We start from the raw sequence: 461,373 nt of genomic DNA, 5'->3' as shown, positions 1-461,373 counted from the left end.
CAACACCGAGTAATCCGAGGAAAACACCATGAACTTCATCGATGGTTCCCTGTTCGTCGAAAGCATGCAGAAACTGGTTATCACCGCCGCGCCCTACGGCCCGGAGTGGATGCCGTCCGACTTTCCGGAAGACATCCCGGTGAGCATGGAGGCGCAGATCCAGAAGGCCGTCGACTGCTACAACGCCGGCGCCACCGTGCTGCACGTGCACGTCCGCGAGGAGGACGGCAAGGGCTCCAAGCGCCTGTCCAAGTTCAACGAACTGCTGGCCGGCATCCGCGAAGCCTGCCCGGGGATGATCCTGCAGGTCGGCGGTTCGATCTCCTTCGCCCCGGAGAACGACGGCGACGTGGCCAAGTGGCTGTCCGACGACACCCGTCACATGCTGGCCGAGCTGACCCCGACGCCGGACCAGGTGACCATCGCCATCAACACCAACCAGATGAACGTCTGCGAGCAGATGACCGCCGCCGACATCCGCGGCACCTCGCTGGCCGATCCGGTGATGCTCAAGGCCTACCAGGAGATGACCATCCCGGCCGGCCCGGCCTGGGTCGAGGAGCACATCCGCCGCCTCTCCGACAAGGGCATCCAGACCCACTTCCAGCTGGCCAACATCACCCAGCTCAACACCGTCGAGCGCATGATGCGTCGCGGCGTGTGCAACGTGCCGCTGATCCTCACCTGGGTGGCCATCGGCGGCGGTTTCGACTCGCCCAACCCCTACGACCTGGCCAACTTCGTGCGCGCCTGCCCGGACGGCTCGGTGCTGACCCTGGAAACCAGCATGCGCAACGTGCTGCCGCTGAACATGATGGCCATCGCCCTGGGCCTGCACGTGCGCTGCGGCATCGAGGACAACATCTGGAACCAGAAGCAGACCGCCAAGATGACCACCGTCGAGCAGATCGAGCAACTGGTGCGCCTCTCCCGCGAGTTCGGCCGCGAGGTCGCCAATGGCCAGGAAGCGCGCGAGATCTACAGGATCGGCACCTTCTACAAGGACGCCGACGAGACCCTGGCCAGGAACGGCTTCGCCCCCAACCGCAAACCGGGTCAGGTGGGTTTCACCCAGCACGCCTGATTCCTTGAGTGGCCAGCGCTGAGCTGAGCCTTGCCGGCACGCCCGGCGGGACCTGCATGCAGATGCAGGCCTGCCGCGCCTGCCGGCTTTTTTGCATGCGGCGCGCGGTGGGGCAGGAATCCCCGGCGGTTGTCATGAAATGAAAAACCGCTGTCGCCCGATGAGAAGCGCGGCACGGGGCAACTCCCTAAATTCCCTGTTACACGAGCGGTATTGCTCAACAAGAATGCATTGGGGAGAGAAACATGGCCAAAGCCGTACGCTTCTATGAAACCGGGGGTCCCGAGGTCCTGCGCTACGAGGACGTCGAGGTCGGCGAGCCCGGACCGGGACAGGTCCGCCTGCGCCACGTGGCGGTCGGCCTGAACTACGCCGACACCTACTTCCGCAACGGCACCTACCCGATCCCGCTGCCTAACGGCATGGGCGTGGAAGCCTCCGGCGTGGTGGAAGCGGTGGGCGAGGGCGTCACCAACGTGGCGGTCGGCGATCGCGTCACCTACACCGGCTTTCTCAACACCCTCGGCGCCTACTCGACCGAGCGCCTGATCCCGGCCGCGCCGCTGATCAAGCTGCCGGAAACCATCGCCTTCGAGACCGCCGCGGCGATGACCATGCGCGGCCTGACCTCGGCCTACCTGATGCGCCGCATCTACGACTTCAAGGCCGGCGACACCATCCTGCTGCACGCCGCCGCCGGCGGTGTCGGCCTGATCGTCTCGCAGTGGGCCAAGCTGCTCGGCCTCACCGTGATCGGCACCGTGTCCACCGAGGCCAAGGCCGAAGTCGCCCGCGCCCACGGCTGCGACCACACCATCAACTACAGCCACGAGGACGTCGCCAAGCGCGTGCGCGAGCTGACCGACGGCGTCGGCGTCAACGTGGTGTTCGACAGCGTCGGCAAGAACACCTTCATGGCCTCGCTGGACTCGCTCAAGCGCCGCGGCCTGCTGGTCTGCGTCGGCACCGCCTCCGGGCCGATCCCGCCGTTCGATCCGGTGCTGCTGGCGATGAAGGGCTCGCTGTACATGACCCGTCCGGCGCTGGCCGACTACATCGCCGATCCGGCCGAGAAGGCCGACCTGGCCGGCGAGCTGTTCGACCACGTCGGCAGCGGCCGCATCAGGATCGAGATCAACCAGCACTACGCCCTGCAGGACGCCGTGGAAGCCCACCGCGACCTGGAGTCGCGCAAGACCACCGGCTCGTCGATCTTCGTCATCTGAGGGGGCCCGCCATGCAAGTCGAACAACTGACCTGCGCCATCGGCGCCGAGCTGGTCGGCGTCAGGCTGGCCGACGCCATCCACGACGACGGCCTGTTCGCCGAGATCCGCGCCCAGCTGCTCAGGCACCGCGTGCTGTTCCTGCGCGACCAGGACATCAGCCGCGCCGAGCACGTGGCCTTCGCCCGCCGCTTCGGCGAGCTGGAGGACCACCCGGTGGCCGGCAGCGACCCGGAGCATCCGGGCCTGGTGCAGATCTACAAGCGCCCCGACCAGCCGATGGACCGCTACGAGAACGCCTGGCACACCGACGCCACCTGGCGCGAGGCGCCGCCGCTGGGCTGCGTGCTGCGCTGCGTGGAGTGCCCGCCGGTGGGCGGCGACACCATGTGGGCCAACATGGTGCTGGCCTACGAGCGCCTGCCCGACGAGGTGAAGGCGAAGATCGCGGGCCTGCGCGCCCGCCACAGCATCGAGGCCAGCTTCGGCGCAGCCATGCCGATGGAGAAGCGCCTGGCGCTCAAGGCCCAGTACCCGGACGCCGAGCACCCGGTGGTGCGCATCCATCCGGAGACCGGCGAGAAGGTGCTGTTCGTCAACGCCTTCGCCACCCACTTCAGCAACTACCACACCCCGGAGCACGTGCGCTTCGGTCAGGACTACAACATGGGCGGCAGCGACCTGCTGCGCTACCTGATCAGCCAGGCGTACATCCCGGAGTACCAGGTGCGCTGGCGCTGGAAGCCCAACAGCATCGCCATCTGGGACAACCGCAGCACCCAGCACTATGCCGTCATGGACTACCCGCCGTGCCATCGCAAGATGGAGCGCGCCGGGATCATCGGCGACAAGCCGTTCTGAACCACGCCTAACCCCCGCGTGCATGCCATCGCCGCCCCGGCTTGAGCGGGGCGGCCAGATAACAAGACCGAGGATCACAACATGCAATTCTTCGACGATTCCCTGCACCCCGAGAACATGGAGAAGGTGGTCATCACCGTCGCCCCCTACGGCCCCGAGTGGATGCCCGCCGACTTCCCGGAGGACATCCCGGTGACCATGGACGAGCAGGTGCAGAAGGCCGTCGACTGCTATGAGGCCGGCGCCACCGTGCTGCACCTGCACGTGCGCGAACTGGACGGCACCGGCTCCAAGCGCCTGTCCAAGTTCAACGAGCTGATCAAGGGCGTGCGCGAGGCTGTGCCGGACATGATCATCCAGGTCGGCGGCTCGATCTCCTTCGCCCCGGAAGGCGAGGGCGAGGCGGCCAAGTGGCTGTCCGACGACACCCGCCACATGCTCGCCGAGCTGACCCCGAAGCCGGATCAGGTCACCGTGGCGATCAACACCACCCAGATGAACATCATGGAGCTGCTCTATCCGGAATACCTGGAAGGCACCTCCCTGGCCAATCCGGCGTTCCAGGCCGCCTACAGCGAGATGACCGTGCCGGCCGGCCCGGCCTGGGTCGAGGAGCACCTCAAGCGCCTGTGCGCCAACGGCATCCAGCCGCACTTCCAGCTGACCGGCATGCACGCCCTGGAAACCCTCGAGCGCCTGGTGCGCAAGGGCGTCTACAAGGGCCCGCTGAACCTGACCTGGATCGGCATCGGCGGCGGCTTCGACGGCCCCAACCCGTTCAACTTCTTCAACTTCATCCACCGCGCGCCGGACGGCTGCACCCTGACCGCCGAGTCGCTGCTGAAGAACGTGCTGCCGTTCAACATGATGGCCATGTCCATGGGCCTGCACCCGCGCTGCGGCATCGAGGACACCATCGTCGGCCAGCACGGCCAGCGTATGACCTCGGTCGAGCAGATCCAGCAGTGCGTGCGCGTCGCCCACGAGCTGGGCCGCGAAGTGGCCAACGGCAAGGAAGCCCGCGAGATCTACCGCATCGGCGTGCAGTACGACAGCATCGAGGAAACCCTGCTGGCCAACGGCATGGCGCCGAACCGCAAGCCTGGGCAGAAGGGCGTGCCGCAGCGCGGCTGACCCTCGGGGCGGGCCGGCAGAGCGCCGGCCCGCCTACGCTGCATACAGGTTGCGCAAAGGCTTCACCCCGGGCGAAGCCTTTGCAGAACCGGTCAGGCCGGACCCATAACAACAAGACCCACGCTAGACAGAAGGAGGCAGCATGGCCGCCTACCACCCCACCGCCGATGACGGCGAAGACACTTCCATCGGCATCCCGCGCCGCTACGCTTGGATCGTCTTCGCCCTGACCTTCGGCCTGCTGATCTCCGACTACATGTCGCGGCAGGTGCTCAACGCCGTATTCCCCATGCTCAAGGGCGAATGGGCACTCTCCGATGCTCAGCTCGGCCTGCTCAGCGGCATAGTCGCGCTGATGGTCGGCCTGCTGACCTTCCCCCTCTCGCTGGTCGCCGACCGCTTCGGCCGGGTCAGGAGCCTGGCGATCATGGCCGTGCTGTGGAGCCTGGCCACCCTCGGCTGCGCGCTGGCGGAGAACTACGAGCAGATGTTCGTCGCCCGCTTCCTGGTCGGCGTCGGCGAGGCCGCCTACGGCAGCGTCGGCATCGCCGTGGTGGTCTCGGTGTTCCCGCGCGAGATGCGCGCCACCCTGTCCGGCGCCTTCATTTCCGGCGGCATGTTCGGCTCGGTGCTGGGCATGGCCCTCGGCGGGGTGATGGCCCAGCACTTCGGCTGGCGCTGGGCGTTCGCCGGCATGGCGCTGTTCGGCCTGGCCCTGGCGCTGCTCTACCCGATCATCGTGCGCGAGGCGAAGATCGCGCCCCGGCGGATGGCCGATGCCGCCAGCAAGGCGGCGCTCAAGGCCCAGCGCCCGCTGCGCACCCTGTACTCCAGCCGCTCGGTGCTGTCCGCCTATGTCGGCAGCGGCCTGCAGCTGTTCGTCGGCGGCACCGTGATCGTCTGGATGCCCAGCTACCTGAACCGCTACTACGGCATGGGCACCGACCAGGCCGGCGGTGTCGCCGCCATCATCGTGCTGTGCAGCGGTATCGGCATGATCCTCTGCGGCATGCTCAGCGACCGTATGTGCCGCAACCGCCCGGATCGCAAGATCGGCCTGGCCATCGCCTACTGCCTGGGCAGCTGCCTGCTGCTGTCGGCGGCCTTCGCCCTGCCGGCCGGCCCCGCCCAGCTGGCGCTGATCTGCCTGGGCATGCTGATCGCCGCCGGCACCTCCGGCCCGGCCGGCGCCATGGTCGCCAACCTGACCCACTACACCGTGCACGGCACCGCGTTCGCCACCCTGACCCTGGCCAACAACCTGCTGGGCCTGGCCACCGGCCCGCTGCTCACCGGCAAGGTGTCCGACCTGATCGGCCTGGACAACGCTTTCCAGCTGGTGCCGCTGGTCAGCATCGCGGCGGCGGCGGTGTTCTTCTACGCCAAGCGCTACTACCTGAACGACATGGCCCGCCTGCAGGGCGAGGGCGTCGAGGAAACCGCCAGCGAAGCGGCACTGGAGGCCCAGTCGTGAGCCAGCCGCTGCATATCGAGGTGTTCTTCGACTTCATCTGCCCCTGGTGCCTGATCGGCAAGCGCCAGCTGGAGCGCGCGCTGGCCCGCCTGCGCGCCAGCCGGCCGGATGTCGAGGTCGAGCTGGAGTGGCACGGTGTGCAGCTGCTGCCGAACCTGCCGGCCGCGGGCGTGCCGTTCGCCGAGTTCTACCTGCGCCGGCTGGGCAGCGAGCAGGCCGTGCGCCTGCGCCAGGCCCAGGTGCGCGAGGCGGCGGCCGCCGCCGAGGTGGACATCGACTTCGCGCGCATCCTGCGCATGCCCAACACCGCCGACGCCCACCGCCTGCTGCAGCGCGCCGCCGCCATCGGCAGCGCGCAGAAGGTCGAGGACCTGCTCGAGTGCCTGTTCGCCGCCTACTTCCACAACGGCGAGGATCTAGGCGATCCCGCCACCCTGCTGGTGATTGCTGAAGACTGCGGCTTCGCCACGACGGACCTGGCCGACGCCCTGCGCGGCGACGGCGCTCCGTTCTTCGGCGAGGCGGCCGGCATGGCCGCCGGCGGCGTGCCGTGCTTCGTCTTCGACCGCCAGCTGACGGTATCCGGTGCGCAGTCGACCGAGGTGCTGCTCGGAGCCATGCACGCCGCACTGCAGCGTCGGGAGCAGCCGGCATGACCCGCCACATCGAAGTGCCGGCCGCCAGGGTGCCGGCGCCCGGCGCGCGTGCGCTGGTCGAGGCGGACGGCAAGAGCCTGGCGCTGTTCAACGTCGACGGCCAGTTCTACGCCATCGACGACAGCTGCCCGCACCAGGGCGCCTCGCTGTGCGGCGGGCGCCTGGACGGGCGGGTGATCCAGTGCTGCGCCCACGGCCTGCGCTTCAACCTGGCCAGCGGCTACCTGCTCAACTCGACCGCGCTCAAGGTCGCCAGCTATCCGGTCGAGGTGCAGGCAGACGGCCGGCTGTTCATCGTCATCGCTTCCGAGGAGTCCGCGTCATGAGCGCCATCGCTCTCGTTTCCTTCCCCAGCCGCGTGCGCGAACTGGCGCCGGGCTTCATGGTCAGCCTGATCGTCGCCGCGGCGGCGACCTTCCTCTCCGAGCACTACGGCGCGCCGGTGATGCTGTTCGCCCTGCTGCTGGGCATGGCGCTCAACTTCCTGTCCGCGGACGGCAAGTGCAAGGTCGGCATCGAGTTCACCGCGCGCACCGTGCTGCGCATCGGCGTGTGCCTGCTGGGCATGCGCATCACCCTGGAGCAGATCGCCGGCCTCGGCTGGAAGCCGGTGGCGCTGGTGGTGATCCTGGTGGCAGTGACCATCAGCGTGTCGATGGTGGCGGCCAGGGCGCTCGGCTTCCAGCGCCTGTTCGGCATGCTCACCGGTGGCGCCACCGCCATCTGCGGTGCCTCGGCGGCGCTGGCGCTGTCCGCCGCGCTGCCCAATCACCCACAGAAGGAACGCGCCACCCTGTTCACCGTGATCGGCGTGTCGGCGCTGTCCACCGTGGCGATGATCCTCTATCCGATGATCGCCAACTGGTTCGGCCTGTCGCCGCAGGACGCCGGGGTGTTCCTCGGCGCCACCATCCACGACGTCGCCCAGGTGGTCGGCGCCGGCTACAGCATGTCCCCGGAAACCGGCGACACCGCCACCGTGGTCAAACTGATGCGCGTCGCCATGCTGCTGCCGGTGATCGTCTGCGCGGCGATGATCACCCGCATGCAGGGCGCCGATCCGACCGGCAAGCGCCCGCCGCTGCTGCCCTGGTTCGCCGTCGGCTTCCTGATCCTCGCCTGCGTCAACAGCACCGGCTGGGTGCCGACGCTGGTGCAGGGCGGGGTCAACGAGCTGTCGCGCTGGTGCCTGGTGATCTCGATCAGCGCGCTGGGCATGAAGACCCAGCTCAAGGAGCTGGCCGCGGTGGGCATCAAGCCGATCCTGCTGATGGTGGGCGAGACCGTGTTCCTGGTCGCGCTGGTGCTCGCATTGATGCACTGGGGGCTGTGAACCGTAGGGGCGAATTCATTCGCCTAGATGCCCCGCCAAGGCGAATTAATTCGCTCCCCGCAGCAACGCGACAGACCCGACATAACAACAAGACAAGAGGGTAGGGATGATGCGAAAGAAAGTGCTGTTGTGCGGATTGCTGCTGCTCTGTTCCCCGGTCCGGGGCGACGAGCGCAGCGCCCTGCAGCTGAGCGAACTGGAGAGCCGCGGCCAGCTGCTGTGCGCCAGCGCCATGTTGTATTTCAACCCCGGGGAGCGGACGCCCGACCCGCGCCTGCTGACCTCGGTGTTCCATCACCTGCAGACGCTGGAAACCTACATCCTGCAGCTCGGCCAGCCGGCCGCCCTGGCGCAGCCGCTGGGCGAGATGAAGAAGGTGTTCGCCGAGCTGGACGGCCTGCCGACCGAGCAGCGCCAGCGCTATCCGGAGCTGGTGCAGCAGCTGCTGACCCGGCAGCGACAACTGCAGCAGGCCGCCGCCAGCGCCTACACCGGCGAGCGGCAAAGCCTGGCCGCCGATTCGCCCGCGCTGCTGATCGGCGAGCTGAGCCGCTCCCTGGCCGGCTTCCTCCTCGATTACCAGCTGCGCCACTACCCGTTGCCGGAACAGGAGCGCTTCATCCTCTCGCCGCCGGCGCTGCAGGCGCTCGACCAGGCCATCGAAGGGCGCTTCGCCGACCTGCAATCCCGGCAGACCGGACATGCCGCCGAGCTGGGCAAGATCCGCAGCAGCTACCAGTTCGTGCGCGGCCAGATCCAGCAGGGCGGCAAGCGCGGCCACGGCGGCGCCGAGTTCTACCTGAGCCGCGCGGTGACCGATCTCGACGAGCTGGCGCAGGCGGTGGCCCAGGGTAGCCGCTGATCCCGGCGCATCCCTGCAGGCCCCGGCCGACAGGGATGTGCCGTTCTTCCCCTCACGCTACTTGCGCGGCACCACGCCGTGCTGCGCGCGCCAGCTCGCCGGCGGCATGCCGAACTGGGCGATGAACCAGCGGGTGAAGGAGCTGGGCATCGAGTAGCCGAGCATGTCGGCGATGCGCCCGAGCGAATAGCCGGGGTTCTCCAGGTAGCGGATCACCAGGTCGCGGCGCACGCCGTTGATCAGCTCGCTGAAGGTGGCGCCGCCTTCCTCCAGGCGGCGCTGCAGGGTGCGTACGTTCATGCCCTGGGTCTGGGCGATCTGCTCGATGGTGGCGCGGCCCATCGGCAGCAGCAGGTAGATGCTCTTGCGCACGTCGAACACCAGCGAGCTCTCGCCCTCGGTGTGCAGCGAATCCAGGTAGCGCCGGGCATGCCGCGCCATGGCCTCGTTGGCCAGCGGGTTGGCGGCGTCCAGGTCAGCGGCGGGGCAGACGATGCCGTTGAACTCGCTGCCGAACTCCAGCTTGCAGCCGAAGATGCGCCGGTGCACGGTCAGGTCGGCCGGCGCCTCGTGGGTGAAGTTGACGCTGATCGGGTGCCAGTGCGCGCCGAGCAGGGCGGCGCAGAAGCGGTGCATCACGGCGACCGCCAGCTCGCTGGCCTGGCGGCTGCGCGTCGGCTCGTCGGTGATCACTTCCTCGCGGATGATCACCGTCTTCCCCGCCTCCTCGATGAAGATCGCCAGCGAGTCGTTGAGCAGGTGGCGGTACTGCACGATCACCTGCAGGGCGTCGCGCAGGGTGCGCTGGTGGCTGAGCAGCAGGCTGACCTCGCCGAAATCCGACAGCTGGCGCAGTTCGGCCATGCGCAGGCCGAACGACTCGCAGCCGCTGACCCGCGCCGATTCCTCGAGCAGGTTGACCGCGGCGGCGACCGGAATGCGCTGGTTGGGGTCGTCGAGCTGGCTCTGGCTGAGGCCGAAGCGGGCGAGCAGGCTGAGGGCGTTGAGGCCCAGGTGGCGGGCAACTTCCTGGTAGTTGGTGAGCACGGCGGCTCGGGCGAGGGCGGTCATCTTGTTGTTTCCACGTTTTGCAAATGGCGTCCCGCTACGCTGGCGGGGACACCACTTATAGCCCTGGCGTCGCCAAATGAAAAGCCGTGATCGCTCTGCCACGGCCATTTCGGCGGGGCCCGGCGGCGGGATGGCGAGTCGGGTGGGTGGCAATGCGCCTGTCATCAAATGAAAACTGCCTGTCGCGGAATGTAAAGCGGGTCGGGGGAGCGCTCTTTACTGTTGATCTCAAGCAGTCGGCTGGCTGGCCGACCCGAATATCGAGAGCAATGGTGCTGACGTGGAAAAACTGCAAACCGCCGCAACCGTCCTGATCGTTCCCGGCCTGCGCGACCATGTGGCCGAGCACTGGCAGACGCTGCTGCAGGCCCGCCTGGCCAGGGTGCGCTCGGTGCCGCCGCTGGAGACCGACAAGCTCAGCTGCGCCGCGCGGGTCGAGGCGATCCAGCGCGAGCTGGCGCAGATCGACGGCCCGGTGATCCTGGTAGCGCACAGCGCCGGCGTGCTGATGGTGGCGCACTGGGCGGCCCGCTACCGCCATGACATCAAAGGCGCGCTGCTGGCCGCGCCGCCGGATCTGGACGCCCAGTGGCCGCAAGGCTACCCGACCCCGGAAACCCTGCGCGCCAACGGCTGGGATCCGCTTCCCGCCGGTCCGCTGCCGTTCCCGAGCATGGTCGCGGCCAGCAGCAACGATCACCTGGCCAGCTTCGAAGCGGTGGCCCGCCTGGCCGGGCAGTGGGGTAGCGAGCTGGTCAACTGCGGGGCCGTCGGTCACCTGAATCCGGCCGCCGGCTACGGGCCCTGGCCACAGGCCGAGGAGTTCGTGATGGCTCTGGACCGCCGGCAGGCGTAGGCGTCACAACCGGTCGCTCAGGCCGCCGCTCTCTGAAAGCGATTCATCGTCAACAACAATAAAAACAAGCGGAGTCAACGCAATGCATAACAAGCAAACTCTCGGTGCAACCCCGCTGCGTCGCAGCCTGCTGGCCACCGCCATCATGCTGGCCTCGCTGCCCGCCGCCCACGCCGTCGAGATCGACACCGGCAGCGAGGACTGGTCGGTGCGCTTCGACAACACCGTCAAGTACAACTACGGCGTGCGTACCGAGAGTGCCGGCAAGCGCTTCCTGGGCTCTCCGAACAACAACGACGGCGACTACAACTTCCGCAAGTCGGGCACCAACATCACCAACCGGGTCGACCTGCTGTCCGAGCTGGACGTGATCTACCAGGAGTCGATGGGCTTTCGCGTCAGCGGTGCGGCCTGGTACGACAAGGCCTATGACAACACCGGCTCCAACTCCAATCCGTTCGTCAACGGCAACGGCGACCAGTCCGGCATCAATCCGGGCATCGGCGGCCTGCCGGGCACCGGTGTCCCGCTGGGCAGCCCGCACCTGAGCAACTACGCGCAGCGCTACTACAGCGGCCCATCCGGCGAGATCCTCGACGCCTTCGTGTTCTACAAGACCGAGGTGGGCGAGCAGTCGGTATTCAGCACCAAGATCGGCCAGCACAACCTGTTCTGGGGCGAGACCCTGCTCAACCCGGTGCATTCGCTGAGCTACGGCCAGTCGGGCCTGGACCTGGCCAAGCTGGCCGCTTCGCCGGGCACCGAGGCCAAGGAACTGTTCGTCCCGCGCAACCAGATTTCCGCCTCCTTCCAGGTCAACCCGGAGCTGACCATCGGCGCCCAGTACTTCCTCGAGTGGGACGCCGCCCGCCTGCCGGAGGCCGGCACCTACTACGGCGGTTCCGACCTGGTGGGCGAGGGCGCGCAGAGCTTCCTGCTCGGTCACACCGGCACTCCTGGGCTGATCCCGGTCCAGGGCGCGCTGACCACCATCCGCCGCGGCGACGACCTCAACCCCGACAAGCGCGGCGACTGGGGTGTGATGGCCAAGTGGTCGCCGGAGTGGCTGGACGGCACCCTGGGCGTCTACTACCGCAACAGCTCGGAGATCCTGCCGCAGGCCTGGCTGGACGCCCGCGGCCTGACCGTCACCGGTGCCGGTGGCCCGATCGCCAACCTGTACAACTCGCTGCAGACTGCCACCTACCAGTTCGCCTACGCCGACGACATCGACATCTACGGCATCAGCCTGTCCAAGGAGATCGCCGGCATCAGCGTCGGCAGCGACCTGAACATCCGCCACAACATGCCGCTGGCCAGCATCCCGGCCATCGTCAGTTCGACCAGCTCGGCCGGCCTGGGCAACGGCTTCGGCCTGCTGCCGCCGCGCTCGGCAGGCACCGGGGTGATCTACGACGTGCCGGGCGACGGCGACGGCCTGAGCGCCACCGGCGACACCCTGCACTGGACCCTCAACGGCCTGATGACCATCGGCGACACCCCGCTGTTCGATGCCGCCACCCTGCTGGGCGAGCTGTACTACAGCAACCTGCTGGAACTCGATGGCAACAACGAGGCGCTGTACAAGGGCAAGAGCACCTACCGTGGCATCGACAAGCCGACCCGCGACAACTGGGGCATCGGCGTCAACTTCACCCCGACCTGGTACCAGGTCGTCCCCGGCGTCGATCTGAGCATGCCGGTTTCCGTCAACCTTGGCCTGGATGGCATTTCCCCGGTGCAGGGCGGTGGCGCGGAGGACACCGGCAACTACTCGGTCGGCCTGAGCGCCGCCATCTACAACCAGTACTTCGTCGACCTGAAATACGTGGACGCCTTCGGCGAGGCCAAGGCCTGCCATGACGGCCAGACCGACGGCTCGACCCCGAACGCCTTCGACGGCGAGCAGGACTACACCTGCTACGGCGGCGGCTACTCGTCCTTCTCCGGTGGTGGTTCGACCACGGAAGACCGCGGCGCGGTCTACCTGACCCTCAAGACCACCTTCTGATCCGCGTATTTCTCAGCCTTAGAGCAGGAAAACAACAATATGAAATTCGTGCATACCCTGATCGCAGCCTCTCTCGCCCTGGCCATCGCCGGCCAGGCCCATGCCGCCGTATCCGCCGATGAAGCCGCCAAGCTCGGCGCCAGCCTGACCAAGGTCGGTGCCGACGCGGCCGCCAGCGCCGACGGCGCCATTCCCGCCTACCAGGGCGGCCTGACCACCCCGCCGGCCGGTTTCAAGAACGGCGACTCCATGCGCCCCGATCCGTTCGCTGGCGAGAAGCCGCTGCTGAGCATCGACGGCAAGAACGTCGACCAGTACAAGGACCAGCTGACCGCCACCACCGTCGAGCTGGCCAGGCGCTTCCCGACTTTCCGCGTCGACGTCTACCCGACCCACCGCAGCGTGGCGCTGCCGCCGGACGTGCTCGCCAACACCCTGAAGAACGCCAGCAACGCGCAGTCCAAGGAAGGCGGCAGCGCCGTCGAGAACGTCCTGCCGGGCATTCCCTTCCCGATCCCGAAGAGCGGCGCCGAGGCGATGTGGAACTTCCTGCTGCGCTACCAGGGCGTGAGCATCGCCTCCAAGTACGACTCGTGGAACGTCGATGCCGCCGGCAAGGCGACCCTGTCCACCACCGGCCAGGCGCACATCAGCTATCCGATCTACGAGGACATGTCCAAGCCGATCGGCGCCAAGGACACCTACTACCAGATGAAGCTGGCCTACACCGCGCCGGCCCGTCGCGCCGGCGAGGCCATCATGCTGCGCGACGCCGCCAACCCGCTGGTGCAGCCGCGCAGCGCCTGGCAGTACCTGCCCGGCCAGCGTCGCGTCAAGCTGGCGCCCAACCTGGCCTACGACACGCCGAACCCCGGTACTTCCGGCTCCGGCACCTACGACGACGTGTTCGTGTTCAACGGCGCGCTGGACCGCTACGAGTGGAAACTGGAAGGCAAGAAGGAAATGTACGTTCCGTACAACACCTACAAGCTGACCTACGCCACCGATCCCAAGCAACTGACCACCGCCAACCACCTGAATCCGGATGCGGTGCGCTGGGAGAAGCACCGCGTGTGGGTGGTCGAGGGCACCCTGAAGCCGAACGCCCGCCACATCTACCACAAGCGCCGCTTCTACCTGGACGAGGACAGCTGGGTGGCCCTGGCTTCCGACCAGTATGACGCCCGTGGCCAGCTGTATCGCGGCTCCTTCGCCTTCCTGACCCAGAGCTACGACAAGCAGACCCCGGACGCCACCCCGTTCATGATCTACGACCTGATCGGCGGCACCTACAACATCAACGGCGTGGTCGGCCCGTACGGCGGCATCAAGTACATCGCGCCGCTCTCCAAGACCCAGTGGTCGCCGGAGTCCCTGGCCGGCGCCGGCATCCGCTGAGCAAGGCTCTGCGACAGGCCGCCACCCCTCGCCATTCAGGACGGCGAAGGGTGGCGGCCGGGAGCCTTGCGGCTCCCGATGCGACGTGATTCCGGGTGGCGCCTCGCCGCGACCCGGTACGGTTTCCCCAAGAGGACGCGGTAATGGGTTCCTTCAAGAAGTCCGCGCTGCTGGCGCTGGGTATCGCACTGGGCTCGCTGCAGGGCATCGCCCAGGCAGCCACCTTCGTGGATGTGCTGGACCTGCCGGCCAAGCCGAGCGCCCTGGCGACGCGCAGCCCGCTGCGCGACGTGGCACGGGCCGGTGAGCGGCTGGTGGCGGTCGGCCAGCGCGGGCACATCCTGTATTCCGACGATGCCGGCAAGAACTGGCAGCAGGCCAGCGTGCCGGTCAGTTCCGATCTCAACGCCGTGCATTTCCCGACTGCGAAGCAGGGTTGGGCGGTCGGCAACGACGGCGTGGTGCTGCACAGCAGCGACGGCGGCGCCAGCTGGGTCAGGCAGCTCGACGGCCGGCAGATCGGCGAGCGGGTGCTGGCCCACTACCAGGCGCTGGCCAGCGCCGAGCCGGACAACGAGCAGTGGGCGCAGTTCGTCGCCGAGGGCGAGCGCCTGGTCGCCGAGGGCGCCGACAAGCCGCTGCTCGATGTGTGGTTCGCCGACGACAAGCGCGGCTACCTGGTCGGCGTGTTCAACCTGATCCTGCGTACCGAGGATGGCGGCCGGAGCTGGGTGCCCATGCAGGATCGCACCGACAACCCGCAGAGCCTGCACCTCAACGCCATCGCCGCGGTCGGCGACGAGCTGTACCTCGCCGGCGAGCAGGGCCTGCTGCTCAAGTGGGATGCCGGCCAGCAGCGCTTCGCGGCGCTGCCGTCGCCCTACCAGGGCACCTGGTTCGGCGTGGTCGGCAAGCCCGGCGAAGTGTTCGCCTACGGCCTGCGCGGCCACGTGTTCCGCAGCAGCGACGGCGGGCAGAGCTGGAGCCAGGTGGACACCGGTCTGCCGGTGAGCATCACCGCCGGCGCCCTGGATGCCGGCGGCGACATCTGGCTGTTCAGCCTCGCCGGCCATGCCCTGCGCGGGCGTGACGATGGCGCGGGCGTGGTGCTGGTGCCGCAGCAGAGCCTGGCGCCGGTGGCCGGCGCCGCACCCGCCGGCAGCGCCGGCCTGGTGCTGGTCGGTGAACGTGGCGTGCGTGCGCTGCCCGTCGAATAACGATAAGAAAACAGAGCGAGTACCCAGACATGGGCAATATCAAGCAAGACACCATGCCGGTGATCCGCGACTTGCGTGAGTTCGACCCGCGCTCCGGCAATCTGCTGGAGCGCCTGGTGTTCAACTACCGGCCGCTGTTCATGCTGATGATGGCGCTGGTCACCGTGGTGCTGGGCTACATGGCCGTCACCCGCCTGGAGCTGCGTCCCAGCTTCGACAAGATGATTCCGCAGAGCCAGCCCTACATCCAGAATTTCCTGGAGAACCGCAAATCGCTGCGCGGCCTGGGCAACTCGGTGCGGGTGGTGGTGGAGAACACCCAGGGCGACATCTTCGATCCCGAGTACCTGGATGTTCTCAAGCAGGTCAACGACGAGCTGTTCCTCGCCGAGGGCGTCGACCGCGCCTGGATGAAGTCGCTGTGGAGCCCGGCGGTGCGCTGGACCGAGGTCACCGAGGAAGGCTTCCAGGGCGGCCCGGTGATGCCCGACAACTACGCGGGTTCGCCGGCCGACATCGAGCAGCTGCGCCAGAACATCAACCGCGCCGGCATCGTCGGCAGCCTGGTGGCCAGCGACCTGAAGTCGACCATGCTGATCGTGCCGCTGCTCGACCAGGACTCGGCCACCGGCCACGGCATCGACTACCACAAGTTCTCGCAGATGCTCGAGGAGAAGCTGCGTGCCAAGTACGAGTTCGCCGGCGACGCCAAGGCGGCGGCGAGCGGCGAGGAGGGCAGCGGCAAGTACAAGATCCGCGTGATCGGCTTCGCCAAGCTGATGGGCGACCTGATCGACGGCCTGATCCAGGTGATGCTGTTCTTCGCCCTGGCGGTGGTCACCTCGCTGGTGATCATCTTCCTCTACACCCGCTGCGTACGCAGCACCCTGCTGGTGGTCGGCTGCTCGCTGGCCGCGGTGGTCTGGCAGCTGGGCATCGTCGCCTGGATGGGCTACGCCATCGATCCCTATTCGATCCTGGTGCCGTTCCTGATCTTCGCCATCGGCGTGTCGCACGCGGCGCAGAAGATGAACGGCATCATGCAGGACATCGGCCGCGGCACCCACAAGCAGATCGCCGCGCGCTACACCTTCCGCCGCCTGTTCATCGCCGGGGTCACCGCGCTGCTGGCCGACGCGGTGGGCTTCGCCGTGCTGATGCTGATCGACATCCCGGTGATCCAGGACCTGGCGGTCACCGCCAGCATCGGCGTGGCCGTGCTGATCTTCACCTCGCTGCTGCTGATGCCGGTGGCGCTGTCCTACATCGGCGTCGGCAGCAAGGCCGCCGAGCGCGCCCTGCGCATCGACTCGCGGGCCGCCCAGCATCGCGGTTTCGGCAAGCTGTGGGACCTGCTCGACCTGTTCACCTCCCGCAAGTGGGCGACCGGTGCGGTGCTGGTGGCGACGCTGATGGGCATCGGCGGCTTCATCGCCAGCCTGCAGCTGAAGATCGGCGATCTGGACAGCGGCGCCCCGGAACTGCGGGAGGATTCCCGCTACAACCGCGACAACGCCTACATCACCAGCCACTACGCGCTGTCCAGCGACCTGTTCGCAGTGATGGTCAAGACCGCGCCGGAAGGCTGCCTCAACTACCAGACCCTGGTCCTCGCCGACCGTCTGGCCTGGGAGCTGCAGCAGCATCCGGGGGTGCAGACCACCGTGTCGCTGGTCAACGCGGTGCGCCAGATCACCGCCGGCACCTTCGAGGGCAACCCGAAGATGAACAGCATCCAGCGCAACCAGGACATGCTGAACTACGCCGCCCAGCAGGCCTCGGTGAACGCCCCCGAGCTGTTCAACAGCGACTGCTCGGTGATGCCGGTGATCGCCTACCTCAAGGACCACAAGGCCGAGACCCTGGATGAAGTGGTGGCCATCGCCGACCGCTTCGCCCGCGAGAACAGCAGCGAGGAGCGCCAGTTCCTGCTCGCCGCCGGCAGCGCCGGCATCGAGGCGGCCACCAACATCGTGGTCCGCGAGGCCAACCGCACCATGCTGCTGTTCGTCTACCTGGCGGTGACCGTGTTCTGCCTGTTCACCTTCCGCAGCTGGCGGGCGACCCTGGTGGCGCTGCTGCCGCTGGTGCTCACCTCGGTGCTCTGCGAGGCGCTGATGGTGGCCATGGGCATCGGCGTGAAGGTGGCGACCCTGCCGGTGATCGCCCTCGGCGTGGGCATCGGCGTCGACTACGCGCTGTACCTGCTCAGCGTGCAGCTGCACTACCAGCGCCAGGGCATGTCGCTGTCCGACGCCTACGAGAACGCCGTGGCCTTCACCGGCCGGGTGGTCGGCCTGGTCGGCATCACCCTGGCCGCCGGCGTGGTGGGCTGGGCCTGGTCGCCGATCAAGTTCCAGGCCGACATGGGCATCCTGCTGACCTTCATGTTCCTGTGGAACATGCTCGGCGCACTGATCCTGATCCCGGCGCTATCCTACTTCCTGCTGCCGGACAAGCGCAGCGGCACGGTCGCCGAACGGCAGGTGGAGAGCGGTTCCACCCGGGCCCCGGCCCAGGTCAACCCGCAAATCCACCCCGAGTTCGAAGCATGCGCCGATCGTGGCCTGATACAAAAACAGCGGTGAATGGCCGCAACGACGGCTACTACTACAACAGCAGAAATCAGGGTGAGTGTTAGCAATGTCCGATTACAAAGCGCCCCTTCGCGACATGGACTTCGTGCTCAATGAAGTCTTCGAAGTTTCCAAACTGTGGGCCGAGCTGCCGGAGCTGGCCGAGGTCGTCGACGCCGATACCGCGCGCGCCATCCTCGAGGAGGCCGGCAAGGTCACCGCAGGGGTGATCGCCCCGCTGAACCGCAGCGGCGACGAGGAAGGCTGCTCCTGGCACGACGGCGCCGTGCAGACCCCGGCCGGTTTCCCCGCGGCCTGGCGCACCTACGCCGAAGGCGGCTGGGTCGGCGTCGGCGGCTCGCCGGAGTTCGGCGGCATGGGCATGCCCAAGGTGATCGGCGCCCAGGTCGAGGAGATGGTCAACTCGGCCAACCTGTCCTTCGCCCTGTATCCGATGCTGACCGCCGGCGCCTGCCTGGCGGTCCTCAACCACGCCAGCGAGGAGCTGAAGGCGCAGTACCTGCCGGCCATGTACGAAGGCCGCTGGGCCGGCTCCATGTGCCTGACCGAGCCGCACGCCGGCACCGACCTCGGCATCATCCGCACCCGGGCCGAGCCGCAGGCCGACGGCAGCTACAAGGTCAGCGGCACCAAGATCTTCATCACCGGCGGCGAGCAGGACCTGTCCGAGAACCTCATCCACCTGGTACTGGCCAAGCTGCCGGACGCCCCGGCCGGTCCCAAGGGCATCTCGCTGTTCCTGGTGCCCAAGGTGATGGTCGAGGCCGACGGCGCGCTGGGCGAGCGCAACGCGGTGAGCTGCGGCTCCATCGAGCACAAGATGGGCATCAAGGCCTCGGCCACCTGCGTGATGAACTTCGACGGCGCCACCGGTTACCTGGTCGGCGAAGTGAACAAGGGCCTCAACGCCATGTTCACCATGATGAACTACGAGCGCCTGGGCGTCGGCATCCAGGGCCTGGCCCTCGGCGAGCGCTCCTACCAGAACGCCGTGGAATATGCCCGCGAGCGCATCCAGAGCCGCGCGCCGACCGGTGCGGTGGCGAAGGACAAGGCGGCCGACCCGATCATCGTGCATCCGGACGTGCGCCGCATGCTGCTGACCATGAAGGCGCTCAACGAGGGCGGCCGCGCCTTCTCCAGCTTCGTGGCCCTGCAGCTCGACCTCGCCAAGTACAGCGAGGACGCCGCCACCCGCAAGCGCGCCGAGGAGCTGGTTGCCCTGCTGACCCCGGTGGCCAAGGCCTTCCTCACCGACATGGGCCTGGAAACCACCATCCACGGCCAGCAGGTGTTCGGCGGCCACGGCTACATCCGCGAGTGGGGCCAGGAGCAGCTGATCCGCGACTGCCGCATCACCCAGATCTACGAAGGCACCAACGGCATCCAGTCGCTGGACCTGATGGGCCGCAAGGTGGTCGCCAGCGGCGGCAGCTACTACCGCCACCTGTCCGAGGAGATCAATGCCTTCATAGCCGGCGCCGACGCCTCGCTGGCCGAGTTCACTGCGCCGCTCAAGGCCGCGGTGGACAACCTCGACGCGCTGACCGCCTGGGTGATCGACAAGGCGCAGACCAACCCCAACGAGATCGGCGCCGCCTCGGTCGAGTACCTGCACACCTTCGGCTACACCGTGTACGCCTACCTGTGGGCGCGCATGGCCGCCGTGGCGCTGGCCAGGCAGGGCGAGGACGACTTCTACGCCAGCAAGCTCGGCACCGCGCGCTTCTACTTCGCGCGCCTGCTGCCGCGTATCCACTCGCTGAGCGCCTCGGTGCGCGCCGGCAGCGAGAGCCTGTACCTGCTGGACGCCGAGCAGTTCTGATCGCGTCCCTCCGCGCTCGCCACGCCCTTTAGCCGGGGCGTGGCGGCGCCGCTTACCCCCATCTCCTCATTCCCCGCTTTCCGCGCTGCAGCGGCGGGCCACGCACGCCCTGCAGAAGTACAGGTTGTCATCAAATGACAAGTGTGTGGCGTGGAATGTGAAGCGGTCGAGGGGAGGGCTATTTACTGTTCGCTCCATAGGGGAATCAGGCCCTCCGGTCGCGTGCTCCGGCCGGTGCGGATACCGGCTTCCCCGCGTGCAGCGAACCCAAATTTCAGATTGGCAAAGTCGGGAACACAAACATGGCGATGACAAAAATAATTCCGCCTGCGCAAGGTGCCTACAACTACCAGCTGCTGATCAAGCGCCTGCTGCTGTCCGGGGTGCGCTACCAGCCGGACCAGCAAATCGTCTACTCCGACAAGCTGCGCTACAGCTACCGCACTCTCAACGAGCGCATCCAGCGCCTGGCCAACGCGCTGAGCGCTGCCGGCATCAAGGCCGGCGACACCGTGGCGCTGCTGGACTGGGACAGCCACCGCTCGCTGGAGTGCTTCTTCGCCGTGCCGATGCTCGGTGCGGTGCTGCACACGGTGAACGTGCGCCTGTCGCCGGAGCAGATCATCTACACCATGAACCATGCCGAGGACGACATCGTCCTGGTGCATGACGACTTCCTGCCGCTGCTGGAGCAGATCCACGGCGAGCTGGCTACCGTGAAGGGCTACGTGCAGCTCACCGAGAGCGATGCCAAGGCCACGCAGCTGCCGCTGGTGGGCGAGTACGAGGCGCTGCTGGCCGGTGCCGCCAGCCACTTCGAGTTCCCCGACTTCGACGAGAACTCGGTGGCGACCCTGTTCTACACCACCGGCACCACCGGCCATCCGAAGGGCGTGTACTTCACCCACCGCCAGCTGGTGCTGCACACCCTCAACGAGCTGGGCACCTTCGCCGGCTGGGAGGGCCAGCCGTTGCTGCGCTCCAGCGACGTGTACATGCCGATCACCCCGATGTTCCACGTGCATGCCTGGGGCGTGCCCTACGTGGCCACGGCGATGGGCGTCAAGCAGGTCTACCCCGGCCGCTACGAGCCGAACCTGCTGGTCCGCCTGTTCCGCGAGGAGGGGGTGACCTTCTCCCACTGCGTGCCGACCATCCTGCAGATGATGCTGGACTGCGAGCAGGGCAAGCAGACCGACTTCGCCGGCTGGAAGATGCTGCTCGGCGGCAGCGCGCTGACCCTCGGCCTGGCGCGTCAGGCCAGCCAGCAGGGCATGCTCATCCATGCCGGCTACGGCATGTCCGAGACCTGTCCGCTGCTGACCCTGACCCACCTGCGCGCCGAGGACCTCGCCCTGCCGATGGACGAGCAGCTGCCGGAGCGCATCAAGACCGGTGTGCCGATCCCGCTGGTCGACCTGCGCATCGTCGACGGCGCCGGCAACGACGTGCCGCACGATGGCGCGGCGCTGGGCGAGATCGTGGTGCGTGCGCCCTGGCTGACCCAGGGCTACCTGAAGGAGCCGGAGAAGGGCGCCGAACTGTGGGACGGCGGCTGGCTGCACACCGGCGACATGGCCTCGATCGACGCGCGCGGTGTGGTGGAGATCAAGGACCGCATCAAGGACGTGATCAAGACCGGCGGCGAGTGGATCAGCTCGCTGGAGCTGGAGAGCCTGATCAGCCAGCACGCGGCGGTCGCCTCGGTGGCCGTGGTGGGCATTCCCGACGAGCAGTGGGGCGAGCGGCCGCTGGCCCTGGTGGTCTGCGCGCCGGGCGAGAACCTCGACCAGCAGGCCATCGAGGTGCACCTGCAGCAGTTCGTGGCAAGCGGCCACATCAACAAGTGGGCGATTCCGCGGCAGATCCGTTTCGTCGCCGACATCCCCAAGACCAGTGTCGGCAAGATCAACAAGAAGCTGATCCGCGAGACCGAGCTGGCTGCGGTCGCGACCACTGCCTGAGCGATGACCGGCTGACTCTCGGGGGGCCGGTCATCAGATTTTCCCTGGCTCGACAGGCCCCGCCGCGCGGGTGGGGCAACATGGATTGGGTTTGTCGGGTGACTGGCGGCAATCAGGCGACGCCCTGCAGGGCCTGGCCGACCGCGTCGAACAGACGGTCGAGGTCTTCCGGCCGGGCGTTGAAGGTCGGGCCGAACTGCAGGGTGTCGCTGCCGAAACGCACGTAGAAGCCGGCCTTCCACAGCGCCATGCCGGTCTCGAACGGGCGGACGATGGCGTCGCCGTCGCGCGGGGCGAGCTGCAGGGCACCGGCCAGGCCGCAGTTGCGGATGTCGAGCACGTGCCTGGCGCCCTTGAGGCCGTGCAGCGCCTGCTCGAAATGCGGCGCCAGCTCGGCGGACTGCTGGACCAGGTTGTCCTTCTTCAGCAGCTCCAGGGTGGCCAGGGCGGCGGCGCAGGCCACCGGGTGCGCCGAGTAGGTGTAGCCGTGGGTGAACTCGACGGCGTACTCCGGGCTGTTCTGCTGCATGAAGGTCTCGTAGATCTCGCGGCTGGCGATCACCGCGCCCATGGGGATGGCGCCGTTGGTGATCTGCTTGGCCACGTTCATCAGGTCCGGGGTCACGCCGAAGTACTCGGCGCCGGTCCACCTGCCGAGGCGGCCGAAGGCGGTGATCACCTCGTCGAAGATCAGCAGGATGCTGTGCGCATCGCAGATCTCGCGCAGGCGCTGCAGGTAGCCCTGCGGCGGCACTATGACCCCGGCCGAGCCGGACATCGGCTCGACGATCACCGCGGCGATGTTGGAGGCGTCGTGCAGTTCGATCAGCTTGAGCAGCTCGTTGGCCAGCGCCACGCCGCCGCTCTCGGCCATGCCGCGGGTGAAGGCCAGTTCCGGCTGCAGGGTGTGCGGCAGGTGGTCGACGTCCATCAGCTGGCCGTACATCTTGCGGTTGCCGCCGATGCCGCCGAGGCTGGTGCCGGCGATGTTGACCCCGTGGTAGCCGCGGGCGCGGCCGATGAACCTGGTCTTGGTCGGCTGGCCCTTCAGGCGCCAGTAGGCCTTGGCCATCTTCACCGCGGTGTCGGTGCACTCGGAGCCCGAGCCGGTGAAGAACACGTGGTTCAGCTCGCCCGGGGTCAGCTCGGCGATCTGCTCGGCCAGCCGGAACGACAGCGGGTGGCCGAACTGGAAGCCCGGCGAGTAGTCGAGGGTGCCGAGCTGCCTGGCCACCGCCTCCCGGATCTCCTGGCGCGCATGGCCGGCGCCGCAGGTCCACAGTCCGGACAGGCCGTCGTAGACCCGGCGCCCGTCGCTGTCGAGCAGCCAGCTGCCTTCGGCGCCGACGATCAGCCGCGGGTCGCGCTGGAAGTTGCGGTTGGCGGAGAAGGGCATCCAGTGGGCATCCAGCTTGAGCTGGCTGGCGAGCAGGCGCTGGTTCATGACGGGGTCCCGGCGGTTGGGCGTGCAGCCAGCTTGTGCCGGAAGGTTGGGTGAGTTAAATCTGAATCTTCTCAACTCGACTTTCGGAAACGCTCACGTATGCCCCGGAAGACTCCCCTGAGCCAGGTCAGCGACTTCGACCTGCGCCTGCTGCGGCTGTTCAAGACGGTGGCCGAGTGCGGCAGCTTCTCCGCCGCCGAAAGCGCCCTGGGCATCAGCCGCTCGGCGATCAGCCTGCACATGAGCGACCTGGAGAAGCGCCTCGGCATGCGCCTGTGCCAGCGCGGTCGGGCCGGCTTCGCCCTCACCGACGAGGGCCGCGAGGTGCTGCGTGCCGGCGAGGTGGTACTGGCGGCCATCGAGGGTTTCCGCAGCGAGGTCAACCTGCTGCACCGGCAGCTGCGCGGCGACCTCAACATCGGCATCGTCAACAACCTGGTGACCCAGCCGCGGATGCGCATCACCCAGGCCCTCAAGGGGCTGCGGGCGCAGGGCGCCGGGGTGCGCATCAACATCAGCATGAGCAAGCCGGGCGAGATCGAGCGCGGGCTGCTGGACGGACGCCTGCACGTCGGCGCGCTGCCGCTGATCACCCCGCTGTCGGGCCTGGAGTACAGCCTGCTCTACGAGGAGCGCTCATGCCTGTACTGCAGCCACGAGCACCCGCTGTTCACCCGCGCCGCCACGGTGAGCGACGAGGAACTGGGGCGCGCCGATGCGGTGGTGCCCAGCTACGGGATGACCGCCGAGGCGATCGGCCTGCACCAGCGGCTCAACGCCACCGCCTCGGCCACCGACCGCGAGGGCATCGCCTTCCTGATCCTCACCGGCGGCTACATCGGCTTCCTGCCCGATCACTACGCGGCGACCTGGGTGGACCGGGGGCTGATGGCGCCGCTGAATCCGCAGCGCCTGTCCTTCGACGTCCGGCTGGCGGTCGCCACCCGCAAGGGGCGCCGGCAGAACCTGATCCTCGAGCACTTCCTCGACGCCTTGCAGCACACCCGCTGAATCCTGCTCAGGACCGGGCCCGCTGCCGCCCGCTCGGCTCCCCGCTGAGCCGAGCGGACCATGCCGTCACATGTTGGGATAGGTCGGCCCGCCGGTGCCCTCCGGGGTCATCCAGGTGATGTTCTGCGCCGGGTCCTTGATGTCGCAGGTCTTGCAGTGCACGCAGTTCTGCGCGTTGATCTGGAACTTCTTCTCGCCGCTTTCCTGGGTGACGATCTCGTACACCCCGGCCGGGCAGTAGCGCTGCGCCGGCTCGTCGTACAGCGGCAGGTTCTTGGTGAGCGGGATCGAGGCGTCGGCCAGCTTCAGGTGGCAGGGCTGGTCTTCCTCGTGGTTGGTGTTGGAGAGGAACACCGAGGACAGCTTGTCGAAGCTCAGTTTGCCGTCCGGCTTGGGGTAGTCGATCTTCTGCGACTCGGCGGCCGGCTTCAGGCAGGCGTAGTCCGGCTTGTTGTCGTGCAGGGTCAGCGGAATCTTGCCGCCGAACAGGTTCTGGTCGACGAAGTTGAACGCGCCGCCGAGGATGGCGCCGAACTTGTGCATCGCCGCGCCGAAGTTGCGGCTGCGGAACAGCTCGTCGTACAGCCAGCTGTCCTCGAAGGCCTTGACGTAGTTGTTCAGCTCGTCGCCGCCCTCGCGGCCGGCACCCAGCGCCTCGACGATCGCCTCGGCGGCCAGCATGCCGGACTTCATCGCGGTGTGGCTGCCCTTGATCTTGGCGAAGTTGAGGGTGCCCAGATCGCAGCCGATCAGCGCGCCGCCGGGGAACACCATCTTCGGCAGCGAGTTGAGGCCACCCTTGCAGATGGCGCGGGCGCCGTAGGCGATGCGCTTGCCGCCCTCCAGGTACTGCCTGATCACCGGGTGGTGCTTGTAGCGCTGGAACTCGTCGAACGGCGACAGGTAGGGGTTGCTGTAGGACAGGTCGACGATCAGGCCGACCACCACCTGGTTGTTCTCCAGGTGATAGAGGAAGGAGCCGCCGGGGTTGTCGTCGTTGAGCGGCCAGCCGGCGGTGTGCACCACCAGGCCCTGCTCGTGTTTCGCCGGGTCGATCTCCCACAGCTCCTTGATGCCGATGCCGTAGTGCTGGGCGTCGGCCCTGGCGTCGAGCTTGTAGCGCTGGATCAGCTGCTTGCCGATATGGCCGCGGCAGCCTTCGGCGAACAGGGTGTACTTGGCGCGCAGTTCCATGCCCGGGGTGTACAGGCCGTCCTTCGGCTGGCCTTCGTGGTCGACGCCCAGATCGCCGGTGACGATGCCGCGCACCACGCCCTGCTCGTCGATCAGCGCTTCCTGGGCGGCGAAGCCCGGGTAGATCTCCACGCCCAGATTCTCGGCCTGCTGGGCCAGCCAGCGGCACAGGTTGCCCAGGGAGATGATGTAGTTGCCTTCGTTGTGCATGGTCTTGGGCACGGCGAAGTCGGGGATCCTGGTGGCGGCCTCGCTGCTCTTCAGCAGGTAGATGTCGTCGCGCTTGACCGGGGTGTTGAGCGGGGCGCCGAGGCTCTTCCAGTCGGGGAACAGTTCGGCCAGCGCGCGCGGTTCGAACACCGCGCCGGAGAGGATGTGGGCGCCGACTTCGGAGCCTTTTTCCACCACGCAGACGCTGAGCTCCTGGCCGGCTTCGGCGGCCTTCTGCTTCAGGCGGCAGGCGGCCGACAGTCCGGCAGGGCCAGCGCCGACGATGACCACGTCGAATTCCATGTATTCGCGTTGCATTTCGTGACCTCAAATTTCTTCGCAGAAAACCGGCAGGCAGGAAAATGGGCAACCCGTGGGTTGCCCATGTCCTCGAGCGCACGCTGAGTGCCGGCGGCAACAATAGCTGCTGGTGCCGCCTGGCGAATCAGCCAAGCAGACTAGACAGCTCCGGCACGGCCTCGAACAGGTCGGCGACCAGGCCGTAGTCGGCGACCTGGAAGATCGGCGCCTCCTCGTCCTTGTTGATCGCCACGATGACTTTCGAATCCTTCATGCCGGCCAGGTGCTGGATGGCGCCGGAGATGCCGACGGCGACGTACAGCTGCGGGGCGACTATCTTGCCGGTCTGGCCGACCTGCATGTCGTTGGGCACGAAGCCGGCGTCCACCGCGGCGCGCGAGGCACCGACGGCAGCACCGAGCTTGTCGGCCACGCCGTAGAGCAGCTGGAAGTTGTCGCCGTTCTGCATGCCGCGACCACCGGAGACCACCACCTTGGCGGCGGTCAGCTCGGGACGTTCGGACTTGGCCAGCTCCTCACCGACGAAGCTGGACACGCCGGCATCGCAGGAGGCGCCGATGGCCTCGATGGCGGCACCTCCCCCGGTGGCGGCCACGGCGTCGAAGCCGGTGCTGCGCACGGTGATGACCTTGACTGAGGCCTCGGACTGCACGGTGGCGATGGCGTTGCCGGCGTAGATCGGACGCTGGAAGGTGTCGGCCCCGATCACCTTGACGATCTCGGAGATCTGGTCGACGTCGAGCAGGGCGGCGACGCGCGGCAGGTAGTTCTTGCCGTTGGTGGTGGCCGGGGCCAGCACGTGGCTGTAAGCGGCCGGCGAGGTCCCACGGGCCAGCTCGACGATCAGCGGCGCGACGTTTTCCGGCAGCTGGTGGGCGTAGGCCGGGGCGTCGGCGAGCAGCACCTTGGCCACGCCCGCGACCTGGGCGGCAGCCTCGGCCACCGCGCCGCAGCCTTGGCCTGCGACCAGCATATGGACATCGCCACCGATCTGAGCGGCGGCGGCCACGGTGTTGAGGGTGGCGGCAGCCAGGGCACTGTTGTTGTGTTCAGCGATTACCAGGATTGCCATCTCAGATCACCTTCGCTTCGTTCTGCAGTTTCTCGACCAGTTCGGCCACCGACTTGACCTTGATGCCGGCGCTGCGCGCGGCCGGGGCCTCGACCTTGAGCACCTTGACGCTGGAGGCGGTGGACACGCCCAGCGCCTCCGGAGTGACGGTCTCCAGCGGCTTCTTCTTGGCCTTCATGATGTTGGGCAAGGAGGCGTAGCGCGGCTCGTTGAGGCGCAGGTCGGTGGTGACGATGGCGGGGAGCTTGAGGGCGACGGTCTGCAGGCCGCCGTCGATCTCGCGGGTGACGTTGACCTTGTCGCCAGTGACCTCGACCCTGGAGGCGAAGGTGCCCTGGGCGAAGCCGGTCAGGGCGGCGAGCATCTGCCCGGTCTGGTTGTTGTCGCTGTCGATGGCCTGCTTGCCGAGGATCACCAGCTGCGGCTGCTCCTTGTCGACCACGGCCTTGAGCAGCTTGGCGACGGCCAGCGAGCCCAGCTCGTCATTGGCTTCCACCAGCACGGCGCGGTCGGCGCCGAGGGCCAGGGCGGTGCGCAGTTGCTCCTGGGCAGTCGCCGGACCAACCGAGACGACGACGACTTCAGTAGCGATGCCCTTTTCCTTGAGGCGTACTGCTTCCTCGACGGCGATCTCGCAGAAGGGGTTCATGGCCATCTTGACGTTGGCCAGATCGACGCCGCTGTTGTCGGCCTTGACCCGCACCTTGACGTTGTAGTCGACCACGCGTTTTACCGCGACCAGTACTTTCATGTCGGATTCCTCTCTCAGACGCGTTCGAAGATCGCGGCGATGCCCTGGCCGCCGCCGATGCACATGGTCACCAGGGCGTAGCGGCCGCCGATGCGCTCGAGTTCGTAAAGGGCCTTGAGGGTGATGATGGCGCCGGTGGCGCCGATCGGATGACCGAGGGAAATGCCGGAACCGTTGGGGTTGACCTTGGCCGGATCGAGACCGAGTTCCTGGATCACCGCGCAGGCCTGGGCGGCGAACGCCTCGTTGGCCTCGACCACGTCCAGGTCGGCCACGTTCAGGCCGGCACGCTCGAGGGCCAGCTTGGTGGCCGGCACCGGGCCGATGCCCATGTGCAGCGGATCGACCCCGGCCAGGGCGTAGGACACCAGGCGGGCCATCGGCTTGAGGCCGCGGCGCTCGGCGGTGGCGCGCTCCATCAGCACCACGGCGGCGGCGCCGTCGTTGAGGCTGGAGGCGTTGCCGGCGGTGACGCTGCCGTCGTTGCGCTCGAAGGCCGGCTTGAGCTTGCTCAACTCCTCGAGGGTCAGGTTGTCGCGCACGTGCTCGTCGGTGTCGAACACCACTTCGCCGCGGCGGGTCTTCAGGGTGATCGGCAGGATCTGCTCCTTGAAGCGGCCTTCCTCGATGGCCACGGCGGCGCGGCGATGGGATTCCAGCGCCAGCGCGTCCTGCGCCTCGCGGGAGATGGCGTAGGTGCGGCGCACGTTCTCGGCGGTGACGCCCATGTGCACCTTGTGCATCGGGTCGGTGAGGGCGCCGACCATCATGTCGACCATGCCGGTGTCGCCCATGCGTGCGCCGAAGCGCATCGCCGAGGTGGAGTATGGCGCGCGGCTCATGCAGTCGGCGCCGCCGGCCAGGGCGACGTCGGCGTCGCCGAGGAGGATGCCCTGGGCGGCAGTGACGATTGCCTGCAGGCCCGAACCGCACAGACGGTTGACGGTCAGGGCGGTGGACTGCTCGCTGACGCCGCTCTTCAGGGCGACCACGCGGGAGATGTACATGTCGACCGGCTCGGTATGGATGACGTTGCCGAACACCACCTGGCCGACCTCGTCGCCGTTCACCTGGGCGCGCTGCAGGGCTTCGCGGGCGACCATGGCGCCCAGATCGCTGGGGGAGAAGTCCTTGAGGCTGCCGCCGAAGTCGCCGATGGCCGTACGGGCACCGCTGACGATGACCACTTCACGCTTGTTCATGGGTATTTCCTTGTTTTTATCTGGAAAGTTGCGGGTTAGTCTTTGCTGATGCGGGTCTTGCCGGCGGCGACCAGGCGCTCGAGCAGGGCGGCAGGCTTGAACCACTGCTCGCCGTAGGCGCCGAGCTGCTCGCGGTACTGATTGAGGCCGCCGAGCACGCGCTCGAGGCCCAGATGTTCGGCATAGTGCAGCGGGCCGCCCAGCCAGGTGGGGAAGCCGTAGCCGCAGGTCCACACCAGGTCGATGTCGCCGGCGCGCAGGGCGATGCCTTCGTCGAGGATCTGGATGCCTTCGTTGATCAGCACGAACAGGCAGCGGTCGTGGATTTCCTGGTCGCTGATGACGCGGCGCTGGATGCCCAGTTCGGCGGCCAGGCGCTCGGCCATGGCCAGCACTTCCGGATCGTCGTGGCGCTCGCGGCCTTCGTAGATGTACATGCCGCGGCCGGTTTTCTGGCCGTAGCGGCCGAGGGCGTAGAGCTCGTCGGCCACGCGGTAGTAGCTGGGGTCGGTGGCCAGCGCCTCGCGCAGCGGGGTGCGGATCAGGTAGCCGACGTCGATGCCGACCAGGTCGTACATGCTCAGCACGCCCATGTTGAGGCCGAGATCGGTGAGCACGCGGTCGACCTGCGCCGGGGTGGCGCCTTCCAGCAGCAGGCGGTGCGCTTCGCGGGCGTAGGGCTCGAGCATGCGGTTGCCGATGAAGCCGTAGCACACCCCGGAAACCACCGGCAGCTTGCCGATCTGCTTGCCCAGCTTGAGCGCGGTGGCCAGCACGTCGAGGGCGGTCTGCTTGCCGCGCACCACTTCCAGCAGGCGCATGACGTTGGCCGGGCTGAAGAAGTGCAGGCCGATCACGTCCTGCGGGCGGCGGGTGAAGGCGGCGATCTGGTCGACGTCGAGGGTCGAGGTGTTGGTGGCGAGGATGGCGCCGGGCTTGCAGATCTCGTCGAGGGTGACGAACACCTGGCGCTTGACCTCCATGCTCTCGAACACCGCCTCGATCACTAGGTCGGCGTCGGCCAGGTCGGCGTAGTCGAGGGTGCCGGCCAGCAGGGCCATGCGCTGCTCGACCTGCTCCTGGGTCAGCTTGCCGCGCTTGGCGCTGATCTCGTAGTTCTTGCGGATCTGCGCCAGGCCGCGATCCAGCGCCTCGCGCTTCTGCTCGAGCAGCACCACCGGCATGCCGATGTTGGCGAAGTTCATGGCGATGCCGCCACCCATGGTGCCGGCGCCGATCACCGCGACCTTCTTGATCGGGCGCAGCGGCAGCGAGGCGTCGATGCCGGGCACCTTGCCGGCCTCGCGCTCGGCGAAGAACAGGTGGCGCAGGGCCTGGGACTGCGGCGAGTCCATGGCCTCCATGAACAGCTCCTGCTCGCGGGCCAGGCCCACTGCCAGCGGCTGCTCGCAGGCGATGCGCACCGCCTCCAGGGCCAGGTGCGGGGCGAGCTGGCCCTTCCACTGGCTGTTCTTGCGGGCGGTGTAATCGGTGAAGAAACCGGCCGGTAGCTCGGCGCCCGGCGCGGCATGCGGGTAGTCGGGGAAGGCCGGTGCGTTCTCCTCGAGTAGCTCTCGGGCATAGGAGCGAGCGGTATCCAGCAGCACCTCGGCGGAGTCGGCCAGGCGGTCGAGCAGGCCCAGCTCGAGGGCGCGCTCGGCGCGCAGCGGCTGGCCGGAGAGGATGGTTTCCAGGGCGGTCTCGGCGCCGATCAGGCGCGGCAGGCGCTGGGTGCCGCCGGCGCCGGGCAGCAGGCCGAGGGTGATTTCCGGCATGCCCAGGCGTGCCTTGGGCTCGCCGATGCGGTAGCCGCAGGCCATGGCCAGCTCCAGGCCGCCGCCGAGGGCCAGACCACCGACGGCGGCGATCATCGGCTTGGCGCTGCCGGCCAGCTCGATGAGCAGCTCGGGCAGGCCCGGGGTGGCGGTGAAGTCGGCGCCGCCGAACTCGGCGATGTCGGCGCCGGCGCAGAACGGCAGGCCGCGCCCGTAGACGACCATGGCCTTGACCGCCGGATCGGCGCTGGCCTGGCGGAAGGCAGCCTGCAGCTCCTGGCGCAGGGTGAGACCGAGGGCGTTGACCGGGGCGCGGGCCAGGCCGATCAGGGCCAGTTCGTTGTCCAGGGTGTAGTCGATCAGGGTGTACATGGCAGTTCCCTTGGTTGTTGTTATGCAGGGAGAAGGGTTGCCGGATTTTTAGCAAGCCACCCGCGCGGTGCGCTTCGAACCGCGGGTGGATTTGCGGGTGGAGTCGGGTGGAGGGGAGGGTGGAACTGGCGGCGCAGTTGCGCCTGCTCAGTCGAGCAGGTGCAACTCGCGCGCGACGCGCAGGGCGCCGTCGCGGTCGCTGACGTCGAGCTTGCGGAACAGGTTGTTGATGTGGGTCTTCACCGTGCTCAGGCTGACGAACAGGCCGTCGGCGAGCTGCTGGTTGCTCTGCCCGCGGGCCATGCGCCGCAGCACGTCCAGCTCGCGGCGGGTCAGCGGTTCGAGCAGCGGATGCGCGGCGCCCTCGCTGCCGAGCCCGGCCAGCAGGCGTTCGAGCTGTTCGCGCGGCGGCAGCGGACGCTCCAGCCCGGTCTGGCGGCGCACCGCCGGCTGCAGCAGCTGGCGGAACAGCTCGGTCAGCTCGCGGCCCTCGTGGTGCAGCAGCTGGCCGAAGCCGTGGCCGGCGGCCAGCTGCAGGGCCTCGTCGAGGCAGGCGAGGGCGGCGTTCTGCTCGCCGCGGTCGCGCTGCAGGGCGGCGTCGAGCAGCCACAGGTCGAGCTGCAGGCGCCGGTTGTGCTCCGCCTCGGCCTGCTCGCGCAGGTTGGCGAGGATCTGCCGGGCCACCGCCGGCTGGCCGAGGTGGCGTTGTACCCAGGCGTAGGCCAGCCACTCGTCCGGCATCAGGTCCTCGCCATAGTGGCGCTGGCACCAGTGCCACTCCTTGAGCCAGGCGAGGATGAAGTCCTGGTCGCGCTCGCGCACCGCCAGGCGCGCGCGCCAGGCGCCGGCCAGGCGGTACAGGCCGAACTGGCGGAACTGGCGGGCCAGGCGCCGCGCCTCGTCCCAGCGCGCCTGGGCCTTGCCGGCTTCGCCCATGGCGTCGTACAGGCAGGCCATGTGGTGCAGCACCTGGACCAGCGCGGCGGAGTGGGGGAAGCCGAGGGCCAGGGTTTCCGCCTTGGCCAGGCGCTGGCGGGCCTGTTCCAGATGGTTCTGCTGGGCGAACACCAGGCCAAGGCCGAGGTGGTGGAACACCTCGTAGAAGTTGCGCGAGGCGGTCGCCGGCGACTGCCGCTCCAGGGCGAGGAAGCGGCGCATGGCTGCCTCGCTGCCACCCTGGGCCAGCTCGATCTGCCCGCACAGCAGGTGGGGAATGTTGACGAAGCCGCTGAAGCCGAACTCGTCGAACTCGCCCAGCGCCTGCTCGACATCGCGGCGCGCGGCGTCCAGCTGGCCCAGTTCGAACAGGCAACGCGCCCGGTTGAGACGCAGCACCGAACCGGCCGAGTTGCGCTGCGGGAAGCGCTGCAGCGCCTGGCCGGCCAGCTCCAGGCCGTGGCGCAGGTTGCCGCCGAGGAAGGCCAGCAGGGTACGCAGGTAGGCGATGGTCTGCTGCACCCGCTCCGGATTGCGCGGCACGCCCTGGCGCTGCAGCTGGCGCAGGCGCTGGATGCACGCCTGGATGCGGGCGATGCCGTTGGTGACCATGACGATCGAGGCTTCGCTGATCGCCAGGGTGAAATGGTCGCTGCCGGTCTGGCCGTTGACCTCGACCTGGCTGAGCAGGTCGACCAGCGCATTGATCTGGCCGTCGCGCAGCAGGTCGAAGGTGTGCCGCTCGGCGGTGGCGAGCACCGCGTTGAAGTCGCGGGCGCGGCCGTACTGGTGGATGGCTTCCGAGTAGCGGCGCTGTTCGAGCAGCCAGGCGGCGGCCTGCTGGTGCAGCTGCTGGAGCAGCTGCGGATCGCGCTGCTGCAGGCGCTGGTAGAGCGCCTCGCGCAGCACGCGGTGGTAGCGGTATTCGACGCGGTCGCCGGGGCGCCGCTCGATGAACAGGTCGCGGCGCAGCGCCTGGTCGATCAGCGGGCGGCTGTCGGCACGGCCGCCGAGCAGGTTGGCCAGCGCCGGCTCGAAGGTCTGCACCACCGAGGTGCGCTCCATGAAGTCGAGTAGCTCGGCGGGCAGGCGGGCCAGCACTTCCTCGTCGAGGAAGTCGACCACGTAGGTATAGGCCTGGCGGGTCACTCCGCGCAGCAGCTCGGGTTGCGTGCCGGTCGGCGCCAGCTCGCGGTGGGCGGTGAACCAGAACAGCAGGCCGGTGATCCAGCCCTCGCTGCCGGCGCGCAGCTGGTAGAGCGCGTCGGAGTCCAGCCTGGCGCCGCGGCTGCTGGCCAGCTGGCGGATCTCCTCGCTGTCCACGCCCAGCTCGCGAGCGTCGATCACTGCCAGGCGCTCGTCGCGGCGCAGGTGGTTGATGGCCAGCTCCGGGGCACCCTCGCTGGCGGCCAGTACCAGCAGGCCGGGCGGGCCGTAGCGCAGCAACTGGTCGAGATAGCGGCGGGCGCGCTCGGCGCGCAGCAGGTGCAGGTCGTCGAGGATCAGGGTGAAGCCTTCGCCCTGCTGTTCGAGGCGCTGCAGAACGGCGCCCCACAGGCGGGGCTCGTCGGCCGGCATCAGGCTGTGCTCGGAGGCGGGCAGGCCGAGTGCAGCGCCCAGATGCAGCAGCAGGTGCAGCGGCTGGTTGTCGGCGCGGTCCAGGCGATACCAGGCCCAGGGCGTCTGCAGGCTGGCGGCGTACTGGGCGAGCAGGGTGGTCTTGCCGTAGCCGAGCGGTGCGCTGAGCAGGATCAGCCGGCAGCCGCGCGCGGCGGCGTCCTGCAGGTGCTGGAGCAGGCGCGGACGGGGCAGGACCTTGTCGGGCAGGGGCAGGGGACGAAGCTGGCTCGGATTGACGAGGGGGGAAGCCATCGGGGGTCTTCTGTTGTTGTTCACGGCGTGGTTGCCCGTGAAGGTAGCAGATCCCGGCCGTGGAGGCTCTAGCGCGCATGGCAGCGCCCGTCCGGCGCGCCGGGGGAGGCGCGCCGGACGGGCGAGGGATTACACCGCTACGGCGGGGATCACCGCCTTGGCGGCGGCATCCCGGTACTCGGCGATCCGGTCGAAGGACAGGTAGCGATAGATGTCGGCAGCCATGCTGTCGATGTTCTTCGCGTACTCCATGTACTCCTCGACGGTCGGCAGCTTGCCGAGGATGGAGGCCACCGAGGCCAGTTCGGCCGACGCCAGGAACACGTTGGTCGAGTCGCCCAGACGGTTCGGGAAGTTGCGGGTCGAGGTGGAGACCACGGTCGAACCGGCCTGCACGCGCGCCTGGTTGCCCATGCACAGCGAGCAGCCCGGCATCTCCATGCGCGCCCCGGCGCGGCCGAAGATGCCGTAGTAGCCTTCCTCGGTCAGCTGGTGCACGTCCATCTTGGTCGGCGGCGCCAGCCACAGACGGGTCGGGATGCCGCCCTTGACCTTGTCCAGCAGCTTGCCGGCCGCGCGGAAGTGACCGATGTTGGTCATGCACGAACCGATGAACACTTCATCGATCTTCTGACCGGCAACGCTGGACAGCAGACGAGCGTCGTCCGGATCGTTCGGCGCGCAGAGAACCGGCTCCTTGATCTCGGCCAGGTCGATCTCGATGACGGCGGCGTATTCGGCGTCGGCATCGGCGGACAGCAGCTGCGGATCGGCCAGCCAGGCTTCCATGGCCTGGGCGCGACGCTCCAGGGTACGGGCATCGCCGTAGCCTGCGCCGATCATCCAGCGCAGCATGGTGATGTTCGACTTCAGGTATTCGGCGATGGCGTCTTCCGGCAGCTTGATGGTGCAACCGGCAGCCGAACGCTCGGCGGAGGCGTCGGACAGCTCGAACGCCTGCTCGACGGTCAGACCTTCCAGACCTTCGATCTCGAGGATGCGGCCGGAGAAGATGTTCTTCTTGCCCTTCTTCTCGACGGTCAGCAGGCCCTGCTGGATGGCGTAGTAGGGGATGGCGTGCACCAGGTCACGCAGGGTGATGCCCGGCTGCATCTGGCCCTTGAAGCGCACCAGCACGGATTCCGGCATGTCCAGCGGCATCACGCCGGTGGCGGCGGCGAAGGCCACCAGGCCGGAGCCGGCCGGGAAGGAGATGCCGATCGGGAAGCGGGTGTGCGAGTCGCCACCGGTACCGACGGTGTCCGGCAGCAGCATGCGGTTCAGCCAGCTGTGGATGATGCCGTCGCCCGGCTTGAGGGCGACGCCGCCACGATTGCGCATGAAATCCGGCAGGGTGTGGTGGGTCTTCACATCCACCGGCTTGGGATAGGCGGCGGTGTGGCAGAACGACTGCATCACCAGGTCGGCGGAGAAGCCCAGGCAAGCCAGATCCTTCAGCTCGTCGCGGGTCATCGGGCCGGTGGTGTCCTGGGAACCGACGCTGGTCATCTTCGGTTCGCAGTAGGTGCCCGGACGGATGCCTTCGACGCCGCAGGCGCGACCGACCATCTTCTGGGCGAGGGTGAAGCCCTTGCCGCTGTCGGCCGGCGCTTCCGGCTTGTGGAACAGGGTGGACGGTGCCAGGCCCAGCTCGGCACGGGCCTTCTCGGTCAGGCCGCGGCCGATGATCAGCGGGATGCGGCCGCCGGCGCGCACTTCGTCGAGCAGCACTTCGGTCTTCAGTTCGAAGCTGGCCAGCACTTCCTCGCTGCCGTGCCTGCAGACCTTGCCGGCGTAGGGATAGACGTCGATCACGTCGCCCATCTCGAGGTTGGCGACGTCGAACTCGATCGGCAGGGCGCCGGCGTCTTCCATGGTGTTGTAGAAGATCGGCGCGATCTTGTTGCCGAAGCAGAAGCCGCCGGCGCGCTTGTTCGGCACGAACGGGATGTCGTCGCCGAAGAACCACAGCACGGAGTTGGTGGCGGACTTGCGCGAGGAACCGGTGCCGACCACGTCGCCGACGTAGGCGACCGGGAAGCCCTTGGCCTTGACCGCCTCGATCTGCTTGAGCGGTCCGACGGCGCCCGGCTGGACCGGCTCGATGCCGTCGCGGGCCATCTTCAGCATGGCCAGGGCGTGCAGCGGGATGTCGGGGCGCGACCAGGCGTCCGGAGCGGGGGACAGGTCGTCGGTGTTGGTTTCGCCCGGGACCTTGAACACGGTCAGGGTGATCTTCTCGGCCAGCGCCGGGCGGGCGGTGAACCACTCGCCCTCGGCCCAGGAGGCCAGCACGGCCTTGGCGGCTGCGTTGCCCTTCCTGGCGCGCTCGGCGACGTCGTGGAAGGCGTCGAACATCAGCAGGGTGTGCTTGAGCTGCGCGGCGGCGGCGTTGGCCAGTTCGGCGTTGTCCAGCAGCTCGACCAGGGTGGCGATGTTGTAGCCGCCCTGCATGGTGCCAAGCAGCTCGACGGCGCGGGTCTTGGAGAGCAGCGGGGAGGCGGCTTCGCCCTTGGCCAGCGCGGTCAGGAAGCCGGCCTTGACGTAGGCGGCTTCGTCCACGCCAGCGGGAACGCGGTTGGTGATCAGGTCGACCAGGACCTGTTCTTCGCCGGCCGGCGGATTCTTCAGCAGCTCGACCAGAGCAGCGGTCTGCTCGGCGTTCAGGGCCAGGGGCGGCAGGCCCTGCTGGGCGCGTTCTTCCAGGTGTTGGCGATAGCTTGCGAGCAAGGGGATATCTCCAGTCATGTCGATGGTGTAGGGCATTCGGGGGAAAACGGCGGGCAAAAGAATGGGAGCAGTACCGGGAAAGCGAGGGCGACCAGCCTCTTTCCCGGTACTGCTCCCATATCAGGGACCGCTACCGCGGGTTAACGCTGGGCCAGGGCCGGCACGGCGCGCGGCTCGACGCCGATGTACTCGGCGCTCGGACGGATGATGCGGTTGTTGGAACGCTGCTCGAACACGTGGGACGCCCAGCCGGTGACCCGCGAGCAGACGAAGATCGGGGTGAACAGCTTGGTCGGGATGCCCATGAAGTTGTAGGCAGACGCATGGTAGAAGTCGGCGTTGGGGAACAGTTTCTTCTGCTCCCACATGACCTTGTCGATGGCCTCGGAAACCGGGAACAGCACGGTGTCACCGACTTCCTCGGCGAGCAGCTTGGACCAGCCCTTGATCACCTCGTTGCGCGGGTCGGAGACGCTGTAGATGGCATGACCGAAGCCCATGATCTTGTCCTTGCGCGCCAGCATGGCCAGGGTGCCTTCGGTGGCCTCTTCCGGGGTGGCGAACTTCTCGATCATCTCCATCGCCGCCTCGTTGGCGCCGCCGTGCAGCGGGCCGCGCAGCGAGCCGATGGCGCCGGTGATGCAGGAGAACAGGTCGGACAGGGTCGAGGCGCACACGCGGGCGGTGAAGGTCGAGGCGTTGAACTCGTGTTCCGCGTAGAGGATCAGCGACACGTTCATCACCTTGCGGTGCAGCTCGCTCGGCGCCTTGCCGTGCAGCAGGGTCAGGAAGTGGCTGCCCAGATCCGGCGCGTCGCTGGTGCACTCGATGCGCACGCCTTCGTGGCTGAAGCGGTACCAGTAGCACATGATCGCCGGGAAGGCGGCCATCAGGCGGTTGGCCTTCTCCAGCTGCTGCGCGAAGCTCTCCTCCGGCTCCAGGTTGCCGAGCATCGAGCAGCCGGTGCGCATGACGTCCATCGGGTGGGCGCTGGCCGGAATGCGCTCGAGCACTTCCTTGAGGGCCTGGGGCAGGTCGCGCTGGGTCTGCAGCTGGGTCAGGTAGGCGTCCAGCTGGGCCTGGGTGGGCAGTTCGCCGTAGAACAGCAGGTGGGCGACTTCCTCGAACAGGCAGTCCTTGGCCAGCTCGCGCACGTCATAGCCGCGGTAGGTCAGGCCGGCACCTTCCTTGCCGACGGTGGACAGGGCAGTCTGTCCGGCGATCTGGCCGCGCAGGCCGGCGCCACTGAGCACTTTTGCTTCAGCCATGGCGTTCTCCTCTTGGATTTGTTCTGGGTGGTTTTCCGCGCCGATGGCCTTGTCCGAGGCGCAAGACGGCGCTGCTGGCGGCAGTTTCTATCAGGCTGGCCCCCTTGCCGGCGTCGAACCGGGGGTGGATTTTGCGGGTGGAAAATCCGCGGGCAGGGGTGGAGGTGCCCGGCCGGAGCTGGCGCCGGCCGGGCGTTCGCGGCGGAGTCAGGATGCGGAGTCGTCCCGCGCCTCGGCCGCGGCCTCCGCGGATGAGCCGGCAGCGGGCACATCCCCGGTTGCCTCGCCTTCGGCGCCGCGCGGCTCGGTGCGCTCGCCAGTCGCCTGTGCGGCGGCCAGCCGCAGCTGGGCGGCCATCTCGATCAGGCTCGCCTGCAGCGCCTCCGTCTGGCGCGCCTGCAGGGTCATGCCCTCCACCTGTCGGGCCAGCTCTCCCTGCAGATCCTCGACGCGCGACTGCAGCAGGGCCTTGCCGGCTTCCGCCAGGCCGAGCTGCTCCCTGAGGCCGGCGCAGGCGCTGGCCTGACGCTCGAGGTCGGCCTCCCGGCCCGCCATGTCCCTGCGCAGCTGCCGGGCCTCGGTGACGAGGCGCTCGTTGTCGCGATTCAGCCGGGTCAGCTCGTCCTGTTTGACGATCAGGGTCTGCTGCAGCTGGCGCAGCTCCACCTGCAGCTGCTGCACCTGCGCCTCGTGGCGGCGCTGCTCCTGTTCGCGCTGCTCCTTGCTGGCCATGCGGTAGTGCTCCAGCGCCTCGCGCGCGTGCTGGTGCTTCTGCTCCAGCGAAACGACCTGGGCGTCGCGATCGGCCAGGCGCGCGGCCAGATCCTCGCTGGCCTGCAGCAGGCGCGCGCCCTCGATCTGCGCCTGGTGGCGTAGCTGCTGCTCCTCTGTGCAGGCAGCGCGCGCGGCCTGCAGTTGCCCGCTCAGGGCGGCGTTGTCGGCTTCGAGCTGGCGAATGCGTGCCGCCGCCTCGGCCAGCTGCTGCTGGTACTCGACCCGCTCGCGGGCCAGGGCCTCGCGCTCCGGCGCCACCGCCCGCTGCGCTTCTTCCTCCAGGCGCGCCGCCAGTTGCGCCACCAGTTCGCCAAGTTCCTGGCCGAGCGTGACTTCCTGTACGGGGCGCGCGCTTTCGGACGCCTCCAGCTCCCTGAGGTAGCGGTGGATGGTGGTCTTCGAGCCGGTATTGCCCAGCTCGACGCGTACCGCATCGATGCTGGGGTGCTCGCCGCGCGCCAGCAGGGTCTGGCGGGCCTTGTGGACCAGCGCCTTGTTGATGCCGCCTCGGGCCATGGGTCGCTCCTACGATTTCGTACTGTATTACGTGGTATGTTTATATGTAGCATGATATGCGCCTATGCTGCACATGAAACAGCTGATCCTGTAATTGGATAAACAAGATTTATCCAATCTGATGGGCGGAAATACCGCTCCGTTGTCGCTGGCCGGTACGAAATCGGCCTGCCGGGAGTGGCTGGCGTTGGAAGAGGAAGGGGAAAGGCAGTCTGGATCCAGGCCAGGGCGGAGCAGGCCCCGCGCATGGCGCCGCCGGTTCCGGGCGCGGATCGACGCGCACTGCGAGCGCTGGCGGGCACGGGGCAGGACGCCGGGGCGGGGGTGATGGCGGCGTGCCGCCGCCTGCCGGCTCCGGGCAAATCCCTTACCATAGCGCCGCCCCATCTGATGTCCTGACCGGAAACCGTCGCATGCTGTCTGCCGTCAAGCGCTACAAACTGCTCCTCTCCGGAGTCCTGGCGCGCTACTTCCCGCGCACCGTGGCCTACCTGCGCGCCGAGCGCGAGGCCGCGCTGTTCCACCAGGCGCCGGCGCCGCGGGCCAACAAGCAGGGCAAGGCGTCGGCCGGCAAGACCCGCCCGGCGGCGAAGCAGCCAGGCGCCAGGTCAGCCAAGACAACCAAGACAACCAAGACAACCAAGGCCGACAAGGCAGACAAGCCGCGGGCCCCGGCCAGGCCGCGCGGCGGTGCCGGCATCTACGGTCCGGCGCTGCTGGCGGTCGAGCCCGCGCAGGTCGAGGCCATGCGCGCGCGGGTGGCCGAGGCGGTGGCCGCCGGAGTGATCCGCGCGCCTTCGGACGAGCAGTGGGCGATGATCCTCGCCCGCCAGCCGGCGACCCGCATCTTCGCCGGCGCCGGCTCCGGCAAGTCCACCACCCTGGTGCTGCGCGTGGTGTTCATGCTCTGCCACCTGGGCATCCCGGCCGAGCGGCTGGCGGTGATTTCCTTCACCAACGCCTCCTGCGCCGAGCTGCGCGAGCAGCTGCTGCGGGTGCTGGGCTTCTGGCAGTACCCCTTCAATGAGGCGCAGGCCCGCCACTGCGTGCGCACCTTCCACTCGGCGATGGCGCAGCTGGCCCGCACGCAGCTGTGCACCCCGGCCTGGTTCGAGCAGCTGGACGACCGGGCCGCCGCGACCGACGAGCCGGACACCCCGCTGGGCGGCGGCCGCCTGCGGCCTGCCCAGCAGCGCCTGCTCAAGCAGGCCTACCAGCGCTGCTATGCCGAGGAGCCGGGTTTCGCCGAGCGGGTGCACGCGCTGCTCGGCCTGCCGGCGCCGAGCGGCAAGCGCGGCCGCGCACCGCTGGACGGTCTGCGCCTGGCCGGCGAGTTCGCCGCCGTGCCGCTGTTCGAGGCCTTCTACGCCCAGGCCGGCTTCATCGAGAGCATCGGCCTGCGCATCGACCAGCTGGATGCCGGGGCGCTGGACTGCCCGGAGCGCGAGCGCAGCTTCGTCGCCGCGCTGGTGGCGTTCTGGAAGCACTTCGAGGCGGTTCTCGAGGAGCAGGGGCTGCTGACCTTCAACGGCGCCTTCCAGCGCCTCACCCGCCAGTTGACCGAGGGCGGCGAGGGCATCGCGGGCGAGGCCCTGGCGCCCTTCGCCCACCTGCTGATCGACGAATTCCAGGACATCTCGCCGCAGATCGTCCAGTGGCTGCAGGCCGTCCACGCCAGCCTGGCGCGCCGCGGCGAGCCGGTCAGCCTGATGGCGATCGGCGACGACTGGCAGTCGATCTACGGCTGGCGCGGCAGCTCGCCGGAGCTGTTCATGGACTTCGACAGGCACTTTCCCGGCAAGGGCAAGGCAAAGGCCAGTGCGGTGCTCAACCTCTCCACCAACTATCGCTCCATCGAGCCGGTGATCCGCGACGGCGAGCGGGTGCTGGCCGCCGTGGCGGTCAAGCAGGCCAAGACCAGCCAGGCGGCCAGGGCCGTGCAGCCGGGCGATCATGGCGTGCAGGTGGTGACCGGCTTCGAGCTGCACAGCCGTATGCCCGAGCTGCTCGCGCAGGTGCGCGCCCAGTGCGAGCACGCCGCCAGCCGGCAGAGCGCCGAGCGCACCGCGGTGCTGCTGCTCAGCCGGCGCAACGAGCCGCTGCAGCAGATCCAGCGCGAGCTGGGCCGCAAGCTGCCGGTCAAGGCGCTGACCATCCACCGCGCCAAGGGGCTGCAGGCCGAGGTGGCGATCATCGTCGACGACTGCGCGGCGCCCGAGCCGCACCCGCTGCGCAACGCGCTGTACGCCCGCTCGGGCTTCTTCCGCAACAGCTACGACCAGGCCATGCAGGACGAGAGCCTGCGCCTGGCCTACGTGGCGATCACCCGCGGGGTGAGCCGGGTGCTGTGGTTCACCCGCAAGGCGCAGGGGGCGACCAGGTTGCTCGGCCGCGGCGCCGTCCAGACGCGCTAGCGCCCCGGCGGCGAGCCGTCACCCCTGCAGGCGGTCGATCACCCGGCGCCGTCGGGCGCCGGGGTTGTCACGCTCAGGGGCGCTCGATGGCCAGCGCCACGCCCTGGCCGCCGCCGATGCACAGGGTGGCCAGGCCGCGCCTGGCGTCGCGGCGGATCATCTCGTGGAGCAGGGTCACCAGGATGCGGCAGCCGGAGGCGCCGATCGGGTGGCCGAGGGCGATGGCGCCGCCGTTGACGTTGACCTTCTCCGTGTCCCAGCCGAGTTCCTTGCCGACCGCCAGCGCCTGGGCGGCGAAGGCCTCGTTGGCCTCGATCAGGTCGAGGTCGGCGAGTTGCCAGCCGGCCTTGTCCAGGCAGCGGCGGGTGGCGGCCACCGGGCCGATGCCCATGATCGCCGGATCGACGCCGGCGTTGGCATAGGCCTTGACGCGCGCCAGCACCGGCAGGCCCAGTCGCTCGGCCCTGGCGGCGCTCATCAGCAGCACTGCGGCGGCGCCGTCGTTGAGGGTCGAGGCGTTGCCGGCGGTGACGCTGCCGTCCTTCCGGAACGCCGGCTTGAGCTTGCCCAGGCTCTCGGCGCTGGTGCCCTCGCGCGGCTGCTCGTCGACGGCGAAGGGCAGCGGCTCGCCCCTGCGCTGCGGGATCGGCACCGGGGTGATTTCGTCGGTGAAGCGGCCGGCCGCCAGCGCGGCGCAGGCCTTCTGCTGCGAGGCGGCGGCGAAGGCGTCCTGCTCCTCGCGGGACAGGCCGTATTTCTCCACCAGGTTCTCGGCGGTGATGCCCATGTGGTAGTCGTGGAAGGCGTCCCACAGACCGTCGTGGATCATGCTGTCGAGCATCTGCGCATGGCCCATGCGCAGGCCGGTGCGCGCCTTGGGCAGCACATAGGGCGACAGGCTCATGTTCTCCATGCCGCCGGCGATCACCACCTCGGCGTCGCCGCAGCGGATCGCCTGGGCGGCCAGGTGCAGGGCCTTGAGGCCGGAGCCGCAGACCTTGTTGAGAGTCAGCGCCGGCACGGCGTGCGGCAGGCCGGCGAGGATGGCGGCCTGGCGGGCGGGGTTCTGGCCGGCGCCGGCGGTGAGCACCTGGCCGAGGATCACCTCATCGACGGCGGCCGGGTCGAGGCCGGTCTTCTCCAGCAGGGCGCGGATCACGGTGGCGCCCAGCTCGGCGGCGGGGATGGCGCTCAGCGCGCCCTGGAAGGCGCCGATGGCGGTACGGGTGGCGGCGACGATGACGACTTCGTGCATGGGGGGCTTCCCTTGTTGTGATTGCGGGCTGCGCTGGCGGGCGAGGCGGCTGTCGCTGCGCCCCGCCTGGTGGGAAATCGCTGCGCGAGTTTCCCACCCTGCCGTTGGTTCGGTGCCGGATCGGGCGTCAGGCGAAGTGCATTTCCGGGACGTGCTCCGGCACCACCAGCTCGCCGGCGGTCCTGGCGACGATCTCCTCGACGCTCACCCCCGGTGCGCGCTCCTTGAGCACGAAGGCGCCGTTCTCGATCTCCAGATAGGCGAGATCGGTCAGCACCCGGCGGATGCAGCCGGCGCCGGTCAGCGGCAGGTTGCAGCGCGGCAGCAGCTTGGACTCGCCGTCCTTGGAGGCGTGGGTCATCAGCACGATGATGTTCTCCGCGCCGGCCACCAGGTCCATGGCGCCGCCCATGCCCTTGACCAGCTTGCCGGGGATCATCCAGGAGGCGATGTTGCCCTGCACGTCCACCTCGAAGGCGCCGAGCACGGTGAGGTCGACGTGGCCGCCGCGGATCATGGCGAAGGACTGCGCGGAGTCGAAGATCGCCGCGCCCCTGGTGGCGGTGACCGTCTGCTTGCCGGCGTTGATCATGTCCGGATCCAGTTCGGCCTCGGTGGGGAAAGCGCCCATGCCGAGCAGGCCGTTCTCCGACTGCAGCATCACCTCGATGCCCTCGGGCACGTAGTTGGCCACCAGGGTCGGGATGCCGATGCCGAGGTTGACGTAGTAGCCGTCCTTGAGCTCGCGCGCGACGCGCTGAGCCATCTGTTCGCGGGTAAGTGCCATCGCAGGCCTCTTCTTGTCAGGTAATGGCGAAAGGGTCAGGCGCGCACGGTGCGCTTTTCGATGCGCTTCTCGAAGCTGCCCTGGATGATCCGGTCGACGTAGATGCCGGGGGTGTGGATCTGGCTGGGCTCCAGCTCGCCGGGCTCGACGATCTCCTCCACCTCGACCACGGTGATCCGCCCGGCGCTGGCCACCAGCGGATTGAAGTTCTGCGCGGTGTGGCGGTAGATCACGTTGCCGTAGTGGTCGGCCTTCCAGCCCTTGACGATGGCGAAGTCGCCGGTGATGGCTTCCTCGAGGATGTAGTGGCGGCCCTTGATCTGGCGGGTCTCCTTGCCCTCGGCCACCGCGGTGCCATAGCCGGTGGCGGTGAAGAAGGCCGGGATCCCGGCGCCGCCGGCGCGGATGCGCTCGGCCAGGGTGCCCTGCGGAGTCAGCTCGACCTCCAGCTCACCATTGAGCAACTGCTGCTCGAACAGCGCGTTCTCGCCGACGTAGGAGGCGATCATCTTGCGGATCTGCCGGTCTTCCAGCAGCACGCCCAGGCCGAAGCCGTCCACCCCGCAGTTGTTGGAAACCACGGTCAGACCGCGGGTGCCGCGGCGGCGGATTTCCGCGATCAGGTTTTCCGGGATGCCGCACAGGCCGAAACCACCGGCCAGGATGGTCATGTCGTCGGTCAGCCCGGCCAGGGCTTCCTCGTAGCTGCCTACTCGCTTGTCGAGTCCACTCATTGCTGCGCCTCTTGTCGTCGTCGAGCCGGCAGCCGCGCTGCCGGGCGTTGACCGAGAGCTTCTGTGTTCGGCGTTGATTTGTTAAGTTTGTTTTTGAAATCGATTGATCTGGAAAACAAATCAATGACCGTCAAGCAGTTGCGCGCCTTCCTCGCCGTGGCGCAGAGCCTGAGCTTCGCCCAGGCCTGCGAGCGTCTGCACCTGTCGCAGCCGGCGTTGAGTCTGGCGATCAAGAGCCTGGAGGACTCCCTCGGCGGTCCCCTGCTGGTGCGCACCACGCGCAGCGTGGCACTGACCCCGGAAGGCGAGACGCTGCTGCCGCTGGCCCGCCGCCTGCTCGCCGACTGGGACAACACCGAGGAGCTGCTGCGTCAGCACTTCACCCTGCAGCTGGGCAAGGTGGCCATCGCGGCCATGCCTTCCTTCGCCGCCAACCAGCTGCCGTTGCTGCTCCGGGCGTTTCGCGACCGCCATCCGCGGGTCAACGTGGCGGTGCACGACGTGATCAACGAGCAGGTGCTGGAGATGGTGCGCAACCACCGGGTCGAGCTGGGCATCGGCTTCGAGCCCGAGCAGGCCGGAGAGCTGGAGTTCACCGAACTGTACGCCGACCGCTTCGTCGCCGTGCTGCCGGCCGACTCGCCGCTGGCCCGGCAGGCGCAGGTCGGTTGGGAACAACTGCTGCAGGGCGACTTCATCGCCCTGCAGCGGCCGTCGGCGTTACGCCTGCTGCTCGAGGAGAGCCTGGCGCGCAGCGGGCGCACGCTGACGGTCGCCTTCGAGAGCCACCAACTGGTCACCGTGGGACGCATGGTGGCCTGCGGTCTGGGGGTGAGCGCGATCCCGTCGCTGTGCATCCGCCAGATGCAGGAACTCGGCGCGGTCTGTGTGCCGCTGGACGAGCCGGTCGTCGAGCGGCGGGTGGGCCTGCTGTGCCACGCCGGGCGCAAGCTGTCGAGCGCGGCGCAGGCTCTCCGGGTGGTGATCATGGAAGTTTCGCGCTCTCCGACCGGGGGCTTCGTGCTACCCGTGGTCCCGCGCTAGTCCTCAGCGCCTGGCCAGCGCCAGCTGGTCCAGGCGCTCGATGCCCTTGCCCAGATAGCGCACCGCGCTGCGCGAGGCGACGCCCTTGCCGGAGTCGAGCAGGTGCGGGCGGATGAAGTTGTAGTCCGTCCATACCTTGCCGAGCGTGGCGCCCGCGTCCGGCAGTTCCTCGAGCAGTGCGGCGTGGCGGGCGGCGACGCGCTGGTCGATCTCGCGGAAGCTGTCCTCGTGGAAGTCCACGGCGAAGATCCCCAGGTTGGTGAAGGCCTGGGTCTCGTAGAGCAGCAGCAGGCGACCCAGGTCGAGGCTCTGCTGCTGCAGCCGTCCGGCCGGCGAGTCGCCGGCACCCGTTCCGCCATAGGCTGCCGCGGCGGCCTTCTCCAGCTCGCCGTGGGCGCGCAGCAGCGGGTTGATCCAGCGGGCGTACTGTCCGGCGGCATCCTCCGGCTGCTTCTCGAGCTGGGCGAGCGCCTCCTGCAGGCCTTGCACGGCCTCGACGAGCCCCGGGGTGGCGGGCGCCTCGCCGGCCAGGCGTCCGAGGCTGGCGAGGTGTGCCCGGTAGGCCTCGCGAACCTCCGGGGAGAAGGTCGAGGCCGAGTCGTGATAGTTGAAATACACCAGCACGTTGGCGACCAGCAGGAAGCCGTGGCTGCGCATGGCGTGCAGACGGTCGCTGGCGTCGGTGGTGGCCCAGGCGGGCAGGGTGGTCAGGAGCAGCAGGGTCACTGCCAGAAGGCGGCGCAGCATGGTGGGGGCATCCTGTCGTTGGAGTGGGGGAGCTTGTCCGCGGCGCGTGCGCCGCCGGCGGAAATTACCGCTTCCATTGCCCGCGGCCGTAGTCCGCATGGACGATGTCGGCATTTTCTTCGCGAGTAGCATGAGGATCGCAACGAATCATTCCCGGGCCATGTCCGCCGGGCGGAGTGAATCCGATGAAGCTGGAAAAACAAAAACTGATACTGCTTCTGTTCTTCGTCATGACGGCACTGCTGCTGGTATTCCTCTGCGTCCACGATCCCTATGCCGAACGGCTGCGCGCGGACGACTTCATGGGCCTGATCCTCTCGCGGATGGGCCTGGCGCCATTTATCAACGGTTTCTGAGGCGGCCAGGCCGCTTCTTCGCAACAGAACGGTCGAGCGTGTTTGGCGGTAACCTCCAGGGGGTTACCGTCTTTTTTTGTCCGTGCGTCGGTGTTTCCGGCAGCCCGCCGTGGGGCGGACTGCCGGAAGCCTCACTGCGGCCGCCAGGCCAGCGCCGCCGCGCTCTCGCGACTCAGTGCGTAGACCCGCAGCAGCAACAGCACCGGCACCACCACCGTCAGGCTGCTGGCCAGCAGGGCGTAGCGCAGCGACTCCTGGCCGAAGGTCGGCAGCAGCAGGTCGCTGAGCATGCCGGTGGCCAGCGGGCCGAGGCCGACGCCGAGGATGGTGGAGAGGATGGTCTGCAGCGCCATGGCCGTGCCGCGCCGGTCCGGGGCGACCAGGTGGGTGATCAGGGTGTAGGACGGCGCCACCCACCACACGCTGAAGAAGCAGGCCAGCGCGCACCACAGCAGCGCGGTCGGCACCGCCAGGGCGCCGAACTGGGCGAGGGTGCCGGCCGGCCAGAGCAGGTAGGCGGTGATCGCCAGGGCGCCGAGCAGATTGCCGAGCAGCGGGATGCCGAGCAGCCACAGGCGGCTGCGCTGCGCCAGGTGGTCGGTCAGCCAGCCGCTGGTCAGGGTGCCGATGGCGGCCACGCCGCCGCCGACCAGCCCGGCGAGCAGGCCGGCCTGCTGCAGCGACAGGTCGTGGGAGCGCACCAGGAAGCTGGCGTTCCACATCGCCAGGGCGTAGCCGCTCAGGGTGCAGAAGCCGCCGGCGACCAGCAGGCAGCGCAGCGCCGGTTCGCGCCACAGCTCCAGCGCGGTGCGCAGCAGGCCCTGCGGCGCCGCCGGCACATGACTGATCTCCCAGCGGCCGCGCTGCGGCTCGCGCACGGTCACGGCCAGCAGCGCAGCGATCAGCAGCCCCGGCAGGCCGATGAGGATGAAGGTGGTTCGCCAGCCGTGGGTCTCCACCAGCCAGGCACCGACGGCCAGGCCGATCAGCGCGGCGAAGGTCGGTGCGGCGGTGAAGCAACTGATGGCGAACGAGCGCCGGTGCGGCGGGTAGAGGTCGGCGATCAGCGAGAAGGCGGTCGGCGTCGCCGGCGCCTCGGCGGTCGCCACCGCCATGCGCGCCAGTATCAGCACCAGGAAGCCGCCAGCCAGGCCGCAGGCCATGGTCGCCAGCGCCCACAGCAGGCAGGAGGCGGCGAGCAGGCGGGTGCGCGGCAGGCGGTCGGCCAGGCGCCCGGCGGGCAGGCCGAGCACCGCGTAGACGGCGGCGAAGGCGAGGCCGGAGATCAGCCCCATGGCGCTGTCGCTGGCGCCGAACTCCTGCTTGATCGGCTCGATCATCACCGCCAGGATCTGGCGGCCGACGAAGTTGTCGGCGTACATCAGCGCCATGAGGAACAGCAGGCCGTGGCTGTGCCACAGGCCGGGGGAGGGGGTGGCGCGGGCCATGGCGGCCTCCTTGGCGACGGGAGAATCATGGTGCGCATGGCGCACCCTACGGGTCGCGTCCGCGCGTGTCGTAGGGTGCGCCGCGCTCACCACCGCCGCGGCGGAGGTTTCATGGTGCGCATGGCGCACCCTACGGGTCGTGTCTGGCGCATGTCGTAGGGTGCGCCGCGCGCACCACAGCCGCGGCGGAGGTTTCATGGTGCGCATGGCGCACCCTACGGACTCAGACCGGCAGGCCGCGGGCGCGGGCCATGGTCATCGCGGTGTCCTCGATCATGTCCTCCTGGCCGCCGACCATGCCGCGGCGACCCATCTCGACGAGGATCTCGCGGGCCGACACGCCGTACTTCTTCTCGGCGCGCTTGGCGAACAGCAGGAACGAGCCGTAGACCCCGGCGTAGCCCATGGTCAGGGCGTCGCGGTCGCTGCGGATCGGGAAGTCCATGATCGGCACCACCAGGTCCTCGGCGACGTCCTGGATGCCGAACACGCTGACGCCGGTCTCGATGCCCATGCGGTCGCACACCGCGACGAGGATCTCCATTGGCGTGTTGCCGGCCCCGGCGCCGAGGCCGGCGCAGGCGGCGTCGATGCGGGTGGCGCCGGCGCCGATGGCGGCGATGGAGTTGGACACGCCCATCGACAGGTTGTGGTGGCCGTGGAAGCCGATCTCGGTAGCCGGATCGAGCACTTCGCGCAGCGCGGCGACCCGCGCGGCCACGTCGCCCGGCAGCATATAGCCGGCCGAATCGGTGATGTACACGCAGTTGGCGCCGAAGCTCTCCATCAGCTTGCCCTGCTTGGCCAGGCCTTCAGGGCTGTTCATGTGCGCCATCATCAGGAAGCCGACGGTGTCCATGCCCAGCTGGCGGGCGATGCTGATGTGCTGCTCGGAGACGTCCGCCTCGGTGCAGTGGGTGGCCACGCGGATGGTGGACACGCCCAGCTCGTGGGCCATGCGCAGGTGGTCGACGGTGCCGATGCCCGGCAGCAGCAGGGCGGAGACCCTGGCCTGCTTCATCAGCGGGATCACCGCCGACAGGTATTCCTCGTCGCTGTGCGCCGGGAAGCCGTAGTTCACCGAGCGCCCGCCGAGGCCGTCGCCGTGGGTCACCTCGATCAGCGGCACGCCGGCGGCGTCCAGGCCGCTGGCGATGTCCTTCATCTGCTGGAGGCTGATCTGGTGGCGCTTGGGGTGCATGCCGTCGCGCAGGCACATGTCGTGGACGGTGATTTTCTTGCCGCGAAGATCCATGGTCGGCTCCTTAGGCGAGGGCGGGTTGCGGGGCGAGGGTCAGTTCGCCGCTGAGGATTTCCTCGGCGAACATCTCGGCGGTGCGCGCGGCGGCGGCGGTCATGATGTCGAGGTTGCCGGCGTACTTGGGCAGGTAGTCGCCCAGGCCCTCCACCTCCATGAAGATCGACACGCGGTTGCCGTCGAACACCGGGCCGTTGACCAGCTTGTAGCCCGGCACGTACTGCTGCACCTGCTCGATCATCGCCAGGATGGCGGCGGTGATCGCCTCGCGGTCCGGCGCGGTCTCGGTCAGGCAGTGCACGGTGTCGCGCATGATCAGCGGCGGCTCGGCCGGGTTGATGACGATGATCGCCTTGCCCTGCCTGGCGCCGCCGACCTTCTCGATGGCGCCGGCGGTGGTGCGGGTGAATTCGTCGATGTTCTTGCGGGTGCCCGGGCCGACCGACTTGGAGGCGGCGGTGGCGACGATCTCGGCGTACTCCACCGGCTGCACGCTGGACACCGCGGCGACCAGCGGGATAGTGGCCTGGCCGCCGCAGGTGACCATGTTGACGTTCATCGCCCCGGCCTTGAGGTTGTGCTTGAGATTGACCGGCGGCACGCAGTACGGGCCGATGGCGGCCGGAGTCAGGTCGATCATCAGCACGCCCAGCGCGTTGAGCTTGCGGCTGTTCTCTGCGTGCACGTAGGCGCTGGTGGCGTCGAAGGCGATCTGGATGTTGTCTTCCAGCACGTGCGGCAGCAGGCCGTCGACGCCGTCGCTGGTGGTCTTCAGGCCCATCTCGCGGGCGCGGGCCAGGCCCTCGGAGGTGGCGTCGATGCCGACCATCCACACCGGCTCCAGCACCGGGCTGCGCTTGAGCTTGTAGAGCAGGTCGGTGCCGATATTGCCTGGCCCGATCAGGGCACATCTGATCTTCTTGGTCATGGTTTCGCTCTCGAAAAGGGGGACATCAGGGCACGAAGCGCAGCGAGGCTTCGCCCAGGCCGCTGAGGGAGAGGTGGATGCTGTCGCCGGCAGTCACCGGCACCAGCGGGGCGAGGGCGCCGGAGAGGATCACCTCGCCCTTGCGGAACGGGATGCCCAGCTCGCCCAGGGTGTTGGCCAGCCAGGCCACCGCCGCGCAGGGATGGCCCTGCACCGCGCTGCCCAGGCCGCTGCCGGCCGGTTGGCCGTTCTTGCTCATCTCCAGGCGCACGGCGGCGAGATCCAGGCTGCGCGGGTCGATGCGCTGGGAGCCCAAGGCGAACACGCCGCAGGAGGCGTTGTCGGCCACGGTGTCCTGGATGCGGATCTTCCACTCGTGGATGCGCGAGTCGACGATCTCGAAGCAGGGCACCACCCAGGCGCTGGCGGCCAGCACGTCCTCGGCGGTGATGCCGGGGCCGACCAGGTCCTCGGCGAGGATGAAGGCGATCTCGCCCTCGGCGCGCGGCTGGATCAGGCGGTGCTCGATGAGGCTGACATCGCTGCCGTCGGCCACCTGCATGCGGTCGGTGAGGAAGCCGAAGTCCGGCTGGTGGACGTTGAGCATGTCCTGCACGGCCTTGCTGGTGACGCCGATCTTCTTGCCGATCACCTTCTCGCCCTGCCGCTCGCGCTGGGCGAGGAAGCGCAGGGAGATGCGGTAGGCGTCGTCCAGGGTGATGTCCGGATGGCGCTCGGTGAGTGGCGCCAGGGTACGCCGGTCGCGCAGGGCGGCGAACAGCTCGTCGCCGAGGGTGTCGATCAGGGATTCGTTCATGCGATTGCCTTCTTGTAGGGGCGAACTCATTCGCCTTGCCGGGGCATGTGGGCGAATGAATTCGCCCCTACAGCGTCTTTCAGCCTGGCCAGACGCTGTTCTCGGCGCCGCCGTCGACCTCGAGGATCTTGCCGGTCACCCAGCGTGACGCCGGGCTGCCCAGGTACAGGGCGGCGCAGGCGATGTCCTCGACCTCGCCGAGGCTGCCCAGCGGGGTGCCGGTCTCCATCGCCGCACGCATCTCCGCCGGCATCACCCGCTGCAGGGCGTCGGTGAGAATCGGCCCGGGGGCGATGCCGTTGACCCGCACCTGGGGGGCGAAGTCCTGGGCCAGCAGGCGGGTCAGCTGGGTCAGCGCCGCCTTGGCGGTGCCGTAGGCGCTGAACTGGCGCTGGGCGTAGCGCGCCGCGCCGGAGGTGATGTTGATGACGTTGCCGCCGCCGGCCTCGCGCATGTGCGGCACGCACAGCTGGGTGAGGTGGTAGGCCGAGGTGACGTTGAAGCGCAGGATCTCCTCCAGGCGCTCCGGGGTCAGCGTCAGCGGGTCGTTGGGCCCGGCGCCGCCGGCGTTGTTGACCAGATGGGTGATGCGCCCGAACTGCTCGCGGGCGGCCGCCACCAGCGCCTCGCGCTGCGCGCCGTCGTTGACGTCGCAGGTCAGGGCCAGGGCGCGGCGGCCCAGGGCGCGGACCTCGTCGGCCACGCCCTGCACGTCGGCCAGGGTGCGCGCCGCGCAGACCACGTCGGCGCCGGCTTCGGCGTAGGCCAGGGCGATGGCGCGGCCGATGCCGCGGCCACCGCCGGTGATCACCGCGACGCTGCCGTCGAGGTTGAAGCGCTGCAGGATGGTCATGGCGTATCTCCTTGTCGTTGTTGTCGGTCCGGGAAAGGTTTCAGCGCGCCGCCCACAGGTCCGGCAGGCCCGGATCGGTGGCGGCCACCAGGCGCTTGAGCAGGACCTTGAGGGCCATCACGTCGCCGGGCTCCAGCTTGTCGGCGACCTCGCTCTCGACGGCCTTGGCCAGGGCGATCTCGTGCAGCGAGCGTTCGCGGCCGGCAGCGGTCAGCAGGTAGCGGCGCTCGCCTTCGCCGTCCTGCTCGCCGGCGATCAGGTCGCTGTGCTCCAGCTCGGCCAGCGTCTGTGCGCTCACCCGGTGGCCGGTGTAGGCGACGAAGGCGTTAAGTTCGTCGAGGGTCAGGTTGTCGCTGATGCACAGCACCGAGAGGATGAAAAACACGTGCTCGTCGAGGCTCTGCGCGGCCAGCAGGCGGCGCAGGCTGTCGAGCATCTGGTAGTGGGCACGGCCGAGCAGGTAGCCGAGCAGGTCCTCGGTGTAGCTGCATTCCGGCGGCGGGGTGGCGCCCAGGCGCAGTTCCTGGCGCGGCTTGCGCGCGGCCAGCGCGTACTGGCCGCTCTGGAAGGCCAGCGGCGGCCGCTCGCTGCTGTCGAAGGCGAGCACCTCGCCGACGAAGATCACATGGTCGCCGCCCTCGTACTGGAAGGCGGTGCGGCACTGGAAGCGCGCGGTGCAGCCGGGCAGCAGCGGCGCCGGGCCGATGCCGTCGTCCAGCTCGATGCCGGCGAACTTGTCGCTGCCCTGGGTGGCGAAGCGCCCGGACAGCGGCTCCTGCTCGGCGGCCAGCACGTGCACGTTCCAGAAGCGGCTTTCGCTGAACGCCGGCAGGCTGCGTGCGCTCTTGGCCAGGCTCCACAGCACCAGCGGTGGATTGAGCGACACCGAGTTGAAGCTGTTGGCAGTGATGCCGACCGCCTCGCCCTCGGCGGTGCGGGTGGTGATGATGGTCACCCCGGTGGTGAAGGTGCCCAGGGCGGCACGGAAGGCCTGCGGGTCGAAGGTAGCCGGAGCGTTCATGCTCTGCCTCGCGGGTTCGGGGGATGGTGCACAGAGTATTCGCAGCGCAGGCGGGACGTGGCATCGTCTCTATGGACGAGGCGTCGGAAAGGCGGCCCTCGCCACTATCGCCGCAGGGCGCCGCACCGGCCGCCGCCGCAAGGATCGAGGAGGTTCGATGAGTTCCGTGATTACCACTGTCGAGGGGCTGGCCGCGCTGCTGGCTGCGCAGAAGACCGCCTTCATTGCCGAGGGCGCCGTCCCCGCAGGCGAACGGCGCCGGCGCATCCAGCAGGTGATCGACCTGCTGGTGGCCTGGCACAAGCCGCTGGCGAAGGCGATGGACGAGGACTTCGGCAATCGCCCGGCGGGCTTCTCGCTGATGAACGACGTGCTCGGCTCGCTGGCCTCGCTCAAGCACGCCCGCGACCACCTGGAAGACTGGATGCAGCCGCAGGAGCGCCAGCCGTTCCCGCCCTACGACCAGCTCGGTGCCAAGGCGCGGGTGCTCTACCAGCCCAAGGGGGCGGTGGCCATCGTCGGCACCTGGAACGCGCCGCTGTTCACCCTGCTCAGCCCGCTGGCCTACGTGCTGGCCGCCGGCAACCGGGCGATCCTCAAGCCCTCGGAAATCGCCCCGCGCACCGCCGCGGTGCTGGCCGCCGCCTGCGCCGAGCACCTCGACCCGCAGGTGGTCGGCGTGGCCATGGGTGGCGCCGAGATGGCCGAGGCCGTCACCCGCCAGCCGTTCGACCACCTGGTGTTCACCGGCAGCACCGCCATCGGCAAGGCGGTGATGCGCAACGCCGCCGACAACCTGGTGCCGGTGACCCTGGAGCTGGGCGGCAAGTCGCCGACCATCGTTTCGCGCAGCGCCGACCTGGCCACCGCCGCCTTCCGCATCGCCGCCGCCAAGGCCAGCAACGGCGGCCAGCTGTGCGTCAACCCGGACCTGGTCTATGTGCCGCGCGAGCAGGTCGAGGCGTTCCTCGTCGAGCTGCAGGGCGCCTACGCCAGCCTGTTCCCGCAGGTGCAGGGCAACCCGGACGTGGTGGCCGTGGTCAACCAGCGCCATCTGGCGCGGGTCGAGGGGCTGGTGGAGGATGCCGTGGCCGCCGGGGTGCGCGTTGAGTCGCTGCCCGAAGTCTTGCCAACTGATCCCGCCGACCGCCGCCGGCCGCTGCGCGTGGTAGTCGACCCGCCGCAGAGTTGCCGCATCCAGCAGGAGGAGATCTTCGGCCCGGCCATGGTCCTGCTGCCCTACGACGCGATCGACGCGGTGCTCGCTGACATCAACGGCCGCGACCGGCCGCTGGCGCTGTACTGGTTTGGCACGGACGAGGCCGAGAAGCAGCGGGTGCTGGAGCACAGCCTGTCCGGCGGGGTGACCATCAACGACGCGATGATGCACGCCGCCATGCAGGACGCGCCGTTCGGCGGCATCGGCGCCTCCGGCATGGGCCACTACCACGGCCGCGAAGGCTTCCTCGAATTCAGCCACGCGCGCACCGTGTTCGAGGCCGGCGCCTACGACCCGCGCCGCGAGTGGGGGCTGTTGCCGCCCTACGGCGAGCATTTCCTTGCGGCGATGGAGGCGCAAGTCACGCCCTGAGCCCACCGTGATGGCTCCCACGCTCCGGCGCTCGTCGTTATACACAAGTCCCGGTGAGCGCGTCGCGGGCCTCAAAAGCGATGACAAAGTCCCGCAACCGCTGCAGCCCGGTCCACATTGCCTTGGGCCCGGGTGGCCCATCGTGCTTGCGCCCCAAATAGCCGCCCAGGCTGGCTATCAGCATCACGACCTCACCCAGCGAGGGGGGAGTCTGTGGCGGCATGCAACGCTTGGCCACCATGTAGGCGGCCCGCCACTCCCGAGCCTCGAACACCAGCTCGCAGCTCAGACCTGGACAGCTTCGCCCCAACATCAGGCTGTACAGCACCCGCCATGTCACGACCAGGTAAAGCCCGATGCAGGGCAGTAGTCGCTCTTCGGTCTCCAGCTGCAGTCGATTGATCTGGCAACCATTCTTCAGAACGTGGAAGTAAACCTCGATACACCAGCGCACGGCATACCATTCGACGACTGTAACGGCTTGGGCCAGGCCTTCCACCGGCAGGCTTGTCAGCAGCAACCACTCCAACGGCTCGACGCCCTCCGGCGGGTGCTCCTCGCAAGCCAGGACGGCATTGATCATGACCTCAGGCAAGCGATGCCCGACGCGGGACGGTGGTTGCAGCGTGAGACTGGCAGAGCGCAGAGTGACCTGCGCCAGGCGGGCGGGACGTTTCGGGCGCGCCCGTACCTCAACCTCGACTTGCCCCAGGCTTGGCGTCGCCGCCACAGAGGCCCACAGCTTGTCGGCAGCACCGCCCAGCACGCGGCGATCCTGTGCTGCGCGCACAATCCATTGCGCCCGTGTCGTCGCAGCGACGTCTTCATACTCGACGAACCACTCGTACAGATCACCTTCGGCGTCGGCGAGATTGACGACCTGGCTTTGCGGGAGCTGCCCCTGTAGCGCACAACTGCTCTGGTAGCTGTCGATCCAGCGTCGACTTTCCTTCTCGTCCACTCCTTTTCCGCGCCGTTCCTTGCGTGGGCTCGGCTCATCACGCTGCCACCACTCGGCTGCCACCACGCCCAGACAAACCCGTTCCGGTGTGAACGCCACGGTCGGATGGAGTCGACGGGGATGCTTCTGCCGTTCCTTGATGGTGCCCACGCCCTTGGGGCCCAGATTGACCCACTTGTCGAGCTCGGTCGTGTCCTGAGCTAACAGCACCACGGGACAGCACTCCATGCGCTGCAAGGTGGCATCCCGATGGGGGGCCAGAACTGTTTCGAAAGTGGCCTTCTCGTTATCGAAGAAGCGGTAGGCCGCCATCGTCTCTGCCCAGCTCCGGCAAGCGGTAGGAATGCTGTTGCGTGGATGTGCACCCAACTGCTCCAGCAGTTTGGCGACACGCGCATTCAATCGCTCATCGCCCAGGTTTGCCGTGCGCATCTCTTCCTCAGCCCAGCTCGCGGATGACATCCCTGTACTCCCTCGGAAAACCTAAGATGGTGACTGAACTTGTGTATAACGACGAGCGCGGGAGCGTGGGAACGATCAACACGTGTGCCTGAATGCCTGTTGCGTTGACCCATGCGCACGCCCTTTGGTATGAACGCAGGTCCTTGAATACTCCTTTGTTCCGATGATGACGCAGCCCGCCTGGTATTTACCCCTCAGTGAAGAGTGCGGCACAGCCCTGGCCAGCGGCACGCCGCTCGACTCGGAACAACCGTGCCGTTATGAGACAGCGGCGATTCTCTATCTTCTCCAATTGCCAAAACTGGCGGAGCGGTCTAGACCACCGTTGGAGATGGAGCGCATTTTTGCCAGTTTGCTGGAGCACCCGAGCGACCTCCTGGCGTCGGCGCTGGCCGAGTCTTACAGCCAATCGGCATTCGCAGCCGGCTTGCAGATCGCGCCTGCTATGAGGATCGGCCTTATCGACCAGAATGCGGTGACGCTGCGCCGGTACGTTCACCCCGACGGTTCGTGGAACTTCGATTTCGCCAGGGCCTATGATCGGCCTTCACGTGTGTTCCAATACGGTCACTCGCTACCCGGTGGCCAGATCATTCGCTTGAGTGATCCGCAGCACCGGTTGATCGAGACCATCCGCGCCAACCCTGGCGACTCCATCGAGGCCCAGGCTTATGCGGGCTCGGGAAAGACCTTTCTCCTCAAGGAAGTCGTCGGCATCCTGCAGGGCAAGAAGTGCCTGTTCCTGGCAGACATCGAGAGCAAGCTGTGGCCGGTCAGAAACCAGTTCTCCCAGCAGAAAATCCAGGCACTCACCTTCTTCGAACTCGCCAGCCTGATCCTGGCCCGTGGCAATCCGCTGCTGAAGGACAAGATCAGGGCAGCCGCCAACCGCCGCTTTTCTGCTGAAAGCGTTGCGGAACGGCTGAATATCTCGTCATTGGGCAACCTGAGTGGCCCTCAGATCGTTCGCGCGCTGCGTCCGGCGATCAACAAGTTCTGCCTGTCCACCGACAGGGACATCACCGCCAGCCACCTGCCTCTCACCTTGCTGGCGTCGCTCTCAGCCGTTCAGCAGCAGCTGCTGGTCACGCTGGCCAACCAGCTCTGGTCGGCGATGATCGATCTTGACCGCCAGGACCTGGCAATCCCGGTCACCGGCTGGCACCGCCTGAAGCAGATCGCCCTGATGGGGCTGCATATTCCGGCTGTATACCAGGTGGTGGTCATCGACGAGGGGCACGACCTGATCAGTCCTATGGTTGAAATCCTCGATCGCTCTCCGCAGGTGGTGATCACCTTGGGCGATCAGTTCCAGAACCTCCAGGGCCGCCCCGTTTCCCATGCTGCCAGCATTCGCCACCGCGAGATGACGCTCTCGCTGCGTGCCGGTCCGCAGCTTGCCGAGTACCTGAATCCGCTGATCTACGCTCACCCGGACGCACGGGTAGAGCCCTTCACGGGCAATGTCGAGAAGGAAACGCTGATCGCTGAGTATCCGGCCGGACAGTTTCCGCCGGAGCCCGCTGCCGTTCTGGTCGCCGACGAATGGGGGGTGTTCGATTGGCTGATACGCAACCGTCATCATGGCAAGGGCGCTGCGGTGGCTAAAAGCGTGGAACTGGGGACCTTCTTGGAGGACTGCCTCAGTCTCTACACCGGGCTGGCGAGTCCGCAGCACCCCAAGCTCGCAGGTTATCGAACGTGGACCGAGTTGCGCGCCAGGATGACCTGGAACGACGCCTTCGTGCGCGTCGAGGACTGGCTTGAAAAGGTCGGTACCAAGTTCGGGGTTTCCGGACTGTACAACGGCGCAGAGCTGAACGAGCTGGGGCGGGGTATTCCGAACCGTCACTTGATCGTCACGGTGGCTGCGGCGAAGAACTTCGAGCTACCCAGGGTGGCCATTTCCGAAGATATTTATTACTCCGTCGACTTGCGCAGCAAGCAGGAACTGTCGCGAAAATTGGCGCTGCTCTACACAGCAATTACTCGTTGCTCCGGGAAGATCTACTTCCCCACCACCCATCACGACTGGATCAACTACATTCTCCATGCCAGGCAGTGAAGGCGAACTCCTGCGAGTTTTTTGATCGTCCCCACGCTCCCGCGTGGGAACGCAGCCCTCGACGCTCAGTGTCCTCCCGAGGCTGCGCACAACCGCAGAGCCTTAGCGACGCGGAGCGTCGCCAGCCAGGCTCCCACGCGGAGCGTGGGAGCCATCAGCCAACCCCCGGCCGTGGCCATTCCGAACCCCTCAGCGGCTCAACTCATACGCACACATGTTGACCGTCGTGGCCAGGTTCAGCGATTCGATGCTGCCGCACCCGGCAATCGTGAAGGGCTGGGCGTGGAGGGCGGTCAGCTGCTCGCGGGGCACGCCGCGGGCTTCGTTGCCGAACAGATAGCAGTCGAAGTTCCTGAAGCTGGCCGACTGCATGCGCTCGCCCTGCATGTCCAGGCAGGCGATGCGGGCGAAGCGCGAACGCAGCGAGTCCAGTTCGACATCCAGCTCGAGCGGCGTATGGAAGATCGCGCCCATGCTGGAGCGCACCACCTTGGGGTTGTACGGGTCGACGCTGCCGGGGCTGAGCAGGCAGCGGAAGCCGCCGAACCAGGCCAGGGTGCGCAGGATGGTGCCGAGGTTGCCGGGGTCCTGGATTTCATGCAGGTAGATGGCGCGCTCGTTTCCTGCGGAAGCAGAAACCGGCGCGGCAGCTTCCGGCATCGGCACCACGGCAAGAATGCCCTGCGGCGTCTTGGTGTCGGCGATCTGCGCCATCTGGCGCTCGCTGATCAGGTGGGTCCTGAACGGGCTCTGCCAGTGCTCGTAGGCGCCGGTCACGTACAGCTGGCTGCGCAGCAGCCGCGGGTCGTGGGCCGCGGCTTTCTGCAGCTCCAGCAGCAGGTGCTCGCCCTCCACCAGGAAATGCCCGAACTCGGCCCGGTACTTTTTCTGGTGCAGTTTCTTGATGTCGTCGAGTTTCATCGAGGCTCGCTCAGTGGCTCTGCGCGGCGGTCGGTTCGAGCCCGGCCAGCATCGACCTGGCCACCGCTTCGGCGACCTTGATGCCATCCACGCCCGCCGACAGGATGCCGCCGGCATAGCCGGCACCTTCGCCGGCCGGGAACAGGCCGCGCAGGTTGAGGCTTTGCAGGGTCTCCGGGTCGCGGGTGATGCGCACCGGCGACGAGGTGCGGGTTTCGATGCCGGTGAGCACGGCGTCGTTGCGGTCGAAGCCGCGGATCTGCTTGCCGAAGACCGGCAGCGCCTCGCGGATGGCCTCGATCGCATAGTCCGGCAGCGACGGCGCCAGATCGCCCAGGCGCACGCCGGGTTTGTAGGAGGGCTCGACCTCGCCGAACTCGCTCGACGGCACGCCGCGGATGAAGTCGCCGACCAGTTGCGCGGGTGCGCAGTAGTCGCTGCCACCCAGTACGTAGGCCCGCGACTCCAGGCGCTCCTGGAACTCCACGCCGGCCAGCGGGCCGCCGGGGAAGTCCTGCTCCGGGTTGATGCCGACGACGATGCCGGCATTGGCGTTGCGCTCGTTGCGCGAGTACTGGCTCATGCCGTTGGTCACCACGCGCTCCGGCTCGGAGGTGGCGGCCACCACGGTGCCGCCGGGGCACATGCAGAAGCTGTATACCGCACGGCCATTCTTGGCCTGGTGCACCAGCTTGTAGTCGGCGGCGCCCAGTTCCGGATGGCCGGCGTATTTGCCCAGGCGCGCCTGGTCGATCATCGATTGCGGATGTTCGATACGGAAGCCCACGGCAAACGGCTTGGCCTCGAGGAATACGCCCTGGCGGTGCAGCATGCGGAAGGTGTCGCGCGAGCTGTGGCCCAGCGCCAGCACCACATGGCGGCTGCGCAGGGTTTCGCCGCTCTCCAGCACCACGCCCTCGAGCTGGCCGTCGTCGATCAGCAGGTCGGTCACCTTGCTTTCGAAGCGCACCTCGCCACCCAGGGCGATGATCTCCTCGCGCATGGTGGAGACCACGCCGGTGAGGCGGAAGGTGCCGATGTGCGGCTTGCTGACGTACATGATCTCTTCCGGCGCGCCGGCGCGGACGAACTCGTGCATCACCTTGCGGCCGTAGAACTTCGGGTCCTTGATCTGGCTGTAGAGCTTGCCGTCGGAGAACAGGCCGGCACCGCCCTCGCCGAACTGCACGTTGGATTCCGGGGTCAGGGTCTTCTTGCGCCACAGGGCCCAGGTGTCCTTGGTGCGCCGACGCACATCCTTGCCGCGCTCCAGCACGATGGGCTTGAAGCCCATCTGCGCCAGCAGCAGGGCGGCGAACAGGCCGCAGGGACCGAAACCCACCACCAGCGGCCGCTCGCTCAGCTCGGCCGGTGCCTGGGCTACCGGGTGGTAGCTGGTGTCCGGGGCCGGACGGATGTTCTTGTCATCGGCCAGGCGCGCCAGGATCGACGCCTCGTCGCGGGCTTCCAGGTTGATGATGTAGATGAACAGGATGACGCTGTTCTTCTTGCGGGCATCGTAGCTGCGCTTGAACACGCTGAAGTTCAGCAGGTCGGCGTCGCGGATATTCAGGCGCTTGACGATGGCCGCGCGCAGCTCCTCGGGGGAGTGGTCGAGGGGCAGGGACAGTTCGTTGATGCGAATCATGGGGTAATCCTGGCCGGTGTCTCCGGCAAAGGAAGCAACTGGGGGAGGGGAAAGGCGCGAATTGTAGCTGCTGGCGCCCGCCCCTGTCAGGGGCGGTGCCGCGCCAAGCCCTATCGGCGTATACTTGCCGCCATTTTGCGGCCCCATGCCTCATGCGCTGGCCCGCTCCTCACCTGATTTCCGTGGTTGGCTCCATCATGAAACGCTCCAAAAGCAGCAGCCGCTGGCTGAAAGAACACGTCAACGATCCCTACGTCAAACAGGCGCAGAAGGACGGTTATCGCTCGCGCGCCGCCTACAAGCTGCTCGAGCTGATCGAGAAGGACAAGCTGATCCGCCCCGGCATGCTGGTCATGGATCTGGGCTCGGCGCCCGGTGGCTGGTCGCAGGTGGCGGGCCGTCTGGTGGGCGACAAGGGACGGGTGCTGGCCAGCGACATCCTGCCGATGGACTCGCTGGAAAACGTCGACTTCATCCAGGGCGACTTCACCGACGACAAGGTGTTCCAGCAGATTCTCGACAAGCTCGATGGCCGGCAGCCCGACCTGATCATCTCCGACATCGCCCCCAACATCAGCGGGGTTGCCGCCGCCGATCAGGCTTCCTCGATGTACCTGGTCGAGCTGGTCCTCGACATGGTCCGCCAGGTGCTCAAGCCGGGCGGCAACTTTGCGGTCAAGGTGTTCCAGGGCGAAGGCTCGGACGAGTTCCTGAAGGATGTCCGCACCTCGTTCGAAAAGGTCGTGGTGCGCAAGCCCGATGCCTCGCGCTCCCGCTCGAGCGAGGTGTATTTCGTGGCCAAGGGCTTCAAAGGCTAAGCCAGCCACGCCACGCCGCTTCCGACTCCCCATCCCACGCCTTCCAAGGCCCGGCCCAGCGCCGGGCCTTTTGCTGTCCGCCGTCTGCATGCTTCTGCCTAGTCCGGTTTGACGATGAGCGCAGCCTGGCCGCGCCCGATGATCGAAGCCACGAGCAGATTCGCTCATCGAGATGGATGGAGGAGTTGGCGATGCATGTCATGCGAGAGAAAACCGCGGTAGAGATCGAGCTGATCGCTCGCGCCCGCCGCCTGGTGCCCGCCCTGCGCGAGCGGGCCGAGCGGGCCGACCGCGAGGGCAAGGTGCCCGACGAGACCATCCGCGAGATGCAGGAGGCCGGCCTGTTCCGCGCCCTGCAGCCCAAGCAGTGGGACGGCTACGAGGTCGACCCGCGCACCTTCTTCGAGATCCAGATGACCCTCGCCGAAGGCTGCATGTCCACCGCCTGGATCTACGGCGTGATGGGCGTGCACCCCTGGCAGCTGGCCCGCTACCCGGTCGAGGCCCAGCAGGACGTGTGGGGCGAGGACACCTCGACGCTGATTTCCTCCACCTACATGCCGGTGGCCAAGGTCACCCCGGTGGAAGGCGGCTACCGCATCAGCGGGCGCTGGGGCTTCTCCAGCGGCAGCGAGCACTGCCAGTGGTGCCTGCTCGGCGGCGTCCTGCCGGCCGACGGCGACCTGCCGGTCGAGCACGGCACCTTCCTGGTGCCGCGCAGCGACTACCGCATCGAGAAGAACTGGGACGTGCTCGGCCTGCGCGGCACCGGCAGCCACGACATCGTGATCGAGGACGCCTTCGTCCCCGCCCACCGCGTGCAGCGCACCAACAACGCCAGCCTGGCGGCCACCCCGGGCCGCGAGGTCAACACCAACCCGATCTACGCGCTGCCCTTCGCCCAGGTGTTCACCCGCGCGGTGTCCAGCTCGTGCCTCGGCGCCCTGCAGGGCGCGATCAACGAGTTCCGCGACAACGCCGCCCGCCACATCGGCAAGCACGGCGCCAAGACCGCCGAGGACCCGGTGGCGCAGACCGCGGTGGCCGAGGCGATCACCACCGTCGACGCCTTCAAGCTGGTGCTCGAGCGCAACTTCGCGCACATGCTGGCGCTGGCCGAGAAGGGCGAGATCCCCGACACCGAGACCCGCCTGCTGTACCGCTACCAGTCCGCCCAGGTCACCAATATCTGTGCCGAGCGGGTCAGCGACCTGCTGCGCTCGATGGCCGCCTCCGGCCTGTACAACACCAACCCGGTGGCGCGCACCTTCCGCGACCTGCACCAGGCGCGCGGGCACATCTCCAACAACGTGGCCGCCTACGGCCGCAGCTACGGCGCGGTGCAGCTCGGCCTGCCCAACCCCGATCCGTACGTCTGAATTCGGCTCGACCACCACGGCAAAGGACACGAAAACAATGACAACACAGGTTCGGCCCCAATCCGCCTACGACGTGATCGTCGTCGGCTCCGGCGCAGGCGCCATGTCGGCGGCGGTGGTCGCTGCCGACCAGGGCCTCTCGGTGCTGGTCGTCGAGAAGAGCGACAAGTACGGCGGCACCTCGGCGATCTCCGGCGGCGGCATCTGGATCCCCAACAACCACTACTTCGCCGAGAAGGGTGGCAAGGACAGCTACGACAAGGCGCTGACCTACCTGAAGGCCTCCACCGAGGGCAAGATCGACGAGGAGCGCCTGCGCGCCTACCTCGAGTACGCGCCGCGGATGATCCACTACCTCGAGACCCGTAGCCGCGTGCGCTACGCGGTGGCCGAGAAGTACCCGGACTACTACCAGCACCTGCCCGGCTCGCTGCCCGGCGGGCGCAGCCTCGACCCCGAGCTGTTCGACACCAGCCTGCTCGGCGACGAATACGAGCACATGCGCAAGCCGTCGCCGACCACCCTGCTGATGGGCTGCATCGCCTGGACCGCGCGCCACGCGCACAAGGCGATGTCCCGCGAGTTCGGCTGGCGACTGATGATTCTCGGCCTGATCGCCCGCTACAAGCTCGACTTCAAGTGGCGGCGCAAGACCAAGATGGACCGCCGCGCCGCCCTCGGCGCCTCGCTGATCGCCGCGCTGCGCCGTTCGCTGATGGACCGCGACGTGCCGCTGTGGCTGAACACCGACTTCCGTGAGCTGGTGGTGGAGAACGGCCGGGTCACCGGCATCCAGGTGGTGCGCGAAGGCCAGAAGATGACCCTGCAGGCGCGTCGCGGGGTGATCTTCGGCTGCGGCGGCTTCGAGCAGAACCAGGCGCTGCGCGAGAAGTACCTGCCGCAGCCGACCCGCGTCGACTGGAGCGCCACTCCGCCGGGCAACAACACCGGCGCCGCGCTGGAGGCCGCGCAGGCCATCGGCGCCGCCACCGAGCTGATGGACTGGGCCTGGTGGGCACCGACCATCAAGGTGCCGGGTGAAGAGAAGCCGCGCGGTATCTTCGCCGAGCGCGCCTTCCCCGGCGCCATCGTGGTCAACGGCCTGGGCAAGCGCTTCGTCAACGAGGCGGCGCCGTACCTGGAGTTCGTCGACGCCATGTACAAGGAGCACCAGAAGGACGCCAAGAGCATCCCGGCCTGGGTGATCTTCGACGCCCACTACCGCTTCAACTACGCCATGGGTCCGCTGATGCCGGCCCAGGTGTCGCCGGACAGCCGTCTGCGCAAGGAGTGGCTGAACACCGTGTACTGGAAGGCCGACAGCCTCGACGGCCTGGCCCGGCAGATCGGCGTCGATCCCGCCGGCCTGGATGCCACCGTCAAGCGCGTCAACGAGTTCGCCCGCACCGGCGTCGACGCCGACTTCGCCCGCGGCGGCAACGTGTTCGACCGCTACTACGGCGACAGCAACGTCAAGCCCAACCCGTGCCTGGCGCCGATCGCCAAGGGGCCGTTCTACGCCATGCGCCTGGATGCCGGCGACATCGGCACCAAGGGCGGCCTGCTGACCAACGCCAACGCCCAGGTGCTGCACGAGAACGGCCAGCCGATCCCCGGCCTGTACGCCATCGGCAATACCTCGGCCTCGGTGATGGGCACCAGCTACCCCGGTGCCGGCGGCACCCTCGGCCCGGCGATGACCTTCGGCTACATCGCCGCCCGGCACATCGCTGCCAGCGCCTGAGGAGAGCGGTCATGAAGCACGATGCGATTTCCACCTGCACCGACATCCAGCTGCCGCTGCAGGTGGCCGATGCCAGCAGCCTGCAGTGGGACGATCAGTGCGACGTGCTGGTGATCGGCTGGGGCGCGGCCGGAGCCTGCGCGGCGCTGGAGGCCCGCGCCCGGGGCGCCGACGTGCTGGTCGCCGACCGCTTCACCGGCGGCGGCGCCAGCGCCAAGAGCGGCGGGGTGGTGTACGCGGGCGGTGGCACCCGCCAGCAGCGCGACGCCGGCTACGCCGACAGCCCCGAGGCGATGTTCGACTACCTCAAGCACGAGACCCAGGGCGTGATCGGCGACGCCACCCTGCGTCGCTTCTGCGAGTCCAGCGCGGCCAACCTGGCGTGGCTGGAAGGCCACGGCGCGCGCTACGCGCACAGCATGCCGCCGGGCGGCGGCAAGACCTCCTATCCGCCGGACGGCTACTTCCTCTACTACTCGGGCAACGAGATGGTGCCCTCGCACCGCGGCGCGCTGCCACCGGCGCCGCGCGGCCACCGCACGGTCGGCAAGGGCCAGTGCGGCGCGGTGCTCTACGGCCACCTGCAGCGCGCCTGCCTGAAGGCCGGCGTGCGCCCGCAGACGCAATCCGCCGCGCGCCGCCTGGTGCTGGACGCCCGGGGCCGGGTGATCGGCGCCGAGCTGTGGTGCCTGCCGCCCGGCAGCGCGGCGGCCAGGGAGCACGCCAAGCTGGCCGCGCGCGCCGAGCGCCTGCAGAACTTCGCGCCGAGCTACTGCGACGGCCTGCGCCGCAAGCTGGCGCGGATCGAACAGCAGCACGCCCGGCCGCGCCTGGTGCTAGCCCGCCGCGGGGTGATCCTCAGCACCGGCGGCTTCATCTTCAACCGGGCGATGATCGGCGAACACGCGCCCAAGTACCGGCGCAACTTCAAGGTCGGCGCCACCGGCTGCGACGGCAGCGGCCTGCGCCTGGGCCTCTCCGCCGGGGCGGCCAGCGACCGCCTGCAGCAGGTCTCGCCGTGGCGCTTCATCAACCCGCCGCTGTGCTGGCCGAAGGGCATCGTGGTCAACACGGCTGGCCAGCGCTTCGTCAACGAGGAAGTCTACGGCGGCACCCTCGGCTACCCGCTGTGCGAGGAGCAGGGCGGCAAGGCCTGGCTGGTGCTTGACGCGCGCCTGCGTCGCCAGTCGATCAAACAGGCGCTGTTCGGCGGCTACTGGTGGTTCCAGAGCTTGCCGGCGCTGGCGCTGATGCTGCTCAAGGTGCGCAAGGGCCGCACCGCCCGCGAACTGGCGGGCGTCACTGGCATGCAGCCGGCGCTGCTTGAGGAGTCCTTGCGCGCCTACAACGCCGCCGCTCGCGGCACCGCGCCGGACCCGGTCGGCAAGTCGGAAAGCAGCCGCCAGGTGCTCGACCAGGGGCCGTTCTACGCCTGCGACATCTCGGTGGGTAACCCGGTGTTCCCGCTTGGCGCGCTGACCCTGGGCGGCCTCAAGGTCGACGAAGACAACGGCGCGGTGCTCGATACCCAGGGCCAGGCCATCCCCGGCCTGTACGCCGCCGGACGCACCGCCATCGGCATTCCCTCGCACCTCTATATCAGCGGCTTGTCGCTGGCCGACTGCGTGTTCTCCGGCCGCCGCGCCGGCGAAGCGGCGGCCCAGGCGAACCACACCATGACCACCCGGGCCGCGCCAGCCGGCGCGCCCGCCTGAACCAGGAGACGAACATGACAGGACGGGTACAGGACAAGATTGCCCTGGTCACCGGCGGCGCCAGCGGCATCGGCCGTGCCATCGTGCAGGCGCTGGTGGGCGAGGGCGCGCGGGTGCTGATCAGCGACCTCAATGCCGACGCCGGCCAGGCGCTGGCCGAGGAGCTTGGCCAGGCGGCCAGCTTCGTCCGCCACGACGCCGCCAGCGAGGCCGACTGGAACGCGGTCGCCGAACTGATCCGCGAGCGTTACGGCCGCCTCGACGTGCTGGTCAACAACGCCGGCATCCTGCTCAAGGGCAGCATCGAGGAAGCCAGCCTCGACGACTGGCACAAGCTGCTGCGCGTCAACTCCGACAGCGCCTTCCTCGGCTGCCGCATGGCCGTCGCGCTGATGAAGGACAGCGGCGGCGGCTCGATCATCAACGTCTCGTCCATCGCCGCCCTGGCCGGGCGCGACGACTATGCCGCCTACGGCGCCTCCAAGGGCGCGGTGGCCGCCCTCAACCGCGCCGTGGCGGCCCACTGCCGTCGGCAGAAGTACCGCATCCGCTGCAACTCGCTGCATCCCGACGGCGTGCTGACGCCGATGACCGTCGCCAGCTACCCGCCGGGCATCGACCCGGCGAAGTTCACCATCGACAGCGACCCGATGAACCGCATGTGCCTGCCCGAGGACGTCGCTGCCGCCGCCCTGTACCTGGCCAGCGACGAGTCGCGCGCCATCAACGGCATGGAACTGCGCATCGACAGCGGCCAGTTCGTCATGAGTATCTAGCCATGAACAGTCCCGAATACATCTCCCTGCGCGTGGCGCAGGTCATCGAGGAAACCGCCGACGCCCGCTCGCTGGTGTTCGAGGTGCCGGCCGAACTGGCCGGCCAGTTCAAGTACAAGCCGGGCCAGTTCCTCACCCTGCGCATCCCCCACGAGGGCAGCTGGCTGCCGCGCTGCTACTCGCTGTCCAGCACGCCGCTGCTGGATGAGCCGCTGCGCGTCACCGTCAAGCGCGTGCGCGACGGCCGCGCTTCCAACTGGCTGTGCGACGTACCCAAGGCCGGCGATGCCATCGAGGTGATGGCGCCGGCCGGGGTGTTCGTGCCGCGCAGCCTGGACGGCGACTTCCTGCTGTTCGGCGGCGGCAGCGGCGTCACCCCGGTGCTGTCGATCCTGCGCTCGGTGCTGCACGCCGGCTCCGGCCGCGTGCTGCTGATCTACGCCAACCGCGACGAGGCCTCGGTGATCTTCCGCGACGAGCTGAAGGCACTGGCCGCCGCCCATCCTCGCCGCCTGCAGGTGATCCACTGGCTGGACTCGGTGCAGGGCATCCCCGCCGTCGAGCAGCTCGCCGAACTGGCGCGGCCGTTCAGGCACGCCGAGGCCTTCATCTGCGGCCCCGGCCCGTTCATGGACGCCGCGGTGACCGCGCTGCACAGCCTCGAGGTGCCCAGCGCCAAGGTGCACGTCGAGCGCTTCGTCTCGCTGCCCGGCGAGGGCGAGCAGGGCGAGGCCGTGGTCAGCGAGGCGGCGGTGGCCGCGCATCTTGAGGTACGCCTCGACGGCGCCGAGCACGCCCTCGACTGCCAACCCGGCGAGACCCTGCTCGACGCCATGCGCCGCGCCGGGGTGCGCGCGCCGCACTCCTGCCTGGTCGGCGCCTGCGCCTCGTGCATGTGCACGGTGGAGCAGGGCGAGGTCGAGCTGCTGCGCAACGAGGCTCTCGACCAGCAGGAACTGAACGAAGGCTGGACCCTGGCCTGCCAGGCCGTGGCCACCAGCGCGCACGTGCGCGTGCGCTTCCCCGACTGAGATACGGATGGCCGAGATGACCGATATTCCGCTGACCACCCCGGCCGCCGAGGGCGTGCCGCCGACCATTCCCGCCCTGGTGTTCGCCGCCGCGCGCCGCCACGCCGGACTCTGCGCCCTGGCCGACGGCGAGGTGCGCATCGACTACGCCGAGCTGCCCGAGCGGGTGCTCGCGGTGAGTCGCGCGCTGATCGCCGAAGGCATCCAGCCCGGCGACCGCGTCGCCGTGTGGGGACCGAACCGCTACGACTGGATCCTCGCCGCGCTGGGCCTGCACTGCGCCGGCGCCACCCTGGTGCCGATCAACACGCGCATGAAGGGCAACGAGGCCGCCGACATCCTCGAACGCAGCGGCACCCGCCTGCTGTTCTGCGTCGGCCAGTTCCTCGGCGTCGACTACCCGGCGATGCTCGAACCCCACCGCCCGGACTGCCTGCAGCGCGTGGTGGTGCTGCCCTGCGAGGCGCCCTCCGACCATGGCGACCTGAGCTGGCAGGGCTTCCTTGCCGCAGGCTCAGCGGTCGACATGGACGAGGCCCAGGCGCGCGCCCTGACCGTGCGCCCGGACGACCTGTCCGACCTGCTGTTCACCTCCGGCACCACCGGCAAGCCCAAGGGCGTGATGAGTGCCCACGGCCAGAACCTGCGCGCCTTCGCCGAATACGTGCAGGTGATCGGCCTGCGCCCCGGCGACCGCTACCTGATCGTCAACCCGTTCTTCCACGCCTTCGGCTACAAGGCCGGCTGGCTGACCTGCCTGCTCGGCGGCGCGACCATCCTGCCGCACCCGGTGTTCGACGCCGAGGCGGTGTTCCAGCGCATCGAGCGCGACCGCATCACCGTGCTGCCCGGCCCGCCGACCCTGTACCTGTCGATGCTCGCCCACCCCAAGCTGGCCGAGTCCGACCTGTCCAGCCTGCGCATCGCCGTCACCGGCGCGGCGACCATCCCGCCGGTGCTGGTCGAGCGCATGCGCCGCGAGCTGGGCTTCGCGGTGGTCACCACCGCCTACGGGCTGACCGAGTGCGGCGGCCTGGCGACCATCTGCGACCCGGCCGACGACGCCGAGACCGTGGCCACCACCTGCGGCCGCGCGCTCCCGGGCACCGAGGTGCGCATCGTCGACGGCGAAAACCACCCGCTGCCGCCGGGCGAGGCGGGCGAGGTGTGCCTGCGCGGCTTCCACGTCATGCAGGGCTACTTCGAGAACCCGCAGGCCACCGCCGAGACCATCGACGCCGAGGGCTGGCTGCACACCGGCGACGTCGGCACCCTGGATGCGCGCGGCTACCTGCGCATCACCGACCGCCTCAAGGACATGTTCATCGTCGGCGGCTTCAACTGCTACCCGGCGGAGATCGAGGCTGGCCTGCTCGAACACCCGGCCATCGCCCAGGTCGCGGTGATCGGCGTGCCCGACGAGCGCATGGGCGAAGTCGGCTGCGCCTGCGTGGTGCTGCGCCCCGGCCAGCAGCTCGACGAGCCCGGGCTGATCGCCTGGTCGCGCCAGCGCATGGCCAACTACAAGGTGCCGCGCCTGGTGCGCTTCTTCGACGCGCTGCCGGTGAATGCGTCGAACAAGGTGGTGAAGGCCGAGCTGCGCGCCGCGGTGGGTTGAGCGGCGCGGGCAAGCCCAATCCGCTGTAGGGGCGAATTCATTCGCCAGAATGCCCCGCGAAGGCGAATGAATTCGCCCCTACAGTCCTGCTGTGATCGAGGGAGCGCCGGCCGTCAAAGTTTCACCGGCGCGGCTATACACTGGAGAGCCATCCCGCAAGGACTCCCCTCGTGACCGTCTACGGAATCGTCTTGTTCGCGGCCCTGCTGCACGCCTCCTGGAACGCCATCGTCAAGGGCGGCAGCGACAAGCTGCTCACCACCGTGCTGGTCGCCGGCTCGGCCGCGCTGCTCGCCGGCGTGGCGCTGCCGTTCCTCGACCAGCCGGCCGCGCCGAGCTGGCCGTACATCGCTGCGTCGGTGCTGCTCCAGGTGGTCTATTACGCCCTGCTGGCCAGGGCCTACCAGGTCGCCGACATGAGCCATGCCTACCCGCTGATGCGCGGCTGCGCGCCCCTGCTGGTCGCGGTCCTCGGCATCTACTGGCTGGGCGAGCCGCTGAGCGGCAGCGCCTGGCTGGGCATCGCGATCATCTGCGGCGGCATCCTCGGCATGGCCGGACGCGGGCTCGCCGGCAGCCCCGGGCTGGGACTCGCGCTGGCCAATGCCGGGGTGATCGCCGGCTATACCCTGATCGACGGCGTCGGCGTACGCCTGTCCGGGGCGCCGGTCGCGTATGGCCTGTGGATCTTCCTGCTCAGCGGCCTGGCGCTGGTCGCCTGGGCGCTGGCGCAGTTGCACAGGCGCGGGGCGCTGGTCCGCTACCTCGGCGGCAACTGGCACTACGGACTGATCGGCGGTTTCGGCACCATCGCCTCGTACAGCCTGGCGCTGTGGGCCATGACCCTGGCGCCGGTGGCGGTGATCGCCGCCCTGCGGGAAACCTCGATCCTGTTTGCCACGGCCATCTCGGGGCTGATCCTCAAGGAACGGCTGAGCGCGGTTCGCATCGCCGCCGCCTGCGTCATCGCGCTCGGCGCAGTGACCCTGCGGCTTCCTTGAGAGACTTGGGGGGATTGTTCACCTGCAGCCGGCCGGCGCAGCCGCAACTGCGCCGGTCGTGACTGCGCCTTTCATGCCCTAGTTGGTGCAGCCGGAGGTCTCCGGGTACAGGTAGACCAGGCCGCGTTTTTCACCCTTGGAGTCCTCGTAGGTCATGGCCGCGGGAATGGCTCCGCAGTAGGTCTTGGCCTTGTCTGGAATGAAGTACTCGACCTTGACCACCTTGGAGATGTCCAGCGGCATGCCGTACTGGTACTGCTTGAACTCGGGGGTCTGCACGTCCTTCACGCCCTCCATCACCATCAGCGGGGGCGGGGTATCGCTTTCGCTTTGCGCGATGACCACGGACGTGGCGGACACGGCCGAGAGCACGGCGACGGCACAGCACAACTGCATGGATCGACTTTTCAACAGCTTCATGGGATGCCTCCCGGAATCAGGAATCGGGCTCCATCATGATCTTTCGATGCAGGGGCACCGGGTTGGGCATCGGCTGTCCGGCAACCCTGCACGGGTTCCGTCAGCCGTAACGCTAGCAGACTGGGTCCGCCCTGCTGCCGCGGGCGCGGCCGTTCGTCCGCTTCTCTCGCGCCCGGCCCGGTGCGTGCTACGGCCGCTGCCGCGGGCCGACTGCCGCCGCCGATTCGCCGCCCGGGGCGCGCGCGTCTAGACCGCCATCATCGACCGGCCCGCGGGCTGTCCGCCGCTTCGACGGCACGGCTCCCCGGCGGGTGGCGGGGCCGATCGGCGCGACCTGCCATTCATCGCCTGGGGCGCCGTGCGCGGCGCAGGCATGGGCCATGCACGCCGCCGCAGGCGGTGTATGATCCGGCCCAGCCGATTCTCGAAACCCTCTGCAGGAACCTGTTCATGGAAGCCAACAGCCGTCCCCTGATGCGCATCTTCGAGCCCACCGTCTGCTACCAGATCCCGCTGTTCCAGCGCCCCTACGTGTGGCGGCGCGAGGGCAACTGGCAGCCGCTGTGGGATGACGTCGAGCGCCTGCTCGGCCTGGCGCTGGCCGGCCAGCGGCTGCGCCCGCACTTCCTCGGCGCGGTGGTGATCGAGCAGGTGTTCGACACCACCGGCTGGGTGCAGCTGCGCCAGGTCATTGACGGCCAGCAGCGCTTCACCACCCTGCAACTGCTGCTGATCGCCCTGCGCGATCTGTGCGGGAGCCTCGGCAGCGCGCGCTACTTCGAGCGCTTCGACTCGCTGGTCTCCAACCGCGCCGCGCTGGTCGACCGGCCGGAGGAGATCTGCAAGCTGCTGCCGACCAACTTCGACCGCCGCGCCTACGCCCTGGTGCACCAGGCCGGCAGCCCCGCGGCGCTGCTGGCGCAGCTGCAGGAAACCGGCGAGGCCGTCGACCTGGAGCAGGGCATCGCCGGCGCCTACCTGTACTTCCACGAACAGTTCGCCGACTGGCTGGCGCAGCCGGTCGAGGAACGCCCCTGCCTGGAGCTGGAGGACCGCCTCGAGGCGCTCTGGGCGGTGGTGCAGAAGGGCCTGCAGTTCGTGGTGATCGAACTCGGCGAGCACGACGAGGCCCAGGTGATCTTCGAGACCCTCAACGCCCGCGGCACCCAGCTGCTGCCGGCCGACCTGATCAAGAACTTCCTGTTCCGCCGCGCCCAGGCCGAGGGCGACGACATCGACCTGCTCTACCGCACCTGCTGGGCGCAGTTCGACGGCGAGTTCTGGCGCGAGGAAATCCGCCAGGGCCGCGACAGCCGGCCGCGCATCGACATCTTCATGCGCCATTTCCTGACCCTGGCCATGCGCCGGGACATCCGCTTCGTGCACCTGTTCGACGAGTACAAGCACTACGTGCAGTACACCGACGACTGGCGCTCCTGCCTGATCGGCGAGGCCACCAGCGCCGGCGAACACCTGGCGCTGCTCGCCGGCTACGCCGAGCACTTCCGCGAGTTCGCCAGCCCCGAATCGGGCTCGCACCTGGCGCGCTTCCTCAAGCGCCTGGAGACGCTCGACACCTCGGCGATTTATCCGCTGCTGCTCTTGTGCAGCCGGCAGCTGCGCCCGCAGCAGGAGAACGAGTTCGAGTCGATCCTCGACGTGCTCGAATCCTTCCTGTTCCGCCGCATGATCTGCGGCCTGACCAGCAAGAACTACAACCGCCCGTTCCTCGACCTGATCCGCCATCTGGAGGTCCGGGGCAACATCAGCGCCCGCGCCGTCGAGCAGTTCCTGCTGGCCAGCGAAGGCGAGGGCGCGCGCTTCCCCACCGATGCCGAACTCAAGCGGGCGATACTCGACCACCCGCTGTACCAGTGGTGGCCGCAGTACCGCGTGCGCGCCGTGCTGGAAGCCCTCGACGCCGCGCTCGGCAACCAAGAAAGCGCGGCGGAAGCCCAGCCATCCGCGTTTGCCATCGAACACATCCTGCCGCAGAAGTGGGACGAACACTGGCCGCTGCCGAAAGCCGTGCAGAAGAACCCGCAAGGCAAACAGGCCTTCACCGAACAACGCGACCGCCTCAAACACACCCTGGGCAACCTGACGCTGCTCGCCGGCAGCCTGAACCCGGCGCTGTCGCGCTCGCCGTGGGAGGTGAAGAAGGCGGAGCTGCTCAGGTACGGCCAGCCGGGGCTGAGCCGCGAGCTGCATGCGCTGGAGGACTGGGCGGAGCGGGAGATTCTGGCCAGGGGGGAGGTGCTGGCCGAGGTGGCTTGTGGGGTTTGGCCTTATCCGGTGGGGGATGTGTGAGCGAGGCTTGATACGTTCTTATGACCAAGCTTACCAGCCGGCAATGGAACGTAGCGGAATTGCCGGCCGGTGTAGCACCTTGTTAACCCAATATTTCATTCATTCGTTTCTGGAAATAGCTTGGATATTTCGCCAACACCGCCTCGGCTCCGTCTCGGTCGCGTTTCAGCGCCTTCACGAGATCCTTTTTCTGAGCCGCTGCTAGGTTCAAGGACGCAGCGAGGTCCTGAGAAATGACTCTGTCCGAAAAGCCAAGCTCATAAAGTGCAATGCTGGTTTCAGTGGGTAGTCCATATTTAAGGCGCTTTTGAAAGAGCTGTAGACGATTGATCAGGTCGCCTGCTCCTTCGCGATCAAGGGTTTGTATGAATTCACATAATGCGCTCACAAGAAGAGCTCCATCATAGGCAAGTCCACCCTCGCAGATGTCAATGATGTTTTCTATCTTGACTTTTCTAGGCTTCGCGCCCTTGCCGAGCTTGCATGTATTTTTTTCGGAGATTTGGAAAAGCTCATGGAATGGGGTCCCGGTAATCCAATTCTGTACAATTTCTCTCAGAACTTCCTTATTGTTGAATTTATTGAATGGTTTGTTTTTTGTGTGTCTGGTTATTAGTGGCCACGTGAGGTCGAGGATTTCGTCTGCGCTCTGGGTTTCAATAAGTCCGTCAGCATTATTTTGTACCCATGCCTCAATCTCTTTAGCATCGTTCACGCCATATAATGTCTTGCCAAAGGCTTTTCGATGGTTAATGTCTTCTATGTTTTCTGATATATTTTCAGCTAAAATCTTGAATAGTTCTTGAATCTGCTCCCGTTTCTCGTCGTCCGCTAAAGAATACGCCAAGGTCTGTTTCGCGAGATCAGTAATGTCTGCTTCCTCCAGTCCATCATCATCGACAGCATCCCAGTTGGATAGAAGAAAGCCTTCGATGGAAGAGAGAGTTAGGCTGAAAAATTCGAACTGGGGTCTAATCGTATCGACCGTGAAGCCGTATCCACCGTATTGCTTAGCAATCTTGCCAATATTTTCATTCAGGGAATCCCGCCCGCTTATATGAGCTTTGGCAAAAGACAGGATGTCCCATTTTAATGTGTGATTTTTATTGTCTTTTGACTTGGTTCGATCATTCCGGATAATCAGAGGGATCAGTTGAAAGAGGCTGCTTACACATTCCTCTGATTTGGTTGGGTCAAGCAATTCCTTGACTATATTCCACCGCCAGCCATCCTTTCGATTGCGTCGTTTGTCATACACAATCGGGTCTGCAAACAGAATGCTACCCTCAGTATGCATCCCGGCCCGCCCCGCACGGCCAATGAGATTTTGGAAATCACGAACCTTGATGCGCTCCATGCCTTGGTAGACACTGGTCACAATGAGGTATCGAATAGGAAGATTTACGCCCTGTGCCAATGTGGAAGTACACACAACGAATCGCACGAGGTTTTCACGCATAGCGTGTTCTACTGAAAGGCGGATGCCATGTGGCGTGTTGCCATGATGAGAGAGTATGCCATGCTCGGCGCTCATTGAGGCAGACGCTTTAACTCCAAGATTTTTAACATGGAGATAATGGAGTCGCTCAACCTCATTCCGGTCTGAAAAATCTTGTGGCAGCGGAAGAGGAATGCTGCGTTCAATGAGCTTCACTGCTTTTTCACAGATGCTCGTCGCTGTGGATTTTTTGCCGCAAAAAATAGCGACGCTGCCGTTAATGGCTAACTTCATGCCGAGATAAAGCGCAATGGCCTAGCCGTCGTCTTTCTCTGGGAAGTGCCGATCATTCTGCTCTTTACCTCTTCTTCCGAGGTTAAATCTCTCAATCACCCTCGGAACAAAAAACTCGTTTTGTTCGGTGTCACGGCTGTCGACGTACTCGATTCTCCCCAATTGATCAAGCCAGCTTACGAAGCCGACAGATCTGAAAGTCGGAATAAGTTTTGTTCCTTTGACGACATTAGGCTCGCCGTTAAGCCATTCTCCGACAGCCTCGGCATTGCTGATGACTGCTGAGATCAGCACCTTCTGGGCACCTTCGGGAATCATGGAGCGCAGCGATGTTAGGAGCAGCTCGTATGTGATGCCCCGCGTGCCACTATCAAACTGGTGGCCTTCATCAAAGATCAGTAGCCCAACTTTGGTAGTCAGCTCTGGAGCATGCCGAAGGACGTAGGCCAGCTTCTCAGGAGTCACAACCAAGATCTGTTGATGGCCTAGGAGTTCGGCGATATCGAAGTCCGTCTGTAAAGCATCGGACAACTCATTAACCTTGATGAGTTCATCGTGGAATGCTTCAGAAAGGCTGTTTTTAATTTCGCTGCAAAGAGCACGGAATGGGGCGATGATGATGGCCAGAGACGTACGGTCTGCAAGAAATGCGCTACGAAGGATGATTTCTATTGATTTTGTTTTGCCTGCGCTGGTAGGCATTTGAATAATAGCGGACTTTCCTCTAAGGACGCTGGCTTTACCCAGTAGATGTTGCGCAGGCCAGAGTTCTTTGATGAATGAGCGCTTCTTGATTGCACTGCTCCATAGGCTTTTTGGTAAGTCTGAGTAATGTGGTAAGCAGAGCCATGCAGAATTAATGATTTTCTTTTTAATGATGGCGCATATTGCATCGCAAAGCAATAGTTGCCTAGGAGTTCCAAAAGAATAAGCGTGCTCTCTTAATTGGCTTATTTCGTTTTCTAAGGTGGCGCTTTCTCCAGTCAAAAAAAGTCTGCACACGCTGTAAGAGATGTGGTCGATATGCCTGCCAAATTTGGAGTTTGTATCTGAGAAGTAGTTGCTTAAATCTGACTGCAGTAGCCATAGCAATAGGAATTCGAGCCCTTCGCCCTCTAGGTCAGGGCAGTAAAGCTCATTAATTCGAAGATTTCCAACATGGTCATTCATCTTGCTTGCTAAGACTAATGCGCTTCCTGGTGAGTCGCATAAGTAGTAGGAGGCTGAGCCTAGCAGTAAAAGGTATGGGTCAAGAGTCTCGTTGAGCTTTGATTGGAGGTACGAGTCGAAAAAGCGTGCAGAGAAAGCCAGATTGCTCTTCATCTTCGAAAGCAAATCTGGGGTTATCTCGTCTCGGTTGATGGCGGCAGCAAGGTCCCCCAGTAAGCCAATAGAGATAGTGAAGAGCTTGGCCGGATCTTGCACAATTTTGATGTGGTGTTCTTCCGGAATACGGTACTCGAGCATCTTGGCTTTTGATCGGGTTACACCAAGCAGGAGTTTGGATTTCTGTTCAGGCCTCAATCGCAGCCCTCCTGTAGAGTTCGTGAACAAGGTCCATCATACTTGGTCCTTTGATAACCAAGAGGACAAGGCTGTCACCATTAGGATGGGGGAGGAATTCTTTGGATTTTGAGGATTTGGGGATTTTTCTACAGTCTGCTGAAGCCAATTCTTTGGCGTCGAAACATTCATCAGAAATGATAGCCGCAGCGCCGTAGGTTTCCATATAAGGCATATCGACGGGGTTTTGAAATCTCTCGATCCTTTGGGCCGCCTCGATGTCTCTTCTTTCAAAGAGCTTTTGCTTGATGAAGTTCAGCGATTCATCTATTCGAATGTGATCTTTGGCTGAATCGTTGATTGCATCCTGTAGGCGGTTAATCTTGGAGGTGGAGAACTTTGTCTTGGATTCAAAGACAAATAAAGAGTCATTGGTGGAGGCTTCTCCGTCTTTTTTGTGAAGCCGGAACCCAATGACATCGCTGCCCTTGGGCGACTCATCGCGAACAACCTTCGATGACCACCGAACCCTGGGGACCCAATAACCGAAAAGCCATTGAATGAAGTCAGAAATCAGGATTTCCCCAAAATCTCCCGCTCGGATTCCTGGACCGAGTTTGGATGTTCTGCTTGGGAATTTTATATTGATAAGGTAATCCGATCGAGTGCGTTTTCCTCGGAGGAAGTCGATCTCAGTGTCCAGGCAATAATGATTTCTGAAGTGTTTCGCCCATTCGGAGAGTACATCGTCGTCGTCCTGATGTTGAAGCTCCCAGACTTCGATATTTTTTCCGTCGGCGGTCTTCAGTCGCTCGCCCGTGTCGACGAGCCATTTAATGTGTTTAGAAGTCCAAGGCATTCCCGTTCCTGATTTTGCGCGAGGGGCTAACTAAAAATAGACACCAAGTAGCGCATAATGTCCCGAAAAACTTAGTGGGTAATATCCCAGGCTGAATATATTAAGCAACTCTGGAATGTGAGTTGTGCAAAAGAGGCGGAGCTGAAAGGCAGTTATGCATGACGGCAACTCCTTTTGCATGTGGTATTCGTACTGGTGACGAGGTTAGCGCGTGGCCCAGATAAAAGACAACCGAGACAAGCTGTCGTAACGCCCAACCAACGCTAACCACTGACGCTCCCCATCCGGTTCTTGCCGTCTCTGCCAACCTCCATTCCTTGCTCCAGATCAACAAAACCCACACTACCCGCGCGGCTACTCCATTCGGATGATGTCGCCCCCCGGCCCCCGCCAAAGAATCCAACCCGTGTCACACAGGGCGAGCCGCCGCGCAAACGCTGGCGGCCCGCGACTTTTTCCCGCACGACCATGGGTGAGTCGATGGATCAAACAACAAGAATTTCCCCCGAGGAGCTGATGGCCCGTGCCCGGGCGCTGGTGCCGCTGCTGGCCGAGCGTGCCGCGCAGGCCGAGGCCGAGCTGAAGGTGGCCGACGAGGTGATCGCCGCGCTGCAGGAGGCGCAGCTGTTCCGCGTCATGCAGCCGAAACGCCACGGCGGCTTCGAGTTCGGACCCAAGGTGTTCGCCGAGATTCAGCAGACGCTGGCCGAGGGCTGCATGTCCACCGCCTGGATGTACGGCGTGGTGGCGGTGCATCCGTGGCAGCTGGCGCTGTTTCCCGAGCAGGCGCAGCAGGAGGTGTGGGGCGAGGATGCCTCGACGCTGGTGGCCTCGACCTACATGCCGGTGGCCAGGGTCACGGAAGTGGAGGGCGGCTACCGCATCAGCGGGCGCTGGGGCTTCTCCACCGGCTGCGAGCACTGCGACTGGGTGTTCCTCGGCGGCAACATCACTCCCGGCGTCGGCAAGGGCAACAGCTATCGGACCTTCCTGGTGCCGAAGCGCGATTTCCGCATCGAGCGCAACTGGGAGGTGATCGGCCTGCGCGGTACCGGCAGCCACGACATCGTGGTCGAGGACGCCTTCGTGCCGCTGCACCGCACCCACGCCACCCAGCAGCACGACGACGCGGCCAACCCCGGTCGCGAGCTGAACACGGCGCCGCTGTACCGGGTGCCGTTCGCCCAGATGTTCATCCCGGCGGTGTCCAACGCCTGCCTCGGCGGCCTGGCGGCGGCCATCCAGCACTTCAAGGACTACGCCAAGCAGGGCATCAGCAAGAACGTCGGCATGCGCACGGTGGACGATCCCAACGCGCAGCTGGCCTACGCCCGCGCGGTGGTCGCCCACGAGCAGATGGTCGAGAACCGCAAGCGCCACTACGAGGTGCAGATGGCCTGGGCCGAGCGCGGCGAGGCGGCGCCGGTCAACGAGCGGCTGCGCCAGCGCTACCAGCTCGCCCAGGTGGCCAACGAGTGCGCCCACCACATCAACGAGCTGCTGCGCTGCTGCGGCGCTGCCGGCACCTACCGCAGCTATCCGCTGACGCGGATCTTCCTCGACGTGTTCACCGGCCGCGCGCACATCGCCAACAACGTCGACCTGTTCGGCCGCGCCTTCGGCTTCATCGCCCTCACCGACCAGACCACCACCGACAGCTTCCTCTGAGCCCAGGAGACCCGACCATGTCCATGAATCGCGCAAAGATCATCGCCGACCCGATCCCCGAGCGTTACGCCCGCGGCTGGCACTGCCTGGGCTCGGCGCAGAAGTACAAGGACGGCAAGCCGCATACGGTGAACGCCTTCGGCTACCGCCTGGTGGTGTTCCAGACCTCCGACGGCGCGCTGCAGGTGCTCGACGCCTGGTGCCCGCACATGGGCGGCGACCTCAGTCACGGCCGCCTGGAAGGCGACAAGGTGGTTTGCCCGTTCCACGGCTGGCAGTTCGACCGCGAGGGCAAGGCGGTGAGCATTCCCTACTGCAAGCGCGTGCCGCCGAAGGCGCGGGTGGGCCGCTGGGCCACCGCCGAGCTGAACGAGGCGCTGTTCATCTGGCACGACCCGGACGGCAACCCGCCGATCGAGGGCCAGGAGATCCCGCGCCTGGAGGAGCTGTATTCGCCGGAGTACAGCGAGATGCGCTGGGCGGAGTGGGTGATCAACGCCAACAGCCGCGAGCTGGTGGACAACATCGTCGACATGGGGCACTTCGACGAGACGCACCAGTCGCCGTCGCTGTTCTTCGCCAACCTGTTCGAGGACCACAAGGCCACCCAGGTGCAGATTTCCGGCTCGCGGATCATGAGCGCGGGCGAGGCGGTGATCACCTACGCCACCTACTACGGGCCGGGCGTGCTGCTGGTGTCGCTGAAGGGACCGTACAAGGGCCACTACATGGAGACCATCTACATCGTCGGCAACACGGCCATCGACCACAACAGCTTCACCCTGCACTTCGGCGTGGCCACCAAGTTCATCCCGGGCCTGAGCAAGGCGGAGAACCAGCAGCTGGTCGCCGAGTGGACCGAGCTGCAGCAGATCGCCCTCGGCACCGACGTGGCCATCTGGGACAACAAGGTGCGCATCGGCAACCCGATGCTGTGCGAGAGCGACGGGCCGATCTACCACGCGCGCAAGTGGTACGACCAGTTCTTCCAGCCGATCAACGAGGCGTCCGAGGAGTCGACCCGCCGCTACGAGCACGAGATCGACATGGACTACATCGGCGTGAAGCCGGAACTGCGCCACCTGAGAGGCTGACGCCAAGGCAGCTCCCGCCTGTAGGGGCGAATTTATTCGCCTTGCGGGGCATTTGGGCGAATGAATTCGCCCCTACAGGGGGAATGCGACGAGGAGAATCCGATGATGGACATTCGTGGACTGGCCTACGTGGTGGCGTCGAGCCGCGACCTGGGCGCCTGGCGCCGGCAGGCCGAGGACGTGCTGGGCATGATGGTGGAGGAGGGGCCGCTGGGCGACCTCTATATCAAGATGGACGAGCGGCCGTTCCGCCTGTTCGTCTCGGGCGGGCCGGCCGACCGCTACGTGGCCAGCGGCTGGGAGCTGGCGGGCGAGGAAGCCTTCGAGCAGGCCTGCGCGGAGCTGGAGCGTGCCGGGGTGCCCTACGAGCGCGGCTGCGCCGAGCTGTGCGCGGTGCGCCGGGTCAACGGCCTGGCCAGCCTGCGCGATCCGTCCGGCAACCTGCACGAGCTGGTATGGGGCGTGCGCTCGGACTTTCGCCGCTTCGTCTCGCCGGCCGGCGTGCCGGGCTTCGTCACCGGCGAGCTGGGCATGGGCCACACCGTGCTGCCGGCGTCGAACTTCGATGAAACCTGGGCGTTCCTGCGCGATGTGATGGGCTTCGGCCTGTCCGACATCCACCGCTTCCAGCCGGCGCCGGACGCCCCGGCCATCCCCATCTACTTCCTGCACTGCAACAACGGCCGCCACCACAGCCTGGCGCTGTTCGGCGCGCCGGTGCCCAGCGGCTGCGTGCACCTGATGGTGGAGGTGGAGAACCTGGTGGAAGTCGGCCGCGCCCACGATCGCATGCAGCGCGCGGGCGTGAAGCTGATGGCCACCCTCGGCCAGCACGTCAACGACCGCATGACCTCCTTCTACATGGACACCCCCTCGGGCTTCGCCATCGAGTATGGCTTCGGCGGCCTGGTCCTCGACTGGACGCGGCACAGCGTCTACGAGGCCAGCGAGGTGAGCGTGTGGGGGCATGACTTCGGCGTGGGCTTCAACGCGCCGGCCAACTGAGCCGCGACACCACCTGGCGTGCTGCCGAGCGCATCACGCCCGGATATCCCTCAAATGGGTGATGTGTCACCCACCCGCCCATTCCCACACTGGACCCGTCCCCGCCGCGCCGGATTCACGCGCGGCGGGGTCATGGACCTGCCCGCGTGGTGGCTTTGTCCGAGCGCGGGCCTGCAATGCCAGAAAAACAATAATCCGGAGGCAGTATGCCCAAGGCAGCAAGAAAGGAGTGCCGGCGCGCCGGCCAGCCGCCGTACCTGCGCGAGTTGCTCGCAGTGGCCGTGGCATTGAGCAGCGGGGCGGCGAGCGCCCTGCCGACCCTCGAACTCGGCGAGTCGACCACCCTCGAATCGTCGCTGACGGTCAACTACACCGCCTCGGTGCGGACCGAGAAGCCCGCCGACGAGTACCTCAACGATATCAACTCCGACGACGGCACGCGCAACTTCGACCGCGGTTCGCTGATCACCAACCGCGTCAGCCTGTTCGGCGAGGCCCTGCTGCGCCACGACAACGTCGGCGCCATGGTCCGCGCCAGCCACTTCTACGATGCGGCCTACCACGGCAGCAACGACAACGACTCGCCGGCCACCGTCAACAAGTTCGGCGCCCACGACCACTTCATCGACAAGACCCGCGAGCGCAGCGGCGGCGAGTTCCGCCTGCTGGACGCCTTCGTGTTCGGCAGCTGGAATTTCGACGACCGCTACCTGTCGGTGAAGGCCGGCCGCCACCTGGTGGCCTGGGGCGAGAGCCTGTTCTGGCCGAACATCAGCCAGGGCCAGGCGCCGGTGGACGCCACCAAGTTCAACGTGCCGGGCACCGAGGCCAAGGACGCCTACCTGCCGGTCGGCCAGCTGTCGGCATCCTTCTCGCTGACCGACGACCTGACCCTGGTCGGCTTCTGGCAGTACGAGTGGGAAGAGACCCTGATCAACCCGGTGGGCGACTTCTTCGGCAGCGACTACTTCGGACCGGGCGCGCAGTTCTTCCGTCTGCCCGGGGGGGCAGTGGTCAACTACGCCGGCGAGGTGGAGCCGGACGACGATGGCCAGTGGGGCCTGGGCCTGCGCTACCAGCTGGCGCAGAACACCGAGGTCGGCCTCTACCACTACCGCTACCACGACCGGGTGCCGGCGCTGTTCTTCGATTTCACCGGCAACACCCAGTACTCCTCGCTCAAGCGCGTGGGCCGCGGTACCGGGCCGGGCAACGCGCCGGCCTACCAGCTCGGCTACTTCGACGACATCGCCCTGACCGGGTTGAGCCTGAGCACCAAGCTCGGCGATGCGGTGCAGATCGGCAGCGACCTCAGCTACCGCGAGGACGCCGCGGTCTACCTGTCCAACGGCGCGCCGACCCGCGGCAACCTGATCCAGGGCAACCTCAACGCCGTGTACATGATCGGCCCGACCGCACTGGCCCACCAGACCACGCTGATGGGCGAGGTGGTGCACCAGCGCATCGACAGCGTCGAGGATCTGGTCGTGACCGGCGGCATTCAGAACGGCACCTTCGACGACTTCGAGTACGACGGCCAGACCCGCGGCAGCACGCTGGTCGGCGTCGGCGCGATGTTCGACTACCCGAGCCTGTTCAGCGGCTGGGACCTGACCACCAAGGTGTTCTGGAACCAGAACGTCTCCGGCAGCGCCTATTCGGGCCTGGGCCGCGACGAGAAGCGCATCACCGTCGGCGGCGACTTCAAGTACCTGGGCAACTTCCAGGTCGGCCTGACCTACGTCGGCTACCTCGGCTCGGCCGACATCGCCAACGGCCGCACCCTGGCGGATCGCGACTACCTGTCGCTGAACGCCAAGTACACCTATTGAGAAGGGGAGGGACCCATGAAGAAGCACACGCAACTCGCCAGCCTGTTCGCCTGCGGCGCGCTGTTCGCGCTCGCCATGCCGGCACTGGCCAAGACCGATGAAGCGGCCCAGCTGGACAGCAGCACCCTCACCTGCATGGGCGCCGAGCGCGCCGGCAACGCCGACGGCAGCATTCCGGAGTATTCCGGCAAGTGGCTGGGCGCGCCGCCCCATGTGAATTTCCAGGGCACCGGCAACCATCCGCTCGATCCCTATGCGGACGAGAAGCCGCTGTTCACCATCACCGCGGCGAACATGGCCGAGTACGAGCAGCACCTCACCGACGGCATGAAGGCGCTGTTCCGGCAGTATCCGGAGACCTTCCGCATGCCGGTCTATCCCTCGCACCGCGACTTCCGCTTCAACGACAGCGTGTGCCAGGCGACCAAGGCCAACGTCGGCTATGCCCAGCTGACCGACGACGGCGAGGGCGTGGTGGCCAAGACCGGCGGCACGCCGTTCCCGCTGCCGAAGAATGGTCTGGAACTGCTGAAGAACGCCTCGCTGTTCACCGTGCGCGCGTGGACCGAGGAATACGTCTCGGACAACGCCTATGTGCTGCGCGACGGCAAGGTCAACTGGGGCCGCGTGCACTCGAAGAACCTGGCACCGCACCTGGAGCCGGGGCGCATCGGCGACACCAGCGGCCAGTCGTCCTTCTACCTCAACGAGACCCTGCTGCCGCTGCGCGACAAGGGCGAGGTGAACACCGGCATGGAGTTCTGGAACGACAAGACCGAGCCGCGCCAGAGCTGGCGTTACGACCCGGGCACCCGCCGCGTGCGCCAGGCCCCCGGCTATGGCTTCGACATGGCGTTCCCCGGCACCGGCGGCTCGATCACGGTGGACGAGGTACGGCTGTTCAACGGTTCCGGCCAGCGCTACGACTGGAAGATCGTCGAGAAGAAGGAGCTGTACATTCCCTACAACGCCTATCGCATCCATTCACCGGAGCTGAAGTACGCCGACCTCCTCAAGCCGGGCCATATCGACCCGACCCACATGCGCTACGAGAAGCACCGCGTGTGGGTGCTGGAAGGCACCCTCAAGACCGACTACCGCCACCTGTACGGCAAGCGTCGTCTGTACATCGACGAGGACACCTGGTTCCCCATCGTCGCCGACAACTACGACAGCCGCGGCGAACTGTGGCGCACCTCGATGCTCAACTTCTTCTACGCCTACGAGACCCAGACGATGCAGGCCGGTGTCGGCCTGTACCACGACCTGCTGGAGAACACCTATCTGGCGTTCAACCTGATCAACGAGCAGCCCAAGGGCTTCAAGCTGAACGTGGCGGGCTTCCGCCCGGCGATGTTCGGACCGGAGGCGGCCCGCCGGGGCGGTCTGTGATGGACGGGGCAGGGGGCGCGTGCGCCCCTTGCCTCGCTGCGGGCACCAGCTACGCCGAGCTGCAGGGGCTGATCGGCCTGGTCTACGACGGCCTGCTCGAGGACAAGCCGTGGAACGCCCTGCTCGACGCCCTGCGCCGGCAGTTCCGCGCCAACTACGCCTCGCTGACCATCCGCCTGCCCAGCGCCGAGGACCGCGGCCTGGTGGTGTTCGCCGGCGAGGCGCGGCCGCACATACATGCCCTGTACAGCAGTTCGCTGTACGCGGTCGACCCGTTCGTCAACCTGCCGCGCGACACCGTGGTGATGCTCGAGGAGTTGATCGACGAGCGCGAGTGGCTGGCCAGCGTGATCTACCGCGATTTTCTCGAACCGCTGCAGGTGCGCTACATGATGGGCGCCGACATCCGCAGCGACGACGGCCGCGAGCGTGAATTCCGCTTGCGTCTGAGCCGCCCGCCGCAGAGCGGGCCGTTCAGCGAGACGGAGCGGGCTCTGTGCGCCCTGTTGCTGCCGCATCTGCGGCGCGCGCTGCGCCTGTACGCCCACCTCGACCGGGTGGAGAGCGCCTGCCGGCTGTACGTCGGCACCCTGGAGCGCATCGGCATCGGCTCGATCCTGCTCGACGAGAACGGCGGCATCTGCCGGATCAACAAGGTCGCCGAGGAGATCCTCGCCGAGGGCGACAGCCTGCAGCTGCACAACGGCATGCTTGAAGCCGTCGCCCCGCGCGACGACCGCCGCCTGTGGCGGCTGATCAAGCAGGCCGCCGCCGGCCGCAACGGCAGCGGCCTGGTGGAAGCCATCGCCCTGGATCGCGGCGGCCAGCCCGGCGGCCTCAGCGTGCTGGTGCGCAGCATCCCCCTTTCCGCCAGCGCCGAGGCCGGCCGCGCCGCGGCCGTCGAGCTGATCCTGCGCGACAGCAGCCGCCCGGCGCAGCCTTCCGAGCCCCTGCTGCGCCAGCTCTACCAGCTCACCCCGGCCGAAGCCGCACTGGCCGTGCTGCTCGGCGAAGGCCTGACCCTCGAGGAAAGCGCCGCGCGCCTGGGCATCAGCCGCAACACCGCCCGCAGCCACCTGCGCGCGGTGTTCGCCAAGACGGGGGTGAAGCGGCAGACCGCGCTGGTGCAGCTGTTGTTGTGCAGTGTGGTGGCGTTGGATTGAGGGGCGTGAGCCGATTGCGGCGGTTATTCGGCTCATCTGGTGAGCCGAATAGGTGGATTAATCGGCTCAGGGGCCAACTGGGCAGCTCCGGGAGCTGGCCGGACAATCGTGCGCGGCGTTCGGCAAGATACTCCGGTAGGGTGCGCCGTGCGCACCTTGTCTGCGTGCGGACAAACGGCGCACTGGATGGTGCGCAGGGCGCACCCTACGGCAAGGCGTGCGGGTCATTCAGACTCGCTTGTGTAGTCGCTATGACAGCTGTTTTTCGTGTCGTTTCGACCGCAAATGTCCGAGTTCTTCGCTAGGTTATTGATCTGCAAGCCCCCGCCCGCCTGGCACGGTTCCTGATTGGTCTTCTGCAACTGCTGAAACCCGTTGTGGAGGTACCTGAGATGTCCGGTGTGCTTGAATCCCCCAGCAAAGTCTTCCATCTGGCCAACAATCTGGTCGTGTCCGGCGTGGTCATCCTGCTCGTCGGCGTGCTCGGCGCCTACTGCTTCGACGAGGCCATCGGCCTCGGCCTGGTGGTCGGCTCGCACATGCTGACCATCGTCGGCCCGTCGCTGGTCAAGCTCGGCTACGTGATGCGTCTGTCGGTGCAGGACAAGCTGCTCGCCTGCTGAGGAAGGCCCTCAACGCCCCTCGAAGCGCGGCTTGCGCTTGTCGATGAAGGCCTGCATGCCTTCCTTCTGGTCGCGCGAGGCGAACAGCAGGGCGTTGGCCTTGCGTTCCAGGGCCAGGCCAGCCTCCAGCGAGGCGTCCATGCCGGCGAGGATCACTTCCTTGATCTGCTCGGCGGCCAGCGGCGGCATGGCGGCGATGTCGCGGGCCATCTCCAGGGCGCGTTCCTGCACCTCGGCGTCGTCGACCAGTTCGCTGACCAGCCCGGCGACCCAGGCTTCCTCGGCGCTGATCGGTGCGCCGGTGAGCGCCATGCGCATCGCCTTGGCCTTGCCCACCGCGCGCACCAGGCGCTGGGTGCCGCCGATGCCGGGCATGATGCCGATGCGGATTTCCGGCTGGCAGAAGCGCGCGCTGCGCCCGGCGATGATGATGTCGGCGTGCATCGCCAGCTCGCAGCCGCCGCCGTAGGCGTAGCCGCACACCGCGGCGATCACCGGCTTGGGGCAGTGCTGGATCGGCGCCCAGACCCGCTCGGTATGCCGCTGGTAGATGTCGATGGCGCCGACCCCGGCCATGCTGGTGATGTCGCCGCCGGCGGCGAACACCTTGTCGCCGCCGGTGAGGACGATGCAGCGCACCGCCGGGTCCTCGCCCAGTTCGGCGAAGTGCCGCGAGAGCAGCGCCTGCAGCTCGAGGCTGAGGGCGTTGGTGGCCTGCGGGCGGTTCAGGCGCAGGCGCGCGACGCCTTCGGCGGGAAAGTCGAGAAGCACGGGAACTAGGTTGTCGGCGGACATGCGCGACCTCTCTGCAAGACGGGAGCGATGGGCGATTGTTCGCAGGTGCGGGGCCGTCACTCATCGTCCGTTTGAACGACGAGTTCGCTGACTGCCAGTCCCTAGAGTGAAGCCATGCAGCTATCAAGGAGCATGCAATGGCCACTCAGAACCTCGATTTCACCGGCAAGGTGGTGCTGGTCACCGGCGGCACCAAGGGCGTCGGCGCGGGCATCGCCCAGAGCTTCCTCGCCGCCGGCGCCCGCGTGCTGGTCTGCGGTCGCAACGCCCCGGAGGCGCTGCCGCAAGCCGACGGCCGCCAGGCCGAATTCCTCCCCGCCGACGTGCGCGACGCCGACTCGCTGGCCACCCTGTTCGCGGTGATCGAGGAGCGCTGCGGGCGCCTCGACGTGCTGGTCAACAACGCCGGCGGCAGCCCGCACGTGCTGGCCGGCGAGGCTTCGCCGCGCTTCCACGAGGGCATCATCCGCCTCAACCTGATCGCTCCGCTGAATGTCGCCCAGCACGCCAACCGGCTGATGCAGCGCCAGGAAGAGGGCGGGGTGATCGTGTTCATCGGCAGCATCAGCGCCCTGCGTCCCTCGCCGGGCACCGCCGCCTACGGCGCGGCCAAGGCCGGCGTGCTGGCGCTGGTCACTTCGCTGGCGGTGGAGTGGGCGCCCAAGGTGCGCGTGGTCACCGTCAGTCCGGGGCTGGTGCGCACCGAGCAGGCTCACCTGCACTACGGCGACGAGGCGGGCATCGCCGCGGTCGCCGGCACCATCCCGGCCGGACGCATGGCCACTCCCGAGGACATCGGCAACGCCTGCCTGTACATCGCTTCGCCGCTGGCAGGTTACGCCAGCGGCTGCAACCTCCTGCTGCACGGGGGCGGGGAGACGCCCGCCTTCCTCGCCGCAGCCAATTCCGCCCATCAATGACCGAAGCCGGCGCGTCCGCCGTGCGGCGGGCCGCCCTCAACTCCGAGGAGAACATCTTGGCTGAACAAGAATTCATGCCCGCCGTGCGGGCCATGGTGGGACGCGAGTACGGTCGCGTCTACGCCTGGGACGCGGTCAACGCGCCGATGATCCGCCAGTGGTGCGAGGTCATGGGCATCGACAACCCGCTGTACCTCGACGCCGACTACGCCGCCACCACGGAGCACGGCGGCATCGTCGCGCCGCCGGCCATGCTGCAGGCCTGGTGCCTGGAAGGCCTGCATCAGAACAACTACGCGCCGGGGTCCACCGACGCCAACCCCTACGAGGTGCTCAAGCTGCTGGAAGCCAACGGCTTCGCCTCGGTGGTGGCGGTCAACTCCGACCTGAGCTTCGACCGCTACGTGAAACTCGGCGAGAAGCTCTACTACACCACCCGCCTCGACGCGGTGGGCGATGAGAAGACTACCGCGCTGGGCACCGGCTACTTCGTCACCCTGGTGATGAGCTTCTTCTCCGAGCAGCCCGAAGGCGACGAGCCGGTTGGCCAGTTGCTGTTCCGCGTGTTCAAGTTCCGTCCGGCCAACCCGGTCAAGCCGGCCGCCGAGGGCGACAGCGCCTCTGCCATCCCGAAGATCAAGCGGCCCAAGCCCGGCATCAGCGACGACACCCGCTTCTTCTGGGAAGGCTGCGCCGAAGGCAAGCTGCTGATCCAGCGCTGCACCGCCTGCAACACCCTGCGCCATCCGCCGGCACCGGTGTGCGCCAGCTGCCATTCCTTCGACTGGGACAGCGTGCAGTCCTCCGGCAAGGGCACGATCTATTCCTTCGTGGTCATGCACTACCCGGAAGTGCCGCCGTTCGACTACCCGAACCCGATCGGCCTGATCGAGCTGGAGGAGGGCGTGCGCCTGACCGCCGGCCTGGTCGGCGTCAAGCGCGACGAGCTGGCCATCGGCCAGGCCGTGCAGGTCGAGTTCCACACCTTCGACGACGAACTGATCCTGCCGCTGTTCCGGCCGGTCGCGCAGTGAGGAGAGGACCATGGACTTCGAACTGAACGAGGAACAGCGCGCCATCGCCGAGATGGCCGGCAGCCTGTTCGCCGACTACTGCACCGACGACCGCCTGCGCGCCTTCGACGGCTCCGGCGAGCCGTTCATGGGCGCGCTGTGGCAGAGCTGCGTGGAAACCGGCCTGCACGCCCTGGCCATCCCCGAGGACTTCGGCGGCAGCGGCCTGGGCATGACCGAGCTGATGCTGGTGCTGGAAGCCCAGGGCCGCGCGCTCGGCCAGGTGCCGCTGTGGCGCCACCAGCTGGCCGCCGCCACCCTGGCGAAATTCGCCCCTGACGCCGCCGAGACCGTGCAGGCCGCCGCCGAGAGCCAGCGCCTGCTGACCCTGGCGCTCGACGGTCTGGCCAATGCCAAGGGCATCGCCCTCGAGGCCAGCGAAGTAGAAGGCGGCTGGCAGCTGGACGGCACGGCGTCCGCCGTGCCGCTGGGCGCCAACGTCTGCCAGGCCCTGCTGCTGGCCAACGTTGCCGGCGCGCCGCGCCTGCTGCTGGTCGACCTGCGCGTGGCCGGCATCGACAAGACCGCCGGGGTGTTCACCCAGGGCGAGGCGGTCGCCGACCTGCGCTTCAGCTCCGTGGTGGTGCCGACCGGGGCGCTGCTGCCGGTCGCCGCGCTGGACTGGCTGGAAAGCCGCGCCATCGCCGCGCTGGCCGCCCTGCAGCTGGGCGTCTCCGTCGAGCAGATCCGCCGCACCGTGGAATACGTCAACGAGCGCCGCCAGTTCGACCGCGCCATCGGCAGCTTCCAGGCGGTGCAGATGAGCATGGCCGACGCGCATATCGCCGTCGAAGCGCTGCGCTCGGCGCTCTGGCAACTGGTCTGGCGCCTCGACGCCGGCCTGCCGGCGACTTCCGAGGCGCTGGCGACCAAGTATCTCGCCTGCGAGGCCGGCCACCTGGTCGGCCACAAGGCGCAACACGTGCACGGCGGCATCGGCGTCGACCTGACCTATCCGATCCACCGCTACCTCTACTGGAGCCGCGCCCTGGGTATCACCCTCGGTGGCAGCGCCGCGACCCTCGAGCGCCTCGGCGACTGGCTGGCCAACAACGACAAGCTGGGATGGAAATATGACCTCGAAGAAAACCAAGGCATTTGACGAAGTGCTCCCCGGCCAGGCGCTGCCGGAGCTGGCGATCCCGATCACCGTGCAGCTGATCACCGCCGGCGCCATCGCCACCCGTGACTACTTCCCTGGCCACCACGACAAGGACGCCGCGCGCGAGCTCGGCTCGCCGCACGTGTTCATGAACATCCTCACCACCAGCGGCCTGGTGCAGCGCTACGTCGAGGACTGGGCCGGCCCCGCCGCGCGCTTCGCCGACCTGAAGATCAAGCTCGGCGCGCCCAACTACCCGGGCGACACCATGACCTTCAGCGGCGAAGTGACCGCTCAGGACGCCGCCAGCCGCACCGTGCAGGTGACGCTCAAGGGCAAGAATTCCATGGGCAACCACGTGACCGGCACGGCCACGCTGGTGCTGCCGTAAGGCGCAGGAGACAGGATATGACCAGCAATTCGATTTCCGGACGCGCGGCCATCGTCGGCCTCGGCGCGACCGAATTCTCCAAGAACTCCGGGCGCACCGAGCTGCGCCTGGCCATGGAAGCCACCCTGGGCGCGCTGGCCGACGCCGGCATCGACCCGTCCGAGGTGGAGGGCTTCAGCTCCTACACCATGGACAACGTGCCGGAGTACGAGGTGGCGCGCCTGCTCGGCTGCAAGAACGTCAAGTTCTTCTCGCAGATCCCCCACGGTGGCGGCGGCGCCTGCGCGCCGCTGATGCACGCGGCGATGGCCGTGGCCACCGGCGTGGCCAAGGTGGTGGTGGTGTACCGGGCGATGAACGAGCGTTCCTGGTACCGCTTCGGCAAGCCGCACGACTTCGGCGGTGCGCCGATCTTCGACGCGGTCAACTACGGCTGGTACATGCCGCACGGTTTCCACACCCCGGCCGCCTGGGTCGGCATGTTCGCCCAGCGCTACATGCACACCTATGGCGCGACCAGCGAGGACTTCGGCCGCGTGGCCGTGGCGGTGCGCGACTTCGCCGCCACCAACCCGGCGGCGTTCTTCTACGGCAAGCCGATCACCCTGGAAGAACACCAGGCCTCGCGCTGGATCTGCGAACCGCTGCACCTGCTCGACTGCTGCCAGGAGTCCGACGGCGCGGTGGCCATGGTCATCACCTCGGCCGAACGCGCCCGCGATCTCCGGCAGAAGCCGGTGATCATCAAGGGCGCCTCGCAGGGCATCGCCGAGGGCCAGCAGAGCATGACCTCGTTCTACCGCGAGGACATCACCGGCCTGCCGGAGATGGGCGTGGTGGCGCGCGAGCTGTACGCGCAGTCCGGCCTCGGCCCGCAGGACCTGCAGACCGCGGTGATCTACGACCACTTCACCCCGTTCGTGCTGCCGCAGCTGGAGGAGTTCGGCTTCTGCAAGCGCGGCGAGGCCAAGGACTTCATCCGTGACGGCCTGCACGCCCGCGGCGGCAGCCTGCCGATCAACACCCACGGCGGTCAGCTGGGCGAGGCCTACATCCACGGCATGAACGGCGTGGCCGAGGGCGTGCGCCAGGTGCGCGGAACTTCGGTCAACCAGGTTGCCGGCGCGGAGAACGTGCTGGTCACCGCCGGCACCGGCGTACCCACCAGCGGCCTGATCCTGGGCGCGGCCTGAGGAGCGCAACATGTTTGTCGACCTGACTCCCGAGCAACACGCCCTGCGCCTCAAGGTGCGGGACTACTTCCAGAACCTGATGACTCCCGAGCTGCGCAGCGAGCTGCGCGGCAAGGAAGGCGGCGACCTGTACCGCCAGACCATCCGCCAGATGGGCCGCGACGGCTGGCTGGCGGTCGGCTGGCCGAAGGAGCACGGTGGCCAGGGCTACGCGGCCACCGAGCAGCTGATCTTCTTCGAGGAGGCCAACATCGCCGGCGCGCCGCTGCCTTTCGTCACCATCAGCACGGTGGGGCCGGCGCTGATGGAGTACGGCACCGCGCTGCAGAAGGAGAAGTTCCTGCCCGGCATCGCCGCCGGCGAGATCATCTTCGCCATCGGCTACTCCGAGCCGGATGCCGGCTCCGACCTGGCGGTGCTGAAGACCACCGCGCGCCCGGAAGGCGACCACTTCGTGGTCAACGGCAACAAGCTGTGGACCTCCGGCGCCGAGGCGGCCGACTACATCTGGCTGGCCGCGCGCACCGACCCGGAGCGCCCGCGCCACAAGGGCGTGTCGATCCTGATCCTCGACACGAAGCTGCCGGGCTTCTCGACCACGGTGATCCCGACCTGCAGCAACCCGACCGCGGCCACCTACTACGACAACGTCAAGGTGCCGGCCGACATGCTGGTGGGCGAGCTGAACGGCGGCTGGAAGCTGATCACCGCCCAGCTCAACCACGAGCGCCTGGGTCTGGGCTCCTGGGCGGACAAGGTGGCCGGGCTGTTCCGCCGCGTCTACCTGTGGGCCAGGAGCGCCGACGAGCAGGGCCGCCGCGCCGTCGACCACGGCTGGGTGCGCAGCGCGCTGGCCGAGTGCTACGCACGGCTGGAGGCGATGCGCCTGATCAACTTCCGCATCGCCGCCGACCTCGAGCGCGGGCAGATGGGCGTGGCGCTGGCCTCGACCACCAAGGTCTACGGCGCCGAGTCGGCCATCGAGATCCTGCGCAAGCTGTCGGAGATCGTCGGCGCCAACGGCCTGATCCGCGAGGGTTCGGCGGCCTCCCTGCTGCAGGGCGAGCTGGAGTACGAGGTGCGCGCCTCGGTGACCCTCACCTTCGGCGGCGGCACCAACGAGATCCAGCGCGAGCTGATCGCCCAGTTCGGCCTCGGCATGCCGCGCGGGCGCTGAGGGCAAGCGCCCGGGGTTCGCATGGCGGGCTTCCGGGCCGCGCCGATCCACTGTAGGGGCGAATTTATTCGCCAAAATGCCCCGCAAGGCGAATGAATTCGCCCCTACAGGGTGGGAGGCGAAATCCGCTACATTGCCGCTGGGGGCACGGCCCCCGGCGCACCACAGAAGGACAACAACAGATGAGCGCAATCGACGATTTCCGCCAGGAAACGCGGGCCTGGCTCGAGGCCAACTGCCCGCCCTCGCAGCGCACCCCGCTGCCCGAGGGCCAACTGGTGTGGGGCGGCAGCCAGGTCGAGTTCCATGACGAAGACCAGCGCCTGTGGTTCGAGCGCATGCGCGACAAGGGCTGGTTCTGCCCGGACTGGCCGACCGAATACGGCGGCGGCGGGCTGTCGCCCGCGCAGGTGGCCGTGCTGGAAAGCGAGCTGCGCCGGCTCAAGTGCCGGCCGCCGCAGATCAACCTGGGGATATGGATGCTCGGCCCGGTGCTGCTCGAATACGGCAGCGAACAGCAGAAGCGCGACCTGCTCACCCCCATGGCGCGCGGCGAGATCCGCTGGTGCCAGGGCTTCTCCGAGCCGAACGCCGGCTCCGACCTGGCCAGCCTGAAGACCAGCGCCCGCGACGAGGGCGACCACTTCGTGGTCAACGGCACCAAGATCTGGACCTCCTACGGCGACAAGTCCGACTGGATGTACGCGCTGGTGCGCACCGACGCCAGCGCGCCCAAGCACCTGGGCATCAGCCTGATCGTGCTGGACATGCGCTCGCCGGGCATCAGCGTCAGCCCGATCGACCTGATCAGCGGCAAGTCGGCGTTCTGCCAGGTGTTCTTCGACAACGTCAAGGTACCGAAGAGCCAGTTGATCGGCCCGCTCAACGGTGGCTGGACCCTGGGCAAGAGCCTGCTGCAGCACGAGCGCAAGGCCATGTCCAAGTTCGGCGAGACCAGCCTGCCGAACCATTTCCACCTGCTGCCGCTGGTCGAGCGCTACCTGCCCGAGCCGCGCAGCGCGGCCGACCAGGCCCTTTACGGCCGCGCGCTGGCCTGCGCGATGGACGAGCACGCCTACGCCCTCACCGTGCAGCGCATGGGCGAGGAAGCGCGCAGCGGCCAGGACATCTCCGGGCTGATGGCGATCATGAAGCTGGTGCACAGCGAGCAGGATCGCGAGAAGTTCGAGATCCTCCTCGACGCCCTCGGCTATCACGCCCTCGGCTGGGAAGGCGACGCCTTCACCAGCGAGGAGCTGGCGATCACCAAGGCCTGGCTGAACGGCTTCGCCCTGACCATCGCCGGCGGCGCCTCGGAAGTTCAACTCAACGTCATCGCCAAGCGTGTGCTCGGCCTGCCGGACGCCAAGTGAGGAGCACGCCATGAGCCTGATTTTCAACCAAGAACAACGGCTGCTGGCCGATACCGCGCGCGAATTCCTCGCCGCGCGCAGCCCGGTGGCCGCCCAGCGCCGCCTGCGCGACGAAGGCGCGCCGCTCGGCTTCGACGCCGCCCTGTGGAGCGAGATGGTCGCGCTGGGCTGGAGCGCCATCCCGTTCCCCGAAGATTTCGGCGGCCTGGACTTCGGCTGCCAGAGCCTCGGCCCGCTGTTCGAGCAGATCGGCCGCAACCTCAGCGCCAGTCCGCTACTGTCCAGCGTGGTGCTGGCCGGCTCCCTGCTGCAACTGGCCGGAACGGCCGAACAACAGCAGCGCTGGCTGCCGGCGCTGATCGCAGGCGACAAGCGCCTGGCCCTGGCCATCGACGAGAGCGGCCGCCACGACCCGCTGGCCACTGGGCTGCGTGCCGAACGCAGCGCGGACGGCTGGCGGCTGTCCGGCGCCAAGCTGTTCGTGGTCGACGGCCTCGCGGCCGATGCCTACCTGGTGCTGGCGCGTACCGCCGGCCAGCGCGGCGAGGCCCACGGCCTGTCGCTGCTGCTGGTCGAAGCCGGTGCGCCGGGCCTGACGGTCGCCCCGGCGGCGCTGATCGACTCGCGCAACTGCGCGCGCCTGCAGTTCGACGGCGTGACGGTCGGCGCGGACGCGCTGGTCGGCGAACTCGACAACGGCCTGCCGGCGCTGGAAACGGCGCTGGATCGCGGCCGCGTGTGTCTGGCCGCCGAGCTGCTCGGCGCCGCCGAGGCGCTGTTCGCCACCACCCTCGACTACCTGAAGACCCGCGTGCAGTTCGACGCGCCGATCGGTTCGTTCCAGGCCCTGCAGCACCGCGCCGCGCGCCTGTACGTCGAGCTGGCGCTGGCGCGCAGCGCGGTGATGGCCAGCCTGGCCGCCCTCGACGACGCCAGCCTGGATGCCGGCGAGCGCGCCCGTCTGGCCAGCCTGGCCAAGTGGAAGGCCGGCGTCGCCGCCGACAAGGTGAGCAACGAGGCGGTGCAGATGCACGGCGGCATCGGCGTCACCGACGAGCTGGACGTCGGCCTGTACCTCAAGCGCATCCGCGTCGCCCAGGCCTGCCTCGGCGACAGCGACTATCACTGCCAGCGCTACGGCGCACAGGCCTGAACAGGGGGAGCGGCAGATGACTGTGGAAAACTGGCAAACCGCCTGGCGACAACTGAGCGGCCCCGGCTCGCCCTACGAGGTGGTGACGCCTGACGACGGCAGCCCGCGCTATTTTCGCAATGCCCAACCGGACCTGCTCACCGCGCTGAACGCCGGACGCGCGCATGGCGAGCGCGAGTTCGTGGTCTGGGAAGACCAGCGACTGACCTTCGCCGAGTTCTTCGCCCAGGTCGACCGTCTGGCTACCCAACTGCGCACGCGCTTCGGCGTGCGCAAGGGCGACCGCGTTGCCATCGCCATGCGCAACCAGCCGGCCTGGCTGGTGGCCTTCGTCGCCGCGGTGGCCAGCGGCGCCATCGTGGTGCCGCTGAACAGCTGGGGCCAGCGCGAGGAGCTGCTGCACGGCCTGGAGGATTCCGGCTCGCGCGTGCTGCTGTGCGACGCGGCGCGCCTGGCGCTGGTCGAGGGCGATCTCGAGCCGCTCGACCTGCAGGCCATCGCCGTCGGCGCGCCGGGGCAGGGCCGGTGGGTGTGCGACTACGAGGCGCTGCTCGCCGAGGAAGTTGCACTCCTGCCGCCACTGGTGTTCCAGCCCGACGACCCGCTGCTGATCCTCTACACCTCCGGCACCACCAGCAAGCCCAAGGGCGTGCTGTCCACCCATCGCGCGGTGTGCCAGGCGCTGGCCGCCCTGGAATTCCAGGGCGCCTTCGCCGCCATGAGCTCGCCGCAGCGCATCAAGGCAATCATCGACAGCGGCTTCGCGCCGACCAACCTGATGGCCGTGCCGCTGTTCCACGTCAGCGGCCTGCACGCGCAGTTCCTGCTGGCCCTGCGCGGCGGACGGCGTCTGGTGCTGATGTACAAGTGGGACGCCGAACGCGCCCTCGACCTGATCGAGCGCGAGCGCTGCACCCAGTTCAGTGGCTCGCCGGCGATGATGCAGCAGCTGCTGGCCTCGCCGCGCTTCGCCAGCGACGCCACCGCCAGCCTGTTCGGCTTAGGGTTAGGCGGCGCGGCGGCCAACCCTGGGCTGCTGGCGCAACTGACCAGCGTCAAGCCGAACGCCATCGGCGGCGCCGGTTACGGCATGACCGAGAGCAACAGTATCGGTGCGGCCATCGGCGGCGACCAGTTCGTCTACAAACCGGCCTGTGTCGGCTGGCCGCTGCCCATCGTCGAGGTACGCATCGGCGACACGCCCGATGCACCGCAGGAGCCGGGCGTGGAAGGGCAGATCTGGCTGCGTTCGCCGACCCTGATGAGCTGCTACTGGGGCTTGCCGGCGGCCACCGCCGAGGCACTGCAGGACGGCTGGCTGGCCACCGGCGACGTCGGCTGCCTGGACGAGGAGGGCTTCCTGCGCATCACCGACCGGCTCAAGGACCTGATCAACCGCGGCGGCGAGAAGGTCGCCGCCGCCGAGGTCGAGGCCTGCGCCAGCGGCCTGGACGGGGTGATCGAGGCGGCCGCCTTCGCCGTGCCGGACGAGCGGATGGGCGAGGCGGTGGCGCTGGTGGCGCGGGTGCGCGAGGGCAGCGGGGTGGACGAGGTGGCGCTGCACGCGCACATCGCCGCCCACCTGGCGGCCTTCAAGGTGCCCGAGCACCTGCAGGTCGTGCACGCCGAGCTGCCGCGCAACGCCTCCGGCAAGCTGCTCAAGCGCGAGCTGCGCGAGGACTTCGTCCGCCGCTTCCTGCGCTAGATCCGCCTTCCAAGACGCGTCCCAGAGTGCGCCCGCACCCGAGCTTCCCCGGAAGGCTCGGGTGCGGGTGCTGGCGTTCTGCGCCGCCGCAAGGATGTGCCCATGATCCCGACCGGAAGCGGCGCGTTGTAGTCCTGATGGACGATGAGTTGGAGAACCCCCATTGGGAAACATGGACTCCGGCACCCAAGCCGGACCACCCCATCGGAGACCAACAACAATGAACAGAAAAGGTGTTGCGCTAGCCATAGCACTGGCGGTCAATGCAGGCCTGATCGCCAGCGCCCACGCCAAGGTAAGCCCCGAGGAAGCCGCCAAGCTCGGTAAGGAACTCACCTGCACCGGCGCCGAGCGCGCCGGCAACGCGGACGGCAGCATCCCCGCATTCACCGGCAAGTACCTGGGAGAGGTTCCCGGCTGGAACCACGTGCGCTTCTCCGGCCAGAAGCCGGTCGATCCCTACGCCGACGAGAAGCCGGTGGCGGTGATCACTGCGCAGAACATGGATCAGTACGCCGAGCGCCTGAGCGAAGGGCAGAAGGCGCTGCTCAAGCGTTATCCTGAGACCTACAAGATCAACGTCTACCCCGGCCATCGCGACTTCCGCTATCCGGACTACGTCTGCGAGCGGGCGAAGAAGAACGCGCTGACTGCCGAGCTGGAGAACGACGGCATGGGCGTCAAGGGGCTCGGCCAGGTGCCGTTCCCGATCCCGAAGAGCGCCATGGAGGTGCTGTGGAACCACCAGCTGCCGGTGCGCGCCTACACCGAGGACAACATCCGCGACATCGCCAGCGTGCTGCCCAACGGCAAGATCGCCTGGGGCCGCACCTGGCAGCGCAACATGTCGCAGGCCAACGACCCGAAGGTCGAGCCGGACACCGCCACCGGCATGCAGGCGATGAGCTGGAACACCACCCTCTCGCCCCAGCGCGAGAAGGGCACCATGAACATCGCCCATGAGCCGTACAACTTCGTCACCAGCGACCGCCAGGCGTGGACCTACAACCCGGGCACCCGTCGCGTGCGCCAGCTGCCGGGCTATGGCTTCGACCAGCCGATGATCGGCACCAACGGCACCATGATCATCGACGAGGACCGCCTGTTCAACGGGTCGCCCGAACGCTATCAGTGGAAGCTGCTCGGCAAGCGCGAGATGTACGTGCCGGCCAACGCATTCAAGGCCAACAGCGGCGAGGTCAAGTACGCCGACATCCTGACGCCCAACCACCCCAATCCCGATGTGCTGCGCCACGAGCTGCGCCGCGTCTGGGTGCTGGAGGCGACCCTCAAGGAAGGCTACCGCCACCTGTACAGCAAGCGCGTGCTGTTCATCGACGAGGACACCTGGAACGCGGTGATGGCGGACAACTACGATTCGCGCGGCGAGCTGTGGAAGTTTGCGTTCATCAACTACTACTACCACCCCGACATGAGCGCCTGGCAGGCGGGCTCGTCCTTCTACCACGACCTCAGCTCCGGACAGTACGTCGGCTACACCCTGACCAACGAGTCCAAGCGCGGGCCGATCCTCAACGAGGGCAAGTACGTCCCCAGCATGTACACGGCTGACGCCATCCGCGCCCAGGGCCGCTGAGGCCGGCATCGTCACAGAGTCGCTCCGTTCGGCCGCTCCCTTCGGGTGAGCGGCCCTTTTTTCGAGCATCGCCACGAAGGAGAAGGAGATGGGCAAGCTGCAGGACAGGGTCGCCATCGTCACCGGCGCCGGCATGGGCATCGGTCGCGGCATCGCCGGAGCGTTGGCTCGCGAGGGCGCCCGGGTGCTGGTGGCGGAAGTGAACGAACAGGCCGGCGAGGAGACCGCGGCCTGGCTGCGCGAAACCTGGGGCGTCGACGCCGCTTTCCAGCGGGTCGACGTCACCGACAGACAGCAGGTGCAGGCCATGGTGGCTGCCGCCGTCGCGCGCTTCGGTCGGCTGGACATCCTGGTCAACAACGCCTGGCGCGGCTCGGGCTACGCCAGGCTGGAAAATCTCGGCGACGAGCGTCTGCTCGGCGCCTTCAACATGGCGGTGATGGCCGCCTTCTGGGCCATGCAGGCGGCCCTGCCGGAGTTCCGCAAGAGCGGCGGCGGGCGCATCATCAACCTGTGCTCGCTCAACGGGGTCAACGCCCACCTCTATACCGCCGACTACAACGCGGCCAAGGAGGCCCTGCGCACCCTGACCCGCAGCGCCGCCCGCGAGTGGGCAGCGGAGGGCGTCTGCTGCAACGTGATCTGCCCGGGCGCAGTCAGCGAGGCCTACCGGCGGTTCGCCGCGGCCAGCCCGGACAACGCCGCGGCCATCGCCGCCGCCAACCCGATGGGCCGGGTCGGCGATCCGCTCGACGACATCGGCCCGGTGGCCGCCTTCCTGGCCAGCGACGACGCCCGCTACCTGACCGGCAACACCCTGTTCGTCGACGGCGGCGCCCACATCAATGGCGTGGCCTGGGCGCCGCAGATGAAAGACTGACCGCACCGCTCTGTAGGGGCGAATTAATTCGCCAACGCGGCCCTGTCAGGCGAATGAATTCGCCCCTGCAGGCTGTATGTGGCAACCGAGCGAACCATAACGATAAGAGGCGAGAATCATGGAAAAGGCGGATGGCCCGCAGGGTCAACTACAGGTCGAAGCTGGCGAAGGCCTGCAGCTGCAGCGCCGGCAGCTTCTCAAGGCCGGCGCGGTGCTCGCCGGGGCGAGCCTGTTGCCGCGCTTCGGCATCGCCGCTAGCGGGCTGTCGCAACGCGAATATCTCGAGCTGGACGCCACGGCCATGGCCGAGCAGGTGCGCCGCGGCGCGATCAGCCCCGAGGAGCTGCTGGCCGCCGCGCTGGCGCGCTGCGATGCGGTCAATCCGAAGGTCAACGCCGTGGTGATGCGCCACGACGACTACGCCCGGCAGCTGCTGTCCGCCCGGAGCGGCCAGGGTCTGTCCCGCGAGGGCGCGCTGGCCGGCGTCCCCTTCCTGCTCAAGGATCTCAACACCCATCTGGCCGGCACCTCGACCAGCAATGGCTCGCGCTTCTTCAAGGACGCCCCGCCAGCCAAGTACACCAGCACCCTGGCCGCCCGCTACGAGGCCGCCGGCGCAGTGGCCTTCGGCAAGACCGCGGTGCCCGAATTCGGCCTGACCACCACCACCGAGTCGCTGCTGTGGGGCCAGACCCGCAACCCCTGGAACCTGGCGCACAGTGCCGGCGGCTCCTCGGGCGGCGCGGCGGCGGCGGTGGCCGCCGGCATAGTCCCGGCCGCGCATGCCACCGACGGCGGCGGCTCGATCCGCATTCCCGCCTCCTACTGCGGGCTGTTCGGGATGAAGCCCAGCCGCTACCGCACGCCCAGCGGACCCGGCAGGTTTGAGAGCTGGTTCGGCGCCAGTGCCGCCCACGTGGTGTCGCGCAGCGTGCGCGACTCGGCGCTGCTGCTCGACGTCGGCCAGGGCCACGAGCCGGGCAGCCCCTACTGGCTGCCGCCGCTGGAGCGGCCCTTCGTCGACGAGGTCGGCCGTGATCCGGGCAAGCTGCGCGTGGCGCTGATCGACCAGTCGCTGACCGGCCTGGCGCTGGACGCCGACATCCGCCGGGTGCTCGATGACACGGTCAGGCTGCTGCTCTCCCTCGGCCACGAGATCGAGCAGATCCCGCAGCCGGTGCAGCCGCAGCAGGTGTTCGGCGCCCACGGTGCGGTGACCGGCACCGCGCTGCTGACCGCCATCCGCGACCGCGAGCAGCTTCTCGGCCGCAGCGCCGGCGCGGACGACCTCGAACAGGTAACCCGCAAGGTGCTGGAGCGCGCCCAGGGCGTCAGCGGCGAAGCGCTGTTCCGCGCCCGCCAGTCCTTCGAGGCGGTCAGCCTGGCGATGGAGCAGCTGTTCGAGCGCTTCGACGTGATCCTCTCGCCGGTCACCGCCACCCTGACCCCGGAACTCGGCAAGCTGCGCCTCAGCCAGCCCTGGGAAGACTACGCCGGCGCCGCCACCGGCAGTGCCGCGTTCACCGTGGTCGCCAACGTCAGCGGCCAGCCGGCGATGTCGGTGCCCTCCGGCTGGAGCGAGAGCGGCTTGCCGATCGGCATGATGTTCACCGCGCGGCTGGGCGGGGAGGGCCTGCTGTTCAGGCTGGCCGCCCAGCTGGAGCGCGAGCGGCCGTGGCAGGGGCGGCGGGCTGTGCTCTGAGGATCGCAGCTGCGAACGCCGCCCGGCCATGGGCGGCGTTTTGCATCCATCGGGGCGCGCCTGCACTCAGGTGTTGCCCGAACTTTCGATCCTCCGTGTGTTGACAATGGCCGGAATGGCTGTATTATTCGCGGCCCGCTTGGCTTGGATTGCTCGCCAGTCGGGGGTAAGTGATTGATTTAGAAAGATTTTTTCTGAAATCAACGCTTGACAGGTTGAAAGGCTGCTGTAGAATGCGCGGCCTCGGTTGAGACGAAGCGGAAGCGCTGAGTGAATCGATCGAAACGCTCTTTAACAAGTTGAATCAAGCAATTCGTGTGGGTGCTTGTGAGGTAAGACTGACAGTCGCAAGATTATCAGCATCACAAGTAACACTCGTGAATTCGAGAGTTTTTTGCGATTGCTGAGCCAAGTTTAGGGTTTTCTCAAAACCCGAATTGATTTGAACTGAAGAGTTTGATCATGGCTCAGATTGAACGCTGGCGGCAGGCCTAACACATGCAAGTCGAGCGGATGACGGGTGCTTGCACTCTGATTCAGCGGCGGACGGGTGAGTAATGCCTAGGAATCTGCCCGATAGTGGGGGACAACGTTTCGAAAGGAACGCTAATACCGCATACGTCCTACGGGAGAAAGTGGGGGATCTTCGGACCTCACGCTATCGGATGAGCCTAGGTCGGATTAGCTAGTTGGTGAGGTAATGGCTCACCAAGGCGACGATCCGTAACTGGTCTGAGAGGATGATCAGTCACACTGGAACTGAGACACGGTCCAGACTCCTACGGGAGGCAGCAGTGGGGAATATTGGACAATGGGCGAAAGCCTGATCCAGCCATGCCGCGTGTGTGAAGAAGGTCTTCGGATTGTAAAGCACTTTAAGTTGGGAGGAAGGGCTGTCGGCTAATACCCTGCAGTTTTGACGTTACCAACAGAATAAGCACCGGCTAACTTCGTGCCAGCAGCCGCGGTAATACGAAGGGTGCAAGCGTTAATCGGAATTACTGGGCGTAAAGCGCGCGTAGGTGGTTCAGCAAGTTGGATGTGAAAGCCCCGGGCTCAACCTGGGAACTGCATCCAAAACTACTGAGCTAGAGTACGGTAGAGGGTGGTGGAATTTCCTGTGTAGCGGTGAAATGCGTAGATATAGGAAGGAACACCAGTGGCGAAGGCGACCACCTGGACTGATACTGACACTGAGGTGCGAAAGCGTGGGGAGCAAACAGGATTAGATACCCTGGTAGTCCACGCCGTAAACGATGTCAACTAGCTGTTGGGTTCCTTGAGAACTTAGTAGCGAAGCTAACGCGATAAGTTGACCGCCTGGGGAGTACGGCCGCAAGGTTAAAACTCAAATGAATTGACGGGGGCCCGCACAAGCGGTGGAGCATGTGGTTTAATTCGAAGCAACGCGAAGAACCTTACCTGGCCTTGACATGCTGAGAACTTTCCAGAGATGGATTGGTGCCTTCGGGAACTCAGACACAGGTGCTGCATGGCTGTCGTCAGCTCGTGTCGTGAGATGTTGGGTTAAGTCCCGTAACGAGCGCAACCCTTGTCCTTAGTTACCAGCACGTTATGGTGGGCACTCTAAGGAGACTGCCGGTGACAAACCGGAGGAAGGTGGGGATGACGTCAAGTCATCATGGCCCTTACGGCCAGGGCTACACACGTGCTACAATGGTCGGTACAGAGGGTTGCCAAGCCGCGAGGTGGAGCTAATCTCACAAAACCGATCGTAGTCCGGATCGCAGTCTGCAACTCGACTGCGTGAAGTCGGAATCGCTAGTAATCGTGAATCAGAATGTCACGGTGAATACGTTCCCGGGCCTTGTACACACCGCCCGTCACACCATGGGAGTGGGTTGCTCCAGAAGTAGCTAGTCTAACCTTCGGGGGGACGGTTACCACGGAGTGATTCATGACTGGGGTGAAGTCGTAACAAGGTAGCCGTAGGGGAACCTGCGGCTGGATCACCTCCTTAATCGAAGACTTCAGCTTCTTCATAAGCTCCCACACGAATTGCTTGATTCACTCGCGAAAGGCGATTGGGTCTGTAGCTCAGTTGGTTAGAGCGCACCCCTGATAAGGGTGAGGTCGGCAGTTCGAATCTGCCCAGACCCACCAATTGTCGTGGTGCGCAGGCCGATCGAAAGATGGGGCCATAGCTCAGCTGGGAGAGCGCCTGCTTTGCACGCAGGAGGTCAGGAGTTCGATCCTCCTTGGCTCCACCATTATCGCCGAAAGCTCAGAAATGAGTGTTTACCCCTGTCGTCCGGTGGACGATTTCGAGGATGAAACATTGATTTCTGGTCTTTGCGCCAGAATCGTTCTTTAAAAATTTGGGTAAGTGATAGAAGTATTGAACTGGAGAGTGTTTTCACTGCACTTTTCAGGTCAAGGTAAAATTTGCGAGTTCAAGCGCAAGTTTTCGGCGAATGTCGTAATTCACGATTATAACCAGATTGCTTGGGGTTATATGGTCAAGTGAATAAGCGCATACGGTGGATGCCTTGGCAGTCAGAGGCGATGAAAGACGTGGTAGCCTGCGATAAGCTTCGGGGAGTCGGCAAACAGACTTTGATCCGGAGATCTCTGAATGGGGAAACCCACCCGGGATAACCCGGGTATCTTGTACTGAATACATAGGTGCAAGAGGCGAACCAGGGGAACTGAAACATCTAAGTACCCTGAGGAACAGAAATCAACCGAGATTCCCTTAGTAGTGGCGAGCGAACGGGGATTAGCCCTTAAGCTTCTTGGATTTTAGCGGAACGCTCTGGAAAGTGCGGCCATAGTGGGTGATAGCCCCGTACGCGAAAGGATCCTTGAAGTGAAATCGAGTAGGACGGAGCACGAGAAACTTTGTCTGAATATGGGGGGACCATCCTCCAAGGCTAAATACTACTGACTGACCGATAGTGAACCAGTACCGTGAGGGAAAGGCGAAAAGAACCCCGGAGAGGGGAGTGAAATAGAACCTGAAACCGTATGCGTACAAGCAGTGGGAGCCTACTTTGTTAGGTGACTGCGTACCTTTTGTATAATGGGTCAGCGACTTATATTCAGTGGCGAGCTTAACCGATTAGGGGAGGCGTAGCGAAAGCGAGTCTTAATAGGGCGTTTAGTCGCTGGGTATAGACCCGAAACCGGGCGATCTATCCATGAGCAGGTTGAAGGTTAGGTAACACTGACTGGAGGACCGAACCCACTCCCGTTGAAAAGGTAGGGGATGACTTGTGGATAGGAGTGAAAGGCTAATCAAGCTCGGAGATAGCTGGTTCTCCTCGAAAGCTATTTAGGTAGCGCCTCACGTATCACTCCAGGGGGTAGAGCACTGTTTCGGCTAGGGGGTCATCCCGACTTACCAAACCGATGCAAACTCCGAATACCTGGAAGTGTCAGCGTGGGAGACACACGGCGGGTGCTAACGTCCGTCGTGAAAAGGGAAACAACCCAGACCGCCAGCTAAGGTCCCAAAGTTGTGGTTAAGTGGTAAACGATGTGGGAAGGCTTAGACAGCTAGGAGGTTGGCTTAGAAGCAGCCACCCTTTAAAGAAAGCGTAATAGCTCACTAGTCGAGTCGGCCTGCGCGGAAGATGTAACGGGGCTCAAACCACACACCGAAGCTGCGGGTGCATCGCAAGATGCGCGGTAGAGGAGCGTTCTGTAAGCCTGTGAAGGTGAGTTGAGAAGCTCGCTGGAGGTATCAGAAGTGCGAATGCTGACATGAGTAACGACAATGGGTGTGAAAAACACCCACGCCGAAAGACCAAGGGTTCCTGCGCAACGTTAATCGACGCAGGGTTAGTCGGTCCCTAAGGCGAGGCTGAAGAGCGTAGTCGATGGGAAACAGGTTAATATTCCTGTACTTCTGGTTACTGCGATGGAGGGACGGAGAAGGCTAGGCCAGCTTGGCGTTGGTTGTCCAAGTTTAAGGTGGTAGGCTGGGATCTTAGGTAAATCCGGGATCCTAAGGCCGAGAGCTGATGACGAGTTATCTTTCAGATGACGAAGTGGTTGATGCCATGCTTCCAGGAAAAGCTTCTAAGCTTCAGGTAACCAGGAACCGTACCCCAAACCGACACAGGTGGTTGGGTAGAGAATACCAAGGCGCTTGAGAGAACTCGGGTGAAGGAACTAGGCAAAATGGCACCGTAACTTCGGGAGAAGGTGCGCCGGTGAGGGTGAATGATTTACTCAGTAAGCCCATGCCGGTCGAAGATACCAGGCCGCTGCGACTGTTTATTAAAAACACAGCACTCTGCAAACACGAAAGTGGACGTATAGGGTGTGACGCCTGCCCGGTGCCGGAAGGTTAATTGATGGGGTTAGCGCAAGCGAAGCTCTTGATCGAAGCCCCGGTAAACGGCGGCCGTAACTATAACGGTCCTAAGGTAGCGAAATTCCTTGTCGGGTAAGTTCCGACCTGCACGAATGGCGTAACGATGGCGGCGCTGTCTCCACCCGAGACTCAGTGAAATTGAAATCGCTGTGAAGATGCAGTGTATCCGCGGCTAGACGGAAAGACCCCGTGAACCTTTACTATAGCTTTGCACTGGACTTTGAGCTTGCTTGTGTAGGATAGGTGGGAGGCTTTGAAGCGTGGACGCCAGTTCGCGTGGAGCCATCCTTGAAATACCACCCTGGCAATCTTGAGGTTCTAACTCTGGTCCGTCATCCGGATCGAGGACAGTGTATGGTGGGTAGTTTGACTGGGGCGGTCTCCTCCCAAAGAGTAACGGAGGAGTACGAAGGTGCGCTCAGACCGGTCGGAAATCGGTCGTAGAGTATAAAGGCAAAAGCGCGCTTGACTGCGAGACAGACACGTCGAGCAGGTACGAAAGTAGGTCTTAGTGATCCGGTGGTTCTGTATGGAAGGGCCATCGCTCAACGGATAAAAGGTACTCCGGGGATAACAGGCTGATACCGCCCAAGAGTTCATATCGACGGCGGTGTTTGGCACCTCGATGTCGGCTCATCACATCCTGGGGCTGAAGCCGGTCCCAAGGGTATGGCTGTTCGCCATTTAAAGTGGTACGCGAGCTGGGTTTAGAACGTCGTGAGACAGTTCGGTCCCTATCTGCCGTGGACGTTTGAGATTTGAGAGGGGCTGCTCCTAGTACGAGAGGACCGGAGTGGACGAACCTCTGGTGTTCCGGTTGTCACGCCAGTGGCATTGCCGGGTAGCTATGTTCGGAAGAGATAACCGCTGAAAGCATCTAAGCGGGAAACTCGCCTCAAGATGAGATCTCACTGGGGACTCGATCCCCCTGAAGGGCCGTCGAAGACTACGACGTTGATAGGCTGGGTGTGTAAGCGTTGTGAGGCGTTGAGCTAACCAGTACTAATTGCCCGTGAGGCTTGACCATATAACACCCAAACAATCTGCGATCCCAGGATCACAGTGGGTGCGACAGGCCGAAAGCTTGCAGAACCGCAAATTACCGAATCTGATACACTATCACTTGCCCAATTCGGGGTAGCGCCATGGCGATGCCCCAACCGAATTGCTTGACGACCATAGAGCGTTGGAACCACCTGATCCCATCCCGAACTCAGCAGTGAAACGACGCATCGCCGATGGTAGTGTGGGGCTTCCCCATGTGAGAGTAGGTCATCGTCAAGCACCTACACAGAAACCCCGACCAGCCACGCTGGTCGGGGTTTCGTCCTTTCGGAGCGGAAAATTTTCAGCAGCCGAGGGCTCAAGAGCCCGGCATCGCTCCCCTGGACTGCACCGTTGGCGATGTTCGCAGATGCCTGCTCAGGTCGCCGGTCAGGTCCAGCCGGTATTCCCGTGCGCTGAAACACCATTGCCCGTCGAGGCGCGCGAAGCGATCCAGGTAGCGGCCGCTGGCGATGGCCTGCAGCGCCATCTGCTCGGTCGCCTGGAACACCGTGTAGCAGGAGCGCGCGGTCGCCGTGCCCGCTGCCTCGTCGATCTCGAGTATGGAGTTGGAAATCAGGTGACGGGTGCGCGGGGTGCCGCAGGGGTAGAGGACGATGATCCGCCGCCACAGGGCAAGCAGGCCGGCGTGGTCCAGGGTGCCGTTGCCGCCAGCCTCGATGCGCGCATGGCGGAACAGCGCGGCGGCCTCCTCGAGGTGTCCAGCGTCGATGGCTTCGGCGTAGCGGTGCAGCAGGTTGGTGATGGCGAGGGCCGAGTCGGTCATCGCAAAGATCCTCCGAGAAAATGAAGGATGGACGCTGCGGGGAGTTCCCGCAGCGTCCGCAGGCTCAGACCGCGCAGCCGGCGCGCAGGCCGGAGGCCATGGCGCCCTCTATGTAGCCCAGCTCGTTGCTGTCGCCCAGGCGGGTGACGGCGAAGCCATCGGCTTCCAGCGTGCGCGCCAGGCTGTCGTCCGGCTCGGCGCCGGTGGCCAGCACCACCGAATCGGCGGCCACCTCGACGCTGCCGCCGTCGGCATTGCGATAGGCGACCTTGCTGCGGCCGATGGACTGGACCTCGACGCCGGTGAGCAGTTGCGCCTGGTGCTCCTGCAGGCCGTGCAGCACCCGCCAACGGCGCACGATGGCCAGTTCGCGGCCGAGGCTCGGGCCGCTCTCCAGCACGCAGACCTCGCGCCCGCGCTCGATGAGGAACTCGGCCAGCTCCAGGCCGACCAGGCCGCCGCCGACGATCACCACGCGCTTGCCCAGCGGCATCCACACGTGGGAGAGCTTCTGCATGGCGGCGGTGCTGTCGGTGACGCCGACCAGGCTGCCGGCCTTCATCATCGCCCGCTGGGTCAGCGACAGTTTGCGCTTGGCAATCTCCTCGGCGCGGTCGCCGGTGAGCAGGCGGCGCAGCTCGTCGCCACTCCACACGTGGTCCTGCTCGGCGCCGGGGATGGCCGGCGCGGCGCGCCGTGCGCCAGTGGCGACCAGCACCGTCTCGGCGCCCAGCTCGCGCAGCAGCTGCGAGGTGGCTTCGCTGTTGTAGCGCACCTCGATCGGCAGGCTGCGCACCTGCTCCACCAGATGGTCGAGCAGGCGGCCGTTCTCGGCGTAGGCGAGGGCGGCGAAGAACAGGGTGCCGCCCAGGCGGTCGCTGCGCTCCAGTAGGGTGACGCGATGGCCGCGCAGCGCGGCGACCCGTGCTGCCTCCATGCCTGCCGGGCCGCCGCCGACCACCACCACGTGGCGCGGGGTGGCGGTCGGGACGATGACCAGCTCGGCCTCGTGGCCGGTGCGCGGGTTGACCGCGCACTTGACCCGCTGGTTGATGAAGATCTGGCTGACGCAGACGTAGCAGTAGATGCACGGGCGGACGTCCTGCGGGCGGCCGGCGATCAGCTTGTTGGGCAGTTCGGGGTCGGCCAGCAGCTTGCGCGCCATGGCGACGAAGTCGTACTGGCCGCGGGCGATGCCCTGGTCGCCGACCTCGGGCTCGACGCGGCCGACGGCGATCACCGGGATGCCGACTTCCTTCCTGATCGCCGTCGCCCACTCCAGGAAGCCGCCCGGCTGCTGGACCAGCGGCGCCTCGGTGAAGGCCACGCCCTCGGTGACCGCGGCGTAGGCCGACACGCTGACCGCGTCGGCGCCGGCCGCCTCGGCCATCACTGCCACGGTCTTGGCGTCCTCCAGGGTGATGCCGCCGGGGGTGCGCAGCTCGTAGGCGTCCAGGCGCAGCCACACCGGGAAGTCGGCGCCGACCCGTGCGCGTACCGCGGCCAGCACCTCCATGAGCAGGCGCGCGCGGTTCTCCAGCGGGCCGCCGTATTCGTCGTCGCGCTTGTTGAAGTAGGCGGAGAGGAAGCCGGCGATGATGTAGTTGTGCGCGGCGTGGATCTCCACGCCGTCGAAGCCGGCACGCTGGGCACGCTCGGCGGCGGCGGCGAACCACTCGACCATCTGCGCGATGTCGGCCCTGTCCATCACGCGGATCGCGGCGCCGCCTTCGCGGCGCTTGCTGGAGCTGACGAAGGTGCCCAGCTCCTCGCGGGTCAGCGCCGCCATCATGTTGGTGTTGAGCGCCGGCGGGATCGACGGCACCCAGATCGGCCGGCCCTCGGCCATGTCGCGCACCGCGACCTTGCCGGCGTGCTGCAGCTGCATGGCGATCTTGGCGCCGTGCTTGTGCACGCGAGCGGCCAGGGCGGACAGGCCGGGCAGGAAGTCGTCGCTGGATACGCCGACCTGGTAGGGCTCGGCGGTGCCTTGCGGATAGGCGATGGAGCACACGCCCATGATCAACAGGCCCGCGCCGCCGGCGGCGCGCGCCTCGTAGTAGGCCTGGATGCGCTCGCCACAGTGGCCGTCGGCCTCGGCGAAGTTGGAGCCCATCGGCGCCATGACGATGCGGTTGCGCAGTTCGAGCTTGCCGATGCGCCCGGGGGCGAGCAGGTGGTTGAAGCTGGTCATGAATATCGTCCCTAGCTGGCCGGTGGTGGCGGCGCCACCCCGGCTCGATTGTTCAGGCTTCGCCGAGGAAGTCCAGGCAGCTGCGGTTGAACAGTTCGGTGTGCTCGACCTGCACCCAGTGGCCGCAGCGGTTGAGCAGCAGGCAGCGCGCCTGCGGAGTGTTGTCCAGCAGCTTGAGCGCACCGCCGACCGGGTTGAAGCGGTCGACCGTACCCCAGAAGGCCAGCACCGGGCAGGTCAGCTCGCCGAGGCGTTCGGTCATGTTGGCCACGCGCATGCCGGCGAACAGGCTGCGCGGCTGGGTGGCGGCCACCGCGGCGCGCTCGGCGAGCAGGGTGTCGTCGAGCAGCTTGGGGTCGAACAGCTGCAGGGTCATCACCTGGCGCATCTCCTCGATGCCCATGGGGCCGGCGCTGTACACCTCGACCATGCGCTGGATGCCTTCCATCTGGAAGTAGGTCTCGCGCTCCTCGAGGCCGCCCGGGGCCATGAGGATCAGCTTTTCGACGGTCTGCGGATGGGCCAGCGCCTGGCCGAGGGCAATGGCGCCGCCGAGCGAGTTGCCGACCAGGGTGCAGCGCGCGATGCCGACGGTGGCGAGGAAGGCGTTCAGTGCGGCGACGAAGAAGTCCAGGCAGTACTCGGTGTCCTCGGGCTTGTCCGAGCGGCCGAAGCCGGGCAGGTCGAGGACGATGTTGCGGTAGCCGGCGGCGGCGAACACCGGGTAGTTGGCCTTGAAGTTGCTGTAGCCGCTGGCCCCGGGGCCGCTGCCGTGCAGCCAGAGCACCACCGGGCCCTGGCCCTCGTCGAGGTAGTGCAGGCGCAGGCCGTCGGGCAGGGTGGCGAAGTGGCCGAGGGGCAGCGGAAGGTCTTGTGCGGACATGGCGATCTCCTGATCAGGCGGTAGCGGTGGTGGCGCCGGAGGCGGCGCTGGAAGGCGACGGCTGGCCGAGCAACTGGCGGCGGTAGCGCGGCAGGGCCAGGACGAGGAACAGCGCGGCCAGCACCAGCAGCGACATCGAGGCGGCCAGCGAGTAGCGCAGCGCCTCGCCGCCGGCGATGGGGGTGAAGTAGTCGCTGAGCATGCCGGTGACCAGCGGGCCGAGGCCGACGCCGAGCAGGCTCATGCCCATCACGAAGATCGAGGTGGCCTGGGCCAGGCGGTTGGCCGGGAACAGGTGGCTGATCGCGCCCAGGCAGGGGGTCGCCCACCAGGTACCGAAGAAGCCGAACGGGATGTAGAACAGGAAGGCCATGGGCACGCCGATGCCGAAGGCGCTGAAGGCCACGCCCTCGGGCCAGAGGAAGTAGGCCAGGCCGAAGGGGATGCTGAGCAGGGTGCCGAGCAGCGGCACGCCGATCTGCCAGCCGCAATCGCGGCGCGCCATGCGGTCGGTGACCCAGCCGCAGACGAGGGTGCCGATGGCCGAGCAGCTGCCGCCGACCACGCCGACCAGGATGCCGGCTTCCTTGATCGACAGGCCATGGGAGCGGATCAGGTAGCTCGGGCTCCAGGTACCGATGGCGTAGCCGGCGATGGCGGCCGCCGAGCCGGTCAGCACGATCCACATGAAGCCCGGGGTCTGCAGCAGCAGGCCGAGGGTCTGCAGCCAGCTTTCCTGGTTGCGGCCGGCGCCGGCCGGCGCGACCGTTTGCGGCGCGCGCACCGTGGCCCACAGCAGCAGGGCGAGGAAGATGCCCGGGGCGCCAAGGACCACGAACGCGGCGCGCCAGCCGTAGTGCTGGGCGATCCAGCCGCCGAGGCCGAGGCCGAACACCGCGCCGAGGCTGGAGCCGAGCATCAGCACCGAGATCGCGCTGGAGCGGCGCTGCGGCGGGTAGAGGTCGGAGACCATCGCCACCGAGGGCGCGGTGCCGCCGGCCTCGCCGATGGCCACGCCGATGCGCGCCAGCAGCAGGAACAGGAAGCTGCCGGCCAGGCCGCAGAGCATGGTCATCACGCTCCAGCCGATGCAGGCCATGACGATCACCGGCTTGCGGCCGATGCGGTCGGACAGCCGGCCGAGCGGGAAGCCGAACAGGGTGAAGAACAGCGCGAAGGTCAGTCCCGAGAGCAGGCCTATCTGGGTATCGGAGATGGCGAACTCGGCCTTCACCGGTTCGATGAGGATCGCCATCAACTGCCGGTCGATGTAGTTGAACACGTAGATGACGGTCAGTACCGCCAGGGCGTAGTGGCTACGCCAGGTGACACGCGCAGGTGAGTTCACGGGCAGATCCTCTTGTTGTTCTTCTGCAGAAGTTGAGCGAGAGGCTCCGCTTTGCCCCCCGTCACGGGCATCGTCAAATCGGACGATGCCCCCCCGCCGCCCGCCGCCAATCATGAGCCCCGTGGTCGCTGCGGGACTTCCCCCGCCGCGCCGAACATTCGCTTGCGGGAGAACGCACATGAAGCTGGTGAACAAGGTGGCCTTCGTCACCGGAGCGGGGCAGGGCATGGGGCGGGCGATGGTGCGCCGCTTCGCCGAGGAGGGCGCCGTAGTGGTGGCGGCGGACATCAACCTGGATGCCGCGCGCGCGACCATCGAGGGCCTGGCCGGTGGCAGCGCCCTGGCGCTGGCCTGCAACGTGGCCGACAGCGCCTCGGTGGCGGCGGCCATGGCTGCCGTGGTCGAGCGCTTCGGCCGTCTCGACGTACTGGTCAACAACGCCGGCATCGGCTCGGTCGATGCCTTCCTCGATACCCCCGACGAGAACTGGCAGCGGGTCATCGGCGTCAACCTCACCGGCGTGTTCCTGTGCAGCCGCGAGGCCGCGCGCCTGATGCACCAGGGCGGCGAGGGCGGGGTGATCGTCAACCTGTCGAGCACCGCCGCCATCTCCGGCGAGGGGCCGAGCCACTACTGCGCCGCCAAGGCCGGCGTGATGGGCCTGACCCGCAGCCTGGCCCGCGAGCTGGCGCCCAGCCGGATCCGCGTCAACACCATAGTTCCCGGTCCGACCAACACCCCGATGATGGCCGGCATTCCCGACGACTGGATGCAGAGCATGGTCAAGGCCATCCCGCTCGGCCGCATGTGCGAGCCGGCCGAGATCGCCGCCGTGGCGGCCTTCCTGGCCAGCGACGACGCCAGTTTCATCACCGGCCAGAACATCGCCGTCAACGGCGGCATGGCCTTCATCTGAGGAGGGGAGAACGATGACAGCACGTCTTGCAGGCAAGGTCGCCTTCATCACCGGCGGCAGTTCGGGGATCGGCGAGGCCACCGCCCACCGCTTCGCCGAGGAAGGCGCCACCGTGGTCATCTGCGGCCGTCGCGCCGAGCCGCTGGAAGCGGTGGTCGCGGCGATCCGCGACAAGGGCGGCAACGCCGAGTGCGTGGTCGCCGACGTCAGCGACGAGCAGGCCTTCGTCGCCGCCATCGAGGCGGCGGCCCAGCGCCACGGTCGCCTGGACATCCTGGTCAACAACGCCATGGCCTACAGCTGGGGCGCCATCACCGGCACCGACACCGCCACCTGGCACGGCAACTTCTCCACCACCGTGGACGGCACCTTCTGGGGCACCCGCACCGCGATGCGCCTGATGCAGCAGCAGGGCGGCGGTTCCATCGTCAACCTGGCGTCGATCTGCGGCCTGTTCGGCACCGCCTGGATGGCCGGCTACTCGGCGGCCAAGGCCGCAGTGATCAACTTCAGCCGCGCCGCCGCCTCCGAGGGCGCCGCCGCCAACATCCGCTGCAACGTGGTGATCCCCGGCGTGGTCGCCACCCCGGCCACCGCCGGCATGCTGGCCGACGACAAGGGCCGCGCCAACACCGAGAAGCTGATCCCGATGCGTCGGGTCGGCGAGCCGGTGGAGCTGGCCAACGCCATCCTGTTCCTCGCCTCCGACGAAGCCTCCTACGTCACCGGCGCCTGCCTGACCGTGGACGGCGGGCGCAGCTCCGACCTCTACACCGTACTCGAATAAGGCCACGCGCCCCCCGCGCGCGGCGGCTGGCCCGCGCGGGGCCGAATCACCCGCAGCAAGGGCACCCCAATGGACAACAACAACAGCCTCGCCGCGCGCCTGGACCGCCTCGAATCCATCGAGGAAATCCGCCAGCTGGCCGGCAAGTATTCGCTGTCGCTGGACATGCGCGACCTCGACTCCCACGTCAACCTGTTCGCCCCGGACATCCGTGTCGGCCGCGACAAGGTCGGCCGCGCCCACCTCAAGAGCTGGCTCGACGACACCCTGCGCAACCAGTTCGACGGCACCTCGCACCACCTCGGTCAGCACATCATCGAGTTCGTCGACGCCGACCACGCCACCGGCGTGGTGTATTCGAAGAACGAGCACGAGACCGGCCCCGAGTGGGTGATCATGCAGATGCTCTACTGGGACGACTACGAGCGCATCGACGGCCGCTGGTACTTCCGCCGCCGTCTGCCCTGCTACTGGTACGCCACCGACCTCAACAAGCCGCCGATCGGCCAGCGCAAGATGCGCTGGCCCGGCCGCGAGCCCTATCACGGCACCTTCCACGACCTGTTCCCCTCCTGGAGCGAGTTCTGGGCCGCGCGCCCGGACAAGGAAACCCTGCCCGAGGTCGCCGAGCCGGCGCCGCTGGAAGGTTTCCTCGCCACCCTGCGCCGCGGTGCCGGTGCTCCGAAGATCCGCGTGCGCTGAGGAGGCCACCATGAATCCGCTGTTCCAACCCGTTCGCCTCGGCGACATCGAACTGGCCAACCGCGTGGTGATGGCGCCGATGACGCGCAGCCGCGCCGCCGCCGACGGCATGCCGACCCTCGACATGGTCGAGTACTACGCCCAGCGCGCCAGCGCCGGCCTGATCGTCGCCGAGGGCACCGCACCCTCGGCCGCCGGTCTCGGCTACTGCCGCACCCCGGGCATCTACAGCGCCGCGCAGATCGCCGCCTGGCGCGGCGTCACCCAGGCGGTGCACGCCGCCGGCGGGCGCATCGTCCTGCAGCTGATGCACGTCGGCCGGGTCGCCAGCCACCACAACAAGCCGGCCGGCGCGCCGACCGTGGCGCCCTCGGCGCTGCGCGCGCGCACCCAGCTGTTCAGCGACGTTGCCGGCATGGTCGACACCGACGAGCCCGTGGAGCTGAGCACCGCCGAGGTCCAGGAGGTGATCGCCGAGTTCGCCCAGGCCGCGCGCAATGCCCGCGCCGCCGGCTTCGACGGCGTCGAGCTGCACTGCACCAGCGGCTACCTGCCGATGCAGTTCATGGCCGAAGGCAGCAACCAGCGCACCGACCAGTACGGCGGCAGCGTGGAAAACCGCGTGCGCTTCCCCGCCGAGGTGCTCGCCGCCATGGCCGAGGCCATCGGCCCGGGCCGGGTCGGCCTGCGCATCTGCCCCGGCAACCCCTACAACGACAGCGTGGACAGCGATCCGGCCGCCACCGCGGCGGCGCTGCTCGACGCCATCGCCCCGCTGGGCCTGGCCTACCTGCACGTGATGCGTTCGCCGGTCGCCGGGCTGGACGCCTTCGCCCTGGCCCGCGCGCATTTCCCGGGCGCGCTGATCCTCAACGACGGCTTCGACGGCCACAGCGCGCGCCAGGCCATCGAGGCCGGGCAGGGCGAGGCGGTGTCCTTCGCCCGTCACTACATCGGCAACCCGGACCTGGCAGAGCGCCTGCGCGTCAACGCACCGCTGGCCGGCTTCGACCGCGGCTCGCTGTACACCGCAGGGCCGCGCGGCTACCTCGACTACCCGCGCTGGCCGGTGCCGGCGCAGTGAGCGCGGCGACCCGCCAGCCCATTCAAGGGGAACGACATGAACGATCGCATTGATGCGCAGACCGTGGCCGCGCTGGACGCCGCCCCGGTGCCCCGCGAGGTCACCCAGGCGCGGCTCGACCGCCGCGCCGCGGCCAGCGCGCTGGTCAAGCCGCGCGACCTCTACACCATCGCCGACCGCCTCGAGCAGCAGGCACAGTGCCTGGCCACACAGACCATGCTGATCTACGGCGGCGAGCGCTACAGCTACGCCGAGGTGGACGCGCGCGCCAACCAGGTGGCGCACGCCGCCCTGGCCCGCGGTCTCAAGGCCGGCGACGTGTGCGCGCTGGCCCTGGAGAACCGCCCGGAGTTCTTCTTCGCCTGGTTCGGCCTGGTCAAGCTCGGCGTGGTGGTGGCGCCGCTCAACACCCACGTCAGCGGCAAGCCGCTGGCCCACGCGCTGGAAAGCACCGGCGCGCGCGCCGTGCTGGCCGGCGAGGAGTGCCTGGCCAACTTCGCCGCCACCGAGAACCTGCCGCAGGTGCCGCTGTGGCTGGTGCCGGACGCCGAGAAGCCGGCCTCTGCCGAGCTGCGCGCGCTGGCCGACGCCGGCTTCGCCACCGAGGTGGCTGCCGCGTCGCGCCAGGCGCCGCCGCGCGAACTGCGCGAAGGCATCACCGCCGAGACGCCGAGCCTCTTGATCTTCACCTCCGGCACCACCGGCCTGCCCAAGGCGGCGCGCTACAGCCACATGCGCTGGATGAGCTCGGGCGACGTGATGGTGGAGACCCTCGAGGCCACCCCGGCCGACGTTTTCTACTGCTGCCTGCCGCTCTATCACGGCGCGGCGGCCACCTCGGTGACCTCCACCGCGCTCAAGGCCGGCGCCGCCATCGTGGTGCGCCGGCGCTTCAGCGTGCGCGAGTTCTGGAACGACGTGCGTCGTAACGGCATCACCGTCCTGCAGTACATCGGCGAGATCTGCCGCTACCTGCTCAACCTGCCGGAAGACGAGCGCGACCGCGAGCACAGCCTGCGCGCCATGCTCGGCGCCGGCCTGTCGCCGGAATCCTGGCAGCGCTGGATCGAGCGTTTCGGCCCGGTGCAGGTCTTCGAGGGCTGGGGTTCGACCGAGGCCAACACCAACCTGATCAACGTCGACAACCGCATCGGCTCCTGCGGCCGCGTGCCCTACTGGGAGAAGACCAACTTCCGCCTGGTGCGCTTCGACGTGGAAAGCGAGTCGCACCCGCGCGACGCCAACGGCTTCTACCTGCTGTGCCAGCCGGGCGAGGTGGGCGAGGCGATCGGCTACATCGTCAACCACCCGGACATCGGCGGCGGCCGCTTCGAGGGCTACACCTCGGCCGAGGCCACCGAGAAGAAGATCCTCCGCGACGTGTTCGAGACGGGCGATTCCTACTGGAGCTCGGGCGACCTGCTGCGCTACGACGAGGACGGCTACTTCTACTTCGTCGACCGCATCGGCGATACCTTCCGCTGGAAGAGCGAGAACGTCTCGACCATGGAGGTGGCCGACGCCCTGGCCGACTATCCGGGTCTCGAACTGATCAACATCTACGGCGTGCAGGTGCCGGGTCAGGAGGGGCGCGCCGGCATGGCCGCGGTGCTGATGCAGGACGGCCACGCATTCGACCCGGACAGCTTCTACGCACTGACCGAGGCGCGCCTGCCGCGCTACGCCGCCCCGGTGTTCGTGCGCGTGTCGCCGGCCGCCGACCTGACCAGCACCTTCAAGCTGCGCAAGGTCGACCTGCAGCGCCAGGGCTACGCCCCGGACGCCTTCGAAGACCCGCTGTACGTGCGCGACGACGCAGCCGGCACCTACCGGCCGTACTCGGCCGAAGCGCTGGCCGCCATCGGCCTGGCGCCGTTCGGTGCCGCCCATGGCTGACCTCGACCACAATGGGCACGAGCTGAAGGCCGGCCTGCGCTTCCCCTGGGTGGCGCCGCCGGCCAACGGGCAGACCCTGGAGGTGGCGCCCGGCGTGCTGTGGCTGCGCATGCCGCTGCCGTTCGGCCTCGACCACATCAACCTCTACCTGCTGCGCCACGGCGACGGCTGGGTGGCGGTGGACAGCGGCCTGTGCACCGAGCAGAGCCGCGCGGTGTGGGAGCAGGTGCTGGCCGGCGTGCTGGAGGGCCGGCCGCTGCAGGCGCTGATCTGCACCCATTTCCACTACGACCACAGCGGCCTGCTCGGCTGGCTGGCCGAGCGCTTCCGCTGCCCGGTGTACATGACCCACGCCGAGTACCAGGCGATCCACGTCGCGCCGCCACGCAGCGACGAGCCGGACTGGGCCTTCCACCAGTTCTACCGGCTGGCCGGGCTGAGCGAAGAGGATTCGGCGGCCTTCCTGCCCATGATCCGCCAGGAGCACTTCCGGCCGACGCCGCCGGCCGCCTTCCGCCGCCTCAAGGAGGGCAGCGCGCTGGCCATCGGCGGGCGGCGCTGGCAGGTGGTGGTCGGCCGCGGCCACTCGCCCGAGCACGCCTGCCTGTACTGCGCCGAGGACGGCCTGCTGATCTCCGGCGACCAGGTGCTGCCGCGCATCACCCCCACGGTCGGCGTCGCGGTCGACGAGCCGGATGGCGACCCGCTGCGCGACTGGCTGGAGTCGATCGAGCGTCTCGGCGAACTGCCCGACCGCGTGCTGGTGCTGCCGGCCCACGAGCGGCCGTTCCACGGCCTGCACACGCGTCTCGGGCAGTTGCGCGAGCACCACCGCCGCCACCTCGATCAGGTGCTGGAGCGCTGCGCGCAGCCGTGCACGGCAGCCGAGCTGATGGTCGAGCTGTTCCCGCGGCTGAAGAGCCGCTTCGACGAGCTGATGGCCATCGGCGAGACCCTGGCCCACGCCAACTACCTGATCGGCGAAGGGCTGCTGCTGCGCGAGGAGCAGGCGGGCGTGCACCGCTACCGCTGTGTCCGGCCCGAAGAGACGACCGGCGAACTCTCTAGTCCTTTTTGACGACGAGTTCGGACGAGCGAAGTCTGGAAACTCGACGCGGCCGGTTGGCCTTCATTAGGAGAGAAGCAGCATGCACAATAAGAAAAATCCACGTTGCACCACCCTGGTTGCCCAGAGCTTCCCGCTCATGGGGCTGGCCGCCGCGATCGCCATGGCCAGCGGCGCCGCCCATGCCGGGGAGACCATCGAGTTCGACAACGGCGCCACCCTCGACTGGACCATCACCGCCAACTACGGCATCGGCATGCGTACCGAGTCGCCCGACAGCGCGCTGATCGACGGCCCGCTGACCACCAACATGGACGACGGCAACCGCAACTTCGACAAGGGCAGCCTGGTCACCAACCGCGTCGGTGCGCTGGCCGAGCTGATCCTGCGCAAGGACGACTACGGCGCGGTGCTGCGCGCCAGTACCTTCTACGACGACGTCTACCACCAGTCCAACGACAACGACGCCCCGGGCCGGGTCAACAAGTTCGGCGCCCACGACGAGTTCACCAGTGACGCCAAGCGCTACAGCGGTGGGCGCAGCCGCATCCTCGACGCCTACCTGTTCAGCGGCTGGCGCACCGAAGGCGGGCAGAGCATCGACGTCAAGGCCGGCAGGCATGTGGTGTCCTGGGGCGAGAGTCTGATCTTCCCGGGCGTGTCCGGCGCCCAGTCGCCGGTCGACGTGGTCAAGGCCTCGCTGCCGGGCATCGAGGCCAAGGAAGTGCTGCTGCCGATCGGCCAGGTGTCCGGCCAGTGGAGCCTCAACGAGTCTTTCAGCCTCGGCGCCTACGTTCAGTACGAGTGGAGTGGCAACGAACTGGCGCCGGCGGGCAGCTACATGTCCACCAGCGACGTCACCGGTCCCGGCCGCGAGCTGCTGCGCGCCGGTGCGCTGTCGATCCCCTACCTGAACACCAACGAGCCGCGCGACAGCGGCCAGTGGGGCCTGCAGATGCGCTACCGGCCGACCGCCGACCTCGAGCTGTCGCTGTTCCGCATCAACTACCACGACCGCAACCCGTCAGGGGTTTCCATTAGCTTCCCGCCGGCCGGTCCGCTGGGCTACGAGGTCAACTACTTCGAGGACATCCACCTCACCGGCCTGAGCTTCTCCACCAAGATCGGCGACACCCAGGTCGGCGGCGAATGGTCGTACCGCGACGGCGCTCCGGTGAACGTACTCACCGCCGGGGGCCCGCAGGCGACCAAGGGCAAGGGTCAGCAGATGCAGCTGTCGTTCATGCGCATCCTCGGCGACCGCCCGTGGGCCAGCCAGACCACCTTCATGGGCGAGGTGGTGCACGTGCGGGTCGACGACGTCGACGCGCTCAACGGCGCCGACGACTACACCTTCAAGACCGCCTCGGCGTGGAAGAGCAAGACCGCCACCGCCTACTCGCTGGTAGGCGTGTTCAACTACCCGGGCGTGTTCACCGGCTGGGATCTGGACGTGCCGGTGCGCTTCTCCCACGTCGTGGAAGGCGCCACGCCGATGTCCGGCACCATTTCCGGCGCCCAGGGCGACCGCCGCATGACCGTCGGCACCACCTTCAAGTACATGGGCAATCTGGAGGTGGCGCTGGCCTACAACGCCTTCCTCGGCGAGGCCGACCCGATCAAGCGTCAGCTGGCCGACCGGGACTACGCCACCCTGTCCGCCAAGTACTCGTTCTGAACAGGCTGTGCCGGGCAGCGCGTGCTGCCCGGGCAATTGCATGACTGGCTTGCGAACCGTATGGGCGAATTCATTCGCCAGAATGCCCCGAAAAGGCGAATGAATTCGCCCCTACAGGATGGTCCGGTCTAGTCGATTTAAACGATCAGCGCGGGGTGCGACTGCGGCATAGTGATCACAGTCACCCGTCAACGAAGCCCCTGCGCCAGTGGAGACAACCATGGGACTCAAAGGCAACGCCGCCATCGTCGGGGCGGCCCAGTACAAACCGGAGAAGTACGCCACCGCGCCACGCATGTTCCACCTGGAACAGGTGGCCGACCTGGCCGCGCGTGCCCTGGCCGACGCCGGCCTGCGCGCCGAGGATCTCGATGGCCTGGTGATCAACGGCCCGCAGTTCCACGAGGCCTCGGTGTTCGTCCCGGCGATGGCTGCCGAATACCTGGGCATGAAGCTTAACTTTGCCGAAGTGGTCGACCTCGGCGGCTGCACTTCGGTCGGCATGGTCTGGCGCGCCGCCGCCGCCATCGAGCTGGGCCTGTGCCAGGCGGTGCTCTGCGTGCTGCCGGCGCGCATGGCGCCGTTCGGCCCCGACGAGGACCCGAGCTGGATGGCCCGCGCCATGCGCTTCGGTGGCCACAGCACCGCCTTCGGCGCGCCCGAGGCCGAGTTCGACCTGCCCTACGGGCACATGGGCCAGAACACCGGCTACGCGATGATCGCCCAGCGCTATGCCGCGCAGTACGGCTACGACGCCGAGGCGATGGCCAAGATCGCCGTGCAGCAGCGCTTCAACGCCCAGTTCAACCCCGACGCCATGTTCTACGGCCAGCCGCTGACCACCGAGCAGGTGCTGGCCAGCAAGAAGGTCGCCGACCCGCTGCACGTGCTGGAGATCGTCATGCCGGTCGCCGGCGGCGCTGCGCTGATCGTCGCCTCCAAGGAAGTCGCCGCCCGCGCGCGCAACCGCGGCGCGGTGGTCACCGGCTTCGGCGAGCACCTGGAGTTCAAGTCGCCGTCCTACGCCGACGACATGACCCGCACCCCGGTCGGCCCGGCCTCGGATCGCGCTTTCGCCATGGCCGGCCTGAGGCCCTCCGACATGCACGCGGCGCAGATCTACGACTGCTACACCATCACCGTGCTGCTGACCCTCGAGGACGCCGGCTTCGCGCCCAAGGGCGAGGGCATGCGCTTCGTCCGCGAGCACGACCTGACCTGGCGCGGCGACTTCCCGATGAACACCCACGGCGGCCAGCTCAGCTTCGGCCAGGCCGGCTCGGCCGGCGGCATGTCGCAGGTCATCGAGGCCTTCCACCAGATCGCCGGCCGCGCCGGCGACCGCCAGCTTGCCCGCTGCGACAACGTCTACGTCTCCGGTACCGGCGGCGTGATGAGCGAGCAGGGCGCACTGATTCTCCAGGGAGCATGAGCGAGATGTCGACCAACAAACCGATGCCCGTGCCGACGGAAATCTCGGCGCCGTTCTGGGCAGGCCTCAAGGAGCAGCGCCTGACCATCCCGCAGTGCCAGGCCTGCGGCCACTGGATCTTCTACCCGCGCCGCCACTGCGACCGCTGCTACTCCCACGATCTGAAGTGGCAGGAGGTTTCCGGCAGCGGCACGCTGTACAGCTTCACCGTGGCGCGCATCCCGACCCTGCCGGACTTCGCCGACGAGGCGCCGCAGAAGCTCGCCGTGGTCGAGCTGGACGAGGGCGTGCGGATCAACACCACCCTGGTCGGCCTCGCTGAGGACGAGATCAAGGTCGGCATGCGCCTCAAGCCGGTGTTCGACACCGTCGATGCCGAAGGCAGAACCCTGCTGCGCTTCACCGGCGTCGACAAGGACGTGGCCCCGCGCCGCTTCGACGAGCCCGAGGCGGTCGAGCAGGTCGAGGAGCAGGCACCGCGCCGGCAGATCCGCGTCGACGACGCCGAGGCCCTGCACGCGCTGGTCAGCGAGCAGTTCACCGCGTGGAGCAACCAGATCGTCGTCGATCAGGCGCTGATCGACGAATTCGCCAAGCTGTCCGGCGACGACTACTGGATCCACACCGACCCGGAACGCGCCCGCAAGCAGGGCCCGTTCGGCGGCACCATCGCCCACGGTGCGCTGGTCCAGGTGCTGATGTCGCGCCTCAAGGTGCCGTTCGACCACGAGATCGTCGGCTTCACCAACATGGTCAACTACGGCTCCGACCGCCTGCGCTTCCCCAGCCCGGTGCCGGCCGGCTCGCGCATCCACGCCCGCGGCCGGGTCAAGGCCGTGGAGATCGGCAAGCGCGGCACCCAGCTGACCCTGGAACTGAACATCCACGTGGTCGGCAGCGAGCGCCCGGCGGTGATCAACGATCTGGTCGTGCTGTACATGTGATTTGCTGAGAGTGTCACCCTTTGGCCGCCCGAGGCGCATGCGTCGGGCGGTCTTTTTGTTTCCGGCGGCCCTGGAAGAGGGGACTCCACACGGCCTTTGGTGCAAAAAAAATGATCCGAAGGTGCAGCAATATTCGTTATCCAAATGCATCGCCAGGCGTGACACTGGAACCGTCCACCCCGCCCGGGAATCCGCTGGAGATCCCGCACTACAGGAGTTCGAACCATGTCCCTGCCGCTCGATGAATTGCTGCAAACCCTGCTCAGTGCCGAACGTGCCGGCGTCCAGGTGGCTTCGGCGAGCCTGCGGGAGTGCCAGGATCCGGAGCTGCGGCCGCTGCTGGAGCAGATCCTGGCCGGCGAGGGGGAAAGCTGCCGACGCCTGCTGGCCTGCATGCAGCACCTGGGCCTGGAGCCGAACCGGCAGACCGGCGAGTTCCACGCCAGGGCGATGGCCATCGCCGATCTGCATGAACGCCTGGCGTTCATCGACCGCGGCCAGCGCTGGGTGATCCGCAAGCTGCAGGAGGCGCTGCCCGACTGCGCGGACCCCTTGGTGCGCACGGAGCTGGCAACGGTGCTGCGTATTCACGAAGAGAACAGTGCGGCCACGCCAGCCTGACTGGATGTACGCGCTGTACCAGTTTGAGGAGACCCCAAGATGAAACCTTCGATCACCGTTTCTCTCGCGTTGAGCGCCTGCCTGCTCATCGCAGGAGGCGTGCAGGCCGACGAAGTACTGTCGCCTGCCCATGACAACACCGCCGGCAAGTCGGTTGGCACGCTGACCGGCGTGATGGTCGGCGGCGCTGCCGGCGGGCCGCTGGGCGCCCTGGTCGGTGCCGGTGTCGGCTGGCTGGCCGGCTGGGGCGTGCAGGAAGGCACCGGCCTCAGCGAGAACGCCTACACCGTGCGCGGCGCCGACGGCGAAACCCGCGTGGTGCGCTCGCCCAATCGACAGTTCGCCATCGGCGAGCAGGTCGACCATCGCGGCGGGCGGCTCTATGCACGCAGCGACTCGGGACAGGCCCCGTCCGGATTGTGCGCCGCCCCGACGGGGGCTGCCGACAGGCGCTGCTGAACCGGCAGGAGAGCCCTGAGTGGCGCAGGCCGCAGGAGAGGGGCTCTCCACTCCGCCCATCACGAATACTTGATCGCCACCTTCTCGAGCCTTTTCCGGCCGATCTTCGCCCACGACCTGCCATCGAACCGAAGCACGGCCACGGCGCAGGTCGGCAGGTTGACGTCCTTGTCCGCCAGGTGCAGCAGCAGCTCTGACAGCGCCGGATTGTGGCCGACCAGCATCAGCCGCTTGTGCTCGCCACCCTGCTCGCGGATCAGTTCCAGCAGGTCATCCACACCGCCGCTGTAGAGCCGCCCGTCCTGCACGATGTCCTTGCGCTTGAAGTCGAGCTTCCGGGCGATGGCCTCCGCCGTCGCCAGCGCCCGCTTCGCCGGGCTGGCAACGATCGCGTCGACGGCCAGTTCGGACTCGGCCAGGCGCTTGCCCATCTTCACCGCATCGTTCTTGCCCTTGTCGGTCAGCGGGCGCTCGCTGTCGGCCAGCCTGACGTCGTCCCAGCTCGACTGGCCGTGGCGGACGAGGAACAGTGTCTTCATGGTGCGCACCTCTTGGCGCTGGGGCTTGAGCCTCAGGCTAGCCGGCGCTGCTTACAAACAGATGCACGCGGGCGCGATGATGCGTCCATGGTCGTCGGCGATGCGTACTGCGCCAACGCGGATCGGGCGGCATTCCGCTGGGCGGCGCACCGCCGGGCGACGGTGCATCTACGCTTCCGGGAGACCGAACAGCACCCTTTGGCGGAGACAACCCGATGAGCGAAATGGCTGCCCCCGGCGACCTCGGCCAGGCCGAGCTCAGATGCCGGATCATCGACACCGCGCTGACCCTCGGCACCGAGCGTGGCTGGGACGGGTTTCATCTCCACGACCTCGCGGCGCGATTGGATATCGGCCTGGCCGACATCGCCCGGCACTTCTCCGGCAAGGATGCGATCGCCGAAGCCTGGTTCGGGCATGCCGACGCCGCCTTGCTGGCCGCGGCGGACACGCCGGGCTGGCAGTTCCTCAGCCCACGCGAACGCCTGCAGCGCGCGATCCTCAGCTGGTTGGACGCGCTGGCCCCGCACCGCCAGCTGGCCGCCGAGATGCTGCGCTACAAGCTGCAGCCCGAGCATGTGCATCTCCAGGTGCAGGGCGCGCTGCGCGTCAGCCGCACGGTGCAGTGGATCCGCGAGGCGGCCCTGCTGCCCGCCACCGGCTGGCGGCGCGAGTGCGAGGAAGCGGCGCTCACCGCCATCTACCTGAGCACCTTCGCCTGCTGGCTGCGCGACGACAGCCCTGGCGCCAGCCGCAGCCGCAGCCTGCTCAACCGGCTGCTCGCCCGGGCCGAGTGGCTGGCCGGCTGGCTCGGCGCAGCACCGGCCAGCAACAGCGGCAGCGGGACCGATAGCGGCGGCTGAGCGATGGACGCGCTCGCCCACGCGCTGCTGGGCGCTACGCTGGCGCAAGCCACCTCGGCGCGCTGCACTGTGCTGTCGCCACGGCAATGCCTGGCGATCTGCGTCAGCTCGGCGGTCTTCCCCGATATCGACTTCATCGGCTTCCTCGTCGATCCGCTGCGCTTTCTCGCCGAGTGGCACCAGGGCCCGACGCATTCGCTCATCCTGCTGCCACTGTGGGCCGCGCTGATCGGCGGCGCGTTCGCGCTGGCGGGCCGGCGCAAGGCGGCGTTCCTGGCCGCCTGTGTGTTCGCCGCCGTCGGGCTTGCCTCGCACATCGGGCTCGACCTGATGACCGCCTACGGCACCGCGCTCTTGTATCCGCTAAGCCAGCAGCGCTTCTGGATCGGCAGCCTGTTCCTGGTGGACCCGGTTTTCCTGCTGATCGCCCTGGGCGCGCTGGTCGCCAGCCTGAGGTTGCGCAGACCCTGGCCCGCCCTCGCGGGCCTCGCGCTACTGGCACTCTATGCGGGCGCCCAGACGCTGCAGCAACAGCGGGCCAGCGACATCGCACACCAGTGGGCGCAGGCCAATGGCATCGCGCCGGTGCGGGTGGCGGCGCTGTCCCAGCCACTCTCGCCCTTCAACTGGAAACTGCTCGTGGTCGATGGCGACCGTTATCACCTGGCCCATCTGCAGCTCGCCGCTGGCCCCGCAGCGCTGCCGATCCCGGGCCCACTGGGTGAGCTGGCTCGGGCCTACCGGCCGCCAGAGCAACTGGTCTGGCAGCGGCGCCATCGCTACGGCGAGGACTCAACCCTGCAGCCGCAGGTGCAGGCGCGCTGGCTCGATCCCCGCTTCGCCCTCTATCGACGCTTCGCGATCTTTCCGGCTCTGTCGCGGATCGACCGCGGCGGCGAAGCCTGCATCTGGTTCACCGACCTGCGCTACGACCTGCCGACCCTGCCCGATACCTTTCGCTACGGCTTCTGCCGCGGCAGTGAAACCCAGCCCTGGCGGCTGTATCGGCTGCGCTACTTCTCGGTCGATTCGCGGCAGGGTCTGGAGTCCGCGGATTGAGCAAGCCTCCCGGGGCCGGACTCACACCCCGCCAGGAGGTCTGGCCGCGCCACGGTATTCAGGCTTGGTTGCTCAAGTATGAGCAATTTGCTTACACTTCAGCCATGAAAGCCCTCTTTATCGAAACCACGAGCTTCACCGCCACGGTTGGCGACTACCTGACCGACGACGAGTATCGGCAGCTCCAGAGGGATATGCTGAAGAATCCCGAGGCCGGCGACGTCATGCCGCGCACGGGCGGATTCCGCAAGCTGCGCTGGGCCGACGGGCGAAGAGGGAAGGGAAAGCGCGGTGGTCTGCGCGTCATCTACTACTGGCTGCTCGGCGATGGCCAGTTCTGGATGTTCGCCATCTACGACAAGGACGAGCTGGAGAACCTGACTGCCGAGCAGGAAAAGCTGCTCAGGCAGGCCATCACCGCAGAGCTGAAAAAACGAGGTGCCAAGTGAAAAAGCGAGATCTGTTTGCCGAGTTGATGCAGGGCGTCGAGGAAATGGCGGCGCACCGTGAGGGCAAGATCACCCTGCGCCAGTACGAGGTCGAGGCAAAGCCGGCCCCGGAGGTAACCGCGAGCGAGATCGTCGCCCTGCGGCAGAAAATGCACATGTCCCAGCAGGTATTCGCCCGGCGCTTCCGCATCAGCACCGGCACCCTGCGCAAATGGGAGCAGGACAAGGCCAAGCCGAATGCCCAGGCTGCCGTGCTGATCAAGCTGGTCGAGCAGTACCCCGACATGGCGGAAAGGCTGGCTGCGATCTGACCTGAAGAGCCACGTCCAGGGCGTGTCCATTCAAGTCGGATCAGGCGGAGGGCGGGGTGAGAAACAACCGGGACGCTCATCGCAGCCCCGGTCTCAGCCATCAAGCAAGCCGCAGCCACTTATTCCCCACTCAACACCCGCCCCAGCATCCGATCGCCCTCGATGGTGGTGCGGTTGATCACCCGGCGCACGCCCGGCTTGGTGCCGGTGGCGCAGTGCATGGCGCGCCAGTTGTCCCAGAGGACCATGTCGCCCTGGCGCCACTGGTGGAAGTAGTGGAATTCCGGCTTGCGGATATGCGCCACCAGGCGTTCGAGCAGTTCGATGGCCTCGTCGTTGCACAGGCCGAAGCGCTGCGGGGTGATGATGCGGTCGAGGAACTGCTCGACCACGCCGAGTATCTTGCGGCCGCTGACCGGGTGGGTGAGCACCGCCGGGTAGACCGCATCGGCGAAGTCCGGGAAGCCGATGTCCGAAGGTTTCTTCGGCAGGCCGGGGCCGGGCACGTAGCCGTCCAGGTCGACGTAGCGCATGTGGCGGCGCTGCATGCTGAACGAGTAGGCCACCTCGAGCTTCTCCAGCAGCGCCTTGGTCTCGGCGTCGAGGGCATCGAAGGCCTTGGCCAGGTCGCCAAAGCCGGTCATGCCGTCTTCGCGGGCGACCTCCACGGCGGTCAGCACGGCGCCGTGGTTGGGGCGGCCGGTGTAGTGCAGGTCGATGTGCCAGTCGAGCCTGCCGACGATTTCCTCGCCCTGGTAGAAGGCGGTGGCGAACCTGTCCTTGGCGCCGTTGTTCTCCAGCACGAAGAGTTCCGGATACTGGGCCGAGGTGGTGACCTTGAGCGGGTGCATCTCGAGCTTGCCGAACAGGCGGCTGAAGCGGATCTGGCTTTCCGGGGTGATCTGCTGGTCGCGGAACAGCAGGATGGCGTGTTCGTACCACAGCGCCTTCAGCTCGGCCTGCAGTTCCTCGCTGTAGGGGCCGTTGATGTCGAAGCCGGAGACTTCGACGCCGACGTTGTTCAGGGGGGTGACGATGAGGCTCATGGTTGTGCTCCTTATTGTCGTTATTCGAGGACGGACGGATCGTTGCGCAGTTCGCGGCGGGCCATGGCTTCCCAGAGGAAGGGGAAGCCGTTGGCGTCGGCCATCGCCAGGCGCTCGACCACCGCGTCGGCCAGCGGACGACCGCCGCCGGCCAGCTTGACCTCGTAGGCGCGGCGGCAGCGCCATTCCAGGGTGACCACCCGCAGGTGGGCCTGGCGCAGGTCGCGGCCGACCACCAGCGAGCCGTGGTTGGCCAGCAGCGCCCACTTGGCGTCGCCCAGCGCCTCGGCGGCGGACAGGCTGGTCTGCTGCTTCTCGAAGGTGCCGGCATAGTCGTCGTACAGCGGCAGCTCGACGCCGCAGTAGGCGCCGGACTGGTCGTAGACCGGCGGCACCTGCTGCAGGTCGGCCCAGATGCCGCTCCATCTGGCGTGGTTGTGGATCACCACGTTGGCGTCGGGACGCAGTTCGTGCAGTTGCAGGTGCAGGCCGAGGGCGGGGGTGACGTTCCAGTCGCTGTCGAGGATCTTGCCGTGGCGGTCGAGGGTGATGATGTCGCTGGCGCGCAACTCGTCCCAGGCCAGCTCCCAGGGATTGGTCAGCACAGTGCCATCCGGCTGGCGCACGGTGATGTGCCCGGCGATGTGGTCGTCCCAGCCCTCGCGCCTGAGCATCCGGCACATCAGCGCGACCTGCGCCTTGGCACTCAGCTCGGGCAGCAGCGGACGCGCGCCGGGGTTGGGGGCGAACTTCTCGAACATGGGGGCATTGAGGCCTTCGGTTCTCAGCATGGCGGTGCTCCGGTGTTGTTTTGGCGGGTCTTGTTATGGGTTCGATGCTAGAGCTGCGGGCCGGTGCGGGCATTGCCGATGCGGACAGATCGATGGCCGATCCGGCCATGTTGGCGGGAGGGGAGGTGCGACGCGGGGGAGGGGCAGGGCAGAGGCTCGGCGTTCAGCCGAACAGCTGCTCGCGGAAGGCGCTGGGCGACAGCCCGGTCCATTTCTTGAAGGCGCGGAAGAAGCCCGAGTTGTCGGCGTAGCCGAGCTGCTGGGCGATGCGGGTGATGCTCTGGGTCGGGTCGCTGAGCGCGCGGCGGGCGTGGATCTCGCGCACCTGGTCGACCAACTGCTGGTACTGCCAGCCCTGGGCGAGCAGCTTGCGGCTGAGGGTGCGCGGGCTGCAGTGCAGGGCATCGGCGGCGGCGGCCAGGTCCGGTGGCTCGGCGATATGCTCGGCGATCATCTGCGAGAGCCGTGCGGCCACGTCGCCCCGGCTGAGTTCGATGCTGCGCCGCTCGCACAGGCGGGCGTACAGCGCGGCGCTCTGCGGGCTGGCGTGCGGCAGCGGCTGGTCGAGCACGGCGGCGTCGAAGAACAGCTGGGTTGCCGGCGCGTCGAACTGGATCGGGCAGGCGAACACCGTGTGGTACTGCTCGGCATGGGGCGGTGCGGGGAAGTCGCAGCGCAGGCGGGTGATCGGCAGGGGGCGGCCCAGCACCCAGCGGCAGCTGGCGACGATACTGCCCAGCACATCCTCCACGGCGAGCAGGCGCAGCGGGCCGAGGTCGTCCTTGACGTGGATCTGGTAGCAGCCCTGGCCCTCGATCTCGCTGAACGCGGTGACGATCGAGCGCCCGGAAAAGCGCCCCGGATAGTTCTGGTAACGCAGGCCAGCGTGGCTCGCCTCGCGCAGCGTGCGGCTGCTCATCATCAGGTAGCCGAGCTGGTCGAGGGTGGCCAGCGAGCGCTGGATGCCCAGTTGCAGGCCCAAACCGCCGTTGCCGCTCAGCTGCAGCGCATCGAGCAGCAGCGCGCGGTGCTGCTCGGTGCTGACCACGGCATCGGCGTCCAGCAGGCGCGCGGGGTCCAGCCGGTGCCGGCGCGCCAGTTGCGCGCTGTCGATGCCCTGGCTGTGCAGGAAGTCGAGCAGCCAGACGACGTAGCGGGAGTCGGTGTTGATAGGGGGCCTCCTGGTGGCTTCGGGGCCATCCGGCCTGTAGGGGGGAATTCATTCGCCTTGGCGAGGCGTTTGGCGAATGAGTTCGCCCCTACAGTGGATTTGCGATCACCCGGGGCAGCGGGGCAGGGCCCCGGTCGCCCGTCACGCTCAGCGCGGCTCGCGCGGCATCCCCAGCGCCCGTTCGGCGATGATGTTGCGCTGGATCTCGTTGCTGCCGCCGTAGATGGTGTCCGAGCGGGTGAACAGGAACAGCGACTGCAGGCGCGACAGCGCGTAGGGCTCGCCGTCGAGGATCTCCGCCTGCGGGCCGAGCACGTCCATGGCCAGCTTGCCCAGTTCGACGTGCCAGGTGGACCAGGCCAGCTTGTAGCTCATCGCCTCGGGGCGCAGGCTGCCGTCCTGCGGGCCGGAGAGCATGCGCAGCGAGTTGTAGCGCAGGGTGCGCAGGCCGGCCCAGGCGCGGGCGAGGCGCTGGCGCAGCACGGGGTCGGCGGCGGCGCCGTTGGCGCGGGCAATGCGGATGACCTCGTCCAGCTCGTTCTGGAACAGCATCTGCTGGCCGAGGGTGGAGACGCCGCGCTCGAAGCCGAGCAGGGCCATGGCGATCTTCCAGCCCTCGCCGGGCGCGCCGACGATGTTGTCCGCCGCCGTCTCGGCGTCGTCGAAGAACACCTCGTTGAACTCGCTGGTGCCGGTGATCTGCTGGATTGGCTGCACGCGGATGTTGGCCTGGTGCATCGGCACCAGGAAGAACGACAGGCCCTTGTGGCCGACGCTGCCCGGTTCGGTGCGGGCGATCACGAAGCACCAGTCCGACTCGTGGGCCAGCGAGGTCCACACCTTCTGGCCGTTGATCAGCCAGCGATCGCCCTCCAGGCGGGCACGGGTCTTCACCCCGGCCAGATCGGAGCCGGCGCCCGGCTCGGAGTAGCCCTGGCACCAGAACTCGCGGCCTTCGAGGATGCCGGGCAGGAAGCGGCGCTTCTGCTCCTCAGTGCCGAAGGCGGCGATGGTCGGCCCGGCCAGGCCTTCGCCGATGTGGCCCATGCGGCCCGGGCCGCCGGCGCGGGCGTACTCCTCGTGGAAGATCACCTGCTGGCTGATCGACAGGCCGCGCCCGCCGCACTCGCGCGGCCAGCCCAGGCCGATCCAGTCGCCCTTGGCCATCTCGCGCTCCCAGGCCTTGCGCTCCTCAGGGAACATGTGTTCGTCGCCGGGGCCGCCGCGAAAGCGCAGCTGCTCGAACTCGCCTTGCAGGTGCTGTTCCAGCCAGTGGGCGACTTCCTGGCGGAAGGCTTCGTCCTCGATGCCGAATCCGATTTTCATGGGCGGGTCTCCAGAATCAGGGTGGCCAGGCGCTCGCGGTGCCAGCTCGGGGTGCCGAGCAGTTGCTCGCTGGCGCGGGCGCGCTTGAAGTAGAGATGCGGGTCGTACTCCCAGGTGAAGCCGACGCCGCCGTGCAGCTGGATCGACTCCGCTGCGCAGTGCATGAAGGTCTCGCTGGCCTGGCTCTGGGCGATGGCACAGGCCTCGGCCAACTGGCCGGCCAGGTGAGCGTCGCCGTCTTCTACCAGCGCCTCACGCGCCACGCAGGCGGCGTAGTAGCTGGCCGAGCGGGCGCACTCGATGGCCAGCATCAGGTCGGCGCAGCGGTGCTTGATGGCCTGGAAGCTGGCGATGGTGCGGCCGAACTGCTTGCGCTCGCCGATGTAGGCGAGGGTCAGGTCGAGGGTGCGCTGGGCGGCGCCGGTCTGCTCGCAGGCCAGGGCGATGGCGGCGACCTGCAGGACCTTGTCGAGCAGGGCTTCGCCTTCGTTGTCGCCATGCAGGCACTGCTCGGCGGCGACCGTCACGCCGTTCAGCTCGATGCGCGCGCGGCGGCGGGTCTGGTCGAGGGTCGGCAGCGCCTGGCGCTGGATGCCGGCCTGCTCGGTGGGTACCGCGAACAGGCGCAGCGCGCCGGCGTCGTCGCGGGCCGTGACTACCAGCAGCCCGGCGCTGGCGCCGTCGAGCACAGCTTCATATATACCGTCGAGGCGCCAGCCGTCGCCGTCGCGGCTGGCCCGCGGCTGCTCGGTGGCGTGCCAGCCGTCGCGGCTCTCGCGGTAGGCGAGGGTGGCGGTCAGGCTGCCGGCGGCCAGTTCGGGCAGCCAGCGCGCGCGCAGCGCTTCGTTGTCGCCCAGCAGCAGCGCCGGGGTGGCCAGGCAGGCGCTGGCGAAGAACGGCGAGCAGAGCAGGTGGCGGCCCATCTGTTCGAGCAGGATCGCCTGCTCGACGAAGCCCAGGCCGACGCCGCCGTACTGCTCGGGAATCATCAGCCCCGGCCAGCACAGCTCCTCGGCGATCTGTCGCCACAGCTCGCCATCGAAGCCCTGCGGGCTGGCCATGGCGGCGCGCACCGCCGCCGAATCGGAGGCCGCGGCGAGAAAGCCCGCCGCGCTCTCCTGGATCATCAATTGTTCGTCACTCAGCGCGAAGTCCATTACCGGCTCCTCTGGCCCATTAGCAGGACTCGAGTGTGCGAGGGGAGCGGGGGACGGGAATCCCCGAAACGGACTAGGAGCCGCGCCAGCCGGGCGCATCAGGGGCTGCGCCGCTTAGTCTCAACGGACGATGAGCCGCTGGTGCGGCCTGCGCAGAATCGTCCCAAGTCATGAAACGATCTTTCAGGAGCAGGGGCATGATCGACATCCGTGGACTGAGTTACTTCGTTGCCCAGGTCGGCAATCTCGGCGACTGGCAGTGCTACGCCGAGGACGTGCTGGGCATGCCGACCAGCCCCGCGCCGGGCGGCGCTCTGTACGTGAAGATGGACGAGCGTCCGTTCCGCATGCTGGTGGTCGAGGGCGATTCGCCGCGCTACCTAGCCTCGGGCTGGGAGCTGGCCGGGGAGAAGGCCTTCCGCAATGCACTCGCGCACCTCGAGGCCAAGGGCGTCGAGTGGCAGGTCGGCAGCGCCGAGGAGGTCGAGCAGCGCGGCGTGCAGGCGCTGGCCATCGTCGTCGATCCGGCGGGCAACCGCCACGAGCTGAGCTGGGGCCATCGCTCCGATTGCCTGCCGTTCGTCTCGCCGCAGGGCGTACCGCGCTTCGTCACCGGCGACATGGGCCTCGGCCACACCGTGCTGCCGGCGCCGAACTTCGACGCCACCCTGGCCTTCGCCACCGAGGTGCTCGGCTTCGAGGTCTCCGACATCTTCAACTTTCGCCCGGACCCGAGCGCCCCGGCGACCCGCATCCACTTCCTGCACTGCGCCAACGCCCGCCACCACAGCCTGGCGCTGGCCGAGTACCCGGTGCCGAGCGGCTGCGTGCACGTGATGGTCGAGGTCGACTCGATGACCGAGGTGGGCCGCGCCCACGACCGCATGCAGGCCCACGGCGTGCCGCTGTCGGCGACCCTCGGCCAGCACCTCAATGACCGCATGACCAGTTTCTACATGAAGACCCCCTCGGGCTTCGACCTGGAATACGGCTACGGCGGCCTGCAGCTCGACTGGGCCGAACACAGCGCCTTCGAGTTCACTCGCGTGAGCATCTGGGGCCACGACTTCTCCGCCGGCCGGCAATAAGGAGTACAGCAATGAACAAACAACTGACGGCGGCCGATGCGGTCGCCCAACTGCGCGACGGCATGACCGTCGGCTTCGGCGGCTGGGGCCCGCGGCGCAAGCCGATGGCCATCGTCCGCGAGATCCTCCGCTCGGACGTCAAGGACCTCACCGTGGTCGCCTACGGCGGTCCGGAGGTCGGCATGCTCTGCGCCGCCGGCAAGGTCAAGAAACTGATCTTCGGCTTCGCCACCCTCGACGCCATCCCGCTGGAGCCGTGGTTCCGCAAGTGCCGCGAGGCCGGCCAGCTCACCGAACTGATGGAGCTGGACGAGGGCATGTTCGAGTGGGGCCTGCGCGCCGCCGGCATGCGCCTGCCGTTCCTGCCGACCCGCTGCGGCCTGGCCACCGACGTGCTGACCCACAACCCCGAGCTGAAGACCATCGCCTCGCCCTACGCCGACGGCGAGGTGCTGCTGGCCATGCCGGCGCTGAATCTCGACGTGGCCTTCCTGCACGTCAACGACGCCGACCGCCTGGGCAACACCCTGGTGACCGGCCCGGACCCGTACTTCGACCACCTGTTCGCCCGCGCCGCCAAGCAATGCTTCGTGTCCTGCGAGCGCCTGCACGAGCGCTTCGCGCTGACCGCTCAGGAAGCGCGCAACAACACCTTCGAGCGCTACCTGGTGACCGGCGTGGTGCACGCCCCGTTCGGCGCCCACCCGACCTCCTGCCCGTCCGACTACGGCTGGGACATGAGCCATTTCAAGCGCTACGTCGCCAGTGCGGCGGAAGATGGCGGCTGGCAGGCCTACGTCGACGAGTTCGTGACGCCGGGCGAGACGGCCTACCAGGAAAAGAACGGCGGCGCCGAGCGCCTGGGCAAGCTGCCCCTGCCGGTGTTCTGAGGAGAACGAGCGATGACCGATACCCGTGATTTCACCCTGGCCGAACTGCTGATCGTCGCCGCCTCGGAAGCCTGGCGCGGCAACGGCGAAGTGCTGGCCTCGGGCCTGGGCGTGATCCCGCGCCTGGGCGCCAGCCTGGCCAAGCTCACCCACAGCCCGGAACTGCTGATGACCGACAGCGAGGCGTTCCTCGTCGAGGAGCCGATCCCGCTCGGCCCGCGCGGCGACTACGTGCCCAAGTACTCCGGCTGCATGAGCTTCGAGCGGGTGTTCGAGTGCGTGTGGGGCGGCCGCCGCCACGCGATGATCGGCCCGACCCAGGTCGACCGCTGGGGCCAGACCAACCTGTCGGTGGTCGGCGACTACCGCCAGCCGAAGATCGCCATGCTCGGCGTGCGCGGCCTGCCGGGCAACAGCATCAACCACATCAACTCGTTCTTCGTGCCCAGCCACAACAAGCGGGTGTTCGTTGCCGGCGAGGTGGACATGGTATCCGGCGTCGGCTTCAAGCCCGAGCGCTGGCTGGAGGGTTCGCGCCGAGACCTGATGGACATCCGCCGCGTGGTCAGCGACCTGTGCGTGATGGACTTCGAAGGGCCGGAGCGCGCGGTGCGCGTGCGCTCGCTGCATCCGGGGGTGAGCTTCGAGGAGGTGCAGGACAACACCGGCTTCCCGCTGCTCAAGGCCGACGGCATGGGCGAGACCGCGCATCCGACCGCCGAGCAGTTGGCGATCATCCGCCGCCTCGACCCGCACGACCTGCGTGCCTCCGCCCTCAAGGGCAATCCGCCCGGCATCCGTGCCGCCACCCAGGCCTGAGGAATCGACCATGAGCGTCCCGAGCAGCGACAGCGAATTCGTCACCCGCGCCGACGCCTCGGTCTACGAGACCGAGCAGCCGGTGATCTACACGGTGGCCGACGGCGTCGCCACCCTGACCATGAACCGTCCGGCGTTCAACAACGCGCAGAACTCGCAGATGACCTACGCCCTCGACGCGGCCCTGCGCCGCGCCGTGGACGACGACGCGGTCAAGGTCATCGTGCTGTGCGGCGCCGGTAAGCACTTCTCCGCCGGCCACGACATCGGCACGCCGGGACGCGACATCAACAAGACGTTCGAGCGCGCTCAGCTGTGGTGGGACCACACCAACAAGCCGGGTGGCGAGTACCTGTACGCCCGCGAGCAGGAGGTCTACCTCGGCATGTGCCGGCGCTGGCGCGAGCTGCCCAAGCCGACCATCGCCATGGTCCAGGGCGCCTGCATCGCCGGCGGTCTGATGCTGGCCTGGGTCTGCGACCTGATCGTGGCCAGCGACGACGCCTTCTTCCAGGACCCGGTGGTGCGCATGGGCATTCCGGGGGTGGAGTACTTCGCCCATCCCTACGAGATGAACCCGCGCATCGCCAAGGAATTCCTCATGTGCGGCGACCGCATGCCGGCCAGCCGCGCCTACGAGGTGGGCATGGTCAACCGCGTGGTGCCGCGTGACGAGCTGCAGGCGACCACCTATGCGCTGGCGGCGAAGGTCGCCGCCCAGCCGCGCATGGGCCTGGCGCTGACCAAGCAGGCGATCAACCACGTCGAGGACCTGTCCGGCAAGCGCACCGCGATGGACGCGGTGTTCGCCTGGCACCACTTCGCCCACGTGCACAACGAGCTGTTGTCCGGCGACAAGCTGGGCGGCTATGACGCCAAGGCCATGGCCAAGGCCAACAAGCAGGCCGCGGCCAGCGAAGGGGAGAGCGCATGAGTGCCCTGCTGCAGACCCCGCTGACCGAGGCGCTCGGCTGCCGCTACCCCATCGTGCAGACCGCGATGGGCTGGGTGGCCGACGCCAACCTGGTGATCGCCACCACCCGCGCCGGGGGCTTCGGCTTCCTCGCCGGGGCGACCATCCCCGCCGCCGCGCTGGAAGGCGAGATCCAGAAGGTGATCAAGGCCACCGGCGGCAGCAACTTCGGCCTCAACTTCCACATGTTCCAGGAAAACGCCGCCCAGTGCGTGGATCTGGCGATCCAGTACCGCCTGCGCGCGGTCAGCTACGGCCGCGGTCCGGACAAGCAGACCATCGCCCGCTTCAAGGCCGCCGGCGTGCTGTGTATCCCCACCGTCGGCGCGCTCAAGCACGCGCAGAAGGCCGTGGAGCTGGGCGCCGACCTGATCACCATCCAGGGCGGCGAGGGCGGCGGCCACACCGGCGGCGTGCCGACCACCATCCTGCTGCCGCAGGTGCTGGATGCGGTCAAGGTGCCGGTGATCGCCGCCGGCGGCTACTCCACCGGGCGCGGTCTGGCCTCGGCGCTGGCCGCCGGCGCCGCGGGCATCGCCATGGGCACGCGTTTCCTGATGACCAGCGATTCGCCCACCCCCAAGGCGACCCTGGAGCGCTACCTCAAGGTCAACGACCCGCAGCGCATCCGCGTCACCCTGGCGGTGGACGGCATGCGCCACCGGATGATCGACAACCCGTTCATCAACCGCCTGGAAGGCGCCGGGCCGTTCGGCCGCCTGCGCATCGCCTTGGGCAGCGCCTGGCAGTGGAAGCAGCAGACCGGCATGAGCTTCGGCCACATGCTCGGCGTGCTGCGCCAGGCGCTCAAGGAAGACCCGGGCGCGGTGTCGCAGACGGTGATGGCCGCCAACCAGCCGGTGCTGCTGCAGCGCTCGATGGTCGACGGTTACCCCGACGAGGGCATCCTGCCCAGCGGCCAGGTGGCCGCCGCCATCGGCGAGCTGAAGAGCTGCCAGCAACTGATCGACGAGATGGTCGCCGAGGCCGAGCGCTGCCTGGCCGCGCTCTGCGCCCGCCAGGCCGCGGCGAAGACCGCGCCGGCCATCTCCTGAACCCCGCCATGCCTACCAGGAGCCAACAACAATGAGCCAGGCATTCACTACCCGTATCGAGGCGGGCATTGCCGAACTGACGATCGCCAAGCCGCCGGTCAACGCGCTGGACAGCCAGGAATGGCTGGGCCTGGCGCGCTCGATCGACGAGCTGGGCGCCAACCCGGAAGTGCGCGTGATCGTCATCCGCGCCGAGGGCCGCGGCTTCTGCGCCGGGGTCGACATCAAGGAACTCGACGCCCATCCCGAGCGCATCGTCGCCGTCAACAAGGGCAACTACGAGACCTTCCGCGCCGTGCACCGCAGCCCGGTGCCGGTCATCGTCGCGGTGCACGGCTTCGTGCTCGGCGGCGGCATCGGCATCACCGGCGCGGCCGACATCGTGGTCGCCGCCGAGTGCGCCACCTTCGCCCTGCCGGAAGTCGACCGCGGCGCCATGGGCGGCGGCGCCCACCTGCAGCGCCTGTTCCCGGTGCAGAAGGTCCGCTACCTGTTCTTCACCGGCGAGAAGATCGGCGCCCGCGAGGCCGAGCGCTACGGCTTCATCGAGCGCGTGGTGGCCAAGGAAGAGCTGCGCGAGGCCGCCCTGGAGATCGCCGCCAAGATCGCCGCCAAGAGCCCGGCGATGATCCGCATCGCCAAGGAAGCCCTCAACGGCATCGAGGACGGCAACCTCGAAGACAAGTACCGCTGGGAGCAGGGCTTCACCCTGCAGGCCTACACCAGCCCGGACTCCGCGGAGACCCGCCGGGCCTTCGTCGAGAAGCGCGACGCCAAGTTCTGAGGACGCACCATGGACCTTGCCTATACCCCCAAACAGAAGGCCTTCCGCGCCGAGGTGCGGGCCTGGCTGGCGGACAACCTGCCGCGCGAGCCACTGGCCAGCTACGACACCCGTGAAGGCTTCGAACAACACCGCGAATGGGAAAGCCGCCTGTTCGACGCCCGCCTGTCCATGGTGATGTGGCCGGCCGAACTGGGCGGGCGCGGCTGCGACCTCACCGAATGGCTGATCTTCGAGGAGGAGTACTACGGTGCCGGCGCGCCGATGCGCGTCAACCAGAACGGCCAGCTGCTGCTCGGCCCGACCCTGATGGAGTTCGGCACCGAGGAGCAGAAGAAGCGCTTCCTGCCGCGCATGGCCGCCAGCGCCGACATGTGGGCGCAGGGCTGGTCGGAGCCGAACGCCGGCTCGGACATGGCGGCGATCACCAGCAAGGCGATCCGCGACGGCGACCACTACGTGCTCAACGGCCAGAAGACCTGGTCGACCCGGGCGATCTTCGCCGACTGGCTGTTCGGTCTGTTCCGCAGCGACCCGGCCTCCAGCCGCCACCACGGCCTGTCCTTCCTGCTGGTGCCGCTGGACAGCCCCGGCGTGACCATCCGCCCGATCAAGGCGCTCAACGGCAAGGACGCCTTCGCCGAGGTGTTCTTCGACGACGTGCGCGTGCCGCTGGACAACCGCATCGGCGCCGAAGGCCAGGGCTGGCACGTGGCCATGGCCACCGCCGGCTTCGAGCGCGGCCTGCTGCTGCGCTCGCCGGCGCGCTTCCAGGCCACCGCGCGCAAGCTGGTCGAGCTGTACCGCGCCAACCAGGACAGCGCCGACCGCGACCCGAGCATCCGCGAGGCGGTGGTGCAGGCGTGGATGGACGCCCAGGCCTACGCGCTGTCCGCCTACCACACGGTCGGCCGCCTGGCGCGCGGCGCGCGCATCGGCGCCGAGTCGAGCACCAACAAGATCTTCTGGTCCGAGCTGGACCTGCGCATGCACGAGACCGCCATGCGCATCCTCGGCGCGCGCGGCGAGCTGCTGGACGGCAGCGAGGGCTGGCTGGAGGGCTTCCTGTTCGCCCAGGCCGGGCCGATCTACGCCGGCACCAACGAGATCCAGCGCAACATCATCGCCGAGCGCATGCTCGGCCTGCCGAAGTAAGGAGCGGGCCATGGACTTCACCTTCAACGACGACCAGCTCGCCTTCCGCGAGGCGATCAGCCGCTTCCTGATGACCGAGGCGGCCCCCGAGATGCTGCGCGACGTCTGGGAAACCGACGCCGGCCGCTCGCCCGAGCTGCGCAACAAGATCGCCGAGCAGGGCCTCACCGCCCTGTCGGTACCCGAAGCCTGCGGCGGCCTGGGCATGGACGACGTGGCCTGGGCGCTGATGACCCAGGAGCTGGGCTACTACGCGATTCCCGACTCGCTGGCCGACACCGCCTACGTGGCTGCCGGCCTGCTGACCGCGCTGCCCGAAGGCACCGCCGGGCGCGACGATGCCCTGGCGCAGATCGCCGACGGCAGCATCCGCGTCGCCGTCGGCCACCCGATCAACCCGCTGGTGGCCGACGCCCACCTGGCCAACTACCTGTTGCTCGCCCACGGCGACGAAGTGCACCTGGTGCCGCGCCCGCTGGTCGACGTGATCGCCAGCCCGAGCATCGACGCCTCGCGCCGCCTCAGCCAGGTGGTCTGGGAGCCGATTTCGGCGACCCGCGTCGCCACCGGCGAGCAGGGCCGCGCGCTGTGGGCGCAGACCCTGGATCGCGGCGCCCTGGCGGTGGCCGGTCAGGCCCTGGGCCTGGCCCAGCGCATGCTCGACCTGTCGGTCGACTACGTCGCCCAGCGCAAGCAGTTCGGCAAGCCGATCGGCAGCTTCCAGGCGGTCAAGCATCACCTGGCCGACGTGGCCACCAAAGTCGAGTTCGCCAAGCCGGTGCTCTATCGCGCCGCCCACGCCCTGGCCAATGGCGCGTCCGATGCCGCGGTGCACGTCTCCCACGCCCGCCTGGCCTGCGCCGAGGCGGCCTGGCTGTCGGCCCGCCACGGCATCCAGGTACACGGCGCCATGGGTTACACCTGGGAAGTCGACCTGCAGATGTTCATGAAGCGCGCCTGGGCGCTGGACGCCTCCTGGGGCGACCGCGCCTTCCACAAGTCCCGCGTGGCCGCCTGCGTGCTGGCCGACGGCGCCGCGCTGGCGCCGGCCCAGACCTTCGAGGAGTGATCCATGGCTGAAGCCTATATCGTCGACGCCCTGCGCAGCCCGACCGGCAAGCGCAAGGGCGGTCTGTCCCACGTGCATGCCATCGACCTCGGCGCCCACGTGCTGAAGGCGCTGGTTGCGCGCAACCCGATCCCGGCCCACGAGTACGACGACGTGATCTTCGGCTGCGTCGACACCATCGGCTCGCAGGCCGGCGACATCGCCCGCACCAGCTGGCTGGCCGCCGACCTGCCGCTCAACGTGCCGGGCACCACCGTCGACCGCCAGTGCGGCTCGTCGCAGCAGGCGCTGCACTTCGCCGCCCAGGCGGTGATGAGCGGCACCCAGGACGTGGTGGCGGTCGGCGGCGTGCAGACCATGACGCAGATCCCGATCTCCTCGGCCATGCTCGCCGGCCAGCCGCTCGGCTTCGCCGATCCGTTCTCCGGCAGCAAGGGCTGGCAGGCGCGCTTCGGCGACCAGCCGGTCAACCAGTTCTACGCCGCCCAGCGCATCGCCGACCACTGGGGCATCAGCCGCGCGCAGATGGAGGCCTTCGCCCTGGAGAGCCACCAGCGCGCCCTGAGCGCCATCGCCGCCGGACGCTTCACCCGCGAGATCGTCCCGCTGGAAGGCGTCTGGTACGACGAGACGCCGCGCGAGACCACCCTGGAGAAGATGGCCAGCCTGGAGCCGGTGGGCGCGGAATACCCGTCGATCACCGCCGCAGTGTCCAGCCAGACCTGCGACGCCTCGGCGGCGCTGCTGGTGGTCTCCGAGGCGGCGCTCAAGCGCTACGGCCTGACCCCGCGGGCGCGCATCCACCACCTCAGCGTGCGTGGCGACGACCCGATCTGGCACCTCACCGCGCCGATCGAGGCGACCCGCCACGCCCTGAAGAAGGCCGGCATGACGATGAACGACATCGACCGGGTGGAGATCAACGAGGCCTTCGCCTCGGTGGTGATGGCCTGGGCCAAGGAGCTGGACTACGACCCGGCGCGCACCAACGCCAACGGCGGCGCCATCGCCCTCGGCCACCCGCTGGGCGCCACCGGCGCGCGGCTGATGACCACGCTGCTGCACGAGCTGGAGCGCAGCGGCGGCCGCTACGGCCTGCAGACCATGTGCGAAGGCGGCGGCCAGGCCAACGTGACCATCATCGAAAGGCTGTAACTCCGCGTGATCGTGCCCACGCTCCAGCGTGGGCATGCAGCCCGGGCCGCTCTGCGGCCACGGGCGCGGAGCGCCCGCCCAAGGGCTCCCACGCAGGAGCGTGGGAGCCATCCAGATCAGGAATGGGGCGTCGACTGCTGACGCGAACATTAGAGAACAAGGACAACAAACCATGGCTATCTGTGCAGGAAGAACCGTGATCATCACCGGCGCCGGCGGCGGGCTGGGCCGCGCCTACGCGCTGGCCTTCGCCGCCGAGGGCGCCAACGTGGTGGTCAACGACATCCGTCAAGCCGCCGCCGACGACGTCGCCGGCGAGATCCGCGCCGCCGGCGGCCAGGCCATCGCCAACGCCGACGACATCACCCGCCTGGAAAGCGCCCAGCGCATCGTCGACGCCGCCCTGGCGGCCTTCGGCGAGGTGCACGTGCTGGTCAACAACGCCGGCATCCTGCGCGACCGCATGTTCCTCAGCCTCAGCGAGGAGGACTGGGACCTGGTCATGCAGGTGCACCTCAAGGGCCACTTCTGCCTGGCCAACATCCTCGCCCGCCGCTGGCGCGACCAGGCCAAGGCCGGCCAGCCGGTGGATGCGCGCATCATCAACACCAGCTCCGGCGCCGGCCTGCAGGGTTCGGTGGGGCAGTCCAACTACTCGGCGGCCAAGGGCGGCGTCGCCGCGCTGACCCTGGTGCAGGCCGCGGAACTCGCCCGCTACGGCATCACCGCCAACGCCCTGGCCCCGGCGGCGCGCACGGCGATGACCGAGAGCGCCATGGCCGAGGTGGTGAAGAAGCCCGAGGACGGCAGCTTCGACCTGTGGGCGGCGGAGAACGTCGCGCCGCTGGTGGTCTGGCTGGGCAGCGAGCAGTCGCGCCACGTCACCGGCCAGGTGTTCGAGAGCCAGGGCGGGCGCATCTCCCTCGGTGACGGTTGGCGCACCGGGGTGACCCGCGACAAGGGCGCGCGCTGGCTGCCCGAGGAGATCGGCCCGGTGGTCGACGAAATCCTCGCCGAAGCGCCCAAGGCGCAGAAGGTCTGGGGGACCTGAGGGAGCGGTGAATGTCGCGACGCCTCGGCCTGGTGGCCGGGGCGTTGTCCATTTTGGCCTGGAGAACATGCATGGATTGGTTGAGACGACAGACAGTGGGCACCAAGCTGGTCTGTGGATTTTTTCTGGTATCGCTGATCGGCGCCTTCGTCGGTCTGCAGGGGATTCTCAAGGCTGCGCAGCTCAAGGAACTGGCGTCCCTGATGTACGAGCGCGAGGCTGCCGGCCTGCGCTATGCCGGCGAAGCGAACAGCCAGTTCCTGGCCGCGGCCTCGGCCATTCGCAGCGCGATCCTGACGGCGTCGATCGAGGAGCGGCAGGAGTATCTGAGCGAGCTGAATGAACATCTGGAGCTGGTACGCAGCGAGATGGCCAGGGCCGGAGAAACCTTCGTCAGCGAGGATGACAAGACCCGGCTCGGCTATCTGCTGGAGGTGCAGGCGGAATTCGAGCAGAACATCAAGGATGTGGTCCGCCGCCTCGATGGCGAAGATGTGCCCTATCCGCGCTCCTCGACCGAATACCTGCTCACTTCCATACGCCCGGTTGCCGACCAGGCCACCGAGATGATGACCCAGCTGGTCGAGAGCAAGATGGGCAACGCCGCCGAACTCAGCCATCAGACCGACGAGATCTACGCCGACATCCGTCTGCTGATGATCGGCCTGACCGCCGCCGGTCTGCTGGCCGGTGTGCTGATCGGCGTGCTCCTGACCCGCGGCCTGACCCGCCAGCTGGGCGGCGAGCCGGCCGCGGTGGCCGACCTGGCGACCAGCATCGCCAATGGCGATCTCACCGCGCGCATCGACATGTCGCGGGCGCTGCCGGGCAGCGTGACCTACGCGATGCAGCGGATGCAGGGCTCGCTGACCGAACTGGTCGGTTCGGTGCGCGCCAGCAGCGAGAGCATCGCCAGCGGCTCGGCGCAGATCGCCAGAGGCAACGTCGACCTGTCGGCGCGTACCGAGCAGCAGGCGGCCTCCCTGGCGCAGACGGCGGCCAGCATGGAGGAGCTGACCGCCACGGTGCAGCAGAATGCCGACAACGCCCGCCAGGCCCATGCGCTGGCCAACAACGCCTCGCGCACCGCGGAGCAAGGGCGCGTGGTGGTGCACCGGGTGGTCGAGACCATGCAGGGCATCACCGACAGCTCGCAGCGCATCGCCAGCATCATCAACGTGATCGACTCGATCGCCTTCCAGACCAACATCCTCGCCCTCAACGCCTCGGTGGAAGCGGCGCGCGCCGGCGAGGAAGGCCGCGGCTTCGCGGTGGTGGCCGGCGAGGTGCGCAACCTGGCCAGTCGCTCGGCCTCCGCGGCGAACGACATCAAGGCCTTGATCGAGGAGTCCACGCGGCGGGTCGAGGATGGCTCGCAACTGGTCGAGCAGGCCGGCCGGACCATGGCCGAGGTGGTCGGCGCCGTGCGCCGGGTCACCGACATCATCGACGAGATCTCCGCCGCCTCCCAGGAGCAGAGCCAAGGCATCGCCCAGGTCAACGCCGCCGTCGCGCAGATGGAACAGGTGACCCAGCAGAACGCCGCACTGGTGCAGGAGGCGTCCACCGCGTCGCTCTCGCTGGCCGACCAGGCGCAGACGCTGCAGGAGGCGGTGGCGGTGTTCCGCCTGGGTGACGCGCCGCCGCAGCCGGATGCGCTGCCGCCGCGCGAGCTTTCCCAGCGCGAAGTGATGGCGCCGGCAGCGTCGGCCAGGGCGGGCGGCGTCAGGGAAGAGGCCTGGGAGACGTTCTGAGCGGCAGCCGGCGAGCGCCGGGAAGGTCGGCTGCGGTTGACTTCAGAAAGGCGCCGTAACCTGCACTACTGCCGAGTACAGCGATGAGTCGGCGAATTCCTCGGCGGTCAGCACCCGGCCGACCAGGATCAGCGCAGTGCGCCGGAAGTCCTTTTCGGCGACCCTGGCGACGATGTCGGCCAGGGTGCCCTGCACCCAGTCCTGGTCCGGCCAACTGGCCCGGTGCACCACCGCGACGGGGCAGTCGGCGCCGTAATGGGGCAGCAGTTCCTCGACGATCTGCGGCAGCTGGCGCACGCCCAGGTGGATGGCCATGGTCGCGCCGTGGCGGGCCAGATCGCCGAGCTGCTCGCCTTCCGGCATCTGCGTCTTGCTGGCGTAGCGGGTGAGGATCAGCGTCTGCGACACCTCGGGCAGGGTCAGCTCGCAGCCGAGCAGGGCGGCGCAGGCGGCGGTGGCGGTGACGCCGGGGACGATCTGGTAGGGAATGCCCAGGCGGCGCAGGTGACGGATCTGCTCGCCGATGGCGCCGTACAGCGACGGGTCGCCGGAATGCACCCGCGCCACGTCCTCGCCGCGCCCGTGGGCTTCGGCCAGCAGGTCAACGATTTGCGCCAGCTCCAGCTCGGCGGTATTCACCACGGTATGGGCGCCGTGGCCCTCCAGTACCGCTGCGGGCACCAGCGAGCCGGCATAGAGGATCACCGGGCAGCTGCGGATCAGCCGCTGGCCGCGCACGGTGATGAGGTCCGGATCGCCGGGGCCGGCGCCGATGAAGAAGACGGTCATGCAGGCTCCTGTCTGGCACGCGCCAGGGCGAAGGTGGCGTTGGCGCTGCGCCGCTTGGCGATCAGCAGTTCGGCGGACGCTCCGCCCAGCGCCTCGGCGAGCGCCAGGGCGCTGGCCTCGGCCACCCCGGCGCAGCCGGTGGTGCGCCGGGCGGCCTCGGAACGGCTGGTCAGTCGAGGCTCGTACTCCCGCAATTGCTCCACGCAGAGGCCGTGCAGCGGCAGGCCAAACTGCCCGGCCAGGGCGGCGAGGCCCGGCTCGGCGAGCTTGCCGTCGAGACTGGCCAGAGCGTGCAGATCTCCGACGTTCAGCCCGCGTTCGCGCAAGCTGTCCTCCAAAAGCCTGTGCAGCTCCTCGACGCTACAATTGCGGCGGCAGCCGAAACCGGCGACCAACAGCCGGGCAGGGCGGGGCTCCGCGGAGGAGGGGGTATGTGCTGCGGACATGGAAGTTGGCCGATCAGGCTCGCCGGATCGCGGCAGAGGGTGGTTTTTCGATGGCGGTCGCTCAGGCGGAACGCTTTTTTACAACAGCATGCCGCCGCGCACGGCGTCAATCGCGCGACCGCCGTTGGGCATGGCGTAGGGTAGAAGTCTCGCGCAGCGATCTTCTCCCAAGTCTCCGGCACCAACACTCCCGGTAGGCATCCCCGGCCGCCGCCATTGACCGCCGCGCGCACCCTGCGTAGCCTTGCGGCCCCGAGGTTCTCCGGTCTGGGCCGGAGCTAAGAGGGAACGCGGTGCAACACCGCGGCTGCCCCCGCAACTGTAAACGGTACGAATCCCCTCACGACGCCACTGCTCACGCGGGAAGGCGAGGGGACGGCGCCAAGGCGCCCACCGTGAGCCAGGAGACCTGCCTCGAAGGAAGCGCCCCGCCTCGCGGAGCGTTTCCGGACCTTCACGACAACCGGGCGGGGTGATCCGGTGGCGAATCCGACCGACCGGTGCGCGTGCGTCCGGTGGCGTCTCGTCATGCCCCCGCCAGCCAGGCAGGGCCGCGCATGAAATCCTTGAGCAAACTTCCCGTCACCATCGTCACCGGCTTCCTCGGCGCCGGCAAGACCACCCTGCTGCGCCATATGCTCGACAACGCCCAGGGCCGGCGCATCGCGGTGATCGTCAACGAATTCGGCGAACTGGGCATCGACGGCGAGATCCTCAAGCAGTGCGCCATCGGCTGCAGCGAGGAGGAGGCGCTCGGCCGCGTCTTCGAGCTGGCCAACGGCTGCCTGTGCTGCACCGTGCAGGAAGAGTTCTTCCCGGTGATGCGCGAGCTGGTGGCGCGCCGCCACGATCTTGACCACATCCTCATCGAAACCAGCGGCCTCGCGCTGCCCAAACCGCTGGTGCAGGCCTTCAACTGGCCGGAAATCCGCAACGCCTGCACCGTCGACGCGGTGGTCACCGTGGTCGACAGCCCGGCGGTGGCCGCCGGCACCTTCGCCGCCTTCCCCGAGCAGGTCGACGCGCAGCGCCGCGCCGATCCCAACCTCGACCATGAATCGCCGCTGCACGAGCTGTTCGAGGACCAGCTGGCCTGCGCCGACCTGGTGGTGCTCAACAAGACCGACCTGCTCGCCGACGCCGCGCTGGCCGCGGTGCGCGCCGAGGTCGCCGAGGAGCTGCCGCCGGCGGTGAAGATCGTCGAGGCGCAGCAGGGCCGCTTGCCGCTGGACGTGCTGCTGGGCATCGGCGCCGAGGCCGAGCTGCACATCGACGCCCGCCCCGGCCACCACGACCACGGCGATGGCGAGGACCACGACCACGACGAGTTCGACGCCTTCGGCGTCGAGCTGCCGGAAGTCGACGAGCGCCTGCTGCTCGCCACGCTCGCCGAGCTGGTGCAGCGTCACGCCGTGCTGCGGGTGAAAGGCTTCGTCGCCGTGCCGGGCAAGGCCATGCGCCTGCTGGTGCAGGGCGTCGGCCAGCGCTTCGACCGCCACTTCGAGCGCGCCTGGCGCGAAGGCGAAGCGCGCGCCACCCGCCTGGTGATCATCGGCCAGGCGCTGGACGCCGCGGTGATCGACGCCGAGCTGCGCGCCGCGCTGACCCGCTGAACGCATGCACCTCCTGCGCACCCAGCCCGGTGGCTTCGTCCCCGACGACAGCATCGCCGACCTCGGCCAGACCCCGGCCGAGCTGGTGATCCTCTGCAGCGGCGACTCCAACCTGACGCTGCTGGCCGCGGCCGCCGGCGAACTGGGCGGCGACTATCCGAGCCTGCGCCTGGCCAACCCCGCCCAGCTGCGCAACCACGCCTCGGTCGACCTTTACGTCGAGGACGTGCTGCGCCATGCGCGGCTGATCCTGCTCTCGCTGCACGGCGGGGTGGGCTACTGGCGCTACGGCATCGAGCGGCTGGTCGAGCTGGGCGAGGCCGGCGCCATCCTGATCCTGGTGCCCGGCGACGACCGTCCCGACCCGGAGCTGACCCGCCTGAGCACGGTATCCGCCGCGGACGCCGAACGCGCCTGGCAGTACCTGCGCCAGGGCGGGCTGGACAACGCCCGCCAGCTGTATCGCTTCCTCGCCGACCGCTGGCTGGGCCGCCCGCAGGCCTGGTCCGAGCCGCAGGCGCTGCAGCGCGTCGCCGTCCACCACCCGCGCCACGGCAGCGGCACCCCGGCGCTGTGGCAGGCCGACTGGCGCCCCGGTGCGCCGGTGGCGGCGCTGCTGTTCTATCGCGCGCAGTTGCAGGCGGCCAACACCGCCTTCGTCGACGAGTTCTGCGCGCGTCTCGTCGCCCAGGGCCTCAATCCGCTGCCGATCGCCGTGGCCAGCCTCAAGGAGGCGGCCTGCCTGGTCCAGGTCGAGGACTGGCTGGACGAGACCGACGCGGCGCTGATCCTCAATACCACCGGCTTTGCCCTGTCCAGCCCGGAGCGCCCGGCGCTGCGTCCGTTCCGCCGCGACGTGCCGGTGCTGCAGGCGATCTGCGCGCTGGACAACCGCCAGCGCTGGCAGGACAACCCGCAGGGCCTCGGCCCGCGTGACCTGGCCATGCACGTGGCGCTGCCGGAACTGGATGGGCGCATCGTCACCCGGCCGATCAGCTTCAAGGGCTTGGCCTGGCGCAGCGAGCGCAGCCAGAGCGACGTGGTCTGCTACCAGGCCGACGGCGAGCGCATGGACTTCGTCGCCGAGCTGGCGCGACGCTGGGTGAGCCTGGCGCGCAAGGCCAACGCCGACAAGCGCATCGCCCTGGTGCTGGCCAACTACCCGACCCGCGACGGGCGCATCGGCAACGGCGTCGGCCTCGACACCCCGGCGGCGGCGCTGAACATCCTCCGCGCGCTGGAGGCTTCGGGTTACCCGGTCGCCGGTCTGCCGGATTCCGGCACCGCGCTGATCCACGCCCTGCTCGGCGGTGTGAGCAACGATCTCGACAGCCTCGATCTGCGCCCCTGCCAGCAGAGCCTTTCGCTGGCCGACTATCGCCGGCTGTTAGCGCGCCTGCCCGCCGCCAATCAGCAGGCGGTGCTGCAGCGCTGGGGCGCGCCGGAAAACGACCCGATGTTCCGCAGCGGGCGGATGATGGTCGCCGGCCTGCGCCTGGGGCTGACCTTCGTCGGCATCCAGCCGGCGCGCGGCTACCAGCTCGATCCGGCGGCGATCTACCACGATCCGCTGCTGGTGCCGCCGCACGGCTATCTGGCGTTCTACTTCTGGCTGCGCGAGGCCTACGGCGCCGACGCGGTGGTCCACGTCGGCAAGCACGGCAACCTGGAATGGCTGCCGGGCAAGGGCGTCGGCCTGTCCGCCGAGTGCTGGCCGGACGCGATCTTCGGCCCGCTGCCCAACGTCTACCCGTTCATCGTCAACGACCCCGGCGAGGGCGCCCAGGCCAAGCGCCGCACTCAGGCGGTGATAATCGACCACCTGATGCCGCCGCTGACCCGCGCCGAGAGCTACGGCCCGCTGCGCGACCTGGAGCGCCTCGCCGACGAATACTACGAGGCCAGCCTGCTCGACCCGCACCGCGCCGAGCAGCTGCGCGGCGAGATCCTCGCCACGGTGCGCGCCACCGCGCTGGACCGCGAGCTGAACCTGCAGCTCAGCGACGACCCGGACAGCTGGCTGCCGCAACTCGACGCCTACCTGTGCGACCTCAAGGAGTCGCAGATCCGCGACGGCCTGCACGTGTTCGGCGAATCGCCCAGCGGGCGCCTGCGCCGCGACACCCTGCTGGCGCTGCTGCGCGTACCGCGCGGCGACGGGCAGGGCGGCAACGCCAGCCTGCTGCACGCGCTGGCCGCCGACCTGAAATTGGGCTGGGACCCACTGGCCGGCGACTCCGGCGAGCCGTGGCGCGGTCCGCGTCCGGATTGCCTGATCGATGTATGCGACGAGCTGTGGCGCACGGCGGGCGACACCCGCGAGCGCCTGGAGCTGCTCGCCCTGCAACTGATCGACGGGCAGATGGATGCGCCCGGCGCGGCCAGCGCCGCGGTGCTCGCCGAGCTGCACGAGCGCGTCGCGCCGCTGCTCGACGGCTGCGGCGCGGCGGAGATCGCTGGCCTGCTCGCCGCGCTGGACGGCCGCTTCGTGCCGCCGGGACCGAGCGGTGCGCCCAGCCGCGGCCGTCTCGACGTGCTGCCCACCGGGCGCAACTTCTATTCCGTCGACGTGCGCAACCTGCCGACGCCGACCGCCTGGCGGCTGGGCTTCCAGTCGGCCAGCCTGCTGCTCGAACGGCACCTGCAGGACCACGGCGAGCACCTGACCCAGCTCGGGCTGTCGGTGTGGGGCACCGCGACCATGCGCACCGGCGGCGACGACATCGCCCAGGCCTTGGCGCTGCTCGGCGTGCGCCCGGTGTGGCAGACCGGCAGCGGGCGGGTCGAGGACTTCGAGATCCTCCCGGTGTCGCTGCTCGACCGCCCGCGGGTCGACGTCACCCTGCGCGTCTCCGGCTTCTTTCGCGACGCCTTCGCCAATCTGCTGCGCCTGTTCGATGCCGCGGTGCTGGCGGTGGCTGCGCTGGACGAGCCGGAGGAGCTCAACCCGCTGGCCGCGCGGGTGCGCCGCGAGAGCGCCGAGCTGGCCGCCGCAGGGCTGAGCCCGGAGGAGGCGCGCCGGCGCGCCGGCTGGCGGGTGTTCGGCGCCGCCCCCGGCGGCTACGGCACCGGCGTGCAGCAGGCCATCGCCGAGGGCGCCTGGGACAGCCGCGCCGATCTGGCCGAGGTCTACCTGACCTGGGGCGGCTACGCCTACGGCGCCGGCGGCGACGGCGTGCCGGCCCGCGCCGCGCTGGAGCGGCGCCTCGCCGGCGTGCAGGCGGTGCTGCACAACCAGGACAACCGCGAGCACGACCTGCTCGACTCCAACGACTACTTCCAGTTCCAGGGCGGCATGCTGGCTGCGGCGGAAACCCTCGGCGGCGCCCCGGTGGCCAGCTACCACGGCGACCACAGCCAGCCGGGCAACCCGCGCATCCGCACCCTCAAGGAAGAACTGAACCGCGTGGTGCGCGCCCGCGCCGCCAATCCCAAGTGGGTCGCCGGCATCAAGCGCCACGGCTACAAGGGTGCCTTCGAGCTGGCGGCGACGGTCGACTACCTGTGCGCGTTCGATGCCACCAGCGAGCTGATCGACGATCACCAGTACAAACTGCTCACCGATGCCTACCTGCTCGACGCCGATACCCGCGAGTTCGTCCGCCAGCACAACCCGGTGGCGCTGCGCGAGATGACCGAGCGCCTGCTCGACGCCCAGCAGCGCGGCCTCTGGCAAGAGCCGGGCGAATACCGCGAGGCGCTGGAGAACCTGCTGCTCGACTGCGAGGAGGACGGCTGATGGCCGTGACGAGGATTTCCCATGCATGAACCCGTGAATTTCCCGCTAGCCGCGGTGGTCGGCGCCGACGCGCTGAAGCTGGCGCTGTGCTTGGCGGCGGTCGACCCGGCGATCGGCGGTGTGCTGATCGAGGGGCCGCGCGGCATGGCCAAGTCGACCCTGGCGCGCGGCGTGGCCGAGCTGCTCGACGGCGGCCAGCTGGTCACCCTGCCGCTGGGCGCCACCGAGGAGCGCATCGTCGGCACCCTCGACCTGGACGCCGCCCTCGGCGAGGGCCGCGCGCGCTTCGCCCCGGGCCTCTTGGCGCGCGCCCACGGCGGCGTGCTCTACGTCGACGAGGTCAACCTGCTGGCCGACCATCTGGTCGACCTGCTGCTCGACGTGGCGGCCAGCGGGGTCAACCACGTCGAGCGCGACGGCATCTCGCACCGCCACGCCGCGCGCTTCGTGCTGATCGGCACCATGAACCCGGAGGAGGGCGAGCTGCGCCCGCAGTTGCTCGACCGCTTCGGCCTCGCCGTCGTCCTCGGCGGCGCGCCGCTGCCCGCCGAGCGCGCCGAGATCGTCCGCCGCCGGCTGGACTTCGACCGCGACCCGCAGGCCTTCCGCGTCCGCTGGCAGGCGGCGCAGGACCAGCTGCAGGCGCGCTGCCGGCAGGCCCGCGAGCAATTGGAAGCGATCCCGCTGGACGACACGGCGCTGGAAACCATCGCCGCGCGCTGCTACGCCGCCGGCATCGACGGCCTGCGCGGCGACCTGGTCTGGCTGCGCGCCGCCCGCGCCCATGCCGCCTGGCGCGGCGCGCAGGCCATCGCCGCCGAGGACATCGACGCGGTGCAGGACTTCGTGCTGCGCCATCGCCATCCGCACGGCCCGGCCGCCGAGCCGCCGCAGCAGAATCCCGGCGATTCTGCGCCGCAGAGGGAGGCGGGCGGGCAGAACGACGGCCAGCGCGGAGAACAAGGCGAAGGCCAGTGGGGCGAGCTGCCGGCGCAGCCGCTGGCCATCGGCGAGCGCCGCGCGCCGCCGCGCTGGCCAAAAAAGCCCTGAGCATCCGCCCGCAACCCGCCCGGGGCGCGGATGCCAGACAGCGGGACACGCCCCAGCCGGCCCCGCGCGGCCGCGCCGGCGCGTCCGGCCCTGGCCGCCTCGACTGGCCACGCAGCCTGCAGCACGGCCGGCCGCGCTCGCGCGCCGAACTGCACTACCGCAGCCGGCTGGCCAGCGCGCCGGCGCTGTGGCTGATCGTCGTCGACGCCTCGGCCTCGACCCGCCGCCACGGTGCGTTGCGCCGCGCCAAGGGGCTGCTCGCCGAACTGCTCGACCAGGCGCGCCGCCGCCGTGTGGCATTGGCCCTGCTGCAGGCAGACGGCGCAAAACCGCGCTGGTTCTGCCAGGGCCAGCGTGCCCCGCAGGCCGCGCGGCACTGGCTGGAACAGCTCGGCGCCGGCGGCGGCACCCCATTGCCCGCCGCGCTGGCCGAGGCCGGCGAATGGCTGCAGCGCCGGCAACGCCGCCATCCCGGCGAACGCCAGCAGCTCTGGCTGCTCACCGACGGCCGCCTGCGCGAGCTGCCGGCGCTGGCGCCCGCCGCCTGCCCGGCGCTGCTGATCGACATCGAGAGCGGCCCGCTGCGCCTCGGGCGGGCGAGGGAGCTGGCGGCGGCATTGGGCGCCGAATACCGGCATATCGACGAGATTCCGTTGGCATGAGCGGCGCGCAAGGGAAGGCCCAGGGTAGGGTGGGCAACTCGCGCAGCGATTGCCCACCGCCGGATGCCACGGTGGGCAAGGCTGCGCCGTTGTCCACCCTACGCCACGCCTGTCAGCGCCGTAGGGTAGAAAAGTCGCGCAGCGATTTTCTACCGATCTCCATCCCCGACCGCCCGCGTCTGGGCGACTTCAGATCCGGCACGGCGGCCCAGCGCCGCCGCGCCCCACGAGTCCGGTTCCGTCGCGTCGCGGCGGAGACAACAGGGAAACGGGTGAGCCCGCTTGCGGGCGATTCCCGTGCTGCCCCCGCAACTGTAAGCGGCGAGCCCCGGCGCACGATGCCACTGGTCTGCGGACCGGGAAGGCGCGCCGGGGCGACGACCCGCCAGCCAGGAGACCTGCCGGCACCACCGGCCGCTTCAGCGGCCACTCGACCCACGCATCCCTCGGAGGGAGTCCGATGCATATCGAACCCGGCGCGCTGAACGCCGCCAAAGTGCTCTACGGCCACGCGGCCGCCATCGCCACCTTGCTGATCTACGCCCCGCGCTGGATCGGCCGCCTCGACCAGGTCGCCAAGACCCTGCTGGCGGCGGTGTTCTTCTCGCTGTTCATGCAGGCCTACCACGTCCCGGCCGGAGTCTCCGAGCTGCACTTCATCGGCGCCTCGGCGATCTACTTCGTCTTCGGCTTCCTGCCCACCCTGTTCGGCTTCGCCCTCGGCCTGCTGCTGCAGGGGCTGGTGTTCGACCCGCAGGATCTGGTGCACCTGGGCGTCAACTCGCTGTCCTTGATGCTGCCGCTGATCGCCGCTCACGGCCTGTTCGGTCGCCGCCTGTTCGACAGCCAGTCGCGCCGCCTGGACTGGCAGTCCGTGGTGCGCTTCGATGCCGTCTACTACGGCGGCGTGGTGGCCATGGTCGGCTTCTGGCTGGCCATCGGCGAGGAATCGCTGGCGCTGGACAACTGGCTGCTGTTCGCCGCCGCCTACGCGCCGCTGGTGCTCTGCGAGCCGCTGTTCACATGCCTGGTGGTGCGCCTGCTCAAGCGCTGGCCGGACTCCGCCGTGCTGCAGCGGCTGACCTGCGTGGGCAACCTGCGCGTCGCCTGATCGCCGCCGGGACTGAAGAACGCCCGCGGCCGGTGACGGTCGGCGGGCGTTTTTGCTAGCGCGGCGCGCCGGCTCGCGCACCAGCGTCTCGACCAGCTCCGCCGCCGGCATCGCCCGCGGCAGCGGTGGCTAGGCCTCACCGCCATCGGCGATGTGCAGGGCACTGGCGATCCTTTTCCGCAGCTCGGCCACTTCCTCGATATGCCGGTTTGCCGACCTCACGCTCTGCGCAAAGCTGGCCAGCTTCAGGTGTTCCCCCTGCGGGCCGCTCAGATGGAGGGAGCGTGCGGCATAGCTGTCGATCTGGCTGTAAACGCGCGAAAATCCGGCCAGATCGACGGTCTTTTGCCGCCTGAATGAGCCGAACCCCGGGTATGAAAAGACCAGTCGCCTGGCGTGCGGATAGATAGTGATCCTGCTGGGCCCGAGCACGAGCGGCAGGTTGAACAGCAAGGCCAGCGCGACACCTGGCCAAAGGCCGTACCACTTCCAGGCCGGCATGAAGACGATCGCGGTCAGAATCGCCTGGATGAACCAGCTCCGCGAGCAGGCAGGGAGGCTGATCGCAGCCTCGGCTTCAACGGTCCCCTTCAAGTTGTTTCCCCCTCTCCCTGAGTGAATGGCCGGCCCGGTTTTCCGTGCCGACTGCGATCCCGCGATCAGCGGGGACGCGGCACCGACCCCATCGGCAGTGCCCGAGCCTTATACAGCGAGCCGCCGAGGCGTTCGGTGCAGCAGTGCACGGGGCGTGCCCACGGTTTCCTGCCGGTAGCCCCGGCTGGAGCCAGCCGTCCGTGACGCAATATAACGGGCAGGCCGGATTTCAGTGCAATGGCATTGGATGGGCATCAAAATGCCGATTCCGGGCTGCGCAAAGGCATAAATAGGTATTTAAATGCCTTTTTGTGCCTTGGGCATGGCCAGAATAGGTACTATGATGCCTATCCATCACATCTCCAAAGACACGGTGCGCGGCGCCAGCCATCACATGGAAATCCTCACCCTTCAGGTCCATCTCGACGGTCAATGGCACGATGCGATGCGGCTGTGCTTCGACGCGCCCGCCGACGGGTTGCGCAGCCGCTGCAGCGCCCGCTACGAGGCCGACTATCTGGTCGCCCACCTCGACGACCTGGGCACGCCGAAAGCCCCGGCGGTGAGCGCCGCCTTGCCCCTGGGCTGGGACGACTACCGCGGCATCGCACCGGCCTTCCTGCACGACATCATCCCCGCCGGCGCCGCGCGGCGGCTCATCCTGGCGCGGATGGCGCTGCCCCTCGATGCGCCGGAAGAGTTCTTCCTGCTGCAGCGCTGCACCCTGGCGCCGGTTGGCAACCTGCGGGTCAAGGAGTCCGTCGCCGCCCCCTGCGTAGCGACCGGCTTCCCCCGCGAGGAAGTGATCCGCCGCGACATCCGCTTCCTCGATTACGCCTACGAGCGCGGCGCGGCCGTCGGCGGCGCCACGGGAGCGGGCGGCGAGGCGCCCAAGCTGCTGCTGGCCGAGGATGCCGCCGGCGACCTCTACCCGGATGCCAGCCTGCCCGACGCCGAGGTGCGCCGGCACTGGTTCGTCAAGTTCCCACGCAACGCCGCGACGGCCACCGACCGGGACATCCTGCGCAGCGAATACTGCTACTACCATGCGCTCAACCGTCTGGGCATCGAGACGATTGCCGCCGAAGGGCTGGCCTTCGAGGAGGCGGAAAAGCCCAGCCTGTGGATGCGCCGCTTCGACCGCCGGATCGGCCCGCACGGGGTCGAGCGCATCGCCGTCGAATCCGCCTACTCGCTGTGCGGCGTGACACGGCCGGGCAGCCGCCTGGAGCACGTCGAGGTGGTCGCCCGCCTGGCACACACCTGGAACGCCGTCGGTCAGGGCGCGGAGATTCCCGCCCTGGTCGCCGAATACCTGCGCCGCGACCTGCTCAACCAGATCCTCGGCAACACCGACAATCACGGGCGCAACTTCTCCATCCTGCGCAGCCGCGGGCGCATCGACCTGGCGCCGATCTACGATCTGGCACCGATGGCCATGGACCCCGAAGGCGTGGTGCGCACGACCCGCTGGCCCGACGGCATCGAACGCCTGGAGGGCACCGACTGGCGCGCCGCCTGCCACGCCCTGGCACGCTGGGCCGACCCCGAAGTCTCGTTCGAGCGCCTGCGCGCCGACGCCCGCCAGCTGCTGGCCCTGCCGGACCTGCTGCATGAACTGGGCCTGCCCGAGGCGACCTGGCAGGCACCGACCATCCCGCTCGACCGCCTGGAAACCACCCTGCGCCGCTGGGGGCTGCTATGAAGAAACCGCAGGAAGACCGCGGCGCGGTACTCGACGACATCCGCCAGCAACTGGCCGACGGCACCCTGAGCTTCGGCGGTGCCATCCGCCAGCTGCGCCTGCGCGTCACCGGCCTGAACCAGACCGACTTCGCGCGCATGTGCAAGCTGTCGCTGCGCACCCTGCGCCAGCTCGAACAGGATGCCGGCAACCCCACGGTGGCGACGCTGGACAGCGTGTTCAGGCTGTTCGGGATGCGGGTGGGGGTTGTGGTGGGGAGGCCGAGGGATATGGAGCGGTTTTGACCCGCGCTCCGCGCTTGATGCGATAGGCCCAAGCGGACGGCCGCTCTCGGCCAGAAGCGGACTGTCACATCGTGGGAAATAAACCTGCCCCATTTCTGCGATCCCCTCTCTGCGTGAGTGAAAATTCGAAATCATAATGCCATCATGGAATAATCAGGCTTGAGCGAAGGTTTTATGCCTGACATTCTCAAAAGTCACATGGATCATGAGCAGTGAAGCGAAAATATCTTACGGAATACGCAATCTCATACATGAACAGCTTCACCGCAATGGTGACACCAGACCAGTTGATGGGCGGGGGGAAGCTGAGCACTGAACAAGATCAGCGCCTCTCAAACTGCCACATCTACATCATTGCCGCTCGGCCCGCTGTCAGATTTGATCCCGAATCAATCAAGCATGAAAACGACCAGTTCTCTGGCGTCTTGATTTACAAGGTCATGGGAGAAGAGCGTCGACTCCCGTTCGATGACTATAAATGGAAGCTGGAGGATGATGCCACCCAGCTGGTATGTCCGTACCCACACCTTCAGGTCCACGCGCAGAATCCTGAGGGTAAGGGTGTAACCTACATGCCGGCAAATGCAATAGCGACGTTGTATTCACAAAGCGATATAGCCTCAACTGATCTGAATGCTTTTCAAGTGCTATATGTCGGCCAAGCAATCGGTGATGGTAGTCGGCGGGCGCTCGATCGGCTAGCCAGCCATTCTACGCTGCAGAAAATTCTCGCCCTCGCACCATACGAACACCCAGATCAAGAAATCATGCTCTTCATGTATGAATTTGATCATGCTCAGGTCGTTTCTTCTATGGATGGCAGGGCGAAAGGTGCAATCTCTACCGATGAGAATGAGTCAAGGATATTAAAGACCATTCAAGCCCCGCCAGAAAAGAGGCAGAAAATCGGAATGATTGAAGCCGCTCTGATCCGATATTTTCAGCCAAAATACAACGAAAAATTCAAAATAAAATTCCCATCTACCAAGTTGAAAGTTCTGAAATCATGTTATGAATTAGATATCTCAGGCTTGATTGTAGAATTGGACTCAAGTGACCTGGGCGTCTATATGTGCTCGCCAACCATTGCTGTCGCCAACCATCACCTCGTGAGGTTCGATCTGGTAGCGCCGATGAAACGAGCTTCATTCTTCAACGCCACCGGAATCCGCGAGATGCCTGGCATCATCAAAGCTACCTGACCACTGCCACGGTCCATTGAGGGTCAACAGAACGATTCTCAATGGTGGCCATAGTGAATGGCTGAAGCTGTTGCGTTGAACACTGGAGTTCGAGCGCGTAGGGTAGAAAACCGCGCAGCGTTTTCTACCAGCCCATGCCCCGCAGTACACGGTGGAAAAGACCTGCGGTCGTTTTCCACCCTATGCGGTATGGCACATCGTTCAGCCCCGCCACCGATCCTCAACCAATCCCGCCAGCAGCTCTTCGGCGCAGGCAAACTCCCGCGTCCCCCCCGGTAACTCCGGCCTCTTCAACACCAGCACCGGAATCCCCCGTTCGCGTGCTGCCTGCAGCTTGTGCTCGGTGGCCTGGCTGCCGCTGTTCTTGCTGATCAGCACGTCGCAGTCGATGCGCGCCATCAACGCACGTTCGTCGCCGAGGGCGAAGGGGCCGCGGGCGCCGAGGATTTCGGCGCGCGGTGCGGGCGGCTGGGCGGTGAGGCAGCGCACGGTCCAGTGCTGGTGGGCAGGGATTTCAGCCAGGTGCTCCAGCGGTTCGCGGCCGAGGGTGAACAGCGGGCGGCGGAAGGGGGCGAGGGCAGCGATCAGCTCCGCCCAGTCCGCCACCTCGCGCCAGTCGTCGCCGGGGCCGGGCTGCCAGCCGGGGCGGCGCAGTGCCCAGCAGGGGATGCCGGCGAGTTGAGTGGCACGGGCGGCGTTGCGGCTGATCTGTGCGGCGTAGGGGTGGGTGGCGTCGATCAGCAGGCCGATGCCTTCGGCCGCGATGAAGCGCGCCAGCCCCTCGGCGCCGCCGTAGCCGCCGACGCGCACCTGGCAGGGCAGGTCGGCCGGCACCTTGCCGAGGCCGGCGAGGCTGTAGATGGCATCGCTCGGCAACTGGCGGGCGATGGCCAGCGCCTCGCCGATGCCGCCGAGCAGCAGGATGCGTTTGTTCACGATGCGGACTCCAGCGCCCGGCCGACGAAGCGGCCCTGGCGGTCGATGGCGAAGACTTCCAGGCGTACCTGCGCTGGGACTATCGAGCGAGCGAAGGCCAGCGCGCGGGCGCACACCGCATCGCCCAGGGCGATGCCGGCGGCGCTGGCCAGGGCGAGTGCCTGCTGGCTGGTGTTGGCGGCGCGCATGGCGTCCTTCAGCGCGCAATCGGCACCCAGTTCGGCGGCCCAGTCGGCCAGTTGCGGCAGGTCGATGCTGGAGCGGCGGCTGTGCAGGTCGAGGTGGCCGGCGGCGAGCTTGCTGATCTTGCCGAAGCCGCCGCACAGGGTCAGGCGCGCCACCGGGGCGCGGCGCAGGTGCTTGAGCACGGCGCCGGCGAAGTCGCCCATCTCGATCAGCGCGCTGTCGTCGAGGCCGTAGTGGTCGCGCATGGCGTCCTCGCTGGCGTTGCCGGTGCAGGCGGCCAGATGCTGCAGGCCGTTGGCGCGGGCCACGTCGATGGCCTGGTGGATGGAGGCGATGTAGGCCGAGCAGGAGAACGGGCGGACGATGCCGGTGGTGCCGAGGATTGAGATGCCGCCGAGGATGCCCAGCCGTGGATTCATGGTCTTCAGCGCGATTTCGGCGCCGTTCGCCACGCAGACGGTGACCTCGAAGCCGCCGGCGTAGCTGCGCTCGGCGGCCAGCGCGCTCAGGTGCTCGGTCATCATCTGTCGCGGCACCGGGTTGATCGCCGGCTCGCCGACCGCCAGCACCAGTCCGGGGCGGGTGACGGTGCCGACGCCGGGGCCGGCGTGGAAGCGCACGCCAGGACGCGGATCGAGCGCCACGCGGGCGCTGATCAGCGCGCCGTGGGTGGCGTCCGGGTCGTCGCCGCCGTCCTTGAGCGTGCCGGCCTCGGCGCCGCCGGCGCACGGCCGGCAGAACTCCAGGCGCATGCTGACCCGCTGGCCCTTGGGCAGGACGATCTCCACCGCGTCGCAGGCGTCGCCGCCCAGCAGCAGGCGCGCGGCGGCCAGGCTGGTGGCGGTGGCGCAGCTGCCGGTGGTCAGGCCGGTGCGTAGCGGGCGCGGCTGTTCCGGGGTTTCCTCACGCATCGCCGGCCTCGACGGGCTTGCGCACGCAGAGCAGGGTGATCGGCAGCGCCTGGCGCCAGGTGTCGAAGCTGCCCAGCGGCTGGGCGTGGGCGATGTGCAGGCGCAGCAGCTCGCCGCCGTGGCGGGCGTACCAGTCGATCAGCCGCGCCTCGCTTTGCAGGGTGACGGCGTTGGCGACCAGCCGCCCGCCCGGCTTGAGCGCCGCCCAGCAGTCTTCCAGCACGCCGGGGCCGGTGACGCCGCCGCCGATGAACACCGCGTCCGGCGCCGGCAGGCCGGCTAGCGCCTGCGGCGCGCTGCCGGCGACCAGCTGCAGGTGCGGCACGCCGAGGGCGTCGCGGTTGTGGCGGATGTGCGCCTGGCGGCCCGCGTCGGCCTCGACGGCGAGGGCGCGGCACTGCGGATGGGCGCGCAGCCACTCGATGCCGATCGAGCCGCAGCCGGCGCCGACGTCCCACAGCAGCTCGCCGGGCAGCGGGGCGAGGCGGGCGAGGGTGACGGCGCGCACGTCGCGCTTGGTCAGCTGGCCGTCGTGGCGGTAGGCCTCGTCGGGCAGGCCGACGGTGGGCGGCAGCGGCTGCGCGCCGGCTTCCGCCCGGCAGTCGATGGCCAGCAGGTTGAGGGCGGCGCCGGGCGGCAGGCTCCAGTCGGCGGCGAGGCCGTCGAGGCGCCGTTCGTGCGGGCCGCCGAGGTGTTCCAGCAGGCTGAGGCGGCTGGGGCCGAAGCCGCGTTCGCGCAGCAGTGCGGCGACCTCGGCCGGGGTGGCGGCGCCTTCGCTGAGTACCAAGAGGCGCGCGCCGGGCTGCAGGTGGCGGTTCAGCGCGGCCAGCGGGCGGGCTACCAGCGAGACCACCGTGCAGTCCTGCAGCGCCCAGCCCAGGCGCGCGGCGGCCAGGGACACCGAGGAGGGCGCCGGCAGCACGCGCAGCTCCCCGGCCGGCAGCGCGCGCGCCAGGCTGGCGCCGACGCCGTAGAACATCGGGTCGCCGCTGGCCAGCACGCAGGTCGGCGTGCCGCGCCGGGCCAGCACGGGCGCGAGGTCGAACGGGCTGGGCCAGCACGCGCGCGCGGCGCTCACGCAGCGCGGCAGCAGGGCCAGCTGGCGCTCGGCGCCGACGATGTGCGCAGCGCCGAGCAGGGCGCGGCGGGCGCTCTTACCGAGGCCGGCGAAGCCGTCTTCGCCGATGCCCACTACGGTCAGCCAGGGCGTCATCGGGGTTCCTTGTGTGATGGGCGGATGTCTCCGCCGGAATGCCGCGCCCTGGCGAATGAATTCGCCTCTACGGTGGTCTGTGAGGGCAATGGCGGCGAAAGCCGGGCATAATAGCGCGTTCGTCGGTGCCCGTTCAGGGCCGAAGAGGGAACACGGAAGAGCATCGCTCCGACCGTGGCTGCCCCCGCAACTGTCAGCAGCGAGTCCGCGTCACAGGCCACTGGGCAACCGGGAAGGCGACGCCGGGCGACGACCTGCCAGCCAGGAGACCTGCCGGCGATAGGAGTCGCGAGTGCCAACGTCGGGCGGGGTGTACCGACGCTGCAAGCGCGCCGGCCTGCGGGCCGGCGCGGGGTTTCGCCTGTGGGCGGGATCGCAGGGGTCGCCGCGACGGACAATCCGGTGACCTTTCGTGAAGCATCCTCTTCGCGCGGCTGTGCCGCGCCCTTCCGCCTGTCCGGGCCTGTTGCGCATCGTCGCCGCCCGCGACGGCGGCATCTGCCGCATCAAGCTGCCCGGTGGGCGGCTCAGCGCCCGCCAGGCGCGGGCCATCGCCGCCGCGGCCGGCGACTGCGCCGACGGCGTGCTGGACGTCACCAACCGCGCCAACCTGCAGATCCGCGGCGTGCGCGCCGGGTGCGAGGACGCGCTGATCGAGCGCCTGCTGGCCGCCGGGCTGGGCGCCGCCAGCGCCGGCGGCGACGACGTGCGCAACCTGATGCTCAGCCCCGCCGCCGGCCACGATCCGCAAGCGCTGCTCGATACCCGCCCGCTGGCCGCCGCGCTGCTCGCCCGGCTGGAGCGCGAGCCGCGCTGGCACGCGCTGTCGCCCAAGTTCGCCGTGCAGCTCGACGGCGGCGAGGCGCTGGCGATGCTCGACCATCCCCACGACCTGTGGCTGTCGGCCCTGCCGGGCGAGGACGGGCCGCGCTACGCCTTCGGCCTGGCCGGCTGCCCGCCGCAGCACGCCGGGGACGAACCCGCGCTGGCCTCGATTCCGGCGGCGCAGGCCGGCGAGCTGGTGTTCGCGCTGCTGGCGCTGTTCCTCGACCGCGCTGGCGCCGAACAGACCCGCATGCGCCATCTGCTGCAGAATCTGCCGGCGCCGGCCGTCCTCGCTGCGCTGCGCGCACGCCATCCGGCGCTGGATCTGCGCCGCGACGTCGCGCTGCTCGCTTGGCGCCGCGCGCAGGCCGAACCGCAGCGGCGCTTCGGCGTGCAGGCACAGCGCCAGGCCGGGCTCTGCCAGGTCGGCGCGCAGACCGTGCTGGGCCGCCTCGACGCCCGCCAGTTGCAGGCGCTGGCGGCGCTGATCGAGCGACTGGGCACGCCCTGCCTGCACCTGACGCCCTGGCAGGGCGTGCTGCTCCCCGACGTGCCCGCCGCGCGCGGCGCCGAAGCGCAGCGCGCCCTGTCGGACCTCGGCCTGCTGGTTGACCCGGCCGCGCCGCTGGCCCGGCTGATCGCCTGCAGCGGCTCGCCTGGCTGCGCCCGCGCGCTGGCCGACACCAAGGCCGACGCCCGGCGCCTGGCCGCCTTGCTGCCGCCCGCGGCCGGCGCGGCGGACATCCACCTGAGCGGCTGCCCGCGGCGCTGCGCCGCCGCCCATGGCGCCGCCTTCACCCTGCTGGCCACGGCCCCGGCGCGCTACCAGTTGCTGGCCGGCGACCACGGCCCGGTGCTGGCCGAACATCTGAACATCGAGCAGGCCGCCGCGCGGCTGGCCGCCCATCCCTCATCCCCGGAGTCCCCATGATCGACTACATCCGCGATGGACAGGAAATCTATCGCAACTCCTTCGCCATCATCCGCGCCGAGGCCGATCTCGCGGCGATCCCCGCCGATCTGGAAAAGCTCGCGGTGCGCGTGATCCACGCCTGCGGCATGGTCGACGTGGTCGACGAGCTGCGCTTCTCGCCGGGCGCCGGCGCTAGCGGGCGCGCCGCGCTGGCGGCCGGTGCACCGATCCTCTGCGATGCGCGGATGGTCGCCGAGGGCATCACCCGCGCGCGCCTGCCGGCCGACAACCGGGTGATCTGTACCCTCAACGATCCGGACATCCCCGCGCTGGCCCGCGCGCGCGGCAACACCCGCTCGGCGGTGGCCCTGGAGCACTGGCGCGACCATCTGGAAGGCAGCGTGGTTGTCATCGGCAACGCGCCCACCGCGCTGTTCTACCTGCTGGAGATGCTCGCCGCCGGTGCGCCGAAACCGGCGCTGATCCTCGGTTTCCCGGTGGGCTTCGTCGGCGCCGCCGAGTCCAAGGACCTGCTCGCCGAAGGCAGCCACGGCGTGCCCTACGTGATCGTCCGCGGTCGGCGCGGCGGCAGCGCCATGGCCGCCGCGGCGGTCAACGCGCTGGCCACGGAGGTGGAATGATGGGCAAGGGACGACTGCTGGGCCTGAGCGTCGGGCCGGGCGATGCCGAGCTGATCACCGTCAAGGCGCTGCGCCTGCTGCGCGGCGCGCCGGTGGTGGCCTATTTCGTCGCCAAGGCCAAGGCCAGCAAGGGGCAGGGCGGCAACGCCTTCGGGGTGATCGAGGAATACCTGCGCGACGACCAGCTGCGCCTGCCGCTGGTCTATCCGGTGACCACCGAGAAGCTGGCGCCGCCGCTCTCCTACGAGGAGGTGATCGCCGACTTCTACGACACCGCCGCCGCGCAGGTCGCCGCGCACCTGGACGCCGGCCGCGACGTGGCGGTGATCTGCGAGGGCGATGCGTTCTTCTTCGGCTCCTACATGTACCTGCACGACCGCCTGGCCGAGCGCTACGACACCGAGGTGGTGCCCGGCGTCTGCTCGATGCTCGGCGCCGCCGCCGCGCTCGGCGCGCCGCTGGTGTATCGCAACCAGAGCCTTTTGGTGCTGTCCGGCGTGCTGTCCGAGGAGGAATTGCACGAGCGCCTGTCCGGCGCCGAGGCGGCGGTGGTGATGAAGCTCGGCCGTAACTTCGACAAGGTGCGCCGGGTGCTGGAGCGCCTCGGCATGGCCGAGCGCGCCCTGTACATCGAGCGGGCGACCATGGCCGAGCAGCGCAGCCTGCCGCTGGCCGAGGTCGACCCGATGGCCTCGCCGTACTTCTCCCTGATCCTGGTTCCCGGCCCGAGGTGGCAAGGCTGATGCACAAGACTCCCGCAATCGTGATCCTCGGCGCCGCCAGCCTGCCCACCGCGCGGCGCATCCAGCGCCGCTACCCGCAGGCGCCGGTCTACGCCCTGCAGGGTCGGGTCGAGGCGGACATCGCCTACGCCGACTTCGGCGCCACCCTGCGCGTGCTGTACCAGAGCGGCACGCCGATCGTCGCGCTGTGCGCCGCCGGCATCGTGATCCGCAGCCTGGCGCCGGTGCTGGCCGACAAGGAGCAGGAGCCGCCGGTGCTGGCGGTCGCCGAGGACGCCAGCGCGGTGGTGCCGCTGCTCGGCGGGCTGGCCGGGGTCAACCATATCGCCCGCGATATCGCGGCGATCTTCGGCATCGAGGCGGCGATCACCACCGCAGGCGAGCTGCGCTTCGGTACCTGCCTGCTCAACCCGCCGGAGGGCTACGCGCTGGCCGACGTGGAGGAGGGCAAGCGTTTCGTCGCCGACCTGCTCGGCGGCGAGACGGTGCGCGTGGAGGGCGCGGCGCCCTGGCTGGCTGCGGCGCGCCTGCCGCTGGACGAGGACGCCGGGCGGCGCATCCGGGTGAGCTGCGCGCGCGGCGCCAGCGCCGACGAGCTGCTGATCCACCCGCGCGCGCTGGTGGTGGCGGTCTACGCTGGCGAGGCCGAGCTGGCCACCAAGGTGCGCGCCGCGCTGGCCGCCCACGGCCTGGCCGAGGCGGCGCTGGCCGGCCTGCTGGCGCCGCTGGAGGCGATGCCTGACGCTGCGCTGGGCATGGTGGCGCGCGATCTCGGCGTGCCGCTGCGCTTCGCCGAGCGCGGCGCGGGCGAGACGCCGGCCGACTGGCTGCGCAGCCTGCTGCCGCTGGAGGAGCTGCTGGACGGCGACGGCCTGTGCATCGGCCGCGCCGCGCAGCCGGTCGAGATGGCCTGCCTGGGCCGGGCGCGCGGCCGGCTCAGCGTGGTCGGCCTCGGCCCCGGCGCCGCCGAGCTGATGGTTCCGGCGGTGCGCCGCGCCCTGGACGAGGCCGAGGACATCCTCGGCTACGAGACCTACGTGAACATGGCCGGCCCGCTGCGCGCCGAGCAGGTGCGCCACTGCAGCGACAACCGCGAGGAGCTGCAGCGCGCCCGCCATGCCTTCGAGCTGGCGGCCAGCGGGCGCCGCGCGGTGGTGGTTTCCTCCGGCGATCCGGGGGTGTTCGCCATGGCCGCGGCGGTGCTGGAGGCGCTGGAGCAGAGCATTGACCCGCTCTGGCATGCGGTCGAGCTGGAAATCCTCCCCGGCGTCTCCGCCGCCCTGGCCACCGCCGCGCTGGCCGGCGCGCCGCTGGGCCACGACTTCTGCCTGCTGTCGCTGTCGGACAACCTCAAGCCCTGGGCCGTGATCGAGCAGCGTCTGGAGCACGCCGGCGCCGCCGATCTGGTGATGGCCTTCTACAACCCGATCTCCCGCGCCCGGCCCTGGCAGCTCGGTCGCGCCCTGGACATCGTCAGAGGCCATCGCGCCGCCGAGACCCGGGTGCTGCTCGGCCGCGACATCGGCCGTCCCGGCGCGAAGCTGACCAGCCTGACCCTCGGTGAGCTGACCCCGGGGCTGGTCGACATGCGCACCCTGGTGATCATCGGCTCGTCGACTACCCGCAGCTTCCCACGCGCGGACGGCGGCGACTGGGTGTATACGCCGCGCTGGTATCGCTGAGGTCGAGGCCCGGCAGTGCTCGAGACGGTTCGGTGCGCCACGGCAGATGCTGCCGGCGAGACTTCATTCCGCAAGCGTCTCGGCATGTTTCCTGTCCGTGGCGATCCGCTGGCCGCGGTCATGCGCGTATTCCGTTTCCGCCAGCGAAGGGCCGAGGAACTCGCGCAGGGTCGGTCCCGGCCTGAGCCCGGGGATGCGGCGCAGGAATTCCGCCACCTCGTGGAGCCAGACCCGCCGGCCGATCCGGCTGTACCAGCGCATGGCGTGGCGGAAGTCGCCGTCGCGGTGCAGGAGGATGCGTCCCAGCGCTCTGGGGCGGGACTGCATGGCCAGCTCGATCAGCTTGAACCACAGGAACACCCGCCAGGCCGGGACGCGTCGCACCGCCAGCACCTGATGCTTGTAGTCCCAGCGCCGGGTGTCCGTCTCGATGACCTGGCGCTCCTCCACCGTGGCATAGAAGGGTGTCCAGCGATGCGGCGTGGCGTAGATCAGCTGGATCTGGTCGGGATCGTAGCGCAGCAGATGGCGGAACGACCGCCAGTAGTCGCGGTCACCTTCCTCCTCGAAACCGAGCACGTAGGTGGCCATGGAGACGATGCCGTGCTGGCGCAGCAGGTGGATGGCCTGGCGGTCCTCGCTGACGTCCGCCCGCTTGTTGATGTTCGCCAGCGTGGCCTCGTCGTAGCTCTCGATGCCGAGCAGGAAGCGGATCACGCCAGCCCGGCGGTACAGATGGAGGATGTCGGCGTCGCGCACGATGTCGCCGGCGCGGGTCGAACCGACCAGCAGCAGCGGCACGTCTTCGGCGATCAGCGCCTCGAGGAAGGTCCGCCAGGCCTTGCGCGAGCCGGTGGGCAGTTCGTCGGCGAAGTTGATCAGCTCCACCCCGTGCTCGCGGTGCAGGCGCGCCAGTTCGCGGGCGAAGGCCACCGGGTCGCGGTGCCGCCAGCGCGTCCAGAAGCCGCGCTGCCCGCAGTAGCTGCACGGGTAGGGGCAGCCGCGCGAGAACTGCACCACCACGGCGCGCTTGCCGCCCCAGTAGGAGTAGCGGGCATGGTCGATCAGCTCCCAGCCGACCCGGTAGGCGTCCAGGTCGCGCAACGGCGGCGCCGGCGGCGTGCCCAGCACCCGGCCCTGGTGGCGGAAGGCGATGCCCTTCACGCCGTCCAGCGGATCGCCGTCGCGCAGCGCTTCGAGCAGGGACAGGGCGGTCTGCTCGCCCTCGCCGCGCACGATGAAGTCGATGGCCGGGCAGTCGCGGAGGATTTCCTGCCAGTGATAGGTGGGGTGTACCCCGCCGTAGACGATGGTCAGGTCCGGCAGCGCCTGCTTGAGCAGCTGGCACAGCTCGACCACGGTGGCGTGCGCCGAACTCGACCCGGAATGGCCGAGCATCGCCACCGTCGGCCGCAGCTGACGCACCTGCCCGGTGATCGCCGGCAGCGGCAGGTTCTCGCGGTCGGCATCCAGCAGCGACACCGCGAACCCGGCATCCAGCAAGGGGCCGCCCACGCTGAGCAGGCCGAGTGGCGGCAGGTGCTCGTCGGGGATACGGCTGCCGATGGCAGTGTGGGGCGGGTTGATCAAGACGATCCTGGGCGGTGTGGGCATTCCTTGTCCCCTGGCGATGAAGTCTGGCTGCTCTGCCGCCGGGGATGGCCCGGTGGCGAGGTGGGCAGGTTACGCCATCCGGCTAGCGGAGGAGGGTGCGCCTCTTGGCAGCTTTGACGGCGCGCGCCCCTCTGCCCCGTCCGTTTTGACGATGTAGCACCCCCGAGCGCCCCGTATACCTGTGGCAGACCCTTTACCAACGAGGTTTCTGCCATGCGACAAGCTCCCCCCTACGTTCCCGGCCACCAGCTGCTGGCCGGCAAGTCCGTCCTGATCACCGCCGCCGCCGGCGCCGGCATCGGTTTCGCCGCCGCCAAGCGCTGCGCGGAGGAGGGCTGCCGGGCGCTGATGATCTCCGACATCCACCCGCGCCGCCTGGAAGAGGCGGTCGAGCGCCTCAAGGCCGAGACCGGCCTCGAAGCCGTCTACGGCCAGCTGTGCAACGTCGCCGTGGAAGAAGAAGTGCAGGCGCTGATCGCCGCCGCCGAGGACTGCCTGGGCGGCGTCGACGTGCTGATCAACAACGCCGGGCTCGGCGGCCAGAAGCGCGTCACCGAGATGAGCGACGAGGAGTGGTCGCGGGTGCTCGACATCACCCTGACCGGCACCTTCCGCATGACCCGCGCCATGCTGCCGCACATGCAGGGCCGCGGCCGCGGGGTGATCGTCAACAACGCCTCGGTGCTCGGCTGGCGCGCGCAGAAGGAGCAGGCCCACTACGCCGCGGCCAAGGCCGGGGTGATGGCGCTGACCCGCTGCAGCGCACTGGAAGCCGCTGAGTTCGGCGTGCGCATCAACGCGGTGTCGCCGTCCATCGCCCTGCACGACTTCCTCAAGAAGGCTTCCAGCGAGGAGCTGCTCGCCCAGCTGGCCAGCCGCGAGGCCTTCGGCCGCGCCGCCGAGGTCTGGGAAGTGGCCAACGTGATGGTCTTCCTGGCCAGCGACTACGCCTCCTACATGACCGGCGAAGTGCTGTCGGTCAGCTCCCAGCAGGCCTGAGGTGCGCGCCATGACCACCATCTATTCCAGCGCCGAACAGCTGCTCGCCGCCGAGGGCCAGGATCTGGGTGCCACCGACTGGATCGAGATCGACCAGGCGCGGGTCAACCTGTTCGCCGAGGCCACCGGCGACCACCAGTGGATCCACGTCGATCCGGTGCGCGCCGCCAGCGGCCCGTTCGGCGGCTGCATCGCCCACGGCTACCTGACCCTGTCGCTGGTCAACCTGTTCCTGCCGCAGCTGATCCAGGTCGACAACCTGCGCATGGGCGTCAACTACGGCTGCGACCGCGTGCGCTTCCCGGCGCCGGTCAAGGTCGGCGCGCGCATCCGCGGGCGCGGCGAGGTGGTGCGCGTCGAGCAGGTCGGCGCGGCGGTGCAGGCCACCGTGCGGGTCAGCGTCGAGATCGAGGGCGGCGAGCGCCCGGGCTGCGTGGTCGACACCATCAGCCGCTACACCTTCAACTGAGCGAGAGATTCCCATGCAAGCCAATCCGAACGATGCGGTGATCGTATCCACCGCGCGCACCGCGCTGACCAAGTCCTTCCGCGGCTCCTTCAACGATACCGAGGCGCCGGTGCTCGGCGGCCACGTGGTGCGCGCGGTGGTCGAGCGCGCCGGCATCGAGCCGGGCGCGGTGGAGGACGTGATCATGGGCGCGGCGGTGCAGCAGGGCACCCAGGCCTACAACATCGGCCGCCTGTGCGCCTACACCGGCGGCCTGCCGGACACGGTGCCGGGCATGGCGCTGGACCGCATGTGCGCCTCCGGCCTGATGACCATCGGCGTCGCCGCCAAGGGCATCATGACCGGCGAGCTGGGCGTGGCGGTGGCCGGCGGCGTCGAGTCGCTGTCGCTGACCCAGACCAAGCACAAGAACAGCTATCGCGCACAGTCGCTGGCGGTGCAGGAAGTGGTGCCGGCGGCCTACATCCCGATGCTGGAGACCGCCGAGATCGTCTCGCGCCGCTACGGCATCTCGCGCGCCGCCCAGGACGAGTATTCCCTGCAGAGCCAGCAGCGCACCGCCGCGGCGCAGGCCGCCGGGCTGTTCGCCGACGAGATCGTGCCGCTTGCCGCGCGCAAGCTGTGCTTCGACAAGGAGGGCAACCCGACCGGCCACGAGGAGGTGCTCGCTGACCGCGACGAGTGCAACCGCCCGTCGACCAGGCTGGAGGATCTCGCCGCGCTCAAGCCGGTGTGGAAGGACGGCAAGTGGGTGCCGCAGGGCGAGTTCATCACCGCCGGCAACGCCTCGCAGTTCTCCGACGGCGCCGCGGCGACCCTGCTGATGAGCCGCGCCGAGGCGGCGCGCCGCGGCATGGCGCCGCTCGGCGTGTACCGCGGCATCGCCGTGGCCGGTTGCGCGCCGGAGGAGATGGGCATCGGCCCGGTGTTCGCCGTGCCCAAGCTGCTCAACCGCTTCGGCCTCACCGTGGCCGACATCGGCCTGTGGGAGATCAACGAGGCCTTCGCCTGCCAGGTGATCCACTGCCGCAACGTGCTGGGCATCCCCAACGACCGCCTCAACGTCAACGGCGGCGCCATCGCCATCGGCCACCCGTTCGGCATGTCCGGAGCGCGCATGGTCGGCCACGCCCTGCTGGAAGGCCGTCGCCGCGGCGTGCGCTACGTGGTGGTGGCCATGTGCATCGGCGGCGGCATGGGTGCTGCCGGGCTGTTCGAGATCGCCTGAGTTCCGCCCGTTGCCCAGGGCAATGTAGGGGCGAATTCATTCGCCTTTGCTGGGCATTTTGGCGAATGAATTCGCCCCTACAGCGGCTTGCCCGTCCTCGGAAGGACTGGCAAGCCGCTCTCACGTTCATGCGATAGCCCCCATCCCCTCCCGCCCATCTTCCCTCTCTGCGCCGGCGTACTCCTTATGGACGATGCCGGCGCAGCTCTGTCTTGCGGACCATCGAGCCGTATCAACGCCTGCGTCGAGCGACCGCCGCGTCGCGCTCGCCCACAACAAGAACAAGGGAAAGACAGCATGAAAGCACTCAATCGCCTGCGGAGGTCGCCATGCGCCAGTTGATCGCCTACGCCGTCTCGGCCGTGGTCGCGGCAACCACCGCGTACGCCTTCTCGCACCGTACCCCGCCACCCCTGCCGGCCACCGAGCTGCGCACCGACCGCCTGCTGATCAACGACATGACCGTCGACGGCCGCCGGGTGGTCGCGGTCGGCGAGCAGGGCATCGTCCTCACCAGCGACGACCTCGGCGACAGCTGGCAGCAGGCCGCCATCGACCAGCGCCGCGGCAGTTCGCTGACCGGCGTGGCGCGGCTGTCGGCCGAGCGCCTGGTGGCGGTCGGCCATGACGGCTGGATCCTGCGCTCCGCGGACGGCGGCAAGCACTGGCAGGAGAGCCGCATCGACAACGAGCTGGCCGAGCCGCTGCTCGGCGTCTGGGCTGGCGCCGGGAACACCGTGATGGCCTATGGCAGCTACGGCAAGTTCTTCGTGTCCCGCGACGCCGGGCAGAGCTGGCAGGCCTGCGAGCTGCCGGTGGACGGCTATCACCTCAACGGCATGGACGGCGGCGCCGACGGCCAGCTGATGCTGGTCGGCGAGCAGGGCACGGTGCTGCGCTCGGCCGACGGCGGCGAGAACTGGGAAGCCCTGCCGGCCTTCTACAAGGGCTCGCTGTTCGGCGTGGTGCGCCTGTCGGCGCAGCGCTGGCTGGCCTACGGCATGCGCGGCCATGTGTTCGTCAGCGACGACTTCGGCCAGAACTGGACCCAGGTCCCGCTCGGCCATACCGCGCCGCTCTACGGTCATGCGCGGCTGCCCGGGCAGACCGGCGTGCTGGTGGTCGGCGCCGGCGGCGTGGTCAGCCGCTTCGACGGCCAGGGCAAGCTGGTCGACAGCCTGCGCCTGAAGAGCCTCGGCACCCTGACCTCGGTAGCGGCGCTGGACGAGCGTGTGCTGGTGGTCGGCGGCGAGCAGGGCGTGTTCAAGAGTTTCCGCGGCGGCATCACCGCCGCGCAGGACTGAGGGTGACGTGATGAAAGGACAAACCTCCCGGGTGGATCGCTGGGTCGAGGCCTGTGCCGACCTGCTGATGGCCCGCCGCCGCGCGCTGATGGCGCTGTTCATCGCCATCACCGTCGGCCTGGGCGCCAGCGCCCTGCAGACGCGGCTGGACCCCGGCTTCAACAAGCTGATCCCGCTGCGCCACGAGTACATGGTGAACTTCCTCGAATACAGCAAGGTGTTCACCGGCGCCAACCGCTTCCTGGTCAGCGTGCGCTGGAAGGGCGAGGGCGACATCTACAACCCGGTGTTCCTCGATACCCTGCGCAAGGTCACCGACGACGTGTTCTTCACCTCCGGGGTCAGCCGCTCCAGCGTGACCTCGCTGTTCACCCCCAACGTGCAGTACGTCGAGGTGACCGAGGACGGCTTCTTCGGCGACGTGGTGGTGCCGCCGCGCTTCGCCGGCACCCTCGAGGATCTCGAGCAGGTGCGCAGCAACACCGCGCGCTCCGGACAGATCGGCCGCCTGGTGGCCACCGACCTGAAGGCGGCGATGGTGCGCGCCGACCTGCAGGACGTCGATCCGAAGACCGGCGAGAAGGTCGACTACGTCGAGGTGGCCAAGCGCCTCGAGGAAATCCGCAGCAAGTACAACAATGAGCAGATCGAGATCAACGTGGTCGGCTTCGCCAAGCTCGTCGGCGACGTGGTCGAGGGCCTCGGCGCGGTGATGGGCTTCTTCGTGGTGGCCTTCCTGATCACCGCGGCGCTGCTGTGGGGCTACTCGCGCTCGCTCAAGCTGACCGTGGTGGCGCTGGTGGTGGCGCTGCTGCCGGTGGTCTGGCTGCTCGGCCTGCTGCCGCTGCTGGGCCTGGGCATCGACCCAATGTCGATCCTGGTGCCGTTCCTGATCTTCTCCATCGGCGTGTCCCACGCGGTGCAGATGACCAACGCCTGGAAGCAGGACGTGCTGGCCGGCGCCAGTGCGCAGGACGCGGCCCATGCGGCCTTCTGCAAGATCTTCATCCCCGGCTCGCTGGCCCTGCTGATGAACGCCGTGGGCTTCGCGGTGATCATGCTGATCGACATCCCCATCGTCCACGAGCTGGGCGTGACCGCCTGCCTCGGCGTGCTGCTGATGATCGTCACCAACAAGATGATGCTGCCGATCATCATCTCCCACCTGCGTCTGGAACGCTCGGCGCAGCCCAGCAACAAGCCGCTGGAAGGCCGCAAGCACCCGCTGTGGTGGGGGCTTTCCAGCCTGGCCAAGCCCGGCCCGGCGCTGCTGGTGTTCGGCACCAGTCTCATCCTGCTTACCGTCGGCACCCTCAAGGCCCGCGACCTGCAGACCGGCGACATCGGCGCCGGCGCGCCGGAGCTGCGCAGCGACTCGCGCTACAACCGCGACAACGCGCGGATCGTCGGCAGCTACGCCATCGGTCTCGACGTGCTGACCGTGTTCGTCGAGGTCAAGGACTACCCCGAGGCCTGCCTGGCCCCGACGGTGATGCGCGCGGTGGACCGCTTCGACTTCGCCGTGCGCCACGTCGCCGGCGTGCAGTCGGTGTCCAGCGTCACCGGCACCGGCAAGGTGGTGATCGCCGGCAACAACGAGGGCAACCCGCGCTGGTCGGCGATCCCCAACTCCGAGCGCGGCCTGCAGCAGGGCTCGCGCGCCTACTCGTCGGAGCTGGGCATGGTCACCGACGGCTGCCAGCAGATGCAGATCCTGGTGTTCCTCACCGATCACGAGGGGGCGACCGTCGCCCACGTGGTCAAGGAGCTCAAGCGCATCATCGCCGCCGACGTCACCCCGGGTGTCAGCTTCCGCCTGGCCGGCGGCAACGCCGGCATCATGGCGGCCTCCAACGAGGCGGTGGACCGCGCCGAGGTGCTGATGCTGGCCGCGCTGTTCGGCTCGGTGGCGCTGTTCTGCTGGCTGACCTTCCGCTCGCTGCGCGCGGTGCTGTGCATCCTGGTGCCGCTGGCCATCGTGGCCATCCTCTGCAACGCGCTGATGGCGCTGCTCGGCATCGGCCTCAAGGTCGCCACCCTGCCGGTGGTCGCACTGGGGGTCGGGGTCGGCGTCGATTATGGTATCTACCTCTATGAGCGCATCCAGCACGAGATGGAGGAGGGCCGCGACCTGCGCCACGCCTTCTACGAGGCGATGCGCCAGCGCGGCACGGCGGCGGTGTTCACCGCGCTGACCATGTCCATCGGCGTGTGCACCTGGGCCTTCGCTCCGCTGAAGTTCCAGGCCGACATGGGCGTGCTGCTGGCCTTCATGTTCCTGGTCAACGTGTTCGGCGCGATCTTCCTGCTGCCGGCCCTGGCCGCCTGGTTCAACGAGGGGCGGCCGCTGGTGCGGGCGCGCGAGGGCGCAGCCACCGCCGACGCCAGCCAGCGCCGCTCGCAAGCCGGGGCGAAGGAGGCGACGGCCTGCGTGTAACAGCCGGAAACAGAAGTCCGGGAGGCCTCAAGCTCGCGGCTCTTGAACAGCCTCCCGGCTATGGCAGTATCCTGACGACAGGAAAATGACGAAGGCGCCCGCCGCTTCGGCGGCGACAGTGCCGGCGCAGGAGGCGCACCGGGCTGGGGGCTCCCGCCGCCGGCCCGGAGGATGCCCGGGGTAACCTGATCGACAAGAACAATAAGGAGCCGGCCCATGAGCCGTCTCCGCCAAGAGGTGATAGGGTGGAAAAGACTACTGCAGACCTCCATGCCCTGGCGGGCCTGGATCTGGCCGAATACGACCGTCTGGTCGCGGCCCTGTACGATGCGGCGCTGGACAGCCGCCTGTGGCACATCCCCATGGAGCAGCTGCGCGACCTGTTCGCCGCCAACTACGTGACCCTGATCCTGCGCGTCCCCGACCAGTCGGACGCCGGCCTGATGATCGTCGCCGGCAACGTCGAGGGCGAGGGCAAGGTCACCTACCTGACCTACCCGCACTCCAGCACCCCGTTCATCAACCAGCCGGTCGACAAGGTGTTCACCGTCGACGACCTGATGAGCGAGAAGGACTGGCGCGAGTCCTCCTACTACCAGCACTGGTGCGGGCCGAAGGGCGTCTACCACGTGATGGGCGTGGACATCGCCACCCCGGATTCCGGCAAGCTGCGCTTCCGCATCACCCGCCCCGAGTCCGCGCCGAAGTTCTCGGCGCGCGACCGCGCCCTGTGCGAGCTGATCCTGCCGCACCTGCGCCGCGCCCTCAACATGCACAACCAGCTGGACCGCAGCCAGTCGATGGGCACGCTCTACTCCCAGGCGATCAGCCGCCTGTCGGTGGCGACCATCGTCCTCGACGAGAGCGGCCGCGTGCTGCAGCAGAACGCCATCGCCCAGGAGATCCTCGCCGGCGCCGACGGCCTCAAGGTGGTCGGCGGTCGCCTGGAGGCCTCCTATCCCAGCGACAATCGCGAGCTGCAGCGCCTGGTGCGCAATGCCTTCGCCCGCCAGGGCAAGGAGAGTCCGGCGATCGCCGAGGCGGTGTCGATCGCCCGGCCGTCCGGCCAGGTCAGCCTGGTGGTGGTGGTGGAGTCGGTACCCTCGCTGGAGTGGGCGGAAAGCAAGGGCCAGCCGGCGGTGGTGGTGTACATCCGCGATGCGGTCGGCAAGTCGCTGACCAGCACCACGGTGGCCAAGCAGCTGTTCAACCTCACCCCGGCGGAGACCGCGCTGTGCCTCGAGCTGGCCAACGGCCTGTCGCTGGAGGAGGCCGCCGAGGCGCTGAACATCCGCCGCAACACCGCGCGCGCCCATCTGCGCGCGATCTTCTCCAAGACCGGCGTGCGCCGGCAGACCGAGCTGGTGCGCATCATGCTCAACAGCGTGATGGCAGTCGGCCAGACCGACGGCCAGGCGCAGCGACTGCGCGCCGGCTGATATCGTCCGCTCGGACGATTCGACGCGCGCCGCGCCGCCCCTAGAGTGGGGTAAACCCAGCCATCAAGGCCAGTCATCAAGGAGAGTTTCCATGCCAGTCACAGCTGTCAGCGGTTCCGCGTCGGGCATCGGCGCCGCCGTGTGCGCCGCCCTGCGCGCCGCCGGTCACCAGATCATCGGCATCGACCGTGCCAATGCCGAGGTGATCGCCGATCTGTCCACCGCCGAAGGCCGCCAGGCGGCGGTCGAGGACGTGCTCGCCCGCTGCGACGGCGTGCTCGACGGCCTGGTGTGCTGCGCCGGCCTCGGCGTCACCGCGCCGTCCTCCGGCCTGATCGTCGCGGTCAACCACTTCGGCGTCACCGCGCTGCTCGAGGGCCTGGCCGCTGCGCTGGCCCGCGGCGAGCAGGGTGCGGCGCTGGTGATCGGCTCGGTGGCCGCGACCCAGCCGGGCGCCGACAGCCAGCCGATGACCGAGGCCATGCTGGCCGGTGACGAGGCGCGCGCACTCGCCCTGGCCAACGAGCTGAACCAGGCGCACGTTGCCTACGCCAGCTCCAAGTACGCGGTGACCCGCTACGCCCGGCAGAAGGCGGTGGAGTGGGGCGGCCGTGGCCTGCGCCTCAACGTGGTGGCGCCCGGCGCGGTGGAGACCCCGCTGCTGCAGTCCTCCAAGGACGATCCGCGCTTCGGTCAGGCGGTGCGCGACTTCGTCGCCCCGCTGGGCCGCGCCGGCCAGCCGGCGGAGATCGCTGCGCTGGTGGCCTTCCTGCAGTCGCCGCAGGCGAGCTTCGTGCACGGCAGCGTGGTGTTCGTCGATGGCGGCATGGATGCGATGGTGCGCCCGACGAAGTTCTGACTTTTCATCGGTAACGACGAGGCCACCTGCGGGTGGCCTCGTCGTTTCTGGTCCGTATTGACGATGACCCCTGGGGTGCCCGGCACCAAGACTTGAGCTGTAGGGGCGAATTCATTCGCCAACGTGGCCGCGTCGGGCGAATGAATTCGCCCCTACAGAGGATTCGATTCGGGGATTCAATTCAAGGAGTCTGCAATGAACAAGGTGGCATTCATCACCGGCGCCAGCCGGGGCATCGGCCGGGCGACGGCGCTGGCCTTCGCCCGCGCCGGCTTCGACGTGGCGATCAGCGCGCGCACGCTGGAGGAGGGCGAGAGCCACCAGCACGCACTGCGTAATCCGGACGGCACGCCGCTGCCCGGCAGCCTGGCCGCGACCGCCGCGGCCATCCGCGAGTCGGGCCGCGAGGCCTTCGTGGTGCGCATGGACCTGCTCGACGCGGAGTCGGTGTGCGCCGCCTGCGCGGCGGTGCTCGAGCGCTTCGGGCGCATCGATGTGCTGGTCAACAACGCCATCTACCAGGGCAGCGACCTCAACCTGCCGTTCCTCGAGCTGGAGGCCGAGACCCTGCTGCGCGTCTACCAGGGCTACCTGCTGGCGCCGTTCCTCGCCACCCGCGCGGTACTGCCGCAGATGCTCGAACGCGGCGACGGGGTGATCATCAACGTCACCTCCGGCGCCGGCGAGAGCGATCCGCCGGTGGCGGCCGGGCGTGGCGGCTGGGGCTATGCCTACGGCGCCGGCAAGGCCACGGTGTCGCGCCTGTCCGGGGTGCTGAACACCGAGCTGGGCGAGCGCGGCATCCGCGCCTTCACCATCAACCCTGGCGTGGTCACCACCGAGGCGCTGATGGCCACCATCGGCGACAAGGGCGTGATCGCCCTGCGCGGCGGCATGGCGCCGCCCGAGGTGCCGGCGCAGGTCATGCTCTGGCTGGCCACCGCCGCCGAGGCGGGGCAGTTCCAGAAGCGCACCATCGCCGCCCAGCCGTTCGCCCTGGAGCAGGGCATAGTCGCCGACTGGCGGGTGCCGGTCGGCGCCTGAAATCGCACTTTCTAGTCCAAGCGGATGATGAGCGCGCCGCGTCCCTCGGTGAAGATCGTCGGACGCCGCCGTCCGGCCCGCCCCGAGGCGCGGCCGGACGGCGTCCCGCCTTGCGTGTGCTCAACGGAGAAAGCCTGATGACCAATAACAACACCAACAATGCGCTGCCGCACCGTTTCGCGCGCGGCTGGCACTGCCTGGGTGTCGCCGACGACTACCGCGACGGCAAGCTGCACACCCTGAACATCTTCGGCACCCGCCTGGTGGCCTTCGCCGAGGACAGCGGCAAGATCAACCTGCTCGACGCCCACTGCCCGCACATGGGCGCGGACCTGTCGCAGGGCACCCTGGTGGGCAACCGCGTGGTCTGCCCGTTCCACCACTGGCAGTTCGAGGGCAGCGGCCGCTGCGCCGAAATCCCCTACTGCGAACGCATCCCGCCCAAGGCCAAGACCCGCTCCTGGCTGACCTGCGAGGAGAACGGCCTGCTGTTCGTCTGGAACAACCCGGAAGGCAAGGCCCCGGCCGCAGACGTGGTGATCCCGCACCTGCCGGAAATCGACAGCGACGAGTGGTCGCACGACTGGCACCTCGACACCCTGATCATCGACACCCATCCGCGCGAGCTGGTCGACAACCTCGCCGACGCCCAGCACTTCGGTCCGGTGCACGGCACCCCGACCAAGTACTTCGCCAACGTGTTCGAAGGCCACATCGCCCACCAGATCTTCCATGGCGACTCGATCCGCCTGGGCGGCGACCTGGTCGCCGAGTCGGCCTACTTCGGCCCGGCCACCCACTTCACCCGCATGCGCGCGGTGTTCGAAGGGATGGAAGTGCACTCGATCCTGCTCAACTGCCACGTGCCGATCGGCCCCAACAGCTTCGAGCTGCGCTTCGGCTGCCTGGTGAAGAAGATGCCGGGCTGGAGCGAGGAGCAGAACGAGGCGCTGGCCAAGGAGTACGTGCAGCAGAACCGCACCTCCTTCTACCAGGACGTGGACATCTGGAAGCACAAGGTGTGCATCAACAACCCGGTGCTGGCCGAGGGCGACGGCCCGGTCTACCAGCTGCGCGAGTGGTACCAGCAGTTCTACACCGACGAGGCCGAAGTGCCGGCCTTGATGCGCGAGCGCCGCGAGATCGTTACCGTCGACAAGCGCTGATCCGCCCGTGATATACAAACCGCCCGGCATTCGCCGGGCGGTTTCGTTTGCGCCCCGTAAGGCGGCAGCGCTGCGAGCGGAATTTGAAGCGGGGGGAGGGCCAGTGCCTGAGCGGCTTCGGCGCTGTTTGGGCGAATTCATTCGCCCAAACACACCGCCAAGGCGCATGAATTCGCCCCGGCAGGCCGGGGGCGGCTGGCGTTCGCCGCCTAGAGGGACAGCTGGCCGAGCGAAATGGAGGGCGCGACGAGTTGTGCCGGACAGTACTGACAGCTGTCTGCCTGGGCGAGCAACGCGGGCTGGCTGCTGGGCAGCAGGGCGGGGGAGAGGGTGGTGCAGGCAGAAAATACGGCCAGGTAGATCAGCTTTCTTGTTTTCATTGTTGTTGTTCTCGCTATCGAACTGCAGGCAGCGAGCCGACGGCTTGCCGTCGCGTCTCAAGGCCACCATAGGAAGCGAGTGTGCTTTTGTCCTAGTCCGAACGGACTAGAAGCGACGAGCGGTTTCTCCACCGTCGCAGACGCAAGGCTGGCGCGCGGCCAGCCCAGAGCTTCCAGCGATCCCGCGCCCAAAGCATCGTCCGAATGAGGGAGGGATGACTCCCCTTGTCTGATCGGACGATGCGACGCCCCCTTGGCGCCGCCACAGTCTGGCCATCCCCCAGCACCGCAGTCTGCTTTGGGCTGCCGGAGCTGGGGTGACGAGGAGGAGTCATGCAGCCAGTCACAAAAATAAATACAGAGTCGGCCTTGCGCGCGGTGCCGCCGACAGAGGTCGGCGCCCACCAGGCGCCCGGCCGTTCCCGCATCTGGATCGGCCTGTGCATCGTCGGCCTGGTGGCCGCGGGCACGGTCGCGTCGTTCCTGCCCCGCCCCAGTCCGGCGTTCCCGTCCAGCGACGCCCGCCCGGAGCTGATGCTGATCAACGGCGCGACGCAGGCCGCCGGCGCGCAGCTGGTCGCCGCCGGCGAACTGGGTCACCTGTTCCACAGCCAGGGTACCGGCCAGCCGTGGCGCGAGGCCGCAGTCGCGCCCCAGCGCGGCTCGACCCTGACCCAGGTGTTCTTCGCCGACCGGTCGCTGGGCCTGGCGATCGGCCATGACAACTGGATCCTACGCAGCGAGGACGGCGGCCGGAGCTGGCAGGAAGCCCACTTCGACGCCGAAGCCGCCGAGGCGCTGATGGGCGTGTGGGGCACTGCCCGAGGGCCGCTGTTCGCCACCGGCAGTTTCGGCCGCTTGCTGGTCTCGGAGGATCGCGGCAAGACCTGGCAGCCCCGCGACACCGGCCTGGGCGACCGCCATTTCTACGGCATCGCCGGTGGCGGCCAGCAGCGCCTGATGCTGGTCGGCGAGAGCGGCCTGGTCGCGCGCTCCGCCGATGGCGGGCAGAGCTGGGAACGCCTGCCGGACTTCTACAACGGCAGCTTCTTCGGCCTGATCGCCCTGTCGGCCAGCGACTGGCTGGTCTACGGCATGCGCGGCAAGGTGTTCCGCACCGGCGATTTCGGCGCTACCTGGCAGGAGGTCGACGCCGATACCGGCCTGTCGCTGTACGGCGGCACCCACACCGGCGACGGCAAGGTGGTGCTGGTCGGCGAGGGCGGCGTGGTCACCCAGTCCGGGGATGGCGGGCGGACCTTCAAGCGCCTCAACGACGGCGGCGCCGGCAGCCTCTCCAGCGTCGCCGAGCTGGCCGATGGCCGGCTGATCTTCACCGGGCAGTCCGGCATCGCCGTGTCCGGCGCGCCGGCCGCATCCCAGACTCACTGACACAAGCGGACACTCTCATGGACAACCACAAGAATGCCCAGTGGGTCGACCGCTGCGCCGACCTGCTCATGGCCAACCGCCGCTGGCTGCTGCTCCTGTTCATCCTGCTGACCGTGGTGTTCGCCGCGACGGCTACCCGGATCAAGCTGGACCCCGGCTTCTACAAGATGATCCCGCTGCAGCACCCGTACATGCAGACCTTCACCAAGTACCAGAAGGCCTTCCCGGGTGCCAACCGCGTGCTGGTCAACCTGCGCTGGAAAGGCGAGGGCGACATCTACAACGTGCAGTTCCTCAAGGCCCTGCGCGAGGCGACCGACGACGTGTTCTTCATCCCCGGCGTCGACCGCACCCGGGTGTCCTCGCTGTTCACCCCCGACACCCGCTTCATCGAGGTCACCGAGCAGGGCTTCTACGGCGACGTGGTGGTGCCGGCGAAGTTCGGCGGCTCGGAGCAGGACCTGGCGACCGTGCGCCGCAACGTCGCGCGCGCCGGCGTCATCGGCCGCCTGGTGCAGGGCGACCTGCGCGGCGCGCTGATCCGCGCCGACCTGCAGGAAATCAATCCGGAAACCGGTGAGAAGGTCGACTACGTCGAGGTCGCCAGGGCGCTCGACGCGGTGCGCGCCAAGTACTCCAGCGAGCAGATCGAGGTCGACATCATCGGCTTCCCGGTGCTGATCGGTGACGTCGTCAGCGGCCTGAACGGGGTGTTCGTGTTCTTCCTGCTGGCCTTCGCCATCACCGCGGTACTGCTGTTCGCCTACTGCCGCTCGCTGCGCATGACCCTGCTGGCCCTGGTGGTGGCGCTGCTGCCGGTGATCTGGCTGCTGGGCCTGCTGCCGCTGCTGGGCTACGGTATCGATCCGATGTCGATCCTGGTGCCATTCCTGATCTTCTCCATCGGCGTGTCCCACGCGGTGCAGATGACCAACGCCTGGAAGCTGGAGGTGCTGGGCGGGGCGAGTTCGCTGGCCGCGGCGCACAGCTCTTTCTGCCGCATCTTCGTGCCGGGCGCCCTGGCGCTGCTGGCCAACGCGCTGGGTTTTGCGGTGATCATGCGCATCCAGATCGACAGCGTGCGCGAACTGGGCATCACCGCCTGCCTCGGCGTGCTGCTGATGATCGTCACCAACAAGATGATGCTGCCGATCCTGCTCTCCGGCATGCGTCTGGAAGACTCCGCGCGGCGCACCGCCACGGCGGGCGGCAAGCGCCATCCGTTCTGGTGGAAGCTGTCGGCGGTGACCAATCCCGGCACCGCGCTGCTGGTGGCCGTCGTCTGTCTGGGCCTGCTCGGCCTGGGCATCGCCGAGTCGCGCAAGCTGGTGGTCGGCGACATCGGCAGCGGCGCTCCGGAGTTCCGCGAGGACTCGCGCTACAACCGCGACAACGCCAGCATCGTCGGCAGCTACGCGATCGGCGTCGACGTGCTCAGCGTGGTGGTCGAGGCCAAGGGCTTCGAGGGCGATGCCTGCCTGCACTACTCGGTGATGAGCGCGGTCGACCGCTTCGCCACCTTCATGCGCGGCGTGCACGGCGTGCAGTCGGTGGTCAGCGTCCCGGACATGGCCAAGGTCGGCATCGCCGCCAACAACGAAGGCAATCCGCGCTGGGCCGCGCTGCCGCGCAGCAGCCAGGCCCTGCAGCAGGGCGCCGAGGCCTACAACCCGGACCTGGGCATGAACACCCAGGGCTGCACGGCGATGCAGGTGCTGATCTACACCCGGGACCACGAAGGCGCGACCCTCCATCACCTGACCAGCGAGATCAAGCGCTTCATCGCCGAGCAGCCTAAGGACAGCCCCGAGTTCCGCGTGGCCGACGCCTTCCGCCTGGCCGGCGGCAACGCCGGGGTGATGGCGGCGACCAACGAGGCGGTGGAGCAGGCCGAGGTGGAGATGCTGGTGGCCATCTTCGGCGCCATCACCCTGATGTGCTTCCTGATGTTCCGCTCCTGGAAGGCGGTGCTGTGCATCATCGCGCCGCTGGCGGTGGTGTCGGTGCTGTGCAACGCGCTGATGGCCGCGCTGGGCATCGGCCTCAAGGTGGCGACCCTGCCGGTGGTGGCGCTGGGCGTCGGGGTGGGCGTCGACTACGGCATCTACCTGTTCGAGCGGGTCAAGCACCAGATCGAGGAGGAGGGCCAGGACCTGCGCACCGCCTTCTACGAGGCCATGCGCCAGCGCGGCACGGCGGCGATCTTCACCGCGGTGACCATGTCGGTCGGCGTGGCTACCTGGGCGTTCTCGCCGCTGAAGTTCCAGGCCGACATGGGCATCCTGCTGGCCTTCATGTTCCTGGTGAACGTGTTCGGCGCCGTGCTGCTGCTGCCGGCGCTGGCCTGCTGGCTGAACGTCGGCCGCGAGCGCCGCGCCGACCGGTTGCCCGCCGCTCAGCCTTACGCCTGATCGACGCCGGTGGCTGTCCGTGACGGGCAGCCACCGGCAATTCCACTGACTTCCAGTGCGCGCCGGCATGACGCGCAGGGGCACTTTCGTGCCTGCGAAAAGTGCCGATCGATAGCCGGAATGCTGCCGATCCGCCTAGTCCGAACCAAGTATGTGAGCGGATTTTTCGCGGTTAATCATGAACTCACTCGACGATCACCTGCGGTTGTCGAGGCAGAAGCCAACTGGCAAATGGCGAGTCTGCCGAGATGCAAGGCCGTATCAGGACAACAACCAACAAGATCCTCCGAGAGGAGCTGAACTGATGAATTACAAATACAAGAAACGTGGCGTGTCCCGCTTGCCGCATCATTTCAAACTCAGCCTGCTCGGCTGCGCCGTGGGCGTGCTGGCGCTGCCGGCCGCGCAGGCCGGCTCCTTCGAGTTCGGCGATGGTTTCGAAGTCGACTATCTGGCCACCTTCAACTACGGCCTGAACATGCGTGCCGAGAAGCAGGCGCACGAGTTGCTGAACAACATCAACGGCGACGACGGCAACCGCAACTTCGACCGTGGCAGCTTCTTCAACAACCGCGTCAGCCTGCTCGCCGAAATGGACATCCACAAGGGCGACTACGGCCTGATGCTGCGCGGCTCGTCGTTCTACGATTTCGCCTACAACCGCAAGAACGACAACCACTCGGCGAACACCATCAACAAGCTGGGTGATACCGACGAGTTCAGCTCCGAGGCCGAAGACCGCGTCGGCAAGCGCACCCGCCTGCTGGATGCCTACGCCTATGGCGGCACCACCGTCGGCGACAGCGGCTTCCTCGACGTGCGTCTCGGCAACCAGGTCGTCGCCTGGGGCGAGAGCCTGTTCATCTCCGGCATTTCCGGGGTACAGGGGCCGGTCGACGCCACCAAGAGCAACATCCCCGGCACCGAGATCAAGGAAATCCTCCTGCCCGAACTGCAGGCCTCCGCGCGCTTCTCGGTCAACGACTGGACCCTGCTCGGCTACTACCAGTTCAAGAACCATCCCTACGAGCTGTCGCCGGCCGGCGAGTACTTTTCCTACGCCGACATGATCGGCCCGGGCGGCCAGTACATCCGCTTCGCCCCGGGCGACCTGGCGACCCTGGCGGGCTTGGGTGCGGCCATTCCCCGTACCGAGACCGACAACGCCCGCGACGGCGGCGAGTGGGGCGTCGGGGCGCGCTACAAGCTCACCCCCTACACCGAGGTGGGCGCCTACCGCCTGCGCTACCACGAGCGCACGCCGAGCCTGCTGCTCAACATCGACCCCGTCACCTTCCTCCCGACTTCCTACACCCTCAAGTACTTCGAGGATGTCGACCTGACCGGCGCCAGCATCTCCACCCGCCTCGGCGACTGGCAGGTGTCCGGCGAGGTCAGCTACAAGGACGGCCTGTCGCTGCTGACCAAGACCGGCGTGTCGCGCGGCGAGGCGACCCAGGCGCAGGTTTCGCTGCTGAAGACCTGGGGCGACAGCTGGATCGCGCCGCAGACCTCCTTCGCCGGCGAATTCGGCGCGGTGCACATCAACGACGTCGACGATGGCGGCCTCGATGCCCTCGCCAACGACCGCAACGCCCAGTTCGGCCAGTTCATGGTGACCCTGACCTACCCGAACGTGTTCAACGGCTGGGACCTGGACGTGCCGTTCAGCTACGGCCACGCCTTCAACCAGTCCTCGGTGAGCACCTTCGGTTTCGGCGGCGATGGCGACGCCCGCGCCAGCCTCGGCGCCAAGTTCAAGTACCTGAACAACCTCGAGATGGGCCTGACCTACAACGCCTATCTGGGCTCGGCCGACCAGCTCGAGCGTCCGCTGGCCGACAGGGACTTCGTGGCCTTCAACCTCAAGTACAACCTGTAACAGCAGGAGACACAGCGATGAAGACGACTCTTTTCCGGGCCAGCCTGCTGAGCGCGGGCATCCTCTGCGCATTCAGCCAGACCGCCGCGGCCAAGGTTTCCGCCGAAGAGGCCGCGCGCCTGGGCAAGGACCTGACCTGCTCCGGCGCCGAGAAGGCCGGCAACGCCGACGGCAGCATTCCGGAGTTTTCCGGCAAGTGGCTGGGCGCCCCCGACCACATCAAGCACGAGGGCACCGGCAAGTTCTGGGAGAACCCCTACGCCAGCGAGAAGCCGCTGTTCACCATCACCGCGCAGAACATGGACCAGTACGCCGACAAGCTCAGCGACGGCCTGAAGGCGCTGTTCAAGAAGTACCCGGACACCTTCAAGATGCCGGTGTATACCAGCCACCGCGACTTCCGCTTCCCCGACTGGGTGTGCGAGGCCTTCAAGAAGAACGCCACCACCGCCGAACTGGTCGACGACGGCCTCGGCCTCAAGGCGGTGACCGGCTCCCAGCCGTTCCCGATCCCGAAGACCGGCTTGGAGCTGCTGTGGAACATCAACAACACCGGTCCGCAGCCGCACAAGACCGAGCTGACCACCCAGGACGTGGTGGTCTACCCGGACGGCAACCTGGCCTGGGGCAAGATGGAGAACAAGTTCCTCGGCATTCGCTCCGAACCGGGCGCGATGCGCGACACCACCGACTTCACCCCGCCGTATGGCGGCATCCAGTCGCTGACCATCCAGAAGACCCACCTGCCGCTGCGCGACAAGGGCACGGTGTATTCGACGCGGGAGACCTTCAACTACAAGACCCTGCCGCGCGACGTGTACATCTACAACCCGGGCACCCGCCGCGTGCGCCAGGCGCCGTCGTTCGGCTTCGACATGCCGCAGGGCGCCGGCGGCTTCCGCACCGTCGACGAACACCACATGTTCAACGGCTCGCCGGAGCGCTACGACTGGAAGATCGTCGGCAAGCGCGAGATGTACATCCCCTGGAACGCCTTCGCCACCAACCAGGCCGAGGTGAAGATCGCCGACCTGATCAAGCACAAGGGCCACGTCAACACCGAGCCCATGCGCTTCGAGCTGCAGCGCGTCTGGGTGCTGGAAGCGACCCTCAAGCCCGGCTTCCGCCACCAGTACGCCAAGCGCGTGTTCTACATCCAGGAAGACACCTGGGGCTCGGCGCTGTCCGACCAGTACGACGGCCGCGGCCAGCTGTGGCGCACCGTGCTGGGCAACTGGATGTGGGCCTACGAGTCGCAGACGCCCTACTGGGGCATCGCCGCGCATCATGACCTGATCTCCGGCGCCTACCTGGTGGACAACATCGCCAACGAGACCGGCGCGCCGATCCTGGAAACCAAGGAAAACTGGACTCCGGCCATGTTCAGCGCCGAGGCGGCGGCTCGCTGGGGGCGTTGATCCGCTAGCAGCCAGCGCGCGAGAAAAAGCGGAGCCCTCCCCACGCGAGTGGGGAGGGCTCTTTGTGTTCTGGGTCGGGCTGCCGACTTCCTGCACGGCCTTCCGGCCGTCTGCCATCAGCTTCTGCGCGGTTGACTCTGCCCCTAGGGAGAGAGTTTAGAGTGCGCGCGCCCTGGTTGGGGCAGGTCATTCACCGTGACGTAACTATCGGGTTACGGCTATGGACAGACAAGGAGCAGGACTTTGAACAACCCCCTGGAACTGGAATCCGTAATCGCGAGCACGCGGGAGATCCTTGCCCAGTTGCTGGTTCTCGACATCGAGGATATCGAGGCCGACAGCAGCATCGTCGAGGATCTCTCCGCCGACTCCCTGGACATCGTCGATCTGAGCTTTCAGCTCGGCAGACGCTACGGCTGCGTCCTGCCCAAGACCAGCGTACTGGACCACGCCGCTGCAGTATGCGGCGATCTGCAGGCATTCGTCGACGCCGGCGGCCTGACCCCGGCCGGCAAGGCGCTGCTCGAGGGGAGCCTGAACGCCTATGCCGATGGCCAGTTGCGCCCGGGCATGAAGCCGGCCGATGTCTTCGCCGCCACGACGGTCCGCAACTGGGCTGCCCAGTGTCGCAACCTCTTCGATCACCTGCCGGAATCCTGCCCCCAGTGCGGCGGCAAGCATGCCAGCCTCAGCCCGCAGAACCTGGTGGTATGCAGCTCCTGCAGCGCACGCCTGAGTCCTGCCGACGGCGATCAGGTTTCCCGGCTGCTGGTCGAGAAATTCGTCGCTGCCAACCTGCAAGAACGCGTCTAGGGGCCGCCATGCGGGCGCGCGAAGTCTGCGTCACCGGCTACGGTCTGGTGGCTCCCACGGTGCTGGACGGCGACAGTCTGTTTCGGCGGATCTGCGAGAATCGCTCCTGCGTTCGCAGCCACCCATTGTTCGAGGAGCTCGGTTTTCCGAACACGGCGGCCGGCTATCTCGATGACGAGCAGTGGCTGCACATGTTCGACGCCTATGACGGCGATCCGGTCGTACCCCCGCGGCAGTGCGTGCTGGCGACCTATGTCGCCAGACAGGCTCTGGGCCACGCCGGGCTGACGGCGAATGCGTTCGGGGGGAGCCGCAGCGGCCTTTTCCTCGGCGCCAACAAGTACTGCGCCAACGTCCAGGATCTCGACCGCCTTGGCATGTGCCTGAACGATGACTGCCTGGACCTCGACCGTCTCCTCGGGCAGCAGCCGGACATCGAGCCGGTGTTCTCGCGGCGGGTCGACCAGCAGACCTTCCAGCTGGCCGCAGAGCTGGGGATCAGCGACCACATTTCCACCCATTCCGACGCCTGCGCAGCCGGAACAGTGGCCATCGGCAGCGCCTACCGGGCGATCGAGCGTGGCGAGATCGACCTTGCACTGTGCGGCGCCGTCGAGCTGATGGCCAACGAGCTGCCCTATTACATGTTCGGCAGCCTCGGCGCGCTGTGCCAGCAGAGCGAGCTGCCACCCGAGCGGCAGAGTCGACCGTTCATGCGCGACCGCAGCGGTTTCGTGCTCAGCGAGGGGGCTGCCTTTCTGGTCCTGGAGTCGCGCGAACACGCCGAACGCCGCGGGGCGCACGTGCTCGGCCGGGTACTGGGTTATGCCAACCACTGCGAGGCGGAGAAGATGACGGCCAGCAGCAAGGATGGCAGCAAGTACGCGCGCTGCATGGAGGAGGCGATAGAGGATGCCGGTCTGCTGCCGCATGCCGTGCAGCACGTGAATACCCATGGCACCTCGACTCAGGTCAATGACAGCTGCGAGGCCCTGGCTCTCAAGCGGGTCTTTGGCGAACAGCTGGATGCCATCACCCTCACCGCCAACAAGTCGGCCGTCGGCCACTCGCTGGCCGGCAGCGGCGCCATCGAGGCGGTGCTTTCGCTGATCAGCCTGCGCGATGGCGTGCTCCTGCCGACGCTGAACTACTGTCCGGATGGCGCCCAGTTTCCCGAGCTGAAATTCCTGACCGAGCCCAGGCGCCAGTCGGTGAATGTGGTGCTGTCCAACTCCTTCGGCTTCGGCGGCATCAACAGTTCCATCGTGCTGGGGAGGGCTTGAGCATGACCATGTTGCAGGGAAGGCCGGTGTACCTGGTGGCGGCCTCCATACTCAATGCCGCCGGCAGCGAGGCCGGCGATCTCCACGGCGCGGTGCCACAGCCGCGGCTTCTGCCGTTCGCCGCCGAGCGAACGGCGCATGCCGTGGCGGCTCCGCGGCTGCCGGCGGATCTGTTCGACCGCAAGATCCAGCGCAGCGTCGAGCCGCAGGGGCTGCGCCTGCTGCACTGCGCCGCACGACTGGCGCCGGCTCTGCACGAGTTGCGACTGCCGGCGCAGCGGGTAGGGCTAACGGCGGCGATACCCGAGGTTGACGCGCCCAGTCCCTGCTGGGATGCGGTCGAAGCCATCGAGCGCGAGCCGGACAGGCTTCTTGCGCAGCTGCTGGCCAACACCCCGCCGCTACACGCGTTGACCCTGCTCAACAGCTCGGTCATGGCCTATGTCGCCGAAGCGCTGGACTGCCGGGGCGTCATGGCGGGCTATTGCGCGCAGGTCGGTGCCGGCTTCGATGCGCTGATCGAGGCGGTTGCGGAAATCGCCGAGGGGCGGGCCGATGCGGCGCTGTCGGTCAGCTGCAGCCCGAACCTGACGCCGGCCCTGTTCCTGCGCGACGAGCCGGGCCAGGACGTGCTGTACGGGGAGGGGGCCGCGGCACTGCTGCTGGCCGCCCAGCCGCCGCTCGAAGGCCTCGAGGTGCGGGTGGCCGGTTACGGCCGTGGCTTCAGTGCCGACCCGCAGCGCCGCCCGGCAGTGCTGCAGCAGGCCGTGCATCAGGCGCTGCAGGCGGAGCGCCTGACGCCGCGCGACATCGACTGGCTGGGCGGCAGCGTCCCCGATCTTGCCGCCAGCGAGCCCTTCGCTGCCTGTGCCGTCCTGCGCGATACCCGGGAGGTAACCGGCGAACTGGGCGCCAGCGGCCTTGCTACCGAGATCGCTGCCCTGATCGGCGATCCGCGTCATGAACGCGAGCCCCGCCTGCGCCATGTGCTGCTGCCGAGTGTCAGCCGGGCAGGGCACTGCGACGCCATGCTGCTGGCAATCACCTGGAAGGAGAAGGCATGAACGGAGCAAGGGTGGTGATCACCGGGATGGGGGCGGTGACCGGCTTCGGTTTCCAATGGCAGGACATGTGGCAGCAGATGCTGCTCGGCAGGCACTGCGTAGCGCCCTGGCAACCGGAGGAAATCGAGGACGGCGGCTTCCCGGTGCGGTTCGCCGCGGCCGTCGACATAACGCGCCTGTCGTCCGGACTGCAGGGGCATCCGGCGTGGGACATGCCCATGGAGAAACGCAGTCGCCTTGGCTGGATCGCCGCCACCCAGGCGGTCGCCGACAGCGGCCTGGCCGTCAGCGAACTCAGCCGTGCCGCGGTGCTGACGGCATCCGGTGCGCCCCAGCACATGCTCGCCGACATGCGTCTGGCGCTGCCCGCCGATGGCGGCCAGGGGGCGGACTGGCGCCACCTGATGCAGCGTTCTGCGCAGGTCCACGCGGATGGCTCGCTGCGACAGGCCAACGACCGGCTGTCGCGGCTGATCGCCGCGGACTTCTCCTGCGAAGGCCCGGTGCTCAACGTCAGCAGCGCCTGTGCGGGCGCTGCGCAGGCGATCGGCAATGCCTTCCGGATGATCCGGCGCGGCGAGGTGGATGTCGCCGTGGCCGGCGGGGCCGATTCGGTGCTCAATCTCGACACCATGAGCGCGCTTTACCTGCTGGGTGCCGTCAGCAGCGAGCAGCGCTGGGGCAGCGAGCTGTGTCGGCCGTTCGATCGCGACCGCAGCGGCCTGGTCGCCGGCGAAGGCGGTGGCTTCGTGGTCCTCGAGCGGCTGGAACGGGCGCTGGCCCGTGGCGCCACGCCCTATGCCGAGGTGCTCGGCTATGGCAGCAGTCTGGATGGCTACAAGGTCACCGCTCCGGATCCGCAGGGACGCGGCGCTGCCCTGGCCATGCGCGCGGCTCTGGAGGATGCCGGTGTGCGGCCGCGGCAGGTCGATCTGGTCAATGCCCACGGGACGTCCACGCCGCTCAACGATGTGGCGGAAACCCTGGCGATCAAGAACGTGTTCGCCGAGGAGGAGCATTACCGCCAGCTGGCTGTTTGCGCCAACAAGTCGCAGTTCGGCCATCTGATCGCCGCGGCGGGGGCACCCGAGTTCATCGTCACGGCGCTTTCCTGCCGCGACGATCGCATTCCGCCGACCCTCAACCTGCAGCACCCGGACCCCGACTGCGATCTGGACTACTGCGCGCAGCGGGCGGTCAGCCGCCCGGTGCAGGTAGCGCTCAGCAACTCGTTCGGTTTCGGCGGCCTCAACGCGTCGCTGGTGCTGGGCAAATACCGGGAGAGCCGAGGATGAAGCACGTCGATCAGCGGATCGCCATCAGCGGTGCCGGTTGCGTGCTGGCCACCGGCTGGGGCGTCGCCCCCTTCTGGGCGGCCGCGCGGGCCGGGCGCAGCGGCATCGGACCACTGCGTGCCAGGCACTTCCACAGTCGGCGGGTGGTCGCCTTCGGCCACGTCGCCGAGGACGTCCAGCAGCGCTGCCGTCAGGAGGTGCCGCGCAACCTGCACCGCTACTGCACGCCGGCGCTGGCCTGGGGCGTCAGTGCGGTCGGCCAGGCGCTCGCGGAGGCCGGGATCGATCCGCAGCAGGGGCGGCTGCGCCTGGGACTCTATGGCTGTCAGGGGGGCTACACCCATCCCTCGCTCGATGCCTACGCCGAGTTGCTGCGCGATTGCTCCAGCGAGCTCGGTCTGGACAAGGCCGGGCTCAGCCGGCGCGTGCTGCATGAGCGTGCCCTGGACCCCTTCCTGGTGCTGAAGAGTCTCAGCAACGGCCTGCTCGGGGTGGTCAGCCTGGCCCACCGTCTGGAATGCGAGGGCAGCGCCTTCATGCAGGGCGTCGCCGGCAACCAGGCGGCCTTGCGCGAGGCCTGCGCCGCGCTGCGCAGCGGCCGTATCGATGCCGCCATCGTGGTCGGCTCTGGCAGCGAACTCGACGCGCTGGCGCTCGCCGCGCTGGTTCGCGCCGGAGTCATTTCCGCCAATGGCACCGAGGCCTTCCTGGCGTTCGACGAACGCGGCCGGGGCGGCATTGCCGGTGAGGGCGCCGCGGCACTGGTGCTGCAGCGCTGCGCGGATCTGCCGACCGCGGCGCACGTGTGCCTGGTCGGTCAGACGGCGCACGCCAACCTCGACGCCCTGCAGCTGCCGGCCGAGTCGACCGACCTGCTGGTCTGCACTGCCAGCGGCGAGCCGGAGCAGGACCGGCGGCTGAGTGCCCGCCTGGGCCGGATCCCGGCCGCGCATGTCGGCGCTGCGCAGCCGCTTACCGGGATCCTCAGTGCTGCACCCAGCCTGGTCGATCTGATTCTGGCTCGCAGCGCCATGCAGGCCGGCTACGCGCCTCCGCTCGCCGGGCTGAGGTATCCGGTCGACGACCGGCTGCCCTTCGTCGTCGGCAGCGGACGCGAGGTACCGATCCGCCGGGCCACAGTGGTCGGCCGCGACGACAACGGCTTCAGCGCCTGCTACCGGCTCGAGCTGGCCAGCTAGTACCCGCACGCAGCGCGCGGCCACTGCCGGCTGCGGGCTGTCTCTTCAGTGAAAGGATGTGAGTCCCAATGGATTACCGCGACTATGTAAGGCCCCGCTACGTCGAACTGATGCAGGCGCTGGGTCTGGAATGCCAGTTCCATCGTGCCAGTGGCAGCAAGCTGTTCCGCCGTGACGCCGCGGGAGCCGAGGTGGCCGTGACCGACTTCCTGGGCGGCTATGGTGCCGCGCTGTTCGGCCATAACGACCCCGAACTGGTCGAACTGCTCTGCGCTCTGCTGCGCGAGCAGGCGCCCTTCAACGCACAGATGTCGGTGCGCAGGGCCGCCGGCGAGCTGGGGCGGCGGCTGAGCGAGGCGCTCGGCCAGGAGCTGGGCTGCGCCGAGCACTTCGTGTCGACCTTCTCCAACAGCGGCGCCGAAGCGGTGGAGATCGCCATCAAGCACGCCGAGTTCAGCCGCCAGAAGCGTTTGCAGGCCGCCTTCGACCAGCGGGACTTCGTCCTGGCCGGTCTTTCCGGCGGCCAGCAGGCGTACGTCGAGTTCGATGTGGGCGAACTCGAGCTGCCGGCCGGCCTGCTGCCGGCGCACCTGACCACGGTGACCCTGCGCCAGCTGGCCGAGGCCGTGCGCCAGCACAACCTGGCCCAGCTGCATGCCGCTCCGGTGTTCGTCGCCATGCGGCGCAGCTTCCACGGCAAGCTGGTCAGCAGTGTGCAGCTCACCTACGGGCGGCAATACCGCCAGCCTTTCGCCCGCTTCGGGCTGAATGTCGATTTCGTCGACCCCGAGCAGCCCCTGCAGCTCGAGGAACTGCGCCAGCGGCACCGACGCGACTGGCTGAGTCTGGAGTTCGCCGGCGCGCGCCCGGTGCTGCATCGGGAGCCGTGCAGCAGCATCGCCGCGATACTGCTCGAACCGATCCAGGGCGAGGGCGGCATCCACGAAATTCCCGCAGAAGCCTGTCTGGCGCTGCGCCGGCTGTGCAACGAACTGGGTTGTCCGCTGATCGTCGACGAGGTGCAGTCGGGCTTCGGCCGCACCGGCACGCTGCTGGCCAGCAGCCAGCTGCGCCTGCTCGGCGACTACTACTGCCTGTCCAAGGCGCTGGGTGGTGGCCTGACTAAGATCGCCGCCACGCTGATCCGTGCCAGCCACTACGAAACCGACTTCAGCTACATCCACAGCTCGACCTTCGCCGAAGACGACCTGTCCTGTCGCGTGGCTCTGCAGTCCCTGCAGCGCCTGCAGGCCGACGGCGGGGCGATGCTCGAGGACATCCGCAGCAAGGGCGAGTATCTCAAGGCTTCGCTGTGCGAGCTCAGGGAGTACTACCCGGACGTGATCGCCGACGTGCGCGGCCGCGGCCTGCTGCTCGGCATCGAGCTGCACGACCTGAGCGACAGCAGCTCGCTGGTGCAGGCCTCGGCGCAGTACAACGATGCGCTCGGCTATCTGATCGCCGGCTACCTGCTGCAGCACGAGCACCTGCGCGTGGCCCCGTCGGGCAGCAACGCCAACGTGATCCGCCTGGAGCCGCCGGCGTGCATCAGTCATGCCGAGATCGACGGCCTGCTCGCGGCGCTGCAGCGGGTCTGCGAGATGCTCCGCCGGCGCGATGCACTGCCGCTGGCCGCGGCGGTGTGCGCCGACCTGCTGCCCGAAGTGCCGCCACGCGAGGAGAGCTTCGGCGGGAAGAGCCCGCGCCCAAAGCCTGAGCAGGGCACCCCGGTGGTAGCCAGGGTGGCCTTCATCAACCATCTGATCGACACCGGCATGCTCGGCGACGTCGACCCTTCGCTCGCCGTGCTCGACGCGGAGCAGAAGCGCGCCTTCGTCGAACGCACGGCTCCCGAGCGCAGGGCCGCGCCCATAGGCCCGGTGACCATTCGCTCGCGGCTGGGCACGGCGGTGGAGTTCACCCTCTATCCGCTGTGCATGGACTCCAGCGCAATGGCCGGATACATGGCCAGCGGCGACCTGCAGCCGATCCGCGAGGAGATCGCCGCACGCATCCGCGATGCCCGCGCCGACGGCTGCCGCATCGCCGGACTGGGGATGTACACCTCGATCGTCACCAACAACTGCCAGTCCCTGCAGATCCCGGATGTCGCGCTGACCTCCGGCAACGCCCTGACCATCGGCATGGGGCTGGAGGCCATCGAGCAGGGCTGCGCCCGCCAGGGCATCGACCTGGCCAGGGAGACCGCCGCAGTGGTCGGCGCGGCCGGCAACATCGCCTCGACCTACGCCTCGCTGCTGTCGATGCAGGTCGATCGTCTGCTGCTGATCGGCAGCGGCCGCGAGGGCTCGCTGCGCCGCCTGGAGAAGACTGCCGAGCTGATCTACATGGATGCCGCACGCTCGATTCGTGCCGGCACGAGCGAGCACGACCGGCTGGCCAGGCGCCTGCTGCAGCTGGAGGGGGTCGAGGCGTTGCTGCAGCTGTATGGCGATGCTCCGGATCTCGGCCGCCGGCTGTTCCGTTTCGTGGCCGAGCGCCTCGGGGACGAGGCGTTCATCGTCGTCGGCAACGATCTCGACAGCCTGCGCCAGGCGCGCATCGTGCTCTGCGCAGCCAATGCGCCGCAGGCTTTCCTGCAGGCCGGGCATTTCGCCGAGAACGGCGTGGTCTGCGATATCGCCGTGCCGCTCAACGTCGACCAGGCGGTGGCGGCGCAGCGTCCCGACCTGCTCTACATGCACGGCGGCATCGTGCAGACCCCGTTCGGCGACGGCCTGGCGGAAAACGTGCGCGCCTATCTCGGCGAGGGACAGCTCTACGCCTGCATGGCCGAGTCGGTGCTGATGGGGCTGGCGGGCATGAGCCGGCATTACTCCTACGGCGATATCAGCCGCGAGCAGGTACAGCAGATCCGCGCCATCGCCGCGACCCACGGCTTCGGGCTGGCCCGGATCAAGACGGACAACTCCCTGTAAGGAAACGACATGCACAACAAGACTGCGGTGGTCACCGGCGGCAGCCGGGGCATCGGCAGGGCGATCGTCCGGGTGCTGGCAGGAGCCGGCTACCGGATTGCCTTCAGCTACGTGCGCGACGAGGCAGCGGCGATGGCCCTGCGCGAAGAGATCGAGGCGATGGGGCGACCGTGCCTGGCCTTGCGCTGCGACATCGGCGAGAGCGACAGCATCGCTGCCTTCTTCGCGCGAGTGGAGGAGGAATACCAGCGCATCGACCTGCTGGTGAACAACGCCGGCATCACCCGCGACGGCCTGCTGGCGGTGTTGCCCGAAGAGGACATCGTCAGTGTCATCCAGACCAACCTGATCGGCACGCTGCTGTGCTGCCAGCAGGCGCTGCCGGGAATGCTGCGCCGGCGCAGCGGCAGCATCGTCAACCTCAGTTCGGTGGCCGCCCAGCGTCCGGGCAAGGGACAGAGCAACTATGCCGCCGCCAAGGGCGGCGTCGAGGCGCTGACCCGCGCCCTGGCCGTCGAGCTGGCGCCGCGCAACATCCGCGTCAACGCCATCGCTCCCGGCATCGTGCGCACCGAGATGAGCGAGGCGCTGATCGGCAGCATGGCGGAAGCAATCCGCGAGCGCCTGCTGATCAAGCGCTACGCCGAGCCCGAGGAAATCGCCGAGGCGGTGCTGTTCGTGGCCGAACGCGCACTCTACATGACTGGGGAGGTCCTGCCGGTCAACGGCGGGCTGAAAATGCCATGAGCAAGACTCGTACGATTCTCGTCACCGGCGCGGCGAAAGGCATCGGCAGGGCCGTCGCGGAGTCCTTCGCAGGGGCGGGCGGCCATCGCCTGATCCTGCTCGACCGCGACCTGGGCGAGCTGGAGGGCTGGACGGCCGGCCATCCGGCGCGGGAGAGCATCGAGTCCCACTTCGCCGACATCGCCGATCTGCCCGGTCTGCAGCGGCTGTTCGAGGACCTGGCCCGTCGCCACGGGCAGATCGACGTGCTGGTGAACAGCGCCGGCATCTGCGACGAGAACGAGCCCGAGGACCTGGACACCTGGCACAGGGTGATCGCAGTGAACCTCAGCGGCACCTTCTACGTGACCGCGCTGTGCCTGCCGCTGATCCCCCGGCATGGGCGGATCGTCAACATGGCCTCGATCCTCGGCCGCGCCGGCAAGGTGCGCAACACAGCCTATTGCGCCTCGAAGCACGGCATCGTCGGGATGACCAAGGCGCTGGCGCTCGACCTGGCCGCGCAGCAGATCACGGTGAACGCGATCCTGCCGGCCTGGGTCGACACGCCGATGCTGCGCCACGAGCTGGCGGTGCAGGCCGGCATGGCCGGCCTGACTCCCGAGCAGATCCAGCGCAATGCCAGGCGCAAGCTGCCCTTGCGCCGCTTCATCCAGAGCGAGGAGGTGGCAGCGCTGGTGCGTTATCTGGCCAGCCCCGAGGCGGCGGGTGTCACCGCCCAGAGCCTGGTGGTCGATGGCGGCGCCGGATTGGGGATGTAGCGTGTCGAGAGCCAATCACTGCCGCGGTCTGCTGGCCGTGCTGGCCGCATTGTCGTGCCAGGTCACTGCGGATTCGCTCTACCGGGAGGCCGAAGTGGGCCTGGCCAGCGCGTTGCGCCTGCATGGCGACGACCGGGTCACGCAGAAGGAGGTCTACTTCAAGGCCAGCCTCGAGGACAGCTGGGACAGCGGCTACTATAAGGCCAAGGGGCGGATACGCTACGACGCCCGCTACGACGGCAACAATCCCTATTCGGCCCAGGCCCGCGACGAGTACCGCCTGGATGCCGACTGGCGCCACCTGTACTGGGGGCATTACCTCGGCGCAGGCGAACTGACCGTCGGCTGGCAGCAGGTGGTATGGGGGCGCGCCGACGAGCTGCGCGTCCTCGACCAGGTCAACCCGCTGGACTACCGCGAGGGGGTGACCGCGCTGCTCGAGGAAAGTCGCATCGCGCTGCCCATGGTGCGTTACATCCGGCCGCTCGGCGACTGGGAGCTGGAGGCGCTGTGGATCACCGGCTTCGAGAAGAACCGGCCTCCCGCGGCTGGCAGCGAATTCGATTCGCCGCTGTTCGCCAAACCGCCTGCCGATACCTTCCTGGTCGACTCGACGCCCGACTACGACGGTGCCGACGGCTTCGCCTACGGGCTGAGCGGCAACGGCCGGCTCGGCGACGTGGACGTCAGCGCGGTGCTGCTCAATGCCCGCCAGCAGGACCCGGTGTACGCCGTCGAGGGCCTGGCGGCGGATGGGCGGATACGCCTGGAGCGGCAGTTTCCCCGCTACACCATGATCGGTACCGGGCTCGCGCTCGATGCCGGGCACAGCATCGTGGTGCGCAGCGAGGTCGCCTACTTCGACAACTGGCGCCTGACCAACCCGACGCGGGCCTTCGGCAGCGACGAAAGCCCGCTGGTCAAGGCACTGCTCGGCGTCGACTACCTGGTCCGCGACTGGATGATCTCCGCGCAGTGGCAGGAACAGCAGGTTCTCGACTGGCGCGCGGGCATGCTGCTGGAGCGCCGCGAGCACCTGTTCACCCTCTCGGCGGAGGGCTCGCATGCCCAGGACCGTCTGAAGAGCCGGCTGGTGGCCGCCTTCAGTCCACCCGCCGGGGACGATGCGCTGCTCCAGGCGATTCTCACCTACAAGCCGGTCGACTGGCTGAAGCTCGGTCTCGAGGCCGACCTGTTCTTCGGTCGCCAGGGCGGCACGTTCGGCAGCTACGACCAGCGCGACCAGTTGCGCTTCTCGGCCGGATACCTGTTCTGACCCACCCCTGCTGCCCGCCGCCTGCGAGGCACGGCGGTGCGGCATTTCATGAATTTCGAGGAGTTACCCATGTTGCCGATACTCAAGAGACTCACCCTGGCCGCTCTCGTCACCGCCAGCGCGGCCGCTCAGGCCGAGCCGCCCAGCGCCGACGAGATCGTCCGTCAGGCCCGCGAGCGGGACGACGGCCACAGCTTCATGTCGGAAGTGTCGCTGATCCTGCACGACAAGAAGGGCAATACCCGGGTGCGGACCTTCACCTACCTGCAGAAGGACTACCCCGAAGGCGACAGGTTCTCCATGTTCTTCACCTCGCCCAACGACGTGCGCGATGTCGCCTTCCATATCGAGAACCCGCAGGAGGTGCTCGGCAAGGAGGACAGCCAGTGGATGTACCTGCCCGTCAGTCGCCAGACCCGGCGGATATCCACCACCGACAAGCGCGGTTCGTTCATGGGCAGCGAGTACTCCTATGCCGACCTGGACAAGATCCGGGTGAACGACTATCGCCAGACCCTGCTCGGTGAGGAGCAGATACAGGGGCGCGACTGCCATGTGATCGAGCGCGAGCCGGCTTCCCCGCAGGTGCTCACCAAGACCGGCTACAACAAGCTCAAGGTGTGGATCGACAAGCAGAACCATCTGGTGATGCGCCAGGACTTCTTCGACGTGAAGGGCGTGCTGATCAAGCAGATGCGCACCCTCAAGGTGGCCAAGGTCGATGGCATCGACAGCATCATGCTCAGCGAGACCGAGCATTTCATCGACGGAACCCGCTCGGAGATGCGCTTCGACCGGCTGCAGTACAACGTCGAACTGGATGATCGGCTGTTCACCCAGGGGGCGATCCGCCGCGGGCTGAAGTCCGGGGACGTGCCCGGGTTCGTCTCCTCCTCCCTGTAAGCGGCGGTTCGGATAATCATGGAAAGATACCTGGACTTCGTCGAACGCCATGCGAAGGGGATCATCGTCCTGCTGCTGGCGATCACGGCCTACTTCACCTACGTGCTCGGCGCGCTGACCTCGGACACCAACCCCTACCTGCTCAAGGAGTCGCATCCGGCGCGCAAGACGATCATCGACCTGCAGGGCGAGTTCACCGGCACCTTCGACTCGGTGATGGTGGCGCTGCACAATCCCGACGGGGTGTTCAACCGGGACACCCTCAACGCCCTGCATGCGCTGTCCCAGACGGCGCGCAGGGTGGTGCTCAGCAACGAGGAGGACGCCCTCGAGCTGCAGCGCATCGCCCAGCTGCATGCCGGGGATGCGCGGGCCCGTGAGCTGGTCGACGCCATGCTGATCGACGGCCTGGCGCAGAACGACTACCAGACGGCCAAGGCTCTGCGTGAGCACGCCCGCAGCCAGAACTGGAAGCCACGGGAGCAGCATTTCATCGACTTCCTGGCCGAGCGGGTCAACCCGATCCGCGAGATGGCCTCGATGGGCGACTTCGAGAACATCCTGCTGACCGACGACGGCGAGCTGCTGATCCACAAGACCCTCAGGGCGTTCGACATGGATCCCTCCCGGGTCGAGTCGGAGATCATGGGCAACGAGCTGATGGTCGATGGCGTGGTTTCGCGCGACAAGACCGTGGCCCTGCTGGTGGCCGAACTCGGAACCCGTCAGGACGACGCCGAGGCCCAGTTGCGGGCCTACCGGATCTTCCGCGACATGGTCGCCGACTATCAGGCGCAGCACCCGGAGTTCAAGGACGAGGTGTTCATCGCCGGCATGCCGATCTTCATCGCCGCCCAGCAGGAGATCATCGACCATGATCTGGCATTGCTCTTTCCGATCGTGTTCGTGCTGATCAGCACCCTGCTGGTGTTGTTCTTCAGGAAGCCGCTGGGGCTGCTGCTGCCGTTGCTGAACATCCTTTTCTGCACCATCTGGACGCTCGGGCTGATGGCCCTGCTCGAGGTGCCGGTCGACCTGCTGACCAGCGTTCTGCCGGTGTTCCTGTTCACCATCTGCTGTTCCGATGCCATCCACGTGATGGCCGAGTACTACGAGCAGAAGTACGCCGGACAGAGCAACCGCGAGGCCAACCGGGCCACCATGCGCCTGATGATGATGCCGGTTGTGCTGACCACGGTGACGACCATCGCTACCTTCCTGATCTCCACCGCCACCAACATCGTCAGCATCCGCAACTTCGGCGTCTTCATGTCGGTCGGCCTGGCGGCGGCGCTGGTCATATCGCTGCTGCTGATTCCGGCCTGGATCGCCGTGTGGGGCAAGGACGGCATGCTGGAGCGGCGGGACGGTCAGGACTCGTTGCTGTCGCGACTGCTGGTCGCCGGCTGCGCCTGGATGATCGAGCGGCGCAGGGCCATGCTCTGCGCGGTCCTGCCCCTGCTGGCCACGATGGCGGTGCTGACCTTCTCGGTCGCCATCGAGGACTCCGGCATCGCCTACTTCAAGGAGGGCAGCCCGGTACGCGTTTCCGACGAGTTCATCAACCGCAGCCATGTCGCCGGCACCGCGCCGGGGTGGATCGCCATCGACAGCAAGACCCCCAGGGGCGTGCTCGATACCGAGGTGGTGCAGTTCATCGACCGCCTCGATCGTTTCCTGCGCGAGCAGCCGGAGGTGAGTTACGGCTATTCGCTGGCGACCTACATCAAGCGAATGAACCTGGTGCTCAACGACATGGACCCCGCCTATCTGCGGGTGCCCGAGGCGCGCGAGACGGTCAGCGTGGTGGACGAGGAGGGGCGCCGCGAGACCTTCGAGGTCGATGGCAATGCGCTGATCGACCAGCACGTGATGCTGTTCGAGAATGGCGGCGGCTCGGACCTGACCAATGTTCTCAACGCGGACTATTCCAAGGCGGTCACTCTGTACACCATGACCTCCTCGGTGGCCAGCGACTACCGCAGCCTGCTGGCGCGTCTGGACGCCTGGCTGGCGGTGAACAAGCCGGCCCATCTGGAGATCACCCATGCCGGCACGCCGATGATCTGGACCGGGGTGCTGGACGAGATCACCCGGGGCCAGGTGCTCAGCTTCACCCTGGCGGCGCTGGTGGTGACCCTGATGATGATGTTCTCGCTGCGCTCGCTGCGCCTGGGGCTGCTCGGCCTGTTCACCCTGCTGGCGACCTCGGCGAGCCTGTACGGCGCCATGTTCCTGCTGGACATCGAACTGAACATCGGCACCGCACTGGTCACCTACCTGGTGGTCGGGGTCGTGGATTATGCGGTGCACCTGCTGTCGCGCATCCGGCTGTTCGTGCAGCAGGGCGTCGATATCGATAGCGCCATCCTGCGCTCCATGCACAGTGTCGGGCGTTCGACCGTGGTCAACGTGGTGATTTTCTCGGTCGGCTTCCTGGCTCTGCTGTTTTCCGACTTCAAGCCGGTGGTCGATCTGGGCGCCCTGGTGGCGCTGGCGCTGCTCGTCAGTGGCGTGATGACCATTCTGGTCATCACGCTGACTGCCCCATGGTTCTTCGCACCGATCGCCGCACGCGCGGCGTCGGCCTCCATGGCGCATGAGCCGGGTGGCGTGGTGCCCGCCTAGCGGCAGGGAGGCTTGCTCCCCCGGGGCTCGGGGTGGGCAGGCCTCCGCTGTCCGACGATTCGCCTCATCAGGTTCCCAAGCTCTGTGGGTGCGCCGGTTTTTTTTCCGCCGGGCGCGAGGCACGCAGGAGGTGGCATTCCTCCCGGGCATCCTGCAGATCCTTCTCGAAAGCCTGCAACCCGGCGTGCAACTGCTGGAGCATGTCTATCTGGGTCGTCAGTTCCTGTTTCTTCCGGGCGATCTCCTGCTGTGCCCGCTCCCAGGGAAAGTCGCGGCCGCCGTAGTCGGCGAGAATGCCCTGCAGCTCCTTGAGCTTGAATCCCAGCTGTTGGGCGCACTTGATGAAACGCAGGACATCGACGTTTTCCTGATCGTAGACCCGATATTTCCCCTCGCGCGGCGCTTGGGGAAGCAGGCCTATCTTCTCGTAGTGGCGAATGCTCTTGACGGTTGTTCCCGATAGCTTGGCTGCTTTTCCTATGTACATCCTGACAACTTCCATTTGTGTTGCGAACGCTGGGCGGTTGCCCGTGCAGGCGGGCATCTTCCGGGAATCGCAGGCGAGCTGTCGCGGGGCGATGGCAGTTCCGTCGAGCAGATCACAGCCGGGAAATCATGGGGAAGGGGCCGGCGCCCCTGGCGGGGCTTGACTCTACCGTCCGGGGGAGACTTTAGCCTTGGGGTCTTTCCACCGCCAAGTAACGAGCCGTACTCCGTGAGCAAGAAAATTCTGCTGATCCTCGGCCACCCCTCTTCCGACAGTTTCTGCGGGCATCTGGCCGATTCCTACCTGGCCGGGGCGACCCAGGCCGGTTGCCAGGTGCGCCAGCTGCGCCTGAGCGAACTGGACTTCGACCCGATACTTCACGAGGGCTATCGGAAGGTACAGGAGCTGGAGCCCGATCTGAGCAAGGCGCAGCAGGACATCCTCTGGGCCGAACATCTGGTGTTCGTCTATCCGACCTGGTGGGGGGCCATGCCGGCGCTGCTCAAGGGCTTCATCGATCGCATCTTTCTGCCCGGCTTCGCTTTCCGCTATCGGGACAACTCGAAGTTCTGGGACCGGCTGCTGGTCGGGCGCTCCGCCCAGTTGCTGGTCACCATGGATACCCCACCCTGGTACTACCGCTGGGTGTTCCGCATGCCCGGTCACCAGCAGATGAAGCGCACGATCCTCGAGTTCAGCGGACTCAAGCCGGTCAAGGTGGCCAGTTTCGGTCCCATCATTCACGCCACGCCGCGGCAGAAGGCCCGCTGGGTCCTCGAGGTCCGCGAGCTGGGGCTGCGTGGCGGGCTCTGATTTCACTCCCTGGGGCGCTCCAGCGGGTGCGGCTCGGGGATATGGCCAAGGGTGTCCGGCCTTGCCGGCCGGACGCCCCTCGGCATTCAGCGCAGGACGAAGGCCTCCAGCTTCGGCGCCGCCATCTCATCCTTGAAGCGCTGCTGCGACCACGGCCAGGTGTTGGGGATGCCCTCGGCATCCAGATACCAGCTGTTGCAGCCGGAGCCGAACACCGTCTTGCGCGCCACGTCGTAGGCGTCCAGCGCGCTCTGCGCGGCGCTGACTTCCTGGCACTGGCCGCTGCGCACCAGCTCGATCAGTTGGGCGATGTAGCCCCACTGCAGCTCGGCGATGTCGATCAGCGAGAAGTTGCCGACCGGCCCGGTGGGGCCGTTGAGCATGAAGAGGTTGGGGATGGACACCGCCAGGTAGGCGGTCGGCCCCTAGGCCCAGGCCTGCTCCAGGGTGTGGCCGTCGTGGCATCGGGCCTGGATGAGCGCACTCTCCTGATGAGGGCTCAGGAATGCACAATGACTGCCTGGGACTGCACAGCCACGCTCGGGTTACCCCTTCAGCGCCGCCTCGATCGCCGCGATATCGATCTTGCGCATGGTCATCATCGCGTCGAAGGCGCGCTTGGCCGCTGCTCGATCAGGGCTGGTAACCGCGGCCGTCAAAACGCGGGGCGTGATCTGCCACGACAGCCCCCACTTGTCCTTGCACCAGCCGCATTCGCTTTCCTGGCCACCGTTGCCGACAATCGCGTTCCACAAGCGGTCCGTCTCGGCCTGATCGTCGGTCGCCACCTGGAACGAAAAAGCCTCGCTGTGCCTGAACGCCGGCCCGCCGTTGAGCCCGAGACAGGGGACGCCCATCACCGTGAACTCGACGGTCAGCACATCGCCCTGCTTGCCCGCCGGATAGTCGCCCGGAGCGCGCAGGACAGTCCCCACAGCACTGTCCGGGAAGGTCGCGGCGTAGAAGGTCGCAGCGTCCAGCGCGTCGTTGTCGTACCAGAGGCATATGGTGTTCTTGCTGGTCATCCTGGCTCTCCGCGGTTGGGGCTGAGAGATGGAGTCTAGCTGCGCAACCAGCTTGGAGCGGCGATAGGGAAGGTCGCTTGCTTGCCCTGCCAGGGTATCGTCGCGGATCATGAGCTGATCTTCGGTGTCGTGACCGGCAGCTGTCGGCCAAAAGCAGTCATCGAGTGACTACGAAATTAGGGGCGATTCATCATTGATATTTGCGACATCCAGAGATGGCCCTGTTGATCTGCCAGCTCGCGCAAACCATCCTGTCGAGGGCCCCAAGCGAAGGCCACTGATTAATCCCAACATGCTGTCATGAATAACGGAAATTCGACCATGAGTGAAGAGTGGATTCTCTAGACTAGGGAAACCCGCAGGGTATTTTCTAACGCGGCGTGGGTTCCTTTGAGAGCGTCAGTTGAGCTCAAGAAAGGGGATATAAAAGAGGTAGGCCATGTCAGTGAATATTTCGGCTGTGGCTCCGTTGCATTTCCGCCAGAGCATCGCCAGCTGGTTGAAAAACGTCTTGGATGGAGCGACATAGGCATTGGGCACACAGTCGCACCTTATGCATACGAAGATTGATATTATGCGTCCATTGACCAATATCAATACAACGATAAAGAGCCAATAGGCGTCAATCTAGTTTATGAACACCCGCAACCTGTTGTCGGCGGCAGAAAATGGATACTGAGCCCTGATCTGATAGTCGCGCTGCACTTGATCAAAGAGGGGAACAACTGGGTCAGACCTGAAGAAAATTTCGTTGTGGTAGCTCGCGAGACAGTGAGTGAAGATGGCGAATATCGTCAGATAGAAATAAAAAGAGAATTTTTACTTGGGCGGCGGCAAAAACTGAGTGCAACACCTGACCTTTCCGGTACGGTGTTGCCATGTCTTACCACGAACTCAGCATTGAAGAGCGCTCCAACATCCAGGTCGGTCTGCTGCGCGGCATGAGCCAGCGGGCCATTGCCCGAATGCTCAACCGCAGCCCCTCGACGATCTGTCGCGAGATCCGCCGTAACCGCAGCGCCCAGGGCGAGTACGCCACCCAGCATGCCCAGCGAGCGATGCGTGAACGCCGCATGTCCTGCCGGCCTCGGCAAAAGCTGGTGCCCGGCAACGAGCTGTTCGAGCTGGTCGTCCACCTGCTGCGAAAACGCTTTTCTCCCGAGCAGATTGCCGGCAAGCTCCGCGCCATGGAACTCCCGAACTTCGAAGACGCCTACGTCTGCCGCGAAACGATCTACAACGCGATCTACGCCTTGCCGGTCGGCGAGCTGCGCAAGGAGCTGATCATCTGCCTGCGGCAAGGCAAAACCACCCGCCGTCCGCGCTCTGGCGGGGTAGATCGACGTGGTCAGATCCCCGACATGGTCAGCATCCACGTGCGCCCACCGGAGATCGAGGATCGCGTGATGCCCGGCCACTGGGAAGGCGATCTGATCAAGGGTAAGGCCAACGCCTCGGCGGTAGGCACCTTGGTGGAGCGCACCAGCGGCTACCTGATGCTGGTAAAGATGAGCGATGCGACGGCGACCTCGGCTGTGGAGGGGTTCAGCGCGGCGCTGAATCGCATGCCGCTGGCGGCGCGCAAGAGCATGACCTACGACCAGGGACGGGAGATGGCACGCCATGCGGAGATCACCCAGAAGACCGGCGTGGCGATCTACTTCTGCGACCCGCACAGTCCCTGGCAGCGTGGTAGCAACGAGAACATCAACGGATTGATCCGGCAGTACCTGCCCAAGGGGACGGATCTGTCGGAATACAGCCAGGAGCAACTGGATGCGATTGCCTACGAACTGAACATCCGACCGCGCAAGCGCTTCGGCTTCAAGTGCCCCATCGAGGTCATAACCGAGCTGATGGCCAAGCATCATGAGGCACCTGCTTCACTCCAATAACCGTGTTGCACTCAGTTCCTGCAACCGCCTTGATTATCTAGCGGCCAGAAATCTGTCGCTCCGCCTTGCATACTACCGACAGAGGGTAGAAAACGTCCCCGTATTCGAGGACAGCGCATACTCAAATTTGCAACCTCACAATGAGGAAAGAGATAGCGGAAAATTCACCCTAATCGTTCGCAAGCTTGATGACGTATTTGGGGGAAGTTGGGCAATGTTTCGAGCCTGGCGAACGGACGTAGATGAGGATGAAGACGCCCCTGTGATGGGCCCTGAGAATGACTCGAACACTGGCCATGAAAGTTCAAAGGGGCATCGTGGAGGCTATACAGGTGTACGGGTAGAGGGGGAGTTTTGGCGTGAGGAATGGATAGACCACCAATCAAAAAGCCTACGCGTTCGTGGAGATGCAGATCCGAACCTCCCGCAATTCATCGTGGAAACCGATGGAACGCGAATGAGATCAGCAGAGCTTGATAACGAGGACATAGGCCGCTGGCTATGGTTTCGGGCCAGCGTTGTAAATGAGCTTCTGAATAGCCGAGGATTTAAGTTGGCGTGGTACACGGCTGAAACTGGAGCCATTAACTCCACATCAGGATATAAAACTCATTTCGGGATAAATAGCTCTGATCTTATCACCGTATATGCTTATGACATCGCACGACTTGCCCCATGGGAGCAGCATGTTTGGGCGGGGCATAATGTAGCTCCCGAAGGAAAGGTTTCAAGTGAACTGCTGGAGGCGCAGGTGAGGGCGAAACCGGCATCCACATATGCGGTTGAAGAAATGTTTTTTGGAAGCATGAGGCTTTTGGAAGACGGCTTCAGGCATAAATACAAAATATCTCTGTTCACCCATGATATTGATGACTCCGAAGCAGGGCTGCAAATATCCAGATTTGCAAGCAAAGACAGGGCGTCCCTGCTCAGGTTAGCCAAGGACATCATTCGCGTATTCTCGGACAGGCTCAACATAACCGAGCTACGCAAGCTTTCTACACACCAAGAGAAAGCCAAGCTCGGCTCAAACAAATTACTCCAAAGTATTTTGGCTGAGAAAATTGGAGACGACAAAGCCAGGCTAGTATTTGCTGAGATTGCCGGTGCTTATGATATGCGAGTGGGAGATGCACACCCTACTGGCTCAAAGGTCACAGACGCGATCAAGCTCGCGGGCGTCGATGAAGAAGACTCGCCATTGCGGCAAGGAGAGCAACTCATCCACAACGTTGGGCGATCGATTTGGTACACAGGGAAATTCCTGTTCGGCGAGACTGATGACTCGGACGAGTAGCAATGACTGTTTCTGGCCGCTTGCTGCCAGTCGCGCCTGTGGCATTGGTCAACCCGAATGCGATCCGTGGCCAAGCCCAAGCAAATTGGCTGTCAGGCGAGGAGCAAGACCGCGCCAGCCTCTGACGCACTGGCCATGATTGCCGGGACTGGCGTTTCGAGGAGACGGGAGGGGGGCTGCCTGCCCGCTGCGATAAGCGGACGGGCAGGGAGCTGAAGTGCCCCTTGGGAGTTGGCCAAACCGAAACGGGCGTCCCGTCTAGTCGGCGGGACGCCCGTTCATCTCCCGCTTCAGCGCAGCACAAAAGCCTCCAGCTTCGGCCCCGCCATCTCATCCTTGAACCGCTGCTGCGACCACGGCCAGGTGTTGGGGATGCCGTCGGCGTCCAGGTACCAGCTGTTGCAGCCGGAGCCGAACACGGTCTTGCGCGCGGCGTCCTTGCGGGCCACGTCGTAGGCGTCCAGCGCGGGCTGCGCGGCGCTCACCTCCCGGCACTGGCCGCTGCGCACCAGTTCGATCAGCTGGGCGATGTAGCCCCACTGCAGTTCGGCGATGTCGATCAGCGAGAAGTTGCCGACCGGCCCGGTGGGGCCGTTGAGCATGAAGAGGTTGGGGAACTCGGGAATCGAGATCGCCAGGTAGGCGGTCGGCCCCTTGGCCCAGGCCTGCTCCAGGGTGTGGCCGTCGCGGCCGGTGATCTGCATCGGGCGCATGAACTGGTCGGGCTTGTAGCCGGTGGCCAGCACCAGCACGTCCAGCTCGTGCAACTGGCCGTCGCGGGTGCGCACGCCGCCGGCCTCGATGTACTCGATGCCGTCGGTGACCAGCTCGGCGTTCGGATGCTGGATCGCCTGGTAGTAGTCGGGCGAGTAGATCAGCCGCTTGCAGGCGGCGCGGTAGGTGGGGCGCAGCTTCTCGCGCAGGACCGGGTCGCTGACGCTCCTCTCCAGATTGTCGCGGGCGATGGCCTCGATCTCGAGGATTTCCGGCGAGTTGGCGTCGAGCACCGCGTTGGTGAAGCGCTCGACGTTGGCCAGGTAGGTTTCCTCGTTCTGCATGCGCTTGAGCAGCGCGCGGTCGGCGCGGAAGGCGGCCTTCTGCTCCTCGCTGTAGTACGGGTTCTCGACCGGGAAGATCCACTGCGCGGTGCGCTGGAAGTGCTTGAGCTTGCCGGCGCGGGAGGCCAGCGCGGAGACGATCTGCACGCCGGTGGAGCCGTTGCCGATGATGCCGATGCGTCGGCCGTCCAGCGGGATGTCGTGGTTCCAGCGCGCGCTGTGCAGCAGGTCGCCCTGGAAGCTGTCCAGGCCGCGCAGCTTCGGGGTGCTGGGGTGGTGGAGCACGCCGGTGGCGGCGATGACGATGTCCGCGCTGTCGGTGAGGCCGCTCTTCATCTCCAGCTGCCAGCGGCCGGCGACGAATTCGCAGCGGACGATTTCCTCGTTGAAGCGGATCAGCTCGTCGACCCGGTACTTCTGCACCGTGCGCTCGAAATACTCCTGGATTTCCGCGCCCGGCGGCAGGAAGCGGCTCCAGTCGGGGTTGGGCTCGAAGGAGTAGGTGTAGGCGTGGGAGGGGACGTCGCAGGTCAGGCCGGGGTAGGTGTTCTCGCGCCAGGTACCGCCGATGCGTGAGGCCTTCTCGTAGATGGTCACGTTGGCGAAGCCGGCCTCGCGCAGCTTGATGCCGCTGAGAATGCCGGCCATGCCGGCGCCGATCACCACCACGCGCAGGTCGGGTCTTGCTGCTGTGTCGTTCATGGTCACACCCTGTTCTTGTTGTTCGGTGGGACCAATCTAGGGGGTTGCCGGCGGCTCTACATACTGTGTACTTGCTAGTCCGATCGGACAGTATCGGCGGTATTTTGCTGCTGTTTATCCCTGATGGCAGGGGGATGCCCGCACGCAAGCGCCGGTGCGCGATGGCCTGTAGGGGCGAATTCATTCGCCTCGCGCGGAGGGTGGTTGGCGAATGAATTCGCCCCTACAGAAGCGCTATGCGGTTGCCGGGACCTCGTCCTTCTGGCGTGCCCGCTGCCGGGCGACGTGGGCGGCGGCGCGGCGGCCGGAGAAGATGCAGTCGGCGGCGGACAGTCCGGAGATGTACAGGTGCGAGGGCAGGCCGATGGCGGTGCGGCCGGCGGCGTACAGCCCGCCGATCGGCGTGTCGTCGGCGCGCAGCACCTGGCCGCTGTCCTCGTCGACGCGCAGGCCGCCGACGGTCATCGACGACAGCGGGAACAGGCTGCTGCGGATCGACACGTCGATGGCGTAGAAGGGGCCCTCCGCGATGGCGTGGATGTCCTTCTGGTCCTTGCCGAAGTGGTCGGCCTGCCAGCCGGCCGCCGCCTGGTTGTAGTCGCGCACGGTTTCCTCCAGCACCCGCGGATCGAGGTCGCACTTGCGTGCCAGCTCGTCGAGGGTGCGCGCCTTGCGCGAGGCGAACAGCAGGGCGAGGATCGCCGGCTGGCGCTGGAACGGCAGCATGTCGTCCTTGCGCACCTGGTGCCACGCCTTGCGGTACAGGGCGCGGTCGAGGATCAGCAGGCCGGTGCCGTCCTGCTCGTCGCCCATCACCTGGCCGATGGCGGCGCCGTAGAGCATCTCGTCGCAGTAGCGCTGGCCGCGGCCGTTGACCAGCATGGCCTCGGCGAAGGCCTTGGGCGGATTGAGGAAGCGCCAGCTGCTGATCCGGCCGAGCCGGTCGGCGGCGCCACCGACGCTCTGGCCGAGGCGGATGCCGCTGCCGTTGTCGCCCAGCGAGCCCAGCGGCATGCTGTCGGCGTAGCCGGGGGCGTAGTGGTTGGCCATCGGCCGGTTCTGGATGAAGCCGCCGCTGCTCAGGCACACGCCATGGCGGGCGCGGATGCGCCGCTCGACGGCATGCGCGCTCTTCAGCGCCTCGGCCTTGCGCCAGTAGCGCAGGGCGATGCCGCTGGTGATGCCGGAGCCGGGGAAGCTGGCCGGCAGCATCAGCTGGAAGCGCGCCGCCTGCTGCATCAGCCGGGCGAACTGCGCCGCCGCCGCGCCCGGCGGGATCTGCACGACCTTGACCCCGACCACGTTGTCGTCCTGGTCGACTATCAGCTGGCGCACCTCGCTGTTCGCCATGAAGCGCACGCCCAGCCGGCTGGCCCGCTCGCGCAGCGGATCGGTGATGCGCACGCCGAAGCCGACCGGGGCGGAGGTGGGCGGCGAGTAGACCTTGTGCCCGCGCGCCGCCGGCCGGGCGACCGCCACCGAGCGTGGCAGCAGGGTGTTGTCGGAGTGGTACAGGTGGTAGCCCTGCGGCGGATAGGAGGTCTTGGCCGCGTACAGGGTGCTGTCGAAGCGCACGCCGTGGCCGCTCAGCCAGTCGATCATCTGCGCGCTCTGCTCGCAGAAGCGGCGCAGGGTGCTGTCCCTGACCACGCCCTGGGTCTCCAGCTTGAGGTAGCGGAACATGTCGTCCACCGAATCCTCGACGCCCGCCTCGCGCTGGATGGCGGTGCCGCCGCCGGCGTAGACCACGCCGCCGTTCATCGCCGTCGAGCCGCCGCCGTCGTAGGCATCCAGCGCCAGCACTTCCAGGCCCTGTTCGGCGGCCTCCAGCGCCGCGGCGATGCCGGCGCCGCCGTAGCCGACCACCAGGAAGTCGGCGGCATCGTCCCACTGTACGTCGGCGGCGTCGGCCACCCGCTCCGGCTGGCGGACGGGGGAATGCCAGTGGGGGCTACCGGGTTCATCGCGCTGGGTCACGTCGGGCATCTCCTTGGATTGTTGTTGTTCGATCTGTGGGGGCGAATTCATTCGCCATGGGCCGCAACGCGGCCCCGGAGGTTGCCAAGGGCAGGCCGGTGGCCTGCTTGGCGAATGAATTCGCCCCTACAGGGGACAGGGGATTGGCCTGGGGGCCGAAGGTTGGTCAGGAGCGCGCCGGCTGGGCGTTGAGCTGCGCATCGCCGGGGGGGCCCAGCACGCAGCTGGTACCGCCCGGGGTGTACATCATGGCCACGCAGCGGTTGCACGAGGTGCAGCCGGTGGCGCCGGCGCCGCCCGCGGCCAGCTTGTTGACGAACTCGGGGTCGAAGATTAGCCCGCGACCCAGGGCCACTGCCTCGAAGCCTTCGCCGAGCGCCTGAATGACGTTGGCGGCGGTCTTCACCCCGCCCAGGTAGGCCAGCGGCATCGACACCGCGGCGCGTACCTTGCGCGCATGCTCGAGCAGGTACAGCTCGCGGAACTCCACCTTGGGTTCGGTGAAGCTCTGGATGGTCATCGCCGCGCGGACGATGGGGTTGCTGACGGAGACGCGGTTTTCCTTGGGGAAGGACGAGCCGAACAGGGTGGTGGTGGACTCGACGTTCATCCCCGCGCTGAGCACCAGCAGGTGGGCGCCTTCGCGCTCGAGGATGCGCGCCACCGCGGCGCCGTCCTCGGCGGTGTGGCCGCCTTTCGCTCCTTCGGTGACGCTGTACTTGCAGATCACCGCCAGCTCGCGGCCCACCGCATCCAGCACGCGGCGCAGCACCAGGCTGGGGAACTGCAGGCGCTTGTCGAGGCTGCCGCCCCAAGCGTCGCGGCGCTTGTTGTACAGCGGCGAGATGAACTGGCTGAGCAGGTAGCCGTGGCCCATGTGGATTTCCACGGCGTCGAAGCCGGCCTCGCGGGCGAGCAGGGCGGCCTGGGCGAACTCGCCGGCGATGCGCTGCATGTCGGCCTCGCTCATCGCCTGCTTGAGGAAGCGCCCGCTCATGATGCCGACCTTGTTGAAGCCGCCGCTGGCCGACAGCGGCCGGGGCGTGGACAGCTCCTCGAGGAAGGTGAAGCAGCCGCCATGGGTGATCTGCGCCGAGGCCGCGCCGCCATGGCGGTGCACCGCATCGGTGAGCACGCGCAGGTGGGGCACGGCGTCGCGGTCGAGGGTGATCTGGTCGGGGAAGGTGCGCCCGTCGCGGCTCACCGCGCAGTAGGCCACGGTGGTCAGCGCGGTGCCGCCAGCGGCCATCGCCTCATGGAAGCGCACCAGCTGCTTCGAGGGCGTGCCGCCGCGGGCCATGCCCTCGTTGGTGGCGGACTTGATGAAGCGGTTCTTCAGCGTCAGCGGGCCGATCTTCAGCGGGCTGAACGGCGACGGCGAGGCGGGCAGGATCTTGTTGTTATGCATGCTGAGTCCCAGCGATTCGACTTCAGGTGGCAAGCAGGGCGCCGGGCACGAGGCGCTCCCGTTGCTGCCGGTGGCGGGCCCACGGGAGCCCGATGCGATGTTCCTACCATAGATAGCGGGGCAGGGGGCTACCTCGTCCGAACAGACTAACTGCCGGCAGGTGTGCTCCGCATCGGCCGCTGGGCGGTTAGTCCCATCGGACGATGCGGGCGGACGGCGCGATGGCGACGATCCGGACGACCCCCGGGGGCGAATTCATTCGCCTTGGCTGGGTGTCCGGGCGAATGAATTCGCCCCTACAGGACCGGATTGCCCAGGGACGGTCGCATCGCGCACAACCACCGAGAGGATCAGACATGAGTTGCGAGAATCGCCAGGTCGCCGTGGTCACCGGCGCCAGCCGTGGTGTCGGCAAGGGCATCGCCCTGGCCCTGGGCGCCGCCGGCATGGTCGTCTACGTCACCGGCCGCTCGACCACGACCAGCGGCTCGCAACTGCGCGGCCAGGTGCTGCCGGGCTCGATCCAGGAAACCGCCGAGGCGGTGACCCGCGCCGGCGGGCTGGGCATTCCGGTGGCCTGCGACCACGCCGACGATGCGCAGGTCAGGACGCTGTTCGAGCAGGTCGCCCGCGAGCAGGGGCGTCTCGACCTGCTGGTCAACAACGCCACCTTCCTCCACGAGAACCTCATCGATCCCGGCCCGTTCTGGGAGAAGCCGCTGGAGCTGGTCGGCATCCTCGACGTCGGCCTGCGCTCGGCCTACGTCGCCAGCTACTACGCCGCGCCGTTGCTGTTGGCCGGCGGCCGCGGGCTGATCGCCTTCGTCTCCTCCTACGGCGCCGGCTGCTACATGCACGGCCCCGCCTACGGCGCGCAGAAGGCCGGCTGCGACAAGCTGGCCGCCGACATGGCGGTCGATCTGGAGGGCACCGGCGTCGCCGCGCTGTCTCTGTGGCTCGGTCCGCAGCGCACCGAACGCACCGCCATCGCCAGCGAGGAACGCGCCGACCAGTACGAGGCGTTCCTCGCCCAGGCGGAAACCCCCGAATTCAACGGCCGGGTGATCCACGCCCTGCTCGACGACCCGGCGCTGGCCAGCCTCAGCGGCCAGACCCTGGTGACCGCCGAGCTGGCGCCGGGTTACGGCATCAGCGAGGAGGGCGGCCGCCTGCCGCCGTCCTACCGCGAGCAACTGGGCGCGCCGCGCGTGCCGCATCCGGCGCGGGTGATCTAAGGATCCTGTAGGGGCGAATTCATTCGCCTTTGCCGGGTATCCGGGCGAATGAATTCGCCCCTGCAATGGATACCAAGCGCCCGCACCGCCGGTGCGGACGCATTCCATCCCTCGAAAGGCAGCGCTTCCATGGAAAAAGTCGTCTATGTCGTCTGGCGTGATCGCCAAGTCAATCCCGAAGAATTCGCCAGCCGCCTGCGCGGCGAGGTCGCCGAACAGCTGCTGGCGCTCGGCGCCCGCGGCCTGCAGGTGAACGTCGCCGACGCCGCCGTCGAGCCCGCCGCCGGCCTGCGCCAGGCCAACCTGCAGCCGCTGATGGACGGCAGCGTGTCGCTGTGGCTGGACAGCGCCATCGCCCAGTTCCGCCGCCCGTTCGACGCGGTGATCGCCGGTGCGGTGGAGCGCCTGGCCGCCTACCTGGTCACCGAGTCGGTGCCGATCCGCAACACCCGCTTCCCGGCCGTCCCGGGCGAGCGCACCCACGGCTTCGCCCAGCTGGCCTTCCTCACCCGCCCGCCGCGCCTCACCCACGAGGGCTGGCTGGACATCTGGCACAACAGCCATACCCAGGTGGCCATCGACACCCAGGACAACTTCCAGTACGTGCAGAACGTGGTGGTGCGCGCGCTGACCCGCGGCGCGCCGGCCATCGACGCCATCGTCGAGGAGTGCTTCCCGCCGGCGGCAATGAGCGACCCGCAGAGCTTCTTCGACGCCCCGGGCGACGAGGAGAAGTTCCGCCGCAACCTGGCGGCGATGATGGAGAGCTGCAAGCGCTTCATCGACTACGACAAGATCGACGTGCTGCCGACCAGCCAGTACCTGATCGCCAGGCCGGGCGGCGCCTGAGCCACACTCTAGCGGGGCAAACGCAACCCGGAGTCCGCCACTGGCGGGCTCCGGGTTTGTTTTTTGGGATGCGCAGCGTGCTCAAGAGCATGGCATGCAAAGCCGATATGTTTGGCTCAACTTCGCTGCTGGCGCTCGCAACGGTCACAAGCTCGGGTCTAGAGCCAAGTTGGGGGCGGCTACGTGCTTTGCGTCAGCACGCGTTGTAGAGTTCGCTGCAACGCTGGCGTGGTGAGCGCCGTGCAGATGGTCTCATCAATCGTCGGCCCATCAATCGCTCGAGGGTTCCTTGGATATCTCAAGGAAACCAGCCTCGCAAGGAGATCAGATGTATTTATCAAACTTTTTCGAGGACGCTGACGATGAACTCATCGGATGCATCCGCTGCAGGGATGCCAAGCCACTTAATCTCGAATTGAAGATGGCTTTCCAGCCGATCGTCGATGTCGAGCAGCGGAGTGTGTTTGCCTACGAGGCGCTCGTTCGCGGCGCCGATGGTGCCTCTGCGGCGCAGGTACTGGGCGCGGTGAAGCCCGACGAGATGTATTCGTTCGATCAGACCTGCCGTGTGCTGGCGATCGAAACCGCTCAGCGCCTCGGCATGCAGACCTATCTGTCGATCAACTTCCTGCCCAACGCGGTTTATGAGCCCGCCAGTTGCATTCGCCTGACGCTGGCTGCTGCGCGCAAGGTCGGCTTTTCGCCGGATCGCCTGATCTTCGAGATCACGGAGTCGGAAAAGATCCGTAACCCCGAGCATGCCCTGAAGATCATCAAGGACTATCGGCAGCGTGGCTTCCTGACCGCCATCGACGACTTTGGCGCAGGCTATTCCGGCCTGAACCTTCTGGCGGACTTCCAGCCCCATATCGTCAAGCTGGATATGGCGCTGACGCGCGATATCGACCGCGATGCCGTGCGACGGGCGATCGTCGCTGGCGTGATCGGCACCTGCAACGCACTCGGTTGCCAGATCATCGCCGAAGGGATCGAGCGGCCCGAAGAGCTCGACACCTTGCGGAGCATGGGCGTTTCGCTGTTCCAGGGCTACCTGCTGGCGCGCCCGGCGCTGGAGGCGCTGCCGGAACCCGACATGCGTTATTGCTGATCGTTCGGCAGCACGTGGAGCGCTGATCAGCAGCGAATTTCAGTGTTCCCGAGGAAGTCCTGGAGAAGTTGTCATTCCCGTACAGGCGACAATCCGGAAGGCCCGTGGCACCTGGGCTCCCGCCTTCGCGGGAGCGCCAAATGGGATTAGTCTCCCCAGACGATGTAGCCCCTCCCACCCGTTGCAACAATCGAATCCAGTCGATTGCGGGCTCGATCCGCGCTGATCCAGCAACGGGAGAACAACAATGAAACGAGTCGAAGGCAAGGTATGCATCGTGACTGGCGCCGCCAGTGGCATCGGTCTGGAGGATGCCAAGCTGCTGGCCCGCGAAGGGGCCAGGGTGGTGCTCACCGACCTCAACGAGGAAGCCGGCCAGCGTGCGGCCGCCGAGATCGGCGGCGACGCCCTGTTCGTGCGCCACGACATCGCCAGCGAAGCCGACTGGCAGCGGGTGATCGACACTACCCTGGAAACCTTCGGCCGCCTCGACGTGCTGGTCAACAACGCCGGCATCCTCGCCGTCGGCACCATCGAGGACACCTCGCTGGAGCTGTTCCAGAAGGTGCAAGGCATCAACAACGCCGGCTACTTCCTCGGCTGCAAGTACGCGGTGCTGGCGATGAAGGAAACCGGCGGCGGCTCGATCGTCAACATGTCGTCGATGGCGGCGCTCGGCGGCATGCCGGCGTTCTGTGCCTATTCGGCGTCCAAGGGCGCGGTGGCGGCGATGACCCGCTCGATCGCCATGCACTGCAAGCAGCAGGGCTACCGCATCCGCTGCAACAGCGTGCATCCGGACGGCGTCAACACGCCGATGACCAGCGCCCTGCACGGCGGTCAGCCGGTTGCCCAGGAAGAGCTGGAGAAGGATCCGAAGAACCGCATGTGCGCCCCGGCGGACATCGCCAACGTGGTGCTGTTCCTCGCCTCGGACGAGTCGCGCTTCATCAACGGCGCGGAGATCCGTGTCGACAACGCCCAGCTGATCGGTGGCTCCGCCTGATTCGGGGCACAGGGGGGAGGCTGTGCTCCCCCCGACAGCAAACCAGTGCGTGCTGACAGGTCTATCCCACTGTCACCTTTTACCCGGCTCAGGCCGGTTTTTTTTTGCTTCTTCGCTCCGCAGTAACACCGGCGCAGCCGCCCACGCCATCGTCCGCGGGATGGCATGGGGGAGGAGGGGCGCAGGATGGGCTATCAGGCCAGCGCGGCGACGCTGTTGAGCAGGGTCTTGACCAGTTGGGCCTGGCGGGTGGCGCCGGTCTTGGCGAAGACCCCGCGCAGGTGGGCGCGCACGGTGTTGCGCGAGAGGCACAGGCGCTCGGCGCTTTCGTCCAGGGTCAGGCCATCCATCATCAGCATGGCCACCTCGGTTTCCGTGCGGGTCAGCTGGAACAGGCTGCGCAGCAGGTGCCGCGAGGCCTGCGGCGAGTCGTTCGGGTCGCGGATGAACACCGCCACGGCCGGCCGCCGGGCCTTGCCCTGGCCTTCGTAGTTGAGGGCGATGGGGCGCAGCAGCAGGTTCAGCGGCACCTCGCCGGTCGGGCGGGACAGGGTGAGCACCTCCACCGACTCGTCCCGGCCCTGCTGGCGCTGCAGGAGCACCGTCTGCACGGCCTTCTGCAGATCGCGGTTGTCCTGGACGGAATAGGCGCGCAGCCGGTCCTGGCGACACTCGAGGCCATCGTGCGCGGCGAACAGGCGCTGGGCTGCCTGGTTGCTGCGCATCACCTTGCCGGTTTCGTCGAGGATCGCCGTGCCGACCAGCAGGCGGTCGATGGTGGCGGCGTAGAGCAGGCGCTCCGAGTCCAGTTCGTCGACCGTCGAATGCAGGTCCACCGCCTGCTGCAGGTGCGGCCGGAGCAGCTCGATCAGCGCCCGTTCCGCGGCGTCGAAGTCCGCCGCCGCATGGCCGCGGCAGGCGAACAGCGCGCAGTGCATGCCGGCATCGGTGCGCAGGTTGGCCACCAGCACATAACGCAGGTCCAGCGGCTGCAGGTAGCTCCGGTAGAAGTCGTCGGTCAGCCAGGCCTCCTGGCCCAGCACCTGGTCGGCGCTGGCCACCTGGCCGGCCGGCCAGTCGAGGAAGGGGCAGATCGCATAGTAGTGCTCGCTGTAGGACGGCTCGCCCGGCAGGTGCGGGCCGTGGATCGAGGCGTTGACGATCAGCCCGGGGCGGTCGTGGGCGGGGTTGCGCAGCACCAGGGTCATGAAGCTGGCGCGAAAGCGCAGGCGCAGCGCCTCCAGCAGGCCGGACCAGGGCGTGGGTTCCAGCGGGCCGCGGTAGGTCAGGGCCAGCAGGTCGCTGAGTTCGCGAGCGCTGATGCCCGCCAGTTCATGGGCGTGTTCGAAGTTGTGCATCCGCGCCTCTCTAGTTGTGGTTGTCGGGCTGGATGGGGTCAGTATTTGCGCGCCGCGGGGCCGGCAAATCGTCCGTTCGGCCTAGGGCGGGTTGTGGGGGCGAATTCATTCGCCAAGCAGGCCGGAGGCCTGCCCTGGGCAACATCGGGGGCCGCGTTGCGGCCCGTGGCGAATGAATTCGCCCCTACAAGGTGACGCGCGCCAGCAGGAGGCGTCGATCAGTTGATCGGCTGAGAGGCGACCTCCCTGTCGCCCCGGCTAGTCAGCACGGCAGAAAGTGACCGCCGTTGACGTCCAGTTGCGCGCCGGTGATGACCTTGGCGTAGTCGCTGGCCAGGTACAGGGCGGCCATGGCGCAGTCGCCGTCTTCGGGAATCTTGCGCAGCGGAATCTGCTGGGCGATCTGGTCGACCAGCGACTGCATGGTGACGCCCAGGCGCTTGGCTTCGCTCTCGAAATAGCCGATCACTGGCGCGCCCCACATCCAGCCCATGAAGGTGGAGTTGACCCGGATGCCGAACGGGCCGAGATCCTGGGCCAGGTACTGCACGGCGGTCTTCAACGCGCCCTTGGAGACGGCGTAGCCGGATTCCAGCTGGTTGGGGATGCGGGTGGCCATGGTGTTGATCATGACGATGCTGCCCGAGCGTTGCTGCTTCATCTGCGGCAGCACGGCCTGGGTCATCTGCATGGTGCCGAACAGGTTGATGTCCATCGCCTGGCGCCAGTCGGCCATGGACGACGCGGAGGAGCTGCCCCAGGCGCCGTGGGAGTAGGCGGAGTTGATCAGCGCGTCGATCCGGCCGAAGTGCTCGACCGTCAGGTCGGCGAGCTTCTGGCACTGTTCGACATCGGCAATGTCGGTGGGGACCTTGAGGACCGGGGTGTCGTAGCCCGCGTCGCGGATGGCCTGTTCGGCCTGATCCAGCTTGGCCGGGGTGCGGGCGGCCAGCACCACGGCCTTGGCCTGGTATTCGGCGGCGCGTACGGCCAGCTTGATGCCCAGGCCAGGACCGATACCGGAAATGATGACAACTTTATCTTTGAGCAACATGGCAATTACCTTCTTATTGTTGTGGTGCGGAATGGGCCGCTCAGGTACGGCGGGCGTGCAGTGCTTCGGCGCGCCGTTTCAGATCCAGAGCCATCTGGTCGAAGCCTTTTTTCACCCAGGCACCGTGCTCGCGCATGATGGTGTCCTGGTTCAGACCCAGGAAAATATCGGTGGTGAAATAGCTGCAGCGATTGGCGTCGATGGCAGTGATGTACTGGTCGCGGCGGGCGGCGTCCATGTTTTCCGGGACGGGGCGCTGCTCCCAGGACAACAGCTGCTCGGGGTCGCAAGCCACCAGGTATTCGTGGACCGGGAAGGTCTCGTCGCTACCGGGGGCACGTACCTGCATCAGCACCGGATCGCCGATCTGCAGGCCGCACTGAATGCTCGGGCAGAAGCTGTTCCACTCGTGGTAGTTGTCCAGATCGTTGAGCACTTCCCAGACCACGCGGGCGGGGGCGTCGATTTCCACGGTGATCGAGGTAACGATGTTTTCGGCCTTGGCCATGACTCGCTCCTGTTGGGCACTCAGTTGATAGGTTTGGAAGTGATCTGCAGCCGCCCGGGACCGGCTGGCGGCCCCGGGCGAAGGGCGCCTCACTGCGCCAGCAGGTACTCGACGATGCGCTCGGCGGCGGCCTCGGCCGATTCGCCGCTGGTGTCGATGCGCAGGTCGGGCGCCAGCGGCGGCTCGTAAGGCGAGTCGATGCCGGTGAAGTTCTTCAGCTCGCCGCGGCGCGCCTTCTGGTACAGGCCCTTGGGATCGCGCTGCTCGGCCAGCGCCAGCGGCGTGTCGACGAAGATCTCCAGGAAGGCGCCTTCGCCGGCCAGGCTGCGCGCCAGTTCCCGCTCGGCGCGGAACGGCGAGATGAACGAGACCAGGGTGATCAGCCCGGCGTCCAGCATCAGCCGGCCCACCTCGGCCACCCGGCGGATGTTCTCCACCCGGTCGACTTCGCTGAAGCCCAGGTCGCGGTTCAGGCCGTGACGCACGTTGTCGCCGTCGAGCAGGTAGGTGTGGCGGCCCAGGGCGTGCAGCTTGCGTTCCACCAGGTTGGCGATGGTCGACTTGCCGGCGCCTGATAGCCCGGTGAACCACAGCATGCGCGGGGTCTGGCCCTTCAGCGCGGCGCGGGCGGCGCCGTCGACGTCGATGGCCTGCCAGTGCACGTTCTGCGCGCGGCGCAGGGCGAAGTGCAGCATGCCGGCGCCGACGGTCTGGTTGCTCAGCCGGTCGATGACGATGAAGCCGCCGGTGTCGCGGTTGTCCGCGTAGGGGTCGAAGGGAATCGGCAGGTCCAGGCCGAGGTTGCACACGCCGATCTCGTTCAGCGCCAGGGTCTTCGCCGCCAGGTGCTCCAGGCTGTTGACGTCGACCTTGTGCTTGAGGGTGGCGCAGCTCATGCCCAGGGTGCGGCAGCCGATCTTCATCAGGTAGGGGCGGCCGGGCAGCATGGGTTCCTCGCCCATCCATACCAGGGTGGCCTCGAACTGGTCGGCCACCGCCGCCGGCGCGTCGGCCAGGGCGATCAGGTCGCCACGGCTGATGTCGATCTCGTCTTCCAGGGTCAGGGTCACCGCCTGGCCGCAGACCGCCTCCTGCTGTTCCCCGGTCATGCCGAGGATGCCGGCGACGCGGCTCTGCTTGCCCGCGGGCAGGACGCGGATGCATTCGCCGACGCGGATGCTGCCCGCGGCCACGTTGCCGGCGAAGCCGCGGAAGTCGAGGTTGGGCCGGTTCACCCATTGCACCGGCAGGCGGAAGGGCGCGCGGCTGGCGCGGCTGTCGTCCAGCGGGGCGCTTTCCAGGTGCTGCAGCAGGCTGGGGCCCTGGTACCAGGGCATCTCGACGCTACGCTCCAGCAGGTTGTCGCCCCTGAGCGCGGAGAGTGGGATGCACTGGATGTCGGTCAGCCCGAGTTTCGCGGCGAAGGCGCGGTACTCGGCCTCGATGTCGCGGAACACCGCCTCCGAATAGTCCATCAGGTCCATCTTGTTCACCGCCACCACGACCTGGCGGATGCCCAGCAGGGACACCAGGAAGCTGTGCCGGCGGGTCTGCGCCAGCAGGCCCTGGCGGGCGTCGATGAGGATCACCGCGAGGTCGGCGGTAGAGGCGCCGGTGACCATGTTGCGGGTGTACTGCTCGTGGCCGGGGGTGTCGGCGACGATGAACTTGCGCTTGTCGGTGGCGAAGAAGCGGTAGGCCACGTCGATGGTGATGCCCTGTTCGCGCTCGGCGGCCAGGCCGTCGACCAGCAGGGCGAAGTCCAGCTCGCCGCCCTGGGTGCCGAGCTTCTTCGAGTCGACTTCGAGCTGGCCGAGCTGGTCCTCGAAGAGCACCTTGGTTTCGTAGAGCAGACGGCCGATCAGGGTGCTCTTGCCGTCGTCGACGCTGCCGCAGGTGATGAAGCGCAGCAGATCCTTGTGCTGTTGCTGCTGCAGGTACTGGTCCAGGTTGGTAATCGCGTTCATCAGAAGTACCCCTCTTGCTTCTTCTTCTCCATGGAACCGGCCGAATCGCTGTCGATCAGCCGCCCCTGGCGCTCGGAGGTGCGGCTCACCAGCATCTCCTGGATGATGGCTTCGAGGCTGTCGGCCTCGCTGTCGATGGCGCCGGTCAGCGGGTAGCAGCCCAGGGTGCGGAAGCGCACCTTGCGCAGCTCGGGCGTCTCGCCCGGCAGCAGCGGCAGGCGCTCGTCGTCGACCATGATCAGCGTGCCGTCGCGGCGCACCACCGGACGCTCGGCGGCGAGGTAGAGGGGGACGATGGGGATGCGTTCCAGATAGATGTATTGCCAGATGTCCAGCTCGGTCCAGTTGGACAGCGGGAACACCCGCAGGCTTTCGCCCTTGCGCTTGCGCGTGTTGTACAGGTGCCAGAGTTCCGGGCGCTGCTGCTTGGGGTCCCAGCGGTGCTGCGCGGAACGGATCGAGAACACCCGCTCCTTGGCGCGCGACTTCTCCTCGTCGCGCCGCGCACCGCCGAACGCGGCGTCGAAGCCGTAGTGGTCCAGCGCCTGCTTGAGGCCCTGGGTCTTCCAGACGTCGGTGTGCAGGGCCGAGCCATGCTCGAAGGGGTTGATCCCGCGCTCCACGCCTTCCGGGTTGACGTGCACCAGCAGCTCCAGGCCCAGGCGCTCGGCGGTCCGGTCGCGGAAGGCGATCATCTCGCGGAACTTCCAGGTGGTGTCGACGTGGAGCAGGGGGAAGGGCGGTTTGCCCGGCGCGAAGGCCTTCATCGCCAGGTGCAGCATGACCGCGCTGTCCTTGCCGATGGAGTAGAGCATCACCGGGTTCTCACACTCGGCGACCACTTCGCGGATGATCTGGACGCTTTCGGCCTCCAGGCGTTGCAGGTGAGTCAGCATCGCTTGTCTCCGTGGGAGGGGCCGGCTCCGCGGGTTGCGGGCCGGCTTTTTTCCACGGTAGGGAAGCTGCCGCTGGCGCTTCTTCGTCTGGTCAGACGAACTTTTCCTGCCCTCGACAGCAGGGCTTGCGGCTGCGCACTTTTTAGTCCGCCCAGACGAAGAATCGCTGCCGGTGGCCTCCCTAAGGTGACGACAGCGGCGCGCCCTGCGCCGGACCCGAGGAGACCGACATGGCGATAGACGAGATCGAACGGCAGGTGTGCAGCGGACAGGTCTGGAGCGATTTCTGCGACCAGCTCAAGCGGGCCGGCGAGCAGATACTGCGGACCGAGGCGCCCAGCGACCCGCACAACCGCGCCGAGGGCTACCGCTACCTCACCCGCTTGCTGCGCATCGCCCTGGAGATGCACCTGGAATTCGCCGACCCGGACTTCCCCGGCTTCTTCTCGCCGTCCCACGAGACGGCCAAGATCGGCGCCGACAACCCGGACAACCTGTACCAGTACGCGCGCCTCAACGGCGAGCGGCAGTACCGGGTCAGCGGCCGGCGCGGCAGCGTGGCCTACCTGAGCTTCGGCACCCAGAAGGGCGGCTACGAGAGCGACGGCAAGATGATCCAGACCGGCTTCATCGGCGCCAGTCAGTTGCAGCTGGCGGCCGACGGCAGCTTCGAGCTGATCTTGAGCCAGGAGCCGCCGGCCAGCGGCAACTGGCTGCGGCTGGAACCGGCGAGCAACGCGCTGATCGTGCGCCAGACCTTCCTCGACCGCGGCGCCGAGCAGCCCGCCCAGCTGCGCATCGAGCGGCTGGACAGCCAGCAGCAGCCGGAGCCGCTGAGCGCCGAGCGCCTGCAGCAGAGCCTGGGGCGGGTCGCCAGCTTCGTCGAGAACACCGCGCGGCTGTTCGCCGACTGGTCCGAGGGCTACCAGGCGCATCCGAACCAGTTGCCGCCGGCCGACCAGGCGCTGTGCCAGGCCGTGGGCGGCGATCCGAACATCTTCTATTACCACGGCTACTGGAACCTGGCGGAGGACGAGGCGCTGCTGATCGAAGTGGCTCAGGTGCCCGACTGCGACTTCTGGAACCTGCAGATCAACAACTACTGGATGGAGTCGCTGGACTACCGCTACCACCGCATCTGCCTGAACAAGCATTCGGCACAACTCGACGGGCGAGGCGGCGTGCGCCTGGTGCTCAGTCACCGCGATCCCGGCCTGCCGAACTGGCTGGAAACCGCCGGGCATGCCGACGGCACCTACTGCCTGCGCTGGGTCGGCGCCGCGCGCCAGGTCCATCCCACCACCCGCGTGGTCAAGCTCGACCACCTCAAGGAGCTGCAATGAGCCATTCCGTTTCCTTCGCCCCGGACAGCCTGCTGGCCGAGGCCAGCGCCCGCGCCGGCGGGCTGGACGACTTCGGCCCCGGCGATTTCCGCGAGGCCCTGCGCGTGCTGGAGCCGGCGCTGCACGGCCAGGCCCGCCTGTCGGCCCAGGGCGCGGCCCTGCTGCGCGAGAAGCTGGTCTCCCAGTTGGCCAACCGCCTGGTGATCGAGGACTACTGCAAGCGCTTCCCGGAGATCCTCGAGCAGCCCGTCGACGACCCGCTGGTGATCGTCGGCCTGCCGCGCACCGGCACCACCCTGCTGCAGCGCCTGCTGGCGGTGGACCCGCAGTTCAGCAAGGCGCAGTGGTGGGAGACCCGCTACCCGGCGCCGCTGCCCGGGGAAAGCCTGGAGCAGCCGGACCAGCGCATCGGCCGGGCGCGCGCCGAGGTGGCGGCGATGATCGAGTTCGTGCCGCAGATCCTCGCCATCCATCCGCTGGACGCCGAGCAGCCGGACGAGGAGTTCATGCTCATGGAGCACTCGTTCCTCTGCGCCATGGACTCCTACGTCAACGTGCCGGACTACACCGCCTGGCTCGACCAGCAGGACCAGAGCCAGGTCTACGTCTACCTGAAGAAGATGCTGCAGTTCCTGCAGTGGCAGCAGGCCCGCCGCGGGATCGTGCCGGGCCGCCGCTGGCTGCTGAAGAGCCCGCAGCACCTGCACACCCTGGAGCTGCTGCTGCAGGTGTTCCCCCGCGCGCAGGTGATTCTCACCCACCGCGACCCGGGCAAGACCATTCCGTCGCTGGCCAGCTTCGTCCATACCCTCTGGCAGATGTACAGCGACCAGGCCGATCCGGCCCAGGTCGGCGAGCAGTGGAACAGCCGCATGGCCCGCGCCCTGCGCCACAGCATGGCGGTCCGCGAACGGATGCCCGCCGCGGCCTTCCTCGACGTGCAGTTCGAGGACACCGTGAACGCCCCCCTGGCGGTGGTGGAGCGCATCTACCGCTTCGCCGGCCTGGAGCTGGCGCCGGCTACCCGTGCGGCGATGGAGGCCTGGCTGGCCGGCAACGCCCGCGACAAGCGCGCGGCCCACCAGTACGACGCGGCGGCCTTCGGCCTGGACGAGGAGCGCCTAGAGCAGGACTACGGCGCCTATCGCGCCCGCTACGGCGCCCAGCTCGACGCCAACGGCGGCGAGCGGATGCGCTGAGGAGGCGAACATGCTGGATCATTGCGCCTTCAATGGCGACGCCGACGGCCTTTGTGCCCTGCAGCAGCTGCGCCTGGCCGGGGAACTGGACCCGGCAGTGCGCCTGGTCAGCGGGGTGAAGCGCGACATCGCCCTGCTGCAGCGGGTGCAGGCCGGGCCGGGCGAGCGGGTCACCGTGCTGGACATCGCCCACGACAGCAACCGCGCGGACGTCGCGCGGCTGCTCGCGGGCGGTGCCCGGGTGCGCTACTTCGACCACCACTTCGCCGGCGAGCTGCCGGAGCACCCGGCGTTCGCGTCGTTCATCGACACCGCCGCGGAGGTCTGCACCAGCCTGCTGGTGGATCGTTTCCTCGACGGCCGCTTCCACCGCTGGGCGGTGGCGGCGGCCTTCGGCGACGGCATGCCGGGACCGGCGCGGGCGCTGGCCCTGCGCCACGGGCTGGGGGAGGGCGACACCGAGTTGCTCGCCGAGCTGGGCCTGCTGCTCAACTACAACGCCTACGGCGAGCGGCTGGACGACCTGCATTTCGACCCGCTGGAACTGGCGGCGGAGCTGTTGCCGTACCAGGATCCGCTCGACTTCGTGCGTGACAGCCCAAGCTTCCAGCGCATGCGCGAGGGCCATGCGGCCGACATGGCCGAGGCCGCCGCACTGCGCCCCTGGCGTGAGGGGCCGGGGGCCCGGATCTACCGCCTGCCTGACGCGCCCTGGGCGCGGCGGGTCAGCGGGGTGCTGGCCAACCAGTTGGCCGCCGCCGATCCGCAACGGGCGCTCGGCCTGCTGTCGGTACGCAGCGACGGCGACTGGCAGTTCAGCCTGCGGGTGCCCGCCGACGCGACGCTGGCGGCGGACGACTTCTGCCGGCGTTACCCCAGCGGCGGCGGCCGCCAGCGTGCCGCCGGCATCAACCGGTTGCCGGACGAGGCGCTGGAGGATTTCGTGGCGGCGCTCCTGGCCGGCTATTCCGCGCCCGCTCGGCGCTGACGGCAACGTCCTGCGGTGTCCCGGGGCCCGCAGGACTCCCCTGCAAACCAGTCTTCATCCTGCCAGGCCGGCTTAGTCCCAGCGGACGATGGCGCTCCCCCGACGCTGCGATTGAATCCGCAGCCAGGGCCGTCCATCCGGTCGACCGTGCGCCGAGGCCACGTCCTTCCCCTCCCGGCGAGGGCGATGCCCGCCAGGAGGTGATTCCATGCAGGCTGCCGCTGTCCTGAAACGCCCGCCCGCGCCGTCACCGGCAGGCGGCGCCGTGTTGCCCGAACTGATTGGGCTGGTCTACGAAGGACTGAACGAGGCCCGGCCCTGGGCCGCCCTGGCCGAGCGCCTGCGCCAGGTGCTGGCGGCCATCAACGTCACGGTCACCCTGCTGCACGCCGAGGATCGGCCGACCGATATCCAGGTGATGGCGGTCGAGGCGGGCGACGACACCGACTGGCTGCTGGCGGAGCGGCTCTACCGCGAGCGCTTCGCGCACATCGAGCTGGTCAACCCGAAGTCGCTTGATCCAGGCGGTGTGGTCGTCTTCGGCCCCGAGGACGTGGAGGCCGAGTGCGCCGCGCACATGGAATTCATCAATCTCGCCAGCTGCCTGCGGACCTGCTTTGCCGAGCCCGGCGGCATGCGCTGCTGGATCGACGTGATCCGCGGGCGGTCCGATCCGCAGCGGCCGTTTGCAGCCGGCGACCTGGAGCTGATCCGGGCGCTGTTGCCCCACCTGACCCGCGCCCTCGGCCTCTACGCCCGGCTCAAGCGCCAGGAGGCGGAAAAGTCGATCTACGAAGGCTGCCTGGATCATCTGGTCCTCGGCTGCCTGCTGCTCGATGGCGATGCTCAACTGCTCTGCGTGAACCGGGCCGCCCGGGCCATCATCGACAAGCACCAGGGCATCGAGCTCAGCCACGGCCGCCTGCAGTTGCAGGACCGCGCGGTCCAGCGGGCGCTGGAGAAGGCGGTCGCCAATGCCATCGCGGCCAGGGCACAGAACGACGGCGGCCCCTACCGTGGTGAGCTGGTGCGCGTGCAGGCCCTGGATGGCGTGCTGCTGGGCATGCTGGTGACGCCGGCGCCGTTGCTCGCCTACTTCCAGGGCCGGCATGTGCCGAGCGTGATCGTCTACCTCTCGGAGCTGACCGAGAACCTGGCCATGCAGCAGGTCTCGGGCGGTTCCGCAGCGGAACTGATCGCCCAGTTGCTCGACCTGACCCGTCAGGAAGCCCGACTGGCCGCGCTGCTGGCCTGCGGCCAGACCATCAGCGAAGCCGCCGGGCAGATGGGTATCGCGGTGACCGCCGCGCGCAACTACTCGAAGAATATCTACGCCAAGCTTGGCATCAAGGGGCAGACCGATCTGGTGCGGATCCTGTTCAAGAGCTTCGCCCTGCTGCGTTGAACGACGCATTCCCACGAAGCCAATTTCCCGGCCTGTAGGGGCGAATTCATTCGCCAAAATGCCCCGCAAGGCGAATAAATTCGCCCCTACAGGGGATTGCCCTGCGCATCTCATGCCCACTAGGCAGCGGAGCGTTGCTGCAGGGCAATCGGCAGGGTTGCCGCGGCCGCCAGGGCCGCGCAGAGCAGCAGGGCAGGGGCGTAGCTGCCGGTGGCGTCGACCAGGTAGCCGACGGCGGCCGGGCCGAACGCCGCGCCGAGCCCGCCGAGCAGGTTGCCGATGCCGAGCAGGCTGCCGAAGTTGCGTTGGCCCACGGCTTCCACCAGCAGAAGCGGGGCGAGCTGGTTGACCAGGTTGAAGGTGGTGCCCCAGCTCAGGGTGAACACCGCGAGCGCCGCCAGGCCCCAGGTTGGGTGCTGGGCGAGCAGCAGGCAGAGCAGGCCGGCGATGCCGATGGCGTTGCCGCACAGCAGGATGCTCCTGGCACTCAAGCGCTGGCTCAGCGCGCCGAACAGGAAATTGCCCGCCAGCGAGGCGGCGCCCACCCCGGCGTACCAGCTGGATGCGGCCTGCGCCGAATAGCCGGCCGCCACCAGGCAGGAAACCAGCGAGATGTAGATGCCCACGCCGCTCATGGTCAGCAGCAGCTGCATGGCGATCCACAGCCAGTAGCGCGGCATGCGCAGCACCTGGCCGATGGCGTGGCCGGGAAGCGCCTCCGCTGCGTGCCGGCTGACCGCCGCCGGGGCCGCGGGCAGGCGCGCCAGCCACAGCAGCAGGGGCACGCAGACCAGCAGGATCAGGCCGGCGACGAGCTGCATGACGCTGCGCCAGCCGAGTTCGCCGATCAGCCGGGTGAGCAGGTTGGGAAAGATCCCCCCGCCGATGGCCGCGCCGGCGAGCAGGATGCCGAAGGCCAGGCCCTGCCGCGCGGGGGCCATCCAGCGCGAGGCCAGGGACATGGCCGGCACGTAGGTCGAGGCGCCGACGCCGATGCCGGCCAGTGCCAGGGCGAGGGTGAGGCGGTCGATGTCGGGGCTGCCGGCGGCGAGCAGGTAGCCCAGCGCCGCCAGCACGCTGCCGGCGGTCATCACCGGGCGCGGCGCGAGGCGGTCGAGCAGCCAGCCGGCCAGCGGCATGCTCAGGGTCATGCTGAGCATGAAGGCGGTGGCCATGCGCGCGGCCTGTTCGTGGCTGCAGTGCAGGTCCGCAGTGATCGGCAGGGTGAACAGGCCGAGGGCGCTGATGGTGGTGCCGAAGATCACGCATAGCACCACCGCCAGGCCGACGACCACGCGCCAGCCCTGCCGCTGGTCGGGCAGGGCCGCAGCCACTGCCTGGGGAGCGGGGCGGTCCTCGGCTGCTGCCGCTAGCGCTGCGCTGTCCAGCGCCACTGCCGTCTGTTGCATACGCGCCATGCTCGATCTCTCAGGTGATGGGTCGGAAAGTCCGGCCCGGAGTCTACCCAGCGGCCGATTTCCCTCGGCAGTACCAGCTGGTACTGGAGCGCCGCTTCCCCTCCTCAATAGGATCGAAACCGCTGCGACAGGCAGTGGCGGGGCGATCCCGCCGCTTCCTGCGTAGTCCGCAGCGCGTGCTGCGCAGTGAATTCGAGGAGGCGGCAGTGAGTTGGCGAGGGTATCGGCGTGCAGCGTCGGGACAGGTTCCGGTCTTTCCGGTAGCGGATGCCTACGAGTCGGGGGTAGTGCCGATTCGCTTCAGCGGCTGGCCGCTGCCGGGGGAAATCCCGGCCTACCCGGCCCTGGATCAGGACATCGAGGCGGACGTGGTGGTCGTCGGTGCCGGGCTGGCCGGCTCTTCGCTGGCCCTGCGGTTGGCCGAATGCGGCGTGCGGGTCGTGGTGCTGGAGGCCGACCAGCCGGGAAGTGGCGCCTCCGGCCGCAACGCCGGACATGTGCAGCCCTATCTGGGCTCGTTCGACCCGCTGCGCGCCCATGCCGACGGCGGGCGGCGCTTCACCGACTATTTCATCGAGCACCGCAACGTGGTCTTCGAGCTGTGCCGCAAGCATGGGCTGCAGGCCGATGCGGCCCAGTCCGGCATGATCGATGCGGCCACCCGCCGGCACGCCGCGCTCGACGCCAAGATGAAGAAGTGGAAGGCCTTCGGCTATGCCGTGGATGTGGTCGGCGGCGAGCGCCTCAGGGAACTGCTCGGCACCAGCGCCTACAGCTACGGCATCCACTGGCGCGAAGGCGGACGGGTCAATCCGTTCCTGTTCACCAACGGCATGATCGCCGCCGCCATCGGCCTGGGCGCCCGGGTGTACGGCAACTCCAGCGTGGTGGGCTGCGAGCGCAGCGGCTCGTCGTGGCGCGTGCGCACCGCCGTTGGCAGCGTGCGCACCCAACAGGTGGTGCTGTGCACCAACGGCCACGTCGGCAATGCCTTCTTCCCGGAGCTGGCCCGCACCCAGTTCCCGCTGGTGGCCTGCGGCCTGGCGACCCGGCCGCTGTCCCAGGCGGCCCTGGAGATCATCAATCCGGCCCGGGTCGCCCTCATGCAGTATCCGGCGGGGCTGTATCCCCTGGTCATCGACGGTCGCCATCGGCTCGTCACCGCGACCATTCCGGCCGCCGGCCGCGCGCAGCGGGCGGAGGATCATTTCGCCTACTTCCTGCGCTACCTGCGGCGCACCTACCCGCAGCTCGGCGACACGCGCATCGAGCTGGAGTCCTACTGGACCGGCATGACTGCCAACTCGTCGTCGGTCTACGACGCCTGTTACCCGAAGCTGTACCAGGTCGCCGACGGTGTGCTGGCCCTCAACAACTTCGGCTCCTGGGGCAACGTCCTCGGCCCGATGATGGGCGTCAATCTGGCCGACGCGCTGATCGCCGGCCGCCTGGCCAACTGCCTGCTGCCGCTGGAAACCCCCAGGGCCGTGCAGTTCCCCGGCCTGTTCGAAACCAAGATCCGCCGCGTGCTGATCCCGGCGGCGCGCTGGGCCGACAAGTTCAACCTCGTCTGAGCGGGCAGTGCCCGCGCAGCGAATGCCTTGCAGAAGAACGACAACCAGAAAAAGAAGGAAACAAGCATGAAAGTCTTGCTATTGGGCTGCGGCAACGTGGGCGCCAACGTGGCGCGGCAGCTGGTCCCGCGCCACCCCGAGCTGGAGTGCGTGGTCGGCGACCTCAATCTCGCCGTTGCCGAGAAGCTCGCCGCCGAGCTGGGCCCGCGGGTTCGCGGCGTGCGTGCCGATGTGCTCGATCCCGCCTGTCTGGACGAGCTGCTCGACGGCGTCGATCTGGTGTTCAACGCCGTGGGCCCGTTCTACCGCAGCGCCGTGCCGGTCATCGAGGCCGCGCTGCGCGCGCGGGTCGACTACATCGACATCAACGACGACCACGACGTGGCCGAACAGCTGTTCCTCGATCCGTCCTGGCAGCAGCGCGCGCTGGAGGCGGGGATCCGCCTGATCATCGGTTGCGGCTCGACGCCGGGGCTGACCAACGTCATGGCCCGCCTGCTCGCCGACCGCCTCGACAAGGTGCGCGAGATCCACCTGGCCACCGCCGTGCCCTTCCTGCCGGGCCTGCTGTCGCCCGCGGTGGTCGACCACATGATGCATATCACCGCCGGCGAGGTGGTGCAGTTCGTCGACGGCGAGTACCGCAAGATGCCGGGCTGGGGCGGTCGACTCGAGGTGCCGTATTCCGCGCCGTTCAAGGCCTACCCGTCGTTCTTCATCGGCCATGGCGAAACCGTCACCCTGCCGCACTTCGTCAAGGGCCTGGAGCAGGTGACCAACCGCATCGGCTTCTTCCCCGAAGCCGGCTCGGAAATCTGGCGCAAGCTGATCGACCTGGGCCTGGGCAGCCCCGAGGTGATCGAGGGGCTGGGCATCTCGCCGCTGAAGTTCCTCACCCACCACCTGACCAGCGAGGCCGGCCTCAAGAGCATGAGCGTCGACCTCTCCGCCGAGCCCTGGGCCGTGGTCTTCCGCGTGGAGGTGATCGGTGAGCGCGATGGCGCCGAAGTCTGCTCGGTGCTGGAGCAGCACCTCGATCTGCCGGTCGAGGAGACCGCGGACAGCACCTCCGACCCGACCCCGACCTGCGCGCGCCTGGCCATCGAGGCCTGGCTGGACGGCCAGGTGTGCGGGCAGGGCCTGCTGGCGCCGGAGGTCTGCCTGGATGCCGAGGCCTACGTGCACGCCTACGCCTGCGCGACCGGCGCCACTTTCATCACCACCGAAACCAAGGTCAAGCGCCACGAGCACGCCTGAGCGGCGTGCTACCGGAAACGATGACGAACGGACCGCTCCCCGTCGGGAGCGGCCTGGTGCACAACAAGAACAAGAGGCAAGCCATGAATATCCCGTTTCGTAGCAGCCTGCCGCTGGCAGCACTGCTGATGCTGATCGCCCAGGGTAGCTGGGCCAAGATCCCCGGCGATGAGGCACAGAAACTCGGCAACGAGCTGACCTGCTTCGGCGCCGAGCAGGCCGCCAACGCCGACGGCTCCATCCCGGCCTTCTCTGGCAAATGGCTGGGCACCCCGCCCGGCATCCAGTTCGCCGGCGTAGGGGCGCGCCACCCCGATCCCTACGCTTCCGAGCAGCCGCTGTACACCATCACCGCGCAGAACATGGAGCAGTACGAGCAGCGCCTGTCCGACGGCCAGAAGGCGCTGCTGCGCAAGTATCCGCAGACCTTCGCCATCCCCGTCTACCCCAGCCACCGTGATTTCCGCCTCGACGACATTCGCTGCGACATCACCCGCAAGAACGCCCTCGTTGCCGAGCTGGAGGACGGCAACATGGGGGTGAAGGCCCTCAAGGGCGGCACGCCGTTCCCGATCCCGCAGAACGGCGACGAACTGCTGCGCAACATGCTGCTGCCGGCCTACGTCCTCGAGGAGGATGCGGTGTACGACCAGGCGGTGGTCTATCCGGACGGCAAGGCGGCCTGGGGCCAGATGCGCTACGAGATCCTCGACAAGACCGGCGGTCAGGAGGATCTCGGCCAGCCGACCACGGGGATCTTCGCCTACTCGCGGGCAACCGTGCTCAAGCCCGAACGCCAGAAGGGCGAGGCGTCGATGACCTACACCTACTTCAACGAGCTGACCAACCCTCAGACCAGCTGGCAGTACAACCCCGGCGCCCGCCGCGTGCGCCAGTCCCCCGGCTTCGGCTTCGACATGCCGCTGGGCGTGGGCGGTTTCCGCACCATCGACGACGACCGCCTGTTCAACGGCTCGCCCGAGCGCTACGACTGGAAGCTGGTCGGCAAGCGCGAGCTGTACATCCCCTACAACGGCTACCGACTGGAAGCGGAGGGGGTGAAGTACGCCGACCTGCTCAAGGCCGGCAGCATCGACCCGAGTGTCATGCGCTACGAGCCGCACCGCGTCTGGGTGCTGGAAGCCACCCTCAAGGAAGGCTATCGCCACCGCTACGCCAAGCGCGTGCTGTACATCGAGGAGGACAGCTGGCAGGCGGTGATGGCCGACAACTACGACGCGCGCGGCCAGCTGTGGCGCACCAACTTCATGAACACCTTCTACGCCTATGACGCCCGGGTGTTCCACGCCGGGGTCACGGTCTACCACGACCTGATGTCCGGGGCCTACCTCGCCGACCGCCTGACCAACGAGATCGCCGCGCCGCGGCTCAACGGCGGCCGGCTGAAGCCCTTCATGTACACCACCGACATGCTGCGCCAGGCGGGCCGCTGAGCGGATTCGGCGAAACGGGATTTCCCCTAACTTCCCACACGGGCTCGGCGACGATGGCATGCCGTCGTCGCCGCGACCTGCTGCGCCCTGAATATCCGCGCGGCAGGCAATCAGGAGACAGATGATGAAGCATTTTGCAGATAGGGCGATGGTGAATGGCCGGCTGGGACCATGGCTGCTCGGCGCCTGGCTGCTGCCCCTTGGCGCGTCGGTATCGGCCGGCTCTTTCGAGCTGGGCGACGAAGTCAGCGCCGACTATGTGGTCAACCTTTCCTATGCCGCGGCCTGGCGGCAGCATGATCCGGCGCGGGCCCTGGTCGACGGGCCGATCGACCCGGACAGCGGCCTGCCGACCACGGTCAACTCCGACGACGGCAACCGCAACTTCAAGGGCGGGGCGATGATCAACAACCGGGTGGCGCTGCTCGGCGAGCTCGACCTGAAGTACCGCAACTACGGCGGCTTCGTGCGTGCCAGCACCTTCTACGACGACGTGTACTTCCACGCCAACGACAACGACTCTCCCGCGACCGTCAACAAGAGCGGCGCGCACGACCACTTCAGCTCGCAGGCCAAGAACCGCGCCGGCAGCCGCAGCCGCCTCCTCGACGCCTATCTGTACGGCAGCCTGCAGACCGGCGAGCAGTCGATGCTCAACCTGCGCGCCGGCCGCCAGGTGGTGCAGTGGGGGGAGAGCCTGTTCTTCCCCAACATCGCCGGTGCCCAGTCGCCCGCCGATGCCACCAAGGCCAACGTGCCGGCAGTCGAGGTGAAGGACATCCTGCTGCCGGTCGGCCAACTGTTCGCCCAGTGGCAGCTCAACCCGGACTTCGGCCTGGCGGCCTACTACCAGTACGAGTACAAGCGCACCGAACTGGACCCGGTGGGCAGCTACTTCTCCTACGCCGACATGATCGGCCCGGGCGCCCAGTTCATCTACGCCGCCCCGGGCTTCACGATTCCCAAGGGCCCGGACATTGATCCGCGCGACAGCGGCCAGTGGGGGGTGAGCGCCCGCTTCGCTCTCGGAGCCGAGAGCGAGGCGAGCCTGTACTACCTGCGCTACCACGACAAGAACCCCAACGTGGCGCTGAACTTCGACGGCGGCTTCCCGACCTCGTACAGCGTGGTGTACTTCGACGACATCAAGCTGAGCGGGGCGAGCTTCTCGACCCGTCTGGGCGACGTCAACCTGGCCGGCGAGATCAGCTACAAGGAGGGCGCCCCAGTGCTGGTCGACTCGCTGATCGGCCCGGCCGCCACCCGCGCCGATGCTACCCAGGGCCAGCTCTCGGCGATCTACCTGACCGGCCCGATGCCGCTGTCCGACCAGACCACCTTCATCGCCGAGGTCGCCTACCTGCACGTCAATGACGTCGATGCCTTCGAGTTCGCCGGCACGCGCGCCGATGAACTCACCTACGACCGCAACGCCTGGGCCTACCAGCTGCTGATGACGCCGTCGTGGAACAACGTCATCGACGGCTGGGACCTGAACATGCCGATCTCCTTCGCCCATCAGGCCAACGGCACCGCCGCGGTGGCGGGCGCCTTCGGCAGCCTGGTCGGCGAGGGCGACAAGCGCGTGAGCGTCGGCCTCAACGGCAAGTACCTCAACAACCTCGAACTGGGGATCGCCTACAACGGCTTCCTGGGCAGCGCCGATCTGGACAAGCGCCCGCTGGCCGACCGCGACTACTACGCGTTCAGCGCCAAGTACAGCTTCTGAGGTCCGCGGCGGGGCAGGCATGTGCCTGCTCCGCCGCCCTGCATCCTTCGGGATCGTCCATGCGGACGATTCCGCGCCGTGCCCCAGTCGCCAGACTCGGCCCCACAGGGCTCCCGCGGAGCCGCGTGTGTACGCCCGATAAGCGGCTCGAGGAACGACGACATGCTTACCCCCAAACAGATCCAGGCCCAGATGGCCCTCTACGTGCAGCTGGTGGATGCCGGCGACATCGACGGCATCCTTGCCCTGTATGCCGCCGATGCCACGGTCGAGGACCCGGTGGGCACGCCGGTGCACCAGGGCATCGACGCCATCGAGCGCTTCTACCGCGAGGGCCTGGGGCAAAGCCGGGCCCGCGCCAGTCTCGACGGCGCCGTCCGCGCCACCCACAACGGTTACGGCGCCGTGCCCTTTCGCGTCGAACTCGACTGGGACGGGCGGCGCTGCTCGATCGAGGTGATCGACGTGATGGAGTTCGACACCGAAGGCTGCATCCGCTCCATGCGCGCCTACTGGGGCGAGCCCAACCTGACCATGAGGGACCTGTGATGAACCTGGAAGCCCGCATCGCCCGCCTGGAGGCGCTGGAGGCGATCCAGCGCCTCAAGCACCGCTATCTCAATGCCTGCGACCTCAAACAGGTCGAGTCGATCCGCGACTGCTTCGCCGAGGGGGAGATCCTCATCGACTACGGCCCGATCGGCACCTTCCGTGACCGCGACAGCTTCGTCGCGGTCTACCAGGAGCTGGCCTGCCAGCCGCGGGTGATCGACCTGCACCACGGCGCCAACCCGGAGATCTACCTGCTGGGAGAGGATGGGGACGAGGCGGTGGGGCGCTGGGCACTGTGCTACTGCAACCTCGACGGCGAGACCGGCGCGACCCGCAAGCTGGGCGGCTTCTACCAGGATCGCTACCGGCGCGTCGACGGGCAGTGGCGCATCGTCGAAACCGCGTTCCGCGGGCATTTCGAGACAAGCGGCGCCAGTCTGGCGCACAGCTCCTGAAGGGTGTGGCGATGAGATAAGGGAGGACGGGGATCATTGCGATCCCCGTTTTTTGTTGCTCAGTCGGCGTTGGCCGCGGCCAGGAAGGCCGGGCTTTCCCCTCCACCGTGCACGCAGATGTCCACCCCGCTGACGTAGCTGGCCATCGGCGAGGCGAGGTACAGGCAGGCGTTGGCGATGTCCTGCGGGCTGGCCATGCGCTGCAGCGGGATGCTGGCGGCGACCCGCGCGACGCCCTCGGCATCGCCGTAGTGCAGCTCGGCCTGCTCGGTGAGGGTCAGCCCGGCGGTCACCGCGTTCACCCGCACCCGCGGCGCCCACTCCACCGCCAGCGAGCGGGTCAGGTTGAGCAGGCCGGCCTTGGCCGCGCCGTAGGCGGCGGTGCCGGGCGAGGGGCGGATGGCGCTGACGCTGCAGATGTTGATGATCGCGCCGCCGTCGGCCTGTTCCTGCATCACCCGGTTGGCCAACTGGCAGAGATTGAGCGGCGCCAGCAGGTTGAGGCGGATGATCGACTCGGAGAAGCGCGGCGAGGCGGTCGCCGCGTCGGCATGCGGGGCGCCGCCGGCGTTGTTGACCAGCACGTCGAGGCGGCCGTGGCGCTCGACCACCGCATCGATCAGGCGCTGGGCCTGCTCGACGTCGCGCACGTCGCAGGGCACGAACTCCGCCTGGCGTCCGCCATGGGCCGGCAGACTGTCCGGCGCATTGCGTCCGCAGATCACCACCTCGGCGCCGCGCTCGAGAAAGCCCAGGCTGATGCCGCGGCCCACCCCCTTGCCGCCGCCGGTGATCAGGACCACCTTGCCGCTGAAATCGATCGGATCGTGCATGCATCACCTCGTTAGCCAGTCGCTGATGCCGCCAAGGCTAGCGGGGCCGGGCGCCGGCGCCTTCGTCCGAAGGGACTCGGCGCCGCAGCTTAGTCTCCTCGGACGATTCCGCTGCAGAACCCCCTTCGGACAATGCCTTTTCCGACAACAAGACGGGGGAGGGCCGCCATGGGCGCGCTACCGCAAGGGCGATTTGTGACGCTGAACGATGGGCTGCAGCTGCATTATCTTGAGGCCGGCTGCCCGGAGGCCGGCTCCGGCGAGCCGGTGGTGTTCATCCACGGCAGCGGGCCGGGCGCCAGCGGCCACAGCAACTTCAAGCAGAACTACCCGGTGTTCGCCGAAGCCGGCTACCGGGTGATCGTGCCCGACCTGCCGGGCTACGGCGCCTCGGCCAAGCCGGAAACCGTCTACGACCTGGACTTCTTCGTCAATGCCCTGAGCGGCCTGCTCGATGCGCTGGACATCCCGCGCTGCGTGCTGGTCGGCAACTCGCTGGGCGGCGCCATCGCCCTCAAGCTGGCGCTGGACCAGCCGCAGCGGGTCGCCAAGCTGATCCTCATGGCGCCCGGCGGGCTGATGGAGAAGGAGCAGTACTACCAGCAGATGGAAGGCATCCAGAAGATGGGCGCCGCCTTCGCCAACGGCGAACTGAACGACGCCGCCGGCATGCGACGCCTGCTCGGCCTGCAGCTGTACGATGCCAGCGGGATCAGCGATGAGACGGTCGCGGAGCGGGTCGCCGTCGTCCTCCAGCAGCCGCGCTGCGTGCTGTCCACCATGCAGGTGCCGAACCTGGCGCCGCGCCTGTCCGAGCTGCAGTGCCCGATCCTCGGCTTCTGGGGCGTGAACGACAAGTTCTGCCCGGCCTCCGGGGCGCAGACCCTGATGGATGCCTGCCGCAACATCCGCTTCGTGCTGCTCAGCGAGTGCGGGCACTGGGTGATGGTCGAGCACCGCGAGCTGTTCAACCGCACCTGCCTGGATTTCCTCGCCGAAGGCCGGCAATGAGCAAAGCCTGCAGCGCCAGTGGATCGCTCCGCTGGCGCTGCAGGTTGACTCCATCCTGTAGGGGCGAATTCATTCGCCTTTTGCACGGCCTTCGGGCGAATGAATTCGCCCCTACAGTTCATGTGTTTCCCCGGAAATCCGCTCCCCGAATCGGGCAGCGGATTTCAGCGTTCACTGATTGGTCAGCCCTGCGCCTGCTTGTTGCGGAAGTAGGGGATGACCTTCTCGCCGATGTTCTTCAGCGTCTCCAGCTGCGCCCACTGCGGCACGGTGCCCATCTGGCAGATGAACAGGATCTCGTCGGCGCCGGCGTCGATCAGGCGCTGCACGTAGCCGATGCAGTCCTCGACGGTGCCGTAGGCGTGGTTGGGGTTCATCATCGCCAGGGTCGGGTCGGAGAAGTCCACGGTCACCTCCTCGGAGGCGAAGCGCGACTTGATCACCGCCTGGCCGTTGCTGTCGATGAAGGTGTCGTCCTGCCACTTCGCCGGGTCCGGGCGCTCGCCGCCGGCGTACCAGTAGGCCAGCGATTCCATGAAGTAGCGCTGGCCGCGGATGCCGATGGCGCGCGCCTTGTCGTTGTCTTCGAGAACGATGGCCGGGCACAGCGCGGCGATGTGGCGGTTCGGACGGAAGCCGACCTGGTTCTTCTCGTTACGGTTGTCCCAGGCCTCGTGGTACACGGCGACCTTCTTGGCGATCTCCTCCGGGCCGCCGAAGCCCAGCACCAGCGCGCCCATGCCACGGCCGCCGGCGTTCTTCAGCGACTCGGTGTTGGTGCAGGCCAGGTACATCGGCGGGTGCGGGTCCTGGTAGGGCTTGGGATGGATCGGCCGTTTGGGGATCTTGATGAAGTCGCCGTGATGCTCGATCTCGTCCTGCACGAAGATCTTCGGGATCAGGTACATCGCCTCGTCGATCTGCGGGTGCAGGGTGGTCAGATCGTAGCCGAAGGTGCCGGCTTCCTGCTGGGTGCCGCCCTTGCCCACGCCGAAGTGCACGCGGCCCTTGGACAGCAGGTCGAGGGTGGCGATGCGCTCGGCCACCTTGACCGGATGGTTCATCGCCGGCGGCAGGCACACCACGCCGTGACCGATGCCGATGCGCTCGGTCTTGCCGGCGACGAAGGCCAGCACGGTTTCCGGCGCGGACATGTGCGAGTAGTTGGTCAGGGCGGTGTGCTCGACGCACCAGAAGGTGTCGAAACCGAGCTTGTCGGCCAGCACGGCCTGCTCGACGGTCTCGTCGAACACGCGGCGGTCGCCCTCGCGGGTGGCGTCGAGGGTCTGTGCTTCGTAGATCAGGGAGAATTTCATGCGCTATCCCTTGTTGTTATCGGGTTGGTCGGTCCGGCGATACCGGCTCTCGGGCGCATGGTCGGAAATGCAGGAAGGGGCAGATACATCCGATCAGACTAGCCAATTCGGCCCGCCGCCCGGGCCGGGATTGGCCCGTCCGCACGGGGCCCAGAGCGGGCGGGAATCGGCTGGCGGAGCCCCCGTTCTTGCTAGTCCCATGGGACGATGCTGGTCGTTTGACCCAGGTCAAGAATCGGCCCGACACAACCCATGAGGAGGGCCGAACCATGAGCCAGACCGATCTGAAATCCCAGATGCTCCAGGCGATGCGTCGCCTGGCCAAGTCGGTGACCATCATCACCACCAGCAACGGCCGCGAGCGTTTCGCCATGGCCGCCACTGCCGTCGACTCGCTGTCCACCGAGCCGCCGTCGCTGCTGATCTGCGTGAACCAGAGCGCCTCGCTGCACGCCGTGCTGGATGAGGGCGCCGACTTCTGCGTGAACATCCTCGGCCACCAGCAGGAATACCTGTCGCACCTGTGCAGCGGCCCGATCAAGGGCGAGGGGCGCTTCCAGCAGGGCCACTGGCAGACCAGCGCCGCGGGCACCCCTTGGCTGGCCGATGCCCAGGCGGCGATCCTCTGCAAACAGGACGGCAAGTTCCGCTACGGCACGCACACCGTGTTCATCGGCCGCATCGAGCAGATCCACCAGCACGGCGAGATCAGCCCGCTGGTCTACGTGGATGGCACCTACACCACCACGGCAGCGACCCTGCCGCTGGCCGCGGCCAGCTGAGCCGCGCCGGTACATCCGCGAGCGGGGCGCCGCCTGAGCACCAGGATGCGCGGAGCGTCCCGCCCGATCCGAGGAATTCCCATGAGACTTGCTGACAAGGTCGCGCTGGTCACCGGCGCCGGCTCGGGCATTGGCCGCGCCACCGCCGAGCTGTTCGCCGCCGAGGGCGCCCGCGTGGTGCTGGCGGACATTGACGAGGCGGCGGCGCGCCGGGTGCTGGAGGGCCTGCCGGGCGGCAGCGACGGCCTCGCCCATGGCTGCGACATCGCCGACGGCGCTGCCGTGGAGCGGCTGTTCGCCGAGGTCGAGCGGCGCTACGGCCGCCTCGACGTGCTGGTCAACAACGCAGGACTGGGCCAGGTGCCCGGCGACGGCTTCGAGCACTACCAGCAGCGCATGGCGCTGCGCAACGCGCAGCTGGCGGCCGGCAAGACGCCCGACGTGTTCACCGACATGATCGTCGACCTGACCGACGCCGGCTGGCAGCGCCTGCTCGCCATCAACGTCGACGGCGCCTTCTACTGCAGCCGCGCGGCGGTGCGCCTGATGATCGCGAGCGGCCGCAAGGGCTCGATCGTCAACGTCGCCAGCCTGTCGGCGCTGAGCGGCGAGGGGCCGCTGGCCTACTGCACGGCCAAGGCCGCCATGCTCGGCATGACCAAGTGCCTGGCCCGCGACCTCGGCCCGCGCGGCATCCGGGTCAACGCGGTGTGCCCGGGGCCGACCCGCACGCCGATCATGCAATCGATCTCCGCCGAGTGGGTGCAGGCGCTGGAGCGCGCCATCCCGCTGGGGCACATGCTCGAACCCGGGGAGATCGCCCAGACCTGCCTGTTCCTGGCCAGCGACGAATCCAGCGCCTTCACCGGCCAGACCCTCGCCGCCAGTGGCGGCATGTTGATGCTTTGACAAGGAGAACGACCATGAGTGTGAGCATGCAGGACAAAGTGGCACTGATCAGCGGCGCCGGCACCGGCATCGGCGCGGCCGCCGCGCAACTGTTCGCCGCCCAGGGCGCGAAGGTGATGGTCTGCGGGCGCCGCCAGGCCCCGCTGGAGGCCGTGGTGGAGAAGATCCGCGCGGCCGGCGGCGAGGCGGACTGGGTGCAGGCCGACGTCACCGACGAGCAGGCCATCGATGAGGCGGTAGCTCGCACCGTCGAGCGTTTCGGCCAGCTCGACGTGATGGTCAACAACGCCGTCAACTACACCTGGGGCCCGCTGGCCCAGCTCAGCACCGAGGACTGGCAGCGCAGCCTGCGCGGCAGCCTGGACGTGGCCTTCTTCGGCACCCGCGCGGCGTTCCGCGCCATGGCCGGCCGCGGCGGCTCGATCGTGAACCTCGGCTCGGTGGTCGGCCTGCTCGGCAGCCCTGGGCTGTCCGCCTATGGCGCGGCCAAGGCCGGCGTGCTCAACTTCAGCCGCGCGGCGGCCCTGGAGGGCGCCGCCGAGAACATCCGCGTCAACGTGGTCATTCCCGGCGTGGTGTGGAGCGAGGGCACCCGTGAGGCGCTGCGCAGCGAGCAGATGATCGCCGGCACCGCCCGCACCGTGCCGCTGCGGCGCATCGGCGAGCCGATCGAGGTGGCCAACGCCATCCTCTTCCTCGCCTCGGACGCTTCTTCCTATATCACCGGGCAGAGCCTGGTGGTCGACGGCGGCAAGACCTGCGAACTTAACGTGGGCGCCACCGATTACACCTCGCAGACATCCAGCGAACTCAGAGGAGAATAACAATGCACAATCTGTTGAACTCGCCGGCCAGCCCGGTACTGGTCACCGGCGGCGCTTCCGGCATCGGCGAGGCCTGCGCCGAGGCCCTGGCCGCGGTGGGCCGCCCGGTAGCCATCTGGGACCTGCAGGAAGAGAAGGCGCAGGCCGTCGCCGCACGCCTCGCCGAGCAGTACGCCGTGCCTTGCCTGGGCATCGGCATTGACCTGTGCGACGCCGAGGCCATCGCCCCGGCGCTGGCGCGCACCCGCGCCGAGCTGGGCGCACCGGGCGGCCTGGTGCACGCCGCCGGGGTGGTCGACCAGAGCGGCCTGGAGGGGCTCACCGCCGCACGCTGGGACGCGGTGCTGAACGTCAACCTGCGCGCCATGGCCCTGCTGGTGCAGGCCATGCTGCCGGACCTGCGCGCCAATCCCGGCTCCTCCGTGGTCGGCATCGCCTCGATCAACGCCACCCTGGGCAACGGCCTGATCCCGTCCTACAGCGCCTCCAAGGGCGGCATGCTGTCGATGGTGCGCTCGATGGCCGACGCCCTCGGCGCCGACGGCATCCGCGTCAACTCGGTATCGCCGGGGCAGATCCTCACGCCGATGGTCGCGCCCATCGCCGCAGCCCATCCGGGCATGTTCGAGCGGCGTATCCTGCTCGGCCGCCTCGGCCAGCCCGAGGAACTGGGCCGGGTGGTGCGCTTCCTGCTGTCGGATGAGGCCAGCTACATCAACGCCGCGGAGATCGTGGTGGACGGCGGCAATATCTCGTCGCAGCGCTGACCGGCTGAAGCACAACGCCCGCCCTGAAGATCAGGGCGGGCGTTGTGCTTTGTGGCGCCTGTAGGGGCGAATTCATTCGCCTTTACGCGGCATTTTGGCGAATGAATTCGCCCCTACAGGTTTATGCCAGCGCGTTACGCAGGTCGCTCGCTGCCAGTTCCAGAGCCGCGGCGGCACCCTCGACCAGCGGGGCGAAGCTGGCGAAGCCGTGGATCATGCCGCTGGCGCGCTGCAGGCGCACCGTCACGCCGGCGGTGCGCAGGCGCTCGGCGAAGGCCTCGCCCTCGTCGCGCAGCGGGTCGAATTCGGCGGTGAGCAGGGTGGTCGGCGGCAGCTGCGCCAGGTCCTCGGCGAGCAGCGGCGAGGCCAGCGGTTCCTCGGCCTGCTCGGCGCGCTCCAGGTACTGCGCACGGAACCACTCCATCATCGCCCGGCTGAGGAAGTAGCCGTCGGCGAAGGCTGCGTAGGAGGGGCTGGCGCAGCGCAGGTCGGTGACCGGGTAGAACAGGCACTGGTAGGCGACGCGCGGGCCGCCCTGCTGCGCGGCCTGGCGGCAGGCGGCGATGGCCAGGTTGGCGCCGGCGCTGTCGCCGGCCACGGCCAGGCGGGAGGTGTCGACCTGCAGCTCGGCACCGCGCGCGGCCAGGTCGCGCAGGGCGTGGAAGGCGTCCAGCGCCGCCGCCGGATAGCGCGCCTCGGGCGCGCGGCGGTAGTCCACCGACACCACCGCCGCGCCGCTCAGCAGGGCCAGGCGGCGACACAGTTCGTCGTGGCTGTCGAGGTCACAGAGCACGAAGCCACCGCCGTGGAAGAACACCAGCAGCGGCAGCCCGGGCTGCGCCTGCGGCCGGTACAGGCGCGCCGCCAGCGGTCCGGCGGCGCCGGCGACGCTCAGCTCGCGCACCTCGGCCAGCGGCGTCGGCGCGCACAGCGGCGGCATGGCGCTGGCCTGGCGCAGGGTCACGGCATCCAGGTGGGCGAAGTCGGGGGCCGGCTGGGCGGTCATCTGCGCGAGCAGGGCGGCGATCTGCGGATCAAGCGACATGGGCGTCTCCTTGCGGGTCGAAAAGGTTGAATTGCGGATTGCGCTCCTCCAGCACCGACTCCAGACGGGCGCGCAGCGCCGGCTTGAAGCCCTTGTGCGGCAGGATCCAGAAGCGTTTCTCGGCGATGGCGGCGAACACCAGTTCGGCCAGTTCGGCCGGGCTCATGCCCTGGCGGATCTGCCCGTCGAGCAGACGGTTCAGCTCGCCGCCGGCGCCCTGGCCCTGGTCGGAGGTCATGATCTCGCTGGCCACTGGCCCGGGGCACAGCACCGAGATCCCGACCTGGGTATTCAGGGCGGCCATCTCGTAGTGCAGGCTCTCGGAGAGGGCTACCACCGCCTGCTTGGTGACGTTGTAGGCGGCCATGAACGGACTGTTGAGCAGGCCGGCGAGGGAGGCGGTGTTGACCACGTGGGCCGGCCGGCCCTGGGCCAGCAGCAGTGGCAGGAAGGCGCGGATGCCGTTGATCACGCCGCCCAGGTTGACTGCCAGGGCGCGCTGCCACTGCGCCTCGCTGAGTTCCCAGCAGCTGCCGGTCTGCATCACCCCGGCGTTGTTGAACAGCAGGTCGACCGCGCCGAAGCGTTGCACGGCGGCGTCGCGCAGGCGCTCCAGCTGCGCCGCATCGGCCACGTCGGTGACCTGGGTGAGCACCTGCACGCCCTGCTCGCGCAGCTGCGCCGCGAGGCGCTCGAGCGCCTCGCCGTCGCGGTCGGCGAGGACCAGATGCAGTCTCTCGATGATGGCCCGTTCGGCCAGGCCGCGGCCGATGCCGCTGGCCGCGCCGGTGATCACTGCGACGCGGTGCTGGGGTTGGTGCATGGCTGTGCGCTCCTCGCTGGTCTGCCAGATCCCGCCGTTATTTCAGGCGGCCGGGGGCGTCGCTACGTCCGAGCGGACTAAGGCAAAAGCGTGGGACGAGGAGAGAATGGCGGCGCGGGTGTCCTGCTCCAGCCGGGGCAGGGCCATCGCTCGAACGTGTCGTGGCGGGCTCATGCACGTCCCGCCACGGTACCGCCCGGAATGCGTCAGGAGGGCGGGCGACGGACTGCCCGGCCGTTTCATTGCGCCAGCTCAGAAGGCCGTAATATGCTGCAGAACGTCCAGAACAATTACAAAGTACCACCCATCATGACTGCTTCGCTCACTCTGGAACGCCTCGGCGACATGCTCGGGCATCTCTATCAGGGCCCCCTGGAATCCGTGCCCTGGAACACCTTCCTGGACGAGCTCAAGGACCTGCTGGCCTCCAAGTACGCCACCTTCATCCTGCGCCCGCCGAGCCAGCATGTGGACGGCCTGAGCATCTCCACCGCGGGCGCCTCGGAGGAGGTCACCAGTTCCTACCACCAGCACTTCTATCGCCTCGACCCCTTCGTCGACCTGCCGAACCGCCAGGTGGTCTCGCTCACCGAGTTCGTCGCCCTGAACGACTGGCTGAACTCGGACTTCTACAAGAGCTTCATGGAGCCGACCGACGTGTTCCATGTGCTCGGCGCCGACATCAACACCGCGGACGGCGCCCAGTGCCGCATCCGCATCAGTCGCGGGCGCAACGATCCGCCGTTCAACCAGGCCGACAAGGACCTGCTGACCCTGTTCCTGCCGCATCTGGAGCGGGCGATGATCCTGCACATGCGCCTGAACCGCATCGAGAGCGAGCGCGACCTGTACGCCGGTGCGGTGGACCAGATGGCGGTCGGCACCATCCTGCTCGATTCGGACGGCAAGGTGCTGCAGATGAACCGGGTGGCCGAACAGCTGGTGCAGGAGAAGGACGGCGTCAAGCTGGTCAGCGACGGGCTGCAGGTCGGCACGCCGCGCGACAGCCAGAAGTTCCGCCAGCTGATCAAGCAGGCGCTGCTGTCGCAGAAGAGCGGCAATCCCTCGGTAGTCGAGGCCATGCGCGTGCAGCGCCCCTCCGGTCGCGCCGACTTCGGCATCGTGGTGCGCTCGGTGCCGCCGGGCGAGTGGAGCGGGGCGAAGCAGTGTCCCGCCGTGGCCATCTTCATCGGCGACCCGGAGCAGGAGTCGCGTCCACCGCAGGAGATCGTCCGCGCGCTGTTCGACCTGACCCCCTCGGAAGCGCAGATCTCCCTGCTGCTGGCCAATGGCCTGACCCTGGACGAGGCGTCCGACGAGCTGGGCATCAGCCGCAACACCGCCCGTGCGCACCTGCGCTCGACCTTCTCCAAGACCGGTGTGACCCGGCAGACCATGCTGGTGCGCCTGATCCTGCGCAGCGTCGCCACCCTCGGCTGACTTCGTACTGGCCGCGAACGGCGGCAGGAGCGCAACCATGATCCAGGCCGGCACAGGGAGTGCGGACCTGGATAGTGGTCGGTTGCTCTGCCGCTGCCCCATTCGGAACTGTCGGCGACTACTGCGAAGCGTTTCTGGCCAGCATGTCGAGCATCTCCACCCCCTTGCCCAGATACAGGCTCGCACTTCGGGAGACGCTACCCTTGTCGTCGGCCTTCAGGTGCTGGCGGACGAAACTGTAGTTTCTCCACACTTCGTCAAGTTCGGCCTTTATCTCGGGTGCGAGTTTCAGCAGGTTCTCATAGCTCGAACCGATGCGCTGATCGATTGTATTGATGCTGTGCTCATCCAGCTCTACCGAGTGAATACCGAGATTGTCGAAACCCTTGCCCTGATGAATCAACAACAGGCGACTCATATCCAGACTCATCTGGTGCAGGCTGGCAACTACAGGATCTTTCTCCTCCGCTTCGCGATAGGCCGCGCCGGCAGCCTCGTCGAGATCGTTCTGGGCGTGCATCACGGGATTCAGCGACGATGTATAGAGCACGCGAGCATTTTCCGGCTGCTGCTCGAGTTCGCCGATGCTGGTCTTCAGCCCCTGCAGGGCCGCGGCTATCGCCGGTTTGTCTGCGAGCGCAGTCACCAGCGGGTCGAGCTCGCGCAGATTCCGCCGATAGGCCTCGCGCGCCGCCGGGTCGAAGGCGGCCGTCGGATCCTGGTTGTTGTAATAGAGGAGCAGGTTCGCGCACAGCATGAACCCATGGGTGCGTATCTCGTGCACTTGCTGGAGTGTGGCGGGGGCAGCTCTTGCCATCGATGAAAAGAGCAGCACGGTCAGGAGAATGGCTCTTTGCATGTTTCATCCTTTGTGATTGTTCGGCAATCGTTCAGGTAGACGACGCCAAGACCGATTTGCACTGATATTGCTGCCCGGTCGTCATCTGCACTATGAGTATTCAATCGCGCGAACGATATTAGAGATCCAGACTCGCGATCTGCCCATAGTCTTCATGGACGATGCCGAGGGGCACTCCAGGGAATATGTGCCGCACCATCATGCATGCACTAGTTCAAGTGAACGATGCACGCCGATGTTCCTGTGCCATAGGCTCCATGCAACTGCTCGAAATACGTTGGAGGTTGCATGAAAATCCTGGTCCCCGTGAAACGCGTGGTCGATTACAACGTCAAGGTCCGGGTCAAGGCGGACAACAGCGGTGTCGATCTGGCCAACGTCAAGATGGCGCTCAATCCCTTCTGCGAGATCGCCGTGGAGGAAGCGGTGCGCCTCAAGGAGAAGGGCATCGCCAGCGAAGTGGTGGTGGTTTCGGTCGGCCCCAGCGCCGCCCAGGAGCAGCTGCGCACCGCGCTGGCCCTCGGTGCCGATCGCGCCGTGCTGGTCGAGGCCAATGACGAGCTGGGTTCGCTGGCCGTCGCCAAGCTGCTCAAGGCGCTGGTCGACAAGGAACAGCCGCAGCTGGTGATCCTCGGCAAGCAGGCCATCGACAGCGACAACAACCAGACCGGCCAGATGCTCGCCGCGCTGACCGACTTCGCCCAGGGCACCTTCGCCTCGAAGCTGGAAATCGCCGGCGACCGCGCCACCGTCACCCGCGAGGTCGACGGCGGCCTGCAGACCGTTGCGCTGAAACTGCCGGCCATCGTCACCACCGACCTGCGCCTCAACGAGCCGCGCTACGCCTCCCTGCCCAACATCATGAAGGCCAAGAAGAAGCCGCTGGAGACCGTCACTCCGGAGGCGCTGGGCGTCTCCACCGCTTCGACGGTGAAGGTGCTCAAGGTCGAGGCCCCGGCCGCACGCAGCGCCGGCATCAAGGTCAAGTCGGTGGCCGAACTGGTCGAGAAACTGAAGAACGAAGTGAAGGTGATCTGATGGCCATTCTCGTCATTGCCGAACACAACAACGCCTCCCTGGCTGCCGCTACCCTGAACACCGTGGCCGCCGCCGCCCAGATCGGTGGCGACATCCACGTGCTGGTCGCCGGCCAGGGTTGCGCCGCCGTGGCCGAGGCTGCCGCCAAGGTCGCCGGCGTCGCCAGGGTGCTGCTCGCCGACGCCCCGGCCTACGCCCACCAGCTTCCGGAAAACCTCGCGCCGCTGATCGTCGAGCTGGCCCGCGCTTACAGCCACGTGCTGGCCCCGGCCACCACCAACGGCAAGAACTACCTGCCGCGCGTCGCCGCGCTGCTCGATGTCGAGCAGATCTCCGAGATTATCAGGGTGATCGACGCCGATACCTTCCAGCGGCCGATCTACGCCGGCAACGCCATCGCTACCGTGCAGTCCTCGGCTTCGGTCAAGGTCATCACCGTGCGCGCCACCGGCTTCGACGCGGTGGCGGGCGAGGGCGGCAGCGCCGCCATCGAAGCGGTCGGCCCGGGCAGTGATGCCGGCATCTCCGCCTTCGTCGGCGCGGAGGAAATCGCCAAGTCCGAGCGCCCCGAACTGACCGGCGCGAAGATCGTCGTCTCCGGCGGCCGCGGCATACAGAACGGCGACAACTTCCAGCTGCTCTACGGCGTGGCCGACAAGCTCGGCGCCGCGGTGGGCGCCTCGCGCGCCGCGGTCGACGCCGGCTTCGTGCCCAACGACATGCAGGTGGGGCAGACCGGCAAGATCGTCGCGCCGCAACTGTACGTCGCCGTCGGCATCAGCGGCGCCATCCAGCATCTGGCCGGCATGAAGGACTCGAAGGTGATCGTGGCGATCAACAAGGACGAGGAGGCGCCGATCTTCCAGGTCGCCGACTACGGCCTGGTCGCCGACCTGTTCGAAGCCGTGCCCGAGCTGGAGCGCGCCCTGTAAATCGCCTGGTCCGCTGTAGGGGCGAATTCATTCGCCAAAACACCCGCAAGGCGAATGAGTTCGCCCCTACAGATCGGCAGGTTGGCTTCATGCGATTGCTTTGCACCCATCCCGGGAGACTGCCATGACCGATTCACCTCTGCTCGTCGAGCGCAGCGGGGCCGTCGCCCATCTGCGCTTCAACCGTCCGGACGTGCTCAATGCCCTGAGTGTCGATCTGGCCGATGCCCTGCTGGAGGCCTGCCGCTCGCTGGCCGGCGACAGCGCCGTGCGCGTCGTCGTGCTCAGTGGCAACGGTCGCGCCTTCATGGCCGGTGGCGACCTGGCGGCGATGCGCGCCGCGCCGGTGGAGGCCGCCGACGCGTTGATCCGCCCGCTGCACCAGGCCGTGCAACTGCTCGCCGAGATGCCCCAGCCGGTGCTGGCCAGCGTGCACGGCGCCGCCGCCGGCGCCGGCATGAGCCTGGTGCTGGGCGCCGATCTGGCCATCGCCGCCGAGGGCACGCGCTTCAGCTTCGCCTACACCGACATCGCCACCAGCTGCGACGGCGGCGCTTCCTGGGCGCTGCCGCGCCTGCTCGGCCTGCGCCAGGCGCTGGAAGTCGCCCTGCTGGCCGAGCCGTTCGATGCCGCCGAGGCGCTGCGCCTGGGCCTGCTCAACCGCGTGGTGGCGGCCGAGAAGCTGGCCGAAGCGACCCTCGAGATGGCCGAGCGTCTGGCCGGACGGGCGCCGCACGCCCTGGCCAATCTCAAGCGTCTGCTGCGCCAGTCCCTGCAACAGCCACTGGCCGAGCAGCTCGCCGCCGAACACCGGGGCTTCCTCGACTGCGCCACGCGGCCCGAGTTCGTCGAGGCCATCGACGCCTTCTACGCCCGGCGCAAGCGCGGCTGAGCGGCACATCAATCCGTTGTAGGGGCGAATTCATTCGCCCGGATACCCCGGCAGGCGAATGAATTCGCCCCTACGGGCCGGGGTCAAGACCCAGAAATCAAGGAGAGCGGAATGCACATCGGTATTCCCCGCGAAACCCACCCCGGCGAGACCCGTGTGGCCGCCACGCCGGAAACGGTCAAGAAACTCGTCAGCCAGGGCCACCAGGTCGTCGTCCAGTCGGGAGCCGGCGTTGCCGCCAGCGTCCCGGACGACGCCTATGTCGCCGCCGGCGCACGCATCGGTTCGGCCGCCGAGGCCCTCGGCGCCGGCCTGGTGCTCAAGGTCGCCGCGCCCGACGCCGACGAGCTGCAGCTGATGCAGCCCGGCGCCGTGCTGGTCGGCATGCTCAACCCGTTCGACAACGCCAACCTAGCGCGCATGACCGAGCGCGGCATCACCGCCTTCGCCCTCGAGGCGGCGCCGCGCACCTCGCGCGCGCAGAGCCTCGACGTGCTGTCCTCGCAGGCCAACATCGCCGGCTACAAGGCGGTGATGCTCGCCGCCAACCACTACCCGCGCTTCATGCCGATGCTGATGACCGCCGCCGGCACGGTGAAGGCCGCCCGCGTGCTGGTGCTCGGCGCCGGCGTCGCCGGCCTGCAGGCGATCGCCACCGCCAAGCGCCTCGGCGCGGTGATCGAGGCCTCGGACGTGCGGCCGGCGGTGAAGGAGCAGATCGAGTCCCTCGGCGCCAAGTTCGTCGACGTGCCGTTCGAGACCGACGAGGAGCGCGAATGCGCCCAGGGCGTCGGCGGCTACGCGCGGCCGATGCCCAAATCCTGGATGGAGCGCCAGGCCAGGGCGGTGCACGAGAAGGCCAAACAGGCCGACATCGTCATCACCACCGCGCTGATCCCCGGCCGTCCGGCGCCGATCCTGCTGCACGAGGACACCGTGGCGGCGATGAAGCCCGGCTCGGTGGTCATCGACCTGGCCGCGGCGCAGGGCGGCAACTGCCCGCTGACCGTCGCCGACCAGGTGGTGATGCGCCACGGCGTGACCATCGTCGGCCACAGCAACCTGCCGGCGCTGGTGCCGGCCGACGCCTCGGCCCTGTACGCGCGCAACCTGCTGGACTTCCTCAAGCTGGTCATCGACGGCGAAGGCAAGTTCCAGCTCAACCGCGAAGACGACATCGTCGCCGCCTGCCTGATGTGCGAGGGCGGCCAGCTGGTCCGTCGCAACGCCGCCTGATTGCTCCCCAGATTACAAGGACAACAACCATGGACCCGATCTCCGACGGTCTCTACAACCTGATCATCTTCGTGCTGGCGATCTACGTCGGCTACCACGTGGTATGGAACGTCACTCCCGCGCTGCACACCCCGCTGATGGCGGTGACCAACGCCATCTCCGCCATCGTCATCGTCGGCGCCATGCTGGCCGCCGCGCTGACCGAAACCGGCCTGGGCAAGACCATGGGCACCCTGGCCGTGGCGCTGGCCGCGGTCAACGTGTTCGGTGGCTTCCTGGTCACCCGGCGCATGCTGGAAATGTTCAAGAAGAAAGACAAGCCGGCCAAGGCGGAGGCGCACTGAGATGAGCATGAACCTGATCACCGCCCTCTACCTCGTGGCGTCCGTGTGCTTCATCCAGGCGCTCAAGGGCCTCTCGCACCCGACCAGCTCGCGCCGCGGCAACCTGTTCGGCATGGTCGGCATGGCCATCGCCGTGCTCACCACCGTCGGCCTGATCTACAAGCTCGGCGCGCAGATGGGCGAAGGCGCCGGCATCGGCTACGTGCTGCTCGGCCTGCTGCTCGGCGGCACGGCCGGCACCATCATGGCCAAGCGCGTCGAGATGACCAAGATGCCCGAGCTGGTCGCCTTCATGCACAGCATGATCGGCCTGGCCGCGGTATTCATCGCCGTGGCCGCCGTGGTCGAGCCGCAGTCGCTGGGCATCGTCGCGCAGCTGGGCGACGCCATCCCGGCCGGCAACCGCCTGGAGCTGTTCCTCGGCGCAGCCATCGGCGCCATCACCTTCTCCGGATCGGTGATCGCCTTCGGCAAGCTGTCCGGCAAATACAAGTTCCGCCTGTTCCAGGGCGCCCCGGTGACCTTCGCCGGCCAGCACTGGCTGAACCTGGCCTTCGGTCTGGCGATCGTCGGCCTGGGTCTGGCCTTCACCTTCACGGGTGACCTGACCGCCTTCGCCGTGCTGGTGGCGCTGGCCTTCGTGATCGGCGTGCTGATCATCATCCCGATCGGCGGCGCCGACATGCCGGTGGTGGTGTCGATGCTCAACAGCTACTCGGGCTGGGCGGCGGCCGGCATCGGCTTCTCGCTGAACAACTCGATGCTGATCGTCGCCGGTTCGCTGGTCGGTTCGAGCGGCGCGATCCTCTCCTACATCATGTGCAAGGCGATGAACCGCTCGTTCTTCAACGTGATCCTCGGCGGCTTCGGCGCCGAAGCCGGTGCAACCGTCGCCGGCAGCCAGGAGCAGCGCCCGGTGAAGAGCGGCTCGGCCGACGACGCCGCGTTCCTCTTGGGCAACGCCGACAGCGTGATCATCGTCCCCGGCTACGGCCTGGCGGTGGCGCGTGCCCAGCACGCGCTGATGGAGCTGACCGAGAAGCTGACCCACCGCGGCGTGACCGTGAAGTACGCGATCCACCCGGTGGCCGGGCGGATGCCGGGGCACATGAACGTGCTGCTGGCCGAGGCCGAGGTGCCCTACGAGCAGGTGCACGAGATGGAGGACATCAACCCCGAGTTCGGCCAGGCCGACGTGGTGCTGGTGCTCGGCGCCAACGACGTGGTCAACCCGGCGGCGAAGACCGATCCGAAGTCGCCGATCGCCGGCATGCCGATCCTCGACGCGTACAAGGCGCGCACCGTGATCGTCAACAAGCGCTCGATGGCCAGCGGTTATGCCGGTCTCGACAACGAGCTGTTCTACATGGACAAGACCATGATGGTGTTCGGCGACGCCAAGAAGGTGGTCGAGGACATGGTCAAGGCCGTCGAGGCCTGACGGGCTTCGTCAGGAACGGCCTCCGCACGGGGTCGTTCCTGCCTTGCCTCGGGCGCATCAGCGCATGTCGAACAGCTCCTGGTGGAAGTCGGCGGAGTCCAGGCCGCGCGCCACCAGCCCTTCGCGCAGCGCCTGGCCGAAGCCGGCCGGGCCGCAGAACCAGAAGCTGGCGGACTGCCAGGCGGGTACCTCCTGGCACAGGCGCTCGACCGTCAGGCGGCCGTCCCGGGCGCTGACCAGCACGTGCAGGCGTACGCCGGCGCGCTCGGCCAGCCCGCGCAGGCGGGTGATGAACGCCTCGTCCGGCTCGCTGGTGCAGTAGAACAGGTCGACGCTGTGGCCGTCCGGGTGTTGCGCCAGCGCCTGCATGCGGGCGATGAAGGGGGTGATGCCGATGCCGCCGCCGATCCACACCTGGGCGTTCTGCTCGCCACCGAAGTCGAAGCGCCCGTAGGGGCCCTCGACGGTGACCATGTCGCCGATCCCGAGGGTCTGCGGCAGAGTGCGGGTGTAGTCGCCGATGCCCTTGATGTTGAACAGCAGCTGGCCGTCGTCGTGCCAGGCGGAAGAGATGGTGAAGGGGTGCGGCCCCTCGGCGCGGTCGAAGGTGACGAAGGCGAACTGCCCGGCCTCGTGCCCGGGCCAGCGATCCTGCAGGCGGATGCCGACGCCCAGCACGCGGTTGCCTTCGTGATGCTCCAGCGACTCGATGACGCCCACCGCGCGCCGCGCGTGACCCACCCGGCGCAGCAGGGAGATGCACGCGGCCACCGTGCCGCCGAGCATCAGCGCGGCCATCAGCGGGCCCAGCGGCGAGCTCCAGTAGGCGGTCTTCATCAGCACCACCGAATGGAACACCAGCACCAGGTAGACGATGGCCAGCAGACGGTGGGTCTTGAAGAACCAGCGGTAGGGGAAGCGCTTGAGCAGGGCGAGGACGATCAGCAGCACAGCGGCGTAGAAGGCCCACTCGCCGAGTTCCTCGGCCAGGCCGCGCTGGCTGCGCAGGAAGGCGACCACGGCCGAGGGCTCGCTGCCCGCAGCGGCGCCACCGGCCTTGCGCACCGGCCGCTCCAGCCAGCCCCAGCCGACCATCCACTTCGGCCCCTTGGCCCACAGCCAGTGGGCGATGGACAGCACCAGCGCGCCGATGCCCAGCCACTTGTGCAGGCGATAGTTCTTGTCCAGGCCGCCGAGCAGCGACTCCATTGCGGACCAGCGGATGATCAGCAGCAGGCCGAAGCTCATCGCGCCCATGGCGAGGATGCCGGTGAGGTTGACCAGCGAGCCGCGCAGGGCGAAGAACTCGTAGTCGCGGGTCAGCACGTCGTCGGCCAGCAGCCAGAGCAGCGTCAGCCCGAGGAACAGGACCAGGCAGCTCGACTTGATGTTCTTCATGATGCGGATTCCTTGCAGGGGAGAACGCCCGCAGGATCGCATGCGGACAGCTGCAGGATACTGATTCCAGACAGTGTGCGGCTCATTTCTGGCGCACGGATCTAGGAGCCCAGCGGCCGTTTCCGGCCACCGGCACCTCGCCGCCTGGCTGCACAGGGCCGGCCGGCATACATCCGGGCCAGGCGCTGCGGGGCGATGCCGACGGCGAAGCTCAGGGCCAGCAGGCGATTGCCGAGGCAGCGCCGCCACCAGCCGTCGCGCTGCCAGCGCCGCGGGCTGACCCGCAGGCCCTGCGCGATGCAGCGCAGCTCGCCCTGCGCGCGCAGGCCGCGGACCAGCGGTACCTCCTCGAACAGCGGCCAGGGCGCGTGCTGGCCGACGCTGGAGTAGGCCCTGCGGCTGACGAACAGGCCCTGGTCGCCATAGGGCACGCCGATGCGGGTGCGCCAGTTGGTCGCCCATTCGATCAGCCGCCCCTGCCAGGGCGGTGCGCCGCTGAAGCGGAAGGCGAAGTAGCCGCCCACGGCCCCCTCGGCGATGGCTTGGCGCAGCTCGGCCAGCGGCTGGCCGTCCAGTTCGGCGTCGGCATGCAGGAACCAGAGGATGTCGTGCGTGGCCAGCGCTGCGCCCTGGCGCAACTGCTCGCCACGGCAGGGATCGGCCGGCGACCAGAGGGCGCCGTGCAGCTCGCACAGGGCGCGGCAGCGCTGGCTGCGCGCGCCATCCACGACTATGACCTGCAGCGGCTGGCCGTCCCGACGGGCCTCATCCTGCAGCTGACCGAGCAGGTTGCGCAGCACGACCTCGTCGTGCAGGCAGGGAATGATCACGCTGACCCCGGCGGCGTCGCTCATGCGCACACCTCGAGCCCGGCCAGGGCGGCGAGCAGTTGCTGCCGCGCCGGCCGCGGATCGCCTGCCAGGTGGCGGCGGACCTGCAGCAGGTCGGCGGCCTCGTCGACATCGAAGGACTCGCCGCAGACCCGCAGCGAGTGGCCGGCGCGCCGGCAGCTCTCGGCCAGCGCCGCGCCCAGGCCGGGGGTACTCCATGGCAGGCCGGCGAGGTCCGGCCAGGGCCGCCGCGAGGCCATCAGCACCACGCCGCCGTCACGGGCGGCGAGCAGCACAGTGTCGACCTCGGCGAGGGCGGCGCGCACCGTCCGGTAGTGCTCCTCTGTCAGCGCCGGGGCGTCGCTGCCGATGAACGCCAGGGCGTGATGGCCGGCCGCACGCAGGCGGCGGTCGAGGGCGTTGAGCCGCTCGCCGAGGTTGCCGGGCGGCTGCGCCAGGCACAGGCACTCCGGCAGTCGTCCGGCGGCCCAGGCGCAGTGCTGCGCCGCATCCGGGGCGATCACCCGCGCGCCCGGCCAGGCCGCCAGGTCCTCCAGCGCGCAGTCCAGCAGCCGCTCGGCGATCTCCAGTGCCGCCGCCGTCCCCAGGCGCGCCGCCAGACGCTGCTTGCCGTGCCCGGGAGCCGGACGCTTGCAGACCAGAACCAGGGCAGGGGGAGGGCTGTTTCGCTCGGACATGGACAGGACTCGCGGCAGGTCGATGAAGGAAACCTATAGTTCACTATGACCGCCCGCGCACCCGAGGCCGCCTGCCGAGGAGAACCCGCCGCCATGCACGACATGCTGCCACTGCTCGATGCCCTCGGCTTTCCGGCCATCCGGCGCGGCCGGCTGGAAGCCCTGCAGGTCAACCTGACCTATCGCTGCAACCAGCGCTGCCTGCACTGCCACGTCAACGCCGGGCCGACCCGCACCGAAAGCATGGACGACGCCACCCTGGCGGTCCTCCGCGCGGTGATCGACGCCCATCCGGTGCACACCCTCGACCTGACCGGCGGCGCGCCGGAGCTGCACCCGCGCTTCCGCCAGCTGGTCGGCCATGCGCGGCGCGCCGGGCTGCGGGTGATCGACCGCTGCAACCTGACCATCCTCGGCGAGCCGGGGCAGGAGGATCTCGCCGAGTTCCTCGCCGGCGAGGGCGTGGAGATCACCGCCTCGCTGCCGTGCTACGCGCGGGACAACGTCGACCGCCAGCGCGGCGAGGGCGTGTTCGAGCGCAGCATCGCCGGCCTGCGCCGGCTCAACGCCCTCGGCTACGGCGCCGGCGACGGGCTGGTGCTCAACCTGGTGTACAACCCGCAGGGGCCGAGCCTGCCGCCGCCGCAGGCGGCGCTGGAAGCCGACTACAAGGCGCACCTGGCCGCCGATTTCGGCATCCGCTTCGACCACCTGCTGACCATCACCAACCAGCCCATCGCCCGCTTCGGCAGCACGCTGGTCAGCAAGGGCCAGTTCAGTGCCTACCTGCAGCTGCTGCGCGACAGCTACCGCGCCGAGAACCTCGCGGCGGTGATGTGCCGCTCGCTGGTCAGCGTCGACTGGCAGGGCTACCTGTACGACTGCGACTTCAACCAGATGCTCGGTCTGCCGCTCGAGCTGATCGGCCGCCAGCGCCCCCACCTGCGCGACCTGCTGCGCACGGACCTCGCCGGCAACCCCATCGTCACCCGCGACCACTGCTTCGCCTGCACTGCCGGACAAGGCTCCAGCTGCGGCGGCGCGCTCAGGGGCTAGGCGATGGGCCGCTGGCGGCTGCTCCTGCTCGGCCTCCTCGGCGTGCTGGTCGCGGCATTTTTCCTGTTCGACCTGGGCCACTACCTCAGCCTGGAAACCCTCAAGGCCCGCCAGGCCGGGCTGGACGCCGCGGTGGCGGCGCGGCCCTGGCTGGCCGCCGGCCTCTACGTGCTGCTCTACGTGGCGGTGACCGCGCTGTCGCTGCCCGGCGCGACCCTGCTGACCCTGATCGGCGGCGCGCTGTTCGGTCTGCTCGGCGGCACCCTGCTGGTATCGCTGGCGGCCACCCTCGGCGCCACCCTGGCCATGCTGATCAGCCGCTACCTGCTGCGCGACTGGGTGCGCGGGCGCTTCGCCGCGCGCCTGGCCGCCATCGACCGGGGCGTCGCCCGGGAAGGCGCCTTTTACCTGTTCGCCCTGCGCCTGGTGCCGCTGTTCCCGTTCTTCCTGATCAACCTGGCGATGGGCCTGACCAGCCTGCCGGCGCGCACCTTCTGGTGGGTCAGCCAGCTCGGCATGCTGCCGGGCACCCTGGTCTACGTGAATGCCGGGCGCGAACTGGGCCGCCTGGAATCGCTGGCCGGCATCCTCTCGCCGGGGCTGCTCGGCGCCTTCGTCCTGCTCGGCATCTTCCCGCTGCTGGCCCGCCGCCTGCTGGCCTGGTTCAAGGCGCGCCAGGTCTACGCCGGCTGGCAGCGGCCGCGGCACTTCGAGCGCAACCTGGTGGTGATCGGCGCCGGCGCCGGCGGACTGGTCAGCGCCTGGCTGGCCGCGGCGCTGCAGGCGCAGGTGACCCTGGTCGAGAAGTACCGCATGGGCGGCGACTGCCTGAACACCGGCTGCGTGCCGTCCAAGGCGCTGCTCCGCTCGGCGCGCCTGGCCCGCGAGCTGCGCCGCGCCGAGGCGCTGGGCTTCGTGCAGGCGCACGGCGAGGTGGACTTCGCCGCAGTCATGGAGCGGGTGCAGCGGGTCATCCGCCAGATTGCGCCGCATGACTCGGCGGCGCGCTACATCGAGCAGGGCGTGCAGGTGATCCACGGCGAGGCGCGCATCACCTCGCCGTGGACGGTGGAGGTCAACGGACGCAGCCTGACCACCCGCGCCATCGTCATCGCCGCCGGTGCCCACCCGCTGCTCCCGGAGATTCCCGGCCTGGCCGACATGCAGCCGTACACTTCCGACAGCATCTGGAAACTGCGCCAGCGGCCGGGGCGGCTGCTGGTGCTCGGCGGCGGGCCGATCGGCTGCGAACTCAGCCAGGCCTTCCAGCGCCTCGGCTGCCAGGTGATCCTGGTGGAGCAGGGCGAACGCCTGCTGGGCCGCGAGGATGTCGAGGCCAGCGCCGCGGTGACGGCGAGCCTGCGCGCCGAAGGCGTCGAGCTGCACCTGCAGCACCGCGCCGAGCGCTTCGAATGCCTGGACGGCCAGCGCCAACTGGTCGCCCGCGAGCTGGCCGGCGGGACGGCAACCCTCATCGGCTTCGACCAGGTGCTGGTCGCCCTCGGCCGGGTGGCCAGTGTCGAAGGCTACGGGGTGGAGGCGCTGGGCCTCGAGCTGCGCCCGAACCGGACGCTGGAGACCGACGAGTTCCTCGCCACCCGCTACCCGAACATCTTCGCCGTGGGCGACGTCACCGGGCCCTACCAGTTCACCCACTTCGCCGCCCATCAGGCCTGGTATGCCGCAGTCAACGGCCTGTTCGGCGATTTCAAGCGCTTTCCCGCCGACTACCGGGTGATCCCCCGGGTCACCTTCACCGACCCGGAGGTGGCGCAGGTCGGCCTGTCCGAGAGGGAAGCGCGCGAGCAGGGCATCGCCTGCGAGTCGACCCGCTACGACCTCGCCGAGCTGGACCGCGCCATCGTCGAGGAGGCCGCCGCAGGCTTCGTCAAGGTGCTCACCGTGCCGGGCAGCGACCGCATCCTCGGCGCGACCGTCGTCGGCGAGCAGGCCGGCGAACTGCTGGCCGAGTTCGTGCTGGCCATGCGCCACGACCTGGGGCTGAACAAGATCCTCGCCACCGTGCACAGTTACCCGACCCTGGCCGAGGCCAACAAGTACGTCGCCGGCGAATGGCGACGGGCGCATGCGCCGCCGCTGGTGCTGCGCGCCCTGGCGCACTTCCATCGCTGGCGGCGCGGGGGCGGGCGGTGAGCGCGGCCTGCGACCTGCTGCTGGTCGGCGCAGGTCACGCCCATCTCGGCGTGCTGCGCCTGTGGGCGGCGGGCCGGCGCCCGCGCGGGCGCATCGAGCTGGTCTGCCCCGAGGACGCCGCCTGGTACTCCGGCATGCTGCCGGGACTGCTCGCCGGGCGTTACCGGAGCGAACAGTGCTGCATACCGCTGGCGCCGCTGTGCCGGGCAGCGGGCATCGAGTGGCGTCAGGCGGCGGTGACCGCCCTGGAGGCGGACAGCCGCAGCCTGCGCCTGGAGGGCGGGGAGCGCCTGCAGGGGCGCTGGCTGTCGCTCGACACCGGCGCGCCGCCGCGGGCGCCGGCGCACGAGGACGCGGGTATGGAGCTGCTGGCGGTCAAGCCGTTCCCGGCCTTCCTGGCGCGCTGGCAGGACTGGCAGCGCGCGCCGGAGCGTCTGGCGATCCTCGGCGGCGGCGCGGCGGGCGTCGAGCTGGCCCTGGCCATGGCCCGCCAGCTGCCGGGACTGGCGCTGTTCAGCGCCGCCGAACTGCTCGCCGGCCATCCGCCTTCGCTGCGCCTGCGGGCGCTGCAGCACCTGCAGGCGGCCGGGGTGCAGGTCCGCGAGCGCTGCCCGATCGAGCAGGTTCGCGGTGCGGCGCTGCTCAGTCGCGGCCGGCCGGTCTGGCACGGGCCGCGGCTGCTCCTCGCCTCGGGCGCCAGTCCGTTGCCTTGGCTGCGCAGCTCCGGGCTGGCCAGCGACCTGCACGGCTTCGTCGCCATCGCGTCCACCCTGCAGAGCCTGTCCCATCCGCAGGTGTTCGCCAGCGGCGACTGCGCCAGCCTGGCCGGTACGCCGCGCAACGGCGTGCACGCGGTGCGCCAGGGGCCGCTGCTGGCCGGCAACCTGGCGTGCGCGCTGACGGGAAAACCGCTGCAGGACTACCGGCAGCAGCGCCACAGCCTGGCGCTGCTGGCCGACGGCCGCGGCGGCGCGCTGCTGAGCTGGGCCGGCTTCACCACCGAGGGTCGCTGGTGCGGGCTGTGGAAGGACTGGCTGGACCGGCGCTTCGTGCGCCGGCACCAGGGCCGGTGAGCCGCTTCAGGCGGCGGGGCTGTCGGGGTAGTGGCGGCTGCGGAACTCGCGGACCACCTCGAGGAAGGCGGCGAGGATCGGCGAGTGGTCGTCGCTGCGGAAGATGCAGCTGAGGTCGACCCGCGCGTCCGCGGGCAGGCCGGCGAGCGGCCGGTACACCACGCCCGGCAGGGTCAGCGCCGCGGTGGAGGCCGAGACCAGGGAGACGCCGAAGCCGCTGGAAACCAGCGCCACCGCGGTGACCGCATCGCCCACCTCCTGGGCCACCTGGGGGACGAAGCCGGCCTGCTGGCACAGGCCGATCACCCGGTCGACGAAGCTCGGCCGGCTGCCGGAGGGGAACAGCACCAGCGGATGCTCGGCCAGCGCGGTGAAGGGCACCACCGCGAGGCGGGCGAGGGGATGGCGCTCGTGCACGGCCAGCAGCAGTGACTCCTGGGTGACCAGCTCGGAGGCGATGTCGGCCAGCGGGGTGATGATGCGGTTGAAGCCCACGCCGATGCGCCGCTGGCGCAGCGCCTCGATCTGCTCCTGCTTGTTCATGGTGTGCAGGACCACCCGGACTTCCGGGTAGGCGGTGCGGAACGCGGTCAGCAGCTTGGGAATGGTGTCGAGGATCGCCGAGCCGAAGATGCCGATGTCCAGCCGGCCCAGCTTGCCCTGGCCGGCGCGCTGGGTGCGCTCGGTAGCCTGTTCGACCAGCGCGCGGATGTTGCGCGCTTCCTCGAGCAGCATCTCGCCGGCGCCGGTCAGTTCCATGCCGCGCGGCGTGCGGGTGAACAGCAGTACCCCCAGCTCCTCCTCCAGCTGCTGGATCTGCCGGGTCAGCGGCGGCTGCGAGATGTGCAGGCGCGCCGCGGCGCGGCCGATGTTCTGTTCCTCGGCGACGGCGATGAAGTAGCGGAGATGGCGGAGATCCATGCAGGCAGCCTGTGTCGGAGCGGGGCGGCCACTCGATACCCTGACGGTAGCGGCGGCGGTTTTTTATGGTATTGGACGCCGGGACAGCCGGCCAATAGATTTCCTGCGCGCCTGCCCGGCAAGTTGCGGTCAGGCGCGGCAATAAAAATACACAAGGAAACGGAATTTACAATAACAACGACGATATCGCTGGTGGGCGCCGCCGGCAGGCAGCGCTGGGAAGTTCTGCGCAGGCGGATGATTACCCGCACCTGATGTTTCGTGCATGCGGATAGTTTCCGCCAGTCTCGATTGTTCGATATTCCGGCCAATCAATCGCGGCCCCGCTTAATTGCGCTGCGGCATGTCGAGATATTGCCTGGCGAATTGTCCGCGCGAACTTGCGCAATTGCGCTCAATTGCCTGGCGAAGTTCGCTTCGCTGCCCGGTGCGCCGTTCCCGCTGGCGAATCCCCGATTCGAGGATGTTTCGATGTACCGGAAAACCACACTGGGAATCGCCCTGGTCGCTGCCGTGCTGGGCGCGCCGGCGCTGCAGGCCGCGGTGAGCGCGGAGGAGGCCGCCCGTCTGGCCGGCACCCTGACTCCGCTGGGCGGCGAGCGGGCCGGCAACGCCGACGGCAGCATTCCCGCCTGGCAGGGCGGTCTGACCCAGGCGCCGCCCGGGCCGATGCTCGGCGACATCCCCGTCGAACTGTTCCCCGGCGAGCAACCGCTGTACCGGGTCGATGCCGCCAACATGGCCGCCTATGATGCGCTGCTCTCCGACGGCACCCGCGAACTGCTGCGCAAGTACCCGGACAGCTTCCATCTTGACGTCTACCCGAGCCATCGCACCGCCGCGGCGCCGCCGGCGGTCTACGCCAACGTCGCCAGGAACGCCGAGCGCTGCAGCATCCGCGACGGCTGGGACACCATCAAGGGCTGCATCGGCGGGATTCCCTTCCCGATCCCCAGGCAGGGCGTCGAGGTGATGTGGAACCATCTGCTGCGCGTCGAGGCGCCGTCGATCGAGTATCGCTTCCGCAACATCGTCGGCAGTTCCGACGGCAGCCATACCCTGGCCACGCGCAACGAGATCGCCTTCCAGTATCCGCCGTACTACCAGGACGCCCGACCCGAGGACTGGTCGGGCGAATACGCCATGTTCCGCTACCTGACCGTCGAGCCACCGTTCAAGACCGGCGAGGCGCTGGTCGCCCGCGACAGCATCAATGGCAAGTACCCGCGCCAGGCCTGGCAATACCTGGTCGGCCAGCGCCGGGTGCGCCGTGCGCCGACGGTTTCCTACGACACCCCGGACTTCGTCTCCTCCGGCGCCAACTACTTCGACGAGGTGCAGGGCTTCTTCGGCGCGCTGGACCGCTACGACTGGAAGCTGGTCGGCAAGCGGGAAATGCTCATCCCCTACAACGCCAACGGCCTGCTGGCCGCCAGCGCCGACGCGGCGCTCGACAGGCACCACCTCAATCCCGAGCACCTGCGCTGGGAGAAGCACCGTGTCTGGGAAGTGGAGGCCACCCTGGCGCAGGGCCGCCGCCATGCGGTGCCCAGGCGCCGCTACTTCGTCGACGAGGACAGCTGGGCGATCGCCCTGGTCGACGGCTACGACAGGGACGGGCGCCTGTGGCGCACCACCCAGGCGATCCCCTACGTGGTGCCGGCCATACCGGCCACCCTGCTGCGCACAGCGGTGGTGTTCAACCTCGATGCCAGCACCATGAGCGTGGTGCAGATGCTCAACGGCGAGGACTTCCGGGTGGTGCCGCCCAAGCCGGAGAGCTACTTCACCGGCGCCGCGGTGGCCGGTGACGGCGTGCGCTGAACCGCACGCATGGCTGCCTGGTGCGCCCTCCGCGGGCGGTGCGATGCCGTGCCCATGCCGATACCTTTCCGGTATCGGCATGGGCTTTCATCGGTATTGGACGGTAAGTCTCGCCGGCAATAGCTTGTGAACTGTCTCCGCTGGCAGCGGGGTGAGCGCCAAGGGATTTCAGGGCTCGCGACACCCGAAAACGAAATTCACAACAACAAGAAGATTTCGAGGATCAAGACATGGGCAACAGCGCCAGTCTGCCGAAGTTTCACCTGAAGAAGCTGTTCTTTGCAGTTGCCGGCGCCGTCGCCGGTCTCTCCGCCGGGGCCCCGGCCTTCGCCTTCCAGATCGACAGCGGCAATCCCGATGTGCGGATGTCGTGGGACAACACCGTCAAATACAGCGCCGCCTGGCGTGTGCGTGATGTCGATTCCAGCGTCGCCGACAACTCCATCGGTCCGCAGGCCAACACCAACGATGGCGACCTCAACTTCGACAAGGGGCTGATCTCCAATCGCCTCGACCTGCTGTCCGAGTTCGACCTGCGCTACAAGCGCGACTACGGACTGCGCCTGAGCGGTGCGGCCTGGTACGACGATGTCTACAACAAGTCCAACGACAACCCCGGGGCGCTGGGCGGCGCGTTGGTCAATTCGCGCAGCGTCGATCATGACGAGTTCACCCGTGACACCGAGAAGCTCCACGGGCGCAAGGCCGAGCTGCTGGATGCCTTCGTCTATGGCCGATTCACACCGGGCGACATGGACCTGAACCTCAGGGCGGGTCGCTTCACCCAGTTGTACGGTGAGAGCCTGTTCTTCGGTAATAACGCTATCGCCGGAGCGCAGAGTTCGCTGGATCTGATCAAGGCGCTGTCGGTGCCCAACTCGCAGTTCAAGGAAATCCTGCGTCCCATCGGTCAGCTTTCCGGGCAGTTGCAGATCAACTCCAACGTCTCGGTCGGCGCCTACTACCAGCTGGAATGGCGCAAGAGCCGTCTGCCCGGTGCGGGTAGTTACTTCAGCTTTGCCGACTTCGTCGATGAGGGTGGCGAGTCGATGATTCTCGGGCCGGGGTTCTCGGTGTTCCGCGCCGGTGATATCGAGCCTTCGGACTCCGGCCAGGGCGGCGTACAGGTGAAGATCGCCGCCGGTGACTACGAGTTCGGTATCTATGCCGCGCAGTTCCACGACAAGATGCCGCAGTTTTATGTCTACCCGGATGTTGGCCTTTATGAGCAGGTGTATGCCGAGGACATTCGCACGGTGGGCTTCAGCGTCAGTACGATGATTGGCGAAACCAACGTCGCCGCCGAGCTGTCGTTCCGCGATGACATGCCCCTGGTGGCCAGTGGCAATACGGTGATTGCGCCCGGCGCTTACGGCGTCATTGATGGTGGCGACGATGCCGCCTTTCCCAAAGGCCGCACCATGCACCTGAACCTGTCGGCGATCAGCGTGCTGGCCGCCACGCCGTTCTGGGATGGCGCCTCGTTTATCGGCGAGTTCGCCTTCAACCGTCGCCTGAGCGTCACCGACAACAGGGATCAGCTCGATCCGCTGGCCACCCGCGATGCCGGTGCGCTGCAGTTCGTCTTCACCCCCGAATACTTTCAGGTGACGCCCGGCCTCGACCTGCAGGTGCCGATCGGTGTGGGCTACGGCCTGTTCGGCCGCTCCTCGGTCAACGGCGTGCTGTTCCCCTCCGAGAATGGCGGCAACGTCAGCATCGGTCTCAAGGCCGACTACCTGAAGACCTGGCAGGCCAGTGTGGGCTACACCCATTACTTCGGTTCGGATGGCTCGATCATCAAGTACGACACCGCAGTACCTGAGCTCTCCTACGACAACTTCCACGGCGACCGCGACTTCATCTCGTTCTCGGTTCAGCGCACGTTCTGAGTCAGGCTCCACTGGTTAGAGGATCATTACAATGCACAAGAAAACAGCTCTATGCGCAGCCCTGGCTGCAATCCTGCTTGGCGCATCAAGTGTGCAGGCCGCGGTGAGTCCCGAGGAAGCCGCCGCACTGGGCAAGACGCTCAACCCGTTGGGCGGTGAAATGGCCGGCAATGCCGATGGCAGCATTCCGGCCTGGACGCCAACCCTGAGCGTGCCGACTTCAGGCGAGAAGGTGGGCGACATTCCGCGCAAGGTGTTTGCCGATGAGAAGCCGCTGGCGCAAATCACCGCGCAGAACCTGGGGCAGTATGCCGAGCGCCTCTCCGAGGGTACCCAGGCGCTGCTGAAGAAGTACCCCGACAGCTTCCGTGTCGACGTCTACCCGACCCATCGCACTGGCGTGGCGCCGCAGTACGTGTACGACAACTCGGTGAAAAATGCCACGAGCTGCCAGACCACCAACCAAGGTCTGTCGCTGCAGGGGTGCTACGGCGGCGTTCCGTTCCCGATTCCCAAGGCGGGCATCGAGGTGATCTGGAACCACCTGCTACGGGTCGAGAACGAGGCGACCGATATCACCAGCTTCAAGAATATCGTGCTCACCGCCGATGGCACGCGCACCCTGGCGACCATGAACGATCAGGCCAACCAGTACCCCTACTACTACAAGGACGGTAGCGCGGACAAATGGAGCGGCGTGTACTTCCTGATGCGTTTCACCACCATCGCACCGCCGTTCAAGGCCGGCGAATCCCTGGTGTTCCGTGACAGCATCGACGTCAAGCAGGCGCGTCAGGCCTGGCAGTATCTGGTCGGTCAGCGTCGTGTGCGCCGCGCACCGACCGTGGCCTACGACACCCCGGACTTCGTCGCCTCGGGCGCCAACTACTTCGACGAAGTGATGGGGCTGATGGGGCATATCGATCGCTTCGACTGGAAGCTGGTCGGCAAGCGCGAGATGTATGTGCCCTATAACGCCAACGGAGTGGTCACCGCGTCGCTGGATGAGGCCTACGGCAAGCACCACCTCAATCCGGACCAGGTGCGCTGGGAACTGCACCGCGTCTGGGAGGTTGAGGCGACAGTGGCCGGCGGCAAGCGCCACGCGGTGCCCAAGCGCCGCTACTACTTCGACGAGGACTCCTGGATGATCCTGTTGATGGATGGCTACGACAGCGAAGGCAAGCTGTGGCGCACCACCCAGATCACCCCGTTCGTGCTGCCGTCCACGCCGATGCTGGGCCTCAAGCCCGCGCACATCTTCAACCTGCAGGCCAACACCATGAGCACCTCCCAGTCGCTCAACGAGGCCACCTACCGGGTCGTCGAGCGCAAGCCGGAGATGTACTACACGGGTGATGCGGTAGCCGCCGACGGCGTGCGCTGAACCGTCAAGCCCCGGCTGTAGTCCCGGCACCTTTGCCCCTAGCAGGGTGCTGGAGTTCCCTCTCATGACTTTCCCGCCCCGCAGGCGCCCCGTTTGGCGGCGCAGCGGAGGCGGGGAGTCGGATTCGAGTACGCACCATGCACGCCCTAAATCCGCTCCGCCGGCGCTCGGCCCTGGCCGTCGCCATGCTCTCCCTGACCTGTCTGTCGGCGGTTGCCCAGGCCGCAGGCCCGGCTACTGTCCCTGACCTGCTCGATCTCCCTGCGCGGGAAAGCGCCCGCGCCCTGCACAGCCTGCAACTGGCCGTGACCCGCGCCGGCAACCGGCTGGTGGCGGTGGGCGAGCGCGGCACCGTGCTGCTCTCCGACGATGCCGGGCGCTCCTGGCGCCAGTCCACGAGCGTGCCGGTGAGCGTGGCGCTCACCGACGTGCACTTCGTCTCCGCCACTCACGGCTGGGCAGTGGGCCATAGCGGTGTGGTGCTTGCCAGTGCCGATGGCGGCGAGACCTGGCAGCGCCAGCTCGACGGCAATCAGGCTGCCTTGACCATTCGCGACGACGCCAAGCGCCGCGCCGACGCCGGCGAGGAGGGCGCTGCCGCGGCGCTGCGCAGCGCCGAATACCTGGTCGCCGACGGCCCGGACAAGCCGTTCCTCGGCGTGCGTTTCCGCGACGAGCTGCGCGGCTACGTGGTCGGCGCCTACGGCATCGCCCTGCAGACCGTCGACGGCGGCAAGAGCTGGCAGTCGCTGGTCGGGCAGATCCCCAACCCGCGCGGCAAGCACCTCTATCAGATCCAGATCGACGGTAGTTCGCTGCTGATCGCCGGCGAGCAGGGTGCGCTGCTGCGCTCCGTCGACGGCGGCGCCAGCTTCGCCGAGATCCGTACCCCCTACAGCGGCACCTTCTTCGGCGCGCTCGAACTCGGCGGCGATGCGCTGCTGGCCTTCGGCCTGCGCGGCAACGCCTGGCGCAGCGAGGATGGCGGCGCCAGCTGGCAGCAGGTCAGGCTCGGCCAGCCGGTCACGGTGAGCGCCGGGCGGCGCCTGCAGGATGGCTCCGTGCTGCTTGCCGACGAGAGCGGCCGCCTGTTGCGCAGCACCGACGGCGCACGCAGCTTCGTTGCCCTGGCGGTGCAGCCGGGCACCGGCCTGACCGGCATCGCCGAAGCCGCCGACGGCGCGCTGATCCTGTCCAGCGCGCGCGGGCTGTCCCGCGTCGAGCCGGATGCCCTGGCTTCCGGAGAACGTGTTTCCGGGATCAATGTTTCGGGAGTCAAATGATGAGCCACGTCCAGTCCCTCCCCGCCGAAGCGGTGATCAGCGATCTCAAGGAGTTCGATCAGCGCTCCGGAATCCTCGCCGAGCGGCTGCTGTTCAACAACCGCCTGGCGATCGTGGTCGTCTGCCTGCTCACCACCCTGGTGCTGGGCTACCAGGCGCTCGGCCTGTCGCTCAACGCGGCGTTCGAGAAGATGATCCCCACCGGCCATCCGTACATCGCCAACTTCCTGGAGAACCGCAAGCAGCTGGCCGGTATGGGCAACACCCTGCGCATCGCGGTGGAAGCCAAGGAGGGCAGCATCTTCGATGCCGAGTACCTCGACACCGTGCGCAAGATCAACGACGAGGTGTTCCTGCTGCCCGGCGTCGACCGCCCGTACATGAAGTCGCTGTGGGCGCCAGCGGTACGCTGGACCGGGGTGACCGAGGACGGCCTCGACGGCGGCCCGGTGATCCCCGACGACTACGACGGCTCGCCGGAAAGCCTCGAGCAGGTGCGCATCAACGTCGAACGCTCCGGCGAGATCGGCCAGCTGGTGGCGGGCAACTACCGGTCGAGCATCGTGCTGGTGCCGTTGCAGGAGCGCATCGCCGAGACCGGCGAGCGCATCGACTACCACGCGCTGTCGCAGCGCATCGAAGAGATCCGCGGCAAGTACCAGTCGGACAAGATCGCCATCCACGTCACCGGCTTCGCCAAGGTGGTGGGCGACCTGATCGACGGCCTGCGCCAGGTGATGCTGTTCTTCGCCGCCGCCATCGTCATCTGCACCGCGGTGCTCTACTGGTACACCCGCTGCCTGCGCAGCACCCTGCTGGTGGTGGCCTGCTCGATGATCGCGGTGGTCTGGCTGCTCGGCCTGCTGCCGACCCTCGGCTACGAGCTGGACCCGTACTCGGTGCTGGTGCCCTTCCTGGTGTTCGCCATCGGCATGAGCCACGGCGCGCAGAAGATGAACGGCATCATGCAGGACGTCGGCCGCGGCACCCACAAGCTGGTGGCGGCGCGCTACACCTTCCGCCGCCTGTTCCTCGCCGGCATGACCGCACTGCTGGCCGACGCCGTGGGCTTCGCCGTGCTGATGGTGATCGACATCCAGGTGATCCAGGACCTGGCCGTCACCGCCAGCATCGGCGTGGCCGTGCTGATCTTCACCAACCTGGTGCTGCTGCCGATCCTGCTGTCGTACACCGGCGTCAGCCCGGTCGCCGCCCAGCGCAGCCTGCGGGCCGAGCTTCAGGAAGCCAACGACACCGAGCACAGGAAGCACCCGTTCTGGGCCTTCCTCGACCTGTTCACCCGCACCCCGTGGGCGGGGCTGGCGGTGGCGCTGGGCCTGGCGATGGGCGTGTTCGGCCTGATGGTCAGCTTCCAGCTGAAGATCGGCGACACCGACCCGGGCGCCCCGGAGCTGCGCGCCGACTCGCGCTACAACCAGGACAACGCCTTCATGGTCGCCAACTACGCGGCGAGCAGCGACGTGTTCATCGTCATGGTGAAGACGCCGCAGTACGCCTGCGCCCACTACAGCACCCTGCGCACGGTGGACGCCCTGGAGCGCGAGCTGCAGCAGCTGCCGGGCGTCGAGGCGACCAGCTCGCTGGCCGGCCTGGCCAAGGTGGCCAATGCCGGGATGAACGAGGGCAGCCTCAAGTGGTTCGAGATGCCGCGCTCGCAGGACATGCTCAACGCCATCATCACCCGCGCCCCGCGCGAGATGTTCAACCAGAACTGCGACCTGCTGACCGTCTACGCCTACCTCAAGGACCACAAGGCCGACACCCTGACCAGCGTGGTCAGCACCGTGGAAGCCTTCGCCGCGCAGTACGGCAGCGAGGAGATCCGCATCCTCAACGCCGCCGGCAACGCCGGCATCGAGGCCGCCACCAACATTGTGGTGAAGAAGGCCAACGTGCAGATGCTGTTCCTCGTCTACGCCGCGGTGATCGTGCTGGCCTTCGTCACCTTCCGCTCCTGGCGCGCGGTGGTCTGCGCGGTGGTGCCGCTGATGATCACCTCGGTGCTCTGCGAGGCGCTGATGGTCTGGCTGAACATCGGCGTCAAGGTGGCCACCCTGCCGGTGATCGCCCTCGGCGTCGGCATCGGCGTCGACTACGCGCTGTACGTGATGACCGTGACCCTGGCGCGGCTGAAGGAGGGCATGAGCCTGTCCGAGGCCTACTACAAGGCGCTGATCTTCACCGGCAAGGTGGTGGTGCTGACCGGCATCACCCTGGGCATCGCGGTGGCCACCTGGGCCTGGTCGCCGATCAAGTTCCAGGCCGACATGGGCATCCTGCTGGCCTTCATGTTCGTGTGGAACATGCTCGGTGCGCTGATCCTGCTGCCGGCGCTGGCGCACTTCCTGCTGCGTCCAAAGCAGGCTGCTGCAGCCTGATCCCGTTGTAGGGGCGGCCCTGGTCTGACCAAGCGCTAGTGGCATCCGGGCGGCCGATGACTTAAGTTGTCGGCCGCCTGTCCCGCTTCCACACGGGACCATCACGACAAAGCCGGCCAAGAGCCGGGCAGGAGGGGTTGCCACCCCGCAGTACCTGCCCGCCCGCGAGCCGGCCAGGGGGAGAGGATTCATGGGAGGACAACGCCTGATCGAGCGCTTCAATCTGCGTTCGAGACTGCGCTTCGACATCCACAACGGCCAGATCTGGCTGGACGAGAGCCGCATGCTCCTGCTCCACGCCAAGGCCCTCGGCGCGCTGCGCCGCGAGCTGTTCGACTCGCTCGGCGCCAAGCGGGCCCGCGGCCTGCTGTTCCGCATCGGCTTCGCGGCCGGCCAGCAGGATGCCGACCTGGCCTCCAAGCTGCTCGGCGCGGGCGACAACTTCGACGTGTTCCAGATCGGCCCGGTGCTGCACGCCTTCGAGGGCCTGGTCAAGTCCACCGTCACCGAGGCGCAGATCGACTGGGAGCAGGGCAGCTTCTTCGGCGAGGTGGAGTGCACCAACTCCTGGGAAGCCGAGTCCCACCTGCAGCAGTTCGGCACCGGCGACGAGGTCGCCTGCTGGAGCATGTCCGGCTATGCCTCCGGCTACACCAGCCGCTTCTTCAAACGCTTCATCGTGTTCAAGGAAACCCAGTGCACCTGCCGCGGCGACCACCACTGCGTGATGGTCGGCAAGCCGGCGGAAGCCTGGGGCGACGATCCCTACCTCGAATACTGCCGGCCGACCGAGGCCGACACCTCGTTCCAGGACCTGCAGCAGGAACTCTGGCAGTTGCGCGGCCGCCAGCGCGAGCAGCTGCCGCCCGGGCGCCTGGTCGGCAGCTCGCCGGCCTTCCGCACCGCCTTCGACCTGCTCAGCAAGGCGGCGCGCAGCCCGATCACCGTGCTGCTGCTCGGCGAGACCGGCGTCGGCAAGGAAGTCTTCGCCCAGTGGCTGCACGAGAACAGCGACCGCGCCGCCCAGCCGTTCGTGGCGGTCAACTGCGCGGCGATCCCCAACGACCTGATCGAGTCCGAGCTGTTCGGCGTGCAGAAGGGCGCCTTCACCGGCGCCCAGCAGTCGCGCCCCGGCCGCTTCGAGCGCGCCGACGGCGGCACCCTGTTCCTCGACGAGCTGGGCGACCTGTCGCCCTCGGCGCAGGTCAAGCTGCTGCGCGTGCTGCAGACCGGCGAGGTGGAGCGCCTGGGCGACGACAAGAGCCGCAAGGTCAACGTGCGCCTGGTGGCAGCCACCAACGTCAACCTGCAGCGGGCCATCGCCGAGGGGCGCTTCCGCGCCGACCTCTACTACCGGCTGGCCACCTACCCGGTGGCGATCCCGCCGCTGCGCGAGCGCAAGGCGGACATCCCGATCCTGGTCACCGCGCTGCTGGAGAAGTACGCCCCGGTCTACCACAAGCACCTCAAGGGCCCCACCGACCGCGCCCTGCAGGCGCTGATGGCCTACGACTGGCCGGGCAACGTGCGCGAGCTGGAGAACCTCATCGAACGCGCCGTGCTGCTGGCGCCCTCGGGCGGGCAGATCGAGCTGGAGCACCTGTTCGCCGGCAGCACGCCGGCGACACCGCCCGGCGCCCCCGTCGATCGCCAGGGTCAGGTGGGCAACGTCAGGGAGGCGAGGCGCGAGCAGCTCTACGAGACCCTGCTCGACGACGACTTCGACCTGCAGGCCCACGAGAACCGCCTGCTGGAGCTGGCCGTGCGCCGCGCCAGCGGCAACCTCACCCACGCCGCGCGCCTGCTCGGCATCACCCGCCGGCAGCTGGCCTATCGACTGAAGCAGGCGGGCGGCGAGGCGGGGGCGTGCGCGCAGGAAGCCAGCAGCTGACAGGGATTCGGCGCGCCTTTCCGGCCTCGGAAAGGCGCCAGTCCATCACTCCCGGCGCGGCGGGATCGAGTAGGTGCCGACCACGTGCGCCACCGCATCCTCCGAGCCTTCCGAGTACAGCGAGACCTCGCCGACCACCAGCGTCTTGCCGACCTTGATCAACTTGCAGACGCCGACGATGTTCTTCTCTCCCGACGGCTTGCGCAGGAAGTTGGCGGTCAGGTTGGTGGTCACCGCCATCGGCACCATGCCGATCTCGCCGAGGATCGCCACGTACAGGGCGACGTCGGCGATGCTCATCAGCACCGGCCCGGAAACCGTGCCGCCGGGGCGCAGCTCGTCGTGACCGACCGGGTGCCAGACCGTGGCGCCGCCGTCGCCGACCTTCTCCACCATGCACTTGGTCTGCGGGAACTCGGTGGCGATGAACGCGGCGATTTCTTCTTTGCTGGCCATGACTGTCCTCCCTGGGAAATGGTTGGCAACCGAAGCTACTACAGGGCGGCAGGCGCGGCCAGCGTACCGGGCGCTGTGTAGGGTGCGCCATGCGCACCATGGAACTCGCCGGTTTCCCGGTGCGCACGGCGCACCCTACGCAAATCCTACCGCCACGCCGGACACAAACATCAGGCGCTTACCCCCGTTTGGCGTGACCAAAACGTACAGCACATGCCGCCGCTGCTCGGCGCTGGCGTCCGGAACCCGCGGTAGACGGCCTTTTCCGGACTCGACTGCCGGCCTGCCAGCGTCCGGAGCGCATCTTCTCCGCACACTCCGCTCCCTTGCGCGCTCCACGTCCCGTCAACTGCCTGCAGATACCCGCATTTTTTTGCGCTGCACCTTTACGCTTTTGTAAGGCGAAACAGGCCGCAGGACAAAAGCGTCATGCCAGCCGTTCGCTCCGGTCACCCGGATTTGCAGTTAAACCCTTGTAAATCAATGAGTTGGGAAAGTTGGCATCGCCCCTGCAATGTATCTGGCGTCGATAGCAAGACCGTCTGCCCGGACAGCATCACCAACCGGACAGGCAACCAAACCGCATCAAGCTAAATAATGGAGACAACAAATGGCGATGACAGGTGTGCTGCGGCCGGGCCATGCCCAGGTCCGTGTACTGAACCTCGAAGAAAGCGTCCTCTTCTACCGCGACGTGCTGGGCCTGGTGGAAACCGGGCGCGATGCGCAGGGCCGCGTCTACTTCAAGTGCTGGGACGAGCGCGATCACCACAGCTATGTGATCCGCGAGGCGGACAGCGCCGGCATCGACTTCTTCGGCTTCAAGGTGTTGGACAAGGCCACCCTCGAGCAACTCGACGCCGACCTCAAGGCCTACGGCCTGACCACCACCCGCATCCCGGCCGGCGAGATGCTGGAAACCGGCGAGCGCGTGCGCTTTGAACTGCCCTCCGGCCACCTGATCGAGCTGTACGCCGAGATGACCTCAGTCGGCAACGGCGCCGGTCTGGTCAACCCGGCGCCCTGGACCCAGGCGCGCGAGCATGGCATCGGCCCGGTACGCCTCGATCACGCCCTGATGTACGGGCCGAACATCGCCGAGGTGCAGAAGATCTTCACTGAGGTGCTGGGCTTCTACCTGGTCGAGCGCGTGCTCACCCCCGACGGTCAGGGCAACGCGGCGATCTGGCTGTCCTGCTCGCACAAGGTCCACGACATCGCCTTCGCCGAATACCCGGAGCCGGGCAAGCTGCACCACTGCTCGTTCCTGATGGAGAGCTGGGAGCAGGTGCTGCGCGCCGGCGACATCATGTCGATGAATCTGGTCAACGTCGACATCGGCCCGACCCGCCACGGCGTCACCCGTGGCTGCACCATCTACGCCTGGGACCCCTCGGGCAACCGCTTCGAGACCTTCATGGGCGGCTACCAGCCGTACCCGGACTACGAGCCGATCACCTGGACCTTCGACAACTTCGGCCAGGGACTCGACTACCCGCAGCGCAAGCTGCACGAAACCTTCCTCACCGTAGTGACCTGAGGAGAGCGGCCATGACCCGTCCCGAGCAACTGGTGGAAATGGTGCCGGCCAACCTCGATACCCGCAAACGCTGGGTACGGGTCACCGGCGAGCGAGCCGGCGGCTTCATCGAGTTCGACTTCGCCATCGGCGAGCCCGACCTGATCGTCGAAATGATCCTCAGTCCCGAGGCCTTCGCCGAGTTCTGCGCGGCCAACCAGGTGGAAATGCTGCCACCGCGGGAGGAGGGCACTGGGACGGAAGAGCCGAGTGACTGGGACTGGAGCCTCGCCGACGCTACCCAGACCCGCTTCAAAGCCTGAACAGCAACAAGAACAACAAAACGGCGCTGCGTAACGCGCAGTGCCAGCAGGAGAACGAGCATGCAAATCGACCTTCGCACGGTGAGCATCCAGCCGCTGCGCAACACCTTCGACCACCTGGTCCGCCGCTTTGGTGACAAGCCGGCCTCGCGCTACCAGGAAGGCAGCTACGACATCCAGGCAGCCGAGAACCTGCATTACCGTCCGACCTGGGATCCGGATCAGGAGCTGTACGACACCAGCATCACCAAGATCGTCATGCAGGACTGGTACGCCCTCAAGGATCCGCGCCAGTTCTACTACAGCACCTACACCCTGACCCGTGCCCGCCAGCAGGACAGCATGGAGGCCAACTTTGCCTTCGTCGAAAGCCGTGGCTTGGCCGACCTACTGCCGGCCGAGCTGCGCCAGCTGGCCCTCGACCTGTTGGTGCCGCTGCGCCACGCCGCCTGGGGCGCCAACCAGAACAACACCTTCATCTGCGGCTACGGCTACGCCACCACCTTCACCCAGCCGTGCATCTACCAAGCCATGGACAACCTGGGCATCGCCCAGTACCTGTCGCGCCTGGGCCTGCTGCTCGGTGGCACCGAGGCGCTGGAGGCTGGCAAGTCCGCCTGGCTCGACGGCGAGGCCTGGCAGCCGCTGCGCCGCTACGTCGAAGACTGCCTGGCGCTGCGCGATCCGTTCGAGCTGTTCGTGGCGCAGAACGTCGCCCTCGACGGCCTGCTCTATCCGCTGGTCTACGAGCGCATCGTCGACGACCACCTGTCGAGCAAGGGCGGTTCCACCGTGGCCATGCTCACCCAGTTCATGAGCGACTGGTTCGACGAAACCAAGAAGTGGGTCGATGCCGTGCTCAAGGTCGCCGCCGGCGAGTCTGAGCACAACCGTGCCCAGCTGCAGGAGTGGATCAACGCTTGGAAGTGCCGCGCGGCATCCGCCGTGCTGCCGGTGGTCGAGCAGGTGTTCGGCGCCGACGCCGACGCCGACGACCTGGTCAGCGAACAAGTAGCCGCCTTCAAGGCGCGCATCGAAAAAACCGGCATCGCGCTCTGAGAGGCTCACCCATGTCCACCGTATTCATTGCCCTGCAAGCCAACGAAGAAACCCGCCCGATCATCGAAGCGATCGAGCTCGACAACCCCCAGGCGGTGGTCAACCGCGAACCGGCGATGGTCAAGATCAACGCGCCCGGCCGACTGGTGATCCGCAAGGACACCATCGAGGAGCAGCTCGGCCGCAGCTACGACCTGCAGGAACTGCAGATCAATCTGATCACGCTGTCCGGTAACGTCGACGAAGACGAAGACACCCTGACCCTGACCTGGAACGAGTGAGCGAGGACTCCGCCATGGACATGAAAGCTGCCAACAAGAAGCTGAGCCTGAAAGACAAGTACAAGCTGTTCACCCGCGATCTGGGCTGGGAGCCAACTTATCGCACCAAAGAGGAAGTGTTCCCCTACGTGCAGTATGAAGGCATCAAGATCCACGACTGGGACAAGTGGGAAGACCCCTTCCGCCTGACCATGGACTCCTACTGGAAGTACCAGGCCGAGAAGGAGCGCAAGTTCTACGCCATCATAGATGCCCATGCGCAGAACAACGGCCACCTGCAGATCACCGACGCCCGCTACCTGTCGGCGCTGAGGATATTCCTGCAGGCCATCAGCCCCGGCGAGTACAGCGCCCACAAAGGCTTCGCCCGCGTCGGTCGCGAGTTCCCTGGTGTCGGCACCCAGGTCGCCTGCCAGATGCAGGCCATCGACGAGATCCGCCACGCGCAGACGCAGATCCACGCGCTGTCCAACTACAACAAGTTCTACAACGGCTTCCACGCCTTCGCCGAGCATCGTGACCGTATCTGGTACACCTCGGTGGCCCGCTCGTTCTTCGACGACGCCATGGCCGCCGGCCCGTTCGAGTTCATGATTGCCATCGGTTTCAGCTTCGAATACGTGCTGACCAACCTGCTGTTCGTGCCGTTCATGTCCGGCGCCGCCTACAACGGCGACATGGCCACCGTCACCTTCGGCTTCTCGTCGCAGTCCGACGAGGCGCGGCACATGACCCTGGGCCTCGAGTGCATCAAGTTCATGCTCGAGCAGGATCCGGACAACCTGCCGATCGTCCAGGGCTGGATCGACAAGTGGTTCTGGCGCGGTTTCCGCGTGCTGGGCCTGGTCAGCACCATGATGGACTACATGCTGCCCAAGCGCGTGATGAGCTGGCGCGAGGCTTGGAACATCTACGGCGTGGAGAACGGCGGCGCGTTGTTCAAGGACCTGGCCCGCTACGGCATCCGTCCGCCGAAGGGCTGGGATCAGGCCGAGGAAGCGGTGGACCACATTTCCCACCAGTTCATGCTGGCGCTGTACCAGTGGAAGTTCGGCACCGCCTTCCACGTGTGGATCCCGTCCGACGAGGACATGGACTGGCTGTCGAAGAAGTATCCGACCACCTTCGACAAGTACTACCGTCCGCGTTGGGAGCACATCAAGAAGCACGAAGCCGCCACCGGCGCGCCGTTCAACAACTTCGGCCTGTCCAAGCTGTGCCAGTGCTGCCAGCTGCCCACCGTGTTCACCGAGCCCGGCGACCCGACCATGACCTGCCATCGCGAGTCGGTCTACAAGGGCGAGAAGTACCACTTCTGCTCCGACGGCTGTAAGGACATCTTCGACAACGAGCCGGAGAAGTACATCCAGGCCTGGCTGCCGATGCCGGCGCTGATGCGCGATCCGGTCGATGGCGACCTGGGTGCCTGGATGGACTGGGCCTTCCTCAAAAATGGCCAGGACAACGGCGACTACGTCACTTCCCAGGACCGCCAGAACTTCGAGCAGTGGCGCGCCCAGGCCACCTCCAACCAGTAACGCCCGACGGCGTGGCCGGGGTTCGCTCCGGCCACTGCCCGCGAACAAAATAAGAAGGAAGATCAAAATGGCCGTCGTTTCCCGCAAAGAATACATAGGCGTTTCCCGTGACGCGCTGGAGAACTACAAGGGCAAGCAGCTGCTGTTCATCAGCTGGGACCACCACCTGCTGATCTGCGCGCCCATCATGCTTCGCGCCGACCCGCAAACCACCCTCGGCGAACTGATCGACCAGCAGCTGCAACCGCTGCTGCAGGCTGACCCGGACGCCGCCGCCATTGACTGGAACACGGTCCAGTGGCTCAAGGGCAACCAGCCGTGGGTGCCGGACTATGCCGCCAGCCTGGAGGCCAACGGCATCGGCCACAAGGAACAGCTGCGCATGCGCACCCCGGGCCTGAACAGCCTGGTTCCGGTGAACTGAGAGGAGGGCGCGCCATGAGCTACGAACTGACCATTGAGCCGCTTGGCCAGACCATCGAGATCGAGGAAGGTCAGACCATCCTCGACGCCGCGCTGCGCGCCGGCATCTACCTGCCACACGCCTGCGGCCATGGCCTATGCGCCACCTGCAAGGTGCAGGTCACCGACGGCGAGATCGAGCAGGGCGAAGCCTCCACCTTCGCCCTGATGGACTTCGAGCGCGAGGAGCAGAAGTGCCTCGCGTGCTGCGCCACCGCGCAGGGCGACATCACCATCGAAGCCGAGATCGAGGAAGATCCGGATTCGCTGAACCTGCCGGTACGTGACTATTACGGCACCGTCAGCCGTATCGAATCGCTGACGCCGACCATCAAGGGTGTCTGGATCAAGCTCGAAGACGCCGGAGGCGTGCAGTTCCAGGCCGGCCAGTACATCAACCTGATGCTGCCAGACGGCATCGGCAGCCGGGCGTTTTCCATCGCCAGCGTGCCGGGTGCCGATGAGCTGGAGCTGAACATCCGCGTCGTGCCTGGCGGGCGCGGTACCCTCTACGTGCACGAGCAGATGAAGGTGGGTGAGCGGGTACACCTGACCGGTCCCTACGGACGCTTCTTCGTGAAGAAGTCCGCCGACCTGCCGGTGATCTTCATGGCCGGCGGTTCTGGCCTGTCCAGCCCGCGTTCGATGATCCTCGACCTGCTGGCCGAGGGCTTCGCCAAGCCGATCACCCTGATCTACGGCCAGCGCAACCTCAGCGAGCTGTACTACCACGACGAGTTCCTCGCCCTAGCCGAACGGTACCCCAACTTCAAGTACGTGCCGGCGCTCTCCCACGAGGCGGAAGGCACCGACTGGCAGGGTTTCCGCGGCTTCGTCCACGAGGCGGCAAAGGAATACTTCGCCAACGACTTCCGCGGCCACAAGGCCTACCTGTGCGGCCCGCCGCTGATGATCGACTCCTGCATCACCACCCTGATGCAGGGCCGCCTGTTCGAGCGCGACATCTACACCGAGAAGTTCATCTCGGCGGCCGATGCCCAGCAGGTGCGCAGCCCGTTGTTCAAGGCGATCTGAGCCACCCCTTTGCGGCCGCCCACGGGCGGCCGGTTTTTTGGGGTACACGCGGAACTGCACTGCCCACGCGGGAACGCTGGTGCGTGATTACATCCCCCTGTAGGGGCGAATTCATTCGCCTGACCGGGACCACGCTGGCGAATGAATTCGCCCCTACAGCGGACCCACCGCTCAGGCGCTCATGTGGTATTGCGCCGTTCCCGGGCGGTCGGTTTCTGGGGCTACAGAGCAAGGAGAGACAGAATGAGTGAAAACAAACTGGTCGGCGGCTGCGCCTGCGGCGCAGTGCGCTACGAAACTGCGGCCGAGCCGGTCATAGTCGCCCACTGCCATTGCCGCGACTGCCAGCGCGCCAGCGGCGCCGCCATGTCCACGGTGTTCGCCGTGCCTCGCGCGACCTTTCGCCACGTGGGACTGACCAACACCTACGCCACTGCCGGCGACAGTGGCAATCCTGTGGTCCGCCACTTCTGCCCCGACTGCGGCTCGCCGCTGTTCTCGGACGTGAGCGTGCTGCCCGACCTGCAATTCGTCCGCGCCGCCAGCCTCGACGACCCGGCCGCCGTCAGCCCCACCATGCACATCTACTGCGACAGCGCCCAGCCGTGGGGCAGGCCGCTGGACGATCTGCCGCACTTTGCCAGGATGCCTGGCTAAGCAGTCCCGGCCGAGGTGCGCGTGAGCGCGCCTTGGGCCATCGACAGCTCGCTGGCCCCTTAATCCTTGCGAGCGCAGGGGTTCTGGGATTTCAGCGCTTTAATGGTAAAAATCCGTGCGCTCGCACGGATTAGGCATTGCCTTGCTGCATTCCACGTGAAATCCTTGCGATCACAAGGATTGGCCGCAGACCACCCCTGCGTTTGCCCGAAATCCTTGCGAACACAGGGATTCCATCATGCGCATCGAAATCGATTCCGCCGAAGACATCGGCCCCGTGGTGCGAGCCAGCCGCAAAGCCCACGCTATTCGCCAGGACGACGCCGCCGGCAGCATCGGTGTCAGCGAGTCCTTCATGGGCAAGGTCGAGAGCGGCGGCGAAAGCGTGCAATGGGGGAAGCTGTTCCAGGTGCTGGAGGGGCTGGGCGTCCGAGTGATCCTGGATGTCCCCGACGAAGTGGCAAGTCAGCTCGCGGCGGCGCAGCAACTGCACGCCCGCAAGCAGCGTGCCAGGGGCGCCCTCAAGGCGAAGACGGCCGGGCAGGCCGGGCCTGAGGGGGATCGCTGATGGAGCGCACGCTACTGGCCTGGATCGACCGCCAGCAGATCGGCACCCTGAGCGACCGCGACGGCATCTGGTCGTTCCGCTATGCGCCGGCCTGGCTGGAGGCATCGCGCAACTTCGCTCTGTGCCCCGGCCTGCCCCTGCAACCTGAAGAGCAGCAGGACGGCAGCACTCGACGGCTGGTGCAGTGGTACTTCGACAACCTGTTGCCCGAGGAAGGCCAGCGGGTGCTGCTGGCCAACGCCGCCAAGGTGGATGGCGCCGATGCGTTCGGTCTGCTCGGCCACTATGGGGCGGAATCCGCCGGCTCGCTGACCCTGCTCCCTCCGGGGAGCGAGCAGGGCGAGGGCGGCCTGCGGCCGCTGGGCGATGCCGACCTGAGCGCGCGCATCGCCGCCATGCCCAGCGTGCCGCTGGTCGAAGGCGCGCTTAAGCGCATGTCGCTGGCCGGCGCCCAGCACAAGCTGGCGGTGGTGCTGCAGGACGGTCAGCTGTACGAGCCGTCCGGGCGGACGCCTTCGACGCATATCCTCAAACCCGACCATCCGCATCTGTCCTATGCGCACTCGGTGATCAACGAGTGGTTCGTCATGAAGCTGGCCAGACGCCTCGGCCTTACGGTGCCAAGAGTGGAGCGCCGCTACGTGCCCCAGCCGGTGTACCTGATCGAGCGCTTCGACCGGCAGCAGGGCACCGACGGCTGGCGCCGCCTGCACAGCATCGACGCCTGCCAGGTGCTGGGGCTGAGCGCGGCCTACAAGTACCTCGAAGGCAGCGTGGGCCGGCTGGTGGAGCTGGCGGGCGCATGCCGCAGCGCGGCGGTGGCGCGCACGGCGCTGTTCCAGTGGCTGGTATTCAACGTGCTGGTGGGCAACACCGACGCGCACCTGAAGAACCTCAGCTTCCTGGTGTCCTCGACCGGCATCCAGCTGGCGCCGTTCTACGACCTGATCTGCACCGCCGTGTACGACACGCCGGCGTTCGGCCAAACCCGTTGGCCCGCAGCGACGACGCTGGCCTGGCCACTGGAGGGGCGTGCACGGATCGCCGAGATCGACCGCTGCTGCCTGATGGAGGCGGGGGAGGCCATGCGCATCAAGCCGGCCACGGTCGCGCGCCTGCTGGACAGCCTGAAGGACAAGATCGCCGGCGAGGCGCAGGCGCTCTATGCGCAGGTCGAGCGGGAGAATGCCGAGCTGATCGCCCAGCGCCCGGAGCTGGCGGCCACCTTTGCCGGCGAGCTGCGCTGCCTGCGGACCATCCTCCATGTGGTGATCGTCGAGCAGGTGGCGCGTCTGAAGTGACGCCGAACCGGCGCCATCGATGAACAGATCCGCAGACCAGCGGCAGCCTGCCGCCTTGCCTCCTTTCAGTCAAAAAGACCAATATAAAGACCTGAAAAGGAGTCCTGCCCATGCAAAGCGTACTGGCCGACAAGGCCGTCAGCGTATCCGAGCTGAAGAAGAACCCCTCCGCGGTGATCGGCGGCGCCGATGGTGGGCCGGTGGCGGTGCTCAACCACAACCGGGTGATGGGCTACCTGGTGCCGGCCGAGCTCTACGAGGCGATGATCGAGCGCCTGGAAGACCTTGAACTGGCCGAAATCGCCCGCGCCCGTGCCGGCGAGACGCCCGTGCCGGTGAGTCTGGATGACCTATAGCCTGGAGTTCCTGCCGTCCGAGCTGAAGGAGTGGGAGAAGCTGGGCCACACCGGGCGCGAGCAGTTGAAGAAGAAACTGCGCGAGCGCCTGGAACTGCCCAGGGTGCAGACCGACGCCCTGCGCGAGATGCCAAACCACTACAAGATCAAACTGCGCGCCTCGGGCTACCGGCTGGTGTACCGGGTGGAGGACGAGCGCGTGGTCGTGGTCGCCGTGGGCAAGTGCGAGCGCGGCGCGGCCTACGAGAAGGCGAGGGGACGGTAGTTGCTCAGGTGCCGCCCTGCGGCTGGCTTAAAGTGGGCCACCGATAGTCGGGCGCAGGATAAAAACCTTGCGAGCGCACGGATTCCGCCTTGCCTGCCGTATCAGCCACGCAACTGGCCGACAATCGACTCGAACATGCAGTCGGCCGCCGAGCGGCCATCGTGCAGCGGATTGCAGAACAGCGCCCAGGCATTGGCGTGGTTGGTGTCCACCGCCTCGTCGATATCCGGCTCGCCGGCGACATGCCACTTGCGCCCCAGTTGCGCCACCAGATCCGAAGCGTTCGACCGCCCCGGCTCGGCGCGCACGTTGATCCAGCAGTGGCTGCGCGGCGCCGGCCGGTGGTAGGGAATCCGCGAGCTCAGCCGCACCAGCAGTCCCGAACCCACCGGGTCCAGGGTCACCAGCATCTCCACCCGATAGCCCCATTCGCTGAGCCGCTGCGACAGATGCGCACCGCTCCAGGCGCCGAGGCTGTGGCCGACGATATAGATGGGCGTGCTCTTGTCATGCACCTCGGCCGCCAGCAGCCGGCCGATGGCCGACGCGCTCCATACCTCGTGATAACCCAGGTAGAGCGACTGGTAGCCGTCCGCGTGCCCGGCCTCCTCGATGCGCCGGTCGAACGGTTCCTGGGCGCAGCAGATGTTGCGGTAGGGGCCGGCGAGGTAATAGGGCTTCTTGTCGCCGGCGCCGCCGATAAAGAGGGCGAGGGTTTGGCGGCTCCTGGACGCTGAAGCCTTAGACGCCTTCATAGGAGAAGCAGAAGGCGGCAGCGCGGCGCGCTCAGTCATTGAAGTTTGATTTTTTTATTTCAAGCTCATTCATTGTCAATTAGTCTTCTGGAGAAGTTAGGGAAACGACTAAGATCAAAATCTTTATCCAGCTCTATGATTCTGTTTTTGATTTTTGGGTGGTCTATGCTGGCTCGGCCTCGGCCATAGTTTTGATCATTTCGTTCAATCTTCTCAAGTAGAAATATGAAAGATTCAATGTTGAATAATTGGAGTCTTGGTTCCAGGGCGGCAAGGAATCTAGTGTCTGCGCCATCGAAGCTACGGGCGCAGCAATAATAGGCACTTGCTAGTCTGCAGCAACTCTGCTGCCACTCCTCTGAGTCCTCAATGGAAAATAGGATATCCCACTGCTCTTCATTGAGGGTCGGATGGTCTTTTCCTTCAACCCACTCAAGGATGTCTTCGAAATGTTTGTTTAGGCTGTCTTTTACGAACCAGCCGACAGTTTTACCAACTTCGTTGGTGTCGATGCAGTGTTGAATCTTAAGCTTTGCGTCATCGGATAAATGGTTGTAAAGAGACGGATTTCTTGATAGATAATAGGCTAGATATACTAAAGCCATGCCGCCTGCTGCGATGTTGCTATAGTAATCTTGCTCCCGCTTGATCAAGTTCTCTAATCGACCTGCGTGCCTCGATCCAATCACTTCTAGAGCGTTAAAGTTGACTTTTCTGTTGGTATTGCAATCTTCATTTTCTAGCTTAAAGATAAATCTCCAGAGGGAGCGATATATTGATAGTTCCATCTCTGGCTTGAGGCGCTTGAGATATCTGCTCTCGATATACTGTTTTACTTTCTCCCTTGTGTTTAATGCGTCTTTGCTTTCCGATAGATCGCCAAGAAACTCATTGAGTATTTTCTGAGTGTAGAATGGGGGTTTTATTAGCAACCCTTCAAGAGTGTTTCTTATTAGTGCTCTTGTGGTTTCTTTGTTTGGGGAATGTAGTTCTCTTTCTTGGTTTAAGATGGGGTGTGCAGAGAGGTGTCTTTGTTTTTGAAGGTATCTCAGGTTTTCATATTCAGGAGAGTCAAGTAGGTTTGTCTTGCTAAAAGCATCATCAACTAATTTGACCTCCCAAGCGGGGGATTTTGGGTCGGATGTCTGGAGTGCGGTGATTTCGGAAATTATTTCTTTTGCGGGGCCGTCATCGTATAGGTCAATTAGGTGCTGAAGTTTGTATATTATGTCGCATATGGCTACCGACCAAAGCATAACCACGGCGGAGCGATAATTTTTGTTTTGATAGGATGACAACACTTCTTCGAAGTATTCTTTTGTTTTGGTAAAGTGTATGTTTTCTGCGATATTTTCTAATGAATATTCTGACATGTTTGTCGGGCTCATCAAGATTTACGTTTTTCTTCGTGGTAGATTTTATATGGTGTTGGACGTTTCGATTGCTGTGAAAAACTTTGATTCTTGCATGGGCATCTGTCGTAGTCGTTTTAAGTATTAATCTTGAGGCTCTTTAGATACCCAAAATCTATAGCCTCCTACCAATCATCATTCCCTTTAGCTGGCTGCGAAGGGTACCGACTGCCCGTTGGGGATTAGGCGCTGGCGCCCCTTGAAGAGCAGCTCGCGGGTGATCCCGATCTGACCTCGTGCTACCGAAAGATGTTTTTGTTGTCGTTATGCCATCCTCCTCGGTTGCCGCATCCAGCGGCCTTTTTCAGGCACAGGATCCAACTTGTCAAAGAGATCGACACGGTTTTGCAGGGGGGCATGGCGGACTTCTCCTTGTCTCAACGATGTCGGCACCAATCTGGTGTCGGTTGCAGAAGCCCGATTTTGAGCGGTTGAGAGCTGTTTTGGCCAGAGGTTGATACACCCGCATCGATACCTTGAAGGTATCTATTATGAAGAAACAAAGTATTAGCCGGTATCGCCACCCCTCCTTATGCTCACTCCCAAGGCCGAGCCCCCTCCGACCACCACCCCGGTCGCCCAGGCTGGCCACCCCCAGAACAACAACGCGGAGTGACCATGCGCAAGATTGAGAACTTCATCGCCGGCGAGTACGTCGCCGCTGCCAGCGGCAAGCGTTTCGACAAGCGTTCGCCGCTCGATAACCGCGTGATCGCTTCGATCAGCGAAGCCGGCCGTCCCGAGGTGGATGCGGCGGTCAAAGCCGCGCGTGGCGCGCTCAACGGCGAGTGGGGCGGGCTGACCACCGACCAGCGCGTCGAGCTGCTGTACGGCGTGGCCAACGAGATCACCCGCCGCTTCGACGACTTCGTCGAGGCCGAGATGGCCGACACCGGCCAGCCCGCGCACGTGATGAAGCATGTGTTCATTCCGCGCGGCGCGGCCAACTTCAAGGTGTTCGCCGACGTGATCAAGAACGTGCCCAGCGAATCCTTCCAGATGGCCACCCCGGACGGTCGCGGCGCGCTCAACTATTCGATGCGCGTGCCCAAGGGCGTGATCGGGGTGATCTGCCCGTGGAACGCACCGTTCATGCTGATGACCTGGAAGGTCGGCCCGGCGCTGGCCTGCGGCAACACCGTGATCGTCAAGCCGTCCGAGGAGTCGCCGCAGACCGCCGCGCTGCTCGGTGAGGTGATGAACGCCGTGGGCATCCCCAAGGGCGTGTACAACGTGGTGCACGGCTTCGGTCCGGATTCGGCCGGCGAGTTCCTCACCCAGCATCCGGGCGTCAACGCCATCACCTTCACCGGCGAGACCCGTACCGGCGCGGCGATAATGAAAGCGGCCTCGGAAGGCATGCGCGACGTGTCCTTCGAGCTGGGCGGCAAGAACGCCGGCATCGTGTTCGCCGACGCGGACTTCGACGCGGCGGTGGAGGGCATCTTCCGCTCCGCCTTCCTCAATTCCGGGCAGGTGTGCCTGGGCACCGAGCGCGTGTACGTCGAGCGGCCGATCTTCGAGCGCTTCGTGCAGGCGCTGAAGGTCAAGGCCGAGGCGGTGAAGTTCGGCCGCCCGGACGATCACAACGCCAACTATGGCCCGCTGATCAGCCAGGAGCACCGCGACAAGGTGCTGTCCTACTACCGCAAGGCGGTGGAAGAGGGCGCCACCGTGGTCACCGGCGGCGGCGTGCCGGAGATGCCGGGCGAGCTGGCCGAGGGTTCCTGGGTGCAGCCGACCATCTGGACCGGCCTCGCCGACGACGCGGCGGTGGTGCGCGAGGAAATCTTCGGCCCGTGCTGCCACATCCGTCCGTTCGACAGCGAGAACGAGGTAGTGGCGCTGGCCAACGACAACGTCTACGGCCTGTCCACCACCATCTGGACCAACGACCTGGCCCGCGCCCACCGCATGGCGGCGCGCGTCGAGGTGGGCATCACCTGGATCAACAGCTGGTTCCTGCGCGACCTGCGCACCCCGTTCGGCGGCTCCAAGCAGTCCGGCATCGGCCGCGAGGGTGGTGTGCACTCGCTGGAGTTCTACACCGAGACGCGCAACGTCTGCGTGAAGCTGTAAGTCGCGCTGCGGGCCTGTAGGGGCGAATTCATTCGCCAAGAGATCGCGTTAAGGCGAATGAATTCGCCCCTACGAGAGCCGGCCCGGACATTCGATTGCCTTCGCCCCCACGGGACACAGACATGGACAACAACAAGATCGAGCAATACGGCGACGAGCTGTACGAAGCCTTCGTCGCCCGCCGTGCGGTGCCGCCGCTGCTGAGCCGCGAGCCGGACATCACCATCGAGGACGCCTACCGCATCCAGCAGCGCTTCGTCGCGCGCCGCCTCGAGGCCGGCGAGACGGTGGTCGGCAAGAAGATCGGCGCCACCAGCAAGCCGGTGCAGGATTTTCTCGGCGTATACCAGCCGGACTTCGGCATCCTCACCTCGGGCATGGTCTACCAGGAGGGCGACACCATCGACCTCGGCGGCCTGATCCAGCCCAAGGCCGAGGCGGAGCTGGCCTTCGTGCTCAAGCACGACCTCAAGGGGCCGGGCATCACCGCGATGGACGTGATCCGCGCCACCGACTACGTGCTGCCGTGCTTCGAGATCGTCGATTCGCGCATCACCAACTGGCAGATCAAGATCCAGGACACCGTGGCCGACAACGCCTCCTGCGGCGTGTACGTGCTGGGCAAGACCAAGGGCGACCCGCGCAAGCTGGACCTGACCCTGGCCGGCATGGTGCTGGAAAAGAACGGCGAGATCTTCTCCACCGGCGTCGGCGCCGCGGTGCAGGGCTCGCCGGCCAACGCGGTGGCCTGGCTGGCCAACACCCTCGGCGAGCTGGGCATCCCCTTCAAGGCCGGCGAGGTGATCCTCTCCGGTTCGCAGTCGGCGCTGGTACCGGTGGTCGATGGCGACGAGCTGGTGTGCACGGTCGGCGGCCTCGGTAGCTGCCGGGTGAAGTTTTCCGGGAGGAGCGCAGCATGAGCAACAACATCACCCTGTCCCGCGAGGACATCGTGCGCCTGTGCGAGCGCGTCGAAGGCGCGCAGACCCGCGCCTACGCGATCCCCAAGCTCACCGACGAATACCCGGACATGACCATCGCCGACGGCTACGCCGTGCAGAGCGAGCTGCGCCGCCGCTTCATCGCCAAGGGCCACAAGCTGGTCGGCTGGAAGGCCGGTCTGACCTCCAAGGCGAAGATGCAGCAGATGGGCGTCAGCGTGCCCTCCATCGGCTTCCTCACCGACCGCATGGCGCGCCCGGAGAACTCGGCGATCTCCACCGGCGACCTGGTGCACCCGCGCGTCGAGTGCGAGGTGGCCTTCGTGATGAAGGAAACCCTGCAGGGCCCAGGCTGCACCGCGCAAGACGTGCTGGCCGCCACCGACTACGTGCTGCCGGCAGTGGAGATCATCGATTCGCGCTTCTCCGGCTTCAAGTTCGACCTGGCCAGCGTGATCGCCGACAACGGCTCCTCGGCGCGCTTCGTCGGCGGCGGTCGTCCGCGCTACGTCGAGGACCTCGACCTGCGCACCCTCGGCGTGGTGATGGAGAAGAACGGCGAGATCGTCGGCATGGGCGCCAGCGCTGCGGTGCTCGGTCACCCGGCCGAGGCGGTGGCGATGCTGGTGAACATCCTCGCCGAGCTGGGCGAGAACCTGCCGGCCGGCAGCTTCGTGATGAGCGGCGGGATCACCGAGGCCGTGCCGGTCAAGCCGGGCGACAGCGTGGTCGCGCGCTTCCAGGAGCTGGGCTCCGTGTCGATGCGCTTCATCGAATAACAACAATAGGAATACAGCCATGCCCATCATCGAAATGCACATGATCGAAGGCCGCACCGTCGAGCAGAAGCAGCGCGTCGCCGCTGCCGTTACCGCCGCGGTCGCCGACAGCCTGGATTGCAGCCCGGAAACCGTGCGCATCCTGATCACCGAACACCGCGAGTACGAGTTCTACGTCGCCGGCCTGAGCAAGCCGCAGCGCGCCGCGCTGCAGGAGCAGGGACAATGAAGAAGATCCGCTGTGCGCTGATCGGCTCGGGCAACATCGGCACCGACCTGATCTACAAGATCCAGCGCAGCGAAGTGCTGGAGCCGGTATGGATGGTCGGCATCGACCCCGAGTCCGAAGGCCTGGCGCGCGCCCGCGACATGGGTCTGAAGACCACCAGCGACGGCGTCGACGGCCTGCTGCCCCACGTGCTGGAGGACAACATCCAGATCGCCTTCGACGCCACCAGCGCCTACGTGCACGCCGAGAACAGCCGCAAGCTCAACGAGCTGGGCGTGCTGATGATCGACCTGACCCCGGCGGCCATCGGCCCGCTGTGCGTGCCGCCGGTGAACCTGCGTCAGCACGCCGAGAAGCTGGAGATGAACGTCAACATGATCTCCTGCGCCGGCCAGGCGACTATCCCGGTGGTCCACGCGGTGTCGCGCATCCAGAGCGTCGGCTACGCCGAGATCGTCGCCAGCCTGGCGTCCAAGTCGATCGGCCCGGGCACCCGCGCCAACCTCGACGAGTTCACCTACACCACTTCCAACGCCATCGAGAAGGTTGGCGGCGCGCGCAAGGGCAAGGCCCTGGCGATCATCAACCCGGCCGAGCCGCCGATGATCATGCGCAACACCATCTCCTGCCTGACCGACGACGAGCCGGACCAGGAGCGCATCACCGCCTCGATCCTCGAAATGATCGGCGAGGTACAGAAGTACGTGCCGGGCTACCGGCTGGTCAACGGCCCGCTGTTCGATGGCAACAAGGTGGCGGTGTTCATGGAAGTGGCCGGCCTCGGCGACTACCTGCCGACCTACGCCGGCAACCTCGACATCATGACCGCGGCGGCCACCCGTACCGCTGAGATGTTCGCCGAGGAGATCCTTGCCGGAACGATCCAGCTGCCAACCCCGGAGGTTGCGTGATGAGCCAGTCCAACAGTCTCAAAGGCCGCAAGGTCATCCTCCACGACATGTGCCTGCGCGACGGCATGCACGCCAAGCGCGAGCAGATCAGCATCGAGCAGATGGTCAAGGTCGCCACCGCCCTGGACGCCTCCGGCGTGCCCTACATCCAGGTCACCCACGGCGCGGGCCTGGGCGGCAACTCGCTGCAGCACGGCTTCGCCCCGCACAGCAACGAGGAGTACATCAGCGCGGTCGCCGCGCAGATGAAGCAGGCCAAGGTCTCGGTGCTGCTGATTCCGGGCCTGGGCACCATGAAGGAACTGCAGTCGGCCTACGACTGCGGCGCGCGCAGCGTGCACGTCGCCACCCACTGCACCGAGGCGGACACCTCGCCACAGCACATCGCCTTCGCCCGCAAGCTGGGCATGGATACCAGCGGCTTCCTGATGATGGCCCACCTCAACGATGCCGAAGGCATCGCCAGGCAGGGCAAGCTGATGGAGTCCTACGGCGCGCAGACCGTGTACGTCACCGACTCGGCCGGCTACATGCTGCCCGAGGACGTCAAGGCGCGCATCGGCGCCCTGCGCGAGGTGCTCAACCCGGAAACCGAGATCGGCTTCCACGGCCACCACAACCTGGGCATGGGCATCGCCAACTCCATCGCCGCCATCGAGACCGGCGCCAGCCGCATCGACGGTTCGGCTGCGGGCCTCGGCGCCGGCGCCGGCAACACTCCGCTGGAGGTGTTCGCCGCGGTGTGCGAGCGCATGGGCATCGACACCGGCGTCGACCTGTTCAAGCTGATGGACGTGGCCGAGGACATCATCGTGCCGATGATGGAGCACGTGGTGCGCGTCGACCGCGAGTCGCTGACCCTCGGCTACGCCGGCGTCTACTCGACCTTCCTGCTGCACTCCAAGCGCGCCTCCGAGCGCTTCGGCGTGCCGGCGCGCGACATCCTGGTCGAGCTGGGCCGCAAGAAGATGATCGGCGGCCAGGAGGACATGATCCTCGACACCGCGATGACCATGGCCAAGGAGCGCGGGCTGCTGAAGAGCGCCTGATGCCGACGCCGGACGGGGCAACCTGTCCGGCGTTGCTGTTTATGGAGGTGACCATGAGTGCGAGCAACGAACTGGCCGTGGTGGTCGGCGCCACCGGCGCCTTCGGTCAAGCGATAGTCGCCAAGCTGTGTGCCAGCGGGCTGGACGTGGTGGCGGTGGCGCGCAGCGCCGTGAGCATCGACGCGCTGGCCAGCCGCCATCCCGGCGTGATTGCCTGCGTGGCCGACATTGCCAGCGACGAGTCCATCGCCCAGATCGCCGCCGCGGTCGACCGCCCGGTGCGCATGATCGTGCACGGGCCGGGCGTGGCGGTGGCCGGCGGCGTGCTGGATGCGCCAACCAGCGCACTGGTCGATGCGGTGAACATCAAGGTCGGCGGCCTGCTGCGCCTGGTGCGCGCGGTGGACGCGCGGCTGGTCAAGGGCTCGCGGCTGGTCGCCATCGGCGGCCACTACGGCTTCGAGCCGACCGCCTACGCGGCGGCGGCCGGGGTGGCCAACGCCGCGCTGGCCAACGCCAGCCGCCAGCTCAGCCTGGCCTATGGCCCGCGCGGCATCACCGCGCACCTGATCGCCCCCGGCCCGGCCGACACCGAGCGCCTGCACCGCGTCGCCGCCGACCGCGCCGCGCTGCGTGGCATCGATCCGGCGGCGGTGCTGGCGGAGATGTGCGCCGAGTCGTCGCTCGGCGCGCTGACCACCCCGCAGCAGGTCGCCTGGGCGGTGTCCCTGCTGCTGGCGCCGGAAGCCGATGCGATGACCGGCTCGACCCTGATGCTGGATTCCGGGCGGCGTCGGGGGCTGCCGTAGGGTGCGCCATGCGCACCGAGGGTACGCGGAGGCTTGCGGTGTGTGCGGCGCGCCCTACGCTGGAGCTGGACCGCTTGCGCAAATAACAACAATGTAGGGTGCGCCATGCGCACCGATGGTATGCGTGGGCTTGCGGTGCGCGCGGCGCACCCTACGCGAGCCCCGACTGACCGCGCCAATAACAACAATGGAGATGCGCCATGCCTGTCGTGAACTTCCATCTGCTGGCGGGGCATAGCTCCGCGGAGCAGGACGAACGCCTGCTGGTCGAGGCTTCGCGCCTCTACAGCGAAGTGCTCAAGGCACCCATGGAGCGGGTGCGGGCGTTCATCACCACCTATCCCGCCAGCCAGTTCGCTGTCGCCGGTGCGCCGTGCAGCAGCAACGGCCTGCACGCACCGTTCTTCGAATTCATCGTCCTCGACGGCCGTGCGCTGGAGGATCGCCAGCGCCTGCACCGGGGTTTCACCGAGCTGCTGGTGGAGGTGCTCGGCGTGCGCCGCGAGCTGGTGCGCGGCCGCTGCCAGCGGGTGGCGCCGGAGGACTGGTCCATCGGCGGCGCGCCGGCCAGCGTGCTGCGCGCCGAGGAAGTGGCGGCACGCGCCGCAGCCGGGGAGGGCGTCGCATGAAACACGAGATCCATATCGAGGATACCGGCGAGCGCTACGCCTGCGACGAGCAGGAAACCGTGCTCAACGGTATGGCCAGGCTCGGCCGCAAGGGTATTCCGGTCGGCTGCCGCGGCGGCGGCTGCGGGGTGTGCAAGGTGCAGGTCACCAGCGGCGACTACCGCACCACCCGCACCATGAGCCGCGGGCATGTCAGCCTCGACGAGCAGGAGCACGGCACCGTGCTGGCCTGCTGCATCCAGGCGCAGAGCGACCTGAGCCTGAAAGTGGTGGGCAAGCTGCACAAGGCGGTGTGCAAGGGCTCGATGCCGCTGGCGCCGACCAAAGCGCCGGGAAATCACCTGACCCTGTAGGGGCGAATTCATTCGTCTTTTCGGGGTACTTTGGCGAATGAATTCGCCACCGCATGATTGCCCTCGGACCGATTCGCCAACAGGAGAGAAGCGCGCATGAAGGTACTGATCGTCCACGCCCACAACGAGCCGCGCTCGTTCAATAGCGCGCTGAAGGACTGCGCCGTCGAGCAGTTGAGCGCCGCCGGCCACGAGGTGCAGGTCTCCGACCTCCATGCGATGGACTGGAACCCGGTGGCCAGCGCCGCTGACTTCGGCTCGCGGGCCAACCCGGACTACCTGGTCTACGCCCTGGAGCAGCGCCACAACTACGAGGCCGGCACCCTGGCGCCGGACATCGCCGCCGAGATCGCCAAGGTGCAGTGGTGCGACCTGCTGATCCTCAACTTCCCGCTGTACTGGTTCTCCACGCCGGCGATCCTCAAGGGCTGGATCGACCGGGTGATGATTTCCGGGGTGTTCTACGGCGGCAAGCGCATCTACGACCGCGGCGGCATGTGCGGCAAGCGTGCCCTGGTGACGCTGACCCTCGGCGGGCGCGAACACATGTTCGGCGCCGGGGCCATCCACGGCGAGATCCATACCCTGCTGCGCCCGCTGTTGCAGGGCAGCCTGGCCTACTGCGGCTTCGCGGTGCTGCCGCCGTTCATCGGCTACCACGTGCCCTACGTCAGCACCGAGGCGCGGGGGCAGATCCTCGCCGACTACCGGCAGCACCTCGCTACACTCGACAACCTCGAAGCGCTGCGCTTCCCCAGCCTCGCCGACTATGACGAGCGGCTGCTGCCGCTGGCGCGCTGAAGCCGTTCACTCACCCACAATTACAGGAGTTCATTGATGATCATCGACCTTTCCGGCAAGACCGCCATCGTCACCGGCTCCACCGGCGGCATCGGTCTGGCCATCGCCAGGGGGCTGGCCGACGCCGGTGCGAGCGTGGTGGTCTGTGGCCGCGAGGCGGGCCGGGTCGACGCCGCCCTGGCCCGCCTGCGCGACACCCGCGCCGGCAAGCTGGCCCGTGGCGTGGTGGCCGATGTCGGCACAGCCGAAGGCTGCCGGGCGCTGATCGCCGCCGAGCCGCAGGCCGATATCCTGGTCAACAACCTCGGCGTCTACGGAGTCAAGGCGTTCAGCGACATCAGCGATGCCGACTGGGAGGAGATCTTCCAGATCAACGTGATGAGCGGCGTGCGTCTGTCGCGCCATTACGCCCGCGGCATGCAGGAGCGCGGCTGGGGGCGCATCCAGTTCATCTCCAGCGAGTCGGCGCTGAACATCCCCGCCGAGATGGTCCACTACGGGGTCAGCAAGGCGGCGCTGCAGGGCGTGTCGCGCGGCCTGGCCAAGGTGCTGGCCGGCAGCGGGGTGACCGTCAACAGCATCCTGCCCGGGCCGACCCGCACCGAGGGGGTGACCACCTTCTTCACGCAGATGGCCAGGGAGCGCGGCGTGTCCCTGGAGGAGATGGAGGCGCTGTTCCTCAAGGAGAACCGTCCCTCGACGCTGATCCGCCGCTTCGCCAGTCCCGAGGAGGTGGCCAGCCTGTGCGTCTACGCCGCCTCGCCGCAGGCCAGCGCCACCACCGGCGCCGCGCTGCGGGTCGATGGCGGGATAGTCGAGAGCATCGCCTGATCAGGGGTGCTTACGAAGACCGAGTGGCCGCAGGCGGGGCTGTCCGGCCGGCTTGACCGGCGAAAGCGCCGGGCCTCAGCCTGTCATTAGGTCGACAGGCTGAGGCCGCTGGTGGCGCTGTGCCGGGCCGGCTCCAGGCGGAACCACAGCGCATACAGCGCCGGCACGAACAGCAAGGTGATCGCCGTGCCGACCGCCACGCCGCCGATCAGCACGTAGGCCAGTGGTCCCCAGAAGCTGTCCTGGGTGAGAGGGATGAAGGCCAGGGCGGCGGCCAGTGCGGTGAGCAGCACCGGTCGGGCGCGCTGCACCGCCGCTTCCACCACGCCCTCGAACGCCGGCATGCCGGCAGCGAAGTTGTCGGCCACCTGCTGGGTGAGGATCAGCGTGTTGCGCATCAGGATGCCGGCCAGGCCGGTCAGGCCGAGCAGGGCGACGAAGCCGAACGGCTGGTCGAACAGCAGCAGGGCAAGCACCGCGCCGATCAGCCCCAGCGGGGCGGTGGCCAGCACGATGAAGGTGCCGGAGAAGGAACGCATCTGCAGCATGATCAGGATCAGCATGAAGGCCACCATCGCCGGCTGCAGCTTCTGGATCGAGGCGTCCGCCTTGCCCGATTCCTCCACCGCGCCGGCGATGCCGATGCGGTAGCCCTCCGGCAGTTCACTGCGGACCTCGGCCAGCGCCCGCCACAGGGTGGCGGTGACGTCGTTGGGCTGGGCACCCTGCACGTCGCCCTGCACGGTCAGCACGGCTTCGCGGTTGTAGCGCTTGATCAGCGGGTCCTCGAAGCGCACCTCGACCCGGCCGAGCTGGTTGAACGGCAGCTTGCGGCCGTCACCGCCCAGCACTTCCAGGCTGGAGAGGCTGTCGGCGTCGAGCCTCCGGCCGTCGCTGCTGCCGCGGGCGATCACCTCGACGCTGCGGACATCCTGGCGCAGCTGGGTGACCGCCACGCCGTCGAGCTGGAACTGCAGCTGACGGGCCACCTCCTGCTGGGTCAGGCCGAGCAGGCGCAGGCGCTCCACGTCCATGACCAGGTGCAGTACCGGGGCGCGCTCGTCCCATTCCAGGTGCGGCTCGACCACGTGCGGATCGGCCGCCATCACCGTGCGTACCCGGTGGGCGATGTCGCGCAGGACCAGCGGATCGGGGCCGAACACCCGGAAGGCGACCGGCCAGATCACCGGCGGGCCGTAGAGCAGCTTGTAGACCCGCACCCGCGCCTCGGGGAACTCACCCTGCGCGATGTGCCGTTGCAGGGTGGCCATGACCTTGTCGCGCGCCGCGGGATCCTGCGCCACGGCGATGAGCTTGGCGAAGGCAGGCGAGGGCGGCTCCGGGTTGGCGCCGAGGAAGAAGCGCGGCGCGCCGGCACCGACGTAGGCGGACAGGCTGCGCACCTCCGGCAGCGGGGAGAGGATCGCCTCGAGCTTTCGCACCGTGGCATCCGTGGCGCCGATGCTGCTGCCCTGCGGCAGGTACACGGCGACCAGAACCTCCGGGCGGTCCGAGCCGGGGAAGAACTGCTTCTCCACCAGCAGGGCCATGCCAGCTACCGACAGCACCAGCAGTGCCACGGTCGCGGCAACCACGCTCTTGCGCCAGGTCACGCACCAGCCGATCAGGTCGCGCAGGCGCCGGTACAGCGGGGTGTCGTAGAGGCCGGCGTGGCCGTGCTCGGTCCCGCTGGCGCGGGCCGGCAGCAGCTTCACGCCCAGGTAGGGGGCGAACACCACAGCGACCAGCCAGGACGCCAGCAGCGCGATGGCCAGCACCCAGAAGATGTTTCCGGCGTACTCGCCGACGCCGGAGCGGGCGAAGCCGATGGGGAAGAAGCCGGCCACCGTCACCAGGGTGCCATACAGCATTGGCGCGGCGGTGACCGTCCAGGCATGGGCCGCGGCACGGACACGGTCCCAGCCCTGTTCCATCTTCACCAGCATCATCTCCACGGCGATGATCGCGTCGTCGACCAGCAGACCCAGGGCGATGATCAGGGCTCCCAGGGTCACGCGGTCGAGGTTGATGTCCATCAGCATCATCACCAGGAAGGTCAGGCCAAGGGTCAGTGGAACGGCGATGCCGACGATCAGGCCGGCGCGCAGGCCGATGGCCAGCACGCTGACCGCGACCACCACGGCAACCGCCACCAGGAACTTGATCTGGAACAGGCTGACAGCCTGGTCGATGGCCTCCGCCTGGTTGGTGAGCACCTCGAGCGACATGCCCAGCGGCAGTCGCTGGCGCTCGGCCTCGAGGAAGGCGGCCAGCCGCTCGCCCAGGTCCAGGCCGTTTTCGCCCTTGTTCATGATCACTCCGAGCAGCAGCGCATCCTGTCCGCGCGAGCGCACCAGGTAGCTGGGCGGGTCCTCGTAGCCGCGGCGGATGTCGGCGATGTCGGCGAGTCTGAGCACGCGGTCGCCGACCCGTACCGGCACGCCGGCCAACTGTTCGGGGTCGGAGAGGTCGGCATCCAGGCGCAGGTGCAGGCGCGGGCCGTCGGTTTCCATGCGCCCGGCCGGCAGCAGGCGGTTGCTGGCGTCGATGGCGGCGAAGATCGCCTGCGGATCGACGCCTAGGTTGCTCAGCCGGGCATTGTCGAACTCGACGTAGAGGCGCTCGGTGCGTTCGCCCAGCAGCAAGGCCTTGTGCACGCCGGGAACGCGTTGCAGGCGGTCGCGGATCGCCTCGGCATCGCGGGTCAGTTCGTGCATCGGCAGGCCCGGGGCGGTCAGGGCGATCAGGGTGAAATAGACGTCGCCGAAATCGTCCTGAACGATGGGGCCGATCACCCCGCGCGGCAGGCTGGCCGCCTCGTCCTGCATGCGTTTGCGCACTTCGTAGATCAGCTTGGGGACCTGGTCCTGCGGGATGTAATCCTGGAACTCGACCTGCAGGGTGGCCTGCCCGGGACGGATGGTGGTCTCGATCCGATAGAGGTTTTCCACTTCCTGGATGCGCTTCTCCAGGCGGTCGACCACCTGGGTCTGCATGTCCTCGGGAGTGGCGCCCGGCCACATGGCGGTGACCAGCATGGCCCGCACGGTAAAGGCAGGATCCTCGGCGCGGCCGAGACTGAGGAAGGCCTGGACGCCGGCCAGGGCTGCCAGGACCAGCAGGAACAGGGTCAGCGCGCGCTCGCGCACGGCGAGCGCGGACAGGTTGGGGAAGCTCATCGGGCCAGCTCCCGCACCGCCATGTCCTCGCTGAGCAGGTGGGTACCGAGGGCGACCAGACGTTCGCCGACCGCCAGCGGGCCGCGGATCCGCGCGGTTTCGCCACTGACCTCCAGCACGCTGACCGCGACCGCCTTCACGCGGCCGTCGAGCAGACGCCAGACCTGGGCGCCCTGGCCGCGCTCGTCGATGGCACCGATGGGCACCGAGAAGGCGCCACCGGCGGCATCCGCGGCGAAGCGGGTACGCAGCACCGCGCCGAGCTGTAGGCCCTGCGCACCTTCCAGCACCGTGTAGCGGGCGCGCAGGGTACGCCCCTGGGCATCGACGGCGCCGGCGGTTTCGCGCAGGTGCAGCGGCAGCAACGAGCCGTCCGCGGCGACCAGTTTGCCATTTGGCCGCGGGGGCACGCCTTCGGGAAAGAACACCTCGATTTCGCGTTCGCCGGCCTGGGCGAGCAGGGCGACCGGCTCCCCGGCGGCGACCACCTGGCCGGCTTCGCCGGTCACGTCGATCAGCACCCCAGCCGCCGGCGCCTGCAGGCGGCCGTAGTCGAGGGCATTGCGGGCCTGGGCCAGCCGCGCCGCGGCCGCATCGCGGCGGGTGCTGGCTTCGTGGCGGGCGAGTTCGGCGCGCTCTAAGGCCTGCGCACTGACGAAGCTCCTCGCCTGCAGTTGGCGATGGCGGGCGAGGTCGGCCTCGGCGGTGGCGAGCGCCGCGCTGGCCGCCGCCTGGTCGGCCGCCGCCGCGCGGACCTGTTGCTCGAGGTCGCGGACGTCCAGCTCGAAAAGCGTCTGTCCGGCGCGTACCGCCTCGCCGGCGTCGCTCAGGCGCCGGGTGATGCGCCCGCTGACCTGGAACGCCAGCGGCGACTCGACTCGCGCACGCACCGTGCCGGACAAGCCGAGCGTGGTCGCGGTGTCGTCGCTTACCGCTACGGTCCTGACCGGCGGCGGGGCGGTCGTCGCTGGCGACTCCGGTACCTCCTTGCAGGCGGCGAGAAATGGCAGGCATAGAGCGAACAACAGCGACGAAACACGCATGACCGGTGGCTTCCCTGACTTACTGTACGGTAATGTACAGTAATGTTTTTGACACAGCCAACAGCCGGAGCGCGTTCCCAGCCATGTCAGCAAAAGCCGGACGTCCCGTCGATCAGCAGAAGGATCGCGACATTCTCGAAGCCGCGCGGGAACTGGCATTCGAGGGAGGACCGAAGGCCCTCACCATGGACCGGGTGGCCAGCCTCGCCGGCGTCTCCAAGGCGACGCTGTATGCCCGCTATGCCAATCGCTACGACCTGCTGCGGGCGGTGGTGAGCAGCGAGGCGTTCGCCATCAACCAGACCCTCGACCGTACTCCCGCGAATCGCGAGGAGCTGTGCAAGGATCTGGCGGGCTTGATCGAGGCGCTGTCCGCCTTCATCGCCAGCGAGCGGCACCAGCGCCTGATCCAGGCCTTGGGAACGATCCCACAGGATGCGCAAGACCTGGGCGAGGTGTACCGCAATGGTCCAGCCAACACCCAGCGCCTGCTTGCCGAGTATCTGGAGGCAGCGGCACACAGCGGGCTGATCGAATGTCCCGAGCCGCTGGCGAGTGCCGAAATGCTGCTGGGCATGGTGATGGGGCTTGACCTGCTGCGTGGTCAGTACCGGGTGCCGCTCGAGCGGGGCAGCGAGGAGGACTGCCGGCAGCATGCTCGCCGGGTGCTGGCGGCCTTCCTGGCGAGCCATGTCTGAAGACGCCGCAGGGGAGCAAGGAGTGGGCTGATCGTATCGAAGGCCGGCCCCGGGGTGGGCCAGCCTTCAGCAACCGCGCCTCAGTCGTGGTGCACCCCGGCGCGCTTGAGCAGCTGCTTGCAGCGCTCGGAGAGGTGCAGCACGCGCAGGTGCTTGCCGGCCTTGGCGTAGCGCTCGCGCAGGGTCTTCAGCGCGGCGATGGCCGAGTAGTCGACGAAGCTCAGGTGGCGGCAGTCGAGGGTCACCTGGGCCGGGTCGCCGGCCACATCGAACTGGTTGAGGAACGGCGTGGTCGAGGCGAAGAACAGCGTGCCGTGCACCCGGTACAGCTTGCTGCCGTCGGCCTGCAGATCGCTGTCGGCGTACAGCTCGCGGGCCTGCTGCCAGGCGAAGTTCAGCGCGGCGATGACGATCCCGCACAGCACGGCGGTGGCCAGGTCGGTGAACACGGTGATCATCGTCACCGCGACTATCACCAGCGCATCGTTGAGCGGCACCTTGCCGAGCACCCGTAGCGAGGCCCAGGCGAAGGTCTGCTGGGCCACCACGAACATCACGCCGACCAGCGCAGCCAGCGGGATGCGCTCGATCAGCGGCGAGAGGAACAGCACGAACAGCAGGATCATCACCCCGGCGACCACCCCGGACAGCCGGCCGCGACCGCCGGAGCTGAGGTTGATCATGGTCTGGCCGATCATCGCGCAGCCGCCCATGCCGCCGAACAGGCCGGAGGCGATGTTGGCTGCGCCGAGGGCCGTGCACTCGCGGTCCGGATAGCCGCGGCTCTCGGTGATCTCGTCGGTGAGGTTGAGGGTCAGCAGGGTTTCCAGCAGGCCGACCAGCGCCATCAGCACCGCGTAGGGGGCGATGATGGCCAGGGTTTCCAGGTTCCAGGGGATGTCCGGCAGGGCGAAGGCGGGCAGGCCGCCGGCGATGTTGGCCATGTCGCCGAGGGTGTGGGTCGGCAGGTCGAGCAGGTAGACCGCCGCACCGACGCCGAGGATCGCCACCAGCGCCGGCGGCACCGCGCGGGTCAGGCGCGGCAGCAGGTAGACGATGGCCATGGTCAGCGCCACCAGTCCCAGCATCAGGTACAGCGCCGTGCCGCTCAGCCAGGCCTCGCCGTCCCTGAAGTGCTCCTGCTGGGACAGGGCGATGACGATGGCCAGGCCGTTGACGAAGCCGAGCATCACCGGGTGCGGCACCATGCGGATCAGCTTGCCGAGGCGCAGCAGGCCGAAGGCGACCATGATCAAGCCGCCGAGCAGCACGGTGGCCAGCAGGTACTGGGCCCCGTGCTGTACCACCAGCGCGACGATGACCACGGCCATCGAGCCGGCGGCGCCGGAGACCATGCCCGGCCGGCCGCCGAACAGCGCGGTGAGGGTGCAGATGATGAAGGCGCCGTACAGGCCCATCAGCGGATTGAGCTGGGCGACCAGGGCGAAGGCGATGCACTCGGGCACCAGCGCGAAGGAGGTGGTGAGTCCGGCCAGGACATCGGCGCGCAGACGTGTGGGTTTCATGGCGATCCTGAGGTGGAGGCCGGCGCAGCCGGCTGCAGGGATTGGCGAAAAAGGGGCGGGGATGTTACGGAACCACAGGCCGCCTGGCCAGCCGACCACAGGCAGCGGGGCAGGTCCGGGGCCGGACTATGCTTCTCGGGTCAGCAACTGGCCGCCCAGCCACCCACGGGAGCGCTCGCCACCATGCCAAGATGCCTTTCTTTCTGCCTCGCCAGCGGGCTGGCCATCGCCAGTGCCTGCGCACTCGCCGAGACGGTCACCCCGCTGCAGGGCCAGTCGCCGGAAACCATGCAGCAGGACATCAGCGCCTGCCAGGCCCAGGCCGGCAGCGCCAGCACCAGCAGCCCGCAGACCGGCGGTCGGGCACGGGGTGCCGTCGCCGGAGCCGCGGCCGGCGCCGCCGCGGCGGGAGTACGCGGCCGCCAGCACGAGGAGGTGTATGACCGCCTCGATGAGGACGTCCAGCAGGAATACCGGCAGAACCAGGCCAGGGAAGCCGCAGCGGCCGGCGTGGTGGTGGGCGGCTCGCGCCAGCGCCAGGACCGGCGCCAGGATCGCCGCAATGCCGAGCAGAATACCTCGTCGGCCTACACCAGCTGCATGCAGCAGCGCGGCTACCAGGTCACGCCCTGAGCAGGGAAGGGTGCCTCCGCGGGTTCAGGCGCCGAACCTGGTCGCTACTCCTTGATCCGCAGATGCTTCACCGAATGTGCCCGCTGTTCATCCAGCGAGTTGTAGTAGGTGTTCTGCGTGGTGCTCAGGCTGTTGTGACGCAGGTCGGCCTGCAGGTCCTTCATGTCCCGGTGGGGGGCGTCGAAGGTGGCAGAGGTATGCCGCAGCCAGTGCAGCGAGGCCGAGCGCAGGTGGTCGACCTCGTCGTTGCTCCAGCCTTCCTCGACCATCCGCTCCAGCGCGCGGTCGAAGACCTGCTGCAGCAGCAGGCGCAGGTGACGGTCGGAAAGGCCAGCGCGCCCCTTGAGCGTGGAGAGCAGGGGATGCGTCTCGTGGGGCGAGGGCAGGGCAGGCAGGCCCAGGTGCCGGCGGTAGCGGGTCAGGTAGGTCTGGATATAGTCGTCGCGCACGCTGATCTTCGCCGCCTTGTTGCCTTTGCCGACCACGTGGAACCACCAGTTGCCGGTGGTATCGCGGCGGAAATCGCCCATGGTCGGCTCCCAGTTGTCGCGCCCGACCAGGTCGGATACCCGCAGGTACATGGCGAACAGCGTGGCCAGGATGAACAGCGTGCGTTCGTGGACCTCGTCCTCGTCGGCCATTTTCTCGGCGGTCTCGATGACGTAGCTCCATTGCAACTGGGTGAGCGAGCGTCCCGAGACATCCAGGGTGTTGCGCTGCTTGTAGACCGATTTCTGCTTGACAGCCCGGAACGGGTTGACCTCGGTCAGTCCCTCGTCGGTGGCGTGCTGGAAGAAGCTGCCGCACACGGCGAAGACCTGGGCCACCGAGCCCTGGGACATCCGGTAGGGTCGGCTGTCGCTGCCCGGCGCGGCGGATCCGTCCAGCGAGCGGTTGCGCTTGGGCACGGTGATGCTGAACGGGCGCCAGTCCTCGTTGACCACATAGCTGTCGGACTCGAGCTTCTTGCGGCCGCCGATGCGCACGAAGCGGGAGCGGACCATCGGCCCGATCCAGTCCCTGGGCGGCCGCAGGCAGAACTCCATGAAGGCCTCGGCATCCCGGCGACGCAACTCGAGCAGCGGCTTGCGGGCGACCAGCAGCGCCCAGAGCAAGAGCCGCTCGACATGGGTGCGGTAGGAATTGAAAGTGGGCTCGTTGCCGGCGTAGGACTTGAGAAAGCCGCGGACCGCGAGATAGCCGTCGATGGCCTGCAGCTCGGCAGGAAAGCTGGCGAGGTATTCGCGGACGACCGGGAGTTCCTCGCTGATCTGCAGGAAGTTCAGCTCAAGGAAACGGCTGTAGGTTTCGAACAGGGGCAACGGCGTCGTAGGCATGGCGAGCTTTCCGGTGTCTGAAGGATCTGGTTGAATCGGCAAGGGCGCGCGAAGTGACCTTGCCGGGCGCTGAAACGCATTATATGCAATTTCCGGGTCTGGTCGTTATCGGATATTGTATATCCTTGAAACGCACCCTTCCGCCCGACCCGGCGACCCGCCACCTGCCGTGCTGGGTCAGTCGCTGACGATTCCAGTCCGCCGTCGATGCCGCCGACCAGACGGAACACGTCTGCTGCGCGTTCGCGGCACTCTCGGTGGCACAGCATTGAACGGCCAGCCCGCCGCGCTTTGAGTTAACATGGTCGGCACAATATCGTCCGCGAGAGTCCGCAGCATGACTGATCGGAAGCATGTCCGCCTGATCAAGAAATACGCCAACCGTCGTCTTTACGATACGCAGACCAGCACGCACATAACGCTGCAGGATATACGTCAGCTGGTCATCCAGGAGGAACCTTTCCAGGTGGTCGACGCCAAGACCGGCGAAGACCTGACCCGCAGCATCCTGCTGCAGATCATCCAGGAAGCGGAAAGCGGCGGCGAGCCGATCTTCTCCAGCGAGATGCTCAAGGGGATCATCCGCTTCTACGGCCCGTTCCAGGGCATGCTCGGCAACTATCTGGAGAAAAGCATCCAGGCGGTGATCGACGTGCAGGCCAAGACCGGCCAGCAGTCCTCCCAGGCCTGGAGCGACTTCATGCGCAGCCAGCTGCCGGTCATGCAGGATCTGATGGGCCAGTACGTCGAGCAATCCAAGCAGCTGTACCTGAGCACGCAGAACCTGTTCGGCATGTTCCCGGGTTTCCCGGGTACCGCCAGCCGCAGCGACAAGGATGGCAAGAAGGACAAGGATGGCGACGCCAGCTGAGCCGCCGTGCTGAGCCGCCGTGAGGCATCCCGCACCACCATTGTGCAAAGGCCCGCTATCTGCGGGCCTTTGCACATCTGATCGTTGGGAGTTACAGAGTGCCGCCTGAGCCACGACCTCGGTCATCGGCATGACAGGAAAGGCGGAGCAAGACGATCCATGGCCGCCCTGCTCCGCCTCCGGCTCGGCGAGCCCTCTCTCCCCGGACAGCCTTACTTGCGAGCGCCGCCGGCAGCCTTGGTGGCTTCGCGAGCAGCCTGGCCAGCAGCCGAAGTGGCGGCGGCGATGCCGTTCTCGGCGATTTCGGCGGCCTGCTTGGCAGTCTTCTGCGCGCTTTCGATCACGTTGCCGGCAGTCTCGACGGCGGACTTGAGCACGGCCACGGCAGACTCGGAGCCGGCTGGCGCGTTCTTTGCAATTTCGTCTACCAGTTCCTGCACCTGCTGCGCGTTGCGGGCAGCCTGACGTTCGCCGAGCTTGGCGATGTCGGCCTGGGTGCTGGAGATCAGGTCGTACACCTGGCGGTTGAACTCCATCATGCGCTCGGCCTGGTTGGCCGGATGGGCCAGGGAACCGATGACCGCAGTGAAGCTCTGCGGATCACGAACGGCAAGCAGTTTGCTTGCGTTCTCGAAGGTTTCCTCGCTGACCGAACGCAGGGTGGCGATCTGCAGATGGCCGAGCTGTTCGAGGCCCTTGAGGAACTTGGTGTTCATTTGCTGCAGCAGCTCGAGGTTGGATTTCTGGGCAGCCTGCAGTTTTTCAGAATCGAAGAAGGACATGGATGAAGTCTCCCGAGGATGAGAATGGCTGAAAACCTGTGCCGGCGAGTGCCACTGCTGCACGCGACCTGCAATTTCATTCTTGGCGATCGGCATGCATTGCGCAAGCACTTTTTGTGCGCTGCACAAAAAATTTTCGAACTGTCACACCTCCAGCCGAAGGAGCGTACCGCCCGAAAAATCAAGCACAGGCAGCTACACATGACACAGATCAATGACGTCCACATGTCACATCCGTGTCGATTGGACGAAAAGCCACAGCAATCATTGTGCAAAGCAGCAGGAGGCCCAGCCAGACGCCCGCGAGAGCCACGGAAATTCTCGTCAAGAAAACGCAATCTTTCGCTAGCAAGGTAGGTACATCGGGCAGGCACAGAACAGGCCCGTCTGCCGGACAGTCGACCGGGGCCCGCGGGGCCCGACCTCCGGCATGTGTTGTTCCGCTTCACCATCATTTATCGAATGGAGTGACTGCAACATGACCAACAACAACAAGCGCATTGCACTGGTAACTGGCGGCATGGGTGGCATCGGCACGGCGATCAGCCGGCGCCTGCACCGCGACGGCTTCATCGTCGTGGTCGGCTGCAGCGCCCAGTCCACCCGCAAGGACGCCTGGCTGGAGCAGCAGCGTCAGGAAGGCTTCGAGTTCCACAGCATGGCCTGCGACATCACCGACTGGGACGACGTCGCCCGTGCCTTCGCCGAAGTCCGCGCGGAAATCGGCCAGATCGACGTGCTGGTGAACAACGCCGGCATCACCCGCGACACCACCTTCAGGAAGATGACCCCGCAGGACTGGAGCGCGGTCATCTCCACCAACCTCAACGGCCTGTTCAACACCACCAAGCAGGTCATCGACCCGATGCTCGAGCGTGGCTGGGGTCGCATCATCAACATCTCCTCGGTCAACGGCCAGCGCGGCCAGTTCGGCCAGACCAACTACTCGGCGGCCAAGGCCGGCATCCACGGCTTCAGCATGGCGCTGGCCCGCGAAGTGGCCAGCAAGGGCATCACCGTCAACACCATCTCCCCCGGCTACATCCGCACCGAGATGACCGCGGCGATCCGCGAGGACGTCCTGGAGAAGATCATTTCCGGCATCCCGGTGGGCCGCATGGGCCAGCCGGAGGAAATCGCCTCCATGGTGTCCTGGCTGGCCTCCGAGGAAGGCGCCTATGCCACCGGCGCCGACTTCTCGGTCAACGGCGGCCTGAACATGGCCTGAGTCGGCCCGGCCGACCCTTTGCGCCTGCCCGCAGCTCGCCGCGGGCAGGCGCCCTCCTCCCCGTTTTCTGCAGCAGAGGTTCACCCATGAACGATGTTGTCATTGTCGCCGCCACCCGTACCGCCATCGGCTCCTTCCAGGGCGCCCTGAGCAGCATTCCCGCCCCGGAGCTGGGTGCCGCGGTCATCCGTCAGGTGCTCGAACTGAGCGGCGTCCAGCCGCAGGACATCGACGAGGTCATCCTCGGCCAGGTGCTCACCGCCGGCTCCGGCCAGAACCCTGCCCGCCAGGCCGCGATCAAGGCCGGCCTGCCCCACGAGGTTCCGGCACTCACCCTCAACAAGGTGTGCGGCTCGGGCCTCAAGGCCGTGCAGCTGGCCGTGCAGGCCATCCGCTGCGGCGACGCCGAGCTGGTCATCGCCGGCGGCCAGGAGAACATGAGCCTGTCGCCCTACGTGCTGCCCAAGGCGCGCACCGGCCTGCGCATGGGCCACGCCCAGCTGCAGGACAGCATGATCCAGGACGGCCTGTGGGATGCCTTCAACGACTACCACATGGGCATCACCGCCGAGAACCTGGCCAGGCGCTTCGAGATCAGCCGCGAGGAGCAGGACGCCTTCGCCGCCGCCTCCCAGCAGAAGGCCGCCGCCGCCATCGAGGCCGGCACCTTCAAGGACGAGATCACCCCGATCCTGATCCCGCAGCGCAAGGGCGACCCGCTGGTGTTCGCCACCGACGAGCAGCCGCGCGGCGAGACCACCTACGACAGCCTGGCCAAGCTCAAGCCGGCGTTCAGCAAGGACGGCAGCGTCACCGCCGGCAACGCCTCCAGCATCAACGACGGCGCCGCCGTGGTGCTGCTGGCCAGCGCGAAGAAGGCCGCCGAACTGGGCCTGCCGGTGCTGGCCAGGGTCAAGGCCTATGCCAGCTCCGGCGTCGACCCGGCGATCATGGGCATCGGCCCGGTGTCGGCCACCCGCCTGTGCCTGGAGAAGGCCGGCTGGAGCCTGGACGACCTGGACCGCGTCGAGGCCAACGAGGCCTTCGCCGTGCAGGCGCTGAGCGTCAACAAGGAACTGGGCTGGGACACCGGCAAGGTCAACGTCAACGGCGGCGCCATCGCCCTCGGCCACCCGATCGGCGCCTCCGGCTGCCGCATCCTGGTCACCCTGCTGCACGAGCTGCAGCGCAGCAACCTGAGCAAGGGCCTGGCGACCCTGTGCATCGGCGGTGGTCAGGGCGTGGCCCTGGCAGTCGAACGCTGATATGGTCTGAACGCGGCCACCCATGAGGGGTGGCCGCGTCGCCTGTCGGATACAGCAGCCACCAGATCAGCGGATACAAGAGATGGATAACTCCCCGCCCTTCACGGCCTTCTTCTCGGCCAACATGCCCTTCGTCGCCCGTGCAGCCCTTGAGCAGCTGCGCATCTGGGTGCGCCACAACCCGTGGTTCCAGGGCAAGAACACCGACACCTGGTTCCAGGTCGACAGTGCCATCCTTGACCGCCTGCAGGCGGAGTACGGCGGCGAGTGGGCGCAGCTCGGCATGCAGATGCTGACCCACCAGCCGTTCGCCTTCACCGACCCGCGCTTCGCCGGCAGCGCCTGGAGCCAGCCGCTGTTCGGCTCGCTGGCCGCGCTCTACCTGCTCAACTCGCGTTTCCTGATGCGCCTGCTCGACGAGCTGCCCATCGAGTCCGGCAAGATGCGCCAACGCCTGACCTTCCTGGTCGAACAGCTGGTCGCCGCCGGGGCGCCGAGCAACTACCTCAACAGCAACCCCGAAGCGCTGGAGCGCATGGTGCAGACCCAGGGCGCGAGCCTGTTCAGCGGCATGCTGCACCTGGCCAGCGACATGAAGGAAGGCAAGCTGCGCCAGTGCGACAGCGGCGCCTTCACGGTCGGCGGCAACCTGGCCACCACGCCCGGCCAGGTGGTCTACCAGAATCCGTTATTCCAGCTGATCCAGTACGCGCCGCAGAGCGAGAGCCAGTACCAGCGCCCGCTGCTGGTGGTGCCGCCGGCGATCAACAAGTACTACATCCTCGACCTGCAGGCCGAGAGCTCGTTCGTCCGTCACGCCCTCGAGCAGGGCCACCCGGTGTTCCTGGTGTCCTGGCGCAACGCCGACGAGAGCATCGCCACCGCCACCTGGGACGACTACGTCGAGCAGGGCATCATCGAGGCGATCCGCGTCACCCAGGCCATCAGCGGCCAGCAGCAGCTGAACCTGCTCGGCTACTGCGTCGGCGGTACCCTGCTCGCCTGCGGCCTGGGCGTGCTCGCCGCGCGCGGGCAGAAGCCGGCGGCCAGTCTGACCCTGCTGGTCACCCTCCTCGACTTCGAGGACGCCGGGGTGCTCGACGTGTTCGTCGACGAGGAGATCGTCCGCTACCGCGAGCGCACCATCGGCGGCGAGGGCGGCAGCTTCGGCCTGTTCCGCGGCGAGGACATGGGCAACACCTTCTCCCTGCTGCGTCCCAACGAGCTGTGGTGGAACTACGGCGTCGAGAAGTACCTCAAGGGCCAGAAGCCGCGCTCGCTGGACCTCCTGTACTGGAACAACGACCACACCCACCTGCCCGGCCCGATGTACTGCTGGTACCTGCGCCACGCCTACCTGCAGAACGACATCAGGAGCGGCCGGCTGCAGGTCTGCGGCGAGACCCTCGACCTGTCCAGCCTGGACATGCCCACCTACCTGGTCGGCACCCGCGAGGACCACATCGTGCCGTGGCGCGGCGCCTTCGCCAGCACCCGCCTGCTCAAAGGCCCGACCCGCTTCGTGCTCGGCGCCTCCGGGCACATCGCCGGCATCATCAACCCGCCGGCGAAGAAGAAGCGCAGCTACTGGACCAGCGATACGCTGCCGATCGATCCGGACGCCTGGCTGAGCAGCGCCGAGGAGCATCCCGGCAGCTGGTGGGGCGACTGGAACAGCTGGCTGAGCCAGTACGCCGGCGAAAGCGGTCCGGCCGTAGCCAGCCTCGGCTCGGCCGACTACCCGCCGCTGGAAGCGGCGCCCGGCCAGTACGTCCTGCAACGCGACTGACCCGCCCGTTGCCCGGTCCGCCCTGCGCGGGCCGGGCAATTCCGCCCGATCCTGCCGTTCCCTTCGGCGCCCTTCGCCCGTCTGCCCTCGCCTGCCACCTCGCTGCCCTCGCACCGGCCCGGGCACTTCTCCCTGCGTGTCAGGCAACGCTCTCCATCCGCTACCGCACGGATGACTGTCATGCATTGAGAAACGCCTGTCGCCGGATGCGAAGCAGGCGCGCGCACAGCTCCGTAGATTGCCTGCCCGACAAGCGAAGCTGCATGACCTCGCTGCCCAGCCACGCCCAGCACGCGGTCCCGTCACTGCGGCAGGGCTGCCTTACTTGCAGAACACCGGGTAAACAATGAACAACAACGTACCGCCCTTCTCGGCCTTCTGCTCGGCCAACCTGCCTTTCGTCGCCCGTGCCGCCCTGGAGCCCCTGCGCTTCTGGGTCCGCCAGAGCCCCTGGTTCCAGAGCCAGGACACCGACGCCTGGTTCGAGGTCGACGCCGCGGCGCTCGACGCCCTGCAGAGCGAATACAACGGCGAATGGGCCAGGCTCGGCATGCAGATGCTGACCCAGCAGCCCTTCGCCTTCAGCGACTCGCGCTTTGCCGGCAACGCCTGGAGCCAGCCGCTGTTCGGTTCGCTGGCCGCGCTCTACCTGCTCAACTCGCGCTTTCTGATGCGCCTGATCGACCTGCTGCCGATCGACTCGGCCAAGCTGCGCAAGCGCCTGGTGTTCCTGGTCGAGCAACTGGTCGCCGCCGGCGCGCCGAGCAACTGCCTGGGCAGCAACCCCGAAGCGCTCGAACGCGCCGTGCAGACCGGCGGGGCCAGCCTGTTCAGCGGCATGCTGCACCTAGCCAGCGACCTCAAGGAAGGCAAGCTGCGCCAGTGCGACAGCGCGGCCTTCGAGGTCGGCGTCAACCTGGCCAACACCCCCGGCCAGGTGGTCTACCAGAACCCGCTGTTCCAGCTGATCCAGTACAGGCCGCAGAGCGACACCCAGTACCGGCGCCCGCTGCTGCTGGTGCCGCCGGCGATCAACAAGTTCTACATCCTCGACATGCAGCCGGAGAGTTCGCTGGTGCGCTATGCGCTGGAGCAGGGCCATCCGGTGTACCTGATGTCCTGGCGCAACGTCGACCAGAGCCTGGCCGCCACCACCTGGGACGACTACGTCGAGCAGGGCATCATCGAGGCGATCAGGGTCACCCAGGCGATCAGCGGCGAGCAGCAGCTCAACCTGCTAGGCTACTGCGTCGGCGGCACCCTGCTGGCCTGCGGCCTCGGCGTGCTCGCCGCCCGCGGCATCAAGCCCGCCGCCAGCCTGACCCTGCTGGTCACCCTGCTCGACTTCGAGGACACCGGCCTGCTCAACGTGTTCATCGACGAGGAGATCGTCCGCTACCGCGAGCGCACCATCGGCGGCGCGGGCGGCAAGTTCGGCCTGTTCCGCGGCGAGGAGATGGGCAACACCTTCTCCCTGCTGCGCCCCAACGAGCTGTGGTGGAACTACGGGGTCGAGAAGTACCTCAAGGGCCAGAAGCCGCGCTCCATGGACCTGCTGTTCTGGAACAACGACCACACCCACCTGCCCGGCGCCATGTACTGCTGGTACCTGCGCCACACCTACCTGCAGAACGAGCTGAAGAGCGGCACGCTAAAGGTCTGCGGCGAAACCCTCGACCTCGGCCAGCTGGACATGCCGACCTACCTGGTCGGCGCCCGCGAGGACCACATCGTGCCGTGGCGCAGCGCCTTCACCAGCGGCCGCCTGCTCAAGGGGCCGAGCCGCTTCGTGCTCGGTGCCTCCGGACACATCGCCGGCATCATCAACCCGGCTTCGAAGAACAAGCGCAGCTACTGGACTAGCGAGGTGCCGGCGACCGATCCCGAGCAGTGGCTGGCAAGTGCCACCGAGCAGCCCGGCAGCTGGTGGGTCGACTGGACCAACTGGCTGGGCCAGCACGCCGGCAAGCGCGGCAAGCCGGCGGCCAGCCTCGGCTCGGCCGACTACCCACCGCTGGAAGCGGCGCCCGGCAGCTACGTGCTGGCGCGCGACTGAGTCCCGCCGCCCGGCCCGCCGCGTGCGGGCCGGTGTCGTGCCGATCCCTAGCGGCCTGGTCCCGGACCAGCGGCAGCACCGCAGCCGTCAGATCCGCCGCAGATAGCGCAGGAACCACTCGCCGGCCAGTTCCGCCACCTTGAGCAGCTTGCCCGGCTCCTCGAACAGATGGGTCGCCCCGGGCACCACCTCCAGCCGCTTGATCCCGGCCAGGCGCATCAGGCTCTCGCGGTTGAGGGCGAGCACCACGTCGTCCTCGCCGCCCACGATCAGCAGGCTGGGGGCGCGCACATGCTCCAGCGCATCCCCAGCCAGGTCGGTACGCCCGCCGCGGGAGACCACCGCCGCCACCAGCTCGTGACGCTGCGCGGCGCAGATCAGCGCCGCGGCGGCGCCGGTGCTGGCGCCGAATAGGCCGACCACCAGCTCCTGCAGGCGCTCGTCCCCGTGCAGCCAGTCGACCACGGTGACCAGCCGGCGGGCCAGTAGCGGGATGTCGAAGCGGAACTCGCGGGTCGCCTCGTCGATGTCCTGCTCGTCCTCGGTGAGCAGGTCGAGCAGCAGGGTGCCGAGGCCAAGGTCGTTGAAGAAGCGCGCCACCTGCTGGTTGCGCGGACTGAAACGACTGCTGCCGCTGCCGTGGGCGAACACCACCAGCCCCTCGGCGTCCTCCGGAACGGCCAGCTCGCCATGCAGCACCCCATCCTTCAGGTCGAGCCGCAGGCTGCGCTGCGGAACCTTGCGTATGTCGCTCATGGTGCACCTCCCAGGATCTGTCACTCCAGTCTAGTCCTGCGCAGGCAACCGACCGGCGAGCTGCCTGACGGTCGTTGCCCCGCCGGGCAGGCGGGCGTCTAATGTCTTGCTGTATCCATGCTCATCCGGAGGATGAGCCGTCGGTCCATGCGGTCGGTGCGGCACGGGAAGCGGAGCGCGGCCGTCTCTGTGGAGCGGGATCATGAACGTCAGCGACGTGATGCATAAGCCGGTGCAGTGCTGCCACCCCGGCGACAGCCTGGAGCAGGCGGCAGAAATGATGGCCAGGTGCGACTGCGGGGCGATCGCCGTGGTCGACCAGAGCAACCATGCGATCGGCATAGTCACCGATCGCGACATCGCCCTGCTGGCCGCCGAGCGGCACAAGCCCCTGTGGGAACTCAAGGCCGGCGAGCTGGCCGGCCGCCACGACCTGTACACCTGCCACGACGACACCGATGTGCACGAGGCCCTGCACATGATGGCGGCGAAGAAGGTGCGCCGCCTGCCGGTGGTGGGCGCCGATGGCGAGCTGCATGGCATGATCGCCATGTCCGACATCCTCCATCGCCTGACCCTGCACGGCGGCAGCGTGCGCGATGCCCCGGAAGACTGGCGCGAGGCGCTGGAGGCCTTCAACGACATCACCTCGCCGAGCCTGCCGGCGGTGATGGACGACCTGGGGATGTGACCTCGACCGCCTGCCGCTGCCCCCAGCGGCAGGCCCCTCAGCAGGGCCCGACGTCCGCCGCGCCGAGCACGCCACGCAGGTTGCCCCGGGCCAGCAGCGCCCGGTACTGGTCGTAGCGGTAGGTCGGCCCGTCGACGCAGGCATAGCTGTCGGCGATGTAGCAGTGGCCGCACAGCCCCACGGCGCAGTGCATGCGCCGCTCCACCGACAGCCAGATGCGCTCCGCCGCCACGCCGCGGCGCACGCAGGCCTTGGCTATGGCCAGCATGAAGGCTTCCGGGCCGCAGCACAGCACGCTGTGCGGCAGCGTCTCGGCGCACAGGCGATCCAGCTGCCCCAGCGGCGAGCCGCGCAGTTCCTCCGCCCCGCCCTCGTCGAGGGTCTCGATCAGCGGCAGGATGCTCCGCCAGCGTGCCCGCTCGCGGCCGAGCACCTGATGCTCGGCGCTGCGCGCGCCGTAGAGCACGCGCAAGGCCAGCTCCGGGCGCTCGCTGGCCGCCGCGATCCAGCCGGCCAGCGGCGCCAGGCCGCAGCCGCCGGCCACCACCAGCACCGCCTGCGGCTCGTCCAGGGTAGGCCAGCCGCGGCCGAACGGGCCGCGGTAGCCGAGCAGCGCGCCCGCCTCCAGCTCGAACAGCCGCGCCGTCAGCCGCCCGCTGCGGCGGATCAGCGCGCTGAACTCACCGGCTGCATCCGGCGCGCTGACGTAGGTGAAGGGCGCCTCGCCCTGCCCCGGTACGCCGAGCATGAAGAACTGCCCGGGCAGCGTCGCCCGGTCGCTCTCCAGCGGCTGCTCCAGACGCAGGCGGAAGTGCCGGGCGTCGCGGCCGTCGGCGTAGCTGCCGAGCAGGCGCAGCGGTCTGGGGGTCAGTTCGAGCATGGCTTGCCCACCTTCGCCATCACCGCATGCACGCCGATGCCGCCGGGGCAGACCCGGTCGCAGCGCCCGCAGCCGACGCAGCCGTAGCGGCCGAACTGCTGGCGGAAGCCCTCGCCGAACTTGTGCTGCCAGAAGCGCTGCACCCGCTGCCCCGGCGCGGCGCTGGGATTGTGGCCGCTGGCCTCCTTCTGGAAGCCCTCGTACAGGCAGGAGTCCCACACCCGCTCGTGCACCAGTGCGCCGCCCGGCAGTGGGCGCTCCAGCGGGGCGAAGCAGGAGCAGGTCGGGCACACCGTGGTGCAGCCGGAGCAGACCAGGCAGCGCAGGCCCAGGCTGTCCCAGCTCGCCTGGCTGACCCGCCCGGCATTGATGGCCGCCACGCCGTCCTCCAGCCAGCGGGCGTCACCCTGCTCGCTGGCGACCTGGCTGTGGATGGCGGCGCGCTCGGCCTGCCAGTCGAGGCTGGCGAGCGGCAGGGCGAGGCCGGCCACCGCCGCCGCGCCGGCCGGCGAGAGGCTCAGCAGCCGCCAGCCGCCGTCGTCCTGCGGCAGCAGCACCAGGTCGGCGGTGCCCGAGCGCACCGTCGGGCCGCTGTCGACCTGGGTGCAGAAACCCTGGCTGCAGCTGTGCCGGCAGTCGATGCCGACCAGCAGGGTCGCCGCGCGGCGCCGCCGGTAGTGGGGATCGGCGGCGAAGAACTGGTCCTGGTAGCTCACCGCCGCCAGGTCGCAGGCGTGCAGGCCGAACAGTACCTGGTCCGCCACCTCGGGCAGGCAGGCGACGAAGCGGTCACCCTCGACGCGGAACACCGCCTCGCGCTCGGCGAAGAAGAACGCCTTGGCCGAGAACGGCGGCGGCTCGGGGTCGGCCACGAAGGGACTGAGGTCGTCGGCCGTCACCGCCTGCCAGTGGCGACCGCCCTGGCCGTCCTCGCGTACCTCATAGAGCACCCGGCCGCAGGCCAGGTGCGCGCGCAGGCGTTCGACGCTGTCCAGTTCGTGGCAGAGTGGTTCAAAGGCGGCCATCGCCCACCTCCCGCGGCGCCAAGGCATCGGCCAGGCGTGGCGCCACGCCCGGCGGCAGCGGCTCAAGGGCCACGGCGCAGGCCTTCAGCTCGGGCATCTTGCTCTGCGGGTCCTGGGCGCTGTTGGTAAGGAGGTTGCACGGCGCTTCGCGGAAGTGGTAAGGCATCGACAGGGTCCCCGGTGGCACGTCGTCGGTGAGGCTGGCGCGCGTTTCCAGGCTGCCGCGGCGCGAACGCAGGCGCACGCCCTGGCCATCCTGCAGGCGCAGGTCGGCGGCGTCCTGCGGGTGGATGAACAGCAGGCCGGCCGGGGTCTCGCGCTCGAGCAGCGGCGACTTGCGGGTCATCGAACCGCCGCCGTAGTGGAAGTGCAGGCGCTGGGTGGTGAAGAAGAACGGGTAGTCGGCATCCGGCGTCTCGTCCGGATCGACCTGCGACACCGGCAACAGCCGCCCGCGCCCGCGCGGGAAGCTCTCGGCATGCAGGCGCGGCGAGCCCCGGGGATGCACGTAGTCGCACGGCCAGTGCAGGCCGTGGTGGGCGTCCAGCGCCGAGTAGCTCATGGCGGCAAAGCTCGGCGTCAGGTCGGCCATCTCGGCGAACACCGCCTCGGCATCCGGCCAGAGCATGCCCAGGTAGCCCATGCGCGCGGCCAGCGCGGCGAGGATCTGCCAGTCGGTCCAGGCCTCGCCGGGCGGCGCGACGGCGCGGCGGATGCGCTGCACGCGGCGCTCGCAGTTGGTGAAGGTGCCGTCCTTCTCGGCGAAGGACGCCGCCGGCAGCACCACGTCGGCCAGTTTCGCCGTTTCGGTCAGGGTCAGCTCGACCACCACCAGGAAGTCCAGCGCGCGCAGCGCGCGCTCGACGTGGTGCTGGTCCGGGTCGGTGAGCACCGGCTCCTCGCCCATGATCATCAGCGCCTTGAAGTCGCCGGCCAGCGCCGCCTGGGTCATGCCCAGCGAGGTGAGACCCGGGGCCTGCGGCATCGGCACGCCCCAGGCGCGGGCGAACTTGGCCTGCACGTCCTCGCTGGCCGCGCTCTGGTAGCCGGGGTAGACGTTGGGCAGGCAGCCCATGTCGCAGGCGCCCTGCACGTTGTTCTGCCCGCGCAGCGGATAGATGCCGGCGCCGGGGCGGCCGACCTGGCCGCACACCAGGGCCAGGTTGGAAACCGCCACCACGTTGTTGGTGCCGCTCTGGAACTGGGTGATGCCCATGCCGTAGGCGATGAAGGCGGCCCCGGCGTGGCTCACCGCGTGGGCGAGCTGCTCCAGCTCGGCCACCGGCACGCCGGTCTGCGCACTGGTCACTGCCGGGCTCAGGGCGGCGACATGCTGGCGCAGGACCTCGACGTTCTCGCAGCGCTCGTCGAGGAAGGCGCGGTTCTCCCAGCCGTTGGCGAAGATGATCTGCAGCAGGCCGTTGAGCAGGGCGATGTTGCTGCCGATCCTGAGCTGGATGTGCTGGTCGGCCAGCCGCGCCAGGCGCGTCTTGCGCGGGTCGACCACCACCAGCCGCGCGCCGCGGGCCTGGGCGCGCAGGATGCGCGCGCCGAGCATGGCGTGGTTCTCGCTGGCGTCGGCGCCGATCAGCAGGATCAGGTCGGCCTCGTCGGCATCGGCCATGCAGCCGGTCATCGCCCCGGAGCCCAGGGTCAGCGACAGGCCGGCCACCGAGGGGCTGTGGCAGATGCGCGCACAGTGGTCGACGTTGTGGGTGCCGAGCACCGCGCGGGCGAATTTCTGCGCGGCGTAGTTATCCTCGTTGGTCGCCCGCGCACAGCTGATCACCCCGACCGCCTGCGGGCCGCCTTCGGCCAGCGCGTCGCGGAAGGCACCGGCGACCCGTCCCAGCGCCTCGTCCCAGTTGGCCGGGCGGAAACCATCGGCCTCGCGGATCAGCGGCCGGGTCAGGCGCCCGGCCGCGTCGATGGCGAAGCTGGTCGACCAGCCCTTGCTGCACAGCTGGCCCTGGCTCACCGGATGGCCGGGCTGCGGCTCGACGCCGACCACCCGGCCCTGCTCGACGCGCAGGCCGATGCCGCAGCCGACCCCGCAGAAGGTGCATATGCTTGGAATCACCTGCATCGGCGGCTCCCCCGTCCCCGTCTCCCTGAAGGCTAGACCGCCCGCCGACCGGCGCACCTGACCCCGGTCGGAAACTTGCAAATTTCCCGGATGACCTAGACTGGTATCACTGCCGCCAGCCGGGGTGGCCCTCCTGCGCGGGCGCCCCCCGGCCAGCGCCTCGAACCTGTGCGAGGCGCGCCTGCTGGCGCTGAGCGAATCCAGATCCAGTCCCGATCGCCCCCCCCACAGAGGAGCACTCCACGATGGCTGAGAACGAGAAGAAGGTTGCGGTGGAAACCGAGGAGAAATCCGCCAGGCAGAGCCCGCTGTCCACGGCGATGCGGCCGCTGGAAAACCTGCGCCGTCAGGTCGACCGGCTGTTCGAGGACTTCGATCGCGGCTGGCACCTGCCGTTCTCCCGCAGCGGCTTCGAGATCGAGCCGTTCTGGCGCCGTGAGCTGAGCTTCGCCGGCATGCCGGCGGTGGACATCATCGAGAAGGACGACGCCTTCGAGATCACCGCCGAGCTGCCGGGCATGGACGAGAAGAACGTGCAGGTCAAGCTGAGCAACGGCAACCTGACCATCACCGGCGAGAAGAAGGACGAGCGCGAGGAGAAGAAGAAGGACTACTACCTCTCCGAACGCCACTACGGCTCCTTCCAGCGCACCTTCGGCCTGCCCGAGGGCGTCGATGCCGACAAGATCGAGGCACACTTCGCCAAGGGCGTGCTGACCCTGAAACTGCCGAAGAAGCCCGAGTCCAGGCAGGCCGAGAAGACCATCAACATCAAGACCAGCTGACCAACGCCCCCGGCCCTGTCCGCTCGGACAGGGCCCCTTGCGCCGCTCCGGCCCGCCGCCGTCATGAAGGCTTTCGCCCCGCCCGCCGCCGCAGAACCTCCCGAGTACTGGAGCCGACCGGCCGGCGAGCTGCTGCTCGCGCTGGGCAGCTCCGACCAGGGCCTGAGCGCCGCGCTGGCCGCCGAACGGCTGGCCCGGGCGCACACCGGCCTGCCGGGCCGGCCGCCGGGCTTTCTCCGCGAGCTGCTGGAGCAGCTGCGCAGCCCGCTGGTGCTGATCCTGATCTTCGCGGCCCTCATCGCCCTGCTGGTGCAGGACTGGCTGGAGGCCGTGATCATCCTCGCCATCGTGCTGTGCAGCGCCCTGCTCGGCGCCTGGCACGAGCACCGCGCCTCCCATGCCGTCGAGCAACTGCGCCGTCGCATCGCGGTGCAGGCACGGGTATGTCGCGATGGGCGCGTGCTGGATCTCCCGGTCACCGAGGTGGTGCCGGGCGACGTGGTCGAGCTGTCCGCCGGCAGCCTGATCCCCGCCGATGGCGTGCTGCTGGAAGCGCGCAACTGCTTCGCCAGCCAGGGCCTGCTGACCGGGGAAACCTTCCCGGTGGAAAAGCAGCCCGGCACGGTCGCCGCCTCCGCGAGCCTGGCCGAGCGCAGCAACTGCCTGTTCATGGGCACCTCGCTGCGCAGCGGCAGCGCGCGCATGCTGGTGGTGCGCAGCAGCGCCGACAGCGAGTTCGGGCGGATTTCGCGCAGCCTGACCCTGCGCCCGCCGGAAACCGAGTTCGAGCGCGGCCTGCGCCACTTCGGCAATCTGTTGCTGCGGGTGATGCTGGTGATCACCGTGCTGGTGCTGGGGGCCAACATCCTGCTGCAACGGCCGACCATCGACACCCTGCTGTTCGCCATCGCCCTGGCGGTGGGCCTGTCGCCGGAGCTGCTGCCGGCGATCCTCAGCATCACCCTGGCCAAGGGCGCCCAGCGCATGGCCCAGGCCGGGGTGATCGTGCGCCACCTCAACGCCATCGAGAACCTCGGCTCGATGGACGTGCTGTGCACCGACAAGACCGGCACCCTGACCCGTGGCGTGGTGCAGCTGGACGGCGCCCTGGATACCACCGGCCAGCCCGACGCCGACGCGCTGCACCTGGCCTGGCTGAATGCCAGCCTGCAAAGCGGCCTGCACAACCCGCTGGACGAGGCGATAGTCGCGGCGGCGGGTGCCGCTCCCGAGCAGGCCGGCGACTATCGGAAGATCGACGAGATACCCTACGACTTCACCCGCAAGCGCCTCAGCGTGCTGGCGCGCGACGGCGCGGCCGGGCCGTTGCGGACCATCACCAAGGGTGCGCTGGACAGCGTGCTCGAGGTCTGCGCCTGGGTGCGCAACGGCGCGCGGGAGACGCCGCTCGACGACACCGCGCTGGCCGCCATCCGCGGCCGCTACGCCGACTGGAGCGCCAGGGGCTACCGGGTGCTCGGCCTGGCCTGCCGGACGATGGCGGCCGATGCCCGCAAGGCTGAGGAGCGAAACCTGACCTTCGTCGGCTTCCTGCTGTTCTTCGACCCGCCCGAGCCCGGCGTGCAGCAGACCCTCGCTGCCCTGCATCGCCTCGGCGTGCAGGTGAAGGTCATCACCGGCGACAACCAGTTGGTGGCGCGGCACGTCGCCGAGGCCGTGGGCCTGAGCGTCGAGCGCGTGGTCACCGGCAGCGAGCTGGCGCAGATGAAGGACGAGGCGTTGCTCAACCTCGCGCCGCGGGTGGCGCTGTTCGCCGAGGTCGACCCCAACCAGAAGGAGCGCATCATCCTCGCCCTGCAGAAGACCGGCCACGTGGTCGGCTTTCTCGGCGACGGCATCAACGACGCACCGGCCCTGCACAGCGCCGATGTCGGCATCTCGGTCGACAACGCCGTGGACGTGGCCAAGGAGGCCGCCGACTTCGTCCTGCTCAGGCACGACCTCGATCTGCTGCGCCAGGGCATCGACGAGGGCCGGCGCACCTTCGCCAATACCCTCAAGTACATCTTCATCACCACCAGCGCCAATTTCGGCAACATGATCAGCATGGCCGCGGCCTCGCTGCTCCTGCCCTTCCTGCCGCTGCTGGCCAAGCAGATCCTGCTCAACAACTTCCTCTCCGACATACCCGCACTGGGCATCGCCAGCGACCGGGTCGACCGCGAATGGGAGCGTACGCCGCACCGCTGGGACCTGCGCATGGTGCGCAACTTCATGGTCGGCTTCGGCCTGGTCAGCAGCCTGTTCGACCTGCTCACCTTCGCCGTGCTGCTGTGGTTCGCCGGCGAGGTAGCCGAGCTGTTCCGCACCGGCTGGTTCGTCGAATCGCTGCTTACCGAAATCCTCATCATCTTCGTGGTACGCACCTGGAAGCCCTGCTGGAGCAGCCGCCCCGGCCGGCTGTTGCTGGGCAGCTCGCTGGCAGTGATCGCCGTCACCCTCGCCCTGCCCTACAGCCCGCTGGCGCCCTGGTTCGGGCTGGTGCCGCTGCCGCCAGGCGTGCTGCTGGCGCTGCTCGGCATCTCCCTGCTGTACGCCGGCGCTTCCGAGCTGTTCAAGCGCTACTTCTACCGCTGGCACCGGCATCCGACCGGCCGCGCCCATCGCCAGCGCGGACAGCCGCCGACGGCTTCCCCCTGATGCTGCGACCGCACAGGCGCCCACAGGTCAGGCCGCCCGTCGAATTGCCACGGGTGATCTTTAATGGAGTGGGGATGCTCACCGGAACACGCGCGGCAAAGGAGGCGTATCTTGCCGAATCTGCATGAACTGACTGCCCAGCAGCTCTACCACGCCTGCGACCCTGACGCCCTGGAGTGCGACAGCAGCGCCGAGCTGCCCGACCTGCAGGCCAGCCTCGGCCAGGAGCGGGCGATGGGCGCCCTGCACTTCGGCGTCGGCATCCACCACGAGGGCTACAACCTCTACGTGATGGGCTCGCCCGGGCTGGGCAAGCACGCCATCGTCCGCCAGCTGCTCGGCCAGCAGGCCGCGCAGATCGCCGCCCCCAGCGACTGGTGCTACATCAACAACTTCCGCACCCCGCACAAGCCGCGCGTACTGCGCCTGCCGGCCGGCACCGGCTGCGGCTTGCAGACGGATATGCGGGCGCTGGTGCGCAGCCTGCTGGCCGCCCTGCCGGCGGCCTTCGACAGCGACGAGTACCGCAACGCCATGCAGGGCCTCAAGGACCGCTTCAAGGCCCGCGAGGAGGAGCTGTTCGGCAGCGTCGAGAGCCAGGCGCGCACCGCCGGGATCATCCTGCTGCGCACGCCCGCTGGCTTCACCCTGGCACCGCTCAAGGATGGCGAGGTGCTCGACGCCGAGGCCTTCGACAAGCTGCCGGCCGAGGAGAAGCAGCAGATCGAGGAACGCACCGAGCGTATCCGCCACGTGCTGCGCCAGGCCCTGCAGCAGGCCGCCGCCGCCAGCCGCACGCACGAGCAGGAGGTCGACCAGCTCAACGAAGCGGTCACCCGCGCCACGGTGGAGCGCCAGTTCATCGACCTGGAGGCGCGCCACGCCCGACTGGCCGGGGTGCCGGCGTTCCTCGACGAGGTCAAGCGCGACATCATCGAGAAGGGCCTGGAGATCTTCGGCTCGGCGCCGGCGGAGAAGCTGCTCGACCGCCAGCGGCTGACCCCGTTCAACCGCTACTTCGTCAACGTGCTGGTGGACAACGGCGGCAGCCAGGGCGCGCCGCTGGTCTACGAGGACTACCCCAGCTACCAGAACCTGATCGGCCGCATCGAGCACCAGGCGCAGATGGGCACCCTGCACACCGACTTCACCCTGATCAAGGGTGGCGCCCTGCACCGCGCCAACGGCGGCTACCTGCTGCTCGACGCGCGCAAGCTGCTGACCACGCCGTTCGCCTGGGATGCGCTCAAGCGCGCCCTGCAGGCCCGCGAGCTGCGCATCCAGTCGCTGGAGCAGATCCTCAGCCTGGCCAGCACCATCTCGCTGGAGCCCGATCCGATCCCTCTCGACGTCAAGGTGGTGCTGATCGGCGACCGCCTGCTCTACTACCTCCTGACCCAGTACGATCCGGAGTTTCCCCTGCTGTTCAAGGTCGAGGCCGACTTCGCCGAGGATCTGCCGCGCAGCACGGAGAACACTCGCCTGTACGCCCAGCTGATCGCCACCCTGCAGCGTCGCGAGCAGCTGCGCCCGTTCGACCGCGCCGCGCTGGCGCGGCTGATCGAGCAGGCTGCGCGCGACGCGGCGGACGGCGAGAAGCTGTCGCTGCACCTACAGGACCTGCTCGACCTGATGCGCGAGGCCGACTACTGGGCCGGAGAACAGCAGCGCCCGCAGGTGCGCCACGAGGACGTCGAGCGCGCGGTGCGCGAGCGCCTGCACCGCGCCGACCAGATCCGCGAGCGCATGCTCGAGGCGGCGCTGCGCGACCTGCGCCACATCGACACCGACGGCCGCTGCGTGGCGCAGATCAACGGCCTCGCGGTGCTGCAGCTCGGCGCCCATGCCTTCGGCCATCCGGCGCGGATCAGCGCCACGGCGCGCCTGGGCGACGGCAAGCTGATCGACATCGAGCGCGAGGTGGAGCTGGGCGGCGCCCTGCACTCCAAGGGCGTGCTGATCCTCTGTGCCTACCTGGCCAGTCGCTTCGGCGGGCGCATGCCGCTGTCGTTCGCTGCCAGCCTGGTGTTCGAGCAGTCCTACGGCGGGGTGGACGGCGACAGCGCCTCGGCCGCCGAGCTGTGCGTGCTGCAATCGGCGCTGGCCGGCCTGCCGCTGCGCCAGGACCTGGCGATCACCGGCTCGGTGGACCAGCATGGGCGCATGCAGGTGATCGGCGGGGTCAACGAGAAGATCGAGGGCTTCTTCGACCTGTGCGCCGCCCGCGGCCTGACTGGCAGCCAGGGGGTGATCATCCCCTTGGGCAACGTCAAGCACCTGATGCTGCGTCGCGAGGTAGTCGAGGCGGTGGCCGCCGGGCGCTTCCACGTGCATGCGGTAGAGCATGCCGAGCAGGCCATGGCGCTGCTCACCGGCCTGCCGGCCGGCGTGGCCGACGCCGCGGGGCAGTTTCCCCCCGGCACGGTCAACGGCGCGGTACAGGCCAGCCTGCGGGAACTGAGCGAGCTGCGCCAGAGTTTCGCTCACCCCGAACGGGACGGTCCTGCCGGCAATGGGCAGGCCGAGAAATGACAGGAAAGGAGCGCATTCACCGGTAGTGCGGCGGTCTCACCGCCGCAAGGTAGGTTCCCATGGCCAGCGCGGACACCTCGCTCAGCCTGTTCCTTCTCGGCGACGTCATGCCGGCTCGCGGCATCGACCAGATTCTCCCCCACCCCGGCGACCCGCGCCTCTACGAGGACTACGTGCATGATGCCCGCGACTACGTGGCGCTGGCCGAACGGCACTGCGGCCCCATCGAGCGCCCGGTGGACTTCGCCTACGTGTGGGGCGATGCACTGGCCGAGCTGCAGCGTCGCCAGCCCCAGGTACGCCTGGTCAACCTGGAAACCGCGATCACCCGCCACGGGCGCCCCGAGCCCAAGGGCATCAACTACCGCATGACGCCGGAAAACTTCCCCTTCCTGCGTGCCGCCGGGATCAACTGCTGTGTCCTGGCCAACAACCACGTGCTGGACTGGGGCGAAACCGGGCTGCGCGACACCCTCGAAACCCTCACCGCCCACGACATGCCGCACACCGGCGCCGGCCTCGATCGCAACTCGGCCGAGACTCCGGCCGTGCTGGCGCTGCCCGGCGGACGACGGCTGCTGGTGTTCGCCTTCGGCCTGCCGGACAGCGGCATCCCCCCCTGGTGGGCGGCCGGTCCGCACCAGTCCGGCGTGGCGCGGCTGGACGACCTGTCGCCGCGCAGCCTGGCCCGCGTGGCCGGCCTGATCCGCGCGGCCCGGCAGAACGGCGACCGCGTGCTGGTCTCCCTGCACTGGGGCGACAACTGGAACTTCGCCATCTCCACCGAGCAGCGCGCCTTCGCCCACGGCCTGATCGAGCAGGCCGGCGCGGACCTGATCCACGGCCATTCCTCGCACCACATCAAGGGCATCGAGGTGCACCGCGGCCGGCTGATCCTCTACGGCTGCGGCGACCGCCTCAACGATTACGAAGGCATCGAGGGTCATGCCACCTTCCGCGGCGAGCTGGGTCTGCTGTATTTCGCCCGCCTGCACGACGACGGCCGCCTGCAGGCGCTGGAGATGGTGCCGACGCGCCTGCAGCATCTGCGCATCGAGCGCGCCGAGGGCGTCGACCGCCGCTGGCTGTACGACACCCTGGGACGCGAGTGCGCCCAGCTCGGTTGCCACGTGCACGTCCAGGAGGATGGCGCCTTCGCCCTCGGTTGGTCGCCGTGAGCATGCGCAGGGCATCAGCCTGACTCACCGGCAGCTCAGGCGCCGGACACCTCTTCTGTGTCCGGCACCCGCCACGCTACCCTCTACTCCGCTGATTACTGTGTTTTTTGCACGTAGGGATGGATAGATTTACTCTCCCAAATTTCATTATGTTAAACGTCGAACATGAAATCATCCTCCCGAGACCCTGTGTCATGCCTTGGCTTGCTGCCGCGCAAGCCTTCGGCGCGGCACAGGGTCTATCCTGCACAGGCGATATGCGTCGAGCGGGGTGCGGCATGGACAAGAAGTTTCAATGGAACGCCTGGTACTTCCTGCTGGCCTTCAGCATGCTGCTGATGTTCCAGGGCTGGTGGGCCGAGCGGCAGGCGGTGGAGCCGATCGCCTACAGCGAGTTTCTCAAGCTGCTCAAGGAAGGCAAGCTGAGCGAACTCAGCATCAACAACCAGCAGATCAGCGGCAAACTGCTGGAGCCGATCAACAATCGCAGCAGCTTCGTGACCAACCGCGTCGATCCGGCACTGGCCGAGGAGCTGGCGGCGGCCGGGGCCAAGTTCAGCGCGGTCCGGGAAAACACCGCCCTCTCCAACCTGCTGTCCTGGCTGCTGCCGCTGGTGCTGATCTTCGCCTTCTGGAGCTTCCTGTTCCGTCGCCTGACCGACAAGCAGGGGCTCGGCGGGCTGGTCAGCGTCGGCAAGTCCAAGGCCAAGGTGTACGTCGAACGCGACACCGGGGTGACCTTCGACGACGTCGCCGGCATCGACGAGGCCAAGGCCGAGCTGGAGGAGATCGTCTCCTTCCTCAAGGACCAGCCCAGATACAGCCGCCTCGGTGCACGCATTCCCAAAGGCATCCTGCTGGTCGGCCCGCCCGGCACCGGCAAGACCCTGGTGGCCAAGGCGGTGGCCGGCGAGGCCGGCGTGCCCTTCTTCTCCATCTCCGGCTCCGAGTTCGTCGAGATGTTCGTCGGCGTCGGCGCCGCGCGGGTGCGCGATCTGTTCGAGCAGGCACGCAAGGCGGCACCCTGCATCATCTTCATCGACGAACTGGACGCCCTCGGCAAGGCCCGCGGCGTCGGCGCCTTCGGCGGCAACGACGAGAAGGAACAGACCCTCAACCAGCTGCTCGCCGAGCTGGACGGCTTCGACCCGCGCGAGGGCGTGGTGCTGCTGGCCGCCACCAACCGCCCGGAGATCCTCGACCCGGCACTGCTGCGCGCCGGGCGCTTCGACCGCCAGATCGTCGTCGACCGCCCGGACCGCAAGGGACGGATGGCCATCCTCAGGGTGCACGTCAAGCGCATCCAGGTCGCCGCCGACGTCGACCTCGACCAGGTCGCCGGCATCACCCCCGGTTTCACCGGCGCCGACCTGGCCAACCTGATCAACGAGGCGGCCATCCTCGCCACCCGGCGCAATGCCGAGAAGGTCGGCATGGACGACTTCACCCGCGCGGTGGAACGCATCGTCGCCGGCGCCGAGCGCCGCGGCCGCCTGCTGCAACCCCACGAGCGCGAGGTGGTGGCCTACCACGAGATGGGCCACGCCCTGGTCGCCAGCACCCTGCCCGGCATGGACCCGGTCCACAAGGTGTCGATCATCCCCCGCTCGATCGGCGCCCTCGGCTATACCCTGCAGCGCCCCACCGACGACCGCTTCCTGATCACCCTCAACGAACTGAAGGACCGCATGGTGGTGCTGCTCGCCGGTCGAGCCTCGGAACAACTGGTGTTCGGCGAGATATCCACCGGCGCCGCCGACGATCTGGCCAAGGTCACCGATATCGCCCGGCAGATCGTCACCCGCTTCGGCATGAGCCCGGACCTCGGCCAGGCCGTGCTGGAGCGCCAGAGCAACAGTTTCCTCGGCGACAGCGTGATCGCCATGCGCGAGAAGGACTACTCCGAGCAGACCGCGCGGGAGGTCGATCTCGCGGTCCGCCAACTGATCGACAAGGCCTACCGCCGCGCCGGCGAGATTCTCCAGCAAAGGCGCAGCGAACTGGACGCAGGCGCCCGCCTGCTGCTCGAACGCGAGACCATCACCCCCGAGGACTTCCCGCCGCTGCGGCCGGCCGCGGCGGGCGATGCCGGCTGACGCAGCCCCGGCAGGCAGCACGCCTCAGCGCAGGAGGCTCAGCAGCAGGCCGTAGACGAGCGGGGCCAGCAGGACGATCAGCGCGGGAACATGCCAGCCCCGCGCGGCAGGGCGACTGGTGCCGCAGTGGAGGCATATGGATGCGAGCAGTCGCGTCGAATGGCGGCAATGCTTGCAACGGAAATCGATCATGTCGTGGTTCTCCCTGAAGAATCGTTCCTGCCCCGGGTCGCCCGGGGCTACCGCGGCCCTGTGGAGCATCCGGGTTGCCAGCCTGAGGTGAAGCCGACATGATCGGCGCCACGAGAGCGACGCAAGGCTCCTTTTCCGCCGATGGATAATCGCCACATACTGTTACAAGCCTGCCTGCATACCCTCGCCTTCGCCCTGCTGGCCGGCGGCGGCCTCGGCCTGCTGGACACCCTGCTGCGCCCCGCCCCCGCACTGCATCCCCTGATGCTACCGGGTAGCAGCATGGCACATCTCGGCCTGGGCCTGCTGGCCGCCAGCCTAGTCGGCCTGTGGCTATGGCACAGTCAGCCGGCACCGCGCGATGGCCGCCTGGATCGCCGCACCCTGCTGGCCGGACTGGGCGCCGTGTTGCTGTCGATCGGCAGCTGGTACCTGCTCGGCCTGCAGAACGCCCGCAGCCTGACCGACCAGAGCGACCTGCTGCTGTCGCGTCTGGACAACGCCAGCCAAGAGGCCATCGCCAGCCGCCTGGCGCTGCTGCAGCGCATGGGCGAGCGCTGGGAAGCCCTGGACCAGCTGCCGGCCCCGACGTTCTGGCTGCAGGAAACCGACAGCTACCTGCGCGACCTGCCCGGCTTCACGCTGATCGCCCTCCTCGACGAGCGCCTGCAGGTCAGCCGCAGCCAGACGCGCATGCCCTCGGCCGGCGCCTGGCTCGACAGCTTCATCGCCGACCCCGCCCGGCAGGCCTGGCTTGAACAGGTGCGCGGCGGCCGCGAGCCACGACTGAGCCCTGCCCTGCTGCGCCCCGGCACGCCGCCGATGGCGCTGGTGGCCGTACCGCTGCACCTGCCCGGCGAGCCGGTACGGCTGGTGGTGGCCAGCCTCGACCTGCACCACGCGCTGGCCGAGCTGCTCGCGGGCGGCACCGGCGACTTCGTCGTCGAGGTCCGCGAGGGCGAACAGCTGCTGCTCGGCGGCACCGCAGGCGACACACCACGGGCCACCCCGGTCGGCACCCGCGAAATCGACCTCGCCCGGGCACCGCGCTGGACCCTGACCACCTACCTGAACGACGCACGCGATACGGCCGACAGCCAGCGCCTGGCGCTGCTGGTGCTGCTCGGCGGCCTGCTGCTCAGCGGCCTGCTGATGTTCAGCCTGCGCCTGGCCTGGCTGGCCCAGCGGCAGGCCGGACGCCTCGCCGAGCAGCAGCGCTACACCGAGGGGCAGCGGCACATCCTCGGCATGATCTCCACCCTGCAGCCAGCGGAGCTGATCCTGCGCGAGATCTGCCTGCTGATCGAGCAGCAGGCGCCGGGAGTGCTCAGCTCGGTGTACCAGGTCGACCCCAGCGGCCAGCGCCTGACCCTGGGCGCCGCCCCCAGTCTCGGCGAACGCTACAGCCAGGCCATCGCCAGCCTGCCCATCGGCGAGGACATCGGCGCCTGCGGCACCGCTGCCTACCGCCGCCAGCCTGTGCTGGTCGAGGACATTCCCCACGACCGGCGCTGGAAAGGCTTCCACCAGCTGGCCGCGGCCGAGGGCCTGTACAGTTGCTGGTCGACGCCGCTGCTGGCCGGCAACGGCGAGCTGCTCGGCACCTTCGCCATCTACCGGCGCCAGCCGATGCAGGTGGACGCCGAGCTGCAGGCACTGGTGGCGACCGCCAGCCAGCTGGCCGCGGTGGCCATCGAGCACCGCAACACCCTGGCCGAGCTGGAGCGCAGCAACCGCGAGCTGGAGGAATTCGCCTTCGTCGCCTCCCACGACCTGCAGGAGCCGCTGCGCAAGATCCAGACCTTCGCGGACCGCCTGACCAGCCACGCCAGCGGCCTCGACGAGCAGGGCCGCGACTACCTGCAGCGCATGGGCGCCGCCGCCGGCCGCATGCAGGCGCTGATCCGCGACCTGCTGGCCTACTCGCGGCTCAACACCCGGCGCCAGCCTTTCGTGCCGGTAGCGCTCGACCCGCTGCTCGACGAAGTGCTGCAGGACCTGGAGGGAACGCTGGAGTGCAGCGGTGCGCAGCTGCAACGCGAACCGCTGCCCATGGTGCACGGCGACCCCTCGCAGCTGCGCCAGCTGTTGCAGAACCTGCTGAGCAACGCGCTCAAGTTCCACAAGCCCGGGGAAGCGCCAGTTATCCGCATCTATGCTGAACGACAGGGCAGCGGAGAATGGAGCCTGTGTATCAGCGACCGGGGCATCGGCTTCGACGAAAAGTACCTGGAGCGCATCTTCCAGCCGTTCCAGCGCCTGCACGGCCGCCAGGCCTACCCCGGCACCGGGATCGGCCTGGCCATCGCCAGGAAGATCGCCGAGCGCCACGGCGCCCGCCTCACCGCCCGCAGCCAGCCGGGCCGGGGGGCCTGTTTCTGCGTCACCTTCCACCGGTCCGACAAGGAGTGAAGCGACCATGTCGAATGCCCTGCCCGTGCTGATCGCCGACGACGATGCCGACGATCGCCTGCTGCTTCGCGAGGCCTTCCGCGACAGCCTGCTGCCCAACCCGCTGCACTTCGCCGAGGACGGCGAGCAGTTGCTCGACAGCCTGCAGCGCTCCAGCGATGCCAGGCAGCCGCTGCCCGCACTGATTCTTCTCGACCTGAACATGCCACGCCTCGACGGCCACGAGGCCCTGCTCGCCCTCAAGGGGGATGCCCGGCTGTGCCGGATTCCGGTGGTGATCCTCAGCACCGCCGCCGAGGAGGAGGCGCAGCGCTGCCTGGAGGCCGGCGCCGACGCCGTCATCGGCAAGCCCAGCAGCTACAGCGGTCTGCTCGACGTGGTGCGCCGGCTCGGCGACCATTGGCTGGCCACCGACGCACTGCCCCCGGAGCCGCAACCTTCATGAGCCCAACCGAGCGCCCGCTGCACCTGCTGCTGATCGAAGACGACGAGGACGATTTCCTCATCATCCGCGACCTGCTGCGCCAGGCCGGCAAGCTGAACTACGTCCTCGACTGGGTGGACAGCTTCGAGCGCGGCCTCAGCGCCCTCGACGAGGGTGCATACGATCTCTACCTGATCGACTACCGGCTGGGCGCCGACTCCGGGCTGGAACTGGTGCGCCACGCCAGCGCCCGGGGCATGCACCAGCCGCTGATCCTGCTCACCGGCCAGGACGACAGCGAGCTGGATGCCCGCGCCCTGGAACTGGGTGCGGCGGACTACCTGGTCAAGGGCCAGTTCGACGGCCGCCTGCTCGGACGCAGCATCCGCTACGCCCTGGAGCGCGCCAGCGCCAGCGAGCGCCTGGGCCGCAGCAACAGCCGCGCGGCACTGCTGCAGCGCTGCCTGGAAGCCAGCTACAACGGCGTGGTGATCGTCGATGCCCTCGCCCCGGACCAGCCGATCATCTACGTCAACCCGGCCTTCGAGCGCATCACCGGCTACCGCGCCCACGAGGTGCTGGGGCGCAACTGCAGGCTCCTGCAGGGCAGCGAAACCCGCCAGCCGGGCGTCAACGAGATCCGCCGCTGCATGACCGAGCAGCGCGAGGTGCACGTGGTGCTGCGCAATTTCCGCAAGGACGGCAGCGCCTTCTGGAACGACCTGTACATCGCCCCGGTGCCGGACGAACACGGCCTGGTGACCCACTTCATCGGCGTGCAGAACGACATTTCCGAGCGCAAGCGCTTCGAGTCGGAGCTGGCCTACAACGCCAGCCACGACGTGCTCACCGGCCTGCCCAACCGCTCGCTGCTGGAGGACCGTCTGCTGCAGGGCTGCCAGATCGCCCGGCGCTACACCCGCGAGCTGGCGGTGATGCTGATCGACCTCGACGGCTTCAAGCCGATCAACGACACCCTCGGCCACGCCATCGGCGACCGCATCCTGGTCGAGGTGGCCCAGCGCATGGCCGCGCAGATCCGCCCCGGCGACACCCTCGCCCGGCTCGGCGGCGACGAGTTCGTGGTGGTGCTGCCCGACCTGGCCCACGGCGAGGATGCCCTGCTGGTCGCCGAGCGGCTGATCCACAGCATCGCCCGCCCCTACCAGTTCAACGAACTGGAGCTGCACGTCACCGCCAGCATCGGCATCACCGTCAGCAACGGCGAGATCGAGCAGCCGGTGAAGCTGATCCAGGAAGCCGACCTGGCCATGTACCAGGCCAAGCAGCACGGCCGCAACAACTACCAGTGGTACACCGAGCACCTCAACCAGGAAGTCAGCGAGCGCATGACCCTGCGCAACGAGCTGCAGAAGGCCATCGAGGGGCTGAACTTCGAGCTGCACTACCAGCCGCAGATCGACGCGCGCACGGGCGCGCTGCTCGGCTGCGAGGCCCTGCTGCGCTGGCCGCACGCCGAGCGCGGGTCGATCTCGCCGCTGCGCTTCATCCCGGTGGCCGAGGATACCGGGCAGATCGTCCCGATCAGCCAGTGGGTGCTGGTCACCGCCTGCAGCCACCAGCGCCGCCTGCTCGACCAGGGCCTGGCCGCCGGCGTGGTGTCGGTGAACATCTCGGCGGTGCATTTCCTGCGCCAGGACTTCGTCGGCACCGTGCAGCGCTCGCTGGAGTACAGCGGCCTGCCGGCGCACCTGCTGGAGCTGGAGATCACCGAAACCGTGCTGCTCAAGGACGCCGAGCGGGCCATCCAGTTGCTCCGCGAACTCAAGGCCCTCGGCGTCGGCATCGCCCTCGACGACTTCGGTACCGGCTACTCCAGCCTGAGCTACCTCAAGGACCTGCCGATCGACAAGGTGAAGATCGACCGCTCCTTCGTCCACGAGCTGATCAGCGACCAGCGCGATGCCGCCATCACCCAGGGCATCATCTCCATGGCTCACCACCTGGACCTCAAGGTGGTGGCCGAGGGCGTGGAAACCACCGAACAGGCCGAGTTCCTCCGCCGCAACCTGTGCGACGCCTTCCAGGGCTACCTGTACGCCCGGCCGATGCCCTACTCCCAGCTGGAAGCCTACCTGCGCGGCCTGAAGAGCGCCTGAGACGGCCGGGCCGACGCTAGTAGTCGCGCTTGTAGAACAGGTCCAGCGAACTGGCCAGGCCGCTGGCCGCCTCCAGGTAGAGCTTCTTGCTCAGCTGGTAGCGCAGGGCGAAGACGTTGACCGGTTCGAACACGCCGACGCCATAGCGCAGACTGAGCTTCTCGGAGAGGTAGCCGCTGGCGACCATGCTGCTGTCCGTACCGGAACCCTCGCTTTCCAGCAGGAAGTCGCTGATGCCCAGGCGCTCGGCGATGGCCCCGGCCACCGGGGCACCGCCGGCCAGGCCGAGGGCCAGGGCGGCCTGGTTGACCATGTTCTGGTCGCCACCGCTGCCCGGTGCACGACCGAGCACCAGGTAGGACAGCGCCTGCTCCTGGCTCATCGCCGGCTCGGAGAACACCTCGCTGAGCGGCTCGTCGGCGCGGCCGCTGATGCGCAGGCCGGCGGTGACGTCGCCCACCTCGCGGATCGCCTCGATGTCCAGCAGCGGCTGGTCGATGGGCCCGGCGAAGATCAGCCGCGCGCGGCGCAGGGTCAGGCGCTGGCCGTAGGCGCGATAGCGGCCGTTCTCCAGGCGCAGGGTGCCGCGGCTGTCGAGGTTGTCGCGCAGGCGCAGGTTGCCCCTGAGGTCGGCGGTCAGGCCGAAGCCGGAAAAGCGCAGGCGGTCCTCGCCGATGGCCAGGCGCAGGTCCATCTGCAGATCCGGTGCGCTGGACGGCGCCGGCTGCTCGCCGACGACCCGCGCATCCTCGGACACCTTGACCGCCTGCGCCGGCAGTTCGCGCACGGTGATCCGCCCGCGCGGCACCGCCACCCGACCGCCGAGACTGAGGCGGTTGTCGCGCAGGCCGAGCTGCAGGTCGGGCTCGACCTCGAGGCTGGCGTAGGGCTCGACCACCGCCGGCAGGCGGCTGCCGCGGATCTGCAGGTCCATCTGCGGCGCGCCGGCCCAGCCCAGGTTGCCGGCGATGCTGCCCTGCCCCTGCTCGCCGCTGCGCCAGCTGCCGTCGAGCCGGGCCTGCTGGCCGTCGATCTGCAGGGCCAGCTGCAGCTGCTCGAAGGTCAGCGGCAGCTCGCCGCCACTGAGGTGGCCGTCGCGCAGCTGCACGCGGCCGTCGACCACCGGCGCCAGCAGGCTGCCGGACAGCCGCCCGCCGCCGTCGATGCGCCCCTCGATGCGCTCGACCTGGCGGGCGAAGGGCCGCGCCAGGGCGAGGTCGAGACCGTCGAGGCGGAAGCTGCCGGACAACGGCTTGTCCTGCGGCCGCGGGTCGATGCGCGCCTCCAGCTCCAGCGCGCCGAGGATCGGGCCGGACAGGAGCAGCCGGCTGTCGATCCGCTGCGGGCGCAGCCGGCTGGTGAGCAGCAGCTGCCGGTAGGGAATCTCCAGCCACTGGCCACGCTCGCGGATGCGCAGCTGGCCGCTGCCGGCATCCAGGCGCAGCTCGCCGTCGGGGCCGCCGGCCGGCAGGTCGAGGCGCAGGTCGCCATTGACCCGGCCGACCAGCGCCGTGCCGCGCGGCAGGCTCTCGCGCAGGCGCGCCAGGTCGAAGTCGCGCAGGCGCAGGCGCAGCTGCGGATCGGGCAGCAGACGCTGGCTGTCGGCGCACAGGCTGGCCTCCTGCGACTGCCAGCAATGGGCGCCCAGGGTGATGCGCCCGGCGGCGCTGCGCTCCAGGCTGGCCGGGCGCTGCAGCTGCCAGTCGAAACCGGCGGCGGCGAGGCTGCCGCGGCTCAGGCTGCCGCGCCAGTCCTGCTGGCGGTCAAGGCCGCCGCTCAGGGCCAGCGCCAGGCGCAGCGGCTCGCCGTCGAGGCTCAGCTCGACGCTGTGCCGCGGCAGGCTGCCGCTGCCCTTGAGCGCCAGCTGGCCGAAATCCGTGTCGCCGCTGCGCAGGCCGCGGGCGTCCAGTTGCACGCTGGCGTGCTGGCGGGCGTCGAGGCGGGCGTCGAGGCTCAGCTGGGACAGGCGCTGCTGCTGGTAGGCCAGGCCGCTGCCCTGCAGCGCCAGACTGCCCTGCGGCGCGGCCGGGGTACCGGCGAGCCGGAGTTCGCCGCCAGCCTGGCCGCGCAACCCGGGCCACAGCTGGTCGAGGCGCGCCAGCGCCAGCCTGAACTGGCCCTCCAGCTTCTCGCCCCAGACGCCGCGGCCGTCGATGCGGTTGTCGCCCAGGCGCAGGGCCAGCTCGGGCAGTTGCCAGCGCTTATCCTCGCCCTGCAGCTTGCCCCTGAGCGCCAGCGGCTGCTGGCGTAGCTGACCGTCCAGCGTCCAGTCGGCTTCGAGCTGCAGGCGGCCGTCGCGCAGCTCGCCGTTGCTGGCCAACTGGCCGCCGATGCGCCCGGGCAGCTCCCTGAGCCAGTAGGCCGGATCGAGCTCGGCCAGCTGCAGGCGCGTCTGCCAGCCGAAGGCTTCGGCGAAGGTCAGCGCCAACTCGCCCTGCGCCCGGCCCTTGCCGGCCTCCAGGCGCAGCTGCGGGAGCTGCAGCTGGCCGCCGTCGCCCTGCAGCGGGCTGGACAGGCGCAGCGGCCCGGCCGGGCTGAGCAGGCGGACGTCGAAGTCGCCCCGGTAGCGGCTGTCTGCGTAGCTGAATGCCGCCTGCAGCTGCTGGAGCTGCAGCTCCACGCCGGGCTGCGGATACAGCTGCTGCCAGGCGAAGGCGCCGCCCGCGAGGGTCAGCTCGGCGGCGAAGGCCTCGCGCCAGTCGAGGCGGCCGGCGAGCTGCAGGGTTTCGCCGGCGGCATCCTGCAGGCGCAGGTGCTCGACCCGGGCGCCGCCGGCATCCAGGGTGCCGCGCAGCGCCAGGGCCACCGGCTGTTCGGCGCCGGCCAGGCTGGCGCTGCCGTCCAGCGCATAGCCCTCGCTCAGGGTGCCGCGGGCGGTCAGGCCGAGCGAGCGGAACTGCAGGCTCGGCGGCAGGCTGGTCAGGGCGTGAAAGTCCGTGGCGCTCAGCTGCAGCTCCAGCGGCAGCCCTTCCGCCAGCGGCTGCAGCCAGCCGGTGAGCTCGCCGTTCAGGTAGCCCTGGCTGCGCGCCGTCAGCTCGAGGCGCTGCAGCAGGCGGCCGTCCAGCTGCAGGTCGAGCTGCCAGGGCCGCTCGTCCACTGGCGGCAGCTGCAGGCTGGCGCGCGCGCGCAGCGGCCAGTCGCCCTGCGGCTGCAGGCTCAGCTCGCTGAGGGTCAGGCGCAGGTCGGGGCGCTGCAGGTCGACGGCGGACAGCTGCAGGCCGCCGGCGTCCAGGCGGGCGGCCAGCGCCAGGTCGTGCAGCTGCTGCGCGCCGTTGATCTCCAGGCTGCCCAGCTGCAGACGCTGGATGGCCACGCCCAGCGGCAGGCGGATATCCGGCAGACTGAGCGGCTCGGCGCTGGCCTCCTCGGCCGGCGGCAGCTCCAGCTGCAGGCGCGTGGCGCTCAGCTCGTCGAGGCACAGCAGGCGCTGGCGCAGGCAGGCCAGGCGGTTACCCACCCGCAGCTGCTCGACCGCCACGCGCGTTTCGCCCGACTGCCAGCGCAGCGCGCCCGCGCTCCAGTCGCCGAACAGCCGGCCCCGGAAGTCCTCCAGCGCCAGCCCCGGCACCCGGCCGAGCAGCCAGCGGCTGCCGGACTCGCTGGCCGGCAGGGCGAGCAGGCCGGCCAGAAGCGCCAGCAGGAGCAACCCGGCAGCGCCGAGTCGGCGCAGCAATCTCCTCACAGTTCCGGCCCCATGGAGAAGTGGATGCGAAAGCCCGAGCCCTCGTCGTGATCGAGGGCGTGGGCCAGGTCGAGGCGGATCGGGCCGACCGGCGACACCCAGCGCACGCCGATGCCGACACCGGTCTTCAGCGGGTCGCTGAAGTCGTCGATGGCGTTGCCGTGGTCGACGAAGGTGGCCAGGCGCCAGCGGTCGCGCAGCGGGTACTGGTACTCCAGGCTGCCGACCACCAGGTAGCGGCCGCCGACGCGCTCGCCCTCGCTGTCGCGCGGCGACAGGGTCTGGTAGTCGTAGCCGCGCACGCTCTGGTCGCCGCCGGCGAAGAAGCGCAGCGACGGCGGGATGGCCGCGAAGTCGTTGGTGGCGATGCCGCCCAGCTGCATCCGGCCGAGCAGGCGATGGCCGCCGGCGAAGGTGGTCAGGCCCTTGGCCTGCATGACCAGGTGCAGCAGGTCGGTATCCGACAGCAGGCTGCGGCTGGCGCCGGTCAGGTCGGCCTGCAGGCGCCAGCCGCGGCTGGGATCGACCTTGTGGTCGCTGACCGTGCGGCTGAAGCCGATCCCCGGCAGCAGCAGGGAGCTGCGTCCTTCATCCTCGCCGGTGGTGTAGCGCTCCTGCTCCCAGCGCAGCGAGACGATGCGCTGCCACTCGCGCTCCGGCAGGTGCTGCCACTGGGCGCCCAGGGTCAGACGCTCGCTCCGGGTGTCCACCAGATCCTCCTTCTGGTAACCGGCGGTGAAACGCAGGCTCTCGGTCAGCGGCGGATCGAGGGGGATCTCGTACCAGGTGCCGAGGCTCTGCCGCGGCGCGGAGAACTCGAAGTCGCTGCCCAGCCGGTGGCCCGCCGCGCCGCGCCAGTGACGGGTCCAGGTGCCACGCAGGCGCGGTCCGACGTCGGTGGAGTAGCCGGCACCGGCGGCCAGGGTGCGCGGCTTGCGCGCCTGCAGGCGCACCTGCACCGGAATGGTGTGGTCCGCGGCGCTCTCGGGCGTGGCGTCCACCCGCACGTCCTCGAAGTAGTTGCTCGACACCAGCGCGCGGTTCAGCTCGCCGATCAGGTCGGAGTCGTAGGCCGTGCCGGGCTGGAACGGCACCATGCGCGCCAGCAGATCGTCGTCGAATGGCGTATCGCCCTCGAACTGCACGCTGCCGAGGTGATAGCGCGGGCCGCTCTGGTAGACCAGGCGAATGTCGGCCACCCCGGCGTCGGGGTCGACCAGCAGGCTCTGTTCGACGAAGCGACCGTCGAAGAAGCCGAAGCGCAGCGCGCGGTTGCGGATCAGCCGCTTGGCGTCCTCGTAGGCGCCGTGGTCGAGCACCGCCCCCGGCGCCAGCCGGTCGCTGCGCGGCAGGCGAAAGCGCGGGAACTGCGCCGCCTCGCCCTCCACGCGGATCTCGACCGTGCGCAGGCGCACCGGCTCGCCCTGCTCGATGTGCAGGCGCAGCACCGGCTCGTCGCCACTCTCGATCACCTCGCTGCGGATCTTCGCCCGGTAGCGACCGAGGGCCTGCAGCGCCCGCAGCGCCTCGCGCTCGGCGTGACGGGAGAAGCGCTGCAGGCTGGCGGCGTCGCGCTTGCCGAGATCGCCGATGTGCGCCTCGACGTTTTCGCGCAGCGCCTTGCTGCGGGGCGAGATCAGGACCTCCAGCTCGGCCGCCGCGGCCAGTGGAGTGCCGAACATCAGCATGCCGGCCAGCGGTATGCCGCCCAGCAGGGTGCCGCGCAACGGTATGCCGCCCAACCGAATGCCGGCCAACGGGGCGAGCAGCGCCGCGACGGATGACGGGAAGATGCTTTTCATGCCGCCGATCCTAGCACGGCCCTCGCGGATTACCGGACAAGCGGAGGAGATCGGCGCCAAGGGCCGCCAACCGCCCGGAGCCGAACGGCCACACGTCTGCGCGCTCAGAGCCGCTCGCCCGCCTCGCGCAGGCGGGCGAGCAGCTCGGGCACCAGCGCCAGGCGTTGGCCCTCCTCCTCCAGTACCCGCTCGAAGGCGCGCTTCTTCAGCGCCTCCACCGCCAGGCCGGCGCGCAGGTTGGCCGGCACCGTGCTGAGCAGGATGTCGAACAGGCGGTCCACCGCGTGCAGGCGGCCCCACAGGTAGTCGTTCTCGCGCACCGCGCGGCCGAGGAAACCGCCGAAGCCGGCGAAGGAGCTGCCGAGCAGCACCGGCTTGCCCTCGTCGAGGACCAGGCTGTCGGCGTCCTCGGGGCTGATGCGGTCGACGAGGATCTCCTCGATGGGCCCGGCCTCCAGCGACAGCGCGCTGGCGGTCGGGCGCAGGATGACGTCCCAGAAGAAGTAGCCCAGATAGCCGGTGAGGATGGCCAGGCGGCTCGCCTCCGGCAGGCCCTGCACCAGCGGCGAGGCCAGCACGGCATCGACGTTGTCCACCACGCGGGCCATGTCGCACTCCTGGGCCAGCCGCTCGACCAGCCGGGAGATCTGCGCGACCGCCTCGGGCTCGCTGGCCAGGCGCTCGGTGCCGAGACCCGGCCCCTCATCGTCGTCCATGAACAGCTCGCGGCACAGGTTCACCGCGTGGCGGCTGAGGAAGTCGAGGTCGTCGTAGACCGCCAGCTCGCCGACGCACTTGTGCAGCTTGAGCTTCAGCAGGTCGAGGTCCTCGGATTCGGCGGCACTGCCGCTGTCATGCTCGGGATACAGGTCGTTGATCTCGTGCAGCACGAAGTTCAGCCGGCGCTTTTTGTAGATCAGCCCGAAGTCGAGGATCATACGCGCGAACAGCGGCAGGTCGACATTGCTGTAGAGCTGCTCGGGCATCCTGTAGGACTCGGCGATGATGCCCTGCTGCCCAGCCCAGGCCTCGATCACCTCCTCGACCCGGCGCGCCTGCGGCGAATCGGCGGTGTACTGGCAGGCCGCGGCGATGAGGCGCACCACGAAGTCCAGCGCCTCGAAGATCAGCGAGCGCATCCAGGCGTCGTAGACGATGGCGGTGCCGGACAGCAGGCTGATCGACAGCAGCCGCCAGTGGCGCAGGTCGTCGACGCCGAAGCCGCTCCTCAGCTTGCCGGCGGTCTCCTCCTCGATCAGCCGGGCGATCTGCGGGCGGGCGTGCAGGATGGCCGCCTTGAGCCGGCGCGCCTGCACGTTGTAGCGGCTGATCACCGCCAGTTCGTTGTACACCGGGTCCTGGCGCGGCAGGTCGCTGAGGGCGCCGCGCAGGGTGGCGAAGAAGCCGGGCACCCCGGTTCCCGTCAGCCGCCGGGTACCCTTGGGGTGCGGGTCGATGTACACCAGGCGGCGGTCCACCTCGCGCAGGGCGCCGTGGGTGTGGATGGCTTCCACGCAGGCCATGATCGGCTTGTTGTCGAGCACGCTGCCGTCGACCAGCACCGCCTCCTCGGGGCTCTCGCCGCGTGCGCGGTAGTTGCGGAAGTTGGCCTCGACGAAGCGCGAGCGCGCCGGCCAGGGCATGTGCCGCTCGGCGAGCAGGTCGTCGAGTTCGCGCAGCTGGGCGGGCGGGAAGGCGCCGGGATAGGACGCCGAGGCGCGCCCGGCGAAGGCCAGCGAGGGGAAGCTGTCGGCGTCGAAGTCGCTGAGCAGGTGGCCGGTCTTGCGGTGCTCGAGGGAGAAGCGCAGCAGGTGGCGGTGCTCGCGCTCGTAGGCCACCGGCGGGTCGTGGATGAAGATCGGCCGCTCCAGGCCGCGGAAGTCGGTGACCGTCACCACCAGGTCGAGGCGCTCGCCCTTGGGCAGCAGCGAGTCCGCGACCGGCGCGGCGCCCTGCATCGCGGTCAGGCCGTCGAGCATCAGGGTGCTCAGCCGGCGGCCGTCGAGGGGCGGCTTGAACCAGCGCGAGCGCAGGAACACCGAGATGCGCTTGGCCATCTCGGCGTCGGCCTGCCCCGGCAGCATGCCCTCGCGGCCGAGGCGCGACAGCAGCGGGCGCAGCAGCGGCCAGAAGTACCACTTGCTCCACATGCGCGCCTTGGCCTCCGGCGCCAGCAGGTTGAGCATGTCGGCCTGCTCCAGCCACAGGTGGCTGATCGGCATCAGCGAGCGGTCGTGGGCCAGGGCGGCGGACAGGGTGATGCCGTTGATGCCGCCGGCCGAGGAGCCGGCGACGACGTCGACGATCACCCGCAGGGCGATGTCCTTGCCCAGCGCCTGGAGGAACTCGTGGTAGAGGTCGCCGGTGGAACGCTCCGGCTCGTCGGGATAATGCTGGTGGAAGCTGCCACCTGGCGCCTGGTCCTCGCCGGAGCGGCCGGCGTGGTAGATCTTCGAGGCGCGCACCAGGTTGAGGATTTCCCGGTTGATGCCGTGCTGGTAGACGGCGAGGGATACCCCGCCGAAGAACACCAGGGCCAGGCGCAGCTCTTTCTCTTTCATGGTCAGCCCTGGAGCCGATAGCCGTCCGGGCCGTCAGGCGGCCCGTTGCGCCGCCCTGCGCCGTTTCCGTCCCAGCAAAGCTAGCCCAGAACAGGCGCCGCCGCGCGCCTCACTGCTGATCGGCGAGCTGCTCCTGCTCCTGCGCCACCCCGTCCCAGCCACCGCCGAGGGCGGCGATCAGCTGCACGCTGGCGGTCAGCCGGCTGCCGAGCAGGGTCAGGCTGCTGCGCTCGTTGGACAGCGCCGCGGTCTGCACGCTGACCACGCTGTTGTAGTCGATGGTACCGGCCTTGTACTGGTTCTCCACCAGGCGCAGCGACTCGCGGGCAGCGTCCAGCGCCTCCTGCTGCACGGTGCTCTCCTCCTCCAGCACGCGCAGCTGCACCAGGTAGTCCTCCACCTCGCGGAAGCTGTCCAGCACGGTCTGCCGGTAGCCGGCCACGGTCTGGTCGTAGCGCGCCTCGGCCTGGTCGACCTGCGAGCGGATCAGCCCGGCGTCGAACAGGGTCATGGCGAACTGCGGGCCGATCGACCAGAAGCGGTTGGGCGTGTTGATCCACTGGCCGAAGGTATCGCCGCGATAGCCGCCGGCGGCGCTGAGACTGAGGCTGGGGAACCAGGCGGCCTTGGCCACGCCGATCTCGGCGTTGGCGCTCATCACCGCGCGCTCGGCGCTGGCCACGTCCGGGCGGCGCTCGAGCAGCTGCGAGGGCACGCTGACCGGCACCTGCGGCAGCGCCGGCACGCCGTCCACCGCGGCCAGCTCGAACTCGGAAGGCGGCACGCCGATCAGCACGGCGATGGCGTGCTCCAGCTGGGCGCGCTGGTACCTGAGGTCGATGGCCTGGGCCTCGGTGCTTTTGAGCTGGGTGCGCGCCTGGGTGACGTCGGATTTGGGCACGATGCCAGCCTGGTACTGGTTCTCTGTGAGCCTGAGCGAGCGGGCGTAGGCCGCCACCGTGGCGTCGAGCAGGCGCTGCTGCTCGTCGAGCACGCGCAGCTGCAGGTAGTTCTGCGCCAGCTCGGACTGCAGGCTCAGGCGCACCGCGGCCAGGTCGGCGGCGCTGGCCGACAGGCTGGCGTTGTCCGCTTCCAGCTGGCGGCGCAGCTTGCCCCACAGGTCCAGCTCCCAGTTGACGCCGAAGGTCAGGTCGTAGCTGGTGGAAATCCCGCCACCGCTGACGCCGCTGGACACCGGCGCGCCGCCGACGACCACCGTGCTGCGCCCTGCGCCCTGCCCCGAGCGGGTCTTGCTGGCGTCGGCACCCAGCGAGGGGAAGAACGAGGCGCGGGTGCCGCGCACCAGCGCCTGCGCCTCGCGGTACTGCGCCAGCGACTGGGCCAAGCTCTGGTTGGACCTTTCCAGGCGCTGCTGCAGCTCGTTGAGGGTGGCGTCGCCGTACAGCTCCCACCAGGCGCCGCGGGCCAGGGCATCGGCCGGCTCGGCGGCCTTCCAGCCCTCGGCCTGCCGGAACGCCGCCGGGGTGTTCAGCTCGGGACGCTGGTAGTCGGGGCCGATGGCGCAGCCGCTCAGGGCGAGCGCCAGCAGCAATGTAGGGGCAAGTTTGGGGACGGGAACGGTCATAGCGGAGCTTCCAGTGCGGCATCGCTGGGCCGCCCGCGCCAGCGGTTGACGCGGTGGCGCAGGCGGTCGAGGTACAGGTAGACCACCGGGGTGGTGTAGAGGGTGAGCAGCTGGCTGAGGATCAGCCCGCCGACGATGGTCAGGCCCAGCGGCTGGCGCATTTCCGCGCCCTCGGCGGCGCCGAGCAGCAGCGGCAAGGCACCGAGGATCGCCGCCAGGGTGGTCATCACGATCGGCCGGAAGCGCAGCAGGCAGGCGCGGCGGATCGACTCCTGCGGGCTCAGCCGCTCGCTGCGCTCCAGCTGCAGGGCCAGGTCGATCATCAGGATGGCGTTCTTCTTCACCACGCCGATCAGGAGGAACAGGCCGAGCAGCGAGATCAGGCTGAACTGCCCGCCGGTGAGCTGGATCGCCAGCAGCGCGCCGACGCCGGCCGACGGCAGGGTGGAGAGGATGGTCAGCGGGTGGATGTAGCTCTCGTAGAGGATGCCGAGGACGATGTACACCAAGAGCAGCGCGCCGAGGATCATCAGCGGCTGCGACTGCTGGGCCTGCTGGAAGGCGCCGCCGGTGCCGCCCATCTTGCCCTGCACCTCGGTGGGCAGGTCGATCAGCGCCATGGCGCGCTCGATGGCGGTGGTCGCCTGTTCGAGGCTCACCCCTTCGGCCAGGGCGAAGCTGATGCTCTCCGCGGCGAAGGCGCCGTCGTGCTGCACGCGGTCCTCCTCCAGGCTGCGCTCCCAGCGGGCGATGGTCGACAGCGGCACCAGCTGGCCATCGCTGCCGACCAGGCGCACCTGGTCGAGCACCTCGGGGTGCCGGGCGTACTGCGGGTCGATCTCCATCACCACGCTGTACTGGTTGAGGCTCTCGTAGATGGTCGACACCTGGCGCTGGCTGAAGGCGTTGTTGAGCAGCGCGGTGACCGTGCTCATGTCCACGCCCAGGCGCTTGGCGGCGTCGCGGTCGACCACCAGGGTGATCTGCTCGGCGCCCTCGCCCTCGTTGGCGTCGATGTCGGTGAGCTCCGGCAGGGTCTTCAGCGCATCGCGCACCTTCGGCAGCCAGGTGCGCAGGTCCTCCAGCTCGCTGGCCAGCAGCACGTACTCGTTCTCCGAACTGCCGCCCTGGTGGCCGCCGAAGCGCAGGTCCTGGTCGGGCATCAGGAACAGCTGGCCACCGGGCACCTTGGGCAGGGTACGGCGCAGGCGCTCGGCCACCTGCTGGGCACTGACGCCGCGCTCGGCCACCGGCTTGAGGCGCACGATCATGAAGGCGTTGTTGATCCCGCCCTCGCCGCCGATGAAGCCGGCCACGCTCTCCACCGCCGGGTCCCTGAGCACCGCGCGGCGGAATATCTCCATCTTCGGCTGCATCACCTGGAACGACAGGCCGTCGTCGCCGCGGATGAAGCCGACCAGCTGGCCGGTGTCCTGCTGCGGCATGAAGGTCTTCGGCACGCTGACGAACAGCCAGACGTTCAGCGCGATGGTCGCCAGCAGGCTGAGCAGGGTTAGCAGCGAATGCCGCAGCGCCCACTCCAGGCTCACGCGGTAGAAGGCCAGCACCCGCTCCTGCACCCGGTTGCCCAGGCGCTGCAGGCGGTTCGGTTCGCGTTCGCCCGCCTCGGCGCGCAGCCAGCGCGCGCAGAGCATCGGCGTCAGGGTCAGCGACACCAGCAGGGAAATGACGATGGCCACCGTCAGGGTGATGGAGAACTCACGGAACAGCCGCTCGACGATGCCGCCCATGAACAGGATGGAAAGGAACACCGCCACCAGCGAGACGTTCATCGACAGCAGGGTGAAGCCGACCTCGCGCGAGCCCTTGAGCGCCGCGGCCAGCGGCTTCTCGCCGGCCTCGATGTGCCGGGCGATGTTCTCCAGCACCACGATGGCGTCGTCGACCACCAGACCGGTGGCGATGATCAGCGCCATCAAGGAGAGGTTGTTCAGCGAGAAGCCCAGGAGGTGCATGGCGGCGAAGCTGCCGACCAGCGACACCGGCACCGCCAGCGCCGGGATCAGCGCCGCGCGCCAGTGGCCGAGGAAGGCCAGCACCACCAGGATCACCAGGCCGACGGCGATCAGCAGGGTGCGCTCGGCCTCGTGCAGGGTGGCGCGGATGGTCGGCGAGCGATCCATCGCCACCGCCAGCTCGGCGCTGGCCGGCAGCACCGCGCGCAGCGCCGGCAGCTCGGCACGGATGCCCTCGATGGTCGCGATGATGTTGGCGTCGGCCTGGCGGTTGACCACCAGCAGCACCGCCTGCTCGTCGTTGTAGAAGCCGCTGTTGTAGCGGTTCTCCACGCTGTCGCGCACCGTGGCGACGTCACCCAGGCGGATCGCCGCACCGTCCTGGTGACGGATGATCAGCGGGATGTAGTCGGCGGCCTGCTCCAGTTGGTCGTTGCTGGCCACCTGCCAGTGGCGCGCGCCGGCCTCCAGCGCGCCCTTGGGCCCGCGCACGTTGGCGTCGCTGAGCGCCTGGCGCACGTCGTCGAGGGCCAGGCCGTACTGCTCGAGCAGGCGCGGCTGCAATTCGACGCGCACCGCCGGCAGCGAGCTGCCGCCGATCTGCACCTCGCCGACACCCGGTACCTGGGACAGCTTCTGCGCGACTATGGTCGAGGCGAAGTCGTACAGCTGGCCCTTCTCCAGCACTGGCGAGGTCAGCGACAGCACCATGATCGGTGCCTGCGAGGGGTTGACCTTGCGGTAGGTGGGCATGCTGCGCATGGCGCTGGGCAGCAGGTTGCGCGCGGCGTTGATCGCCGCCTGTACCTCGCGGGCGGCGGCGTTGATGTCGCGGCCCAGCTCGAACTGCAGGATGACCCGCGTCGAGCCCTGGCTGCTGCGGCTGGTCATCTGGCTGATGCCGGCGATGGTGCCGAGCGAGCGCTCCAGCGGCGTGGCCACGCTGGAGGCCATCACCTGCGGGCTGGCGCCGGGCAGGCTGGCCTGCACGGTGATCACCGGGAAGTCCATCTGCGGCAGCGGCGACACCGGCAGCAGACCGAAGCTCAAGGCGCCAGCCAGCAGGATCGCCAGGCTGAGCAGCAGGGTGGCGACCGGGCGGACGATGAAGGGGGCGGAGAGGTTCATGCCGGCCACCCCGTCAGGCGAATGAATTCGCCCCTACACGCTCGGCCCCTCCGTAGGGGCGAATTCATTCGCCCAGCGCCAGGCCGGCAGGCGCACGGCTTCGCCCCTGCGCCCGCATATGACCACCGACTCATACCGCCACCCCCGCCGCACTGCGCCCGGTGAAGCGCCGGCTCAGGCGGTCGAACCACAGGTAGATCACCGGGGTGGTCACCAGGGTCAGCACCTGGCTGACCAAGAGGCCGCCGACCATCACCAGGCCCAGCGGCTGGCGCAGCTCGGCGCCGGAGCCCGAGGCCAGCATCAGCGGGATGGCGCCGAACAGCGCGGCCAGGGTGGTCATCAGGATCGGCCGGAAGCGCAGCAGCGCCGCCTGGTGGATCGCCGCCTGCGGGTCCATGCCCTGGTAGCGCTCGGCCTCGAGGGCGAAGTCGATCATCATGATCGCGTTCTTCTTGACGATGCCGATCAGCAGGATGATGCCGATCACCGCGATCAGCCCCAGGTCGTTGCCGGAGATGAGCAGCGCCAGCAGCGCGCCGACGCCGGCCGAGGGCAAGGTCGAGAGGATGGTGATCGGATGGATGTAGCTCTCGTAGAGCACGCCGAGCACGATGTACATGGTGACGATGGCGGCGAGGATCAGCCACAGGGTGCTGGACAGCGAGGCGCGGAACGCCTCGGCGGCGCCCTGGAAGCGGGTCTGCACGCCCTCGGGCAGGCCGATTTCGGCCTTGACCTGCTCGATGCGCGCCACCGCCTCGCCCAGCGCCACCCCCGGCGCCAGGTTGAACGACACGGTGACCGCCGGGAACTGGCCGATGCGGTTGACCTGCAGCGCGGTGGCTCGCTCCTCGACCCGCACCAGGCTGGCCAGCGGCACCTGCACGCCATCGGTGCCGGCCACGTGGATCTCGCGCAGCGCATCCAGCCCGCGGTCGCGGGCGCCCTGGCTCTCCAGCACCACGCGGTACTGGCTGGTCTGGGTGAAGATGGTGGAGATCTGCCGCTGGCCGAAGGCGTCGTACAACGCGCTGTCGATGGCGCTCATGGTCACGCCGAGGCGCCCGGCCAGGTCGCGGTCGATGGCCAGATAGGCCTGCAGGCCGCGGCTCTGCAGGTCGCTGGTCACATCGCTGAGCTCGGCCAGCGGCTCCAGCGCCTCGACCAGGCGCGGCGTCCACTCCTCGAGCAGCGCGGCGTCCGGCGACTCCAGGCTGAACTGGTACTGGGTGCGGCTGACACGGTCCTCGATGGTCAGCTCCTGTACCGGCTGCAGGAACAGCTCGATGCCCGGCACCTGCGCCAGCGCGGGGCGCAGGCGCTCGATCACCTCGGCGGCGGTCAGATCGCGCTCGCCGTGCGGCACCAGGTTGATCTGCATGCGCCCGCTGTTGAGGGTGGCGTTGTCGCCGTCGACGCCGATGTAGGAGGACAGGCTGGCCACCGCCGGATCGCGCAGGATCACCTCGGCCAGGCGCTGCTGGCGCCCGCTCATGGCCTTGAAGGAGATGCTCTGCGGCGCCTGACTGATGCCCTGGATGGCGCCGACGTCCTGGATCGGGAAGAAGCCTTTGGGAACAGCCAGATACAGCACCACGGTGAGGCCGAGGGTGGCCAGTGCGACCAGCAGGGTCACGCCCTGATGGCGCAGCACCCAGGTGAGACCCGAGTCGTAGCGGGCGATCAGCCAGTCGATCCAGGCGCCGCTGGCCTTGTAGAAGCGGCCCTGCTCGCCCTCCGGCTGATGCCTGAGCAGGCGCGCGCACATCATCGGCGTCAGGGTCAGCGACACCACCAGGGAGATGAGGATGGCCACCGCCAGGGTGATGGCGAACTCGCGGAACAATCTCCCCACTACATCGACCATAAACAGCAGCGGGATCAGCACGGCGATCAGCGAGAAGGTCAGCGACACCAGGGTGAAGCCGATCTGCTTCGCCCCCTTGAGCGCGGCGTTGAGCGGCGTCTCGCCCTCCTCCAGGTGACGGGCGATGTTCTCCAGCATGACGATGGCGTCGTCGACCACGAAGCCGGTGGCGATGGTCAGCGCCATCAGCGTCAGGTTGTTGATCGAGAAGCCGGCCAGGTACATCACCGCGAAGGTGCCGATCAGCGATAGCGGCACGGCGATCGACGGGATCACCGTGGCGGACAGGCGGCGCAGGAACAGGAAGGTCACCAGTACTACCAGACCCACCGCCAGCAGCAGCTCGAACTGCACGTCGTGCACCGCGGCGCGGATGGTCTGGGTGCGGTCGCTGAGCACCGACACCTCGACGCCGGCCGGCAGGCTGGCGGTGATCTGCGGCAGCAGCGCCTGGATGCGGTCGACCACCTCGATGACGTTGGCGCCCGGCTGACGCTGCACGTTGACCAGCACCGCGGCGCTCCGGTTGGCCCAGGCGGCCAGGCGCTCGTTCTCGGCGCCGTCGACCACCTCGGCGATGTCGCCCAGGCGCAGGGTGGCACCGGCGCTGTAGTTCAGCACCAGGTCGCGGTACTCGGCGGCCGAACGCAGCTGGTCGTTGGCATCCAGCTGGGAGACGCGGGTCGGGCCGTCGAAGTTGCCCTTGGGCTGGTTGACGTTGGCGGCGTTGATCAGGCTGCGCACGTCGGACAGGTTGAGGCCGTAGGCGGCCAGCGCCTGCGGGTTGACGCGGATGCGTACCGCCGGGCGCTGGCCACCGGCCAGGCTGACCAGGCCGACGCCGCTGATCTGCGCCAGCTTCTGCGCCATGCGCGTGTCGACCAGGTCGTTGACCTCGGGCAGCGGCAGGGTCCGCGAGGTGATCGCCAGGGTCAGCACCGGGGTATCGGCCGGGTTGACCTTGTTGTAGACGGGGGGCGCCGGCAGGTCGTTGGGCAGCAGGTTGTTGGCCGCGTTGATCGCTGCCTGCACTTCCTGCTCGGCGACGTCCAGCTCGACGTCGAGGCCGAAGCGCAGGGTGATCACCGAGGCGCCGCCCGAGCTGGTCGAGGACATCTGCGCAAGGCCCGGCATCTGGCCGAACTGGCGCTCCAGCGGCGCGGTCACCGCGCTGCCCATCACCTCGGGGCTGGCGCCGGGATACAGGGTCAGCACGCGGATGGTCGGATAGTCGACCTGCGGCAGCGCCGCCACCGGCAGCTGGCGGTAGGCGATCAGCCCGGCGAGGAAGATCGCCACCATCAGCAGGGTGGTCGCCACCGGGCGCAGGATGAACGGGCGCGACAGGCTCATGCGGTGGGCTTCCGTGCCGGAGCGCCGTCAGCCGGCAGCGGCCGCTCGCCGCGCGGGTTGCTGCCCGGCTCGGCTTTGCCCGGCGCCACCGGCGGCGTGGCCTCCTTGAAGGCGCCTTCCACCACCTCGACCGTGCTGCCCTCGCGCAGACGGTCGGTGCCTTCCAGCACCACCTTCTCGCCGGCGGCGAGGCCCGCGCCGATCAGGCTCTGCTCGCCGTTGCTGGCGGCCACCTCGACCGGGCGCATCTGCACCTTGTTGCCTTCGCCCACCACGTAGACGAAGGTGCCCGCCGAACCGAACTGCACCGCTGCCGCCGGCAGCAGCAGCGCGTCGCGGCGGGTCTCCAGCAGCAGGCGCACGTTGACGAACTGGTTGGGGAACAGGCGCTCGTCGGCGTTCTCGAAGCGCGCCTTGAGCCTGACCGTGCCGGTGGCGGTGTCGATCTGGTTGTCCAGGCTGGCCAGCACGCCCTCGGCGAGGCGCGCCCGTTCGCCGCGGTCCCAGGCCTCGACCTTGAGCGGCTCGCCGGCGCGATGGCGGGCCAGCAGCGCCGGCAGCTCGGCCTCGGGCAGGGTGAAGCTGACGGTGATCGGCGCGATCTGGGTGATGGTCACCAGCGGCGTGGCGTTGCCGGAGGTGACCAGGTTGCCGACGTCCACCTGGCGCAGGCCGAGGCGGCCGCTGATCGGCGCCTTGACCTCGGTGAACTCGACGTTCAGGCGCGCCTCGGCCACCGCCGCCTGCAGGCTCTGCAGGCTGCCGCGCAGTTGCGCGACCGTGGCCTGCTGGCTGTCCAGGGTCTGCCTGGCGATGGAGTCCTCGGCGTACAGGCCCTGGTAACGCGCCAGATCCAGCTCGGCGTTCTTCAGCTCGGCGCGGCGCTCGGCGAGATCGCCCTCGGCCTTGTCCAGGGCGGCGCGGTACGGACGCGGGTCGATCTGCACCAGCACCTGGCCGGCCTTGACCTGCTGGCCCTCCTCGAACAGCACCCTGACCAGCTGGCCGTCGACGCGCGGCAGCACGTTGACCGTGTTGTAGGCGGTGACGGTGCCGAGGGCCTTGAGCTCCACCGGGAACTCGCCGAGTTTCGCCTCCGCCAGGCGCACCGGCACCGTGCCGCCGGCCATGTCGCGGAAGCGCGGCCGTCCCGCCGGCGGCCCGCTCAGGCTGCCGCCTCCCGGACCGCGGGCCCCGCCCGGTTGCGCGCCCTGCTCGCCGGCTGGCCACAGCCACCAGGCCAGCGCCACGGCCAGCAGCACTACGGTTGCGCCGGCCAGCCAGCGGTTACGGGAAGAACGGGTCGGGAGGTTGAGCTCGGACATGGTGCAGGTCACTTTCCTTGGGAGCCTGAACGATAAGGCTTCTCAGTTGGAGCGCAAAGGTTCTTTACCTGCACTTTACCTGCCGGCGGCGGGCATCCGACAGGCAACCAGGACAAGTTTGTCCTCAAAGCGAACCTCTCCGCCTGGCAGTTGTCCCACCGTGAACCCGTTTCCATCCGGCCCGCCCGGCGTTGGACAAATGCCGGACGGGTCGGGACAATTCACCCGGTTTTCGTCCATGAGGTTCGCACCATGCGTAAAGCACTTTCCGTCCTGACCCTGAGCCTGCTGTGCGCCCAAGGCGCCATGGCCGATGGCACCACCCGTGCCGCGGTCGGCGGCGGCCTCGGCGGCGCCCTGGGCAACGTCCTCGGCCAGGCGGTCGGTGGCAAGACCGGCGCCGCGGTCGGCGCCGGCCTGGGCGCCGCCGCCGGCGGCGCGGTGACCGCCAAGAAGGGCCGCAAGACCGAGGCAGCCGTAGGCAGCGGCCTTGGCGCGGCCGGTGGCTCGCTGCTCGGCAACACCATCGGCGGCAGCACCGGCGGCGCCATCGGCGCAGGCCTCGGCGGCGCGGCCGGCGGCGCTCTCGGCAACAAGATGGGACGTTGAGCAACGCCCCGGGCTCATCGCCCGACGCCACAAGCCGTGTGAAAGCCCCGAAGGGCTGACCACCAGCAAACGCCCCGACCGAGTTCGGGGCGTTTGTCATTGCGTTCCCCTGAACGACTGCGAACCCGCGCTGCCACGGGGCGGCGAGCCGGCATGACGGCGAAACTCCGCCTAGCCTTCTTCTCGATGCCCAACCGCCAAGCCCCTCGAGCCGGCTCCCTGCGCTCGCCAAGGACGCTTCCGTCATGCGCTCCCCGCCTCCGTTGCCATCGCCCCGCTCCACCCCCAGCTCCTGGCTGCGCTGGCTGCCCGGCCTGCTGATGCTCAGGCAATACCAGCCGGAATGGCTGCCCAAGGACCTGGCCGCCGGCCTGGTGCTCACCTCTATGCTGGTGCCGGTCGGCATCGCCTACGCCGAGGCCTCCGGGGTGCCGGGCATCTACGGCCTGTACGCCACCATTGTGCCGCTGCTGGCCTACGCCCTGTTCGGCCCCAGCCGCATCCTGGTGCTCGGCCCGGACTCTTCGCTGGCCGCGCCCATCCTCGCCGTGGTGCTGCCGCTCTCCGGCGGCGACCCGATGCGCGCCATCACCCTGGCCAGCATGATGGCGGTGGTCTCCGGCGTGGTGTGCATCGCCGTCGGTCTGCTGCGCCTGGGCTTCATCACCGAGCTGCTGTCCAAGCCGATCCGCTACGGCTACATGAACGGCATCGCCCTGGTCGTGCTGATCGCCCAGACGCCCAAGCTGTTCGGCATTTCCATCGAAGGCGAAGGCCCCCTGCTCGACCTCTGGCACCTGGTCGAAGCCATCGCCGCCGGCCAGGCCAACTGGTACAGCTTTGCCGTCGGCGGCGGCAGCCTGGCGCTGATCCTGCTGCTCAAGCCGTTCAAGCAGCTGCCGGGCATCCTCATCGTGGTGATCCTCGCCACCGTGGCGGTCGGTCTCCTCGATCTCGACAAGCACGGCGTCAAGGTGCTGGGTGACCTGCCCCAGGGCCTGCCCAGCTTCGTCCTGCCCTGGCTCAGCGGCGTGGACATCGCCACCGTGGTGCTCGGCGGCTGCGCCGTGGCCATCGTCTCCTTCGCCGACACCAGCGTGCTGTCGCGCACCTACGCCGCGCGCACCCAGACCCCGGTCGATCCCAACCAGGAGATGGTCGGCCTGGGGGCCGCCAACCTCGCCGCCGGGCTGTTCCAGGGCTTCCCGATCAGCAGCAGCTCCTCGCGCACGCCGGTGGCCGAGGCGGCCGGCTCGCAGACCCAGCTGACCGGCGTGGTCGGCGCCCTCGCCGTGGCGGCGCTGCTTCTGGTCGCTCCGCAGCTGATGCGCTACCTGCCGAGCAGCGCCCTGGCGGCGGTGGTGATCGCCGCGGTGCTCGGCCTGTTCGAGTTCGCCGATCTCAAGCGGATCTTTCGCATCCAGCGCTGGGAGTTCTGGCTGTCGATGGCCTGCTTCGCCGGAGTCGCCGTGTTCGGCGCCATTCCCGGCATCTGCCTGGCCGTGGGGATCGCCGTACTCGAGTACCTGTGGGACGGCTGGCGCCCGCACTACGCCATCCTCGGCCGGGTCACCGGCATCCGCGGCTATCACGACGTCAAGCGCTATCCGGAAGCCCGCCGCGTACCTGGCCTGGTGCTGTTCCGCTGGGACGCGCCGCTGTTCTTCGCCAACGCAGAGCTGTTCCGCGAGTGCCTGATGGAGGCCATCGAGGAGTCGCCCACCGCGGTAAGGCGGGTCGTAGTGACCGCCGAGCCGGTCACCAGCATCGACGTCACCTCCGCTGACATGCTCGCCGAGCTGTGCCAGACGCTGCGCGAGCGCGGCATCGAGCTGCACTTCGCCGAGATGAAGGACCCGGTCAAGGACAAGTTCAAGCGCTTCGGGCTGCTGGAGGTGTTCGGCGACAACGTCTTCCAGCCCACCGTGGGCGCCGGCGTGGACGACTATCTGGCCGATCACGGGGTGGACTGGACGCCCTGAACCGGCACGCCTGCGCGCATCCGGCCGGCGTGGCAGGGCCGATCGTCAGCCGCGTGGCGTGGCTGCTGGCATTGTCGCCAGCCCTCTCTACGCTTGCTCTTCATCAGCTCCACGCGAAGAGGGGATCTCGATGTCCAGGCGAAAACTCGGCGTTCATTCCGAAGCTGGCAAGCTGCACAAGGTGATGGTCTGCTCGCCGGGCCTGGCGCACCTGCGCCTGACCCCGAACAACTGCGACGAACTGCTGTTCGACGACGTGATCTGGGTGTCCCAGGCCAAGCGCGACCACTTCGACTTCGTCGCCAAGATGCAGGACCGCGGCGTCGAAGTGGTGGAGATGCACAACCTGCTGGCCGAAACCCTGCAGGACAAGGACGCGCTGAAGTGGATCCTCGACCGCAAGCTGTCGGCCAACCAGGTCGGCATCGGTTTCGGCGAGGAAATGCGCAACTGGCTGGAAGGCCTGGAAGCCCGCCAGTTGGCCGACTTCCTGATCGGCGGCGTCTCGGCCGCCGACCTGCAGAAGGGCCTCGGCGCCAGCAGCGTGGTGAAGATGCTCTGCGACTTCCTCGGCCACACCAGCTTCATCCTGCCGCCGCTGCCCAACACCCAGTTCACCCGCGACACCACCTGCTGGATCTACGGCGGGGTGACCCTCAACCCGATGTACTGGCCGGCGCGCCGCCAGGAAACCCTGCTGACCACGGCGATCTACCGGTTCCACCCGGACTTCGCCAAGGCCGAGTTCGAGATCTGGTGGGGCAACCCGGACGAGGACCATGGCGCCGCCACGCTGGAGGGCGGCGACGTGATGCCGGTGGGCAACGGCGTGGTGCTGATCGGCATGGGCGAGCGCACCTCGCGCCAGGCCATCGGCCAGGTGGCCCGGGCGCTGTTCGCCAAGGGCGCGGCCCAGCGGGTGGTGGTCGCCGGCATGCCCAGGTCGCGCGCCGCCATGCACCTGGACACCGTGTTCACCTTCTGCGACCGCGACCTGGTCACCGTCTTCCCCGAAGTGGTCAACCAGATCGTGCCGTTCAGCATCCGCCCCGACCCCGGCAAGCCGGGCGGGATGGATATCCGCCGCGAGGACCGGCACTTCATCGCGGTGGTCGCCGAGGCTCTCGGCCTCAAGCAGCTGCGGGTGGTCGAGACCGGCGGCGATGCCTACGAGGCCGAGCGCGAGCAGTGGGACGACGGCAACAACGTGGTCTGCCTGTCCCCCGGCGTGGTGGTCGGCTACGACCGCAACACCTATACCAACACCCTGCTGCGCAAGGCCGGGGTGGAGGTGGTGACCATCAGCGCCAGCGAGCTGGGCCGCGGCCGCGGCGGCGGCCACTGCATGACCTGCCCGATCATCCGCGACGCGGTCGACTACTGATGGAGCGGCGCGGCGGTCCCGTCCGTCCGCCGCGCCACTCCGGGCCCCTACCGGCCCTCTCCCGCTTTCTCACGAGGTGACCCGTCATGGCGTTCAACATGCACAACCGCCACCTGCTCAGCCTGATGCACCACAGCAGCCGCGAGCTGCGCTACCTGCTGGACCTGTCGCGCGACCTCAAGCGTGCCAAGTACACCGGCACCGAACAGCAGCACCTCCGGCGCAAGAACATCGCGCTGATCTTCGAGAAGACCTCGACCCGCACTCGCTGCGCCTTCGAGGTGGCCGCCTACGACCAGGGCGCCAACGTCACCTACATCGACCCCACGTCCTCGCAGATCGGCCACAAGGAGAGCATGAAGGATACCGCCCGCGTGCTGGGGCGCATGTACGACGCCATCGAGTACCGCGGCTTCAGGCAGGAAATCGTCGAGGAGCTGGCGCAGTACGCCGGCGTTCCGGTGTTCAACGGCCTGACCGACGAATATCACCCGACCCAGATGCTCGCCGACGTGCTGACCATGCGCGAGCACAGCGACAAGCCGCTGCACGACATCAGCTATGCCTACCTGGGCGATGCGCGCAACAACATGGGCAACTCGCTGCTGCTGATCGGCGCCAAGCTGGGCATGGACGTGCGCATCGCCGCGCCCAGGGCGCTGTGGCCGAGCGACGAGCACGTCGCCGCCTGCCGCCGGTTCGCCGAGGAGACCGGCGCCCGCATCACGCTCACCGAGGATGCCCGGGCTGCGGTCAAGGGCGTGGACTTCGTGCATACCGACGTCTGGGTGTCGATGGGCGAGCCGGTGGAAGCCTGGGGCGAGCGCATCAAGCTGCTGCTGCCCTACCAGGTCAGCGCGGAGCTGATGAGGGCCGCCGGCAACCCGCGGGTCAAGTTCATGCACTGCCTGCCGGCCTTCCACAACAGCGAGACCAAGGTCGGCAAGCAGATCGCCGCGCAGTACCCGCAGCTGGCCAACGGCATCGAGGTGACCGAGGACGTCTTCGAGTCGCCCTGGTGCATCGCCTTCGAGCAGGCGGAGAACCGCATGCACACCATCAAGGCGATCCTGGTCGCGACCCTGGCGGACATCTGAAGGGAGAACGAGCATGCGACTAGTCATCGCCCTGGGCGGCAACGCCCTGCTGCGCCGTGGCGAAGCCATGACCGCGGAGAACCAGCGCGAAAACGTGCGCACCGCCTGCGAACAGATCGCCAAGGTGGCAAGCGGCAACCAGCTGGTGATCGCCCACGGCAACGGCCCGCAGGTCGGCCTGCTGGCCCTGCAGGGCGCGGCCTACGATGCCGCCAACCCCTACCCGCTCGACGTGCTCGGCGCCGAGACCGAAGGCATGATCGGCTACATGATCGAACAGGAGCTGGGCAACCTGCTGCCGACCGAGGTGCCCTTCGCCACCATCCTCACCCAGGTGGTGGTGGACGGCGCCGACCCGGCCTTCCACAAGCCGAGCAAGCCGATCGGGCCGGTCTACTCGAAGGAGGAAGCCGAACGCCTGGCCCGCGACAAGGGCTGGAGCATCGCCCCGGATGGCGACAAGTTCCGCCGCGTGGTGCCCAGCCCGCGCCCGCAGCGGATCATCGAGATCCGCCCGATCCAGTGGCTGCTGGAGAAGGGTTCGGTGGTGATCTGCGCCGGCGGCGGCGGCATCCCGACCCTGTACCGCGACGGCAAGCTGCACGGCGTGGAAGCGGTGATCGACAAGGACCTCTGCTCGGCCCTGCTGGCCCGGCAGCTGGACTGCGACCTGCTGGTGATCGCCACCGACGTCGACGCGGCCTATGTCGACTGGGGCCAGCCGACGCAGAAGGCCATCGCCCAAGCCCACCCCGACGAGCTGGAGCGCCTCGGTTTCGCCGCCGGCTCCATGGGCCCCAAGGTGCAGGCCGCCAGCCAGTTCGCCCGTCTCACCGGCCGGGTGGCGGTGATCGGTTCGCTGGCCCAGATCGAGGCCATCGTCCACGGCAGCGCGGGCACCCGCGTCAGCACCGAGCGCGCCAGCGTGACCTTCCGCTGAGCGTCAGTGCCCGGAGCAGGCCCACCGACATCAGCCCACAGGCCTTCTTCCCGTTGCGTGCCGCCGCCTCAAAAACGCTCGTCGACCAGCCGGAACGGATAGGACGCGCCTTGGTAATGGCCGACCTTGCGCTTGGGCAGCTTGACCTTCTCTTCCTGGGTGAGGTCCTTGTAGGGAACGTGCTGGAGCAGGTGGCTGATGATGTTCAGGCGCACCCGGCGCTTCTCCTCGGAGCGCGCCACGTACCAGGGCGCCCAGGAGGTGTCGGTGGCGGCGAACATCTCGTCGCGGGCGCGGGTGTAGTCGTCCCAGCGGCTGAACGACTTGAGGTCCATGGGCGACAGTTTCCAGATCTTGCGCCCGTCGTGGATGCGGTCGGCGAGGCGGCGCTCCTGCTCCTCGGCGCTGACCTCCAGCCAGTACTTGATGAGGATGATGCCGGACTCGATCATCATCTTCTCGAACAGCGGCACGACGTTGAGGAAGCGCTCGGCCTGCTCCTCGCTGCAGAAGCCCATCACCCGCTCGACGCCGGCGCGGTTGTACCAGCTGCGGTCGAAGATCACCACCTCGCCGGCCGCCGGCAGGTGCGCCAGGTAACGCTGGCCGTACATCTGGGTCTTTTCCCGGTCGCTGGGCGCCGGCAGCGCCACCACGCGGAATACCCGCGGACTGACCCGCTCGGTGAGCGCCTTGATCGTGCCGCCCTTGCCGGCACCATCACGCCCCTCGAAGACGATGCAGACCTTGAGGCCCTTGGCCACCACCCACTGCTGCAGCTTGACCAGCTCGACATGAAGCTTGCGCAGCTCTTCCTCGTATTCCTTGCGACCCAGTCTTTCCCGCTCCGCCGGGATAGCCGCCGCATCCTTCTTCTTGCCTTTGGCCATTCTCTCCGCCCCTTCAGCTTGAACTTTCCTCTAAACGCTAGCTGATGGATCGGCGGCTGCACGGGGCCGGCGACAAGCGCCGATCGCGGATGCCCGGCAGCGCAACCCGATGGGCCGCCAGGCAGCCCATCGGGAGAAGGCGGATCAGAGCACGGCCAGCGCTGCCGCGTAATCCGGCTCGTCGGCGATCTCGGCGACCAGTTCGCGGTGCAGGACCTTGTCGTGCTCGTCGAGCACCACCACGGCACGGGCGGCCAGGCCGGCCAGCGGGCCTTCGGCGATGGCCACGCCGTAGTCCTCGAGGAATTCGCGGCCACGCAGCATGGACAGGTTGACCACGTTGTCCAGGCCTTCGCTGGCGCAGAAGCGCTTCTGGGCGAACGGCAGGTCGGCGGAGACGCACAGCACCACGGTGTTGTCCAGGTTGCCCGCCTCCTGGTTGAACTTGCGCACCGAGGTGGCGCAGGTGGGAGTGTCCACGCTCGGGAAGATGTTGAGCACCTTGCGCTTGCCGGCGAAGTCGGCCAAGGTGCGGTCGGACAGATCGGAGCCCACCAGGCGGAAGGCCGGGGCCTGGCTGCCGACCTGCGGCAGGTTGCCGTCGACACGTACCGGGTTGCCTTTGAGGGTCACTTGGGACATTGCTTTTATCCTTTATCTTCAAAGAGTTAAGCGCGGAACCTGAAGTGCCGCACGAGAATTCATGCCTCACCCCGGCGCGCCGGCGGTGTGCCGGCAAAGCCTAGCACGCGGCAGCGCAGGCAAATCCATGCAGTTTGCGCAGGTACCGGCGGTGGCCGCCCGCACGCCGGATCGGCTAGCATCGCCGCCGTACACCTCGCACGGAACTCGCACCGCATGAAACTTGTTTCCTTCAATATCAATGGCTTGCGCGCACGACCTCATCAACTGGCTGAACTGATCGAGCGCCACCAGCCGGACGTCATCGGCCTGCAGGAAACCAAGGTGGCGGACGAGCAGTTCCCCCGTGCCGAGGTCGAGGCGCTGGGCTACCACGTCGAGTACCACGGCCAGAAGGGTCACTACGGCGTCGCCCTGATGTCGCGCCAGGCGCCGCAGAACCTGGTCAAGGGCTTCCCGTGGGATGGCGAGGAATCGCAGCGCCGCTTCATCGGCGCCACCTTTCTCGACGCCCAGGGCCAGCCGCTGCACGTGTTCAACGGCTACTTCCCGCAGGGCGAGAGCCGCAGCCACGCAGTCAAGTTCCCGGCCAAGACGCAGTTCTACGCCGACCTGCAGCGCCTGCTGGAGGAACAGTTCAGCCCCGAACAGGCCCTGGTGGTGATGGGCGACTTCAACATTTCGCCGAAGGATCTCGATATCGGCATAGGTGCGGAAAACGCCAGGCGCTGGCTGCGCAGCGGCAAGTGCAGCTTCCTGCCCGAGGAGCGCGAGTGGATGGAGCGCCTGTACGCCTGGGGCCTGGTCGACAGCTTCCGCGCCCTGCACCCGCAGGTGAACGACCGCTTCAGCTGGTTCGACTACCGCAGCCGCGGCTTCGAGGACCAGCCCAAGCGCGGCCTGCGCATCGACCTGATCATGACCTCGGCCGGCCTGACCCCGCGCCTCAAGGCAGCCGGCATCGACTACGACCTGCGCGGCATGGAAAAACCCTCCGACCACGCGCCGGTGTGGCTCGAGCTGATGTGACGCAGTTCACGCTCATTCCGCCACCATGTAACGGAACGGTCATCGTACTGACTTAATCTGCGCGGCATTCCAGACCTGACCAACAAGGTTTCCTGCCGCCATGTCGTGCTTCTCCCGCCCGTTCGCTTCCCCAGCCCGCCTGCTGTTCGGCGGGCTGCTGGCCCTGTCCCTGCCGGCCACCAGCCTCGCCGCCCTGCCCCTGCCCGCCGACGGCAAGGCGGCCCTGCACATGCAGGGCTCCAACACCATCGGCGACAAGCTGGGGCCGGCGCTGGTGAGCGGCCTGCTGGAGAAGGAAGGCTTCAGCAAGGTCCGCATCGAGAACAGCGGCGAGAACGAGCAGCGCGTCACCGGCTTCGATGCCAGGGGCCGTCTGGTCAGCATCGAGGTGGCCGCCCACGGCTCGGGCACCGGCTTCGTCGCCCTGGGTAACGACAGAGCCGAACTGGCCGCCTCGTCGCGTCCGATCAAGGACAGCGAGGCCGCCAGCCTCGCCCGCCTCGGCGACCTGAAGAGCCCCGAGGGCGAGCAGGTGATCGCCATCGACGGCCTGGCGGTGATCCTCCATCCGTCCAACCCGCTGGCCGCCCTGTCGGTGGCGCAGTTGGCCCGGGTGTTCGCCGGCGAGGTGAAGACCTGGGAGGAACTGGGCGGCCGCGGCGGCGCGATCCACCTGTACGCCCGCGACGACAACTCCGGCACCTGGGACACCTTCAAGGAGCTGGTGCTGGCCAACCAGGGCAAGAGCCTGGCCGCCGGCGCCCAGCGCTTCGAGTCGAGCGTCAAGCTGTCCGACGCGGTCAGCCAGGACCCGCAGGGCATCGGCTTCATCGGCCTGCCCTACATCCGCCAGGCCAGGCCACTGGCGATCAGCGCCGGCGACTCGCAGCCGATGCTGCCGAGCACCGAGCTGGTGGCCACCGAAGACTACCCGCTGTCGCGGCGCCTGTTCCTCTACATGAAGCCGGGCGAAGGCAACCCCTGGGCCCAGGAGCTGGTGCGCTTCGCCCACAGCCCGCGCGGCCAGGAAATCGTCGCCCATAGCGGCTTCATCGCCCAGACCGTCAAGGCCATGAAGGTCGAGGCCCATGGCGAGATGCCGGACAGCTACCGCGAACTGGTGAGCAACGCCCAGCGCCTGGCGGTCAACTTCCGCTTCGCCGAGGGCAGCGCCGAGCTCGACAACAAGGCGCTGCGCGACCTGCGCCGGGTGCTGCGCTATCTGCGCGACAACGACAAGCTGATGAGCCAGGTGGCGCTGGTCGGCTTCGGCGATCCGAAGCACGAGGACCGCGACCGCACCCTGCTGCTGTCCAAGCTGCGCGCCATGGCCGTGCAGCGCGAGCTGGTCAAGGGTGGCGTGCTGGTGCGCTCGATCGACGGCCTGGGCGACGCCCTGCCGGTGGCCGCCAACGACGGCGAGGACGGCCGCCGCAAGAACCGCCGCGTGGAAGTCTGGGTGTACTGATCCCAGCGCTGCTGCGCCGCAGAGGCCGCTGCCACCACCGGTGCCAGCGGCCTCTTTCCGTCCGGCTGACATGACCGGCCGGGGCGGCCGCGCTACACTGCGCGCCCCGCAAGCATCCCGAGGAGTCCCCCGATGGCCATCGCCATGGCTCGCCATATCCTGGTCAAGACCGTCGCCGAGGCCGAGCAGCTCAAGCTGCGCCTGGCCAAGGGCGAGGACTTCGCCACCCTGGCGCGACGCCACTCGTTCTGCCCCTCGCGCAAGCGCGGCGGCGACCTCGGCGAGATCCGCCCGGGGCAGATGGTCAAGCCGTTCGAGAACGTGGTGTTCCGCAAGCCGCTGCACCAGGTGCAGGGACCGCTGAAGACCCAGTTCGGCTGGCACCTGGTGCTGGTGTACTTCCGCAGCTGAAACGACAGGGCCGGAAGCGGTTTCCCGGTTCCGGCCCTGCGCTGTCCCCCCGCCGCGGCTCAGAAGAACTGCGGCTCTTCTTCCTCGTCCGCCGTCGGCGCCAGGCTCCAGGTCGAGGTATCGTCGGGCCTGGCCTGGCTGCCCTCGCCGTCGCGGTGCAGCTTGAGCTTGAGGCGCACGTTGTTCGCCGAGTCGGCGTTCTTCACAGCTTCCTCCTCGTCGATCGCGCCCTCGTTGACCAGATCGATCAGCGCCTGGTCGAAGGTCTGCATGCCCAGCGGCCGCGACTTCTCCATGACCTCCTTGATCAGACTGAACTCGCCGCGCTTGACCAGATCGCGGATGGTCGCGGTGCCCAGCAGCACCTCCACCGCCGCGCGGCGCTTGCCGTCGACGGTCTTGACCAGGCGCTGGGAAACGAACGCCTTGAGGTTGTTGCCGAGGTCGTTGAGCAGCTGCGGGCGACGCTCCTCGGGGAAGAAGTTGATGATGCGGTCCAGCGCCTGGTTGGCGTTGTTGGCGTGCAGGGTGGAGATCGCAAGGTGTCCGGTCTCGGCGAAGGCCAGGGCGTGCTCCATGGTCTCGCGGTCACGGATCTCGCCGATCAGTATCACGTCCGGCGCCTGGCGCAGGGTGTTCTTCAGCGCGGCCTGGAAGCTGCGGGTATCCACCCCCACCTCGCGCTGGTTGATGATCGACTTCTTGTGCCGGTGCACATACTCCACAGGGTCCTCGATGGTGATGATGTGGCCGCTGTGGTTGCGGTTGCGGTGGTCGATCAGCGCCGCCAGCGAAGTCGACTTGCCCGAGCCGGTACCCCCGACGAACAGCACCAGGCCGCGCTTCTCGAGGATCACGTCGAGCAACACCGGCGGCAGCTTGAGATCCTCGAAGCGCGGGATGTCGAGCTTGATGTTGCGCGCGACTATCGACACCTCGTTGCGCTGCTTGAAGATGTTGACCCGGAAGCGCCCGACGTTGGGCAGCGAGATCGCCAGGTTCATCTCCAGCTCGCGCTCGAAGTCCGCCCGCTGCTCGGCGTCCATCAGTTCGTGGGCAATCTTCCCCACATCTCCGGGCGCCATCACGTCCTTGTTCAGGGCGCGCAGCACTCCGTTGAACTTGGCGCAGGGCGGCGCGCCGGTCGACAGGTAGAGGTCCGATCCATCCTGGCTGGCCAGGATGCGCAGCATTGCCGTGATGTCCATCGAGAAAACCGCCATAACCGATTGATCTGAAAAGGCCATCATTCTGCATCAAGTGAATGCGTGACTCTCGTCACAGATGTCGGGATTGAGAAGCCGTCGATCATTTGGCGGCATTCGCCGCCGCCCGCCCCGCGCAGAAGCCTGCAACCCGCAGCCGGCAACCAGACTGTCGAGACTGCCGCCACAACCGGGCAGGTCACGGAAAGCCCGCGCTTGACCGCCTCCCGGAAAAACCGGAAACCCACTGACCCAGATCAATACCGAGGAAAGTTGGATCCATGCTATGAGTTTGCGCGCGCTGAAAATGCGCCATTCCAACCAGACAAAACAGACGAAAGGGACTTTTATGCAATCACTCAGGCACTCGTCAGCCATTGAAATTGCTAAAGAGCTGGATCAATTCAAGCGAAAGTGGAATCGCATCTCACAGATATTTCAGGAGAACGCCGAACTCTGGCACAAGATTGCACCGCAGCACTTCTCGGGAATGCTCGCCATCACCCCCGCCAAGCCTGGCGATACGCGCCTGTTCGCCACCACGCTGGGCAACAAGGAGTTCGCCATCGGGCTGACTTCCAGAGTGCTCAATGGGGATATCTGCGGCCGAATAACCGCCAGCCTCCTCGATCACACCGGCAAGCCCAAGACCCTCGTCTGCGAGGCCTTCATCAATGCGGACGGGCAGATCCTCAGTACCGACGGCGAGAAACTCATCGACATGTACGAGAGCGACTCCCCCGGATATCGCCTGCTCGCCGAAATCGTCTACAAGGTCATATCCTTCTGAAGATGCCGCGAAGTAGCGCGCCGCTTCTCCTCGGCCGGTCCGGCGAACCGATAGACAAGGGATTGCATGTCGGTCATGCGGGCTACTTCATCGATTCGGCAGCAGTCCTTTCCTGCTGAAGGATATCTGGCGAGGTGCCGGCCCGCTCCGGGCCGCACCCCGCCTTCCCTGCCTCGCCAGCACACCCGGCTCACGCTACCGCTGCGGCGCAGCCTTGTCTGCTCGGACGCCCCCCCATCGGCCCACGTACAACTGCCGATGCACCTGTGCGACAATTGGCGACATATCTGCCATGCGCAGTACAGCGGGACGGCCGCAGCGACGACGGCTGCAGTGGGCGCCGGTGCCGTTGTCGGATCAGCTTTCGCTGGCGACACCCCAAGCCCGCTCCCGGGCACTGCTACTCCGGCCATCGAACAGCTTCGGACTGCCAATGCGCTGACCGATGCCGCCTATGCCATGGATCTTCCATCGCAGAGCGCTGGAAGAATTCGGCGACTCAAGATGAATGAGCTGGCCACGATCCATGAGGCTCTCGGCGACTGGGCGCGGATCTCGCCGTCCACCACCGCTGAGGAGCGGGTCATGAAGGCATACATCGCGATCGTTTCGCCGTAACGCAAGCTGGCCGCAGCCACTACTCAAGGAAGAGCACAGATGTCCAACCACACCGAAGACCTCGCCCCACTTCTCCTGGACCTTCATGCCCAGATCGTAGGGATGCGCAACGTCCTGCATGTCCTCATCGAAACCCATCCTGATCGCCAGAAGGTCGATGCCCTCCTGGCAGATTACCGGCTTCGCATTGAGGCCGTGCTGGGCCCATCAGTCGCCTCGGATGCGGTTATTGAGACCTGCCTAGGTCTAGTTGACGCAATGCGCGCATCTGCCCAGAAAACTCCCTGAGCTTCACGGCATCGTGTTCGGCTGACGCCTGCTCACGAGCCTCGATCATGGGCAGCAGCTTTTCGAAAAGGCGCTCGAGGAACGCCTTGTTCTCCAGCAGGCTGTCCAGATCGATACCGGAATGATCGTTGCTCATACTCCACCTCGATTGGTTGGCAGTTCATCCCGCCGACGCCATGTGACTTGCGCCGGTGGGCAAGGTTGGATCACTCCGCCTGCGCCTCCCTCGCTCCCCTGAAGCGCCGTGAGTCGCACTCTGCACTGGTCCACGCCGCTCGGGCAATACCTGCAGCAACACATCGATAGGTTTGAGAATCCATGATCTACGTCAGGATCACGCCAACGGATATCGTGACATAGTTCTTGGTTGCGAACGGATGTTCGTCACGCTTCATGAATCCCGCAAATGGAACTTCAGGGACTACCATGCTGAGCAATAACACCAAGAAAACCGAAACGCAGTCACCCTCTACCCAGCACTCCTCCTCGCTGCTCAAGCGATGGAAGTGGGCATACCGCAAGATCCGCAGCCTTGGCTGTCGCAGCGCATCGTCAGCCTGGCATGCGACCCGCTTCGCACTCTTCGGCAGCAGCGGGCGATTCTTCAGCTCTCGAGGATGGACCAAATTGAAGGTGTCCAGCGACTGACTGCGCTCGCCGCGCCTCTACACGATTCATATCAGAAGACATTCACCGATCAGTTCGTTGCGAAGATAACGACGTCCTTGTATGTCACTTCACGCCCCGCCATCGTGCGGGGCCTTTTTTGGGTTCTTCGCGGGATCGTGGGGAAGAGCGGATTGACAGACAGGGAAGCAGGTAAATTGGCAGTCGCCAAACACACCAACGCCTGCCCCCTGCTGTCACCGTGCATCCTATTGATCTTGCTGCTTTCTGGCCAGGCTACGACGTTGTAGCCTGCAGCCATTCCGTCGAAAAAAACCTCACGCTGACCCTCGAACCCCGAGCGGCCGACCTTCCACGCTGTGGTCGCTGTCAGCAGCCCAGCCCCCTGATCCATGACCGACGCATTCGCCTCGTTCGCGACCGGGATCTGTTCGATCAGCGCGTCCAGTTGCGACTCCCCATACGCCGAGTGGACTGCCTGACGTGTGGGCGAGTTACCGAGCACATTTCCTGGTTGGCCCCGGCCTCGCGGCTGACCCGCCGGCTGTGTTCCTGGGTCGAAACCCTGCTGCGGTTCATGCCCATCAGCCATGTCAGCCAGCTCACCGGGCTGCACTGGCACACCATCAAGACGCTGGACAAGCGGCGTCTCCAGGCCGCATTCGGCACCTTCGAGCCGGGCGATGTGCGCCGTCTGGTGATGGACGAGTTCGCCCTGCACAAAGGCCATCGTTACGCGACGGTGATCATGGATGCCGAGCGTACCCGCGTTCTGTGGGTTGGCCTGGGTAACAGCCGCAAGGCCATACGCCCGTTCTTCGAGCAACTCGGTGAGCGCTGCCAGCAGATCGAGGCTGTGGCGATGGACATGAATACGGCCTTCGACCTGGAAGTGAAACAGCACTGCCCTCAGGCCGAGGTTGTGTACGACTTGTTCCATGTGGTCGCCCGCTACGGACGTGACGTGATCGACCGCATCCGGGTAGACCAGGCCAATGCCCTGCGCCATGACAAGCCCGCTCGCCAAGTGGTCAAGCAGAGCCGTTGGCTGCTGCTGCGCAACCGGGAGAACCTGAAGGAGGATCATGCCGTTCGACTGCAGGAGTTGTTGGCAGCCAACCAGCCACTGGCCACGGTCTATGTGCTCAAGGATGCGTTGAAGGAGGTCTGGTACGCACCCAGCGTGCGGGAGGGCTGGCGGCGCTGGCGAACCTGGCTGAGGCATGTCCGGGAGAGCGGCTTGGCGCCGCTACAACGCTTTGCCCGCAACCTCCAGCGCTATGCCCGGGGCATCCTCGCCAGTGCACGATTCCACATGCACACCAGCCTGCTGGAGGGGGTGAACAACCGGATCAAGGTGATCAAGCGCATGGCCTATGGCTTCAGGGACGCCGATTACTTCTTCCTGAAAATCAAGGCCGCCTTCCCCGGGAAAATGCGATGAACCAAAAATAGCCCCCACGCTCAGGATAGCAGTAGCAGGGCCGAACAGGCATACGAGCTCCAGCAGTATGAGTACGCGCTTCATGAGGTGGCCTGATTTGAGGACGCGGTCAGTCATGGCGCGACTTTGCCAATGCAATTGCTGCCTGGATGGCTGCACGCGCTTGCGGGCTGTTCTTCCAGCAGGTGGAACCGACGATAGCCGAGGCCTGGGAAACGATGTCCAGCGCATTCGCCTCGCTCAACTGAGCAAGGGACGCGAATCCCATCTGTTCAAGGCGGGCCACGACCGTGGGGCCGACGCCCTTCACGCCCAGCAGTGCCTTACGTTCTTCCGGTGAAAAAGGCATGAGTCTCTCCATAGATACATGACGCTTGAGGGGCGGGGCCGCTCGTGCGGTGGCCTAGTCTATCGTCGGCAACACACGGGCCACCAGATCGGCCATGCCGGTCACGCTCGGGTCGGGCGGCGTGCTGCCGAAGCCGGGCCAGCCGATATGGACCTGCTGCGCCGAGTGGGCAATGCGCTCGGCAGCCGGGCGCCAGAACTCGGTGTTGCCGGAGGCGCCGGGGAGGAAGAGGAGTTTGGAGGGGGATGTGGTCTATGGATCGTCCTTGAGGGTGACAGGCGCTGTGTTGCAGTAACGTGGAAAGGCTGTGCCATTATCCACCTTTCTCGCTTTTCAGCAGTCTTTATCTGTCATGGGAAAAAACCACCAACCTAAGAGCTGGCATTACCATTAGCTCATCATGTATGTTGATTCGAGAATAGAAAGATTTAGACTGCTTCGCAGCCATCAATATTTCCTCCTTTACCCCCTCTGGAACATTGGCACAGATATTCCCCCCTGCATCCTCACTGGACAAACGCCTAAATATAAAATGCCCTCCCCCCTTAAAAACAAAGGGTGTTTCTTGCCAACTTGAATACTCTCGACGCGAGCGACCACCATGCTCAATTGCGCTCTTATTTAGAAAAGCAACGCCATCTCTCGAAATCTTGACTGCCGCCTCCTCTGACAGCCTAAATATGCCAATCCCGCATCCTTCTAGATATCCGCCAACCTGATCGCCAGCAAAAACCGTATCAACCACCTCTAAAGACTCTGGAATATAGGACTTGTAATGCGAGGAGAGCATCAGAAAATATAGATAACCAATCAGCTTATAGACCACCAACAGTGAAACAATCACGCACACAACCCAAACAAGCGATGAGTTCCTCATGCGGCGCCCGATCATATAATGCATTACGAGTGCCACCTATAAACAGAAACCAGGTGGCGTATAAAACCCCGGACGGGTTGGTGGATAACATTTCTTGCCACTTCGACTCTCCCTGTCTATGCCGCGAATCACGCGACCATCATGACCGCTTTGCGACGTTATACACCATGACCAGCAGATCCTGGCAAGTCGCTGATTCGCCCGTCGTGACGACATCGATGACTCGCCACGCTCAGCCCGGCAAGGCCCCGTCGATGTCAGTCCGGCGACTTGGAGTTGACGGCACGCCGCTTCCCGTTTCCGATCCGCCAACCTGCACGGTTCCGCTCACCAGCAACGTGTATCGGTAGACAAGGCTGCGCCGTTGTCTACCCTACGCGCTTCAGCGGCGACTGGCAGAGCAGCAAGCCCGCCTGACGGCGGGCCGGAGTAAGCAGGAGCAGATTTTCTTGTGGTTGTGGTGAACAGCGACACTGTCGGAACAGGCGAGTCCTGCAACGGAAAAAGGCCGATAACAATCATGATCCCCGTGATCGATTGAACGCTTGGCCCCCGTTGCGCGAACTACAGAGTGGCCCGGGCGGCAATGCCCAGCGAAGGCCGGATATACGAATGCAACCGCACTGACGACAGGGTTGGAACAGGGTTACTCACCACTTGCGGGGAGAATCCAGGCGGCGGCAAAAACTGAGTGCAACACCTGACCTTTCCGGTACGGTGTTGCCATGTCTTACCACGAACTCAGCATTGAAGAGCGCTCCAACATCCAGGTCGGTCTGCTGCGCGGCATGAGCCAGCGGGCCATTGCCCGAATGCTCAACCGCAGCCCCTCGACGATCTGTCGCGAGATCCGCCGTAACCGCAGCGCCCAGGGCGAGTACGCCACCCAGCATGCCCAGCGAGCGATGCGTGAACGCCGCATGTCCTGCCGGCCTCGGCAAAAGCTGGTGCCCGGCAACGAGCTGTTCGAGCTGGTCGTCCACCTGCTGCGAAAACGCTTTTCTCCCGAGCAGATTGCCGGCAAGCTCCGCGCCATGGAACTCCCGAACTTCGAAGACGCCTACGTCTGCCGCGAAACGATCTACAACGCGATCTACGCCTTGCCGGTCGGCGAGCTGCGCAAGGAGCTGATCATCTGCCTGCGGCAAGGCAAAACCACCCGCCGTCCGCGCTCTGGCGGGGTAGATCGACGTGGTCAGATCCCCGACATGGTCAGCATCCACGTGCGCCCACCGGAGATCGAGGATCGCGTGATGCCCGGCCACTGGGAAGGCGATCTGATCAAGGGTAAGGCCAACGCCTCGGCGGTAGGCACCTTGGTGGAGCGCACCAGCGGCTACCTGATGCTGGTAAAGATGAGCGATGCGACGGCGACCTCGGCTGTGGAGGGGTTCAGCGCGGCGCTGAATCGCATGCCGCTGGCGGCGCGCAAGAGCATGACCTACGACCAGGGACGGGAGATGGCACGCCATGCGGAGATCACCCAGAAGACCGGCGTGGCGATCTACTTCTGCGACCCGCACAGTCCCTGGCAGCGTGGTAGCAACGAGAACATCAACGGATTGATCCGGCAGTACCTGCCCAAGGGGACGGATCTGTCGGAATACAGCCAGGAGCAACTGGATGCGATTGCCTACGAACTGAACATCCGACCGCGCAAGCGCTTCGGCTTCAAGTGCCCCATCGAGGTCATAACCGAGCTGATGGCCAAGCATCATGAGGCACCTGCTTCACTCCAATAACCGTGTTGCACTCAGTTCCTGCAACCGCCCCATATAAGTTGTTAGGCGCGCTGGTTAATGCTATGCGCAAGGTGCCTAAAAGCCTACTTCGCTGCTGATGTTTATTTGTCAATTTCTGTACATGTAAAACGAACCAGTGGCTCAGGTGGCGACTCTAGTGGTTGCTTTAGTTCTTCAAGCATTTTCTTGCGATCACTTACTGCGTGAGTGCCAATTTTGGATGCCGCTGAAATACATTTTTCTTGGGATTGGAAACCGCTGATCAAAGCTTGCTGTGGCGGCTGTTCTGTGCCAGCGCTTAGGGTGAAGATTAAAATCCATTCTTTCATGTGCTTTCTCTGCTTATAAAGTTGCCATGGGTGTATTGCGCCCAACAACGTTCGAGGTGAGCACCGCCCGCGCGAAGCGCGGGTGTGTGCTCTGGCGAGTAGTTAGCCGACGATATTGCACCGGTCCGCGCAGCGGACTGTAAATGGGATGGGTGCTCAGGCGCCGGCGAAAATCTAAAATTGACCTCAACCCCAACCAGGGTCTGCGGCGTGCGCATTAACTTCGTTATGCTCCGCCGCAGACCCTGGTTGGGTATAGCAGCGATTTTCGATTTACGCTGTGGCTGATTCCACATCATTTACGTTTCCCTACGCAAAATGTCGTATATCGTTGGGTAACTATAAATAGACACCATCTGGTGCATAACACCCCAGACTGGATTGGTGGATAACATTCCTTTTCACTTCCGCTCTCCCTGTCTATACCGCGGACTTATCGGTCATCATGACCGCTTTTCGACGTTATACACCATGACCATCAGCCCTTGGCAAGTCGCCAATCGGCCCATCGCATAGCCACCGATTGACTCCCCACGCTCACCCGGCTAAGGTTCCACCGTCGCTGTCAATCCAGCGACCTGGGATTGGCGTCCCGGAACAAACGGGCGGTCACGACACCGCTGAACAGCGGTTTTTTTGTGTCCGCAGCATGGCTACACCCGTTATGGGCGGGCCGTGTGTGGGGGCCTCACGGCCCGCCGGTCCCGTTTCCGGTACGCCAACCCGCACGGTTCCGCTCTCCCAAATTGGCGTTTGGGGGGCGGTAAGCACGCAAAAACGGGAGATTCACCATGTCGAAGACCAGCCTCCAGCTCGGAACAGTCGATTTTCACGGACGCGCCCTCACCGTCATCACCGGCCCAGAAGGCGAGCACCTCGTTGCCATGAAGCCCATCTGCGAAGCCATCGGCCTGCAGTGGGAAGCTCAGCTCAAGCGCATCAAGCGCCACCCCGTCCTCTCGCAAGGTATGTCCATCATGACCACCCCTTCCGCCGGCGGCGATCAGGAAACCACCTGCCTCCCCCTCGACTACCTCAACGGCTGGCTGTTCGGCGTGGATGCCTCCCGCGTGCGCCCGGAAATCCGCGAGCGGCTGGTGCAGTACCAGCGCGAATGCTTTGCGGCGCTGGCCGCCTACTGGCAGCAGGGCGAGGCGGTGAATCCGCGCGCGGCGCTGGGCGATGCCGCGGCCGAGCCGGTGGTGCCGATCCGCCTGACCTACAACGACCGCCCGTTCCGCATCGTGCCCGAGGGTGAGGCGCTGTGGTTCGTGGCGGCCGACGTGGCCCACGCGCTGGGTGTGCGCGACGCCTACCGCCACCTGCGGCCGGAGCACAAGGCGACCCGCATGGTCGGCCGGCAGGTGCTGAATGTGATCGACCGGCGCGGGCCGGATCTGGCCCTGCTGCACGGCCGGCCGGAGCGCGCCGAGCCGCTGCGTCTGTGGCTGGAAGCGGCGCTGGAGCAGTTCGGCCCCGCCGCCCGCCCCGCGCCCAGGGCGCTGCTGGGCGGGCTGTCCGGCGAGCAGCAGGGGGCGCTCAAGGCGCTGGTGGCGGCGCGCATCGAGGAGCTGCCCGAGGCCGGCCGCGGCAAGGCGGCGACGGTGTGCTGGTCGGCGCTCAAGTCGAAGTTCGGCTGCAGCTACAAGGAGATCGCCCCGGAGCAGTTCACCGAGGCGGTGAGCCTGGTGGCGCGCATCGTGCTGGAGGGCGAGCTGCTGGAGCCGGAGGCACCGAAGGTGGTGGGCCGGCTGGCGATCGACCTCCCGATCGAGGACTGGAAGGCGCGCAACCCGCACCAGTTCCGCCACGACAACCCCAACAGCGCCGAGCTGACGGTGACCACGGGCGACGTGCTGATGAGCGAGTACTCGCCCACCGAGGCGCTGCTGGGGCAGCTCACCGAGGCCGGCTACCGGGTGGACGGCCCGCTGTACGAGCTGCGCTCCCTGCGCTCGCTGGCCAAGCGCCTGGACATGACCATGCGCTTCATGGCCGGCCATATGCGGCAGGCGATGGACAACTTCGAGCACGACCATCGGCGCATCGAGCGGTTCGCCGGGGCGAAGAAGCCAGCCCAGCGCTGAGGTGCGGGCATGAAAAAAGCGCCCCTGCCGGGATGGCGGGGGCGCTTGCGTTTGGGGTCAGGCGTGGAGGTCGCGCAGCGCCTCGGGGTGCTGGGCGGCTACGCGCAGGAGGGTTTGCGCAGCGCCAGTGGGTTGCCGACGGCCCTGCTCCCAGTCCTGCACCGTGCGCAGGCTTACGCCGAGCAGATCGGCGAAGGCGTTCTGCGACAGGCCGACTTTGGCGCGCGCTTCGGCAGCCGGGGTGAGTTTGACCTCGGTGGTGCGCGCGGCCTGGCCGGCCTTCATTTGGCGAACGGATTTGAGCAGGTCCGCCTGGAATTGCTCGAGTTCTTTATCCATCGCTGATGGCCTCTTTCAGTTGCTTCAGGAAGGCAGTGGGCAGGTTGTCGAACTTGGCCTTGGTGTAGGCGATCAGCAACCAGATGTGCCCTTCCGGAAGGGTGTTGTAGTAGATGACACGGGTGCCACCGCGCTTGCCCATGCCGGAGCGGGACCAGCGCACTTTGCGCAGCCCTCCGCTACCGGGGATCACATCACCGGCCAGCGGGTTGGCCGCCAGCCAGACGATGAAGGCTTCCCGCTCACCGTCTTCCCAGATCGACTCGGCGTATCGCTTGAAGATTTCGGTTTCGATGACAGTGTGCATGGCACAAGGATACGGCGCTGCCGTATATCCAGCAAGCACCGCACGTCCCGATCCATCTGCCGTGCGGATCGCCAGGCTGTCAGCCAAGGGCGCTGCCCAACGGTAGATCGTTGGTCTTTCTGCGGGTCTAGGCTGGGTGCAGGCGAGCGGATGGAGGTGGCCATGTGCGGACGATTCGTGCAGTCCCTGACTGCAGTCGAGTATCTGGAGGCGCTGCAGATCGAGCTGCCGGTGGTAGGCGGCTTCGACCCGGAGCCGGTCGGCCGCTTCAACGTGGCGCCGCGCACGCGGGTGCTGCTGATGCATCAGGAGGAGGAAGGGTTGCGCCTGGAGCCGGTGCCGTGGGGCTACGCGCCGTCCTGGGCGAGGGGCCCTCGACCGCCGGCGTTCAACGCGCGGGTGGAGAAGGTGGCGACGGGGGCTTTCTGGCGGGAGGCGTGGAAGGCAGGACGCGCGCTGGTGCCGGCGGATGGCTGGTACGAGTGGCAGTCGGACCCGGCCGACCCGAAGCACAAGCAGCCGTTCTACTTCCGCCTGCGCAGCGGCGCGCCGCTGTTCTTCCCGGCCGTCGGCCACCTGCCCCGGCATGGCCGGGAGCTTCAGGAGGGCGACGGCTTCGCGACGATCACCATGCCGAGCTACGGCGGGATGGCCGAGATCCATGACCGGCGGCCGCTGGTGCTGGGGCCGGACGAGGCCCGGGCGTGGCTCGATCCGGCGGTGTCGCCGCAAGAGGCGGAGGAGATCCTGCATCTCGGGCTGCCGGTGGAGGCGTTCGAGTGGTATGCGGTGGGGCGTGAGGTGGGGAACGTGAAGAGCGAGGGGGCCGAGTTGATCAGGCCCCACAACTGAAGCGCGAACCGCCATGACGGCGTGCACAAAAAAGCGCCTCTGCCGTGATGGCAGAGGCGCTTTCGCTCACACGGGGACAGTCAGTCGGCTCTGTTCAGCCGTTCCTGCTTCCGCGCCCAGTAGCGTGCACGCTGCTCGCCCCACTGCTCTCGCTCGGCAGCCTCGCGAATGGTCTGTGCATGCTCGGGTTCGACGCTGAACTGTTCGATCAGCTCTTCCGGCGTGATGTCGCGGGGGCTGGTTCTGTACAGGCGAGCGTAGAGATCCTGGGACTTGGTAGCGCGCTCGTCGAACTTGAACCCGAAAACGGCGCAGTCGGCGCTGCCATAGAACCGGCTGACGCCCATGACCCTGATGCTGGACAGGATCTGTGCGGCGTAGCTGAAGGTGGACTTCTGCCCGCCCCGGTAGTTGCCCCCCATCATGCCCGTGTCCGCGCCATCTGCGAACTGGAACGACATGGCATTGACGATATCCCCACTCATCACCTGGACGCCGACGATTGGATTGCTGCTGAGGTCGAAGCTGCCACCATGTGGGCGTTGGTCGCTCCCGCCTCCGGTATTGCCCATGCGCCCGGTGCTGGTCACTCCATCCGGGCCACCGCCTTCCGGATAATCGACCTTGACGGCATCGATTCGGTCCCAACCCCATACCGTTACATTCCTGATCCGGCCTGTCGGGCGGCTCGGGATATAGAACGGGGAGTCGTAGCAAGTGCCCACGGCATCGGAATACACCTCGCGATCCAGATAGACCTTGACCGGCTCCGGATAACGAGAGATGTCGAAGTATTTCCACTGCGCCTGGAAGTCCTTGACCGTGATGGTCATTTCGCGCAGATAGCGATTCACCGTGTTGAACGGCTCCATGCGGCGCTTATCTTCCGGCGCCGTCTTCTTCACGCTTTCATAACCGGCTTCGAATGTCTTGGTGACATAGTCGCTGTAGCTGTCGATGCTTTCGGTGAGCTTCTTGCGGGTATCGGCGACGAGCTCGTCGCTCCAACCCCAGTCACGGCCGAATGCGGCGCCGTCGCGCAGCAGGGCGAGGTGGAGGTTCGCGAACTGGGCGAACAGGGGCAGCAACAGCACCTCGTAGCCACTCGACTGGAAGCGCGGCAGGTCATGCAGGAAGTGTCCGTTGGCGACGTTGAACTTCTCGGAGACGTAGGCCTTGTCCTTCGGGAAGTTCTTGGCCGCATAGGCGTAGTCGTCCGAGACGTTGTGCAGTCCGGTGAGGGCGTCTCGCACATCCTGCATGACCTCGGCGGAGATCTTCTTGTCGATCAGGGCTTCCACGCGGTCGGCAATTTCGCCCCACACATCCTGCTTCTCGTCGGGCCAGAAGATGTCTACCAGGGCGCTCAGCAGTTGGCCGGCATAGGGGATCTCCCCAAGCACCACGGACACCACGACACGAGCCGCGTTGTTGTAGTCAAACTCGTATTCCAGTCCGGCGGTCAGCCCCGCGGCCCTGGAAATTTCGGCGCGCAGAACCAGCTCTTGTGGTCTGAGTTCGGCAATGGCTTCGCCGGTGAAAGTATGTTCTATATAGATACGATCATTCATGAGCACGTCCCTTTGCTGGCTGCTATCGGCAGAGTCCTGGCGGGTGCCTTCGTGCACCCGGCCGCTGAAACTACTGCAGCGTCACACCGCAAAGCGTGTGCAAGGTCACGCTTCAAAAAAGAATGATCGAACGACCGGTTCCCGCACTACTCGCGCGCAACGGCCTGCCGTTCGATACAGTCCAGCACCTGCCCGGCACAGCCGATCAGCTCGCCCTCGATCTCGTCGACCGCCCTCCTCCAGTCGTCATTGGCCACCAGCGGCGGCCGCGCCGGCAGGCGGCACGGGGTCAGCGGGCAGCGGATCGGGGCCACGGTAGGCGGCGGGGTCGGTGGTTTCGGGGCGCTGGTACAGGCGGCCGAGAGCAGCAGGCACAGCAGCACGCAGGTAGTCGGCAGTTTCCCGGTCATGGCGTTTCAGCTCCTCGATGGCGCGGCTCTGCGCCTGTGCGTTACGGATGACGGTCAGCCCGAGCTGCCGCAGCTGCTGCTCGAGGTCGGTGACGGCGCCGATCTGCCGCTGCTGCTCGGCGAGCACGCCGGCCTGCAGGTCGATCAACTGCTGGCGATCGGTGGCCATCTGCTCCGCCCGATCGGCGCGATCGGACTGGAGATCGATGCGCGGGGCGAGGCCCCACCAGGCGAGCGCGGCGCCGTCGCTCATGCGCAGGACGGTCGCGCCGCCGATGGGCTCGAGGCTCTCGGTCGGCGCGCCGGCATGCAGCACGATCGGCACGCCGCCGAGGGTGATTCGAGGGCGGGTCATGGGGTGCTCCGAAAGGCAGGCCCTCCCCGATACGCTGCTCGGCTCCTACACCACGCAGCGAACCAAGGAGGTTCCTAGGGGAAATCAACTGGCGGACGAGATGATCCGCGCAGTCGCAGCCTTCATTGCCGATACCCCCGGCTGCTCGGCGAGCCAGATCACAGGCGGCCCTGATCTGGTATTGCTCGCGCTGCGCCGGCTCAATTGGAGCGGCCGCCTGATGGGCATCACCCAAACAGCGCTTAGGTATGAGCTTGAAGGTGTATTGAACGGGCCTTTTGGCGGCGCCACGAACAGTAGCCGCTGCCTGCCGGCTCAGAAGGCTTCCCAGTCGCCCCCGGCCGCCGGCTGTTTCTCCCGCTCAAATTGCGAGTTGGCTACCGGCACAACGGCTGCGCGCTGGAACGGAACGAAGGCAGTGGCAGCCTCACCCAGGCGAAACACGGCGACCGCTTCCTGCAGCTTCTGCGCCTGCTCGGCCAGCGACGCCGAAGCAGCAGAGGCTTCCTGCACCAAAGCCGCGTTCTGCTGGGTCACCTGGTCCATCTGCGCTACCGCCGAGTTGACCTGGGCGATCCCATCGCTCTGCTCCTGAGAAGCAGCGGATATCTCGTCGATGATGTCGGTGACTCGCCGTGCGGCGGCGACCACGTCGGCCATGGTCTTGCCCGCTCGCTCGACCAGCAGCGCCCCATCCTCCACGCGGCGGGTAGACTCGCCGATCAGCCCCCTGATCTCGTGCGCCGCATCGGCACTGCGACTGGCAAGACTGCGCACCTCGCTGGCCACCACTGCGAAACCGCGGCCCTGCTCGCCGGCACGCGCCGCTTCCACGGAAGCGTTCAGCGCCAGGATGTTGGTCTGGAAGGCAATCGAGTCGATCACGTTGATGATGCTGGAAATGCGCTGCGAACTCTCGTTGATGCCCTGCATGGTGTCGACCACCTGGAGCACGACAGCGCGCCCCAGATCGGCAGTGCTCGACGCATCGCAGGCCAAGGTGCTGGCCTGACGGGCATTATCGGCGTTCTGCCTCACCGTAGAGGTCAGCTCCTCCATGCTCGCCGCGGTCTCCTCCAGGGAGGCTGCCTGCTGCTCGGTCCGCGACGACAGGTCGATGTTACCGCTGGCGATCTGCGCCGAACCGGTAGCGATACTGTCGCTGCTCGCACGCACGGCACCGACCACACGGGTCAGCGATTCCTGCATCCGCCCCATGGCCTGCACCACGCTGCCAGAGGCCGCCTTCGAGGTATCGATGCGGACGCTCAGGTCACCAGCGGCAATACGGGTCGCCATCGCGGCGACCTCGCTCGGCTCGCCGCCGAGCTGGCGAGTCAGGCTGCGGGTCAGGAATACGCCGATCAGGATGCTGCCTAGCATTCCCAAGATGGTGAGGATGACCAGCAGCAGACGGTTGCTGGCATAGATCTCCTCGGTTTCCTTGGCGATGCGAGCTGCGTTCGCCATCTTCCTCTCGATCAGACGCCCCAACAGCTCGTCGGCATGCGCGACCGCCGGTCGACCCTCGCTGAAGGCGTAGTCGATGGCGTTGCGCTTGCTGTCCGGATCGTCTGTCTCCAGGCGACGAACGACTTCGGCAGCGACCTGCTCGTATTCCACCAGGGCCTTGCGGGCCTCATCCGCATCGAGCTGACCTTGCGGGGTCACGAACGCCTTCTTCGCCTCGGCCAGTTCGGCATACGCCAGTTGGAGACGCTCGCGCAGATCGACCTTCGCCAGTTCGTGCTCCACCGGTGAGGACGCCAGCATGGCGTTGCGCAGCGCCCGGGTTGCCGCCAGGAACTGGATCTGGGTCACCGCGGCATGGCGAATGCCGACGGTTTCTTGTCGATACATGGTCGTGGCCAGATCGCTCATCTGCGCCGCTTTCAGTATCCCCTGCAAACCTATTAGTGCACCGAACAAAGAAACCATCAAAAATCCGCAAATAAGTTTTATGCCGGTTTTTTGTCGACCGAACCATTCCATACCAGAAAATCCCCCGATTAATTTAATTAAATGACGCGCAATGGCCGTCGACAGCAATTTCGAGGAGGCATGAGAAAACACCAGAAACCCTCTGGAATGGGATTTTCATGATACACGCACGACAAAGACTACGCCGACCAACACGCAAGCCAGGAGCCTTCAAGAGCCCTCTAATTGAATTGCGCCATTATCGTAACAAGCCTGCTACAGAGCCGCCAAGGTGAACTTTTCGGAGAGAATTGCGGCGCAAAATTAACCAACTCCTGGAACAGGCACACGCGAACACGGAAATATAGAAGAGCCAGAAAAAATCCTGCGACAGCCGGGCGAAGTAACGACTAGTTTCAGCTAAAAGCCTGTTCAAAGGCTCGGCGGGATACCGGACACTGCGGGGATGAGGCCCCTTATCCCAGTGGCATCCCCCATGTTCAGCTCAAGCCGGCTCGCCCTTTGCTGAAAAGTGCACGCAGGAAGACCGCCACGCAGAAAGAAGAAGCCCGCCTGAGCGGGCTGGATCAGCGCTTTGTCCGCGCAAACTTCATCGCCAGGCGGCGCAGGTCGAGAGCAGCCTGCTGATCGCCGTACAGAGTGACGCTGTCGCCGCCGCTCACGAACTCGACCCGCCCGAGATCCGGGAAGCTCGGGCCGGCTGCCGCGGCCGCCAGCTCCGGACTAGGGCTCGGGATGCTCGGCAGCGCTCGGGAAACCGGGACCACCGGGCCGCCGCTGGCGTAGCCGCGCAGGGTGCGCGACAGCTGCTGCATGGTGGCCTGGTAGCCGTTGCGGCGGATGCGCTCGAGGAACGCCAGGGCGCCTGGCTCGCGCACCACTTCCTGCGGCTGGACGTGCTCGCCGGCATGGACGACGCCGGCCGGCTGCCACTTGCCCCCGGGGCCGGTGTAGCCGCCGGAGGCGAAACCGGGGGTGCTCGCGGTACTGAGCAGGTCGTCCGCGGCCTTGAGGTTCTTGTCGGCCTCCGGCGATGCGATGGTCGGGCGGATCACCATGTACTTCGACAGGTCCAGGGCCAACTGCAGCACGCGCTGCTTGAGCTGGGCCTCCGACTCCGCATTCGCCTCGAATCCAACGTCGATCCGCTTGAGCGCGTCGGCGTACTGCAACAGCCCCTCGATCTTCGCCTTGATGGCGTCCGCCTTGGCCTGGGCGTCGGCCTCGTCGAGGCGGGCTGCCTCGCTGGCGATCTTGCCCAGCTCCTGGGCGATGCCCTGGAAGCTGGCGGTGCGGATCAGGCAGTTCCAGTTCAGGGACATCCGGCCGAAGGCGGCCAGTGAAATTCGCGATCTGTCGGATGCGAGCGTGCTGCTCGGGCACTCGACCGAGGGCATTACCGAGCGGGTCTATCGCCGCGTCGGCGCCATCGCCAAGCCGTCGAAATAGCGGAAGTTCTGGAACGCGTCCCAAAACTTTGGCTGTTTTGGCGTTTCGGGCGCAAAGTAAAAAGCCCCGTAGATGCTTGATCTACGGGGCTTTTTATAGTGGAGGCCGAGGTCGGAATCGAACCGGCGTACACGGATTTGCAATCCGCTGCATGACCACTCTGCCACCCGGCCTCAAATGGACATCGAACTTGATACCCATCAGTAAAACTTCGAGCTGGAAACTCTTATCGAACCCTCGATCCGACCTCTTTCAAGGTCACGTTCTACCGGTCGATTTGTTCCTGCGTCGTGGTGACGGGCGCCATTCTATACGAACCCGAACCACTGTCAACCCTTTGATTCAAAAAAGTTATTTTCCATTTGCACCATTGCTGAGATGCGGCCAGGCGGCGCGCAGATAGTGCACCATGGACCACAGGGTCAGCACTCCAGCGATCATCAGCAGGGCATAACCCAGGCCGACCCAGAAATCCAGGCGCGGCGGGTTGCCGAGCAGGATGATCAGCGAGGCCATCTGCGCGGCAGTCTTCCACTTGCCGAGATTGGAAACGGCCACCCGGGCACGCGCTCCCAGCTCGGCCATCCATTCGCGCAGGGCGGAAACCACGATCTCGCGGCCGATGATGACCGCCGCCGGCAGGGTCAGCCACAGGTTGGCGTGCTCCTCCACCAGCAGCACCAGCGCGACCGCCACCATCAGCTTGTCCGCCACCGGATCGAGGAAGGCTCCGAACGGCGTGCTCTGCCCCAGGCGGCGCGCCAGATAGCCATCCAGCCAGTCGGTCAGGCTGGCCAGGGCGAACACGCCGCTGGCCGCCCAGTAGCTCCAGCTGAAGGGCATGTAGAACAGCGCGATGAATACCGGGATGAGCAGTACGCGCAGGATGGTCAAGATATTCGGGATATTCATCGGCACGCTTAACATTCAAGGGGTTGCAGCATTCTACTCGCTGTGCAGGGCCGCATAAATCAACTCGGCGAGCTTTTTGCTGATCCCCGGGGCCTTGGCGATTTCCTCGGCGCTGGCCCGCGACAGCTCCTGCAGGCCGCCGAAATGCTTGAGCAGATCGCGGCGGCGCTTGGGACCGACGCCTGGCACCTCCTCGAGGCTCGAGGTGCGTCGCGCCTTGCCACGCCGGGCGCGGTGGCCGGTGATGGCGAAGCGGTGCGCCTCGTCACGGATCTGCTGGATCAGATGCAGCGCCGGCGAGTTGCCCGGCAAGGTGAATTCGTGCTCGGCATCGTTGAGGTAGAGGGTTTCCAGCCCCGGCTTGCGGGTTTCGCCCTTGGCCACGCCGAGCAGGATGAGGTCGACCACCGCCAGCTCCTGCAGCACCTCGCGAGCCATGTTGAGCTGGCCCTTGCCGCCGTCGACCAGCAGGATGTCGGGCATCTTGCCCTCGCCGTCCTTCAGGCGGCGGAAGCGCCGGGCCAATGCCTGGTGCATGGCGGCGTAGTCGTCGCCGGCGGTCACGCCCTCGATGTTGAAGCGCCGGTAGTCGGACTTCAGCGGCCCCTCGGGGCCGAACACCACGCAGGAGGCCACGGTCGCCTCGCCGCTGGAGTGGCTGATGTCGAAGCACTCCAGGCGCTGCGGCGGCTCGTCCAGGCCCAGCGCCTCGCCGAGGGCCTCCAGCCGCGCGGCGACGTGCTGGCGGTTGGCCAGGCGCGCGGCCAGCGCCTGCTCGGCGTTGGTCAGCGCCAGCTGCTGCCAGCGCGCGCGGGTGCCGCGCACCCGGTGGCTGATGGCCGGCGCACGGCCACGCACCGCGGCGATGGCCGCCGCCAGCGCCGGAAAGTCCTCGTGCACGCAGTTGACGATCAGCTCGCCGGGCAGGTCGCGCTCGGCGGCGCCCAGGTAGTACTGGGCGAGGAAGGCCGCCAGGACGCCGGCCGCTTCCTCCTCGATGGCCACCTGCGGGAAGAAGTTCTTGCTGCCCAGCACCCGCCCGCCGCGTACGCTGATCAGGTTGACGCAGGCGCCGCCGGGGCTGACCACCGCGGCGACCACGTCGACGTCGCCGCTGCCGCCCTCCATGCTCTGCTGGTCCTGCACCCGGCGCAGCAGGGCGATCTGGTCGCGCAGCTCGGCGGCGCGCTCGAAGTCCAGCTCGCCGGCGGCCTTCTCCATCGCCGCGCTCAGCTCGTCGGCGAGCTGGTTGCTGCGCCCCTCGAGGAACATCGCCGAATGGCGCACGTCCTCGGCATATTCCTCGGGGCTGACCAGACCGACGCAGGGGCCCTTGCAGCGCTTGATCTGGTACTGCAGGCAGGGCCGGGTGCGGTTCCTGAAGTAGCTGTCCTCGCACTGGCGCACCAGGAAGGTCTTCTGCAGCAGGTTGAGACTCTCGCGGATCGCCAGGGAGCTGGGATAGGGGCCGAAGTAGCGCCCCTTGTGCTTCCTCGCGCCGCGATGGATGCCCAGGCGCGGATACTCGTCCTCGCTGGAGAGGAACACGTAGGGATAGGACTTGTCGTCACGCAGCAGGATGTTGTAGGGCGGCCGCCACTCCTTGATCAGCGTCTGCTCGAGGAGCAGCGCTTCGGTCTCGTTGGCGGTGATGGTGGTGTCGATCTGCGCGATGCGCGCCACCAGCGCGGCGGTCTTCGGCGCCAGGCCACTCTTGCGGAAGTAGCTGGACAGACGCTTCCTGAGGTTGTTGGCCTTGCCGACATAGAGCAGGCGGCCTTCGGCGTCGTACATGCGGTACACGCCGGGATGGCTGCTGCAGGCAGCGAGGAAGCCAGCGCTGTCGAAGACCTCGGCCATTTCAGGTGGTGACGTCGACCATGCCGTGGCGTACCGCCAGGATGGCCAGTTCGACGTCGCTGGTGATCTCGAGCTTCTCGAAGATGCGGTAGCGGTAGGTGTTCACCGTCTTCGGCGACAGGCACAGCTTGTCGGAGATGGTCTGTACCTTCTGGCACTCGGCGATCATCAGCGCGATCTGCATCTCGCGCTCGGACAGCATCTCGAACGGCGAAATCTCTCGCTGGGCCTGGAAGGGCTTGAGCGCCAGCTGCTGGGCGATGTCGGCACTGATGTAGCGATGCCCGGCGAATACCTGGCGGATCGCCTTGATCATCTCCTCCAGGGCTGCCCCCTTGGTCAGGTAGCCGGCCACACCGGCCTGCAGCAGGCGCGAGGGAAACGGTTCCTCGTCACAGGCGGTGACGGCGATCACCTTGACCGACGGATGGCTGCGAATGATCTTGCGCGTCGCCTCCATGCCGCCGATACCGGGCATCTTCACATCCATCAGTACCACATCGGGGCGCAACTCGCGCACGCGCAGCAGGGCCTCCTCGCCGCAGTCGGCTTCGCCGACCACGGTTATCCCGGTCACGTCGGCGAGCATACGGCGAATGCCGGTGCGCACCAGATCATGGTCATCCACAACGAGCACGTTGATCACGCAATACCTCGATAGCACCAGATCGGCTTATCACAGGGCCAGAAATTCAGCGCGGACCTTAGCAAATGCCTCGCCCAAAGGACAGTGACGCGACACCTTGGTCGCACCCGGCGTCGGAAAACCGTCTCCGAAGACAACGTAAATCCGGCAGATCGACAGGCATTCGCCGGAGATGCGTTGCAGGATAGCAATGCCCCGGTGAGCGTTGCCAGGCTGGGTTTATCCATATAACCAGAGCCTAGCCAACATTGAGCCATGTGAATCAGATCACATAGAATCAACTTAAATCTGACGCCACAGTCCGCTGCACGCCTCGTACGGCGTTCACGGCACACCACCCAGGTCGACGCGGGCATGCCGCCGCGATGCCCCGAGAAACCGCCGCGGAGTTCCGCCATGCGCATCGCCACCTGCAGCAAGCTGATCACCGCACTGATCGCCGCCCTGTCGCTTGCCAGCCTGGGTACCACCCTGCTGCACTCCCACCTGGTGCAGGAGCGGAACCACAGCCAGCGGTTGCTCTTCGAAGCCCATGCCGCCACCGATCTCTTCGCCGCCGGCAGCGACCAGTTGACCGATGCGGTACGCACCTATGCCGTGACCGGCGACGAAACCTATCGACGTGCGTTCCTGCGCGAACTCGACACTTTCCGCACCCGCGAACAGGCCCGCGAGCGGCTGCTCGGCCTGGGGGCGACCGCCGACGAGCTGGCCCTGATCGACCAGGCCAAACGCCACTCCGACGCCCTGCTGGAAACCGAGCGGCAGTCCTTCGCCGACATGGCCCAGGGCAATCGCGCCGAGGCCCTCGCGCTGGTCTACGGCAGTGAATACAGCCAGGCCAAGGCCGCCATCCGCGCCGCGCTAGACCAGGCCCGCGAGCAGCTCGACGCGCGCCTGCGCAGCCGCGTCGAGAGTCTTTCGGCCCGGGCGAGAATGGCCGACGTGCTGGCCCTGGGCCTGCTCGGCAGCAATGTCCTGGCGGTGCTCGGCGCCCTGCTGGTGTTCTACCGGCGCCGGCTGATCGACCCCATCACCTCGATGACCGCCAAGCTCCATCGTCTGCTGGCCACCGATGGCAACGGCGTGCGTTTCGACGAGGGTGCGCCGGGCTCGGAGATCGCCGATCTGGCGCAGGCCCTGGAGGAGTCCCGCCAGGCCGGGCTGGCCATCCGGGCCCAGGCAGCCCAGCTGGAAGCGCAGTCCCGCGAACTGGCCGCCAGCCGGGAGCGCCTGCACCAGACCGAGGCCTGGTATCGCGGCATCATCGAGTCCGCCCCCGACGCCGTCGTGGTGGCCGACGACCGGGGCATCGTCCGCGTGGCCAACCTCAAGCTGGAAAGCCTGCTCGGATACGGCCATGGAGAACTGCTCGGCCTGCCGCTGGACAGCCTGATCCCGGGCCTGCAGGAAGCTCTGGCCGAGCTGCGCGGGCACGCCGAGACGCCCCTGCCGGCCCTGCTGCTGCCCGGCCAGCGGCGCGACGGAGCGCAGTTTCCCCTCGAGGCCACCCTGGCCCTGCTGCCGGCGCGTGACGGGCAGGGCACAAGCCTGTGCGCCGTGCTGCGCGACATCAGCGAGCGCCAGCGAGCCGAGGGCGAGATGCAGCGCGCCCGGGAGCTGGCCGAGCAGGCCGCCCGGGCGAAATCCGATTTCCTCGCCAACATGAGCCACGAGGTGCGTACGCCGCTGAACACCATCATCGGCATGGCTCACCTGTGCGGAAAAACCGTACTGAGCGGCCCGCAGGGCGACTACCTGCGGCAGATCCAGCAGGCCGGCGAGCAGTTGCGCGCCGTGGTCGACGACATCCTCGACTTCTCGCGGATCGAGGACGGCGAACTGGAGCTGCAGAATTCCGCCTTCGCCGTGCAGGGGCTGCTCGACGAGATCACCCAGCGTTTCGCCGAGCGGGCGGGCGCCAAGGGCCTGCACTTCGCCTGCAGCGCAGCGACCGGCCTGCCGGCCAGCCTGGAGGGCGATGCCCAGCGCATCGCCCAGATCCTCGCCCAGTTCGTCGACAATGCCATCAAGTTCACCGCCGCTGGCGAAGTCGAGGTGATCCTCGGCGGCCATCGGCTGTCTGCCAGCCAGTTCGAGCTCAACGTCTTCGTCCACGACACCGGCATCGGCATGACCGAGGAGCAGCAGGCCGCTCTGTTCGGCGCCTTCTATCAGGCCGACAGCTCCAGCACCCGCCAATACAACGGTACCGGCCTGGGCCTGGCCCTATCCTCCAGACTGGCCGGGCTCATGGGCGGCAGCATCGGCGTGGAAAGCCGGCACGGCCAGGGCAGCACCTTCTGGCTCAGCGCTCCGCTCGGCATCGCCACGCGCCAGCCGAAGCCCCAGCCACGCCCCGACCTGCATGGCTGCAGGGTGCTGCTGGCCGAAGACCACGAGGTCAACCAGCGCCTGCTGCGCAAGCTGCTGGAGCATGCCGGCGTGCAGGTCGAAGTGGTCGAGAACGGCCAGGAAGCCGTGGAGCGGGTACGCGAGCACGACTACGACCTGGTGCTGATGGACATGCAGATGCCGGTGCTCGATGGCGGCAGCGCCACGCTGGCGATCCGCCAGCTCGGTGCGCGCGGCCAGTTGCCGATCATCGCCATCAGCGCCAGCGCCATGCCGGAGGATCGCCGGCACTGCTTCAAGGTGGGCATGAACGGATTCCTGGCCAAGCCGATCACGGTCGACGAGCTCTATGCCACCTTGGGCCAGTGGTATCGACGGCAGCCGGCGCACCCGCCTGCTGCTTCCCCTCCCCCGCCAGCCGGCAGCCAGGAGCTGCCCGAAGTCGCCGGACTCGATACCCATGCGGGCCTGCAGCGGGTGCTGGGTGACCGCTGCCTCTATGTGGAACTGCTGCGCAGCCTGCTCAACCGCGAACGCGCCACGCCGCACGCCATCGGCGTGGCGCTGGAGCAGGGCGACCGTGAAAGCGCCGAGCGCCTTGCCCACACCCTCAAGGGACAAGCCGCCACAGTCGGTGCCGCCGTCGTCGCGCAGCACGCCGCCACCCTGGAGGCACTGCTGCGCGAAAACGCTCCGGCCAGCGTCGTCAACCCGGCTCTGGAGCGTCTGGCACAGCACCTGGAGCCATTGCTCGGCGCACTCGAAGTCGCGCTCGAGGCCGCCCCTGCAGCCATAGCACCGGCTCTCGCCCCCGAGCAACTGGAGACGATCCGTGCGAGACTGGAGACTCTGCTGCACGAAGACGATGCCGAGGCGGTGACCTGCTTCAACGAACACGCCGCCGCCCTGCGCGCCGCCCTCGCCGACGACTACCCGCGTCTCGAGCACGCCATCCGCCGCTTCGAATTCGCCACCGCCCTGGCGATCCTGCAGCCGCGGCACCCGCTCCAGCCATCCACCACCCACGAACCGAACAGCGCATGACGATGGATGCCCAGAAGAAACCGACCATCCTGGTGGTAGACGACAACCCCAACAACCTCGTGCTGATCAGCAACCTGCTGAAACAGGAATACCGGGTCAAGGTGGCCAACAACGGCGAGGCCGCGCTGCGCATCGCCGGGGCCGTCGAGCAGCCCGACCTCGTCCTGCTCGACATCATGATGCCGGAGATGGACGGCTACGAGGTGTGCCGCAAGCTCAAGGCCGAACCACGTCTGCGCGACATCCCGGTGATCTTCCTCACCGCCCGTACCGCCATCGACGACGAGGAGCGCGGCCTGGAACTGGGCGCGGTGGACTACATCACCAAGCCGATCAGCCCGCCGGTGATGCTCGCCCGGCTGCGCACCCACCTCAAGCTGAAGGCGTCGGCGGATTTCCTGCGCAACAAGAGCGCGTTTCTCGAGCAGGAGGTGCGCCGCCGCATGCACGAGGTGCTGGCCGTGCAGGACGTGACCATCGAGATGATGGCGTCGCTGGCCGAAACCCGCGACAACGAGACCGGCAACCACATCCGCCGCACCCAGCACTACGTGCGCACCCTGGCCTTGCACCTGCGCGAACACCCGCGCTTCGCCGACTTCCTCACCGCCGCCAACATCGACCTGCTGTTCAAGTCCGCCCCCCTGCACGACATCGGCAAGATCGGCATTCCCGACAGCATCCTGCTCAAGCCCGGCCGCCTCGATCAGCGCGAGTTCGACGTGATGAAGACCCACGCCAGTCTCGGCGGCGAGGCCATCGCCCGCGCCGAGCGGCTGGCCGGCCGCCCCATCCCCTTCCTCAGCATCGCCAAGGACATCGCCTACAGCCACCACGAGAAGTGGGACGGCAGCGGCTACCCCCGCGGCCTGGCCGGTGACGCCATCCCCGTCGCCGCCCGCCTGATGGCCATCGCCGATGTCTACGACGCCCTGATCAGCAGCCGCGTGTACAAGGCGCCGATGTCCCACGAGGAAGCGGTGAAGATCATCGCCGCGGGCAAGGCCAGCCATTTCGATCCGGACGTGACCGACGCCTTCTTCGCCGCGCAGGCGAGCTTCCGGGAAATCGCCGCACGCTATGCCGACCAGCCGGAGCCGGCCATTCTCGACGACATCGGTACCTGAACATGACCCAGTCCATCGCCAGCCCATCGCCAGCCGCCGTGGCGCCGCCTCGCAGCGGCTCGCGGGTTGGTACCAGCGACAGCCGGCGCGCCTATGCGCTGATCCTCAGCCTGACCCTGGCCCTGATCGCCGTGCTGTGGGCCGGCGTGGCCTTCAAGATCGACGCCGAGCGCAGTCAGACCGTGCAGAGCCTCAAGCGCGACACCCTCAATCTCGCACGCGCCTTCGAGGCACACGCGGCACGCACCATCAGCGGCGCCGACCAGTCGCTGCGCTTCCTGCAGCACCAGTACGAGCGCAACGGCCGGCAGATCGACATCGCCGCCTTCGTGCGCGACGGCCTGATCATCGGCAACCTGTTCAACCAGTTGGGCATCATCGACGAGCGTGGCACCTACATCCTGTCCAATCTGCCCAACCATGCACCGATCGACCTGTCCGACCGCGAGCATTTCCGCGTGCACCGCGAGCACCCCAGCGACGAGCTGTGGGTCAGCAAACCGGTACTCGGTCGCGCCAGCGGCAAGTGGTCGATCCAGATGACCCGGCGTATCGGCAAGCCCGACGGCAGCTTCGGCGGCGTCGCCGTGGTCTCCATCGACCCCTTCTACTTCACCAGCCTGTACAACGACGTGGCACTCGGGCACGACGGCATCATCACCGTGGTCGGCTTCGACGGCGTCGTGCGTGCACGCCGCTCGAGCAGCGAGGACGATCTCAGCGCCAGCGTGGGCCGCGACATCTCCGCATCGCCGCTGTTCACGCTGCTCAAGGAGCAGACCCAGGGCCACTACATCTCGGCCAGCCAGATCGACGGCGTGGAGCGAATCTTCAGTTTCCGCAAGGTCGAAGGCCTGCCGCTCGCCGTGGTGGTCGGCGTCGGTCGCGAAGAGGCCATGGCCGACTACCTGCAGCGGCGCAACGAATACCTCCTGTTCGCCGGCCTGATGTCGCTGGTCATCCTGGCCTTCGGCCTGCTCAGCGCCCGCCTGCTGCAACGCCAGCGCGCCGTCTCCGCCCACCTGCGCGTCAACCAGGCCAGGGCGGAATCGGCCAACCGCCTGAAGTCCGAATTCCTTGCCTCCATGTCCCACGAGCTGCGCACCCCGCTCAACGGCATCATCGGCTATGCCGAATACCTCGAGAACATGGGGGCTGACGCCACCAGCCGGGAATTCGCCGGCATCATCAACAAGAGCAGTCGCCACCTTCTCAGCCTGGTCAACGACATCCTCGACCAGGCCAGCATCGAGGCCGGCCGCCTGCAGCTGCAGGTCAGCGAGTTCCGCCTCGACGACCTGGTCAAGGACGCCCTCGACATGCATCGGGGCGTGGCCGAGGGCAAGGGCCTGGCCCTCGAGGAACAGGTGGCGGCGGGCCTGCCGGCCAGCCTGTGCAACGACCGCAAGCGTGTGCTGCAGATCCTCAGCAACCTGCTGCACAACGCACTGAAGTTCACCACCGAGGGGTACGTGCGCCTGAGTCTGCGCCGCGACGGCGACACCCTGTGCTTTGCCGTCGCGGATAGCGGCCCGGGCATCACTGCCGAACAGCAGGAAGCGATCTTCGAGCGCTTCCGCCAGATCGATACCTTCGTCACCCGCCAGCATGCCGGCACCGGCCTGGGGCTGGCGCTGTCCCGCGAGCTGGCCGCCATGATGGGCGGCGAGATCACCCTGACCTCAGCACCCGGCAAGGGCAGCACCTTCACCCTGCGTCTGCCGCTGCGCACGATGGAGAGGCCATGAAAGTCCTGCTGGTCGACGACACCGATTTCAACCGCACCCTGCCACGGGTACTGCTCGAGCGCCACGGCTGCCAGGTGGTAGAGTGCGCCAGCGGCCCCGAGGCCCTGCAGGCAGCCGCCAGCGGAGACTTCGACTGCGTGCTGCTCGATGTCATGATGCCCGGCATGTCCGGCATCGAGGTCTGCCAGCGCCTGCGCGCCGACCCGGCCAACGCCGACCTGCGCATCATCGCCTACACCGCCCACGCCCTGCCGGCAGAAACCCGCGAGATCATGGCTGCCGGCTTCAACGACCTGCTGGTCAAGCCGATCGACATCCGCAACCTGCTGTCGATGCTCGGCATTCGCGCAACTTGAGGCAGTCGAGCCAGGCTTCGCCCCGCCTCCGTTAGCAGCGCGACCGTTCATCCGATTGAGCCGCAGGCCCAGCTACCGGCCATCGCCGGTCATATGGCCACTGCTATAGTTCTGAAATCGTGCAAATATGCTGACGCAGAGCGGGCCTTCATGCTGGCCAACGGCAGCCGCAGGCATATCGACGGAGAGACAATGCGCATGGACGCTCCACAACTGACCGACATCGACTTCGAGCCACTGTTCACCGTCGAAGAGGCCAGATCGGCCGAGAACAGCGACAGCATCGGCATAGGTCGCCGCATAACCCTGTTGGCGCTCACCAAGAGCAAGAGCGAACTCGTGGATACCGTGCGCCGGATCGGCGCCGAGCCGTTCGGAGCCTGGCTCGATCAGGTCGAGGAATTCCAGAAGGAACTCCAGTGCCTGCTGGAACTCTCCACCAGCGCCCATGCCCGCCTTCTGGTCGCTGGGCAGATGGTGGTCGATCAGGCACCGCCGAACTGAACGCTAGAACTCGACCTGGGCACTGAAGTAAAGCTGGCGACGGTCATCGTAAAGGTTTTCCCGCCAGGTCAGCGGCTCGTCGTCCAGACGCTGCTGCAACACACCCGCCAGCTCCAGCTCGGTGCCACCGAGGTAGAGGCGCTTGGCCAGGCGCAGGTCGAGCCGCTCGAATCGGCGTTCATTGAGCAGGTCGGCGCCGTAATAGAACAGACCGCTCGACCAGCCCCAACCCCAGTCGCGCATCCAGCCTGCCGAACCACTGTAGCGGGCGGTCAGCCGGCGGTCGCTCTTGTGCGAGGCAGCAAAGTCGACATAGGCGTAGGTCAGACGCAGGCGATCCTGCCGGCCGGCCTGCCAGTCGATCTCGGTTTCGGCACCACGGAACCACATCCAGTGGCGATTGCTGGGCTCGAACTCCTTGACGTCCAGCGGCTCGCTGATCATGCGGTGGATCTCGTCGTTGAACACCTTGATATCGATGCTCAGGCCGAAATCGAAGTGGCCGTTGTAGCCGATCTCGCGCGAACGCATGATCTCCTGATCGAGATTTCCCGGCCCCACTGCGTGGGCGAATCCATAGGCCGAGTCGCGCCCCGGCAACCCGCTGAGATTGTCGAGACGATAGCGCCAGTCGACGTTGTTCTCCTGCATGTCCGGCGAGCGAATCGCCTCCGAGTAGACGAAACGCAGGCCATGGCGAGGAGTGATCAGATAATTGAGGGCGATCCTTGGCGTCAGCGAGTCGCCGCTGAGCCGGTCGCGCTCGTACATCGCGCCGCCCTGCAACACCAGGTGCTCGGTCAGGTACCACTCCAGATGACCGAACAGTCGCCAGATATCGTTGCTCAGGTTGCCATTGAAGTAGGTCCGTGATTCGCTGCGGTCATGTCGGTAACCTATGCCGCTGAGCAGGCGCAGATTGTCGGTCAGACCCAGCGTATCCTGCAGCTCCAGGTCATACCGGGTCTCGTCGATGTCCTGATCGGTATCGCCGCAGACCGCGCTGCGCGCCGTCGGATCGTCGTAGAACTTGTTCATGATGGCGAGACCCAGCGCCATCTCTTCCGGAGTGCCGGGCGGAGAAACGGTGAAACGGGTACCGAGAATCTCGCCAGCCCTGATGACCCCGGATATCTGGTGGAGATAGTCCGGGGAGAGGGCAAACAGGGCCGCCACATCCGGATCGAAGGCCAGCCCCAGATCGCAACTACGCCAGGCTTGACGGCGCTCCCAGCGCTGCGCATATGCCTGCAATTGCACATTGTGCCGGGGGTCGAGGTCGACGTTCCAGCGCAGCGAGCCGGCATAATCTCGAGCGCTGACGTCTCGGTCAGTATCTCCAGGCGCCACGATGCTCTCCACCAGCGGCTCATCCTCGAAATCATAGTTACGCTGGTTGCTACCCTCCTTGGCCGCCAGTTGCCAGTCCAGTGTCTGGTTATCGCCCACGGCATGGCTGGCACTCAGTTGCATGCGGGTACTGCGCCGGCTGTCGCGGTACTTCTCTCCCCAGTCGGTGTGATGGAAACCGTTGTCTTCCTGCCCCGAGAGCGACAGACGGAAGTCGCCGCTGCCGGCGCGAAAACCCTGACTGGCATACCAGTCGTCTACACCACGCTCACCACGGGTGTATTTCAGCCGAGAGCCCTGACTGTCGGCCGGGTTACGCGTGGTAATGCTGATCACACCCATCAGGGCGTTGGCGCCGTAACTGACCGTGTTCGGCCCGCGGAACACCTCGATACGCTCGATGTCCTCGATGGCCAAAGGGATATCACCCCAGTCCACCGTGGCCAAACCCGGCCTGTACACCGAGCGACCATCGACCAGTACCTGCAGGCGACGTGCCTCGGTGGCACGGCTGCCGTGATAGTTGACCGTGGCCAGGTTGCCCTTTGCATAGCCGCTGTAGCCGACCATCATCCCCGGAACCAGACGCATCAGCTCGGGAATGTCGCGCGCCCCGGTGGCCTGGATCAGCGCACGGTCAAGCACGGTAACGCTACCCGGTACTGCCGCAGACGACTGCTTGAGTCGCGTGGCGGTAAGTACCTCGGGCAGTTCCTCGCTGGCCAGAAACAAATCGGCAGCCAACCCTGCCGGGCTGCCGGACAGGCAGGGCAACAGACTGAGCAGGGCGAAACGGCGGGCCGAGAACATGGGGAATCTTCGCGTGCTGGATAAAGGCGCGATTCTAGCCGACTGCACCACCTCCAGTCTGCGCCCAGCAGCGCACCTGCAGCTAAACCGACTCGAGTCATGGCGAGCCAAACGCCGCGATGCTCTGCATCGAAACTACCAACGTACTTTCCGAACACCACAAAGACGAAACCCCGACCAGCGTGGCTGGTCGGGGTTTCTGTGTAGGTGCTTGACGATGACCTACTCTCACATGGGGAAGCCCCACACTACCATCGGCGATGCGTCGTTTCACTGCTGAGTTCGGGATGGGATCAGGTGGTTCCAACGCTCTATGGTCGTCAAGCAATTCGGTTGGGGCATCGCCATGGCGCTACCCCGAATTGGGCAAGTGATAGTGTATCAGATTCGGTAATTTGCGGTTCTGCAAGCTTTCGGCCTGTCGCACCCACTGTGATCCTGGGATCGCAGATTGTTTGGGTGTTATATGGTCAAGCCTCACGGGCAATTAGTACTGGTTAGCTCAACGCCTCACAACGCTTACACACCCAGCCTATCAACGTCGTAGTCTTCGACGGCCCTTCAGGGGGATCGAGTCCCCAGTGAGATCTCATCTTGAGGCGAGTTTCCCGCTTAGATGCTTTCAGCGGTTATCTCTTCCGAACATAGCTACCCGGCAATGCCACTGGCGTGACAACCGGAACACCAGAGGTTCGTCCACTCCGGTCCTCTCGTACTAGGAGCAGCCCCTCTCAAATCTCAAACGTCCACGGCAGATAGGGACCGAACTGTCTCACGACGTTCTAAACCCAGCTCGCGTACCACTTTAAATGGCGAACAGCCATACCCTTGGGACCGGCTTCAGCCCCAGGATGTGATGAGCCGACATCGAGGTGCCAAACACCGCCGTCGATATGAACTCTTGGGCGGTATCAGCCTGTTATCCCCGGAGTACCTTTTATCCGTTGAGCGATGGCCCTTCCATACAGAACCACCGGATCACTAAGACCTACTTTCGTACCTGCTCGACGTGTCTGTCTCGCAGTCAAGCGCGCTTTTGCCTTTATACTCTACGACCGATTTCCGACCGGTCTGAGCGCACCTTCGTACTCCTCCGTTACTCTTTGGGAGGAGACCGCCCCAGTCAAACTACCCACCATACACTGTCCTCGATCCGGATGACGGACCAGAGTTAGAACCTCAAGATTGCCAGGGTGGTATTTCAAGGATGGCTCCACGCGAACTGGCGTCCACGCTTCAAAGCCTCCCACCTATCCTACACAAGCAAGCTCAAAGTCCAGTGCAAAGCTATAGTAAAGGTTCACGGGGTCTTTCCGTCTAGCCGCGGATACACTGCATCTTCACAGCGATTTCAATTTCACTGAGTCTCGGGTGGAGACAGCGCCGCCATCGTTACGCCATTCGTGCAGGTCGGAACTTACCCGACAAGGAATTTCGCTACCTTAGGACCGTTATAGTTACGGCCGCCGTTTACCGGGGCTTCGATCAAGAGCTTCGCTTGCGCTAACCCCATCAATTAACCTTCCGGCACCGGGCAGGCGTCACACCCTATACGTCCACTTTCGTGTTTGCAGAGTGCTGTGTTTTTAATAAACAGTCGCAGCGGCCTGGTATCTTCGACCGGCATGGGCTTACTGAGTAAATCATTCACCCTCACCGGCGCACCTTCTCCCGAAGTTACGGTGCCATTTTGCCTAGTTCCTTCACCCGAGTTCTCTCAAGCGCCTTGGTATTCTCTACCCAACCACCTGTGTCGGTTTGGGGTACGGTTCCTGGTTACCTGAAGCTTAGAAGCTTTTCCTGGAAGCATGGCATCAACCACTTCGTCATCTGAAAGATAACTCGTCATCAGCTCTCGGCCTTAGGATCCCGGATTTACCTAAGATCCCAGCCTACCACCTTAAACTTGGACAACCAACGCCAAGCTGGCCTAGCCTTCTCCGTCCCTCCATCGCAGTAACCAGAAGTACAGGAATATTAACCTGTTTCCCATCGACTACGCTCTTCAGCCTCGCCTTAGGGACCGACTAACCCTGCGTCGATTAACGTTGCGCAGGAACCCTTGGTCTTTCGGCGTGGGTGTTTTTCACACCCATTGTCGTTACTCATGTCAGCATTCGCACTTCTGATACCTCCAGCGAGCTTCTCAACTCACCTTCACAGGCTTACAGAACGCTCCTCTACCGCGCATCTTGCGATGCACCCGCAGCTTCGGTGTGTGGTTTGAGCCCCGTTACATCTTCCGCGCAGGCCGACTCGACTAGTGAGCTATTACGCTTTCTTTAAAGGGTGGCTGCTTCTAAGCCAACCTCCTAGCTGTCTAAGCCTTCCCACATCGTTTACCACTTAACCACAACTTTGGGACCTTAGCTGGCGGTCTGGGTTGTTTCCCTTTTCACGACGGACGTTAGCACCCGCCGTGTGTCTCCCACGCTGACACTTCCAGGTATTCGGAGTTTGCATCGGTTTGGTAAGTCGGGATGACCCCCTAGCCGAAACAGTGCTCTACCCCCTGGAGTGATACGTGAGGCGCTACCTAAATAGCTTTCGAGGAGAACCAGCTATCTCCGAGCTTGATTAGCCTTTCACTCCTATCCACAAGTCATCCCCTACCTTTTCAACGGGAGTGGGTTCGGTCCTCCAGTCAGTGTTACCTAACCTTCAACCTGCTCATGGATAGATCGCCCGGTTTCGGGTCTATACCCAGCGACTAAACGCCCTATTAAGACTCGCTTTCGCTACGCCTCCCCTAATCGGTTAAGCTCGCCACTGAATATAAGTCGCTGACCCATTATACAAAAGGTACGCAGTCACCTAACAAAGTAGGCTCCCACTGCTTGTACGCATACGGTTTCAGGTTCTATTTCACTCCCCTCTCCGGGGTTCTTTTCGCCTTTCCCTCACGGTACTGGTTCACTATCGGTCAGTCAGTAGTATTTAGCCTTGGAGGATGGTCCCCCCATATTCAGACAAAGTTTCTCGTGCTCCGTCCTACTCGATTTCACTTCAAGGATCCTTTCGCGTACGGGGCTATCACCCACTATGGCCGCACTTTCCAGAGCGTTCCGCTAAAATCCAAGAAGCTTAAGGGCTAATCCCCGTTCGCTCGCCACTACTAAGGGAATCTCGGTTGATTTCTGTTCCTCAGGGTACTTAGATGTTTCAGTTCCCCTGGTTCGCCTCTTGCACCTATGTATTCAGTACAAGATACCCGGGTTATCCCGGGTGGGTTTCCCCATTCAGAGATCTCCGGATCAAAGTCTGTTTGCCGACTCCCCGAAGCTTATCGCAGGCTACCACGTCTTTCATCGCCTCTGACTGCCAAGGCATCCACCGTATGCGCTTATTCACTTGACCATATAACCCCAAGCAATCTGGTTATAATCGTGAATTACGACATTCGCCGAAAACTTGCGCTTGAACTCGCAAATTTTACCTTGACCTGAAAAGTGCAGTGAAAACACTCTCCAGTTCAATACTTCTATCACTTACCCAAATTTTTAAAGAACGATTCTGGCGCAAAGACCAGAAATCAATGTTTCATCCTCGAAATCGTCCACCGGACGACAGGGGTAAACACTCATTTCTGAGCTTTCGGCGATAATGGTGGAGCCAAGGAGGATCGAACTCCTGACCTCCTGCGTGCAAAGCAGGCGCTCTCCCAGCTGAGCTATGGCCCCATCTTTCGATCGGCCTGCGCACCACGACAATTGGTGGGTCTGGGCAGATTCGAACTGCCGACCTCACCCTTATCAGGGGTGCGCTCTAACCAACTGAGCTACAGACCCAATCGCCTTTCGCGAGTGAATCAAGCAATTCGTGTGGGAGCTTATGAAGAAGCTGAAGTCTTCGATTAAGGAGGTGATCCAGCCGCAGGTTCCCCTACGGCTACCTTGTTACGACTTCACCCCAGTCATGAATCACTCCGTGGTAACCGTCCCCCCGAAGGTTAGACTAGCTACTTCTGGAGCAACCCACTCCCATGGTGTGACGGGCGGTGTGTACAAGGCCCGGGAACGTATTCACCGTGACATTCTGATTCACGATTACTAGCGATTCCGACTTCACGCAGTCGAGTTGCAGACTGCGATCCGGACTACGATCGGTTTTGTGAGATTAGCTCCACCTCGCGGCTTGGCAACCCTCTGTACCGACCATTGTAGCACGTGTGTAGCCCTGGCCGTAAGGGCCATGATGACTTGACGTCATCCCCACCTTCCTCCGGTTTGTCACCGGCAGTCTCCTTAGAGTGCCCACCATAACGTGCTGGTAACTAAGGACAAGGGTTGCGCTCGTTACGGGACTTAACCCAACATCTCACGACACGAGCTGACGACAGCCATGCAGCACCTGTGTCTGAGTTCCCGAAGGCACCAATCCATCTCTGGAAAGTTCTCAGCATGTCAAGGCCAGGTAAGGTTCTTCGCGTTGCTTCGAATTAAACCACATGCTCCACCGCTTGTGCGGGCCCCCGTCAATTCATTTGAGTTTTAACCTTGCGGCCGTACTCCCCAGGCGGTCAACTTATCGCGTTAGCTTCGCTACTAAGTTCTCAAGGAACCCAACAGCTAGTTGACATCGTTTACGGCGTGGACTACCAGGGTATCTAATCCTGTTTGCTCCCCACGCTTTCGCACCTCAGTGTCAGTATCAGTCCAGGTGGTCGCCTTCGCCACTGGTGTTCCTTCCTATATCTACGCATTTCACCGCTACACAGGAAATTCCACCACCCTCTACCGTACTCTAGCTCAGTAGTTTTGGATGCAGTTCCCAGGTTGAGCCCGGGGCTTTCACATCCAACTTGCTGAACCACCTACGCGCGCTTTACGCCCAGTAATTCCGATTAACGCTTGCACCCTTCGTATTACCGCGGCTGCTGGCACGAAGTTAGCCGGTGCTTATTCTGTTGGTAACGTCAAAACTGCAGGGTATTAGCCGACAGCCCTTCCTCCCAACTTAAAGTGCTTTACAATCCGAAGACCTTCTTCACACACGCGGCATGGCTGGATCAGGCTTTCGCCCATTGTCCAATATTCCCCACTGCTGCCTCCCGTAGGAGTCTGGACCGTGTCTCAGTTCCAGTGTGACTGATCATCCTCTCAGACCAGTTACGGATCGTCGCCTTGGTGAGCCATTACCTCACCAACTAGCTAATCCGACCTAGGCTCATCCGATAGCGTGAGGTCCGAAGATCCCCCACTTTCTCCCGTAGGACGTATGCGGTATTAGCGTTCCTTTCGAAACGTTGTCCCCCACTATCGGGCAGATTCCTAGGCATTACTCACCCGTCCGCCGCTGAATCAGAGTGCAAGCACCCGTCATCCGCTCGACTTGCATGTGTTAGGCCTGCCGCCAGCGTTCAATCTGAGCCATGATCAAACTCTTCAGTTCAAATCAATTCGGGTTTTGAGAAAACCCTAAACTTGGCTCAGCAATCGCAAAAAACTCTCGAATTCACGAGTGTTACTTGTGATGCTGATAATCTTGCGACTGTCAGTCTTACCTCACAAGCACCCACACGAATTGCTTGATTCAACTTGTTAAAGAGCGTTTCGATCGATTTACTCAGCGCTTTCGCTGAGTCTCAACCGAGGCCGCGTATTCTACAGCAGCCTTTCAACCTGTCAAGCGTTTTTCGAAAGTTTTCTTTTCGAATCAACCGCTTGCGCTTCAGCGAAGAACTCGACCACCGAAGCGAGGGAGATGGATCATACAGCAACCAGAGCCGCTGTCAACCTCGATAATCACATCCAAGGCGACATACAACTTATCCCGCACTGCACACAAGAGTCGGCACCATTACAGGCAACGGCCGGACCGAGCCCCCAGAGGCATGGCCGCTCAGCCCCGCCCCATCATCAGGTCGAGGTTGTCCGCCGCCATCTCGCGCAGGAAGTCCCAGCACACGCGCATGCGCGCCAGGTCCTTGTTCTCCGCCGGCATCAGCATCCAGAAGGTGCGCACGAACTCGATGTCGTCGGCCAGTACCTCGACCAGCTTCGGCTCGCGGTGCGCGGTGAAGCTCGGCAGGATCGCCAGCCCGGCATCGGCCAGCACGGCGTTCTGCTGGGCGAGGATGCTGGTGCTGCGCAGGGCGACCTGGCCCGGGCGGCCGATCTCGTCCAGGTAGTAGAGCTCCTTGCTGTACAGCAGGTCCTCGATGTAGCTGACGAAGCGGTGCTGGCGCAGGTCCTCGCGGCGGCGGATCGGCGGATGGCGAGCCAGATAGTCGCGCGAGCCGTACAGGCGCAGCACGTAGTCGGTGAGCCGGGTGATGATGTACGGCCCGCGCTCCGGGCGCTCCAGGGTGATGACGATGTCCGCCTCGTGACGCGCCAGGTGCACGGTGCGCGGTACCGCCAGCAGGTCGATGCCCAGGTGCGGATAGCGCGTGCTCAGCCCGGCGAGCTGTCCGGCCAGCAGGGCCACACCGTAACCCTCGGTGGCGCCGATGCGCACCGAGCCGGACAGGGTGTCCGGCCCGCCCTCCCCCGGCTGCTCGATGGCGAGGAAGGCGCTTTCCATCGCCTCGGCCTGCGCCAGCAGGCGCCGTCCGGCCTCGGCCAACGTGTAGCCGGCGCCGCCGCGGATGAACAGCGGCTGGCCGAACTGCTTCTCCAGTGCCTGCACGCGGCGCGCCACCGTGGTGTGATCGACGCCCAGGCGCCGCGCCGCCGCGGTCAGCGTGCCGGCTCGCGACAGTTCGAGGAAATAGCGCAGGTTGTCCCAGTCCATCGGTGGCTCCCGGAGTGCCCAGGCACGGGCGTTTCGGCGCCATTGTGCAGATTTGCAGAGCGCTTGTGCAAATCGCCCGGCTACCAACGGCAATTTTCCACTGCTAGCTTGGTTCCCAGAGCCAGCATCACCGGCCACAACAACTACAAGGAAAGCCTTCGAGGCGAGGTGAACATGACCGCTACCCGCTCCATCCCCACCGTCAAGCTGCTGATCAATGGCGAGTTCGTCGAATCGAAAACCACCGAGTGGCGCGACGTCGTCAACCCGGCCACCCAGGAAGTGCTGGCCCGCGTACCCTTCGCCACCCAGGAAGAAATGAACGCCGCCGTGGCCAGCGCCAAGGCCGCCTTCAAGACCTGGCGCAAGACCCCGATCGGCGCCCGCGCGCGGATCTTCCTCAAGTACCAGCAGCTGATCCGCGAGAACATGAAGGAGCTGGCGGCGATCCTCACCGCCGAGCAGGGCAAGACCCTGCCGGACGCCGAGGGCGACGTGTTCCGCGGCCTGGAGGTGGTCGAGCACGCCGCCAACATCGGCAGCCTGCAGCTCGGCGAGCTGGCCAACAACGTCGCCGGCGGCGTCGACACCTACACCCTCAACCAGCCGCTGGGCGTGTGCGCCGGCATCACCCCGTTCAACTTCCCGGCGATGATCCCGCTGTGGATGTTCCCGATGGCCATCGCCACCGGCAACACCTTCGTCCTCAAGCCCTCCGAGCAGGACCCCATGGTCACCATGCGCCTGGCCGAGCTGGCGCTGCAGGCCGGCATCCCGGCGGGCGTGCTCAACGTGATCCACGGCGGCGCCGACGCGGTGAACCTGCTGTGTGACCACCCGGACATCAAGGCGGTGTCCTTCGTCGGCTCCACCAAGGTAGGCACCCACGTCTACAACCGTGCCTCGCTGAACGGCAAGCGCGCCCAGTGCATGATGGGCGCCAAGAACCACGCCATCGTCCTGCCCGACGCCCACAAGCAGCAAACCCTGGCCAACCTGGTCGGCTCCTGCTTCGGCGCCGCCGGCCAGCGCTGCATGGCGCTGTCGGTGGTGATCCTGGTGGGCGAGGCACAGAGCTGGCTGCCGGAGCTGGTCGAGAAGGCCAAGACCCTCAAGGTCAACGGCGGCACCGAGCCGGGCACCGACGTCGGCCCGGTGATCTCGCGCGCCGCCCTGGAGCGCATCAACGGTCTGATCGCCCAAGGCGTGGCGGAAGGCGCCGAGCTGCTGCTCGACGGTCGCAACCCGCAGGTGCCGGGCTACACCGACGGCAACTTCGTCGCCCCGACGATCTTCGCCGGCGTGCGCCCAGAGATGACCATCTACCAGGAAGAAATCTTCGGCCCGGTGCTCTGCGTGATGCAGGCGGCGACCATGGACGAGGCCATCGAGATCATCAACGCCAATCCCAACGGCAACGGCACCGCCATCTTCACCCGCTCCGGCGCTGCCGCCCGCCACTTCCAGGAAGAGATCGACGTCGGTCAGGTCGGCATCAACGTGCCGATCCCGGTACCGGTGCCGCTGTTCTCCTTCACCGGCTCGCGCGGCTCCAAGCTCGGCGACCTGGGCCCGTATGGCAAGCAGGTGGTGCAGTTCTACACCCAGACCAAGACGGTCACCGCGCGCTGGTTCGACGAGGACGAGGTCGGCCACGTCAACACCACCATCACCCTGAAGTGAGCCGCGACGGCCGGCGCCGCGCGCGCCGGCCGCCACGCCAGGAACAATAAGAAGAGGACTCACCATGCATATCGGCTTTCTCGGACTCGGCCACATGGGCGCCCCGATGGCGCGCAACCTGCTCAAGGCCGGCCACCAGCTGACCGTCTTCGACCCGGTGCCGGCAGCCGTCGCATCCCTGGTCGAGGCCGGCGCCCAGGCCGCCGACTCGGCGGGCGGCGTGGCCCGCGCAGAGGTCGAACTGATCGTCACCATGCTGCCGGCAGCGGCCCACGTGAAGGCGGTCTACCTCGGCGACGACGGCCTGCTCGCCAACGTGCGCCCCGGCGTGCTGCTGATCGACTCCTCCACCATCGACCCGCAGAGCGCCCGCGACGTGGCCGCCGCTGCGGAAAAGCACGGCAACCCGATGCTCGACGCGCCGGTCTCCGGCGGCACCGGCGGCGCTGCGGCCGGCACCCTGACCTTCATGGTCGGCGGCAGCGATGCCGACTTCGACCGCGCCCAGCCGGTGCTGGCGGCGATGGGCAAGAACATCGTCCACTGCGGCGGCAACGGCAACGGCCAGGCCGCCAAGGTGGCCAACAACATGCTGCTGGGCATCTCGATGATCGGCGTCGCCGAGGCGATGAGCCTGGGCGTGGCCCTCGGCGTCGATCCCAAGGTGCTGGCCGGCATCATCAACACCTCCAGCGGCCGCTGCTGGAGCTCGGACACCTACAACCCCTTCCCCGGCGTGATGGACAACGTACCGGCCTCGCGCGGCTACGAAGGCGGCTTCGGCAGCGACCTGATGCTCAAGGATCTCGGCCTGGCCAGCGAAGCCGCCAAGCAGGCCCGTCAGCCGGTGATCCTCGGCGCCCTCGCCCAGCAGCTCTACCAGACCTTCAGCGCCCAGGGGAACGGCCAGCTGGACTTCTCGGCGATCATCAACCTGTACCGCAAGGACGCCTGAGCATGAGCGAAGCCCCCGTGCTGGCCGCGGTGCGCAACCGCATCGGCCACCTGACCCTCAACCGCCCGGCCGGCCTCAACGCCGTCAACCTGGAGATGGTGCGCCTGCTGCAACGCCAGCTGCAGGAGTGGGCGGATGACCCGGAGATCCTCGCCGTGGTGCTGCGCGCCAATGGCGCCAAGGCCTTCTGCGCCGGCGGCGACATCCGCGCGCTGTACGACAGCTTCAGGGCCGGCGACGATCAGTGGCAGCGCTTCTTCGAGGAGGAATACGCCCTCGACCAGTACATCCACGCCTACCGCAAGCCGATCCTCGCCCTGATGGACGGCTTCGTGCTCGGCGGCGGCATGGGCCTGGTGCAGGGCGCCGCGCTGCGGGTGATCACCGAGCGGACGAAAATGGGCATGCCGGAAACCGCCATCGGCTACTTCCCGGATGTCGGCGCCAGCCATTTCCTCTCCCGCCTGCCCGGCGAGCTGGGCACCTACCTGGGCGTCACCGGCGTGCAGATCCGCGCCGCCGACGCCCTCTACGCCGGCCTGGCCGACTGGTGCCTGCCCAGCGAGCAGCTCGGCGAGCTGGACCGCTGCCTCGACAACCTGAGCTGGACGGTGCACCCGCAGGAGGCCCTGCGCACCCTGCTCGCCACCCTCGCCTCGCGCAAGTTGCCCGGCGCCGAACTCAGGGCCCTGCACCCGGCCATCGAGCAGCACTTCGCCCAGGAAACTGCCGCGGCGATCCGCGCCTCTCTGCAGAGCGAAACGCGCCCCGAGTTCCAGCACTGGGCCGAGGAAACCGTCAAGCTGCTGGATGGCCGCTCGCCGCTGGCCATGGAAGTCACCCGCGAACTGCTGCGCCGCGGCCGCGAGCTGCCGCTGGCCGAGTGCTTCGCCCTCGAACTGCACCTGGACCGCCAGTGGTTCGCCCGCGGCGAGATCATGGAGGGCGTGCGCGCGCTGATCGTCGACAAGGACAAGAACCCGCGCTGGAATCCGCCCAGCCTCGCTGCCGTGAGCATCGAGCGGGTAGCCAGCTTCTTCCCGAGCAGCCAGACTGCCGGAAAGGCCCGCCAGGCGATCTGATCGCCCGGCGCAAAGACAAGAACAAGAGAGAACGCCGATGAACGATCTGGAATTCACCGAAGAACAACGCATGATCCGCGACATGGCCCGCGAATTCGCCCAGCGCGAGATCGCCCCCAACGCCGCCGCGTGGGCAGAGGCCGGCTGGATCGACGACCGCCTGGTCGCGCAGATGGGCGAGCTGGGCCTACTCGGCATGGTGGTGCCCGAGGAGTGGGGCGGCAGCTACATCGACTACGTGGCCTACGCCTTGGCCGTAGAGGAAATCTCCGCCGGCGACGGCGCCACCGGCGCGCTGATGAGCGTGCACAACTCGGTGGGCTGCGGCCCGCTGCTCAACTACGGCAGCCAGGCGCAGAAGGAAGCCTGGCTGCCCCGCCTGGCCAGCGGCCAGGCCGTCGGCTGCTTCTGCCTGACCGAGCCGCAGGCCGGCTCCGAGGCCAACAACCTGCGCACCCGCGCCGAACTGAAGGACGGCCAGTGGGTGCTCAACGGCGCCAAGCAGTTCATCACCAACGGCAAGCGCGCCAAGCTGGCCATCGTCTTCGCCGTCACCGACCCGGAGCTGGGCAAGAAGGGCCTGTCGGCCTTCCTGGTGCCCACCGACACCCCCGGCTTCGTGGTCGAGCGCGCCGAGCACAAGATGGGTCTGCGCGCCTCCGACACCTGCGCCATCGCCCTCGACGACTGCCGCATCCCACAGGAGAACCTGCTCGGCGAACGCGGCAAGGGCCTGGCCATCGCCCTCTCCAACCTGGAAGGCGGGCGCATCGGCATCGCCGCGCAGTCCATCGGCATCGCCCGCGCCGCTTTCGAGGCCGCGCTGCGCTACGCCCGCGAGCGCGTGCAGTTCGGCAAGCCGATCATCGAGCACCAGAGCATCGCCAACCTGCTGGCCGACATGCACACCCGCATCAACGCCGCCCGCCTGCTCACCCACCACGCCGCCCGCCTGCGCAGCGCCGGCCAGCCCTGCCTGTCCGAAGCCTCCCAGGCCAAGCTGTTCGCCTCGGAAATGGCCGAACAGGTCTGCTCCAACGCCATCCAGATCCACGGCGGCTACGGCTACCTGGAGGACTACCAGGTGGAGCGTTACTACCGCGATGCAAGGATCACGCAGATCTACGAGGGGACCAGCGAGATTCAACGGATGTTGATTGCAAGGGAGTTGGGGGGCTATCAGCTGTGACGGCGGGCACTTTTGTCGACTGAGTTGACCATCCCTGCCTGCAGATAGTTGGCAGGCAGGGATCGGTATGAGGTGCAGCAGATAACCGTATCGAACTGAACAAGTAGCTGATTTCGGGGCTCGTCACTGCCACCTCAAGCCACCGGGCAGCTCAGTTTCCCTGATAGCGCTTGTGATTAACCCAACGGTATCGGCTTGGATCATCTGCCAACAGCACAGCCTTGATCGCTTCGCGCTTGGCCTTGTCCGCTCTCTGGAAAATGCTGCGCAGCTCAGTGTCGACACTTCGCTCACTGGCACCACGCTCCTCCGCCTTGGCATACCAGCTCATGCCCTCACCCAAGTTGCCCAGCTCCATATGAACAGCCCCGAGCAGAGTGCACGGCCGAAAGTTTCTCGGCTGTAGTTCGTGCCCCTGCTCACCCAACTGGAGCGCTTCACTCCGCAGCCCCAAGTCGCGCATAACACCGCCGCGAGTGGTACACATAGCCGACTTGACTTTGGCGTCTTTGAAGCTTCTGGCCGGCACGCTGTCGAGCAGTTCGAGCGCTGCTTTGGACTGATCACACTTTCGATAGTGGCCGCTGCCGTTAACCGCACTCCACGGATCCTGAGTCCGGCGATACTCGCCAGCGTAAAATTCTGCCTCGCGCTGGTGATAGGCCTTCTGCAGCCCCTCCGAGAAGTATTCCTTGGCCACGGTGTTAAGCCAGACAACGTCATCCTCGGCCAGACGGTTCCCGGCGTCGATCCGCGTGAGGATGTCCATCATCCGAGGAAACAGAGGCTGATCTATGAAATCCAACCCATATTTTCTACGCAGTACCTGGCTCTTCATTTTGGCGATGTACTTGGGATCGCTCTCGCGGGCAATACGGGCAGCTTCAGCCGTCTCACGCTCGCGCTTGTACTTAGCTGCCCGCTCGGCGTTTCGGACTCGATACGCGGCCTCTTGGGCTTGACGTTCTAACTCCGCAGCCTTGTCTCGGGCCAGGCGCTCTACATCTGCGACTACAAGGTAGGCCTCGTAGTTGATCTGCCCAGTGGCCAGTTGGTGCAAAGCCTTAAGGTTCTTCTCCTTCAAATACTCAAGAGATGTTGCGTCAAGCGGGCGCCCGTTATGCACAGCGTCCAAAATATTGCTCAAGCGAAGAAACTGCGTCATCGCCTCGGGAATGTCGCTTACGCGGTAGTGACGAGCGATGTCACTGAAATTCATATATTTCATAGTGTTACGGGCTACCTACCTCGTAACCAGATGGTTCCGAGGAGGCACTTCCGTGTGGCTCCGGTCTTGATTGAGTCGAGGACTATCACGTCCATGTAGGCTTGGTTTAAATAGGGGGGGAATCTTTGTGGGCAATTATGCCGGAACCGCAAGGTGTTGTCGAAGTGCAATCTACGCCTGTGCGGCGATCACAAGTCCTGTGCACTGGCACAGTTGCGCTTGGACAACTCCCTCCACGGCAAAACCGGGTGCACAGGGCTCAATCGCCCCCATACCCCTGCAAATCCAACCCCTCCCTTAGATACTCCGCCAGAAACGGATGGGCAATCAGATAGTCGGCGGTGCGCAGATTCCACTGTTCGGCGGCCTGCTTGAGCAGATCGTCCCACTCCTCCAGGGTGCCGTCGCCGCGGCCCAGCCACATCAGCGCCACCACTTCCTGCTGCTGGTCCGGCTCCAGGTCGTCGATGATCGACTCGAACTCGCCGTAGTACTCGTCGTCCCCGTGGTCGGCAAGCGCCTGCAGGGCCCAGTCGTCGCTCGGGCTGTTGGGTTCCTGGGGGATGACCACCAGTTCCTTGGCGTGAAAGGCACGGGCCAGGTCCATGAGCCGGGCAACGGTTTCCGGGTTGACGGTGATCATGCTGGCGCTCCTCTTGGCTGGACCGGACAGCAAGTATGGGCCGGATTGCGCAACTTGCCCGCCTGCGGCTTTCATGAAGGGACGACTGACCTTATCCCGGCTGCCTGCGATGCCCCACGCCCACCCCACCCTGCTGTTCGGCGCCTTCGACCGGCACAACTTCGGCGACCTGCTGTTCCCGCACATCGCCACCGCGCTACTGGCGGGGCGTGAACTGCGCTTCGCCGGGCTGGCCGGCCACGACCTGCGGCCGTGGGGCGGCCACCAGGTCGAGGCGCTGGCGACGCTGGCCCGGGAACTCGCCGGCCAGCCGGTCGACCTGCTGCACGTCGGCGGCGAGCTGCTGGCCTGCGATGCCTGGGAGGCAGCGGTGATGCTGCTGCCGGCAGACCAGGTGCAGGCCACGCTGGCGCGCCTCGACCACCTGCCGGCCGAGCGTCTGGCCTGGGCGCAGGCCGTGCTGGGCATTCCTGACCGGGCGCCCTACGTGGCGGGGCACGGGCTGTTCCCGCAGGCGCGCCTGCTGTTCGACGCGGTGGGCGGCATGGATCTGGATACACGCGATCCGGCCCTGCGCGCCGAGGTGCTGGGCAAGCTGCGCGCCGCCGATTACCTGAGCGTGCGTGACCGGCGCACCCAGACGCTGCTGCGGGAGGCCGGCATCGCCGCGCAACTGCTGCCCGACCCGGCGGTGCTGGTGCGCGAGATGTTCGGCGCGCGGATCGAGCGCCATGCCGCGCAGGGCGAGGTCGCCGAACTCCAGCGCGCCTTCCCCCGCGGCTATCTGGCCGTGCAGTTCAGCGCCGACTTCGGCGACGACGCCACCCTCACGGCCATCGCCGCGCAGCTGGACCGCGTCGCGCAGGCCCGCGGACTGGGCATCGCCTTCTTCCGCGCCGGCGCCGCGCCCTGGCACGACGATCTGGACTGCTACCGGCGCACGGCGGCGCGGATGCGCGCGCCGACGCGCATCCGCGCCACGCTCGACCTCTGGGACATCTGCGCGCTGATCGCCGCCAGCAGCGGTTTCCTCGGCAGCAGCCTGCACGGGCGGATCGTCGCCATGGCCTACGCCCTGCCCCGCCTCACCCTGCAGCGCCGCGGCCCCGGCAAGCCCGAGGCCTACGCCGCCACCTGGGAGTCAGCCGGGCTGCCGCTCGGCGTGCTGCCGACGGAGATCGCCGAGGGCCTGGACGTGGCCCTCGGCGCCAACGGTCACTCAATGCACGAGCTGGCCCATGCGCTGGCTGCACGCTACCGCGAGGGCTTCGCAGTACTGTGCGACCGACTACGGGCCTGAGCCGCCGGCCAGCCCGGGTACGGCAATAAACTGCACCTATCGTTATCCTGATTCTGTGTATCTGTACCCATCCAATCCGCCAGAGAGATTTTGCGATGCGCACCGTCCCCTTCAAGCAAGTCGACGTCTTCACCCGTGTCCCGTTCAGGGGCAACCCGGTCGCCGTGGTGCTGCAGGCCGAAGGCCTCTCCAGCGAGCAGATGCAGCGGATCGCCCGCTGGACCAACCTGTCCGAGACCACCTTCGTGCTGCCGGCCAGCAGCGCCGCGGCGGACTACCGGGTGCGCATCTTCACTCCCGCCTCCGAACTGCCGTTCGCCGGCCACCCGACCCTCGGCACCGCCCACGCGCTGCTGGAAGCCGGGGTGATCGCCCCGCGCGACGGTCGGCTGGTGCAGGAGTGCACGGCCGGGCTGATCGGTCTGGAAGTGAGCGAGGACGGCGACGGCGAGCGCTGGATCACCTTCGACCTGCCGCAGCCGGCGATCACCGCGCTGGACGACGCCGATGTCGACGAGCTGGAGGCCATTCTCGGCTGCGCGGTGTCCCGCGAAGCCCGGCCGCGGCTGATCGACGTCGGCGCGCGCTGGATCATCGCCCAGCTGGACAGCGCCGCGGCGGTGCTGGCCTGCCGGCCGGACATGGCGCGCATGAAGCTGATCGAGCAGGAGCCGCAGGAAACCGGGGTGACCATCTTCGGCGCCCATCCCGCCGGCCAGCCGGCGGGCATCGAGGTGCGCTCCTTCGCCCCGGCCTGCGGCATCGACGAGGACCCGGTGTGCGGCAGCGGCAACGGCTGCGTGGCCGCCTTCATCCGCGACAGCGGGCAGGTGGCGCAGTTCGGCAGCCAGTACCTCGCCGCCCAGGGCGCCGCCATCGGTCGCACCGGGCTGCTGCGCATCGCCATCGACGCGGCGCGCATCCAGGTCGGCGGCATGGCGGTGACCTGCATCGACGGGCGGATCGCCTGCTGAGACGGCGGCGCGGCGACGACGGCCAGATCGACGAGCCGTCAGCAACTGCGGTCCTGCTCCTGCTGCTGCATCCGGCCGGGAAAGCACCGGATGCAGCAGTTCCCGAATCACTCGTCCTTGCGCGAAGCCGGCGCCTGAGCCAGCGAGCCGGCCGCCGGACCGTCGGCAACGCCGGCGGTGTTGTCCAGCAGGCTCCGGGTGGCCACCTGCAGGAACGACTGCAGCCGCGGCAGCAGCTCGGCCACGCCCTGCTCGTCCTGCACGCGGTCGACGCCGGCCCGCTCGTGCAGGCGGTAGTCGTACAGCTTGGGAGCGCCGTCGCGCGGTAGCACCAGCAGGCGGCTGCCCGAGACCAGCGCCACGGTCTGGTCGCTGCCGGACGGCTTCACCACGCCGAAGCCCTGGTCCTTGGCGTCCAGGCTGAGCAGGTCGCGGCCCCAGCACTGGTGCTGCACCTCGCCGCCGAGGCGGCCCATGATGGTCGGCACCACGTCGAGCTGGGTGCCGGCGATGTCGTTGCGCGCGCCGAACTTCTCCTGCACGCCGGGGCCGATCAGCAGCATCGGCACATGGAAGCGGTACAGGTCGATGTCGCTGAGCTGCTCGGGGCTGCCGAAGCCGTGGTCGCCGACGACCACGAACAGGGTGTCCTTGAAGTAGGGCTCCTTGCGCGCCTTCTCGAAGAACTGTCCCAGCGCCCAGTCGGAGTAGCGCATGGCGGTCAGGTGCTCGTCGAGCGCGCCGAAGCCGGTCACCTTGTCCACCGGCAGCTTGTCCGGCAGCGCATAGGGGGTGTGGTTGGAGAGGGTCTGCAGCAGCGCGTAGAACGGCCGCTCGCGATCCATCCTGGCCAGTTCCTCGGCGCCGCGGTCGAACATGTCCTGGTCGGAAACGCCCCAGGTCGGATCGGAGAACACCGGATTCACGTAGTCGTTGCGGCCGACGAAGCGGGTCATGCCCTGGTTGCCGAAGAAGCCCTGCTGATTGTCCCAGCCGAAATCGCCGTTGTAGACGTAGATATTGTCGAAGCCCCGCTGGCTGAGCAGCTGCGGCAGGCCGGAGAAGCGGTGGGTACCCTCCGGCTGCTGCATCAGGTACTCGAAGCCCGGCAGGTTGGGGAAGCAGGCCATGGTAGCGAACATGCCCTGGTGGGTATGGGTGCCGTTGGAGAAGTAGCGGGTGAACAACAGCCCTTCCTTGCTCAGGCGGTCGAAGTTGGGGGTGATGTCGCCCTTGCCGCCCAGCGCGCCGACGTAGTGGCCGGCGAAGCTCTCCATGAGGATTACCACCACGTTGCGGATCGGCAGGGTGCCCTGCTCGCTGGGCGCCATCACCCGGCGCACCGCCGCGCGGTCGGCGTCGACCAGCCGCTCCTGCGGGGTCAGCAGCATGTCGCGCACCCGCTGCTCGGCCTCGGCCGGCGGCAGGCTGGCCTTCCAGACGTTGTCGCGATGATCCGACCAGCGCCCCTTGGCGGCGTCGACCAGCGACAGCGTGGCGTTGTAGCCGAGATGATTGGCGAACACCGACTCGGTGGTGCTGGCATCACCCCAGCGCAGCGGCGGCCCCTGGCGCAGGGTGCCGCGGGCGGCGACCACCGCCACCAGCAGGCAAAGGACGAAGGCAGTGGCGCGCCAGTACCAGCGCACGCCCTGCGGGCGCTCGATGCGCGGCAAGCACCAGCGGTGCAGGCGCTGGAAGGCCTTGAACAGCAGCCAGCTGGCCAGCGCCCAGGCCAGCAGGTAGCGGCCCACCGGGAAGCCGTACCAGAGCATGCTCAGCACGGTCTTCGGGTCCTCGCCGAGGTACTGGAACACCAGGGCGTTCAGGCGCTGGTGGAACTCGCGGTAGAAGTCCAGCTCCAGCACGCCGAGGAACAGGGTCAGACTGGCGAACAGGCTCAGCCAGGCCAGTTGCCAGCGCCGCGCGCCGATCAGGAACCGGCTGGGGATGGCCAGCAGCAGCGGCGCCACGCCGAACACCACCACGCGCAGGTCGAAGCGCACGCCGTTGCCGAACGCCTCGACGAAGGCTCCAGCCGGTGCGCCGCCGATCAGGTCGCGGTTGTAGATCAGCAGGGCCGCGCGCAGCAGCGCATAGAGGACGAGCAGCAGCACGCCGCTCAGCGCGGTGAAGGCCAGGTGCTCGCGCAGGCCGGGGCGCGGAGCGGCGAAGGAGGATGGTGATGGGCGCATGGGTCAACTTCCGGAGGAGATACGTTGCAGCTGCAGCACGCGGTTGCGGCCCTGCTCGGCGAGCAGGTAATGACCGGGGGCGGTTTCCAGCAGGGTCTGTGCCGAGCGCAGGTGGGACAGCACGGTATGCAGCTGGCCGTCCCGGTCGAGCAGCAGCAGGCGCGCCATGTGCGTGGCGTCCTCGCTCACCCACAGGCCGTCCGCGTTGCACAGCAGGAAACCGGGCTGGTCGAGATCGCCAAGCACCTTGGGGTCGTTGCCATCGGCGCTCAACTGGCGCACCCAGCCCTTGCCCTTCTCGGTGTAGAACAAGCGGCCATCGGGGCAGGCAGCCACCCCCTCGGCCTCGTCCAGATGGCGGCGCAGGACCTCGACCTCGTCGCGCTCGGGATCGTAGCGCAGCAGGTTGCCGTCGCCATGGCGGTCCTCGATGGCGTACAGGTACCGGCCGTCGCTGCTCAGGCCCTCGATACCCTGCCCGGAAAACAGCGTGTGGGTGCCCGTCGCGGTGCGCCAGAGCACCGGCTGCTCGCCCTGTTCCTGGCTGAACGCCACGCCCCCGCGGAAGGCGACCATGCCGTCGGGCTTGGACAGCCCGCCATGCACCTCGCCGAGCTGCCCGCCCGGAGCCAGGCGCAGCAGGCCGCCCTGGCCGGCGTTGCGTTCCTGGCTGAGCAGCAGACCGCCCTCGCCATCCAGGGCCAGCGCGCTGACCTTGTCGACGGCGTCGAGGTACACCCCCGCGGCCCAGCCGTCCCCGGCCTGCACCGGGTAGAAGTGCCGCCAGCCGGCCTGCGCCATGCCGAGCAGCAGCATGAGGACCGCGGCGGCCGTCAGCTGCCAGAAACGCAGCCAGCGGCGCGACAGCCCGCCGGCAAGCCGGGCGCGCGAACGAGGGAATATGGCCAGAAGGGTTGGCATGTCGTCGGTCTGCTTCGCCAAATCCCCAGACCTTAACCAGCCTCCGATCAAGCCGGCATCAAGCCGGTGTGAAAAAATCGTGAATTGGTCGACGGATGGTATCCGGCGACTACAGCCAGTCCAGACGTCGGAAGTTGGCATACAGCCCGTCGCGGGCTGCCCCTGCTGGCCTGCGCGCTCCTCACCGTCTCACCATGCGCCACTTCTACATCGAGCGGCTGTGAGCGCCGGGCGGCGGCGCAAGGCCCGGCAACAGGGCGAAAAACAGTCGATTTGACGCCATCCGGGCGGGCTACGAGGATAATGATCCTTTGATCACAAGAGGAGCATCCGGGTCCGCCCGGCTTTCTATGGACACTCAGAGTCGTCGAGACTTTCCTGCTTCGCCCGCGCCCGGCGGCGCGCGTCACCCTTCCGCCAGCGGCGGACCCGCGTCGGCGATGCCGGCCACCCTGCCGGTCACCACTGCGCAATCGCGAGGCCGCCGATGGAAATCCTGATCCTGATCGGCCTGATCGTGCTCAACGGCGTGTTCGCCATGTCGGAGATCGCCCTGGTCACCGCGCGCAAGGCACGCCTGATGAAGCTGGCCGCCGAGGGCGACAGCGCCGCCGCCACCGCCCTGAAGATGGGCGAGGACCCCACCAAGTTCCTGTCGACCATCCAGATCGGCATCACCTCGATCAGCATCCTCAACGGTATTGTCGGTGAGGCGGTGCTGGCCGCACCGCTGTCGCAGTGGCTGCAGTCCCTCGGCGCGCCGGAGAACACCGCGAGCATCGGCGCCACCGCGGTGGTGGTCATCGTCATCACCTACGTCTCCATCGTGATCGGCGAGCTGGTGCCCAAGCGCCTCGGCCAGATCAGCCCCGAGCCCATCGCGCGCCTGGTCGCCCGGCCCATGCAGGCGCTGGCGGTGATTACCCGGCCCTTCGTGATGCTGCTGTCGGTGTCCACCCACGCGCTGCTGCGCCTGATGGGCGTGCGGCAGACCGGCCAGGCCATGGTCACCGAGGAGGAGATCCATGCCCTGCTGGAGGAAGGTTCCGAGGCCGGCGTCATCGAACAGCACCAGCACGAGATGGTGCGCAACGTGTTCCGCCTCGACGACCGCCAGCTCGGCTCGCTGATGATCCCCCGCTCGGACATCGTCTGCATCGACATCCGCCGCTCCGCCGAGGAGAACCTGCAGATCCTCATCGAGTCGGAGCACTCGCGCTTCCCGGTATGCGACGGCAGCCTCGACAAGCTGCTCGGCGTGATCCACGCCAAGCAGGCGCTGGCCTGCGTCGCCAAGGGGCAGACGCCGGACTTCTCGACCAACCTGCAGCCGTGCGTGTACGTGCCGGAGACGCTGACCGGCATGGAGCTGCTCGAGGAGTTCCGCGCCAACGACATGCAGATGGCCTTCGTCATCGACGAGTACGGCGAGATCGAGGGGATAGTGACCCTGCAGAACGTCCTCGAGGCGGTGACCGGCGAGTTCACCCCGCGCAATGCCGAGGACGCCTGGGCGGTGCAGCGCGAGGACGGCTCCTGGCTGCTGGACGGCGCCATCCCCATTCCGGAGATGAAGGACCGCCTGGAACTGAAGAACGTCCCCGAGGAGGACAAGGGCCGCTACCACACCATCAGCGGCATGATCATGCTGCTGCTCGGGCGCGTCCCCGCCACCGGCAATCACACCGACTGGGCGGGCTGGCGCTTCGAGGTGGTGGATATGGACGGCAAGCGCATCGACAAGGTGCTCGCCACGCCGATTCCCCACCAGGAAGACGACCAGCAGGCGGACGGCGCGTAAGCGCGCCGCCCCGGCGTCCCGCTACAGCCAGTCCAGGCGCTTGAAGTTGGCGTACAGCCCGCCGCAGCCGAGGACGATCACCGCGAGCACGCCGAAGTAGCCGTATTCCCAGGCCAGCTCGGGCATGTGCTCGAAGTTCATCCCGTAGATCCCGGCCAGCGCGGTCGGGAAGGCGAGGATCGCCGCCCAGGCGGCGAACTTGCGCTGCACCACGCTCTGCCGCGAGGCCTCCAGCAGCAGGCTCAGCTCGATGGCGTGGTCGGCCATCTCGCGCTGGCCGTTGAGGTCTTCCTGCAGACGGGCGACGTGGATGGCGATGTCGCGGAAGTACGGGCGCATCGGCTTGTCGATGAACGGGAAGTCGAGCTGCTGCAGCTCGCGGCAGATCTCCGCCAGCGGCGCAACCTGGCGGCGCAGGCGCAGCAGGTCGCGGCGCAGGTCGGCGATGTGCTCGATGTCGGCCTGGCTCAGCGAGCGGTTGAGCACGGTCTGCTCGAGGTCCTCCAGTTCCTCGAAGATGCTGTCGAGCAGCGGCCGGTAGTTCTCGATGACGAAGCTGAGCAGCGCATACAGCACGTAATCCTCGCCCTGGGCGAGCAGCAGCGGGCGCGCCTCGCAGCCCAGGCGCACCTTGGAATAGGGCGCCGAGTCGCCGTAGCGGGCGCTGATCACGTAGCCCTTGCCGGCGAACAGCTGGGTCTCGACGAAGGTCAGCCGCCCCTCCACGCGGATCGGCGAGTAGACCACCATGAACAGCGCATCGCCGAAGGTTTCCAGCTTGGGCCGGGTGTGCTGGGCGATGGCGTCCGCCATGGCCAGCTCGTGCAGGTTGAACTGCTGCTGCAGGGTGTGCAGCAGCTCGCGGTCGGGGTCGCGCAGGCCGATCCACACCATGTGCCCGGGCCTGGCGGCCCACTGGGCACCCTCCTCGATATCGATATCGGCAACCTTGCGTCCCTGGTGATAGGCAGCGGCGGCAACGACCTGGCCCATGCGGCGTCCTCGACTGAAATGATGTGGCAGCTTACCCCAAGCGCCAGCCTGCCCCCAAAGCGGACGGCTGCGGCGCATTCGCCAGCGGGCCGCGGCACACCGCAAGCCTGCCCGCGCCGGACAAAACGACAGACTGTCCGCCATGTTCGTCGGATTGATGTGCAGACTCATCGAAACGCGGCTTTTTACGTCTTATCGACGAACAGAGCCGCCCAATAGACTGGCTCCGTACTCAACCGAACCCCGGAGACAACAACAATGAACGTACTCCTGCTTGGCGCCGGCCACATCGGCTACACCATCGCTCAACTGCTGAACAACACCGGCGACTACAAGGTGGTCGTCGCCGACCGCGACCGCAGCTCGCTGAGCGCCATTGCCGAACTGGGTATCGCCACCCTGGAGCTGGATTCGGCTGACGGCGCCGCCCTGGAAAAGGCCATGGCCGACCAGGACGCCGTGCTCAACGCCCTGCCGTACCACATGGCCATCGGCGTGGCCAAGGCGGCCAAGAACACCGGCACCCACTACTTCGACCTGACCGAAGACGTGCACGCCACCAAGACCATCATGGAGCTGGCCAAGGACGCCAAGACCGCGTTCATGCCGCAGTGCGGCCTGGCCCCGGGCTTCATTGGCATCGCCGCCCACTCGCTGGCCGCCCGCTTCGACAGCGTGCGCGAAGTGAAGATGCGCGTCGGCGCCCTGCCGGAGTTCCCGACCAACTCGCTGAAGTACAACCTGACCTGGAGCGTCGACGGTCTGGTCAACGAGTACTGCCACCCGTGCGAGGCGATCCGCAACGGCCGCCTGCAGCTGGTGCAGCCGATGGAAGGTCTGGAGCACTTCTCCCTCGACGGCGTCGAGTACGAAGCCTTCAACACCTCCGGCGGCCTGGGCACCCTGTGCGACACCCTGAGCGGCAAGGTCGAGACCCTGGACTACAAGACCGTACGCTACCCGGGCCACCGCGACCTGATGAAGTTCCTCCTCGAGGACCTGCGTCTGGCCGGCAACCAGGACAAGCTCAAGGACATCCTGCGCGGCGCCGTACCGACCACCATGCAGGACGTGGTGCTGGTGTTCGTCACCGTCAACGGCCTGAAGGACGGCAAGCTGGTGCAGGAAGTGTTCAGCCGCAAGATCTTCGCCAACGTGCAGGGCGGCCGCCTGACCAGCGCCATCCAGATCACCACCGCGGCCGGCATCTGCGCCGCCCTGGACCTGTTCCGCGCCAAGCGCCTGCCGCAGTCCGGCTTCATCAGCCAGGAGCAGGTGTCCCTCGACGACTTCCTCGCCAACCGCTTCGGCAAGGCCTACGAAGAGCACGCCGACGAGGCCCGCGAAGCGGCCTGAGTCAGCCCGCCTGCCCGCGCTCGCGGGCAGGCTCCCATGATCTGCCCAAGCCCTGCGCAGGGTTCGCGTGAACCGACCGGCTCCGCGTAGGGTGCGCCATGCGCACCATGGACCACGACGGTTGTCCCGGTGCGCACGGCGCACCCTGCGGGGTGCCGGGGCAATCATGCGCACTCCGACAAGAACAACACCAAGGAGATTCAAGGATGTTCAAGCGCAGCACCCTCGCCGTCGCGGTAACCCTCGCCCTGCTGGCCGGCCATGGCCAGGCCGCACCCACCCTGATCAACGCCAGCGGCGCCGCCGATGCCGCCAGCGCCACGGCGCAGTCCGCCAACGCCTGGATCGAGATCGACAAGGTCGCCTTCGAGCACAATATCGCCGAGCTGAAGAAGCAGGTCGGCGCCAGGACGCAGATCTGCGCGGTGATGAAGGCCGACGCCTACGGCCACGGCATCGACCTGTTGATGCCCTCGGTGATCGCCAGCGGCATTCCCTGCATCGGCGTCGCCAGCAACGAGGAAGCGCGCATCGTCCGCGAGAACGGCTTCAGCGGCCGCCTGATGCGCGTGCGCACCGCCACCCTCGGCGAAGTGCAGGACGCCATGCGCTACGACATGGAAGAGCTGGTCGGCGACCTGGAGTTCGCCGAGAAGGTCGCCGAAGCGGCACGCGCCCAGGGCAAGACCCTGCGCATCCACCTCGGCCTCAACTCCGCCGGCATCAGCCGCAACGGCCTGGAAATGAGCACCGCCGAAGGCAAGCTGGCCGCCGTGGACATCGTCAACATGCCGGGCCTCAAGGTCGCCGGGATCATGACCCACTTCCCGGTCGAGGATCGCGCCGAGGTGCTCAAGGGCCTGGAGAAGTTCAAGGCAGAGTCCGCCTGGGTGATCGAGCACGGCAAGCTCGACCGCAGCCAGCTGGTGCTGCACTGCGCCAACTCCTTCACCACCCTGGAGGTGCCCGAGGCGCACCTCGACATGGTCCGCCCCGGCGGCGCCCTGTACGGCGACACCGTGCCCAGCCACACCCAGTACCAGCGCGTGATGAACTTCAAGTCGCGGGTCGCCTCGGTCAACGAATACCCCGCCGGCAACAAGGTCGGCTACGACGGCACCTACACCCTGACCCGCGACTCGCGGCTGGCCAACATCTCTGTCGGCTACTCGGACGGCTACCGCCGGGCGTTCACCAACAAGGCCGCGGTGCTGATCAACGGCCACCGCGCCCCGGTGGTCGGCAAGGTGTCGATGAACACCCTGATGGTCGACGTCACCGGCATCCCCGACGTGCATCCCGGCGCCGAGGTGGTGCTGTTCGGCAGGCAGGGCGACGCCGAGATCGCCCAGGGCGAGCTGGAGGAATTCAACGGTGCCCTGCTCGCCGACCTCTACACGGTGTGGGGCAACTCCAACCCGAAGTTCCTCAAGCCGGAAGCGGCGGCGCAGTAACCACCTACTCGCGGGCGCCTCACCGGCGCCCGCATCGTTTCCGAGGAGCGATCAGTGAATTCAGTCATCAAACCTCGCAGCGGCGGCCAGATCCTGGTCGACGCCCTGCTGCTCAATGGCGTGGAACGCGCCTTCTGCGTGCCCGGCGAAAGCTACCTGGCGGTGCTCGACGCCCTGCACGATGCGCGGGAAAGGATCGACCTGGTGGTGTGCCGCCAGGAAGGCGGCGCCGCCTACATGGCCGAGGCGCACGCCAAGCTCACCGGCCAGCCGGGCATCTGCTTCGTCACCCGCGGCCCCGGCGCCACCAACGCCTCGGTGGGCGTGCACACCGCCTTCCAGGACTCCACGCCGATGCTGCTGTTCATCGGCCAGGTGGCCCGCGACCAGCTCGGCCGCGAGGCCTTCCAGGAAGTCGACTACCGGCAGATGTACGCGCCGCTGGCCAAGTGGGTGGTGCAGATCGACGACGCCCGGCGTATGCCCGAGCAGCTCGCCCAGGCCTTCCAGCGTGCCATCAGCGGCCGCCCCGGCCCGGTGGTGGTAGTGCTGCCGGAGGACATGCTGACCGACGTGGTCGAGGTGGCCGACGCCCTGCCCAGCCGGCGCATCGACAGCCATCCGGCGCCGGCACAACTGCAGGAGATGCAGGCACTGCTGGAGCAGGCCCGGCGCCCGCTGCTGGTGCTCGGTGGCGGTGGCTGGACGGCCGAGGCGGTCGCCGACATGCGCGCCTTCGCCGAGCGCCAGCGCCTGCCGGTCGCCCTGTCGTTCCGCCGCCAGGACCTGTTCGACAACCGCCACCCGCAGTACGCCGGCGACCTGGGCCTGGCCGCCAGCGCCGAGCTGCGCGAGGCGGTGCAGCAGGCCGACCTGCTGCTGGTGGTCGGCAGCCGCCTCGGCGAGGTCAGCAGCAGCGGCTACAGCCTGCTGGACATCCCCACCCCGCGGCAGACGCTGATCCACGTGCACGCCGGCCTCGAGGAGCTGGGCCGCGTCTACCAGCCGGCGCTGGCCATCGCCAGCCACCCGGCCGCCTTCGCCGCCGCGGCCGCCGAACTGCCCGCCCTCCCCCGGCCCGGTGCAGATGGGCGAGATCATGGCCTGGCTGCGCGAACACCTGCCCGAGAACAGCATCCTCTGCAACGGCGCCGGCAACTACGCGGTGTGGCTGCACCGCTTCTACCAGTACCCGGGCTTCCGCACCCAGCTGGCGCCCACCAACGGCTCGATGGGCTACGGCGTGCCGGCCGCCATCGCCGCCGCACTGGCTGCGCCGGGGCGCACGGTGCTGAGCTTCGCCGGCGACGGCTGCTTCCTGATGAACGGCCAGGAACTGGCCACCGCCATCCAGCACGACGCGCGGCCGATCTTCATCGTGGTCAACAACGGCATGTACGGCACCATCCGCATGCACCAGGAACGCCACTACCCCGGCCGGGTCAGCGGCACCGAACTGCACAACCCGGACTTCGCCGCCCTCGCCCAGGCCTACGGCCTGTACGCCGAGGTGGTGGAGTACACCGGCGACTTCCCCGGCGCCTTCACCCGCGCCCAAAGAGCGGGCAAGGCGGCGCTGCTGGAGATCCGCGTCGACCCGCAGGCGCTGACGCCGCGGCAGAGTCTGGCGCAGATTCGCGAGCAGGCGTTGCGGGGGCACTGAAACAGAACGGGCGGCCCACGGCCGCCCGTTTCTCACTGATGAATCGACTTCTACGGATGACCGCCCCGCCTGACGCTGGGTTAAGGGGCGAGCTTTAGCCCGTCCCAGTGAGCGAAGCGAACGCTTTAAACCACTTGCCAGAGCAATTAAACCTCAACTCTCTCATTTCCCCAGACAAAGCCTATAGGGTTTCTGGGCATCTCTAGGTTGATCTCTTCTGCATAGCATAAAAGCTGGACTGTGGTTTGGTGTGCTAGAACTGAGCAAGGTGCTCCATTCAGCGTGCCTTCTACCCGTATGCCATGGAAACTAACTTGCGATAAATTGTTGACATGGATTTGCACGCCACCATATAGAATTGCAAGTATTGCTGGATTGAAATTTGGCGGTAGACTTTCTTTCCATTGCAGTGCTTCTTTTGCCAGCGCTTCCATTAATACAGCTGAACTTTGATAGTAATTCTGCTCTTCTGGTGTGGGAATGTCAGGGATTTCAATTTCGGGAAGACTGTATCGTGGTATTTCGGGAAGGCTAAGCCCTTCAAGTCTGCCCATAGATCCGCTTATACTTTCCATCGCTTTTGTAATTTCTGGGCTCGGCTTCATAGCTTCAGACAGGGCGGACAGCTTGTCTCGAAGCTCCTTGCTAATTGGGTTATCCATAGATGCTCCTGAATTGCTCTAACGTTGGAGTTAAGGCCGCACCGAAGGCGTCGACCTTGAATGCTGTAATGGACTCTCCCTGCACCACACTTACCCGCACCAGCGGTGCCGCGAGTGGCGTTCGGAGGGTATCAGCGATGTGCAAGCAGATAGCAGTGGATTTGGCCAAGTCCGTTTACCAGGTTGCCGAGAGCGTCCGTGCCGGGCAGGTGAGTCAGCGCAAGCGGCTGAATCGCGAGGCGTTTCGTCGATATATACAGGAGCAGGCCGAACCGGTCGAGTGGCTGATGGAAGCCTGTGGCACGGCGCACTACTGGGGGCGTCTGGCCCAGTCGCTGGGCCATCGGGTGACCCTGCTGCATCCCCGCTACGTGCGCCCCTATCGGCGGCGCAACAAGACCGACCGCAACGACTGCGACGCGATCCTCGAAGCTGCGCGTTGCTCGGGTATCCGCCCGGTTCCGGTGAAAACGCATGAGCAGCAACAGCTTCAGCAACTGCACGGCCTGCGCGAGACCTGGAAGAAGAGCCGCACCCAGCGCATCAACCTGCTGCGCGGCATCTTCCGCGAGATGGGCCTGGAAGCGTCGGCAGCGACGGCAGCATTCCTTCGTAGCGCTCATGAGCTGATCGAGCGGCCGGAAGTGGTGGCCCTGCGCGGCCAACTGCAGATCGTCCTGGCGGAGATCAACCTCTACGAACAATGCATGGCCGAGTGCGAGCAGCAGCTCCAGCGCTGGCATGCCGACGACGCCATCGTGCAAAAGCTCGACGAAGTCAGCGGCATCGGCGTGCTGACCGCCAGCGCGCTGAAAACAGCGGTCGGCCAACCCGAGCGCTTCGCCAGTGGTCGCCAACTGAGCGCTTGGCTGGGCATGACCCCGCGTGAGTTCAGCAGCGGCGACCGTCGCAAGCTGGGGCACATCAGTCGGCAGGGCAACGTCTACGTGCGCACCCTGCTGATCCACGGCTCGCGGGCGGCTCTGCTGGCGGCGCAGCGGTGCCAGGCCAACACCCCGGAGCGGTTGACCAGGCTACAACGCTGGGCGGTGGAGACCGCGGCGCGGATAGGCCACAACAAGGCGGCGGTAGCGCTGGCCAACAAGCTGGTACGGATCTGCTGGGCGGTGTGGTGCCATGAGCGGCGCTTCAGCGGCGACTGGCAGAGCAGCAAGCCCGCCTGACGGCGGGCCGGAGTCATCGGGAGGCGGTTTTTCTCGTGGTTGTGGTGAACAGCGACACTGTCGGAACAGGCGAGTCCTGCAGCGGAACAAGGCCGATAACAATCATGATCCCCGTGATCGATTGAACGCTTGGCCCCCGCTGCGCGAACTACAGAGTGGCCCGGGCGGCGACGCCCAACGAAGGCCGGATATACGAATGCAACCGCACTGACGACAGGGGTGGCAGGCTTTACTCACCACTTGTGGGGGGAGTCCATATACGTTTGTTAGGCATCATTGCGCTGACCCGCTTTCGGCTTCTGAAAGCTCATGTAGCTCTTCCCATACCATATGGTGGTGTTCTGCCAAGAGCATGCTTTGGTTGTATTTATTTAGTTGCGCCCTGATTCGCCGGATGGCACCCGGTGATTTAACTGACTCTCCGAGTATGACGCAGGCTCCAGCAGAAACCTCATAATTTCCGGTCAAGGCTAAATCTACTACCATCTCTAGAAAAGCCTCACAGTTGAATGCGCTTAATGCATAAACCAGTGTGCCTCGATGGTTGGCGTTCTCGGGCTTAGAGATAGCCCGGAGAAGTGGCTCGACTGCACGTTCATCAAGTGCATCCATCAAATCTAAAGCTGCTTTGTCTCGAATAGAGGAATTCGGGGACTCAAGGTCTTGGATCAGTTCTTGGACTTCGCGCATATCTGAGTGATGCCTAACGTTCGAGGTGAGCACCGCCCGCGCGAAGCGCGGGTGTGTGCTCTGGCGAGTAGTTAGCCGACGATATTGCACCGGTCCGCGCAGCGGACTGTAAATGTGACGGATGCTCAGGCGCCGGCGAAAATTGAAAAATGACCTCAACCCCAACCAGGGTCTGCGGCGTGCGCATTAACTTCGTTATGCTCCGCCGCAGACCCTGGTTGGGTATAGCAGCGATTTTCGATTTACGTTGTGGCTGATTCCACATCATTTACGTTTCCCTACGCAAAATGTCGTATATCGTTGGGTAACTATAAATAGACACCAACCGGTGCATAACACCCCGGACGGGTATGGTGGATAAAATTCAAGAAAGCGAAAGCCTGACCGCTCTGGAATGCAGCTTTCGGAGGTAGCCTGGGGTGAGTTGGCGGTTATACACCATGGCAGCAAGTCCTTTTGCGCGAGAGGTTTGACAGGTGTCGAGGTTAGCGCGGTGCACCGTGGAAAAACAACCGGGAGTGTGCCCGCAATCCCGGCGTTTCAGGTTAAATGGCCGTGCCGGTTACGACCGTCCCGTCAGCCCTTCGGGGCACCCAACCTGAAAACCGAGGAAAAAGGACATGACTCTGGAAATCCCCCGCCTGCCGCTCAAGGGCGCCAAGGCCCTGGTGGTCGGCGTGGCCAACGAGCACTCGATCGCCTACGGCTGCGCCCGGGCCTTCGCCGAACTGGGCGCCGAGGTGGCCATCACCTACGCCAACGACAAGGCCCGCCCCCACGTCGAGCCGCTGGCCCGCGAGCTGAACGCGCCGATCTTCATGCCGCTGGACGTCACCCGTCCCGGTGAGCTGGAGGCGGTGTTCGCCGAGATCGAGCGGCACTGGGGGCAACTGGACATCCTGGTGCACTCCATCGCCTGGGCGCCGAAGGAGGACCTGCAGGGCGGCCTGCTCGACTCCTCGGCGGAGGGCTTCGCCCAGGCCATGGACATCTCCTGCCACTCCTTCGTGCGCATGGCCCGCCTGGCCGCGCCGCTGATGAAAAACGGCGGCACGCTGTTCGCCATGAGCTACTACGGCGCCAACAAGGTGGTGCCCAACTACAACCTGATGGGCCCGGTGAAGGCCGCGCTGGAGGCCTCCTGCCGCTACCTGGCCTACGAGCTGGGCCCGAAGGGAATCCGCGTGCACGCCATCTCCCCCGGCCCGCTGAAGACCCGCGCCGCCTCCGGCCTCAAGGACTTCGACCTGCTGCTCAACGAGGCCGCCCAGCGCGCGCCGCTGGGCGAGCTGGTGGACATCATGGACGTCGGCTTCACCTGCGCCTGGCTGGCCACGCCCTACGCGCGGCGCCTGTCCGGCGAGACGCTGTACGTGGACGGCGGGGTGAACATCATGGCGTGAGCGCCGCAGCCGCCCGTCTCCCGCGCGGCGCCGGGATGGCCCCGCGCACTATCCTCTTGCAGACACCCCCGGAAAACAGACCTTCGCCGCCGCATGGATCGCCCGGGGCGGCGGGGAGGCTCCATGCGCGGGATCTGGCTGTTGCTGGCCCTCACCCCACTGGCCCTGGCGGCCGAGCCGGTCAGCTCGACGGTGCGCGAACAGCACTACCTGGTGTACGGCCGCACCATCGAGGAAATCCGCCGCTCGATCGGCGAGCGCAGCCCAGTGCGCAACGCCCACAGTGCGTTCGGCGGCGCCACCGAGACCCACTACAGCGCGAGCTACCGGCTGGTCCCGGTAGCGGAGACGCAGTGCGTGCTGAAGGATGCCGCGGTGAAGGCCGAATCGGTGGTCACCCTGCCCCAGCTTGCCCCCGGCACCCTGCCCCCGGCGGTGTCGGCCGAGTGGCGACGCTACTATCTGGCGCTGCGCGCGCACGAGTACCAGCATGTGGAGAGCGCCAGGGCGTCGGCCCGGGTGGCGCAGCAATGGCTGGCCGGCCTGCAGCTCAGCGGTCCGTGCCATGCGGCGCGGCCCCGCGTGCGTGCCGCCATCGAGGCGCGCATCCGCATGCTGGACGAGCGTGACCGGCTGCTGGACAGCATGACCGATCACGGCCGTTCACAGGGCGCCGAGCTGGATCTGCGGGTCAGGTGAGTGGATCGCGGCTGATTTCGCAGCCGCCGCCGGTCAGAATGAGGTTAGTGGCCTGTTTGGTTAGTTCAGTTGGTCAATTTCGGCGCCCATGGCCCCGATACTGCGTTGCCACTCCTCGCCATAGCCCTGCCATGACTCGTCGAGGCGCCTTGTCTCGGAACCATGGTCATCCGAACTTGGCTCAACCAACCAACCGCACAGGCCACTAGCGCCGCGCGCAGCCCCTTCGCCAGGAAAAGGTCCGCCATGAAAGTCGTCATCGCCCCCGATTCGTTCAAGGAAAGCCTGTCCGCCGCCGAGGTGGCCGCGGCCATCGCCGCCGGCTTGCGCGAGGTGTGGCCGCAGGCCGAGCTGGTCTGCCGGCCAATGGCCGACGGCGGCGAAGGCACGCTGGCGGCGCTGCTCGCGGCGACCGGCGGCGAGCAGCGCGAGCGTGTGGTGCGCGGCCCGCTGGGCGAGCCGGTGGCCGCGCAGTGGGGCTGGATCGCCGGCAGCCGCAGCGCGGTGATCGAGATGGCCGCGGCCAGCGGCCTGCATCTGGTTCCCCCGGCCAGGCGCGATGTGCTGCGCGCCTGCACCTATGGCACCGGCGAGCTGATCCGCGCCGCACTGGACGCCGGCGCCACGCGCATCGTCCTCGGCTTCGGCGGCAGCGCCACCAACGACGGCGGCAGCGGCATGCTGCGCGCCCTCGGCGCGCGCTTCGAGGATGCCGCGGGCAGCCCGCTGCCGCCGGGCGGCGCGGCGCTGGCGCAGCTGGCACGCATCGACCTGAGCGGTCTCGATCCGCGCCTGGCGCAGGTGGACTTCGAGGTCGCCTGCGACGTCGACAACCCGCTGTGCGGGCCGCGCGGCGCCTCGCAGGTGTTCGGCCCGCAGAAGGGCGCGACGCCGGAGCAGGTGCGCCAGCTCGACGCCGCCCTCGCCCGCTTCGCCGACGTGTGCGCGCAGACCCTCGGCCGCGACGACCGCGACCTGCCCGGCAGCGGCGCGGCCGGCGGCATCGGCTTCGCGGCGCGCAGCTTCCTCGGCGCGAGCTTTCGCCCCGGCATCGAGCTGGTCGCCGAGGTCAGCGGGCTGGAGCAGGCGCTGATCGGCGCCGACCTGGTGATCACCGGCGAGGGGCGGATCGACCTGCAGACCCTGCACGGCAAGACGCCGATGGGCGTGGCGGCCATCGCCAGGCGCCACGGCGTGCCGGTAGTGGCGCTGGCCGGCACCCTCGGCGAGGGCTACCAGCAGCTCTACGGCCACGGCATCGACGCTGCCTTCAGCCTGGCGCCCGGGCCGATCAGCCTGGCCGACGCCCTCGCCGACGCCCCGCGTCTGCTGCACCAGCGTGCGGCCGACATCGCCCGGCTGTGGCAGCTGGCGAAGGGTTGAAGCGCTACAGCCGCCCGCCGCGGTCGATCTTGCAGGACAGGATGATCGAGGTGTTGGTCTTCTCCACCCCGTCCACCGCGCTGATCTCGTCGAGCAGCTGGTCGAGGCGCTCGGGGGTTTCCGCGTGCAGCCAGGCGACGAAGTCGAACTCGCCGCTCACCGTGCACAGCTGCTGCACCTCGGGCATGTTGCTCAGGCGGCGCAGCACCTCCTTGCCCGAGCGCGGCTGCAGGGTGATGCCGACGTAGGCCTGCAGGCCGCCCTCCAGCACGCGCTGGCCGAGGCGCACGCCGTAGCCGGTGATGACCTTGCTCTTCTCCAGGCGCGCCAGGCGCGAGATCACCGTGGTGCGGGCGATGCCGAGCTTGCGCGCCAGCATGGCGGCGCTCTCGCGGGCGTCGACCTGCAGGGCGGCGATCAGCTGGCGGTCGATCTCGTCGAGGCGGATGTTGGTGAGCTCGGTCATCGGTAAATCATCGAAAACGGGAAAGGAGGCATCTTAGCAAACGACCGGACCAGCTTGCGGCCGCCGTGGACTCGGGGCAATCGCATGAATGGCTTCCGAGCCTGATCAATCCGTTGTGGGGTGAATTCATTCGCCAGAACACCCTGTCAAGGCGCATGAATTCGCCCCGACAGGCCGGGAAATTGGCGACATGCGATTGCCCCGAGTCCACGGCCACCACGGAGAAAAACCCGGCCGCCTCGCGGAGAACGGGCAAGGGCATCGCCCCCCTTTACGGACGATGCCGGCACCAGACTCGCTCCTGCTTCACCGCCCCTGGCAAAGCTCCACCCGCAGGCGCTGTTCCAGCAGGCGGAACAGGCGCACCAGCCCGTAGGAAGCCAGCAGGTAGAACACCCCGGCCATCAGGAAGATCTCCACCGGCTGGTAGGTGCGGGCGATGATGGTGCGCGACATGCCGGTCAGCTCCAGCAGGGTGATGGTGCTGGCCAGCGCGCTGGCCTTGAGCATCAGGATCACCTCGTTGCTGTAGGCCGGCAGGCCGATGCGCGCGGCGCGCGGCATGACGATGTGCAGCAGCGCCTGCCAGCGCGACATGCCCAGCGCCCGCGCCGCCTCGATCTCGCCCGGCGGGATGGCGGCGATGGCGCCGCGCAGGATCTCGGCGATGTAGGCTGCGGTGTGCAGGGTCATGGTGATCACCGCGCACCAGTAGGGATCGCGCAGCACCGGCCACAGCGCGCTCTGGCGTATCGCCTCGAACTGCGCCATGCCGTAGTAGACCAGGAACAGCTGCACCAGCAGCGGCGTGCCGCGGAAGAAGAAGATGTAGCCGTAGGGCAGCGCGCGCACCCAGGCGTGCCGCGAGCTGCGCATCACGCCCAGCGGGATGGCGAGGATGAGGCCGGCCAGCACGGCGATGCCCACCAGCTCCAGAGTCAGCCAGGCGCCTTCGAGCAGGCGCGGCGTCCACTTGATCATCAGTTCCCAGTTCATGCGTAGGCCCTCCGGAAGCCGCGTGCGGCACGCTTCTCCATCAGCGCCAGGCTGCTCATGGCGACGATGGTCAGGCTCAGGTAGATGCAGGCGGCGATCAGGTAGAAGGTGAACGGCTGCTTGCTGGCGGTCACCGCAATCTGCGAGTGGCGCATGATCTCCTCGAGGCCGATCACCGAGATCAGCGCGGTGTCCTTCATCAGGATCATGAACAGGTTGCCGAGGCCCGGCAGGGCGATGCGCCACATCTGCGGCAGGATCAGCCGCCAGAGGATGGCGAAGGTGCCGATACCCAGCGCCTGCCCGGCCTCGCACTGGCCTTTGGGGATGGCCAGGATGGCGCCGCGGAACACCTCGGTGGCGTAGGCGCCAAAGCACAGGCCCAGCGCCAGCACGCCGGCGGCGAACGGACTGAGCTCCAGGCTGTGCATGCCCAGCGCATCGGCCAGCGCGCGCATCAGGTTGACGCTGCCGAAGTAGATCAGCAGCACCCAGAGCAGCTCGGGCACGCCGCGCACCAGGGTCGAGTAGCTCGAGCCCAGCCACTGCAGCGCGCCGTACTTCGAGGTCTTGGCCAGCGCGCCGGCAAGGCCAAGCACCAGGCCTACGGCCAGCGATGCCAGCGCCAGCTTTATGGTGATCCAGGTGCCCGCCAGCAGGGCGGGCCCGAAACCGTGCAAATCGAGAAACATGCTTGTCACCCTCGCCTGCAGGTGCGCCCGGCCGCAGCCGGGCGCTGCCCCGTCAATAGATGCTGAACGGGAAGTACTTGTCGTTGATCTGCTTGTAGGTGCCGTCGGCGACGATGGCCTGCAGCGCGCTGTTCAGCTTCTCGCGCAGCTCGGCGTCGCCCTTGCGCAGGGCGATGCCGATGCGGTCGTTGTCGTAGACCGGCTCGCCCTTGAACTCGAAGTCCTTGCCCGGCTCGCTCTTGAGCCACTCCCAGTTGACCAGCTTGTCGGCCAGCACACCGTCGACGCGCCCGGCGGCGAGATCCAGGTAGGCGTTTTCCTGGGTGTCGTAGAGCTTGACCTGCACCACGTCGCCGAGGTTGTCCTCCAGCCAGGTGCCGGCGATGGTGGCGCGCTGGGCGCCGATCACCTTGCCCTTCAGGCTGGCTTCATCGGTCCTGAACTCGGCCCCCTTGGGCGCGATGAACTGCAGCTTGTTGGTGTAGTACGGCTCGGTGAAGTCGACCGCCTGCTTGCGCTCGTCGGTGATCGACATCGAGGCGACGATCATGTCGAACTTCTTGGCGTTGAGCGCCGGGATGATGCCGTCCCAGTCGGAGGTGACCACCTCGCAGTCGGCCTTCATCTGCGCGCACAGCGCCTCGGCGATCTCCACGTCGAAGCCGCCGACCTTGCCGCGGGCGTCGACCAGGTTGAACGGCGGGTAGGCGCCTTCGGTGCCGACCCTGAGCTTGTCGGCGGCGACCGCCTGGCCGAGCAGGCCGAGAACGCTGGCGGCGACGAGCAGCACTTTCTTGTAGTCATGCATGGTTGGCTCTCCGATCAGTGATTGCTGGACATGAACTGCTGGCAACGCGCGGACTGCGGGTTGTCGAAGACCTGTTGCGGACTGCCCTGCTCCTCGACGCGGCCCTGGTGGAGGAACACCACCTCGCTGGAAACCTGGCGGGCGAACTTCATCTCGTGGGTGACCAGCAGCATGGTGCGGCCCTCCTCGGCCAGCGCGCGGATCACGTTGAGCACCTCCTGGACCATCTCCGGGTCGAGCGCCGAGGTCGGCTCGTCGAACAGGATGACCTTGGGCTCCATGCACAGGGTGCGGGCGATGGCGGCGCGCTGCTGCTGGCCGCCGGACAGCTGGCTCGGGTAGCAGTGGCGCTTGTCGGCGATGCCGACCTTGGCCAGCAGCGCCTCGGCGCGCTCGGTGGCCTCGGCCCTGGACAGGCCCAGCACGCGGCGCGGCGCCTCGATCACGTTGTCGAGGATGGTCATGTGCGGCCACAGGTTGAAGTTCTGGAACACGAAGCCCAGTTCGCTGCGCAGGCGGTTGATCTGCCTCGGGTCGGCGGCGACCAGATGGCCCTCGCGGGCGGTCTTCAGCTTGAGCTGCTCGCCGGCGACGTGGATCTCGCCCTTGCAGGGGTTTTCCAGCAGGTTGATGCAGCGCAGGAAGGTCGACTTGCCGGAGCCGGAGGAGCCGAGGATGGAGATCACGTCGCCGTCGCGGGCGGTCAGCGAGACGCCCTTGAGCACCTCCAGCTCGCCGTAGCGCTTGTGCAGGTCGCGGATTTCCAGGGCGGGGGCGGATGCTTGCATGGCTACACCTTTGTTGTTCTTGTCTCGCGTCCGGTCCGGGGCGGCCGGCGCGATGGCCTTGGTCACGCCCCGATGAAAGCAACTCCGCGCGCACCGCTCAAACGAAAAGAACGACGCTTTCCATTCCAAAAACTACTGTTCGCAGCGCATCTCGCCGGCCCGGAAAACAAAAAATCCCCGGCGCACACAGCGACCGGGGACAGGGTAAGAACAGCGATGGGGAGGGCCGCGAGCGGCCGGGCAAGCCCGGCGCCAGGACGCGGCGCCTGACGCGCGGCAGCGCCTACACCAGCGGCAGACCCAGCTCCTGCGCGCAGGCCTGCAGCGAGGCGTCCTGCACGCGGGCGTAGAGCGTCAGCTCGTCGAGCACCGGACGGCCGAGGGCGCGCTCGAACTCGGCGCGGTTGGCACTCCGGTCGTAGGCACCGCGGGTGTTGTCGCCGAGGTTGGACTGGAAGATGCCCGCCGCGCTGACCGGCAGGAAGTCCTCGTAGCGCTGCGGCTCCCAGCGCAGCTGGCCGGCCTTGAGCAGCGCCTCGCGATCGCCCGCCAGACGGCCCTCGCGGCGGGCCGCACGGCCCGCGTCGGTGACCTGGTAGCGGCCGAACACCAGCCCCTCGCGGCGCAGCTGGTCGTAGTCGTCGGGGAAGTCCGCGAAGCAGGCGGCCAGCGCCTGGGCGTAGGCCTGCGGGTAGTCCGCCGCCGGCACGCCCTGGCAGCGTTCGCGGGCGGCGGCGAGCAGGCGGTCGTAGAGCGCGCGGCCGCGGGCGGTCAGCGCCGCGCCGCGCTGCTCGATCTCGCCGAAGCGCGCGCTGTGCGAGCCCGGCGTGCCGCAGGCGAACTGCACCGCCTCGTCGAGCGCCTTGAAGCTGGTCTGGCGCAGCAGGATCGGGCAGCGCCGCGCCGGCGGGCCCTCAACCAGCTCCTTGGCCGCCATGCCGCGGCCCGGCATCGCCGCCTGCACGGCGTCGATGTCCAGGGTGCAGGGGGTCAGGTGGTTGATGTGCGGATTGGGGAAGGCCACCACGTCGGCGATCAGCCGGTGCTGCTCGTGCAGCTGCTGGTACACGGCGGCGCTGACCCGCGCCTGGCGATGCCAGCGGAAGGTCTGCAGCGCCTCGCGGATGAACACGCCGGCCTGCTGCTCGGTCAGCCCGCCGGCCTGCTCGCACTGATCGATCAGCGCCAGCGCCTGCTCGGTGAAGATCTGCCGGCCGGCGAGGATCCCGGCGGCCTGGGCGCGCAGCGCCGGGTCGTCGATCAGCTCCAGGCGCAGCAGCGAGGTGAACACGCGGAACGGGCTGTGGGCCAGCGCCGCCTCGCCAACCGCGCGGAACGCGGTGGCGTGCACCGGCACGCCGGCGCAGCTCAGGTCGTAGTAGGCCACCGGCTGCATGCCCATCACCGCGAACAGCCGCGCCATGGTCGCCAGTTCCTCGGCGCTGCCCAGGCGGATGGCGCCGTGGCGCTCCTCGGCCAGACGTTGCAGCTCGCCGCTGGCGCACAGCGTTTCGGCCAGCGCCGGGGCCGCGTCCAGCGTGCGGCGGTTGATCCGGCCGACCAGGTCGAGCAGGTCGCCGTACAGCGGCACCTCGCTCTGGTACATGGCGGACATGGCCAGGGAGAAACGCGCACGGATCGCGTCCGGACTGACAAAGGCGTTCTGGTTCATCGCACTGCACTCCTGGGAATCTGCTGCGGCCCGTAGGGTGCGCCGTGCGCACCTCTTGGCCATCGCTGGTGCGCACGGCGCACCCTACGGATTCATTCTGTTGAGGACTGAACCGCCGCTCAAACGACAAATTCTCTGCACTTCATTCCGCCGAGGAATTCCGATACCCGTAGGGTGCGCCATGCGCACCGCCGGCCTCTTATGGTGCGCGCGGCGTACCCTACGGGCGGGGTTCAGAGACTCGCCTGCAGGCAACGACGGAAGATCGCCATGCCTTCCTCGAGGATCTCCTCCTCGGCGGTCAGCGGCGCCAGCAGGCGGACGATGTGGCGGTGCTTGCCGCTCGGCATCAGCAGCAGGCCGGCCTCGCGGGCACTGGCCAGCAGGCGGGCGAGGCGTTCAGTGCCCGGCCCGCCGTCGTCGCTGCGCAGCTCGATGCCGCGCATGGCACCGACGCCGGTCAGGCGCGCCAGCGCCGGGGCCAGCTCGCTGTCCTGCCAGGCGCGGAAGTGGCGCAGGATGCACTGCTCCTGGCGCTCGCCCCAGGTCGCCAGGTTGGCGTCGCTCATCAGCTCCAGGGTGGTCAGCGCCGCCGCGCAGGCCAGCGGATTGCCCGAGTAGGTGCCGCCCAGGCCGCCCTTGGGCAGCGCATTGAGCAGCTCCGGGCGGCCGACCAGCGCGCCCAGCGGCAGGCCACCGGCGATGCTCTTGCCGAGCAGCAGCAGGTCCGGCTCGATGCCCAGGAGCGAGAAGGCGAAGCGCTGGCCGGTGCGGCCGAAGCCGGACTGGATCTCGTCGACGATCAGGACGATGCCGCGCTCGTCGCAGAAGCGCCGCAGGTACTGGGCGAAGCCGGCGTCGAGCGCCTGGAAGCCGCCCTCGCCCTGCACCGCCTCGAGGATGAAGCAGCCGACTTCCTCGACGTCGATCTCCACGCTGAACAGCCGCTCCATCGCCGCGCGGGCGACCTCGACGCTGACGCCGTTGTCGGCGCTCGGGTACGGCAGGTGGTACACCGGGCCGGGCAGCGCGCCGACCTTCTGCTTGTAGGGGGCGACCTTGCCGTTGAGATTGAGGGCGGCCAGGGTGCGACCGTGGAAGCCGCCGTCGAAGGCGATCACCGCGCCGCGCCCGGTGGCGGCGCGGACGATCTTCAAGGCGTTCTCGGTGGCCTCGGCACCGCTGTTGGTGAGCATGCCGGAGAGGCGGTAGGACACCGGCACGAAGCGCGCCAGCGCGTCCAGCAGCTGGCTATAGCCCTCGTGGGGCAGCGCGTTGAACGCCGAGTGGGTCAGCCGCCCGGCCTGCTCGCGCACCGCCTCGACGATACGCGGGTGGCAGTGGCCGAGGTTGAGCACGCCGATGCCGCCGACGAAGTCGATGTAGCGCTTGCCGGCGGTATCCCAGACCTCGGCGTTGCGGCCGTGGCTGAGGCTGATCGGGTGGACGATGGCCAGGGACTGGCTGACGTGGGTCGACGGCATGGCGCGCTGCTCCGCAAGGACTGGTGGTGCGCACCATGAAATCGGCAGGGGCAGGCAGGCGGCAAACGAAAAAAAATCGCTCTCTTATTCCTTTTTTTCCTGCCAGTACAGGATCACCCGGGTAATCCGTTGTAGGGGCGAATTCATTCGCCAGCCCCCCAAGGCGAATGAATTCGCCCCTACGGACCGGGAAATCGGCTTCATGCATTGCGCTAAGCATCGCATCGGGAGGGCAACTGCGCGGCCTTGTCCACCAACCCCGTGGTCAGCCCGCGTCGAGCTGGCCGCGAATCCACTTCACGAAGGCGCGGATCTTCGGCACCTCGGCGGCGTGTTCGGCGTAGGCCATGAAGTGCTTGCCGGTGCTGGGCAGCTCGTGGTCCCAGGCGATCACCAGCTTGCCGTCGGCAAGCTCGTCCTCGACCAGGAAGCGCGGCACCAGCGCCACGCCACAGCCGGCCTGGGCGGCGCGGATGCACATGTAGAAGGTCTCGAAGCGCGGACCGTGGTAGCTGTGGCTGGTCTGCAGGCCGAGGCTGTCGAACCAGTCGTGCCAGGCCTCCGGGCGCGACACGCACTGCATCAGCACCTGCTCGCCGAGCTGCTCGGGACTGGCGATGCCGCTGGCGAACAGATCCGGCGCGCACACCGGCACCATGGTCTCGCCGAACAGCTCGATGCACTCGGCACCCGGCCAGGTGCCCTGGCCGAAGAAGAACACCACGTCGGCCTTGCCCTCCAGCAGGTCGAACGGCTCCAGCACGTTGCGCAGGTCGAGGTGGATGTTCGGGTTGGCCTTGCCGAAGCCCTTGAGATGCGGAATCAGCCAGCGCGCGCCGAAGGTCGGCTGGGTCGCCACCTTGAGCACCTCGGTGTTGCCGCCGTAGGAGAGGATGTAGTGGGTGGACATCGCCACCTGGTTGAGGATCTTGTTGACCTCGGCCAGGTACAGCTCGCCAGCCGGGGTGAGCTGCAGGCGGCGACGGATGCGGCGGAACAGCAGGTGCTGGAGCATGTCCTCGAGCTGGGCGACCTGCTTGCTCACCGCGCTCTGGGTCAGGTGCAGCTCCTCGGCGGCGCGGGTGAAGCTCAGGTGGCGCGCGACCGCCTCGAAGCACTGCAGCGCGGTCATGGACGGCATCAGACGTTTGGACATGGGACTCTCGGTGGCGGCCAGCAAAGCATGAATTAAAGGAATGATAAGGCGAAAAACCCTCGCTTGTGAGCCTGCGAGAGGCGGATCGATACTGACCGGGAGGCCAAATTCCAACAATCCTGCGACAGGAGCCAATCATGGTCGAGCATCTTCTCAGCCGCCTGGGCGTCAGCGCCGAGGCCGCCAACCAGGGCAGCCACGTCATCCACAGCCCCATCGACGGCAGCCGCATCGGCGCCGTGGCGCTGGAGCCGGCCGCCAGCGTGCCGGCGAAGATCGCCGCCGCCCAGGCCGCCTTCGAGACCTGGCGTAGCGTGCCGGCCCCGCGCCGCGGCGAGCTGGTACGCCTGTTCGGCGAGGTGCTGCGCGAGCACAAGGCCGAGCTGGCCGAGCTGGTGTCCTGGGAGGCCGGCAAGATCACCCAGGAAGGCCTGGGCGAAGTGCAGGAAATGATCGACATCTGCGACTTCGCCGTCGGCCTGTCGCGCCAGCTGTACGGCCTGACCATCGCCTCCGAGCGCCCGGGCCACCACATGCGCGAGACCTGGCACCCGCTGGGCGTGGTCGGCGTGATCAGCGCCTTCAACTTCCCGGTCGCCGTGTGGGCGTGGAACGCCACCCTGGCGCTGGTGTGCGGCAACGCCGTGCTGTGGAAGCCGTCGGAGAAGACCCCGCTGACCGCCCTCGCCTGCCAGGCGCTGTTCGACAAGGCGCTGAAGGCCTTCGGCGACGCTCCGGCCGGCCTCAGCCAGCTGATCGTCGGCGACCGCGACGCCGGCGAAGCGCTGGTCGCCGATCCGCGCGTGGTGCTGGTCAGCGCCACCGGCAGCACCCGCATGGGCCGCGAGGTCGCCCCGCGCGTCGCCGCGCGCTTCGGCCGCTGCATCCTCGAACTGGGCGGCAACAACGCGATGATCCTCGCGCCCAGCGCCGACCTGGACATGGCGGTGCGCGCCATCCTGTTCAGCGCCGTCGGCACCGCCGGCCAGCGCTGCACCACCCTGCGCCGCCTGATCGCCCACGAGTCGGTCAAGGACGAGATAGTCGCGCGCCTGAAGGCCGCCTACGCCAAGGTGCGCATCGGCCACCCGCTGCAGGGCAACCTGGTCGGCCCGCTGATCGACAAGCAGGCCTTCGAGGCCATGCAGAACGCGCTGGTAAAAGCCCGCGACGAAGGCGGCCAGGTGTTCGGCGGCGAGCGCCAGCTGGCCGAGCAGTACCCGAACGCCTACTACGTCAGCCCGGCGCTGGTGGAGATGCCGGCGCAGAGCGAGGTGGTGCGCCACGAGACCTTCGCGCCGATCCTCTACGTGCTGGGCTACCGCGACTTCGACGAGGCGCTGCGCCTCAACAACGAGGTGCCGCAGGGCCTCTCCTCGTGCATCTTCACCACCGACGTGCGCGAGGCGGAAGCCTTCCAGAGTGCGGCCGGCAGCGACTGCGGCATCGCCAACGTCAACATCGGTCCGAGCGGCGCGGAGATCGGCGGCGCCTTCGGTGGCGAGAAGGAAACCGGCGGCGGCCGCGAGTCGGGCTCGGACTCCTGGAAGGCTTACATGCGCCGGCAGACCAACACCGTGAACTACTCGCGCGAGCTGCCGCTGGCCCAGGGCATCGTGTTCGACTGATCCTTCCCCGGCAGCCAGCCCCGCTCCATCCTTCGCGGTGGAGCGGCGGCCAAGGCTGTACATCCATCCAGATAAAGATTGCCTGAAACGCCGTTTCTGCCCATGCTGTGCGCCATCTCCACCAGCTTTGATGGCAAGCATGCGGCTCTTCCTCTGCGAAAAACCCTCCCAGGCCAAGGACATCGCCAAGGTGCTCGGCGCCAGCCGGCGCGGCGAGGGCTGCTGGCTGGGGGCCGGCGTGACCGTGACCTGGTGCATCGGCCACCTGCTGGAGACCGCGCCGCCGGACGCCTACGACGAGCGCTACAAGCGCTGGAACCTCGCCGACCTGCCCATAGTCCCCGACCAGTGGAAGATGCTGGTCAAGAGCAAGACCGCCAGCCAGTTCAAGGCGGTCAAGCGCCTGCTCGGCGAATGCACCGAGCTGGTGATCGCCACCGACGCCGACCGCGAGGGCGAGATGATCGCCCGCGAAATCCTCGACCACTGCCGCTACCGCGGGCCGATCCAGCGCCTGTGGCTGTCGGCGCTGGACGACGCCTCGATCCGCAAGGCGCTCAAGGCACTCAAGCCGGGCAGCGAGACCTTCCCCCTGTACCACGCCGCACTGGGCCGCTCGCGCGCCGACTGGCTGATCGGCATGAACATGAGCCGGCTGTTCACCCTGCTCGGTCGCCAGTCCGGCTACCAGGGTGTGCTCTCGGTGGGCCGCGTGCAGACGCCGACCCTGCGCCTGGTGGTGGATCGCGACCGCAGCATCGCCGCCTTCGTGCCGGTGCCGTTCTGGGCCATCGACGTGCAGCTGCTGGAAGGCGGCACGCCCTTCACCGCGCAGTGGCGCGCGCCGGAGGATGCCTGCGACGAGCAGGGCCGCTGCCTCAGGCCCGAGCTGGCCCGCGCTGCCGCCGAGGCCATGCGCCGCGCCGGCAGCGCGCGGCTGGTCGAACTGAAGACCGAGCGGGTGCGCGAGGCGGCGCCGCTGCCCTTCGACCTGGGCACCCTGCAGGAGGTCTGCTCGAAGAAGCTCGGCCTCGGCGCCCAAGAAACCCTCGACATCGCCCAGGCGCTGTACGAGACGCACAAGGTCATCACCTACCCGCGCAGCGACTGCGGCTACCTGCCGCTCAGCCAGCACGCCGAGGCCCCGACGATCCTCGCCGCCCTGGCCTCCGCCGATCCGGCGCTGGCCGCCCTGCAGCCGCACCTCGACGCGCAGCGCCGCTCGCGGGCGTGGAACGACGCCAAAGTGAGCGCCCACCACGGCATCATCCCCACCGCCGCCGCGCAGGCCTCCAGTCGCCTGGCCGGCAAGGAGCGCGCGGTGTTCAGCCTGATCCGCGCCCGCTACCTGGCGCAGTTCCTGGCCAACCACGAGTACGACCGCACCCAGGCCGACTTCGACTGCGCCGGCCATGCCCTGCGCGCGCTGGGCAAGCGCATCGTCGAGCCGGGCTGGCGGCGCGCGCTGCCCGAGGCGCTCGCCCCGACCAAGGGCCGCGAGGCGCCGGAGCCGCAGGCCCTGCCGGCGCTGCGCGAGGGCCAGGACTGCGCGGTGCGCGAGGTGACGCTCAAGGACCTGCACACCCAGCCGCCCAAGCCGTTCACCGAGGGCGACCTGATCAAGGCGATGAAGAACGTCGCCAAACTGGTCGACGATCCGCGCCTCAAGCAGAAGCTCAAGGACACCACCGGCATCGGCACCGAGGCGACCCGCGCCGGGATCATCCAGGGCCTGCTCGACCGCGGCTACCTGACCAAACAGGGCAAGGCGCTGGCGGCCACCCCGGCGGCGTTCAGCCTGATCGACGCGGTGCCGCGGCCGATCGCCGACCCCGGCACCACGGCGATCTGGGAGCAGGCGCTGGACATGGTGCAGAACGGCGAGATGCCGCTGGAGGAGTTCGTCGCCAAGCAGTCGGCGTGGATGAGCAAGCTGGTGGAGCGTTGCGCCGACCTGCGTCTGACCATCAGCGGCCCGCCGGTCGCGCCCGGCCGCGGCAAGCCGGCCTGGAAGGGCACGCGCACGGGCGCCCCACGCAAGACCGCGCCGCGCAAGGCCGGTGGCACGGCAGCCAGGCGCAGCGCCTCGCCCCGGCCGAAGCAGACCTAGGCGCAGGCCCATCGGCACGGCCCGGTCCGCGGATGGGCGCAAGAACTTTCCGCGGCCGCAGTTGCCCAAAAAAGGAGCGATCCCGCCTAGCATATCTTCATGAACATCCGATGGCGTGAGGGTTTCCTCGTGAGCATCATCCCGCGCTGCCTGCGCCATCCCCGCGCCCCGCTCGCCAGTCTCATCGGCCTGGTGCTGATCGTCCCCCTGGGCAGCCGCCTTGCCCTGGGCTGGTCCGCTCCCCTCGGCTATCTGTCCGACCTGGGCATCGCCAGCCTGCTGATCGTGCTGCTGTACCGCCGCCCCTGGTGGCTGGCCCTGCCCGTGCTGCTGGCGTGGGGCCTGCTGAACGTGGCAGCGGTGGAGCTGGTCAGCGCCGTCGGCCGCCTGCCGGACGTGGCAGACCTGCAGTACCTGACCGATCCGCAGTTCATGGAGAACTCCACTGCCGGCAGCCTTGCCCAGCCGTGGGTGGCCGCCGTCCTGCTCGGCGCCCTGGCCGTCTGGCTGGCCAGCCTGTGGGCCGGCCGCGCGCAACCGTCTCCGCGCCTGCCGCGGCATGCCTGGCTGGCGCCGCTGTCGCTCCTGCTGGCCCACGGCGGCCTGCAGTATCTCCAGCCCAGCGAGGCGGACCAGTGGCGACTGTTCAACCTGCCGCACCAGTGGCTGGTGGCCGGCACCGGCCACGGACAGACCCGCCTGGAGGAATGGCTGGCCGGCGATGACGCCGACACGCCGCCACCGCTGGCCGGCCTCGTCCGGCTCGACCTGGACGGCAGGAAGCTGCTGGACGCCCCGGGGCGCGCCCGCAACGTGCTGATCGTCGCCCTCGAAGGCATCCCCGGCGCCTATGTCGGGGCGAACCGCGCCGCCCTGAACGACAGCTACCGCGAAAACCTGATGCCCAGGCTGAGCGCCTGGGCCGAACGGGGCATGAACACGCCCGACTACGTGCTGCACAGCCACCAGACCATCCGCGGCCTGTACGCGATGCTCTGCGGCGACTACGACAAGCTCGACAACGGCACGCCCAAGGGCATCGAGATGCTCACCCAGAACCAGCGCAACCGGGCCTGCCTGCCCGCCCAGCTGCGCAGCCGCGGGTTCGCCACCCACTACCTGCAGGGCGCGGGTCTCAGGTTCATGGCCAAGGACCGGATCATGCCGCACATCGGCTTCGACGCCACCCGCGGCCGGGAGTGGTTCAGGAAGCCTGCCCGCCTGGACTTCCCGTGGGGCATGGACGACAGGTCTTTCTTCGAAGGCGCGCTGGACTACGTCGGCCAGCTGCGCCGCAGCAAGCAGCCCTGGATGCTCACCCTGCTGACGGTCGGCACCCACCAGCCCTACTCGGCGCCGGCCGCGTACCTGCGCCGCCACGCCAGCCCCAAGCAGGCTGCGGTGGCCTATCTGGACGATGCCCTGGGGGACTTCCTGGCCGCACTGGAGCGCTCGGGCGTGCTGAAGGACACCCTGGTGATCGTCACCTCGGACGAGTCCCACGGCATCGACGGCGTGCGCCTGGCCTCGGCCTGGGGCTTCAGCCTGGTGCTGGCTCCCGAGCAGGCACAGCTGCCCCGGATCAAGACCGGGGTCTACGGCCACGTCGACCTGAGCGCATCGGTGCTCGACTACTTCGGCTTCCCGCCCCCCAAGGCCCTCAGCGGCCGCTCGCTGTTCCGCGACTACGCCCACGGCCGGGAGATCATGTCGTACACCAATGGCAAGCTGCGCCATCACGATGGCCGGGGCACCCTGACCGAGTGCGACGTGCAGCAACGCTGCCGCTACTACGCCAGCGAAGGCTTCATCGCCGAGCGGGCCACCTTGCTCGGCCAGTATGGCGGCCGGCGCGCGCGCCAGATGGCGGCCAGGGCAAGCGCACTCGACCAGTCGTTGCTGCACACCTCGCTGAACCGGCTCTACCAGTTCGGCAGCCCGGCCGTCATCCGCCTCAAGGCGCAGGTCCGCGACGACTGGACGGACAACCTGATCGGTGCCCAGTACCTGGAGCTGCCCAAGGGCACCCTGACGCGGGTGCGTCTGACCGTGCGCTCGGTGGGCCGCAAGCAGAAGGCCTACATCCAGCTCAAGGCCAAGGAGTTCGAGCAGGACGTGCCGCTGGACATCCCCGCCCGGATACTGGTAACCCACGACAAGCCGCTGCAGATGGACTTCAGCTTCTACAACCCGGAATCGCGCAAGGCGTTCTCCTTCCACCTGCTCGGCTACGGCAAAGGCGCCATCGAGATCAGCGATTTCAGCGTGGTCACCGAGCAGGCGGAGCCGCTGCAACCCGGCGACGAGCCCCGGCTGGCGGAAGGCGGCGCCCTGCCCCGCTCCAGCTAGCCCGGCTCGCGGCGCTCGGCCGCCAGCAGCGCCAGCCCCCGGCTCACCGCATCGTCGACGCTCCAGTTGGTCAGCGCATCGGCCGGCAGACGTTCGCCAGCCGCCCGGCCCAGCACGGCGCGGGCCCGTTCGTGCAGGCGGGCGAACAGCAGGGTCATGCCGCGCGCCTCGACCTGCTGCGCCAGCTCCAGCAGCGCCTCGAGGCTGCTGCCGTCGAGATCCGGCGACTCCTCGAGACTGAGGATCAGCACCCGCGCGGCGTTTTCCGGGGCGCGCAGGCAACGGCGGACGAGCGCCAGGGTCTGCTCGGCATTGGCGAAGAACAGCGGCGCCTCCGGGCGCAGGATCAGCAGGCCCGGCACCGCCACGGCCTCCGGGTGCGCCCGCAGGTCGACGAAGTCGTGGCCCTCGCCGAGCCGGCCGAGCATCGACACCCGCGGCAGCGAGAAGCCGCGCAGGGTCATCAGCACGCTGACGCCGACCGCGACCAGCAGGCCGGCGAGGATACCGAGCAGCAGCACCGCGGCGATCGCGCTGAGCACCACCAGGCGGTCGCGGCGCCAGCCGAAGTAGCGGCGCAGCGCGGCGGGGTCGAGGCTGTGGCCCACCGCATGGATGACGATGGCGGCCAGTACCGGCATCGGCGTCAGCGCCATCCAGGGCATCAGGCTGAGCACTGCCAGCAGCACCACCAGCGCGGCGCACCAGGCGGCCAGCCGCGAGCGCGCGCCGGCAGCCTCGTTGGCCGCGGTGGCCGAGTAGCCGGCGCCGACCGGCATGCCGCCGAACAGTCCCGAGGCCAGGTTGGCGGCGCCGAGGGCGATCAGCTCGCGGTTGGCCGACAGGCCGTCGCCATAGCGCAGGGCGAAGCTGCGCATGCTGCCGTAGGACTCGGCATACAGCACGAACAGCAGGGCGAAGGCCAGCTCGCCGAGGCGCAGCCACTCGCTCTGGTCGAGCCGCGGCAACTCGGGCGGGCGGAACTCCAGGTCGATGCTGCCGACCAGCGCCACGCCGAAGCGGTCGAGGCCGCAGAACAGCTGGACGACGATGCCGAGGACGATGACCACCAGCGCCGCCGGCACATGTCGGCAAGGCCTGAGCAGCCGCAGCAGCGCCAGCGCCGCCAAGCCCAGGCCGATGCCGAGGGGATTCCAGGCCGCGAAACCGGCCAGCAGGCTGGCCGCCAGCTGCAGCGGATTGCCGTGGCCGGGATGCACGCCGAGGATATGCGGCAACTGGTGCAGGATCACCACCAGGGCCAGGCCGAAGGTGAAACCGCGCAGCACCGGCTTGGCGATGAACGCGGTGATCGAGCCCATGCGCGCCAGCCCGGCGCCGAGAAAGCCCAGGCCGGTGAACAGCACCAGGCCGCTGGCCACTGCCAGCTTGAGGCTGCCGTCGCCCGGCGCCATGGTCGCGGTGGCCGCCGCCAGCACCGCCGCCGAGGATGAGGTGGCCGAGACGATGGCGAAGCGGCTGCGGCCCACCAGCCCGTAGAAGAGCAGCCCGGCGAGCAGCGCGACCACCCCGTGGCGGGGCGGCAGGCCGGCGATGCTGGCATAGGCGACAGCCTCCGGCAGCAGCAGACCGGCCACGGCCAGGCCGGCGATCAGGTCCGCCAGCCAGGGACGGACGGCGGCACGTTCAGGCGGGCGCATGTCGATACTCGGACGGGTGATGGCTGCGGGTCCGTTGCACAGGCATGTGGGCGTCCCTTCTGCGCGGCTGAGTGGGAGAAGTTCGTGCCGCCTGCCCGGTACCGCGGGAGGCCGGGCGGTGGCTGATCTAACCTGAGGAAACCACCGATGCCGGCGCGGCATCCAGCACGTGCGGCATTGCCTCTTCATAGCACAGGCGGGCAGACCGATGAAGAAACGTCAGATCGCGGTGATCGGCCTCGGCAGGCTCGGCCGCCGCTGCGCCGAGCTGCTGCTGGACGATCCTACCCTTACCCTGGCCGGCGTGGTACGGCGCACCCCCACACCGCTCGACTGGCTGGGTGACCTGCCGGTGGTCGGGCATTTCACCGAGCTGAAGCAGGTCGATGCCGCCCTGCTCTGCGTACCGGCGGACAGCATCCAGGGCCAGGCCCGGGAGCTGCTGCAGCACCGCATCTCGCTGGTCGAGTGCGCGCGCCTGCATGGCGACGCCTTCATCGCCCACCACGAGGAAATGCAGCGGATGGCCCACCTCTACCGGGCCACCGCGATTGTCGGCGCCGGCAGTGATCCCGGCATCCTGTCCCTGTTCCGCAGCCAGTTCGCCCTACTGCTGCCCCACGGACATACCCGCAGCAGCCTGCATGCCGGCACCAGCCTGCACCACTCGCTGGCGGCGGAAGGCATCGCTGGCGTGCGCAAGGCGCTGGCGCTGGAGCAGAAGAGCCAGGACGGCACGCTGCAGCGCTACGTCTACGTCGAGCTGGAGCCGGGCGCCGACGCGGCCGCCGTCGAGCAGGCCATCCGCCGCGACCCGCTCTATCTGGACGAGGAGACCCTGGTGTTCCCGGTGGACAGCGTCGCCGAGCTGGAGGCCGAGCGCGGCCTGCTGCTGGAACGCCATGCGGCGAGCAGCAACAGCAGCCACGCTGCCCTGCTGCTCGAGGCCCGCTTCGACGAGATCGAGCTGGCGGCGCGCATGATGCTGGCCGGTGCGCGGGCGCTGCCGCTGCTGCAGCACGGCGCCCATTCGCTGTTCGACCTGCCGCCGCGGGTGTTGTGGGGCGATCAGGGGGCAGCAGCGGAACAGGAGTGGATGTAGCGCGTCAGCCGTCGCCACCATCCCCTCGCACCTCCGCACTGCGCATAAACGAATCGGGCCTGCAAAGCAGGCCCGACTCACTTCCTGAGTTACGTCACGCCAGATCGAAGCGGTCGGCGTTCATCACCTTGGTCCAGGCGGCGACGAAGTCCCTGACGAACTTCTCCTGGTTGTCGTCCTGGGCATAGACCTCGGCGTAGGCACGCAGCACCGAGTTGGAGCCGAACACCAGGTCCACGCGGGTCGCCGTCCACTTGACCTTGTCGGTCTTGCGGTCACGGATCTCGTACAGGTTGTTGCCGGCCGGCTTCCAGGTGTTGCCCATGTCGGTCAGGTTGACGAAGAAGTCGTTGCTCAGCGCGCCGACCCGGTCGGTGAACACGCCATGCTGGCTGCCGCCATGGTTGGTGCCCAGCACGCGCATGCCGCCGACCAGCACGGTCATCTCCGGCGCGGTCAGGCCCAGCAGCTGGGTGCGGTCGAGCATCAGCTCTTCGGGACTGACGGCGTAGTCCTTCTTCAGCCAGTTGCGATAGGCATCGTGCACCGGCTCCAGCACGGCGAAGGAGTCCACGTCGGTCTGCGCCTGGCTGGCGTCGCCACGCCCCGGGGCGAAAGGCACGCTGACGTCGAAGCCCGCCGCCTTGGCCGCCTGCTCGACGCCGAGGTTGCCGCCCAGCACGATGACATCGGCCACGCTGGCGCCGGTCTCGGCAGCGATCTTCTCGTACACCGCCAGCACCCTGGCCAGACGCGCCGGCTCGTTGCCTTCCCAGTCCTTCTGCGGGGCCAGGCGGATGCGCGCGCCGTTGGCGCCGCCGCGGTAGTCCGAGCCGCGGAAGGTGCGCGCGCTGTCCCAGGCGGTGCTGACCAGCTCGCTGACCGACAGGCCGCTGGCGGCGATCTTCGCCTTGACCGCGGCGACGTCGTAGTCGCTGCGCCCGCTCGGCACCGGGTCCTGCCAGATCAGGTCTTCGGCCGGCACTTCCGGACCGATGTAGCGGGCCTTCGGCCCCATGTCGCGGTGGGTCAGCTTGAACCAGGCGCGGGCGAAGGCATCCTCGAAGGCGGCGGGATCCTTGTGGAAGCGCTCGGCGATCTTGCGGTACTCCGGATCCATCTTCATCGCCATGTCGGCGTCGGTCATCATCGGCTTGTGGCGGATGCTCGGATCCTCCACGTCGACCGGCATGTCCTCTTGCTTGATGTCGACCGGCTCCCACTGCCAGGCGCCGGCCGGGCTCTTCTTCAGCTCCCACTCGTGGTTGAGCAGCATGTCGAAGTAGCCGTTGTCCCAGCGGGTCGGATGGGTGGTCCAGGCGCCTTCCAGGCCGCTGGTCACGGTGTCGCGGCCGACGCCGCGCCTGGTCTTGTTGTTCCAGCCCAGGCCCTGCTCCTCGACGTCCGCCGCCTCGGGTTCCGGGCCGAGCAGCGCGGCGTCGCCGTTGCCGTGGGCCTTGCCCACGGTGTGGCCGCCGGCGGTCAGGGCGACGGTTTCCTCGTCGTCCATCGCCATGCGCTTGAAGGTCTCGCGCACGTCCTTGGCGGTCTTCAGCGGGTCGGGCTGGCCGTCGACACCCTGCGGGTTGACGTAGATCAGGCCCATCATCACCGCCGCCAGCGGGTTCTCCAGGTCGCGCTCACCGGAGTAGCGGCTGTTGGGATTGTTGGTGGGCGCCAGCCATTCCTTCTCGGAACCCCAGTAGATGTCCTTCTCCGGATGCCAGATGTCCGCGCGGCCGTAGGCGAAACCGAAGGTCTTGAAGCCCATCGACTCGTAGGCCACGTTGCCGGCCAGCACGATCAGGTCGGCCCAGCTGATCTTGTTGCCGTACTTGCGCTTGATCGGCCACAGCAGGCGGCGGGCCTTGTCGAGGTTGGCGTTGTCCGGCCAGGAGTTCAGCGGCGCGAAGCGCTGGTTGCCGGTGCCGGCGCCGCCACGGCCGTCGGCCACCCGGTAGGAGCCGGCGGCGTGCCAGGCCATGCGGATCATCAGGCCACCGTAGTGGCCCCAGTCGGCCGGCCACCAGTCCTGGCTGTCGGTCATCAGCGCGGTGAGGTCGCGCTTGAGCGCGGCGAAGTCGAGCTTCTTCACTTCCTCGCGGTAGTCGAAGTCGCCCAGCGGATTGGTCTTGGTGTCGTGCTGGTGGAGGATGTCGAGGTTGAGGGCCTTGGGCCACCAATCCATGGCCTGGTTGCCGGCGGTGGTGTTGGCACCGTGCATCACCGGGCACTTGCCGGAAGATTTCATGTTGGTTCCGCTCATGTTGTTCTCCATTCATGACTTCATGGGTTACCGATCCGAAGCAGCCTTCGGGTGCTTGCCCGCTTCATCCGCGGGTCGGCACTTCGACTCCTTGAGCCTGCTCTCACGCTTGCCGTGTTCAGCCAACCTTGCATCAATCTTGGCGTCCGGCTGCCGAGCCATCCAATAGGTTTTCGGAATGGGATTGATAGTAGACCCGGATTCGCCAGCCCATGGCCGCAGCCGCCGGCTGCTTGCGGTGTGCCGGGCTGGCAAGCTGCCGATCTGCCGGCTCGGATGGGGCACCGAGGCAGGCGCCGTGCGCTCGACCAGGCAGCAAGGCGATCCGCCCCGGCCATGGGTACGGCCATCACCTTGCGCAGCGGGTACTTCCGGCGCCGGCGATTACCTTTACGTAAACTGGGAAATGTTGTTTCCTGTCGATCGTCGTCGCATCCGGATCTGCCAGCTGCCACCTCCACCGTTGCGGGCCTGTCCCGCGGAGCGCTGCGCAATCCTCTCTGACTGATCGCAAGGAGACCCCATGCAGCTGCGTGCTACCCGACAAGATCTCTGGATCGATACTTCCTGCGGCCGGATGTTCGTCCGTCGCTGGCGACCGCTGGGCGCTGGCGATCCGGAGGAAAATCCGCCGATCGTGCTGTTTCACGATTCCCTGGGCTGCGTGGAGCTGTGGCGGGACTTCCCGGAGCAGCTGGCCGTCGCGACCGGCCGCGAGGTCATTGCCTACGACCGCTTCGGCTTCGGCCGCTCGGCGCCGCATCCCGGGGACTGGTCGGCCCGTTTCATCCGCGACGAGGCGGAGCGCTTCTTCCCGATGCTGCGCGACAGCCTGGCGATCGACCGTTTCGTGGCATTCGGCCACAGCGTCGGCGGCATCATGGCGGCCACCTGTGCGGCACACTATCCGCACAGCTGCCAGGCACTGGTCACGCTGTCCGCCCTGGCATTCGTGGAGGAGCGGACGCTGCAGGGGATTCGCCTTGCCAAGCAGGAGTTCGGCCGGCCGGGGCAGATCGAGCGGCTGGAGAAATATCATGGCGACAAGGCGCGCTGGGTCCTGGCGGCCTGGACGGACACCTGGCTGTCCGCAGGCTTCGCCGACTGGACGCTCGAAAGTCATGCGTCGTCCATCGCCTGCCCGCATCTGGTCATTCACGGCGAGGAGGACGAGTACGGCTCGCTGCTGCATCCGGAACGCCTGAGCAGGCTGAGCAACGCCACCAGTGCCTCGCTGATTCTGGAGGGATGCCAGCATTTCCCCCATCGGGAATTCCCCGAGAGGGTGCTCGATGCGAGCGCAAGCTTCCTGGAAAGCCAGAGCGCATCCGTCGCCGGGAATGCTGCGGGGTGCGCCGAGGCCTGCTATTAGCGGCCTGCAGCGGGCGAAGCCGCCCTGCCGGCAACCCTGCTGCCATGCGCAACACTGACTAAGCTGCATGGGGCGTGCGCAAGCAACCGCGCACAGGCATCCCGAGGAGAGCTCCATGTCCGTGATTCGCAACCTTCCCCTGCTGGTCGGCATCACCCTGCTCGGTGCCTGCGCCAGCCAGCCCGACGACCAGCCACTGACCAGCACGCTCAGCCAGAGCGCCGTCGTTGCCGCAGGCGTGCCGGGCGGGATCATCATCGAGGAGGAGAAAGTCGAGGCTACCGTGGTCGCCATCGAGCGCAGCAGGCGCACCTTCACCCTGCAGGATCGCCAGGGCAATCGGCGCACCGTGCAGGCCCCGCCGGAAATGCGCAACTACCCGCAGCTCGAGGTCGGCGACAGGGTCACGGCGACCACCAGGGTGGAAAGCGCCATCTACCTGCGCGAGCCAGGCAAGGGCGACGAGGAGTCCATGCAGGGCGCGGCCATGGTGATGACGCCGCCGGAGGGCAGCAAGCCGGGCCTGCTGGTGTCCAGCACCCGCGCGAGCACCGCCGTGATCAAGGCCATCGATCCCACCGCGCATACCGCCACCCTGCAGTTCGCCGACGGCAGCAGCCGCACCTACCAGATGCGCCCGGATGTCGAGGTCAAGCCCGAATACGTCAACCGCGAGGTGATGATCCGCCAGGACTCGGAACTGGCGGTGACCGTCGAGGCCCAGTGAGTCGGCCGCTGGCGGACGCGAGCGATGGGTGACGGAGCTGGGAGAGGCGCAGCGTGCCCCGCCCTCCGGGCGAAACAGCCGCGGGCCGGCAGCGCTGCCGGTCAGGCTCGAACGGATCGCAGATAGCACAAGGGGGAGCCCGTAGGCTCCCCCTTGAAGTCGGTCGTGCTGTGTTCTTCTTGTTGGTACAGGCTTGTTGTTCTTGTTGGCTTGCCCGCCCGGACTCCATGGTCCGGTTAAGGTCCCAAGCAGGGACTCAAGAACAAACGTATTCCTTTGGACGCTGATGTCGCCACAACCCTTGCGGGTCCTACCGGTGCTGGCCGCTGCCTCGGGGCAGTTTTATCGTTCTCGGTCCGGTCGGGGGAGAACCCTGTCGGGCAACTCCTCTCCAAAAGAATCTGTTTGCTGCGCCTCCATCCGATTGTTCTTGTTGTTATGGAGTCGTTACGTGTTGTTTTTGTTCTGTTGTGCTGCGTTCTTGTTTTTGTTGTGCCAAGAATAAAGCAGATGGCGTGCCAACTTTAGAAAACCCTTATAAATCAACAACTTGAAAATTCTGAAGCACCGCACATAGCCCCCGAAGGGGCCGTTCCCGTTACCGGACTGCCCAGCGCCCGTTACGCCGGAAAGACCCGGTAACACCTGAGGGTATGACCGGTAACCGCCCCCTCCTCTCAGGTTACCGCCGCGCGCGCTTCCCCCCACAGCGGCGCATCCGCCGCCAGCCGCACCGAGGCGCGCGCCTCCCCCGGCGTGCGCGACAGCCGTGGCGCCGGCGCCACCTGCAGCTGCCCGTCGACCTCGCGGTACACCCCGCGCGCCTGCAGGTGCGGGTGCTGCGGCGCCTCGTCGAGCGTGAGCACCGGCGCGAAGCAGGCGTCAGTGCCCTCCAGCAGCGCGCACCACTCGTCCCGCGTGCGGCGGGCGAACAGCGCGGCCAGGCACTCGCCCTGCGCCGCCCATTCAGCCGGATCGTCGCAGCCGGCGTAGAGCTGCTCGGGCGCCTCGATGCGCTCCAGCAGCTCGCGCAGGAACTGCGGCTCCAGCGGGCCGACGGCGATCTCGCCGCCGTCGGCGCAGCGGTAGCAGCGGTAGTGCGGCGCGGCGCCGCCGAGCAGGTTGCGTTCGCGCTGCATCGACAGGCTGCCGCCGGCGAAGAAGCTCATCAGCGAGGACACCCCGTCGACGATGGCGGCGTCGACCACCTGGCCCTGCCCGGAGCGCTCGCGCTCCCACAGCGCCGTCATGATGCCGAAGGCGAGGAACAGCGAGCCGCCGCCGAAGTCGCCGACCAGGTTGAGCGGCGGGATCGCCCCGCCCGAACGCCCGCCGATGGCGGCCAGCGCGCCGGTCAGGGCGATGTAGTTGATGTCGTGGCCGGCGGCGCGGGCCAGCGGGCCATCCTGGCCCCAGCCGGTCATGCGTCCGTAGACCAGCCGCGGGTTGAGTTCGCGCAGCTCGTCCGGGCCGAGGCCGAGGCGCTCCATCACCCCGGGACGGAAGCCCTCGATCAGCACGTCGGCGCGCTCGGCCAGCTCCAGGCAGCGCGCCCGCCCGGCCGCGCTGCGGATGTCCAGCTCCAGCACCTGGCGGCCGCGGTCGGCCACCGAGTTGGGCCAGCCGTTGCCGCCGGCGCGCTCGATGCGCACCACGTCGGCACCCATGTCGGCGAGCAGCATGGCGCAGTGCGGACCGGGGCCGATGCCGGCGAACTCCAGCACGCGCAGGCCGGCCAGCGGTCCCTGGCGGTCGGTCGTCATCCCTGCGCCTCCAGCCGCAACTCGGCGACCAGATAGTCGCGGTAACGCTCGCGCAGCACCTTCTTGTCGATCTTGCCGGTGGCGGTCAGCGGCACGCGGTCGATCACCACCGCATCGGGCATCCACCAGCGGACGATGTGCGGCTCGAGGTGGGCCAGCACGCGCTTGACGCACACCTCGGCGTCCTCGTGCGGCTCGATCACCAGCAGCGGGCGCTCCTCCCATTTCGGGTGGAACACGCCGACCACCGCGGCGATCTTCACCCCCGGGCAGGCCACCGCGACGTTCTCGATGTCGATCGAGCTGACCCACTCGCCGCCGGACTTGATCACGTCCTTGCTGCGGTCGGTGATGCGCATGAAGCCGTCGCCGTCGAGGGTGGCGATGTCGCCGGTGTCGAACCAGCCGTCGGCATCCAGCGCGCTCTTCTCGCTGCGGAAGTAGCGCTCGACCGTCCACGGCCCGCGCACCAAGAGCTTGCCCGGGGTCACGCCGTCGCGCGGCAGCTCGCTGCCCTCCTCGTCGACGATCTTCAGCTCGATGCCGAACTGCAGGCGGCCCTGGCGGGTCCAGATCACCTCGTCGGTGGCCGCCTGGCCGCGCGCGGTCAGCTTGGGCGTCGGCGTCGAGATCACCCCGAGCGGGCTGGTCTCGGTCATCCCCCACAGCTGGCGGATGGTCACCCCGTACTTGCCCTGGAACTTCTCGGCCATCGCCCGCGGCACCGCCGAGCCGCCGATCACCAGGCGCTCGAGCGTGCCGGCGTCCTCGCCGCTGCGCTCCAGGTGGTCGAGGTACATGGTCCAGATGGTCGGCACGCCGCCGGAGAAGGTCACCCCCTCGTTCCTGATCAGTTCCTGCAGGCTGCGGCCGTCCATCCTGTCGCAGGGCAGCACGAACTTGCAGCCGTTGATCGCCGCGGCGAACGGCAGGCCCCAGGCGGTGCCGTGGTACAGCGACGAGCACGGCATCACGCAGTCGAAGGCCGACAGGCCGAAGGCGCCGCTGAGGCCGGCGGCCAGCGCGTGCAGCACCACCGAGCGGTGGCTGTACAGCACGCCCTTGGGATCGCCGGTGGTGCCCGAGGTGTAGCAGAGCACCGCGCCGGCGTTCTCGTCGAAGCTCGGCCAGTCGATGGGGCGCTCACCGGCGATCAGCGCTTCATAGCAGGGCACCGCACCTTCCCCGGCATCGAAGCAGTCGCGATCCGACAGCACGATGAAGTGGCGGATGTGCGGCAGCTGCGGGCGCAGACGGGCGACCAGCGGCGCGAAGCTGCGGTCGAACAGCAGCACGCTGCTCTCGGCGTGGTTGAGGGTGAAGGCGATCTGCTCGTCGGACAGCCGCGGGTTGGCGGTGTGCAGCACCGCGCCGATGCCCGGCACGGCGAAGAACAGTTCGTAGTGGCGATGGGTGTTCCAGGCCAGCGAGGACACCCGGTCGCCGGCGCGAATCCCCAGGCGCTGCAGCAGCGAAGCTGCCTGTCCGGCGCGCTGCGCCAGGCCGCGGTAGTCGTAGCGCCACAGCGGCTCGTCGACCAGCCGCGAGACGATCTCGGTGTCGCCATGGGCGCTGGCGGCATGGGTGAGGATGCCGCTGATCAGCAGCGGCGCCTTCTGCATCAGACCTTCGAGCATTGCGATTTCCTCTACTTTCTTGTTGTTGTTTTCAACGGATATCGGCGGCCGGTTCCCTGGCCGGATGACGCAGGCACAGCTCAGCGATGGGTGAAGTTCGGCGCGCGCTTGTCGACGAAGGCCGCCATGCCCTCCTTCTGGTCGGCGGTGGCGAACACCGAGTGGAACACCCGCCGCTCGAAGCGCACGCCCTCGCTGAGGCTGGTCTCGTCGACGCGATTGATGCACTCCTTGATCAGCATCGCCGCGGTCAGCGACTTGCCGGCGATGGCGTGGGCCGCCTGCAGGGTTTCCTCGAGCAGGCTGTCGGCCGGGAACACCCGCGCCACCAGCCCGGCGCTTTCCGCCTCGGCGGCGCCCATCATGCGCCCGGTCAGGCACATCTCCATGGCCTTGGCGCGGCCGATGGCGCGGGTCAGGCGCTGGGTGCCGCCGATCCCCGGCAGCACGCCGAGGGTGATCTCCGGCAGGCCGAAGCGGGCGCTGTCGGCGGCGTAGATGAAGTCGCACATCAGCGCCAGCTCGCAGCCGCCGCCCAGCGCGTAGCCGGACACCGCGGCGATGACCGGCTTGCGCCGCGCGGCGATGCGGTCGGCTTGAGCGAAGTGGTCGTCGTGGTAGATCTGCGGAAAGGTCATGTCCGCCAGTTCCTTGATGTCCGCGCCGGCGGCGAAGGCCTTGGCCGAGCCGGTGAGGACGATGCAGCCGATCTGCGGGTCGGCCTCCAGGCGGTCGAGCGCCTGGTTGAGTTCGCCGACCAGCTGGGAGTTGAGCGCATTCAGCGCCTGGGGACGGTTGAGGGTGATCAGCGCGACGCGCTCGCGGATCTCCACCAGCAGGGTTTCGTAGTTCATCGGACTCTCCTTGTATTCAGTCCAGCAGCTCGACGGCCATCGCCGTGGCTTCGCCGCCGCCGATGCAGATGGCCGCCACGCCACGGCGCAGGCCGTGGCTGCGCAGTGCCGCCAGCAGGGTGACCAGGATGCGCGCGCCGGAGGCGCCGATCGGGTGGCCGAGGGCGCAAGCCCCGCCGTGCACGTTGACCCTGGCGTGATCGAGGCCCAGCTCGCGCATGGCGACCATGGTGACCACCGCGAAGGCCTCGTTGATCTCGAACAGGTCGACCTGATCGAGGCTCCAGCCGGTGCGCTGCATCAGGTTGCGGATCGCGCCGATGGGCGCGGTGGGGAACAGGTTGGGTGCATCGGCGAAGGCGGCATGGCCGCGGATCGCCGCCAGCGGACGCAGGCCGCGACGCTCGGCTTCGGAGCGGCGCATCAGCACCAGCGCGGCGGCGCCGTCGGAGATCGAGCTGGAGTTGGCCGCGGTCACCGTGCCGCCGTCGCGGAACGCCGGGCGCAGGGTCGGGATCTTCTCCGGACTGGCCTTGGGCGGCTGTTCGTCCTGCGCGACCAGGCGCTGCTCGCGGCCCTGGGTGACCGTCAGCGGCACGATTTCCCCGGCGAAGTAGCCGTCGGCCATGGCGTCGCGGGCGCGCTGCAGCGAGGCCAGCGCATAGGCGTCCTGCTCCTCGCGGCTGAAACCGTGCGCCTGGGCGCAGTCCTCGGCGAAGGTGCCCATCAGGCGGCCCTTGTCGTAGGCGTCCTCCAGGCCGTCGAGGAACATGTGGTCGAGCACCTTGCCGTGGCCCATGCGGTAGCCGGCGCGTGCCTTGTCCAGCAGGTAGGGCGCGTTGGACATGCTTTCCATGCCGCCGGCGACCACCACATCGGCGCTGCCGGCGCGCAGCAGGTCGTGGGCGAGGATCACCGTCTGCATGCCCGAGCCGCACATCTTGTTCAAGGTGGTGCATACGGTAGAGCGGGACAGACCGGCGCCCAGCGCCGCCTGGCGCGCCGGGGCCTGGCCGATACCGGCGGGCAGCACGCAGCCCATCAGTACTTCCTGCACCGCCTCAGGCGGCAGGCCGCTGCGCTCGACCGCGGCGCGGATCGCGGCGGCGCCCAGCTCGGGGGCGGTCACGTTCCTGAAGTCGCCCTGGAAGCCGCCCATGGGAGTACGGGCGCTGGCGACGATGACGATCGGATCTTCGTGGTTCATGGGGTGTTCTCCTGTCACTTGGCGGCCATGCGCAGGGCGCCGTCGAGGCGGATCACCTCGCCGTTGAGCATGCTGTTCTCGACGATGTGGCGGACCAGCGCGGCGTACTCCTCGGGCTTGCCGAGGCGCGGCGGGAACGGCACGCCCGCGGCCAGCGAGGCGCGCACCTCGTCGCTCATGCCGGCCATCATCGGCGTCTCGAAGATGCCGGGAGCGATGGTCATCACCCGGATGCCGTGACGCGCCAGCTCGCGCGCTACCGGCAGGGTCAGGGCGGCCACCCCGCCCTTGGAGGCGGCGTAGGCGGCCTGGCCGATCTGCCCGTCGAAGGCGGCGATGGAGGCGGTGTTGACGATCACCCCACGCTCGCCGCCCTCGTCCGCCTCGCCCTCGGCCATGACCTCGGCGGCCAGGCGCAGCATGTTGAAGGTGCCGATCAGGTTGATGGTGACGATGCGGCTGAAGCTCTCCAGCGCGTGCGGGCCATTGCGGCCGAGCACCTTCTCGCCACCGACCACGCCGGCGCAGTTGACCAGGCCGTGCAGCGCGCCGAAGGTCTCGCGGGCGGCGGCCACGGCATTGCGGGCGGCGGCCTCGTCGGTGATGTCGGCGACCAGGCCGCGGGCATTGGCGCCCAGCTCGGCGGCGCGCGCCTCGACGGCGGCAGCGACGTCGACCAGCAGCACCCTGGCGCCGGCCTCGACCAGCGCGCTGGCGGTGGCCGCGCCGAGCCCGGAGGCGGCGCCGGTGACCAGGAAAACCTTGTTGGGGATGCGCATGACTTGTCTCTCTTGTTCTGGCGACGCGCGGGCAGCCGGGGGCCGGCGCACGGGCGGCGCAACCACTTGATCGGGATTGGCGGGAAGCTGTCGGGCGGCTAGCCCGCGGGGGGATGCACGACAGGGAAGCAGGGCGGCATGGCGGTTTCCTTATCTTGTTCTAGTTCGGAAGCACGACAGGCGTGATGGCTTCATATTGGTCAGCCGTCCGCGCAGCGGCAATGGCCGTTCCTGTCAATCTGCGTGACCGTTTTGGCCAATGCCGGGGGCGAGGATCAGGGTGCGGTAGTGGCCGGGGTTGGTGCCGGTCCACTTGCGGAAGGCCTTGTAGAAGGCGCTGACGTCGGCGAAGCCGAGGCGCTCGGCGATGGCGCCGAAACTCACCTGCGGATCGGCCAGCCAGGCGGTAGCGCGCTCCTGGCGCACGGCGTCCTTGATCGCCTGGTAGGACTGGCCGACCTCGGCCAGCCGCCGACGCAGGGTCGAGGGCGACATGCACAGCACCTGGGCCAGCTCGTCGCCGGTCGGCCAGCGTTCGCCCGGCAGGCTGCGCAGATGGCTCTTGATGCGATGGGCCAGGCTGCCGGTGTCGCGGTACTTGACCAGGATGTTCGACGGCGCGCGGGCGAGGAACTCGCTGAGCTCCGCCTCGCTGCGCCGCACCGGCAGGTCGAGCACCTCGGCGGCGAAGATGATCCGGTTCGACGGGCGGGCGAAGCGCAGGTTGTCGGAGAACATCACCCGGTAGTCGCCGATGTACTCGGGCTCCGCGCCGCGCAGCTCCACCGCCAGCAGAGGGAAACGCCGGCCGACCAGCCAGCAGGCCAGACCGTGCAGCAGCAGCCAGAAGGTGAAGCAGGTGAAGGGCCGCAGCGGCTCGCCCGTGCGCTCGTGCAGCACCACCTCGGCGAGGCTCTGGCTGCGGGCGAGCGTCGGACGGAAGCTGTCGAAGGTCAGGGCGAAGAAGTCCAGCGCGGTGTGCAGCGCCTCCTCCAGAGTGGCCTGGTTGCGGCAGGTGCGGCACAGGAAGGCGAAGCTGCCCCAGCGCATGCGCCGCGGATCCATGGCGAAGAACTCGTCGTCGTAGCGCCGCGCCAGATGCAGCCACAGGCGGCTGTAGTCGCGCACCTCGACCCGCGCGGCGGGATCGGCGAGCAGAGCCGGCTCCAGACCGATCTCGCGCAGCAGTTCGTCGACCGACTCGCCGCGTTCGGCGAAGCCGCGCAGGGCCTCCTCGACCAGACGGATGGAGATGCTGTCCTTGACTACCGGTGCTGCGCGCTGGATCACGGGGTCCGCTTCCCTGATGAGTGGGCGGACACCATAGGGCAAGGCGGGCCTGCAGCGCCAGAACGGGTACACATGTAGGGTGGACAACGGCGCAGCCTTGTCCACCCTGCAGCACCCCGGTGGGCAATCGCTGCGCGAGTTGCCATATATCGCTGATGGCGCACCCTACTGGGGAACGGGCGTAGGGTGCGCCATGCGCACCGCAGGCACGCCGTCGAGGCAGTTGGTGCGCACGGCGCACCCTACCCCGGCTGCCCGTCCAGCCGCGGGCGGCACAGCATCGGCCCGTAGTGCCAGACGAACAGGGCGAAGGCCGCCACCCAGGCCGCGCCGGCCAGATGCAGGCCGCCGAGCGGGAAGAACGGCGGCAGCAGCACCCGCGCCGCGCCGCCGAGGTTGACCAGCGCGAAGGCCCAGGCCATCGCCGCCGGCGGCTGCAGCGGCCGACCGGTATGGCCGAGGCTGACCCGCGCGACCATGGCGAGGATCAGCCCGCCCATGCCGCCGACGCCGAGGGCGTGCAGCGCCAGGCTGGCGTTGGCCAGCAGGCCGAAGTGCCACAGCGCCTGCCCGGCCAGGGCGACCACCAGCCAGCCATAGGCCAGGTGCAGCGACCACAGCAGCGGCACCCGCCACAGGCCGGCGTCGTGCCAGCGCGCCAGGCGCACGCCGTGCAGCAGCGCCACCAGGGCGAACAGCGCGCCCAGCCAGGCCTGCGGCGCGAGGGCCAGGCCGCTGGCGGTGAGCACGGCGAGCAGCACCAGGCCGCCCTGGGCGCTCCATTCCAGCCAGGGCAGCGCCGGCACCTGCGCCGTGCGGCCAAGACCGCGCTGAGTGAAGAACGGGATCACCCGTCCGCCGATCAGGCCCATCATCACCGCCACCAGCCACAGCGCGGCGATCACCCCCTGGCGCTGCCAGGCATCGTTGGACTGGGCGAGGCCGGCGACCACCAGCAGGTCGGCCAGGGTCAACAGGGTGAGGACGCCGACGATGGGGTAGTTGCGCACCTGGCGCACCGCCCACAGCATGCGGCCGAGCACCACGGCAACGGCGGGCAGGAAGGCGATTTCCAGCGGGATCAGCAGCCACAGCGGCGCGCCCAGCAGCCAGGCCAGCCGCGCTGCCAGCCACACTGCGGCCAGCGCGGCCAGCGGCGGGCCGGAGAGGCCGGGGCGGCCGGTCCAGTTCTGCGCGGCGGTGAGCAGGAAGCCGGCGATGATCGCCGCGCCGAAGCCGAACACCATCTCGTGACGGTGCCAGCCGAGCGCGCCGCCGGCCGGTTGCCAGGCAGGCCAGAGCCCGGCCAGAGCGCCGAGCCAGAGGGGAATGGCCAGCGCGGCGAAGGCCGTGCCGGCGAGGAAGAAGGGACGAAAACCGAGGCGCCACAGCGGCGCGATCTGCAACAGGGCCTTGCGGTCGACCAACTGCATGATGTGTTCCTGTATTGCTGATGGTGCCCACGCTCCTGCGTGGGCACCGGACTCCGGGCGCTCCGCGCCCTGCCACGGCGGTAGCGGGACGCGGAGCGTCCCTGCACAGCGTTCCCACGCCGGAGCGTGGGAACGATCACTCCACCCTACACCGGGCCTCACCGCAGCTTAGATCAAGCTTCCAGCGCCGCCGCCGGGCCGAAGAACTCGTAGCGGCACTGCGCCTGCGGCACGCCCAGCTCGGCGAGCTGCTTCTTCACCTGGGCCATGAACGGCTTCGGGCCGAGGAAGTAGGCGTCGAGGTCGCGCTGCTCCGGCAACCAGTCGTTGAGCAGCGCGGCGCTGCTGAAGCCCTCGGCGTCGGCCTGGTCGCCCTCGCGCGGCTCGCTGTAGCAGTAGAAGCGCTTGAGCTGCGGGTGCTGGGCGCTCTTCTCGTCCAGCCACTCGCGGAAGGCGTGCACGCCGCCGTGGCGGGCGAAGTGGATGAAGCGCACCTCGCGGCCGCTCTGCAGCGCCTGCTCGAGCATGGCCACCGCCGGGGTGATGCCGACGCCGGCGGTGATCAGCGCCAGCGGCTTGTCGCTGTCCTCGAGGACGAAGTCGCCGGCCGGCGGGAAGACTTCCAGCTCGGCGCCGACCTGCACCTCGTCGTGCAGGTAGTTGGAGATGCGACCACCCTCCTCGCGCTTGACGCTGATACGCAGCTCGCGGCCGTTCGGCGCGGCGGACAGCGAGTAGTTGCGGCGCATCTCCTCGCCGTCGATGACGAAGCGCAGGCCCAGGTACTGGCCCGGCACGAATTCCGGCACCGCGCCGCCGTCCACCGGCTGCAGGTAGAAGGAGGTGATCTCCTCGCTCTCGGCTTCCTTGCGCGCCACGCGGAACTGGCGCGAACCACGCCAGCCGCCTTCCTTGGCCTCGTTGGCGGCGTACACCGCTTCCTCGGCGCCGATCAGGATGTCGGCCAGCTGGCCATAGGCGGCGCCCCAGGCTTCCAGCACCTCGTCGGTGGCGATCTCCTCGCCGAGCACTTCGCGGATGGCGCGCAGCAGGCAGGCGCCGACGATTGGGTAGTGTTCCGGCAGGATCTGCAGCGACACGTGCTTGTGCACGATCTGGCCGACCAGCGGGCCCAGCTCCTGCAGGCGGTCGATGTGGCGGGCGTACATCAGCACGCTGTTGGCCAGCGCGCGCGGCTGGTCGCCGCTGGCCTGGTGGGCCTGGTTGAACAGCACCTTCACCTGCGGGTACTCGCCGAGCATGATCTTGTAGAAATGCTTGGTCAGGGTTTCGCCGCCGGTTTCCAGCAGCGGGACGGTGGCCTTGATGATGGCGGTTTGTTGAGCAGACAGCATGGACAACTCCTGAATGGGACCAAGTGAGATGGGCGGCCATCGACAGGCCGCCTGCACGCAAGCACAATGGACATATCAGTTTCCGTGCCAGATTTTTTATTCAATAAAATCAATGACTTGAGATTATCGAGAGTCATCTAGACAACAACCGAACGCTGTCAACCCGACAACACGCTATCGAAATGACAACGCATCCGCTGCTCAACGCCCTGATCCCGCTGGTCGCCGACCTGTCCCGCGACCTGCCGGAAGCGGAACGCTACCGCCGCCTGCTCGGCGCCCTGCGCGCCCTGCTGCCGGCCGATGCCGCCGCCCTGCTGCGCCTGGACGGCGACACCCTGGTGCCGCTGGCGGTCGACGGCCTGAGCGCCGACACCCTCGGCCGGCGCTTCCGGGTCAGCGAGCATCCGCGCTTCGAGAGCCTGCTGGCCCATCGCGGGCTGACCCGCTTCGCCGCCGACTGCGCCCTGCCCGACCCCTACGACGGCCTGGTCGAGGGCCTTTCCGGCCACCTGGAAGTGCACGACTGCCTGGGCTGTCCGCTGTACGTCGACGAGCAGCCCTGGGGGCTGCTGACCCTCGACGCCCTCGACCCGTCGCGCTTCGAGCACATCGACCTGGACAACCTGGAAGCCTTCGCCAGCCTGGCCGCCGCCACCGTGCGCGCCGCCGAGCGCATCGACGCCCTGACCCGCCGCGCCGAGCACGACGAGCAACTGGTCGAGGTGTACCGCGAGGCCGCCGGCCAGCAGGCGCGCCGCGAGCTGATCGGCCAGAGCCGCGAGCACCAGCGCCTGCTGGAGGAGATCGCCCTGGTCGCCGGCAGCGACCTGAGCGTGCTGATCAGCGGCGAGACCGGGGTGGGCAAGGAGCTGGTCGCCCAGGCCATCCACGGCGCCTCACCGCGGGCGCGCAAGCCCTTGATCAGCCTCAACTGCGCCGCGCTGCCGGATACCCTGGTGGAGAGCGAGCTGTTCGGCCACGTGCGCGGCGCCTTCTCCGGCGCGGTCAGCGAGCGCCACGGCAAGTTCGAGCTGGCCGACGGCGGCACGCTGTTCCTCGACGAGGTCGGCGAGCTGCCGCTGGCGGTGCAGGCCAAGCTGCTGCGCGTGCTGCAGAGCGGCCAGCTGCAGCGGGTCGGCTCGGACCGCGAGCACCGCGTCGACGTGCGGGTGATCGCCGCCACCAACCGCGACCTGGCCGAGGAGGTGCGCGCAGGGCGCTTCCGTGCCGACCTCTACCACCGCCTGAGCGTCTACCCGCTGCCGGTGCCGCCGCTGCGCGAGCGCGGCCGCGACGTGCTGCTGCTGGCCGGCTACTTCCTCGAGGAGAACCGCGCCCGCCTCGGCCTGCGCAGCCTGCGCCTGACCGGCGAGGCGCAGGCCGCCCTGCTCGCCTACGACTGGCCGGGCAACGTGCGCGAGCTGGAGCACCTGATCGGCCGCGCCGCGCTCAAGGCCATGGCCGCCGGCGAGCGCAGCGAGCGCCGGCGCATCCTCAGCATCGGCGCCGAGCTGCTCGGCCTGCCGGGCGCGACACCGGCCAGCCCGGCCAGCACCGCTGCCGAGGCCGAACCGGCAGTGGTTGGCGGCAACCTGCGCGAGACCACCGAGCAGTTCCAGCGCCAGCAGATCGCCGCCGCGCTGGAGCGCCACGCCCACAACTGGGCCGCCGCCGCCCGCGAGCTGGGCCTGGACCGCGCCAACCTGCACCGGCTGGCCAAGCGGCTGGGGCTGCGCTGAGGCGGGCCGCCCCATTCGCTGACCCGAGATGCGGCTCCGCCAGCGGGCATGGTCGGCCCGGCTCCCGCCCCCGCGGCAGGGCAAACCGACTACCATGGATTGCCAGGACCAACCGTCGGGGAGCCCGATCATGACCGACTCAGCCAACCTCAACACTGCCGCCGGCCAGGCCGAGCTGCTGCAGACCCTGCTCAGCGCCGAGCGCGCCGGCGCCAGGGTGGCCGGCGAAACCCTGCGCCAGGCCACCGATCCCGACCAGCGCGAACTGCTGCAGCAGATCCTCGCGGGCGAGGGCGAGAGCTGCCAGCACCTGCTGACCTGCCTCAAGCACCTGGGCCTCCCCCCCAACCACGAGACCGGCGCCTTCTACGACAAGGCCATGGCCATCGAATCGCTGGAGGAGCGCCTGGCCTTCGTCGACCGGGGCCAGCAGTGGGTGATCCGCAAGCTGCGCGAGTTCCTGCCCGGCTGCGAGGACGCGCTGATCCGCAGCGAACTGGAGCGGATGCTGCAGATCCACGAGGAGAACAGCGCGGCCGCGCAGCAGCAGTAGCGCACTACAAATAGCGCGCCACAAACGAAAAGGGCTGCCTCGCGGCAGCCCCTTTCGGTACAGCGGATCGACCTACTCGGCCAGGCGCCAGGTGGTGCCGCCCTTGCCGTCCTCCAGCACCACGCCCATGGCGGTGAGCTGGTCGCGGATGCGGTCGGACTCGGCCCAGTTCTTCTCGGCGCGTGCCTGCAGGCGCGCGGCGATCAGCGCCTCGACCTCGGCGGCGTCGACCTTGCCCTCGGCACCGGCCTGCAGGAAGGCCTCGGGGTCGAGCTGCAGCACGCCGAGCACGCCGGCCAGCTCCTTGAGCCGCGCGGCCAGCGCGGCGGCGGCGGCAAGATCCGACTCGCGCAGGCGGTTGACCTCGCGGATCATCTCGAACAGCACCGCGCAGGCTTCCGGCGAGTTGAAGTCGTCGTCCATCGCCGCGCCGAAGCGCTCGACGAACTCCTCGCCACCGGCAGGCGTCGCCTCGGGCAGACCCTTGAGGCCGTTGTAGAAGCGCTCCAGCGCGCCCTTGGCCTCGCGCAGGCTGTCCTCGGAGTAGTTGATCGGGCTGCGGTAGTGGCTGGACACCAGCAGGTAGCGCACCACTTCGGGGTGGTACTTCTCCAGCACCTCGCGGATGGTGAAGAAGTTGCCGAGGCTCTTGGACATCTTCTCGCCGTCGACGCGCACCGCGCCGGCATGCATCCAGGCGTTGGCGTACAGCTTGCCGGTGGCCGCCTCGCTCTGCGCGATCTCGTTCTCGTGGTGCGGGAACACCAGGTCCGGGCCACCGCCGTGGATGTCGAAGGTCTCGCCCAGGCAGCAGGTGGACATCACCGAGCACTCGATGTGCCAGCCCGGACGTCCGGCGCCCCAGGGCGATTCCCAGCTCGGCTCGCCCGGCTTGGCGCCCTTCCACAGCACGAAGTCGAGCGGATCTTCCTTGGCCTCGTCGACCTCGATGCGCGCGCCGATCTTCAGGTCCTCGATCTTGCGCCGCGACAGCTTGCCGTAGCCCTCGAACTTGCCGACCCGGTAGTAGACGTCGCCGTTGCCCGGGGCGTAGGCGAAGCCCTTGTCGATCAGGGTCTGGATCATCGCGTGCATGCCGGCGATGTGGTCGGTGGCGCGCGGCTCGATGTCCGGACGCAGCACGTTGAGGCGCGCCTCGTCCTCGTGCATCGCTTTGATCATCCGCGCGACCAGGTCCTGGAACGACTCGCCGTTCTCGTTGGCGCGCTTGATGATCTTGTCGTCGATGTCGGTAATGTTGCGCACGTAGGTCAGCTCATAGCCGCGATGGCGCAGCCAGCGGGCGACCACGTCGAACGCCACCATCACCCGCGCATGGCCGATGTGGCAGAAGTCGTAGACGGTCATGCCGCACACGTACATGCGGACCTTGTTGCCTTCCAGCGGCTTGAACTCGTCCTTGCTCTTGGACAGGGTGCTGTAGATGGAAAGCGTCATTCACTGCCCCCAGGAGTCGCGCAGGGTGACGGTACGGTTGAACACCGGGGCGCCCGGCTTGGAGTCCTTGAGGTCGGCGCAGAAGTAGCCCTCGCGCTCGAACTGGAAGCGCTCTTCCGGCGCGGCATTGGCCAGCGATGGCTCGGCGCGGCAGCCCTTGAGCACCACCAGCGACTCCGGGTTGATGTTGTCGAGGAAGCTGCCGCCCTCCTCGTCGGTCTTCTCCGGGTTGGCGGCCTTGAACAGGCGGTCGTACAGGCGCACCTCGCACTCGACGCTCTCGGCGGCCGGCACCCAGTGGATCACGCCCTTGACCTTGCGGCCTTCCGGGTTCTTGCCCAGGGTGTTCTCGTCGTAGGAGCAGCGCAGCTCGACGATATTGCCCTGCTCGTCCTTCACGGCCTCGTCGGCGCGAATCACGTAGCTGCCGCGCAGGCGCACTTCGCCGCCAGGGATCAGGCGCTTGTAGCCGGCTGGCGGGACTTCCTCGAAGTCGCTGGCGTCGATGTAGATCTCGCGGGAGAACGGCAGCACGCGCACGCCCATGTCCTGCTTGGGATGGCGCGGCAGCTCGAGGTTCTCGACCTGGCCTTCCGGATAGTTGGTGATCACCACCTTGAGCGGCTTGAGCACGCACATGGCGCGCGCGGCGTTGGCGTCGAGATCCTCGCGGATGGCGAATTCCAGCATGCCGATGTCGACCAGGCCGCCGGCGCGGTTGACGCCGATCATGTCGCAGAAGGCGCGGATCGACGCCGGGGTGTAGCCGCGGCGACGGTAGCCGGACAGGGTCGACATGCGCGGGTCGTCCCAGCCGGTCACGTGATTCTCATCGACCAGCTGCTTGAGCTTGCGCTTGCTGGTGATGGTGTAGTTCAGGTTGAGGCGGGCGAACTCGTACTGGCGCGGCTGGGCCGGCACCGGCAGGTTGGCGAGGAACCACTCGTACAGCGGGCGGTGATCCTCGAACTCCAGAGTGCAGATCGAGTGGGTGATGCCTTCCAGGGCGTCCGACTGGCCGTGGGTGAAGTCGTAGCTCGGGTAGATGCACCACTTGTCGCCGGTCTGGTGGTGATGGGCGTGGCGGATGCGGTAGAGGATCGGGTCGCGCAGGTTCATGTTCGGCGAGGCCATGTCGATCTTGGCGCGCAGCGCACGGGCGCCGTCGGGGAACTCGCCGGCCTTCATGCGCGCGAACAGGTCGAGGTTCTCCTCGACGCTGCGCTCGCGGAACGGGCTGTTCTTGCCCGGCTCGGTCAGGTTGCCGCGGTAGGCGCGCGCCTCCTCCGGCGACAGGTCGCAGACGTAGGCCTTGCCATTCTGAATCAGGTGCACCGCCCAGGCGTACAGCTGGTCGAAGTAGTTGGAGGCGTAGCGCTCCTCGCCGGCCCACTTGAAGCCCAGCCACTCGACGTCGGCCTTGATGGCGTCGATGTACTCCTGGTCTTCCTTGGCCGGGTTGGTGTCGTCGAAGCGCAGGTTGCACTCGCCGCCGAACTCCTCGGCCAGGCCGAAGTTCAGGCAGATCGACTTGGCGTGGCCGATGTGCAGGTAGCCGTTGGGCTCCGGCGGGAAGCGGGTGATGATCTTGGCGTGCTTGCCGGCTTCCAGGTCGGCCTGGACGATCGGGCGCAGGAAGTTGGCGGCTTTTTCGACGGTGGGCTTGCTCATGGTGTCCTTGAACATGTCGGTGCCGGCCAGGGTAGGCCAGCCAATGCAAAGCGCTTATCATAGCGAACCCGTCAGGCACCCGACAGACCACCTGCCGCCGCAGGTGCCGGATGCCCTCACCCATTCAGCGGAATTCCCCCATGATCAAGCTGCACACCAACCACGGCGTCATCACCCTCAAGCTGTTTGCCGACAAGGCCCCGGAAACCGCGGCCAACTTCGAGCAGTACGTGAAGGACGGCCACTACAACGGCACCATCTTCCACCGCGTGATCGGCAACTTCATGATCCAGGGCGGCGGTTTCGAGCCGGGCATGAAGCAGAAGAGCACCCGCGCACCGATCAAGAACGAGGCCAACAACGGCCTGTCCAACAAGGTCGGCACCATCGCCATGGCCCGCACCATGGACCCGCACTCGGCCAGCGCGCAGTTCTTCATCAACGTCGCCGACAATAGCTTCCTCGACCACACCGCGCCGACCACCCAGGGCTGGGGTTACGCCGTGTTCGGCGAAGTGGTGGAAGGCATGGACGTGGTCAACAAGATCAAGGCCGTGGCTACCGGCAATCGCTCTGGCCACGGCGACGTGCCGGTGGACGACGTGATCATCGAGAAGGCCGAAGTCGTCGCCGAGTGATTCGATGAGCGTCCTGTTCATCGCGGACCTGCATCTTGAAGCGCAGCGCCCGGACATCGTCCGGGCGTTTCTGCATTTCCTGGAGACCCGCGCCGCCGGCGCCGAGGCGCTGTACATCCTCGGCGACTTCTTCGAGGTGTGGATCGGCGACGACGGCATGGACGAGTTCCAGCGCTCCATCGCCAGCGCCCTGCGCCGCCTGAGCGACAAGGGCACGCGCATCTACCTGATGCACGGCAACCGCGACTTCCTGCTCGGCAAGGGCTTCTGCCGCGAAGCCGGCTGCACCCTGCTCAGGGAAGGCAGCGTGGTGGAACTGTACGGCGAGCCGGTGCTGCTGCTACACGGCGACAGCCTGTGCACCCGCGACGAGAGCTACCAGCGCCTACGCAAGCGCCTGCGCAACCCGCTCTCGCTGTGGCTGCTGCGCAACCTGCCGCTGGCCACCCGCCACAAGCTGGCGCGCAAGCTGCGCGACGCCAGCCGCATGCGCACCCGCGAGAAGGCCGCCGACATCATCGACGTCACCCCCGAGGTGGTGCCGCAGGTGATGGCCGAGCGCCGCGTGCGCACCCTGATCCACGGCCATACCCACCGCCCCGCCGTGCACCGACTGCTGGTCGACGGCCACAACGCCCAACGCATCGTCCTCGGCGACTGGGACCGCCAGGGCTGGGCGCTGGAAGTGGACGCGCAGGGCTATCGCCTGGCGCCCTTTCCGCTGGACTGAGCCCGCCCGCGACCGGCAACGCGCCACCCTGGCTGCGTTGCGCTCGCAAACCGCTGCCGGCGGCCGTTGCAGAGCCATCGGCTTCGCGCAAGACACAACTCGCCTACTATCAATTCACAAACTGCGCAAGTGAATCGACCCATCCATTCGTCGCCATTTCACGAATACTGCGAACCATTTCACGATCCATTCACTCTCACTCCTCACTGTCGCAACAGACAGCACGGTGATGGCGCCCCTACTCGCGCCCGCCGCCATGGCTCCCCTATCTCCCCGAAGAGGAGCCGCCCCACCGACGGGACACGACGCCCCGTCAGCACAACTGGGCAAGGCGATACTTCAGCAGCCGCAACCTGCGGCGAGCGCCCTGCCGCTGCAACACCAGGAACAAGGACCTCCATCCAATCAATCGCAAGTGCCGCCGGCACCGAAAAAAGAAACAGAGAGGCAACCATGGAACTGAGCAACTTCCTCCAGGCATTCCTGCAACAGGAAACCGCCGTCGAACTCGCGCGCATGGGCATCGTCTACGTCCACCTGATCGCCTGCTGCGTGGCGGTCGGCCTGATCCTCACCAGCGACGTGGCGCTGATCCGCAACCTGCTGCGCGGTGGCGCCGCCGAGCCCGAACAGGCGCAGCATCTCGAACACCTGAAGAAGAGTGTCTCGCTCGCCCTGATCGTGCTGTGGGTCAGCGGCATCGGCATCGTCGGCCTCGACTATGCCGGCAAGGGCATGGAGTACTTCCTCAATCCCAAGCTGCAGGCCAAGGTGACCATCGTCACCCTGCTGACCCTCAACGGCTTCATCCTGCACGGCACCGTCCTGCCCGCCCTGCAGAAGAGCGGCTCGCTGCTGCAGCTGCCCCGCGGCCTGCGCAGCCTGGCGCTGCTGGCCGGCTCGGTTTCGGCGGTATCCTGGTTCTACGCCGCCATGCTCGGCATCGGCCGCCCGCTGGCCTGGAAGTACTCGCTGCTCGAGCTGATGGCGGCCTATCCGCTGCTCATCGCCGCCGGCTTCCTCGGCATGCAGCTGCTGTGCAGCTGGGCCGAACGGCGCAACGCCGGTGAGGATGAGTGGCCGGCCGGCGTGATCGTCACCGCCCACTGAATAGCGGCGATAACCTGAAATGAGAAAAGGGGGGGCAGCGATGCCCCCCTCTTCGTTTCAGGCCGCCGCGCCGCTGTGGAAACGGAACTCGGCGTCCGGGGTGAGGATCGCCTGGCGCTCGATCTCGGCGAAGAAGGCCACCCGCTCGTCGATCGGCTCGCCGGCGTACTGGCGGGCCATGTTCAGGTAGTCCTGGTAGTGGCGCGCCTCGGACTTGAGCAGCGAGACGTAGAACTTGCCCAGCTCCTCGTCGAGGAACGGCGCCAGCCGGTAGAAGCGCTCGCAGGAGCGCGCCTCGATGTAGGCGCCGACGATCAGGGTGTCGACCAGCTTGCCCGGCTCGTGCTTGCGGATGTGCGCGTGCAGGCGCTGGGCGTACTGCGAGGCGCTGACCGGACGGTAGGCGACGCCGCGCTTCTTCATCAGCGCGGCGACCTGCTCGAAATGCCGCAGTTCCTCGCGCGCCAGGCGCGACAGCTTGTACTGCAGGTCCTCCTTTTCTACATAGCGATACAGCAGGGTCAGCGCCGTGCTCGCCGCCTTCTTCTCGCAGTTGGCGTGGTCGATCAGCAGGATCTCGGGATGTTGCAGCGCCTGGTCGATCCAGGCCTGGGGCGTCGGGCAGAGCAGGAAGCTCTCGATCTCGGGGAGCAGGGACATGGCAATCCGGCTAGTCTTGGGAAGCCGCGCATTATACGGCTCCCGCCCGCCACCGGCATGCCCGGCGGTTGACGTGCATCAAGCGGCATTCCTCCTGCCTGCGTCTAGAGTTGAACCTGAAGCCAATGAGGGAGACGACCATGCAAGCCATCCGCAGCATCCTGGTAGTGCTGGAACCCGACCAGGAGGAAAGCCTCGCGCTCAAGCGCGCGCGGCTGATCGCCGGCTGCACCGGTTCCGAGCTGCACCTGCTGGTCTGCGACGGCCAGCACGACCGCGGCGAGTTCCTCGGCGAACTGACCGAAGGGCTGGAGACGGAAGGCTTCAAGGTCAGCACCCGCCAGGAATGGCAGGACGCCAGCCACGAGATCATCATCGCCGCCCAGCAGGCCGAAGGCTGCGGCCTGGTGGTCAAGCAGCACTACCCGGACAACCCGCTGAAGAAGGCCCTGCTCACCCCGGACGACTGGAAGCTGCTGCGCTACTGCCCCTGCCCGGTGCTGCTGGTCAAGACCGACCGCCCGTGGGGCGGCGGCAAGGTGCTGGCCGCGGTGGACGTCGGCAACGACGATCCCGAGCACCAGACCCTGCACGCGGCCATCGTCTGCCATGCCCACGAGGTCGCCCACCTGGCCAGGGGCGAACTGCACGTGCTCAGCGCCCACCCGGCGCCGATGCTCAGCGCCGCCGACCCGACCTTCCAGTTGCGCGAGACCATAGCCGCGCGCTACCGCGATGCCTGCCAGCGCTTCCAGGACGAATACGGCCTGAGCAACCACCAGCTGCACATCGCCGAAGGCCCGGCCGACCTGCTGATCCCGCAGCTGGCCCTGCAGCTCGACGCAGTGGTCACCGTGCTCGGCACCGTGGCGCGCACCGGCCTATCCGGCGCGCTGATCGGCAACACCGCCGAGGTGGTGCTGGACGTGCTGGAAAGCGACGTGCTGGTGCTCAAGCCGGACGACATCTGCGACCACCTGGAGAAGCTGCTCGAAGAACAACCCTGATCCCCCTGTGGGAGCAGATTCATCTGCGACCCTGTCGCGAATGAATTCGCTCCTACAACGGTGGCGCGATCAGACGCGGATATCCTCGCCGTCGACCAGGAAGCGCGGCGCGATGTAGCGCTGGTAGTGGGCCTCGGAGAGCAGGAAGAACTCGCGGTCGATGGCATCGCGCAGCTCGGGCAGGCCGCTGCCGCGGAACTCGGGCAGCAGCGTGATGCCGTAGGCCTCGATCTGCTGGATCTGCCGCGCGCCACGGGCGATCAGCTGGTAGGCCCAGCAGTAGGGCGACTGCTGGACCACGAAGCGGATCTGCCGCTGCTCCAGCTGGCGGCGCAGCAGGGCCGCATCGATCACCTCGAGCTTGGCCTGCACCACCTGCACCAGCAGGCCTTCCAGGCGCCGCCACACGGCGCGCTTCTCCTCCTCGCCGTACAGGTTCCAGTTCACCACCTCGTGGTGGAAACGCTTGCAGCCACGGCACACCAGGTCGCCGTAGACCGTGGAGCAGAGGCCGACGCAGGGGGTCTTGATGCGCTGTTGGGACATGGCGGAAGCGGACTGGCGAAGGAAACTGGGCGGCATGTTAGCCCTTTGTCTAAGCCGGGTCATCCGCCAGCGACCGGGAGTCTTGCTTAACTTATCGCGGTCTTTCCAGTAGAATCCGCCTGCCTTGTTACAGGCACCAATGTCCGCAGGAAGCTGTTTTCAAAGCGTCACGAGCACAGTAAACCCGGCTGGAAGCGGTTGGTGGACAGCATCGCGACAGATCGTTGTTCACCACCTCATCCTCGTCACAGTCGCCGGCGTAAAACTTTGAAAACAGCTTCTGGACGAGAGTCCCGGACTCCCGCATGGGACCACTGATGAGGGTAATACTGTGCTTGAAGCCTACCGCAAACACGTAGAAGAGCGTGCCGCCCTGGGCGTCGTGCCCCAGCCGCTGAACGCCGAGCAGACCGCTGCTCTGGTCGAGCTGCTGAAGAATCCGCCGGCTGGCGAAGAAGAATTCCTGGTTGACCTGATCACCAACCGCGTTCCCGCTGGCGTGGACGAAGCCGCCTACGTCAAGGCCGGCTTCCTGACCGCCCTGGCCAAGGGCGAAGCCACCTCCCCGCTGCTCTCCAAGACCCGCGCCGTCGAGCTGCTGGGCACCATGCAGGGCGGCTACAACATCGCCACCCTGGTCGAGCTGCTGGACAACGCCGAGCTGGCCAACGCCGCCGCCGAACAGCTCAAGCACACCCTGCTGATGTTCGATGCCTTCCACGACGTCGCCGAGCGCGCCAAGAAGGGCAACGAAGCCGCCAAGGCAGTGCTGGCCTCCTGGGCCGAAGGCGAGTGGTTCACCAGCCGCCCGGCCGTCGCCGAGAAGATCACCCTGACCGTGTTCAAGGTGACCGGCGAAACCAACACCGACGACCTGTCCCCGGCTCCGGATGCCTGGTCGCGCCCGGACATCCCGCTGCACGCCCTGGCCATGCTGAAGATGGCCCGCGACGGCATCAACCCGGACGTTCCGGGTTCGGTCGGCCCGATCAAGCAGATGGAAGAGCTGAAGGCCAAGGGCTACCCGGTCGCCTACGTCGGCGACGTGGTCGGCACCGGCTCCTCGCGCAAGTCCGCCACCAACTCCGTGCTGTGGTTCTTCGGTGACGACATCCCGAACGTGCCGAACAAGCGCGCCGGCGGCTTCTGCTTCGGCACCAAGATCGCCCCGATCTTCTACAACACCATGGAAGACGCCGGCGCCCTGCCGATCGAATTCGACTGCACCAACCTGGCCATGGGCGACGTCATCGACGTGTACCCGTACGCCGGCAAGGTCTGCAAGCATGGCACCGAAGAAGTCATCACCACCTTCGAACTGAAGACCGAAGTGCTGCTGGACGAAGTCCGCGCCGGCGGCCGCATCCCGCTGATCATCGGCCGTGGCCTGACCGAGAAGGCCCGTGCCGAGCTGAGCCTGGCGCCGTCCACCCTGTTCAAGAAGCCGGTCGCTCCGGCCGACAGCGGCAAGGGCTTCACCCTCGCCCAGAAGATGGTCGGCCGCGCCTGCGGTCTGCCGGAAGGCCAGGGCGTGCGTCCGGGCACCTACTGCGAGCCGAAGATGACCACCGTCGGCTCCCAGGACACCACCGGCCCGATGACTCGCGACGAGCTGAAGGACCTAGCCTGCCTGGGCTTCTCCGCCGACCTGGTGATGCAGTCCTTCTGCCACACCGCCGCCTATCCGAAGCCGATCGACGTCAACACCCACCACACCCTGCCGGACTTCATCATGAACCGCAGCGGCGTGTCCCTGCGTCCGGGCGACGGCATCATCCACAGCTGGCTGAACCGCATGCTGCTGCCGGACACCGTCGGTACCGGTGGTGACTCGCACACCCGCTTCCCGATCGGCATCTCCTTCCCGGCCGGTTCCGGCCTGGTGGCCTTCGCCGCCGCCACCGGCGTCATGCCGCTGGACATGCCGGAATCCGTGCTGGTGCGCTTCAAGGGCAAGATGCAGCCGGGTATCACCCTGCGTGACCTGGTGCATGCCATCCCCTACTACGCGATCCAGGCTGGCCTGCTGACCGTCGAGAAGAAGGGCAAGAAGAACATCTTCTCCGGCCGTATCCTCGAGATCGAAGGTCTGGAAGGCCTGACCGTCGAGCAAGCGTTCGAACTGTCCGACGCCTCCGCCGAGCGTTCGGCTGCCGGTTGCACCATCAAGCTGCCGGAAGACGCCATCGCCGAGTACCTGAAGTCGAACATCACCATGCTGCGCTGGATGATCGGCGAAGGCTACGGCGACGCCCGTACCCTGGAGCGTCGTGCCCAGGCCATGGAAGCCTGGCTGGCCGATCCGCAGCTGCTGTCCGCCGATGCCGACGCCGAATACGCCGCCGTCATCGAGATCGACCTGGCCGAGATCAAGGAGCCGGTTCTCTGCGCTCCGAACGACCCGGACGACGCTCGCCTGCTGTCCACCGTTGCCGGTCAGAAGATCGACGAGGTGTTCATCGGCTCCTGCATGACCAACATCGGTCACTTCCGCGCTGCCGGCAAACTGCTGGACAAGGTCAAGGGTGGCATT

Annotated in this window: 366 protein-coding genes, 5 tRNA genes, 6 rRNA genes, 7 pseudogenes and 3 riboswitches (1 of these 387 only partly in view); of the genes and pseudogenes, 242 read left to right on the top strand and 142 right to left on the bottom strand. The window is 67.5% G+C overall.

What is annotated here, in order from left to right:
• Window positions 1-28 precede the first annotated feature (28 nt).
• The 9 genes from SK095_RS04010 (at window position 29) to SK095_RS03970 (ending at window position 8,629) form a co-directional block, all read left to right on the top strand.
• Window positions 29-1,084, top strand: a complete 1,056-nt coding sequence (locus tag SK095_RS04010) for a 3-keto-5-aminohexanoate cleavage protein (RefSeq protein WP_320547952.1) — start codon at window positions 29-31, stop codon at window positions 1,082-1,084.
• 245 nt (window positions 1,085-1,329) lie between these two features.
• Window positions 1,330-2,310 carry a quinone oxidoreductase gene (locus SK095_RS04005; protein ID WP_320547951.1) on the top strand — a complete coding sequence of 327 codons (981 nt, stop codon included), beginning with the start codon at window positions 1,330-1,332 and terminating at the stop codon, window positions 2,308-2,310.
• Between the two features lie 11 nt (window positions 2,311-2,321).
• Window positions 2,322-3,170, top strand: coding sequence for a TauD/TfdA dioxygenase family protein (locus SK095_RS04000; protein WP_320547950.1), 849 nt, complete (start codon window positions 2,322-2,324; stop codon window positions 3,168-3,170).
• 81 nt (window positions 3,171-3,251) lie between these two features.
• The gene (locus SK095_RS03995) at window positions 3,252-4,304 is read left to right on the top strand and encodes a 3-keto-5-aminohexanoate cleavage protein (protein ID WP_320547949.1); all 1,053 of its coding nucleotides are present in this window, start codon (window positions 3,252-3,254) and stop codon (window positions 4,302-4,304) included.
• Between the two features lie 142 nt (window positions 4,305-4,446).
• Window positions 4,447-5,778 carry an MFS transporter gene (locus SK095_RS03990; RefSeq protein WP_320547948.1) on the top strand — a complete coding sequence of 444 codons (1,332 nt, stop codon included), beginning with the start codon at window positions 4,447-4,449 and terminating at the stop codon, window positions 5,776-5,778.
• Entirely contained in the window at window positions 5,775-6,434 is a 660-nt protein-coding gene (locus SK095_RS03985; RefSeq protein ID WP_320547947.1) for a DsbA family oxidoreductase, read from the top strand. The genes SK095_RS03990 and SK095_RS03985 overlap by 4 nt, the downstream gene beginning before the upstream one ends.
• Complete coding sequence (locus tag SK095_RS03980) at window positions 6,431-6,760, top strand: Rieske (2Fe-2S) protein (RefSeq protein WP_320547946.1); 330 nt, start codon at window positions 6,431-6,433, stop codon at window positions 6,758-6,760. The genes SK095_RS03985 and SK095_RS03980 overlap by 4 nt, the downstream gene beginning before the upstream one ends.
• On the top strand, window positions 6,757-7,767 hold the full coding sequence (locus SK095_RS03975) for a YeiH family protein (protein WP_320547945.1): 1,011 nt from the start codon (window positions 6,757-6,759) through the stop codon (window positions 7,765-7,767). Before SK095_RS03980 ends, SK095_RS03975 begins: the two co-directional genes overlap by 4 nt.
• A 106-nt stretch (window positions 7,768-7,873) precedes the next feature.
• The gene (locus tag SK095_RS03970) at window positions 7,874-8,629 is read left to right on the top strand and encodes a hypothetical protein (protein WP_320547944.1); all 756 of its coding nucleotides are present in this window, start codon (window positions 7,874-7,876) and stop codon (window positions 8,627-8,629) included.
• Window positions 8,630-8,686: 57 nt separating this feature from the next.
• Here SK095_RS03970 and SK095_RS03965 read toward each other — a convergent pair whose 3' ends face one another.
• Window positions 8,687-9,700 (bottom strand): AraC family transcriptional regulator, encoded by a 1,014-nt coding sequence (locus SK095_RS03965; protein WP_136488287.1) that lies wholly within the window; start codon window positions 9,698-9,700, stop codon window positions 8,687-8,689.
• Window positions 9,701-9,980: 280 nt separating this feature from the next.
• Here SK095_RS03965 and SK095_RS03960 point away from each other — a divergent pair, with 280 nt between their 5' ends.
• The 7 genes from SK095_RS03960 (at window position 9,981) to SK095_RS03930 (ending at window position 21,568) form a co-directional block, all read left to right on the top strand.
• Window positions 9,981-10,556, top strand: a complete 576-nt coding sequence (locus tag SK095_RS03960) for an RBBP9/YdeN family alpha/beta hydrolase (RefSeq protein ID WP_201486517.1) — start codon at window positions 9,981-9,983, stop codon at window positions 10,554-10,556.
• An 82-nt stretch (window positions 10,557-10,638) separates the two neighbouring features.
• Window positions 10,639-12,567, top strand: coding sequence for a DUF1302 domain-containing protein (locus SK095_RS03955; RefSeq protein WP_320547943.1), 1,929 nt, complete (start codon window positions 10,639-10,641; stop codon window positions 12,565-12,567).
• A gap of 39 nt (window positions 12,568-12,606) precedes the next feature.
• Entirely contained in the window at window positions 12,607-13,965 is a 1,359-nt protein-coding gene (locus tag SK095_RS03950; RefSeq protein ID WP_320547942.1) for a DUF1329 domain-containing protein, read from the top strand.
• A 143-nt stretch (window positions 13,966-14,108) separates the two neighbouring features.
• A complete protein-coding gene (locus SK095_RS03945; RefSeq protein ID WP_136488283.1) occupies window positions 14,109-15,182 on the top strand; it encodes a WD40/YVTN/BNR-like repeat-containing protein in 1,074 nt (357 codons plus the stop codon).
• Window positions 15,183-15,211: 29 nt separating this feature from the next.
• Window positions 15,212-17,770, top strand: coding sequence for an efflux RND transporter permease subunit (locus SK095_RS03940; RefSeq protein ID WP_320547941.1), 2,559 nt, complete (start codon window positions 15,212-15,214; stop codon window positions 17,768-17,770).
• Window positions 17,771-17,825: 55 nt separating this feature from the next.
• Window positions 17,826-19,604 (top strand): acyl-CoA dehydrogenase C-terminal domain-containing protein, encoded by a 1,779-nt coding sequence (locus tag SK095_RS03935; protein ID WP_320547940.1) that lies wholly within the window; start codon window positions 17,826-17,828, stop codon window positions 19,602-19,604.
• Between the two features lie 302 nt (window positions 19,605-19,906).
• Window positions 19,907-21,568 (top strand): fatty acid--CoA ligase, encoded by a 1,662-nt coding sequence (locus SK095_RS03930; protein ID WP_320547939.1) that lies wholly within the window; start codon window positions 19,907-19,909, stop codon window positions 21,566-21,568.
• A gap of 112 nt (window positions 21,569-21,680) precedes the next feature.
• On the opposite strand, the gene SK095_RS03925 is transcribed toward SK095_RS03930, so the two are convergent.
• Entirely contained in the window at window positions 21,681-23,012 is a 1,332-nt protein-coding gene (locus SK095_RS03925; RefSeq protein WP_320547938.1) for an aspartate aminotransferase family protein, read from the bottom strand.
• Window positions 23,013-23,111: 99 nt separating this feature from the next.
• Here SK095_RS03925 and SK095_RS03920 point away from each other — a divergent pair, with 99 nt between their 5' ends.
• Complete coding sequence (locus SK095_RS03920) at window positions 23,112-24,023, top strand: LysR family transcriptional regulator (RefSeq protein WP_320547937.1); 912 nt, start codon at window positions 23,112-23,114, stop codon at window positions 24,021-24,023.
• A 66-nt stretch (window positions 24,024-24,089) separates the two neighbouring features.
• On the opposite strand, the gene SK095_RS03915 is transcribed toward SK095_RS03920, so the two are convergent.
• The 9 genes from SK095_RS03915 to SK095_RS03875 all read right to left on the bottom strand — a co-directional run bounded on the left by SK095_RS03915 (window position 24,090) and on the right by SK095_RS03875 (window position 39,016).
• On the bottom strand, window positions 24,090-25,745 hold the full coding sequence (locus SK095_RS03915; protein ID WP_320547936.1) for an electron transfer flavoprotein-ubiquinone oxidoreductase: 1,656 nt from the start codon (window positions 25,743-25,745) through the stop codon (window positions 24,090-24,092).
• A 127-nt stretch (window positions 25,746-25,872) separates the two neighbouring features.
• Window positions 25,873-26,820, bottom strand: a complete 948-nt coding sequence (locus SK095_RS03910) for an electron transfer flavoprotein subunit alpha/FixB family protein (RefSeq protein WP_320547935.1) — start codon at window positions 26,818-26,820, stop codon at window positions 25,873-25,875.
• Between the two features lies 1 nt (window position 26,821).
• Window positions 26,822-27,571, bottom strand: coding sequence for an electron transfer flavoprotein subunit beta/FixA family protein (locus tag SK095_RS03905; RefSeq protein WP_136491506.1), 750 nt, complete (start codon window positions 27,569-27,571; stop codon window positions 26,822-26,824).
• 14 nt (window positions 27,572-27,585) lie between these two features.
• Complete coding sequence (locus SK095_RS03900) at window positions 27,586-28,773, bottom strand: acetyl-CoA C-acyltransferase family protein (protein ID WP_136491507.1); 1,188 nt, start codon at window positions 28,771-28,773, stop codon at window positions 27,586-27,588.
• Between the two features lie 35 nt (window positions 28,774-28,808).
• Window positions 28,809-30,920 (bottom strand): 3-hydroxyacyl-CoA dehydrogenase NAD-binding domain-containing protein, encoded by a 2,112-nt coding sequence (locus tag SK095_RS03895; protein WP_320547934.1) that lies wholly within the window; start codon window positions 30,918-30,920, stop codon window positions 28,809-28,811.
• 147 nt (window positions 30,921-31,067) lie between these two features.
• A complete protein-coding gene (locus tag SK095_RS03890; RefSeq protein WP_320547933.1) occupies window positions 31,068-33,728 on the bottom strand; it encodes a LuxR C-terminal-related transcriptional regulator in 2,661 nt (886 codons plus the stop codon).
• Between the two features lie 129 nt (window positions 33,729-33,857).
• On the bottom strand, window positions 33,858-36,458 hold the full coding sequence (gene acnB, locus SK095_RS03885; RefSeq protein ID WP_320547932.1) for a bifunctional aconitate hydratase 2/2-methylisocitrate dehydratase: 2,601 nt from the start codon (window positions 36,456-36,458) through the stop codon (window positions 33,858-33,860).
• A 140-nt stretch (window positions 36,459-36,598) separates the two neighbouring features.
• Window positions 36,599-37,726 (bottom strand): 2-methylcitrate synthase, encoded by a 1,128-nt coding sequence (gene prpC, locus SK095_RS03880; RefSeq protein ID WP_320547931.1) that lies wholly within the window; start codon window positions 37,724-37,726, stop codon window positions 36,599-36,601.
• A gap of 207 nt (window positions 37,727-37,933) precedes the next feature.
• Window positions 37,934-39,016, bottom strand: a complete 1,083-nt coding sequence (locus SK095_RS03875; protein WP_320547930.1) for a DNA-binding protein — start codon at window positions 39,014-39,016, stop codon at window positions 37,934-37,936.
• Window positions 39,017-39,429: 413 nt separating this feature from the next.
• Between SK095_RS03875 and SK095_RS03870 the strand changes: the two genes are divergently transcribed.
• Window positions 39,430-41,430, top strand: a complete 2,001-nt coding sequence (locus SK095_RS03870; protein WP_320547929.1) for a DEAD/DEAH box helicase — start codon at window positions 39,430-39,432, stop codon at window positions 41,428-41,430.
• 73 nt (window positions 41,431-41,503) lie between these two features.
• Here SK095_RS03870 and SK095_RS03865 read toward each other — a convergent pair whose 3' ends face one another.
• From SK095_RS03865 to SK095_RS03855, 3 genes are all read right to left on the bottom strand, one after another.
• On the bottom strand, window positions 41,504-42,685 hold the full coding sequence (locus tag SK095_RS03865) for an acetyl-CoA C-acetyltransferase (RefSeq protein WP_320547928.1): 1,182 nt from the start codon (window positions 42,683-42,685) through the stop codon (window positions 41,504-41,506).
• A 127-nt stretch (window positions 42,686-42,812) separates the two neighbouring features.
• Window positions 42,813-43,472: a CoA transferase subunit B gene (locus tag SK095_RS03860; protein ID WP_320547927.1), complete on the bottom strand. Its 660-nt coding sequence runs from the start codon at window positions 43,470-43,472 to the stop codon at window positions 42,813-42,815.
• A gap of 35 nt (window positions 43,473-43,507) precedes the next feature.
• Window positions 43,508-44,206: a CoA transferase subunit A gene (locus SK095_RS03855; RefSeq protein ID WP_136489514.1), complete on the bottom strand. Its 699-nt coding sequence runs from the start codon at window positions 44,204-44,206 to the stop codon at window positions 43,508-43,510.
• Between the two features lie 123 nt (window positions 44,207-44,329).
• Here SK095_RS03855 and SK095_RS03850 point away from each other — a divergent pair, with 123 nt between their 5' ends.
• Window positions 44,330-45,250 (top strand): LysR family transcriptional regulator, encoded by a 921-nt coding sequence (locus SK095_RS03850; RefSeq protein ID WP_320547926.1) that lies wholly within the window; start codon window positions 44,330-44,332, stop codon window positions 45,248-45,250.
• Window positions 45,251-45,253: 3 nt separating this feature from the next.
• On the opposite strand, the gene SK095_RS03845 is transcribed toward SK095_RS03850, so the two are convergent.
• On the bottom strand, window positions 45,254-45,997 hold the full coding sequence (locus SK095_RS03845; protein ID WP_320547925.1) for a hypothetical protein: 744 nt from the start codon (window positions 45,995-45,997) through the stop codon (window positions 45,254-45,256).
• Between the two features lie 185 nt (window positions 45,998-46,182).
• On the opposite strand from SK095_RS03845, the gene SK095_RS03840 reads away from it, so the two are divergent.
• A complete protein-coding gene (locus SK095_RS03840; RefSeq protein WP_168772498.1) occupies window positions 46,183-46,353 on the top strand; it encodes a hypothetical protein in 171 nt (56 codons plus the stop codon).
• A gap of 131 nt (window positions 46,354-46,484) precedes the next feature.
• Here SK095_RS03840 and SK095_RS03835 read toward each other — a convergent pair whose 3' ends face one another.
• From SK095_RS03835 to SK095_RS03810, 6 genes are all read right to left on the bottom strand, one after another.
• The gene (locus SK095_RS03835; RefSeq protein WP_320547924.1) at window positions 46,485-47,801 is read right to left on the bottom strand and encodes an MFS transporter; all 1,317 of its coding nucleotides are present in this window, start codon (window positions 47,799-47,801) and stop codon (window positions 46,485-46,487) included.
• A 223-nt stretch (window positions 47,802-48,024) separates the two neighbouring features.
• Complete coding sequence (gene dmpG, locus SK095_RS03830) at window positions 48,025-49,056, bottom strand: 4-hydroxy-2-oxovalerate aldolase (protein WP_320547923.1); 1,032 nt, start codon at window positions 49,054-49,056, stop codon at window positions 48,025-48,027.
• A gap of 10 nt (window positions 49,057-49,066) precedes the next feature.
• A complete protein-coding gene (locus SK095_RS03825) occupies window positions 49,067-49,987 on the bottom strand; it encodes an acetaldehyde dehydrogenase (acetylating) (protein WP_320547922.1) in 921 nt (306 codons plus the stop codon).
• 25 nt (window positions 49,988-50,012) lie between these two features.
• On the bottom strand, window positions 50,013-50,804 hold the full coding sequence (locus SK095_RS03820) for a fumarylacetoacetate hydrolase family protein (protein ID WP_320547921.1): 792 nt from the start codon (window positions 50,802-50,804) through the stop codon (window positions 50,013-50,015).
• Between the two features lie 79 nt (window positions 50,805-50,883).
• Complete coding sequence (locus SK095_RS03815) at window positions 50,884-51,657, bottom strand: glucose 1-dehydrogenase (protein ID WP_320547920.1); 774 nt, start codon at window positions 51,655-51,657, stop codon at window positions 50,884-50,886.
• 40 nt (window positions 51,658-51,697) lie between these two features.
• A complete protein-coding gene (locus SK095_RS03810; RefSeq protein WP_320547919.1) occupies window positions 51,698-52,678 on the bottom strand; it encodes a flavin reductase in 981 nt (326 codons plus the stop codon).
• Window positions 52,679-52,835: 157 nt separating this feature from the next.
• On the opposite strand from SK095_RS03810, the gene SK095_RS03805 reads away from it, so the two are divergent.
• Entirely contained in the window at window positions 52,836-54,269 is a 1,434-nt protein-coding gene (locus tag SK095_RS03805) for an aldehyde dehydrogenase family protein (RefSeq protein ID WP_320547918.1), read from the top strand.
• Between the two features lie 37 nt (window positions 54,270-54,306).
• On the opposite strand, the gene SK095_RS03800 is transcribed toward SK095_RS03805, so the two are convergent.
• Window positions 54,307-55,692 (bottom strand): IS4 family transposase, encoded by a 1,386-nt coding sequence (locus SK095_RS03800; RefSeq protein ID WP_320547917.1) that lies wholly within the window; start codon window positions 55,690-55,692, stop codon window positions 54,307-54,309.
• Window positions 55,693-55,855: 163 nt separating this feature from the next.
• On the opposite strand from SK095_RS03800, the gene SK095_RS03795 reads away from it, so the two are divergent.
• Window positions 55,856-57,757, top strand: coding sequence for a hypothetical protein (locus SK095_RS03795; RefSeq protein WP_320547916.1), 1,902 nt, complete (start codon window positions 55,856-55,858; stop codon window positions 57,755-57,757).
• A 189-nt stretch (window positions 57,758-57,946) separates the two neighbouring features.
• Here the strand turns inward: SK095_RS03795 and SK095_RS03790 are convergent, their stop codons facing one another.
• Both SK095_RS03790 and SK095_RS03785 read right to left on the bottom strand, forming a co-directional pair.
• Window positions 57,947-58,678: an RNA methyltransferase gene (locus SK095_RS03790; protein ID WP_320547915.1), complete on the bottom strand. Its 732-nt coding sequence runs from the start codon at window positions 58,676-58,678 to the stop codon at window positions 57,947-57,949.
• A gap of 10 nt (window positions 58,679-58,688) precedes the next feature.
• The gene (locus SK095_RS03785) at window positions 58,689-60,326 is read right to left on the bottom strand and encodes an NAD(P)/FAD-dependent oxidoreductase (protein WP_320547914.1); all 1,638 of its coding nucleotides are present in this window, start codon (window positions 60,324-60,326) and stop codon (window positions 58,689-58,691) included.
• A gap of 197 nt (window positions 60,327-60,523) precedes the next feature.
• Between SK095_RS03785 and rlmE the strand changes: the two genes are divergently transcribed.
• The 8 genes from rlmE (at window position 60,524) to SK095_RS03745 (ending at window position 70,408) form a co-directional block, all read left to right on the top strand.
• Window positions 60,524-61,144: a 23S rRNA (uridine(2552)-2'-O)-methyltransferase RlmE gene (rlmE, locus tag SK095_RS03780; protein ID WP_136489528.1), complete on the top strand. Its 621-nt coding sequence runs from the start codon at window positions 60,524-60,526 to the stop codon at window positions 61,142-61,144.
• A gap of 191 nt (window positions 61,145-61,335) precedes the next feature.
• Complete coding sequence (locus SK095_RS03775; protein ID WP_320547913.1) at window positions 61,336-62,523, top strand: acyl-CoA dehydrogenase family protein; 1,188 nt, start codon at window positions 61,336-61,338, stop codon at window positions 62,521-62,523.
• Window positions 62,524-62,560: 37 nt separating this feature from the next.
• On the top strand, window positions 62,561-64,267 hold the full coding sequence (locus SK095_RS03770) for an FAD-dependent oxidoreductase (protein ID WP_201486800.1): 1,707 nt from the start codon (window positions 62,561-62,563) through the stop codon (window positions 64,265-64,267).
• An 11-nt stretch (window positions 64,268-64,278) separates the two neighbouring features.
• A complete protein-coding gene (locus SK095_RS03765) occupies window positions 64,279-65,982 on the top strand; it encodes an FAD-binding protein (protein WP_320547912.1) in 1,704 nt (567 codons plus the stop codon).
• A gap of 14 nt (window positions 65,983-65,996) precedes the next feature.
• Entirely contained in the window at window positions 65,997-66,758 is a 762-nt protein-coding gene (locus SK095_RS03760; protein ID WP_320547911.1) for a glucose 1-dehydrogenase, read from the top strand.
• 2 nt (window positions 66,759-66,760) lie between these two features.
• Window positions 66,761-67,789: a ferredoxin--NADP reductase gene (locus SK095_RS03755; RefSeq protein WP_320547910.1), complete on the top strand. Its 1,029-nt coding sequence runs from the start codon at window positions 66,761-66,763 to the stop codon at window positions 67,787-67,789.
• Between the two features lie 16 nt (window positions 67,790-67,805).
• Entirely contained in the window at window positions 67,806-69,407 is a 1,602-nt protein-coding gene (locus SK095_RS03750) for a FadD3 family acyl-CoA ligase (protein ID WP_320547909.1), read from the top strand.
• A gap of 170 nt (window positions 69,408-69,577) precedes the next feature.
• Window positions 69,578-70,408: a DMT family transporter gene (locus tag SK095_RS03745; protein WP_320547908.1), complete on the top strand. Its 831-nt coding sequence runs from the start codon at window positions 69,578-69,580 to the stop codon at window positions 70,406-70,408.
• Window positions 70,409-70,486: 78 nt separating this feature from the next.
• On the opposite strand, the gene SK095_RS03740 is transcribed toward SK095_RS03745, so the two are convergent.
• Window positions 70,487-70,828, bottom strand: a complete 342-nt coding sequence (locus tag SK095_RS03740) for a DUF2790 domain-containing protein (RefSeq protein WP_320547907.1) — start codon at window positions 70,826-70,828, stop codon at window positions 70,487-70,489.
• Window positions 70,829-71,278: 450 nt separating this feature from the next.
• Between SK095_RS03740 and SK095_RS03735 the strand changes: the two genes are divergently transcribed.
• Window positions 71,279-73,138, top strand: a complete 1,860-nt coding sequence (locus SK095_RS03735; protein WP_320547906.1) for a DUF262 domain-containing protein — start codon at window positions 71,279-71,281, stop codon at window positions 73,136-73,138.
• Window positions 73,139-73,220: 82 nt separating this feature from the next.
• Here SK095_RS03735 and SK095_RS03730 read toward each other — a convergent pair whose 3' ends face one another.
• Genes SK095_RS03730 through SK095_RS03720 form a run of 3 tightly spaced genes read right to left on the bottom strand, consistent with a single transcriptional unit; the run spans window position 73,221 to window position 77,232 of the window.
• Window positions 73,221-74,870: a helicase-related protein gene (locus SK095_RS03730; RefSeq protein WP_320547905.1), complete on the bottom strand. Its 1,650-nt coding sequence runs from the start codon at window positions 74,868-74,870 to the stop codon at window positions 73,221-73,223.
• 21 nt (window positions 74,871-74,891) lie between these two features.
• Entirely contained in the window at window positions 74,892-76,337 is a 1,446-nt protein-coding gene (locus SK095_RS03725) for a DEAD/DEAH box helicase (protein ID WP_320547904.1), read from the bottom strand.
• 46 nt (window positions 76,338-76,383) lie between these two features.
• On the bottom strand, window positions 76,384-77,232 hold the full coding sequence (locus SK095_RS03720) for a Hachiman antiphage defense system protein HamA (RefSeq protein WP_320547903.1): 849 nt from the start codon (window positions 77,230-77,232) through the stop codon (window positions 76,384-76,386).
• Between the two features lie 516 nt (window positions 77,233-77,748).
• Between SK095_RS03720 and SK095_RS03715 the strand changes: the two genes are divergently transcribed.
• The 7 genes from SK095_RS03715 (at window position 77,749) to SK095_RS03685 (ending at window position 86,009) form a co-directional block, all read left to right on the top strand.
• The gene (locus SK095_RS03715; protein WP_320547902.1) at window positions 77,749-78,900 is read left to right on the top strand and encodes an acyl-CoA dehydrogenase family protein; all 1,152 of its coding nucleotides are present in this window, start codon (window positions 77,749-77,751) and stop codon (window positions 78,898-78,900) included.
• Window positions 78,901-78,917: 17 nt separating this feature from the next.
• A complete protein-coding gene (locus SK095_RS03710; RefSeq protein ID WP_320547901.1) occupies window positions 78,918-79,994 on the top strand; it encodes a Rieske 2Fe-2S domain-containing protein in 1,077 nt (358 codons plus the stop codon).
• 102 nt (window positions 79,995-80,096) lie between these two features.
• A complete protein-coding gene (locus tag SK095_RS03705) occupies window positions 80,097-80,999 on the top strand; it encodes a VOC family protein (protein WP_320547900.1) in 903 nt (300 codons plus the stop codon).
• Between the two features lie 206 nt (window positions 81,000-81,205).
• Entirely contained in the window at window positions 81,206-82,831 is a 1,626-nt protein-coding gene (locus tag SK095_RS03700; protein ID WP_320547899.1) for a DUF1302 domain-containing protein, read from the top strand.
• 75 nt (window positions 82,832-82,906) lie between these two features.
• On the top strand, window positions 82,907-84,223 hold the full coding sequence (locus SK095_RS03695) for a DUF1329 domain-containing protein (protein ID WP_320548865.1): 1,317 nt from the start codon (window positions 82,907-82,909) through the stop codon (window positions 84,221-84,223).
• Window positions 84,223-85,386, top strand: coding sequence for a helix-turn-helix transcriptional regulator (locus SK095_RS03690; RefSeq protein WP_320547898.1), 1,164 nt, complete (start codon window positions 84,223-84,225; stop codon window positions 85,384-85,386). The genes SK095_RS03695 and SK095_RS03690 overlap by 1 nt, the downstream gene beginning before the upstream one ends.
• 392 nt (window positions 85,387-85,778) lie before the next feature.
• Window positions 85,779-86,009: a hypothetical protein gene (locus tag SK095_RS03685; RefSeq protein ID WP_090347856.1), complete on the top strand. Its 231-nt coding sequence runs from the start codon at window positions 85,779-85,781 to the stop codon at window positions 86,007-86,009.
• Window positions 86,010-86,018: 9 nt separating this feature from the next.
• Here SK095_RS03685 and SK095_RS03680 read toward each other — a convergent pair whose 3' ends face one another.
• Entirely contained in the window at window positions 86,019-86,804 is a 786-nt protein-coding gene (locus tag SK095_RS03680; RefSeq protein ID WP_320547897.1) for an enoyl-CoA hydratase, read from the bottom strand.
• Between the two features lie 137 nt (window positions 86,805-86,941).
• Between SK095_RS03680 and SK095_RS03675 the strand changes: the two genes are divergently transcribed.
• From SK095_RS03675 to rrf (SK095_RS03595), 17 genes are all read left to right on the top strand, one after another.
• Window positions 86,942-87,724, top strand: a complete 783-nt coding sequence (locus tag SK095_RS03675) for an SDR family oxidoreductase (protein WP_320547896.1) — start codon at window positions 86,942-86,944, stop codon at window positions 87,722-87,724.
• Window positions 87,725-87,798: 74 nt separating this feature from the next.
• Complete coding sequence (locus SK095_RS03670) at window positions 87,799-88,758, top strand: OB-fold domain-containing protein (RefSeq protein ID WP_414153880.1); 960 nt, start codon at window positions 87,799-87,801, stop codon at window positions 88,756-88,758.
• Between the two features lie 10 nt (window positions 88,759-88,768).
• Window positions 88,769-89,899 (top strand): acyl-CoA dehydrogenase family protein, encoded by a 1,131-nt coding sequence (locus tag SK095_RS03665; protein WP_320547894.1) that lies wholly within the window; start codon window positions 88,769-88,771, stop codon window positions 89,897-89,899.
• Entirely contained in the window at window positions 89,871-90,290 is a 420-nt protein-coding gene (locus tag SK095_RS03660; protein WP_320547893.1) for a MaoC family dehydratase, read from the top strand. The genes SK095_RS03665 and SK095_RS03660 overlap by 29 nt, the downstream gene beginning before the upstream one ends.
• A 17-nt stretch (window positions 90,291-90,307) precedes the next feature.
• The gene (locus tag SK095_RS03655; protein WP_136490415.1) at window positions 90,308-91,483 is read left to right on the top strand and encodes a lipid-transfer protein; all 1,176 of its coding nucleotides are present in this window, start codon (window positions 90,308-90,310) and stop codon (window positions 91,481-91,483) included.
• Window positions 91,484-91,493: 10 nt separating this feature from the next.
• The gene (locus SK095_RS03650) at window positions 91,494-92,660 is read left to right on the top strand and encodes an acyl-CoA dehydrogenase family protein (RefSeq protein WP_320547892.1); all 1,167 of its coding nucleotides are present in this window, start codon (window positions 91,494-91,496) and stop codon (window positions 92,658-92,660) included.
• A gap of 182 nt (window positions 92,661-92,842) precedes the next feature.
• The gene (locus SK095_RS03645; RefSeq protein ID WP_320547891.1) at window positions 92,843-94,033 is read left to right on the top strand and encodes an acyl-CoA dehydrogenase family protein; all 1,191 of its coding nucleotides are present in this window, start codon (window positions 92,843-92,845) and stop codon (window positions 94,031-94,033) included.
• Window positions 94,034-94,043: 10 nt separating this feature from the next.
• A complete protein-coding gene (locus tag SK095_RS03640) occupies window positions 94,044-95,186 on the top strand; it encodes an acyl-CoA dehydrogenase family protein (RefSeq protein WP_320547890.1) in 1,143 nt (380 codons plus the stop codon).
• Between the two features lie 16 nt (window positions 95,187-95,202).
• The gene (locus SK095_RS03635; RefSeq protein WP_320547889.1) at window positions 95,203-96,891 is read left to right on the top strand and encodes a class I adenylate-forming enzyme family protein; all 1,689 of its coding nucleotides are present in this window, start codon (window positions 95,203-95,205) and stop codon (window positions 96,889-96,891) included.
• A gap of 220 nt (window positions 96,892-97,111) precedes the next feature.
• Window positions 97,112-98,488: a DUF1329 domain-containing protein gene (locus tag SK095_RS03630; protein ID WP_136490410.1), complete on the top strand. Its 1,377-nt coding sequence runs from the start codon at window positions 97,112-97,114 to the stop codon at window positions 98,486-98,488.
• 88 nt (window positions 98,489-98,576) lie between these two features.
• Window positions 98,577-99,368 (top strand): SDR family oxidoreductase, encoded by a 792-nt coding sequence (locus SK095_RS03625; RefSeq protein WP_320547888.1) that lies wholly within the window; start codon window positions 98,577-98,579, stop codon window positions 99,366-99,368.
• Window positions 99,369-99,486: 118 nt separating this feature from the next.
• On the top strand, window positions 99,487-101,070 hold the full coding sequence (locus SK095_RS03620) for an amidase (protein ID WP_320547887.1): 1,584 nt from the start codon (window positions 99,487-99,489) through the stop codon (window positions 101,068-101,070).
• Window positions 101,071-101,514: 444 nt separating this feature from the next.
• Window positions 101,515-103,051 (top strand): 16S ribosomal RNA (locus SK095_RS03615).
• Window positions 103,052-103,117: 66 nt separating this feature from the next.
• Window positions 103,118-103,194, top strand: a tRNA-Ile gene (locus SK095_RS03610).
• Window positions 103,195-103,225: 31 nt separating this feature from the next.
• A tRNA-Ala gene (locus SK095_RS03605) sits at window positions 103,226-103,301 on the top strand.
• A 247-nt stretch (window positions 103,302-103,548) separates the two neighbouring features.
• Window positions 103,549-106,439 (top strand): 23S ribosomal RNA (locus SK095_RS03600).
• Window positions 106,440-106,580: 141 nt separating this feature from the next.
• Window positions 106,581-106,696 (top strand): 5S ribosomal RNA (gene rrf, locus SK095_RS03595).
• A gap of 79 nt (window positions 106,697-106,775) precedes the next feature.
• On the opposite strand, the gene SK095_RS03590 is transcribed toward rrf (SK095_RS03595), so the two are convergent.
• From SK095_RS03590 to SK095_RS03575, 4 genes are all read right to left on the bottom strand, one after another.
• On the bottom strand, window positions 106,776-107,243 hold the full coding sequence (locus tag SK095_RS03590) for a nuclear transport factor 2 family protein (protein WP_320547886.1): 468 nt from the start codon (window positions 107,241-107,243) through the stop codon (window positions 106,776-106,778).
• 64 nt (window positions 107,244-107,307) lie between these two features.
• On the bottom strand, window positions 107,308-109,437 hold the full coding sequence (locus SK095_RS03585; RefSeq protein ID WP_320547885.1) for an FAD-dependent oxidoreductase: 2,130 nt from the start codon (window positions 109,435-109,437) through the stop codon (window positions 107,308-107,310).
• Window positions 109,438-109,489: 52 nt separating this feature from the next.
• Entirely contained in the window at window positions 109,490-110,320 is an 831-nt protein-coding gene (locus tag SK095_RS03580; RefSeq protein WP_320547884.1) for an alpha/beta fold hydrolase, read from the bottom strand.
• A 13-nt stretch (window positions 110,321-110,333) separates the two neighbouring features.
• Window positions 110,334-111,668: an MFS transporter gene (locus SK095_RS03575; protein ID WP_320547883.1), complete on the bottom strand. Its 1,335-nt coding sequence runs from the start codon at window positions 111,666-111,668 to the stop codon at window positions 110,334-110,336.
• A 178-nt stretch (window positions 111,669-111,846) separates the two neighbouring features.
• Here SK095_RS03575 and SK095_RS03570 point away from each other — a divergent pair, with 178 nt between their 5' ends.
• The 11 genes from SK095_RS03570 to SK095_RS03520 all read left to right on the top strand — a co-directional run bounded on the left by SK095_RS03570 (window position 111,847) and on the right by SK095_RS03520 (window position 123,253).
• Window positions 111,847-112,584 (top strand): SDR family NAD(P)-dependent oxidoreductase, encoded by a 738-nt coding sequence (locus SK095_RS03570; protein WP_136489540.1) that lies wholly within the window; start codon window positions 111,847-111,849, stop codon window positions 112,582-112,584.
• 13 nt (window positions 112,585-112,597) lie between these two features.
• Window positions 112,598-113,371 (top strand): SDR family NAD(P)-dependent oxidoreductase, encoded by a 774-nt coding sequence (locus SK095_RS03565; RefSeq protein ID WP_136489541.1) that lies wholly within the window; start codon window positions 112,598-112,600, stop codon window positions 113,369-113,371.
• 69 nt (window positions 113,372-113,440) lie between these two features.
• Window positions 113,441-114,073, top strand: coding sequence for a nuclear transport factor 2 family protein (locus SK095_RS03560; protein ID WP_201486809.1), 633 nt, complete (start codon window positions 113,441-113,443; stop codon window positions 114,071-114,073).
• Between the two features lie 10 nt (window positions 114,074-114,083).
• Window positions 114,084-115,157 (top strand): alkene reductase, encoded by a 1,074-nt coding sequence (locus SK095_RS03555; protein ID WP_136489543.1) that lies wholly within the window; start codon window positions 114,084-114,086, stop codon window positions 115,155-115,157.
• A 36-nt stretch (window positions 115,158-115,193) separates the two neighbouring features.
• A complete protein-coding gene (locus tag SK095_RS03550) occupies window positions 115,194-117,053 on the top strand; it encodes a long-chain-acyl-CoA synthetase (RefSeq protein ID WP_320547882.1) in 1,860 nt (619 codons plus the stop codon).
• On the top strand, window positions 117,046-118,131 hold the full coding sequence (locus SK095_RS03545; RefSeq protein WP_320547881.1) for an MBL fold metallo-hydrolase: 1,086 nt from the start codon (window positions 117,046-117,048) through the stop codon (window positions 118,129-118,131). Before SK095_RS03550 ends, SK095_RS03545 begins: the two co-directional genes overlap by 8 nt.
• A gap of 70 nt (window positions 118,132-118,201) precedes the next feature.
• On the top strand, window positions 118,202-119,797 hold the full coding sequence (locus SK095_RS03540; protein ID WP_320547880.1) for a DUF1302 domain-containing protein: 1,596 nt from the start codon (window positions 118,202-118,204) through the stop codon (window positions 119,795-119,797).
• A gap of 220 nt (window positions 119,798-120,017) precedes the next feature.
• Window positions 120,018-121,229, top strand: coding sequence for a thiolase family protein (locus SK095_RS03535; protein ID WP_320547879.1), 1,212 nt, complete (start codon window positions 120,018-120,020; stop codon window positions 121,227-121,229).
• Between the two features lie 5 nt (window positions 121,230-121,234).
• Complete coding sequence (locus SK095_RS03530; protein WP_320547878.1) at window positions 121,235-122,173, top strand: OB-fold domain-containing protein; 939 nt, start codon at window positions 121,235-121,237, stop codon at window positions 122,171-122,173.
• A gap of 225 nt (window positions 122,174-122,398) precedes the next feature.
• Window positions 122,399-122,794: a DUF6306 domain-containing protein gene (locus tag SK095_RS03525; RefSeq protein WP_201486815.1), complete on the top strand. Its 396-nt coding sequence runs from the start codon at window positions 122,399-122,401 to the stop codon at window positions 122,792-122,794.
• A 39-nt stretch (window positions 122,795-122,833) separates the two neighbouring features.
• Entirely contained in the window at window positions 122,834-123,253 is a 420-nt protein-coding gene (locus SK095_RS03520) for a hypothetical protein (protein ID WP_201486816.1), read from the top strand.
• Window positions 123,254-123,312: 59 nt separating this feature from the next.
• Here SK095_RS03520 and SK095_RS03515 read toward each other — a convergent pair whose 3' ends face one another.
• Complete coding sequence (locus SK095_RS03515; protein ID WP_201486817.1) at window positions 123,313-123,792, bottom strand: SixA phosphatase family protein; 480 nt, start codon at window positions 123,790-123,792, stop codon at window positions 123,313-123,315.
• 215 nt (window positions 123,793-124,007) lie between these two features.
• On the opposite strand from SK095_RS03515, the gene SK095_RS03510 reads away from it, so the two are divergent.
• The 4 genes from SK095_RS03510 to SK095_RS03495 all read left to right on the top strand — a co-directional run bounded on the left by SK095_RS03510 (window position 124,008) and on the right by SK095_RS03495 (window position 126,474).
• Window positions 124,008-124,655 carry a TetR/AcrR family transcriptional regulator gene (locus SK095_RS03510; RefSeq protein ID WP_201486818.1) on the top strand — a complete coding sequence of 216 codons (648 nt, stop codon included), beginning with the start codon at window positions 124,008-124,010 and terminating at the stop codon, window positions 124,653-124,655.
• Window positions 124,656-124,658: 3 nt separating this feature from the next.
• Complete coding sequence (locus tag SK095_RS03505; protein ID WP_201486820.1) at window positions 124,659-125,714, top strand: metal-dependent hydrolase; 1,056 nt, start codon at window positions 124,659-124,661, stop codon at window positions 125,712-125,714.
• Between the two features lie 104 nt (window positions 125,715-125,818).
• Window positions 125,819-126,163: a toxin gene (locus SK095_RS03500; protein ID WP_201487018.1), complete on the top strand. Its 345-nt coding sequence runs from the start codon at window positions 125,819-125,821 to the stop codon at window positions 126,161-126,163.
• Window positions 126,160-126,474, top strand: a complete 315-nt coding sequence (locus SK095_RS03495; RefSeq protein ID WP_090941492.1) for a helix-turn-helix domain-containing protein — start codon at window positions 126,160-126,162, stop codon at window positions 126,472-126,474. The genes SK095_RS03500 and SK095_RS03495 overlap by 4 nt, the downstream gene beginning before the upstream one ends.
• 119 nt (window positions 126,475-126,593) lie before the next feature.
• Here the strand turns inward: SK095_RS03495 and SK095_RS03490 are convergent, their stop codons facing one another.
• The 5 genes from SK095_RS03490 to SK095_RS03470 form a co-directional block, all read right to left on the bottom strand.
• The gene (locus tag SK095_RS03490) at window positions 126,594-127,520 is read right to left on the bottom strand and encodes a TauD/TfdA family dioxygenase (RefSeq protein ID WP_320547877.1); all 927 of its coding nucleotides are present in this window, start codon (window positions 127,518-127,520) and stop codon (window positions 126,594-126,596) included.
• Between the two features lie 20 nt (window positions 127,521-127,540).
• Entirely contained in the window at window positions 127,541-128,311 is a 771-nt protein-coding gene (locus SK095_RS03485; protein ID WP_320547876.1) for a class II aldolase/adducin family protein, read from the bottom strand.
• Window positions 128,312-128,474: 163 nt separating this feature from the next.
• On the bottom strand, window positions 128,475-129,425 hold the full coding sequence (locus SK095_RS03480; protein ID WP_320548864.1) for an AraC family transcriptional regulator: 951 nt from the start codon (window positions 129,423-129,425) through the stop codon (window positions 128,475-128,477).
• A 204-nt stretch (window positions 129,426-129,629) separates the two neighbouring features.
• Entirely contained in the window at window positions 129,630-130,808 is a 1,179-nt protein-coding gene (locus SK095_RS03475; protein WP_320547875.1) for an acyl-CoA dehydrogenase family protein, read from the bottom strand.
• The gene (locus SK095_RS03470; RefSeq protein ID WP_320547874.1) at window positions 130,805-131,965 is read right to left on the bottom strand and encodes an acyl-CoA dehydrogenase family protein; all 1,161 of its coding nucleotides are present in this window, start codon (window positions 131,963-131,965) and stop codon (window positions 130,805-130,807) included. Before SK095_RS03470 ends, SK095_RS03475 begins: the two co-directional genes overlap by 4 nt.
• Window positions 131,966-132,162: 197 nt before the next feature.
• Between SK095_RS03470 and SK095_RS03465 the strand changes: the two genes are divergently transcribed.
• From SK095_RS03465 to SK095_RS03415, 12 genes and pseudogenes are all read left to right on the top strand, one after another.
• The gene (locus tag SK095_RS03465) at window positions 132,163-133,053 is read left to right on the top strand and encodes a VOC family protein (protein ID WP_320547873.1); all 891 of its coding nucleotides are present in this window, start codon (window positions 132,163-132,165) and stop codon (window positions 133,051-133,053) included.
• An 11-nt stretch (window positions 133,054-133,064) separates the two neighbouring features.
• Window positions 133,065-133,943 (top strand): CoA transferase subunit A, encoded by an 879-nt coding sequence (locus SK095_RS03460; protein WP_136490774.1) that lies wholly within the window; start codon window positions 133,065-133,067, stop codon window positions 133,941-133,943.
• Window positions 133,944-133,955: 12 nt separating this feature from the next.
• Entirely contained in the window at window positions 133,956-134,762 is an 807-nt protein-coding gene (locus tag SK095_RS03455) for a CoA-transferase subunit beta (protein WP_136490773.1), read from the top strand.
• Window positions 134,763-134,772: 10 nt separating this feature from the next.
• Complete coding sequence (locus SK095_RS03450) at window positions 134,773-135,696, top strand: enoyl-CoA hydratase (RefSeq protein WP_320547872.1); 924 nt, start codon at window positions 134,773-134,775, stop codon at window positions 135,694-135,696.
• Window positions 135,693-136,790, top strand: a complete 1,098-nt coding sequence (locus tag SK095_RS03445; protein WP_320547871.1) for a nitronate monooxygenase — start codon at window positions 135,693-135,695, stop codon at window positions 136,788-136,790. The genes SK095_RS03450 and SK095_RS03445 overlap by 4 nt, the downstream gene beginning before the upstream one ends.
• A 31-nt stretch (window positions 136,791-136,821) precedes the next feature.
• Window positions 136,822-137,574 (top strand): enoyl-CoA hydratase family protein, encoded by a 753-nt coding sequence (locus SK095_RS03440; RefSeq protein WP_320547870.1) that lies wholly within the window; start codon window positions 136,822-136,824, stop codon window positions 137,572-137,574.
• A gap of 9 nt (window positions 137,575-137,583) precedes the next feature.
• The gene (locus SK095_RS03435) at window positions 137,584-138,729 is read left to right on the top strand and encodes an acyl-CoA dehydrogenase family protein (protein WP_136490770.1); all 1,146 of its coding nucleotides are present in this window, start codon (window positions 137,584-137,586) and stop codon (window positions 138,727-138,729) included.
• 10 nt (window positions 138,730-138,739) lie between these two features.
• A complete protein-coding gene (locus SK095_RS03430; protein WP_136490769.1) occupies window positions 138,740-139,798 on the top strand; it encodes an acyl-CoA dehydrogenase family protein in 1,059 nt (352 codons plus the stop codon).
• 3 nt (window positions 139,799-139,801) lie between these two features.
• Window positions 139,802-140,953: an acetyl-CoA C-acetyltransferase gene (locus SK095_RS03425; protein WP_320547869.1), complete on the top strand. Its 1,152-nt coding sequence runs from the start codon at window positions 139,802-139,804 to the stop codon at window positions 140,951-140,953.
• 172 nt (window positions 140,954-141,125) lie between these two features.
• Entirely contained in the window at window positions 141,126-142,004 is an 879-nt protein-coding gene (locus tag SK095_RS03420) for an SDR family oxidoreductase (protein ID WP_320547868.1), read from the top strand.
• Window positions 142,005-142,015: 11 nt separating this feature from the next.
• Window positions 142,016-142,630 (top strand): annotated as a pseudogene (locus SK095_RS21690) (MCP four helix bundle domain-containing protein); the annotation flags it as partial.
• Window positions 142,631-142,660: 30 nt separating this feature from the next.
• Window positions 142,661-143,758 (top strand): methyl-accepting chemotaxis protein, encoded by a 1,098-nt coding sequence (locus SK095_RS03415; RefSeq protein WP_414153879.1) that lies wholly within the window; start codon window positions 142,661-142,663, stop codon window positions 143,756-143,758.
• Between the two features lie 42 nt (window positions 143,759-143,800).
• Here the strand turns inward: SK095_RS03415 and cobM are convergent, their stop codons facing one another.
• Window positions 143,801-144,547 (bottom strand): precorrin-4 C(11)-methyltransferase, encoded by a 747-nt coding sequence (gene cobM, locus SK095_RS03410; protein ID WP_320547866.1) that lies wholly within the window; start codon window positions 144,545-144,547, stop codon window positions 143,801-143,803.
• Window positions 144,544-144,993: a cobalamin biosynthesis protein gene (locus tag SK095_RS03405; protein ID WP_320547865.1), complete on the bottom strand. Its 450-nt coding sequence runs from the start codon at window positions 144,991-144,993 to the stop codon at window positions 144,544-144,546. Before SK095_RS03405 ends, cobM begins: the two co-directional genes overlap by 4 nt.
• Before the next feature lie 238 nt (window positions 144,994-145,231).
• A riboswitch (cobalamin riboswitch) is annotated at window positions 145,232-145,425 on the top strand.
• Window positions 145,426-145,550: 125 nt separating this feature from the next.
• Here SK095_RS03405 and cobW point away from each other — a divergent pair.
• The 5 genes from cobW (at window position 145,551) to SK095_RS03380 (ending at window position 153,168) form a co-directional block, all read left to right on the top strand.
• Window positions 145,551-146,606: a cobalamin biosynthesis protein CobW gene (gene cobW, locus SK095_RS03400; RefSeq protein ID WP_320547864.1), complete on the top strand. Its 1,056-nt coding sequence runs from the start codon at window positions 145,551-145,553 to the stop codon at window positions 146,604-146,606.
• A gap of 4 nt (window positions 146,607-146,610) precedes the next feature.
• Window positions 146,611-150,345 carry a cobaltochelatase subunit CobN gene (gene cobN, locus SK095_RS03395; protein ID WP_320547863.1) on the top strand — a complete coding sequence of 1,245 codons (3,735 nt, stop codon included), beginning with the start codon at window positions 146,611-146,613 and terminating at the stop codon, window positions 150,343-150,345.
• A gap of 21 nt (window positions 150,346-150,366) precedes the next feature.
• Window positions 150,367-151,395 carry an ATP-binding protein gene (locus SK095_RS03390; protein WP_320547862.1) on the top strand — a complete coding sequence of 343 codons (1,029 nt, stop codon included), beginning with the start codon at window positions 150,367-150,369 and terminating at the stop codon, window positions 151,393-151,395.
• Window positions 151,320-152,057: a vWA domain-containing protein gene (locus SK095_RS03385; protein ID WP_320547861.1), complete on the top strand. Its 738-nt coding sequence runs from the start codon at window positions 151,320-151,322 to the stop codon at window positions 152,055-152,057. The genes SK095_RS03390 and SK095_RS03385 overlap by 76 nt, the downstream gene beginning before the upstream one ends.
• A gap of 232 nt (window positions 152,058-152,289) precedes the next feature.
• Window positions 152,290-152,462: riboswitch (cobalamin riboswitch) on the top strand.
• A 55-nt stretch (window positions 152,463-152,517) separates the two neighbouring features.
• A complete protein-coding gene (locus SK095_RS03380; RefSeq protein WP_320547860.1) occupies window positions 152,518-153,168 on the top strand; it encodes an energy-coupling factor ABC transporter permease in 651 nt (216 codons plus the stop codon).
• 129 nt (window positions 153,169-153,297) lie between these two features.
• On the opposite strand, the gene SK095_RS03375 is transcribed toward SK095_RS03380, so the two are convergent.
• A complete protein-coding gene (locus SK095_RS03375) occupies window positions 153,298-153,762 on the bottom strand; it encodes a hypothetical protein (RefSeq protein ID WP_320547859.1) in 465 nt (154 codons plus the stop codon).
• A gap of 394 nt (window positions 153,763-154,156) precedes the next feature.
• On the opposite strand from SK095_RS03375, the gene SK095_RS03370 reads away from it, so the two are divergent.
• The 3 genes from SK095_RS03370 to SK095_RS03360 all read left to right on the top strand — a co-directional run bounded on the left by SK095_RS03370 (window position 154,157) and on the right by SK095_RS03360 (window position 156,953).
• Complete coding sequence (locus SK095_RS03370) at window positions 154,157-155,467, top strand: type II toxin-antitoxin system HipA family toxin (RefSeq protein WP_320548863.1); 1,311 nt, start codon at window positions 154,157-154,159, stop codon at window positions 155,465-155,467.
• The gene (locus SK095_RS03365; protein ID WP_320547858.1) at window positions 155,464-155,751 is read left to right on the top strand and encodes a helix-turn-helix transcriptional regulator; all 288 of its coding nucleotides are present in this window, start codon (window positions 155,464-155,466) and stop codon (window positions 155,749-155,751) included. Before SK095_RS03370 ends, SK095_RS03365 begins: the two co-directional genes overlap by 4 nt.
• A 251-nt stretch (window positions 155,752-156,002) precedes the next feature.
• On the top strand, window positions 156,003-156,953 hold the full coding sequence (locus SK095_RS03360; RefSeq protein ID WP_320547857.1) for a hypothetical protein: 951 nt from the start codon (window positions 156,003-156,005) through the stop codon (window positions 156,951-156,953).
• A gap of 201 nt (window positions 156,954-157,154) precedes the next feature.
• Here the strand turns inward: SK095_RS03360 and SK095_RS03355 are convergent, their stop codons facing one another.
• The 3 genes from SK095_RS03355 to cbiE are packed head-to-tail and all read right to left on the bottom strand — an operon-like array spanning window position 157,155 to window position 160,199.
• Window positions 157,155-157,892, bottom strand: coding sequence for a cobalt-precorrin-6A reductase (locus tag SK095_RS03355; RefSeq protein WP_414153878.1), 738 nt, complete (start codon window positions 157,890-157,892; stop codon window positions 157,155-157,157).
• Window positions 157,886-158,986, bottom strand: coding sequence for a cobalt-precorrin-5B (C(1))-methyltransferase (locus SK095_RS03350; RefSeq protein WP_320547855.1), 1,101 nt, complete (start codon window positions 158,984-158,986; stop codon window positions 157,886-157,888). The genes SK095_RS03355 and SK095_RS03350 overlap by 7 nt, the downstream gene beginning before the upstream one ends.
• Window positions 158,979-160,199 (bottom strand): precorrin-6y C5,15-methyltransferase (decarboxylating) subunit CbiE, encoded by a 1,221-nt coding sequence (gene cbiE / locus SK095_RS03345; RefSeq protein WP_320547854.1) that lies wholly within the window; start codon window positions 160,197-160,199, stop codon window positions 158,979-158,981. Before cbiE ends, SK095_RS03350 begins: the two co-directional genes overlap by 8 nt.
• A gap of 106 nt (window positions 160,200-160,305) precedes the next feature.
• Window positions 160,306-160,492, top strand: a riboswitch (cobalamin riboswitch).
• A gap of 119 nt (window positions 160,493-160,611) precedes the next feature.
• Here cbiE and cobG point away from each other — a divergent pair.
• Genes cobG through cobJ form a run of 4 tightly spaced genes read left to right on the top strand, consistent with a single transcriptional unit; the run spans window position 160,612 to window position 165,003 of the window.
• Window positions 160,612-161,955 (top strand): precorrin-3B synthase, encoded by a 1,344-nt coding sequence (gene cobG / locus SK095_RS03340; RefSeq protein ID WP_320547853.1) that lies wholly within the window; start codon window positions 160,612-160,614, stop codon window positions 161,953-161,955.
• The gene (locus SK095_RS03335; RefSeq protein WP_320547852.1) at window positions 161,952-162,578 is read left to right on the top strand and encodes a precorrin-8X methylmutase; all 627 of its coding nucleotides are present in this window, start codon (window positions 161,952-161,954) and stop codon (window positions 162,576-162,578) included. Before cobG ends, SK095_RS03335 begins: the two co-directional genes overlap by 4 nt.
• Complete coding sequence (locus SK095_RS03330; RefSeq protein ID WP_414153871.1) at window positions 162,578-163,321, top strand: precorrin-2 C(20)-methyltransferase; 744 nt, start codon at window positions 162,578-162,580, stop codon at window positions 163,319-163,321. Before SK095_RS03335 ends, SK095_RS03330 begins: the two co-directional genes overlap by 1 nt.
• Window positions 163,321-165,003 carry a precorrin-3B C(17)-methyltransferase gene (gene cobJ, locus SK095_RS03325; protein ID WP_320547850.1) on the top strand — a complete coding sequence of 561 codons (1,683 nt, stop codon included), beginning with the start codon at window positions 163,321-163,323 and terminating at the stop codon, window positions 165,001-165,003. Before SK095_RS03330 ends, cobJ begins: the two co-directional genes overlap by 1 nt.
• 63 nt (window positions 165,004-165,066) lie before the next feature.
• Here the strand turns inward: cobJ and bchE are convergent, their stop codons facing one another.
• The gene (bchE, locus tag SK095_RS03320; protein WP_320547849.1) at window positions 165,067-166,593 is read right to left on the bottom strand and encodes a magnesium-protoporphyrin IX monomethyl ester anaerobic oxidative cyclase; all 1,527 of its coding nucleotides are present in this window, start codon (window positions 166,591-166,593) and stop codon (window positions 165,067-165,069) included.
• 237 nt (window positions 166,594-166,830) lie between these two features.
• On the opposite strand from bchE, the gene SK095_RS03315 reads away from it, so the two are divergent.
• The 24 genes from SK095_RS03315 to SK095_RS03200 all read left to right on the top strand — a co-directional run bounded on the left by SK095_RS03315 (window position 166,831) and on the right by SK095_RS03200 (window position 199,953).
• On the top strand, window positions 166,831-167,616 hold the full coding sequence (locus tag SK095_RS03315) for an SDR family oxidoreductase (protein ID WP_201486865.1): 786 nt from the start codon (window positions 166,831-166,833) through the stop codon (window positions 167,614-167,616).
• Between the two features lie 10 nt (window positions 167,617-167,626).
• Complete coding sequence (locus SK095_RS03310; protein ID WP_201486866.1) at window positions 167,627-168,085, top strand: MaoC family dehydratase; 459 nt, start codon at window positions 167,627-167,629, stop codon at window positions 168,083-168,085.
• 13 nt (window positions 168,086-168,098) lie between these two features.
• The gene (locus SK095_RS03305) at window positions 168,099-169,313 is read left to right on the top strand and encodes an acetyl-CoA C-acyltransferase (RefSeq protein WP_320547848.1); all 1,215 of its coding nucleotides are present in this window, start codon (window positions 168,099-168,101) and stop codon (window positions 169,311-169,313) included.
• 329 nt (window positions 169,314-169,642) lie between these two features.
• Window positions 169,643-170,617: a WD40/YVTN/BNR-like repeat-containing protein gene (locus SK095_RS03300; protein WP_320547847.1), complete on the top strand. Its 975-nt coding sequence runs from the start codon at window positions 169,643-169,645 to the stop codon at window positions 170,615-170,617.
• Window positions 170,618-170,627: 10 nt separating this feature from the next.
• On the top strand, window positions 170,628-173,054 hold the full coding sequence (locus SK095_RS03295) for an efflux RND transporter permease subunit (RefSeq protein ID WP_320547846.1): 2,427 nt from the start codon (window positions 170,628-170,630) through the stop codon (window positions 173,052-173,054).
• Between the two features lie 245 nt (window positions 173,055-173,299).
• A complete protein-coding gene (locus SK095_RS03290) occupies window positions 173,300-174,493 on the top strand; it encodes a helix-turn-helix transcriptional regulator (protein ID WP_236574740.1) in 1,194 nt (397 codons plus the stop codon).
• 91 nt (window positions 174,494-174,584) lie between these two features.
• Window positions 174,585-175,352, top strand: a complete 768-nt coding sequence (locus SK095_RS03285; protein WP_320547845.1) for an SDR family oxidoreductase — start codon at window positions 174,585-174,587, stop codon at window positions 175,350-175,352.
• A 195-nt stretch (window positions 175,353-175,547) separates the two neighbouring features.
• On the top strand, window positions 175,548-176,396 hold the full coding sequence (locus SK095_RS03280; protein ID WP_320547844.1) for an SDR family oxidoreductase: 849 nt from the start codon (window positions 175,548-175,550) through the stop codon (window positions 176,394-176,396).
• A 137-nt stretch (window positions 176,397-176,533) separates the two neighbouring features.
• Window positions 176,534-177,562 (top strand): Rieske 2Fe-2S domain-containing protein, encoded by a 1,029-nt coding sequence (locus tag SK095_RS03275; protein WP_320547843.1) that lies wholly within the window; start codon window positions 176,534-176,536, stop codon window positions 177,560-177,562.
• A 713-nt stretch (window positions 177,563-178,275) separates the two neighbouring features.
• Complete coding sequence (locus SK095_RS03270) at window positions 178,276-179,334, top strand: WD40/YVTN/BNR-like repeat-containing protein (protein WP_320547842.1); 1,059 nt, start codon at window positions 178,276-178,278, stop codon at window positions 179,332-179,334.
• A gap of 17 nt (window positions 179,335-179,351) precedes the next feature.
• Window positions 179,352-181,745, top strand: coding sequence for an efflux RND transporter permease subunit (locus SK095_RS03265; RefSeq protein ID WP_320547841.1), 2,394 nt, complete (start codon window positions 179,352-179,354; stop codon window positions 181,743-181,745).
• 304 nt (window positions 181,746-182,049) lie between these two features.
• A complete protein-coding gene (locus tag SK095_RS03260; RefSeq protein WP_201486875.1) occupies window positions 182,050-183,627 on the top strand; it encodes a DUF1302 domain-containing protein in 1,578 nt (525 codons plus the stop codon).
• A 17-nt stretch (window positions 183,628-183,644) separates the two neighbouring features.
• A complete protein-coding gene (locus tag SK095_RS03255; protein ID WP_136488560.1) occupies window positions 183,645-185,045 on the top strand; it encodes a DUF1329 domain-containing protein in 1,401 nt (466 codons plus the stop codon).
• Between the two features lie 243 nt (window positions 185,046-185,288).
• A complete protein-coding gene (locus SK095_RS03250; RefSeq protein ID WP_136488559.1) occupies window positions 185,289-185,858 on the top strand; it encodes an acyl carrier protein in 570 nt (189 codons plus the stop codon).
• Between the two features lie 8 nt (window positions 185,859-185,866).
• Complete coding sequence (locus SK095_RS03245; protein WP_320548862.1) at window positions 185,867-187,141, top strand: beta-ketoacyl-[acyl-carrier-protein] synthase family protein; 1,275 nt, start codon at window positions 185,867-185,869, stop codon at window positions 187,139-187,141.
• A 2-nt stretch (window positions 187,142-187,143) separates the two neighbouring features.
• A complete protein-coding gene (locus tag SK095_RS03240; RefSeq protein WP_320547840.1) occupies window positions 187,144-188,205 on the top strand; it encodes a beta-ketoacyl synthase in 1,062 nt (353 codons plus the stop codon).
• The gene (locus tag SK095_RS03235; protein ID WP_320547839.1) at window positions 188,202-189,500 is read left to right on the top strand and encodes a beta-ketoacyl-[acyl-carrier-protein] synthase family protein; all 1,299 of its coding nucleotides are present in this window, start codon (window positions 188,202-188,204) and stop codon (window positions 189,498-189,500) included. The genes SK095_RS03240 and SK095_RS03235 overlap by 4 nt, the downstream gene beginning before the upstream one ends.
• Window positions 189,497-190,699, top strand: a complete 1,203-nt coding sequence (locus SK095_RS03230; protein ID WP_320547838.1) for a beta-ketoacyl synthase N-terminal-like domain-containing protein — start codon at window positions 189,497-189,499, stop codon at window positions 190,697-190,699. The genes SK095_RS03235 and SK095_RS03230 overlap by 4 nt, the downstream gene beginning before the upstream one ends.
• Before the next feature lie 68 nt (window positions 190,700-190,767).
• Window positions 190,768-193,638, top strand: coding sequence for an aminotransferase class III-fold pyridoxal phosphate-dependent enzyme (locus tag SK095_RS03225; RefSeq protein ID WP_320547837.1), 2,871 nt, complete (start codon window positions 190,768-190,770; stop codon window positions 193,636-193,638).
• 9 nt (window positions 193,639-193,647) lie between these two features.
• Entirely contained in the window at window positions 193,648-194,385 is a 738-nt protein-coding gene (locus SK095_RS03220) for a 3-oxoacyl-ACP reductase family protein (RefSeq protein WP_320547836.1), read from the top strand.
• The gene (locus tag SK095_RS03215; RefSeq protein WP_320547835.1) at window positions 194,382-195,146 is read left to right on the top strand and encodes an SDR family NAD(P)-dependent oxidoreductase; all 765 of its coding nucleotides are present in this window, start codon (window positions 194,382-194,384) and stop codon (window positions 195,144-195,146) included. The genes SK095_RS03220 and SK095_RS03215 overlap by 4 nt, the downstream gene beginning before the upstream one ends.
• Before the next feature lies 1 nt (window position 195,147).
• Window positions 195,148-196,422, top strand: a complete 1,275-nt coding sequence (locus tag SK095_RS03210; RefSeq protein ID WP_414153870.1) for a DUF1302 family protein — start codon at window positions 195,148-195,150, stop codon at window positions 196,420-196,422.
• Window positions 196,423-196,491: 69 nt separating this feature from the next.
• A complete protein-coding gene (locus tag SK095_RS03205) occupies window positions 196,492-197,325 on the top strand; it encodes an outer membrane lipoprotein-sorting protein (RefSeq protein ID WP_201486885.1) in 834 nt (277 codons plus the stop codon).
• A gap of 18 nt (window positions 197,326-197,343) precedes the next feature.
• Window positions 197,344-199,953 carry an efflux RND transporter permease subunit gene (locus SK095_RS03200; protein ID WP_320547834.1) on the top strand — a complete coding sequence of 870 codons (2,610 nt, stop codon included), beginning with the start codon at window positions 197,344-197,346 and terminating at the stop codon, window positions 199,951-199,953.
• A 67-nt stretch (window positions 199,954-200,020) separates the two neighbouring features.
• Here SK095_RS03200 and SK095_RS03195 read toward each other — a convergent pair whose 3' ends face one another.
• Complete coding sequence (locus tag SK095_RS03195; RefSeq protein WP_136488549.1) at window positions 200,021-200,440, bottom strand: MerR family transcriptional regulator; 420 nt, start codon at window positions 200,438-200,440, stop codon at window positions 200,021-200,023.
• 228 nt (window positions 200,441-200,668) lie between these two features.
• Here SK095_RS03195 and SK095_RS03190 point away from each other — a divergent pair, with 228 nt between their 5' ends.
• Window positions 200,669-201,253 carry an NAD(P)H-dependent oxidoreductase gene (locus SK095_RS03190; protein WP_320547833.1) on the top strand — a complete coding sequence of 195 codons (585 nt, stop codon included), beginning with the start codon at window positions 200,669-200,671 and terminating at the stop codon, window positions 201,251-201,253.
• 86 nt (window positions 201,254-201,339) lie between these two features.
• Here SK095_RS03190 and SK095_RS03185 read toward each other — a convergent pair whose 3' ends face one another.
• Window positions 201,340-201,657 (bottom strand): hypothetical protein, encoded by a 318-nt coding sequence (locus SK095_RS03185; RefSeq protein ID WP_320547832.1) that lies wholly within the window; start codon window positions 201,655-201,657, stop codon window positions 201,340-201,342.
• A gap of 141 nt (window positions 201,658-201,798) precedes the next feature.
• Window positions 201,799-202,278 carry a VOC family protein gene (locus SK095_RS03180; RefSeq protein WP_320547831.1) on the bottom strand — a complete coding sequence of 160 codons (480 nt, stop codon included), beginning with the start codon at window positions 202,276-202,278 and terminating at the stop codon, window positions 201,799-201,801.
• 878 nt (window positions 202,279-203,156) lie between these two features.
• On the opposite strand from SK095_RS03180, the gene SK095_RS03175 reads away from it, so the two are divergent.
• Entirely contained in the window at window positions 203,157-204,173 is a 1,017-nt protein-coding gene (locus SK095_RS03175) for an IS30 family transposase (protein WP_320547731.1), read from the top strand.
• Window positions 204,148-205,470, top strand: coding sequence for a hypothetical protein (locus tag SK095_RS03170; protein WP_320547830.1), 1,323 nt, complete (start codon window positions 204,148-204,150; stop codon window positions 205,468-205,470). Before SK095_RS03175 ends, SK095_RS03170 begins: the two co-directional genes overlap by 26 nt.
• Window positions 205,471-205,760: 290 nt before the next feature.
• Here the strand turns inward: SK095_RS03170 and SK095_RS03165 are convergent, their stop codons facing one another.
• The 3 genes from SK095_RS03165 to SK095_RS03155 all read right to left on the bottom strand — a co-directional run bounded on the left by SK095_RS03165 (window position 205,761) and on the right by SK095_RS03155 (window position 210,615).
• Window positions 205,761-207,230 (bottom strand): NAD(P)/FAD-dependent oxidoreductase, encoded by a 1,470-nt coding sequence (locus SK095_RS03165; RefSeq protein WP_320547829.1) that lies wholly within the window; start codon window positions 207,228-207,230, stop codon window positions 205,761-205,763.
• 234 nt (window positions 207,231-207,464) lie between these two features.
• Window positions 207,465-209,207, bottom strand: coding sequence for an FAD-binding protein (locus SK095_RS03160; protein WP_320547828.1), 1,743 nt, complete (start codon window positions 209,205-209,207; stop codon window positions 207,465-207,467).
• A gap of 166 nt (window positions 209,208-209,373) precedes the next feature.
• Window positions 209,374-210,615, bottom strand: coding sequence for an NADH:flavin oxidoreductase (locus tag SK095_RS03155; protein ID WP_320547827.1), 1,242 nt, complete (start codon window positions 210,613-210,615; stop codon window positions 209,374-209,376).
• A gap of 356 nt (window positions 210,616-210,971) precedes the next feature.
• Between SK095_RS03155 and SK095_RS03150 the strand changes: the two genes are divergently transcribed.
• From SK095_RS03150 to SK095_RS03135, 4 genes are all read left to right on the top strand, one after another.
• A complete protein-coding gene (locus SK095_RS03150; RefSeq protein ID WP_136488541.1) occupies window positions 210,972-211,850 on the top strand; it encodes an SDR family NAD(P)-dependent oxidoreductase in 879 nt (292 codons plus the stop codon).
• 129 nt (window positions 211,851-211,979) lie between these two features.
• Entirely contained in the window at window positions 211,980-212,699 is a 720-nt protein-coding gene (locus SK095_RS03145) for an EthD domain-containing protein (protein ID WP_136488540.1), read from the top strand.
• Between the two features lie 328 nt (window positions 212,700-213,027).
• A complete protein-coding gene (locus tag SK095_RS03140; protein WP_320547826.1) occupies window positions 213,028-213,807 on the top strand; it encodes an EAL domain-containing protein in 780 nt (259 codons plus the stop codon).
• Between the two features lie 247 nt (window positions 213,808-214,054).
• Complete coding sequence (locus tag SK095_RS03135; RefSeq protein WP_201486897.1) at window positions 214,055-214,813, top strand: glucose 1-dehydrogenase; 759 nt, start codon at window positions 214,055-214,057, stop codon at window positions 214,811-214,813.
• A gap of 194 nt (window positions 214,814-215,007) precedes the next feature.
• Here the strand turns inward: SK095_RS03135 and SK095_RS03130 are convergent, their stop codons facing one another.
• From SK095_RS03130 to cysD, 5 genes are all read right to left on the bottom strand, one after another.
• Complete coding sequence (locus SK095_RS03130; RefSeq protein ID WP_320547825.1) at window positions 215,008-216,171, bottom strand: helix-turn-helix transcriptional regulator; 1,164 nt, start codon at window positions 216,169-216,171, stop codon at window positions 215,008-215,010.
• A 262-nt stretch (window positions 216,172-216,433) separates the two neighbouring features.
• Window positions 216,434-217,225, bottom strand: a complete 792-nt coding sequence (locus SK095_RS03125; RefSeq protein WP_320547824.1) for an SDR family oxidoreductase — start codon at window positions 217,223-217,225, stop codon at window positions 216,434-216,436.
• A 40-nt stretch (window positions 217,226-217,265) separates the two neighbouring features.
• Window positions 217,266-217,733 (bottom strand): SRPBCC domain-containing protein, encoded by a 468-nt coding sequence (locus SK095_RS03120; RefSeq protein WP_320547823.1) that lies wholly within the window; start codon window positions 217,731-217,733, stop codon window positions 217,266-217,268.
• 89 nt (window positions 217,734-217,822) lie between these two features.
• Window positions 217,823-219,700 carry a sulfate adenylyltransferase subunit CysN gene (gene cysN, locus SK095_RS03115; protein ID WP_320547822.1) on the bottom strand — a complete coding sequence of 626 codons (1,878 nt, stop codon included), beginning with the start codon at window positions 219,698-219,700 and terminating at the stop codon, window positions 217,823-217,825.
• Window positions 219,700-220,596 carry a sulfate adenylyltransferase subunit CysD gene (cysD, locus tag SK095_RS03110; protein WP_320547821.1) on the bottom strand — a complete coding sequence of 299 codons (897 nt, stop codon included), beginning with the start codon at window positions 220,594-220,596 and terminating at the stop codon, window positions 219,700-219,702. The genes cysN and cysD overlap by 1 nt, the downstream gene beginning before the upstream one ends.
• Before the next feature lie 230 nt (window positions 220,597-220,826).
• On the opposite strand from cysD, the gene SK095_RS03105 reads away from it, so the two are divergent.
• The 4 genes from SK095_RS03105 to SK095_RS03090 all read left to right on the top strand — a co-directional run bounded on the left by SK095_RS03105 (window position 220,827) and on the right by SK095_RS03090 (window position 225,531).
• Window positions 220,827-221,939 (top strand): DUF1214 domain-containing protein, encoded by a 1,113-nt coding sequence (locus SK095_RS03105; protein ID WP_320547820.1) that lies wholly within the window; start codon window positions 220,827-220,829, stop codon window positions 221,937-221,939.
• Window positions 221,936-223,138, top strand: coding sequence for a sulfotransferase family protein (locus tag SK095_RS03100; protein WP_320547819.1), 1,203 nt, complete (start codon window positions 221,936-221,938; stop codon window positions 223,136-223,138). The genes SK095_RS03105 and SK095_RS03100 overlap by 4 nt, the downstream gene beginning before the upstream one ends.
• 10 nt (window positions 223,139-223,148) lie before the next feature.
• Window positions 223,149-224,126, top strand: coding sequence for a DHH family phosphoesterase (locus SK095_RS03095; RefSeq protein WP_320547818.1), 978 nt, complete (start codon window positions 223,149-223,151; stop codon window positions 224,124-224,126).
• Window positions 224,127-224,394: 268 nt separating this feature from the next.
• Window positions 224,395-225,531, top strand: coding sequence for a helix-turn-helix transcriptional regulator (locus SK095_RS03090; RefSeq protein WP_320547817.1), 1,137 nt, complete (start codon window positions 224,395-224,397; stop codon window positions 225,529-225,531).
• A 119-nt stretch (window positions 225,532-225,650) separates the two neighbouring features.
• On the opposite strand, the gene SK095_RS03085 is transcribed toward SK095_RS03090, so the two are convergent.
• Window positions 225,651-226,949, bottom strand: coding sequence for an MFS transporter (locus SK095_RS03085; protein ID WP_320547816.1), 1,299 nt, complete (start codon window positions 226,947-226,949; stop codon window positions 225,651-225,653).
• A gap of 287 nt (window positions 226,950-227,236) precedes the next feature.
• On the opposite strand from SK095_RS03085, the gene SK095_RS03080 reads away from it, so the two are divergent.
• The 6 genes from SK095_RS03080 (at window position 227,237) to SK095_RS03055 (ending at window position 233,970) form a co-directional block, all read left to right on the top strand.
• Complete coding sequence (locus tag SK095_RS03080) at window positions 227,237-228,523, top strand: FAD-dependent oxidoreductase (RefSeq protein ID WP_320547815.1); 1,287 nt, start codon at window positions 227,237-227,239, stop codon at window positions 228,521-228,523.
• A gap of 66 nt (window positions 228,524-228,589) precedes the next feature.
• Window positions 228,590-229,780 carry a saccharopine dehydrogenase family protein gene (locus SK095_RS03075; RefSeq protein WP_320547814.1) on the top strand — a complete coding sequence of 397 codons (1,191 nt, stop codon included), beginning with the start codon at window positions 228,590-228,592 and terminating at the stop codon, window positions 229,778-229,780.
• Between the two features lie 83 nt (window positions 229,781-229,863).
• The gene (locus SK095_RS03070) at window positions 229,864-231,234 is read left to right on the top strand and encodes a DUF1329 domain-containing protein (RefSeq protein ID WP_320547813.1); all 1,371 of its coding nucleotides are present in this window, start codon (window positions 229,864-229,866) and stop codon (window positions 231,232-231,234) included.
• 124 nt (window positions 231,235-231,358) lie between these two features.
• Entirely contained in the window at window positions 231,359-232,963 is a 1,605-nt protein-coding gene (locus tag SK095_RS03065; RefSeq protein ID WP_320547812.1) for a DUF1302 domain-containing protein, read from the top strand.
• 162 nt (window positions 232,964-233,125) lie between these two features.
• Window positions 233,126-233,512 (top strand): steroid Delta-isomerase, encoded by a 387-nt coding sequence (locus SK095_RS03060; RefSeq protein ID WP_320547811.1) that lies wholly within the window; start codon window positions 233,126-233,128, stop codon window positions 233,510-233,512.
• Complete coding sequence (locus SK095_RS03055) at window positions 233,512-233,970, top strand: nuclear transport factor 2 family protein (RefSeq protein WP_320547810.1); 459 nt, start codon at window positions 233,512-233,514, stop codon at window positions 233,968-233,970. The genes SK095_RS03060 and SK095_RS03055 overlap by 1 nt, the downstream gene beginning before the upstream one ends.
• A 59-nt stretch (window positions 233,971-234,029) precedes the next feature.
• On the opposite strand, the gene SK095_RS03050 is transcribed toward SK095_RS03055, so the two are convergent.
• Window positions 234,030-234,803 (bottom strand): SDR family oxidoreductase, encoded by a 774-nt coding sequence (locus SK095_RS03050; RefSeq protein WP_320547809.1) that lies wholly within the window; start codon window positions 234,801-234,803, stop codon window positions 234,030-234,032.
• Window positions 234,804-234,971: 168 nt separating this feature from the next.
• On the opposite strand from SK095_RS03050, the gene SK095_RS03045 reads away from it, so the two are divergent.
• Window positions 234,972-235,814: an alpha/beta fold hydrolase gene (locus tag SK095_RS03045; RefSeq protein ID WP_320547808.1), complete on the top strand. Its 843-nt coding sequence runs from the start codon at window positions 234,972-234,974 to the stop codon at window positions 235,812-235,814.
• A 182-nt stretch (window positions 235,815-235,996) separates the two neighbouring features.
• On the opposite strand, the gene SK095_RS03040 is transcribed toward SK095_RS03045, so the two are convergent.
• On the bottom strand, window positions 235,997-237,130 hold the full coding sequence (locus tag SK095_RS03040) for an LLM class flavin-dependent oxidoreductase (protein WP_320547807.1): 1,134 nt from the start codon (window positions 237,128-237,130) through the stop codon (window positions 235,997-235,999).
• A gap of 269 nt (window positions 237,131-237,399) precedes the next feature.
• On the opposite strand from SK095_RS03040, the gene SK095_RS03035 reads away from it, so the two are divergent.
• The 4 genes from SK095_RS03035 (at window position 237,400) to SK095_RS03020 (ending at window position 240,412) form a co-directional block, all read left to right on the top strand.
• On the top strand, window positions 237,400-237,912 hold the full coding sequence (locus tag SK095_RS03035; protein WP_320547806.1) for a flavin reductase family protein: 513 nt from the start codon (window positions 237,400-237,402) through the stop codon (window positions 237,910-237,912).
• Between the two features lie 81 nt (window positions 237,913-237,993).
• Window positions 237,994-238,821 carry an SDR family NAD(P)-dependent oxidoreductase gene (locus SK095_RS03030; protein WP_320547805.1) on the top strand — a complete coding sequence of 276 codons (828 nt, stop codon included), beginning with the start codon at window positions 237,994-237,996 and terminating at the stop codon, window positions 238,819-238,821.
• A 14-nt stretch (window positions 238,822-238,835) separates the two neighbouring features.
• Window positions 238,836-239,645, top strand: coding sequence for an SDR family NAD(P)-dependent oxidoreductase (locus SK095_RS03025; RefSeq protein ID WP_320547804.1), 810 nt, complete (start codon window positions 238,836-238,838; stop codon window positions 239,643-239,645).
• 2 nt (window positions 239,646-239,647) lie between these two features.
• Window positions 239,648-240,412 carry an SDR family NAD(P)-dependent oxidoreductase gene (locus tag SK095_RS03020; protein ID WP_320547803.1) on the top strand — a complete coding sequence of 255 codons (765 nt, stop codon included), beginning with the start codon at window positions 239,648-239,650 and terminating at the stop codon, window positions 240,410-240,412.
• A gap of 121 nt (window positions 240,413-240,533) precedes the next feature.
• On the opposite strand, the gene SK095_RS03015 is transcribed toward SK095_RS03020, so the two are convergent.
• Together SK095_RS03015 and SK095_RS03010 are read right to left on the bottom strand one after the other, a co-directional pair.
• Window positions 240,534-241,457 carry an alpha/beta hydrolase gene (locus tag SK095_RS03015; protein ID WP_320547802.1) on the bottom strand — a complete coding sequence of 308 codons (924 nt, stop codon included), beginning with the start codon at window positions 241,455-241,457 and terminating at the stop codon, window positions 240,534-240,536.
• Window positions 241,447-242,280, bottom strand: coding sequence for an SDR family NAD(P)-dependent oxidoreductase (locus SK095_RS03010; RefSeq protein ID WP_320547801.1), 834 nt, complete (start codon window positions 242,278-242,280; stop codon window positions 241,447-241,449). Before SK095_RS03010 ends, SK095_RS03015 begins: the two co-directional genes overlap by 11 nt.
• 309 nt (window positions 242,281-242,589) lie before the next feature.
• Between SK095_RS03010 and SK095_RS03005 the strand changes: the two genes are divergently transcribed.
• Window positions 242,590-243,720, top strand: a complete 1,131-nt coding sequence (locus SK095_RS03005) for a LuxR C-terminal-related transcriptional regulator (RefSeq protein ID WP_320547800.1) — start codon at window positions 242,590-242,592, stop codon at window positions 243,718-243,720.
• Window positions 243,721-243,838: 118 nt separating this feature from the next.
• Here the strand turns inward: SK095_RS03005 and SK095_RS03000 are convergent, their stop codons facing one another.
• A complete protein-coding gene (locus SK095_RS03000) occupies window positions 243,839-244,579 on the bottom strand; it encodes a hypothetical protein (RefSeq protein ID WP_320547799.1) in 741 nt (246 codons plus the stop codon).
• A 288-nt stretch (window positions 244,580-244,867) separates the two neighbouring features.
• On the opposite strand from SK095_RS03000, the gene SK095_RS02995 reads away from it, so the two are divergent.
• From SK095_RS02995 to SK095_RS02970, 6 genes are all read left to right on the top strand, one after another.
• Window positions 244,868-245,617, top strand: a complete 750-nt coding sequence (locus SK095_RS02995; RefSeq protein WP_320547798.1) for an electron transfer flavoprotein subunit beta/FixA family protein — start codon at window positions 244,868-244,870, stop codon at window positions 245,615-245,617.
• Window positions 245,617-246,549 (top strand): electron transfer flavoprotein subunit alpha/FixB family protein, encoded by a 933-nt coding sequence (locus tag SK095_RS02990; RefSeq protein WP_320547797.1) that lies wholly within the window; start codon window positions 245,617-245,619, stop codon window positions 246,547-246,549. Before SK095_RS02995 ends, SK095_RS02990 begins: the two co-directional genes overlap by 1 nt.
• Before the next feature lie 124 nt (window positions 246,550-246,673).
• Window positions 246,674-247,441: an enoyl-CoA hydratase/isomerase family protein gene (locus tag SK095_RS02985; RefSeq protein ID WP_320547796.1), complete on the top strand. Its 768-nt coding sequence runs from the start codon at window positions 246,674-246,676 to the stop codon at window positions 247,439-247,441.
• 111 nt (window positions 247,442-247,552) lie between these two features.
• A complete protein-coding gene (locus SK095_RS02980; protein WP_320547795.1) occupies window positions 247,553-248,677 on the top strand; it encodes a Re/Si-specific NAD(P)(+) transhydrogenase subunit alpha in 1,125 nt (374 codons plus the stop codon).
• A gap of 29 nt (window positions 248,678-248,706) precedes the next feature.
• Window positions 248,707-249,021 (top strand): NAD(P) transhydrogenase subunit alpha, encoded by a 315-nt coding sequence (locus SK095_RS02975; RefSeq protein WP_041506114.1) that lies wholly within the window; start codon window positions 248,707-248,709, stop codon window positions 249,019-249,021.
• Between the two features lies 1 nt (window position 249,022).
• On the top strand, window positions 249,023-250,462 hold the full coding sequence (locus SK095_RS02970) for an NAD(P)(+) transhydrogenase (Re/Si-specific) subunit beta (RefSeq protein WP_320547794.1): 1,440 nt from the start codon (window positions 249,023-249,025) through the stop codon (window positions 250,460-250,462).
• Window positions 250,463-250,519: 57 nt separating this feature from the next.
• Here the strand turns inward: SK095_RS02970 and SK095_RS02965 are convergent, their stop codons facing one another.
• From SK095_RS02965 to SK095_RS02955, 3 genes are all read right to left on the bottom strand, one after another.
• On the bottom strand, window positions 250,520-251,860 hold the full coding sequence (locus tag SK095_RS02965; RefSeq protein ID WP_320547793.1) for a ferric reductase-like transmembrane domain-containing protein: 1,341 nt from the start codon (window positions 251,858-251,860) through the stop codon (window positions 250,520-250,522).
• A gap of 101 nt (window positions 251,861-251,961) precedes the next feature.
• Window positions 251,962-252,714, bottom strand: coding sequence for a TIGR04283 family arsenosugar biosynthesis glycosyltransferase (locus SK095_RS02960; protein ID WP_320547792.1), 753 nt, complete (start codon window positions 252,712-252,714; stop codon window positions 251,962-251,964).
• Window positions 252,711-253,388, bottom strand: coding sequence for a DUF2064 domain-containing protein (locus SK095_RS02955; protein WP_320547791.1), 678 nt, complete (start codon window positions 253,386-253,388; stop codon window positions 252,711-252,713). Before SK095_RS02955 ends, SK095_RS02960 begins: the two co-directional genes overlap by 4 nt.
• Before the next feature lie 93 nt (window positions 253,389-253,481).
• On the opposite strand from SK095_RS02955, the gene arsS reads away from it, so the two are divergent.
• The 3 genes from arsS to SK095_RS02940 are packed head-to-tail and all read left to right on the top strand — an operon-like array spanning window position 253,482 to window position 257,671.
• The gene (arsS, locus tag SK095_RS02950) at window positions 253,482-254,444 is read left to right on the top strand and encodes an arsenosugar biosynthesis radical SAM (seleno)protein ArsS (RefSeq protein WP_320547790.1); all 963 of its coding nucleotides are present in this window, start codon (window positions 253,482-253,484) and stop codon (window positions 254,442-254,444) included.
• 3 nt (window positions 254,445-254,447) lie between these two features.
• Window positions 254,448-256,598 (top strand): FAD-dependent oxidoreductase, encoded by a 2,151-nt coding sequence (locus SK095_RS02945; protein ID WP_320547789.1) that lies wholly within the window; start codon window positions 254,448-254,450, stop codon window positions 256,596-256,598.
• On the top strand, window positions 256,595-257,671 hold the full coding sequence (locus SK095_RS02940; RefSeq protein WP_320547788.1) for an FAD-dependent oxidoreductase: 1,077 nt from the start codon (window positions 256,595-256,597) through the stop codon (window positions 257,669-257,671). The genes SK095_RS02945 and SK095_RS02940 overlap by 4 nt, the downstream gene beginning before the upstream one ends.
• Window positions 257,672-257,677: 6 nt before the next feature.
• Here SK095_RS02940 and SK095_RS02935 read toward each other — a convergent pair whose 3' ends face one another.
• Window positions 257,678-258,592, bottom strand: a complete 915-nt coding sequence (locus SK095_RS02935) for a LysR substrate-binding domain-containing protein (protein ID WP_320547787.1) — start codon at window positions 258,590-258,592, stop codon at window positions 257,678-257,680.
• A 471-nt stretch (window positions 258,593-259,063) separates the two neighbouring features.
• Between SK095_RS02935 and SK095_RS02930 the strand changes: the two genes are divergently transcribed.
• From SK095_RS02930 to SK095_RS02905, 6 genes are all read left to right on the top strand, one after another.
• Window positions 259,064-260,416: a DUF1329 domain-containing protein gene (locus SK095_RS02930; protein WP_136488422.1), complete on the top strand. Its 1,353-nt coding sequence runs from the start codon at window positions 259,064-259,066 to the stop codon at window positions 260,414-260,416.
• Between the two features lie 230 nt (window positions 260,417-260,646).
• A complete protein-coding gene (locus SK095_RS02925; protein ID WP_320547786.1) occupies window positions 260,647-262,308 on the top strand; it encodes a DUF1302 domain-containing protein in 1,662 nt (553 codons plus the stop codon).
• Between the two features lie 31 nt (window positions 262,309-262,339).
• Entirely contained in the window at window positions 262,340-263,695 is a 1,356-nt protein-coding gene (locus SK095_RS02920) for a DUF1329 domain-containing protein (RefSeq protein WP_320547785.1), read from the top strand.
• A 137-nt stretch (window positions 263,696-263,832) separates the two neighbouring features.
• Complete coding sequence (locus SK095_RS02915) at window positions 263,833-264,978, top strand: WD40/YVTN/BNR-like repeat-containing protein (protein ID WP_320547784.1); 1,146 nt, start codon at window positions 263,833-263,835, stop codon at window positions 264,976-264,978.
• Entirely contained in the window at window positions 264,978-267,377 is a 2,400-nt protein-coding gene (locus SK095_RS02910; protein ID WP_136488418.1) for an efflux RND transporter permease subunit, read from the top strand. The genes SK095_RS02915 and SK095_RS02910 overlap by 1 nt, the downstream gene beginning before the upstream one ends.
• 190 nt (window positions 267,378-267,567) lie before the next feature.
• On the top strand, window positions 267,568-269,268 hold the full coding sequence (locus tag SK095_RS02905; RefSeq protein WP_320547783.1) for a sigma 54-interacting transcriptional regulator: 1,701 nt from the start codon (window positions 267,568-267,570) through the stop codon (window positions 269,266-269,268).
• A gap of 45 nt (window positions 269,269-269,313) precedes the next feature.
• On the opposite strand, the gene SK095_RS02900 is transcribed toward SK095_RS02905, so the two are convergent.
• Entirely contained in the window at window positions 269,314-269,724 is a 411-nt protein-coding gene (locus tag SK095_RS02900) for a PaaI family thioesterase (RefSeq protein WP_136488416.1), read from the bottom strand.
• A gap of 610 nt (window positions 269,725-270,334) precedes the next feature.
• On the opposite strand from SK095_RS02900, the gene SK095_RS02895 reads away from it, so the two are divergent.
• The 12 genes from SK095_RS02895 to SK095_RS02840 all read left to right on the top strand — a co-directional run bounded on the left by SK095_RS02895 (window position 270,335) and on the right by SK095_RS02840 (window position 279,088).
• Window positions 270,335-271,264 carry a catechol 2,3-dioxygenase gene (locus SK095_RS02895; protein ID WP_320547782.1) on the top strand — a complete coding sequence of 310 codons (930 nt, stop codon included), beginning with the start codon at window positions 270,335-270,337 and terminating at the stop codon, window positions 271,262-271,264.
• An 11-nt stretch (window positions 271,265-271,275) separates the two neighbouring features.
• Window positions 271,276-271,566, top strand: a complete 291-nt coding sequence (locus SK095_RS02890; RefSeq protein ID WP_320547781.1) for a phenol hydroxylase subunit — start codon at window positions 271,276-271,278, stop codon at window positions 271,564-271,566.
• A gap of 60 nt (window positions 271,567-271,626) precedes the next feature.
• A complete protein-coding gene (locus SK095_RS02885; protein WP_320547780.1) occupies window positions 271,627-272,625 on the top strand; it encodes an aromatic/alkene monooxygenase hydroxylase subunit beta in 999 nt (332 codons plus the stop codon).
• 11 nt (window positions 272,626-272,636) lie between these two features.
• Complete coding sequence (locus SK095_RS02880) at window positions 272,637-272,906, top strand: MmoB/DmpM family protein (protein WP_090311120.1); 270 nt, start codon at window positions 272,637-272,639, stop codon at window positions 272,904-272,906.
• A 14-nt stretch (window positions 272,907-272,920) separates the two neighbouring features.
• The gene (locus SK095_RS02875) at window positions 272,921-274,444 is read left to right on the top strand and encodes a YHS domain-containing protein (RefSeq protein WP_201486942.1); all 1,524 of its coding nucleotides are present in this window, start codon (window positions 272,921-272,923) and stop codon (window positions 274,442-274,444) included.
• A 67-nt stretch (window positions 274,445-274,511) separates the two neighbouring features.
• The gene (locus tag SK095_RS02870) at window positions 274,512-274,868 is read left to right on the top strand and encodes a phenol hydroxylase subunit P4 (RefSeq protein WP_092430441.1); all 357 of its coding nucleotides are present in this window, start codon (window positions 274,512-274,514) and stop codon (window positions 274,866-274,868) included.
• A gap of 14 nt (window positions 274,869-274,882) precedes the next feature.
• Window positions 274,883-275,941, top strand: a complete 1,059-nt coding sequence (locus SK095_RS02865) for a phenol 2-monooxygenase domain-containing protein (RefSeq protein WP_320547779.1) — start codon at window positions 274,883-274,885, stop codon at window positions 275,939-275,941.
• A gap of 243 nt (window positions 275,942-276,184) precedes the next feature.
• The gene (locus SK095_RS02860) at window positions 276,185-276,598 is read left to right on the top strand and encodes a GFA family protein (RefSeq protein WP_320547778.1); all 414 of its coding nucleotides are present in this window, start codon (window positions 276,185-276,187) and stop codon (window positions 276,596-276,598) included.
• A 238-nt stretch (window positions 276,599-276,836) separates the two neighbouring features.
• Window positions 276,837-277,166: a transcriptional regulator gene (locus SK095_RS02855; RefSeq protein ID WP_320547777.1), complete on the top strand. Its 330-nt coding sequence runs from the start codon at window positions 276,837-276,839 to the stop codon at window positions 277,164-277,166.
• Complete coding sequence (locus SK095_RS02850; protein WP_320547776.1) at window positions 277,166-278,467, top strand: HipA domain-containing protein; 1,302 nt, start codon at window positions 277,166-277,168, stop codon at window positions 278,465-278,467. Before SK095_RS02855 ends, SK095_RS02850 begins: the two co-directional genes overlap by 1 nt.
• Window positions 278,468-278,577: 110 nt before the next feature.
• Window positions 278,578-278,823, top strand: a complete 246-nt coding sequence (locus SK095_RS02845; protein ID WP_320547775.1) for a type II toxin-antitoxin system prevent-host-death family antitoxin — start codon at window positions 278,578-278,580, stop codon at window positions 278,821-278,823.
• Window positions 278,813-279,088 carry a type II toxin-antitoxin system RelE/ParE family toxin gene (locus SK095_RS02840; protein WP_320547774.1) on the top strand — a complete coding sequence of 92 codons (276 nt, stop codon included), beginning with the start codon at window positions 278,813-278,815 and terminating at the stop codon, window positions 279,086-279,088. The genes SK095_RS02845 and SK095_RS02840 overlap by 11 nt, the downstream gene beginning before the upstream one ends.
• Window positions 279,089-279,189: 101 nt before the next feature.
• On the opposite strand, the gene SK095_RS02835 is transcribed toward SK095_RS02840, so the two are convergent.
• Entirely contained in the window at window positions 279,190-279,882 is a 693-nt protein-coding gene (locus tag SK095_RS02835; RefSeq protein WP_320547773.1) for an alpha/beta hydrolase, read from the bottom strand.
• Window positions 279,883-279,908: 26 nt separating this feature from the next.
• Entirely contained in the window at window positions 279,909-281,231 is a 1,323-nt protein-coding gene (locus SK095_RS02830) for a hypothetical protein (RefSeq protein WP_320547772.1), read from the bottom strand.
• Between the two features lie 642 nt (window positions 281,232-281,873).
• On the opposite strand from SK095_RS02830, the gene SK095_RS02825 reads away from it, so the two are divergent.
• The 11 genes and pseudogenes from SK095_RS02825 (at window position 281,874) to SK095_RS02775 (ending at window position 290,666) form a co-directional block, all read left to right on the top strand.
• Complete coding sequence (locus tag SK095_RS02825) at window positions 281,874-283,334, top strand: 2-hydroxymuconic semialdehyde dehydrogenase (protein WP_320547771.1); 1,461 nt, start codon at window positions 281,874-281,876, stop codon at window positions 283,332-283,334.
• Window positions 283,335-283,456: 122 nt separating this feature from the next.
• The gene (gene dmpE / locus SK095_RS02820; RefSeq protein WP_320547770.1) at window positions 283,457-284,254 is read left to right on the top strand and encodes a 2-oxopent-4-enoate hydratase; all 798 of its coding nucleotides are present in this window, start codon (window positions 283,457-283,459) and stop codon (window positions 284,252-284,254) included.
• Complete coding sequence (gene dmpH / locus SK095_RS02815; protein ID WP_320547769.1) at window positions 284,251-285,054, top strand: 2-oxo-3-hexenedioate decarboxylase; 804 nt, start codon at window positions 284,251-284,253, stop codon at window positions 285,052-285,054. Before dmpE ends, dmpH begins: the two co-directional genes overlap by 4 nt.
• Before the next feature lie 13 nt (window positions 285,055-285,067).
• A pseudogene (locus SK095_RS02810) lies at window positions 285,068-285,283 on the top strand (tautomerase family protein); the annotation flags it as partial.
• Entirely contained in the window at window positions 285,280-286,194 is a 915-nt protein-coding gene (locus SK095_RS02805) for an acetaldehyde dehydrogenase (acetylating) (protein ID WP_320547768.1), read from the top strand. The pseudogene SK095_RS02810 and the gene SK095_RS02805, both read left to right, overlap by 4 nt.
• Window positions 286,191-287,243: a 4-hydroxy-2-oxovalerate aldolase gene (gene dmpG, locus SK095_RS02800; RefSeq protein ID WP_320547767.1), complete on the top strand. Its 1,053-nt coding sequence runs from the start codon at window positions 286,191-286,193 to the stop codon at window positions 287,241-287,243. The genes SK095_RS02805 and dmpG (SK095_RS02800) overlap by 4 nt, the downstream gene beginning before the upstream one ends.
• Window positions 287,244-287,296: 53 nt before the next feature.
• Window positions 287,297-288,052 (top strand): SDR family NAD(P)-dependent oxidoreductase, encoded by a 756-nt coding sequence (locus SK095_RS02795; RefSeq protein WP_320547766.1) that lies wholly within the window; start codon window positions 287,297-287,299, stop codon window positions 288,050-288,052.
• Window positions 288,053-288,252: 200 nt separating this feature from the next.
• The gene (locus tag SK095_RS02790) at window positions 288,253-288,681 is read left to right on the top strand and encodes a tautomerase family protein (protein ID WP_201486960.1); all 429 of its coding nucleotides are present in this window, start codon (window positions 288,253-288,255) and stop codon (window positions 288,679-288,681) included.
• The gene (locus SK095_RS02785) at window positions 288,678-289,034 is read left to right on the top strand and encodes a 2Fe-2S iron-sulfur cluster binding domain-containing protein (RefSeq protein ID WP_201486961.1); all 357 of its coding nucleotides are present in this window, start codon (window positions 288,678-288,680) and stop codon (window positions 289,032-289,034) included. Before SK095_RS02790 ends, SK095_RS02785 begins: the two co-directional genes overlap by 4 nt.
• A 96-nt stretch (window positions 289,035-289,130) precedes the next feature.
• Window positions 289,131-289,835: an NAD(P)H-dependent oxidoreductase gene (locus SK095_RS02780; protein WP_201486962.1), complete on the top strand. Its 705-nt coding sequence runs from the start codon at window positions 289,131-289,133 to the stop codon at window positions 289,833-289,835.
• A 36-nt stretch (window positions 289,836-289,871) separates the two neighbouring features.
• Complete coding sequence (locus SK095_RS02775; protein ID WP_320547765.1) at window positions 289,872-290,666, top strand: SDR family NAD(P)-dependent oxidoreductase; 795 nt, start codon at window positions 289,872-289,874, stop codon at window positions 290,664-290,666.
• A gap of 86 nt (window positions 290,667-290,752) precedes the next feature.
• Here SK095_RS02775 and SK095_RS02770 read toward each other — a convergent pair whose 3' ends face one another.
• The gene (locus SK095_RS02770; protein ID WP_320547764.1) at window positions 290,753-293,845 is read right to left on the bottom strand and encodes an efflux RND transporter permease subunit; all 3,093 of its coding nucleotides are present in this window, start codon (window positions 293,843-293,845) and stop codon (window positions 290,753-290,755) included.
• Entirely contained in the window at window positions 293,842-294,888 is a 1,047-nt protein-coding gene (locus SK095_RS02765; RefSeq protein WP_320547763.1) for an efflux RND transporter periplasmic adaptor subunit, read from the bottom strand. The genes SK095_RS02770 and SK095_RS02765 overlap by 4 nt, the downstream gene beginning before the upstream one ends.
• 83 nt (window positions 294,889-294,971) lie before the next feature.
• Here SK095_RS02765 and SK095_RS02760 point away from each other — a divergent pair, with 83 nt between their 5' ends.
• Window positions 294,972-295,586 (top strand): TetR/AcrR family transcriptional regulator, encoded by a 615-nt coding sequence (locus SK095_RS02760; protein WP_201486966.1) that lies wholly within the window; start codon window positions 294,972-294,974, stop codon window positions 295,584-295,586.
• A gap of 80 nt (window positions 295,587-295,666) precedes the next feature.
• Here the strand turns inward: SK095_RS02760 and SK095_RS02755 are convergent, their stop codons facing one another.
• Window positions 295,667-297,112: a SulP family inorganic anion transporter gene (locus SK095_RS02755; protein WP_201486967.1), complete on the bottom strand. Its 1,446-nt coding sequence runs from the start codon at window positions 297,110-297,112 to the stop codon at window positions 295,667-295,669.
• Between the two features lie 183 nt (window positions 297,113-297,295).
• On the opposite strand from SK095_RS02755, the gene SK095_RS02750 reads away from it, so the two are divergent.
• On the top strand, window positions 297,296-297,745 hold the full coding sequence (locus SK095_RS02750; protein ID WP_201486968.1) for a YMGG-like glycine zipper-containing protein: 450 nt from the start codon (window positions 297,296-297,298) through the stop codon (window positions 297,743-297,745).
• Between the two features lie 44 nt (window positions 297,746-297,789).
• Here SK095_RS02750 and SK095_RS02745 read toward each other — a convergent pair whose 3' ends face one another.
• On the bottom strand, window positions 297,790-299,082 hold the full coding sequence (locus tag SK095_RS02745) for a tyrosine-type recombinase/integrase (protein WP_201486969.1): 1,293 nt from the start codon (window positions 299,080-299,082) through the stop codon (window positions 297,790-297,792).
• Between the two features lie 337 nt (window positions 299,083-299,419).
• Here SK095_RS02745 and phaR point away from each other — a divergent pair, with 337 nt between their 5' ends.
• Window positions 299,420-299,953 (top strand): polyhydroxyalkanoate synthesis repressor PhaR, encoded by a 534-nt coding sequence (gene phaR / locus SK095_RS02740; RefSeq protein ID WP_136488385.1) that lies wholly within the window; start codon window positions 299,420-299,422, stop codon window positions 299,951-299,953.
• 212 nt (window positions 299,954-300,165) lie between these two features.
• On the opposite strand, the gene phaP is transcribed toward phaR, so the two are convergent.
• Complete coding sequence (gene phaP, locus SK095_RS02735; protein WP_305956027.1) at window positions 300,166-300,831, bottom strand: TIGR01841 family phasin; 666 nt, start codon at window positions 300,829-300,831, stop codon at window positions 300,166-300,168.
• Between the two features lie 382 nt (window positions 300,832-301,213).
• Here phaP and SK095_RS02730 point away from each other — a divergent pair, with 382 nt between their 5' ends.
• The 4 genes from SK095_RS02730 to phaC (SK095_RS02715) all read left to right on the top strand — a co-directional run bounded on the left by SK095_RS02730 (window position 301,214) and on the right by phaC (SK095_RS02715) (window position 307,073).
• Window positions 301,214-301,963: a beta-ketoacyl-ACP reductase gene (locus SK095_RS02730; RefSeq protein WP_136488384.1), complete on the top strand. Its 750-nt coding sequence runs from the start codon at window positions 301,214-301,216 to the stop codon at window positions 301,961-301,963.
• 86 nt (window positions 301,964-302,049) lie between these two features.
• A complete protein-coding gene (locus SK095_RS02725; RefSeq protein ID WP_320547762.1) occupies window positions 302,050-303,228 on the top strand; it encodes an acetyl-CoA C-acetyltransferase in 1,179 nt (392 codons plus the stop codon).
• A gap of 82 nt (window positions 303,229-303,310) precedes the next feature.
• On the top strand, window positions 303,311-305,017 hold the full coding sequence (phaC, locus tag SK095_RS02720) for a class I poly(R)-hydroxyalkanoic acid synthase (protein ID WP_320547761.1): 1,707 nt from the start codon (window positions 303,311-303,313) through the stop codon (window positions 305,015-305,017).
• Between the two features lie 346 nt (window positions 305,018-305,363).
• Window positions 305,364-307,073 carry a class I poly(R)-hydroxyalkanoic acid synthase gene (gene phaC, locus SK095_RS02715; protein WP_320547760.1) on the top strand — a complete coding sequence of 570 codons (1,710 nt, stop codon included), beginning with the start codon at window positions 305,364-305,366 and terminating at the stop codon, window positions 307,071-307,073.
• Window positions 307,074-307,160: 87 nt separating this feature from the next.
• Here the strand turns inward: phaC (SK095_RS02715) and SK095_RS02710 are convergent, their stop codons facing one another.
• Window positions 307,161-307,829, bottom strand: a complete 669-nt coding sequence (locus tag SK095_RS02710; RefSeq protein WP_320547759.1) for a dienelactone hydrolase family protein — start codon at window positions 307,827-307,829, stop codon at window positions 307,161-307,163.
• A 202-nt stretch (window positions 307,830-308,031) separates the two neighbouring features.
• Between SK095_RS02710 and SK095_RS02705 the strand changes: the two genes are divergently transcribed.
• Window positions 308,032-308,520 carry a CBS domain-containing protein gene (locus tag SK095_RS02705; protein ID WP_201486975.1) on the top strand — a complete coding sequence of 163 codons (489 nt, stop codon included), beginning with the start codon at window positions 308,032-308,034 and terminating at the stop codon, window positions 308,518-308,520.
• Between the two features lie 37 nt (window positions 308,521-308,557).
• Here SK095_RS02705 and SK095_RS02700 read toward each other — a convergent pair whose 3' ends face one another.
• The 3 genes from SK095_RS02700 to fdhF are packed head-to-tail and all read right to left on the bottom strand — an operon-like array spanning window position 308,558 to window position 312,511.
• Complete coding sequence (locus SK095_RS02700) at window positions 308,558-309,400, bottom strand: FAD-binding oxidoreductase (protein WP_320547758.1); 843 nt, start codon at window positions 309,398-309,400, stop codon at window positions 308,558-308,560.
• Window positions 309,388-310,425, bottom strand: a complete 1,038-nt coding sequence (locus SK095_RS02695; RefSeq protein WP_320547757.1) for a 4Fe-4S dicluster domain-containing protein — start codon at window positions 310,423-310,425, stop codon at window positions 309,388-309,390. The genes SK095_RS02700 and SK095_RS02695 overlap by 13 nt, the downstream gene beginning before the upstream one ends.
• Window positions 310,412-312,511 carry a formate dehydrogenase subunit alpha gene (gene fdhF, locus SK095_RS02690; RefSeq protein WP_320547756.1) on the bottom strand — a complete coding sequence of 700 codons (2,100 nt, stop codon included), beginning with the start codon at window positions 312,509-312,511 and terminating at the stop codon, window positions 310,412-310,414. Before fdhF ends, SK095_RS02695 begins: the two co-directional genes overlap by 14 nt.
• A gap of 245 nt (window positions 312,512-312,756) precedes the next feature.
• Between fdhF and SK095_RS02685 the strand changes: the two genes are divergently transcribed.
• From SK095_RS02685 to ftsH, 5 genes and pseudogenes are all read left to right on the top strand, one after another.
• Complete coding sequence (locus tag SK095_RS02685) at window positions 312,757-313,296, top strand: Hsp20/alpha crystallin family protein (RefSeq protein ID WP_320547755.1); 540 nt, start codon at window positions 312,757-312,759, stop codon at window positions 313,294-313,296.
• A gap of 99 nt (window positions 313,297-313,395) precedes the next feature.
• Window positions 313,396-315,957 (top strand): annotated as a pseudogene (mgtA, locus tag SK095_RS02680) (magnesium-translocating P-type ATPase); the annotation flags it as partial.
• Between the two features lie 111 nt (window positions 315,958-316,068).
• Entirely contained in the window at window positions 316,069-318,489 is a 2,421-nt protein-coding gene (locus SK095_RS02675; protein WP_320547754.1) for an ATP-binding protein, read from the top strand.
• Between the two features lie 59 nt (window positions 318,490-318,548).
• The gene (locus SK095_RS02670) at window positions 318,549-319,667 is read left to right on the top strand and encodes a CapA family protein (protein WP_320547753.1); all 1,119 of its coding nucleotides are present in this window, start codon (window positions 318,549-318,551) and stop codon (window positions 319,665-319,667) included.
• Between the two features lie 278 nt (window positions 319,668-319,945).
• Window positions 319,946-321,763, top strand: a complete 1,818-nt coding sequence (gene ftsH / locus SK095_RS02665; protein WP_320547752.1) for an ATP-dependent zinc metalloprotease FtsH — start codon at window positions 319,946-319,948, stop codon at window positions 321,761-321,763.
• A gap of 24 nt (window positions 321,764-321,787) precedes the next feature.
• On the opposite strand, the gene SK095_RS02660 is transcribed toward ftsH, so the two are convergent.
• A complete protein-coding gene (locus SK095_RS02660) occupies window positions 321,788-321,955 on the bottom strand; it encodes a hypothetical protein (RefSeq protein ID WP_168772458.1) in 168 nt (55 codons plus the stop codon).
• A 141-nt stretch (window positions 321,956-322,096) separates the two neighbouring features.
• Between SK095_RS02660 and SK095_RS02655 the strand changes: the two genes are divergently transcribed.
• The 3 genes from SK095_RS02655 to SK095_RS02645 are packed head-to-tail and all read left to right on the top strand — an operon-like array spanning window position 322,097 to window position 326,911.
• A complete protein-coding gene (locus tag SK095_RS02655; RefSeq protein ID WP_320547751.1) occupies window positions 322,097-324,367 on the top strand; it encodes a sensor histidine kinase in 2,271 nt (756 codons plus the stop codon).
• A gap of 7 nt (window positions 324,368-324,374) precedes the next feature.
• Window positions 324,375-324,812, top strand: a complete 438-nt coding sequence (locus SK095_RS02650; protein ID WP_320547750.1) for a response regulator — start codon at window positions 324,375-324,377, stop codon at window positions 324,810-324,812.
• Window positions 324,809-326,911: a putative bifunctional diguanylate cyclase/phosphodiesterase gene (locus tag SK095_RS02645; RefSeq protein ID WP_320547749.1), complete on the top strand. Its 2,103-nt coding sequence runs from the start codon at window positions 324,809-324,811 to the stop codon at window positions 326,909-326,911. Before SK095_RS02650 ends, SK095_RS02645 begins: the two co-directional genes overlap by 4 nt.
• Window positions 326,912-326,927: 16 nt before the next feature.
• Here the strand turns inward: SK095_RS02645 and SK095_RS02640 are convergent, their stop codons facing one another.
• The 7 genes from SK095_RS02640 to SK095_RS02610 form a co-directional block, all read right to left on the bottom strand.
• Complete coding sequence (locus SK095_RS02640; protein ID WP_320547748.1) at window positions 326,928-330,593, bottom strand: translocation/assembly module TamB domain-containing protein; 3,666 nt, start codon at window positions 330,591-330,593, stop codon at window positions 326,928-326,930.
• Window positions 330,590-332,281 carry an autotransporter assembly complex family protein gene (locus tag SK095_RS02635; protein ID WP_320548860.1) on the bottom strand — a complete coding sequence of 564 codons (1,692 nt, stop codon included), beginning with the start codon at window positions 332,279-332,281 and terminating at the stop codon, window positions 330,590-330,592. The genes SK095_RS02640 and SK095_RS02635 overlap by 4 nt, the downstream gene beginning before the upstream one ends.
• Before the next feature lie 218 nt (window positions 332,282-332,499).
• Complete coding sequence (locus SK095_RS02630) at window positions 332,500-334,956, bottom strand: patatin-like protein (RefSeq protein WP_320547747.1); 2,457 nt, start codon at window positions 334,954-334,956, stop codon at window positions 332,500-332,502.
• 109 nt (window positions 334,957-335,065) lie between these two features.
• A complete protein-coding gene (locus SK095_RS02625) occupies window positions 335,066-336,541 on the bottom strand; it encodes an efflux transporter outer membrane subunit (RefSeq protein ID WP_320547746.1) in 1,476 nt (491 codons plus the stop codon).
• The gene (locus SK095_RS02620; RefSeq protein ID WP_320547745.1) at window positions 336,538-339,645 is read right to left on the bottom strand and encodes an efflux RND transporter permease subunit; all 3,108 of its coding nucleotides are present in this window, start codon (window positions 339,643-339,645) and stop codon (window positions 336,538-336,540) included. Before SK095_RS02620 ends, SK095_RS02625 begins: the two co-directional genes overlap by 4 nt.
• Before the next feature lie 130 nt (window positions 339,646-339,775).
• On the bottom strand, window positions 339,776-342,868 hold the full coding sequence (locus tag SK095_RS02615) for an MdtB/MuxB family multidrug efflux RND transporter permease subunit (RefSeq protein WP_320547744.1): 3,093 nt from the start codon (window positions 342,866-342,868) through the stop codon (window positions 339,776-339,778).
• Window positions 342,865-344,193, bottom strand: coding sequence for an MdtA/MuxA family multidrug efflux RND transporter periplasmic adaptor subunit (locus SK095_RS02610; RefSeq protein WP_320547743.1), 1,329 nt, complete (start codon window positions 344,191-344,193; stop codon window positions 342,865-342,867). The genes SK095_RS02615 and SK095_RS02610 overlap by 4 nt, the downstream gene beginning before the upstream one ends.
• A 252-nt stretch (window positions 344,194-344,445) precedes the next feature.
• On the opposite strand from SK095_RS02610, the gene SK095_RS02605 reads away from it, so the two are divergent.
• From SK095_RS02605 to arcC, 5 genes are all read left to right on the top strand, one after another.
• Window positions 344,446-344,802, top strand: a complete 357-nt coding sequence (locus tag SK095_RS02605) for a bacteriocin (protein ID WP_201486989.1) — start codon at window positions 344,446-344,448, stop codon at window positions 344,800-344,802.
• A gap of 245 nt (window positions 344,803-345,047) precedes the next feature.
• Window positions 345,048-346,784 carry a sulfate permease gene (locus SK095_RS02600; protein ID WP_320547742.1) on the top strand — a complete coding sequence of 579 codons (1,737 nt, stop codon included), beginning with the start codon at window positions 345,048-345,050 and terminating at the stop codon, window positions 346,782-346,784.
• Between the two features lie 130 nt (window positions 346,785-346,914).
• Window positions 346,915-348,168 (top strand): arginine deiminase, encoded by a 1,254-nt coding sequence (gene arcA / locus SK095_RS02595; RefSeq protein WP_414153869.1) that lies wholly within the window; start codon window positions 346,915-346,917, stop codon window positions 348,166-348,168.
• Window positions 348,169-348,254: 86 nt separating this feature from the next.
• Window positions 348,255-349,265, top strand: a complete 1,011-nt coding sequence (locus SK095_RS02590; protein WP_320547741.1) for an ornithine carbamoyltransferase — start codon at window positions 348,255-348,257, stop codon at window positions 349,263-349,265.
• A gap of 13 nt (window positions 349,266-349,278) precedes the next feature.
• The gene (gene arcC, locus SK095_RS02585; RefSeq protein ID WP_320547740.1) at window positions 349,279-350,205 is read left to right on the top strand and encodes a carbamate kinase; all 927 of its coding nucleotides are present in this window, start codon (window positions 349,279-349,281) and stop codon (window positions 350,203-350,205) included.
• Window positions 350,206-350,273: 68 nt separating this feature from the next.
• Here arcC and ppk2 read toward each other — a convergent pair whose 3' ends face one another.
• Window positions 350,274-351,095, bottom strand: a complete 822-nt coding sequence (ppk2, locus tag SK095_RS02580) for a polyphosphate kinase 2 (RefSeq protein ID WP_320547739.1) — start codon at window positions 351,093-351,095, stop codon at window positions 350,274-350,276.
• 144 nt (window positions 351,096-351,239) lie between these two features.
• The gene (gene tpx, locus SK095_RS02575; RefSeq protein WP_136488582.1) at window positions 351,240-351,737 is read right to left on the bottom strand and encodes a thiol peroxidase; all 498 of its coding nucleotides are present in this window, start codon (window positions 351,735-351,737) and stop codon (window positions 351,240-351,242) included.
• Between the two features lie 216 nt (window positions 351,738-351,953).
• On the opposite strand from tpx, the gene xthA reads away from it, so the two are divergent.
• The 3 genes from xthA to SK095_RS02560 all read left to right on the top strand — a co-directional run bounded on the left by xthA (window position 351,954) and on the right by SK095_RS02560 (window position 354,645).
• Window positions 351,954-352,766: an exodeoxyribonuclease III gene (gene xthA, locus SK095_RS02570; protein WP_320547738.1), complete on the top strand. Its 813-nt coding sequence runs from the start codon at window positions 351,954-351,956 to the stop codon at window positions 352,764-352,766.
• A gap of 100 nt (window positions 352,767-352,866) precedes the next feature.
• Window positions 352,867-354,234, top strand: coding sequence for a phosphate ABC transporter substrate-binding/OmpA family protein (locus SK095_RS02565; RefSeq protein WP_320547737.1), 1,368 nt, complete (start codon window positions 352,867-352,869; stop codon window positions 354,232-354,234).
• A 132-nt stretch (window positions 354,235-354,366) separates the two neighbouring features.
• Window positions 354,367-354,645, top strand: a complete 279-nt coding sequence (locus SK095_RS02560) for a peptidylprolyl isomerase (protein ID WP_320547736.1) — start codon at window positions 354,367-354,369, stop codon at window positions 354,643-354,645.
• Between the two features lie 59 nt (window positions 354,646-354,704).
• Here SK095_RS02560 and SK095_RS02555 read toward each other — a convergent pair whose 3' ends face one another.
• Entirely contained in the window at window positions 354,705-355,853 is a 1,149-nt protein-coding gene (locus SK095_RS02555; protein ID WP_320547735.1) for a PilT/PilU family type 4a pilus ATPase, read from the bottom strand.
• Between the two features lie 283 nt (window positions 355,854-356,136).
• Here SK095_RS02555 and SK095_RS02550 point away from each other — a divergent pair, with 283 nt between their 5' ends.
• Together SK095_RS02550 and SK095_RS02545 are read left to right on the top strand one after the other, a co-directional pair.
• Window positions 356,137-356,640: a hypothetical protein gene (locus tag SK095_RS02550; RefSeq protein ID WP_136488586.1), complete on the top strand. Its 504-nt coding sequence runs from the start codon at window positions 356,137-356,139 to the stop codon at window positions 356,638-356,640.
• A gap of 258 nt (window positions 356,641-356,898) precedes the next feature.
• Window positions 356,899-357,258: a hypothetical protein gene (locus SK095_RS02545; protein WP_320547734.1), complete on the top strand. Its 360-nt coding sequence runs from the start codon at window positions 356,899-356,901 to the stop codon at window positions 357,256-357,258.
• 226 nt (window positions 357,259-357,484) lie between these two features.
• On the opposite strand, the gene SK095_RS02540 is transcribed toward SK095_RS02545, so the two are convergent.
• On the bottom strand, window positions 357,485-357,682 hold the full coding sequence (locus SK095_RS02540) for a hypothetical protein (protein ID WP_320547733.1): 198 nt from the start codon (window positions 357,680-357,682) through the stop codon (window positions 357,485-357,487).
• 732 nt (window positions 357,683-358,414) lie between these two features.
• Here SK095_RS02540 and SK095_RS02535 point away from each other — a divergent pair.
• Window positions 358,415-359,617 carry an ISL3 family transposase gene (locus tag SK095_RS02535; protein WP_320546462.1) on the top strand — a complete coding sequence of 401 codons (1,203 nt, stop codon included), beginning with the start codon at window positions 358,415-358,417 and terminating at the stop codon, window positions 359,615-359,617.
• A 109-nt stretch (window positions 359,618-359,726) separates the two neighbouring features.
• Here SK095_RS02535 and SK095_RS02530 read toward each other — a convergent pair whose 3' ends face one another.
• Together SK095_RS02530 and SK095_RS02525 are read right to left on the bottom strand one after the other, a co-directional pair.
• Complete coding sequence (locus tag SK095_RS02530; RefSeq protein WP_136488340.1) at window positions 359,727-359,966, bottom strand: helix-hairpin-helix domain-containing protein; 240 nt, start codon at window positions 359,964-359,966, stop codon at window positions 359,727-359,729.
• A 343-nt stretch (window positions 359,967-360,309) separates the two neighbouring features.
• On the bottom strand, window positions 360,310-360,867 hold the full coding sequence (locus tag SK095_RS02525) for a hypothetical protein (protein ID WP_320547732.1): 558 nt from the start codon (window positions 360,865-360,867) through the stop codon (window positions 360,310-360,312).
• A gap of 701 nt (window positions 360,868-361,568) precedes the next feature.
• On the opposite strand from SK095_RS02525, the gene SK095_RS02520 reads away from it, so the two are divergent.
• Complete coding sequence (locus SK095_RS02520; protein ID WP_320547731.1) at window positions 361,569-362,585, top strand: IS30 family transposase; 1,017 nt, start codon at window positions 361,569-361,571, stop codon at window positions 362,583-362,585.
• Window positions 362,586-362,686: 101 nt separating this feature from the next.
• On the opposite strand, the gene SK095_RS02515 is transcribed toward SK095_RS02520, so the two are convergent.
• Complete coding sequence (locus SK095_RS02515; RefSeq protein WP_320547730.1) at window positions 362,687-362,914, bottom strand: hypothetical protein; 228 nt, start codon at window positions 362,912-362,914, stop codon at window positions 362,687-362,689.
• A gap of 791 nt (window positions 362,915-363,705) precedes the next feature.
• Here SK095_RS02515 and SK095_RS02510 point away from each other — a divergent pair.
• Window positions 363,706-365,001: a phage antirepressor N-terminal domain-containing protein gene (locus SK095_RS02510; protein ID WP_320547729.1), complete on the top strand. Its 1,296-nt coding sequence runs from the start codon at window positions 363,706-363,708 to the stop codon at window positions 364,999-365,001.
• Window positions 365,002-365,058: 57 nt separating this feature from the next.
• On the opposite strand, the gene SK095_RS02505 is transcribed toward SK095_RS02510, so the two are convergent.
• Together SK095_RS02505 and SK095_RS02500 are read right to left on the bottom strand one after the other, a co-directional pair.
• Window positions 365,059-365,340, bottom strand: a complete 282-nt coding sequence (locus SK095_RS02505; protein ID WP_136488342.1) for a helix-turn-helix domain-containing protein — start codon at window positions 365,338-365,340, stop codon at window positions 365,059-365,061.
• Window positions 365,333-365,647 carry a transcriptional regulator gene (locus SK095_RS02500; protein WP_136488361.1) on the bottom strand — a complete coding sequence of 105 codons (315 nt, stop codon included), beginning with the start codon at window positions 365,645-365,647 and terminating at the stop codon, window positions 365,333-365,335. Before SK095_RS02500 ends, SK095_RS02505 begins: the two co-directional genes overlap by 8 nt.
• Window positions 365,648-365,809: 162 nt before the next feature.
• On the opposite strand from SK095_RS02500, the gene SK095_RS02495 reads away from it, so the two are divergent.
• A complete protein-coding gene (locus tag SK095_RS02495) occupies window positions 365,810-366,499 on the top strand; it encodes an SOS response-associated peptidase (protein WP_320547728.1) in 690 nt (229 codons plus the stop codon).
• Window positions 366,500-366,579: 80 nt separating this feature from the next.
• Here SK095_RS02495 and SK095_RS02490 read toward each other — a convergent pair whose 3' ends face one another.
• From SK095_RS02490 to SK095_RS02475, 6 genes and pseudogenes are all read right to left on the bottom strand, one after another.
• A complete protein-coding gene (locus SK095_RS02490) occupies window positions 366,580-368,070 on the bottom strand; it encodes an insecticidal delta-endotoxin Cry8Ea1 family protein (RefSeq protein ID WP_320547727.1) in 1,491 nt (496 codons plus the stop codon).
• 146 nt (window positions 368,071-368,216) lie between these two features.
• Window positions 368,217-368,396, bottom strand: a pseudogene (locus SK095_RS21685) (hypothetical protein); the annotation flags it as partial.
• On the bottom strand, window positions 368,317-368,835 hold the full coding sequence (locus SK095_RS02485) for a hypothetical protein (protein WP_320547726.1): 519 nt from the start codon (window positions 368,833-368,835) through the stop codon (window positions 368,317-368,319). The pseudogene SK095_RS21685 and the gene SK095_RS02485, both read right to left, overlap by 80 nt.
• 315 nt (window positions 368,836-369,150) lie before the next feature.
• Window positions 369,151-370,218, bottom strand: a complete 1,068-nt coding sequence (locus SK095_RS21680; RefSeq protein ID WP_414153877.1) for a methyl-accepting chemotaxis protein — start codon at window positions 370,216-370,218, stop codon at window positions 369,151-369,153.
• Window positions 370,219-370,272: 54 nt separating this feature from the next.
• Window positions 370,273-370,827, bottom strand: a pseudogene (locus SK095_RS21675) (MCP four helix bundle domain-containing protein); the annotation flags it as partial.
• Window positions 370,828-371,342: 515 nt separating this feature from the next.
• Window positions 371,343-372,098 carry a hypothetical protein gene (locus SK095_RS02475; RefSeq protein ID WP_320547725.1) on the bottom strand — a complete coding sequence of 252 codons (756 nt, stop codon included), beginning with the start codon at window positions 372,096-372,098 and terminating at the stop codon, window positions 371,343-371,345.
• Between SK095_RS02475 and SK095_RS02470 the strand changes: the two are divergent.
• Window positions 372,061-372,225: pseudogene (locus tag SK095_RS02470) on the top strand (integrase); the annotation flags it as partial. The gene SK095_RS02475 and the pseudogene SK095_RS02470 sit on opposite strands and share 38 nt — an antisense overlap.
• A gap of 99 nt (window positions 372,226-372,324) precedes the next feature.
• Here the strand turns inward: SK095_RS02470 and SK095_RS02465 are convergent.
• From SK095_RS02465 to uvrY, 4 genes are all read right to left on the bottom strand, one after another.
• A tRNA-Cys gene (locus tag SK095_RS02465) sits at window positions 372,325-372,398 on the bottom strand.
• 178 nt (window positions 372,399-372,576) lie between these two features.
• Window positions 372,577-373,137: a CDP-diacylglycerol--glycerol-3-phosphate 3-phosphatidyltransferase gene (gene pgsA / locus SK095_RS02460; protein WP_136488348.1), complete on the bottom strand. Its 561-nt coding sequence runs from the start codon at window positions 373,135-373,137 to the stop codon at window positions 372,577-372,579.
• A gap of 33 nt (window positions 373,138-373,170) precedes the next feature.
• Window positions 373,171-374,997 (bottom strand): excinuclease ABC subunit UvrC, encoded by a 1,827-nt coding sequence (gene uvrC, locus SK095_RS02455; protein WP_320547724.1) that lies wholly within the window; start codon window positions 374,995-374,997, stop codon window positions 373,171-373,173.
• 1 nt (window position 374,998) lies between these two features.
• Window positions 374,999-375,643, bottom strand: a complete 645-nt coding sequence (uvrY, locus tag SK095_RS02450) for a UvrY/SirA/GacA family response regulator transcription factor (RefSeq protein WP_136488350.1) — start codon at window positions 375,641-375,643, stop codon at window positions 374,999-375,001.
• A gap of 396 nt (window positions 375,644-376,039) precedes the next feature.
• Here uvrY and SK095_RS02445 point away from each other — a divergent pair, with 396 nt between their 5' ends.
• The 5 genes from SK095_RS02445 to SK095_RS02425 all read left to right on the top strand — a co-directional run bounded on the left by SK095_RS02445 (window position 376,040) and on the right by SK095_RS02425 (window position 382,777).
• Window positions 376,040-379,042, top strand: coding sequence for a response regulator (locus tag SK095_RS02445; RefSeq protein WP_320547723.1), 3,003 nt, complete (start codon window positions 376,040-376,042; stop codon window positions 379,040-379,042).
• Entirely contained in the window at window positions 379,039-380,169 is a 1,131-nt protein-coding gene (locus SK095_RS02440) for a two-component system response regulator (RefSeq protein WP_372239857.1), read from the top strand. The genes SK095_RS02445 and SK095_RS02440 overlap by 4 nt, the downstream gene beginning before the upstream one ends.
• A gap of 2 nt (window positions 380,170-380,171) precedes the next feature.
• The gene (locus tag SK095_RS02435; protein ID WP_320547722.1) at window positions 380,172-381,917 is read left to right on the top strand and encodes an ATP-binding protein; all 1,746 of its coding nucleotides are present in this window, start codon (window positions 380,172-380,174) and stop codon (window positions 381,915-381,917) included.
• Window positions 381,914-382,273: a response regulator gene (locus tag SK095_RS02430; RefSeq protein ID WP_136488353.1), complete on the top strand. Its 360-nt coding sequence runs from the start codon at window positions 381,914-381,916 to the stop codon at window positions 382,271-382,273. Before SK095_RS02435 ends, SK095_RS02430 begins: the two co-directional genes overlap by 4 nt.
• A 150-nt stretch (window positions 382,274-382,423) precedes the next feature.
• Complete coding sequence (locus SK095_RS02425; RefSeq protein WP_136488354.1) at window positions 382,424-382,777, top strand: hypothetical protein; 354 nt, start codon at window positions 382,424-382,426, stop codon at window positions 382,775-382,777.
• A gap of 3 nt (window positions 382,778-382,780) precedes the next feature.
• Here SK095_RS02425 and SK095_RS02420 read toward each other — a convergent pair whose 3' ends face one another.
• The 7 genes from SK095_RS02420 to SK095_RS02390 all read right to left on the bottom strand — a co-directional run bounded on the left by SK095_RS02420 (window position 382,781) and on the right by SK095_RS02390 (window position 391,672).
• Window positions 382,781-384,937, bottom strand: a complete 2,157-nt coding sequence (locus SK095_RS02420) for a TonB-dependent receptor plug domain-containing protein (protein ID WP_136488355.1) — start codon at window positions 384,935-384,937, stop codon at window positions 382,781-382,783.
• Window positions 384,938-385,146: 209 nt separating this feature from the next.
• Window positions 385,147-385,262 (bottom strand): 5S ribosomal RNA (rrf, locus tag SK095_RS02415).
• A 141-nt stretch (window positions 385,263-385,403) separates the two neighbouring features.
• Window positions 385,404-388,294: ribosomal RNA gene (locus SK095_RS02410) — 23S ribosomal RNA — on the bottom strand.
• 247 nt (window positions 388,295-388,541) lie between these two features.
• Window positions 388,542-388,617, bottom strand: a tRNA-Ala gene (locus tag SK095_RS02405).
• 31 nt (window positions 388,618-388,648) lie between these two features.
• Window positions 388,649-388,725, bottom strand: a tRNA-Ile gene (locus SK095_RS02400).
• A 66-nt stretch (window positions 388,726-388,791) separates the two neighbouring features.
• A 16S ribosomal RNA gene (locus tag SK095_RS02395) occupies window positions 388,792-390,328 on the bottom strand.
• Window positions 390,329-390,778: 450 nt separating this feature from the next.
• The gene (locus SK095_RS02390) at window positions 390,779-391,672 is read right to left on the bottom strand and encodes a LysR family transcriptional regulator (protein ID WP_320547721.1); all 894 of its coding nucleotides are present in this window, start codon (window positions 391,670-391,672) and stop codon (window positions 390,779-390,781) included.
• 174 nt (window positions 391,673-391,846) lie between these two features.
• Between SK095_RS02390 and SK095_RS02385 the strand changes: the two genes are divergently transcribed.
• From SK095_RS02385 to SK095_RS02370, 4 genes are all read left to right on the top strand, one after another.
• The gene (locus tag SK095_RS02385) at window positions 391,847-393,355 is read left to right on the top strand and encodes a CoA-acylating methylmalonate-semialdehyde dehydrogenase (RefSeq protein ID WP_320547720.1); all 1,509 of its coding nucleotides are present in this window, start codon (window positions 391,847-391,849) and stop codon (window positions 393,353-393,355) included.
• A gap of 64 nt (window positions 393,356-393,419) precedes the next feature.
• The gene (gene mmsB / locus SK095_RS02380; RefSeq protein WP_320547719.1) at window positions 393,420-394,310 is read left to right on the top strand and encodes a 3-hydroxyisobutyrate dehydrogenase; all 891 of its coding nucleotides are present in this window, start codon (window positions 393,420-393,422) and stop codon (window positions 394,308-394,310) included.
• 2 nt (window positions 394,311-394,312) lie between these two features.
• Window positions 394,313-395,392, top strand: a complete 1,080-nt coding sequence (locus SK095_RS02375) for an enoyl-CoA hydratase/isomerase family protein (protein WP_414153868.1) — start codon at window positions 394,313-394,315, stop codon at window positions 395,390-395,392.
• A gap of 37 nt (window positions 395,393-395,429) precedes the next feature.
• On the top strand, window positions 395,430-396,581 hold the full coding sequence (locus SK095_RS02370) for an acyl-CoA dehydrogenase family protein (protein ID WP_320547718.1): 1,152 nt from the start codon (window positions 395,430-395,432) through the stop codon (window positions 396,579-396,581).
• Window positions 396,582-396,732: 151 nt separating this feature from the next.
• Here the strand turns inward: SK095_RS02370 and SK095_RS02365 are convergent, their stop codons facing one another.
• Window positions 396,733-397,809 carry a hypothetical protein gene (locus SK095_RS02365; RefSeq protein WP_320547717.1) on the bottom strand — a complete coding sequence of 359 codons (1,077 nt, stop codon included), beginning with the start codon at window positions 397,807-397,809 and terminating at the stop codon, window positions 396,733-396,735.
• Between the two features lie 259 nt (window positions 397,810-398,068).
• Window positions 398,069-398,452, bottom strand: a complete 384-nt coding sequence (locus tag SK095_RS02360; RefSeq protein ID WP_320547716.1) for a DUF3775 domain-containing protein — start codon at window positions 398,450-398,452, stop codon at window positions 398,069-398,071.
• A 109-nt stretch (window positions 398,453-398,561) separates the two neighbouring features.
• Here SK095_RS02360 and SK095_RS02355 point away from each other — a divergent pair, with 109 nt between their 5' ends.
• A complete protein-coding gene (locus SK095_RS02355) occupies window positions 398,562-399,752 on the top strand; it encodes a polysaccharide pyruvyl transferase family protein (protein ID WP_320547715.1) in 1,191 nt (396 codons plus the stop codon).
• 95 nt (window positions 399,753-399,847) lie between these two features.
• Window positions 399,848-400,726, top strand: coding sequence for a PhzF family phenazine biosynthesis protein (locus SK095_RS02350; RefSeq protein WP_320547714.1), 879 nt, complete (start codon window positions 399,848-399,850; stop codon window positions 400,724-400,726).
• A gap of 107 nt (window positions 400,727-400,833) precedes the next feature.
• Here SK095_RS02350 and SK095_RS02345 read toward each other — a convergent pair whose 3' ends face one another.
• Both SK095_RS02345 and SK095_RS02340 read right to left on the bottom strand, forming a co-directional pair.
• Window positions 400,834-402,921 carry an LTA synthase family protein gene (locus SK095_RS02345; protein WP_320547713.1) on the bottom strand — a complete coding sequence of 696 codons (2,088 nt, stop codon included), beginning with the start codon at window positions 402,919-402,921 and terminating at the stop codon, window positions 400,834-400,836.
• Between the two features lie 3 nt (window positions 402,922-402,924).
• A complete protein-coding gene (locus SK095_RS02340; RefSeq protein ID WP_320547712.1) occupies window positions 402,925-403,842 on the bottom strand; it encodes a hypothetical protein in 918 nt (305 codons plus the stop codon).
• Window positions 403,843-404,329: 487 nt separating this feature from the next.
• On the opposite strand from SK095_RS02340, the gene SK095_RS02335 reads away from it, so the two are divergent.
• Window positions 404,330-405,643, top strand: a complete 1,314-nt coding sequence (locus tag SK095_RS02335; protein WP_320547711.1) for a hemolysin family protein — start codon at window positions 404,330-404,332, stop codon at window positions 405,641-405,643.
• A 21-nt stretch (window positions 405,644-405,664) separates the two neighbouring features.
• Here the strand turns inward: SK095_RS02335 and SK095_RS02330 are convergent, their stop codons facing one another.
• A complete protein-coding gene (locus SK095_RS02330) occupies window positions 405,665-406,636 on the bottom strand; it encodes a magnesium and cobalt transport protein CorA (RefSeq protein ID WP_320547710.1) in 972 nt (323 codons plus the stop codon).
• Between the two features lie 258 nt (window positions 406,637-406,894).
• Here SK095_RS02330 and SK095_RS02325 point away from each other — a divergent pair, with 258 nt between their 5' ends.
• From SK095_RS02325 to SK095_RS02315, 3 genes and pseudogenes are all read left to right on the top strand, one after another.
• Window positions 406,895-407,992 (top strand): saccharopine dehydrogenase family protein, encoded by a 1,098-nt coding sequence (locus SK095_RS02325; protein WP_320547709.1) that lies wholly within the window; start codon window positions 406,895-406,897, stop codon window positions 407,990-407,992.
• A gap of 206 nt (window positions 407,993-408,198) precedes the next feature.
• Complete coding sequence (alr, locus tag SK095_RS02320; protein ID WP_320547708.1) at window positions 408,199-409,446, top strand: alanine racemase; 1,248 nt, start codon at window positions 408,199-408,201, stop codon at window positions 409,444-409,446.
• Window positions 409,447-409,500: 54 nt separating this feature from the next.
• A pseudogene (locus SK095_RS02315) lies at window positions 409,501-411,109 on the top strand (thiamine pyrophosphate-binding protein).
• 146 nt (window positions 411,110-411,255) lie between these two features.
• Here SK095_RS02315 and SK095_RS02310 read toward each other — a convergent pair.
• The gene (locus tag SK095_RS02310; protein WP_320547707.1) at window positions 411,256-411,771 is read right to left on the bottom strand and encodes a hypothetical protein; all 516 of its coding nucleotides are present in this window, start codon (window positions 411,769-411,771) and stop codon (window positions 411,256-411,258) included.
• Between the two features lie 137 nt (window positions 411,772-411,908).
• Between SK095_RS02310 and SK095_RS02305 the strand changes: the two genes are divergently transcribed.
• Window positions 411,909-412,955 carry an IS110 family transposase gene (locus SK095_RS02305; RefSeq protein WP_320547706.1) on the top strand — a complete coding sequence of 349 codons (1,047 nt, stop codon included), beginning with the start codon at window positions 411,909-411,911 and terminating at the stop codon, window positions 412,953-412,955.
• 273 nt (window positions 412,956-413,228) lie between these two features.
• Here the strand turns inward: SK095_RS02305 and SK095_RS02300 are convergent, their stop codons facing one another.
• The gene (locus SK095_RS02300) at window positions 413,229-413,645 is read right to left on the bottom strand and encodes a HEAT repeat domain-containing protein (protein WP_320547705.1); all 417 of its coding nucleotides are present in this window, start codon (window positions 413,643-413,645) and stop codon (window positions 413,229-413,231) included.
• Between the two features lie 620 nt (window positions 413,646-414,265).
• Between SK095_RS02300 and fabI the strand changes: the two genes are divergently transcribed.
• The 3 genes from fabI to SK095_RS02285 all read left to right on the top strand — a co-directional run bounded on the left by fabI (window position 414,266) and on the right by SK095_RS02285 (window position 417,130).
• Window positions 414,266-415,048 (top strand): enoyl-ACP reductase FabI, encoded by a 783-nt coding sequence (gene fabI / locus SK095_RS02295; RefSeq protein WP_320547704.1) that lies wholly within the window; start codon window positions 414,266-414,268, stop codon window positions 415,046-415,048.
• Window positions 415,049-415,171: 123 nt separating this feature from the next.
• Complete coding sequence (locus tag SK095_RS02290; RefSeq protein ID WP_320547703.1) at window positions 415,172-415,747, top strand: DUF922 domain-containing protein; 576 nt, start codon at window positions 415,172-415,174, stop codon at window positions 415,745-415,747.
• Between the two features lie 246 nt (window positions 415,748-415,993).
• Window positions 415,994-417,130 carry a glycerate kinase gene (locus tag SK095_RS02285; protein ID WP_320547702.1) on the top strand — a complete coding sequence of 379 codons (1,137 nt, stop codon included), beginning with the start codon at window positions 415,994-415,996 and terminating at the stop codon, window positions 417,128-417,130.
• Between the two features lie 4 nt (window positions 417,131-417,134).
• On the opposite strand, the gene SK095_RS02280 is transcribed toward SK095_RS02285, so the two are convergent.
• The 8 genes from SK095_RS02280 to SK095_RS02245 form a co-directional block, all read right to left on the bottom strand.
• Window positions 417,135-417,596 (bottom strand): Lrp/AsnC family transcriptional regulator, encoded by a 462-nt coding sequence (locus tag SK095_RS02280; protein ID WP_320547701.1) that lies wholly within the window; start codon window positions 417,594-417,596, stop codon window positions 417,135-417,137.
• 306 nt (window positions 417,597-417,902) lie between these two features.
• Window positions 417,903-418,592, bottom strand: coding sequence for an ABC transporter permease (locus tag SK095_RS02275; RefSeq protein WP_201486603.1), 690 nt, complete (start codon window positions 418,590-418,592; stop codon window positions 417,903-417,905).
• On the bottom strand, window positions 418,589-419,284 hold the full coding sequence (locus SK095_RS02270; protein ID WP_320547700.1) for an ABC transporter permease: 696 nt from the start codon (window positions 419,282-419,284) through the stop codon (window positions 418,589-418,591). Before SK095_RS02270 ends, SK095_RS02275 begins: the two co-directional genes overlap by 4 nt.
• Before the next feature lie 52 nt (window positions 419,285-419,336).
• Window positions 419,337-420,092, bottom strand: a complete 756-nt coding sequence (locus tag SK095_RS02265) for an ABC transporter substrate-binding protein (RefSeq protein WP_320547699.1) — start codon at window positions 420,090-420,092, stop codon at window positions 419,337-419,339.
• Between the two features lie 14 nt (window positions 420,093-420,106).
• Window positions 420,107-420,880 (bottom strand): ABC transporter ATP-binding protein, encoded by a 774-nt coding sequence (locus SK095_RS02260; protein WP_320547698.1) that lies wholly within the window; start codon window positions 420,878-420,880, stop codon window positions 420,107-420,109.
• A 283-nt stretch (window positions 420,881-421,163) separates the two neighbouring features.
• The gene (locus SK095_RS02255; RefSeq protein ID WP_320547697.1) at window positions 421,164-422,552 is read right to left on the bottom strand and encodes a VOC family protein; all 1,389 of its coding nucleotides are present in this window, start codon (window positions 422,550-422,552) and stop codon (window positions 421,164-421,166) included.
• 233 nt (window positions 422,553-422,785) lie between these two features.
• Entirely contained in the window at window positions 422,786-424,036 is a 1,251-nt protein-coding gene (locus SK095_RS02250) for an aspartate aminotransferase family protein (RefSeq protein ID WP_320547696.1), read from the bottom strand.
• Between the two features lie 265 nt (window positions 424,037-424,301).
• Window positions 424,302-425,192: a LysR family transcriptional regulator gene (locus SK095_RS02245; RefSeq protein ID WP_320547695.1), complete on the bottom strand. Its 891-nt coding sequence runs from the start codon at window positions 425,190-425,192 to the stop codon at window positions 424,302-424,304.
• A 137-nt stretch (window positions 425,193-425,329) separates the two neighbouring features.
• On the opposite strand from SK095_RS02245, the gene SK095_RS02240 reads away from it, so the two are divergent.
• From SK095_RS02240 to SK095_RS02230, 3 genes are all read left to right on the top strand, one after another.
• Window positions 425,330-426,820 carry an aldehyde dehydrogenase family protein gene (locus SK095_RS02240; protein WP_320547694.1) on the top strand — a complete coding sequence of 497 codons (1,491 nt, stop codon included), beginning with the start codon at window positions 425,330-425,332 and terminating at the stop codon, window positions 426,818-426,820.
• 139 nt (window positions 426,821-426,959) lie between these two features.
• A complete protein-coding gene (locus SK095_RS02235) occupies window positions 426,960-428,930 on the top strand; it encodes a DNA topoisomerase III (protein ID WP_320547693.1) in 1,971 nt (656 codons plus the stop codon).
• Window positions 428,931-429,059: 129 nt separating this feature from the next.
• Complete coding sequence (locus SK095_RS02230; RefSeq protein ID WP_320547692.1) at window positions 429,060-431,279, top strand: LTA synthase family protein; 2,220 nt, start codon at window positions 429,060-429,062, stop codon at window positions 431,277-431,279.
• On the opposite strand, the gene SK095_RS02225 is transcribed toward SK095_RS02230, so the two are convergent.
• Window positions 431,276-432,940 carry a SulP family inorganic anion transporter gene (locus SK095_RS02225; RefSeq protein WP_320547691.1) on the bottom strand — a complete coding sequence of 555 codons (1,665 nt, stop codon included), beginning with the start codon at window positions 432,938-432,940 and terminating at the stop codon, window positions 431,276-431,278. The two genes, SK095_RS02230 and SK095_RS02225, sit on opposite strands and share 4 nt — an antisense overlap.
• A 208-nt stretch (window positions 432,941-433,148) precedes the next feature.
• Between SK095_RS02225 and SK095_RS02220 the strand changes: the two genes are divergently transcribed.
• Window positions 433,149-434,042, top strand: coding sequence for a hypothetical protein (locus tag SK095_RS02220; protein WP_320547690.1), 894 nt, complete (start codon window positions 433,149-433,151; stop codon window positions 434,040-434,042).
• A 94-nt stretch (window positions 434,043-434,136) separates the two neighbouring features.
• Here SK095_RS02220 and katG read toward each other — a convergent pair whose 3' ends face one another.
• Window positions 434,137-436,308: a catalase/peroxidase HPI gene (gene katG, locus SK095_RS02215; RefSeq protein ID WP_136490179.1), complete on the bottom strand. Its 2,172-nt coding sequence runs from the start codon at window positions 436,306-436,308 to the stop codon at window positions 434,137-434,139.
• A gap of 523 nt (window positions 436,309-436,831) precedes the next feature.
• Here katG and SK095_RS02210 point away from each other — a divergent pair.
• Together SK095_RS02210 and SK095_RS02205 are read left to right on the top strand one after the other, a co-directional pair.
• Window positions 436,832-437,680: an alpha/beta hydrolase gene (locus SK095_RS02210; protein ID WP_320547689.1), complete on the top strand. Its 849-nt coding sequence runs from the start codon at window positions 436,832-436,834 to the stop codon at window positions 437,678-437,680.
• 115 nt (window positions 437,681-437,795) lie between these two features.
• Complete coding sequence (locus SK095_RS02205; protein ID WP_320547688.1) at window positions 437,796-438,407, top strand: hypothetical protein; 612 nt, start codon at window positions 437,796-437,798, stop codon at window positions 438,405-438,407.
• A 677-nt stretch (window positions 438,408-439,084) separates the two neighbouring features.
• Here SK095_RS02205 and SK095_RS02200 read toward each other — a convergent pair.
• From SK095_RS02200 to hmpA, 8 genes are all read right to left on the bottom strand, one after another.
• The gene (locus SK095_RS02200; RefSeq protein ID WP_320547687.1) at window positions 439,085-440,170 is read right to left on the bottom strand and encodes a CaiB/BaiF CoA-transferase family protein; all 1,086 of its coding nucleotides are present in this window, start codon (window positions 440,168-440,170) and stop codon (window positions 439,085-439,087) included.
• Window positions 440,167-441,792, bottom strand: a complete 1,626-nt coding sequence (locus SK095_RS02195) for a long-chain fatty acid--CoA ligase (RefSeq protein WP_320548857.1) — start codon at window positions 441,790-441,792, stop codon at window positions 440,167-440,169. The genes SK095_RS02200 and SK095_RS02195 overlap by 4 nt, the downstream gene beginning before the upstream one ends.
• A 95-nt stretch (window positions 441,793-441,887) precedes the next feature.
• Complete coding sequence (locus SK095_RS02190) at window positions 441,888-442,661, bottom strand: enoyl-CoA hydratase (protein WP_320547686.1); 774 nt, start codon at window positions 442,659-442,661, stop codon at window positions 441,888-441,890.
• A gap of 16 nt (window positions 442,662-442,677) precedes the next feature.
• Window positions 442,678-443,868 (bottom strand): acetyl-CoA C-acyltransferase, encoded by a 1,191-nt coding sequence (locus SK095_RS02185; protein WP_136490174.1) that lies wholly within the window; start codon window positions 443,866-443,868, stop codon window positions 442,678-442,680.
• A 14-nt stretch (window positions 443,869-443,882) separates the two neighbouring features.
• On the bottom strand, window positions 443,883-444,647 hold the full coding sequence (locus SK095_RS02180; RefSeq protein ID WP_320547685.1) for an SDR family NAD(P)-dependent oxidoreductase: 765 nt from the start codon (window positions 444,645-444,647) through the stop codon (window positions 443,883-443,885).
• A gap of 234 nt (window positions 444,648-444,881) precedes the next feature.
• The gene (locus SK095_RS02175; protein ID WP_320547684.1) at window positions 444,882-445,937 is read right to left on the bottom strand and encodes an AraC family transcriptional regulator; all 1,056 of its coding nucleotides are present in this window, start codon (window positions 445,935-445,937) and stop codon (window positions 444,882-444,884) included.
• A 242-nt stretch (window positions 445,938-446,179) separates the two neighbouring features.
• On the bottom strand, window positions 446,180-447,370 hold the full coding sequence (locus tag SK095_RS02170) for an NnrS family protein (RefSeq protein WP_320547683.1): 1,191 nt from the start codon (window positions 447,368-447,370) through the stop codon (window positions 446,180-446,182).
• 173 nt (window positions 447,371-447,543) lie between these two features.
• Entirely contained in the window at window positions 447,544-448,725 is a 1,182-nt protein-coding gene (hmpA, locus tag SK095_RS02165; protein ID WP_320547682.1) for an NO-inducible flavohemoprotein, read from the bottom strand.
• 182 nt (window positions 448,726-448,907) lie between these two features.
• Here hmpA and norR point away from each other — a divergent pair, with 182 nt between their 5' ends.
• Together norR and SK095_RS02155 are read left to right on the top strand one after the other, a co-directional pair.
• Entirely contained in the window at window positions 448,908-450,467 is a 1,560-nt protein-coding gene (gene norR / locus SK095_RS02160) for a nitric oxide reductase transcriptional regulator NorR (RefSeq protein WP_320547681.1), read from the top strand.
• Window positions 450,468-450,597: 130 nt separating this feature from the next.
• Window positions 450,598-451,020: a DUF6306 domain-containing protein gene (locus tag SK095_RS02155; protein WP_136490169.1), complete on the top strand. Its 423-nt coding sequence runs from the start codon at window positions 450,598-450,600 to the stop codon at window positions 451,018-451,020.
• Window positions 451,021-451,092: 72 nt separating this feature from the next.
• On the opposite strand, the gene cysS is transcribed toward SK095_RS02155, so the two are convergent.
• Together cysS and SK095_RS02145 are read right to left on the bottom strand one after the other, a co-directional pair.
• Window positions 451,093-452,478 (bottom strand): cysteine--tRNA ligase, encoded by a 1,386-nt coding sequence (cysS, locus tag SK095_RS02150; protein WP_320547680.1) that lies wholly within the window; start codon window positions 452,476-452,478, stop codon window positions 451,093-451,095.
• Window positions 452,479-454,149 (bottom strand): glutamine--tRNA ligase/YqeY domain fusion protein, encoded by a 1,671-nt coding sequence (locus SK095_RS02145; RefSeq protein ID WP_320547679.1) that lies wholly within the window; start codon window positions 454,147-454,149, stop codon window positions 452,479-452,481. It lies immediately after the preceding gene.
• 140 nt (window positions 454,150-454,289) lie between these two features.
• Here SK095_RS02145 and SK095_RS02140 point away from each other — a divergent pair, with 140 nt between their 5' ends.
• From SK095_RS02140 to SK095_RS02130, 3 genes are all read left to right on the top strand, one after another.
• Window positions 454,290-454,787 carry a peptidylprolyl isomerase gene (locus SK095_RS02140; RefSeq protein WP_320547678.1) on the top strand — a complete coding sequence of 166 codons (498 nt, stop codon included), beginning with the start codon at window positions 454,290-454,292 and terminating at the stop codon, window positions 454,785-454,787.
• Window positions 454,788-454,791: 4 nt separating this feature from the next.
• Entirely contained in the window at window positions 454,792-455,517 is a 726-nt protein-coding gene (gene lpxH / locus SK095_RS02135; RefSeq protein WP_320547677.1) for a UDP-2,3-diacylglucosamine diphosphatase, read from the top strand.
• Between the two features lie 453 nt (window positions 455,518-455,970).
• Window positions 455,971-456,627: a hypothetical protein gene (locus tag SK095_RS02130; protein WP_201486627.1), complete on the top strand. Its 657-nt coding sequence runs from the start codon at window positions 455,971-455,973 to the stop codon at window positions 456,625-456,627.
• Between the two features lie 57 nt (window positions 456,628-456,684).
• Here the strand turns inward: SK095_RS02130 and SK095_RS02125 are convergent, their stop codons facing one another.
• Window positions 456,685-457,287, bottom strand: coding sequence for a tRNA-(ms[2]io[6]A)-hydroxylase (locus SK095_RS02125; RefSeq protein WP_201486628.1), 603 nt, complete (start codon window positions 457,285-457,287; stop codon window positions 456,685-456,687).
• Between the two features lie 140 nt (window positions 457,288-457,427).
• On the opposite strand from SK095_RS02125, the gene SK095_RS02120 reads away from it, so the two are divergent.
• Window positions 457,428-458,294 (top strand): universal stress protein, encoded by an 867-nt coding sequence (locus tag SK095_RS02120; protein WP_201486629.1) that lies wholly within the window; start codon window positions 457,428-457,430, stop codon window positions 458,292-458,294.
• 69 nt (window positions 458,295-458,363) lie between these two features.
• Here the strand turns inward: SK095_RS02120 and SK095_RS02115 are convergent, their stop codons facing one another.
• Window positions 458,364-458,840 (bottom strand): DUF1289 domain-containing protein, encoded by a 477-nt coding sequence (locus SK095_RS02115; protein ID WP_136490161.1) that lies wholly within the window; start codon window positions 458,838-458,840, stop codon window positions 458,364-458,366.
• A 331-nt stretch (window positions 458,841-459,171) separates the two neighbouring features.
• Between SK095_RS02115 and acnB (SK095_RS02110) the strand changes: the two genes are divergently transcribed.
• Window positions 459,172-461,373 carry the 5' portion of a bifunctional aconitate hydratase 2/2-methylisocitrate dehydratase gene (acnB, locus tag SK095_RS02110; protein ID WP_320547676.1) on the top strand. 408 nt of this gene lie beyond the right edge of the window, so 2,202 of the gene's 2,610 nt are visible here — the first part of the coding sequence; its start codon is at window positions 459,172-459,174; its stop codon lies beyond the right edge, outside the window.

It is taken from the genome of Pseudomonas sp. AN-1, from assembly GCF_034057115.1.
In the GTDB taxonomy this organism is placed as follows: domain Bacteria; phylum Pseudomonadota; class Gammaproteobacteria; order Pseudomonadales; family Pseudomonadaceae; genus Geopseudomonas.
This window is presented reverse-complemented; position numbering and strand designations above follow the sequence as displayed.

Coding starts and splice junctions, on each gene's coding strand:
- SK095_RS03130 (WP_320547825.1), bottom strand. CDS start 216,171: ATGCACAACTTCGAACACGCCCATGAACTGGCGGGCATCAGCGCTCGC.
- pgsA (WP_136488348.1), bottom strand. CDS start 373,137: ATGAATATCCCGAATATCTTGACCATCCTGCGCGTACTGCTCATCCCG.
- SK095_RS02985 (WP_320547796.1), top strand. CDS start 246,674: ATGACCGATTCACCTCTGCTCGTCGAGCGCAGCGGGGCCGTCGCCCAT.
- SK095_RS02900 (WP_136488416.1), bottom strand. CDS start 269,724: ATGGCCAGCAAAGAAGAAATCGCCGCGTTCATCGCCACCGAGTTCCCG.
- SK095_RS02830 (WP_320547772.1), bottom strand. CDS start 281,231: ATGAGCCCGACAAACATGTCAGAATATTCATTAGAAAATATCGCAGAA.
- SK095_RS03970 (WP_320547944.1), top strand. CDS start 7,874: ATGATGCGAAAGAAAGTGCTGTTGTGCGGATTGCTGCTGCTCTGTTCC.
- SK095_RS03330 (WP_414153871.1), top strand. CDS start 162,578: ATGGGCAAGGGACGACTGCTGGGCCTGAGCGTCGGGCCGGGCGATGCC.
- SK095_RS02445 (WP_320547723.1), top strand. CDS start 376,040: ATGCGCATCGCCACCTGCAGCAAGCTGATCACCGCACTGATCGCCGCC.
- SK095_RS03950 (WP_320547942.1), top strand. CDS start 12,607: ATGAAATTCGTGCATACCCTGATCGCAGCCTCTCTCGCCCTGGCCATC.
- SK095_RS02560 (WP_320547736.1), top strand. CDS start 354,367: ATGGCCATCGCCATGGCTCGCCATATCCTGGTCAAGACCGTCGCCGAG.
- SK095_RS02200 (WP_320547687.1), bottom strand. CDS start 440,170: ATGACGACCGACCGCCAGGGACCGCTGGCCGGCCTGCGCGTGCTGGAG.
- lpxH (WP_320547677.1), top strand. CDS start 454,792: ATGAGCGTCCTGTTCATCGCGGACCTGCATCTTGAAGCGCAGCGCCCG.
- SK095_RS02685 (WP_320547755.1), top strand. CDS start 312,757: ATGGCTGAGAACGAGAAGAAGGTTGCGGTGGAAACCGAGGAGAAATCC.
- SK095_RS02910 (WP_136488418.1), top strand. CDS start 264,978: ATGAGCCACGTCCAGTCCCTCCCCGCCGAAGCGGTGATCAGCGATCTC.
- SK095_RS03665 (WP_320547894.1), top strand. CDS start 88,769: ATGGACTTCGAACTGAACGAGGAACAGCGCGCCATCGCCGAGATGGCC.
- SK095_RS03420 (WP_320547868.1), top strand. CDS start 141,126: ATGGCTATCTGTGCAGGAAGAACCGTGATCATCACCGGCGCCGGCGGC.
- SK095_RS03065 (WP_320547812.1), top strand. CDS start 231,359: ATGAAGCATTTTGCAGATAGGGCGATGGTGAATGGCCGGCTGGGACCA.
- SK095_RS03645 (WP_320547891.1), top strand. CDS start 92,843: ATGAGCGCAATCGACGATTTCCGCCAGGAAACGCGGGCCTGGCTCGAG.
- SK095_RS03310 (WP_201486866.1), top strand. CDS start 167,627: ATGACCACCATCTATTCCAGCGCCGAACAGCTGCTCGCCGCCGAGGGC.
- SK095_RS02760 (WP_201486966.1), top strand. CDS start 294,972: ATGTCAGCAAAAGCCGGACGTCCCGTCGATCAGCAGAAGGATCGCGAC.
- SK095_RS03820 (WP_320547921.1), bottom strand. CDS start 50,804: ATGAACGAATCCCTGATCGACACCCTCGGCGACGAGCTGTTCGCCGCC.
- SK095_RS02965 (WP_320547793.1), bottom strand. CDS start 251,860: ATGAAGAACATCAAGTCGAGCTGCCTGGTCCTGTTCCTCGGGCTGACG.
- SK095_RS02630 (WP_320547747.1), bottom strand. CDS start 334,956: ATGAAAGAGAAAGAGCTGCGCCTGGCCCTGGTGTTCTTCGGCGGGGTA.
- SK095_RS02975 (WP_041506114.1), top strand. CDS start 248,707: ATGGACCCGATCTCCGACGGTCTCTACAACCTGATCATCTTCGTGCTG.
- SK095_RS03750 (WP_320547909.1), top strand. CDS start 67,806: ATGACCGATATTCCGCTGACCACCCCGGCCGCCGAGGGCGTGCCGCCG.
- SK095_RS02700 (WP_320547758.1), bottom strand. CDS start 309,400: ATGCTCGAACTGACCCCCAGACCGCTGCGCCTGCTCGGCAGCTACGCC.
- SK095_RS03935 (WP_320547940.1), top strand. CDS start 17,826: ATGTCCGATTACAAAGCGCCCCTTCGCGACATGGACTTCGTGCTCAAT.
- SK095_RS02220 (WP_320547690.1), top strand. CDS start 433,149: ATGAAGAAACGTCAGATCGCGGTGATCGGCCTCGGCAGGCTCGGCCGC.
- SK095_RS03145 (WP_136488540.1), top strand. CDS start 211,980: ATGGAAAAAGTCGTCTATGTCGTCTGGCGTGATCGCCAAGTCAATCCC.
- SK095_RS03980 (WP_320547946.1), top strand. CDS start 6,431: ATGACCCGCCACATCGAAGTGCCGGCCGCCAGGGTGCCGGCGCCCGGC.
- SK095_RS03515 (WP_201486817.1), bottom strand. CDS start 123,792: ATGAAGACACTGTTCCTCGTCCGCCACGGCCAGTCGAGCTGGGACGAC.
- SK095_RS02190 (WP_320547686.1), bottom strand. CDS start 442,661: ATGAACTACGAAACCCTGCTGGTGGAGATCCGCGAGCGCGTCGCGCTG.
- SK095_RS03415 (WP_414153879.1), top strand. CDS start 142,661: ATGATCGGCCTGACCGCCGCCGGTCTGCTGGCCGGTGTGCTGATCGGC.
- SK095_RS03035 (WP_320547806.1), top strand. CDS start 237,400: ATGAGCCAGACCGATCTGAAATCCCAGATGCTCCAGGCGATGCGTCGC.
- SK095_RS03300 (WP_320547847.1), top strand. CDS start 169,643: ATGCGCCAGTTGATCGCCTACGCCGTCTCGGCCGTGGTCGCGGCAACC.
- SK095_RS02355 (WP_320547715.1), top strand. CDS start 398,562: ATGCCCCACGCCCACCCCACCCTGCTGTTCGGCGCCTTCGACCGGCAC.
- SK095_RS03000 (WP_320547799.1), bottom strand. CDS start 244,579: ATGCAAAGAGCCATTCTCCTGACCGTGCTGCTCTTTTCATCGATGGCA.
- SK095_RS04005 (WP_320547951.1), top strand. CDS start 1,330: ATGGCCAAAGCCGTACGCTTCTATGAAACCGGGGGTCCCGAGGTCCTG.
- SK095_RS02895 (WP_320547782.1), top strand. CDS start 270,335: ATGGCGATGACAGGTGTGCTGCGGCCGGGCCATGCCCAGGTCCGTGTA.
- SK095_RS02260 (WP_320547698.1), bottom strand. CDS start 420,880: ATGCAAGCATCCGCCCCCGCCCTGGAAATCCGCGACCTGCACAAGCGC.
- SK095_RS02745 (WP_201486969.1), bottom strand. CDS start 299,082: ATGCCTACGACGCCGTTGCCCCTGTTCGAAACCTACAGCCGTTTCCTT.
- SK095_RS02920 (WP_320547785.1), top strand. CDS start 262,340: ATGCACAAGAAAACAGCTCTATGCGCAGCCCTGGCTGCAATCCTGCTT.
- SK095_RS02255 (WP_320547697.1), bottom strand. CDS start 422,552: ATGAACCAGAACGCCTTTGTCAGTCCGGACGCGATCCGTGCGCGTTTC.
- alr (WP_320547708.1), top strand. CDS start 408,199: ATGTTCAAGCGCAGCACCCTCGCCGTCGCGGTAACCCTCGCCCTGCTG.
- SK095_RS03365 (WP_320547858.1), top strand. CDS start 155,464: ATGAAGAAACCGCAGGAAGACCGCGGCGCGGTACTCGACGACATCCGC.
- SK095_RS03660 (WP_320547893.1), top strand. CDS start 89,871: ATGACCTCGAAGAAAACCAAGGCATTTGACGAAGTGCTCCCCGGCCAG.
- SK095_RS03845 (WP_320547925.1), bottom strand. CDS start 45,997: ATGCTGCGCCGCCTTCTGGCAGTGACCCTGCTGCTCCTGACCACCCTG.
- SK095_RS02515 (WP_320547730.1), bottom strand. CDS start 362,914: ATGAAAGAATGGATTTTAATCTTCACCCTAAGCGCTGGCACAGAACAG.
- SK095_RS03175 (WP_320547731.1), top strand. CDS start 203,157: ATGTCTTACCACGAACTCAGCATTGAAGAGCGCTCCAACATCCAGGTC.
- SK095_RS03485 (WP_320547876.1), bottom strand. CDS start 128,311: ATGCTGAGAACCGAAGGCCTCAATGCCCCCATGTTCGAGAAGTTCGCC.
- SK095_RS03125 (WP_320547824.1), bottom strand. CDS start 217,225: ATGTTGCTCAAAGATAAAGTTGTCATCATTTCCGGTATCGGTCCTGGC.
- SK095_RS02835 (WP_320547773.1), bottom strand. CDS start 279,882: ATGACTGAGCGCGCCGCGCTGCCGCCTTCTGCTTCTCCTATGAAGGCG.
- SK095_RS02540 (WP_320547733.1), bottom strand. CDS start 357,682: ATGAGCAACGATCATTCCGGTATCGATCTGGACAGCCTGCTGGAGAAC.
- SK095_RS03990 (WP_320547948.1), top strand. CDS start 4,447: ATGGCCGCCTACCACCCCACCGCCGATGACGGCGAAGACACTTCCATC.
- SK095_RS03455 (WP_136490773.1), top strand. CDS start 133,956: ATGACCGATACCCGTGATTTCACCCTGGCCGAACTGCTGATCGTCGCC.
- SK095_RS02825 (WP_320547771.1), top strand. CDS start 281,874: ATGCGCAAGATTGAGAACTTCATCGCCGGCGAGTACGTCGCCGCTGCC.
- SK095_RS03740 (WP_320547907.1), bottom strand. CDS start 70,828: ATGAAGCTGTTGAAAAGTCGATCCATGCAGTTGTGCTGTGCCGTCGCC.
- cbiE (WP_320547854.1), bottom strand. CDS start 160,199: ATGACGCCCTGGCTGACCGTAGTGGGCATCGGCGAAGACGGCTTCGCC.
- SK095_RS03020 (WP_320547803.1), top strand. CDS start 239,648: ATGCACAATCTGTTGAACTCGCCGGCCAGCCCGGTACTGGTCACCGGC.
- SK095_RS02505 (WP_136488342.1), bottom strand. CDS start 365,340: ATGGATAAAGAACTCGAGCAATTCCAGGCGGACCTGCTCAAATCCGTT.
- SK095_RS03840 (WP_168772498.1), top strand. CDS start 46,183: ATGAAGCTGGAAAAACAAAAACTGATACTGCTTCTGTTCTTCGTCATG.
- SK095_RS03335 (WP_320547852.1), top strand. CDS start 161,952: ATGATCGACTACATCCGCGATGGACAGGAAATCTATCGCAACTCCTTC.
- SK095_RS02490 (WP_320547727.1), bottom strand. CDS start 368,070: ATGAATGATCGTATCTATATAGAACATACTTTCACCGGCGAAGCCATT.
- SK095_RS03555 (WP_136489543.1), top strand. CDS start 114,084: ATGAATCCGCTGTTCCAACCCGTTCGCCTCGGCGACATCGAACTGGCC.
- SK095_RS03505 (WP_201486820.1), top strand. CDS start 124,659: ATGGACGCGCTCGCCCACGCGCTGCTGGGCGCTACGCTGGCGCAAGCC.
- SK095_RS03890 (WP_320547933.1), bottom strand. CDS start 33,728: ATGGCTTCCCCCCTCGTCAATCCGAGCCAGCTTCGTCCCCTGCCCCTG.
- SK095_RS03475 (WP_320547875.1), bottom strand. CDS start 130,808: ATGAAAATCGGATTCGGCATCGAGGACGAAGCCTTCCGCCAGGAAGTC.
- SK095_RS03850 (WP_320547926.1), top strand. CDS start 44,330: ATGACCGTCAAGCAGTTGCGCGCCTTCCTCGCCGTGGCGCAGAGCCTG.
- SK095_RS02420 (WP_136488355.1), bottom strand. CDS start 384,937: ATGTTCTCGGCCCGCCGTTTCGCCCTGCTCAGTCTGTTGCCCTGCCTG.
- SK095_RS02930 (WP_136488422.1), top strand. CDS start 259,064: ATGTACCGGAAAACCACACTGGGAATCGCCCTGGTCGCTGCCGTGCTG.
- SK095_RS03265 (WP_320547841.1), top strand. CDS start 179,352: ATGGACAACCACAAGAATGCCCAGTGGGTCGACCGCTGCGCCGACCTG.
- norR (WP_320547681.1), top strand. CDS start 448,908: ATGACAACGCATCCGCTGCTCAACGCCCTGATCCCGCTGGTCGCCGAC.
- phaP (WP_305956027.1), bottom strand. CDS start 300,831: ATGCCGATCGCCAAGAATGAAATTGCAGGTCGCGTGCAGCAGTGGCAC.
- SK095_RS03725 (WP_320547904.1), bottom strand. CDS start 76,337: ATGCTCGAGTACCGTATTCCGGAAGAACACCACATCAAAATTGTGCAA.
- SK095_RS03720 (WP_320547903.1), bottom strand. CDS start 77,232: ATGCCTTGGACTTCTAAACACATTAAATGGCTCGTCGACACGGGCGAG.
- SK095_RS02250 (WP_320547696.1), bottom strand. CDS start 424,036: ATGCCGTCGACCCACGTCAGCCAGTCCCTGGCCATCGTCCACCCGATC.
- SK095_RS02140 (WP_320547678.1), top strand. CDS start 454,290: ATGATCAAGCTGCACACCAACCACGGCGTCATCACCCTCAAGCTGTTT.
- SK095_RS03085 (WP_320547816.1), bottom strand. CDS start 226,949: ATGGCGCGTATGCAACAGACGGCAGTGGCGCTGGACAGCGCAGCGCTA.
- SK095_RS03380 (WP_320547860.1), top strand. CDS start 152,518: ATGCATATCGAACCCGGCGCGCTGAACGCCGCCAAAGTGCTCTACGGC.
- SK095_RS03040 (WP_320547807.1), bottom strand. CDS start 237,130: ATGAAATTCTCCCTGATCTACGAAGCACAGACCCTCGACGCCACCCGC.
- SK095_RS03735 (WP_320547906.1), top strand. CDS start 71,279: ATGGAAGCCAACAGCCGTCCCCTGATGCGCATCTTCGAGCCCACCGTC.
- SK095_RS02615 (WP_320547744.1), bottom strand. CDS start 342,868: ATGAGCCTGTCGCGCCCGTTCATCCTGCGCCCGGTGGCGACCACCCTG.
- arsS (WP_320547790.1), top strand. CDS start 253,482: ATGCACGACATGCTGCCACTGCTCGATGCCCTCGGCTTTCCGGCCATC.
- SK095_RS02225 (WP_320547691.1), bottom strand. CDS start 432,940: ATGCGCCCGCCTGAACGTGCCGCCGTCCGTCCCTGGCTGGCGGACCTG.
- SK095_RS03050 (WP_320547809.1), bottom strand. CDS start 234,803: ATGCACGATCCGATCGATTTCAGCGGCAAGGTGGTCCTGATCACCGGC.
- cysD (WP_320547821.1), bottom strand. CDS start 220,596: ATGCTGACTCACCTGCAACGCCTGGAGGCCGAAAGCGTCCAGATCATC.
- SK095_RS03530 (WP_320547878.1), top strand. CDS start 121,235: ATGTCGACCAACAAACCGATGCCCGTGCCGACGGAAATCTCGGCGCCG.
- SK095_RS02725 (WP_320547762.1), top strand. CDS start 302,050: ATGAACGATGTTGTCATTGTCGCCGCCACCCGTACCGCCATCGGCTCC.
- SK095_RS02845 (WP_320547775.1), top strand. CDS start 278,578: ATGCAAAGCGTACTGGCCGACAAGGCCGTCAGCGTATCCGAGCTGAAG.
- SK095_RS02365 (WP_320547717.1), bottom strand. CDS start 397,809: ATGAAATATATGAATTTCAGTGACATCGCTCGTCACTACCGCGTAAGC.
- SK095_RS02705 (WP_201486975.1), top strand. CDS start 308,032: ATGAACGTCAGCGACGTGATGCATAAGCCGGTGCAGTGCTGCCACCCC.
- SK095_RS03955 (WP_320547943.1), top strand. CDS start 10,639: ATGCATAACAAGCAAACTCTCGGTGCAACCCCGCTGCGTCGCAGCCTG.
- SK095_RS03075 (WP_320547814.1), top strand. CDS start 228,590: ATGAAAGTCTTGCTATTGGGCTGCGGCAACGTGGGCGCCAACGTGGCG.
- SK095_RS02325 (WP_320547709.1), top strand. CDS start 406,895: ATGAACGTACTCCTGCTTGGCGCCGGCCACATCGGCTACACCATCGCT.
- SK095_RS03650 (WP_320547892.1), top strand. CDS start 91,494: ATGTTTGTCGACCTGACTCCCGAGCAACACGCCCTGCGCCTCAAGGTG.
- SK095_RS02300 (WP_320547705.1), bottom strand. CDS start 413,645: ATGCGCGAAGTCCAAGAACTGATCCAAGACCTTGAGTCCCCGAATTCC.
- SK095_RS02435 (WP_320547722.1), top strand. CDS start 380,172: ATGACCCAGTCCATCGCCAGCCCATCGCCAGCCGCCGTGGCGCCGCCT.
- SK095_RS04010 (WP_320547952.1), top strand. CDS start 29: ATGAACTTCATCGATGGTTCCCTGTTCGTCGAAAGCATGCAGAAACTG.
- SK095_RS02960 (WP_320547792.1), bottom strand. CDS start 252,714: ATGAGCGACGCCGCCGGGGTCAGCGTGATCATTCCCTGCCTGCACGAC.
- SK095_RS03165 (WP_320547829.1), bottom strand. CDS start 207,230: ATGAACGACACAGCAGCAAGACCCGACCTGCGCGTGGTGGTGATCGGC.
- SK095_RS02770 (WP_320547764.1), bottom strand. CDS start 293,845: ATGAGCTTCCCCAACCTGTCCGCGCTCGCCGTGCGCGAGCGCGCGCTG.
- SK095_RS03260 (WP_201486875.1), top strand. CDS start 182,050: ATGAATTACAAATACAAGAAACGTGGCGTGTCCCGCTTGCCGCATCAT.
- SK095_RS03315 (WP_201486865.1), top strand. CDS start 166,831: ATGCGACAAGCTCCCCCCTACGTTCCCGGCCACCAGCTGCTGGCCGGC.
- SK095_RS03435 (WP_136490770.1), top strand. CDS start 137,584: ATGGACCTTGCCTATACCCCCAAACAGAAGGCCTTCCGCGCCGAGGTG.
- SK095_RS03875 (WP_320547930.1), bottom strand. CDS start 39,016: ATGGCCCGAGGCGGCATCAACAAGGCGCTGGTCCACAAGGCCCGCCAG.
- SK095_RS03795 (WP_320547916.1), top strand. CDS start 55,856: ATGATGACGCAGCCCGCCTGGTATTTACCCCTCAGTGAAGAGTGCGGC.
- SK095_RS02440 (WP_372239857.1), top strand. CDS start 379,039: ATGACGATGGATGCCCAGAAGAAACCGACCATCCTGGTGGTAGACGAC.
- cysN (WP_320547822.1), bottom strand. CDS start 219,700: ATGAACGCGATTACCAACCTGGACCAGTACCTGCAGCAGCAACAGCAC.
- phaR (WP_136488385.1), top strand. CDS start 299,420: ATGACTGATCGGAAGCATGTCCGCCTGATCAAGAAATACGCCAACCGT.
- SK095_RS03785 (WP_320547914.1), bottom strand. CDS start 60,326: ATGATTCGCATCAACGAACTGTCCCTGCCCCTCGACCACTCCCCCGAG.
- SK095_RS03675 (WP_320547896.1), top strand. CDS start 86,942: ATGGCCACTCAGAACCTCGATTTCACCGGCAAGGTGGTGCTGGTCACC.
- SK095_RS02145 (WP_320547679.1), bottom strand. CDS start 454,149: ATGAGCAAGCCCACCGTCGAAAAAGCCGCCAACTTCCTGCGCCCGATC.
- SK095_RS02605 (WP_201486989.1), top strand. CDS start 344,446: ATGCGTAAAGCACTTTCCGTCCTGACCCTGAGCCTGCTGTGCGCCCAA.
- SK095_RS03580 (WP_320547884.1), bottom strand. CDS start 110,320: ATGTCCGCACAAGACCTTCCGCTGCCCCTCGGCCACTTCGCCACCCTG.
- SK095_RS21680 (WP_414153877.1), bottom strand. CDS start 370,218: ATGCTAGGCAGCATCCTGATCGGCGTATTCCTGACCCGCAGCCTGACT.
- SK095_RS03860 (WP_320547927.1), bottom strand. CDS start 43,472: ATGGCACTTACCCGCGAACAGATGGCTCAGCGCGTCGCGCGCGAGCTC.
- tpx (WP_136488582.1), bottom strand. CDS start 351,737: ATGTCCCAAGTGACCCTCAAAGGCAACCCGGTACGTGTCGACGGCAAC.
- SK095_RS03105 (WP_320547820.1), top strand. CDS start 220,827: ATGGCGATAGACGAGATCGAACGGCAGGTGTGCAGCGGACAGGTCTGG.
- SK095_RS03700 (WP_320547899.1), top strand. CDS start 81,206: ATGCCCAAGGCAGCAAGAAAGGAGTGCCGGCGCGCCGGCCAGCCGCCG.
- SK095_RS03800 (WP_320547917.1), bottom strand. CDS start 55,692: ATGTCATCCGCGAGCTGGGCTGAGGAAGAGATGCGCACGGCAAACCTG.
- SK095_RS02520 (WP_320547731.1), top strand. CDS start 361,569: ATGTCTTACCACGAACTCAGCATTGAAGAGCGCTCCAACATCCAGGTC.
- SK095_RS03450 (WP_320547872.1), top strand. CDS start 134,773: ATGAGCGTCCCGAGCAGCGACAGCGAATTCGTCACCCGCGCCGACGCC.
- SK095_RS03870 (WP_320547929.1), top strand. CDS start 39,430: ATGCTGTCTGCCGTCAAGCGCTACAAACTGCTCCTCTCCGGAGTCCTG.
- SK095_RS03925 (WP_320547938.1), bottom strand. CDS start 23,012: ATGAACCAGCGCCTGCTCGCCAGCCAGCTCAAGCTGGATGCCCACTGG.
- SK095_RS02645 (WP_320547749.1), top strand. CDS start 324,809: ATGAGCCCAACCGAGCGCCCGCTGCACCTGCTGCTGATCGAAGACGAC.
- SK095_RS02905 (WP_320547783.1), top strand. CDS start 267,568: ATGGGAGGACAACGCCTGATCGAGCGCTTCAATCTGCGTTCGAGACTG.
- SK095_RS02980 (WP_320547795.1), top strand. CDS start 247,553: ATGCACATCGGTATTCCCCGCGAAACCCACCCCGGCGAGACCCGTGTG.
- SK095_RS03460 (WP_136490774.1), top strand. CDS start 133,065: ATGAACAAACAACTGACGGCGGCCGATGCGGTCGCCCAACTGCGCGAC.
- SK095_RS03135 (WP_201486897.1), top strand. CDS start 214,055: ATGAAACGAGTCGAAGGCAAGGTATGCATCGTGACTGGCGCCGCCAGT.
- SK095_RS03705 (WP_320547900.1), top strand. CDS start 80,097: ATGATGGACATTCGTGGACTGGCCTACGTGGTGGCGTCGAGCCGCGAC.
- SK095_RS03940 (WP_320547941.1), top strand. CDS start 15,212: ATGGGCAATATCAAGCAAGACACCATGCCGGTGATCCGCGACTTGCGT.
- SK095_RS03215 (WP_320547835.1), top strand. CDS start 194,382: ATGAGCAAGACTCGTACGATTCTCGTCACCGGCGCGGCGAAAGGCATC.
- SK095_RS02590 (WP_320547741.1), top strand. CDS start 348,255: ATGGCGTTCAACATGCACAACCGCCACCTGCTCAGCCTGATGCACCAC.
- SK095_RS02870 (WP_092430441.1), top strand. CDS start 274,512: ATGGCCGTCGTTTCCCGCAAAGAATACATAGGCGTTTCCCGTGACGCG.
- SK095_RS03765 (WP_320547912.1), top strand. CDS start 64,279: ATGAAGCACGATGCGATTTCCACCTGCACCGACATCCAGCTGCCGCTG.
- SK095_RS03390 (WP_320547862.1), top strand. CDS start 150,367: ATGCATGAACCCGTGAATTTCCCGCTAGCCGCGGTGGTCGGCGCCGAC.
- rlmE (WP_136489528.1), top strand. CDS start 60,524: ATGAAACGCTCCAAAAGCAGCAGCCGCTGGCTGAAAGAACACGTCAAC.
- SK095_RS03775 (WP_320547913.1), top strand. CDS start 61,336: ATGCATGTCATGCGAGAGAAAACCGCGGTAGAGATCGAGCTGATCGCT.
- SK095_RS03280 (WP_320547844.1), top strand. CDS start 175,548: ATGAACAAGGTGGCATTCATCACCGGCGCCAGCCGGGGCATCGGCCGG.
- SK095_RS03625 (WP_320547888.1), top strand. CDS start 98,577: ATGGGCAAGCTGCAGGACAGGGTCGCCATCGTCACCGGCGCCGGCATG.
- SK095_RS02360 (WP_320547716.1), bottom strand. CDS start 398,452: ATGATCACCGTCAACCCGGAAACCGTTGCCCGGCTCATGGACCTGGCC.
- SK095_RS03540 (WP_320547880.1), top strand. CDS start 118,202: ATGCACAATAAGAAAAATCCACGTTGCACCACCCTGGTTGCCCAGAGC.
- SK095_RS03225 (WP_320547837.1), top strand. CDS start 190,768: ATGGATTACCGCGACTATGTAAGGCCCCGCTACGTCGAACTGATGCAG.
- SK095_RS02860 (WP_320547778.1), top strand. CDS start 276,185: ATGAGTGAAAACAAACTGGTCGGCGGCTGCGCCTGCGGCGCAGTGCGC.
- SK095_RS03670 (WP_414153880.1), top strand. CDS start 87,799: ATGCCCGCCGTGCGGGCCATGGTGGGACGCGAGTACGGTCGCGTCTAC.
- SK095_RS03405 (WP_320547865.1), bottom strand. CDS start 144,993: ATGTCCGCAGCACATACCCCCTCCTCCGCGGAGCCCCGCCCTGCCCGG.
- SK095_RS02270 (WP_320547700.1), bottom strand. CDS start 419,284: ATGTTTCTCGATTTGCACGGTTTCGGGCCCGCCCTGCTGGCGGGCACC.
- SK095_RS03635 (WP_320547889.1), top strand. CDS start 95,203: ATGACTGTGGAAAACTGGCAAACCGCCTGGCGACAACTGAGCGGCCCC.
- SK095_RS03640 (WP_320547890.1), top strand. CDS start 94,044: ATGAGCCTGATTTTCAACCAAGAACAACGGCTGCTGGCCGATACCGCG.
- SK095_RS02350 (WP_320547714.1), top strand. CDS start 399,848: ATGCGCACCGTCCCCTTCAAGCAAGTCGACGTCTTCACCCGTGTCCCG.
- SK095_RS02925 (WP_320547786.1), top strand. CDS start 260,647: ATGGGCAACAGCGCCAGTCTGCCGAAGTTTCACCTGAAGAAGCTGTTC.
- SK095_RS02995 (WP_320547798.1), top strand. CDS start 244,868: ATGAAAATCCTGGTCCCCGTGAAACGCGTGGTCGATTACAACGTCAAG.
- SK095_RS03030 (WP_320547805.1), top strand. CDS start 237,994: ATGAGACTTGCTGACAAGGTCGCGCTGGTCACCGGCGCCGGCTCGGGC.
- SK095_RS03865 (WP_320547928.1), bottom strand. CDS start 42,685: ATGCACGAAGTCGTCATCGTCGCCGCCACCCGTACCGCCATCGGCGCC.
- SK095_RS03245 (WP_320548862.1), top strand. CDS start 185,867: ATGCGGGCGCGCGAAGTCTGCGTCACCGGCTACGGTCTGGTGGCTCCC.
- SK095_RS02780 (WP_201486962.1), top strand. CDS start 289,131: ATGAAGGTACTGATCGTCCACGCCCACAACGAGCCGCGCTCGTTCAAT.
- ftsH (WP_320547752.1), top strand. CDS start 319,946: ATGGACAAGAAGTTTCAATGGAACGCCTGGTACTTCCTGCTGGCCTTC.
- SK095_RS02340 (WP_320547712.1), bottom strand. CDS start 403,842: ATGCCAACCCTTCTGGCCATATTCCCTCGTTCGCGCGCCCGGCTTGCC.
- SK095_RS02610 (WP_320547743.1), bottom strand. CDS start 344,193: ATGTCCGAGCTCAACCTCCCGACCCGTTCTTCCCGTAACCGCTGGCTG.
- phaC (WP_320547760.1), top strand. CDS start 305,364: ATGAACAACAACGTACCGCCCTTCTCGGCCTTCTGCTCGGCCAACCTG.
- arcC (WP_320547740.1), top strand. CDS start 349,279: ATGCGACTAGTCATCGCCCTGGGCGGCAACGCCCTGCTGCGCCGTGGC.
- SK095_RS02650 (WP_320547750.1), top strand. CDS start 324,375: ATGTCGAATGCCCTGCCCGTGCTGATCGCCGACGACGATGCCGACGAT.
- SK095_RS02235 (WP_320547693.1), top strand. CDS start 426,960: ATGCGGCTCTTCCTCTGCGAAAAACCCTCCCAGGCCAAGGACATCGCC.
- SK095_RS02935 (WP_320547787.1), bottom strand. CDS start 258,592: ATGGATCTCCGCCATCTCCGCTACTTCATCGCCGTCGCCGAGGAACAG.
- SK095_RS03370 (WP_320548863.1), top strand. CDS start 154,157: ATGGAAATCCTCACCCTTCAGGTCCATCTCGACGGTCAATGGCACGAT.
- arcA (WP_414153869.1), top strand. CDS start 346,915: ATGTCCAGGCGAAAACTCGGCGTTCATTCCGAAGCTGGCAAGCTGCAC.
- SK095_RS02510 (WP_320547729.1), top strand. CDS start 363,706: ATGTCGAAGACCAGCCTCCAGCTCGGAACAGTCGATTTTCACGGACGC.
- cobJ (WP_320547850.1), top strand. CDS start 163,321: ATGCACAAGACTCCCGCAATCGTGATCCTCGGCGCCGCCAGCCTGCCC.
- uvrC (WP_320547724.1), bottom strand. CDS start 374,997: ATGGCCGAGGTCTTCGACAGCGCTGGCTTCCTCGCTGCCTGCAGCAGC.
- SK095_RS02775 (WP_320547765.1), top strand. CDS start 289,872: ATGATCATCGACCTTTCCGGCAAGACCGCCATCGTCACCGGCTCCACC.
- SK095_RS02475 (WP_320547725.1), bottom strand. CDS start 372,098: ATGTCCCTGAACTGGAACTGCCTGATCCGCACCGCCAGCTTCCAGGGC.
- SK095_RS03905 (WP_136491506.1), bottom strand. CDS start 27,571: ATGAAAGTACTGGTCGCGGTAAAACGCGTGGTCGACTACAACGTCAAG.
- SK095_RS02170 (WP_320547683.1), bottom strand. CDS start 447,370: ATGCAGTTGGTCGACCGCAAGGCCCTGTTGCAGATCGCGCCGCTGTGG.
- SK095_RS02345 (WP_320547713.1), bottom strand. CDS start 402,921: ATGCGCCCATCACCATCCTCCTTCGCCGCTCCGCGCCCCGGCCTGCGC.
- SK095_RS03510 (WP_201486818.1), top strand. CDS start 124,008: ATGAGCGAAATGGCTGCCCCCGGCGACCTCGGCCAGGCCGAGCTCAGA.
- SK095_RS03140 (WP_320547826.1), top strand. CDS start 213,028: ATGTATTTATCAAACTTTTTCGAGGACGCTGACGATGAACTCATCGGA.
- SK095_RS02750 (WP_201486968.1), top strand. CDS start 297,296: ATGCCAAGATGCCTTTCTTTCTGCCTCGCCAGCGGGCTGGCCATCGCC.
- SK095_RS02795 (WP_320547766.1), top strand. CDS start 287,297: ATGAGTGCGAGCAACGAACTGGCCGTGGTGGTCGGCGCCACCGGCGCC.
- SK095_RS02390 (WP_320547721.1), bottom strand. CDS start 391,672: ATGGACTGGGACAACCTGCGCTATTTCCTCGAACTGTCGCGAGCCGGC.
- SK095_RS03195 (WP_136488549.1), bottom strand. CDS start 200,440: ATGTACATAGGAAAAGCAGCCAAGCTATCGGGAACAACCGTCAAGAGC.
- SK095_RS03285 (WP_320547845.1), top strand. CDS start 174,585: ATGCCAGTCACAGCTGTCAGCGGTTCCGCGTCGGGCATCGGCGCCGCC.
- SK095_RS03770 (WP_201486800.1), top strand. CDS start 62,561: ATGACAACACAGGTTCGGCCCCAATCCGCCTACGACGTGATCGTCGTC.
- cobM (WP_320547866.1), bottom strand. CDS start 144,547: ATGACCGTCTTCTTCATCGGCGCCGGCCCCGGCGATCCGGACCTCATC.
- SK095_RS03815 (WP_320547920.1), bottom strand. CDS start 51,657: ATGACCATCCTGCAGCGCTTCAACCTCGACGGCAGCGTCGCGGTGATC.
- SK095_RS02330 (WP_320547710.1), bottom strand. CDS start 406,636: ATGGGCCAGGTCGTTGCCGCCGCTGCCTATCACCAGGGACGCAAGGTT.
- SK095_RS03585 (WP_320547885.1), bottom strand. CDS start 109,437: ATGACCAGCTTCAACCACCTGCTCGCCCCCGGGCGCATCGGCAAGCTC.
- SK095_RS03550 (WP_320547882.1), top strand. CDS start 115,194: ATGAACGATCGCATTGATGCGCAGACCGTGGCCGCGCTGGACGCCGCC.
- SK095_RS02275 (WP_201486603.1), bottom strand. CDS start 418,592: ATGAACTGGGAACTGATGATCAAGTGGACGCCGCGCCTGCTCGAAGGC.
- SK095_RS03545 (WP_320547881.1), top strand. CDS start 117,046: ATGGCTGACCTCGACCACAATGGGCACGAGCTGAAGGCCGGCCTGCGC.
- SK095_RS03015 (WP_320547802.1), bottom strand. CDS start 241,457: ATGTCGCTTGATCCGCAGATCGCCGCCCTGCTCGCGCAGATGACCGCC.
- SK095_RS02310 (WP_320547707.1), bottom strand. CDS start 411,771: ATGGATAACCCAATTAGCAAGGAGCTTCGAGACAAGCTGTCCGCCCTG.
- SK095_RS03520 (WP_201486816.1), top strand. CDS start 122,834: ATGAAACCTTCGATCACCGTTTCTCTCGCGTTGAGCGCCTGCCTGCTC.
- SK095_RS02730 (WP_136488384.1), top strand. CDS start 301,214: ATGACCAACAACAACAAGCGCATTGCACTGGTAACTGGCGGCATGGGT.
- SK095_RS02120 (WP_201486629.1), top strand. CDS start 457,428: ATGCAAGCCATCCGCAGCATCCTGGTAGTGCTGGAACCCGACCAGGAG.
- SK095_RS02500 (WP_136488361.1), bottom strand. CDS start 365,647: ATGCACACTGTCATCGAAACCGAAATCTTCAAGCGATACGCCGAGTCG.
- SK095_RS03755 (WP_320547910.1), top strand. CDS start 66,761: ATGAACAGTCCCGAATACATCTCCCTGCGCGTGGCGCAGGTCATCGAG.
- SK095_RS03445 (WP_320547871.1), top strand. CDS start 135,693: ATGAGTGCCCTGCTGCAGACCCCGCTGACCGAGGCGCTCGGCTGCCGC.
- hmpA (WP_320547682.1), bottom strand. CDS start 448,725: ATGCTGTCTGCTCAACAAACCGCCATCATCAAGGCCACCGTCCCGCTG.
- SK095_RS03200 (WP_320547834.1), top strand. CDS start 197,344: ATGGAAAGATACCTGGACTTCGTCGAACGCCATGCGAAGGGGATCATC.
- SK095_RS02990 (WP_320547797.1), top strand. CDS start 245,617: ATGGCCATTCTCGTCATTGCCGAACACAACAACGCCTCCCTGGCTGCC.
- SK095_RS02855 (WP_320547777.1), top strand. CDS start 276,837: ATGCGCATCGAAATCGATTCCGCCGAAGACATCGGCCCCGTGGTGCGA.
- SK095_RS02205 (WP_320547688.1), top strand. CDS start 437,796: ATGTCCGTGATTCGCAACCTTCCCCTGCTGGTCGGCATCACCCTGCTC.
- SK095_RS02635 (WP_320548860.1), bottom strand. CDS start 332,281: ATGCTGATGTTCGGCACTCCACTGGCCGCGGCGGCCGAGCTGGAGGTC.
- SK095_RS02890 (WP_320547781.1), top strand. CDS start 271,276: ATGACCCGTCCCGAGCAACTGGTGGAAATGGTGCCGGCCAACCTCGAT.
- cobN (WP_320547863.1), top strand. CDS start 146,611: ATGCACCTCCTGCGCACCCAGCCCGGTGGCTTCGTCCCCGACGACAGC.
- SK095_RS03060 (WP_320547811.1), top strand. CDS start 233,126: ATGCTTACCCCCAAACAGATCCAGGCCCAGATGGCCCTCTACGTGCAG.
- SK095_RS03930 (WP_320547939.1), top strand. CDS start 19,907: ATGGCGATGACAAAAATAATTCCGCCTGCGCAAGGTGCCTACAACTAC.
- SK095_RS02945 (WP_320547789.1), top strand. CDS start 254,448: ATGGGCCGCTGGCGGCTGCTCCTGCTCGGCCTCCTCGGCGTGCTGGTC.
- SK095_RS03100 (WP_320547819.1), top strand. CDS start 221,936: ATGAGCCATTCCGTTTCCTTCGCCCCGGACAGCCTGCTGGCCGAGGCC.
- SK095_RS03570 (WP_136489540.1), top strand. CDS start 111,847: ATGAAGCTGGTGAACAAGGTGGCCTTCGTCACCGGAGCGGGGCAGGGC.
- SK095_RS02290 (WP_320547703.1), top strand. CDS start 415,172: ATGCGCGGGATCTGGCTGTTGCTGGCCCTCACCCCACTGGCCCTGGCG.
- SK095_RS03095 (WP_320547818.1), top strand. CDS start 223,149: ATGCTGGATCATTGCGCCTTCAATGGCGACGCCGACGGCCTTTGTGCC.
- SK095_RS02550 (WP_136488586.1), top strand. CDS start 356,137: ATGAGTTTGCGCGCGCTGAAAATGCGCCATTCCAACCAGACAAAACAG.
- katG (WP_136490179.1), bottom strand. CDS start 436,308: ATGAGCGGAACCAACATGAAATCTTCCGGCAAGTGCCCGGTGATGCAC.
- SK095_RS03230 (WP_320547838.1), top strand. CDS start 189,497: ATGAAGCACGTCGATCAGCGGATCGCCATCAGCGGTGCCGGTTGCGTG.
- SK095_RS03835 (WP_320547924.1), bottom strand. CDS start 47,801: ATGGCCCGCGCCACCCCCTCCCCCGGCCTGTGGCACAGCCACGGCCTG.
- SK095_RS03565 (WP_136489541.1), top strand. CDS start 112,598: ATGACAGCACGTCTTGCAGGCAAGGTCGCCTTCATCACCGGCGGCAGT.
- SK095_RS02695 (WP_320547757.1), bottom strand. CDS start 310,425: ATGGCCGCCTTTGAACCACTCTGCCACGAACTGGACAGCGTCGAACGC.
- SK095_RS03525 (WP_201486815.1), top strand. CDS start 122,399: ATGTCCCTGCCGCTCGATGAATTGCTGCAAACCCTGCTCAGTGCCGAA.
- SK095_RS02875 (WP_201486942.1), top strand. CDS start 272,921: ATGGACATGAAAGCTGCCAACAAGAAGCTGAGCCTGAAAGACAAGTAC.
- SK095_RS03350 (WP_320547855.1), bottom strand. CDS start 158,986: ATGCGTGAGGAAACCCCGGAACAGCCGCGCCCGCTACGCACCGGCCTG.
- SK095_RS03760 (WP_320547911.1), top strand. CDS start 65,997: ATGACAGGACGGGTACAGGACAAGATTGCCCTGGTCACCGGCGGCGCC.
- SK095_RS02865 (WP_320547779.1), top strand. CDS start 274,883: ATGAGCTACGAACTGACCATTGAGCCGCTTGGCCAGACCATCGAGATC.
- SK095_RS03945 (WP_136488283.1), top strand. CDS start 14,109: ATGGGTTCCTTCAAGAAGTCCGCGCTGCTGGCGCTGGGTATCGCACTG.
- SK095_RS02880 (WP_090311120.1), top strand. CDS start 272,637: ATGTCCACCGTATTCATTGCCCTGCAAGCCAACGAAGAAACCCGCCCG.
- SK095_RS02210 (WP_320547689.1), top strand. CDS start 436,832: ATGCAGCTGCGTGCTACCCGACAAGATCTCTGGATCGATACTTCCTGC.
- SK095_RS03655 (WP_136490415.1), top strand. CDS start 90,308: ATGACCAGCAATTCGATTTCCGGACGCGCGGCCATCGTCGGCCTCGGC.
- SK095_RS03590 (WP_320547886.1), bottom strand. CDS start 107,243: ATGACCGACTCGGCCCTCGCCATCACCAACCTGCTGCACCGCTACGCC.
- SK095_RS03295 (WP_320547846.1), top strand. CDS start 170,628: ATGAAAGGACAAACCTCCCGGGTGGATCGCTGGGTCGAGGCCTGTGCC.
- SK095_RS03180 (WP_320547831.1), bottom strand. CDS start 202,278: ATGACCAGCAAGAACACCATATGCCTCTGGTACGACAACGACGCGCTG.
- SK095_RS02195 (WP_320548857.1), bottom strand. CDS start 441,792: ATGCAGAAGGCGCCGCTGCTGATCAGCGGCATCCTCACCCATGCCGCC.
- SK095_RS02840 (WP_320547774.1), top strand. CDS start 278,813: ATGACCTATAGCCTGGAGTTCCTGCCGTCCGAGCTGAAGGAGTGGGAG.
- SK095_RS03055 (WP_320547810.1), top strand. CDS start 233,512: ATGAACCTGGAAGCCCGCATCGCCCGCCTGGAGGCGCTGGAGGCGATC.
- SK095_RS03430 (WP_136490769.1), top strand. CDS start 138,740: ATGGACTTCACCTTCAACGACGACCAGCTCGCCTTCCGCGAGGCGATC.
- cysS (WP_320547680.1), bottom strand. CDS start 452,478: ATGACGCTTTCCATCTACAGCACCCTGTCCAAGAGCAAGGACGAGTTC.
- SK095_RS04000 (WP_320547950.1), top strand. CDS start 2,322: ATGCAAGTCGAACAACTGACCTGCGCCATCGGCGCCGAGCTGGTCGGC.
- SK095_RS02370 (WP_320547718.1), top strand. CDS start 395,430: ATGAACGATCTGGAATTCACCGAAGAACAACGCATGATCCGCGACATG.
- SK095_RS02555 (WP_320547735.1), bottom strand. CDS start 355,853: ATGGACATCACGGCAATGCTGCGCATCCTGGCCAGCCAGGATGGATCG.
- SK095_RS02265 (WP_320547699.1), bottom strand. CDS start 420,092: ATGCATGACTACAAGAAAGTGCTGCTCGTCGCCGCCAGCGTTCTCGGC.
- dmpH (WP_320547769.1), top strand. CDS start 284,251: ATGAGCAACAACATCACCCTGTCCCGCGAGGACATCGTGCGCCTGTGC.
- fdhF (WP_320547756.1), bottom strand. CDS start 312,511: ATGCAGGTGATTCCAAGCATATGCACCTTCTGCGGGGTCGGCTGCGGC.
- xthA (WP_320547738.1), top strand. CDS start 351,954: ATGAAACTTGTTTCCTTCAATATCAATGGCTTGCGCGCACGACCTCAT.
- SK095_RS03685 (WP_090347856.1), top strand. CDS start 85,779: ATGTCCGGTGTGCTTGAATCCCCCAGCAAAGTCTTCCATCTGGCCAAC.
- SK095_RS02955 (WP_320547791.1), bottom strand. CDS start 253,388: ATGTCCGAGCGAAACAGCCCTCCCCCTGCCCTGGTTCTGGTCTGCAAG.
- SK095_RS03915 (WP_320547936.1), bottom strand. CDS start 25,745: ATGCAACGCGAATACATGGAATTCGACGTGGTCATCGTCGGCGCTGGC.
- SK095_RS02790 (WP_201486960.1), top strand. CDS start 288,253: ATGCCTGTCGTGAACTTCCATCTGCTGGCGGGGCATAGCTCCGCGGAG.
- SK095_RS02115 (WP_136490161.1), bottom strand. CDS start 458,840: ATGTCCCAACAGCGCATCAAGACCCCCTGCGTCGGCCTCTGCTCCACG.
- SK095_RS02565 (WP_320547737.1), top strand. CDS start 352,867: ATGTCGTGCTTCTCCCGCCCGTTCGCTTCCCCAGCCCGCCTGCTGTTC.
- phaC (WP_320547761.1), top strand. CDS start 303,311: ATGGATAACTCCCCGCCCTTCACGGCCTTCTTCTCGGCCAACATGCCC.
- SK095_RS02915 (WP_320547784.1), top strand. CDS start 263,833: ATGCACGCCCTAAATCCGCTCCGCCGGCGCTCGGCCCTGGCCGTCGCC.
- SK095_RS02765 (WP_320547763.1), bottom strand. CDS start 294,888: ATGCGTGTTTCGTCGCTGTTGTTCGCTCTATGCCTGCCATTTCTCGCC.
- SK095_RS03425 (WP_320547869.1), top strand. CDS start 139,802: ATGGCTGAAGCCTATATCGTCGACGCCCTGCGCAGCCCGACCGGCAAG.
- SK095_RS02185 (WP_136490174.1), bottom strand. CDS start 443,868: ATGAACCACGAAGATCCGATCGTCATCGTCGCCAGCGCCCGTACTCCC.
- SK095_RS02850 (WP_320547776.1), top strand. CDS start 277,166: ATGGAGCGCACGCTACTGGCCTGGATCGACCGCCAGCAGATCGGCACC.
- SK095_RS02805 (WP_320547768.1), top strand. CDS start 285,280: ATGAAGAAGATCCGCTGTGCGCTGATCGGCTCGGGCAACATCGGCACC.
- SK095_RS02425 (WP_136488354.1), top strand. CDS start 382,424: ATGCTGGCCAACGGCAGCCGCAGGCATATCGACGGAGAGACAATGCGC.
- SK095_RS03965 (WP_136488287.1), bottom strand. CDS start 9,700: ATGACCGCCCTCGCCCGAGCCGCCGTGCTCACCAACTACCAGGAAGTT.
- SK095_RS02485 (WP_320547726.1), bottom strand. CDS start 368,835: ATGACCCGCCCTCGAATCACCCTCGGCGGCGTGCCGATCGTGCTGCAT.
- SK095_RS02660 (WP_168772458.1), bottom strand. CDS start 321,955: ATGATCGATTTCCGTTGCAAGCATTGCCGCCATTCGACGCGACTGCTC.
- SK095_RS03155 (WP_320547827.1), bottom strand. CDS start 210,615: ATGCATAACAACAAGATCCTGCCCGCCTCGCCGTCGCCGTTCAGCCCG.
- SK095_RS03010 (WP_320547801.1), bottom strand. CDS start 242,280: ATGCACCAACCCCAGCACCGCGTCGCAGTGATCACCGGCGCGGCCAGC.
- dmpG (WP_320547923.1), bottom strand. CDS start 49,056: ATGGATCTTCGCGGCAAGAAAATCACCGTCCACGACATGTGCCTGCGC.
- SK095_RS03070 (WP_320547813.1), top strand. CDS start 229,864: ATGAATATCCCGTTTCGTAGCAGCCTGCCGCTGGCAGCACTGCTGATG.
- SK095_RS03240 (WP_320547840.1), top strand. CDS start 187,144: ATGACCATGTTGCAGGGAAGGCCGGTGTACCTGGTGGCGGCCTCCATA.
- SK095_RS02130 (WP_201486627.1), top strand. CDS start 455,971: ATGGAACTGAGCAACTTCCTCCAGGCATTCCTGCAACAGGAAACCGCC.
- SK095_RS02280 (WP_320547701.1), bottom strand. CDS start 417,596: ATGACCGAGCTCACCAACATCCGCCTCGACGAGATCGACCGCCAGCTG.
- SK095_RS02125 (WP_201486628.1), bottom strand. CDS start 457,287: ATGTCCCTGCTCCCCGAGATCGAGAGCTTCCTGCTCTGCCCGACGCCC.
- SK095_RS03620 (WP_320547887.1), top strand. CDS start 99,487: ATGGAAAAGGCGGATGGCCCGCAGGGTCAACTACAGGTCGAAGCTGGC.
- SK095_RS02885 (WP_320547780.1), top strand. CDS start 271,627: ATGCAAATCGACCTTCGCACGGTGAGCATCCAGCCGCTGCGCAACACC.
- SK095_RS02710 (WP_320547759.1), bottom strand. CDS start 307,829: ATGAGCGACATACGCAAGGTTCCGCAGCGCAGCCTGCGGCTCGACCTG.
- SK095_RS02245 (WP_320547695.1), bottom strand. CDS start 425,192: ATGTCCAAACGTCTGATGCCGTCCATGACCGCGCTGCAGTGCTTCGAG.
- SK095_RS03695 (WP_320548865.1), top strand. CDS start 82,907: ATGCCGGCACTGGCCAAGACCGATGAAGCGGCCCAGCTGGACAGCAGC.
- SK095_RS02620 (WP_320547745.1), bottom strand. CDS start 339,645: ATGAACCTCTCCGCCCCCTTCATCGTCCGCCCGGTCGCCACCCTGCTG.
- SK095_RS03710 (WP_320547901.1), top strand. CDS start 78,918: ATGTCCATGAATCGCGCAAAGATCATCGCCGACCCGATCCCCGAGCGT.
- SK095_RS03025 (WP_320547804.1), top strand. CDS start 238,836: ATGAGTGTGAGCATGCAGGACAAAGTGGCACTGATCAGCGGCGCCGGC.
- SK095_RS02335 (WP_320547711.1), top strand. CDS start 404,330: ATGGAAATCCTGATCCTGATCGGCCTGATCGTGCTCAACGGCGTGTTC.
- SK095_RS02375 (WP_414153868.1), top strand. CDS start 394,313: ATGAGCGAAGCCCCCGTGCTGGCCGCGGTGCGCAACCGCATCGGCCAC.
- SK095_RS03470 (WP_320547874.1), bottom strand. CDS start 131,965: ATGGACTTCGCGCTGAGTGACGAACAATTGATGATCCAGGAGAGCGCG.
- SK095_RS03305 (WP_320547848.1), top strand. CDS start 168,099: ATGCAAGCCAATCCGAACGATGCGGTGATCGTATCCACCGCGCGCACC.
- cobW (WP_320547864.1), top strand. CDS start 145,551: ATGAAATCCTTGAGCAAACTTCCCGTCACCATCGTCACCGGCTTCCTC.
- SK095_RS03120 (WP_320547823.1), bottom strand. CDS start 217,733: ATGGCCAAGGCCGAAAACATCGTTACCTCGATCACCGTGGAAATCGAC.
- SK095_RS03045 (WP_320547808.1), top strand. CDS start 234,972: ATGGGCGCGCTACCGCAAGGGCGATTTGTGACGCTGAACGATGGGCTG.
- SK095_RS03690 (WP_320547898.1), top strand. CDS start 84,223: ATGGACGGGGCAGGGGGCGCGTGCGCCCCTTGCCTCGCTGCGGGCACC.
- SK095_RS02785 (WP_201486961.1), top strand. CDS start 288,678: ATGAAACACGAGATCCATATCGAGGATACCGGCGAGCGCTACGCCTGC.
- mmsB (WP_320547719.1), top strand. CDS start 393,420: ATGCATATCGGCTTTCTCGGACTCGGCCACATGGGCGCCCCGATGGCG.
- fabI (WP_320547704.1), top strand. CDS start 414,266: ATGACTCTGGAAATCCCCCGCCTGCCGCTCAAGGGCGCCAAGGCCCTG.
- SK095_RS03500 (WP_201487018.1), top strand. CDS start 125,819: ATGAAAGCCCTCTTTATCGAAACCACGAGCTTCACCGCCACGGTTGGC.
- SK095_RS02240 (WP_320547694.1), top strand. CDS start 425,330: ATGGTCGAGCATCTTCTCAGCCGCCTGGGCGTCAGCGCCGAGGCCGCC.
- SK095_RS03360 (WP_320547857.1), top strand. CDS start 156,003: ATGAACAGCTTCACCGCAATGGTGACACCAGACCAGTTGATGGGCGGG.
- SK095_RS02495 (WP_320547728.1), top strand. CDS start 365,810: ATGTGCGGACGATTCGTGCAGTCCCTGACTGCAGTCGAGTATCTGGAG.
- SK095_RS03825 (WP_320547922.1), bottom strand. CDS start 49,987: ATGACCAAGAAGATCAGATGTGCCCTGATCGGGCCAGGCAATATCGGC.
- SK095_RS02180 (WP_320547685.1), bottom strand. CDS start 444,647: ATGCGCATCCCCAACAAGGTTTTCCTGGTCACCGGCGCCGCCTCCGGG.
- SK095_RS02155 (WP_136490169.1), top strand. CDS start 450,598: ATGACCGACTCAGCCAACCTCAACACTGCCGCCGGCCAGGCCGAGCTG.
- SK095_RS03805 (WP_320547918.1), top strand. CDS start 52,836: ATGAGTTCCGTGATTACCACTGTCGAGGGGCTGGCCGCGCTGCTGGCT.
- SK095_RS02600 (WP_320547742.1), top strand. CDS start 345,048: ATGCGCTCCCCGCCTCCGTTGCCATCGCCCCGCTCCACCCCCAGCTCC.
- SK095_RS03005 (WP_320547800.1), top strand. CDS start 242,590: ATGACTGCTTCGCTCACTCTGGAACGCCTCGGCGACATGCTCGGGCAT.
- SK095_RS03895 (WP_320547934.1), bottom strand. CDS start 30,920: ATGTACACCCTGATCGACTACACCCTGGACAACGAACTGGCCCTGATC.
- SK095_RS03790 (WP_320547915.1), bottom strand. CDS start 58,678: ATGAAACTCGACGACATCAAGAAACTGCACCAGAAAAAGTACCGGGCC.
- SK095_RS03910 (WP_320547935.1), bottom strand. CDS start 26,820: ATGGCAATCCTGGTAATCGCTGAACACAACAACAGTGCCCTGGCTGCC.
- SK095_RS02525 (WP_320547732.1), bottom strand. CDS start 360,867: ATGCATTATATGATCGGGCGCCGCATGAGGAACTCATCGCTTGTTTGG.
- SK095_RS03220 (WP_320547836.1), top strand. CDS start 193,648: ATGCACAACAAGACTGCGGTGGTCACCGGCGGCAGCCGGGGCATCGGC.
- SK095_RS02305 (WP_320547706.1), top strand. CDS start 411,909: ATGTGCAAGCAGATAGCAGTGGATTTGGCCAAGTCCGTTTACCAGGTT.
- SK095_RS02530 (WP_136488340.1), bottom strand. CDS start 359,966: ATGCCTTTTTCACCGGAAGAACGTAAGGCACTGCTGGGCGTGAAGGGC.
- dmpE (WP_320547770.1), top strand. CDS start 283,457: ATGGACAACAACAAGATCGAGCAATACGGCGACGAGCTGTACGAAGCC.
- SK095_RS03440 (WP_320547870.1), top strand. CDS start 136,822: ATGAGCCAGGCATTCACTACCCGTATCGAGGCGGGCATTGCCGAACTG.
- SK095_RS02655 (WP_320547751.1), top strand. CDS start 322,097: ATGGATAATCGCCACATACTGTTACAAGCCTGCCTGCATACCCTCGCC.
- SK095_RS03255 (WP_136488560.1), top strand. CDS start 183,645: ATGAAGACGACTCTTTTCCGGGCCAGCCTGCTGAGCGCGGGCATCCTC.
- SK095_RS02755 (WP_201486967.1), bottom strand. CDS start 297,112: ATGAAACCCACACGTCTGCGCGCCGATGTCCTGGCCGGACTCACCACC.
- SK095_RS02430 (WP_136488353.1), top strand. CDS start 381,914: ATGAAAGTCCTGCTGGTCGACGACACCGATTTCAACCGCACCCTGCCA.
- SK095_RS03855 (WP_136489514.1), bottom strand. CDS start 44,206: ATGAGTGGACTCGACAAGCGAGTAGGCAGCTACGAGGAAGCCCTGGCC.
- SK095_RS02285 (WP_320547702.1), top strand. CDS start 415,994: ATGAAAGTCGTCATCGCCCCCGATTCGTTCAAGGAAAGCCTGTCCGCC.
- SK095_RS03170 (WP_320547830.1), top strand. CDS start 204,148: ATGAGGCACCTGCTTCACTCCAATAACCGTGTTGCACTCAGTTCCTGC.
- SK095_RS03975 (WP_320547945.1), top strand. CDS start 6,757: ATGAGCGCCATCGCTCTCGTTTCCTTCCCCAGCCGCGTGCGCGAACTG.
- SK095_RS03680 (WP_320547897.1), bottom strand. CDS start 86,804: ATGTCCGCCGACAACCTAGTTCCCGTGCTTCTCGACTTTCCCGCCGAA.
- SK095_RS03995 (WP_320547949.1), top strand. CDS start 3,252: ATGCAATTCTTCGACGATTCCCTGCACCCCGAGAACATGGAGAAGGTG.
- SK095_RS02625 (WP_320547746.1), bottom strand. CDS start 336,541: ATGACCGTTCCCGTCCCCAAACTTGCCCCTACATTGCTGCTGGCGCTC.
- SK095_RS03630 (WP_136490410.1), top strand. CDS start 97,112: ATGAACAGAAAAGGTGTTGCGCTAGCCATAGCACTGGCGGTCAATGCA.
- SK095_RS03560 (WP_201486809.1), top strand. CDS start 113,441: ATGGACAACAACAACAGCCTCGCCGCGCGCCTGGACCGCCTCGAATCC.
- SK095_RS02385 (WP_320547720.1), top strand. CDS start 391,847: ATGACCGCTACCCGCTCCATCCCCACCGTCAAGCTGCTGATCAATGGC.
- SK095_RS03715 (WP_320547902.1), top strand. CDS start 77,749: ATGGCCCGTGCCCGGGCGCTGGTGCCGCTGCTGGCCGAGCGTGCCGCG.
- SK095_RS03235 (WP_320547839.1), top strand. CDS start 188,202: ATGAACGGAGCAAGGGTGGTGATCACCGGGATGGGGGCGGTGACCGGC.
- SK095_RS02970 (WP_320547794.1), top strand. CDS start 249,023: ATGAGCATGAACCTGATCACCGCCCTCTACCTCGTGGCGTCCGTGTGC.
- SK095_RS03205 (WP_201486885.1), top strand. CDS start 196,492: ATGTTGCCGATACTCAAGAGACTCACCCTGGCCGCTCTCGTCACCGCC.
- SK095_RS03535 (WP_320547879.1), top strand. CDS start 120,018: ATGGGACTCAAAGGCAACGCCGCCATCGTCGGGGCGGCCCAGTACAAA.
- SK095_RS03490 (WP_320547877.1), bottom strand. CDS start 127,520: ATGAGCCTCATCGTCACCCCCCTGAACAACGTCGGCGTCGAAGTCTCC.
- SK095_RS03730 (WP_320547905.1), bottom strand. CDS start 74,870: ATGAAGTTAGCCATTAACGGCAGCGTCGCTATTTTTTGCGGCAAAAAA.
- SK095_RS03810 (WP_320547919.1), bottom strand. CDS start 52,678: ATGAACGCTCCGGCTACCTTCGACCCGCAGGCCTTCCGTGCCGCCCTG.
- SK095_RS03150 (WP_136488541.1), top strand. CDS start 210,972: ATGAGTTGCGAGAATCGCCAGGTCGCCGTGGTCACCGGCGCCAGCCGT.
- SK095_RS03275 (WP_320547843.1), top strand. CDS start 176,534: ATGACCAATAACAACACCAACAATGCGCTGCCGCACCGTTTCGCGCGC.
- SK095_RS02670 (WP_320547753.1), top strand. CDS start 318,549: ATGGCCAGCGCGGACACCTCGCTCAGCCTGTTCCTTCTCGGCGACGTC.
- SK095_RS03465 (WP_320547873.1), top strand. CDS start 132,163: ATGATCGACATCCGTGGACTGAGTTACTTCGTTGCCCAGGTCGGCAAT.
- SK095_RS03920 (WP_320547937.1), top strand. CDS start 23,112: ATGCCCCGGAAGACTCCCCTGAGCCAGGTCAGCGACTTCGACCTGCGC.
- ppk2 (WP_320547739.1), bottom strand. CDS start 351,095: ATGGCCAAAGGCAAGAAGAAGGATGCGGCGGCTATCCCGGCGGAGCGG.
- prpC (WP_320547931.1), bottom strand. CDS start 37,726: ATGGCTGAAGCAAAAGTGCTCAGTGGCGCCGGCCTGCGCGGCCAGATC.
- SK095_RS03900 (WP_136491507.1), bottom strand. CDS start 28,773: ATGAACAAGCGTGAAGTGGTCATCGTCAGCGGTGCCCGTACGGCCATC.
- SK095_RS03270 (WP_320547842.1), top strand. CDS start 178,276: ATGCAGCCAGTCACAAAAATAAATACAGAGTCGGCCTTGCGCGCGGTG.
- SK095_RS02545 (WP_320547734.1), top strand. CDS start 356,899: ATGCACCTGTGCGACAATTGGCGACATATCTGCCATGCGCAGTACAGC.